Genomic DNA, 461373 nt, shown 5'->3' with positions numbered 1-461373 from the left:
CCGACACTTCACTCCGAGGAAGGCCATGGAACACTTCACCGCGTGGCAGCTGGTCGTCTCACTCGTGCTCGTCGCCGTCGTCGTTTATCCGTACGTCCGCATCGTCCGGCGCACCGGGCATTCGGGCTGGTGGATCCTGACGATGTTCGTCCCGATCCTGAACTTCGTCATGTTGTGGGTGTTCGCGTTCGTGCGCTGGCCCACGGTCGACGATCGGCAGCCCTGACCGTCGCCCGCTCGGCTGCCGGGCTTGTCCACAGATTGTGTTGGCAAGCATGTGGATAGCCTGCGCATACCGCGGCCAAGCGCTTGATCCGAAAGACTTTGTCCGCGCCGCCTCAAATGCGGCACGCGGCCGGCAAAGTGCCGCTCGCACGTCGTCGCGCCACGTGACGGGCCTCCTTCCGCGCAGGCGAACCGGCTTGTCCACAGATTGTGTTGGCAAGCGTGTGGATAGCCTGCGCATACCGCGGGCAAGCGCTTGATCCGAAAGGCTTTGTCCGCGCCGCCTCAAATGCGGCACGGTGGCCCGCGCCACGCCGTGCGCGGCCGCGCGTGGGCTTGTCCACAATTTTTGTTGGCAAGCATGTGGATATCCTGAGCATGCGTGACCTAAGTCGTTGATCGCACAACGTTTGATCGCGCGGGTCACGACTGCGGCACGGCCCGCCTGCGCATCGCGTCACGCGCACCGCACCGCCCGCGTCAACCGAATGCCTGAACCACGATGCGCGCAACCGACGCGATCACGTCGTCCTTCGAGCGCGCATCGGCACGCGCCTGCGTGTAGTACACGGCCACCGCGATCGGCACACGCGACGGCGACCACACGACACCCGCGTCGTTGGTCGTCCCGTAGTCACCGGTGCCCGTCTTGTCACCGACCGTCCACCCGGCCGGCACGCCCGCACGGAGCCGCTTGTCGCCCACCTTGTTGCCACGCATCCACGCAACGAGCTGCGCACGCTGCGCGGCCGGCAGCGCATCGCCGACCATCAGCACGCGCATGCTCGCGGCCATCGCGGCCGGCGTCGTCGTGTCGCGCAGGTCGCCCGGCAGCGCGGTATTCAGTTCGGTCTCCCATCGATCGAGCCTGAACGTGTCGTCGCCGATCGAGCGCGCGTAGGCCGTCACCGCCGACGGGCCGCCGAGCAGCTTCATCAGCAGGTTCGCGGCCGAGTTGTCGCTGTACTGGATCGCGGCCTCGCACAGCGCGGCGACCGTCATGCCCTCGCCGACATGCTTCTCCGACACCGGCGAATAGTTGACGAGATCGGCGCGGGTATACGTCACGCGCTGTTGCAGCAACGCCGGCCGCTCGACGCTCTGCGCAAGCACCGCCGCACTCAGCATCGCCTTGAACGTGCTGCAGAACGGGAAGCGTTCGTCCGCGCGATGCTCGATGACCCGGCCGCTCGCCGTGTCGATTGCGCACACGCCGAGGCGGCCGCCCACGCTGCTTTCGAGCTCGGCCAGCATCTGCCCGGCGGCGGCAGGCGCCACGGCCGCAGCCGCGGCCGCGGCTGCGGCGCTTGCCTCGTCCGGCGCGGCGGCCTGCCGCGACGCGCACGCGGTGGCGGTGAGAACGAGCGGCGCCGTCGCGGCGGCCAGCAACAGGGTTCGACGTTTCGATGAGTAGGTCATGTCGGTGGTCTCGTGATGGAATGGAGGCGAATCGATAGTGAAAACGGCCGGCCGCCGAGACAGCACTATCGTGACTTTACGGTTGCCTGACAAGCAACGATAATTGAGCGCTGACAAAAGAAAATCTTATGACCAAGCTCCGCCCTCATCTTCCGCTCAATGCCCTTCGCGCGTTCGAATCGTCGGCGCGCCACCTGAACTTCACGCGCGCCGGCCTCGAGCTGAGCGTGACCCAGGCTGCGGTCAGCCAGCAGGTGCGTTCGCTCGAGGAGCGGCTCGGCTGCACGCTGTTCACGCGGCTGCCGCGCGGCCTCGGGCTCACCGACGAGGGGCGCGCGCTGCTGCCCGTGCTGAGCGACGCGTTCAGCCGCATCGAGACGGTGCTCAAGCAGTTCGACGGCGGGCGCTTCCACGAGGTGCTGTCGCTCGGCGTCGTCGGCACCTTTGCCATAGGCTGGCTAATGCCACGATTGAAGCAGTTCGGCGATACGCACCCGTTCGTCGAGCTGCGGCTGCGGACCAACAACAACGTCGTCGATCTCGCCGCCGAGGGCCTCGACTTCGCGATCCGCTTCGGGGAAGGTAGCTGGCCGGCGACGCGCAACGAGCACCTGCTCGACGCGCCGCTCACCGCGCTGTGCGCGCCGGACATCGCGCGACGCCTCGCGCAACCGGCCGATCTCGCGAACGAAACGCTGCTGCGCTCGTACCGCACCGACGAATGGCTCGGCTGGTTCGACGCCGCGCAGCTCGCGCCATGGGCGGTCAACGGGCCCGTGTTCGATTCGTCGCGGCTGATGGTCGAGGCCGCGATGCAGGGCGCGGGCGTCGCGCTCGCGCCGGCATGCATGTTCGTACGCGAACTGCAGCTCGGCCTGCTCGCACGGCCGTTCGACGTCGACGTGCGCGCCGGCGGCTACTGGCTCACCTCGCTGAAGTCGAAGCCGCTCACGCCGGCAATGACGCTCTTTCGCGACTGGATCGTGGCCGAAGCAGCCGCCGCGGCGCAGGCCGAATGACACGGCCCCGCTTGTCCACAGAAAGTGTTGGCAAGGATGTGGATATCCTGGGTACCCGGGGCCTAAGCCGTTGATCGCGCACGAATTAGCGTGCGGACGCAGACATCGGGCAGCCCGTGTGCACGGGCTTCGCGAGCGGGCCCCTCGGAGGCCCGATCCTCAACTGTCGCGACGCAATCGATTGCGAGTTATCCACAGAATATGTTGGCAAGCCTGTGGATATCCCGCCGATGCGGCGCGTAACACGCTGATACAAAAGGGGATTCGATACAAGGACCTTGCGCGGTCAACCGTGTGGCACCGCACGCGCTTTCGCACGGCATGCGCCGCACCTCCGGCCCGGGGCCGGACGGTTCTCCACAGATTGTGTTGGCAAGCTTGTGGATATCCTGCGCATCGGCCACCTAACTCATTGAGCGCACGGGGGTTTTGTGCTTCGTCTGCAGAATCGGGCAGCGCCGGCGCAGCCCTTTCGGCCAACGCCGGCGCCAGCCGCGCATCAATGCCGGTCAAGCCCGCCGCGCAGTTCGCTCGCCTTGTCGCGCAGCGCCTCGTAACCCGAGCGCGCATGCTCGGGCAGGTCGGGATCGCCGATCAGCGCGCCGAGCGTTTCGATCAGGCTGAACAGAATGCCTTTCGCCGCGCCGACCGCGATGCTCTGCGATTCGATCGACTTGTGCAGGTGGTCGACCGCCGCTTCCAGATTCTCGAGCTTGTGCTCGCCGTCGTCGGGCCGGTTGTCGGTCGTCATCGTCTACCTCCGCCATCGTTCAAGGGTCATGTCACGATTCTATGCCGCGTCGCGCGAACGTGGCGCGACATCGCGCAACGTTCGCGCGGCACCGCGCTACAGCACCGCGACCACCTTCACGCGGCCCGGCTGCTCCGCCGACGCGACGACCTGGCCGTCGACGCGGCGGAACGTGAGCGACACGGTTTCGTCACCGACGCGCAAAGCGTCGATCCGCAGCCAGTCGACGCCTTCCGGCAGCATCGGGCGCTCGACGCGCACCTCGTGACGCGACGCGTCGATGCTCACGCCGAGGCAGGCCTGCAGCATCATGAACGGCGCGCCCGCCGCCCACGCTTGCGGCAGGCAGGCCACCGGATACGCGGTCGGCGGTTCGCCGCGCCGGCGCGGAAACCCGCAGAACAGCTCGGGCAGGCGCATCTCGAAACTCACCGCCGCCTCGAACAGCGCGCGCAGCAGGTTCACCGCGGCCGTCTTGTCGCCGTAGCGCGCGAGGCCGCGGGCGATCAGCGCATTGTCGTGCGGCCACACCGAGCCGTTGTGATACGCCATCGGGTTGAAGCGCGGCTGGCCGGCGGCCAGCGTGCGGATGCCCCAGCCGGTCTGGAACAGCGCCGAGCCGAGCACGCCGGCAACCGCCGCGCCGCGCTCGGCGTCGGGCAGCCCGAACGCGAGCAGGTGGCCCGCGTTCGATGCGAACACGCGGCACAGGTCGCCATGACCGTCGAGCGCGATGCCGTAGAAATCGCCTTCCGGCATCCAGAACAGCGCGTCGACCTGCTCGCGCAGCGCCTTCGCGCGCAACGCATAACGCGTGGCGTCGGCCGCGTGGCCGCGCCGGTACGAGCACATCGACATCGCATCGAGCGCCGCGCACGCATACGCCTGCACTTCGACGAGCGCGATCGGCCCGTCCGGAAAGCGGCCGTCCGCATGGAACACCGAATCGTGGCTGTCCTTCCAGCCCTGGTTCGCGAGGCCACGCTCCGACGTGCGCTGGTAATCGAGCAGTCCGTAAGGATTGCGGTCGCACTTGTCGATCACCCATTGCGCGGCGCGCTCGAGCGCGGGCCACAGTTCGTCGATCAGCGCATCGTCGCCGGTGCGTTCGACATACGCGCCCGCGAGCACGATGAACAGCGGCGTCGTATCGACACCGCCGTAGTACAGCGCGAACGGCACCTCACCCGTCGCGGCCATCTCGCTGCGGCGGAACTCGTGCATGATCTTGCCGGGCTCCGCATCGCGGAACGCGGAAGTCTCGCGCGCCTGGTGCTCGGCCAGGAACCGCAGCACGCCGCGCGCGAGCGACGGCTGCAGCCAGAGCATCTGCAACGACGTGATGACCGCGTCGCGGCCGAACGGCGTCGAGAACCACGGAATGCCCGCATACGGGTACGGCCCCGTGTCGAGCTGCGTCGTGAGCAGCCCGAGATCCGCGAGCGAACGGTCGAGCCACGCATCGAACAGCGGATTGCCGGTGTTCACGCGCGCCATCGATTCGCGCCGCGCGCGCATTTCGCGGTGCACGCCGACGAGCGCGGTGCGCAGCGCAACGCGGCCGCATCCCGGCCCTTCCTCGTGCGCCGGGCCGAGCGTCGCATCGACGGTCAGGTAGATCGACACGCATGCCTGCGCGGCGATCGTCAGCGTGTAGTCGGCACGATCGACCGACAGCGCGTCGGGCGCCGGCGAGAAATGCACGGTCACGTTGCGCTCGACGCTGTCGAGGCCGTCGTAGCGCAGCCGCACCGCGCCCGCGTCGACGCGCGGCGCCACCACGGTGCCGCGCTTCGGGCGCTGCGTGCCGCGCACCTCGAACATGTCCTTGAAATCGGCCGCGAACGACAGCGACAGCGGCACCTCGGCCTCGCTCGAGCCGTAGTTCGTCAGCGTCAGCGCTTCGTAAAGCACGTCGCCCGCGAGCACGCGTATCCGCTCGATGTGGATCACGCCCTCGGGCGTTTCGTGGCCGCCGAGCGGCGGCAGCGGGCGGTTCGTCAGGTGGGCGGTGAACGACGCGTTGTCGGCGCTCGTCGCGCCCGACAGCAGCGACGGCGCGCGGCCGCCGAACGTCAAGCGCCACTTCGACAGCACGCGCATGTCGTCGACGAACAGGCCGTCGTCATGACCGCCGATGTCGCCGAGCGCGTCGCTGACCACGAACGCGTTGCCGGATTTCAGCACGTACTGGTTGTTGCGCGCCAGTGCCTGCGGATCGGCTTCGGGCGCGATGAATGCGGGGCCCGACGCGGGGGTCGGGGCAGTTGGCGCAACCTGCGGCGCCTGGGTCGTCGTGGCTTCGGCGTGATTCGGCATCGATGCTCCTGTGTCGAGCGCGACGCGCGTGGCGCGCCGCGTGGTTCGCACAGGATAGGACAGAACGGGGAACGTGCGCAGCGACGCAAAGAGCGCGACGCCAGGCGACGACGTTGCCGTCGCCGCCTGGCGTCGCTTACAGGCACTTCAAATGCGGATCAGAATTTCCACAGTATGTTGCCGAGGATGGCGTTGTCGCGCACGCCGCTGCCGTACTGGCCGCTGTACGTGAGGCCGAGCGTCAGGCGCTTCGTGATGTTCGCGTCGATGCCGGCCTCGAGTACGGCGCTGTCGCGGGCAATCGGCACGCCCGACACCTGGAACGACGTGCCGCCGTTCGCGAACGTGAACGCCGACGACGGCCGCACGTTGCCGAACGCATGCCGCCAGCCGACCGTCCCGCGCGCGGTGAACGTGCCGCTCCCGATCGAGCCGAGCTGCGACGCCGCGCGCAAGCCGAGCGTCGAGAAGCCGACGTGGGTCGTCTCGCCGCCGGCGCGCAGTGCGGCCGCGCCACCCGTTTCCGTATACCCGTCGGTATGCAGGTTCACATACGCGAGGCCCGCGAACGGTTCGATCGCCACGGGCCCGACCGGCAGCGCGTAGCCGACTTCGCCGAACACCTGCGCCGAATTCGCGTCGTAACCGGCCGAATCGTGATCGGAGAAGCCCGCGAAGCCCGGATTGCGGTCGCTGTTGATCCGGTACCACGTGTACGACGCGCCGCCGCGCACGCCGAGCGCACCGTACTGCGCGCCGCCGTACAGCGACAGGTAGTAGCTGTTCACCGACGCCGACGAACTCTGGGCGTTGTCGAGCGAGCTGTGCGTGACGCCCGCGGCCAGACCCGCACGCCACTTGTCGTTGAGCGCCATGTCGGCACCGGCGATGAAGCCCGTCATGCTGCGGTTGATCGTCGACGCGTTGCCGTCGCCGGTGAGCCGGCTGCGGCCGCCGAACGCCTGCCCCCAGACCACCGGTTGATAAGACGTGCCGCCGTAGCAGCCCTCGCGCGAGCCGATCCGGCGTTCCGGCGGCAGCGTCGGGTCGACCGCGCCGGCCGTGTTGTCGCCGCACAGCGCGGCGCCGCCCGACGACAGCGCGGCGAGCGGGCCCGATCCGGGCGCGAGGCCCTGGCGGACGCGATCGGTCACCGCGTCGCGCACGTAGCGGCTGTCGAGCAGCAGCATGCTCTTCAGGCTCGCCTGCAGTTCGCCGTCGAGCAGCCCGTATGCGCGGCGCGCGGTCGGCACGTCGGTCGTCAGGACTGCGTCGTACAGCGGGTTGCCGGCGCCGAGCCCGCCGAGCGCGGCCGCGACCGCGCGCTGGTTGGGCGTCGTCGCGACGTCGGGCAGCGACGTGCCGTTCTGGATCAGTCGCAGGTACACGTGATTCGGGTCGTAGCTGAGCGTCGGCATCAGGAACGCATAGTTCGCATTCACCTGGCTGAACGCGCCCTGCACGCCCGATGCCGCGGTCACGATCGTGTAGGTCGTGCTCGGCTGGTAGCCACTCTGGTTCGCGAGCACCTGCACGGTGCCGCCGTTCAGCGTCGCCGTGCCGCCCGCCGCAAGGCTGCCGCTTTGCTGCGGCGAAGCCGCGACCTGGAACGTCGAGCCCGGCTGGAACGTGACGTTGCCGCCCACGTTCAGCGCCGCGCCCGGCTGCGACGCGGCCGCCGTCGCGCCGCCCTGCACCACGAGGCCGCCGATCGTGCCGGTGCCCGTGACCGTCGCGCCGTTCTGCACGGTGACGGTCGACTGGCCGAGCGACCCGTTGACGGCGAGCGTGCCCGCGCTGACCGTGGTCGGCCCGCTCAAGGTGCTGGTGCCCGTCAACGTCAGTTGCCCGCTGCCGGCCTGCGTCAGCGAGCCCGCACCGGACAGCACGCTCGCAATCGTCACGTTGCCGGATTGATTGACGATCAGCGCACCGTTGTCGACGACATTGCCGGCGATGCTGCCCGACGTGCCGCCGTTGCCGAGTTGCAGCGTGCCGCCGGCCGCGATCGTGGTGCCGCCCGTGTACGTGTTCGCGCCCGTCAGCGTCTGCACACCGGTGCCGGCGATCGTCACGCCGCCCGCTCCGCCGATCGTCCCGCCGAACGTGCCGTTGCCGCTGCCGTTCAACGTCAGCGCATTGGCGCCAAGATTGATCGTCGCGCCGGTCGCACCGTTCAACGTGCCGATCGTCTGCGCGCCCGTCGCGGCGCTTACGTCGAACGTCGCCCCCGTGCCCGCGAGATTCACCGCGCCCGCCGACGCCAGGCTGCCGCCCGCACCCAGCGCCAGCGTGCTGCCGCCGTTGATCGTCGTGCCGCCGGTGTAGGTGTTCGCGCCCGTCAGCGTCTGCGTGCCGCTACCGGCAACCGTCACGCCGCCCGTGCCGCCGATCGTCCCGCCGAACGTGTTGTTGCCGCTGCCGTTCAGCGTCAGCGCATTCGTGCCGAGGTTCACGTTCGTGCCGCCCGCGCCGGTCAGCGCACCGATCGTCTGTGCGCCCGTCGCGGCGCTTACGTCGAACGTCGCACCCGTGCCCGCGAGATTCACCGCGCCCGCCGACGCCAGGCTGCCGCCCGCCCCCAACGCCAGCGTGCTGCCGCCGTTGATCGTCGTGCCGCCCGTGTAGGTGTTCACGCCCGTCAGCGTCTGCGTGCCGGCGCCCGCGAACGTCACGTTGCCCGTGCCGCCGATCGCCCCGCCGAACGTGTTGTTGCCGCTGCCGTTCAGCGTCAGCGCATTCGCGCCGAGGTTCACGTTCGTGCCGGTACCGCCGGTCAGCACGCCGAGCGTCTGCGCGCCCGACGCGCCGCCGAGGTTGAGCGTCGCGCCCGTGCCGGCGAGATTCACCGCGCTGCCCGACGCGAGGCTGCCGCCCGCACCCAGCGCCAGCGTGCTGCCACCGTTGATCGTCGTGCCACCCGTGTAGGTATTCGCACCCGTCAGCGTTTGCGTGCCGGCACCCGCGAACGTCACGCTGCCCGTGCCGCCGATCGCCCCGCCGAATGTCCCGCCGCTTCCGTTCAACGTCAGTGCGTTGCCGCCGAGGTTCACGTTCGTGCCGGTCGCGCCGCTCAGCGCACCAAACGTCTGTGCGCCCGATGCGCCGCTCACGTCGAACGTCGCACCCGTGCCGGCGAGATTCACCGCGCTGCCCGAAGCCAGGCTGCCGCTCGCGCCGAGCGCCAGCGTGCTGCCGCCGTTGATCGTCGTGCCGCCCGTGTACGTGTTCACGCCGGTCAGCGTCTGCGTGCCGGCGCCCGCGAACGTCACGCTGCCCGTGCCGCCGATCGCGCCGCCGAACGTGTTGTTGCCGCTGCCGTTCAGCGTCAGCGTATTCGCGCCGAGGTTCACGTTCGTGCCGGTACCGCCGCTCAGCACGCCGAGCGTCTGCGCGCCCGATGCGCCGCCGAGGTTGAGCGTCGCGCCCGTGCCGGCGAGGTTCACCGCGCTGCCCGAGGCCAGGCTGCCGTTCGCACCCAGCGCGAGTGTGCTGCCGCCGTTGATCGTCGTGCCGCCCGTGTACGTATTCGCGCCGGTCAGCGTTTGCGTGCCGGTGCCCGCGTACGTCACGCTGCCCGTGCCGCCGATCACGCCGCCGAACGTGCCGCTGGCCGTCCCGCTCAGCGTCAGCCCGTTCGCGCCAAGATCCACGTTCGTATTCGCCGCGCCGTTCAATGCACCGATCGTTTGCGAGCCCGATGCGCCGCTCAGGTTGAACGTCGCGCCTGCGCCGGCAAGGTTCACGGCACCGCCCGACGCCAGGCTGCCGTTCGCGCCGAGCGCGAGTGTGCTGCCGGCGTTGATCGTCGTGCCACCGGTGTAGGTGTTCGCGCCCGTCAGCGTTTGCGTACCCGTGCCTGCATACGTCACGCTGCCCGTGCCGCCGATCACGCCGCCGAACGTGCCGCTGGCCGTCCCGCTCAGCGTCAGCCCGTTCGCGCCAAGATCCACGTTCGTATTCGCCGCGCCGTTCAACGCGCCGATCGTTTGAGAGCCCGATGCGCCGCTCAGGTTGAACGTCGCGCCTGCGCCGGCCAGGTTCACGGCACCGCCCGACGCCAGGCTGCCGTTCGCGCCGAGCGCCAGCGTGCTGCCGCCGTTGATCGTCGTGCCGCCGGTGTAGGTGTTCGCGCCGGTCAGCGTTTGCGTGCCCGTGCCCGCGTACGTCACGCCGCCCGTGCCGCCGATCACGCCGCCGAAGGTGCCACTGGCCGTCCCGCTCAGCGTCAGCCCGTTCGCGCCAAGATCCACGTTCGTATTCGCCGCGCCGTTCAACGCGCCGATCGTTTGCGCACCCGACGCGCCGCTCAGGTTGAACGTCGCGCCTGCGCCGGCCAGGTTCACGGCACCGCCCGAGGCCAGGCTGCCGTTCGCACCCAGCGCGAGTGTGCTGCCGGCGTCGATCGTCGTGCCACCGGTGTAGGTGTTCGCGCCGGTCAGCGTTTGCGTGCCGGTGCCCGCGTACGTCACGCTGCCCGTGCCGCCGATCACGCCGCCGAAGGTGCCGCTGGCCGTCCCGCTCAGCGTCAGCCCGTTCGCGCCAAGATCGACGTTCGTATTCGCCGCGCCGTTCAACGCGCCGATCGTTTGCGCACCCGACGCGCCGCTCAGGTCGAACGTCGCGCCTGTACCGGCAAGATTCACGGCACCGCTCGACGCCAGGCTGCCGTTCGCACCCAGCGCCAGTGTGCTGCCGCCATTGATCGTCGTGCCGCCCGTGTACGTATTCGCACCCGTCAGCGTTTGCGTGCCGGCACCCGCGAACGTCACGCTGCCCGTGCCGCCGATCGTCCCGCCGAACGCGTGGTTGCCGTTGCCGCTCAGCGTCAGCCCGTTCGCGCCGAGGTTCACGTTCGTGCTGGCCACACCGGTCAGCGCGCCGATCGTCTGCGCACCTGACGCGCCGCTCAGGTTGAACGTCGCGCCCGCACCGGCGAGGTCCACCGTACCGGTCGACGCGAGGCTGCCGTTCGCGCCGAGCGCCAGCGTGCTGCCGGCGTCGATCGTCGTGCCGCCCGTGTAGGTGTTCGTGCCGGACAGCGTTTGCGTGCCCGTGCCGGCCACGGTCAGGCCGCCGGTGCCGCCGATCGTGCCGCCGAAATTGCCGCTGGCGGTCCCGCTCAGCGTCAGGCCGTTCGCGCCGAGGTTCACGGCCGAGCCGGCCACGCCGCTCAGTGCACCGATCGTTTGCGCACCCGTCGCGCCGCTCACGTCGAACGTCGCCCCCACGCCGGCCACGTTCACCGCGCCCGTCGCCGCGAGGCTGCCGCCGGCACCGAGCGCCAGCGTGCCGGTGTTGATCGTCGTGCCGCCCGTATAGGTGTTCGCGGCCGTCAACGTCGTCGTCGCCGCACCGTCCTTCACGAGACCGCCCGCGCCGGCGATGCCGCCGTTCAGCGTGAGCGCGTTGCTGCCGCCGAGCGTCAGCGTCGAACCATTGCCAAGATTGACCGCGTTGTTGACCGACAGGCTCGTGGTCGTGTCGAGCGTCGCCGCGCCGCCAACGTTCAGCGCGCCGGAACCGAGCGCCCCGCCGTTGCCGAGCACGAGGCCGCCGCTGTTCAGGTTCGTGCCGCCCGTATAGGCGTTCGCGCCCGTCAGCGTCTGCGTGCCGGTGCCGGCCAGCGTCAGGCTGCCCGTGCCGCCGATCACGCCGCTGAAGGTGCCGCTGGCCGTCCCGCCCAGCGTCAGCCCGTTGCCGCCCATGTTGACGTTCGTCCCGGCCACCCCCGACAGCGCGCCGATCGTCTGCGCGCTCGTCGCAGCGCTCAGGTCGAGCGCCGCGCCCGCGTTGGCCAGGTTCACCGCGCCGGTCGCCGCCAGGCTGCCGCCCGCGCCCACCGCGAGCGTGCCGGCATTGATCGTCGTGCCGCCGGTGTAGGTGTTCGTCCCCGTCAGCGTCGTGGTCGCCGCGCCGTTCTTCACGAGACCGCCCGCGCCGGCGATGCCGCCGTTCAGCGTAAGCGCGTTGCTGCCGCCGAGCGTCAGCGTCGAACCGTTGCCAAGATCGACCGCGTTGTTGACCGACAGGCTCGTGTTCGTGTCGAGCGTCGCCGCGCCAGCGACGCTCAGCGTGCCCGTGCCGAGCGCCGCATTGTTGCCGAGCACGACACTGCTGCCGCCGTTCAGGTTCGTGCCGCCCGAGTAGGTGCTCGCGCCGTTCAGCGTCTGCGTGCCGGTGCCGGCCAGCGTCAGGCTGCCCGTGCCGCCGATCGCGCCGCCGAAGGTGCCGCTGGCCGTCCCGCCCAGCGTCAGCCCGTTGCCGCCCATGTTGACGTTCGTCCCGGCCACGCCCGACAGCGCGCCGATCGACTGGGCGCCGGTCGCGCCGCTCAGGTCGAGCGCCGCGCCCGCGCCGGCCAGGTTCACCGCGCCGGTCGACGCCAGGCTGCCGCCGCCGCTGATCGCCAGCGTGCCCGCGTTGATCGTCGTGCCGCCCGTGTAGGTGTTCGCGGCCGTCAACGTCGTGGTCGCCGCGCCGTCCTTCACGAGGGCGCCCGCGCCGGAAATGCCGCCGCTCAGCGTGAGCGCATGGCTGCCGCCCAGTGTCAGCGTCGAACTGTTGGCGAGGTTGACGGCGTTGTTGACCGACAGGTTCGCGCTCGTATCGAGCGTCGCCGCGCCGCCGACGGTCAACGCGCCCGTGCCGAGTGCCGAGTTGTTGCCGAGCACCAGGCCGCCCGCATTCAGCGTCGTGCCGCCGGCGTAGTTGTTCGCGCCGGACAGCGTCACGGTCGCCGCGCCGTTCTTCACGAGACCGCCGCCGCCCGAGACCGTGCCGCTCAGGCCGACATCGGCGCTGCCGACGAGCGTGAGCGTCGTGCCGGTGGCGACGTTGACATTGTTCGCGAGCGATACGTTGGCGATCGCATCGAGCGACGACGAGCCGTTGACGTTCACCGCGCCGATGCCGAGCGCCGTATTGCTGCCGACCGCGAGGTTGCCGCCGTTCAGGTTCGTGCCGCCCGTGTACACGTTCGTGCCCGTGAGCGTTTGCGTGCCGCTGCCGGAGAGCGTGATGCCGCCCGCGCCGCCGATCGAGCCGGCGTACGTCGCATTGACGGTGCCGTTCAGCGTCAGCGAATTGCCGCCGAGGTTCACGCTGGTACCGGCCGAGCCCGCCAGCGCGCCGATCGCCTGCGTGCCCGATGCGCCGCCCACGTCGAACGTCGCGCCGGCGCCGGTCAGGTTCACGGTGCCGGTCGAGGCCAGACTGCCGCCCGCGCCCACCGCGAGCGTGCCGCTGTTGATCGTCGTGTCGCCGGTGTAGGTGTTCGCGCCCGTCAGCGTCAGCGTCGCCGCGCCGTTCTTCACGATGCCGCCGTTGCCGTTGATGGTGCCGGCCAGCCCGAGATTGTTGCTGCCGCCGACCGTCAGCGTGGTGCCGTTGGCGAGATTGACGTTGTTGGCGAGCGTCGTGTTCGTACTCGAGTCGAGCGAGGCCGGGCCGTTGACGTTCAGCGCACCGCTGCCGAGCGCCCCGTTGTTGCCGACGACGATGCCGCCGCCGTTCAGGTTCGTGCCGCCCGTATAGCTGTTCGCACCGGTCAACGTCAGCGTGCCGCCGTCGTTCTTCGTCAGCGCGCCGCCGCCCGTCACCGCGCCCGACAGCGTGAGCCCGGTCGCGCCCTGCACCGTCAGCCCGCCCGCGCCGAGCGTCACGGTGTTGCCGACGTTGAGCCCGGCGGTACCCGCCTGCAGCGCGCCGCCGTTGGCCGTGACGTTACCGGTGCCGAGCGACGCGTTGTTGCCGATGATCGCGACGCCGCCCGACAGCGTCGTGTCCTGCGCGGTCGACGCGCCGTTGATCGTCCAGTTGCCGGCCTGGACGTCGACGTGATTGAAGTTGACGTAGTTGTTGACCGCGATCGTGCCGTTCGCGCTGGTGCCCTGCTTCAGGTTGAGCGTGTTGTCGCCGCCCGCGCCGCCGTCGACCGTGCCCGTCGCCGCCACGTTGATCGTGTTCGGGCCGATCGTGATGTTGAACCCGCCGCCGGTGCCGCCCGCCGTATTGACCGACGAGCCCGTCACGGCATTGAACGTGTTGGTGCTGTTCGCGCCCATCGACACGCCGCCGTTGATCGTGCCCGAGTTGGTAAACGTATTGCCCTGGCCGGGCGTGCCGTTCGAGCCGAGCGACACGCGACCGTTGATCGTCCCGCTGTTCGTCATGTTGACCGTGGCGCCGCCGTACGCGGCCACCACGGGCGCGTCCGCGCCGACGAGGGTTGCGCCGACCAGCGGGTTCGAGCCGATCGTGCCGGTGTTGTTGATCGTCGACGTACCGCCCGTGCCGTTCTGGACCGACAGCGCCATGCCCGTCACGCCGCTGATCGCCACGCCGGTCGTGCCGTTCATCGTGCCGTTGTTGGTGACGCTGGTGCCGAGGCTCGCCGATGCATTGCCGATCACCGCACCGCTCGACAGCACGCCGAGCCCGGAACCGAGCGCGGACGGGTCGATCGTGCCGTTGTTGGTCAGTATGGTGTTGTTGCCGGTCAGCGACATCGCGGTGCCGCCGACGCCGAGCAGCACGCCGACGCTCGCACCGGGATTGACGGTGGCGTGGATGTTGTTCGCGCTGTTCGCATAGCTCGGCGCAAGCGGATTGGCGACCCCGGAGCAGGTTACCGTCGTGCCTGCCGTGCTGCAGGTCGCCTGGGCGGGCACGATACCGGCGCCGGACAACGCCAGGAAAACGCCCGTCGGCAACAGCAATCTCGGAAACGGTTCGCCGGCTTTTTTCGAACGCGCAAGATTCATGCTTTCCCTCGTTATTGGAATTGGTATTACCGTGAAATCGAACGGCCGCCAGCATAAAATCGCGGACAAAAGCGTCCGCCCCGGCTGTCGCGATGCGACGTCGGTTAATTCATGGACGAATCTTTAATTGGCCCGGGAAGGCAGGCGTGAAACTAGCCGAATGACATGTCGATGGCCCCTGTTTTTCTGCAGCGATTTTCTGGTTGATTTGATCACCGCCCTGCTTTTGTCAGACAAGGCTATATCAAAAAAACAGGCTTTTCCAGTCGATCTTTTCCCCATTTGATCGAGGTCCGGCGGGCGCGCATTTTTTACTTATCGGAACGCGTCTTACAGGTAAATCCGTATTCCTTTTGCCAATTTCCTGGATATTTATTTACAGCAGCGAAAATAACGCATCCGTGAAAACACCGATATCCACGCGATTATCGCGGCCAGATTTTTTTGCAATGCAATATCTACATGCCCGGAAAGGATCGACGCACGATAATCCACCCGCCGCCATTCATCAGACGAAACGTCCGGCACTTCCAGGGTTACGTCGATGTTCGTCACGCGTCGACCGGAAGACCCGCACCGCGTGACGAAAACAGCCGTATCAGATAAAGCATCGGCCGGAACGAGACGGGCCGCGCATCGGGGTTCACCCACAACCGCACCGCATACACCGCGTAGGCCGGCACTTCGCGCCAGCTCGAATAGATGTCGCGCAACTGGAAACGGGCCGGATACGCGGCGGAGATGTTCGCCCGCGCGATGCCGACACGCTCGAACGCGAGGCGCGCCCGCGCGAGGTGATAGAACTGGCTGACGATCAGCACGCGCGACACACGGTGCGCCTGCAGGTAAGCGAGCGTGTGCTGCGCCGTCGCGAGCGTGTTGTCGCCCTGGTCGTCCACCGCGATCCGGTCGGCCGGCACGCCGCGCGCCACCAGATAGTCGCGCATCGCGGTCGCCTCGTTCAGCCCGGGGCCGTCGATCGCGCCGCTGACCAGGAACGCCGGGCACTGCCCCGTGCGGTAGCAGCGCACGCCGACATCGAGCCTGGCGGCGAGTACGGGCTTCGGCGCGCCGGTCGCGTCGAGCGCATTGCCGAAGATCACGGCAACGTCGGCCGGCTCGCTCGGCATCCGCAGCCCGTGCGCGACGAGCGCAGCGGCTGCGACGATCCACAGGCAGGCAACGATGGCCAGCAGGCGGCCCGTTCGGGCGAAGAAGCCCCGTTTGGTGCGGTTTTTCAAGGTTTTCGGTCTCTCAGGTCGTCGGGCTCAGGCTCGCCGGGCATTTCGGCTTGCCCGGCCCCGCGCGGGCGCGTAACGCTAGCACGGTGCGCGTTCGGGTGTCCACGCGGCGGAACGATGCCGGACGATGGCCGGCCTTCCGGCAAGTCGACCGGAGCAGCGTGCCCGGCGAAGCGGGCAGGCAATTGGAAAGAGAAAACCTGCGGAGATTTACGGAGATGGAAAGAATGTGAATGACCGTGCCGCGATGCACGGCCCGGCCCGAATCAGTCGACCGGGCACATCGCGAGCCGCCCCATCGCCTCGCCGGCGCCGCGCACCGCGCAGGTGGCCGGCTCGTCGGCGATCCGGGCGACGAGGCCTGTCTCGTCGTACAGCAGGCGCTCGAGATCCGCGAGCAGCGCGCCGCCGCCCGTCAGCACCACGCCGCGATTCGCGATATCGGTCACGAGCTCGGCCGGCGCGTTCTCCAGCACCGACTTCACCGCGCCGATCACCTGCTTGAGCGGCGCGACCAGCGCGTCCGCCACGTCATGGTTGGACAGCTCGATCGAGCGCGGCAGGCCGTCGCCGACGCTGCGCCCGACCGCGCGCGTCGACCTGCGCGGCACCGCGCTGGTGGCCGAGCCGATCGACTGCTTCACGTGCTCGGCCGTCTGCTCGCCGAGCAGCACGCCATACAGGTTGCGGACATGATTGACGATCGCCGCGTCGAACTGGTTGCCGCCGACGCGGATCGCCTCGCGGTAGACGATGCCGCCGAGCGCGATCACCGCGACTTCCGTCGTCCCGCCGCCGATGTCGACGACCATCGAGCCGACCGGCTCGGTCACCGGCAGGCCCGCGCCGAGCCCGGCCGCCAGCGATTCCTCGATCAGTTCGACCTCCGATACACCTGCCGCGAACGCGGCCTCGCGGAGCGCGCGGCGCTCGACGGCCGTCGCATCGGACGGCACGCACAGCGTGACCTCGACGCGGCGGCCGAAACGCGACCGCGTGCGCGACATGTCGATGAAGCTGCGGATCATCTGCTCGGCCGCGTGCGCGTCGGCGATCACGCCGTGCCGCATCGGCCGCACGGCTTCGAGATGCCCCGGTTCGCGGCCGAGCAGCGCCTTCGCGAGCTCGCCGACGGCCTCGAGCGTCGGCCGTGCGTCGGTCGCACCGGCCTTGCGGAAGCAGACGACCGACGGCTGGTTCAGCACCACGCCGCGTTCGTGCGTATAAATCCGCGTACTTGCCGTTCCAGGGTCGATCGCAACGGGTTGCGCAAACAACTTTCCGAACAGCGGTGTCGACATATCAAACCTTTGTAATCGAACGGACGCGGGGCAGCCGCGCCGCATTTCCGTGGCGCGGCCATGCCGCTCCATCACGGACTTAGCGGCAAATCGTTCCGATACTTTAGGCAATTCCGATGATTTTTTCGCGACGCAATTGTCAAATGTGCCGTTCCGGACACATCCGGCTACGCCACAGCCTCTCGCATTGCGTCTGTAAAACACGGTAATCTCTCGGTCTTGCCTGCTCCCGGCAGGCCTCAGACGCCCGATCACGCCAGGTATTTCCACCATGACAGCGACCGTTTCCTTCCGCTGGGCGCGGGTGCGCCCGCTTTGCACGACGCTCGTCGCCTTCTGGTGCTGCACGGTCGCCGCGCAACCGCTGCCGGCCCCCGAATCCGCCGCCGCCCAGGCCACCGCCGCCAGCGCGCCGGCTGCCACGCCCGCCGCATCCGGGCACACCTGCGACGCCGACGGCGGCCCGGCCGGCCGCCCGTCGATCGGCCTCGTGCTGTCCGGCGGCGGCGCGCGCGGCTACGCACATCTCGGGGTCCTGAAGGTGCTGGAGGACAACCGCATCCCGATCGACTGCATCGCGGGCACCAGCATGGGTGCCGTGGTCGGCGGGCTGTATGCGAGCGGCATGGCTGCCGGCGAGATGCAGAAGCGGCTGTCGGAGGTCAACCTCGCGGACATCGCGTTCGACGTGACGGATCGCGCGGACCTGCCGCAAACCAGCCGGGAGGACGAACGCCTGTACATCAACGGGCTGACGCTCGGCTTCGGCAAGAAAGGCGTGAAGGCGCCGGTCGGCCTCGTGCAGGGCAACCGGCTGCAGGCGCTGCTCGCTAACTGGACGGCCGCCGTGCCCACCAACCAGCCGTTCGACCGCCTGCCGATCCCGTACCGCGCGGTTGCGACCGACCTGCAGACGGGCCAGATGGTCGTGCTCGACCACGGCTCGCTGCCGCTCGCGATCCGCGCGAGCATGGCCATGCCGGGCCTGTTCGCGCCGGCCGAGATCAACGGGCGCGCGCTGGTGGACGGCGGGCTCGTCAGCAACCTGCCCGTCGACACCGCGCGGCAGATGGGCGCGAACGTCGTGATCGCGGTCGACATCGGTTCGCAACTGCGCCCGCTCGACGCGCTCGCGTCGCCCGCCGACGTGATGCAGCAGATGGTCGGCATCCTGATCCGCCAGAACGTGACCGCCCAGCGCAAGCAGCTCGACGCGCAGGACGTGCTGCTCACGCCGGATCTCGGCTCGCTCGCGTTCACCGATTTCCAGAACGCGAAGCAGGCGATCGCCGCCGGCGCGGCCGCCGCGACCGCGGCGCTGCCGAAGCTGCAGCGCTTCGCGCTCACGCCGGAACAATATGCGGCGTACCGCTCCGCGCACGCGCAACCGCTGCCGCCGCCGATCCGGATCACGCGTATCGAGATCAAGACCTCCGGCGGCGTGCCGAAGCGGGTCGTCAGCAACGCGCTGCACGTGAAGCCCGGCGACACGTACGATCCGAACACCGTCAGCCAGGATCTGCTCGGCCTCACGACGGGCGGCAACTTCGAGAGCGTCACGCAGCAGATCGTGAGCCACGGTGACGAGAACGTGCTCGAGATCGACGCCCGCGAGAAATACTGGGGGCCGAATTTCCTGTTGTTCGGGCTCGGCATGTCGAGCAGCTCGACCGACGAGGGCGGCTTCCGCCTGCACGTCGGCTACCGGCGCCCGTGGCTCACCGAATCGGGGCTCGAATTCCGCGCGGACACGACGATCGGCAGCGACCTGCAATCGGCGCGCGTCGAACTCCGCCAGCCGCTGTCGATGGCCTACGGCGTCTATCTGTCGCCCTACGCGGAATACCAGCGCCGCTACGCGAACCTGTACGACGACTCCGGCGACGTGAAGATCACGCAGTACCTGATGCAGACCGCGCGCGCCGGGATCGACCTCGGCCTGCCGATCGCGCGGCTCGGCGATTTCCGGATCGGCATCGGGTACGTGACCGGGCACGGTTCGCCGACCTACAACCTGCCGTCCCCGTTCGGCGACGGCAGCGGCCAGACGCTGCTGTGGCCGAGCTTCACGTCGCAGGCGCTGATCGCGCGTGCGCGGCTCGTCATCGACCAGCTCGACGATCCGCTGTTCCCGCGCAAGGGCTATTTCACCGAGTTCCGCATCGAGCGCTCGCTGGTGTCGCGCAACGGGGGCTCGGCAAGCGAATTCGACGACAGCATCAACAGCGCGCCCTACACCGAGATCTACGGCAAGGCGATGGTGGCGCAGCAGTTCGGCAGCCACAGCGTCAGCGCGACGATCGAAGGCGGCAAGAGCATCGGCGGCACCAACCTGAACAACGCGTTCAACTTCACGCTCGGCGGCTTCCAGCATCTGTCCGCGTATGCGGCCGACCAGCTGAACGGCAACGAGCTCGCGTATGCGCAGGTGACCTACATGAACCAGCTGATGACGTTCAACGCATCGCCGATCAAGGCGCTGTCGGTGGGCGCCAGCGCGGAAGTCGGCAACGTCTGGTCGAGCGGGCAGCAGATCGGCGGCGGCTCGCTCAAGCAGAGCTATACGTTCTTCACGAGTCTGTCGACCGCGTTCGGGCCGGTCTACCTCGGCGTGGCGCTCGGGCCCGGCGGCCGCCGCAACTTCTACCTGCAGCTCGGCCGCACGTACTGAGCGTGCGCGGGTGCCGCTTCGGCGGCATCCGCCACGCCTTCGCGCGACACGCCCGGATCAGAACGCCGCGGCCATCGCGACCGCCCGGGCCTGCGCCCGTTCGATGCTGTCGCTCGCCCGCGCCCCCCACGTGTGTTCGACGGTCAGGCTCCTGACCTCGCTCACGCCGATGAACCTCAACCAGAATTCGATGTAGTCGGCCTGATGCCGGAACCCGGGATTGTCGGCACCCGCGCCCGTCTCCCGGCTCTGTCCGCGAACATGGATGACCAGTGCCCGCGGAATCTCCAGCAGCGGGGCGTAGGCCTTGCCGTCGAACGTGAACAGCATGTTCCGCTGGCTGACGAGATCGATCAGCTGCTTGAGCTTGTACGGATAGCCGAAATTCCACATCGGCACGCCCACGACGATCCGGTCCGCTTCCTGAAAGCGCTTCACCAGCGCCTGGATGCGCCGCCAGACCGACTGTTCCGCGTCGTCCATCGGCGCGTTGGCGACGCCCTTGTACTTCGCGCCGATCGCGTCGCTGCCGAAGTCCGGCAAGTCTTCTTCCCAGACATTCAGCGTATCGACGTCGATCGATGCGCCCGTTTCCCGGAACGCATCGACAAAGGCATTGGCGACCGCGATCGACGCCGACCTCGCGCCGCGGGGAGAAGACACGATATTCAAAAGCCGCATGACGTATGACCCTGACAGGAATGCATGAACAACGGAGCGGCCATCGTGGCTGCCCCGACTTCACGGCTGCGTCGCGGGCCGCCCGCCTCCACCGACACGGATCGGCCCGCCCACACAGTTGCAATTGCAATCGTAATGCAAAGCGCGCACGCACGGCAAACGAATCGTCATGGGGTGGCGGTGCGGGCGGACATCGGGACGGGAAAGGAACGGCGGGACAAGCCGGCGACGCGCTCGAATCCGGCGCGCGCGGCTGTCGTGGGGTCGTGCGGGGTTGCTGTCGAGGCTCGGGGGCCCGGGACTCGTGTTGCGGATCGTCAGACCGGCCAGCTGATCTCGAAGCGTGCGCCGCCGAGTTCCACCGGGTCGACGACCGCGATCCGGCCGTTGTGCGCGTGGAGCACCTGACGCGTGATCGACAGGCCGAGGCCATAACCGCCGGTGCGGCGGTCGAGGCGCACGAACGCGTCGAAGATCCGCTCGCGCTCGCTCTCCGGCACGCCGGGGCCGTCGTCCTCGACGAAGATTCCGATGTTGCCGTGCACGAGCGAGATCCCGACGACGATCCGCGATTTCGCGTACTTGCTCGCGTTGCGCAGCAGGTTGCGCATCGCGTACGACATCAGCCGCCGGTCCATCTTCACCCGCAGGTCCGACGCGATCGCGATGCGCGACTCGATCGCGCGTTCCGGATACAGCAGCTGCGCGTCGCTGACCTGGTGTTCGAACCACGCGACGGGGGCCGTCATCTCGAGATTCGACTGCAGCGAGCTGTATTCGAGCCGCGCGAACGTCAGGCTCATGTCGATCAGTTCCTCGAGCTCGGTCACGTCCTGCGCGATGCTCTCGAGCGCGCTCTGGTATTCGGCCGCGGAACTTGGCTCGCGCAGCATTTCGAGCGCGAAACGCACGCGTGCGAGCGGCGTGCGCAGCTCGTGCGAGATGCCGTTCGTGAGGTCGCGCTGCGCGGCGATCAGGCGTTCCATCCGCATCGCGAGCGCATTCAGCGTCCGTGCGAGCGGGCCGATGATCACGCTGTGCGATTCGCGCGCGCGCGTGTTGAAGCGCCCGCCCGTGAAGTCGATCGCGCGCTCGCGCACCATCACGAGATCCGACCACACCGGCCGCATCCACCGGTACGCCGCGAGCGCGGGTGCGGCGAACACGAACACGAGCACGATCCAGATGTCGCCGGGCAACGAATCGAACGCATGCCACACGACCTGCGGCGACAATTCGACGCACAGCGCGAGCGCCGGCACGAGCGCGGTCAGCAGCACGAGGCCGAGCAGATGCAGGTAGGTGCGCACGTAAAGGCGCGACCAGCTCGGAATGCGGTCGGCGCGCGTATCGGTCCACGCGCGGCGGAAATGCAGCCAGCGCCATTTGACGTAGCGCAGCGTCGGCAGCGGCGGTGCATCGGGGTGCGAACGGGTTCGTCGGATCATCTCGGCTCCCGGCCGGCAGGGGGAATGCCCGCGCGGAACGTGACGGCGTCGCCCGAAGGCCGCGTCATTCCCACGCGTGCTTGCTGAATTGATAACCCTTGCTGCGAATCGTCTTGATCCGCTGCGGGTTGCTCGCGTCGTCGCGCAGCTTGCGGCGCAGCTTCGAGATGCGCCCGTCGATCGTGCGGTCGAGGCCGTCGAACTCGACGCCGCGCAACTGCAGCATCAGGTCGTCGCGGCTGACGACTTCGCCCGCATGGCACACGAGCGCCCACAGCAGGTCGAATTCGGCCGACGTCAGGTCGGGCGTGCTGCCGTCGGGCAGCACGACGGAGCGGTCGGTGCGGTCGATCGAGAACTTGCCGAACGCGTAGCGCTCGGGCTGCGGCGCGCTGCTCTCGGGCGCGCGCGCGGGCGCACGGCGTAGCTGGGCCTTGATCCGCGCGAGCAGGATGCGCGGCTCGACCGGCTTGTGCACGTAGTCGTCCGCGCCGAATTCCAGGCCGAGCAGCTCGTCGAACGGCTCGTCGCGGGCCGTCACCATGATGATCACGCCGTCGTACTGCTTGCGCGCCTCCCGGCAGATTTCGAAGCCGTCCTTGCCCGGCAGGTTCACGTCGAGAATGACGAGATCGGGACGAATGGACAGGATCGCCGGCACCGCGGCGTCACCATGCAGCACAGTATCGACTTCATAGTCGTTCTTGCGCAGGTAGCCGGCGATCAGCGTGGACAGGCGGGTGTCGTCTTCGACGAGCAGGATGCGAAAAGACATGGGCAGCGGTCGGTTCATCGGGGAAGCCGCGGCGGCGCCGGCCGGTGCCGGACGCCGGCCATTGGCCGAAACGTACCGCATGATACTGCGCCAGCCGATTGCCTGTTTAGCGGTCTTGAAAATAAGGGAGCGATATCGGCCGAGCTTGACGAATCGGCGCCGGGACGGTTCCATACGGGCTCGCCTGAATCCGGGCCATGCCCTGCCCGCCTGACTTGATGAATTACCAAACGATCCTCGAACGCATCCACACCGAACTCGCCCCCTGGATTGGCCAGGGACGGGTCGCCGATTACATTCCCGAGCTCGCGAAAGTGCCCGCCGACAAGTTCGGGATGGCCGTCGTCACACTCGACGGAAACGTTTGCACGGTCGGCGACGCGCACGAGCGCTTCTCGATCCAGAGCATCTCGAAGCTGTTTGCGTGCACGCTCGCGTTCCAGCTGCTGGGCGACGACCTGTGGGAACGGGTCGGCCGCGAGCCGTCCGGCAACGCGTTCAACTCGCTGGTCCAGCTCGAGAGCGAGCGCGGCAAGCCGCGCAACCCGTTCATCAATGCGGGGGCGCTGGTCGTCACCGACGTGCTGTGCCGCCGCTTCGTGAAGGCCGAGACGGCGCTCGTCGAATTCGTGCGGCGGCTGATCGGCGCGAACGACATCGACTACGATTCGCGCGTCGCGCAGTCGGAACTGCAGCACGCGGAGCGCAACCGCGCGATGGCGCACTTCATGGCGAGCTTCGGCAACATGCAGATGCCGCCCGACACGGTGATCGACGCGTATTGCCGACAGTGCGCGATCACGATGAACTGTGTCGAGCTGGCAAGCGCCGCGCTGTTTCTCGCGAATGGCGGTGTCGCGCCGGTGACCGGCGAGCGGATCGTGGATTCGAGTTCCGCCAAGCGGCTGTCGGCGTTGATGCTGACCTGCGGCACTTACGATGCGGCGGGGGATTTTGTGTATCGCGTCGGGTTGCCGGCGAAGAGTGGTGTCGGTGGCGGGATCGTTGCGGTGCTGCCTGGGGAGATGGCGGTTTGTGTGTGGGCGCCGGGGCTCGATGCTAATGGGAATTCGTTGGCGGGGACTTTAGCTTTGGAGTGGTTGACGACCTATTCGGGAAGGTCGATTTTTTGAGGTGTCGAAGTCAAGCGTGCCTCATGTGGCGCGACTGCGGCTGGTGAGTTCCGGCACACTCAATGGCGAATTCGTCGTTCGGCAGCGATCGACCCGGAGCGGCCCGCCCCATTCTCGGTTGCGGACAGTCACGCCGGCATTTGCGGAGAAACGTGTGGATTGAGCTCTATGAGCTCACGGGCTAACCTGGCAGTAATCACAACGCCGCAGCCCGGACAAACGCTGTCGTCGGTCTGTTCACCGCAACATGGACAAAACCATCGCCCCACATAGGACCGGGATGGTTGACCGGACATTCCGCCGGTCCTGAGTGCTTCGAGCTGCGTTCGAACGGAGCGACTAAAAAGTGCGCCCGTCGATGCACATTGAAGCTCTCCTCCCGCAGCCATGACGAGTTCGGCAGCGCAATAGGGGCAATGCATCAGCGGTGAGGTCGAAGTCATGACTGGATTGCCCACAATCTTGGACGAGACATCAAAGGTCCGCAACTGGTCGATTGCTGACGCCTCAAAGCCCCCGGTTTGGGGTGTCTTTGAGGCGGCGGATCTCATCGTTTGGTGATTCTCGTTTTGGTTACTGGCACGATTCGTCCGCTGACCATACGGCCAGTTCATAACCATCGGGGTCAATAAAGTGAAAGCGCCGGCCGCCAGGGAACGAGAAAGCCTGACGGTTGATGGTGGCGCCCGTCGCCTCGATCCTTCGCTGGATTTCAGCCAGATCATCAGCGTAGAGGATGACTAGCGGGCCGCCTGGCCGGACAGGCTCACCCGTCGTAAATCCGCCTGCGATCCGGCCGTCGTGAAACTCGGTGTAGGTCGGGCCGTAATCGGTGAAAGTCCAGCCGAAAACGCTGCCATAGAAAGCCTTGCTTCGTCCAATATCGCCGACATTGAATTCGATGTTATCGATCTGGCGGTCTTTCCCTCGAATGCTCATCAGTACCCGTTCCCTTGGTTGTTTGCCGATAGGCAACTATATGCACCGTAGTCGCCCGTAACAACATGGAATGGTACTGGCGCTGAAATGCCCCTACGAAAATCGCATCGGCAACCACCCCGATTTTCCGGTACAAATCGGGGACGCTGAAATTCCCCGCGAGCTATCGGAGACCCTCGTTCATGACTCGGCAAAACGCACCGGAAATCGCAACAACGGCCCCCCGCACGAACCCCGGCGTCACCCCATCCGCCCCGATTCCCGCCATCGTGCCGTCAAGCACCGCGCTGCTCGTCATGCATTACCAGACCGACATCCTCGGCCTCTTCCCGTCGGTCGCGCCCGGTTTGCTCGTCAATACGCGCCGGCTCTGCGACGCAGCGCGGGCAAGCGGCATCGGCGTCTGGTTCGCGAACCTCCGGTTCAGCCCCGGCTATCCGGAAGTCAGCCCGCGCAACAAGAACGGCCAGGGCATCAAGCAGCTCGGCCGCTTCATCGACGACGGCCCATGCCCGGAGTTGGGTCGGCAGGCCGACGAGCCGCTGATCGTCGCGCACCGCGCCAGCGTGTTCTTCGGTACCGATCTGCAAGCGCGCCTGGTCGAGCAAGGCGTCGATTCGCTGATCATGGTCGGCATCGCGTCGACGGGCGTGATGCTGTCGTCGATCGCCCACGCGAGCGACGCGGACTTCCGCCTCTACACGGTCAAGGATTGCTGCTACGACCCGGACCCGGTGGTTCACGAGCACCTGTTCGCCACCGCCTTCGAATCGCGCACGACGGTGCTGTCGCTCGAGGACGCGTTGCGGCTGCTCGCGTAAGCGCACGCACAAGCGCGAGCGTCACGGGCCAACGTCATCACCCGAGTCGACCTGCAGGTTGACGGCCACCAGGCCCGGCTGCCGTGGTCGAGCGTCCCGCCGAGCCCGTAACGGGCGACGGCGTGCGCGATGCCGCGCGCGCCGCCCCCCCTTCGTCGTTACTTCGCGATATACACACCCGACGTCGGGCACGTGCCCTGCGTATTGCCGTCGGTCACGAGCGACGCGGCGCTCGGGAACTGCGCGGTCGCATTGGTCTTCACCGCGATCCACGCTTCGGTGAAATAGCTGACGCCATTCGTCTTCGTGCACTTCAGCGACACCGCGCTGCGCGTGTTGCTGCCGAACGCGCCTTCGAATGCGGACAGCAACTGGTTGCGCGTGACCGTCTTGCCCGAGTTCGCCTGCAGGAACGCGTTGAACGACGTATTGCCGAGCCGGCTGATCATGCCGGACGCCTGGTTCCAGTAGGCATCGGGCGTCGCCGAGTTCGAGCAGGTGCCGTGCTTGAACCATTCGTGCTTGTCGAGGCACGACGCGACGCCCGGCATGTAGGTCGACAGCGTGTTGCGGGTCGCGCTGCTGATCGGGTAGGCGTCCATGCTGCACCACTGGTGCGCGTTGTCGAGGTCGATGTCGTTCTGCGGCACGCCGCAGTAGAACGGCTGGTTGCCGTCATAACGGTTCGGCCACAGGCCATGCAGCGACAGGCTCGTCGCCGCATACGAGCCGGCGAGGTTCGTGCATTCCGGCGTGTCGTGCGACGCGCAGAAGCCGGGCTCCCACGATGCGGCGAGCAACAGGTAGTCGTAGCTGGTCTGCGCGGCGGCGTGCAGCGACACGGAAGCAACGGCGAGTGCGGCAGCGGCGCGGGCGAGCGTCTTGAGCATGGCGTGTTTCCTCGGAAAAGGCATGCGGTCGCGGGATGCGCCGCACGGTTGTCGAATGTCCGATCGCGATTGTTGCCGTCGCAACGTGGCACGAATGTGAAGGTGGACGAAATAACGCGCAGGGCGCCGCCGAGCCGGTTACAACCGGTACCGGTACCAGCGGTGGCCTTCCGCCGCAAGCGACGCCGGCGTACCGTGTCGCCACCCTCATCCTGCAACGGAGCATCGCCATGGTGACCGCGACACGGCTCGGCAAGCCACATTGCGTCGAGATCGGCAACGGGCGCAGCGTCGTGCGCTCGGACACGCACAAGGACGGCCAGGGCGGCGATGCCAGCATGCGGCCGCACGAACTGCTCGAAAGCGCGCTCGCGGCCTGCGTCTGCATGTCGATCGACCTGGCCGCACGACGCGCGGGCGTGACGCTGCCCGCCTGCACGGCGGACGTCACCGTCGATCGCCTCGACCACGAAACGGGCTTCGACATCGCACTGCGCTTCGCTGCGCCGCTGTCGCACGCGCAGCAGACACTCGTGCGCGACGCGGTGCGGGCTTCTCCGGTCGCCCGGACGCTCGGCAAGCCGATACGGGTCAGGCCGGCCACGATCGCGAGCGGCTGACCGTCACGGCGCGCCGGACACGGCACGATCGACGCCCGCACGTCGACGTCCACGCGACAGGCATCGGTGGCGAACAGGCACTCACGATCCGGTGCCGAGCTGCGTGCATGCGCGGGCGGACGCTTCGGGGCCTTCGAGCGCGAGGATCTGCCACACGCCGATGCTGACGCGCTGGCGCGCCGCCGTCGACGCATCGGCCAGCAACGCCTCGACGCGCGGTGCCGCATCCGGCGCCTGCTGCTTCAACGCTGCGTGATGCCGCGCACGCGATGCCGGTTCGGATTCGTACACGTCGCACAGGCGCACCATGCCGGCGAGACCGGCGACGTCGTCGTCCTTGTCAATCGCGCGCGGCTCGACAGGCGCGAGCCCCTTGCGCTCCGCCGCCGGCAGCTTGTTGCGCGCGCCTTCGTCGATCGATGCGGCGGATGCCGGCGGCAGGCCGCCGATCGCCGCGACGATCCGGCTGCCCGCGGCGATCATGTCGCCCTGGCACGCGATCTTCTCCGCGGCCGCGACGTTCGAGCAGAACGACACCGAGGTGCGGTACACGTCGTCGCTCATGCGTGGCACTTCGTTCACGCTCGCCTGCGCGAAGCCGGCGCTCGTCAGCGCCAGCGCGGCGGGAATCAGGATGCGGAGTGCGCTCGTCTTGTTCATTGTTGTTCGTATCTGTGGGTTCTTGTGGCGGGCAACATCGCCGGGTCGCGCGGTGGCGGCCTCAGTGCCGCCGGGCCCTCGTCCGGCGGCACGCGGTCACTTCAACGACGCGGCCTCCGATCCGCCCGGCGACAGCGCCGCGTTGTCCTGCTCGCGCCACGTGCGGCGCGACGCCATGATCGCCTTCACGGCCGAGCGCGCGACCTTCCACCACGCGAACGGCCGCGGGTCGGCAAGCATGCTGAGCGCGCGCGCATAGTCGAGCGTGAGCCCGGGCGTCCACGCCATCGTCACCGCGCGCTTGCGGATCTGCGCGGCAACCCACAGCTCGGGCGTGAGCAGCAACCGCACGAACGCGCCCCATCCGGCGCGCGCCCCCTTCAGCCGCCACACCGCGCCGTCGAGCGCGGCTTCGAGTGCGTTCGACACGGTGCTCGAGCAGTTGCGGTGCGTGAGGTTGTACGTCACGTTCTGCCGGTACGACGACCAGAACGCGTCCAGCTTCGCCGGATCGTAGTTGCGGATCCGCACGCGCACGGTCGACGGGCACCATGCCTTCGACTCGGTCGCGTAGTCGGGCTGGAACAGGCCCGGCACGTCGTTTTCGCGGGTTGCACGCAGGATGCGCGTGAATTCGTCCGGAGAACGATCGATTTCGACGCCCGGATACAGGCTGATATAGATGCCCTCCGGCGATTCCAGCGCCGCGTGCCCGGTCGAGATCACGCCGTTGACATCCACCGCCGCGATATAGCGGTCGATCACGGGGTAGCGTTGCGCTTCGGCTTTCGACGTACCGGTCGGCGTCCACACGTGCACGGTGAGCGCATGCTCGCCGTCGGCGGGCGGGCCGTCCCATTCGGATTGGGAAAAATGCGGCAGGTCGCGCGCATCGTCGAGGTCCGGCGCGAGTGCCGGCGCCGGCGAGGTCGCGAACGCCGGATTGCGCGTCAGTCGCCGCACGCGTGCGGCGAGGCTCAGCATGTGCATCCCGCCGAATATCAGCAGCAGGCCGAGGCAGTACGGCACGGTGCCCACATAGTGGGTCGGGTACGGCTGGTAGAAGAAGATCGCCAGCAGGATCTCGACGACGCCCCACGCGAAGGCGACGTTCCAGCGGCGATAGCGCACCATCCACGCGGCGGTGCACTGCAGCAGCCCGTCGACGAGGAACAGCGTGCCGAAGATCATCGACAGCAGGAAATGGCCATGGTGATGCCCCGCGAACACGAGCCCGGCGGCCACCACGACCGCGATCCCCTTCACGTAGCGCAGGACGCGCTGCCCGCCGACGCCGCTGCCGGCCACCGCGAGCGTCGCGAGCCCCTCGATCAGGAACAGCCACGCGAAGATCTGGATCGGAAAATGCAGCGCGCCGTCGAGCGCGTCGACGAAGATCACGACACCCGCGACGACCCACACCCAGCCGAGCGCGGTCAGCCCGCGCCAGCGGGTGCGCAAGTATTCGATGCCCAGCAGCAGTAAGACCAGTCGTACCATCGCGCCCTCTCGTGATTTTTTTGGGACACGCGCTGGCCACGCGGGTCCTGTCGTTTCGACCGCGCATCGAGCGACGCACAGGCCGAAAAGCGGTCATTCATGCCGGCGCGTCATGCCTCGACATGACCGTTGGCGGCCGGTACGCCTCCGCACTGGCCGAATAATAAGATATGGCGGAGGCGGTTGAAAGCGCGACGAAAACGTTGGCGGCGGGTCTGGAGAGCGCAGCATGCCGCTGGACAGGGCCCGATTGCGAGCGCTGCCCAGGCAGATTTCCTGTTCGACAACGCGCGGCGGATACGCCAGAATCCGGCTTCCGAGGGCGCAAGCCACCAAACCGCATCAGACGGGACAATAATCCATGAAAACATCGATCACGCGCCGGCGCCTGCTGGCCGCCGGCATGGCCGCGAGCACCCTCGCGCTGTCGGGCTGCTTCACGCCGAAGCTGTACGAGAACGACGCATACAGCGAATACGTCACGAGCTTCATGATCACGCAGGACGGCAAGAAGCTGGTCGTCCTCGGCACGAACTACCACTACATCTTCGATCTGCCGGCGCAATTGCGGCCGGTGCTGCTGTCCGGCTACCGGAAATCGCTGCACACGACGTTTGCCGACTTTCATGCGCGCGGCGGCAGCATCACCGGCCACTACCGGATCGTGTTGCCAAAGGACGCGCCGGACGACGCCCGGCAAGCCGCGAGCGCCGACGGATTCACTGCCGGGACGGCCGGCCTCGCGCTCGAAGGCGACATCGAAGGCAAGCGCTATTCGACGGAGGGTTTCGCCGCGAAGGACAAGGGCGCCACGCAACCGTTCAACGAGCGGTACTCGGTGTACATCCGGGAATCGCCGTCCGTCGCCGGCATGGGCCTGCGGATCCTCGCCACGCCGATCACGGTGGCCGCCGACGGCCTGCTCGTGCTGGGCGGCATCGTGCTCGTGCCGTTCGCAGCCATCGCGATCGAGGCAAACGGCGGCCTCCGGATCATGTAATGGCACAAGCGTCGCCGCTGTCGCGCCTGTGACGGCAGGCAGCGGCACGCGAGCGCACCCGACGACCGCAACCGGAGCATTGCCATGTCCGCCTCACCGCTACACGCACCACCGCTCGGCCCGCAACTCAAGCGCTGGCGTGCGCTGCACCGCGTGAAGCAGAGCCACGCGGCGGAACTGTTCGGCGTGGCGCAATCGACGATCTCGCGCTGGGAAGCCGGCCTGCAACAGATGTCGCCCGACGAACGCGCGACGGCCGAACGGCTGCTCGCCGCGCGCCTCGATTCCGCGGGCGATCACGCGCTTGCGCGGCTCGTCGCGGGCAGCGCGGGCCGCATGCATCTCGTGTGCGACCTCACGCACCGGCTGCTTGCCTGTTCGCCCGCGCGTGCCGCCGAATTCTCGCAACCGCTGTCGACGCTGCTCGGCATGTCGCTGTGGCGCTATGCGACGCCGGAAATCGTCCGCATGGAAGCCGCGCTCGATACGCTCGGCTGGCATGATCGCGCGGGGCCGCCGAGCGTCGAATTCGACACTGGCGCGAATGCGTCGCGCGTCGTGCCGATCCGCGGCAGCCTGTGCCGGTGGACACGGATGACGTTGTCGGACGGGGCGGCCGCGCGGCTCGTGGAAACGCTGTAGTACGACCCCGCGCATATTTCATGCGTGGACGAACCGTGCGTGGCCGCCTTACGCTTGACGGCTCATCGCACGGACACCGACCATGAACCCCGATACGATCCACGCGCGGCTCGCGTTCCTGCGCGAAGCCGAACGCCTGAAGGATGTGCTGCGCAGCGGCCACACGTCGGCCGGGCGCGCGGAAAGCACCGCCGAGCATAGCTGGCGGCTGTGCCTGATGGCGCTCGTATTCGCCGATGCGCTGCCCGGCATCGACACGCTGAAGCTGCTGAAGCTGTGTGTCGTCCACGATCTCGGCGAGGCGCTGCACGGCGACATCCCCGCGATCGAACAGGCCGCGCACCCCGACAAGAGCGCGCACGAACGCGACGACCTGCTGACGCTGACCGCGCCGCTCGATCCGGCACGGCGCGACGAAATCGTCGCACTGTGGGATGAATACGAAGCGGCCGCGTCGCCGGAAGCGCGCGCGGCGAAAGCGTTCGACAAGCTGGAGACGATCCTGCAGCACACCCAGGGCAGCAACCCGCCCGATTTCGACTACGCGTTCAATCTCGACTACGGCCGCCGCTATACCGACGCCGCACCGCTGTTCAGCGCGATCCGCGACATCGTCGACGCCGACACGCAGCGCCGGATCGACGCGAGCGGGCAGCACGCGTAAGCTCGCGGAACCGGGCGCGCGGCACCGCGCACCCTGCCCGCACGAGGCCCTACGCATGACGCAGAACATCTACGACGACCCGGCTTTCTTCGAAGGCTACAGCCGCCTGAACCGCTCGATCCACGGACTCGACGGCGCCCCCGAATGGCCCGCGCTGCGCGCGCTGCTGCCCGACCTGCACGGTCGCCGCGTGCTCGACCTCGGCTGCGGCTACGGCTGGTTCAGCCGCTGGGCCGCCGGCCAGGGCGCGGCAAGCGTGCTCGGCATCGACGTGTCCGAGCGCATGCTCGAACGTGCGGCATCGAGCGCCGCGCATCCGGCGATCACGTACCGCCGCGCCGACCTCGAAACGCTCGCGCTGCCGGATGCCGCGTTCGATCTCGCGTACAGCGCGCTCGCGTTCCATTACATCGCAGACCTTGATACCTTGTTCCGCACGCTCCATCGCGCGCTCGTGCCGGGCGGGCGGCTCGTGTTCTCGATCGAGCATCCGGTCTATACGGCGCCGCGCCGGCCCGGTTTCGTCGTCGATGCGCAGGGCAACCGCTCGTGGCCGCTCGACGGCTATCAGCGCGAAGGCGAACGCGTGACCGACTGGCTCGCGCCGGGCGTCGTCAAGCAGCACCGCACGCTCGGCACGCTCGTGAACCTGCTGATCGGCAGCGGCTTCACGCTCACGCACCTGGACGAATGGGGGCCGACGCAGGAACAGGTCGATGCCCTGCCCGCGCTCGACGAGGAACGCGACCGGCCGATGATGGCCCTCGTCGCCGCACGGCGATAACGCACGCCGCAACACGCGCACGAGCTTTCGCCCGCCGCGCTGACAGATTGCAACAATGTCGCCGCCCGGCCCCCGTTCCTGCACGGCGTCCGCACAATTCAGCACAATTTCCACACGATTTGTCGTGAATTCCTCGCTTACCATGAGCGGCTGATTCGACCCGGCACGGCCGCGCGAGGTGTACGCGGAAGCCCGCGGGCAACCCGCCCGCCAGGCGACGCCGGCCGGATCGTCCCGACCGGCCGCACGCAACGCCGGCACCGCTTCATCCTCGCCGCACGCTCATGACTCAGAAGACCCATCGCCGCCGGCGCATCGTGCTGGCCACCGTTGCCATCGTCGCGATCGCCACCGGTGTCACGCTGAAGGCGTGCGCACCCGACAAGCATCCGCAATACCTGTCCGCGCCCGTCTCGCGCGGCGACCTCGAAAACGCGGTGCTGGCCACCGGTGCGCTGCAGGCATTCAGGCAGGTCGACGTCGGCGCGCAAGTCTCGGGGCAGTTGAAGTCGCTGAAGGTCAAGCTCGGCGACAAGGTCACGAAGGGCCAGTGGCTCGCCGAGATCGACCCCGTGCTCTCGGAAAACGCGCTACGGCAGGCACGCGCCAGCGAAGAAAGCCTGCGCGCGCAGCAGCAATCGACCGCCGCGCAACTCACGCAGGCGGAACTCGCGTTCCGGCGCCAGCAGGCCATGCTGCCCGACGACGCGACGTCGCGCGAGTCGTTCGAAGCCGCGCGCGCGACGCTCGACGTGCAGCGCGCGACGCTCGCGTCGCTCGCCGCGCAGATCCGCTCGGCCCGCATCCAGATCGAGACCGCACAGGCCAACCTCGGCTACACGCGCATCGTCGCGCCGATCGACGGCCAGGTCGTCGCGATCGTCACGCAGGAAGGCCAGACGGTGATCGCGCAACAGCAGGCGCCGGTGATCCTGAAGCTCGCGGATCTCGACACGATGACCGTGAAGGCGCAGGTGTCGGAAGCCGATGTGATCCGCGTGAACGCCGGCCAGACCGCGTATTTCACGATCCTGGGCGAACCGGACAGGCGCCACTACGGCAAGCTGCGCGCGATCGAGCCGGCGCCGCAGAACTACGCCGAGACGCAAAGCGCACTCGGCGGCGGCGCAGGCGGCGGCGCGAAACCGAATTCGGCAGTGTTCTACAACGCGTTGTTCGAGGTGCCGAATCCCGAGCACCGGCTGCGCATCTCGATGACCGCGCAGGTCAACATCGTGCTCGGCAACGCACGCAACGCGCTCAGCATTCCGGCCGCCGCGCTCGGCGAGAAACGCAAGGACGGCACCTACGCGGTGCGCGTGCTGCGCGCCGACGGCAGCACGGAAACGCGCAACGTCCGCATCGGCATCAACAACAACGTGCGCGTCGAAGTGCTGGCCGGCCTGAAGGACGGCGAACGCGTCGTGATCGGCGAGGCGTCCGCGGACGACCACGCACCGCTGGCGGACGTGGTGTGACGATGAGCCAGCCCCTGCTGAAACTCTCCGCCGTCACACGACGCTTTCCGGCCGGCGACAAGGACGTCGTCGTGCTGAACAACGTCAACCTGTCGATCCACGCGGGCGAGATCGTCGCGATCGTCGGCGCGTCGGGCTCCGGGAAGTCGACGCTGATGAACATCCTCGGCTGCCTCGACCACCCGAGCGAAGGCACCTACACGGTCGGCGGTCGCGACACGCACATGCTCGACAGCGACGAGCTCGCCCAACTGCGCCGCGAGCACTTCGGCTTCGTGTTCCAGCGCTATCACCTCCTGCCGCACGTCGATGCCGCCGCGAACCTCGAAATGCCCGCGATCTATGCCGGCACGCCGCGCGCGGAGCGGCACGCGCGCGCACGCGAGCTGCTCGCGCGCCTCGGGCTCGCGGATCGCGCGCACCATCGCCCCGGGCAACTGTCCGGCGGCCAGCAGCAGCGCGTGAGCATCGCGCGCGCGCTGATGAACGGCGGCCAGGTGATCCTCGCCGACGAACCGACCGGCGCGCTCGACACGAAAAGCGGTCAGGACGTGATCCGCATCCTGCACGAGCTGAACGCGCTCGGCCACACGATCGTCATCGTCACGCACGACAAGGCCGTCGCGCGCCATGCGCGGCGCATCATCGAGATCAGCGACGGCGCGATCGTCGCCGACCGGCCGAACCGCCACCATGCGGAAGCCCTCGCGGAAGCAGCCGCGGGCGCGGATGCAGCGGAAGCGAGCGTAGCGGAAACCGGCACACCGTCCGCCCGCGATCGTCACGACACGCCGTCGCCGCCCGCGGCAGTCGCCCCCGATCCGCAGGCCGATGCCGCCCCGCGCGCACGCCGCTTCGCGGCCGGCTCCGGGCGCTTCGCCGAGGCCTGCCGGATGGCGTGGATCGCACTCGTGTCGCACCGGCTGCGCACGCTGCTGACGATGCTCGGCATCATCATCGGCATCACGTCGGTCGTGTCGATCGTCGCGATCGGCGAAGGCGCGAAGCGCTACATGCTCGACGAGATCGGCAGCATCGGCACGAACACGATCAACATCTACCCGGGCACCGACTGGGGCGACAGCCGCGCCGACGCGATCCAGACGCTCGTGCCCGCCGATGTCGCCGCGCTCGCCGAGCAGCCGTACGTCGACAGCGCGACGCCCGAAACGTCGCGCACGCTGCTGCTGCGCTACCGCAACGTCGACGTGAACGCGCTCGTGAGCGGCGTCGGCGACCGCTTCTTCCAGGCGCGCGGGATGCGCTTCGCGCTCGGTGTCGCATTCGACGAGGACGCGGTGCGCCGCCAGGTGCAGGTGGCCGTGATCGACCAGAACACGCGCCGCAAGCTGTTCGGCGCGACGCGCAACCCGATCGGCGAAGTGATCCTGGTCGACAACGTGCCGTGCGTGGTGATCGGCGTGACGGCGGACAAGAAGAGTGCATTCGGCAGCGTGAAGAGCCTGAACGTGTGGGTGCCGTACACGACCGCGAGCGGGCGTCTCTTCGGGCAGCGTTATCTCGACAGTATCACCGTGCGCGTGCGCGACGGGCAGCCGAGCGCCGCCGCCGAAAAAAGCCTCGAAACGCTGATGAAGCAGCGCCACGGCCGCAAGGACTTCTTCACGTACAACATGGACAGCGTCGTGAAGACCGTCGAGAAAACCGGCCAGTCGCTGACGCTGCTGCTGTCGCTGATCGCCGTGATCTCGCTCGTCGTCGGCGGAATCGGCGTGATGAACATCATGCTGGTGTCGGTGACCGAGCGCACGCGCGAAATCGGCATCCGGATGGCGGTCGGCGCGCGCCAGTCCGACATCCTGCAGCAGTTTCTCGTCGAGGCCGTGCTGGTCTGCCTGCTCGGCGGCACGATCGGCATCGCGCTGTCGTTCGGGCTCGGCGCGCTGTTCTCGATGTTCGTCGCGCAGTGGAAGATGGTGTTCTCGGCCGGCGCGATCGTGACCGCGTTCGTCTGCTCGACGCTCACCGGTGTGATATTCGGCTTCATGCCCGCGCGCAACGCATCGCGGCTCGATCCGATCGACGCGCTCGCGCGCGACTGACGCAAGGCCCGCCATGACGCATTCCTCACCGCTTCAGCGCCTCGGCGCATTCGCATGCGCGGCCGCGCTGCTCGCCGGCTGCGCGGGCGCGCGCCATGATCCGCTGCCCGCCGTCGCGATGCCCGCGAACTGGTCGGCGCCGGTTTCCGCCGACGCACCGGCCGCGACGCGCGACTGGTGGCGCAGCTTCGGCGATCCGCAACTCGACGCGCTGATCGACGACGCGCTGCGCGCCAACAACGACCTCGCGATCGCAGCGATCCGCGTGTACCGCGCGCAACTGCAGGCCGGGCTCGCGAATACGAACCTGACGCCCAACGTGACGCTCGGCGCGAACGGTGCCGTGTCGCGCACGCTCGATACGCACCAGATGCGCCGGTCGAGCAACGCGAACGTTTCGCTCAGCTATGAAATCGACCTGTGGGGCCGGCTGGCCGCGCTACGCGACGCCGCGCGCTGGGAAGCCGACGCAACGGCCGCCGATCTCGAAGCCGCGCGGCTGTCGCTGATCGGCACGACCGCGTCGCTGTACTGGCGGATCGGCTTTCTGAACCGGCAGATCGCGCTCGGCGACGCAAACATCGCGTACGCGGTCCGCACGCTCGCGGTCGTCCGGTCGCGGCACACGGCCGGCGCCGTGTCGGGGCTCGACCTTGCGCAGGCCGAACAAAGCCTCGCCACGCAACGCGCCGCGCAGACACGCCTGATCCAGCAGCGTACCGAGAACCGTCACGCCCTCGCGATCCTGTTCGACCGGCCACCGCAGCAACGTGCGGCCGAACCGCCCGCGCTGCCGGACGCGCCGCCGCCGGAAGTGGCGGCCGGCCTGCCGGCCAGCCTGCTCGGCCGGCGCCCCGACTTGCGCGCGGCGGAATTCAGGCTGCGCGAATCGCTCGCGCAGGTCGACGCGACACGTACCAGTTTCTACCCGACCTTCACGCTGACCGGCGCGGCCGGCACGTCGAGCACGAGCCTCGAGCGCGTGCTCGCGAATCCGGTCGGCACGCTCGGGCTCGGCCTGGCCCTGCCGTTCATCCAGTGGAACACGATGCAGCTGCAGATCAAGGTGTCGAAGACGCAGTACGAGGAGGCCGTCGTCGGGTTCCGGCAGAAGCTCTACACGGCACTCGCGGAAGTCGAGAACGCGCTGTCGGCGCGCGTCCAGCTCGAACGCGAGGCCGAACAGCGCGCGCTGTCGCTGGCGCAGGCGCAGCGCGCCGAGCGGCTCGCCGCCGCGCAGTTCGCGGCCGGCGCGACCGCCGTGCAACCGTGGCTCGACCAGCAGCAGCGGCTGCGCGATGCGCAAAGCGCCGAAGAACAGACGCGGCTGGACCGGCTCAACAACCAGATGACCCTGTACCGCGCGCTCGGCGGCGGGATGTCCTGACCGGCCCGCGCACCGGGCCGGCCGCCCCTGCCCCGCCGGCCATGCGCGGCGTCATTCGCACACGGCCGCCCCGCGCCGCGCCGGCGCGAACGCCACCGCGCTCGCCGTCGCGAGCACGGCCACGCCGGCCGCGCCGTACACCATCACCCAGCCGAACCCGTGCACGAGCGCCGCATGCAACACCGCGCCGGTCGGGTCGGCCTGTGCAAGCGCCGGTGCGATCGCGTGCAGCCCGTCGGTTCGCCCGGAAGCAATCTCCTGCGCGAGCCGGCGCAGCGCCCCGTCGCCGATCGTGCCCGCGACACCGCCCTTCAGGCTCGCGACGATCCCCGCGACCAGCACGAAGCCCATGGCCGCGATATTCAGTGCGAGCGAGATCATCCGCGCGCTCATGTCGATGCCCGACGCCATCCCGGCCCGCGCGCTCGGCACCGCACCCGTCGTCGTATTGGTCACCGGCGTGTTCGTGAGCCCGAGCCCGATGCCGGCGATCACGCAGCCGGGCAGCATCGTCACCCAGCTCGCGTGGTCGGCCGCGCTGCCGATCCGCATCAGCGCAAAACCGGCGGCAATCGTGAACAAGCCGCCCGGGATCACGACGCCTGGTCCGTAGCGCAGCGCGAGCCGTTCGCCGAACGGCGGCGCGACCAGCGTCGGCAGCGTGTACGCGAGCAACGCGAGGCCGGCCGTCACGCTGTCGTAGCCGAGCGCGACCTGGAACCAGATCGGCAGGTAGATCATGAACGGCCAGAAGCTGAAGTTCATCCCCATCGAGCCGAAGATCGCGCCGGTGAACGCGCGAATCCGGAACACCGAGAAGTCGAACATCGGCCGCGCGCTCGCGCGTTCCGCGAGGAAGAAGCCGGCCACCGCCAGCACGGTCGCGCCGAGCACGCCGAGGCCGGCGGCGCTCGTCAGCCCGAGTTCCGCGCTTTGGGTGATGTAGAAGGCCAGGCCGAGCACCGCGAGCGACAGCGTGACGATGCCCGCCACGTCGAGGCTGCCCGCGTGCGGATCGCGCGACTCCTGCACCGCGCCGCCGATCAGCGCGAGCGCGACGGCCGCGAGCGGCGCATGGACGAGGAACACCCACGGCCAGCTCGCCAGCGCGACGATCGCGCCGCCGACGATCGGCCCGAAACCGAGCCCGATGCCGAACACGATCCCCCAGATCCCGAATGCGCGGCCGCGCTCGCGGCCCTCGCGGAACTGGTGCGACAGCACCGCAATCTGGCAGATCAGCATCGCGCCGCCGCTGGCGCCCTGCAGCAGCCGGCCCGCGACGAGCACCGGCACGTTCGGCGCGAGCCCGCACAGCAGCGACGTCGCGCCGAACAGCACGGTGCCGATCACGTACACGCGCTTGCGGCCGAAGCGGTCGGCGAGCGTGCCGGCCGCCATCAGCACGGTCGTGCACGCGATCGTGTACGCGTTCATGATCCACTGCATGCCGTTGAAATCGCCATGCAGCACGTGTTCGAGCGTCGGCAGGATCACCGGCACGCTCGAGATTTCGAGGCCGAACATCAGCGACGTGAGACAGACGGCCGCGAGCGCGACCGCATTCCTGCGGGAGTCGGATAGCGTCATGCGTATTGCGCGGCGGCCCGGCAACGGGCCGCGCGCCTCCAGATGAGAAGGATGGGCCGCGCGCGGCCGGCAACGCACGCTGAACCGGAATCGGTACTATAGTGAGAATTCCGATCCCCATTGACGCAGGCATTTCTCCAGACTGGGGAACCACAGGACTCAATCACCCCTCCCTCCGATGACCGACAGACTCGACGGCGTGACGACCTTCGTCCAGGTAGTGGAATCGGGCAGCTTCGCGCTCGCGGCGGAGCGGCTCGACATGACGCGTTCGGCCGTCGGCAAGGCGGTCGCGCGGCTCGAGAAGCGGCTCGGTGCGCGGCTGCTGCAGCGCACGACGCGCAGCCAGAGCCTGACCGACGACGGCCAGGCGTACTACGACCGCTGCGTGCGCGCGCTGGCGGAACTGGAAGCGGCGGAGGCCGACCTCGACTGCGGCCGCAACGAGCCGCGCGGGAAGCTCCGCCTGAGCGTGCCGCTCGCGTTCGGGCACCACTGCGTGACGCCCGTCGTGCTCGATCTCGCACGCACCTACCCGGATCTGCGGATCGACGTGTCGATCACCGACCGTTTCGTCGATCTCGTCGAGGAAGGCATCGACCTCGCGGTGCGGATCGGCACGCTCGCGGACAGCACGAGCCTCGCGGTGCGGCGACTCGGCACGCAATACGGCAGCCTCGGCGCGGCGCCGTCATATCTCGCCCGCCACGGGATGCCGAAGACGCTCGACGACCTGAAGCATCACCGGACGATCGCGTATTCACGCTCGGGCGTGGTTCAACCGTGGGACTTGCGCGCGCCGGACGGCTCGACGGTACGTTTCGACATGCCGCACCAGCTCAGTTTCGACGACGTGCAGGCGATCGCGGCGGCCGGCGCATCGGGGTTCGGGATCGCCTGGCTGCCGAGCTGGCTGCTCGATCACTACGTGAAGCGCGGCGAGATGACGGTCGTGCTCGACCGCTGCTTCGTCTGCGAAGGCGACATCCACGCGATCTGGCCGAAGACGCGCTACCTGCCGCGCAAGACGCGCTGCGTGATCGACGCGTTCGCGCAGGCGATTCCGCCGATGATCGAGCGGTGAAATGACACGCGCGCCGCGCGGCAGCCTGTGCCCGCACGGCGCGCCGGCTACGCGCTTACGCCGCGCCGAGATCGGCGAGCGGATGCGCGAACAGCTTCCACGGCGACGTGAGGAAATGCCGCACGCGTTCGGCGCGCAGCTCGACGAGCGACGCCGGCGCCCAGCGCGGCTTGCGATCCTTGTCGACGAGATGCGCGCGTACGCCTTCGCAGAAGTCGCCTTCCTCGATCGCGCGCGCGACGATGCCGAGCTCCATCCGGAACGATTCGGCGAGCGTCATCTGGCGGCCGCGCAGCAGCGCCTCGCGCGTCACGTACAGCATCGTCGGCGAATGGCCCGTGAGCGCATCGAGCGTCGCCTGCAGCCATTGACGGTGCTCGCGCGACAGTTCCTCGCGCGCGAGATCCTGCGTCAGCGTCGCGACGATCCGCTCGACGGTCGAGCGCTTGTCGAAGTGACGCACGATCCACGGCATCTGCCCGTCGAGCGCCGCATGCGGCACGACGTTGCAGGGCGGCTCGAACACCTTGCGCAGCAGCGGCAGCGCATCGCCTTCCCACTTGACGCTTTCGATGCGCGTCTCGAACGTGTCGAGCCACGCGGACGGCACGCACAGATCCGCGAGCTTCGCAGTCAGCGCGTCGGCACCGGACAGCATCGCGCCGGTCAGCCCGACGTACAGCTCGAGTTCCGCCGGCATGCGCGACAGGAAATGCGTCGCGCCGACATCGGGCACGAGGCCGATGCGCGTTTCCGGCATCGCGATCTTGCTGCGCTCGGTCGCGACGCGCAACGCGGCGCCCTGCGCAAGCCCCATCCCGCCGCCCATCGTCACGCCGTCCATCAGCGCGACCACCGGCTTCGGGAACGTATGGATCGCGTAGTCGAGCCGATACTCGTCGACGAAGAACGGCAGCCAGGTTTCGCGCTGCGCGACCATCCTGTATAGCGCGCGCACGTCGCCGCCCGCGCAGAAGCCCTTCTCGCCCGCCCCGCGCAGCACGACCGCGACGATCTGGTCGTCGTGGCGGCAGCGTTCGAGCAGCGCGGCCAGCTCGCCGATCATCGCGTACGACAGCGCGTTGAGCGCGGCCGGCCGGTTCAGCGTGATCAGCGCCACGCGATTCACCACGCGGAACAGTACCTCGGGGGCATGCTCCGCGAACGCGTCATGATTCGTGACCGGCGTGCTCATCGTTGCCCCTCCCCGTCGATGTGCCACTGCGGCGCGCGCTTGCCGAGGAACGCGGCCACGCCTTCGCGCGGATCGCTGGTATCGAACAGGTCGACGAAGCGTTCGCGCTCGACCGCAAGCGCCGCGCCGCGCGGCACGCCGCGGCGCGCGAGGCCGATCAGCTCCTTGCTGTACGCGACCGCGTGCGGGCTCTGCCGCGCGACGTTGCGCGCCAGCGCCAGCGCCGCATCGCGCGACGCGCCCGACTCCACGACGTCCTCGACGAGGCCGATGCGCAGCGCGGTGGCCGCGTCGACACGCGCGCCGGTCAGGATGATCTTCTTCGCCCAGCCTTCACCGACGAGCCAGGGCAGCGTCTGCGTGCCGAGCCCGCACGGCAGCAGGCCGACCGACGGCTCGGGCAGCGCCATCTGCGCATGGGTCTCGGCAATCCGCAGGTCGCACGCGAGCGCACATTCGAGCCCGCCGCCCATCGCGTAGCCGTTGATCGCCGCGATCGTCACGACACGCGCGTCGTGCAGCGCCTCGAACGCCGCGCCGAAACGCGACGCCATCGCGCGCGCGACCGCGCGGTCGCCTTCGGCGAAGGTGTTGAGGTCGGCACCCGCGCTGAAGAATTTCGGGCCGTCGCCCGTGATCACCAGCGCGCGCACGCGCGGGTTCGCATTCAGTTCGGCGACGGTGTCCTGCAGTTGCCGCAGGCCGTCGGCGGTAAAGGCGTTCGCGGGCGGACGCTTGAGCGTCGCGCACGCGATCGCGCCGTCGTCGACGTAGTCCAGTTCGATCATGACGCGTCCTTCTTGCTGGCCGGTTGGTACAGGCGGATCACCGCCGAGAAATCGAGCTGGCCGTCGCCACGGCTGCTCATCGTCTGGTACAGCTGCTGCGCGAGCGCGCCGAGATAGACGGGCTGGCGCGCCTGCTTCGCGGCGTCGTTCGCGAGGCCGAGATCCTTCAGCATCAGGTCGGTGCCGAAGCCGCCCGAGTAACCGCGCGACGACGGCGCGGTCTCGATCACGCCCGGATACGGGTTGTAGGTGTCCGAGCTCCAGCAGCGGCCTGTCGACGTGTTGACGATGCCGGCCAGCACCTTCGGATCGATGCCGAGCGCGACGCCGAGCGACATCGCCTCCGACACCGCCGCCATCGAGATGCCGAGCACGAGGTTGTTGCAGACCTTCGCGACCTGCCCCATGCCCGTCGCACCGCAGTGAACGATGTTCTTGCCCATGCCCGCGAGGACGGGCTTCACGCGCTCGAAATCCGCGTCGCTGCCGCCGACCATGAAGGTCAGCGTGCCGGCCGCCGCGCCGCCGGTGCCGCCCGACACGGGCGCATCGACGAACGCGCCGCCGTGCTCGCGCACGAGCGCGCCGAACGCCTGTGCGCTCGCCGGGTCGATCGTGCTCGAATCGATCACGGTCGCGCCCGCGCCGAGGCCGGCGAGCACGCCGTTCTCGCCGGACAGCACCGAGCGCACGTGCGGCGCGGCCGGCAGCATCGTGATGACGAACGTCGCGCCCGATGCGGCATCGCGCGGCGACGCGGCCACCTGTGCGCCGGCATCCTGCAGTGCGCGCAAGGCGTCGGCGCTCAGGTCGAACGCGTGCACTTCGTGGCCGGCTTTCAGCAGGTTCAGCGCCATCGGCGCGCCCATGTGGCCGAGGCCGATAAATCCGATTTTCATGTTGTCCTCCACGGCTCAGTGCAGCCGGATCGTCGTATTCACCGGGCCGGCCGTCGTGTCGTCGTCGAACCAGCGCGCGGTGACCGTCTTGGTCTGCGTGTAGAACTGCACGACCTGCTTGCCGTACGGGCCGAGATCGCCGAGCTTCGAGCCGCGTGAACCGGTGAAGCTGAAGAACGGCACAGGCACCGGGATCGGGATGTTGATGCCGACCTGGCCGATGTCGATCTCGCTCTGGAACTTGCGCGCGGCCGCGCCGCTTTGCGTGAACAGGCCCACGCCGTTGCCGAACGGGTTCGCGTTGACGAGCGCGATCGCGTCGTCGAGCGAGTCGGCTTCGAGCACGACGAGCACCGGGCCGAAGATTTCGTGCGTGTAGATCGACATGTCGGTCTTCACGCCCGAGAAGATCGTCGGGCCGATGAAGTTGCCGCTTTCGTAGCCGGCCACCTTCACGTCGCGACCGTCGAGTTCGAGCTTCGCGCCTTCGCTCACGCCCGCTTCGATCAGCGACAGGATGCGCGCCTTCGCGGCCTTCGACACGACCGGGCCGACGTCGGTGCCGGCTTCCGCGCCCGCATTCACCTTCAACAGCTTCGCCTTCGCGACGAGATCGGGCAGCCAGTCGCGCGCTTCGCCAACCAGCACCGCGACCGACGTCGCCATGCAGCGCTGCCCCGCCGCGCCGAAGCCGGCGCCGACGAGCGCATTGATCGTCTGCTCGCGGTTCGCATCGGGCAGCACGACCGCATGGTTCTTCGCGCCCATCATCGACTGAACGCGCTTGCCGTGCGCGCTGCCGAGGTTGTACACGTGCGTGCCGACGGTCGTCGAGCCGACGAACGAGATCGCCTTCACGAGCGGATGCGTGCAGATCGCGTCGACGACTTCCTTGCCGCCGTGCACGACGTTCAGTACCCCTTTCGGTACGCCGGCCTCGATGGCGAGCTCGACGAGCTCCATCGTCGACATCGGGTCCTGCTCGGACGGCTTGAGCACGAACGTGTTGCCGCAGACGATCGCCATCGGGAACATCCACAGCGGAATCATCGCGGGGAAGTTGAACGGCGTGATGCCCGCGCACACGCCGAGCGGCTGGCGCAGCGTATAGGTATCGACGCCGCCCGCGACGTTCTCCGCGAATTCGCCGAGCTGCAGCGAACCGATCGAGCACGCGTGCTCGACCACTTCGAGGCCGCGGAAGATGTCGCCTTCGGCATCGGGAATCGTCTTGCCCTGCTCGGCCGTCAGCGTCTTCGCGATGCGCTGCTGGTTCGTGCGCACCAGATCCTGGAACTTCAGCATGATGCGCATGCGCGCGGCGATCGGCGTGTTCTTCCACGTCGCATACGCGGCGTGCGCGGCCTGCACGGCCGCGTCGACTTCCGCGACGGTCGCGAACGGCACGCGCGCGAGCACCTGCTGCGTTGCCGGGTTGACGATGTCGCGCCACTCTTTCGTGGCGGACTCGACGAAAGCGCCGTCGATCAGCAGCTTGACCGTCGGCACGTCTTGCCCCGTCCGGGGCGTCGGATTCGCGTTCATCGATCCCTTCTCCTTGCAGAGGGCCGCGAAGCGCGATATCGCCGCGCGGCCGGTTCAATTCGGCTGCGGGCGGCGGCCGCGACAGGCGGCGCGCGGCCCGCGGTCACGTCATTTCAGTTCGGCAGCAAAATCTTCTTCCCAGTATTCGCCGGGCATGCGCGCGCTCGCGTCGTCGCCGCGCTCGATCTCGCGGCGGCGCAGCTCGACGCGGCGGATCTTCCCCGAGATCGTCTTCGGCAGATCGGCGAACTGCAGGCGGCGGATGCGCTTGTACGGCGCGAGCTTCTCGCGCGAGAAACGGAAGATCTCCAGCGCGAGCGCGGGGCTTTCCTCGTAGCCCTGCCGCAGCGTGATGAAGGTCTTCGGCACCGACAGCCGCACGGGGTCGGGGCTCGGCACGACGGCCGCCTCGGCGATCGCCGGATGCTCGATCAGCACGCTTTCCAGCTCGAACGGGCTCAGCCGGTAGTCGGACGACTTGAACACGTCGTCCGCGCGGCCGATGTAGACGTAATAACCGTCGTCGCCGCGCATCGCGATGTCCGACGTGCGGTAGTGGCCGTCGCGCATCGCGTAGGCGGTTGCATCGGGGTTGTTCGCATAGCCTTTCATCAGGCCCACCGGGCGCGCGACGTCGGCGCCGATCGGCAGCGCGACCTCGCCTTCGGTCACGGGCGCGCCGTCCGGGTCGAGCAGCGTAATGCGGTAGCCGGGCAGCGGCCGGCCCATCGAGCCCGCGACCACCGGCTGGCCCGGCGAGTTGCCGATCAGGCAGGTCGTCTCGGTCTGGCCGTAGCCGTCGCGAATCGCGATGCCCCACGCCTTCTTCACGCGCTCGATGATCTCGGGATTCAGTGGCTCGCCCGCGCCGACGATCTCGCGCAGCTTCACGTCGAACGACGCGAGCGGCTGCTGCACGAGCATGCGCCACACGGTCGGCGGCGCGCACAGCGTCGTCACCTGGTATTTGACGAGCGCATCGAGCACCACCTTCGGCTCGAAGCGCGCGTAGTTGAATGCGAACACGCAGGCCTGCGCGTTCCACGGCGCGAAGAAGCAGCTCCACGCGTGCTTCGCCCAGCCCGGCGAGCTGATGTTCCAGTGGATGTCGCCCGGTTGCAGGCCGACCCAGTACATCGTCGACAGGTGCCCGACCGGATAGGTGCGGTGCGTATGCTCGACGAGTTTCGGCTTCGACGTCGTGCCCGACGTGAAGTAGAGCAGCATCGGATCGTTCGCGTGCGTGACGGCGTCCGGCTCGAATTCAGCGCTCGCCGCGTAGCCGTCGTTCATCGCGAGCCAGCCCGCGCGCGGTGCGCCGGCGACGATCTTCTGCGCGAGGCCGAGATCGGGCTGGTCGAATTTCGCGGTTTCGTTCTCGTCGACGATCGCGTATTTCGCGCCGCCGATCTGCACGCGGTCGCGCACGTCGTCGGGCGACAGTTGCGTGGTAGCAGGCAGGACGATCGCGCCCAGCTTCATCGCGGCGAGCATCGCGTCCCACAGCTCGACACGGTTCGGCAGCATCAGCAGGATGCGATCGCCGCGCACGACGCCGATCGAGCGCAGCCAGTTCGCGATCCGCGACGAACGCTCGGACATCTGCGCGAACGAATACGGATCGCCCGTGCCGGTGGCCGCGTCGACGATCCACAGCGCGGGCTGGTCGTTGCCGCGCGCCATCGGGTCGAAGTAGTCGAGCGCCCAGTTGAACGCGTCGAGCACCGGCCATTCGAAATCGCGGTACGCGGTTTCGTAGTCGGTGCGATGGCGCAGCAGAAAGTCGCGTGCGTTCAGGAATGCCTGTACCGTCATCGTTTTGTCTCCTGTCGACGAGAGTTAGCGCTTTAGCGCTTACTCTCGTCCCATGCCTCGCGGTAAACCGGCAACATGACTGCAGCGCATGCCCGGTCTCCTCTGTCGCGGTGCACGGTCACGTCGTTGCGTGCCGCGTTCACCGCACTGCCCTCGTGCCCTGCGCGATGCTTCCTTTCGACCCGGATTTCGCGGCTCAAAGCTGCCGCGCGATCACCATCCGCTGCACTTCGCTGGTGCCTTCGTAAATCTGCGTGATGCGCGCGTCACGATAGTGGCGCTCGACTTCGTAATCGACCAGGTAGCCGTAGCCGCCGTGGATCTGGATCGCGTCCGAACACACGCGCTCGGCCATCTCCGACGCGAACAGCTTCGCCTGCGACGCTTCCGACAGGCACGGCAAGCCGGCCGTGCGCAGCTTCGCCGCGTGATGCACGAGCAGGCGCGCGGCGTTGATCTGCACGGCCATGTCGGCGAGCTTCTGCTGGATCGCCTGATGCTCGGCGATCGGCTTGCCGAACTGCACGCGCTCGCCCGCATAACGACGCGCCTTGTCGAACGCGGCACGCGCGATGCCGAGTGCCTGCGCGGCGATGCCGATGCGGCCGCCCTCGAGATTCGACAAAGCGATCTTCAACCCTTCGCCGCGATTGCCGAGCAGGTTTTCTTCCGGAATCGCGCAGTTCTCGAACGTGATCGGGCACGTATCCGATGCACGGATGCCCATTTTCTTCTCGGGCTTGCCGACGATGAAGCCCGGCGTGTCGGTCGGCACCAGGAACGCGGAAATGCCGCGCTTGCCGGCTTCCGGGTCCGTCATGGCAAAAACGATCGCCACCCCGGCGCGCTGGCCGTTGGTCACGAACTGCTTCGCGCCGTTCAGCACCCATTTGCCGTCGCGCAGTTCCGCACGCGTGCGCAGGTTGTTCGCCTCGGAGCCGGCCTGCGGCTCGGTCAGGCAGAATGCGCCGATCACGCGGCCCGCCGCCATGTCGGCCAGCCAGCGATCCTTCTGCGCGGGCGTGCCGAAACCGAGGATCGGCCCGCAGCCGACCGAGTTGTGCACGCTCATCATCGTCGCGCACGCGGCGTCGCCGGCGGCGACTTCCTCCATCGCCAGCGCGTAGGCCACGTAGTCCGTATACGAGCCGCCCAGCTCCTGCGGCACGATCATCCCGAGCAGGCCGAGTTCGCCGAGCTGCGCGACGATGGCGTCGGGCAGGTGCGCATCGTGGTCCCACTGCGCCGCGTTCGGCGCCAGCATCTCGGTGGCAAAGGCGCGTGCGGCGTCGCGGATCATCCGCTGGTCTTCGGTGTAAAGCTCGTCCATGGTGCTGCTGTCTCCCGCGGCCGCCGGGCGCGACCGTCCTTGCGTTTCGATGCAACAAGTGTAGGCAAGCACGCGCGACTGTTCGATGCTCGCGCCGCTCATTTACACTGAGCGTTTTTGCCACACCGGCGGCACGGATGAAGCAGGAAGACAAGGGAACCGTCGCGATCAGCCTCGTCGCTTACAGCGTCGCGCTCGCGACCCGGCGCGGCGTCGCGGCCGAACCGCTGCTCGCGCAGGCCGGCATCGCCCCGGCGCTGCTCGGGCAGCCGCGCGCACGCGTGTCCGCGCAACAATATGGCGCACTGTGGAACGCGATCGCGCGCACGCTCGACGACGAGTTTTTCGGGCAGGACCGCCACCCGATGCGCAGCGGCAGTTTCATCGCGATGAGCCAGGCGGCGCTGACCGCGCGCGACGGCCTGCACGCGATGGCGCGCGCGGTGAATTTCATGCACTGCGTGCTCGACGACCTGCACGCCGAACTCGACGCGAACCCGCAGCGCGTGCGGCTGCGCTTCGTGCACCGCAACAACGGTGCGACGCCGGCGATGTTCACGTACGCGACCTATTTCATCATCGTCTACGGGCTGACCTGCTGGCTGATCGGGCGGCGCATCCCGCTGCTGCATGCGAGCTTCCGCTGCGACACGCCGCCCGCCGACCATGAATATCCGTCGATGTTCTGCGACGACATGCGTTTCAACGAACCCGATTCGTATGTCGATTTCGATCCCGAATTCGCGACGCTGCCGGTCGTGCAGAACGCGAAGTCGCTGAAGACGTTCCTGCGCAACGCGCCGGCGAGCTTCATCGTCAAGTACCGCAACCCGAACGCGCTCGCGCAGCGCGTGCGCGCGGTGCTGCGCGGGATGCCGCCCGCCGCGTGGCCGGGCGCGGGCGGGATGGCCGCGCGGCTGCACGTGGCCGAGGCCACGCTGCGCCGCAAGCTGCACCAGGAAGGCCACGCGTACCAGTCGATCAAGGACACGCTGCGGCGCGACCTCGCGTTCGAGGCGCTGGCCGACCCCGCGCGCACGATCGCCGACGTCGCGGCTGCAACCGGTTTCGCGGAACCGAGCGCGTTCTACCGCGCATTCCGCAAATGGAGCGGACGCAGCCCGGCCGACTATCGCGACGAAGTGCTCGCGCGCGGCGGCGGCGCGAGCTGAGGCCGGCCGGCACGGCGCTCGCTTCGCGCTTTCCGCCGAAACCGCCTAATCTTTAAGCATCGGGCCCACGCCCTTTCCGCAAGCCGGATGGCGCACGGCCACGCGCCGCCCGGACGCCCCGATGCACGTTCACCGTCACGGGCCGTCGCCGGTGCCTGTCACGCCCGGCGGCCACCCTCGTCACCCGCTGTCCGCGCGGGTCGCGCGCGCCGCGCTGTTCGCGGCGCTGCTCGTCGTGTGTGCCGCGGTCGCCGCGCCGCCGTCCGCCGACACACCCGCCGCACCCGCCGCCGCCCGCCCGGTCATCGTGATCCCGATCAACGGCGCGATCGGGCCCGCCAGCGCCGATTTCATCGTGCGCTCGCTCGACCGTGCGGCACGCCAGCACGCGCCGCTCGCGATCCTGCAGCTCGACACGCCAGGCGGCCTCGACACGTCGATGCGGCAGATCATCAAGGCCATCCTCGGCTCGCCCGTGCCGGTCGCCGCGTTCGTCGCGCCGGGCGGCGCGCGGGCCGCCAGCGCGGGCACCTACATCGTCTATGCCAGCCACTTCGCGGCGATGGCGCCCGGCACCAATCTCGGCGCGGCGTCGCCGGTGCAGTTCGGCATCGGCGGCGCCGCGCCGCCGGGTGCGAACCCCGCTGCACCGCGCCCGCCGGCCGGAACCCCGGGCGCGTCAGGGGCATCCGGTGCGTCCGAGGCCGCCACGCAGGCCGCATTGCCGACCGACACGCAATCGACCGAGATCCGCAAGGCGATGCAGGACGCGTCCGCCTACATCCGCGGCCTCGCGCAGCTGCGCGGGCGCAATGCCGAATGGGGCGAGCGCGCGGTGCGCGAAGCCGTCAGCCTGTCGGCCAGCGAGGCGCGCGCGCAGCACGTCGTCGACCTGATCGCGCAAGATCCGGCCGACCTCGCGCGCCAGCTCGACGGCCATACCGCAACGACTACCGCCGGCACGGTGAAGCTCGCGACCACGCACGCGCCGCTCGTCATCGTCGAACCCGACTGGCGCAGCCGCTTCCTCGCGATCATCGCCGATCCGAACGTCGCGCTGATCCTGCTGACGATCGGCATCTACGGCCTCTTCTTCGAGTTCGCGAACCCCGGCTTCGTGCTGCCGGGCGTCGCCGGCACGATCTGCCTGCTGGTCGGGCTGTTCGCGATGCAGCTGCTGCCGATCAGCTATGCGGGCCTCGGCCTCGTGCTGCTCGGCCTCGGCTGCCTGGTCGCCGAGGCGTTCCTGCCGACCTTCGGCGTGCTCGGTTTCGGCGGGATCGTGTCGTTCACGATCGGCGCGCTGATGCTGATCGACACCGACGTGCCCGGCTACGGGATTCCGTGGCCCGTGATCGCGAGCCTGGCGCTCGGCGGCGGGCTGCTCGTCGCGGGCGTGTCGAGCGTCGCGCTGCGCGCGCGGCGGCGCCCGGTCGTGACGGGTGCCGAGGCGATGGTCGGCAGCATCGGCGAGGTGCTCGACGACGGCCTGCGCGCCGACCAGCCGCACGGCGCGGCCGGCACCGCTCCATCGGCCGCGGGCTGGGCGCGCGTGCATGGCGAGCGCTGGCGCGTCGCGAGCAGCGTGCCGCTCGCAGCCGGCTGCCGCGTACGCGTCACCGGCCGCCAGGGGCTGATGCTCACCGTCGCGCCGCTGTACGACGTGCCGGCGCAGGAACAACAACATCAAGGTGAACCAACATGATCGGCTACACATTCGGCTTCAGCAGCGTCCTGATCGTCTTCGCCGTGGTGCTCGTTGCGTCGTCGATCCGCATCTTCCGCGAGTACGAGCGCGGCGTCGTGTTCATGCTCGGCCGGTTCTGGAAAGTGAAGGGGCCGGGGCTCGTGCTGATCATCCCGATCGTTCAGCAAGTCGTGCGGATCGACCTGCGCACCGTCGTGTTCGACGTGCCGCCGCAGGACGTGATCACGCGCGACAACGTGTCGGTGAAGGTGAATGCGGTCGTGTATTTCCGCGTCGTCGATCCGGAGAAGGCCGTGATCCAGGTCGCGCGCTTCTTCGACGCGACGAGCCAGCTCTCGCAGACGACGCTGCGTTCGGTGCTCGGCAAGCACGAGCTCGATGCGCTGCTGGCCGAGCGCGAACAGCTGAACGCCGACATCCAGAAGACGCTCGATGCGCAGACCGATGCATGGGGGATCAAGGTATCGACCGTCGAGATCAAGCACGTCGACCTGAACGAGACGATGATCCGCGCGATCGCCCGGCAAGCCGAGGCCGAGCGCGAACGGCGCGCGAAGGTGATTCATGCGGAAGGCGAACTGCAGGCATCGGAGAAGCTGCTGCAGGCCGCGCAGCGGCTCGCACTGCAGCCGCAGGCGATGCAGTTGCGCTACCTGCAGACGCTGACGACGATCGCAGCGGACAAGAATTCGACGATCGTATTTCCGCTGCCGATCGATCTGCTGGGGGCGTTGCTGGATCGGCTGGGTACGCCGCGCGAGCGCTGAGACGCGCGAGTTCCGGCCCGCGCGACGCGCCGCCGTCGATCCCGCCGGACACCGGGCCGCCACGGCCCGGCACCCGGCAGCAGGCACCCGTCAGGCGAGCAGCTTGCGCTCGCTCTTGCCGTACTTGATCGACTTCTCGTCGGGAATCATCAGGCCCGTGTGCTCGTCGCGGCCCTGCAGCAGGAAGCGCGCATCCGGCTGGCCGATCTGCCCGGCCGCGAGCTTGCTGTCCGCGCCGATCTCGCCCTTCTTCATCCGGTTGACGATCACGCCGGCCGCGGTGTCCTTGAAGTCGCGCAGCATCCACGCGTCGCCGTCGCTGTCGCCGAACACCAGCAGCGGGCCGTAGCCCTTCTTCGATACGAGCACGTTGCGGATGCCCACCGTCTTGCCGGGCCCCCAGTTGAAATGCCAGCCGGCCGGATAGGTGCTCGTGTACTTGCCGTCCTGCATGTCGAGGCGCAGGCCGATCACGTTCTCCGGCGGCACGCCGTAGCCGTAGTTCGGATTGCCGGCGAACACGCGCACCACATCGTCGAGCGACGCGGTGCTCACGTACACGTCGATGCCGTTCGCGCGCAGCGTGTGCATCACCGCGCGGATTTCCTCATGGATGCGAATGCCGTGAAAATGCGTATCGGCCACGACGCCGGCCTTGCCCGGCAGCGTCTTCGGGCTTTCGTAGCGAACCTTGCGCAGCGCGTCGCCGATCCCGTAGTTGTCCGACGCTTCCGCCATCGCCTGCAGCTCGGCGGTCGTCATGTTCTTGTAGAAATAGATGATCCACTTGTAGCCGACTTCGAGCGGGTGCGTGTCGCAGATCGCGTCGTACATGAAGTACAGCTTCGCGCGGAAATCCTTGAACTGGTCGGTCTCGTGAATCTCGTCGAGGCTCTTGCTGCCGCCGAAACCCTTGTAGTTCGCGTAGAGCCAGCGGTAGTCGGATTCGACGTCGGCGGCGAGATCCTCCATCGTCACCGGCTTGCCGTCGACGGTCGTGTAGTCCTTCATGAACGCGCCCTTCGGCACGTCCTTCCACATCACGCCGACGAATTCGTCCGGTGTCAGCTTGTATTGCAGATGGTTGATCTGGTACATCAGCAACGCCTCTTCGCAGTCGTTCATGATGCACGTGTTGTCCCAGTCGAACACCGCGTACGGGCGGCGCTTTTCGTCGTAGCGCGCGCTCGCGACGCCATGCTGGTCGAGCACCGCCTGCAGGCGCGCGGCGTTGAACGGCGACCAGCGGCCCGGGTCCAGCGCGTCCGGCGCGGTGGCGCTCTTTGCGTCGGCGGTGCCGGCCTTGAGCATCAGCGACGTCGCAGCGGTCGCCGCGGCAAGGGTGTTCATGAACTGGCGGCGTTGCATGGTCTCTCCGTGGAAATGTCGAATCGGTTCCGTTCACTGCCCCGTGCGGCGCACTGGCGGGTCATCGCCACCGCGAAGCCGGGACGGCTTCGAATCGGGGGCGAATGATGTGTCGAAATTATTTCGGCAATTTGACAGCGTCACGCCGCGACACGACGGCGAGTTGATCCGGCGCGACATGCCGGGCATCACGAAACGATCGAACACGGCCGTTCGGGCCAGCGACGAACCCGCTCGCGACATCGTCCGGAAACCTAGAGGCTCCCCTCCATTTCCCCCTGCCATTAGGACAAATCCTCACGTCCCGGCACGCGGAACCGTCTATGATCGTTACATTGCACAATGACACATTAAATGCTGACTGAATAACCCGTGACGGCGACGCCGGCGGACGGATTCCGGATCAGCGCCCCCTTGGAGACGCATCATGGCCGACCACTCGCTGCCGGAAGTCCACCTCGACGAGCTGCCGCAATTCCGCGCGGTCCAGCAGCTTGCCTACCGCTGTGTCGAGACCGTCGGCGCGATGCTCTACCCCGGCATCACCGAAAAGGAAGCCGCGCGCCTCCTGACCGAATGGCTGCAGGACAACGGCGTGCAGGACTGGCTGCACAAGCCGTTCGCGTGGTTCGGCGACCGCACCGCCTTTCAGGGCTTCTCGGGCCTCAAGCACATGGGCGGCTTCAATCTCGCGTTCTTCCCGAGCAACCGGCAGCTCGAAACCGACATGCCGGTGATCCTCGACGTCGCGCCGGTGCTCGACGGCATCGTGGCCGACGTCGGCTACGCGCATTGCCTCGGCCAGAACCCGATCCTCGAGCAGCTGCAGGACGACCTGATGGACCATCGCGACCTGATCGTGCGGCTCGTGAAGGCGCGCCGGCCGATGGCCGAGGTCGCGCAGGAAGTCGACGCGCTGTGCCGCCGCCAGGGCGTCGAGCCGCGCCACAAGGCCTATCCGTTCAAGGTGCTCGCGCATCGCGTCGCGAAGATCCACAAGCTGTCGAAGCCGCGCTTCGTCGCGCGCTTCGGGCTGAACGCGACGCGCAACCTGCTGCTCGACCAGGGGCGCGCGGCGAAACAGCAAGGCTGGTCGCCGCTGTGGTCGATCGACCGCCGCTCCGAGCATGCGCCCGTGCCGGGCCTGTGGGCCGTCGAGCCGCATCTCGGCTTCGCCGGCGTCGGTGCGAAATTCGAAGAGTTGCTCGTGATCACCGAAGACGACGCGTACTGGCTCGACGACGACCTGCCGCACGTGCGCCGCTGGCAGCGCCGCCTGGCCGAGCGTGCGCAAGCCGTCGCGACCGTGCCGGCCGCCGCCTGACGCGAACCCGACTTTCTCCCCACTCCCTGAACGACGGACTCACGATGCAGCCTCTTTCCGACGAAGCGCCGCTGGCCCTGTTCGAATCGGTTCATGGCGAAACGGCGGTCGCCTCCGGCGACCTGACGCTCGCGGTCAGGACCTGGGGCGACCCGGCCCGCTCGCCGGTCGTGCTCGTGCACGGTTATCCCGACGACAGCAGCGTCTGGCAGCACGTCGCGCCGCTGCTTGCGCGCAAGCACTACGTGATCGCATACGACGTGCGCGGCGCGGGACTGTCCGGCGTGCCGCAGCGCACGGCCGACTACCACCTCGCGAAGCTGACCGACGATTTCGTCGCGGTGATCGACGCGCTCTGCCCCGGTCGCGCCGTACATCTGGTCGCGCACGACTGGGGCTCGATCCAGGGCTGGGAATTCGTCACCGATCCGCGCCTTTCCGGCCGCATCGCGTCATACACGTCGTGCTCGGGGCCGTGCCTCGACCATGTCGGCTTCTGGCTGCGCGAACGCGTGCTGCACCCGACGCCCGCGTCGCTCGCCAAGCTCGGCGGCCAGCTCGTGCGCTCGTGGTACGTGTACCTGTTCCACCTGCCGTTCATCCCGGAGCTCGGCTGGCGGCTGTGGCTTGGCCGCGCGTGGCCGCGCCTGCTGCGCCGGCTCGAGAAAACGCCCGTCGCGCCGCGTCCGACGCAAGCCGACGACGGCGCGCGCGGCGTGCGCCTCTATCGCGCGAATTTCATCCGCTGCCTGTTCGCGCCGCGCGAACGCCATGCGCATGCACCGGTGCAGACGATCGTGCCGCTCGGCGACAAGTACGTGAGCCCCGCGCTGTCCGAGAACCTGTCGCGCTGGGTGCCGCAGTACTACCGCCGTGAGGTCGCGGCCGGCCACTGGCTGCCGCTCGCCGATCCGGCGCGCTTCGCGGATCTGGCCGGGCAACTGATCGACGCGGTCGAATCGGGCAACGAGCCGCCCGCACTCGCGAACGCGCGCCGCCGCGCAACGAGCGGCCGCTTCAGCGGCAAGGTCGCGGTGGTCACCGGCGCGGGCAGCGGCATCGGCCGCTGCGCGGCGCTCGCGTTCGCGCGCGAAGGCGCGACGATCGTCGCGTGCGACATCGATCTCGCGAGCGCCGAACGCACCGCGCTGCTGATCGGGCTGACCGGCGCGCAGGCCCACGCGAAACGCGTCGACGTCGGGTCCGCCGACGAAATGGAAGCGCTGGCTACGTGGGTCGGCGACGAACTCGGCGGCGCCGACGTGGTGATCAACAACGCCGGCATCGGCATGGCCGGCGGCATCCTCGACACGAGCACGCGGCACTGGGAGCGCATCCTGCACGTGAACCTGTGGGGCGTGATCCACGGCTCGCGGCTGTTCGCGCAGCAGATGGCCGCGCGCGGCACCGGCGGGCACATCGTCAACACCGCGTCGGCCGCCGCGTTCGGGCCGTCGCGCGACCTGCCCGCGTATGCGACGACGAAGGCCGCCGTGCTGATGCTCAGCGAATGCATGCGCGCGGAGCTCGCGGAAAAGGGCATCGGCGTGACGGCCGTGTGCCCCGGCTTCGCGGAGACCGGAATCATGGCGTCGACGCAATACGCGGGCGCCAATGCACAGGACGAAGCGCGGCTGCGCAAGCGCGCGACGAAGCTGTACCAGATGCGCGGCCTGAAACCCGAAACCGTCGCGCAGGCGATGGTCGACGGCGTGCTGCGCAACCGTCCCGTCGTCGCCGTCGGCGGCGAGGCGCATGCCATGCGTTTCGTCGGCCGCTTCATGCCGTGGCTCGGCCGGATGATCGCCCGCGTCAGCATGGCATCGCATTGACGGCGCACGACGCCGCACAGGGAGACAAAGATGACCGATACCGCCGACTATCACAAGATCAAGGCCCGGCACGTGAAGTTCGACTTCAGCGACACGCCGGTCACCTGGGTGCCGAACGACCCGGGCAGCACGCACATCATCAACACGCTGAACCTGCTGTTCCCGGAAGGCGAGCTGTGGTTCTGCCGCGTGTACAACAAGGCCTTGCCGCTGATCACCGACGCGCGCCTGCGCGACGAGGCCGAAGGCTTCCTGCGGCAGGAGGCCGTGCATTCGCGTTCGCACGGCGGCGTGCTGAAGCACTACTACGACCGGCACGGGATCGACACGAAGCCGTTCACGCAAAAGCTCAACCGGCTGTTCACGCGCGTGCTCGGCGAACAGCCGCTCGGGCTGAAGATCGGCCACTCGCGTTTCTGGCTGCGGCAGCAGCTCGCGGTGATCGCGTCGCTCGAGCATTTCTTCGGCTATCTCGGCAACTGGGTGCTCAACGCGCACGGGCTCGACGAGGGGAAAGCCGACCCGACGATGGTCGACCTGCTGCGCTGGCACGGCGCGGAAGAGGTCGAGCACCGCACGGTCGCATTCGACATCTACCGGCACATGGGCGGCACCTATCCGGAGCGCTGCGTGCACATGGCGTTCGTGATCCTGCTGCTGCTCTACTACATCACGACGGGCGCGAAGTTCATGTACCGGCGCGACCCGGACGCCGGCCGCTACCCGGGTTTCGTGCTCGCGTGGTGGCAAGGCTCGCGGCGCGGGCACCTGCCGTCGTTCTGGAAGGTGATCGGCGCGGCGCTGCGCTATTTCAAGCCCGGCTATACGCCGCATCACGAAGGCTCGACCGAACAGGCGCTCGCCTACCTCGCCCGTTCGCCGGCCGCACAGGCGGCTGCGCACGGCGGCAACTGGGGCACGACGAAGGGCGCCTGACCGGGTTTCTTGCCGGCTCCACGGGCGGCGCCCGCCGAAATGCGTACAATCGCGGCTTCAATTTCCCGGAGGTGCCGCGATGGCCATGAAGAAAACCGATCTCGAAAAGAACAAGGCGCTCAAGCTGACGCACGCGATGAAGCAGTCGAGCTCCGCGCGTTTCGGCAAGGGTGCCGAAGAAGCCGTCAAGCTCGACCGCCGCGCGCAGCGCAAGCTCGACCAGGAACAGGGCCTCGTGCCGTTCGCATGCAAGCTCAACGCCGAACTCGTCGAACAGCTGAAGGCGCGCGCGGCCACGCACCCGGAAGGGATGACGGGCCTGCTGTCCGAGCTGCTCGTGAACGGCCTCGCACAACGCGACGCGTAACCGTCACGCATCTCGAAATTTCCGTTGACATTGATGCGCTGCCACGACACACTCGTTCGCATGCTTATGCTCAAGCCCGCCGCCATCGCGCATGAAAACCGAGTGAACGCCCATCCGTGGCGATCACTGGAGGCGCTTGTGCGTTAGCATCGAGATTCAGTTGCGCATGTCACAAGGCCTCGCCGGAAACGGATGGGGCCTTTTTGTTTTGGTGCGCGTCATCCCGCCCGGCTCAACGGATTGAGATGACGATGGACCAAGCAAGCCGGCTGGTTGTCTGCCCCGATCGGTGCCGCACCGATGCGATCGCGTTGCCGCGGGTCGTGATCCAGTTCACGGTCGCGCCGCGCAAGACGCTGGCGTGGCGCGCGCAAAACGATGCCGAGATTCGCGTGCACGACGCGACGCTGTGGGTCACGCGGCTGGGCAGCGTCGACGATTACTGGATACGAACCGGCGACGTGCTGCGCGTGCGGCGCGGCGATCGCATCTGGATGAGCACCGACGACACCCGTCCGGCCGAGGCATCGATCACGACCGCGTACGCGACGGGACACAGTGCATGGCTCGCGCGTGCGCTTGTACGAATGCGCAGCCTGTTGCGCGAACGATGTCGAAGTCGCTCATGACGAACGCGTCGCGACGCATGCGATCCGGGTACGCGGCCACTCGCGCGCAGCCGCCGACGCATCCCCTGCACTATCTCGAAAATTGTCGTTGACAACGCCGTTCCACGAAGACAAACTCGTTCGCATGCCTACGTACACGCTCGTCTCCGCCTCGATTCATCGATCGATGAACATTCGAAAGAATGGTTCACGGGAGGCGCTTGTGCGTTAGCAATCGGGCAGTACCGCATGTCACACAAGGCCTCGCCGGAAACGGATGAGGCCTTTTTGTTCTGGTGCGCGTCATCCATCCGGCTCAATCACTGGAGAAGACGATGGACCAGGCAAGCCCGCTGTTTGACCGTCCCGATCGGCGCCACGCCGGCACGATCGCGTTACCGACTGTCGTGATCCGTTTCGCGGTCGCGCCGCGCACGACGATGACCTGGCGCGCGCCGCGGGACGCGGAGCTCCGCACGCATGGCGCGGCGCTGTGGGTCACGCGCCCGCCGAGCGTCGACGATTGCTGGGTGCAGCCCGGCGACGTGCTGCGCATCGCACGCGGCGAACGCATCTGGCTCGGCACCGTTGCCGACCGGCCGGCAGAAGCGACGCTCACGACCGCGTACGTGCGTCGCGGCGAGCGCTTCAGGCGCACGCTCGCGCAAGTGCAACGTTTGCTCTTCGGGATAGCGGGAAGGAGTGGATGAGCGACGTGCCGTCAGGCACGCGAGACGCGGAACGGCCGCGACCGAAAACAGACGCACCCGCGGCATGAGGCGCCGCGGGTGCGCATCGAATGACGCGGCACGCCGGTGCGTGCCGCGAGCGATCGCGCGCCGCGATGCAGCTGGTGCATCAGGTGCTGGCGGCGAGACGCGGGCCCGTGCTGCGGGGAGTGGAATCGAGGTCGGGGCGTTGCGCTGCCTGCGAGGTCACCCACGGATCGATGCCCTGCTTCTGCACCTCCTCGAGGAATGACACACGTGTGCGCCAGTAATCCGCTTGTAATTTCGCGTCGATGACGCGCTGTTCGGCAGCGAACAGTTCCATGCGCGCCGTCACGAGCATCGACGCAGCGGTTTTTTCCGGCGTGGGGGCGTGTCGCATCGCCCAACGGCTGATCCAGTTCAACATGCTGACCTCCGTGATTACGGACGAACCCGCATCGGGCAATCGCAATCGGCCGTGCCTGCCCGAACGCGCAACGGCCTTGACCGCACTTCACCGCCCGGCCTGCACGGACTGCGACTCCCCCGCGTCGGCAATTACCGGCCGGCGTGTGCATGCGCGGTGTATCTATCCTAGAAAGACTTGCCGGTTTATGCGATGGGGTCTTGCAATCTTTTACACAGAAACCACAGTCGCCCCCGCATCACGACATGACAGTTGCGGGCGGGACGGCTTCGGCGCACGATAGCCCGATATCGGCAACCGCCTGGACTGAAGAATGGCGGCTGCACGCCGCTGCCGGGTCTCTGCACCGGCCGCGCACGTGCTGCCTGCCCCACGTTCGTGCAGCATGCGGGCGCTCCGTTTCAGCCGGATGTCATCCCGCACCCGCCTCGCGCGCCGCTTTGTGCGTCCGCCTGCACGTCCGGCTTGCACTCGCTTCTCTCGTTGTTGCGCACGCATCGGCCGGCTCCGTTCGCTGGTGTTGCTTCCTTGCCTTGCTTCCTTGCCTTGCTCCCGTTTCCGCCATTTCTTCCGGTTCGTTCCACCCGAACCGGTAAAATGCGCGCCTTCGCCGCGCGGCCGGGCTGCCAGACCGTTCGCGCGCGGGCAGCCGACCGATCTTGCGATCGTGCCCTCCAACTATATCGTCCGAGCTATCCGCGCTATTACAATCCGCCGATAGCCGGGCAATAGTGGCTGGTTACATTAGGCCGGCCGCTGCCTGTACAACAATTCGGCACAACAAGCAACACGACAACCCGACCGGAGAAACGCCTTCATGGAATCCATCAAGCGGTATTTCGGCTTCGCTGAAGCCGGCACCGACTTCCGCACCGAAATACTCGCGGGCGTCACCACGTTCCTGACGATGGCCTACATCATCTTCGTCAACCCCGCGATCCTCGGCGACGCCGGCATGCCGAAGGAATCCGTGTTCGTCGCGACCTGCCTCGTCGCGGCGCTGGCATCGATCATCATGGGGCTGTACGCGAACTACCCGATCGCATGCGCGCCCGGCATGGGCCTGAACGCGTATTTCGCGTACACGGTCGTCAAGGGGATGGGCTTCACGTGGCAGGCCGCGCTGGGCGCGGTGTTCATCTCCGGCTGCCTGTTCCTGCTCGTCACGCTGTTCCGCGTGCGCGAGGCGATCGTCAACGGCATTCCGAAATCGCTGCGGATCTCGATCACCGCGGGTATCGGCCTGTTCCTCGGCATCATCTCGCTGAAGACGTCGGGCGTGATCGTCGGCAACCCGGCCACGCTCGTCACGCTCGGCGACCTGCACAAGCCCACGACGATCCTCGCGATCATCGGCTTCTTCACGATCGTCACGCTCGACCACCTGCGCGTGCGCGGCGCGATCCTGATCGGCATCATCGGCGTGACGATCCTGTCGTTCTTCTTCGGCGGCAACCAGTTCCACGGCGTGTTCTCCGCGCCGCCGTCGATCGATGCGACGCTGTTCAAGCTCGACATCGGCGCCGCGCTGTCGACCGGCATCATCAACGTGATCCTCGTGTTCTTCCTCGTCGAGCTGTTCGATGCGACCGGCACGCTGATGGGCGTCGCGAACCGCGCGGGCCTGCTCGTCGAAGGCAAGATGAACCGCCTGAACAAGGCGCTGCTCGCCGACAGCACGGCGATCGTCGCGGGCTCGGTGCTCGGCACGTCGTCGACCACCGCGTATATCGAAAGCGCATCGGGCGTGCAGGCCGGCGGCCGCACGGGCGTGACGGCCATCACCGTCGCGGTGCTGTTCCTCGCGTGCCTGTTCATCGCGCCGCTCGCCGGCGTCGTGCCGGCATATGCGACGGCACCGGCACTGCTGTACGTGTCGTGCCTGATGCTGCGCGAGATGGTCGAGGTGCCGTGGGACGATGCAACGGAAGCCGTGCCGGCCGCGCTCACCGCGCTGCTGATGCCGTTCACGTACTCGATCGCGAACGGCGTCGCGTTCGGTTTCATCGCTTACGGCGGCCTCAAGCTGCTGACGGGCCAGGCCCGCTCGGTCAAGCCGATCGTGTGGATCATCGCGGCCGTGTTCCTGTTCCGCTTCTTCTATCTCGGCAGCGAGTGACGGTCGCGCTTCGGCGCGATGCACGACGAACGAACGCCACCTTCGGGTGGCGTTTTCGTTGGGCGGGTCGCGCGGGCCCGCCCGCGCGCATCACGGCGTCGCGACGCCCTTGAGTTCCTCGTCGTACAGCCGCTGCGCCAGCGGCGGATCCAGCGCCTTGACGCGGCGGTACAACTGCATCGCGTCATCGATCCGCCCGGTGCGGCGATAGGCGACCGCCAGGTTGGCGATCACGTGAGCGTCGTCGGGATACGCGCGGTTCATGCCCTCGAAGATCCCGACCGCCGCATCGGGCCGGTTGCCGCGGATCGCCGCGATGCCCGTTGCCTCGAGCGCCAGCCGGTTCGCCGGATCGAGTTTCAACGCCTGATTCGAATGATTTTCTCTGCGATCCTGACGAATCGATACGCCGGGTCGTGCCGGCACACTAGCAGCCGGCCGGGCGCGGCAGCAATCCGGTGCGGCCCGCCGAACGGCATCGCATGAAAGGCAACGTCTTCGCGTGCGCGGCGTTCAGCGACGCGCGCAGCAGGACGGGCGTCGTGTCGTCAGCGCCAGTTGGCCTCGTAGAAGCGGACGTAGCCGCTGCGCAGCGTCACGCATTGCGCGCGCGTCTCCGACAGCAGGCGCCGTGCAGCCGCCTCGATACGGTCGCGGTGCTGGTCGAATGCACCGACCATGTCCTCGAAGCGCGGCGAAGCCGCACCGAAGTGGTCTTCCAGCGCCTCGGCGGTGATCTGACATTGAACGCGCTCGCCATTCACCAACGCCGTGAACGCAAGCATCAGGTCGCGCCCCGAATACTCGGGCTTCTCGTTCGTGAAATGGATTTGCATGGGACCCGCCTCGACCGGTAGAAAACGAATGACCGCGTCCGTCGTCCGCCACCGGCCGGACGAAATGTACGCGGGCTCGCCGGCGGGGCACGGCCCGCGGGTAATGGCGCGGGTAATGCATGCCGGTTGCTTTCCACTTTAGACGGTTTCGCGCGGGAGACAAAATTTACGGCGTGCGTCGTTCCGACGCGCATTTCATCTGATCAGCGCGGCATCCGGCACCGTTTCGGAAACCGGCGTCAGTGAGGGTCGTTGGGCCAAACGTTGAGCGCGATTGCGGCCGTCGTGGCGCCGACCGCAATCGCGGCCGCCCCGTATCGCACCGCATCGGTCAGATCGAACAGCAGCCCGTGGATCGCCACGGCAATGCCGCCCAGCATGATGAATGTGGCGATGGCCGCCAGCACGACTCTCAGTTCCGTCCGAACCATGATGCGTCTCCCGAACGGATGCATGTCACGTCGCATGCATGTTGCAATGCGGAACACGGCGCGTGCGTGCTCCGTTTCCATCATTGCAGGCGGGCATTTAAAAGCAAGTGGATTTTATACGCGGTCGCACATCGCACGCGGCGCTTGTATGATGATGTGTGCCCGGATGGCCGGCGTTCGCGCGTCGATGGTGCGCCGCACGCGCAGGCGGGAACCGGTAGAGGAATCCGGCGAGCACGTGTGTGCCGGATCGGCCGGATTCGAGGAGCGTGGGGCTCGGGTGGCGCTGGAGTGGGAACCCGGGTCGACCGTGAAGCAGGGGCTCGAGTGCTAACTTGGGTCGACTGCGAAACATGGGGTCCGAGTAAGCGCTGAAAAGCCAACTCGGGCTGACCGCGAAGCATGGGACCAGAGTAAGCGCTAAAAAGCCAACTCGGGCCGACCGCGAAGCATGGGACCAGAGTAAACGCTAAAGCGCCAACTCTGGCCGACCGCGAAGCATGGGACCAGAGTAAACGCTAAAGCGCCAACTCGGGTCGACCGCGAAGCATGGGACCAGAGTAAGCGCTAAAGCGCTAACTCTGGTCGACAGGAGACAAGTCATGCCGCAACCTTTCGTGCTGCCCGCCACCGCGGGTCGCACCGACCTGCTCGCGCAGGCGCATGCGCGTTCGACCGCGGTCGGCCTGCGCGCGCACGAACGTCCCGATTTCTCGCCGCTGTCGCGCATCGCGCTGCGCGAACTGCTCGACACGAATCACGCGCTGTTCTCGCACGCCCGCCCGGTCATGGAGAACCTCCACGCGCAAATCGCCGACACGCAAAGCCTCGTGCTGCTGACCGACGCGGACGGCGTCATCCTGCACAGCATCGGCGACGCGGACTTCATCGAAAAAGCCAACCGCGTCGCGCTGTGCACGGGCGTTTCGTGGGCGGAAGGCGCACGCGGCACCAACGCGATCGGCACCGCGCTCGCATCGGGCCAGGCCGTCGCCGTGCACGGCGACGAACACTTCCTGCGCGCCAACCACATCCTCACCTGCTCGTGCGCGCCGATCTTCGACCCGTTCGGCCGCACGCTCGGCACGCTCGACGTCAGCGGCGATCCGCGCGGCTCGAGCCCGCACACGCTCGCGCTCGTGCGGATGTCCGCGCAACTGATCGAGAACCACCTGTTCGCGAACCAGTGCGCGGAAGCCCTGCGGCTGCGCTTTCATGCGCACGAGGAATGCGTCGATTCGCTGTTCGCCGGGCTCGTCGCCTTCGGCCCCGACGGCGGGCTGATCGCCGCGAACCGCAGCGCACAATTCCAGCTCGGCGCGTCGTTCGACGCACTGCAACATCAGGCCAGCGACGCGCTGTTCGGCATGCGCTTCAGCCAGCTCGCGCAGCAGGCAGCACGCGCACCCGGTGCGATGTTCCGCCTCACGCTGTCGACCGGCGTACGCGTGCTGGCGCGCTGCGAATTCGCGGAAGCGCACAAGACCGCCGTTGCCGTCACGCCGCCCGCACCCGCCGCACGCGTGCGCACAGCGGACCCCGATGCGATCACGTTCGCGACGCTCGACACGGGCGACGCACGCATGGCCGCCGTGCTCGAACGCGTCGCGAAGATCCGCGGGCGCGACCTGCCGCTGTTGATCCTCGGCCAGACCGGCACCGGCAAGGAATGGCTCGCCCGCGCACTGCACCAGGCATCGCCTCGCGCGGACGGCCCGTTCGTCGCGGTCAACTGCGCGGCGCTGCCCGATTCGCTGATCGAGGCCGAGCTGTTCGGCTATGAGGACGGCGCGTTCACCGGCGCGCGCAAGCGCGGCAGCCCCGGCAAGATCGTGCAGGCCGATGGCGGCACGCTGTTTCTCGACGAAATCGGCGACATGCCGCTCGCGCAGCAGGTCCGGCTGATGCGCGTGCTGCAGGAACGCGCGGTGATGCCGCTCGGCGGCGCGCGCGCGGTGCCGGTCGACGTGCGCGTGGTCTGCGCGACCCATCGCGACCTGCGCGCGATGATCGCGGAAGGCACGTTCCGCGAAGACCTGTTCTACCGGATCAACGGGCTCGCGGTCACGCTGCCGGCGCTCGCCGCACGCACGGACCTGCCCGCGCTCGTCGAGCGGATTCTCGCGCGGCTTGCACGCAGCGAACCGATGCCGCGCCGCATCGCGGCCGACGTGCTCGACGCGTTCGCGCGCCACCGCTGGCCCGGCAACCTGCGCCAGATGACCAACGTGCTGCGCACGGCCGGCATGCTAGCCGAGGACGAAGACGAAATCACGCTCACCCATTTGCCCGACGATTTCTGGCTCGACTGCGACGACGCGCCGGCGGCGCCGTCATCCGCGGCACCGGCTGCGTCGGCAGGCCCGCATGAAGGCACGACGCTGCAACACCATCAGGCCGCAGTGATCGATGCCGTGCTGGCACGGCATGGCGGCAACGTGTCGGCGGCCGCGCGCGAGCTCGGCCTCGCCCGCAATACCGTGTACCGGCATCTGCGCCGGCATTGACGCCGGCCGTCAGCCCGTTCGGGTATGCTTGGCGCGTTGCCGCCGAATCGCCGCCCGCCTTCGCCATGACCCATCCGGAACACCCTCCCCTCGTGCGCATCGAGCCGCTCGGCGCGACCTTCGATGCGCCCGATTCGCTCACGCTGCTCGAAGCCGCCGCGTTCGCGCGCGTGTCGCTGCCGCGTTCGTGCCGCAACGGCACATGCCGAAGCTGCCTTTGCCGGATCGTCAGCGGCAGCGTACGCTACACGATCGAATGGCCGGGGCTGAGCCGCGAGGAAAAGGCCGACGGCTATACGCTGCCGTGCGTGGCCGTCGCGACGTCGGACCTCGTGCTCGACGTGCCCGACGCGGTCATGCTCGACTAGACGCGGCCCGCGGTCGCGCGTGCCGTCCGGCAAAGGTTGATCCTGTGTGGAGAACGTCATGACCCAGCAAACCGATCGCATCGAAAAACAGGCCCTGCTCAACGCATCGCCCGACCGCGTGTGGGAAGCCGTCAGCAATTCAGGCGAATTCGGCCGGTGGTTCGGCGTCTCGTTCGACGGGCCGTTCGCGGCCGGGCAGCCGCTGTTCGGCCGCATCACGCCGACCCGCGTCGACGACGACGTCGCCAAGGCGCAAGAGCCCTATGCGGGCACTGTGTTCGAAATCGTCGTCGATCGCGTCGAGCCGAAGCAACTGTTCTCCTTTCGCTGGCATCCGTTCGCGATCGACCCGAATGTCGATTACACATCCGAGCCGATGACGCTCGTCACGTTCGCGCTCGCGGCGCAGGCCGGCGGCACGCTGCTCACGGTCACCGAAACGGGCTTCGATCAGTTGATCGAAACGCGCCGCGCGAAGGCGCGCGAGATGAACGATCAGGGCTGGGCCGCGCAGATGACCCTGATCGCGAAATACCTGGCCAGGCACGCGTAGCGCGCCGCAACGCCGCAACGCCGCACCGCCGTGCCGACATGCGACTCGACGTGCGTGGCATAATCCGCTCCATCGTCGCCCCTACGCCGCCGCGCATCGCATGCTGAGTCGTCGTCTCCGGAAGATCGGCAGTCTGATCGGGATGCTCGCCATCCTGATGACGGCGCTCGCGCCGACGATCTCGCAGGCCCTGACGACGCAGCAGCGCGTCGATACGCTGCTGGCCGGCTACTGCACGGCCGCGCCGGCCACCGGCGAGCGCTCCGCCGATGCGTCGCGAAAGAGCCTGCAGGCCCACCTCCAGGCATGCGGCTATTGCAACCTGCTCGCCCATACGCCCGCCCTGCCCGCGCCCGAACTGACGTTCGCGGCCAACGTGCACATCATTCAGCATCGCGAAGCGACCCGCTTCGAAAGCCTGCGCCGCGCGCTGCCGCTCACGGCCGCGCAACCGCGCGCCCCTCCGTTCACGTCCTGATTCGTCGTCAACGCCCGTGATGCCGTAGCGCATCGCGCGGCTCGCGCACGCCGCCGGCGTGCGCGACGTGTCACGTTTCGAAGGACGATCATGACTCACCGTGTTGCGCGCGGCGTCGTACCGTGCGTGCGGCCGCTTGCTGCCGGTGCGTACCGTCGCGCCGGCATTCGCCTGCGGGCAAACGCCCGGCCGCGCAGTTTCGCGCCGGCGTCGGCCGCCATCGGTGCTGCTGCGATGGTGCGCGTGCATCCGTCCGTCGAATCCGTGTTGCTTCATCCGATTCGCCACTCGCACACTCGACCATGAAAACCGCCACTTTCACTCGCGGCACGCTCGCCGCACTCGGCTTCGTCGCCATCCAGGTCGCCCACGCACACGCACTCCCGAAGACGCAGGAACCGGCCGCCGGCGCCACGCTCTCAACCGCGCCGCATGCGGTCTCGATCGGTTTCAGCGAGGCGCTCGAGCCCGCTTTCAGCTCGATCGCCGTGACCGACAGCCACGGGCAGTCGGTCGCCGACGGGAAATCGTCCGTCGACGCCGGCAACCGGAAACGCATGCACGTCGCGCTGGCCAGCCTGACCGCCGGCACGTACACGGTCGCGTGGATCGCGGTGGCCAGCGATGGCCATCGCACGCAAGGCCACTACGCGTTCACGCTGAAATGACGTTCGCGATGCGCATCGGCGTTTAGTGCCGAGCGCGTCGCCGCCGATACCCGCCGCATCCACCCATCAGGAGAACCAACCATGAAACGCTCGATTCCGACCGGCCTGCTGTTCGCACTGCTCGCGTTGCAGGCACCCGCCACGTTCGCCGCGCCGGCCGTACAGGCAGAAAACTGCTGGATCCGTGCGATGCCGGCGACCGTGCCGTCGTCCGGCTACTTCACGCTGAAGAACGACGGCGACGCGCCCGTCACGCTGACGGGCCTCGACACGCCCGCATACGGAATGGCGATGCTGCATGAAACGCAAACGAACGGCAGCACCGCGAAGATGGTTCACGTCGACGCCGTCGAAGTGCCCGCGCACGGCACGGTGACCTTCAAGCCGAAGAGCTATCACGTGATGCTGGAGCAGCCGCGCCAGGCCGTCGCGCCCGGCGCGAAGGTGCCGTTCCGGCTGCGTTTCGCGGACGGCTCGACGGTATCCGTGACCTGCGACGCCAAGGCGCCAACCTACGCCGGTCAGTAACGCCACCCGCCCCCGATCGAAGGAGACGCACATGAAACACCGCCTGCCGCTGGCCGACCTGATCGTCCGCTACCGGACGCCGCTGAACGTCGCCGTGCTGATCGTCTGCGGGATATGGGCCGGATGGATCGCGTGGATGACGCGGCCCGCCGCGATCGATACGCCGCCGTCGATCCCCGCGTACTGCATGCGCGACGCACGCTGACGCGCCGCGACGGCACGGTTCCGGGCAAGCCCGGGCCATATATTGGCGTGGCATCATCGCGTCATCCCGCCCGCCGGAACCGCCTCTCGGAGCGCCGCATGTCCTTTCAGACCTGGATGCTGTTTGCCGCAGCCTATCTCGCCACGACGCTGTCGCCGGGCCCCAACGTGCTGCTCGTCATCCGCAACACGGTGCGCTACGGCACTCACGGCACGGCCGCGACGATCGCGGGCAATCTCGTCGCGCAGGGCGTGGTCGTGGTGCTCGTCGCACTCGGCGTCGGCGCAGTGCTCGCCGCGATGCCGCCGCTGTTCGTCGCGATGAAGGTGACTGGCGCCGCGTACCTGATGGTCCTGGGCGTCAGGCAACTGCGCGGCGATCGCAAGGCCGGCGCGTCGACCGGCGCGGCGGAGCTCGCCGCGCCCGACCGCGGGAAGCTGTTCCGCGAAGCGCTGTTCGTGTCGGGCAGCAACCCGAAGACGATGATCTTCCTGTCGGCGTTCATGCCGCAGTTCATCGTGCACGACCGCCCGCTCGCGCTGCAGTTCGTCGTGATGTACGCGACGATCGCGTGCACCGTCGTGATCGTTCACAGCATCTATTCGGCCGGCGTGCGCCGGTTCCATCGCGGCTTCGGCATGAGCCGCGCGGTGCGTGCGCTCAAGCGCGCCAGCGGGCTGCTGTTCGTCGGGCTCGGGATCAAGCTGCTGACTGCGCGGCAGGCGTAAGCGCTCGTATTGCCGAGACCGAACTTGCTGCGCCGTCCCGTCAGCGTGTTTGCGCAGCCAGCGCGGCGGTGATCTCCACGAACGACGGCCGCGCGTCGACATCCTCGTTCAAACAGGCGGCCGCCAGTGCGTCGAGCGAGCGCCGGCCGGCCCACGCCTGCTGCCCGCATCGATCGAGCAACTCGCCGAGCAGGTAACCGAACGCGCGCACCTCGAGCCGTTCGAACCGCGCACCACGCATGCGGTCGCTCACGTCGTAGAGCGACGCCGCGCCGAAATCGCCGAGCAACGCGCCACCGGCGCCGTCGTGCAGGATGTTGTGCGCATACAGGTCGCCGTGCATGATGCCGCGTTCGTGCAGATGGCCCGCGACCGACGCGATGCCGTGCGCGATCCGCAGCGCCGCGGCAGGCTCGAATCCCGTGCTGTCGGCATACACGTCGCGCGTGCAGGTCGCGAAGCTCGGCGGCCCCGCGAGATTCGTCAGCGCGGGATCGACGAGTTCCATCACGAGGCCGTGCGTGCCGTCCGGGTGCCCGCGCACCTTGCCGATCACCGGGATCATGTTCGGGTGGCGGCCGGCATGCAAGCATGCGGCCATTTCGCAATCGGGCAGGCCGTCGCTCGTCACCGCGCCCTTGAACAGCTTGACGGCGACCGCGCGCGGCGCACGGTTATCCGCCGTCCATTGCGCGCGGTAAATCACGCCCGATGCGCCTTCACCGAGCTTCTGCCCGCATGCGAGCGATGCCCAATCGACGTCCGCGACATCCGGCTCCGCCGACGCCACGGCTTCCGGTGCCGCGCCGAACGGATTGCCGGCGGCAGCAAGCCACGCCAGCCGCGGCATCCGCAGCAGCCAGTCCGGCAGTTCGTCCAGGTGATTCGCCGACAGGCGCACCAGTTCGAGCGCGCGGCAGGCGGCCAGCCCGGCCGGCAGCGTGCGCAGCCGGTTGCCGGCGAGCATCAGCTTTTGCAAGCGCGAGCAATCGCCGATATCGGCGGGCAACTCGTCGATTGCGTTGTCGGTGAGGATCAGCCAGCGCAATGCGCGCGGCAGCGATCCACGCGGCACGGTTTGAATCCGGTTCGCCTTGAAGCCGATCATGTCGAGTTGTTCGCACGCGCCGAGCACGCCGGGGAACGCGGTGAAGCGGTTGCCGGACGCGAACAGGATGCGCAGGCGATGCAGGCGCGGCAGGTCGTCCGGCAGCGCGGTGAGCGCATTGCCGGTCAGGTCGAGCACTTCGAGCGTGTCGGCAAGATCGAAAATCTCGCGCGGAAAGGCCGTCAACCCGCATGCGAGCTTGAGTTGCCGTGTGCCGGCCAGTTGCCCGGCCTGCAGTTGTTCGAGGGTATGTGTCACGCGGAGAAAACGGGTTGCGGTTGCGGCGGCCATCGGGTCGATCGCCCGAATTCTACCGGGATCGCTTTCGCGCATCCGCCCATCGTGTCACACCCTCTTCACAAACGCGAAATGTGACGCTACAATTGCGCCCCTTGCAGTGCAATGCAGTGCCGACGTGGTGAAATTGGTAGACACGCTATCTTGAGGGGGTAGTGGCGAAAGCTGTGCGAGTTCGAGTCTCGCCGTCGGCACCAGAAGCGGTTTTACCGCGCTTCGAGTTCAGCAGTCCCCGCCTTGCGTCAAGGTTCCGACGATCCAGCCGCCTCGCAACGAGGTTTTCGTCGTGGTTCCTTCCTCATCACCCGCCTGACGCGGCATGTGCCAATTGCCGGCCGACAAGACCTGTCGGAGCATGGCCCACATCGATAACCGCACGTTCCCCTTTCCAGCTTGAAGTCCATTCGATCGGACGCTGTCAGGCTCTGCGCGCCACCCTTCCCTGACGGCCCAGCCACACTCCGGACAGCACTCTCCGCGATCAGGGGGAAGCAAATGACCGATGTCCGGTCGACTTCAATGCGGCATTCCCTTGTGCCCGGATCACGGGCACAAGCCACGTTGGTCGATACGACCACGACGTTCAGTGCGCACACGGCCGTTTTTGGCCGTTCGATCATGCGCGTGACTTTTGACTGCGCCGCAGGGACAGCAAACTTACCGGATGCTCGAAATCAGCGCGCACCCGCACGTAGCGTGGTGCCCCTGTCGGGCGACCCATATGCCGCGATCGGTTATTTTGGCATCGCCTTCCAGAATCACGTTCGGATTCACGTCAGGATGCCGGGGACACTTCACGAGGTCGCCCTTGCGCGCCACACGCCGTCCGCCGTAGCGCATGGTCTCCGAAGCGGTAATGACCTCGCCCCCGTGGTCAGTGGTGTCGCCGAGTCGAATCAGATCAATCATGGAGTTTCCCTCATTCGGCAACCTGTCGACTGCCGCAACGGGATCAACGAGATATTCACGCGTCAGGGCAAGTTGAAGACCTGACTGCAAGGCAGCTTTGCTCCGCTATCAATCGTCAGATTGAAGTACGGTTTGCGATCGAGATGCTTTTCGTCCGCATCGGGATCGGGGATATTTCGAAATCGCTCGAAAACGAGCGTCTTGCCGTTCCGCAACCGTATCGACATGAACTTCATCGATTGATCGAATGCCGGCGTTCCCCATGACGAATCAATCGGCTTCCCCTCGCCAGCGGAGAGGTAGACCGACAGGGTATTGCCCCACTCCTGGCGGGGCACCACCTTCATCTGATCGGCATCCGCCTGAGGCACGCCAACATTGACGGAAAGCTTCTTCCCTCCCTTTGCCGTGCAAACGAACTCCTGATTGCCGCCGAACCGCTGCTGAAACGCGACGAACGGATCGGCGTTGCGTTGATCGGCCAGAACTGTCGCCCCCCAGCAAGAAAGCACTGCGCCAGAAATCAAAAACCAGGCATTCCATTTCATTTGATCCAGACTCCCGTTACCTTTCTACCCTTTCCGATCAACGTGGGTTTCTCGCCCTTGCGCATCACCCTGCTATTCGGACTGATGTAATCACTCGCGAAAAGCGGTCCGGGCAGTACGACCTCGGCGTGACCATGAGTCGATCCATCGGTCGTACCGTAGACGATCACGGCACCCTCGGGGGCATCATAGGGGCTGGCGATGCGATAGGACGGGTCGGAAAGAATGTTTTTGAATCCAGCCTTTTCAAGATCGATTCCGGCATCCTTGGCTTCGACCTGTGGCGGGTACGAATCGACCATGCCGGAAGCCATGAGCGCGATTTTCACATACTTCCAGCACTCCATCGTCGACACACCGGGCGCTTTGGCGACACTGTAGATCGGCTGCCCCAACTTCGCCTTCTTGACCGCGGCAGGCCCGCTGAAATTCGCCTTTCGCTTACCGTACTTGGCGTCCCTGCGCAAAATCTCGAACATCTTCTGCTTGGGGTCGCCGTCCGGCGGCGCATCATCGGACGCGTGCGCCACGGCAACAGGATGACCATTGTCGTTGCGGGTCACTTTCGCTTGATGCGTGGCCGGAGAAGACGCATCCGCCTGCTCGGCCGACGAAGCAGGCGTTGAAGATGCCGCCGTTGGAGAGGACGTTGCTCCCGGCGGCACGGGTGCCGACGATGTCGCCGCTGGAGAGTGCGCCGCCGCTGGCGACACCGGCGTCGAAGATGCCGCCGCTGAAGAGCGCGCGGCTCCCGACGCCGCACCATTCGACGGCAGCTTGATTTGCTGCCCCGGCTTGATCAAATTGCCGTCCAGCCCTGGATTGACTCGCCGGAGCTCGGCAACGCTCGTCCCGTGCTGGTGCGCAATTTTCCATAGCGAATCGCCGCTCTTGACCGTATACGCGCCCAGCTTGCTATTCCGTCGGTGATCCCCCGGCGCCCCGGGATGCGAATTTGTCCGGGCTTCGACTTTGCTATGCGGACTCGTCAGCGTCAACGTGGCAAACGAGCCGGAAAGCGAACCCGTCCATGCCCGCTCGAGATTCGTCTCCACCTCCCTCACCCAGACCTCCAGCGTCTGTGTGAACGGAATGTTCTTGACGGGCTGACTGATTTTTCCGGACGCGTCGCTATGGCCTTCCTGCAGTACTTTCCCTCCAGACTTCACCTGGTAGTGCACGCCGGAAACGGGCTGTTTTTTCTTGTTGACGAACTGAACGCCCAGTGCACCCGAGCAGCAGCCGAGATCGTAGTCGCCGAACTTGTCGATGTAGTCTGAAACCGTAGTGCCGTTCGCATCCGAAGGATCGTCGGCTCCATTCGATTCAAGGAATTTCATCACGCCGGGATGCTTGGCTGTTCCGAAACCCTTGAGGTGAGCCGCGCCGACAATACCGGAGTGCGTGATCGTTATGCCGGCAATGACCTTGCCCTCATATTGATCCGCACCTTGCTGACGAGCTCTCGAACAAAGCAACCGGACCCATGACACAGCCGCCACGTCCTGTTCATCGGGAGAGTTCCTGAAATCCTCCAGACTGTGGATTCCATCCTTTCCGGTCCAGGTTCCTTTCCATTGATACTGGAACTTCGTATGGTGGTTCGGCAATTTGATGATGGGAGACGTACCGTCCGACACGTAATAACCCAGATCGCTCAACGCGGACTCGCCAAACTGATATTTACCGACGTATCCGTACTTGTTGATGACCTGATAGTTCCCGCCACCCTCGCTCTGAAAGAGTGCGCCCAGGAATTCCTTGATTCCGCCCTTGCTCATGGTTCACTTCTTCTTGCAAAAAATTCGAGCGTCGTCCGCATCGATCCTGATCGGATATTGCGTCTCGATCAACGTCTTTTCAGCTGCGCTCGGACTTCCCAGCCATTGCGGCGCGCAGCGATACAGCAAGCGTCCGGCGGTGCGATGAGACTGTTCGTCATAAAGCATCGCGACGTTCGTAACGTTGCACTGATTGGCCTGGCAAATATGGTAGAGCCACTCGCGTGAATCGCCCACCCGCCAGAGCGATCCTTGTGTCGCAGGGCCACTCAGCAGGCGTTTTCGAAGCATCTGCACATCCAGGCCGGACGCATTCAGAAAGTGGTCGAACGCGCTCGACAGCGTCCGGCCGGCCGGGGTTTCGGCCTGACTTCCATCCGGATCCACGAGATTGAAGATCTCGGTTTTATATTCCGAGCTTGCCGGCGTGACATTTTCCGCCACGGAAACCTGGCTCTGTGCCTTGCAACCGAATGCCGCCGAACAAAACAAAACCATCCAGAAAAATCTGAACCGGGCCTGATAAGAACGGACTTCGAAGAATCCCTTCAATCGCACTTTTTCAGTGTGTTCCTGCGTCATTCCTGCACTCCATCTCCGCTAGAAAACAGGTCATCGTGGACCGTGTCCAAATGATGAGTCCAATCGCCGTTCCTCACGCTGACCTGTACCGTCTCTTCCGACTCCGTGAAGATTCTGCCGGTCATGCCATCCTGATCAAGCGTTCCGTAATAGTGAGAATCCTCGCCGACCTTGATCATGTACGGTGCATTGCCGAGTATTTCTCCATCTGCGAGCGCCCCCGACAGATCGAATCGCAAGCTGTACGGGCCCGCGCTCTGGGGTATGGGCATCGGCGGCAAAGGCATGCGCGCCGAATCCGGGCCAGGCACATCCCAGCTCGCGGCCCGCTCCAGAATCGTGCCCGGCGAACCATTGACGATCCCGTTGCCATTGATCTGGATGTACGATCCGCCTGCGCCGATCCAGACCTCCTTTGCCGCCGAGATCACCACCTTTCCATCGGTGCTGGTGATCGTAAGATCCTTCAACGCGGCAAGCGCCATCTGGTCACCCTGCGCCTGAATCTCGACCTTGCCTTTCGCCGCGAACAATTTCATCCCTGCGTTCTGCACGAACAGACTGATCTTCTCCGCGACGCTCGCGACGAGCGACTTTCCGCTGGCGATGAACATGCCTTGCCCGCTGACCAGATTGGTCTGCTGATCGCTCGCGACATGGACCGATTGCTGCGTGGACAACGCAACGCCGGACGGGCTGGCGAGCAGCATGACGGGGGTCCTGAAAACATTGGCGTTGCCGGCGCCACCGCCCGCCGTTCTGCCGCCCGACTGCACGCCCTGCGCGTTGCCTTGCGTTGCATCGGTAAACGCCTTCAGCGATTCGTGCGCTTCGGCGAGACCTTCTGCCTGATGCGCCAGGCTTACCCGCGACATTGCTTCGATCGTGCTTTCGGCGCCGACGAGCTGCTGCTGGGCTTCGCGCACGTCGAGTTGCTGACTGTTCGCCTGTTTCGCATGTGTCGTGACGTACAACCCCCGTGCGGCTCGCACGGCACCATACGCATCCGTTTTCAGGTCGAATCCCGAGCCCAGATACGAGCCGCGCGCGTTGCCGTTCTGATCGATCAGGTATCCCAGATGCAGCAAACTGTTGCCATTGCTGCTGAACAGTCTTGCGCGATTCTGTCCCGTCGCATCGTCCAGAACCATTTCGTTATAACCGGCCCCTGAATACTCCTTCGACCGGTAACCCGAAAGGATGCCGTTACTGTGCCACTGCGGTTGAACATTCCCGTTGTATACACGGTGCAGGACGATGGGTCTGTCACAGTCTCCACCGACGTAACCGACCAGCACTTCCTCGCCGACACGTGGAACGTGAACGCTCCCGTAACCGCCCCCCGTGTCCGACTGGGCGACTCTCACCCAGCACGACGCGCTCGCATTTCCCGAGTTTTGCCGGTCCCAGACGAACATGACCTTGACTCGATTCAGCGCGTCCGTATAGACCTCTTCGCCCTGCGGCCCGACGACGATTGCCGTTTCCAGTTCCATCGCCGGCTTCTTGTGCTCGAACGGGCTCCGATACGGGACCGTCACACGCTGCGCCTCGACCTCCACCCGATAAAAGCCGACTGAACCGTCAGCGTGTGCAACGACTCCGCCCGCCTGCGCGAGCTTGGCCTGGGCGAGTTCGCCCTGCAGGCTGTACGGAAAGCTCGATTCATGACTCGACAGCGGCAGGTTGTTCTCGATATACCGATGCACCTTGATTGCGGCGAATTCACGCTGAGCTGCCGAATCGCGGTCATGCTCCGGATGCCCGGTCAACACGAAACGGCAGCCGGCATCGATTCCCCGCACGCCGCCCACGCCAAAAAATCGCTTTGCCCGGGATTCCCATTCCTCCAGGTGCATCTTCGAGAGATGCTCACCGCGATTGCGATCCAAATACGTATAAGCGCCCGTGTATTCGTAAACTTCGGCCTGCTCCGGCAAACTCCCCTGGCCGGACATCGTCGGCAACGTCGTGCCTTTGGGATTGGCGAAGGACGAAGGCGCTTTGTAGTCGAACGTGCGTGTGGTGTGCACGGCACTTTGCAATGTCCGCGAACCCGCCCACTGCGTAAAAGCATCCGTTTCTCCACCCGTACCCGATCTGGAGAAACCGACTGAATTGGGAGACATCTCATCGAGCGAGTAGACGTCGTCGGTCACGACGAGTCGATGCGACTTCCCGTCTTTATCCTGCCGCCAGAAACCGAACAGCCCCTCCTCCTCCAGCAACCGATGGACAAAATTCCAGTCAGTCTCGCTCTGGCGGCAATACGAACGCGGAGGCAGCGGCTTCAATAAAGCAAATTCGAATTGCCCTTGGGCTTGCGGATGCGCATTGAATACGTCCGTGATGATGGTGTCGACGCTCTTGTCCTGCCAGTACCGCATATCGCTGCGGAACTTGAGGAAATGCATCCACGAAGCGAAGGTCAATTGATAGCTCGAAAGGCTGCCGTCGGCACCCAGTCTGCGAGCCGTATGAATGTAACCGTTGAGCGGTCGATAGGACTTGTTCGCTTGCTGAATCCAGAGTGTCATCGGCTGGGCAATCAGCGTTTTCAGCTCGATGTCGCCTGCCGTGGATACCATATCGAGCGTGACGCTGTAGTCACGGCCAAGTTCGGAACAAGTCACGGCTCGTCGTGGCACCAGCGCATTCTCCGGCAACGCCGGAATGCTTGTCTTGAGCAGGCGGTCCTGCTGGATCAGGCCGCCACGAATCGCCTGAGCCACTTCGTTCATGTTCATTCGTTATCCGTCTTCTTGTTCTTTGCAAGCCCGCAGCGGCCTGCACTCTCACGGGAACGGCTTCCCGTCATGCCGCCGCAATTCTAGCGGCAGCAACGAGTCGTGAGAATGTACCCGGCTCGCGAAAACAACAAAAAGATCACGTAAAAGTTGATACACGAAGTATTAAAGAACCGAGTTTCGCATTTTGATGACAGAATCATTCAAATTGCCAAACGATCGTCTTTCTATTTCTTTTCAATTTATATGGCAGAAAAACAGATTCGTAATACTCGACGCTTGATCAGGTTGTCGTCGCTGGCACCGATGTCAGCATGGCCACCGCTGCAGTCCGCATGAACCAGCGAAGTGCTCCCTGATGACATCGATCGGCTTCCCACCACCCGGTCGGCGCCTGGCAGGTCGTGATCGTGGCGAACGACAAGGAAATTCCAGCCATTGGGCAGCAGGGATCTCCCGTGCACCCCATCATCGACCTGCGTGCCGGTGAAATTGAAATCAACGTCAATTTCCTGGCAAGCAGGCAACCCTCTTCTGCGTGGCGTAGCGAATGAATAGTGAATTCCTCACCGACAAGCTCCACAACCGGTCACGACGATCATCGATTGAAAATTCCAGAATCCATCCTTCATTTTCATCTCGCGATCAACACCGACAGAATGCAGACGGCAGCGCACGACAATTAACAAAAGTACTTCTTCGTCGATATTGAAGTCATTCAAATGCAAAGGCCAACATCCCGTCGAATACAACATCATCGCTCTTCAAGCATGTTCGAAAAACGCGACGGCACATGGCTTCGCGGTTTTTGTTTCCGCGGCCCTCACGCCGCCCCATCCTCCCCCGCCAGCATCAGAAAATTCCGGACCACCGCCGACGATTCATCGCATCGTGACGCAATGGCGAGCCGCGCCCGCAACGCATCCCCCGCCAACGGCCGATAGACGACTCCGGCAACCTGCACCTGCGTAATCGCCTTCGGCACGACCGACACGCCGAGCCCGGCCGCAACCAGCGTCACCGCGGACGCCATTTGCGGCGCAGGCTGCGCCATGCGCGGCTCGAACCCGGCTGCATTGCATGCGGCGACGATATGGTCGAACAGCGCGCCGCCGGCCTCCCTCGGCACCTGCACGAACGACTCGTCAGCCAGCTCCACCAGATCGATCCGCCGCCGCTGCGCCAGCCGGTGCGCAACGGGCAGCGCGACGAACATCGGTTCGTCGTCCCAGTCGAGCATCCGCAACGTCGCGGCGGCCCGGCGTGCCGGCCGCACGATCGCGACGTCGAGGTGCCCGGCCTCCAGCGCCTCCAGCAGCATCCGCGACGCGGCCTCCTGCAACGTCAGCTCGGCATCCGGAAACGCTTCCCGAAAGCGCCGGATCAGGTCCGACACTTTCGAATTGAACGCCGCCGTCCCGGTGAAACCCACGCGCAGATGCCCGGTTTCCCCGCGCGCGGCCCGCCTTGCCGCGCGCACCGCACGCTCGGCGGCGTCGAGCACGCGGCGCGCTTCCTGCGCGAAGACCTCGCCCGCCAGCGTCAGCTCGGCGCCGCGCGCGGTCCGCCTGAACAGTTCCACATCGAGCTCGCTTTCGAGCGCCTTGATCTGCTGGCTCAACGGCGGCTGCCCGATGCCGAGCGCCTCGGCAGCCTTGGTGAAATTCGACGCGGCCGCCACGGCCAGAAAATAACGGAGATGCCGGAGTTCCATTAGTACGTGCTCTCACGGTGTGCCGGGTGGGTTCACCAACCAGTGGTTAAACATATCGCTGCGGTTACTTTCATATATTGGACATATACATGACCGTGCGCAAGAATTCAGGCGTTCCTTCGCACATCGAGCGCAGTCATGTCCTCCCCTTCGCTTTCCCGTGCCCTGCCCGGCACGCAACAGGCCACGCCCGATGCGCTGCCCGCCGGCGTTTCCCCGCGCTCGGCCGCCTACAAGCGCATCGCTTTGGCGCTCTTCCTTGCCGGTTTTTCCACGTTCTCGCTGCTGTACTGCGTCCAGCCGCTGCTTCCCGCGTTCGCACGCGAGTTCGGCCTCGGCGCGGCCTCGAGTTCGCTCTCGCTGTCGCTGTCGACCGGGATGCTGGCGATCTCCATTCTGTGCGCCGGCGCGCTGTCCGAACGCGTCGGGCGGCGCGGGCTGATGTTCGCGTCGATGACGCTCGCCGCGCTGTTCAACGTGCTCGCCGCGCTGTCACCCGACTGGAACCTGCTGCTGGTCTGGCGCGCGCTGGAAGGTTTCGCGCTGGGCGGCGTCCCGGCTGTCGCGATGGCGTATCTCGCCGAGGAAATCGCGTCGGAGGGGCTCGGTTTCTCGATGGGGCTCTATGTCGGCGGAACCGCGTTCGGCGGCATGGTCGGACGGATCGGCATGAGCATGCTGGAAGAGCACTTCTCGTGGCGCACGGCGATGCTGACGATCGGTGTCGTCGACCTGATCGCGGCGGCCGCGTTCGTGATGCTGCTGCCGCCGTCGCGGCGCTTCGTGAAGCGCACCGACCTGACGCTGCGCCATCACGTCCGGCTGTGGGGCGAGCAACTGCGTCACGCGCGGCTCCCGTTCGTGTTCGCGATCGGCTTCCTGGTGATGGGCGCGTTCGTGACGATCTACAACTATGCGGGCTTCCGGCTCACCGCGGCCCCGTTCGACCTGAGTGCGACCGCGTGCGGGCTGATCTTCGGCGCCTACCTGTTCGGGATGGTGTCGTCATCGAGCGCCGGCGCGCTCGCCGACCGTCTCGGACGCGCACCTGTGCTCGTCAGCGGCATGCTCGTGTTCGCGGCGGGCCTCGCGCTGACGCTGTCGCATTCGCTCGCCGCGATCGTCGTCGGCATCGTGCTCGTGACGATCGGCTTCTTCATTGCCCACTCGGTCGCGAGCGGCTGGGTGGGCTACCTCGCGGGGGCCGCGAAGGGGCACGCCGCGTCGCTGTACCTGCTTGCGTACTATCTCGGGTCGAGCGTGCTCGGGTCGATCGGCGGCACGTTCTGGCAACACGGCGCGTGGACGGGCGTCGCCGCTTACGTCGCGGTGCTGCTCGTGCTCGGGCTGCTGGCTGCGCGCCGGCTGGCACGGGCGTAGTGGGTACGTAATGGGCACATCACGGGTGCGGCGCGGGTCGCGCGCGATCCGGTCCCCCGTGGCCTGCTTCAAGTACGCCACGCATCGAGATAGTCGTGCATCGATCAGGATGCCGGCCCATTCTGCCGCTTCACCGCGTTGTTGCTCACACGCGAGCAATGCCCAAACAACGTCCGCAACACCCCGATCGGCCGGCGCTACCGCTTCCGGCATCGCGCCGAACGGCTTGCCGGCGACTGCGGCAAGCCCGGCAGGTCGTCTGGCTGCACGGTGCACGCACTGCCGGTCGGGTCGAGTACTTCGAGCGAATCGGAAAGATCGAACATGAGCCGGAGCGCGCCCCGGACGTTCCAGGCCCCTGCTCCTCTCCGAGGGGAACAGGGTTCTTCGTCACATCTCGGGAGACAGACGCAAGCGGTTCGCCAGGTCTGCTACGGCGAACCGGAATCGATACGAGTCGGGCTTCCCGGTCCTTCCGATTTTCCAGCTTCCGTCCTGCGCCACGGCCGCCTTGCATACGACAGTCTCCGGGTCGGGAATGGTCCATGCCGACAGGTCAGCCCTCCAAAGCTGCGGCGTCAATGTCCACGTTGAGCCGATCGGCGTCACATGACCGACTGCCGTGCCAAGTAACGGCACGAACCCCTTCAGAGTCATGTCACCACCCGGCTCTCCCGACGCCAGCAAGAAGCCGGTGACTTCTGTGGTGGACGTCTCCTCGCGGTAGGATACCGGGATCACGAACGATGTTTCGGTATCGCCAGTTACGCCCGGAATCACCGACACGATGCAACCATTGAGCGCGTACCATGGCTCCGACAATTTGGTCGAGAGCTTGCGGAAATCGCCGCCCAAATTCGCATCCCCGGCCGTGGCAGGTGACGCCGGTCCGATAGGACGAACTGCCACGATTTGCCCGACGCTGTCTTCAAGCGCAGCCATCGGCACTTCTTCCTGCCAGAGCTTCGGGGAATACGCGAAAGCCTGAACATCATCGCCGGTCGCGACTGGCGGCGAGATCTGGACGAGTACATCGAGCGCCGCCCGCAATGCCGCGCCGTATTCGCCGACAAAACGCCGGTAGGACGTACTGAAATCCAGGCTGTCGTATGTCTTCATGACGGCGGTGTCGTACGCAGCGCCTGCCGGCATGAAAATCGTCAATCCTTTCGCCAGCGACCGGTTGCTTCCCGCCCGCTTGACGACGACGGCCTGATTCAGCGCTTTTTCGACCTCACTGCTCGCGACCGTCGGCCTCGGCAGCGCCGCAAGCTCGAGCGCCCTTGAAAACTGCACCAGATCGACCATATCGGTGACTCTCGTCCAGTCGGTATCGAACGAACGCGCGTTGACGCGTGCACGTGCGATGTCCTCCACGCTGTTTCCGTTGGCATAGAGATCGCGGCCCAGTGCGTCAGCCACGCCGATGACACTGTCCAGCGCCCCCAGGTCGACGAGCGAAACCGTGAAATCCGGATTGTCTCCCGCGCGCAAGCCGGCATAGCTGTTGACGATCAGCGTTCCCAGGTCTCGGGCATTCATACCAGGCTGTGCGACGAGACCGCCCAATACGCTGGCGTAATCCCACCCGCCGAATTCAAGATCCTCGGATGCGACCAGATAGTCCGCATACGGGCGAAACGCGGCGGCAACCTCGACACTGGCCATCAGGCATGCGTCGAACCCGACCAGATCGAAGCGCTTTCCCGTGGCCGCGGTCGCGCGCTGAAACGCCTGGGTCATGTCCCGCAACGACAAACGCGGGAGGTCCCCCGCATCGCGCTCGGCCTTCGTCGTCGTCCGATAACCAAAGCCGCCATTCGGGCCGCCCCCGTGATCGCCCAGAATGACCGCGACCCGCTTCGCCGGATACTGCCGGATACCCCATTCGAGAAAATCGCTCAGCGTGGCCGATGCCGCCATGTCCTGCCCTCCGAGGTCGGCCAGCCTGGTTCGCCGCCCCTGCGAGAGCTGCCAACGTTGAGTCCGAGTCCAGTCGACGTCCTTCTGCACCTGGTCTCCGCCGCCGGTCGTAACCAGGATATTCACGTTCGTACCGGCCGTGGCCTTGGTCATCGTGTCAAGATCGGATTGAAGGTCCGATGTCAAATCCGAACCGACAAGATAAACGAGCACCGTACGCTCGGCCGTCGCCGTTATCGAATCGTCTCCCGATCCGCAAGCGCTCATCAATCCGGCCAGCGCGAAACCCGCGAGCAGCCGTCCGATCCGCCTCCACGTCATGCACCAGCGCTTTCCCATTGTTTTCTCCTGAAATGTACTCATCCGTTGTCCTTCGCATCACGCCTCGCCCCCTCACACCTGACCGACGAGCGAAGCAACGATTCCGATCAGTTCCGCGACGAGCAACATCAACGCGCCGATCACCAGTATCGCGAGCCAACAACCGCGGCGTCCGCTGCGCGTCGTCATCTGCGCTCCGGCAAATTCGACCCGGCACTCGGCCACTCACCGTTCACCGCGCGATAAACGACGAGTGCCTCGCGCGTATCGCCGGGGCGCGCGCCATGCCAGAACGGCGCCCATGACGCCCCTGGATCCGGCACCGCACCGCGCATGCCTTGTACGACGAGCCAGCGGCACGCGCGCGCACGCGGCTCGTCCATCGGTACGTAGCGGAGTCCGGCGAAGTAATCGAGCATCGGCGCCTCGGATTCGCCGAGCCCCGGGCTCGCGATGCAATCGCCCGCGCGCCACTCGCGTGCAAGCTGGATCTTCAGGTCGTCGAACACCGACCGATAACTTTTCGCTACGTCGAGCCAGGGCAGCAACAGCGTGTAGACAAGGCCCCAGGCGAGCACCACGCCGCTGGCCCAAGACAACGCACCACGCCACGGGCCCGCTCCGCGCAGCAACAGCAACGCGGCGAGCCAGCCGACGCTCAGCGCGAACGCCGCGCAGATCGCCGCGGGTTGCAGAGGAATCGTCCAGTCAAGCGGCAGCCAGCCCCCCAACCACCCGAAGATGTCGCGCGGCAGCGTGTCGTGCGTCATCGCAAGCCAGACGCACCACACCAGCACCGCACATGCACCGAACAGGCCGCGACTCGCGTAATCCCACGCGACATGCACGCGAGCCGGCATACGCTCGACGCTGCGCGCGGCGATGAGCGACAGCGGCCCGATAAACGGCAGGACGTAGAGTTGCCGCGACGTCGCGGCAAAGTGGAGCACGATCAGCCCGATCGCGGCGAATGCGACCGGCAGCGCGATCGACGGATTGCGCCAGCCGCGCAACACACCACCGGCGATCGCCACGACCGCGAGCGGACCAACCGGAAACCCGACCGTCAGCAATGCACGCCAGATGAAAAGCAGCTTGTCGTTCTCGGCGCCGAGCATCGGCACCGAGAAGCCGAAGAAGCGGCCGACGTTGTTGTCTCAGAACCAGACGGCGAACAGCGTTTCCGAACGCAGATAGAGCGCCGTCGGCCAGATCAACGCGAACGGTGCGCAGACGAGCGCAGCCATCGCGAGCGCACGCGTGCAGGCACGCGTGCGACACGCCGGATAAAGCACGAGCGCGACACCGAGGGTCGCGCCGAACACGAGCGGCACGAACAGGCCCTTCGACATGAACGCGATCCCGATGCCGACGCCCAGCCGCGCGGCCGCCCAGTAATCGGCATGGCCGCCTTGCAAGAGCCCCGCGACAAGTTCGAGCAGACCGCAGAAACCGATCGCCGCGCCGGCCATCAGCGCAACGTCCGTCATCATGTCGTGCGAGTGTTTGAGCACCACGAGCGTCCCGGCGCACAGCGCGACGGGACCGAGCACGCCCAGCTCGAACCAGCGTGTCGAGCCGGTTGCCACGCGCGCCGCACGCGCGGTGAAGCCGAACGCCAGCGCCGCGAAAAATGCGCTCGCAAGCCGCGCCGCGTCATGCAACGGCAAGATCGCGCCGAGCAGGCGCGCGAACGCGACCGCGACCCAGTCGTACAGCGGCGGCTTCTCGAGAAACGGCGTACCGGTGTTGGCCGGCACAATCCAGTCGCCGGAATCGAGCATGTGCCGAATGATCCCGAACGTGTAGGCCTCGTCCTGTTTCCACGGGTCGTGGCCAATGATGCCCGGCGCCAGATACGCGATTCCCAGCGCGACGAACAGCAGCACGCGCACTATCGGCCGCGCGACCCAATCCGCGTCGAATCCGGACGGTGTGCCGCGCCCTGCATGCAGCAGGCCCGCACGGCAAAGCCGTCCGGCGTTTGCGGCGGATCTGTCGCGCATCACCGGAAGAACCTCCCGAGAAAGCGCGCGACGCCACGCCCACCCGGCACGGCAATACGCGGCAGCAGAAACGGATCGGTACGCGCATCAGCACGTCCGCGCACGGTCGTCGTTGCGTTCTGGAAGCCGGCTTCGATGACAAGTCGCCGCACGTTCGCGTCGAGCGCACCATACGGATAACAAAACGACACGATCGGGCATCCGGCCGCATCCTCGAGTTGCGCCTTCGAATGCGCGATCTGCCGCCATGCAGCCGGTGAAGGCACGTCGGACAGCACAACATGATCGACGGTATGCGCGCCGACCTCGTGCCCGTGCGCGTGCCATTCGCGCAGCGCGCCGAGATCCATCAACGCGCCCTCGGCCGTCGCGAGCCTGCGATCCCAATCATTGCTGCCGCCCAGCCTGCCCGACACGAAGTAGCAGGTCGCGGTAAAGCCGAGCGCATCGAGCACGGGCAGCGCATGCTCGGCCACGTTGCGAAAACCGTCGTCGAACGTGATGGCAAACAGCCTCTCGCGCCGCGCCTGCGGCAGCCGCCGCTGCAAGTCGGTGACCGACATGCCGCGATAGCCCAGCGCCTTCAGCACACGCATCTGGCGCCGAAACGCGCGCGGATCGACGCTCAGGCCGCGCAATACGTCCGAATGCGGCGGCAACGGGCGAATCTGGTGATACATCAGAATCGGGACGCTCGCGGCGCGTTCTGCCAACGGCCGCTCCTGCGGCGTGACCGGTGGCTGCGTCGGAACACCGGTCATGCAGACACCGCCGTCCCGCGGATCGACGCGCGGTAAACCGAACTCGTTTCGTCGGTGAACCGCGCGAAACTGAACTCGCGTTCGCTCCTTGCGCGCGCGGCGCGCCCCATCTCGGGAACACGTTCGGGATGTTCGGCAATCTCGCGCAGGACGGCGGCGATCGCTTCGGGCGATCGCGGCGGAACGATCCAGCCGTCGATCCGGTCGTCGACGTTCTCCGGCAAGCCGCCGACATCGGTCACGATCACGGCACGGCCCATCGACATCGCTTCGCGGCACGCAAACGACAGGCTTTCGTGATATGACAGCACGAACGATGCGTCGCAGGTCGCGAGGATGTCATGCGTCCGATCCGTCGGACCGACGAACGCGACGTTCGCGGCCACGCCGCAATGCGCGACGAATTCGCGCTGCTCCTTCGACGGCCAGTCGCCTGCAAGCAGCACGCGAAACTTCGCGCGCAATGCATCCGGCAATTGCGCAAGCGCGCTGACCAAATCGCTCCACCCCTTGTGCGGCCCGGTGCCGGCGACGCTGCCGAGCACGATGGCGTCCGCACCGGCTTCGCCGAAATACCCGATTCGCCGACGCCGGATCTCGGCCTGCCCGCCCGTATGCGGCGGCAACTGCACGCCATGCTTGATTACCGTGATGTCGCCGTACGGTGACTGCCGCTCGAGCATCAGCCGGACGTAGTCACTGACGGCGATCGTCGTGTCCGTCGCGAACCGCGCCCGCAAAAAATTACCGATGCTGCCGGCCGCATAGGTGTTGTGTTTCGTAAAAACGACCGATGGTCGCGTGCGACAGCCCACGAGTGCGAGCATGACCTGCCGGTGATCGGCCGAGCCGTTGACGTGGATGATGTCGAACGCGGATTGCTGGATCAGGCGCCGCAGCCGCACCAACTCGGGGAGAAATGTGCGCCAACACGGCTTGAACTGCATGTCGACGATGCGCACGCCCGGTAGCGTATCGACCATGCGTGACAGGCGACTGCCGGCCGGCGATGCGACCGCGACGCGATACCGACGGCCCAGACCGGCCGCAAGGTGATAGATATAGGTGTCATGCCCACCACCATTTCCGCCATGAAAGTTGGTATAGAGAATTTTCATCGCTTGTATTCTTCAGACGGTGTCACGCACGTGCGCCCGCATTTATCGACAGGCATGCCCCTCTGTCACGCGGATGCAAGAACCGGTTTCACCCAGTTGCGCCGCGTAACGCCGCACGATTCGCAATCGAATAATTCAGGATTTCCCGAGGGAAACGTGTCCGATATAAACCGCATCGGTCACACGATTGTATTGACTCTGTAAGATTATTTATTCCGGAATATCGACGGAATTTCTCTAAAAAATAAGCATCCGGGTGTAAGGTGTTCGGGCCTTCATTTTTTTCATTTCTGCCCGGTCACCTTGTTTCACCACACGCAGGTTCCGTATGCATAGTCGGCATAACCGGTCGTATACCCCGTATACAGCGCGGCAGCTTATCGAGCGACCGGCTTTTCCCTACGATGTCGGCCGGAAACCGCATTGCTCCCGACACTGATTGACCCCCATTAATATTCAATCAAGAAAAAACATTCGAACTGGCCATCATGATGAGTGAATCGCCAATCCAAACGCATCGCTTTCACAGTAATGACCCGGATGAGGTTTCCGATTTTCTCGTGGCGACCTATACGGAGAACCGCTTTCGTGCATGTCACGCCAGCAATCGGGACGTCACTGTCAGTGGCCAGCAATGGAACGGGCTCGCGGTTTACGATGGCAATTTCGAAATACCGTTTCATTTTGAGTCGGGCGGCCCCCGCCCCAACTATCTCTTCTCGTCGTGCATCAACGGCGGATCGACTTACTCGAGCGGGAATTCGGTCGCGCAATGCGCCATCGGCGATGTGATGCCTGTTTCGTCCGCGAGCGACGCAACGTGCCTGTCACGACCCGAGGGGCTGCACCACATTGCCGTGATCCTCGATGTCACCGAGGTCAACGAGTTTGTCGGACACTGGCTCGGCCACCCGCTCGACGAACTCATCCAGTTCGACCTGTCGCCGCTGGCCAAAGATCTCGCCACGCAATGGAACGCGTCCGCGGATTGCCTGCGTCGAATGATGCTGATGTCGCCATCCCCTGATATCGCGATACGCTCGCTGTACGAGCACATGCTCAAACTCGTCGTGACCGGCCACAAGAACAACTACAGCGACGTCGTCCTGAGCGATCGCCACGCGCCCGAACACCTCGCGCGTACCGCGGTTGCGACGATCGAAGCCGACCCGACACGCTGGGCAACGCTCAGCACGGTTGCCTATGCGCTGGGATGTGCAACGAACACGCTGGAAAACGGCATCCGGCGCCTGACCGGCAAACATTCGAGGGACATCATCCTCGACGCACGTCTTCGCGCCGTTCACCGCGCGCTGGCCGTCGATATCGGCACCGGTTTTGTCGGCGTGCTGCGTGCATACGGCTTTGCGCCGTCGTTGCGCTTCGTTCGCCTGTACCACCAGCGATTCGGAGAGCCGCCGAGCGCAACGTACCGTCGAAATCCGAGCGCTCAGGACGTCAGTCGAAACATCCGCGAGCGTCCGGACATCCTCTATGAAACGTCCATCAATCGCTGGATCGATGCCTCGCTCGGCAAATCGATCAGCCTTGCCGACATCGCCCGATACACCGGCCTGAGCGAGCACGCGACAATCGCGGCGTTCAAGGAGCGATTCTCACGTACACCGATGCAGTACGTGATCGAACGCCGCCTGGAACGCGCACGCTGGCTGCTGTGCCATACGTCGACGAGCATCCTGTCGATCGCGCTCGATTGCGGGTTCGGCAGCCAGAGCTATCTGACGACGCAGATCAAGCGGTACTACGGCGTCACGCCGCGTCAACTTCGACTATCGGGTCACGTACCGGCAGGCGACGACGACAGCCGATAAATCGCATCGCACCGCCGTCACGGCACCACGCCATTCGAACATCGCGAGTCGCGCGCATTTCGGCGGAATCTTTATGTTTTTTCCCAGGCGTGGCCGGAGCGCAATCCGTATGCCGCATCATTGCGCGGTGCCCGCGTCCTGCGCACGCCATGCACGTCGCTGTTGCGACAGCCGGCTTGCGGCAACCCCTGCGGCCTTCCACCACGCGAACGGACGCGGATCGGCCAGCATGCTCAGTGCACGCGCATAGTCGAGCGCGAGGCCCGGCGTCCACGCCATCGTCACCGCACGCTTGCGAATCTGCGCGGCAACCCACAGTTCGGGCGTGACGAGCACTCGCAGAAAACTGCCCCACCCCGTACTGCCGCCGTGCAGTCGGCCCACCGCACCGTCGATCGCCGCCTCGAGCGCATAGGCAACGGTGCTCGAGCAGTTGCGGTGAGTGAGGTTGTACGTCGTATCGATCCGGTAACGCTCCCAGAACGCGCGCAACTTCGCCGGATCGTAATTGCGGATCCGCACGCGTATCGTGGAAGGACACCACGCGCGCGACTCCGTTGCATAGTCCGGTTGAAACGTGCCGGGCACGTCGTTTTCGCGCGTTGCGCGCAGGATACGGCCGAACTCCGATGGCGAACGGTCGATTTCGGCGGCGGGATACAGGCTGATGTAGATTCCCTCGGGCGACTCGAGCGCCGCATGCCCGGTCGAAATGTTGCCGTTGACGTCGACCGCGGCGATGTAGCGGTCGACCACCGGATGATGCTGTGCCGGCGCCTTCGACGAACCCGTCGGCGTCCACACATGCACGGTCAGCGCACGCTCGTGATCGGCCGGCGGGCCGTCCCATTCGGTTCGATCGAACGGGCTCGTGCGTGCCTCCGATGCGACGTCGGGAAACAATGCAGACCAGCGTGACACACTGAATGCCGGGTTGCGTTCGAGACGCCGCACGCGGGCCGCCAGCGCCAGCATGTTCGTGCCGCCGAAGATCAGGAACAGGCCAAGGCAGTACGGCAACGTGCCCACGTAGTGGGTCGGGTACGGTTGAAAGAAAAACACGGCGATCAGGATCTCGACTGCCCCCCAACCGAGTGCGATCCTCCAGCGACGATACCGGACGATCCACGCGGATACGCACTGCAGTGCCCCGTCGACCAGGAACAACGCGCCGAAAATCATCGACAGGATCAGGTTGCCGTGATGGTGCCCGGCAAAGATCAGCATCGACGCGGCCACGACCGCGACTCCCTTCACGTAGCGCAATGCGCGTTGCCCGCCGACGCCGGTCCATGCGACGGCCAGCGTCGCCCCCCCTTCGAGCAGGCACAACCACGCAAAGAGCGTGACCGGAAAGTGCATTGCGCCGTCGAGCGCATCGACGAACACGACGAGCCCCGCGATGACCCATACGATGCCGATCCAGACAATTCCTTTCGCGCGCTTGCGCAGATAGTCCACGCCCAGCAACAGCATGACCAGTCTCACCATGTTCCGCTCCCTCGTCGTCGCCGGCCACGGTGCGCGCGAGTCGTCGCAGGCCAGTGGCCAGGCATGGGTTCATTTGTTCCGTGCGAGCGGTAGCGATGCGCGGATCGCCGCCGAGAAATCGCCATCGATCATCGCGCCGGGAGCGCGCTGAATCAGGCTTGCCGACTTCAGCGCATCGAACGGTATGGAATCGTCGAGCAGGCCGAGCTCATGTCCGTATCGGTCCGCATAACCACTCAGCAACACCTTCCAGCTGTATCCGACGTCAGGGGCAACCGATCTGACGTGGTGCAAAATATTCGTCGTGCAATTGTTGAGCAACGTGTTGTAGAACTCCGGATGGCGTTCGAGCGCATGTACGCGCCGCAGGTAATCCTCAAACAATGCACGTGCGGTCTCGGACGCGACGCGCGCACGGAACAAGTACACGCGTTCCCGGCGCACATCGGTGCGAACGCCGATCAAATCCCGCTCGTCGGCAACGACGTATACGAGGTCGTACAGCGGCAAGAAACCCTTGTACGGCGAGTAGCGCTGCCCGTGCCGCCGGCGCGTCTCGATCGAGATCGCGATATAACGGCCGCCGCTCAGGCCGAAACTCAGGAACGCGTGGGCAATCGCTTCGTTGGTCCAGCGCGACACGACAAGGTCGACCGTCATCACCGATTCGAGCGCGAACGTTGCGTCGTAGTACGCCGGCATGCAGTCGTCGCGTGTGCGATATCTGAAGTTCCGCACATCGCGCACGGTGACCTGCGCCCCACCCCATTCGATCCGGGCGGCACGCGCGTACTCCGGCGCCCACACGGCCGGCGCGCGCGCAACGCGCAGCAGCGACGACAGCGGACTCATTCCCGTTCCGTCACGGCAACCGGCCGCGGTAACCCGCCGCCGCTCCCGGAAAACGCCACGTGAGTGCGCAGGCCCACTGAAAACGGCACGAATGGGCAGAAAGTCGTCGTCGAACCAGTCATGTCAATACGATCGATATACGGTCGCCCCCATCCTTCCCGATAGCCGAAACCGCGCCTCGCCTTGAACGACTCATCCGCACATCACGATGTGGCGTTCGATTCAGCCCTCAATGATCGATACCCAGGCGGCCCATTTTATGCCGTCACCCGACGAAGGAATTTCGTTAAATATTCTCGATTTTTTGAAAAATTCCGATCGATCGCGGCTGAACAATCAGGCCGTGCGCCACGAGCATGACGAAGTTTCGCCGGGGAGACTCCCGGCGTCTCCTCCAGTACGACAAGCCGTTCCCCCGTCACTCCGACGACAATTCCACTGCCCCGACAGAATCGGATCATTCATGCACAAGGCCATTCGTGGATGTCAAACGGCGCGACGCTCGGCGGAACATTGCATCGAGACCGACGAGGCCTCCAGATTTCGAGCCTCCCGCGATATCGTTGATGAGTTGGCTCACGACATCGCGTGGCTCTTCCTCAACGGCAGGTTAGACCTTGCCGTCAGCTTCGCATTTCTGAAACGACTGGTTCGACTGGCAAACCTTGATCTATCGCTTTTTGCGTGGGACATATTTGATGCCTTTGCATGCGGCGCATATCGCACCGATGCGTATCCGTCCGACCTTGATCCTGCCGTTCATCACACGCTACCGCGACTGCGAGCAATCTTGAGTATGCGTCGCGGCACCTTTTCCGCGATTTATATCGATTCCAGTTCAAAACGCAATGCGGTGCAAAGGGTGGAGAAAGCCAGGCGAATACCCGGACCAGACGATCATCCCCAGCGAACGAATCACGTTCTCACGGATTCCGATGGAATCGGCGGCCCACACGTTGGCCTCTCGACGCGCCCCGTGCAGCCTGCCGGCTCTCGGTGACGGAACACTCCCGGCCTGCGCCGGAAACACATTCCGGCACCCGCCGCCTACACTCCGCTACTGCACATACTGCTCGTTACCCGTCAGCCCGATCTTCGTCGCGCCTACGCGTTGCGCCGACGCCAGTACCGCGGCGTCACGCCAGCACATCATCCCCCTTCACCGCATACGCCGACTCGCGCCGCTTCAGCCGCATCGCGATCAGCGCCGCGAGCACCGCCAGCGCGGCGCCCGTGAGAAACCCGCCCGTATAACCGACCTTCGCGGTGAGCGACAGAATCGTCGACGACGCGATCAGCTCGCCGAGGTCGCGCGTGCTCTGCACGGCCGTCACGTCGGTGCCGGCCTGGTCGCTGCCGCCCGCGAAGCGCATGCCGGCCGTCATGATCGACACCGACGTGATCCCGGTCGCCAGCGAACCGAGTACCGTGCACAGCCATGCCCACGACGGCGACACCGGCAGCCACCCGCCCGCCTGCGCGAACCACAGCAGCGCGGCCGCGCCCGCACAGCTCACGCCGGCCGTAAACGCACGCCACAACCCGAGCCGCCTCACGAGCCACGCACCGCCGCCGCAACCGAGCACGACCGTCACGATGCCGCCGGCCATGCCGAGCTTGCCGATCGCGTCGAGCGTCCAGCCCGCGTCGTTGAGGAACAGCTTCGACAGGCCGAAGCCCGATACGGCCGTCATCGCCGACAGCAGCGCAAGCGACAGCAGCGACCACGAGCGCGGCCGCTTCGCGAAACGGACGAGGCTCGCATCATGCTCGGGCTTCGCGCGCGCACGATCCGCATCGCGCGGCAACACCCACAGCACGCAAACCAGGCTCGCGAGCGGCACGGCCGCCAGCGCGAGAAACGCGGCCCGCTGGCCGAACAGGCCGATCAGCGTCAACGTGCCGGCGCCACCGCCGAAGAAGCCGATCATCACGCCCGCGATCTGGATCGCGTTGATCTTCGCGAGCGTGTCGCCGCTGAAGTGCTCGGCGGCCATCCCGTCGTTCGCGATGTCCTGGGTCGCGCTCGCAAGCGACGCGACGGCCAGCAGGCCGACCGCCCATCCGGCCGTCGCGACGGTCATCCCGATCTGCGCGAGGCTGCCGAGGCAGAGCACCACGAGCGTCTGCATCGGCAGCATCCAGCTGCGCCGCCGGCCGATGCGCGGCGACCAGCGGTTGTCGACGACGGGCGCCCACAGGAACTTCACGACCCACGGCAAACCGACGAGCGGCAGGAACGCCAGTGCATGAAGCGGTGCGCCGTCGTGGCGCAGCAGGGTCGGCATCGCATCCATCGCGATGCCGATCGGGATTCCCTGCGACAGGTAAAGCAGCGTGATCGTGATGACCAGGCGGCGATGTTCGAGCAGATCGCGCATCGAAGTCTCCAGTTGCGTGAAATTAAAAAGGTTCGGCACCGGCCGGCACGCGCGCCGTCCGCAACGCATCGCGGCGCGGACGGCGCGCGGCACGCAGCAGCAATGCGCCGAACGCGACGAGGGCCGCGTCGATCGGCCAGTACACGGGTTCGCCCGCGCCGAGCAGCGCGATCGCGCAATGCGTCGCCCCTGCCAGCCCGTAAGCGGCGCCGGCCGCACGCATCAGCGTGCGCAGCCAGGCCGCGCGATCGGCAACGCAGGCCGCGAGCGCGAACGCGCCGCCCCACACGGCCCAGAACAGCATCGCGAGCACATGATCGACGTGCACGCCGACGGGCAGCGCACGCCCCGCGAGCAGCAGGACGCCGCCCGCCAGCACCAGCCCGCCGCAGGTGCCGACGGCGACCGCGGCCAGCACGTTCGCCGAGCGGTCGTGCTGCGCCCGCCGCCGCTCGATCCACAGATGCAGCCCCGTCGCGCAGAGCGCGCACGCCGCAAGTCCCATCAGGAAATGCAGCACGCGCAGCACGCCGCCCATCGCACCGACCCAGCCGTATTGCGCGAAATGCAGCGGCTGCACCGCGATGAACGCGCGCAACCAGAAGCCTCGGCCGCGCGACGTGGCGTCCGCGAGCCATTGCCCGTCCACCGCGCGATACAGGTGACGCTCGAACAGCGCCGTGCTCGGCAGGCCGGCGGTCGTCCCGGAAATCTCGACACGCGCGTTCACGTCGCCCCACCGATGCAACACGACGGCTTCGCGCCGGAAATCCGGCGTGCGCGCCGCATCGCGCCGCAGCAGCGCCTCGAGATCGGGCGCGCGTTGCCACGCGCCGCCGGCGGCAGTCGGCGGCGGCCCGCCGAGCAGTTCGGCGAACGCGCGCTGCGGTTGCCCCGGATACGCGACGCCCGCAAGCGACACCGTGCCGAGCGCGCCCAGCCCCGACAACGCGCCGGTGAACGCGAACAGCACGAGCCACGGCGAGCCCCACAGGCCGATCCACGCGTGCAGGTCGAACAGCGCGGCGCGCAGCCCGCTGCCGCGCCGGATGCGCGCGGCAGCAGGCCAGCGCCGGTGATGCACGACCAGGCCCGCGACGATGAGCACGAGCAGCACGATCCCCCACAGGCTGACGAAGATCCGCCCGGGAAAGCCCGCGAACAGCGTCTTGTGCAGCGTGACGAGCAACGCCGCGCGTCCGCCGTCGGCCAGCCGCTCGCCCGTCGCCGGGTCGAGCGCCAGCGTGCAGGCCTGGCGTGCGTCGCAGAAACGGATCGCCGGATCGTCCGGTTGCGGCAGCACGATGCGCGCATCGCGCAACGGCACGCCGAGCGCCGCCGCGCGCGCGACGAGTGCATCGAGCGGCAGCGCCGGCCGCGCGACGGCGACCGGCGGCGGCCGCCACCAGCCCTGCATCGAATCGGTCGCGAGACTCCACGTGCCGCTGAACAGCACGACGAACAGCACCACGCCGAACAGCGCACCGGCGCCGCGATGCAGCGCGCGCCAGCGCGAACGCGATGAAGCGTCCATGTCAGCGCCCTCCCCAGAACATCGCGCACGGCACGAGCACCGCGAGCCACAGGCAGGCGCGCCACGCGGCCTGCCGCCGCCCGGGCGCGACGAGCACCCACAGCAGCGCGGCGACACCCGCGGCCAGCGACAGCAGCACCGCCGCGTAGAGCCGGTTCAGGCCGTCGGCCGGGTAATGACGGGCCAGCGTGACCGCCAGCGCGACCGCGCCCGGCAGCACGCCTGCGATCGCGAGCGCCGTCCGCGTCCCCCAGCCGCCCGCCATCAGAACTGCCCGCGCACGGTCAGCATCACGTTGCGCGGTTCCCCGTAGCGGTTGTTCCAGCCCGGCTGGCTCAGGCTCAGGTAGTACTTGCGGTCGAACAGGTTGTTCACGTTGACGGCCGCGCTCCAGTGCTTGTCGTAGCGATAGCCGAGCCGCACGCTGGCGAGCGCGTAGCCGCCCTGGCTCATCGTGACGCCGTTCGCCTGCGCCGAGTAATTGCTCTGCACCTGCACGCCGCCGCCGACGCTCCAGCGCCGTTCCTGCCACGGCAGGTCGTAGTTGGTCCACAGCCGGAACAGGTGGCGCGGGTTCAGCAGCGGCGCGAACGTGCCCGCGTTCGCGAGGTTGTCCGCATAGCGCATCGTGTCGTACGTATAGCTCGCCCACACGCTCCACCACGGCGTGATGCGGCCGTTCGCCTCGAACTCGAAGCCCTGGCTGCGCACGCTGCCGCCGTTCACGTAGTAGCAGTTCGGCCCCGCGCACGGATGCGCGAGATCGACCTGCGGATTGTTGTCGAGATCGATGCGGAACGCCGCGAGCGACACGTTCAGCTTGCCGCCCGCCAGTTCGCCCTTCACGCCCGTCTCGTAGGTGCGCCCCTTCACCGGCGTCAGGATGCCGCCGCCCCACATCGACTTGGTTTGCGGCTGAAACACTTCCGCATAGCTCGCGTACCACGACCAGTCGCGCGCGAAATCCCAGATCAGCCCGCCGTACGGCGTGAACTGGTGGCCGGTGTTGTAGTGCGCACCGAGACTGTCCTGGTTCCACCAGCTCATCCGGCCGCCGAGCACGAGCGTGACGGGTTCCGCGAGCTTGATGCGGCCGAGCCCGTACACGCCCTTCTGCGACACGTCGTTCTGCTGCGACTGCTGGTACGGGCCGACGCCCGGCTCGGGCACGCTGCTCGGGTTCCAGCGGTAGACGTTCACCGGCATGCCGGCCACGTTGCCGAGCAGCTGCGCCGACATCTGCCCGCTGCTGCTGTTCGCGTAGGTCACGCCGAACAGCAGGTCGTGCGTCAGCCCGAACGCATGCACCGGGCCCTGCACGTTCGCATCGATGCTGCGGCTGTAGCTGCTGAACCGGTACGCGCCGCCCGTCAGCGCGCCGCCCGCACCGGTCGACGGATCGATCGCACCGTACGAGCCCGCGTATTTCAGGTCGGAGCGCACGCTCTGGTATTCGCCGCTGACCTTCGCCTTCCAGCCGGCGCCGAGCTTCTGCTCGACCGACGCGAACGCGCGCGTCGTGTCCCAGTCGAAGTGGCCCCACGCGGTGTCGAGGAACGTCGAGCGCGACAGGCCGAGGCTCGACCCGTCGCGCGCCATCGGCACGCCGGACATGTCGGGCACCGAGCGCGTCGTCTGGTACTGCGCGCCGAACGTGAGCAGCGTGTCGCGCGTCACGTCGACTTCCGTGATGCCGTAGATCGAGCGCGTGTCCTGTTTCGCGTGGTCGTAGAAGAAATGACGATCCTCGTATGCGGCGACGAGCCGGCTGCGCACGGTGCCGGCCGCATTGAGCGGGCCGCCGATGTCGGCTTCCGCGCGGTAGCGGTCCCAGCTGCCGACGCTCACGCTCGCGTTCGCGGAGAACTGGTACTGCGGCCGCTTGCGCACGAGGTTGACCGTCGCGGCCGGGTTGCCCGAGCCGTGCAGCAGGCCGTTCGCGCCGCGCAGGATCTCCACGCGTTCGTACACGGAGATGTCCTGCGGCGCGCTCGCCATGTCGCCGATCACCACCGGCACGCCGTCGAATTCGAACGAATCGACCTTGAAGCCGCGCACGAAATACGCGGTAGTGAGCAGCACGTACGGCTGCACGGTCACGCCCGCCGATTGCTGCATCACCTCGTCGAGCGAATACAGGTTCTGCTGGTCGATCCGTTCGCGCGTCGTCACGCTGACCGACTGCGGAATCTCCCGCAACGCCAGCGGCATCTTGCCGACCGTCGCCACGGCCGGATCGTCGGCCACGCCGCGCGACGCGGTCACGGAAATCGCCTTCAGCTCGCCCGCGGCAGGCTTCACGGCGGTCGTTTCCTCCTTCCGGACTTCCGCGCCGGCCGCTGGCGCCGCATCGGCGAACGCCGCCGCCGGATGCGCGGCGATCAGCAGGCCGAGATACAGCGACGGGCGCCAGCGCCCTCGCCCCAAACGGGCGACGCGCGCGCCCTTCGTCATCGATCTCCCAGGTTCCAGCACCTCGTACCGCATTCACGCCCCCGTATTTGATAATCATTCTCATTATCAAATAGAACCGGCAGGCCATTTTTCGATCGAGGGGCTTTTCCTATCGATTCCGGGCACGCCGGCCCGCATTGTTCACGTCAGTGTTCGGATTCGGCCGGCCGGGCTTCCTCGTCCGCCTCGGCCGGTGCGAGCCCGTCGGGCAGCTGTCCGGCGCGGGCGAAAGTCGCGTACCACGCGTCGGCCTGGACGAGCTGCGCGTGCGTGCCGGTCGCCCGCACGCGGCCCGCATCGAGCACGACGATCGTGTCGGCGGCCGCCGCGAGCGCCGGCTGGTGCGTGACGACGATGCGCGTGCGCTGCCCGCGCAGCGCGACGAGGCTGTCGCGCACGCGCCGCGCACTCGATTCGTCGAGGCTCGCGGTCGGCTCGTCGAACATCAGCACCGGCGCACGCGACAGCAGCGCGCGCGCCAGGCACGCCCGCTGGCGCTGCCCGCCCGACAGCAACTGGCCGCCGGGCCCCACGTCGGATTCGAGCCCGTCCGGCAAGCGCTCGGCGTCATGCAGCAGGCCGACCGCGTCGAGCGCGTCGCGCAGTTCGGCATCGGTCGCATCCGGGCGGCCCATCCGCACGTTCCACGCGAGGCTGCCGCGAAACAGCCCGTTGTCCTGGAACACGAGGTTGCGCGTCGCCGCGAGCGTCGCCTCGCTCAGGTGCCGCACATCGGCGCGGCCGAGCAGCACGCGCCCGGCGCCCGGATCGTCGAGCCGCGCGAGCAGGCCGAGCAGCGTGCTCTTGCCGGCGCCCGTGGGGCCGACGATCGCGACGAAACCGCCCGCCGGGCAATGCAGGTCGACGCCGTCCAGCAGCGTCGCGCCGGCGGGCGAACGGTAGCCGACGCGCACCGCGTCGACACTCGCGTCGTGTACCGGCGTGCCACGGTCGGGGCTGTCGAAACGCGGCGCATGCAGCACCGCGAGCACGGTGTCGAGCGCGCGCCAGGCGCCGCGCAACGCCTGGTCGAGCTGCGTGAGCTGCGCGAGCGGTTCGATGAAACGCACGAGCAGCACGAGCACCGCCACGGCCGTCCCGGCATCGAGCCGGCCCGCCGAGACGGCCCATGCGCCGCCGGCCAGCATCGCGACGAACACGCCCTGCACCGCGCCCGCGAAGCCGAGTTCGATCGGCAGCGAGCGGCGCATCAGCGCGCGCGTGCGGCGATGCTGCGCGTCGAACGCGTGCTGCAGCGCCGCGCGCGCGTCGCCTTCCCGGCCCGCGAAGCGCAGCAGCCCCTGATGCGCGGCGAAGGTCTGAAGCTGCACGGCCATGTCGCGATCGCCGGACGCGCGCGCCTGCTCGAACGCAAGGGTGCGCGTGCCGCCGCGCTCGAGCAGCGCGAACAGCAACACGGCGGCTGCCGCGAGGCACAGCGCGATGCGCCAGTCGATCCACGCGAGCCCGGCGACGACCGCAAGCGGCGTCACGACCGCGCCGATCAGCGGCCCGAGCAGGTGCGCCGGAATCCCCATCGCCTGCATGACCGGCCCGCGCAGCAACCCGGCCGGATGACTGTCGCGCACGGTCTGCCACGACGCGATGCGCGGCAGGTGCCGCACGAGGCGTTCGACGAGACCGGCCGCGAGCGCGCCGCCCGCGCGATAGCCGCCGCGCTGCGCGACGTACAGCACGAATGCATGGCACAACGTCAGCGCACCGAGCGCGATCGTCCAGTGCAACACGGCTGCCTGCGCGCCGGCGAACCATGCGCGGATCAACGGCACGAGCAGCAATCCGCAGGCGCCGTCGAGCAACGCGGCCGCCACCGCCCAGCCGACGCCGCGCCACAGCGCGCGGCGTGTGCCGGATGGCAGGCACTGCAAACGTTTGAGCGATTTCATCATCATGCGGCCTCCCCGTCCGCGGCACCGCGTTCGCGCCACAGCCGCGCATACAGCCCGCACGCGGCCAGCAGCGCCGCATGCGTGCCGCACTCGACGATGCGGCCGCGATCCATCACGAGAATCTGGTCCGCCTGCCGGATCGCGTCGAGATCGTGGCTGACGATCACGCGCGTGCGCGCGTCGCCGCGCAGCGCATTGCGCAATGCGCGCCCGGTTTGCGGATCGAGTGCCGACGCCGGTTCGTCGAGCAGCAACAGCGGCGCCGTCGACAGCAGCGCACGCGCAATCGCCAGCCGCTGCAGCTCGCCGCCGGACAGCCGCACGTCGCGCCCGCACACGCAGCCGTAACCGCCCGGCAACGCTTCGATGCGTTCGTCGAGACAGGCCGCGCGCGCGGCCGCGCGAATCGCGTCGTGATCGGCATCGGGCCGGTACAGCGCGATGTTCGCGGCGATCGACACGTCGAGCGCGGCGGCCTGCTGGAACACCATCGCCACCTGCTCGCGCCGCGTGTCCGGCGCGAGCAGCCGCAGGTCGGCGCCGCCGAGCCGCACCGTGCCGCGGTCGGGATCCATGAAGCGCGCGAGCAGCATCAGCAGCGTGCTCTTGCCCGCACCCGACGGCCCGACGATCGCGGTGGTCGTGCCCGCCGCGACCGTCGCGTCGATGTCGCGCAGGATCGGCGTGCCGTCGATGTCGACGCTCACGCCGCGCAGCTCGATCGACGCATCGCGCGGCACCTGCGCCGCGCCGTCGGCCGGCTCGGGCAGGCCCGGCTGCGCGAGCAACGCATCGAGACGAGCAGCGGCCGCGCGCGCTTCGCGCAACGCGTCGGCACCGTGGCCGAGCGCCCGCACCGGCGCGGCGACCGCCCAGATCAGCAACGCGAACGCACACAGTTCGCCGACCGGCAGGCGGCCGGCCGTGAGCCACGTCGCGCCGAACACGACCCACGCGAGCAGGAACGGCGTGCCGAGCAGCACCTGCGTGCAGGCACCGGGCCCGCCGACGCGGCCGACCCACGCCGAAAACGCCTGGTCGAAGCGCCCGGTCGACGCGAGCGCGGCCGCCTCGATGCCGGCACCCGGATACTGCCGCACGAGCGCCGGGTTCTGCGCGAGCTGCGCGTAATCGCCCATCAGCTGTTCGAGTGCCGCGTTGCGCGCCGCGACGGCCGGTACGAACCGCGCCGAGCGCATCCAGCGGAACAGCGCGGCGCCCGCGACGAGCGGGGCCAGCGCAAAGGCGAGCAGCCCGGGATTCAGGTAAAGCAGGCACGCCAGCGCCGCGCACGGCACGACGACGAGTTGCGTGACGTCGGCCGGCGCGTGCGCGACGAGCTGGTGCAGTGCGCGCACGTCCTGGTCGACGTGACGCGCGACGCGGTCGCTGCCCGCGCGCGCGAACCAGCCGAGCGGCAAGCGTTGCAGATGATCGGCGAGCCGCCTGCGCAAGCGGTCGGCGAGATCGGCATCGACACGGTGCGTCAGGTGCAGCGCGACCGTCTGGCCGCCCAGCCAGCACACGCCGGCCACCACAGCCGCGACGAGCCAGCCGCGCGCCGTCGCGTCGAGCTGTGCCGTCGCGCGCCATGCGTCGGCGATACGGCCGAGCGCGAGCCACGGCACGAGCGACGCGACACCCGCCAGCGCCTGCAGCACGACCGCCGCCGCAAGCGGCACCGCGAACGGCCGCAACATCGAAAGCAACGGCCCCTTCATGCGGCACGCTCCAGCAGCATGCCGAGCGTGGCCGCGCACGCGTCGCCCGGCGGCTGCTCCGGAAAACCGAGCTGCATCGTCAGATGCTGCCAGACGCGCGTCACGTCGATGCTGCGCTGGTTGCACGCGTGCAGCCCTTCGCCCGATACGAGCCGGTCGACCGCGCGCACGGCCGCCTGCGGCCAGCTGCGGGCATGAATCGCGCCCCACGTATCGCGCGCATCGTCGCAGATCTGGATGCTCGGCATGTCGTCGCCCGCCGCGTCGCCGAAGATCGGGAACAGCCCGTCGTCGTCCGTCGCCGGTTCGCGCAGCGCGGGCGCCCACCACAGCGGGCCATGCGGCGACGCGAGCGTCCACGTGCCGGCGCCCGTCGTCAGCGTGATGCTGAACAGCATGCTCATCCGGCCGTCGTCGGCCGCCGCCATCTCGTTGTGCACGCGCAGCGAGACCGGCGTTTCGGCGAGCACCATCGCGCATTCGCGCATCGACGACAGTGCCGGCCCGACCGGCTCGACCGACCACGGGCCCACGCTCTGCAGCGCGGCGGCGAGCACGTCGAGCGCCGCGTAACTGGCCTGCACCGAGCACACGACATCCGCATGCACGGGCGCGCTCGTTTCACGCAGCCGTCGCGCGACGGCGATGAAGCGGGAGACGACCGGCAGGTTCGGATAGAAACTGTTGAGCAGGCAGCGCCGGCCGTGACGCGACGCGGTGCGCAGCACGCGGTCCCATTCGTCGGGCAGCAGCGGATGCTCGATCACGACGTCGATCCCGCGCTCGAGCAGCCGGCACGCGAGCGCGGCCCCGTCGGCGCCGCGCGCCGCGCCGCCGACCGCGACACATGCAGCGCGCACGTCGTCGGGCAACGCTTCCGGACGGTCGAACACGGGCGCGCCGACGCGCGCGGCCAGCGCGGCGGTACGCGCGCTGCCTTGCCCCAGGATGCCTGCGACGCGATACGTGCCGGACGCGGCGAGGCCCGCCGCATAGAACTGGCCGAAGCGGGAGCCGGCCACGACGACCGGCAGCGGATGAGCCTTCATTGCGCCTCCTTCAGGCGGGTGTCGACGAACGCGGTGTTCAGGCAGTCGAAATGACCGCCGGGGATGTCGACGGACGTGATGCCGCCGAGCGCCTGCGCCGTCCAGTATTCGGTGAGCGCCGCGCGCTGCTGCGGAATCAGCGGGTTGCAGCGCTCCGGCACGAACAGCCGCAGCGCGCCCGCGTACGGCGCGTCGCCCGCCCAGTGGCTCGCCTGCACCGAATGCATGAAGAGCCGGTACAGCCGTTCGCGCTCGTCGAGCAGCGGGTGCGCGACCTCGTCCTGCATCGACAGTCCGGCGGCCGCGCGCAGCACGCGGCGGCGCAACGTGTCGAGCGGCTCGCAGCGGTCGCCGAAAATCTCCAGCTGGGCCTGCAGGCTGCCGGGCGCGAGACGCGCGGGGTCGGCCTTCAATGCGTCGGCGAGTGCGTCGGCCAGCACATACGTCTCCGGAAAACCGAGCGCGTCGAGCGGCAGCCCGAGCGTCGCCGCGAAGTTGAACAGCACGAGCCGCTCGTCTTCGATCAGGTACGGAATCCGGTAGCTCGACACGATGTCGAGCGTGCGCACCTCGACGCCGAGCTGCACCAGCGACTTCGCCATTTCGAGCGCGACCAGCCCGCCCGAGCAGTAGCCGAGCACGTCGACCTCGCGCACGCCGGTGCGCCACAGCGCATCCGCATAACGCCGGCCGAGCGTCGCGTTCAGGTGGCGCGCCGGCAGGTCGAGATAGTCCTGCGCGTCGCGCACCGCGAAGCCGAGCACCGGGCCGAGCCGCGCGAGCGCCGGCACGATCGGACGATACGCATGCACGGTGCCGAGCCCTTCGTGCACGATCACGCGCGGCACGCCGTCGCCGGGCGCGAGCGGGATCGGCCGCACGCCGGCACGCACGCGCGGCGCAGGCGCATGGACGACCGCCGAAACGTGCGCGCTGCGCGGAGCGGCCGGCGCACCCGGCGATGCGCTGCCCGACGGCTGCGCATCCGCGTCGCGCAGGCATTGCGCGAACGCGGCGGGCGTCGGTTGCGCGAGCACCCAGCGCAGCAACCGGTCGAACGGATGCGCGTGCGCGAGCGGTTCCTCGCCGCGCAGCCGCGACACGAGTTGCGCGATCAGCAGCGAATCGCCGCCCGCGGCGAAGAAGTCCTGATCGGGCGTGACGTTGCGCGTATCGAGCACGGCTTCCCACAAGCCGATCAGCCGCGCCAGCAGCGGATCGGCGGCAGCCTGTGCGTGAGCCGGCCGGGCGGCCGCCGGCTCCGCTTCGCGGATGTCGGCGATGCCGGCCAGCGTGCGGCGATCGATCTTGCCGTTCGCGGTCACGGGCAGGCGGTCGAGCACGCGCAATTGCGACGGCACCATGTAGCCCGGCACACGCTCCGCGACACATGCCAGCAGCGCGTCCGGCGCGATGCGCGCCGCGCCGCGCTTCACGTGCGCGAGCAGGATGTCGTAGCCGAGTGCGTCGAGCGGCGTGCCGGGTGCCACGCAGCCGAGCGCGCGATCGCCGCCCGCCTCTTGCAGCCATTCGAGCCACTGCGCGCGCGGCACGAACAGACGCGCCGATTCGACGCGCGCGTCGAGCGGCGTTTCCATCATCAACCCCTGGCTGATGCTGATCTCCGGATGCTCGGTCGTCAGTTCCTGGATCACCCACCACGCATCGGCCGCCGACAGCGCACGCAATCCGGCGACCAGCGCGACCGTGTCGCGTGCATTGTTCAGCGCGCCGGAGCTGATCGTGATGTCGATCGAATGCGGCGCAATACCCTGCGCGTCGAGCGCCGCGTTCATGTCGAACCGCTCGAACCGCATCCACGGATACGCGGCGAAGCGCTCGCGTGCCGCCGCGAGGAAATAGCTCGACACGTCGCTGAACAGGTAGTCGATTCGCGCGCCCGCTTCGACCAGCGGCGCGAGCGCGTCGACGATCGCCCGCGTCGCCGCGGCCGTACCCGCGCCGATCTCGAGGATGCGCCACGGGCGCTGCGGCTCGCGCGCGACGATCGCACGCACGGCCTGTGCCATTCCGTCATGCAGGGCCCGCGCATGTTCGCCGTCGCTGTACATCGCGTCGGCGATATGCGATGCGCCTTCCGGGAACATCAGGCCGGCGGGCGACACGGTGCCGTCCACCTGCACGTCGATACATCCCGCGCTGTCGCGGAAGTAGTCGACGAGGACGACCGGCCACAGATCGGGCGACGCATCCTGCGCAAACGCGTCCCAGCAGGCATGCGCATCGGCATGGCCGGCATCGGGCCGCCTGCGCCAGCCGCCTTCGGCATCCGCGTACAGCACGCCGTGCCGGTCAAGCATCGCGAGCCAGTGACGCAGCAGATGCTGTCGCGCCGCCGGCACGCGCAACCGTTCGCACAACGTCGCGAAGTCCGTCGCCGCCTCCTCGGTCAGCGCCCCTGCCGGCACGATCCACGCTGCCAGCGATGCAACGCAGGCCGCTTCGAGCCGGGCAACCGACCGCGCCACGTCCGCGTGCGCGGGCCAGCGCGCGGCATCGAACGCCGTGCGCACGTGCGCCGCGATCTCGTGCAGCGCGTCGTCCTGCTGCGGCGGCTCCGCGCCGTGCAGCGAGACGAAGCTCGCGAGCCGGCGCTCCGTGCCGTCGCCGAGCACGATCGTCGCGGCCGCGCCGACGAGCGGATGCGCGGTCAGCGCCGCGTCGATCTCGGCCAGCTCGATCCGGTAGCCGCGGATCTTCACCTGATCGTCCTGCCGCCCGAGGAATTCGAGCGAACCGTCGGCGCGCACGCGGCCGAGATCGCCGGTGCGGTAGAGTCGCCGCCCGTCGCCATGACGGATGAAGCGTTCGGCCGTTCGCACGGGATCGTTCGCGTAACCCGTCGCCAGCCCGACGCCGCCGATATGGATCTCGCCGCGCACGCCCGGCGGGCACGGCCGGCCGAGCGCGTCGAGCACCTCCATCGTCTGCCCGGTCAGCGCGCGGCCGTAAGGAATGCTGGCCAGCTGCGTGTCCGCCGGACGGATCGGATGCTCGATCGACCAGATCGATGCCTCGGTCGCGCCGCCGAGGCTGAACAGCGCGCTGTCGGGCCAGCGCCGCCACCAGCGGGTGGGCAGCGTCACCGGAATCCAGTCGCCCGACCACAGCACGCGGCGCGGGCCCGGCACATCGAGCGCTGGTTCGCTTTCGAGGTAGTCGATCAGCATCTGCCCTTGCGCGGGAACCGAATTCCACAGCGTCACGCGATGGCGCGCCATCAGCGCGGCCCAATGTGACGGATCGTTGCCGCGCGCCGGATCGGGCAGCACGATGCACGCGCCGCGCGCGGTCGCGCCGAAGAAGTCGTAGACGGACAGGTCGAAGCTCAACTCGGCCAGGCCGAGCACCACGTCGCCGTCGCCGACTTCATGACGCGCGCTGATGTCGGCCAGCGTGTTGCAGACGGCCGCGTGGCTCAGCATCACGCCCTTGGGTTCGCCGGTGGAGCCCGACGTATAGATCACGTACGCGAGTGCGTCGCCGGCGATGTCGCGCGCGGCGCGCGGCGGCCATTGCGGATCGACCGGCACTGCATCGACATCGATGCGCATGCATCCGTCGTGTTCGAACTCGAGCGCCTGCACGCTGACGACCGCACGCGCCCGCGCATTGCGCAGGATCGCCTGTTGCCGCAGCGCCGGCTGGCGGCTGTCGACCGGCACGTACGCGGCGCCCGCCTGGACGATCGCGAGCACGGCCACGAGCTGGTGCGCGCACTTCGGCATCAGCACCGCGACGGTATCGCCCGCGGCGACGCCGGCCTGCTCGAGCGCCGACCGCAGCGCCGCCGCGTGCTGCGCGACGTCGCGATACGTGCGCGCCCCCTGCGCATCGATCACCACCGGCGCATCGGGCGTACGCAACGCCTGCGCGGCAAAGCCGGCCGCGATGTGCGTATCCGCATCCGGATGGATCCCGGCGGCGGGCGCAGCGGACGGCAGCACGATGTCGCCCGCGCGCGACCACCACGCCGCGTCGGCGGCGAGCCGGCCCAGCAGGGCGACGTACGCGTCGAACATCGCCGCGGGCATCCCGTCCGGAAACAGGTCGTCGCGCACGTCCCAGCCGATTTCCAGCCCACCGAACTGATCGGTCACCTGGCAGTCGAGCCACACCTGCGGCGTCTGGCTGATCATGTAGCGCGGCGGCTCGGCGCGGGCCGCGTGCTCGCCGAGCAGCCGGCCGACACTGCCGATGCCGCTCGTGAACACCACCGGCATCAGCGCCGCATCCTTGCCGCGCCGTCGCGCGAGTTCGCGCATCACGTCGACACCGGTAAACGCACGATGGTCGAGGTCGTCGAACATCCGCGCGCCGATCGTGCGGGCACGCTCGACGAAATCGCGCCCGTGCGTCGCGTCGACCGCAAGCAGGCTCAGCGCGGTGAAATCGCCGAGCACCGCGTCGATGCGCGGATGCACGGGCGGCCGGTTCAGCACCGTCAGGTTCAGGCAGAACGCGGGCGACTGGCTCCAGCGACCGACGACTTCGGCGAACGCGGCCAGCGCGACACTCGCCGCGCTCAAGCCGAAGCGGCTCGCGTGGCCGCTCAGCGCGGCCCATTGCGCGCGATCGAGCCGCGCATGCCGGTGCGTGAAGCGCGGCCGCGCGCCGGACGGCATCGCGGGCACCACCGGCAAATCGGGGCGCGGCGGCAGATCGTCGATGCGCGCAAGCCACCATGCCTTGTCGCGCGCATGTTCCGCGCGCGTGCCGGTATGGGCTTCATTGACGACGTAGTCGCGGAACGTCGCGTCGAGCGGCTCGGGCTGCCACTGCGGGTCGTCGTAGCGGCGCCGCCATTCGGCGAGCAGCAATTGCAGGCTCGCGTAGTCGATCAGCGTGAAATCGACCGACAGATGCAGCACCGCACCGTCCGGCCCGAGGCTCACTTCCGGTTGCAGCACCGGCCAGCGGTCGAGCGCGTGCACCGCATGGTCGAGACGCTCGCGCACGCGCTTCACGTGGGCGTCGAACGCGTTCGCATCGGCATCGCGCAGGTCGTGCACCGTGAGCGGCTGCCACGGCACGTCGGGCAGCACGCGTTGCCATGCGTTGTCCTCGACGATCGCGCGCAGCATCGGATGCCGCGCGACGCACGCGTTCCACGCCGCCTCGAAGCGCACGCAGTCGAGATTCGCGGGCTCGCCGTATTCGACGTACAGATGGCACGCATTGCCGCCGAACTCGAACGATTCGTGGCGGCCGAGCACGTACGCGGCCTGCACCGGCGTCAGTGCGAACCGCTCGTGCCGGCGCACCGGATCGCAGCGCCATGCGCCGTCCTGCAGGAAGCGGACGAACGCGTCGCGTTCGGCCTTGATGCGCGCGGCCAGGTCCGCATCGAGCGCACCGGCCGGCGCGCGATAGCGCAACTGGCCGCCGTCGTCGCACCACAGTTCGATCTGGCGTTCGCGGCAAAGATCGAGCACGTCATCGAAGCTCACAGCACGCCCTCCTCGATCGTCGCAACCGGCGTGTCGCCGGCGGCCTGCGAGGCTTGCAGGGCCGGCGCGGCCAGTGCGGCCTCGTCGAGCTGCGCGGCGAGACCCGCGAGCGTCGGCTGCCGGTAGAACGCCGCCATCCCGACCCGCACGCCGAGCCGCTCGCGCAGTTGCGCGAGCAGGCGCGTCGCGAGCAGGCTGTCGCCGCCGAGCGCGAAGAACGTCGCGTCGCGCGCGTTCGCCGGGCGGCCGAGCGCGTGCTCCCAGCACGCGAGCAGCGTCGCCTGCCGTTCGTCGGCCGGCACGAATGCATCGTGGGCGGCCGGTGCGTCGCCGAGCGCGCGCGCGAGCGCCTCGCCCACCGCCCGCCGGTCGATCTTGCCGTTCGCGTTGAGCGGCCAGCGCGCGATGCACCACAGCGCATCGGGGCGCATCGCGTCGGGCAATCGGTCGCGCAGCCAGTCGGCCAGCGCCGCTTGCGCGGCCGGTTCGCCGGTACGGCGCGCGTCGATGCACGCGAATGCGGTCGAACGCCAGCTTCGGGAGTCGAGCGCAAAACCGCACGCATGCGCGGCGGCGGCGATCGCATCGGGCGTGAACGGCCGAGGCAACGACGCATCACCCGCCACGCTCGCGACGAGTTCACGCAGCGGCGAGTCGCGCAGCACGTCGGCGAACAGCAAACGGCCGTCCTGCGCCAGCAACGCTGCCGCGATCCGGAACGTATCGCGCGGATCGTCGCGCAGATGCGCGGCCGCGAAACTGATCACGCAATCGAATTCGCCGAGATGCCGCGCGGGCAACAAGCCGTCCTGCATCGTCTGAAGCGCGGGCCTCGTAAGGGTGAAGCGTGCCTGTGCGGTGTGCAGCAGCCCCGGCGACACGTCGAACAGCGTCACATCGAAACGTGGATCGTCGAGCACGCCGAGGCCCGCTTCGAACCATTGCCCGGCGCGGGCGTCGACCACCGCGACCCGCAGCACACCCGTGCGCGCAGCGGCCTGTGCCTCCAGCGCGCCGGCAAACTCGCGCAGCGCGCGGGCGCCGTCCGGCAAACGCGTCGCGAACGCAAGCGGTGCCACGCACGGGTCCAGCGGGACGCGCTGCGCGGCGGTATCGGGATCGGCTGCGAGCGCGCGCAGCGACGCCGTCAGATCGTCGAGATCGGTTGCATACCAGTCGAGCCGATCGAGCGCGCCGTCGATGGAGATCGACGCATCGCCTTTCGCGTGCCGGTGCACACGCAACGACGGCGGCAGGCCCGCGCCGCCATCGAGCAGCCGATCGGCGACGGCGCGCGCAACGGCCGCTTCCGCCTGAACCGTATCGGCCAGGTCGGCCTCCGCGAGCGACGACGGCGCGGCATCGGCAACGCAAGCGGCAACGCAATCGGCCGGCACGAACGCGGCGACGATGCGCGCAACTTCGCCATTCACGACACTCGCGCACGCACCGTCGATCTGCGGATGCGCGGCCAGCGCGGCCTCGATCTCGCCCAGCTCGATCCGGTGCCCGCGCACCTTCACCTGGCGATCCTCGCGCCCCAGGAATTCGAGCGTGCCGTCGGGCCAGTAGCGGCCACGGTCGCCCGTGCGATACCAGCGGCCCGACGCGTGCTGCACGAAGCGCTGCGCGGTCAGCTCGGGATCGTTCCGGTAGCCGCGCGCGAGACTGTCGCCGCCGATCAACAGTTCGCCCGGCACGTAATCCGGCACATCCCGGCCGTCGGCATCGACGACGCGATAGGCCTGCCCCGGCAACGGCCGGCCATACGGAATCGAACGCCAGTGCGGCGGCACGTCGCGCACCGTCTGCACGTTCGACCAGATGCCGGCCTCGGTCGCGCCGCCGAGCGCATGGAACGCACACGCGTCGCCGCACCGTTCGCGCAGGCGCGCCGGCAGGTCGAGCGCGATCCAGTCGCCGGACAGCAGCGCCGCGCGCACGCTGCGGCATGCGTCGGCCACGGCGGGCACCGCCAGCGCCATTTCGAGCAGCGCGGGCGCCGAATTCCACAGCGTCACGCGATGCTGCGCGATCAGGTCGATCCAGCGCGCCGCGTCGCGCGCGTCGTCCTGGGTCGGCAGCACGAGCTCGGCGCCGGCACCGAGCACGCCGAACAGGTCGTACACCGACAGGTCGAAGTCGAGCGCCGATACCGCGAGCAGCCGGTCTCGCGCACGCACGCCGAGCAGTGCATCGATCGCGTCGATCGTGTTGAGCGCCGCCGCGTGCGTCATCTCGACACCCTTCGGCACGCCCGTCGAACCGGACGTGTAGATCACGTACGCGGTGGCCTGCGGCGCCACCGCGAGCGGCGCGGCCAGCGGCGCATGTTTCATCAGCGATGCAACATCGAAGCGCGGCAGCGGCGCATCCGCGTGCGCCGTATCGCCGATCGCGGCCTTCACGCCGGCCGCGCGTTCGATCAGCGTCTTGCGCGCGGCCGGCTGCGCAATGTCGAGCGGCACGTAGCACGCGCCGGCGGCCAGTACGCCGAACACCGCGGCCACCTGTTCCGGCCCGCGCGGCAGACTGATCTCGACGGCATCGCCGTGACCGATGCCGGCAGCACGCAGGCCACCCGCGATCGCCAGCGCGTGCGCGGCCAGTTCGCCGCGCGTCACCACGCGCTCGGCGCACCGCAATGCGACGGCCGCCGGCTCGCGCGCGGCCGATGCAAAGAAGTCGGCATGCAGCGTGCGCGGCCGCGCGGGAGCGGGCACCGCGTTGAGCGCATCGCGCACGCGTCGCTGCGCGGACGGCAGCTCGACCGCGATCGGCAGCCGCCAGTCGCGATCGCACAGCGCCTGCACGAGCGCGACATACGCGCCGAACATCGCATCGACCATCCCGTCGGGAAACAGGCCGTCGACGCTGTCCCATGCGAGCAACGCGCCGTCCGGCACGCGATAGAGCTGGTGATCGAGCCACACCTGCGGCGTCTGCGAAATCATGTCGTGCAGATCGCCGAACACGCGCGCGAATGCGTCGGGCACGAACGGCGCGTCGCCGAGATTGCACGAGAACACGACCGGCGCCGCGCGCGGCGCACCCTGCCTGCGTGCATCGCGCAGCACGTCGAGCGCCGGATACGCAGCCTGCGCGATCGCGCCGTGCAGCCGCTGCTGGAACGCGCGTACCGTGTCGGCCGCGCTCGCGTCGGCGCGCACGTCGCATTCGACGAGCAGCAGCGTCGTGAAATCGGCGATCACGCGGCCGAGATCGGGCGCATCGCCGTGCCGGTCGAACAGCGGCACGTTGAGCAGGAACGCCTGCCGGCCGCTCCAGCGCGCGAGCACCGCGGCGAACGCCGCACCGAACACCGACGACAGCGTGACGCCATGCTGCGCGGCCCGCGCCTGCAGGCGCGTCAGCTCGGCCGTGCTCAGCGTATGCGTGACGCGGCTGAAACGCGGCGCACGGATCGTTTCCGGCGCACGGGCGAGCGGCAGCGCCGGCCCTTCCGGCAGTGTCGCGAGCCGCGCCTGCCATGCGTCGCGCGCCGCGGCCCGCGCATCGCGCGTATCGGCCGCGCGACGCGCGAGCCAGGTCGGGAACCACGTCGACGGCGCGTCGGGCAACGCCGACGGCTCGGCATACGCGGCACCGATCTCCTGCATCAGCAGCCGCACGCTGTCCACGTCGGCCGCGAGCAGGTCGACGCTCAGCCACACGCGATCCTCGCCGCCGGGCATCTGCGCGAGGCCCATCATGAAGACCTGCGCGTGCTCGACGTCGAGACATTCGTGCGACCGGAACGCGCGCAGCGACACCCATTCGGTTTCCGCTTCGGCGGGCGTCCGGTCGCGCCAGTCCGCATGCGCGAACACCGGCGCCTCGGGTGCCGCGACGATCTGCTGGCGGCCACCGGCAAAGCGCGCACGCAGCATCGGATGGCGTTCGCGCACGAGTCGGCACGCCGCGTCGAGACGAACGGGATCGATCGCGCGGCTGCGAAACTCGAGGAATGCGTGGCAGCTCACGTTGCCGAGCACTTCACCGTCGCCGCGGCCGAGCCAGTACGCCTGCTGCACCGCGGACAAGTCGAACGGCGCATGCACGTCGACATCGACCGCCTCGGCAGCCTCGACGTCGGGCGCCGCGGATGCGCCGCGCGGCGCATTCGCGAGCAGCTCGGCCCACGCGCCGAGCGTCGGCGTACGCGCGAGCGCATCGAACGTCAGCGCGTAGCCGAGCCGGTTCACGCGCGTCTGCAGATACATCAGCCGGATCGAATCGAGGCCGCAGCTCAGCAGGTCCTCGTCATCGTCGAGCGACGCGATTTCGTCGACGGGCTCGTCGAGCAGCGCCGCGATCATCGCGACGAGCTGCGAGCGAAAGGCAATGGGAGAAAAACAGGAAGGATCGGAATGATCGATGGTTGAATCGACAGCGGTCTGGCTCATGGGCACGCCTTGTATGGGTCGTTCGATGGCGGATCCGCGCGGCGGCGGCCACCCGTGAATGAGAATCTATCTCATTCGCGCCCATGAGCCCGGTCGATTGCTTTAGGCGGCCGGTCAGTTGTTTTAGATTGCCGCGCTCTCCAGTTCGGCATCGTCGATCGCGTTCGACGATGCGCGAATGTCGCTCGGCGAAATGCCGTAGCGCTTGCGGAACGCGATCGAGAAATGCGCGGGGCTGTAGCCGACGCGGTACGCCACGGTCGACACGTTCGCGTCCTCCGCGCACAGCATCGCGTGCGCGGTCCGCAGCCGGTATTCCTGCAGGTACGCATACACGCTCGTGCCGAACACCTTGCGGAAGCCGGCCGTCAGCTTGCGCGAATTCATCCCCACCCGGCCCGCGAGCGCATCGAGCGTCGGCGGCTGCTGGAGTTCGCGCGTGAGGATGTCGCTCGCCGCGTACACGCGCTCGACGTCCGACGACGTGACGCGCACGTCGGCCGGCGCGAACTGCCGCTGCGTCGCCAGCAGCTGCGCGCTCAGCGCGGTCAGCTCGAACGCCTTGGCCTTCAGGTAGTACTCGCGCACCGCGCCCTCGAACGGGCACGTCGCGATCTGTACCGCGAGCGCCTGCAGCGCCTTCGATGCCGGGCAACTGACGATGCGCGGATCGCCGCCCGTCGGCGCGAGCATCTTCTCCGGCAACAGGCTCAGGTTGCGGTCGAGCGCATCGAGGCCGAGCTGCACGATCGTGTAGCGCAGCGGCACGTCGCGGTCGTAGATCTGGTGCGTCGTGAATTCGCCGTCGTTGGCGATCACGCACAGGCCCGGCCCCTTGATGCACTGCTCGGGCTGGCCCGGCACGCGGCAGCGCAACTGCCCGCTCTGCACGAGGACGAGCTTCAGCCCTTTTTCGAGCGGCTCCTCGTACCAGTCGCGGCTGTCCGAGCACAGCGTGCCGCTCATGAGTTTCATGCCCGCGTCGATGTGCACCACGCCCGGATGATTGCCGGGCACGAGCACCGGCGGGTGACGTCGTGACGAAGCGAAGGAGGTCGAGCTCATCGGAGGTCCGTTGGTTAGGCGGCACGCGCGGCCCGGCGCGCGCCGGCGGCAACCGGCCGATTCTCCGGCCGGGCCGGGCGGGCGCCGCGCGACAGGCGCCCGATCGAATGAAATTGCCGCGATATCGAAAGAAACGACGTTATCGCGGCACTTGTTACAAATGATAATACCTCTCATTTACATTTTTTGACAACTTGCCGGAACCCAAGGTCAGCGCATGCACTCTTCCCTTCCCTCCGTGGCGCCGGCCATCCCGGCCGACGCGCCCGACTGGCCCGACGACTTCGCGCACCGCTATCGCGACGCCGGCTACTGGCAGGACACGACGTTCTTCGAGGCGCTCGACGCGCAAGCGCAGCGCGCCCCCGACGCGCTCGCGGTCGTTGACGGCACCTGCCGGCTCGGCTATCGCGACCTGCTGGCGCGCATCCGCCAGCTTGCGGGCGGCCTCGCGCGTCTGGGCCTGGTGCGCGGCGACGCGGTCGTCGTCCATCTGCCGAACGGCGCACGCTTCATCGAAACCTGCTTCGCGCTGTTCCAGCTCGGGGTGCGGCCGGTGCTCGCGCTGCCTGCCCACCGGCACTACGAGATCGGCGCGTTCTGCCGCTTCGCCGGCGCGCGCGCGTATCTGTGCGCGGCACAACTCGGCGAGTTCGACTGCCGGCCGCTCGCGGCCGCGTTGCAGGCCGACTGCCCGACGCTCGAGCACGTCGTGATGGACGGCAACGATCACGCGTTCACACCATTCGACGCGCTGTACGACGCGCCGCCGCTGCGCGAATGCGCGGCACGCGGCGACGACATCGCGTGCTTCCAGCTGTCGGGCGGCACGACCGGCACGCCGAAGCTGATCCCGCGCCGCCATCGCGAATACCTGTACAACGTGCGTGCGTGCAGCGTCGCGAGCGGATTCGACGCCGGCACCGTCTATCTCGCCGCGCTGCCGATGGCGCACAACTTCACGCTGTGCTGCCCCGGCACGATCGGTGCGCTGCTCGCGGGCGGCCGCGTGGTCGCAACCGGGCGGCCCGAGCCCGAACAGAGCTTCGCGCTGATCGCGCAGGAACGCGTCACGCATACCGCGCTCGTGCCGCCGCTCGCGCTGCTGTGGCTCGACGAACAGCCGCAACGCCGGGCCGACCTGTCGAGCCTGCGCGTGCTGCAGGTCGGCGGCGCGCGGTTGATGGACCACGCGGCCGCGCGCGTGACGCCCGTGCTCGGCTGCCGGCTGCAACAGGTGTTCGGGATGGCCGAAGGGCTCATCTGCTGCACGCGGCTCGACGATTCGCCCGAACGGATCGCGCATACGCAGGGCCGACCCGTGTCGGACGGCGACGAAGTGCGCATCGTCGACGACGCCGGCGAACCGGTCGCACCCGGCGAGATCGGCGAGTTGCAGGTGCGCGGCCCGTACACGATACGCGGCTACTACCGGCTCGCCGAGCACAACGCAACCGCGTTCACGGCCGACGGCTTCTATCGCAGCGGCGACCGCGTGCGGCGCACCGCCGACGGCGACCTCGTCGTCGAAGGCCGCGACAAGGACCAGATCAATCGCGGCGGCGAGAAGGTCTCCGCCGAGGAAGTGGAGAACCTGCTGCTCGCGCACCCGCAGGTGCATGACGCGGCGGTGGTCGCGATGCCCGACCCGCTGCTCGGCGAGCGCACGTGCGCGTTCGTCGTCGCACGCGCACCCGCGCCGTCCAGGCTGGTGCTGAAACGCTACCTGCGCGACTGCGGGCTCGCCGCCTTCAAGATTCCCGATCGCATCGAGTTCATGCCGCGCTTCCCGGAAACCGGCATCGGCAAGACCAGCAAGAAATCGCTGCGCGACCTGCTGCGCCGCCAGTTGCAGGCGGCGGCCGCATGAGCGCGCGACCGACCGGTTCGAACTGGATCCGCGAGCTGCGCCTGTCGCCGTGCCCGCGCGCGCAGCTCGTGTGTTTCCCGCATGCAGGCGGCACCGCGAATTTCTTTCGCAACTGGAGCCGCGCGCTGCCATGGGACGTCGACCTGCTCGCGCTGCAGTATCCGGGCCGCGAGGAACGCTTCGGCGAACCGTGCCTGACGACGATCGACGCCCTCGCCGGCCCCGCCGCCGACGCGCTGCAACGCTATGCGCACGCGCCGCTCGTGCTGTTCGGGCACAGCCTCGGCGCGGCGCTCGCGTACGAGGTGGCGGTGCGGCTCGAGGCGCGCGGCGCGGCACCGCTTTACCTGGCCGTATCCGCGTTGCCGCCGCCGCATCGTCAGCGCCTGTCCGATCTGCACCTGCAATCCGACGACGCGCTCGTGGCCGATGTCGCCCGGCTGTCCGGCGAGCACGCCGCGCTGCTCGCCGATCCGGAGATGCGCGCGATCTACCTGCCGATGATCCGCCACGACTACCGTGCGATCGAGACGTATCGCCGCGACCGGCCGCCGCGGCTCGACACGCCGCTCGGCGTGATGCTGCCGCTTGCCGATTCCGAGCTCGACGACGACGAAGCGCGCGCGTGGCAGGACGTCGCGTCGCGCCCGATCCGCATCGAGACGTTCAGCGGCGACCACTTCTACCTGCGGCACCAGTACCCGGCGCTGATCGCGCATCTGGTCGAACGGATCGACCAATCCCTTCGTTACGGAAAGGAGTACACATGAAAACACCGGACGCCTGCACGGGGCTGCCCGACATTCGCGAAGCCATCGATCGCCTGGACGCCGACATCATCGACGCGCTCGGCCGGCGCATGCAATACGTGAAGGCCGCATCGCGCTTCAAGCCCGACGAAGCGAGCATCGCCGCGCCGGAACGGGTGGCCGCGATGCTGCCCGACCGGCGCCGCTGGGCCGAACAGGCGGGCCTCGACGGCGACTACGTCGAGACGCTGTTCGCCGGCCTGATCGCGTGGTACATCGCGCAACAGACGCAGCACTGGCGCCGGCAACGGGGGCTCGCATGAACGCCGGCCTCCCGCTGCTGCACGACACGTTCGCCCGTGCGGCCCGCCGCGCCGCCGACACCGGCACGCCGACGCTCGCGTCGGTGTCGGTGCCGGTGCGGCCGCTCGACTTCTTCGACCTGATCGCCGCGTGGGACGACGGGGCCACGCCGTGGTTCTTCCACGAAGCCGGCGATGCATCCGTCACGCTGTTCGGCTGGGACAGTGCGCTCGAACTGACCGCCACCGGCGACACGCGCTTCGCGCAGATCGATGCGCGCTGGCGCACGCTCGTTCGCGATGCCGTGACGGCCGGCCCGCAGCCGCCGCGCGCCGTCGGCGGCTTCCGGTTCGATCCGCGCGGCGCGCGCAGCGCGCACTGGGCGCCGTTTCCCGACGCCAGCATGACGGTGGCGACGCTGCTGATCGTGCGCGAAGGCGACGCGCACTGGGCCGTCTGTCAGCACGTCGTCGCCGCGCACGACGATCCGGCCGCGCTCGCGCATGCGTGTCTCGCGCGCATCGAGTCGCTCGGCACGCTCGCGGCCGCCCGCGACGACGCTGCACCGCATCTGCTGCACACGCAGGCGCTGCAGGCGAGCGAATGGCAGCACGAAGTCCGGCGCGCGGTGGACGCGATCCACGGCGGCGCGTTCGGCAAGGTCGTGCTCGCGCGCGACGTGCTCGAACAGTACGCGCGGCCCGTTGCCATCGCGCCGCTGCTGCGCCGGCTGCGCACGCGCGACGCGCACGCGCACCTGTTCGCGGTCCGCCGTGAAGGCGCCTGCTTCGTCGGCGCCACGCCGGAACGGCTCGCGCGTGTCGCGGCCGGCGACGTGCGCACGCATGCGCTGGCCGGGACGATCCGGCGCGGCGCCACGCCCGACGACGATCGCGCACTCGGCGCGGCCCTGATGGCTTCCGCCAAGGAGCGGCTCGAACACGCGCTCGTCGTCGACGCGATCCGCGCCGCGCTCACGCCGCTGTCGCGCGTGCTCGACGTGCCCCCGGAACCGTCGCTGCACCGGCTGCCGAGGCTGCAGCACCTGAGCACGCCGATCCGCGCGACGCTGAAGGCGGACGCGACGCTCTTGCAGGTCATCGCGGCGCTGCACCCGACGCCGGCGGTGGCCGGCCATCCGCGCGACGCGGCGCTCGACCACATCCGCGCGCATGAAGGATTCGATCGCGGCTGGTATGCGGCGCCCGTCGGCTGGATCGACGCGCACGGCAACGGCGACTTCATCGTCGCGCTGCGCTCCGCGCTGGTCGACGGCGGGGCCTGCCGGCTGTTCGCGGGCTGCGGCATCGTCGCCGATTCCGAGCCGGTCAACGAATATCAGGAAACCGAACTCAAGTTGTCGGGCATGCAGGCGGCGATCCGCGTGCGTGATGTGGAGGCGGGGGTGGCGGGGGTGGAGGCGGCACCGGAAGCGCATGACCCGGCACGGGTGTCGGCTTCGTCGACGGTCGAGTGACGCCGCGGCGCGGCGGCCGCGCGCATCACAACAGCGGCAGCGTGAGCCGGATATGCTCGGCGAACGCCGCCGTCAGGTGCGACGGCCGCTTGCGATCGAACCTCAGCGTAATGCCCACGGCAGGCAACGGCGGCAGGCGCGGATCGCCGGTGACGATCGCCAGGTCGGCCGGTACCGCCGTCTGCGTAATCACCGCGAACGCCTGCCCCGAACGCACCAGCGCAATCAGCCCCGCGAGACTGCTGCTCGCGTAGGCGACGCGGTAGTGACGGCCGGCGCGCTCCAGCGCCTCGCAGGCCGCGATGTGGTCGAGCGTGTCGCGATCGGACAAAGCAAGCGGCAGCGGATCGAAATGCCCGGGTTCCAGCCCCGGATAGCCGATCCAGACCAGTTGCTCGCGGCGAATGATGTCGTCGTTCGCGCCGTCGTCCGGCAATGAAATCATCGCCAGGTCGACCGCGCGTTTCTCCAGCTGTTCGACGAGCCGCGGCGTCGGCCCGCACACGACCTCGACGATCGCCTGCGGATGCTGGCTCGAAAACTGCCGCAGCAGCGACGGCAGCCACACCTCCGCGTAATCGTCCGGGCACCCGAAGCGGATCGTCCCCGACAACCCCGTGCCGCACAGGTCGGCCATCGCCTCGTCGTGCAGCCGCAGGATGCGCTGCGCATGCACGAGCAGCCGCTCGCCCGGATGGGTCAGCACCACGCCGCGCCCGGTGCGCTGGAACAGCGGCTGGTCGACGGCCTCCTCGAGCCGCTTCATCTGCTGGCTGAGCGCGGACTGGGTGCGGCCGACACGCGCGGCCGCGCGGCTGAGCGCACGCACCTCCGCGATCACGACGAACGAGCGCAGCAGGTCGATTTCAAGCGAAAGCCCCAAGGTATTAGCTCCTTTTCTACCTTGCATAAGAACTATTCGTTTCCATCAAACCAGACACACGCCTAGACTGCAAGCGATCCCTGCCCTTTTGCCCGGAGACGCCCGATGTCCCTGAACGACGACCCGACCTTCTGGCGCAACGCCAGGCAGCACCTGGTCCGCTACGGCGGCACGTTCGAGCCGATGATCATCGAGCGCGCGAAAGGCAGCTTCGTCTACGACGCCGACGGCCGCGCGATCCTCGATTTCACGTCGGGGCAGATGAGCGCGGTGCTCGGCCACAGCCATCCGGAGATCGTCTCCGTGATCGGCGAATACGCGGGCAAGCTCGACCATCTGTTCAGCGGGATGCTGTCGCGGCCGGTCGTCGATCTCGCGACGCGCCTCGCCGACATCACGCCCGACGGGCTCGATCGCGCGCTGCTGCTCAGCACCGGCGCGGAATCGAACGAAGCGGCGATCCGGATGGCGAAGCTCGTCACCGGCAAGTACGAGATCGTCGGCTTCGCGCAGTCGTGGCACGGGATGACGGGCGCCGCCGCATCGGCCACGTACAGCGCCGGCCGCAAGGGCGTCGGCCCGGCCGCCGTCGGCTCGTTCGCGATTCCCGCACCGTTCACCTACCGGCCGCGCTTCGAGCGCAACGGCACGTACGACTATCTCGCCGAACTCGACTACGCGTTCGACCTGATCGACCGCCAGTCGAGCGGCAACCTCGCCGCGTTCATCGCGGAGCCGATCCTCAGTTCGGGCGGGATCATCGAGCTGCCGGAAGGCTATATGGCGGCGCTCAAGCGCAAGTGCGAGGAACGCGGGATGCTGCTGATCCTCGACGAAGCGCAGACGGGCGTCGGGCGCACCGGCACGATGTTCGCGTGCCAGCGCGACGGCGTGACGCCCGACATCCTGACGCTGTCGAAGACGCTCGGCGCCGGGCTGCCGCTCGCGGCCATGGTGACGTCCGCGGCGATCGAGGAACGCGCGCACGAACTCGGCTACCTGTTCTACACGACGCACGTGTCGGACCCGCTGCCGGCGGCCGTCGGCCTGCGCGTGCTGGACGTCGTTCAGCGCGACGGGCTCGTCGCTCGGGCGAACGTGATGGGCGAGCGGCTGCGGCGCGGCCTGCTCGACCTGATGGAGCGTTTCGACTGCATCGGCGACGTGCGCGGACGCGGGCTGCTGCTCGGTGTCGAGATCGTCAAGGATCGCCGGACGAAGGAACCGGCGGACGGGCTCGGCGCGAAGATCACGCGCGAATGCATGAACCTCGGGCTCAGCATGAACATCGTGCAGTTGCCCGGCATGGGCGGCGTGTTCCGGATCGCGCCGCCGCTGACTGTCAGCGAGGAAGAGATCGATCTCGGCCTGGCGCTGCTGGGGCAGGCGATCGAACGGGCGTTGTGACGGCGCGCGGTAACGCCCTTCCCCGCATCACGCAATCCGTCGCGCCGGCTCGACCGACCGGCGCGACGAATTTCCGATCGATCAACGCGCCTCGGCCGCCCACGCTTCGGCATCCGCGCCGGCCGGAATGCGCATCGGGCTCGACGGATCGGTCGCCGCGCGCCACACGGCTTCGGCGACGTCCTGCGCATGGGTGATCGGCCCCGATGCATCGAGCATCCGCGCGACGGCCTTCCCGACAAACTCCGCATACGCGTCGTGTTCGAAGCCATGCATGTGCGCGCGCGCGTTGTCGCCGAAACGCGTGTCCGGCGCCCGGCCCGGCAGCACCAGATGCGCGCGCACGCCGAACGGTTCGAGTTCGACCGCCATCGATTCGGTGTACGCATTGACTGCCGCCTTGCTCGCGCGATACGCGCCGACCAGCGGCAACGCCTTCAGCGTGACGCTCGACGTGACGTTCACGACCACGCCGGCCCCGCGCTCGCGAAACTGCGGCAGCACGGCCTGCGTGACTGCGATCGTGCCGAGCGTGTTGGTCTCGAACAGCGCACGCACCGTATCGAACGGCATGAGCTCGGCCGGCGCGGCCGCGCCGAAACCCGCGTTGTTGACGAGCACGTCGATCGGGCCCGCCGCGTCGATCGCGGCACGGATGCTGTCCGCGTTCGTCACGTCGAGCGCCAGCACGCGCAGGTGCGCCGAAGGCGGCAGCACGGCCGCGTCCGGCGTGCGCATCGTCGCGACGACCTGCCAGTCGCGTGCGAGGAAATGGCGGGCGATCTCGAGGCCGAAGCCGGAGGAACAGCCGGTGATCAGTACGGTCTTCATGCGAACTCCTGAGGTGTGTTGGGCATGTGTCCGTACGATAGATGGCCGGATCCGTATTCGCTACAATCGGAAATCCGATTTTCTTTTGCGAGCGTCCGACAATGATCGACCCACTGACCGAAGTCGTGACGCTGCTGCAACCGGGCGCGCGGTACTCCAAGTCCGTTCACGGTGCGAGCCCGTGGTCGATCAGCCGCACGGTCGCCGGCGAGCCGTTCTATTGCGCGATCCTCGATGGCGGGTGCCGGATCGCGATCGACGGGCACGCGCCGATCGAACTGCTGCCCGGCGATTTCGTGCTGATTCCGGCCGCCTACGGCGTCGCGATGTCGAGCCTCGAACCGCCGCCGCCGGGCGTCGAAACCGCGCCGCCGGTCGCGCTCGACAACGGCGAATACCGGATCGGCGATCCGGGCAACCCGGTCGACACGCGGATGATGGCCGGCAACTGCAGCTTCGGTTCACCCGACGCGGCACTGCTGGTGTCGCTGCTGCCGCAATTCGTGCACGTGCGCGGCGAACCGCGGTTGACCACGCTCGTGCAACTGGTGCGCGACGAATCGCGCGCACAGCGGCCCGCGCGCGAAATCGTGCTGGCGCGGCTGCTGGAGGTGCTGCTGATCGAGGCGCTGCGGTTCACGACCGACACGAACGCGTCGCCCGGCCTCATGCGCGGGCTGGCCGACAACCGGCTCGCGGCCGCGCTCCGCGGGATGCACGCACGCCCCGCGCATCCGTGGACGGTCGTCGAACTCGCGAAGGAAGCGGCACTGTCGCGCTCGACTTTCTTCGAACGCTTCAACCGCGCGGTCGGCGTCGCGCCGATGGAATACCTGCTCACGTGGCGCATGGCGCTCGCGAAGAACCTGCTCCGGCGCAATGAAGGCCGCATCGCCGAGATCGCGGGGCGCGTCGGCTACAGTTCGGCGAGCACGTTCACGGTCGCGTTCACGCGCCACGTCGGGCGGCCGCCGGCGCAATACGCGCGGGACGAACAGGCGGTGACGAACGACGCGTGAGCGGGCGGCATCGGCGTACACTGCAGGACACGTCACGACGCGGCACGAAACGAGCGATGGAGATGGACACGGCGACGAACGGCAGCGACACGCGCGACCACTGGCTCGTCGCTCGGCGCGATGCGGACACCGGCATCGAAAGCCTGCATGCGCATTTCAGCGGCCATGCATACGATGCGCACGATCACGACGACATGCTGGTCGGCTTCACCGAACAGGGCGTGCAGCAATTCCAGTGCCACCGGTCGGTGCATACGAGCGTGCCGGGCCGCGCGATCCTGATCGAGCCGGGCGCGCTGCACGATGGCCACGCGCCCGAAGCGGGCGGCTTCACGTATGGAATGCTGTACCTCCCGCAGGCATGGGTCGAGCGAGCGGCACGCCGGCTGGATCTGCCGGGCCTCGGCGGCGTCGAAGCCGCGTTCGGCCACACGCTGGTCGACGATCGCGGCCTCGTCGACACGATCCGGCAGGCGTTCGTCGCGCTCCACGGCAACGAGGGCAAGCTCGCACGCGACCAGGCGCTCGACCGCCTGCTGACGCGGCTCGGCGGCGAATTGCGCGCCCCGCTCGCGAGCGGCGGCAATGCCGTCGCGCCCGCGATTGCCCGCGCACGCGATCTGCTGCATGCGCGCATGAGCGACGATATCGGCCTCGACGCACTCGTCGATCTCACCGGAATCGACCGGTTCCGGCTGACGCGGCTGTTCCAGCGCGCGTACGGCACGTCGCCGCACGCATACCTGGTGCGCTTGCGGCTACGCGCCGCGCGCCGCCTGCTGGCCACCGGCCGCACACCCGCGCAGGTCGCGGCCGACGTCGGCTTCGCCGACCAGAGCCACCTCGGCCGCTGGTTCCGCCGCGCATACCGGATCACGCCGGCTGCGTACCGGCAAATGTGCACAAACGTTCCAGACTGATCCCACGCGGCATCCGATCATGTGCGCTTCAACGAGGAGCAATCATGTTCGATACCAAGGTGGCGCTGATCGTGCGCGACGATCTCGCGGCGTGGCAGAAACTCAATGTCGTCGCGTTTCTCGCGACGGGCGTCGCGGCTGAAGCGCCCGAAGCGCTCGGCGAGCCTTACGAGGATGCGGCGGGACGCCGCTACGGCCGCATGCTGGGCCAGCCGATGCTGGTGTTCGCGGCCGATTTGAACGGCCTGCAGGCCGCGCACCGGCAGGCGCTGTCGCGCGAACTCACGATCGTGCCCTATGTCCACGCGATGTTTTCGACCGGGCACGACGCGGCCAACCGCGAAGTCTTTCGTGCCGGCGATGCGGAGCATCCCGACCTCGTCGGGCTGGCGTTGCGCGGGCCGAAAAAGGCGGTCGACAAGGCCGTGAAGGGGTTGGCGTTGCACACGTGAACCCCAGCCGCCCCCGCATCCCGTATCAACGATGCGCGAGCACGTTGACGAGCTTGCCGAACGGATCGCGCACGTAAAACCGCCGCACGCCCCAAGGCTCGTCAGCCGGGCCGTATTCGACGGGAATCCCGGCGGCATGCACGCGTGCGAGCGCTTCGTCGACGTTGTCGACCTCGATCGACAGATCGGGCGTCGGCGTACCCGCCCCGCCCTGCGATGCGAAGCTGATCTGCACGTCCATCTGCTCGGCATTGCCATAGGTCGCGATCCAGCCGTGGTCCATCAGCAAGTCGAGGCCGAAGATCCGCTGGTAGAAGCGCTTTGCGTCGTCGATTGATCGTGAGTCAATATTGGCGACGATCCGTTTGACCTTCATCGGATTCCTTCACAGGTCGTGACAGTACCGCGACGCTACACCGGAATCGCGTGCAGAACCAGCGCATCAGCGCCCGGCCGCTTCCATCCCGGCACGCCGGGCCCGGGTGGCCCGCTCGCCTGGCTTGCCGGCCAGCCACACACCGATCGCGACGACGACGATGCCGAGATAAGTCGACACCGCGATGCTGTCGCCGAACATCCACGCGGCCCAGGTCAGCGTCACCGGCGGTTCGAGATAAACGAGGGTCGCCACGCGCGTCGCGGGCATGCGCTTGAGCAGCGCCCACAGCGACAGGTAGGCCACGAAGGTCGAGAAAACCGTCAGCCACACGACGGACACCCACACATCCGGCTGGGTCGGCACGTGCAGATCGCCCGTGACAATCCCGCTCGCCGCGAACAGCACCAGGCTCACGCAGCCTTGCACGAACAGCGGCAGGCACAACCCGTCCCCGTTGCTGCGCGCGACCGTCAGCGCGCGGCGCCGCTGGTAGATCGTCGCGATCGACAGCCCCGACGCGGACACCAGCGGCAGCAGGTACATGACGAGCCCGACCGATCCGGCCGGCAGCGCATATTGCCCGCCGATCACGATGCCCACGCCGACGAACCCGACGACGAGGCCGGCCCACTGGCGCGCCCCGTTGTGCTCGCTGCCCTCCAGCGCCGTCATCGCGGCCGTGATGAGCGGCTGCAACGCGGCGACGATCGCGGCGATGCCGGGCGGCAGGCCGTGCTGGATCGCGACGTATACGCAGGCCAGATAGAGAAACTGCGACAGGAAGCCGATCACCGCGTGGTAGCGGAGCTTCTCCCACGTCAGGCGCCCGAGCTGCCGGTTGAGAACGATCGCCAGGCACAGCGTGACGAGCAGGAACCGCCAGAACAGCAGGTTGAACGCGCCGGCCGTCTCCGCGCCGAGCTTGGCGCCGATGAAGCCGGAACTCCACGACAACACGAAAACGAGCTGAAGCAGGAATAGCTGCATGGGGCGACGGCTCTCGGAAGGTTGCCGGGGACAGGCGCGGGTTCTTGATCGACGTGAATCATTCCCCGGATACGCGCAACGCCCGACCGGCTGCCTGCCGTTGTCTGCCGGTTGGCCTGTCGGTTGACCCGAGAATAGGCAGGCCCAATAATTCCGTCAATCGACATTACCTGAATCACTGATTCGGAATTTCAAAATCATGCCCCGTACCCTGGACGTCGACCTGCTGCGTACCTTCCACGCCGTCGCGAAGCTGGGCCGCTTCAAGGATGCGGCCGCCCAGGTGAATCGCAGCCCGTCGTCGGTCACCGCGCAGATCCAGAAGCTCGAGGAAATGGTCGCGCAGCGCCTGTTCACGCGAAACAACCAGGCGGTCGAACTCACGCAGTTCGGCCACAAGCTGCTGAGCGACACCACGGAGTTTCTGCTGAGCCACGACCGGCTCGTCGAATCGCTGTCGCCGCAGATGCTGACCGGCAAGTTGCGGCTCGGCATTCCCGATTCGTACGCCGCGCACTTCATGGCGGAATTCCTGCCCCGCTTCGCGGCCGATCGGCCGTTGCTCGAACTGACGGTCGAAGCGCGTTCCAGCGACGAGCTGCTCTCGCTGTTCTCCCGCGGCCAGCTTGACATCACGATCGCCGTCGTACCGAAAGCGCCGCCGCACGGCGAGCTGCTCGGCAAGACACATCCGGTGTGGGTGGCCGCGCGGACCTTCAAGTTCAATCCCGACGCGCCGCTGCCGATCGCCGTGCAATTGCAGGGCTGCCCGTACCGCGACACCGCGCTGAGCGCGCTGAAGAAGGCGAAGATCGCGCACCGGTTGCTGCTCGAGAGCGCCAGTTCGCCGGCGGTCGAAGCCTGTATCGCCAACGGCCTTGCGGTCGGCCTCATCGAACACGAGCGCGTGTCCGGCAACCTGACGAGCCACGTCGCCGGGATCGTGCTGCCCGACCTGCCGCCGCACCTGATCACCGTCCTGACCGACGACCGCAATCGCGCCGCGCTGCATCTGCGCGACGTACTGAAAAGCACGTTCAGGATCGGACCGTGAAGACAAGGCCGGAACCGGCCTTGCATGAGAAAGCGAAGACAAAAACGCCGCCGGCCCGTTGCAGGCCGGCGGCTTTCCGGCATCAACCGCCGAGATACGCCTGCTTGATCCGGTCGTTCGCGAGCAGGTTCGCACCCGTATCCGCGAGCACCACGCGCCCCGTTTCGAGCACGTAGCCGCGATCGGCCACGCCGAGCGCCTTGTTCGCGTTCTGCTCGACGAGGAACACCGTGACGCCTTCGTCGCGGATCGTCCTGATGATGTCGAAGATCTGCGCGATCACGAGCGGCGCGAGGCCGAGCGTCGGCTCGTCGAGCAGCAGCAGGCGCGGCTTGCTCATCAGCGCACGACCGATCGCCAGCATCTGCTGCTCGCCGCCCGACATCGTGCCGGCCCGCTGCGTCGCGCGCTCCTTCAGGCGCGGAAACAGCTTGAACACGTGCTCGATGCCGTCGTCGATCTCGTGACGGCTCGCGAAGAAGCCGCCCATCTTCAGGTTCTCGAGCACCGTCAGGCTCGGGAACACGCGCCGCCCTTCCGGCGAGATCGCCATCCCCTGCCGCATGATCTGGTGCGTTGACATCGCGGTGATGTCGTTGCCCTCGAACAGCACGCGGCCCGACGATGCGCGCGGCGTGCCGCACACGGTCATCATCAGCGTCGTCTTGCCGGCGCCGTTGCTGCCGATCAGCGTGACGATCTCGCCCTTGTTCACCTCGATCGACACGCCCGCGAGCGCCTCGACCGCGCCGTAGTGCGTATGGACCTGTTCCAGCTTCAGCATCACTCTTCCCCCAGATACGCCTTGATCACGCGCGGGTCGTTGCGGACCGCTTCCGGCGTGCCGATCACGATCGGCCGGCCGTGCTCCATCACGAGGATGCGGTCGGACACACCCATCACGAGGCTCATGTCGTGTTCGATCAGCAGCACCGACACGCCGAACTCGCGGCGCAGCTTGTCGATCAGGTGCTGCAGTTCGACCTTCTCCTGCGGGTTGAGGCCGGCCGCCGGCTCGTCGAGCATCAGCAGGCGCGGCTCGGTGATCATGCAGCGCGCAATCTCCAGGCGCCGCTGGTGCCCGTACGACAGCGTGCCGGCCGGCCGGTTGGCAACCGACGTCAGCCCCATCCGGTCGAGCCACACCGCCGCGCGCTCGAGCGCTTCCTTCTCGGCACGGCGATACGCGGGCGTCGAGAACAGGCCCGGCAGCAACCCCGCCTTCACCTTGCGGTGCTGCGCGACGAGCAGGTTCTCGACGACGGTCAGCGACTTGAACAGGCGGATGTTCTGGAACGTCCGCACGAGGCCCTTCAACGCGATCTTGTGGCTCGGCAGCCCCGCGATTGCATGGCCGTCGAGCACGACATCGCCGCCGGTCGGCTTGTAGAAGCCGCCGACGCAGTTGAACACCGTGGTCTTGCCCGCGCCGTTCGGCCCGATGATCGCGAACACTTCATCGCGGCGCACGTCGAAATCGATCCCGTCCACCGCGAGCAACCCGCCGAAGCGCATCTGCAGCCCGGCGACCTTCAACAGTTCTGCATGTGCGCTCATTGCGGCAGCTCCACGTGGGGACGGCTCGCGGGCAGCAGGCCCTGCGGACGCCACATCATCATCAACACCATCACCAGACCGAAGATCAGCATCCGGTACTCGGCGAAGCCGCGCGCGACTTCCGGCAGCACGGTCAGCAGGATCGCCGCGAGAATCACGCCGAGCTGCGAACCCATCCCGCCGAGCACGACGATCGCGAGGATCAGCGCCGATTCGATGAAGGTGAACGATTCAGGATTCACGAGGCCCTGGCGCGCCGCGAAGAACGCGCCGCCGATGCCCGCGAACGCCGCGCCGAGCGTGAACGCCGACAGCTTGATGCGCGTCGGGTTCAGGCCCAGCGAACGGCACGCGATCTCGTCGTCGCGCAGCGCTTCCCACGCACGGCCCATCGGCATGCGGATCAGGCGGCTCGTGACGAACAGCGTGAAGCCGACCAGCACGAGCGCGAGCAGGTACAGGAAGATCACCACGTGGTCGCCGCTGTATTCCAGCCCGATCAGTTCGTGGAACGTCTTCGCGCCTTCGACGCTCGCGCTGCGCGCCATCTCGTAGCCGAACACGGTCGGCTTCGGGATGCCCGAGATGCCGTCCGGGCCGCCCGTGAGGCTCGTCAGGTTGTTCGCGAGCAGGCGGATGATTTCGCCGAAGCCGAGCGTGACGATCGCGAGATAGTCGCCGCGCAGCCGCAGCACCGGGAAGCCGAGCAGGAAGCCGAACGTCGCGGCCGCGATCGCGGCGAGCGGCAGGCACTCCCAGAACGACAGCCCGAAGTACTGGTTCAGCATCGCGTACGTGTAGCCGCCGACCGCGTAGAACCCGACGTAGCCGAGATCCAGCAGCCCCGCGAAACCGACCACGATGTTCAGCCCGAGGCCCAGGATCACGTAGATCAGCGCGAGCGTCGCGACGTCCACCGCGCCGCGCGAGCCGAAGAACGGCCACACGAGCCCGACCGCGAGCAGCACCCATACGACCGCGCGCTGCTGCCGCGCGCCCATCGCGGGCATCGCCGGCAGCTTCACCGCCGATTTCGCGCGCACGAGCCACGGCTTGAACAACTGGAACAGGAACACGGCCGCGACCGCGATCCACACCGGCCGCCAGTGCGGCGTGAGCACCACCTGATAGCCGTCGAGCTTCAGTTGCAGCCCGAGCACCGGAATCGTGAGGATCGCCGTCAGGAACGCGGCGGCCACGGCATTTTTCAGCGCCTGGCCGATCGAAGCGTCGGCGGCCGGGCGGCGAACGGAAATGACTGTACTCATCTGCGTCTCCCTCAAACCTTTTCGATGTCCGACTTGCCGAGCAGGCCGGTCGGGCGGAAGAGCAGGATCAGCACGAGCAGGCCGAACGCAACGACGTCCTTGTACTCGGCCGGCATGTAGCCTGCGGCGAAGGTTTCAGCGAGGCCCAGCAGCACGCCGCCGAGCATCGCGCCCGGGATGCTGCCGATCCCGCCGAGCACCGCGGCCGTGAACGCCTTGATACCCGCGACGAAGCCGATATACGGGTTCAGCTTGCCGATCGTCAGCCCGATCAGCACGCCGCCGACGGCCGCCAGCATCGCGCCGAGCACGAACGTGAACGAGATCACGCGGTTCGTGTCGATGCCGAGCAGGTTCGCCATCTTCATGTCCTCGGCGCACGCGCGGCAGGCACGGCCCATCCGCGAATGCGAGATGAACAGCGTGAGCGCGATCATCAGCACGACCGTCACGCAGACGATCAGCAGGCGCGCATACGGAACCGTCACGTCGAAGTCGCCGCCGAGATGAATGTCGAACGCGCCGGAGATCAGCACCGGCACCGACACGTCGCGCGCGCCCTGGCCGATCTGCACGTAGTTCTGCAGGAAGATCGACATGCCGATCGCGGAGATCAGCGGCACGAGGCGCGGGCCGCCGCGCAGCGGCCGATACGCGACGCGCTCGACCGCGAAACCGTACAGCCCGGTGACGATCACCGACACGATCAGTGCGGCGCCGAGCACGAGCGGCAGCGGATAACCGGCGGAGATGCCGATGGCCGTGAGGGTGACGAGGCCCACGTACGCGCCGATCATGTAGATCTCGCCGTGGGCGAAGTTGATCATGCCGATGATGCCGTAGACCATCGAATAGCCGATGGCGATCAACGCATAGATCGCACCCAGCGTCAGGCCGTTGACCAGTTGCTGGGCGAATTGCGGAAAGAAGTCAGTCATGTGCGGGAAGCTCCCGTTGGCGCTGTGTCGCGTACCGCGCCGGATCACGGCATTCGGCCGCGCGCAACGCACGGTGTCGTCTCGGGCCGCCTGCCGGCCGCGCACTGGGGACACGCGCGGCGCGAATGCACACCCGCCCCGTCCGGGTTTCGGACAGGGCGGATGCGTGGGCGGGTACTCCGTATTACTTGGCGGCGGTCTTCGTCGCGTCCTTGTGCCACGTGTACACGACGAACTTGAACGCCTTCAGGTCGCCCTGCGCGTCATACGCGACCTTGCCGATCGGCGTGTCGAACGTCGTCTTGTGCATGTACGCGGCGACCTTGGTCGGGTCGGTCGTCTTCGCGCCGGCGATCGCGTCGGCGATGATCTTCACCGCGGCGTACGACGGCATCTGGAACGGGCCGTTCGGATCGCGCTTCTTGTCCGCGAACGCCTTCACGAGCGCTGCGTTGGCCGGATCGGCCGAGAAGTCGGCCGGCAGCGTGACGAGCATGCCTTCCGAGGCCGGGCCGGCGATTGCCGTCACGTCCTTGTTGCCCACGCCTTCAGGCCCCATGAACGTGGCCTTCACGCCCTGCTCGCGCGCCTGGCGCAGCAGCAGGCCCATTTCCGGGTGGTAGCCGCCGAAGTAGACGAAATCGACGCCTTGCGACTTCAGCTTCGTGATGATCGCCGAGTAGTCCGAATCGCCGGCGTTGATGCCTTCGAACAGCACGACCGGGATCTTCGCGGCTTCGAGGTCCTTCTTCACCGACGACGCGATGCCCTGGCCGTACGACTGCTTGTCGTGCAGCACCGCGACCTTCTTCGGCTTCACGTTGTTGATGATGAAGTGCGCGGCGGCCGGGCCTTGCTGGTCGTCACGGCCGATCGTGCGGAAGATGAAGTGACGCTTCTTGCCTTCCGTCAGCTGCGGTGCGGTGGCCGACGGCGTGACCATCACGATGCCTTCGTTCTCGTAGATGTCGGAGGCCGGGATCGTCGACCCCGAGCACACGTGGCCGATCACGTATTTGATCTTCTGACTGACGATCTTGTTGGCGACAGCGACGGCCTGCTTCGGTTCGCATGCGTCGTCCATCATCACGACTTCGAACTTGTTGCCGCCCGCACCGCCTGCTGCGTTGACCTGCTCGATCGCGGTCAGCGCGCCGGCCTTCACCATGTCGCCGTATTGGGCGACCGAGCCGCTCATCGGACCAGCGATGGCGATCTTCACGGTTTCCGCTTGCGCGGTGGCCGCGCCGGCGGCGAACAGCACGGCGGCGACGGAAATGGACGTAAGACGGGACAGCGTCATCTGGGAGCTCCTCGATGTTGTTTAGTCATACGGGCAAAGGCGGCATGACTTGCGCAATCGAACAGCACCCGGGGCGAGGACATGGGACACGCCCGAGACACATAGAAGACGGAACTCCAGCGGAATGTTGCGTAGCGGGGCCCGGCTCTTGCAGTCCCCGAAGGGGACGTCTGGTTCGGAAAGACATCGTGATGCGTCTTGCATTGCGCAAGCGTTTCGCCTGCCCCGCTTGCCAAACCGCTTGATCGGAGGGGTGGTCCGACAGCCGTTGGCAAGGCAGTCGAAATTATATGGGCGTTTTTAAATCGTCTGTCAAAAATGCCGGTCTACCGAGGGAAAACACGTAGAGAGGTTGTGACAGTCGGTAGCAATGACGGCGCAACCTTGGGGGCGCCGCGTGGAGGCTGGGAGTGCAATCCGGTTGCTATTGGCGGGGGTTTTTCGGCGCCGTGCCTTGTCGGGATTGGGATTGGGTGATAGGCGATTTTTCGTGGGGTGTGGTGGGGCCGTAAAGGGGCGCATCGTCGTTCTTCAATCGACTGATGATTGATTTTGCGAGCACCATTACAGTGCGTTGGGTGGAAGCGCTCAAGCCTTCTGTTTGCCGACGGTTTTCGTCGATTGGAAAGGTAATTGTCATTAATGTGAAATAATACGAATTCGCCTCTGCAATCCAGCCAGCCTTCCTGCGAGACGCGTCCACCGCGCCTCGCAGTCGCTTCAGGGCCACTTCAACGCCCGCCCGTCGCCCAGCCGCCAGCCAGTGATCTGCCGTTTTTTTTCATTGCACATCACCTGATTGGGATCGCTCATGAATCATCCGTTTCGCTTATCTTCCGCCGCCGTGATCGCGTGCGCGCTTTCTGTTTCCACCGCCAATGCGTCCGGCCGCGATACGCTGACCGATCGGTCGGCCGGTGCCAATGTCTTTCGTTCCGAACGGCGCGCTGCCATTCGCGATGATGGACATACGGCACGCATGAACCGCCGCCGCTCGCAGTACGCCGCGCCCGTGGAACGTAGTCCGTTCGATACGCCGGATACGCGGCCGTTGCGTGTAACGGGCAATGCGCTTGTGGCAGCGCCGCCTTCGTCGGAGCACGAACCCGATTTGGTATTGCCCGCGAATCGGGTCGCGCTCGGGGCGGGTGGCAGCGATAGTTTTGGCCGCGCGGTGCCTGGATACGAGCAGCGTGAGCAGAACTGGAATGAATACCTGCGGGCGAATGGCTCACGGCCGGCGGGGAGTGGCGGATCGTATGCGGCGCAGCGGCCGTACGACGCGCCGCGCGGGCCGCATGGTGCGCCGAATCCGTTCGATCCGTCCGTGCCGCAGCCGGAGACGCGGACGTTCTATGACAATGGAGCGGGGACGCATTGCACAGCTACCGGCGGGGCGGGGACGTCGCGGTCGTCTTGCAATATTGCCTGGTGATGGGCTCGGGCGGCCGGCTGAGGCTGCCCGAGCTGCCATTGATCTTGCTGATTCGGCGGCCGCGCGCGTCGAGTTCAAAAACAAACTCTTTGGAGGGCTCGTGTCCGCTCAGCTTGCCGACAACCCCTCCGTTGCAATCACATCGGGTTACAACAGAGTCCCATCATTTTTTTAATGATTTCGAATCAAGCAAGTATTTTTTCCATTCCTCCAGATAAGCCCTGAAATTGTTGATTCCGTCTATCCACATGAATTGATCTGTGTACTCATTGAATATCTCCCGACAGGAAATCACCGAGAATCTCGCCCCTATTGGGCACCTCCGCATGGAGAAAGCCACGCTCATCAACATATACCTTCATTTTCACTTGATTAGCATATAGGATAAGCAGAATTAATATCGCCACCCCTATTTACCCCTCTCAATACGCACACCACTTGAGGAAATACCTTCCCATTTTCCGCTGGATGAAACCAAACCGTTATAAAATGCACCCCTGATTTTCGACATTACTTGTTGGCGATTCCACGACTTCGGGAAGAACGACGACTCCGGCCCTTTAGCAACCCGTGCACCACTGCTCGGATCAAATATCTCAACCCAGCCCCTATAAATTCCTTGAGCATTCGCTGGTGACGTCATTCCTGTCACCCTAGCATTTCCAACATGACCAATACTGCCTTCGTGGTGGAATTCCCCGATTTTTTATTTCTCCGTGAAAGACATGTTCTGCATTAATTTTCGGGCTAGTCCGACATAATCCCCAAGGATCGATCCATGAATTTGGATTAGGCGCGTACTGATACAGGTTCAGCCCGCCAACCAACCCGATCGGATCAGGGGAAATAAACCGCCCAGTATCCGGATCGTAATACCGAAACAGGTTGTAATGCAGCCCTGTCTCCCGATCCAGATACTCCCTCCTGAAAACGCAGGTTCTGTGGTCTTGGCACATGGGCAGACGTCGGCGTTGCTTCCTGCACCGCGCCCCACGCCGGTATGGAGCGCTGCGGAGCCCGCGCGATCCACTCCTCCTGCACCGCGTTGCCTCAAACCTTGTAGCGCGCCTGCCAAACCAGTTCGCCACCAGCGTCAGTCAGCTCCTCCGGCAACCCCGAAACATCGTTGCGGAAGTAGTAAACCGCATCGCGCACATCCGCATCATTAGCCGCGGCCCTCCCTTGATCGATCCGGGCAAGCGGCACATAACTATTGGACTCGTACAAGTACGTCAGCGCTTCCTCGCCCTGACGATCGTGATACGTCTCCTGCACCGACCGCATGCCGCCTCACAGGAATTCCGTACTCGCATAACTGCCGTTGAGCTTCCGGACCCGCCGACCGAACGCGTCGTACTCGAAATGCGTCGTCGAGATTCCGAGCCGGTCCTTCGTCACGACGGTCTTCAACTGGTTCCAATCGTCGTATTCAAGCATGAGCTCTTTAGCCGGCCCATGCCCACTGAGCTTGCGAACCAGCCACCGGATCTATGCACGACGCACGGGCACTGTGCCCTGCGTCCGTAGCACCTCGCGATGCAGATCATCCCGTTCGATGTCCGCAACTGCCGCGCCATCAAAACGACACCGATAATGCATTTCATTTCGACCAAATCACTACACATAAAGCACGAACCGACTCGGTATTACAGCTTGCTTGACCGATCAAGCCCCTTTCACCTACAGGATTAGATCGAATTCAGTTTATCCAGATAAAAATCCGAGATGGCACCAAATCTTTCACCTTTACCCTTCAGATCTTCAAAAAATTCGATTGCGAATCGCTTCATTTCGGAGACAAATTCAAATCGATCCACAACCACCTTTATGATTTCATGCACGGTTACAGAAAATACCACACTACCGCCGCGTATATCGAATTTTATCTCGATAGGTTGATCTGGAAAATAAGTCTTAAACTCTTTCCCTCGCGAAACGCACACCAAACCTTCAGTCAGATATGCCCACAGTTGGTCAACACAATCCCACATTGACTTATCAAGAAGAACGACTCCACCCACCGAGAGCTCAATGGCCCCCTCAATGTAATTAGGATCTTGAATTTCCCCATCAAACGCATGGAAATCAACAAATTTATTCTTGATCTTAAGATAAGTTTTCGAGGATATCATACGACTTACTCTGACCAACCATACCATTATTCAACCCAAGCATATAGCCGAAACCATCACAGCCATCCGCCGAGGAACCTCAATCTCTCAAAATCCTTTACTTTCGAGCGCGGTTATTTTCCAGTTTTAAAAAAATAACAAAATCTTCTCCCAGATGCCGTTACGTTCGAATCAGTCAACGAAACGCACAAGTCTTCGAATATACCCGCGTATCGCTTACAGCGGATCAATCTTCGTGCTGACTTTCATATCCTTCTTTGAACCAATAAGATATCCAGCCAGTCCCAAATTTTTTATTTCTTCTAGATTTGCAGCACGCCACTCCCAGCCCTCATCCCAGGCAAACCATTTAGCCCGACCGACTCTTTCCGCAACACATGCATCAGCAATATCCACAGTACAAATGTCGAATTCCGATGAATAACCTATAACGCGGTCATCGCCAATCTTAAGAAGATGAAGTTCATCACCGCGACCAAACCCGGCATCATAAGCCACAACAACATAATATTTAATTTCCACAAACCCTCACTTCGGAAACGACGTAATGACTTGATTTGCACCGGGGTTTGTCACCATCCTCACGGCATTCAGTATTGGATTTCCTGCAGCATTTCCCGGAATACTCCCTTGCAGACCTGCCTCAGGATACGGAACATCATAAATCCAGTTTCCATTTGGCCCAACCGTTGGAGCCATTCCATCTTTAACAGCTATATCCCATGCTTTGTTTTTCGTAACAATTGGATCATCTACAAAAACACCATGCGGCACCGTTCTACCCGGAACATGATCTATCGCAGTTTCCCCCGTTCTAGGATTGACTCTGGACCAATCCAAAGAATCCTTCGCCTTTTCCGGTATTGATCCACACGACAGTCCCCAAGGATCGATCCAGCTTATTGGGCTTGGCGCATATTGATAGAGGTTCGTTCCCCCCATCAACCCGATCGGATCCGGATTGATGAATCGCCCGACGTCTGGATCGTAGAACCGGAAAGTGTTGTAGTGCAACCCGGTCTCGCGGTCCAGATACTGCCCCCTAGAAACGCAGGTTCTGTGGTCGCGGTACGTGTGTTGGCGTCGGCGCGACCACCGACACTTCGCCCCAGGCGGCTGTCGGCCGCTGCGGCGCCTGCGCAACCCACTCCTCCTGCACCGCGTTGCCCCAAACCTTGTAGCGTGCCTGCCAAACCAGCTCGCCACCAGCGTCAGTCAACTCCTCCGGCAACCCCGAAACATCGTTGTGGAAATAGTAGACCGCATCCCTCGCATCGGCATCGTTAGCCACCGGCTTGCCCTGATCGATCCGCGCAAGCGGCACATAGCTATTAGCCTCATACAAATACGTCAGCGCTTCCTCACCCTGGCGGTCGTGATACGTCTCCTGCACCAATCGCATGCCATCCCACAGGAAATCCGTACTCGCATAACTGCCATTGAGCTTCCGAATCCGCCTACCAAACGCGTCGTATTCGAAATGCGTCGTCGCGATCCCCAGCCGGTTCTTCGTCACGACGGTCTTCAACTGGTTCCAATCGTCGTATTCAAGAACCAGTTCCTTGGCAGGCCCGTGACCACTCACCTTGCGAACCAGCCGCCCATAAACGTCATACTCGAAGCGCTTGTCCTCGAACATCTTGAGCCGGTTGTGCTCGACGTACCCGCCCGGATGATCGTTCGACAATTGAATATCTTAGATCGAACGCCCAGAATACACCCTGTCGGTTAGCATTTTTCCGACCCACACACAATGGCACGAATCTCAATACAGCCTAAAATCGAAAATCACCCTCATCAAAAATTCATACAACTTAAAATAACCATAAATTAAATATCAAAAAACCATTCAATGAATTCATTGAACCCACCCCACCGGGGATTGAGATTCCCACTCAAAAATTGCTTTAGACTATCGCCCAAACCAAGATCAAAAACCTCGCCAGTCTCTGTATTATAAAAATACCCCCTCTCTCCAGAAAACGAGTCCAATGGAATATATGGCTCCGGTATTTTAAGAGCCTCACGAGTCATCCTCAACCTGCCAGCGCAATCAGAATTATTTAAAAACCAACAGATTTGATATATCTCACCATTTTTCGACACAAATGTCGGACCATCCTCGACGTGCAGGTAAAATTGAGAAAAGTCCGATGCTATATCGATGCCAATTCTCGAAAGAGCATCTCGATATGTCGGTTCAACGTTATCAAACCACCAATTCTTACTTTTGAAAAATGAAATAGCCTTATTTGTTAACATATCAAACTCCACATCGTCCAACAGATTTTCTTCGCTCCACCTCGGCGGCAGCACGTTGTTGCCAATATGCCTCCCGGTCCAGATTAAATGTATCTCTATTTACAGGATTGACTGGATGCGCATTCGGCAAATATGGATGCAGCGCATTAGTCCCATAGTATCGCTGATGAGTAACGCTGATCGCGCTTCTGGATCACATCGCCCGCTGCATCGTATTGCCACTGCTTCGCGAGCAGATCGTCAGCCGCATGGCCACGCTGCGCAGCGTGCCGCGCGCGACGGCCTACCGCGTCATATCCGAAATGACTGGTCAGCTTGCCCTGCGTTCGCAGCGAGATGTTCCTGGGAAATGCGAGATCACTCGATGCCACCAGCACAAGCGGTGGGCGGCGCACCAAACAGATCTCGCGACAGCGGAATAGGTTATATTTATAAACTTAAGATTCAGGATAAACTGGTAATTTTACTCTGTCTCGGATCTCAAAAATCTCCACCTCCGCCCCCTCTCCGACTACCTCAAGTACGCGATCCGGGAAAGGGCCTTCTGGCCAGTGAACAGTAATATTTTTGATACCTCCAGTGGCAGCCCGAGAATAAATCGTCTCCGTATATTCCAGATCATCTTTTTCAATCTGAAATGCCACAGAATTTTTATCGTCAACGATGGCAAATTTGACAATGCGCGTTATTTCAGAATCCGGATCCTCGCGAAACGTATCATCATATACGTATCGCATCACGAAACCGTCGAAATATTCATAAAATTCATCGGAACGAATCCAATCTCGATTATCAGCAGGTCCAATCAGCTTGCCATATTTAACTACGTGTATGACTCGCCCTTCATCATCATACGAATAGCAATATCGCCGAGGGCCGGGTTCCGACTCACCTTTCAACATCCGGCCGGGCTTGATTCCCAGCATTTCCATGCGATATGGCTCGAGGGACCATGGCACACCAACACCCGTCCCCCACTTCTGTGATTTAGTCTTCTCTTTAGCTTTTTGGAGAAATCTTGGGTACGCGCCGTCACACTCGGCAAGCAATTTAACGAGACTATCCTTTTGCATTACTCACCTATCGCTTCGTGGGGAAAGTTTTTCCGCCTTTTAGGTCACTTCTGAGATCATCCAGTCCGGCGATGAACTCAGGTTTGGTTTTCGCATTGATCAGGTTGTCGAAAACATACTGCTTATACGCATCACTGTGAACACCCTCTCCTGAGTGAGCAGTAGACAAGTCTCCAGTAAGACGTGAGTTGGCATCTTTGGGTAGCCACGCACCATTCTTTGCTCCGTTCAGCGGAATACCTAAATCCTCCATCTGCTGTCTTAGAGCAATCATCCTCGGATCTTTCGAGTTAGACATAACAATGTGGTGGGCTCGATAGTCAACACTGGGTCTATTGCGAAGGTTTTCCGCCAGTTCCTTCGCATCGCTAGAGCAAGACCAGCCCCATGGATCGATCCAGGAAACCGGATTCGGTGCGTACTGGTACAAGTTGTTTCCACCGGCGAGACCAATGGGGTCTGGATTGACGAATCTCCCAATGTCAGGATCGTAATACCGGAAAGTGTTGTAATGCAGGCCCGTCTCTCGATCCAAGTACTGCCCTTGAAAACGCAGGTTTTGCGGCCGTGGAGCGTGAGTCGGTGCCAATACCGCAGCCTGCACCTCCCTCCATGCAGGATCCGGCCGGTGCGACACCCTCGCAACCCACTCCTCCTGCACCGCGTTGCCCCATACCTTGTAGCGTGCCTGCCAGACCAGATCTCCACCTGCGTCGGTTAACTCCTCCGGCAACCCCGAAACATCGTTGTGGAAATAGTAAACCGCATCCCGTACATCGGCATCGTTAGCCGCCGGCTTGCCCTGATCGATCCGTGCGAGCGGTACATAACTATTAGCCTCATACAAGTACGTCAGCGCTTCCTCACCCTGGCGGTCGTGATACGTCTCCTGCACCAACCGCATGCCATCCCACAGGAAATCCGTACTCGCGTAACTGCCATTGAGCTTCCGAATCCGCCGACCGAACGCGTCGTATTCAAAATGCGTCGTCGCGATCCCCAGCCGGTCCTTCGTTACGACGGTCTTGAGCTGGTTCCAATCGTCGTATTCAAGCGCCAGCTCTTTAGCAGGCCCATGCCCACTCACCTTGCGAACCAGCCGACCATAAACGTCATATTCGAAGCGCTTGTCCTCGAACATCTTGAGCCGGTTGTGCTCGACGTACCCACCCGGATGATCGCTCGACACCAGGTTAGCCGCCGCATCCCAGCGAAACACTTCCGACGGCAATCCCGGCCCCGCCGCCTGTTCAATGCGACCAGTCGGGTCATACCGATAGTTCGTCGTGCCATAACGCTGATCGCGCTTCTGGATCACGTCGCCCGCGGCATCGTATTGCCACTGCTTGGCGAGCAGATCATCAGCCGCATGGCCCCGCTGCGCAGCGTGCCGCGCGCGACGGCCTACCGCGTCGTATCCGAAATGACTGGTCAGCTTGCCCTGCGTTCGCAGCACCTCGCGATGCAGATCATCGCGTTCCATGTCGGCGACCGCAGCACCGTCAACGCGAATCTGGTGCACATGTCCCGACCCGTAATGCAGCCAGTCGATCGTGCGCTCACCGGAGATCGTGGTGCTGACGCGATTGCCGAGTTCATCATAGGTATGCGCGAGCCAGCCAGTCGGTGTGTATTCCTCGACGACCTCACCGCGAGCGCCGTATTTCAAGCTGACCCGATTCTTCAGCGACGGGCCGCGAGCAGCCAGCGTGTACAACTCGGCGGATGTGATTCGGCTCGCCTTGTCGTACAGATATTCACACCGCTCATGCGCGGCTTGCTTCGCCGTCAGTCGACCGATCGCGTCGCGCTCATATCGCGTCTCGATCTGTCCATCCCGGACACTCGTGCCTTGGCCGCACACGTCATATTCGTACGTACGCTTGTGACCATCCAGTCCGATCTGCGCAGAAACCAGATCGCGACGGTCATACTGGAACCGATACGTCTCGCGATTCTCGTTGGTCAAACTCGCCAACCGGAACGCATCGTCGTACCCGAATCGCACGACACGATCAGCCGCATCCGTGCGTGCTATCAGCAATCCGCGCGGATTAAGTTCATAGCGCGTGCTGCGCTGGTTCGCATCGACAACTTCAACGAGCCGCCCGGCCGCATCGTATCGAAACATCTGGCGCGCACCGTCGGCCGTCCCGATCCCCGTGACCCTCCCCATCGCATCCGTTTCATAGACGGTGGACTGGCCCATCGCGTCGGTCACGCGCGCAAGCGTACCCCGCGCATCGTATGCAAACCGCGTGACCTTGCCGGAGCAATCCGTGTACGAGGTCAACTGCGCGCGGCCGTTCCATTCGAGGAACTTGTAACCACCCCGCGCATCGCGGATCGTGTGTACCAACCCGCGTTCATCCCGGTGATACTCGGTCGCGAAGCCCGCCGGATCGCGCATCATCGTCAGGTTGCCGCGATCGTCGTAGCGGTAGATCCAGCGCGAGTTGGCCGGATCGGTTTCCGCGACGGGCAGGTCGTAGTGCCCATTCCACTCGGTGCGCTCAACCTGACCGAGTGCATCGATGCGCTGCGTCTGCCGCCCGCGCTCGTCATATTCGAAGCGGGTCGTGTTCCCTGCCGGATCAGTCGTACTGACCAACTGCCGCTTCGCGTTCCACTCCAACCGCCACACATGGCCTTCGGCATCCGTATGACTCGTCGGCTGCTGATCCTCGTTCCACGTCCACTGCGTCACGCGGCCGATCTGATCGGTGATCGTCACCGTACGCTGCGCGAGATCCGCGTTGAACGTATACGCTTCGCCGTCGTTGGTCCAGTGGCGCACGACACGTGCATCGCGCCCAACACCCTCCCACGCATAGAAACACTGCAAGCCGCCGCCCAACGTGTGCTGAACCATCAGTCCACGCTCGTACGCGAAACGTCGCGCGATATAGCCGCTGCGGTCGGTAACGGCAACCAGCTCGCCAGCATCGTTGTACGCGTAACGCACCAGCGTGTCGGGTTGCTCACCGTCCACGCCACGCGTCAGCTCGATCGCGGCGATGCGTCGAGGGTGCGACTTGTCGTAGGCGAACGCCACGACGCGACCAGCGCTGTCATGCAGTCGTGCCGGCCGCACGACCTCATCGGCCGCTTCCTGCTCCACCTCGATCCAGTTACCGTTGCGATCCTCGAGACGCCACAGCTTGAGCGTTTCGTTACCCGCATCGCTCCGGGCACGACCGAAATCGCGATACACACCATCGACCGTCTCGACCACATAGTGGCCACCCTCGGTGCAGATCAGGTAAATGCCTTCAGGCACGCTGAAGTGACTCTCACCCGGCGACACGGCCGGGAACACGATATCGCGCCCCTGCTCGTCCCAGTAAGTGATCGACTGAACCTCGCCGTGTTCACGCGCGAGCCGCAGTTCGACGCTGATCGGCACGCTCCATCCCGCCCCGAACAGGCTGTCGGCACGATCATCGAGGCTGCTATAGAAACGCTGCCACACGATCGGCAACGGCCCGGGCAGTACGAAGTCTGTATCGTCCGTGCCGTCGAGAACCTTGCTGCCGGTAATGACGTTGACCGGATGCCCTGCCGACGGCCTCGCCAGGCTACCCAGCCAGGTACCGAACGCACCCGCCGCAAAATTCACCGCAAGACACGGCACCTTGCTCTTCAGGAACTGCCCCCAGCTCATCTTCCCGCGCCCGCAAACCGCGAGCGCAATACCCAGCGCCGCCCCCAGCCATCCGAGCCGGGTTGCCGACTTCACGTCCCTCACCCGCTGCGTGCCGCCGCCGATGAAAACGTTGTCCGAACCTTCGGCAATCGTTCCGTCGCAAGTGGTCTTGTCGCCGACCCGCGCGGCCGGTTGATCGTTGATGTAAACACTCCCCGACCCATCGGCAATCATCTGCGGCCCAGGATGATCGGTACACGCAACGGTATCGAGATCGCCCGGCTTCGCCGCCCGCGCCGCCTTCTTGTTGTTGACGTAAACGTTCCCCGATCCGCTCGCGATCTTGCCCTTGATCTCGGGCGGCACCATCGAATTGGCCAGCGCCTTCGCGCCGTCGTCGATGGCCTCGTTCATCCCGCTCGCTTCCATCAGCGCGCCCGAGCCAACGGCCACGCCGACGCCGATCGCGATGACGAGCGGCGTCGCCAGCCCGGCCGTGCCGATCTCGAGCGCGGCGAGGCCGGCGAATATCAGCCCCTCCATCGCCTCCGCCACCAATGCCCCGACGATGGCGCCGCCGACCACCGACCCGACCGTACCGACCAGTTCACCCAGAAACGACGTGTGCTGGATCGGATCTTCGAAGCGAGCGGCCGCGAAGTTTTCCGCGCTCACGACGCGTCACCCGGCCCGAGCAGGGTCGGTCGCGCCGCGCGCGGCTGGAAACTGGCCAGCATGCGGTCGGCGATCGCCTGCTGCTCATCGGTCAGCGGTGCCGCGCTGGTCAACGTCATCACCAGCACGCGGCCGGCGTCGTCCGACGGAAACATGGTCTGCACCTGATGCCAGAGCCGGCCGTCCCGCTCGTGCGTGGAATCGATCTGGACGCCCGCACGACCCGCCACCGTCACGGGCCGGCGTGCTTTCTCGGTCAGCATCCTGGCATCGCGCGACGCCACTTCCCATTCGCGCGCGACGAACGCGTCGAGATTCTCCCCGTCACGCAAGCGCCCGCGAGCGATCACGAGATTGAGGCCGCCGGGGCCGGCGTTCATCATCAGGATGTTGACCGTACGATCAAGCGCCGCGTCCGGCAGTTCGAAGGTGCCTTCATGAATTGCGTAGTGCATGGCTGGTTTCGTTCGTTTTATTTGTTGAGATCAATGCGCTTGCCGTTGACCATCACGCCGTCGTCGGTCATCAGGATCACGGAGCCCTTGTGTTCGAGGCGAATGCCTTCCGGCGCAAGCGAGATCGAGCTGTCCATCACCTTCAGCAGGATGCCTCGCTCGGCCATGTAAACCTGCGTGCCGCCGCCCCCGTCCTTGGCCGGCGTCGTCACCTCGACGGTGGTCGCGGTCGTGCTGCGCTTCTCGGCGATCGTCTCGGTCAGGTTGCCCTGCGGAATCTGCTTCTCTTCGCTGCCGGTGGCCACCAGCACGGTACGCATCGGCCCCAGCACCTTGTGCGTCTCGTTGTTCTCGACGACGGTGTTCATGTCCTTCTGCGCGTGCATGAAGAATTCCTGCATGCCGTTCGTGTCGGTCATGCGGATCTCGTTCGACCCCTGCCCCTTGTGCGTCTGGCTCTTGATCCCCATCGTCTGGCCCGCCGCACCGTGATACGGGTTGCCTTGCTCGCCGTTGAACACGCGACCGACGATCACCGGGTTGTCCGGATCGCCCTGGTTGAACGCGACGAGCACTTCCTGCTTGATCCGCGGGATCGCTGCCGCACCCCAGCCGTCGCCGGCCCACGGTTGCGACACGCGCACCCACATCGAATCGGATCCGTCCTTCTTGCCGCGCCGGTCCCACGGAAAATGCACCTTCACCGCGCTGCCGTTCGTGTAGATTTCCTCGCCCTTCGGCCCGACGACGATCGCCGACTGCGTGCCGTGAATCACCGGCTTCGGCGTGCTGCGCGGCGCGCGATACGGCACCTTCTTCGGCAGCAGCGCGAAGCTGTTGCGGTACGGCAGCTTCGCGCTGTGCTGCGTGTAGTCGTTCACCGCCTCGTGACGCACGTGCAGGATCACGTATTCCTGGTTGTTCTCGAGCACCGGGTGATTCGCCACGGTGACGGCGCCCGCCGTGGTCATGCGCCACGCGTAGCCGCCGCCGGTATAGCGGTGGGCCTGTGCCTCCTCGGCCTCCATCGCAAAACGGGCGTAGCGGTTGCCGTCGTCGCCGTGGTCATACAGCGACTGGTGCTCGAACCGCTCGGTCGCGTCGAGCCGCGCATGCTTGAGGTTCTGCGGCCCGGCCTCCACCAGCATCAGCGGCGACGACGGGTTCTGGTGGTTGAAGTCGCGGAACGTGACCTTGCCGACGCCGAAGCGCCGGCCTTCGTGCAACTGATCGATCCCGCTGTCCTCACTCGCCTCGGTCGCCGCGAACGGCACCGTGGCGAGCCCGTCGATCGGGCGGAACAGCAGGTTCGAATCGCCGATCACCAGGAAGTGCTTGTCCTTCTCGTAGCGGTGCGTCCAGACGAGCCCCTCCTGCTCCATCAGCCGCGCGCAGAAATTGTAGTAGCTCTCCTGGTACATCACGACATACTCGAGCGGCTTCTGGCTCGTCCGGATATCGAACACGAAGTCGGAAAACCCGTGCTCCTGGAAGATCTCGGTGAGGATGTCCTGCGTGGTCTTGTTCTGGAAGATCCGGCAGTCGGTCGAGCGCGTCAGGAACCAGAACCACGGCACCGCCGTCAGGTGATACTGCGTGACGTTCCCGGGGTTGCCCGCGCGGTCGAACGACGCCACGTAGCCGTCGAAGTAGCGGTCGTTGTCGCCGGTACCCGATGCGACGACGCGCTCGAGCGTCGACAGGCGCGCCTGCTGGTCGAACCGGATCTTGACCTGCTGGCCGATCAGGTCTTCCGGGCGCAGGTCGTGGCGGTGGGACAGCAGGTCGAGGTGGATCTCGGGCAACCGGTTCACGTGCTCGTCGACGACGGCGGCGCTGACCAGCAGCACATCCGGGCCGAGCGGCGTATCGAGCGTCACGTAGCGGTTGAGCTGGGTCAGGCGCGCGGGGTTGGCGGCGCCGTTGATCGCCTCGGCGATCGCGCCGGGCGTCTTGTCCATCAGCGAGAAGCCGGTCTGCGCGAGCTGCATCGCGCGCTGGACGGTGTCGACGTGCCCGGCCAGCCCCGCGAGCGGCCCGAGGCTGCCGGCGACACTCGACGCAACCGGGCCGGCCAGGCCGCCGAGCGCGCTCAACGAGCCCAGCCCGCCGCCGCCCAAACCATTGGGAATACCCCCGTTCGGAGCGAAACTCATTCTTGTTCCTTGCGTATGATCTCAGGTTCCGTAGGCCGGCTGGCCGGCCCGAAGCCCCGATAATGTAGGACAAATTCCGACAGCGCGGAAGCCACTCGCAAACGTTTACGCTCGCGCCCCGAAAATCGGGAAACCAGGCTGGCAGCGGGATTCCGGGGCAGGATCGCCCTCGGCGCACCCATGGCGAGGAAGTATTCAAGGAGCCGGCGGGGGCGATTTCGTCCGGGCAGGTGAAAACCCGGCTCGAATGCGTCGAGCAGCGCCATCCGGTCGTCGAAGACTGCTTCACCCGGTAATGCGCCACGTCAGCATGTCAGGGGCATGACGATCGGCTGTTCGCGGGGAGCGAACGCCCGGCATTCCGCGGCACCCGCCGCGCTGCCCCGCCGAAACGAAACCTCAGCGCGGCGAAACCACGATCGCCGCCCGCCGGTTCTGCGCGCGGCCCGCCGGTGTCCGGTTGTCGCCCACCGGGTCGAGCTTCCCTTTCCCGACGACCGCGATGCGCTTCGGGTCCAGCCCGAGATCGACGAGTTCGATCGCCACCACCTCGGCACGCCGACGCGACAACTCGACGTCGTAGTCGTCCACGCCCTCTTCGTCCGTATAACCGTAGACCCGCACCCCGTTGATCCCGGCCGAATGGAGCGTGCGCCCGATCCGCTCGACGATCCGCCGCACATCGGGCTTGAGGTTGTAGCGATCGAAATCGAACAGGATCGGCCCGGTCGAGCCGAATTCGAAACCCTGCTGGGTTTCCTGGAAACCGGCCGACTTGAGCGCCGTGACCTGCGTCTGCGTCAATCCGCGATGAAGCGGCGGCGTCTTGCAGCCGCCCAGCGCCATGCACAGCAGCAGCGCGCCCCAGACGCACGTACGCCCGATGCCCACAGGAAACGAGTGGTTCATTTCGCATCCCCTTCGAGTGCGCCCGCGCCGGACGCGCTTGTTGTCATCCGCGGCTGCGGCCTCGCCCGCAGCGCGAAGCAATCGATCAAACCGGTCCCGCGACACCTTCGGCCAGCTGCCACGAGCCTGGCCGGGCGCGCTTGGCCCGGTACATCGCTGCATCCGCCGCGCGCAGCAAACCGCTCGCGTCCGATGCGTGGTCGGGATACAGCGCTACGCCGGCACTCATCATGGTGGCCACCATGCGGCCGTCGGACAGCTCGATCGACGGCGCCATGCCGGACAATATCTCGTCGGCGATCCGGCACACGCTGCCCGCTTCGGGCACGCCCGCCAGCATCACCGCAAATTCGTCGCCGCCGAGGCGGGCGACCAGATCGGTCTCGCGCACCTGCGTGCGCAGCCGCGACGCGACGCCGATCAGCACCGCGTCGCCGGCATCGTGACCGAGACAATCGTTGATCTCCTTGAAGCGGTCGCAGTCGAGATACAGGATCGCGACTCGCTGGCCCGTCGCATTCGCGTCGCCGAGCGCGCGCGCCAGGCGCGACTCGAACTGCACGCGATTGGGCAGCCCGGTGAGCGCATCGTGCGTCGCCTTGTGTTCGAGCGACGCGTTTTCGTCGCGCAGCGTGTTCTGCCAGTCTTCGAATTCGTCGAGCAGCGCATTGAAGTCGTCGCCGAGCTCGTTCAGTTCCGCGATCGCCGCCGGCTCGACGCGCCGCGCGAATGCCCGTTCGCGCCGCACCGCGTGCGCGACGCCGGCGAGCGCACGCAGCGGTGCGACGATGTTGCGCAGCAGGCGTTTCGAGCTCACATACGCGCCGAACACGCTGACGGCCAGGCAACCGAGAATGCCGCCGATGCCACCGAGCAGGAAGCCGAAGAACTGGTGCCCGCGGCCGCGCACGACGACCTGCCCGACGACGATGCCGTCATGCACGACCGGCACCGCCACGGGCCCGGGCAGCGCGACGTCGGCCACGATGCGCTCGAGCCGCGCGATCCCGTTGCCGGCCGGCAACTGCCACGTCGCGAACGGCTGGCCGTTGCTGTCGGTGACGACGACCTGCGCGACGTCTTCCTCGCTCGCGATCATCCCGATCGCCTCGTTCGCCGCGACGCGATCGCCGAACACGAGCGCCGCCTCGACCGTATAACCGAGCGAGCGGGCCAGCAGGTTCAGGTTGTTGCCGGCATACGCACGCAACGCGATCACGGCGACGACGATCAACGACACGGCCGCCATCGCGACGGCGACGAACGCGAGGCGCAGGTGCGCGCGGCGCAGCACGCTTTGCAGCGTGGGGCGCGGCATGCGCGAAGGGGGCAGGTGGAGCAAGGGCCGCATCATGGCGCCCCCGGCCGTCGTGCGAGATTCAGCACGTTCGGATGCACGCGCACGCCGCTGCGCGCCACCGCATCGAGATTGATGTCGAACGACACGCGATCGCCGTCGACATTGAGACAGAACATGCCGCCCGCGGTGCAGGACGGATCGTGCTCCGCGATCGTCAGGACCGGATGGCCGGCCAGCGCGCTTCTGACGCGCGTTCTCTCGTCGTTGTTCAAGGTGCCGAGATACACGACGTCGCACGCGATGCCGAGCGACGGATCGTCGAAGCGGACGTGCTGCACGTCGAGCAGCGTCGAGCCGGCCTGCAGCGTATCGGTCAGGCCGCGCGCGTAGTCGGGGCGGCCGGTGACGCACAGGTGCAGACGAACGGGCATGGTCGGCCAGCGCGTGAAGCTGACGATGCCGAGCACGACCTGACGCACGGCGGAGTCGTGTGACAAAACGGCGTGATCGGGTGTCGCCGCGGAATCGGCAGGGCTTGCGGCGGCGGCGATGTGCATGGTGTCGGACGGACCGTCCGCGTCGGCGGGAACGCCCGCGAGCACGGCCGGCGCCGCCCCCAGAACGCAAACGATTGCGAGAAGTGCGTGGCGCAGTGAAGCGGTACGGCCGGGCCGGCCCGTCTTCCGCGCGGCGATCGCCGCCGCGCACGTTGGCGTCGTTGCCGTCGCAAAACCGGCAGCCGCCGCGCACACTTTCGCATCCATGATGGCAACATCCGCTGGCGTCGCTCCGGCGCTGCCTCCCGCCTCCCTCCGTGCGCGAGCAGGCACCGTATCACGCGCACGATTGCTTCATCTTAGGTAAAAATCCGCGTGATCCACCAGTGGGAAACACCCGCTGGGAAGCGGGGGCAAGCGCGCTGAATCCGGCTTGCTCGCGACGCTGCGCGTGACTGCGAACATCGTCTTCGATTCAGTGTCGGCACCGAAGCATTGATCGGCGGATTGGCGCACCGGTTGCATCGTGGATTGCCTCGGTACGAACGGACCGGCCGCGACGGGATGTCTTGCGATGCGCCGTTCGCAATGGCGTAGCGAGCACGCGACGCACGCGGCCGGGCATTCGCTCGAACGCGGGCCGTCGCATCCGGTGACGGCCCGCTGCCGAGAAAGCCACTGACGTAGAATGGCCGGCACCGTCGATTCTTCCGACGAAACTGCACGTCATCTCACCTCGCTGATTCCAATGAACCTCATCGCCAGGATTTTCGGCGCGCGGCCACCGTCCACGGCGCCCTCGCACACGGTCTACTTGCAGCAAGGCCAGGCGATGCCGCTCGCCGACGCGCTGCAGAAGATCGCCGCGAGCCGCGACGTTGCGCTGCTCACGCAGGCGATCGGTCATTACTCGGGCTATGTTCGCGAAGCGGCGATCGCCCGCGCGGTCGAGCTTGGCGACAGCGCACTGCTCGAACCGATTGCCGCACGCATCAACGACTGGGTGCCCGAAGTGCGGCGCGCCGCGACGAACGCACTCGTCACACTGCTCGCGACCGTGCCGCCCAGGTACTTCGCCGCACTGCTTCCGTCGTTGCGCCAGCTCACATCGGCCACGCGCGAAGATCACGGTCCATGGCTGCACGCATTCGAACAGCGGCTGGTGCAGACAGGCGGCGTCGATACGATCGTCGACGCGATGCACGCCCCGGACTTCCAGCTCCGGCGCATCGCTTGCCTCGTGGCATTCGATCACCGGATCCTGCCGGCTGCCGAACTGGTCACGCACGGCCTGACCTCCGGCGACATCGTGCTCGCCCGACGGGCGGTGGCGATGCTCGACGACGTGCCGGCAAGCGATCGCATGCGCTGCATCGATCTCGCGGCCGACTCCCCGTTCGGCCCGGTTCGCCGCGCCGCACTCGCTTACATGATCGACCAAGGCATCGACGACGGCGCCGAGGCGTTCCTGTGGCGGTCAACGCTCGATTCGCAAAGCAGCTTGCGCGCCGCGGCGGCCCGGTTGCTCACCGAACTCGGCCGGAATGTCGCGGACCGCTGCGTTGCGCTGCTCGATACGGGCACGTTGTCCGGTACCCGGGTTCGCGCGGCGCTGTCGTTGCTCGCCGAACTGCGCGCGCCCGCCGCGATAGCGACGATGGAGCGGTTCTCGACGGATGCGCGCAGCCCGGTTCGTGCGCACGCACTCGTGCTGCTGGCTCGGCTGTCGCCATCGATCCGGGACGAGGTGGCCGCGCGCGCACTGCTGGACCCCGCCCGCAGGATTCGCAAAACCGCGGTGCGCCTGTGCGAGCAAGGTGCATTCGTCTCGCTCGCGCAAATCGAACAGGTGCTCGAGCGATACGGCGATCGCCATGCCGCACGTGCGATCTGCTCACGGGATCAGTGGGACAGTCTCGTGTGCATCGTGCTGATTGCCGCGCGCAATGAGCAACCGGACGATCCGGACGACGCGCTGGCGCGCGACCTGCAAACGTGGCTGCGCAATCCTGTCTCGATGTGGACGCGCCCCGGCGCGGCGCAGCGCGCGATGCTCGACACGCCGCAAGCAACACGCCTGCTGGCGACGGTTGCACGCGATCATCGCGAGGAGCTGCGCACCCGGCTCCTGGAACACGGAATCGAGATCTGACGCGCGAGCGGCCGACAACTCGCAGCCCGCAACACGCCCCGCGCCGTCGCGAGTATGCTTGCAGTTCGAACGAATTCCCGTTCGGGCGAAACAACCGCCACGATCTCGCGCTCGCCCGGCTAACCGTCACTCACCACCACCCATGGACTTCGACGTCATCGTTCTCGGCGCCGGCATCGTCGGCGTCTCCGTCGCACTGCACCTGCAGGATCGCGGACGCAAGGTCGCCCTCGTCGATCGCGGCGCGCCCGGCGAAGGCACGAGCTTCGGCAACGCGGGGCTGATCGAGCGCTCGTCGGTCGAGCCGTATCCGTTCCCGCGCAGCCCGTTCACGCTGATGCGCTACGCGCTGAACCGCTCGACCGATCTCTACTGGCACAGCGCGTCGCTGCCCGCGTTCGCGCCTTGGCTCGCGCGTTTCTGGTGGGAATCGGCGCCGCTGCGCCACGCGGCAGCTTCACGCGACATGCTGCCGCTGATCGAACGCTGCATCGTCGAGCACGACGCGCTGATCGCACGGGCCGGTGCCGGCGAACTGATCCGCGCGAACGGCTGGCTGGAAGCGTTCCGCACGCCCGCCGCATTCGAGCGCGGCGTCGCCGATGCCGGCCTTACTGCGCGCCGCCACGGGCTCGGCATCACGCCGCTCGATGCCGCCGCGCTGCTCGCGCACGAACCGAGCCTCGCCCCCGGTTTCTGCGGCGCGTTGCACTGGCTCGATCCGAAAAGCGTCGTCGATCCGGCCGCGCTCGTCAAAGCGTATGCGCATCTGTTCGTGCAAGGCGGCGGCACGCTGCTGACCGGCGACGCCGCGAGCCTCGACGCACGCTCGCCCGGCTGGCAAGTGAACACGCAGGACGGCACGGCCGCCGCGCCGGCTGTCGTCGTCGCGCTCGGCCCGTGGTCCGACACGGTGTTCGGCAAGTTCGGCTACAAGATCCCGCTGCGCGAGAAGCGCGGCTATCACATGCATTACGCGCCGTCCGCGCGCGGCGTGCCGTCGGCGCCGATCGTCGATCGCGAATACGGTTACGTGATTGCACCGATGAAGCGCGGGCTGCGGCTGACGACCGGCGTCGAGATCGCGCGCCGCCGCGTGCCGCCGACCGGCGTGCAGCTCGAACGGGCGGAACGCGTCGCGCGCCCCGTGTTCGGTTTCGGCGAGCGGCTCGACCCGCAACCGTGGCTCGGCTTCCGGCCGTGCACGCCCGACATGCGCCCGGTGATCGGCCCCGCGCCCGCGCATCGCGGGCTGTGGTTCGCGTTCGGGCACAACCATCACGGGCTGACGCTCGGCCCCGTCACGGGCCGCCTGCTGGCCGAGATGATGACGGGCGAAGCGCCGTTCACCGATCCGGCGCCGTATCGCGCGGATCGCTTCTGACCGCGCAGCGCATCGACGCGCGCTCAGTCGAGCGCGCGCCCGAAGATGCGGATCACTTCGTCGAGGTGCTCGGCCATCGCGCGGCGCGCGGCGTCCGGGTCGCGCGCGCGGATCGCGTCGAGGATCGCGCGGTGCTCCAGTTCCGATCGGTGCGGCATGTCGTTCGGCATGTACAGCGACTGCAGCCGCTGGAACATCAGGTCGTACTTGTGCGCGAGCAGCTGCTTGATCATCAGCGCGTACGCGGCGTTGTCGCTCGCTTCCGCGATGCGGATATGAAACAGCCGGTCGCCCGGATGCGTGAGCGAACCGCTGCGGTTGTCTTCCTGGTTGCGCAGGAACGCCTCGTGGATGCCTTCGATCTGCTCGTCGGAGCCGTGCTTCGCGGCAAGTGACGCGGCTTCCGGCTCGATCAGCCGGCGCGCCTGCAACAGCGCGAACGGCGGGATTTCGGTATCGAGATCGAGTGCGATGCCGAGTTCGGGATCGATCTCGATCACCGTGAACGGCGCGGCCTTCGCTGCCAGGTCGGGCGCGGGTTCGGGTGCGGCGGCCGTTTCGGGGTGGCGCACCTTCACGCCGTCGCCGACGCGCACGCTGACGAGCCCGCTCACTTCGAGCGCGATCAGCGCTTCACGCACCGACGTGCGCGACACGCCGAACTGTTCGGCCAGTTCGCGCTCGGGCGGCAGGTAGCTGCCCGGCGGAAAATCGCCGGACTCGATCATCGCACTGAGCTTGTCGGCGATCTGCTGGTACAGGCGGCGGTTCTGGATCGGCTGGATGGACATACGTTGATGCTGGTGATCGGTTGCATTGCGGACGGCCCGGCGAAGCGCACGGGCCGTTCGCGCCTATTTTATATGCCGCGCTTCGCGTCGCCCGGCACCGCGTAACAACGCGCCGCCGTCCCGCCCCACAGGGCGCTGCGCTCGGCCGCCGACAGCCGCGATTCGGCCCAGCGCTCGACGATCGATGCGACTTCGTCATACGACGCGGCCAGCAGGCACACCGGCCAGTCCGAACCGAACATCAGCCGCTGCGGGCCGAACGCGTCGAGCGCCGCGTCGAGGCACTGCTCGATATGCCGGACGTCCTTCCCGCGCAGGCCGCGCTTCCAGTCCGCCTCCGTCACGAGCCCCGACAGCTTGCACGCGACGTGCGGCAGCGCGCCCAGCTCGCGCAACGCGGCGCGCCAGCGCGCGAGCGCCGATTCGTCGCGCTCGAATTCGGCCAGCGCAGGCTTGCCGGCGTGATCGAGCACGAGCCAGTGCGCGTCGTGCCGTGCGCAGAACGCCTGCACGTCCGGCAACTGGCGCTCGAACACGAGCACGTCGTACACGTAACCGTTCGCCTGCAGCCACGCGATGCCGCGGTTGAAGCCGGGATCGGCGACGAACGCGCCGGCGTCGGCTTCGTCCTGCAGCTGGTGCCGGAAGCCGCGCAGCTTCGGGCTGCGCCATTCGGCGACGCGCTCGGCAAGCTGCGGCGCGGAAAGATCCTCCCAGCCGACCACCGCCGCGATGTGCGTATCGTCGCGGGCGAGATCGAGCAGGAACGCGGTCTCGTCGCGCCCGGCGCGCGCCTGCACCGCGATCGATGCGCCGAGCGCCTGCGCATGCATCAGCGGCCGCAACGCGTCGGGCAGGTAGTCGCGCGCGAGCACCTCCATGCCGGGGCCGATCCACGGATAGTCGGCCGCGCGATAACGCCAGAAGTGCTGATGGGAATCGATACGCACTGCGCCCATGGTGTCCTCGTGTTCTGCTCCGGCCGCCCGCCCGCGCCGCCGCACACGCTACGCGCCGCGCGCGGCGGCGCCGTGGCACGGCGTTCAGTCGTACAGCACCGCCGCGATCTTCGGATCGTCGATATTGGTCTTGTCGTACCAGTAGAAACCGGTATCGATGACCTTCGGCAGCTTCTCGCCCTTGATCGCCTTCACGGCCGCCTCGACCGTCTTGTAGCCGATCCCGATCGGGTTCTGCGTGATCGCGCCGGCCATCAGCCCGCTGCGGATCGCGTCCTTCTGCTGCTTGCCCGAATCGTAGCCGACGATCACGACCTTGCGCTTCATTTCACGCACGCCGTTGACCACGCCGATCGCCGAGCCTTCGTTGGTGCCGAACAGCCCCTTGAGCTTCGGGTACCCCTGCAGGATCGACTTCGTCACCTCGGTCGACTTCAGCTGGTCGCCTTCGCCGTACTGCACGGTCACGACCTGCACCTTCGGGTGCGCCGCTTTCATCCGCTCGAGAAAACCGTCGCGGCGGTCGATGCCGGTGCGGCTCGTCTGGTCGTGCGCGACCACGGCCACTTCACCCTCGTCGCCGATCAGCGCGGCGAGCTTGTCGGCGGCCAGCGCGGCGGCGGCCTTGTTGTTGGTCGCGGCCGTCGTCACCGGGATGTCGCTGTCGACGCCCGAGTCGAACGCGATCACCGGGATCTTCTCGGCCTGCGCCTTCTTCAGGAGCGGCAGCGCGGCCTTGCTGTCGAGCGCCGCGAAGCCGAGCGCGGCCGGCTTCTTCGCGATCGCGGCCGACAGCATGTCGATCTGCTTGTCGACCATCGCCTCGGTTTCCGGCCCTTCGAACGTCACCTTCACCTTGTAGTCCTTCGCGGCCTGCGTCGCGCCCGATTTCACGGCCTGCCAGAACTGATGCTGGAAGCCCTTCGAGATCAGCGGGATGTAGGCTTCCTGCGCGTGCGCACCGGCCGTGACGCCGACGGCGAACGTCAGCCCGACGATCGCGTTCAACACCTTGCTCCTGATCACTTCGCGTCTCCTTTTTTCGTATCGACTGGAACGACTGGAACGCCGGCCGGAACCGGCGGTGAAGCACATGCCTGCGTGGATGCCTGCGTGCATGCGTGCATCAGCGGCGCCGCCGGCGCAGGATGTCGACGTAGACGGCCAGGATGATGATCACGCCCGTCACGACCGTCTGCCATTCCTGCGCGACCGACATGATGCGCAGGCCGTTGGTCAGCACGCTCATGATGAACGCGCCGATGATGGTGCCGACGATGCTGCCCGCGCCGCCCGACAGCGACGTGCCGCCGATCACGACGGCCGCGATCGCATCGAGCTCGTAGCCCTGCCCGAGCGCGGGCTGCGCGGAGTTCAGCCGCGACGCGATCAGCAGCCCGGCGATCCCGCACACCGCGCCGCTGAACGTGTAGACGGCGATCTTCCACGCATCGACGTTCACGCCGGACAGCCGCAGCGCCTCCTCGTTGCTGCCGAGCGCGAACGTGTAACGGCCGAAGATCGTGCGGTTCAGCACGATCGATGCGCCGATCGCGACGAGGAACAGGATCAGCACCGCATTCGGGATCGGCAGCGCCGGAATCAGGTTGCCGATCAGCGAATCCTGCGCGATCGACGTGAAGCCCGGCGTGTCGTTGAAGTAGATCGGCCGCGTGCCCGAAATCACCAGCGACAGCCCCTTGAGCAGCATCATCATGCCGAGCGTCGCGATGAACGGCGGCACCTTCATCTTCGCGATCACGAAGCCCGATACACAACCCGACAGCGCGCCGAAAAACAGCGCGGCCAGGATCCCGAGCGGCAGCGGCATGCCCCACTTCGTCAGCACGACGCCGGCCATCACCGCGCAGAACGTCATCAGCGTGCCGACCGACAGGTCGATGCCCGACGTGATGATCACGTAGGTGCACGCGACCGCCAGCACGCCGTTCACGGCGGTGGCCTGCAGGATCGTGACGAGGTTGTCGACTTCGAGGAAGTTCGGCGACGCGAAGCTGAAGAACACGATCAGCAGCACGAGGCTCGCGAACGCGAGCAGCTTCTGGCGCGCGGCGGGGTTGAAGAAGCGCGACTTCAGGCTCGATGCGCCGGCAGGCGTATCGGCGGACGCGAGGGGCGGAACGGGATGCGTATCGTTGGACATGATCGGATAGGCGTATGGATCGGCGTCTGAATCAGGACAACACGGTCGACTCGCGCTGCGTCGCGAGCTGCATGATCTTTTCCTGCGTGGCGTCGGCCGCGCGCAGTTCGCCGGTCACGCGCCCCTCGCACATCACGAGAATCCGGTGGCTCATGCGCAGCACCTCGGGCAGTTCCGACGAGATCATCACGATCGCCTTGCCGTCGGCGGCCAGCGCGTCGAGCAGCTTGTAGATCTCGCTCTTCGCGCCGACGTCGATGCCGCGCGTCGGCTCGTCGAAGAACAGGATGTCGCAGTCGCGCAGCAGCCACTTCGCGATCACGATCTTCTGCTGGTTGCCGCCCGACAAAAGGCGCGCGGGCTGCGCGACCGACGGCGTGCGGATCGCGAGCTGCCGCACATACGCGTGTGCGGTGTCGCGCATCGCGCGCGCGTCGAGAAACACGCCACGGCGCACGAAACGGCGCATGCTCGACATGGCGATGTTGTTCTGCACGTCCATCCCGACCGCGAGCCCGAAGTGCTTGCGATCCTCGGACAGATAGCCGATGCCGTGCTTCACCGCATCGGCCGGCGTGCGGATCGTCACGGTCTTGCCGTGCACGCGGATCTCGCCGGCGTCGATCGGGTCGGCGCCGAACACCGCGCGCGCGACCTCGGTACGGCCCGCGCCCATCAGCCCCGCGAAGCCGAGGATCTCGCCGCGCCGCAGCGTGAAGCCGACGTCGCGGATCGCGCGGCCGCGCGACAGCCCGCGCACTTCGAGCGCGACGTCGTTCGCGGACGTATCGGGCGGCGTGCGGAATTCCGTCGCGAGCTGGCGGCCGACCATCATCGCGATGATCGCGTCCATCGACGTATCCGCCATCGGCACGGTCGCGACGTACTTGCCGTCGCGCATCACGGTCACGCGATCGGCGATCTGGCGCAGCTCGTCCATCTTGTGCGAGATATAGACGATGCCGACACCGTTCGCGCGCAGGTCGCGGATGATGCGAAACAGCTCGGCGATCTCCGCGTTGTTGAGCGCGGCGGTCGGCTCGTCCATGATCAGCACGCGCGAGTCGAACGACAGCGCCTTCGCGATCTCGACCATCTGCTGCTTCGCGACCGTCAGCCGGCCGACCGGCGTGCGCGGGTCGAGATCGAGCCGCATCCGCTGGAAGATCGCGGCGGCATCGCGATTCAGCGTGTCTTCGTCGACGAACACGCCGAAGCGGCCGCGCGGCTCGCGGCCGATGAAGATGTTCTGCGCGACGCTCAGGTGGTTCATCAGGTTCAGTTCCTGATGGATGATGCCGATTCCGAGCGCCTGCGCGGCGCGCGGATCGGCGATCTCCACCGCACGGCCGTCCATCCGGATCTCGCCGTCGTCGCGCTGGTACACGCCCGCGAGGATCTTCATCAACGTCGACTTGCCGGCGCCGTTCTCGCCCATCAGCGCATGCACTTCGCCGGCCCGCAGGTCGAAACGGCAATCGTCGAGCGCCTGCACGCCCGGGAAGCGCTTGCTGATGCCGGTCAATGCGATCAGCGGCGGCGCGGCAGTCAGGTTCGGGTCGGGTTGCATGGAGCGCTGCCCTCAGCTGATCGCACGGTCGAGATGCGTATAACCGCCGTCGACGAACAGCCACTGGCCAGTCGTGTGCGATGCGCGTGCCGACAGCAGGAATACGGCCGTGTCGGCGATCTCGTCGGCCGTCGTGAAGCGTTTGCCGAGCGGCACCTTGCCCGCGATGCCCGCCAGCTTCGCGTCGGGGTCGTCGAAACCGGCGAGCCAGTTGCGGTAAAGCGGCGTCATCACCTCGGCCGGAATCACCGCGTTCACACGCACGCCGTCGTCGCGCAACGCGACGGCCCATTCGCGTGTCAGCGCGAGTTGCGCGCCCTTCGACGCGCAATAGCCGCTCGTGTTGCCCTGGCCGGTCACGGCCGTCTTCGACGAGAGGTTGACGATCGCGCCGCGCGTCGCCTTCAGGTGCGGCACGCAGTAGTGCGCCATCACGTAGTAGTGGATCAGGTTGCGCTCGAGCGACGCGACGAACGCATCGCGACCGGCATCGAGCCCGACGCCGTCGTTGACGCCCGCGTTGTTGACGAGGCCGTCGAGACGACCGAAGCGCGCGACGGTCTGCGCAACCGCGTCGCGGCACTGTGCGTCGTCCTGCAACTCGACCGACATGCACGCGGCCCGCGGCTGCTTCTGCACGAGTGCGCGCCAGAACGCATCGTCCGGCGCGTGGCGCGCGAACACCACCGGAATCGCGCCTTCTTCGGCAAGCCGCATCGAGATCGCGGCACCGATGCCCGACGCGCCGCCGGTCACGATCACGACCTTGTGTTGCAGATTCAGATCCACTTCGCGTCTCCGTCGTTCATGTTGTCGGCACGCTCAACGCGTGTCAGCCCCGGAACCGGTATTGCTCCAGCGATTCGGGTTTCATCTCGATCGAAAAACCGGGTGCCGTCGGCGGCATGTAGGCCGCGCCGCGCACGATGCACGGTTCGACGAAATGCTCGTGCAGGTGATCGACGTACTCCGTCACGCGCCCTTCCTTCGTGCCGGAAATGCACACGTAGTCGATCATCGACAGATGCTGCACGTATTCGCACAACCCGACGCCGCCTGCATGCGGGCAGACGGGCAGCCCGTACTTCGCGGCCATCAGCATCACCGCGAGAATCTCGTTCACGCCGCCGAGGCGGCACGCATCGATCTGCACGACGTCGATCGCGCCGCGCGCGATGAACTGCTTGAACAGGACGCGGTTCTGGCACATCTCGCCGGTCGCGACCTGCACGGGCACGATCGCTTCGCGGATCGTGCGATGCCCTTCGACATCGTCGGGGCTCGTCGGCTCCTCGATGAACCACGGCCGCGCGAACGCCAGCTCGCGCACCCAGTCGATCGCCTCGTCCACTTCCCACACCTGGTTCGCGTCGATCATCAGCTTGCGGTCCGGGCCGATCGCTTCGCGCGCGATCGTCACGCGGCGGATATCGTCCTCCAGGTTCGCGCCGACTTTCAGCTTCACGTGGTCGAACCCGGCTTCGACGGCTTCGCGGCACAGCCGCCGCAGCTTGTCGTCGCTGTAGCCGAGCCAGCCGGCCGACGTCGTGTAGCACGGGTAGCCGTCGCGCTCGAGAATCGCGATCCGTTCGGCCTTGCCCGGCGCCTGCCTGCGCAGCAGGTCGAGCGCTTCGTCCGGCGTCAGGCAGTCCGTCAGGTAGCGGAAGTCGATCGCGCGCACCAGTTCCTCGGGGCTCAGGTCGGCAACGAGCCGCCATAGCGGCTTGCGTTCGGCTTTCGCCCACAGATCCCACACCGCGTTGACGACGGCCCCCGTCGCCAGATGAATCGCCCCCTTGTCGGGGCCGATCCAGCGCAACTGGCTGTCCGACGTGACGTGCCGCCAGAAGCGGCCCATGTCCGCGCGAATCCAGTCGAGGTCGAGGCCGACGACGAGGTGACGCATCGCGTCGATCGCCGCGCAGCAGATCTCGTTGCCGCGCCCGATGGTGAACGTGAGGCCGTGACCTTCGAGCCCGTCGCGGTCGGTTTCGAGCACGACGTACGCGGCCGAATAATCGGGGTCCGGGTTCATCGCATCGGAGCCGTCGAGCTGGCGCGAGGTCGGGAAGCGCACGTCGAGGACGCGCATCGATCGAATGATAGGCATGACGAATCGTCCGCGAAAGGGAATCAGGCCTGCACGGTGCGCTGGCGTTGCTCGCCGAGCCCGTCGATACCGAGCGTGATCACCTGCCCGGCGCGCAGATAGACGGGCGGCTTCTGCCCGAGGCCGACACCCGGCGGCGTGCCGGTCGAGATCACGTCGCCCGGCTGCAGGCTCATGAAGCGGCTCAGGTAGCTGATCAGGTGCGGCACGCGGAACACCATCGTCGCGGTCGTGCCGTTCTGGTAGCGATGGCCGTCGACGTCGAGCCACAGCCGCAGCGCATGCGGATCGGGCACTTCGTCGGCCGTCACGAGCCACGGGCCGAGCGGCCCGAACGTGTCGTTGCCCTTGCCCTTGTCCCACGTGCCGCCGCGTTCGAGCTGGAATTCACGCTCCGACACGTCGTTCACGACGCAGTAGCCCGCCACGTGCGACAGCGCGTCGGCTTCCGCGATATAACGACCGCCCTGGCCGATCACCACGCCGAGTTCGACCTCCCAGTCGGTCTTCTCCGAGCCGCGCGGAATCTCGACGTCGTCGTTCGGCCCCGAGATCGCGCTCGTCCACTTGCCGAACACGACGGGCTCCTTCGGCACTTCCATCCCCGATTCGGCCGCGTGGTCGGAATAGTTGAGCCCGATGCAGATGAACTTGCCGACGCGGCCGACGCACGCGCCGAGCCGCGGCGTGCCTTCGACCAGTGGCAGCGACGACGGCGGAATGTCGCGCAACCGCGCGAGCGAGGCCGGCGCCAGCGCATCGCCGGCGAGATCGTCGATCACGCCCGACAGGTCGCGGATGTGGCCTTGCGCATCGAGCAGGCCCGGTTTTTCATGGTGCTTGTCGCCAAATCTCAGCAGTTTCATATCGTCTTGAACGGAAATGGAAAGTAGCGGGGAAGGCGCGGTCAGTTCGACCAGCCGCCGTCGATCAAATGGATCGCGCCGGTCGTGAACGACGCTTCGTCGGACGCAAGGTATAGCGCGAGCGCGGCCACTTCGTCCGCGGTGCCGATGCGGCCGATCGGCTGGCGCGCGACGAACGCCCGGCGCACCTCGTCGGCCGACACGTCGCGCATGCGCGCCTGGTCCGCGATCCGCTGCTCCAGCGACGGCGATTCGATCGTGCCCGGACAGATCGCGTTGCAGCGGATGCCGCGCTCGACGAAATCGGCGGCCACCGCCTTGGTCAGGCCGATCACGGCCGCCTTGGTCGTGCCGTAGACGAAGCGGTTCGGCACGCCCTTCACGCTCGACGCAGCCGACGCCATGTTGATGATCGACGCGCCGCCCGCTTCGAGCATCGCGGGCAGCAGCGCGCGGATCAGGCGGTACATCGACGTGACGTTCAGGTTCAGCGAGAACGCCCATGCGTCGTCGTCGCAGTCGAGGATCGAGCCGTGGTGGACATAGCCCGCGCAGTTGAACAGCACGTCGAACGCGCGCTCGTTCGCGGCAAGCGCCGCGACGTCCTGCGCATCGGTGACGTCGAGCCGCCGCGTGGCCAGCCGGCTGCCCGCGCGTTCGGCGTCGGCCTCGAGCCGCACGAGCGCGGCTTCGTTGATGTCGGTCGCCAGCACGTCGGCGCCCTCGCTCGCGAACCGCAGCGCGGTCGCGCGGCCGATACCCTGCCCGGCCGCCGTCACCAGCGCGCGTTTGCCCTGCAATCTCATGAGCGACTCTCCCGAAAAAAACCGGCCACCCGTCGGCCGATTGGCACAAAGGACTAAAGGTCCAACCAATCATAGGAGTCGACTTCGCGTTTGTCACGAAATCGGGATTCAGTATTTACCCGGGCGTGGAAATCGGGCGGTCGAGCAAGAATTCGGCATTCGATGGCCCGCAGGAGCCTGTCCCGAGATCCGCGCGCACCCAATACCGGCGGGCCGTCCAGCCGTTTATCCACACGCGCCCGGCGCGGCGCCACGCCAAACTGGCGAAAAAGTCATGTTCGCGTCAGGGTCTCAACGGGATGCACGCGCCATCATGACGTACCGGACTGCGCTACCGGTCCATCGCCACCCCGCCCGCGTTCGATCCCTGCGGGCACCTCCGTCCCCCGGCGATGGGCTCCGTGACTGGGCGAGCAGACACGGCGCGCAGGCCGATTTCCCGCCCCGGACTTCATGTCCGGGGCGTTTTTGTCTGTGGTTTTCCCAAGAAAATAAGCGTGGATTGTTTCTAAATCGGCAAAAGGTAATTTGAGCCAGACAGGATGTTTTTTCCGGTCACAGACGCTTACATTTAGCGCACCACTCATGGAAACCGCTACGGATTCGCCATCGGGTAGTGACATCCACTGCCACGGACGAACCGCACGAGCTTTAGGAAACGGCAAAATGAAGGCCTCCAAATCCCTGCCTGTGCTCGATCCCGCCGACGTCCACGTCGAAATCCTCGAACGTTCCGATACGCTGCTCGTCGTCCGCTGGGTCGAGCCCGGCCGCTGTCACTACGGTGAACAGCGCTGGCGCCGCCGCTTCGCGCAACGCACCGGCACGTGCGCGCTGTCGCGCCAGGTCATCCAGCGCGGCGACGAAGTCTTCCGCCCGGCCGAACGCCCGGCGCCCGCGAACGCGGCGGCGATGATCTCCGCCGCCGAAGTGCTCGCGCTGGCCGGCGGCAGGTAAATCCTGCCGGCCGCGCATCGCGGCACGCGGTGCCGCACGACGATGCGCAAGCCCTAGAAGCGCCGGTCTAATTCCCCTGCTTGCCTGCCACGACCACGCGCACTATCGTTACACCACTCGATGTAACGATTACGTGCCGCGGCCACCCGGTCGCGCCGATGGAGGCAGACATGCATGCATGGAGCGCGCGCCACGTCCCGGCGCAGGGCGGCAAGGTCGCGGTCGTAACCGGTGCCAACAGCGGGCTCGGCTGGCAACTCGCGGAAACGCTGGCCGCGAAAGGCGCGACCGTCGTGATGGGTTGCCGCGACGCGGCCCGCGCCGCGCAGGCCGCCGATGCGATCCGCCGGCTCCATCCCGATGCCCGCGTCGAAGCCGACGCGCTCGACCTCGCTGATCTCGCCTCGATCGCACGCTTCGCGGCCGATGTGGCCGAACGCCATGGCCGCGTCGATATCCTCTGCAACAACGCCGGCGTGATGTTCCTGCCGCTGCGCCATACGCGCGACGGCTTCGAGATGCAGTTCGGCACCAACCACCTCGGCCATTTCGCGCTGACCGGCCATCTGCTGCCCGCGCTGCGCGCCGCGCGCCGGCCGCGGGTCGTGACGATGTCGAGCGGCCTCAATCGCGGCGGCCGGATCCGCGTCGACGACCTGCGCGCCGAGCGCCGCTACAACCGTTATCTCGCCTATTGCGACAGCAAGCTCGCGAACCTCGTGTTCGCGATCGAACTTCAGCGCCGTTTCGAGCGCGCGGCGTTCGCCGGGATCAGCGTCGCCGCGCACCCGGGCTACGCGGCAACCAACCTGCAGTTCGCGGGCCCGGTGATGGACAGCTCGCCCGCGCGCGCCGCGCTGATGCGGGCCGCGAACCGTTATCTCGCGCAGCCGGCCGACCAGGGGGCGCTGCCCGCGATTCATGCGGCGACCGCGCCCGATCTCGCGGGCGGCGCGTATATCGGGCCGTCCGGCTGGTTCGAGTCGCGCGGGCTGCCGGCGCCCGCGAGCGTGCCACGCGCGGCCCGCGACGCAGGATCAGCGGCGTTGCTGTGGGAGGCATCGGAAGCCGCGACGGGCGTGCGCTTCCTCAGCTCGGGCGCGCCGGCCGGACGTTCGCCGGGCCGGCCGTTCGACACGGCGGCCGAGGCGCGCTGAAAGGCATGTCGGCCTCCGCAACATTCTTCATACTTGTTGCACCAACCGATAAGAAAGCCCGTTGAAAGCCTGAGTCGGCGCGCCACTGTTACTGCCCAGGAAACAATCTATCGTCAAAATCAGCGTTTACCCTGAACCTTCCGATGACTAAGATTCGATCAATCGCTTAAGACATGGTGTCAAGAGCGAACCCAATAAAACACCGGAGGTCATCATGAAATCGCTCGTTTCCGCAGTCGTTGCCGCTGCCGCCCTGTCCGCTTCGTTCGGCGCATTCGCCCAAAGCACCGTGACCCGCGCGCAAGTGAAGAACGAACTGGTTCAGCTCGAAAAAGCCGGCTACAAGCCGGGCCTGTCGAGCCCGTACTACCCGAACGACATCCAGAGCGCCGAAGCGCGTGTTCATGGTGCCGACACCAGCGGCTACGGCGCGCAACCGGCTCCGGCCGTCCACTCGGGCGCCCCGGCCGCAACGTCGTCGAACGCTCGCGACTCGATCTTCTTCGGCCAGTAAGCCGATGCGCCCCCGACGGGCGCCGCGCGCAGCGCGATGAAGAAACATCAGGACGAGCCCCCTTGCGGGGCTCGTCCTTTTTTATGAAACGCATACCTCCGCCGCCCGGCAGCGGGTGGCTTCGCCCGGGCGCCTCGCGTCCGGGCGCTTTTTCATCCTGCGCGGCAGGTGTGCAGGCAGGATGAAGCCGCGCTTGCCCGTCAGTGCGGTGCAGCCGCGGCGGGCGCCGAACGCGACAGCACGCGCCACCGCGACAGCAATTCGTCGCGATCGACGTAGCAACCCTGCAGATGCCGGCGGCCGGTCGACGGATCGAACTCGGTGCGCGCATGCAGTACGCGCCGGTTGTCGAACGCCCACATGTCGCCCGCCCGCAACCGGCGCTGCACGCGAAAGCGCGGCTCGCGCGCAAGCGCGAGGAACCGCCGGTACGCGCGATAGACGGCCGCGACCGAGCCGGCCGGCGCATCGAGCGGCCCGCGCAGGAAGTTCGCGACGCGCACCTCGGTCACGTTGCCGCGTGCATCGAGCCCGATCACCGGCGCCGAGCAGCGATAGTCGCTGTTCGCACTCTTGTTCCAGAACTCGAACGGCGTCGACGCGAGTTGCTCGAAATCGGCCGGATGCTCGCGCCGCAGCGCATCCGCCAGCGCGAAGCCGTCGAGGAACACGCTGTCGCCGCCGGTCGCATCGTTCGCCAGGCAATGCAGGAACTGCACGCCCGGCTGCAGCTCGCGGGTCGGCAGATCGGTATGCGGCGGCAGGTTCAGCGACGTATACGCATTGCTGTCCGGGCGCGGCTTCGATTCGACGTCGAACAGCACACCGAAATTGCTCTCGCGGATCAGGCCGATGCGGCGCGCGATCTCGTCGACGCGGCCACGCTCGGCCGGCACGCCTTCGACGAGCGTCAGCCCGGTGCGCTGCAACGCGGCGAGCCACGCGCGCAATGCGCCGTCGTCCTCCATCACGTCGCGCCACGCGAACACGCCGATGGCCGTCGCATCGTCGCCGGCCCACACGTGCCGCCCGTGCGCGGCCTGGCGCTCGGCGCGCGACGCGTCGTCGTACGCATGCGCGCGCAACCATCCCGGCGACCACGCGCTGCGATGTCCGTCGTTCCACTCGACATGCAGCGCGCCGTCGGCTTCGATGTGCACCGCGCGCGCGGCGAGATCCTCGCGCGCGTCGGCGATCTCGAACACCTGTTCACGCGTGACGGCATGCACGCATGCGGAGCACGCGCAGTTGTCGCGCAGCCAGTCGAAGTGAAACGGCGATCGTCGCGTGTCGCTCCACTCGACGTCCACCGCTGAGTCGCCAATCACGACCGCCGCAATGGTCGCGTCGACCGAAAACGTCCGCCAGTCCTCGATACGGTGTTGCGCTGCCTGCATCGTTGCCTCCCGGAAACGCCCGCTACGCGTGTGGTGCGAGCAGAAACCCGCCGACCGTCCGGTGCATCCGCGCCGCCTGCGGGCTCGTTCCGAGCGCGCGCCAGCAGCCGTGCACCAGCCCCTCTCCCATCCAGTAGTGCGCGGCACCGCCGGCCGCGCGAATCCGTTCGACGTACACGCGCGCATCGTCGCGCAGCGGATCGTGTTCGGCGCCGATCGCGAGGACGGGCGGCAGGCCGTCGAAACGCGCAGCCGCGAGCGGCACCGACGCGCGCAACAGCGGATTGCCGTCTCCCAGCGCATCGGACAGGCCGCCGTTCCAGTACAGCGCGCGATAGCGATGGACGTCGTCGAGCGTCAGCATCGGCGCGTGCGCTTCCGTTTCGCGCGCGGGCGATTGCGGTTCGAACCCGAGCATCGGATAGACGAGCGCGATGCCGTCGACACCGCCTTCGCCCGCATCGCGCAACGCGGTGGCCACGGCCGCCGCGAGCATGCCGCCCGCGCTGTCGCCCGCGAGCGTCAGCGGAGGCGCGCACGGCCCGAACGGCCAGCGCGCGTCGCGTGCGGCGCGCGTGACGGCCAGGCAATCTTCGAGCGCGGCCGGCGCGCGATGCTCGGGCGCCAGCCGGTAGTCGACCGCGATCACGTCGAGCCCCGTATCGGCCGCCAGTTGCGCGGTGATCAGCGCATGACTGTCGAGCGAGCCGACGACGAAGCCGCCGCCATGAAAGAACAGCACCGTGCCGCGCGGCGCACCCTGCGCGGACGTGTAGCGCCGCAGCGCGATCGCGCGGCCGTCGGGCGCCTGCCAGACGGCGTCCTGCTGCACGATGCCGGCCGGCAGCGCGGCCGGCGTCCACTCGGCCGCGAAGCGGTCGTAGAGGCGGCGCTGCTCGACGGGCGAGCGTACGGCCGCGTCGGCCGGATACCACGCGTCGACGGCAGCGACGAACGCCGCGATTTCCGGTTCGAGCATCGTGTGCGCTCCGCGCTTGAAGGTTCGCGCCCGCTATCGGCGCGGCGGCAACGCGATCACGCGGCCCGCATACGCGGGCGCCGCGCAATCGCGCTGCAATGCATGCAGCCCGGCCACGCGTGCGGCCACGTCGTCGTCGAACGGCGCCGATTTCGCGCCGTCGCGCGTATCGACGTGCAGCAGCATCTGCTCGCTCGCCGATACCGCATCGTCATGCCCGTCCGCGAACAGTTCGAGATACAGGTGCAGCCGCTTCGCGTCATGCGCCAGCACACGCGCATCGACACGCACCTGCGTGCCCTCCTTGATCTCGTGCAGGTAGTTCACGTGCGCTTCGAGCGTGTAGACCGAGCGGCCCCGCTCGCGACGCGCGGCGTCGTCGAGGCCGATGCGATCCAGCAGCGCATCGGTCGCGAAGCTGAAGATCAGCAGGTAGAACGCATCGCGCAGGTGGCCGTTGTAGTCGACCCATTCGGGCCGCACCACGTCGCGGTATATCGTCAGCGGGGTATCGCCGGTCATCGCCTTCAGTCCTTTAGTCCCTTAGTCCCTTAGTCCTCGAATCGCATCCCGTGCCGCGCCTTCACCGCGGCGATCGACTTCAGCACCTCGGTGATGCACTCGTCGCGATAGCGCTCGAGTTCCTTGATGCTGCGCGTGCCCTGCTGTTCGGTCGTGCCTTCGACGACGCTGTCGATCAGCGCATCGGTGAGCGTGGGCGCGACCAGCTTCGTCCACGGCAGTTCGAGCGCGGGGCCGAACTGCTGCATGAAGTGTCGCATGCCCGCGTCGCCGCCGGCGAGCGTGTAGGTCAGGAAGGTGCCCATGAACGACCAGCGGATGCCCGCGCCGAAGCGGATCGCGTCGTCGATCTCGCCGGTCGTCGCGACGCCTTCGTTGACGAGATGCAGCGCCTCGCGCCACAACGCTTCGAGCAGCCGGTCCGCGATGAAGCCCGGCACTTCCTTTCGCACGTGCAACGGCCGCATGCCGAGCTTGCGATAGATCTCCATCGCGCCTTCGACCGCTTCCGGCGACGTGCGCGCGCCGCCGAGCACCTCGACGAGCGGCAGCAGGTAGACGGGATTGAACGGGTGGCCGACCACGCAGCGCTCCGGATGCGTCGCCCGCGCGTAGAAATCCGTCGGAAGCAGCCCGGACGTCGACGACGCGATGATCGCGTCGGGTTTCGCCGCGCGGCTGATCTGCTCGTGCAGTTCGAGCTTCAGCGCCTCGCGCTCGGGCGCGCTTTCCTGGATGAAATCGGCATCGGCGACGCACGCTTCGATCGTCGCCACGAAACGCAGCCGCGCGGGATCGGCGCCGGGCGCGAGGCCGACGCGCTCGAGCGCGGGCCACGCGTTCGCGACGTTCGCGCGCAGCCGTTCTTCCGCGCCCGGCGCGGGGTCCCAGACGACCACGTCGAGACCGTGCGCGAGCGCGCGGGAAATCCATCCGCTGCCGATCACGCCGGTGCCGATGGCGGCGAACGTCTTGATGTCGGTCTTCACAGCCATGTCAACGCATCCTTCAAATCAGGGGAAATCGGTGGGCGGCCGCGCTGGGCGTGCCGCCGCGTCATGTCGGTCGGTCAGCGCAACGGCTCACGCGAACTCGGCGACCGCTCGGCGTTCGAGCAGACGCTCGCCCCGTGCGGGCAAGCCGAGCTTGCGGCGGCCTTCGGCCGGCGTCAGCACCCGGGCGCCGAGCCGTTCGACGATCTCTCGCGCGCGCTCGACGAGCGTGCCGTTGGTCGCGTGCACGCCGCGATCGAGCCAGATGTTGTCTTCGAGGCCGACGCGCACGTGGCCGCCGAGCAGCATCGCCTGCGCGACCATCGGCATCTGCATGCGGCCGATCCCGAAGCCCGCCCAGTGCGCACCCGGCGGCAGGTTGTCGACCATCGCCTTCATCGTGCCCGTATCGGCCGGCGCGCCCCATGGAATGCCGAGGCACAGCTGGAACAGCGGCGGATCGTCGAGCAGCCCTTCCTTCAGCAGTTGCTTCGCGAACCACAGATGGCCCGTGTCGAAGATCTCCAGCTCCGGCTTCACGCCGAGTTCCTGGATGCGCTTCGCGCCGGCGCGCAATTGCGCGGGCGTCGACACGTAGATGTAGTCGCCGTCGCCGAAATTCAGCGTGCCGCAGTCGAGCGTGCAGATTTCGGGCAGCAGCTCCTCGACATGCGCGAGGCGCGTGAGGCCGCCGACCAGGTCGGTGCCCTTGCCGAAACGCATCGGGTCCTCGCCCGGGCCGATCTCGAGATCGCCGCCCATGCCGGCCGTCAGGTTGATGATCACGTCGACGTCGGCCGAGCGGATGCGGTCGACCACTTCGCGGTACAGGTTCGGGTCGCGGCTGCCGCGCCCCGTCTGCGGATCGCGCACGTGGCAGTGCGCAACGGTCGCGCCGGCCTTCGCGGCCTCGATCGCGGCGGCCGCGATCTCCTTCGGCGTGACCGGAATCGCCGGATGCTTGCCGACCGTATCGCCCGCGCCGGTGACGGCGCAGGTGATGATGACTTCATGGTTCATGCTGGTTGCCTCGCTTGACTCGGGTTGTGTCGCATTGCGGGTGTTTCGTCAGGGCGCGCCGCGAGCGGCGCGCGGGCCGTCACAGGCCGAGATACGCCTTCACGGCCGGCAGCCCGTCCTTGCCGTCGAACGTCTTGACGCCCGCGAGCCACGGATCGAGCACCTGCGGGTTCTTCTTCAGGTACGCCTTCGCGGCCTCGGCCGGCTTCGTCTTGTTCATCACCGACTGCATCAGCTGGTTCTCGAGCTGCGTCGAGAAGCGCAGGTTCGTGACGAGCTTGCCCGCGTTCGGACAGCGCGCGATGAAGTCGGGCGCCGTCAGCGTGTACACGCGCGCTTCGCCGTAATTCGGGCCGAACGCCGCGTCGCCGCCGGACAGGTAGTTCATGCTCAGCTGGATGTTCATCGGATGCGGTTCCCAGCCGAGGAACACGACCCACTTCTTCTCGCGGATCGCGCGCTCGACCGTCACCAGCATCCCGGCCTCGCTCGATTCGACGAGCTTGAAGCCGCCGAGCCCGTACTGGTTCGTGTCGATCATCTTCTGGATCGTCGCGTTCGCGCTGCTGCCCGGCTCGATCCCGTAGATCTTGCCGTCGAGTTCCGCACGGTGCTTCGCGATGTCCTCGAAGGTCTTCAGGCCGGCCTGGTATTCGTAGCTCGGCACCGCGAGCGTTGCCTTCGCGCCGGACAGGTTCGGCGGTTCGACGACGTTGATCGACTTGCTGTCGAGGAACGGCTGGAGCTGCTTCTGCTGCACGGGCCACCAGTAGCCGAGCGACACGTCGAGCTGCTTGCTCTTCAGGCCGGCGAACGAGATCGGCACCGACGCGATCGTCGTGGTCGGCTTGTAGCCGAGCGCCTCGAACACGGTCGACGCGAGCGCCGTGGTCGACGTGATGTCGGTCCAGCCGATATCCGCGAAACGCACGGTGCGGCAGGTCGCGGCATCCGTTTCGGCCCATGCCTCATGCGTGAACGCGCCGGTCGCCAGCACGGCCGCGGCAAGCGCGGCAATCTTCGTCGACTTCATGGTTCGGTTCCTCCCTGTTGGACTCGTGGCAGCCGGTGCGCGGGGTGTGCGCCGACCTGCATCGTGGGAGTAAAAGTAACGAGCCATATTGGTCGCGAGAAGACCGGCGGCGACCTGTTCTTGACAGATTGCGACTATGAGTGGAAACCACTAGGTTTCTTGAAAGGCTTGTTGGACGGGGTTCTTGCGCGTATTGCGAGGGAATTCAGCTTGTCCACATGCGGCGCGCCGCTTGGGGCTCCGCCAGGACGAAACGGAGCGCCGGTGCGGCTTCTGGCGCGGCACGCGCACGCCGCACCGACGAACGGGTGTCATGGACGCATGTGAAGCTGGCCCGGCCTCCAGCAGCCGAAAGCGCGTTTCGTATTGCGGAATCCACACCGATTTCCCGCGCCGCCGCGTTTTCGCCGCTTGAAAACTTGTTTTGCATCGCAAAAACAGCAGCGTAACCCATTGAAAAACAACAAAAAATAATGTCTTATGTCTTATATAAGACATCACCAAAAGCTCAACGAGCGGCGTTACTATTTATCCCATGCAGTTCGCTGCGACAGACGTAGCGGGCACGCTCAACCAGTTACTCAAACGCGCTTTGCTCCCAGGAGATTGACATGGCCCAGTATCAAGACGACATCAAGGCAGTTGCCGGTTTGAAGGAAAACCACGGCAGCGCGTGGAATGCGATCAGCCCCGAGTACGCCGCCCGCATGCGTGCCCAGAACAAGTTCAAGACGGGCCTGGACATCGCCAAGTACACCGCGAAGATCATGCGTGCCGACATGGCCGCCTACGACGCCGACCCGTCCAAGTACACGCAGTCGCTGGGTTGCTGGCACGGCTTCATCGGCCAGCAGAAGATGATCTCCATCAAGAAGCACTTCAACAGCACCGAACGCCGCTACCTGTACCTGTCCGGCTGGATGGTCGCCGCGCTGCGCTCCGAGTTCGGCCCGCTGCCGGACCAGTCGATGCACGAAAAGACCTCGGTCAGCGCGCTGATTCGCGAGCTCTACACGTTCCTGCGCCAGGCCGACGCCCGTGAACTGGGCGGCCTGTTCCGCGAACTCGATGCCGCCAAGGACGCTGCAGCGAAGGCCGCGATCCAGGACAAGATCGACAACCACGTCACGCACGTCGTGCCGATCATCGCCGACATCGACGCCGGTTTCGGCAACGCGGAAGCCACGTACCTGCTGGCCAAGCAGTTCATCGAAGCGGGCGCATGCTGTATCCAGATCGAAAACCAGGTGTCCGACGAGAAGCAGTGCGGCCACCAGGACGGCAAGGTCACCGTGCCGCACGAGGACTTCCTGGCCAAGATCCGCGCGATCCGCTACGCGTTCCTGGAACTGGGCGTGGACGACGGCATCATCGTGGCCCGTACCGACTCGCTGGGCGCCGGCCTGACCAAGCAGATCGCCGTGACCAACACGCCGGGCGACCTGGGCGACCAGTACAACGCGTTCCTTGACTGCGAAGAACTGTCGGCCGACCAGCTGGGCAACGGTGACGTGGTCATCAAGCGCGACGGCAAGCTGCTGCGTCCGAAGCGCCTGCCGAGCAACCTGTTCCAGTTCCGCGCCGGCACGGGCGAAGCGCGCTGCGTGCTCGACTGCATCACGTCGCTGCAGAACGGCGCCGACCTGCTGTGGATCGAAACCGAAAAACCGCATATCGCGCAGATCGGCGGCATGGTCAGCGAGATCCGCAAGGTCATCCCGAACGCGAAGCTGGTGTACAACAACAGCCCGTCGTTCAACTGGACGCTGAACTTCCGTCAGCAGGCGTACGACGCGATGAAGGCGGCAGGCAAGGACGTGTCGGCATACGACCGTGCGCAGCTGATGAGCGTGGAGTACGACGAGACGGAACTGGCCACGCTGGCCGACGAGAAGATCCGCACGTTCCAGGCGGACGCATCGCGCGAAGCAGGTATCTTCCACCACCTGATCACGCTGCCGACGTACCACACCGCCGCGCTGTCGACCGACAACCTGGCCAAGGAATACTTCGGCGACCAGGGCATGCTGGGCTACGTGGCCGGCGTGCAGCGCAAGGAAATCCGTCAGGGCATCGCCTGCGTGAAGCACCAGAACATGTCCGGCTCGGACATCGGCGACGACCACAAGGAATACTTCAGCGGCGAAGCAGCACTGAAGGCGGCAGGCAAGGACAACACGATGAACCAGTTCTGATCGTCGCCATACCGGAAGCACGACGCCAGCCCGTTTCGACGGGTTGGCGTTTTTTTATCCGGCGGGATGACTCACGGGGTGCCCGTCAGGCATCGTCCCGTGCGCTTCCCGCTGCGATCACGCGCACGAACGCGTCCGCCAGCGCCGTCGGCTCGATCGGCAGCACCAGCGCGCACGTCGATTTTGCGTCGTCATCCGAGATCGGCACGAAGACGACTCCGTCGATACCGAGGCTCGCCATCCGTTCCGGCACGATCGCCACGCCCTGCCCGGCCGCGACGAGATTCAGCATCGACGTCTTCGGCGACACGATCCGGGCGGTCGCGGGCACGAATCCCCGTTTCAGGCAAAGGTCGATCACGACGCGCGCCAGTCCGCCCCGCTCCCGATACACGGCCGATACGAACGGCTCGTGCCGCAGCCGCGAGATCGCGATGCGCCGGCGGCCCGCCAGCGGGTGATCGGCCGGCACCGCCACGCACAAACGCTCGGCCGCGAGCTCGACGAAACGGACGCGCGGATCGCGGCGCAGCACCGGCACACGAACGATCCCGATATCGGCGTTACCGTTCGCGATCTCCAGTACCTGATCCTCGGACGACGCGCGGTCGAGATCGATCCGCGCACCCGGGCACGCGCTCATGAAACGCTCGAGCACCGGCATCAGGCTGCCAACGGGAACGGTGCTCGAATGCAGGAACCGCAATACGCCCGCCTCACCGCGCGACAACCGTGCGCCCTCCTCGGCCGCGGCAGCCAGGGTCGCCGGAATCGACGCGACGCGATCGCGATAGATCGCGCCGGCCGCCGTGAGCCGCACGCCCCTCGGCTCCCGGTCGAACAGCGGGAACCCCAGTTCGTCTTCCAGTTGACCGATCTGCCGGCTCAGCGCCGACTGCGCGACATGGAGCGCGCTCGCGGCCGGCGTGAAGCCGCCGAGATCGGCCACGGTCAGGAAGTACTGAATTTGCCTCAGGGATGGCATGCCGAAACGAGATGGATAAGCGCCCGATTTGATATTTGCGTTATACCGTCGCGCTTCCCAGAATGGAAGCCTGCCGTGCCGGAACCGCCGTCACGGACCACATCGCCGGAGCCGCCCTCTTCGTGACTACTCTCCTGTCGTATCTGCTGGCCGTCGCCGCCGGCATCAGCGTGGCGTTGCAACAGGTGCTCAACGCCAACCTCCGCGCGCAGCTCGGTTCGCCGTGGTGGGCCGGGTCGGTCAGCTACCTCGTCGGCCTGGCCGCGATGCTCGCCGTCGCGCTCCTGTCCCCGCATCCTCGCCTGAGCGGCACCGTCGCCGATGCGGGGTCGTGGTTCAGCTGGACCGGCGGATTCTTCGGCGCGGTGTTCGTCGGCATCGCGATCCTGATGGTGCCGCGACTGGGCGCCGCGACGACGCTCGCGCTGATCGTCGTCGGGCAGATGACCGGCGCGCTCGTGTTCGACCATTTCGGTGTGCTCGGCATCCAGCAGCATTCGGCCAGCCCGATCCGCCTGGCCGGTGCGGCGTGCCTCATTCTCGGCGTGGTGCTGGTTCGTGCGTGATGCGTTCGTGGCGTTCGTGGCGTTCGCGCGTCCGCTCGGATGTCGTGCTTCGACCCGGCCGGCTGGCCTTGCGCACCGCCTGGCGCCGCATCGAGCGGATGCCTCAGGTCGAGGGCGCCTGCGCCGAACGGGATCGGCGCGTGACTGCAGCCCGCCGCCGGCGCCCGGCCGCGATGCCCAGATCCGGATGGGCCCGCCTGCGGCATGCGCGCGCGGCCGACGTGGCGGCAACGCACGCACCTGCCGCTACGCTCATGCGTAGTTCATCATCACCGACTTGCTTTCCGTGTACTGGTCGATCACCGCGCGACCGAGTTCGCGGCCGAAACCCGACTGCTTCATCCCGCCGAACGGCATCGCGTTGTCGAGCAGCGAGTGGCAGTTGACCCACACCGTGCCCGCGGCGATGCGCGGGATCAGCTTGTGAATCGCGGAAAGGTCGTTCGACCAGATGCTCGCGCCGAGGCCGTACGGCGTGTCGTTGGCGAGCTGCACGGCCGTGTCGACGTCGTCGAACGGCATCGCGACGAGCACCGGCCCGAAGATCTCCTCGCGCACGACGCGCATCGCCTGCGTCGTATCGACCAGCACGGTCGGCTCGACGAAGAAGCCCGGGCCCTCGATCGCGCGGCCGCCCGCCGCGGCGCGCGCGCCCTCGCCGAATCCCGAATCGATATAACCGCACACGCGCTCGCGCTGCTTCGCCGAGACGAGCGGGCCGATCTGCGTCGACGGATCCATCCCCGGGCCGATCTTCAGGCTCGAGGCGATCTTCGCGACACGCCCGATCACGTCGTCGAACACCTTCGCGTGGATGTACGCGCGCGACCCGGCCGTGCACACCTGCCCCTGGTTGAAGAAGATCGCGTTCGCCACACCCAGTGCGGCCTTGTCCGGATCGACGTCGGGCAGCACGATCACCGGCGACTTGCCGCCGAGTTCCAGCGACATCCGCGTCATGTTGTCGAGCGCCGCGTGGCCGATCGTCTTGCCCGTCTGCGTCGAGCCCGTGAACGCGATCTTGTCGATGCGCGGATCGCGCGACAGCGCGGCGCCGGCCGTATGACCGTAGCCGGTGACGATATTGACGACGCCGTCCGGGAAACCGGCCGCCTGGATCAGCTCGCCCAGGCGCAACGCACTCAGCGGTGTATCTTCCGCGGGTTTCAACACCACGGTGCAGCCCGTGGCCAGCGCGGGCGCGAGCTTCCACGCTGCCATCAGCAGCGGGAAATTCCACGGAATGATCGCGCCGACCACACCGACCGGCTCCTTGCGCGTGTAGGTGAAGATCTCGCTGTCGGGCAGGTACGGCATGCCCGCGTCGATCACGCTGCCTTCGATCTTCGTCGCCCAGCCGGCCATGTAGCGGAAGCACTGCGCGGCCATCGCGACGTCGAGCCCTTGCGCCACCATCACGGGCTTGCCGTTGTCGAGCGACTCGATCTCGGCCAGCTCGCGCGCATTCGCTTCGATCAGGTCGGCGAGCGTCAGCAGCAGACGCTCGCGGTCGGTGGTCTTCGCGGTGCGCCACGGCCCCGCATCGAATGCGCGCCGCGCGGCCGCGACGGCCTGTTGCACGTCGTGCTCGTCCGCTTCGGGCACACGCGCGAGCACGGTGCCGTCGGCCGGATTCACGACGTCGAGCCGGCTGCCCGACGCGGCGTCGCTCCACTCGGCGCCGATCAGCATCTTCTTCGGCTTCGCGAGAAACGCGCGCGTGGCGTCGAGCAGCGGAAAGTCCTGGTTTGTCTCCATCTTCGTTCTTCCTCGATTTCCTGAATGGGTCGGTCAGTAGCGATCCACGACGCCGTCGACCCCGCGTGCCTGCAACGCGCGAACGAGGCCGGCGCGCACGGTCGCGACGTCGGAATAGGCAGGACGGCGGTGCGCGGCGACTTCGGCGGCCGTATAGGGCTTGAAGTCGCGCGGCAGCGCGTCGCGGTTCATGGTCGTGAGTACCCAGTTGAGCACGTCGGCCAGGTCCTGGTCCGACAGTGCCGAGTTCGATGCGCCGGGCACGCGCATCACGTACTCGCGCCCGGCCGGCAGATGCGTGAAATAGCCGAGCGAGTTCGCGAGCGGCGGCACCTTGCCGGCGATACCGCCGCCCGTGGCCGTGTGGCAGCCCATGCAGTTGAGCACCCAGTGCTGCCGCGCGAGCGCCGCGTCGGCCGCGCCTTCCGCATGCGCGGGTGCCGCGGTCAGGCCGACGACCGCCCCGGCAAGCATCAGCAGCGACGACAGGGGGCGCGACAGGTTGCCGAACCACGATGCCGCCGCGCGCCGCGCGCGCGGCGCGACGTCGCAAACGCGGGATGCACGGGCAACCTTCACAGGCCGAGCCCCTTGACGACGACGTCGCGTTGCGCATGAACGGCCGTGCCGTCCATCGCCTTCGCACGCGCCGCGCGGATGTCGGCCGCCGTGAACGGCTTCGCATCGCCGTGCTGCGCGTTGAGATCGAACACGACGTAATTGAGCACGTGCGCGATGTCGTCGTCGCTCGCGCTCGCAAACGACGGCATCTTGAAGTTGTAACGCTTGTCGCGCACCTTGATCTCGCCGAACATCCCGTGCAGCAGTGTCGCGACCAGTTGCGCACGCCCCGCCTCGGCCGTCGCATACTTGCCCGGATACTCGGTCAGCGGCGGCGCGAGGCCGTCCTGCCCTTTCCCGCCCGCCTGGTGGCACACCGCGCACTGCGCGTCGAACAGGCTCTTGCCGGCCGGGTAATGCACGGCGTCCTGCGCGCGGGCGGCGCCCGGCAACGCGAAGGCTGCCACGGCTGTCATGCACGCGACTGCGATCTTTCCTGCTTGCTTCACTTTCATTGCTTCGCCGCTCCCAACAGAACCGAAACCGAACAGTGGTAATTCGAATTGCTGTTCGCCATGCACCAGTTGATGTCGTTGTTCAACGACAGCTTGTACAGCGGCTTCTCGCGCTCGTTGCGGTTGCAGAAGCACTTGCCGCACGACGTCTTGCCGCAGCAATCGTTGTACGACACGATGTAGTCCGAACCGTCGTGCGGATTGCGGCAGGTGCCGATCCACGTGATCGGCGAAGGCGTCGTGCCCGGCGGGCAACTGCTCGACGTGCCGCCGCAACAACTGCACAGCCAGCCGTCGATCGCGCAGTATTTCCAGTAGTCGCAGCTCATCGGATCGTCGCTCGCCCCCGAGGCGGCGGCACCGGATGCGCCCGACGCCGCATCGGCCGCATACGCGGTGCGATCGACCGGCAGCAGCGGCAGCATCGCCGATCCCACCAGCACCTTGCCGAGCTTCGCCATCGCGCTGCGCCGCGAACTATGCTGCGCGACGCCGCGCGCCGACCGCTCGAACCATGAATCAAACAGGCCCATGTCGTTGTTCTCCCTTGACGTTGAAAGAGGGTCGGCCGGTCATGCGTGCTGCGCGTGCGCGTCGTGGCTGTGATCGCCGTGCACGAACTGCTGCAGCGATGCGACGCCGCGCTCCTTCGCTTCGAACAGGCTCTCGAGATGCTCGCGCGTATTGACGAGGCCCTTCGCACGCACCGTGCCGGTTTCGTCGAGCAGCACCGCATACGGCAGCTTGCCGATCTGGTACGCGAGGCCGAGCTCCTGCGACAGCACGTACGGGAAACGCCCGAGGTCGTGCTTGCGCGCGAAGCGCGTGTGTTCGTCGATATCGCCGTCGCTCGCGAGCACGATGTTCACCGGCGTCGATTCGCTCGCCTGCAGCGACGGCAGCAGCGGCAGCAGCTTCTTGCAGACGGGGCACGTCGGCGACAGGAAGAACAGCAGCGTCGCCTTACCCGACGCATCGATGCCGCCGACCTTCACCTGCGAGCCGCGAATGTCGGTCAGTTCGAACGCCGGCGCGATCGCGCCGACCGCCGGCCCCTTGTCGATCATCAATGCGCCGGCCGGCATGATGCGTTCGTACAGGATGCCGATCTGGCGCACGAGCGCGAGACAGATCGCGCCGAGCGCGAGGACGGCCACCCACAGCAGGGCGGTGGAAACGGTGAGAGCGGTTTGCATCATGAATTCCTCAGATGGGAAAGGCGCGGTACGTTGGCGAGCAGCACGTCAACGGTGAGCAGCGCGCAGACGATCAGCAGCACGGAGAAGAACAGCGTCAGGTAGTCGAACCACACGACCGCGCGCGCGCCCGGCTCGACAAGCGCGGTCGCGGCCAGCGCGGCGAGCAGCAGCGCGCGACCGACGTGCAGCCAGCCGATGCCGCGCGGCGCATCTGCTCGCGCGGCCGCGAAGCCGGAACAGCCGCAGTCGATGTCGGTGTGGCCGCGCAGGAGATTGATCGCGATCGCCGCCGCGAAGGCGACGAGCAGCGCGATCAGGCCGATCGCGCCGGCCATGCGCGTATCGGGAAACAGCAGTGCCGCCGCGCCGACGGCTTCCGCGAGCGGAATCGCGAACGCGACGGGCGCGGTCAGCGCGTCGGGCAGCAGCCGGTAGCCTGCGAGTGCGTGGCTGAACGCGGCGGGCCGGCGCATCTTCGCGAAAGCGCCGAGCAGCACGACGACGGCAGCGCCGGCCTGCGCGCTGGTGGCAAGTACGGGATCGAGCGTCATCGCGGCCTCACGGGTTGACGAGCAGCGACGACGTATTGCCGATCTGCTTCTCGACGTGCTGCAGCTTGCCCGTGCGCGCATCCATCACGACGAGGTCGGAGGTCGCCGTCAGCCCGTAGAACAGCGGCTTGTCGTCCTCGCTGACCTGGATCGACACGAGGGGATCGATCTTCTGCTGCGCAAGATCCCAGCGCGCGACACGCTGCTTCGACTTCAGGTCGACCACCCACACCTGCGTGCCGGGGTCCTTGTGCGAGCCGTCGCCGCCCTTGTGCATCAGCACGTAGTAGCGGTTCTGCTTCGCCTGCACGGCCGTCTGCTGCATGCCGCCCGGGCGCCAGCCTTCGGCGCGCTCGGCGTCCGTCAGCAGCGGCCACGGCTTGCCGAACACGGGCTTGTCGCCGCTGAAATCCGCGCTGCGCACGTTGCCGCCGTAGGTCGTAAACAGATAGTCGCCCTTGTAGCGCGACGCGTTCACGAACGCCGGATCCTTGTCGACGTCGATGAACGCATCCGACATCGTGCGCTTCGTTTCCTTGCCGTTCGCGTCGAGCGTGACGGTCAGCGCCTTGCCGCTTTCACACAGCGCCGTGAAGCGGTCGTTGCCCGACGGATACGCGAGCACGCAGGCCGCCGTGTCGATCTCCGACAGCACCTTCTTCGAGACCGCGTCGATCACCGTCACCGATGCGGCCGGCGTGATGTTCGCGACGTACAGCCGCTTGCCGTCCGCGCTGAACGCGGTGTTGTACGGCGACGGCACGTGCTGCGCATGCTTCGCCGGAATCACGATCTCGCCCGCATGATCGAGCGTCGTGTTGTCGGTGATCTCGACGACGTCGGTGCGCGTGCCGTGCGAGCCGCGCGAGAAGTACGTCGTCGCGACGAAGCTCGTCTTGCGGTCCGGCGAGATCGCGAGGCCCGGGCCGAAGCCGCCGTCGATCTGCCCGAGCAGCTTCTTCGCATCGGCGTCGTACACGTAGATGCGTCCGTCGGTCATCGACGGCATCGAGATGTCGACGATATAGACCTCGTGCGGATGCCAGGGCGGCATCTTCTGCACGACCAGTTCTTCCGGCTTTTCCGTCGCATTCGCGCCGCCGGCCCATGCCGCCGCGAACGCCAGCGTCGCCGCGAGCACCGCGGTTCGTCGCCTTGTCCTCATGTCGCCTCCAGTTGGGGAATCACGTAACGTGGGGCGACTGTAGTTCGACAATAAATCCGGTCAGCACCCGGACCGGCACCGCGTGCGTGCCGATTCGGGATATTGGAAAACCGCCTGAAAGGCACGCCGGCCGAAGGCTTCCGACCCTCCGACAAATGCGCCCGGAATAGCGCTGCCCCTTATTGCGCCGACCGCGCGGCCGGTTTAATCTTGCGCGGTCCTGATCGACGCACCCGGAGGCGCTGTGTTCGTGTTTCACGAGAGGTTCGACAACGCGGACCGGCATGCCGAGGCGCTGCGCGGCTGGAACCAGCGCTACGACCAGATCGGCTCCGGCGCGTATCGCAGCGCGGTCAAGCATGCGGTGCTGGACAGCGTGCAGCTGTTCCAGGAAGCCGCCAACGTTCGCATCATCCAGCGCGGAAGATTGCCGCACGACCAGACGGTGTTCGGCATGCCGCTCACCGGCTCGGGTGCGTTCGCATTCGGCGGGACGCGCATCGAACGCGGCACGATGGTGCTGGCGCGCGGCGGCACTCCGTTCGAGCTGCACTCGCCCGACGACATGTCGCTGATCGGTGTCGTCGCCAACGGCGAACTGATGCAGCAGATCGAGGATGCGGCCGATGTCCGCCTCGACGAAGCCACGTTGCGGCGCGGCGTCGTCGACATGCCCACCGCGGTGCTGATGCGCGCGAGCGTGCAGATCGCGACGCACCTCGAGCGTGTATTGTCGGCACCCGATACCTTCCGCGACGCACGCGCGCAGCGCGAACTGCGCGGCGCTATCGGCAACGTGCTCGTCGATCTCCTCACGTACCGGATTCCCGAGCCGTCGAACCGTCTCACGCATGCGTGCCGCGCCGACATCGTGCGCCGCGTGCACGACTACGTGATCGACCATCCCGAAGCACCGGTCGACGTGCTGAGCCTGTGCACCCAATTGCGCGTGAGCCGGCGCACGATGCAGAACAGTTTCCAGTCGGTCGTGCAGACCAGCCCGTTGCATTACGTGCGATCGCTGCGCCTGTCGCAAGTACGGCGGATGCTGCTCGACACGCGGCAGGCCGACCTGCCGATCAGCGACGCGGCCGCACGCTGGGGCTTCATCCACCTCGGGCATTTCGCGAACGCCTACAAGGCGCAGTTCGGCGAGTTGCCGTCGACCACCGCACGCCGTTCCGCGCGCGGCGCAAAAACGCGCTGAGGCCGCGCAAAACCCGCGATAATCTCCGGCTGACCGTTCGCCGCCCCGCGCGACACGCGACGACCACCGGATTCCATTGCCTGCCCCGATGCCCGAGGATTTCCACTTCCTGCTGCTGCCCGGCTTTTCCGCGCTCGGCTTCATGTCCGCGGTCGAACCGCTGCGCGTCGCGAACCGCTTTCGCACGGAGCTCTATCGCTGGCACGTGATCAGCGCCGACGGCGCGCCCGTCGCCGCGAGCAACGGCATTCCGGTCGCCGCCGAAGCCGCGTGCGCGGAGGTCGAAACGGTCGATACGGTGTTCGTCGTCGCCGGCTTCGATCCGCTCGTGTGCTACACGCGCGCGATCGGCGACTGGCTGCGCCGCCAGCACCGTCATGGTGCAACGCTCGGCGGCATCGACACGGGCAGCTTCGTGCTCGCGGAAGCCGGGCTGTTCGACGCGTCGCAGCCGCTCACGCTGCACTGGGAAGCGCTGGCCGCGTTCCGTGAACGCTACCCCGGCCTGAACGCGACGCAGGAGCTGTTCGAGATCGACGACCGGCGCATCACGTGCGCGGGCGGCACCGCGTCGATCGACATGATGCTCGACCTGATCGGGCGGCGGCACGGTGCCGATCTCGCGGCGGCGATCTCCGAGCAGTTCGTGGTCAGCCGGATCCGGCAGCGCTCGGACAGCCAGCGGCTCGAGATCGCCGCGCGCTACGGCGTGCACAACCGCAAGCTGATCCAGGTGATCGGCACGATGCAGCGGCACATGGAAAACCCGCTCGGCTCCGATGCGCTCGCGCAGGAGGTGTCGATCACGCGGCGCCAGCTCGAACGGCTGTTCAGCGCGACGCTGAACGACACGCCGACGCATTTCTACCTGAACCTGCGGCTCGATCGCGCGCGTGAACTGCTGCAGCAGACCGACATGAGCATCACGTCGGTGTGCGTCGCGTGCGGGTTCGAATCGCCGTCGCATTTCTCGCGCACGTATCGCGCGCGATTCGGCCTGAGCCCGCGCAGCGACCGTCGCGCGACGCGCTGATCGTCACGGGTTTCAAGCACAATCCAGCACGGAATTGCGCGTTTCGGCAACGTTTCCCGCCGCTCGCTGAACAATGCCGGCGATTGATCGACGGACTGAAGAGGTCATCGAAAATAAACTGGAATGTCGTTGAAAATATTCTGTAACATACCAAAAAAAGTTAGATAGGCAGCCTAACGACATGCATGCCGCATCTCGGCAGGCTGCCACCGATATCGATTCGATCCGAGGGGTATGACATGACGATGCTCGATTCACCGTCGCCGCACCTGCCTGCCGTTCGATTCTTCGTTCGCCGCTTCGCGCGCGCCTTCTCCCGCGTTTCACCCGCTACTCCCGCCGGTTTCTTTTCGACCTGACATTTAGGTTTCCTTAGTCAGTCGACGCTCCCAACACCGCTTCGCCGCACCGCCTCCATCGAGCCGGCGCGCGGGCCGTGTCGTGCCTGCGCGCCACGAACGCGCGGGCGTGTCCAACCGTTGAGATGAGGATCACGTATGCAGACATCACGCAAAGCACTGCCGCTCGCCCTGGGTCTCGCGCTCGGTTTCGGCATCGTCGGCGGCACCGCGGCCGATACGAAAGTCTCGAATCCGCAGGCAACGAGCCTGCGCGAAAGCCTGACACGCGGCGTCGCGCCGCCGGCCGCCAGGTCGGATACGGCCGCCGGGCAGTTCCGCGCGGACGGCGTCGCCGTCACGCTGTACAACCCCGCCTATCGCGCGAAGAAGGCCGCCGCGACGCCCGCCGCCACCGCCCGCGACTTCGTCGCGTCGCAGGCCGCGCAACTCGGGCTCGACGCGACCGCGCTCGCGAGCCTCGTCGTCACGTCGGAGCGCAGCGACGCCGAGTTCACCGTCGTGCGCCTGCAGCAGCAGGCAGCCGGATTGCCCGTGTACGGCAGCGAAATCGCGGTGACGGTCGCGAAGGACGGCCGCATCCTGTACGTCGCGAGCAACACGATCAACGGCGTGGTCGCGAAGTCGGGCAAGGCGCAGGCCGTCGACCAGCAGCAGGCGCTCGACCGCGCACGCGCGTATCTCGGCGTGAGCGGCTTCACGAACCAGGATGCGCAGCTCGTCGCCTTCGTCGACAAGGCCGGCACGCATACCGCGTGGAAAGTGCGCGGCCGCCCGAACGACGGCCCGAAAGGCGACTGGGAACTGCTGATCGACTCGGGCAGCGGCGAAGTGCTGCGCGCCGAGGACAAGGCGTTCTACGCGACCGACGGCACGGGCTTCGTGTTCCGGCCCGACCCGCTGTCGCCGACCAAAAGCAGCTACGGCAGCACGGGCTACAAGGACAGCAACGACGTCGATTCGTCGCAACTCACCGCCGCGCGTGTGCGCGTGACGCTGAAGGATCTCGCGCAGTCGGGTGCGCGTTATTCATTGTCGGGCCCGTATGCGGCATGCGTCGATTTCGACGCGCCGCGCGACAACGCGTGCCCCGTGCAGTCGACCCCCGCATTCGAATTCACGCGCGGCAACCTGTATTTCGAGGCGGTGAACGTGTACTACCACATCGACACGTTCCTGCGTTACGTGAACCAGACGCTCGGCATCAAGGCGCTGCCGTACCAGTACACGGGCGGCGTGCAGTACGACCCGCACGGCGAATCGGGCGACGACAACTCGTCGTATTCGTCGAGCAGCGGCCGGCTGACCTTCGGGCAAGGCGGCGTCGACGACGCGGAGGACGCGGACGTCGTGATCCACGAACTCGGCCACGGTATCCACGACTGGGTGACGAACGGCGGCCTGTCGCAGCAGGAAGGGCTGTCGGAAGGCACCGGCGACTATCTCGCCGCCGCGTACAGCCGCGACTTCAACCAGTGGAGCCCGTCGGATGCGCAGTACCACTGGGTCTACAACTGGGACGGCCACAACGAGTTCTGGGGCGGCCGCGTGACCAACTGGAACGTCGGACGCACCTATGCGCAGGCACGCGGCGCGGAGATCCATACGGCCGGCCAGTACTGGGCCTCGTGCAACCTCGTCGCGCGCGACGCGATCGGTGCGCAGGCGATGGACAAGGCGTTCCTGAAGGGGCTGTCGATGACCAACGGCTCGACCAACCAGAAGGCCGCCGCGCAGGCGGTGCTGACGGCCGCGTCCGCGCTCGGCTACAGCAGCGCGCAGCTGACCGCGATCGGCAATGCGTACAACCAGAGTTGCACGTACGGCGTGACCGTACCGAAGAAGTCGTAATCCCGCAGCAGGCGGGGGCGCATCGCACGACCTGTGACGCGCTCCCTTCATCGACATCGCCATCCTCACGAGATCGAACATGCCTACTCTGAAACTCACCCGCCTGAGCGCCGCGCTGGGCGCCATGCTGCTGACCGCCGCCGCGCACGCGACGCCGGTATGGATCACGCTCGGCGACGCGGCGTTCCGCCAGTTGCAACGCATCGACGCAAGCGCCACCGCGCAATACAGCACGACCCTCGACGCCGGCAAGGCGGCCGACGGCGCGTCGCGCCGCGAGACCGTACACGTCGTCGAAATCGACGATTCACGGCTCGGCGAACTGGCCCATGCCGTCCACCATACGCGCGGCCACGGGCCCGGCTATGTCGTGCACGACTCGTTCGACGACGCGCGCCAGGCACTGCAGCCGTTGCCGACGCCGCTCGCGAAGCAGGCCGCGGCTTCCACGTACAAGGTTTCGAACGCGCCGCAGATCGGCACGTGGATCCTGCAGCTGCAGGCCAGCAACATCGTCGGCACGATCACGTCGCTGTCCGGCTTCACGAACCGCTACTACACGACGTCGCACGGCGTCGCCGCGTCGGACTGGCTCGCGCTGCAGTGGAAGCAGCTGGCCGGCTCGCGCGCCGACATCACCGTCGAGCAGTTCGCGCACACGGGCTTTCCGCAGAAATCCGTGATCCTGACGATCCGCGGCAGCGATCCGGCCGCGGGCACCGTCGTGCTGGGCGGCCACCTCGATTCGACGGTCGGGCGCACGACGGAAAACACGCGCTCGCCCGGCGCGGACGACGATGCGTCGGGCATCGCCAGCCTCACCGAAGCGCTGCGCGTGCTGCTGGCGAACAACTACCGGCCGAAGCGGACGATCAAGTTCGTCGGGTACGCGGCCGAGGAAGCCGGCCTGCTCGGCTCGAAGGCGATCGCGAAGCAGTTTCGTGCGCAAAACGCGAACGTGGTCGGCGTGCTGCAGCTCGACATGACGAACTACAAGGGCGACCCGAAGGATATCTACCTGATCACCGACTACACGAACGCGTCGCAGAACACCTACCTGACGAATCTGGCGAAGACCTACCTGCCGGAACTCGCGATCGGCACGTCGCAGTGCGGGTATGCGTGCTCGGATCATGCGTCGTGGAATGCGCAAGGGTATCCGGCGTCGTTCCCGTTCGAGGCCGATCAGAACGACAGTCCGTATATCCATACCGTGAACGACACGCTGGAGAATTCGGATCGGCAGGCGAACCATGCATTGAAGTTCGGCAAGCTCGCGCTGGCCTACGCGGTCGATCTCGGCGGCAACGGCAGTGCGACCGTGACGCCCTGACGGCGTGCGGCCGGGCTGTTCGTCCGGAAATGACGGAAGCGTGTGCTCGCGGTTTGCATATGCTTCCGTCGCGAAGCGTTCTCCGCGGTCGCGGCGTTGCCCCGTCGTCGAACCGGGTACGCCGCCTCGTCCGGATAGAATCCCCGTTCGACCACTTCGCTACACGCTTCCCGCCATGACCGATTTCTCCCGCTCCATCGACGATCTGTCGCCCGCCCGGGTCACGACCGCGTTCGACCTGCCCGGCCACACGACCGTTCGCTCGCTCGGCGTCGCCCAGGGCATCGTCGTGCGCTCGCGCTCGATCGTCGGTTCGTTCGGCGCATCGCTGCAGACGATCTTCGGCGGCAACATCACTCTCTACACGTCGCTGTGCGAAAAAGCCCGCCAGCAGGCCTTCGACAAGATGCTCGCCGACGCCCGCAAGCTCGGCGCGAACGCGATCATCGCGATGCGCTACGACTCGACCGAGATCGGCTCGGGCGTCACGGAAGTCCTCTGCTACGGCACGGCCGTGCGCGTGACGCAGGACGCGTGACGCCCGTCACGCGTCGCGCTCGAGCGACTTCATGGTCGTGAGCTGCGGGAACAGCCGCATCCACGTGAGTGCAACGGCGATCGTCGCCGCGCCGCCGACGACGATCGCGGCCGGCGCGCCCCACCATGCAGCCGTCACGCCCGATTCGAATTCGCCGAGTTGATTCGACGTGCCGATGAACAGCGAGTTGACGGCACTGACACGGCCGAGCATGTCGTCGGGCGTGCGCAGCTGCACGAGCGACAGGCGCACGACGACGCTCACCACGTCCGATGCGCCGAGCGCCGCCAGCGCGACGAGCGACAACACGAAATTCCTCGACAGCCCGAACACGATCGTCGCGATGCCGAACGCGATCACGCCGCCGAACATCGCGCGGCCGGGCCGGCCCCTGAGCGGAAAGCGCGTGAGCCACAGCGTGCCCGCGAGCGCGCCGACCGCCGGCGCCGCACGCAACGCGCCGAGCCCCCATGGCCCGACCTGCAGGATGTCGCGCGCGTAGATCGGCAGCAGCGCGGTCGCGCCGCCGAACAGCACCGCGAACAGGTCGAGCGACAGCGCGCCGAGGATCGCCGGTTCGCGCCGGATGAATGCGATGCCTGAAAACACCGAACGGAGCGTCACCGGTTCGCGCGCGGGCGGCGCGCTGCGCAGCGGAATCGTGCCGCTCAACACCGCCGCGAACGCGAACGCGACGACGCTCGTGCCGAACGCGACGGGCGCGCCGACGCCATACAGCAGGCCGCCGAACGCGGGCCCGAGAATCTGCGCGGCCTGGTTCGCCGAGGTCGACAACGCGGTCGCGCGCGGCAGGTCGCTGCGCGGCACGACGGCCGGCAGCAGCGACGACACCGACGGCGACTCGAACGCGCGGGCCGTGCCGACGATCGCCGCGAGCGCATACACGGCCGGCGCGGCCAGCCACCCTTGCGCGGCACCGAGCAGGAACACGCCGGCGGCCAGCGCCTCGACGGCCTGGCAGATCGTCGCGATGCGCCGGCGGTCGTAGCGGTCGGCCACCTGCCCGACGACGAGCGTCAGCGCGAACATCGGCACGAACTGCGCGAGGCCGACGAGGCCGAGTGCGAACGCGCTGTGCGTGAGCGCGTAGACGTACCACCCGATTGCAACCGACAGGATCTGGAAAGCCAGGGAAGACATCACGCGCGTGCCCCAGAAGCGCTGGAACGGTGCGTGACGGAACAGGTTGACGGGCAACGGGGATAAAGGACTGGGATCGGGCACGGAGTCGGTCATCGAGGTCTCGGCGGTCGGCGCAGCACGCCGGCACCGTTCGGGAAAGCGACTGCGCACGCCGATGCATGCGCGCGACAACGGTACGGACGCGGCGAAATCGCGATGATATGCCAAGCGCGCAAAACGGGCCGGGGACGTGGCCCGCAACATCGCGCGGACTCGGGGAGCGACGCATCCGGCGGCCGCGTCGATCGCGGCCGCCGGATGGCGGCTCGGGCACGGGATCTTCCGATGCAGGCGGCCGCGGGCTTCAGCGGGGCGGAACGCCCTCGTCGGTCGCGCCGCCGGCGATGCCGAACAGGCGTTGACCTTCCGGAGTGTCCTCGACTCGCCAACCCTGCGCGCTCAACGCTTCCCGTATCCGGTCGGCCTGCACCCAGTCCTTGTCCGCTCTCGCGCGCTCGCGTTCCGCAAGCAACCCGCGAACGTGTTCCGGAATGTCGGGCGCAACCGGCCTCCATGCGCGCAGACCGAGGCCCAGCACGGCGTCGAAGCTGTCCACGGTCGCTTTCAGCGTCGCGGGTGGCAGGTTGCTCCTGACCAGATCCCAGAGCACCGCGAGCGCCCTGGGCAGATTCAGGTCCTCGTTCACTTCCGCGTCGAATCGCGCGGCGAAATCCGCATCGACACGCCCTCCGTCCGGCCATCCGGCATACAGGTGCCGAAGCCGGGTCAGCGCGGTGTGCGCGGCATCGAGCGACGCCCACGTGAAATGCAGCTTGCTCCGGTAATGGGCCGTCAGGCACAGGTAACGGTACGCGAGCGGGTCGATATTCCGGCTCTGCAAGGTCTGCAGACGAACGAAATCGCCGCTCGACTTCGACATCTTCGTATCGGCGTCGAGCGTCAGGAAGTGCCCGTGCATCCAGTAATTCGCGAGGTTCGTGCCGTGGGCCGCCCGCGTCTGCGCGATCTCGTTGCTGTGATGCACGGCAATGTGATCCTCGCCGCCGCAATGGATATCGAACAACGTCCCGAGATACTTCGCCGACATCGCCGAGCATTCGATATGCCAGCCCGGAAAGCCGCGCCCCCACGGGCTGTCCCATTCCATCTGCCGCTCGACGCCGGCCGGGCTGAACTTCCACAACGCAAAATCCGTGATGCTCCGCTTGTCGCCCAGCGCGACCCGCTTGCCCGCCTGCAACCCCGCGCGGTCGAGCCGCGCGAGATAACCGTAGTCATCCTGCCGACTGGTGTCGAAGTAGAGGCCGTCGTCCGTGCGATAGACGTAGCCGTCCCGGTCGAGCGTATCGATGAACGCGACCTGTTCGGTGATGTGATCCGTGGCGCGGCACCAGACCGTCGGCTCGAGCAGGTGGAGCGCGCGCCAGTCCCGCACGAAAGCGTCGGTGTAGCGCCGGGCGATGGCCCACGCCGATTCGCCGGTCCGGCGGCTGCCCTTTTCCATCTTGTCTTCGCCTTCGTCCGCATCCGAAGTCAGGTGGCCGACGTCGGTGATGTTGACGACGTGCCGCACCTCGTATCCGTTGCGCACCAGTATGCGGCGCAGCAGATCCTCGAACACGTAGGTTCTCAGGTTGCCGATGTGGGCGTCGTCGTAGACCGTGGGGCCGCAGCAGTACATGCCGACCTGCCCGGCCCGGATTGGCGTGAACGGGCGTACGGTACGCGACCAGGTGTCATACAGCGCAAGCGGCATCGAGTTTCTCCGTCCGAAGGTGTCGGCCCAAAAACAAAAAGGCCGCCTGTCTTGCATCACAGGCGGCCGGAAGGCGATTGCTTGAATGTTCAGCGAGTTCGCTGGACGCAACTTCCCCCTGGCATGTTCTGACAACATGCGCGGAGCAGCGAAGAGAGGAAATGGGCGCGATCAAGCATGGGGACGATGCTAGCGTCTATAGACGGCACCGGTCAATACCGTCGGGCAGCCCCCCGGCAGCGGGCCGTGACCGGACGGCTCTCGTGCCAGCTCCCCCCGTCAGGCAAAAAAAAGCGCGAACCTCGGTTCGCGCCAAAGAGAGACCTCGCTGAAGACGTCACAACCTCACACCACCCCGCTCAGAACGAATGGCGCATCCCGATCCGCACGTCGGCCTGCGTCTGCGTCGTCGACGGCGTGAAGCTGTAGCCGACCACCGCATCGACGCCTTGCGACGCGCGCAGGTAATCGCCGGAGATATACACGTCGGTACGCTTCGACAGCAGGTAATGCAGGCCCGCCGTGCCCTGGTTCCAGTGATGGCCTTCGAAGCGCGTGTGCTGGTAGCCCGCGATCAGGCTCAGCGCCGGCGTGAACTGGTACAGGCCGCCGCCTTCATACACCTGCATGTGCGACGACTGGCCGAAACCCTTGATCGTCGTGTACGAGAAGTTGGCGTCGAGCGTCAGCTTGCCGATCGTGTAGCTCGAGCCGATGCCGAACGTGCCCTGGCTGTCGACGTTCATCGGCGTGTTCGCGAACAGGTCGGTGCGTGCGCCGGTCGCCGGATCGACGGTGACGGTTTGCTGGCCGAGGAACGTGTGCGTGCCGATCATCGCGTACGGGTCGAACGCATAGATGCCGTTCGGGTTGTTCAGGCGCGTGTACGCGGCGCCGATCGAGAAGTCGCCCTTCGTGAAGCTCGCACCCGCGCTCCATGCGCTGTTGCGGTGGAAGTTGCCGGCGACGTTGCCGAACGAGTACATCGCGCCGAACTTGAAGCCGCTGAGGTCGTTCGACAGGAACTTCACCGAATTCGGCAGGCGGTCGCCGTTGAAGCGGTCGAAGTCGCCCTGGTGGATCGCATAACCGCTGCCCCACGCGGAGATGTTGTAGATCGACACGAGTTCGTTCGTGATGTCGAGCTGGTTGCCGAACGACAGCGTGCCCCAGTCGTTCTGCAGGCCGACATACGCCTGCCGGCCGAATTCGGCGCCGCCGAAGCCGAGCTGGCCGGTGCCGAGGCGGAAGCCGCTCTCGAGGGTGAACACGGCCTTCAGGCCGCCGCCGAGGTCTTCCGTGCCCTTCAGGCCGAAACGGTTTCCGTACGCGACGCCGTCGTCGAACTTGACCACGTGCGAGCCGCCCGTGTTGTTCACGTACGTGATGCCCGCGTCGAGAATCCCGTACAGCGTCACACTGCTCTGCGCATGCCCGATGGCAGGCACGCAGGCCGCGCATGCAAGCGCGGCGGCTACGGCAACTTTGGTGTGCTTCATTGTCGACCACCCTCCCTGAACCGTTCGATGGAAAGAATCTCGTCCCGGCGCGTGCTGCGATGCGCCGGTGGATTCGAATTCGGTACGCCCGCTGGCTTCGGCATTTCGTTTTCCGCAATAACGCAGCCATTGGCGAAAAATACAAACCCATATTTCGCGTCACCCGTCTGAAGGCGACAACAAATGGTCACGATGCGACCCGGTCGGGAAAACACGTAGACGGGCGGCGCGGTCGAAACCGGCCGCCCGGAAGGAGGGAATCAGTGCCCGTCGAGGGCCGCGCGCACCGCCGGCAGGCCCGGAGCGCCGGCCGCCGTCGTCACGCCGTCCAGCCAGCCGGCAACCAGCGCCGGGTCGGATTTCAGCGCACGCTGCGCCGCGAGCGCGGGCGACGTCTTGTGGTCGAGCATGTCGGCGATCATCCGGTTCTCGACGTCGACGGAGAACGTCATCTGCCGGAACAGCCGCGCCAGGTTCGCGCACTGGCCGGCGAACCCGGCGCGCGTGACCGTATTGACCGTCGCGCCGCCGTAGTTCGGGCCGAAATACGCATCGCCGCCCGACAGGTAGGTCAGGTGGAACTTCGTGTTCATCAGATGCGGCTCCCAGGCCAGGAACACGATCCACCGCTTGTCGCGCACCGCGCGCTCGACCTGCGTGAGCATGCCCGTCTCGCTCGATTCGACGAGCGACCAGTTCGCGGCCCCGAGCGCGTGGTCGGCGAGCAGCCGCTTGATGTTCTGGTTCGCGGGCGCGCCGGGCTCGATCCCGTAGATCTTGCCGCCGAAGCGGTCCGCATGGCGCGCGAGATCGGCGAACGTATGCACGCCGGCGGCGGCCACGTAGTCGGGCACCGCGAGCGTGAACTTCGCGCCGCTCAGGTTCGCGTGCAGCACGTCGATCGACTTCTCGTCGACGAACGGCTTCACGAGCGGCGCCTGCGCGGGCATCCAGTTGCCGAGGAACACGTCGACCTGCCCTTTCTTGAGCCCCTGGTACGTGATCGGCACCGACAGGTTCGCCACGTCCTGCCGATAGCCGAGCGCCTTCAGCACGACGCCCGCCATCGCGTTCGTCGCATCGATGTCGGTCCAGCCGGGCGCCGCCATCTTCACGTCGCCGCACGTCTGCGGGTCGGCCGCGTGCGCAGGCTGCGTCGCCGCCACGCACGCGGCGGCGGCGAGCGCCGCGCCGATCCTTCGGATTGCTGCATTGCGTTGCCGTTTCATGGTTCGCTTCCTCCGTCGTTCTTCAATGATCGCGATGTGGTCCGTTCAACGCCCGATGCGCGGAAAGCGCGCCATCGCCTCGAGCGTGTCGAGTTCGATGTGATTGCGCATGTAGCGCTGGCTCGCGTCGGTGAACGGCTGCCAGTCCCACGCGTGGATGCGGCCCTGCGTCGTCGCCGCGTAATGGAAACGCCGGCGCCGCTGGCTCGCGCGCACCTGCCGGTCCAGTTCGGGCAGGTTCCAGCGCTGCGCGGCTTGCGCACGGAACGCGGCCAGCACGTCCGCGGCTTCCGGCGTGCCGGCGAGGTTCGTCAGCTCGCGCGGGTCGTCGCCAAGGTGATAGAGCTGGTCGGGATCGGCCGGGCAATGCACGTACTTCCAGTCGCCGCTGCGGATCATCACGACCGGCGCGACCGCACCTTCCGCGAGGTATTCGCCGAGCGCAACTTCGTGCGCCGGCGTGCCGTTCAGGTGCGGCACGAGGCTTGCTCCGTCGACGGGGTCCGGCCAGCCGCCGGCGGGGGCGGCGCCGGCCAGATCGACGAGCGTCGGCAGCAGGTCGACGTGCGACACCGGCCCGCGCACGCGCGCGGCGCCGAAGCGGCCCGGCGCATGTACGATCAGCGGCACGCGGCAGCCGCCCTCGAAGAACGTCATCTTGTACCAGAGCCCGCGTTCGCCCAGCATGTCGCCGTGGTCGGACGTGACGATCACGATCGTGTCGTCGGCGAATCCGCACTGTTCGAGCGCGGCCAGCACGCTGCCGAACTGCGTGTCGACGTACGAGGTTGCGCCGTAGTACGCGCGACGTGCGGCGCGGATCTGTTCGTCGGTGGGCGGTGTGCGGTCGTTCTCGCAGACGAAGCGCAGCCGCTGCGAATGCGGGTCGCTTTCCGCCGCGTCGAGGCGCACGGCCGGCAGGTCGATCTCGTCGTCGCGATAGAGATCCCAGTATTCGCGCGTGATCGCATACGGGTCGTGCGGATGGGTCAGCGACACGACCATGCAGAACGGCCGCGCATCGTGCCCGGCCGCCCGTTCGCGCGCGACGTCGTACAGCTTCTGCTTCGCGGCGAACGTGACCTCGTCGTCGAAATCGAGCTGGTTGGTGCGCACGCACGGGCCCGCGTCGAGTACCGAACTCATGTTGTGATACCAGCTCGGCCGCTCCGCCGGGCTGTCCCAGTCGGGCACCCAGCCGAAATCGGCCGGATAGATGTCGGTCGTGAGCCGCTCCTCGAAGCCGTGCAACTGGTCGGGCCCGCAGAAATGCATCTTGCCGGACAGCATCGTCCGGTAGCCGCCCGCGCGCAGATAGTGCGCGAACGTCAGCGTTTGCGCCGGCAATTCGGCGGCGTTATCGTAGGCGCCGATCCCCGACGGCAGCTTGCCGGTCAGCAGCGAAAAGCGCGACGGCGCGCACAGCGGGCTCGCGCAATAGGCGGCGTCGAACACCACGCCTTGCGCGGCGAGACGGTCCAGCGTCGGCGTGCGCGCGACGCGATTGCCGTAGGCCGGCAGCGCGAACGGCGTAAGCTGGTCGGCCATCAGGATCAGGATGTTGGGTGTCGGGTTCGTCATCGGCAGTCGTGGGGAAAACGGTGTTCGAATGGAACGGCGCGCCGCTCGCGCAGCGAGACGTCCGGCATGACGGAAGCGGCCCGACGAAAGTGCCGCGCGGGCACGCCGCGCTGGCTAGAATCGCGGAATGCGTTGCGTGCCCCACCGTGGAGCGGAATGTGCAGCGGGCCGTGAAGCAGCCTGTGAAGCAGCCCGTGAAGCACGTGTGCCGCACCGTCCGATGCACTATCGCCTGCCCGAATTCGCGCGGGAAGGCGTCCGGCCCTTATGGGGCCATTAGAGGGACTTATGTCGAAATCCGAACCGTTACCGTCGATGCAGGCGCTGCGCGCGTTCGAATCGGCTGCCCGGCTCGCGAGCTTCACGGCCGCCGCGCGCGAGCTCGGCTCCACCCAGCCGGCCGTGAGCCAGCAGGTGTTCCAGCTCGAGGCCGAACTGGGCGTGCCGCTGTTCGAGCGCAGCCCGCGCGGCGTCACGCTGACGGCCGACGGCGAGTGCCTGTACGAAGCGGTGCGGCTGAGCCTCGACACGCTGCGCGGCGCCACCGCGACACTGCGGGCGCGCCGCGAGCACGGCGCGCTCACGATCGTCACCGACTTCGGCTTCGCCACCTACTGGTTGATGCCGCGCCTGGCCGGGCTGAAGCGAGTGATGCCGGATGTCGACGTGCGGGTCGTCACGTCGCAGGATTACGACGCGCAGCGCGACCACGGCGACATCGCGATCCTGTTCGGCGACGGCCACTGGCCGTCGTGCACGGCCGCGCGGCTCTTTCCGGAATCGGTCACGCCCGTGTGCTCGCCCGCGTTCCGCGACGCGCACCCGCACGTCGCCCGGGCCGACCACCTGCTCGCGTTGCCGCTGCTGCACGTGCAGCCGACGCGCCCCGAGCGCTGGCTGTCGTGGTCCGGCTGGTTCGACGCACACGGCCTCGACACGGCAGCCGCCGCGCGCGGCGTGACCTTCAACAGCTATGCGCTCGTGATCCATGCGGCGCTGCTCGGCGACGGCGTTGCGCTCGGCTGGGCGCCGCTCGTCGACGAACTCGTCGCGTCCGGGCAGCTCGTGAAGCTCCTCGACGCGCCGGTCGTCACGTCGCGCGGCTACTTCCTCGTACGGCCGCCGCAGCGCCCCGAGCCGGACGCGACCCACGTGTTCCGGCGCTGGCTGCTCGACGCGTGCGCGCCGGCCTGAACGGCCTTCCGGCCGGCCTCCAGCTACGGGCCTGACGCGCGCCCGACGCCCGCTGGACCGGCCGCGCCCGCCCCGCCCGACGCCTCCCCCGGCGCCCGCCTGAAGCCCAGCCGCCGCCCGGCCGCGCTGGCGTGCCGATACCAGCCACACGGCGGGTTGGTTCTATCCGCGCCCGAATCGTCCTGATTTACTTGAGCCTCCCGCTACCCGCGTAGCGTGGCGCCCCGTCGCGCCGCCGCGCGGGTTGCGTTCCATGACATCCGAGGAATCTCATGACCGCCGACTCACGCCCCGATCAATTCGTCCTGACGCTGTCGTGCCCGAGCGCGGCCGGCCAGGTCGCCGCCGTCGTCGGCTTTCTCGAGCGCCATCGCTGCTACGTCGATGCGCTGAACGTGTTCGACGACGATCTCAGCAATCACTTCTTCGTGCGCTGCGTGTTTCATCCGACCGATGAAACGCTGCAGATCGACGCGCTGCGCCAGGAATTCGGGCCGATCGCGACCGCGCTCGGCGGCGGCGGCGAAGGCGACACGCAATGGGCGATTCACGACGTGAATGCGCGGCCGAAGGTGCTGATCATGGTGTCGAAGCTCGAGCACTGCCTCGCGGACCTGCTGTTCCGCTGGCGGATGGGCGAGCTGAAGATGGATATCGTCGGCATCGTGTCGAACCATCCCGACTTCGAGCCGCTCGCCGCGCAACACGGCCTGCCGTTCCGCCATTTCCCGATCACGGCCGATACGAAGGCGCAGCAGGAAGCGCAATGGCTCGACTTCTTCGAGTCGAGCGGCGCCGAACTCGTGATCCTCGCGCGCTACATGCAGGTGCTGTCGCAGGAAACGAGCGCGAAGCTCGCGAACCGCGCGATCAACATCCATCATTCGTTCCTGCCCGGTTTCAAGGGCGCGAAGCCGTATCACCAGGCGCATGCGCGCGGCGTGAAGCTGATCGGCGCGACCGCGCACTTCGTCACCGACGATCTCGACGAAGGCCCGATCATCGAGCAGGTCGTCGAGCGCGTCGATCATGCGCTGCGTCCGGAGCAGTTGCTCGCGGTGGGGCGCGACGTCGAATGCATCACGCTCGCGCGTGCGGTGAAGGCGTTCATCGAGCGCAGGGTGTTCCTGAACGGCGACCGGACGGTGGTGTTTTCGTAAGCGGGCGGACTTCGCCGCCCGTCATGCGGAAGCCGAAGGCACGCGCGAAGACGCCGCGCAGTGACCGGAACTTGTCGTATCGGGCGGTGGCGTTCCGTCAGCGGTGCACGCAAAGCAGGCCGCGCTTCGCCGCCCCCTCAGCCGTTATCCACGCTGAAATCCGCGCAGACGCTGCGCGACAGCACCGTATCGAGATTGACGAGATCATTGCCGTCCATCTTCGCGCGCAGCGCCGTGTCGTCCATCCCGTAACCGCGCCATCGCGCGGTCAACCGCTCGACGAGCGTCGCGCGCGGCACTTCAAGCATCACGGTGACGTCGAACGATGATCGCAGCGCATCCCACGGCGCGTCGCCGAGCAGCAGGTAGTTGCCTTCGACCAGAATCAGACGGGCCGACGCCGGCACGACGTCCGCGCCAGCTCGCGCGATCTCCAGCGACCGGTCGAACACGGGTACCGCGACGTCGCGGCCGTCGTCCTCGCGCAAACGCGCGAGCAACGCCGCGAAGCCGTCGACGTCGAACGTATGCGGCGCGCCCTTGCGCGCACGATGGCCGCGCGCGCCCAGCACCCGGTCGTCGTAATGAAAGCCGTCCATCGCGACGATGGACGCGAACCCGGGCGCCGCGTCATCGATGCGCGCGCACAACCGCTCCACGAACGTGCTCTTGCCGGCGCCCGGCGCACCGGCGATCGCTACCACGCGCCGCGCCGCCTGCTGCGTGCGCAGGAGGTGCGCGGCCAGCGCCTCGCGGTCGATGCGTTGCGCGCCAGTCACCGCCTCGCTCACGGCAGCCGGCTCCGTTCAGCCTGCTTCAGCGCCTCGCGCGCGGACTTGAGCTGCACGCGCGTAAAGGCCAGCGCGTGCGCCGCGAGGTCGTGACTGTCTTCCCACAGGTTGCGCCAGATCGCGAGGATGCCTTCGAGCGGCTGGCCGACGACGCGCGACGAAAAACTCTCGAACGTGATCGGCCCCGTATAACCGCTGAACACCAGCGCACGAAACACCGCGGTGAAGTCGACGTTGCCCGATCCCAGATAGCCGCGATGCGAATCGCCGATGTGCACGTAACCGAGCTGCTCGCCGGTGTCGCGAATCGCCGACGTCACGTCCGACTCCTCGATATGCATGTGATACGTGTCAAGATGCACCTTCACGTTCGGTCGGCCGATGCGCCGGCACAGCTCGACACCCTGCGACGCGGTGTTGAGCACGTTCGACTCGTAGCGGTTCACGACTTCAAGCCCAAGCGTGATCCCGCTTTGCGCGGCCGTGTCCGCGACCTGCGCGAGGATGTCGGCGGACATCGCGACGCCTGTGGCCGTCGTCGGCGTGAAATTCTTCTGGAAGGCCGAATACAGGATCCCACATACATGGGTTGCGCCGCAGTCGCGTGCGACACGCAGCGCGGCCTCGAGTTTCTGCTTGCCTCGCGCGGCCTTCTGCGCGTCGCCGCTTGAAATGTCGGATTGCGCATCGAGGCCGAGCGAGAACGTGATGCCAAGGCCATGCCGTTCGAGTTCGCGCCGCGTAAACGCGGCATCGATCGAATCCGGATCGAGCGCGGGCACCTCGATGAAATCGAAGCCCGTCTCGGCCGTATGCGCGATCGCGCGTGCGCATGCGTCGCGGCTCCAGCCGGCCTCCCAGACCAGCGCATGTACGCCAAGCTTGTTCATTTCGTCTCCTTCCGTTGAGGGGGTTCGAGGCCGCCGAGCGCCGGCGTCGCGATTCGATTGCGATTGCGCGGCCGCGATGCATGTCGGGCCCATGCCCAGCGCACCAGCATCACCGCGAGCAGGAACGCACCCCACAGCGCGGTCGCGAGGTGCTGGCTCGCGCCCAGCAGGTTGAGTCCGGATGCGATCACCTGCAGGATCACGAGCGCGATCACGACCGGCACGACGCGACCGAAGCCGCCGAACGGATCGACGCGCCCGAGAAAGCAGGCGAGCACCGAGATCAGCAGGAACGCCTCGCCGTGGCCGACACGAACCGAGTTGAAGCGCGACAGCATCACGACGCCGGCCACGCCGCACATCAGCCCCGACAGCATGTAGATGCGCGTGATCGCCCGCGTGGTCGAGATGCCCGAGTAGCGCGTCGCTTCCGCATTCGAGCCGATCATCCGCGTGACGAAGCCGAGCCGCGAATACGTCATCACGACGTGCCACAGCAGCGCGCAGCCCGCGAAGATCCACAACGGCGCCGGTACGCCGAGCCACAGCCCGTTGCCCATCGCGCGGACCACCGGTGGAAACCCGGAAATGTCGCCGCCGCGCGTCAGGAATTCGCCGAGACCGCGCAGGAAGATCATCGCCGACAGCGACACGAGGATCGGGCTCGCGCCCGTATGCGCGATCACCGCGCCGATCAGCCAGCCGGCCGCGGCGCCCGTCGCGAGCGCCGCGGCGATGCCGAGCGCGACCGCCGCGATGCCGGCCTCCGGGCCGCCGTGCGACTGGATCACCCACGCCATCGCGAGCCCCGCGAGGTTCGCCGTGAACGTGACGGCGAGATTGAAGCCGCCGGACACCAGCGGCATCAGCATCGCCAACGTGAACAGGCCGAGCTCGGGTAGCTGGAACGCGATCGACGCGAACGTGCCACCCGTCAGGAAGCGATCGGACGCGACGCTCATCGCCGCGACGACGCACGCGAGAAAACCCAGCAGGCCGGCCACGTCGGCCGGAACGGAAAACGGCGGAAAGCGCCGGGATTCGGCGTGTTTCATGATCATGTCCTCGCGCGCGGCGACAGGAAGCGCGAGCCGACGAGCCGCGCGACGCCGTCGCTCGACACGGTGATCGCGACCAGAATGACCGCGCCGACGATCATCTTGAATGCGTACGGCGACACGCCGAGCAGGTTGAGCCCGTTCGCGGTGATCGACACGAGCAGAATGCCGAGGATCGCGCCGAGCACCGTGCCACGCCCGCCGCCGAGCCGCGCGCCGCCGAGCACGACGGCCGCGAGCACGTCCAGTTCGCGGCCGTACAGCGCGTTCGGCACGACCTCCTGCACGTAGTGCGCCTGCATCAGGCCCGCGATGCCCGCCATCATCCCGAGCCAGCCGTATGCGACGTAATGCATCGTCGCGAGATCGATGCCGACGCGCCGCGCGGCTTCCGGGTTGTCGCCGGTCGCATAGAGCTGGCGGCCGAGCGTCGTGCGCCGCAGCAGGAACCACGTTACAACCACGGCCGCAACCATCACTGCGACCGGCAGCGCGAGCGATGCGACGCCGCCCGTCGTATCGACCTGCACGAGCGTGACGCGATTCGTCCACCAGTCGGGCAAGTCGTAGATCGACACGCCGCCCGTCACGAACATCAACCCGCCGAAGAAGATGTTGAAGGTCGCGATCGTCGCGACGATCGACACGACGCGAAACCGGTAGATGATCGTCGCGTTCACCGCACCGAGCAGGATGCCGAAGCCGGCCGAGACCGCGAAGCCGAGCGCCCAGTTGCCGCCGCCGAGCCGCATCAGCGTGAGCGCCGCCAGGTACTGCACCACCGACGCGCCGACCGCGAACGAAATGTCGATGCCGCCCGCGATCAGCACGATCAGCAACCCCACCGCGAAGATGATGTTGACCGCGCTCTGGTTGAGCAGGTCGAACAGGTTGGACAGCGTCAGGAAGGTCGGCGTCGCGATGCCGAGACCGATCGCCATCGCGACGATCACCGCGAGCAGCCACGTTTCGGTCGAGCCGATGCCGAGTGTGCGGAGGTTACGCATGGACGTCTCGCTCGATATGATCGATCGGCGTGCCACCCGGCACGTACTCGGCGACGATGCGGCCGTCGCGCATGTGCAGGACGCGGTCCGCGTTGAAGTACACCTCGGGAATCTCGTCGGAAATCAGTACGATCGCCATGCCTTGCGCCGCGAGCCGGTGAATGATCGCGAAGATGCCGGCGCGCGCGCCGACGTCGACGCCGACCGTCGGCGAATCGAGGATCAGCAGCTTCGGCTTCGTCGCGAGCCATTTCGCGAGCACGATGCGCTGCTGATTGCCGCCCGACAGCGTCGACACCGCGTCGTCCGGGGCGCCGATCTTCACCGCGAGCCGCGCGACCCAGTCGCGGATCAGCGCATCGCGCCGCCGCGGAGAAATCAGCCCGGCCGCACCCAGCAGGTCGTCGAGTACCGCGATCGCAGTGTTGTCGCCGATCGATTGCGGCTGTACGAGGCCCAATTGCAGGCGGTCTTCCGACACATACGCGATGCCCGCGCGAATCGCGTCGCGATTGGAGCGCAGCGACAGCGGCCGGCCGTCGAGCGCGATCGTGCCGGCGTCCGGTCGCGTCATCCCGAACAGCGACAGCGCAAGCTCGGTGCGCCCCGCGCCGAGACGCCCCGTCAGGCCGAGGATCTCGCCGCACCGCACCTGGAACGACACGTCTGCATACTCGCCACGCCGCGACAGCCCGTCGACGCGCAGCATCGCGGCCGCGGCCGACAGGTCCGTCGTGCGCACCGCGTAATCGAAGGTGCGCCCCGTCATCAGCTCGGTGAGCCGCGTCTGCGTCATCCCGGTCGTCGGAAACGTGCCGACATAACGACCGTCGCGCAGCACCGTCACGCGCGCGCACACGTCGAGCACTTCCGCGAGCCGATGGCTGACGAACACCACCGCGATGCCGTCGGCCGACAGGCGGCGCACGATCGCGAGCAGCGCCTGCGTCTCGGCATGGCTGAGCGACGCGGTCGGCTCGTCCATGAACACGAGACGTGCCCGGGCGACGAGCGCGCGCGCGATCGCGACAACCTGCCGCTGCGCGATCGTGAGTGTACGCACCGGCCTGCCGAGATCGAGGTCGACGCCGAGCCGCGCGAGAATCTGCCGCGCCACGACGTTCATCCGCCCGTAGTCGACCAGCCGCGGACGCGCGCCGAGGTTCTGCTCGAACGCGATGTTCTCGGCGACCGTCATCTCGGGAAACAGCGCGAGGTCCTGCCAGATCACCTGGATGCCGAGCGCCCGCGCCCGCGCCGGATCGAGATCGCCGGCCGGTTCGCCGTCGAAGCGCATCACCGCGCCCGACTCCGGGCGATGGACGCCGCTCACGATCTTGATCAAGGTGCTCTTGCCACAGCCGTTCTCGCCGGCCAGGCACAGCACTTCGCCCGGCATCACATCGAACCGCACCTGTTGCAGCGCCTGCACGCCGCCGAACGTCTTCGACACATTGTCGAGTTCGAGCAACGGCGCATCGGCCGCGGCCCCGAACGCGGCGGGCGGCGGGTTCGCGCGGCCGGCCGCCGCGGATTCACGGGAATGGGCAGACATCATCGCTACGCTCCGGTGCGGCCTGCTATTAAACGACGGGACGAACGACTTCATCGCACGGCGCGTCGCGCCTGCGTGCAGGCCGCTCACAGTCCCTGCTTCGCGAGATCGTCGACGGTTTTCGCGTTCAGCTCGACGAGCTGGTTCACGATCAGGTTGTGACCTTCCGGATGCACGACGCCGAGCCCCGGAATCGTCATGCCGTCCTTGATCGGCTGCCCCTTCGCGAGCATCGTGCCGAGCGTGACGAACACCTCGCCTGCCTGCTCGGGGTTCCACATGTAGCCGCCGCTCAGCACGCCGTCGTGCACGAGCCGACGGCCCTGCCCCGGGGAGAACGGCCCGAGCACCACGACCTTGCCCTTCGCCTGCTTCTCGGCGACCGCACGCGCGGCACCGATCGGCCCCTGGCTGCCGAACGCCAGGATCGCCTTCAGGTTCGGGTGCGCGCGCATCAGATCGAGCGCGGTCTTGCGCGAAGCGTCCACGTCTTCGGCCACGCCGTAGCGATCGCCGACGAGCTTCATGTCCGGATAGTTGGCCTTCAGATACGCGATCGCGGCGTCGGCCCACGCGTTGTGCAGCGGCACCGTCAGCGAGCCGACGAACACCGCGTATTCGCCCTTGCCGCCCACTGCCGCCGCGAGGTTCTTCGCGTACGCTTCGCCGAAACCCTTCGCAGAGGCCAGCTCGAAATTCCAGTCGGTATTTTTCTGCTTCGGCGATTCGTGCGTGATCACCTTGATACCTGCGGCACGCGCGCGCTGCAGCACCGGCTCGAGCACCTCGGCATCGTTCGGCACCACGCCGATCACGTCGACCTTCTGCGCGATCAGATCCTCGATCGCACGCACCTGCAGCGCCGGGTCCGCGCTGGTGGGCCCGACCATGAACGCCTTCACGCCCAGTTGCTCGGCGCGCTTCCTGATACCCGCGTCCATCGCGTTGAACCACGGAATGCCGCCGATCTTCACGACGACCCCGATCACGGGCTTGTCCGGCGACGCCGACGCGATGCCCGTCGCGAGCGCGAACGCAACCACGCCCGCACATACCTTGCGCAAGAAATTCACCGACATGTCTCCTCCATCCGAAGGCGACCGTCGCCGGGCTTCAGGTCCCGGCAGGGCGGTCAGTTGCTAAATCCATTCAGCAAACCGTTTGGTGTATGCTGAATCCATTTAGCTTCGACGGAAAGCAGGTGAAAACCCTGATAGGGCAACGCGCCCCGAAACGCATACCGTCGGCATCATCGGCATAAGAACCCACACGAGGGGAGCAACAACGCAGATGGCCCGCACGACTACCGGACGCAAGTCCACGATCTACGACATCGCGAAAGCAACCGGCTCGTCCACGTCCACGGTCAGCATGGTGCTGAACGGCAACTGGGCCCGCTACCGGATCAGCGAGGAAACGGCCACGCGCATTCTCGACAGCGCCAAGGCGCTCGGCTACAACGTGAACCTGAGCGCGCGCGGCCTGCGCCTGTCGCGCTCGGGGCTGGCGGGCATGGTCATTCCGCACTACCGCAACCGCTTCTTCGCGGGGCTCGCCGAAACCTTCGAGGACGAGGCGCGCCGGCGCGGCCTGTGCCCGATCGTCGTCGGCACGCAGCGCGACCCGGACGTCGAACTGAATGTCGCGCAGACGCTGCTCGCGCAGCGTGTCGAACTGCTGTTCATTGCCGGCGTGCGGGACCCGGCACCGCTCAATATGCTGTGCGACGCGGCCGGCATCCCGTCGATCAACGTCGACCTGCCGGGCGCCGGTGCGCCGTCGGTCGTGTCGGACAACCGCGCGGGCGCGCGGGCGCTGACCGACGTGCTGATCGACAAGATGCTCGCGCGCGGCAATGCGCCCGACGAACTGATCCTGCTCGGTGGCATCGCCGGCGAATATGCGACCGCGATGCGGATCGCGGGCTTTCGCGACGCGTTCGCCGCGCGTGGCTTGCCGCCGCCGCCGGACGACGCGATCGAGTGCTGCGGCTACGCGCCCGCGGCCGCGCGCGAAGCGCTTGCGCGGCGTTACGACACGCTCGGCCGGCTGCCGGCCGGCATGCTAACGAACTCGATCACGTCATTCGAAGGGCTCGTGCGTTTCGCGTCGGAGCTGCCCTGGGACATCTGGCAGCGCACGGCCGTCGGCTGCTTCGACTGGGACCCGTTCGCCGCACGCCTGCCGTTCGACGTCACGATGCTGCGGCAGGACGTGCAGCGGTTGATCGCGGAAGCGTTCGCGCTGCTCGATGCGGGCGACGCCGGAGACGTCGCGCCGCATCCGGTCGTGATGGTGCCGACACGCTTCATGCGAACCCTCGACGACGACATGCGCGCCAGCGACGCAGAGCCGGCCGGCTGAGCACGCGGACACGAAATGAAGAAAGCCCGGCCGGTCCTGCGACCGGTCGGGCTTTCCGCATGCTGCGCATCAAGTGCTCGCCTGGACCGCGTGCGGCGTCGGCTCCCGGCGAGTGACGTGTCAGATGCTCACTTCACCCACGCAAAGTAATACGACAACCAGATCGTCAACCCCGCCCCGACCAGCGCCGCATACGGCATCAGGTTCAGCCACATCGCGCGCTTCGGCACCTCGAGTTCCATGTCGCGCTGCATCTGCGTGGGGAACCGGCCACGATCCTGCCAGTAATGGCGGAACAGGAATACCGGCACGATCAGCAGCATCGCGATCAGCCCGTTGCGCAGCGTGCCTTCGCCCTGCAGGTTCGCGCCCGCACCGACATAGACGAGGTTCGCGTAGCCGCAGATCGAGCCGGCGACGAGCAGCCACGTCGGGCAGCGGAACGGTCGATCCCAGTTGCCGCGATCCATCCGGTGGATCCAGCCCGACTGAAGATTCAGGAATACGAACAGCATGTAGCAGACATTCGAGATCGACAGCACCGTCATGTAGTCCGACATCATCAGCAACACGAGGTTGAAGCCGAGATCGGTCCACATCGCGCGCGTGGGCGAGCCGTGCTCGTTCACGTGCGACAGGTACTTCGGCAGCCAGCCGTCGACCGATGCCTGGTACAGCGTGCGCGACGAGCCCATCATCGACGTCATCACGATCAGCAGGATCGACAGCATCAGCATCACGACGACCGCATTCGCGACCCACGCGCCGCCGCCGACGATCTTCGCCATCGCGGCCGCGACGCCGGTGCCGTCGCCGATCGACGGATCGAGCATCGCCTGCGTGCCGAGCGCCCCCTGGAACGCCATCGGCACGAGCGTCATCACGACGAGGCACAGCGCGCCCGACCAGAAGATCGCCTTGGCGGTATCGCGACGCGGGTCGCGGAATTCGCGCGTGTAGCAGACGGCCGTCTCGAAGCCGTACGACGCCCAGCCGGCCATGAACATCGCGCCGAGCGCCATCGTGACGCCCTGCCCGTTCCACGAGCCGAACGTCGCGGTCGTGAGATTGCCGTGTGCGTCGTGACCGAGCGGCAGCAGCGGAAGCAGGTTCGACATCGGCACGTCGCCCGTGACGAACGGCACGATGCCGACGATCAACAGCGGCGTGAGCGACGCGATGCCGAGAATGCGCTGCGTGCGCGCCGCCTTCGATGCGCCGCTGTGTTGAAGCTTGAACGTGATGAGAAGCAGGATCGTCGCGATGATGAACGTCGCATTGATCCGCAGGGACAGACCCGGCTTGATGAACCCGAGATCCGCAACCTTGAGCTGCCAGTGCAGCACCGCCGCGTTGGCGGGAAAGAGACTCGTGAGCGCATAGCTCGCCGCGAGGCCGCAGCCGAGCGCGAGCATCGGCGACCATGCGAGCCAGTTGCACCACACGGAAACCGGGGCAATCAGCTTGCTGTAACGGACCCAGCCGATCGCGCCATATACGGACGCGCCGCCCGATTTATGGGGAAATAGCCCCGATATTTCCGCATAAGTCGCGCTCTGAATCAGCCCCATCGTGATCGCGGCGATCCAGATCGCCCACGCGGGCTGGCCGATCGTCGCGCATACGCCGCCGATCGTGAACAGCACGCCTGCCGGCACGCCGCTCGTTACCCAAAAAGCGTCTTTCCAAGTCAGGCCACGATGCAGCGTGTGGCCCGTCGAATCATGTGAGATGGTTGCCTCAACATCACTGGTGCTGTTCGCACGCAGTCCTGCCTGACTCATCCAATTCCTCCTGTGATGACTCCGCACAAGGGCCGTAGTGTAACAACTTACCGGCTTTTTTGCAGAACCAAAAAAATAATTCCGGGATATGATCGCATCGCAGTGCAATTATTTCGCTGTCCTGCTGATCAATCCCGGACTGTCTCTTCGTCTATTTATTGCGGCGAATCGTCGCGGCTTACTGCACGCCTTCCGTCCACGAATTCACGCGATCCGCATGCGCTGCAATCCATGCATCGGCAGCCGCTTCCGGCTTCGAGCCGTTCTGGATCGCGAGCATCACGCTGTCGATCTCGCCCGGCTTCCACTGGAATTTTTTCAGGAACGCGACGACCGGCTTGGCCTTCGTTTCGAGCTGAGGGTTCACGACACTGTCGACGTGCTCCGCGCCGCCGAACACCTTCTTCGGATCCTCGAGGAAGCGCAGCTTCCACTTCGCGAACATCCAGTGCGGCGCCCAGCCGGTCACGATCACCGGCTTGTTCGCGCCGACCGAGCGCGACAGCTCGGCCGTCATCGCGCTGCCCGAGCTCGGCATCAGCGTGTAGTTCAGGCCGTAGTTCTTGATCGCTTCGTCGGTCTTGCGCATCACGCCCGCGCCCGCATCGATGCCGACGATCCGGCCGCCGAAGCTGCCTTTTTCGGCATTCAGGTCGTCGATGCTCTTCGCCTTCACGTAGTCGGGGACGATCAGGCCGATCTTCGCGTCGGGAAAGTTCGCGCCGAGGTCGACGACCTTGGTCTTGTACTCGCCCCAGTAGGAACCGTGCGTGACGGGCAGCCACGCGGACAGCGTCGCGTCGAGATCGCCGCGCGCGACGCCCTGCCACATGATGCCGGCAGCGACCGGCACGAGCTTCACCTCATAGCCGAGTTTCTTCTCGATCACGCGCGCCGCGACGTTCGACGTCGCAACGCTGTCGTCCCAGCCTTCGACGTAGCCGATCTTCAGCGTGGGCTTCGTATCGGCGAGCGCCGATGCGCTCAGTGCCACCATCGCCGACAGTGCGCCGGTCCACATCAGTTTTCCGAACAGCTTCATGGTCGATCTCCTTGAAATGCGCACCGTGCGCGTTGTCTCTCTAGGTTCTTCAACCACAAATCCGCGGTATCGTTGTTTTCCGACGGATGCTTGTCCGGACGCGACGCGCCCGGACAGCCGATGGCGAGTTTCGACTACTTGTCGATCACGAGATCCGACAGCGGCTTGCTGCAGCACAGCAGCACCATCCCCTGGTCGATCTCGCGCTGGCGGATGCCGCCGTTGTGCTTCATTTCAACTTGCCCCGACACGAGCTTCACCTTGCAGGTGCCGCACATGCCTTGCGTGCACGAGGCCGGCAGCCGCACGCCGGACTGGCGCGCCGCGTCCAGCACGTGCTGCTCCGAGCCGCATGAAATCTCGCGATTGCTCTTTGCGAAGCTGACCGTGTACTGCTTCGTATCGGTGTCGGCGCCTTCGGCCGGCGGGGCGAGATCGGCGAGCAGCTCGTCGCTTGCGGTCTGCGCGAGCGTTTCGAACGAGAAGCTCTCCTCGTGATACTGCTTGCGATCGAAGCCGGCTTCGTCGAGCAGGTCGCGCACGGCCTTCATGTACGGCGCGGGGCCGCACGTGAAGATCTCGCGCTCCATGAAATCCGGTGCGATCAGCTTCAGCAGCGGCAGTGTCAGGAAGCCCGTGACGCCCGGCCAGTTGGTGCGCGCGCCGACGCGCTCGACGACGAACGACGTGCGGAAATTCGTGTGGTTCGACGCGATCAGGTCGAGCTCGCGCGCGAAGATGATGTCGTCCGGCGTGCGTGCGCTGTGCACGAACAGGATGTCGCGATCCTCGGCGAGATCGTGGTGCGCGCGGCTCATCGACATCAGCGGCGTGACGCCCGAGCCCGCCGACAGGAACAGGTACTTGCGCGCCGGATGTCGTGCGCACGTGAATTCGCCGGCCGGGCCGAGTACGCGCACCGGCGCACCCGGCTGCAGGTTGTCGTGCAGCCAGTTCGACACCTTGCCGCCCGGCACGCGCTTCACCGTGATCGACACCGTGTGCGGCCGCGCGGGCGACGACGAGATCGTGTAGCAGCGGTTGATCGTTTCGCCGTCGATGTCGAGCTCGAGCGTGAGGAACTGCCCGGGCTCGAACGAGAACGAGCGGCCCTGCGGCGAACGGAAGAAGAAACTCTTCACGTCGTGCGTTTCCTGCCGCACGTGGCAGCACACCAGCGTTTCCTCGACGTCGCTCGTCCAGCGCTCGGGAAGGGCGCTCCAGAACGCCGGGCGTGTGACCCGGCTGTCCGTCGGCTCGAAGTTGGCCGCATCTCGCATCATCTGTAACTCCGCTTCAGTGCTGGATACTACGCGCCGGTTTTTTCGGCGAGCCGGCCGATGTACCAGGCCGAGAATTTTTCGACGAGACCTTCCGTGAACGGCGAATACGGGCCCGGCTCGTACGCGCTGCTGGTTGCGCCGCGCTGCGAGAACTCGACGAGCGCGCGATCCTGGTCGTTCGTGGCGTTCCACACGGCCGTGAGGTTCTTCACGTCGTAGTCGATGCCTTCCTTCGCGTCCTTGTGCACGAGCCACTTCGTGCGCACGAGCGTCTTGCCGGCCGACAGCGGGATCACCGAGAACGTCACGATGTGATCGCTCATGAAGTGGTGCCACGAGTTCGGCTGCGTCCAGAACGACAGCCCGCCGAGGTCGGCCTTGTCGAAGCCGCCGAGCAGCTTCTTCGACGCGACCTTCGCATCGAGCGTCTGCGATTCGCCGTGGCGATCGAGCGGCAGGCGCTGCGTGCGGAAACCCGTCACGTCGAGCAGCTTCTCGATCTCGGCGGACGGCAGGCCCATCTCGGCCCACTCCTTGCCGCGCCGCACGCAGGTTTCCGCAAACGCATCCATGCCTTCCGCGTTGGCGTCGGAACGCTGGTAGCCGAAACCGTATTCGTACAGCGAGATGGTGAGCTCCGGATGGTTCGCGACGCAGTGATAGCACTCGCGGTTGTTCTCCATCGTGAGCTTCCAGTTGCCTTCCTCGATGATGTCGATCTGCGCGGCGATCTTCGTGTTCGGCAGGTCGTGCGGCAGCAGGTACGGCTCCATCTCGGCGCGCAGCTGCGCGAAATCGACCGGCGGCTCTTCGGCGAGGCAGATGAAGATCAGGCCGGCGAGGTTCTCGACGTGGACCGACTTCAGGCTGTGCTTGCAGCGGTCGAACTTCTCGCCCATGTGCTCGGCGAACATCAGCTGGCCCGTCAGGTTGTAGGTCCAGCTGTGGTACGGGCACACGATGTTGCCGACCGAGCCCTTGTCTTCGTTGCACAGGCGCGCGCCGCGGTGACGGCACACGTTGTGGAACGCGCGGATCGCCATGTCGTCGTCACGCACGATCAGGATCGAATCGCTGCCCAGTTCCACGGTCACGTAGTCGCCCGGCTCGGGAATGTCCGGCTCGACCGCCACCTGGATCCAGTGCTGGCGGAAAATCGCCTCCATGTCGAGCGCGAAGATGTCCTCGCTCGTGTAGAACGGCGCTTCGAGGCTATAACCTTCCTTGCGCCGCTCGATCAATGCACGAATGTCTGCCGATACTTTCATCGTTTGCTCCGGATTCCTTGCATCCCTGGGTTCTTGCCGACAGGCATCAAAATCAGTAGTCGATGAGCTGATGCTCGCGCAAATACGCGAGGATCACTTGTGCTTTTTCGACCGAACTCCCTTCATTTACGACGTTGCCGCCACGGCTTTCGGTCGTCGTCGCGGACAGCATCCGGGCATGCCCGGAGCGCTTCTCGGCGGCGACCAGCTTTACGGGTTTACGCTCGACCGGGCCGACCGTCCACGCGGCCGCGTCGGCGTCCGCGCCGGGCGCCGCGAGCGCGGGCCGGATCGCGCCGGCGCGCAGCCGCGCATACGCATAACGCGGCTCGGCATTCGCGAGCGGGTGGACGGCGACAACGGCCGGCAGTGCCGCGTCCACGCGGCGTCGCAGCCCTTTCGGCAAAAATTGCCGGACCGCCGCACGACCGCCTTCGACCGTCACGTCGACGGCCGAGCCGACCAGCGGATAGCCGAGCGCCGCGGCGATGCGATACGGCAGCATGCCGGTGTCGTACGCGCCCTCGGCGCGTGTGCCGGTCAGCACGAGGTCGTAGCCGTCGATACGCGCGGCGAGCGCGTGGACGGCATCGTCGCCGTCGCGGCAGGCCAGCACCTCGACCTCCCGTGCGCCGAGCGCGAGATATTCGGCAAGCGCCGCATTCGCGGGATCGCCCGCATGGATCACGTCGAGCTTCGCGCGATGCTGCTCGGCGAGCTGGCGGCCGGTTTCGAGCGCGGCCGCGTCGTTGCGGCTGTAGCGCGCGACGCCGCTGACCGGATGACGGCCGACGGACACGAGCACCGCGATGCGTTGCAAGGGACGGGGGGCGTTCATGCGGCGACTCCTTCCGGTTCACGGGTGCCGACCGCGGCCGGCGATTCTCCACGCGCGGCGCGCGCGGCCTGCACCTGCTCGATCAGCGCGGCGATCGTCGCCTGCGCATCGCCCACCACCGTCAGGTTCGCGCGTTTCGCGATCGGTGCGCTGCCGTCGAGGTTCACCGCGATCACGTGGCGGCAGTCCTTGATCCCCTGCAGGTGCTGCACCGCGCCCGAGATGCCGAACGCGATGTACACGCTCGCCTCGACCGTCTTGCCGGTCGCGCCGACCTGCTTGTCGCGCGTGAAGTGACCGTTGTCGACCGCGACGCGGCTCGCGCCAATCGCCGCGCCGAACACGCCGGCCAGCCGCTCGAACGCGCCGATGTCGGATACGCCGTTGCCGGCCGACACGATGAAATCGGCTTCCTCGAGCGCGACCTGGGCCGCGTCGATTTCATCGAGGCCGAGATCGCGATACGGCTGCGCGGCGTCATGGGCCGGGTGGATGAAGTCGGCGGCGAGACGCTCGCCCGCGCCGACGAACGGCAGCTTCGCGTCGACCGCGTTCTGCGCGAGCAGGATCACGTCGGGCAGCGCACGGGTGGCGAAGGCGCGCCCGGCCTGCGCATACGCGCCGACATGCTTCGCGTCGATCTCGACGACGTGGGTCGCGACGCTCGCGCCGGCGGCCGCCGCGTAGCGCCGGCCGAGATCGCCGTCGCCCGTCGCGTTGTCGGGCACGAACACGTGTTTCGGCGCGAGTGCGGCCACACAGGCCTGCATTGCTTGCAGTTCGCTTTCGGGATCGAACGTGCGGCGATCGAAGCCGGTCAACTCGAGCAGCTTGTCGACGCCCAGTTCGGCCACGTCGTCCTTCAGTTCGCCGAACGCGAGCAGCGCGACTTCGGTCTGCGCATCGGCGAGCAATGCGGCGGCGGCGATCGCCTGCCGCGAATGATCGTCGAGCGCGCCGCGCTCACCGTGCGCCACCACCAGCATCACGTGCTTCGGGTCCTGTACCGCACGGCGCGGCTTCGCGGCCGCTGCGCCGTGACCGTGCGCCGACCAGTGCGCGGCGCTCGCATCGGCGCTGCCTTCCTCGCCGAGCGTGATGCGCTTCAGGCCCGCGGCCGTGATGATGAACGGCCGGCGCGGATCGATTCGTTTGATCGTGTTCATCGATTCACTCCAGCGAGGCGGCGACGAGTTCGGCCACGTCGAGCACGTCGGGGCGCGGGCCCACGACGCCTTCGAGCATCGCCGTGCAGTTCGGGCATGCAACCGCGACCACGTCTGCGCCGATCGTGCGCGCGTCGGCGATGCGGATGTCGGGAATGCGCTGCTTGCCGGGGATGTCGGTCAGCGGCGCACCGCCGCCACCGCCGCAGCAGCGGCCGCGCATGCCGTTGCGCTCCATCTCGACGACCTGGATGCCGATCGTCTTCAGCAGCTTGCGCGGCGCTTCCGTCTCGCCGTTGTAGCGGCCGAGGTAGCACGGGTCGTGATACGTGGTGCGCTTCTCGCTCAATGCTTCGACGGCCTTCGGCGCGATCTTGCCGCTGTCGGCCAGTTCGGCGAGATACGTCGTGTGATGCTTGACCGTCACGCGCAGCCCGAGCGCACGGTATTCGTTGCGCAGGCTGTGCATCACGTGCGGGTCGGCCGTCACGATCTGCTTGTACGACAGCGTGCCGAGCGTGCCGATCAGGCGCTTCGCCATCTGCTGGAACGTCGCTTCGTCGCCGAGGCGGCGTGCGACGTCGCCCGTGTCGGTTTCGGTCGAGCCGAGCACCGCGTAGTCGACGCCCGCCTTGTTCAGCACCTTGACGAACGCGCGCAGCGTGCGCTGGTAGCGCATGTCGAACGCGCCCTCACCCGCGACGAACAGCACGTCGACCGGCTTGCCGGGCTGCGCGACGGGCGCGCTCAGGTCGACCGACCAGTCGTAGCGCGCGGCCGTGTCGTAGCCTCCCATCGTGCCCGTCTCGCGCAGGTTCGCGAGCACTTCCTGGCCCTTGCCGGGCACCGTGCCGTGCACCAGCGTGCGGTTGCGGCGCATGTCGACGATCGCGTCGACGTGTTCGATCAGCATCGGGCATTCCTGTACGCATGCGCGGCAGGTCGTGCACGACCACAGCGTCTGCTCTTCGATCAGGCCCGACACGATCGGGCCGTTCGGCTCGCCGCGATGCTGGCCGACCGCGAGGCCCGGCGAAGGACTGCCCGCGTATGCCGCATCGGTGCCGCCCGCCATCCCGACGACGAGATCCTGGATCAGCTTCTTCGGGTTCAGCGGCTGGCCCGACGCGAACGCGGGGCACGCGGCTTCGCACTTGCCGCACTGCACGCACGCGTCGAAGCTCAGCAGCTGGTTCCAGCGGAATTCGACCGGCTTCTCGACGCCGTACTCCTGATGCTCGATGTCCGGCAGCTTCAGCGCGGTCGGCGGCGTGGCCGTGCCGTTGCCCGTGAACGATTCACGGGTGGCCGCGAAGCGCTCCTGGCGCGGGTGGAAGGCAAGGTGCAGCAGGCCGGCGATCGCATGCTTCATCGGGCCGCCCTTCGCGGCGCCGACCGTCATCGTGAATGCGCCGACGCCGATCAGCAGCGCGCAGAGCACCGCGAACGCGCCCGACATCGCGCCGGTCGGCACCAGCATGAACAGCACGAGGCCGAGCGCGAACGAGCCGAGCAGCCAGGGCAGCGTATTCCACGGGCCTTTCGACAACCGTGCGGGCACGTCCTTCGCCGCGCGCCGGCGCCACACGAACACCGCACCGACCAGCATCGCGAGCGCCGCGAGGAAGATCAGCTTGTCGAGCCACGGCGAGTAGATCGCGAGGCCATAGTTGATGAACACCAGCGCGAGCGCGCCGATCGCGCCGCCGGCCGTCGCGACGTGGGTCTTCGCGATGTACGGATCGCGGGCGACCACGTGGTGCAGGTCGACGAAATAACGCTTCGGGATCGCGAACAGGTTCGCGACACCGAATGCGCCGGGCGCCGTGGCGCGGCCGAGCCGCCAGTAGGACGAACGCTTCGCGACCGCGAACGCGAGCCCCGCCACCGACAGCCACAACAGGGCGGTAATGAGGAAGGACGGGTTCATCTTTTAGAAATCCTTCACGAGACGCAGCGAGTCGTAGATCGCACCGTGGACGTTGTGCATCGAGATGCAGTCGCCGACACGGAACAGCAGGAAACGACCGTTGCCGAGTTCTTCCGACAGGCACGGCTGCGGCTCGGCCGCGAACAGCGTGTGCGGATCGATCTGGCCGCGGTTCACCGATTCCGGCTTGAGCTTCCAGTACAGCTCGTCGTTCGGCGACGAACCGTTCTCGATCACCACCTGGTCGACGGCGCGCTCTTCGAGTTCTTCCGTGTACTCGTTGCGCAGCACGGCGATCAGCTTGCCGTCCTCTTCATAGACGCGATCGAGCATCGTGTTCGGCGTCGGGATCACGCCGAACGCATACAGGCGGCGATAGAAGATCGGGAACGTCGTACCGCCGCAATCGTCGGCGACCTTCACGTCCGGCGTGACGACCTCGACCTTCGAGCCGCGGCTCGCCATGAAGTCGGCCACGCCCGCGCCGGCATGCGTGCTCACGCCGTCGAACAGCAGCACGTTCTGCTTCGGCTCGACCTTGCCGGTCAGGATGTCCCACGAGCTGACGGCGAGGCCCTCGGCCACGCCCCAGCCCGGCACCTGCCATGTGAAGCTCGACCCGCCCGTCGCGAGCACGACGATGTCCGGCTTCTCGGCCATGATCATCTTCTCGTCGGCGGCCACGCCGAGGCGGCGATCGACGCCGAGGCGCTTCGTTTCCATGTCGAACCAGCGGATGATCCCCGACATCTGTTCGCGCTGCGGCGCCTTCGCGGCGATCATCACCTGGCCGCCCACTTCGGCGTTCTTCTCGAACAGCACCACGTCGTGGCCGCGCAGCTTCGCGACACGCGCCGCCTCGAGGCCCGCCGGGCCCGCGCCGACCACCACGACCTTGCGCTTCGGGCCGCGCGACTTCTCGATGATGTGCGGCATCGTCGCTTCGCGCGACGTTGCGGCGTTTTGAATACACAGCACGTCGAGGCCGTTGTACTGGCGGTCGATGCAGTAGTTCGCGCCGACGCACTGCTTGATTTCGTCTTCACGACCGTCGCGGATCTTGATCACCATGTGCGGATCGGCGATCTGCGCGCGCGTCATGCCGACCAGGTCGATCATGCCGGTCGCAAGCAGGCGCTCGGCCTGACCCGCGTCGCGGATGCTCTGCGCGTGCATCACCGGAATCTTCACGACCGACTTGATGCCGGCCGCGAGGTGCACGAACGGCTCCGGCGGCAGTGCCATCGGCGGCATGCAGTTGGCGATCGTGTTGTGCGTATCGCCGCCCGAGCCGACCACGCTCAGGTAGTCGATCAGGCCCGTCTCCGACATCGCCTGCGCGATTTCCTTCAGCGCTTCGTGATCGAGGCCGTCCTCGTGGAATTCGTCGCCGCACATGCGCAGGCCGACGCAGAAATCCTTGCCGACCGCCTCGCGCACGGCCGTCAGCACCTCGATGCCGAAGCGCAGGCGGTTTTCCAGGCTGCCGCCCCATTCGTCGGTGCGGTGGTTCGAACGCTTGCTCCAGAACTGGTCGATCAGGTGCTGGTGGGCGGCCGAGATTTCGATGCCGTCCATGCCGGCCGCCTTCACGCGCTTCGCGGCCACCGCGAAATCGCCGATGATGCGGCGGATTTCCTCGATCTCGATGATCTTCGCATTGCCGCGGTGCACAGGTTCGCGCACGCCCGACGGCGACATCAGGTGCGGCCAGTGCTCGCCGTGGAACGACGAGCGGCGGCCCATGTGCGTCGCCTGGATCATGATCTTCGCGCCGTGCTTGTGCATCGTGTCGGCAAGACGCGTGAGCGGATCGATGATCTTGTCGGTCGACAGGTTCACCGATTTCCACCAGCCCTGCGGGCTGTCGATCGACACCGGGCTCGACCCGCCGCAGATCGCGAGGCCGACGCCACCCTTCGCCTTCTCTTCGTAGTAGCGGATATAGCGGTCGCCCGGCAGGCCGCCCGGCTCGGCATACACCTCCGCATGCGCGGTGCTGACGATCCGGTTGCGCAGCGTCAGCTGGTTCAGCTGCATGGGTTTGAACAGGTGGGGATAACGCATCGCTGGCGACCTCTGGCGTTCGAATGTCTCGTGTTGCGGGTGTTGTTCTGTAGCGGTGAATCAGTGCGCGATCGGCGACACTTCGAAGACGCAGTGGTCGTGATGCTCGGCCGCGCACTGCACTTCCTTCGATTGCGCACGCGGTGCGCCCTTGCCTTCCGGCGTCGTGTCGTTGACCCAGTCCATCGCGCCGGCGAACCAGCCCGCGAACATGTAGCAGAGCTTGCCTTCCTTGCCCGGCTGCTGGAGCACGAACGACGAGTGGCGCAGCTCGATCTTCGCGCGCGCGCCGGCCGGATCGGCCTCGATGATCGAGAACAGGCCCCAGCCGCGCTGCGACAGGCGCTTCAGGTAGTGCTCGAACACGGCCATGCCGGTCAGGCCGTGCAGCTTCGCTTCCTTGTCGCACCAGTGGTAAGCGGATTTGTAGCCGGCCTTGTAGAGGATCTCGGCATACGCTTCGACGCCGAGCGCTTCCTCGACCGCGACGTGGTTGTTCGTGAAGAAGTGACGCGGCACGTACAGCATCGGCAGCGCGTCGGTGGTCCAGACGCCGGTATCGGGATCGACGTTGATCGGCAGTTGCGGTTGCATCGTGGTGACTCCGTGAGGAAATGGGTCGCGCGGCTCAATGCGCGGGCGCGACATCGTCCGCGTGCCCGCGCGGCTTGCGCGGGCACGTCCCGATTTTTGTTGTTGAATCGCTGCGGGTGAGGCGGTCCGGCGTTCGCGGCGCTTACGCGCCCCACACGTCCTTGAACACGCGCACCCAGTTCTCGCCCATGATCTTGCGGATGCGCGACTCCTTCCAGCCGTGGCGTTCCATCGCGGCAGTCAGGTTCGGGAATTCGCCGATCGTGCGGATGCCGTCGGGGTTGATCACCTTGCCGAAGTTCGTCAGCTGGCGATAACGGCCCTTGTCATGCGTCAGCATGTCGAAGAATTCCTTCGCGTAGTCCTGCGTGAAATCCGTGCCGATGCCGACCGCGTCCTCGCCGATCAGGTTCACGACGTAGTCGATCGCCTCGATGTAGTCGTCGATGTTCGCCTCGATCCCGCGCTTCAGGAACGGCGCGAACATCGTCACGCCGACGAAGCCGCCCGCGTCGGCGATCTCCTTCAGCTGTTCGTCGCTCTTGTTGCGCGGATGCTCCTTCAGGCCCGACGGCAGGCAGTGCGAATAGCACACCGGCTTCTTCGAGAACGCGATCGCTTCCGACGACGTGTTGCCGCCCACATGCGACAGGTCGACCATGATGCCGACGCGGTTCATCTCGGTGATCACTTCGCGGCCGAAGTCCGACAGGCCGCCGTCACGCTCGTAGCAGCCGGTGCCGACCAGGTTCTGCGTGTTGTAGCAGAGCTGCACGACGCGCACGCCCATGTCGGCGAACGCCTCGATGTAGCCGATGTTGTCCTCGAACGCATGCGCGTTCTGGAAGCCGAGGATCACGCCGGTCTTGTCTTCCTTCTTCGCGCGGAAGATGTCTTCCGTCGTGCGCACCAGCGTCAGCAGTTCGCTGTTGTCGCGGATCTTCTTCTTCATCACGCCGATGTTGTCGACGGTCTTCGTGAAGTTCTCCCAGACCGACACCGTGCAGTTCGCGGCCGTGATGCCGCCGCGGCGCATGTCTTCGAACACCGGCTTCTCGAACTTCGAGATGTTCAGACCGTCGATGATGATGCTGTCTTGATGCAGCGTGCCCATGAGTGGCTCCAGTATTGTCGGGTCGGTCGGATCAGTAGATCGGGAAGCGTTCGCACAACGCGAAGATCTCGCGGCGCACGCGCTGTTCGGTGGCGTGGTCGCCTTCCGGGTTCGCGCGCAGCGCGTCGAACACTTCCAGGATCAGGCGGCCCACCTCGCGGAACTCCGCGACGCCGAAGCCGCGCGTCGTGCCGGCCGGCGTGCCGAGGCGGATGCCCGACGTGACTGTCGGCTTCTCGGTGTCGAACGGAATGCCGTTCTTGTTGCAGGTGATGCCCGCGCGCTCCAGCGCCTGTTCGACCGGCGCACCCTTCAGGCCCTTCGGGCGCAGGTCGACCAGCAGCAGGTGGTTGTCGGTGCCGCCGGTGACGAGATCGACGCCGCCCGCCTTCAGCACTTCGCCGAGCGCCTGGGCGTTCGCGAGCACGTTGTCGATGTAGGTCTTGAAGTCCGCATGCAGCACTTCGCCGAACGCCACCGCCTTGCCGGCGATCACGTGCATCAGCGGGCCGCCCTGCAGGCCGGGGAACACGGCCGAGTTGATCTTCTTCGCGATGTCCTCGTCGTTGGTCAGCACGAAGCCGCCGCGCGGGCCGCGCAGCGTCTTGTGGGTGGTCGACGTGACGACGTGCGCATGCTCGACCGGGTTCGCGTGGCGGCCCGCGGCGATCACGCCGGCGATGTGCGCCATGTCGACCATCAGCTTCGCGCCGACGCTGTCGGCGATCGCGCGGAAGCGCGCGAAGTCGAGCGCGCGCGGGTATGCCGAGAAGCCGGCGATGATCAGGTTCGGCTTGTGTTCGTGCGCGAGCGCTTCGACCTGGTCGTAGTCGATCAGCATCGTGTCGCGGTTCACGCCGTACTGGACCGCGTTGAACCACTTGCCCGACAGCGCCGGCTTCGCGCCGTGCGTCAGGTGGCCGCCGGCATCCAGCGACATGCCGAGGACCGTGTCACCCGGCTTGGCCAGCGCGAGCATGACCGACCCGTTCGCCTGCGCGCCCGAGTGCGGCTGCACGTTCGCATAACCGGCATTGAAGATCTTCTTGACGCGCTCGATCGCCAGCGCCTCGACTTCGTCCGCGAACTCGCAGCCACCGTAGTAGCGCTTGCCGGGATAACCTTCCGCGTACTTGTTGGTCAGCACCGAGCCCTGCGCCTCGAGCACGGCACGCGACACGATGTTTTCCGACGCGATCAGCTCGACCTGCGACTGCTGACGCTCGAGTTCCTTCAGGATGGCGCTGCGCACCGGCGCGTCGCGCTCGGCAAGGGACTGCGAGAAGAAAGGCTGGGTGTTCGACATAGTGCGTCCGTGACGAAGAATAAGGGGCTGAAACCGAAGCTCAAGGCCCGCCCTGCCTGGGTTTCCCGCTTGTCCCGTACAAGGCTGCCGACGGCTCTATTCTTGTCGTTCGGATTTTCGGCGGATTGATGAATTTAGACGCGTTCTTTGCCTTTTCCGCCATCCGCGTCCGTTTTATACAAGTGACCGGTCGTGCTTTTTCGGATGACCAAGCAAATCGCCGTCGACGGTTCACCTATGAACAGGCACGCCGGCGGTGCGATTGCCGCCCGGTCGGGGTGCACTGCATCACGAATACGGTGCAGTGCAGCATGCGGCTTTCAGCCATACAACGTATGGAGCTAGGGTTTAGCCGTATGGCACGCTTGTTGCGCTGGCTCACACAATACCGCAGCCCGATCCGTGCCCCGGGCCTATAGCTATTAGAGATTTCAGGAAGCTCCCCATGTCCCCCGACCGCACAGCGTCGCTGTCCCACTTCGCGTTCATGCCGTTACCGAATTTCACGATGATCGCGTTCACCAATGCGATCGAGGTGCTTCGGATGGCGAACTACCTGAGCGGCCAGCCGCTCTACCGCTGGTCGGTCATCAGCCCGGAAGGCGGCCCGGTCACCGCGAGCAACGGCCTGACGGTCGATACGGGCCCGGCCGAATGCGTGGGGCAGCCCGACATCGTGTTCGTGTGCGGCGGCGTCGACGTGCAACGCGCGACCACGCCCGCCCATCTGTCGACGCTGCGCCGCTTCGCACGCGCGGGCATCCCGCTCGGCAGCCTGTGCACGGGCACCTATGCGCTCGCGAAGTCGGGGCTGCTCGCCGGCTACGCATGCGCGATCCACTGGGAGAACATGTCGGCGCTGAAGGAGGAGTTTCCGGATACGCGCTTCCTGAAGGAACTGTTCGTGATCGACCGCGACCGCATCACGTGCACGGGCGGCGTCGCGCCGCTCGACATGATGCTGAACCTGATCGCCGCGCGCGTGGGCACCGCGCGCGTCACGCAGATCGCCGAGCAGTTCATCGTCGAACACGTGCGCGACACGAGCGCGCAGCAACGCATGCCGCTCGTCGCGCGCCTCGGCTCGGCGAACAAGTCGCTGTTCGAAGTGATCTCGCTGATGGAGAACAACATCGAGGAGCCGCTGTCGCGCGAGGAGCTCGCGCGGCTCGCGAACATGTCGCAGCGGCAACTGCAGCGCCTGTTCCGCGAACACCTCGGCATGACGCCGACGCACTACTACCTGACGCTGCGGCTGCGCCGCGCGCGCGAACTGCTGCTGCAGACCGACATGTCGATCATGCACATCACGATGGCGTGCGGATTCCAGTCGGCGTGCCATTTCAGCAAGAGCTATCGCGACGCGTTCGGCGTCGCGCCGACAAGGGAGCGTCGCAAGCAGGTCGCGCCGCTCGCGCAAGGCGCGGCGAGCGCCGGCCCCGCCTTCCCGGCGCATGTGCTGCATGCGTGAGCGTCGCTGTGATCGACGCATGAAAAAAACGGCCTCGAAGGCCGTTTTTTCTTTTGCGCTTACGATCCCCACACCTGCATTTCGTAGAGCGAGTATCCCCACTGCGTCGCGCGCTTCGTGCCGAGCATCCGCACGTAACGACCGCTGCCGTTGAGATTCGGCAGCGTGACGTGGGTATATGAACCGCCGTTGCTCGTCGAATAGATCGTCGTCCAGTTGGCGTTGTCGTTCGACGTCTGGATCTGATAAGCGAGCGCGCCCGCATCCCAGTACAGATCGACGTGATCGATGCGCTTCACCGCGCCGAGATCCACGGAGATCCATTGCGAACCGACACCGGCGCCTTCCGGCGAATCCCAGCGCGTGCCCGTGGTGTTGCCGTCGAACGCCTTGTCCGGCGTGAGCGACGCGTTGTAGCTCGCCGACGCAGCGGCCGGATGCCCCTGCGACAGCAGCACCGGCTGCGCGGCGGCCGGGCCGCCGTAATAGCTCGCCCCGAGCTTGGCCTTCGTCGTGTCGGCATTCACGCCGAACTGCGACAGGCTCCAGCGCTGGCCGGTCGTCACGTCACCGACGTAGAGCTGATAACCGCCCGCCGTCGTCGACGAGAAGAACACGTAGTTCGTGCCGTTCACCGGTGCCGGATCCGAGTTGTTGCTCACGCAGTCGTTGATCGGCAACGCGTTCGGCGTCGACGCCGGGTCCGCGGTCTTCGTATAGATCTGGTCGGCCTGGCCGCTGTCTTTCCAGCGCGCGTAGAACACCATGCCGTCCGCACGCACGATCGGGTAGTACGTCTGCAGCCCGGCCGGATTGTCGAACGTCGCGGTCGCGCCGGTCGCGAGCGTGCGCTTCATCAGCCCCATGTTCGCGCCGGTGCCCGTCGCGTAGTACACGGCGCTCGAATCGGGCGCGAGATACGGCATCGAATACTCGGCGCCGGCCGGCGCGTTCGTCAGGCTCACGACCGACGTGAACGCCGGGCCCGCGCTCGTGTACGACAGCGTCGCCTGCTTGACGTCGCCGTTCTGCTTGAACACGAGCGTCTTGCCGTCGGCGCTGAACTTCGGATCCTCGTTGCGCGTGGCGCCCGTGCTGTTCGTGAGGTTGACGGGCGGCGTGCCGGCGCCGAGCTGCAGCATGAACACGTTCCATGCGCCGTTGCTGATGCCCATGAACGCGAGCCACTTGCCGTCGGGGCTGAACACGCCGTTCATCGGATCGGTGATACCCCACGTGCTCTTGCTCAGTTGCGTCAGCGTATGGGCCGAGAAGTCGTAGAGGAACAGCTGGCTCGTGCCGTCGCCGTACTTCACGTAGCTGTGGTAGACGAGCTTGCCGGTCAGTGCGGCGGGGAACGTCGCGTTCGGCTGGGCGGCGGGATTGCTGATGCAGGCGGCCGTTGCGATGCCGCTCGACAGGTTGAGGGCGATGCCGGCCACGAGGCCGGCGACGAGAGTCTTCAATTTCACGCTGAATGATTCCGGGCAAGGTTGTGACGCCGCAGAAAAGGTCCCGCGCAGGATGTGCGCGGGCCTGGAATCCGCCGTCGGGCAGCGTCGATTCCGGTCGGTCGGACATCGGGAACGCAGATTGCTCGAGAGCATGCCGGCTTGTCAGACGAAAGAAAAGAATCAGAGCCCGGCAAAAACATGCGGATCAGCAATTGGGGGCGCGCTTGCACGCGACGGGTGCCGTGCTACTCTTTTTCGGCAAGGCCCCGATCGGGCGGAGGGCTGGCATGAAGCGATACGCTGTGCTCGCACGAACGATCGCCGACGCAATCCACCGCGGCGACCTGCCGCCCGGTGCGCGCATCCCCACCGTGCGCATGGCCTGCCGCGTGTATGGCGTGAGCCCGTCCACCGTGTTTCGCGCGTACTACGCGCTCGAAGGCGAGGGTCTGATCGTCGCGCGGGCCCGATCCGGTTATTTCGTTGCGAACCTCGAAGACAAGCGCGTGCGGTTCGCCCACGATCCGCCGCGCAAGCCGGCCGCCGAACCAACCGGCGACGACGATGTGCTGTTCCGCCTGCTCGACTCGCTCAAACGCGACGAGATTGTTCCGCTCGGCTCGGCCTTCGCCAGTTATTCCCTGTTCCCGATGAGCAGCCTGTGGCGCGCGATGGCGTCGGCGGCCCGCAACATGGATCGCACGGCGCTGCTGTCCGGCTTGCCGCCCGGCTACGACACGCTGCGCCGCCAGATCGCGCTGCGCTACCTGAACGCAGGCGCGGCGTTGCCGATGGACGAGATCGTCATCACGACCGGCGCGCTCGACGCGCTGACGCTCAGCCTGCAGGCACTGACCCGCCCGGGCGATATCGTCGCGATCGAGCGACCGGCATTCCACGCGGCCCTCGAGGCCGTGCAGCGCCTGCACCTGAAGGCCGTCGAGATTCCGGTCGACCCGCGCACCGGCCTCGATCTCGATGCGCTCGAAACGGCGCTCGATACGCATCCGGTGCGGGCATGCTGGTTCATGACGTCGTTCCACAACCCGACCGGCGCGACGCTGACCGACGAGCGCAAACGCGAGCTGATCGACCTGCTCACGGCGCGCGGCGTGCCGCTGATCGAGGATGACGTCTACGGCGAGCTGCATTTCGGAACGGCACCCACGCGCCCCGCCAAACTGTATGACGACAGCGGGCTCGTCCTGCATTGCGGTTCGTTCTCGAAATGCCTCGCACCCGGGTTCCGGATCGGCTGGGTCGCGGCCGGACGCTACGTGCGGCAGATCCGTCAGGCTAAAGGCGCGAGCGCGCCGGCGGCCGACGTGCCCGCGCAGATGGCGATTTCGAACTACCTGCGCGACGGTGCGTACGACCGCTTCCTGCGCAAGCTGCGCCGCAATCTCGCCGCGCACCAGGCGCAGATGCTGGCGGCCGTGCAGACGTATTTTCCGGACGGCACCGAAGTGTTCGCGCCGCACGGCGGGTATTTCCTGTGGATCGAACTGCCGCCGCGCGTCGATGCGATGCACCTGTTCGACGATGCGATGGAAAACGGCGTCAGCATCGCGCCGGGGCCGATCTTTTCCGCAACCGGCGGATTCCGCCGCTATCTTCGGCTCAATTACGGCCGGCCGTGGACACCGGCCGTCGAGCACGCGATGGAGACCATCGGGACGCTCGCGGCCCGGCAGCGGCAGGACGGATAGCACGAAACGTGCACGTCGCGATGCTCCTTTTTGCGCATTGCGTTTCACACGCAGGCGACCAAGAATGAAGCGGAAGGTAACCGCGGAAGAACGTGCTCCGCTCACCCGACGTCACGGAGAATCCCATGAGCACCGCATGTGCACGACCGTCGACGATGCACGCGCCGCCGGATTCCGGCACGGGCCGATCGGTTGCCTTGCAGGAAAGCGTCATGTCGACCGGCGAACGTTCGCCTCGTTGACGGCGCCTGCCCGCTTCCGGCGATGCGAGTCCTGCCCAATCGGACGTTCCGCGCACGCGACGACTGGCGCGCGATCCTGAACGCGCGAGCCGACGCGCGGCGCACTGCCGGCTGCCGCTGCAGGGAATGCGGCTTCGTGGCCTTCCGCGCGCTCGAGCATTGCCCCGTGTGCGGCCAGTGGAACTGGCCGTTCGATCCGGTTCGCCGCACGCCGGACGACGCGCATACCATGCACGCGGTGCAGCGCTTCGATACGTGGTCGTCGCGCGTCGCGCGGACGCTTCGCAACGCGGCGTTCCGGCGGCCGCGCGCATCGAGCGCGCCGATCCTGAGCATCCTGACGCTCGTGCTGCTGGTCGGCGGCTACGTGATGGTCGACCGGACGTGCAATGCCGATCCGGTCTGTCGCGGCTCGAACATATCGGGCGCGACGGCGAGCGATGCGGGTGCGTACGTGTCGAACGATCCCGTGCTGCCGGTCCTGCCGGCGCCCGCCTATCCGTTTCATTCGACTGATGGAACCCAGGTGGCGGCCGCGCGACAGCGCAGCCCGGATGGCGGCGAAGCCGCCCAGACCACAGTCGCGCGGGCCGCGCCGGCCATCCGTGCACCCGATCGGCCGCATGCCGCCACCACGGTTCGGGTCGCCGACCCGAAAGCCGGTCGCAATGCCGCGCATCGCGCCCGCACATTCCACCGAGTGAGCGCACACACCCCACACACCGCGCGTGCGCGACGCACCACCACCGCCAGCAATACACAACTCGCCCAGCTCTATCGCGGCCACTGAGCGCGCACGCGCCGTCCGTGCGCACGCTTGCGTCGATTCATTTTTCTAAACCGCCCCTCGCAAAACCTCGTTTGCGCCGCGACGCACGCGTGACATTCAATGGATCATTCGCCCGCGCCGGCGCGTATCGCGTTCCGGCTACTCACCCGATCCACCGAACGGAGTCGTCGATGAATGCACTACAGCTCGTGACCCTTGCTGCCATCTGGGGCGCGTCCTTCCTGTTCATGCGCATGGGTGCACCGGAATTCGGCGTGGTCCCGCTGATCGCGCTGCGCGTCGCGATCGCGGCCGTGCTGTTGTCGCCGGTGCTGCGCAACGCGCAGGCGCGACAGGAATTCCGCTCGCACGTCGTGCCGCTGTTCGTCGTCGGCATCGCGAACTCGGCGCTGCCGTTCTGCCTGCTGACCTACGCGGCGCTGTTCGTGACGGCCGGCACCGATTCGATCCTGAATGCGACGACACCGTTGTGGACCGCGATCGTCGCATTCGCATGGCTGCGTACACCGCTGACGAAACCCCAGGCGATCGGCCTCGCGCTGGGCTTTGCCGGTGTCGTCGTGCTCGCCGGCTCCGCGGTCGGCGCCGGCACGCCCGGCGCACCGCGCGCGATCGCCGCCGCGATGCTCGCGACGCTGTCGTACGGGTTCGCCGCGCATTACTCGAAGCGCAAGCTGGCGAATGTCAGGCCGTTCGTGTCGGCGTTCGGCAGCCAGGTGTTCGCGGCGGTCGCGCTCGTGCCGCTCGCGCTGCCGATGTGGCCGCACGGCCCCGTTCACGCGTCCGCGTGGATCGCGGTGGTGCTGCTCGGCGCGATCTGCACGGCCGTCGCCTACCTGCTGTATTTCGGGCTGATCCGCAATGCGGGCGCGCAATATGCGGCGTCGGTCACGTTCCTGATCCCGATCTTCGGTGTCGTATGGGGCGCGATCTTCCTGCACGAGACGATCACCGCGCAGACGGTCGCCGGGTGCGCGATCATCCTGCTCGGCACCGCGCTCGCGACCGGCAAGCTCAAGGGACTCGCGGCCGCCGCCGTGCGCGGGTCACGCCAGTAGATCGCGCGGGCCGTCGTCGCCACCGCCGATCTCGCTCGCGAGCCAGTCGCGGAACGCGGCGATCTTCCATTCGTGCCGGCGCGCTTCGCTGCACACGACGTAATAGGACAGTTCGGTCGGCCAGGGCCGCGCGAGCACGCGCACCAGCCGGCCGGCCGCGACTTCGTCCCGCGCGTAGATGTCGCGCACCAGCGCCATGCCCTGCCCGGCGACCGCCGCCTTGATCAGCAGCGCATCCTCGCTGAAGCTCGCGCCGCGCGGCGCACGGGCATCCTCGATTCCCTGCGCGCGCAGCCACAGCGCCCAGTCGGCGCGGTCCGCGTCCTGCAGCAGCGGATACGACAGGCAGTCGGCCGGCGTGGCGATCGGGCGGGCGGGATCGAGCAGTTGCGGGCTGCAGACGGGCCACAGCTCGGGTGTCCAGATGCGGAACGATGCATGCCCGGGATAATGGCCCAACCCGTGCCGGATCGCGACGTCGACATAGTCGCGACGCAGGTCGACCAGTTGCGCGCGCGTTTCGACGGTGATTTCGATTTCGGGGTATGCGGCATTGAACGCGCCGAGGCGCTGCACGAGCCACGTGTTCGCGAAGGAGGCGGTGGTCGTCACGGCGAGGCGGACGATGCGCCGATTGGCACCGTGCACGTTCGCCCACGCGGCCTCGATCTCGTTGAAGCCGCCGGCGAGCTGATCGAACAGCGCGCGACCCGTGCCGGTCAGCTCGAGCTCGCGGCCGGTGCGCTCGAACAGGCGCACGGCAAGGCGATCCTCGAGATTGCGGACGTGCTGGCTGACGGCGCCCGGCGAAATGCAGAGCTGGTCGGCCGCCTGCTTCATGCTGGCGCAGCGCGCCACTTCGACGAACGTGTGCAACGCGGCGAGGGGAAGTGACTTGGCCATTCGTGGATTTGGCGCCGGGCGGCCGCGATGGAGTCGGGAACGGGCGACGATTATCGCAGCAATTCCGTGCGGCCGGGATCGGCGGTGCGCAAGCGTTCCGGCCCGCGCGATACCTGCGCGCAACCTGCCCTTCCCCGTGCTTCCTCGGCAAAAACGGGCGACCCGTTTCCGGTGCCGCCCGTTTCGCGTGACGCGCTGCGCGCGTCGAACGCTAGCGCATCACGCCGCCAGCAACCCGTGCGGGTCGATGACGAATTTGCGCGGCGCGCCGCCGTCGAACTTCTTGTAGCCTTCCGGCGCCTGGTCGAGCGAAATCACTTCGACGTTGACGATCTTCGCGATCGGCAGACGGTCGAACAGGATCGCCTGCATCAGGTTGCGGTTGTACTTCAGCACCGGCGTCTGGCCCGTGAAGAACGAGTGCGACTTCGCCCAGCCGAGGCCGAAGCGGATGCTCAGGCTGCCGTGCTGCGCGGCCTTGTCCTTCGCGCCCGGATCGTCCGTCACGTACAGGCCCGGGATGCCGATCGCACCGGCCGGCCGCGTGATTTCCATCAGCGAGTTCAGCACCGTGGCCGGCGCCTCTTCCGCGTGGCCCGACGAGCCGTGGCCGTGCGCCTCGAAGCCGACGCAGTCGACCGCGCAGTCGATCTCGGGGACACCGAGAATCTGCTCGATCTGCTCGCCGAGCGACGCGTCCTTCGACAGGTCGACCGTCTCGAAACCCATCGCCTTCGCGTGCGCGAGGCGTTCCGCGTTCATGTCGCCGACGATCGTCACGGCCGCGCCGAGCAGGCGTGCCGATGCGGCCGCCGCCATCCCGACCGGGCCCGCGCCCGCGATATAGACCGTCGAGCCCGGCTTCACGCCCGCGCTCACCGCGCCGTGATAGCCGGTCGGCAGAATGTCGGACAGGCAGGTCAGGTCGCGGATCTTCGCCATCGCCTGGTCGCGGTCGGGGAATTTCAGCAGGTTGAAATCGGCATACGGCACGAGCACGTACTCGGCCTGGCCGCCGATCCAGCCGCCCATGTCGACGTAGCCATAGGCGCCGCCGGCACGCGACGGGTTCACGTTCAGGCACACGCCCGTATGCGTGTCCTTGCACATCGCGCAGCGGCCGCAAGCGACGTTGAACGGCACCGATACGAGATCGCCGAGCTTGAGCGTTTCGACGTCGCGGCCGATCTCGACCACCTCGCCCGTGATTTCGTGACCGAGCACGAGGCCGACCGGCGCGGTCGTGCGGCCGCGCACCATGTGCTGGTCGGAACCGCAGATGTTCGTGCTGACCACTTTCAGGATCACACCGTGGCCGATCGCGCGGCCGCTCGGATCGACCATCTTCGGATAATCGATTTTCTGGACTTCGACCTGGCCCGGTCCAAGATAGACGACACCTCGATTGCTGCTCATCGTATTGTCTCCATGTCTCGTTGGTGGCGCCGCGGCGCGCCGGCGCCATCCGGCGCACGCGCAACGTGCTGTTCGAGAGTAGTCCCGGAGGCAGGGGCGCCGATGTCTCAAACGCGACACGCGTTTGAACGGCGCCGACATCGATGGCGGAAATGCGAAAGTCGGGCGGGAAACGATGGAAAGGTTTCGCGGGCGGCGTGACGCGCGGGGGCGGGCCGGTCGTCGCGATCGGCCGCCCCTCTCCCGGGCAGGCGCTACCCGCCCTGATTCTCGCGAATGATCGCGGCAGCCGCCGCTTCCGCGTCGCTCGCCACCCCGTCGTGCACGCGCGTGCTGACGGCCGGCGTCGGCGGCTCGCTGTCGAGCGCGTGGCCGTTGCGGTCGTGCGTGTCGACCGTTGCGCGCATCGACAGCCCGACGCGCAGCGGATGCGCGGCGAGATCGCGCGGCTCGAGCGCAATGACGACCGGCACGCGCTGCACGACCTTGATCCAGTTGCCGGCCGCGTTCTGCGACGGCAGCATCGAGAACGCGCTGCCCGTCCCCGCCGAGAAGCCCTGCACACGGCCGCGATAGGTCACGCGCGAGCCGTAGAGATCCGACACGACCTCGACCGGCTGCCCGATGCGCATGTGGCGGATCTGCCCTTCCTTGAAATTCGCCTCGATCCACAGCTGGTCGAGCTGCACGATCGACATCAGCGGCACGCCGGGCCCGACCTGCTGGCCGACCTGCACCGAACGCTGCCCGATCGTGCCGTCGACGGGCGCGACGATCGTCGTGCGCTTCAGGTTGCGGTACGCGAGCTTGAACTGCGCGGCCGCCTGCACGACGGCCGGGTTTTCGTCGACGGGCAGCCTGGTGCCGAGCGCGCGCGCCGCGTCGAGTTGCGCCTGCGCGGCCGCGAGATTCGCCTGCGCACCGGCGACCGCGGCCCGTGCACGCGCGAGCTCCTCGGGTGCGACGATCTCGACCGATGCGCCGGAGCGCGCGGCAAACGCGCGCTGCGCGAGCGACAGGTCGGCGCGCCGTGCGTTCACGGCCTCGACGTACATCGTGTTCGAGATCTTCGCGTTCGCGACCTGCCGTACGGCCTGTGCGAGCTGCGCCTTCGCCTGCGCGAACGCGACGGACGCCTCGGTGTCATCGAGCTTCACGAGCGTCTGGCCGGCGCGCACGGCCTGCGTATCAGCGACCACGACGTCGGTCACCGATCCCGGGATCTGCGCGGCGACCTGGACGATGCTGCCGGCGACGTACGCATCGTCGGTGTCTTCGTAATAACGATCGCTCAGCAACCAGTATGCGATCCATGCAAGCGCGGCCACCAGCACGACCGCGAAGAACACGATGAAGCGCTTGCGACGCGTCGCGCGGCGCGCGTCGAGTGCAGGATCGTTCAGTGCGGCCGGCGGCGCGGCGGTATGTAGGTTGTCGTGGTGCATCAGTCGCTTTGCGTGACGATCAGACGATCGTGCTGGAACAGGGGGATCGGCGGCATGACCGGCAGGCTCGGCGCCGGAGTCGCGGCCGCCGTGCGCGCGGGAACGGGGGTGCCGCGAGGCGTCGCGCCGACGGCCGGCGTGCGTGCCGCGTCGTCGCGTCGTGCGGCCCCGGTATCCGATGCAGCGACGACCTGCGGGACGGACACGCTCCGCGCACGCGCATCGGCGGACGGCCCCGCCACCGATGTGCTCGCGTTCGCGGCGGATGCGGTCGTGGCGGTCGCAGCCGCCATCGCGGGCGCGGCGGGTGCGACGGTCGACGCACCTCGCTTCGCCGCCCCGCTACGCGCCCGATGCGCGGCCGGCGCCTGCGCGACCGTCGCGCCCGCATCGAACCCGCCGCCCAACGCACCGACCAGCCCGACACGCAGCGTGCGCTGCCGGCCGAGCAGCGCGATCAACTGCGCGCGCTCGTCGATCAGCGTGAGATCCGCGACATCCACGTCCTTCTGCATCAGCACGCCGCGCCGGTGGCGGTCGGCCGCGATCTGCACGATCTTTTGCGCGGCCGCGACCGCATCCTGCTGCTGCGCGACGAGCGTCTGCGATGTCTGCAGCGACGTGACGAGTTGCGCGACCTGCCCGAGCGCGTCGTCGACAGTCTTGTTGTACAGCCCGATCGCCACGTCGGCCTGCGCGACGTCCGCACCGAGCTTCGCCTTCAGCCGGCCGCGATCGAAGACCGGCAGCGAGATCGCCGGGCCGACGGAACCGGCGAGCGCGTCGCGCGAGAACAGCGACGCGGGCGTCAGCGCGAACACGCCGCCGAGCGCGACGAGGTTCACGTCCGGATAGAACTGCGCACGCGTCGAATCGGCATTCGCGAACGCGGCTTCGACGCGCAACCGCGCGGCGACGATGTCGGGCCGGCGGCCGAGGAGACCGGCCGGCAGCCGCGCGGGCAGCGCGCCGCCGGCAAATGCGCCGACGCGCGGCCGCTGCAGCGCGAGCCCGCGCTCCGGGCCGCGGCCCGACAGCACGCCGAGCTGCAGTTGCGCGAGCTTGATCTGCTCGTCGTTCTGCGCGATCTGCGCGAGCAGCTTGCTGCGCTTGATCGCGGCATCGCTCGCGTCGTACGCGTTGTCGAGCCCGCGCGCGGTGCGCTCGCGCAGCACGGTCGTCACGCGCTGGCTCACCTTCAGCTTCTGCTGCAGCAGTTCCTGCATCGCATAGGCCTGGTCGAGCTGGCAGTATACGGTGACGATCGCGACCGCCAGCGTGAGCCGCACCTGCTCGGCCTCGACCCGCGCCGCTTCACGCAGCGACATCAGGCTCTTCGTCGCGGCGCGGTTCTTGCCCCACAGGTCGAGCTGGTAGTTGAGCCCGACGAACACCGACGACGGCGATACGTTCGGATCGCCGAAGATCTCGACCGGCACGCGATAGCCGCCGACCGATACGTTGGCGACGTCGTCGCCCGGCTTCGGCATCCGCGCGCGGCTGACCGTTGCGCCGGCCGTGCCCGTCAGCCCCGTCAACGAATCGAACTGCTGAAGCTGCGCCTGCGCGATCCGCAGCCGCGCCTGCGCAACCTGCAGGTCGGGGTTGTTCTGCGATGCCTCGGCGACCAGCGCGTCGAGCTGCGGATCCTGCAACTGCTTCACCCAGTCGGGCGCGGGCCACGCGCCGTTCACGCCGGGGCCGGCCGTCTGCGCGAGCGCATCGTCGGCCGGCGCGTGCAACGACAGCGACGGCAGGAAGCCCGTCGGCACGCATCCGCCCAGTGCCAGCGACACCGCCGCGGCACCGATCACCGCGCCGCCCTTCACGCGATGCGCCCAACCCGCTGCTTGTTTCACACGCCGCATCTCGCTCCTCATCCCTGCTGAATGCGCCGCTCGACGCGCCGCGCCCGCTCGGCCAGCCGCGGCCGCGTGCGCTCGAGCGGGCCGAGCCGGCCGAACAGGCCGTCCGCGATGCCGAACAGGATGCCGGCGAGCTTCGCCCGCTTGTCGCGTTCGACGAGCGCGATCTGCACGACCTGCCACACGGTCAGCAGGTTCGGCACGATCGCCACCGGAAAGCGCAGCCCGTACTGCATCCCGAGCTGCACCGCATTGCGTGCGCTGTAGTAGCGCCGTTGCCACGAGTGATTCATCGACGTCATTTCGAACGGGCCGATCGCGTGACGCTGCTTCGCGCCGATCCGGTGCGGCAGCACCAGCGACGGCACGACATAAAGCGGCACGTTGCGCGCCAGTGCGCGAAAGCTGTACTCGGTGTCGACGTGATCGATGAACAGCGTCTCGTCGAAGCGGCCGAGCACGTCGAACGCATCGCGCGACACGACGCAGCCCGACGAGATCAGGAACGCGCAACGCTGCAGCGGCGCGCCCGGCTCGATACGTAAGCGGCGCAGCCCGATCCCGTTGGTCGAGAGTTCGGGCAGGAAACTGCGCGCGTTCTCGTCGAAAATGCGCGGGCCGGCCAGGAACGCGCGCCCCGCGAGCCCGGCGCAGACGTCGCGCATCGCGGGGAAATACGCGGCGGGCACGGACGAATCCTGGTCGAACAGCGCGACGGCATCGACGCGGTCGCGAAACAGCGCCGCGAGGCCCGCGTTGTACGCGCCGGCAATGCCGCCGCGATTGCCGTGATGCAGCAGCGCGATGCCCTCGCGCGCGCACAGCTCGCGGGCCCGCGCATCGGGCTGCGGCGTGTTGTCGACGACGAGCAGCGCATCGCACGCGTGCCGCCAGGTGCCGAGCGCGTCGAGCTGCGCGTCGCTCGGGTGATACAGGATCACGAGTGCGCCGAGTGTCGTCATGTTCCTCTCCTCAATGCCCGAACGACGCGGCCGCGCCACGCTTCGGCCGCGTCAGCCACATCATCGCCGCGAGTGCGAGACACGTCATGCTCGCCATCCAGAACATGTCGTTGGTCGCCATCATGTAGGCCTGCTGCATCACGACCTGGTGCAGCGTCGTCAGCTCGCGCACGCCGTCCACGCCCATCGCGTTCAGCGTGTGCACGAAGCGCTGCGTGTTCGCCGATGCGTGCGTGACGGATTGCGACACGACGTCGTAGTGATAGGTCGCGCGGTTGTCCCACAGCGTCACGCTCATCGCGGTGCCGAACGCGGCCGACAGCGTGCGCAGGAAGTTCGACAGGCTCGACGCGGCGGCGAGCCTGTCGTCCGGAATACGCGACAGCGTCGCGGCCGTCAGCGGAATGAAGAAGCACGGCAGCCCGATCCCCTGGATCAGCCCCGGCGCGGCGATCTGCGCGAACGTCATCTTCAGCGTGAAATGCGCATCCCACACGAGCACGGCCGCGAACACGAGGAAGCCGAAGGTCGCGAGCACGCGCGCGTCGAAGCGGTGCGCATGCAGCCCGACGAGGATCGAGAACACCAGCGCGAGCACGCCGAGCGACGCTGTCGCGAGCCCCGCGTGAAACGCGTTGTAGCCCATCACGGCCTGCATCCACAGCGGAAACACGACGCCGACCACCGAGAAGCTCATCATCCCGAGCGAGATGATCAGCACGCAGAACGAGAACGTGCGATCGCGGAACAGGCTCAGGTCGACGACGGGATGCGCCTCGCCCGCCTCCCAGATCAGCAGCGACACGATCGCGAGCCCCGCGACCACCGCCAGCGTGACGATCAGCGGCGAACCGAACCAGCCGCGATCATGGCCGAGATCGAGCATCGCCTGCAGCGAGCCGACGCCGATCACGAGCAGCACGATGCCCGGCACGTCGATCGGGCCGGCCGTGCCGCGTTGCGCGTCGGGGCGCAGCATCGCGGTGCAGACCGCGAACGAGAACAGCCCGATCGGCAGGTTGATCAGGAAGATCCACGGCCACGAGAAGTTGTCGACGATCCAGCCGCCGACCACCGGCCCGAAGATCGGCGCGAGCAGCACCGTCATCGCCCACAGCGCGAGCGCGATCGTGCGCTTGTCCGGCGGAAACGTGCGCAGCAGGATCGTCTGCGACAGCGGCACCATCGGCCCCGAGCACAGCCCCTGCAGCGCACGGCAGATCACGAGCACGTGCAGGTCGCGCGCGAGCCCGCACAGCAGCGACGTCAGCGTGAACAGCAGCACCGCGCCGACGAACAGCCGCAGTTCGCCGACGCGGCGCGCGAGCCAGCCCGTCAGCGGCACCGCGATCGCGGCCGCGACCGAATACGAACTGATCACCCACGTGCCCTGGCTGTTCGATACGCCGAGACTGCCGGAGATCGCCGGCACCGCGACGTTCGTCACGGTCGAGTCGAGCACCTCGATGAAGGTCGCAAGCGACAGCGCGAACGTCAGCAGCGCGAGCCGGATGCCGCGCACCGGTTGCGCGGCCGGTTCCGACGCCGGGGCCGGCGCATCGAACGTGGACGCCGCGACGGGCCCGTCGTGAAGCGGCGACGCGGTGCTCATGCGCCGGCCACCGCGGCTTCGGGCCGTGCGGCTGGCCGCCCGCGCGGCGGCGCGAACCGCTCGATGAAATCGGCGGCGGCGGCGCAGCCGTCCCGCTCGGCCGCCAGCCGTGCGCGTGTACGCGCCGCGTGCGCCGCAAACGCGGGCTCGCCGAGCACGCGCGCGAGCGCCGCGCCTAGGCGCGCACCGTCGATCGGGCCGTCGGCCCGCACGCCGCAGCCGCTCGCGGCAACCCGTTGCGCGTTGTCGAACTGGTCGTGCGCGAACGGCGTGACGACCTGCGCGATCCCGGCTTCGAACGCGAGCGCCGCCGTGCCGATCCCGCCGTGATGCACGAGCGCGCGGCAGCGCGGCAGCAGCGTGCGCATCGGCACGAAGCGGCGCACGAGCAAACGGTCGCCGTCCGGCGCCGCATCGTGCGGCGTCAGCAGGATCCCGCGCGCGCCGGTCGCGCGCAGCGCGTCCGCCACCGCGCGCGCGTAGGCCGCGTGATCGACGCGTGTCGAACCGGCCGTGAACACGACCGGGGGCTCGCCGGCCGCGAGAAACGCATCGAGTGCCACATCGTCGTCGGGAGTCGCAATATCGTTGAACAACGGAAAACCGCTTTGCAGATGATTCGACGGCCAGTCCGGCTGCGGCGGCGCGAACCAGCCGGGAAACAGGCACAGCACGCCGTCGGTGGAATGCAGCCAGCGGCCCAGCACGCGCCGCGCGGGCGCGAGCCCGAGATCGCGGCGCACCGCGTTGAGCGCGGGGCCGCATGTGCGATCGAGCACCTGGCGCTCGATCAGCGTCATCAGCGCCGATTTCACGGGCAGCGGCCAACGCGCGGGAATCGTCAGGCGCGGGTGGGTCGGCGGCGCATGCGCGGACAGCAGCGTCGACGGCGACACCTGCACCGACACGTACGGCGTGCCGTGCAGCTCCTGCATGAAGCGCGCGGAGAACGCCCACAGCGTGCCGACGAGCACCGTGTCGCCGTCGGCCAGCGCACGCAGCGCGTCGTAGTGCGGGCGCAGCGTCGGTGCGATCACCTGCCACAGCGTGCGAAACGACGTGCGCGAATCCCACAGCGCGGGGTTCGCCATCGCGGCCTCGTATTCGGCCACAGTGCCGATCGGCACGAATTCGAACCCGCAATGGCGCACGGCCGCCTCGAACGGCGCGTGCGTGCAGAACACGACGTCGTGACCGCGCGCCGCGAGCGTGCGCGCGACGCCGAGCAGCGGATGCACGTCGCCCGCCGAGCCGATCGCGGTCACGATCATCTTCGCCATCGCGCGCCTCGCGGGGATCAGTAGAAGCCGGGAATCAGCGCCGCGACCTCGCGGCGATACTGCGTGTATGCCGGCCCGAAATACCCGGTCAGCCAGCTTTCCTCGACGCGCACCTTGTACGCGAGCGACGCGAACACGAGCAGCACGCCGATCGCGCCGCGCCATTCGCCGCCGATCAGCGCGGCGCCGACGAGCGCGATCAGGCAGCCCGTATAGATCGGGTGACGCACGAGCGCGTACGGCCCGGTGCGCACGAGTTCATGGTCTTCCTTCAGCGTGACCGACACGCTCCAGTTCGTGCCGAGATGCAGCCGCGCCCACACCGAGAACAGCAGGCCCGCGACCAGCACCGCGAGCCCGCACTGCGCCTGCAGGCCGAAACGCTGCCAGTCGGGCACGAGTGCCTGCCACGACGGATCGGGCAGGATGATCAGCGCGCCGCCGACGATCAGCGGAATCGACTGCAGCGTGCGCGAGCGCGACGCTTCCTTGCGCACGGTCGCCTTCACGCCTTGCGAAGTGGCGATCCAGTAGGCGAGCCACGCGGCCCACGGAACGACGACGGCGATGGTCTGAACGATATTCACGGCTGGCCTGCCTCGTTGGGATGGGAATTCGGATGCGCGCTGCGTACCGGACGCACGGCGCGCGGCGTCACGACGACAGCGCGTGCATCGGCGCGGGCACGCACGCCTGCGCGGCGGCGAGCGCGATGCCGGCGGCGAGCGACGACTCGCCGCAGAAAAAGTCGAGCAGCGCCGCACGCGTGTATTCGCGCTGCGCGCGGCCTTCGATGTCGAGGAAGTGGCCGGCGTCCGGCACCGTCGCGAACCGCGCGCGCGGCACATGCGCGCCGAGCTGGCGCACGTCGGCGGGCGTCGTGTATTCGTCACGCTCGCCGTTCAGGAACAGGAGCTCGCAGCCGATGTTCGAGAACTCGCTGAGGTAGCGCTCGGGCTGCAGCGACAGGATCTGGTCGACGTGGAACGCGACCTGGTCCTGCTCGTCGCGCGGCAGGCGCGTGAGATAGCGGTAGTTGTACAGCTTCATGATGCGCGGCAGGTAGCGGCCGACGGTGTCGTTCAGCAACTGCGCGGCCTTCAGGTTCTCGCCGGCCGCGATGTGGTCGCGGGCGCGCGTCACGTAGTCGACCATCGCGTCGTTCAGGAACGGCGAGAACGAGCAGATCGCCGCGCGCCGCACGCTCGGGCAGCCGCGTGCGAGCGCGAACAGCGACGCCACGCCGCCCCACGACACCGACACGAGGTAGGCCGGCGCGAAACGCTCGACCAGGTACTGCAGGATCGCGGCTTCGTCGTCTTTCGTCAGGATGAAGCAGCCCGGGTTGTGCTGGCGCGACTGCCCCGCGTACGGCAGATCGAAGCAGATCGTGTTCATCCGCTCGCCGAGATACTGGACGGTCTGCCCGAACGACGCGGTCGTCGCGAGCGCGCCGTTGACGAGCATCGCCGTGTCGAACGCCGGGTCGAACACGTTCCGTTCGACGTAGACCTTCAGACCATTCGGTAGCGGGACCACGTGTTTTTCGGTCAGCATCGTCGTTCTCCGGTGGATGCGGCGTCTCGACGTCGCGGCATGCTGCAGGTGCGCAATGGCTGCGCCGGTTTTCGCGCGCAATCCGAATCGCGCGATTGGCCAATGCACCGCGGCAATACCGGCGGCATCGATTCATTCCTCGTAGTGCGGCGCCATACTAATACGGACAATATTACTGACTCAAGTCATTCCAACGATACCCTCTACTCTGTCAGGAAATACCGCCGCTTCAAATTATTCCGCCATTTTTTATGGTAAGCGGAATCCTTTCGAGGGTGATCGCAATCGTTTGCGGAGCGCCGGCCGAACCCCGCCCTACCATGAGATATTCATTTAAATTCAATAACTTGAACCGTTTAATTCGCCTATTTAAAACGAATTTTCATGAATGAAACGTGACGTCGTTTCTTCGACCGGCTTCCATATTTCACCGAATATCACACAGCTCAATATTCTTTCATTCCGTAATCGCTTCGACACCCGCAACGATTAACCGGATTGATCGCCGACTTCAGAAAGCGTTTTAAACAAACTTCTGTTTTCTTAACCATCTTTCGATTATTTTTCCGCACCTGCACAACGCACGGCCGACTGCCCTTTCGTCTGCCCGGCACACGCCATCACCGTCAGACCCCGATTTTTTGTTGATTGAACGATCAATAAAAAACCGCTAAGCTCTCGACTTCCATGGACGGCCCGTCCGGGCGAAGGGAGTCGCGATGCCGAAAGTCGGAATGCGGGAGATTCGCCGCGCACAGTTGATCGACGCCACGCTGCGTTCGATCGACGAAGCGGGCCTGCCCGGCACGACGCTCGCGTCCGTCGCGCAGCGCGCGAACATCTCGACGGGTATCGTCAGCCACTACTTCGGTGACAAGGACGGCCTGCTCGAAGCGACGATGCGGCACGTGCTGCGCGACCTGTGGTCGGCCACCACGCGCCGCCGCGTGGCGGCACGCAAGGACCCGCGCTCGCGGCTGCGCGCGATCGCCGCCGCGAACTTCGACGACACACAGGTGAGCGCGCCCGTCATGAAGACGTGGCTCGCGTTCTGGTCGCAGAGCATGCACGACCCGATGCTCAAGCGCCTGCAGCACGTCAACACGCGGCGCCTCCATTCGAACCTGTGCGCGGAATTCGCGAAGGCGTTGCCCCGCACGCAGGCGCGCGAGGCCGCCGGCGGCCTCGCCGCGCTGATCGACGGCCTGTGGCTGCGCGGCGCACTCGCCGGCGGCCCGATCGACACCCGGGCTGCATTGAAGCTCGCCCACGATTACATCGACCTGCTGCTCGCGTCCGACTGACGCGCGACGCAGTCGCCCTCAAGGAGATCCTCATGTCCGTATTCGGTTTGCAGCGCCTCTACATCGGTGGCGGTTACGTCGACGCCACGAGCGGCAAGACTTTCGACACCTTCGATCCCGCCACCGGCGAACTGCTCGCGCAGGTGCAGCAGGCCAGCGCGGCCGACGTCGATCGCGCGGTTGCATCCGCGCAGGAAGGCCAGCGTGAATGGGCCGCGATGACCGCGATGCAGCGCTCGCGCATCCTGCGCCGCGCGGTCGACCTGCTGCGCGAGCGCAACGACGAACTCGCGGCGCTGGAAACGCGCGACACGGGCAAGCCGATCGCCGAGACGCTCGCGGTCGACATCGTCACCGGCGCGGACGTGATCGAGTACTACGCGGGCCTCGCCACCGCGATCGAAGGGCTGCAGGTGCCGCTGCGCGCCGAATCGTTCGTCTACACGCGGCGCGAGCCGCTCGGCGTGTGCGCGGGCATCGGCGCATGGAACTACCCGATCCAGATCGCGTGCTGGAAGACGGCGCCCGCGCTCGCGGCCGGCAACGCGATGGTGTTCAAGCCGAGCGAAGTCACGCCGCTCACCGCGCTGAAGCTCGCGGAAATCTACACGGAAGCCGGCGTGCCGGCCGGCGTGTTCAACGTCGTGCAGGGCGACGGCTCGGTCGGCGCGCTGCTGACGGGCCATCCGGACATCGCGAAGGTGTCGTTCACCGGCGGCGTCGAGACGGGCAAGAAGGTGATGTCGCTGGCCGGCGCATCGTCGCTGAAGGAAGTGACGATGGAGCTCGGCGGCAAGTCGCCGCTGATCGTGTTCGACGATGCGGATCTCGACCGCGCGGCCGACATCGCGGTCACTGCCAACTTCTTCAGCTCGGGCCAGGTCTGCACGAACGGCACGCGCGTGTTCGTGCACCGTTCGGTCAAGGACGCGTTCACGCAGAAGGTGCTCGAACGCGTGAAGCGCATCCGCGTGGGCAAGCCGACCGACGCCGACACCAATTTCGGCCCGCTCGTCTCGGCTGCGCAGCTCGACAAGGTGCTCGGCTTCATCGAAAGCGGCAAGGCCGAAGGCGCGAAGCTGCTCGCCGGCGGCACGCGCCTGACAGACGGCCACTTCGGCGGCGGCCAGTACGTCGCGCCGACCGTGTTCGGCGATTGCCGCGACGACATGAAGATCGTCCGCGAGGAAATCTTCGGGCCGGTGATGAGCATCCTCGATTTCGAATCGGAAGACGAAGTGATCGCCCGCGCGAACGATACGCACTACGGGCTCGCAGCCGGCGTGGTGACGGAGAACCTGTCGCGCGCCCACCGCACGATCCATCGCCTCGAAGCCGGCATCTGCTGGATCAACACGTGGGGCGAATCGCCGGCCGAGATGCCGGTTGGCGGATACAAGCAATCCGGTGTCGGACGCGAGAACGGCATCACGACGCTCGAGCACTACACTCGAATCAAGTCGGTGCAGGTCGAGCTCGGCCGCTACAACCCGGTGTTTTAAGGATCACGAAAGGAGATTGACCGTCATGACGACACGCGAATACGACTACATCATCTGCGGCGCGGGTTCCGCGGGCAACGTGCTCGCAACGCGCCTGACGGAAGATCCGGACGTGACGGTGCTGCTGCTCGAAGCGGGCGGCCCCGACTACCGCTTCGACTTCCGCACGCAGATGCCGGCGGCACTCGCCTATCCGCTGCAGGGCCGCCGCTACAACTGGGCGTACGAAACCGACCCCGAGCCGCACATGGACAACCGCCGGATGGAATGCGGGCGCGGCAAGGGGCTCGGCGGCTCGTCGCTGATCAACGGGATGTGCTACATCCGCGGCAACGCGCTCGACTACGACAACTGGTCGACGCACAAGGGCCTCGAGAACTGGACGTATCTCGACTGCCTGCCGTACTTCAAGAAAGCCGAGACGCGCGACGTCGGCCCGAACGACTATCACGGCGGCAGCGGCCCCGTGTCGGTCACGACCAGCAAGCCGGGCGTGAACCCGCTGTTCGAGGCGATGGTCGACGCGGGTGTGCAGGCCGGCTATCCGCGCACCGACGACCTGAACGGCTATCAGCAGGAAGGCTTCGGCCCGATGGACCGCACCGTCACGCCGAAGGGCCGCCGGGCGAGCACCGCGCGCGGCTACCTCGACCAGGCGCGTGCACGGCCGAACCTCGAGATCGTCACGCATGCGCTCGCCGATCGCATCCTGTTCGACGGCAAGCGCGCATCGGGCGTCACGTACCTGCGCGGCAACGAACGCGCAACCGCGCACGCGCGCCGCGAAGTGCTCGTGTGCAGCGGCGCGATCGCGTCCCCGCAACTGCTGCAGCGCTCGGGCGTCGGCCCCGGCGCGTGGCTGAAGGAACTCGACATTCCCGTCGTGCTCGACCTGCCCGGCGTCGGCCAGAACCTGCAGGATCACCTGGAGATGTACATCCAGTACGAGTGCAAGGAACCCGTCTCCCTGTACCCGGCGCTGAAGTGGTGGAACCAGCCGAAGATCGGCCTCGAATGGATGCTGAACGGTACGGGCCTCGGCGCGAGCAACCACTTCGAGGCGGGCGGCTTCATCCGCACGCGCGACGACGACCTGTGGCCGAACATCCAGTACCACTTCCTGCCGGTGGCAATCAACTACAACGGCTCGAACGCGATCGAGATGCACGGCTTCCAGGCGCACGTGGGCTCGATGCGCTCGCCGAGCCGCGGCCGCGTGAAGCTGCGCTCGCGCGATCCGAACCAGCATCCGAGCATCCTGTTCAACTACATGGCCGAAGCGCTCGACTGGCGCGAGTTCCGCGATGCGATCCGCGCGACGCGTGAAATCATGCGGCAACCCGCGCTCGACCGCTATCGCGGCCGCGAGCTGAACCCGGGCGCCGATTGCAAGACCGACAAGGAACTCGACGCGTTCGTGCGGGCCCGCGCGGAAACCGCGTTCCATCCGTCGTGCTCGTGCAAGATGGGTTACGACGATATGGCGGTGGTCGATGAAGAAGGCCGCGTGCACGGGCTGGAAGGGCTGCGTGTGGTCGATGCGTCGATCATGCCGATCATCACGACCGGTAACCTCAATGCGCCGACGATCATGATCGCGGAGAAAATCGCGGACAAGATTCGTGGCAAGCAACCGCTCGCTCGCGTGGACGTGCCCTACTTCGTCGCGAACGGGGCGATGGCGCGGAATGTCGCGAAGGCCGTGCGGCAGCCGGAGACGGTTTGACGACGGCGGCCGTGTTGCCCGGCCGCCCAAAAAGAAACGCCGCCGACGGTCCCCGTCGGCGGCGTTTTTCCTTTCCGGCTCAGCCGCTATTGACCTCCTGCCGTAACCGCTCGACATCCACGCGCTTCAGATAGTTCGTGATGTTCTGCCAGATCGGATGGAACCCGTAGCCGCCATGCTGCAGCTCGTCGAGCGCCTGCTCGCGCGTCCAGCCCTGGTACACCATCCGGTACAACGCCGACACGAGGCCGGTACGATCGGCGCCGTGCTGGCAGTGGATCAGCACCGGGCCGTCCTGGTCTGCCGTACGCAGCGCCTTCAGCGCCGCGACCATGTCTTCGTCGCGGATGTCCCAGGTGTTGATCCGGATGCGCTGCATCTTGATCTGCGTGCCGGCCAGGATGCTGTCGTCCGCGTGAAACGAACGGAAGCTGATGACCTTGCGAATGCCGAGCTTCTGCAGTTCCGGCACATCCGCGCGCGACAGCTGCGCACTGCGGTACAGCGTCGGCGTGATCCGATGCAGGTTGTTCACATGCGCATCGGTCACACCCTGCGCCCATTTGATCGGCCTCGGCCGGGCGGACACCTCGGAGGCCGGGTCCGCATGGGCCGGCTGCACGAGCCCGGCGAGCGTGACGGAAAGCACGGCAATGAAGGCGAGTTTCATGTCGGGTCGGGGATCAGTAGAACGCGCGCTTGCGCTCGCGGGAAAGAATGAACAGCACGATCGCGGCGGCGCTCATCGTCCAGTAGTCGGTCGGTGCCACGCCGAACCAATGGATATGCCACGGCACGTTGGCCGGATTGAAACGGGCGAGACCGTAGGCCGGATTCAGCACGAACCACAGGAAATCTTCGGTCAGCCAGAACACCATGATGCACGCGACGATCCGCGCTTCGATGCGCCACGACCACCGTCCGTTGAACACGGCCGGCCAGTGAAAGAACAGCGCGACGAACGGGAACACCCACGCGTGGTAGCCGGTCATCGGCCGCCCGCCCCAGAAGATGTCGAGCAGCCAGTGATGCTCGATGCGCCACGTCGGCAGGTTGGCCGCCCAGCCCGCGCTGCCTTCGATCTGGATCTCCACGTTCGCGAAGAAATACGCGAGCAACACGACCCATGCAACGACAAACAGCGTATGGCGCGTCGGCACGAAGCGCGCGCCGCTCATGCGGCAGGCTCCAGGCCCAGCACGCGATCGAGCACGAAGCGGCCGGCGAGCGGCCGGCCGAGCGGCGCGAGGCGGCGGCGCATGTCGGCGAGACGCTCCGGCGCCTGCAGCAGCGCGCGGATCCGGTAGACGAGCGCGTCGTCGTCGATCGCCTTCAGCGCGACACCCTGTTCGAGCAGGAAATCCGCATTGCGCTCTTCCTGGCCCGGAATCGGCGAGTTGACGATCATCGGCAACTGCATCGCGAGACATTCGGACGTCGTCAGGCCGCCCGGCTTCGTGATGACGAGGTCGGCGCAGGCCATCAGGCGCTCGACCTGCTGCGTGAAGCCCTGCGGAAACAACCGGCCCGGATGTTGCGCGGCCAGTTCCTGCAACGATGCCAGCATCGCCTCGTTCTTGCCGGCCAGCGCGATCAGCTGGAAGTCGGCATCCATCCCGAGCAGGCGCGCCGCCAGCACGTCGAGCCCGCCGAGGCCCGCGCCGCCGGACATCATCAGGAAGGTCGGGCGCGCGGGATCGAGACCGTACTCGGCCGCGCAGGCCGCGCGATCGAGAGGCTGACCGAACGCCGGCATGATCGGGATGCCGCTGACGTGCACCGTTTCAGGCGCCATGCCGCGGGCATGCATGCGCCACGCGATCTCGTCGTTGGCCGCGAAATAACCGCGCATGTTCGGCACGACCCACATGCTGTGCAGGTCGAAATCGGTGACCTGCACCCACACCGGCGTGTCGATGCGCTCCTTGCGGATCTCGCGCGACAGCAGTTCGGCCGGCAGGAAGTGCGTGCAGATGATCGCGTCGGGGCGCTGGCGTTCGATCTCCGCGAGCAGCGCCCGGCAATTGAGCCGCTCGATCGCACGCCGGATCTTCTGCGACGGGGCGGCGGGATCGACTTCGTCCGTCTTCTGGTACAGGTAGCCCCACAGCGCCGGCTGGCTGCTGACGAGCTTGATGTAGAGATCGGTGTACAGCTTGCGGAAGCCGGTGGACACGAAATCCATCACGTCCAGGTGGGTGGCTTCGATGCCGGCGGGATGGTGGTCGGCGAATGCGCGGATCGCTTCGGCCGCTCGGGTATGGCCGGCGCCGGCGCTGACGCTCAGGAGGAGGATTTTCTTGTTTTGCTTTGACATCTGACTGACCGTTTCGATGAAGGTGGTCGGAACGCGGGTTCGCGGCGGCGCTCTCACACTGCGGCTGTTTGCGTCCGGCTTACAGCAAGCTTGGCAGATCTTCGGCGACGCGGGCGGGCAGTGACGTCGAAGCGGTCGCCGGCATCGTTTGCGGAATCATACTGCGTTCGGGCGATGGCACCGGAATCGGGGCGCGCAGGCGGGATGGATGGTGCGGTGTGCGGTGTGCGGTGTGCGGTGTGCGGTGTGCGGTGTACGGTGTACGGTGTACGGTGTACGGTGTACGGTGTACGGTGTACGGTGTACGGTGTACGGTGTACGGTGTACGGTGTACGGTGTACGGTGTACGGTGTACGGTGTACGGTGTACGGTGTACGGCCAGTGTGGACTGCTGACGGCATGTCGGCTCGGCGCGCTGCCTCCCGATGCCCGTTCGCGTGAGCGAACGGGGTCCGGCATGGCGCGCGAATCAGGATGCGCGTCCACAAATCGTTTGGCATCCTTGCGGATTACTTCGGAAGAGGCTTCGGAAAAGCTGGCGCGTCAGCCGGCCTTGCCCCCTTGCTCGTGGAATCAGGGCGCTACACCGGCCTGCTTCCGCATCCGCTTCCCGCGGACGATCGGATTCCATCGCGATGTCAGGCTCATTGCGCCACGCAGGCGGTCGAATGCGATGTCCTCCTTCGGCCCGAAGCGATTGACCGCCGGCCACGCGAGCACGTGATCGAGGCATGCCTGCCACTCGTCGCCATGAAAACGGCGACCGATTTCCCGCACGGCGTCAGGCGCTGCGATCGCGATACCCGCCAGCAGGTAATAAGCCCAAAAGCTGCCCGCGCCGACGAGTCGATCCAGCCTGCACACGGACAACGCCGCGAGCACCCCGTCCACCGACGCCAGATCGGCGCGATGCGTGCGGATCGCCCGCGCAACGAGGTTGTGCTGACCGCCATACGCGGCGATGGAGGCCCCGTCGCCGGCGGCGAGCACGGCCGAGAACGTCACGAGCGCAGCCATCTCGTCGATACGCGATGCATCGTCACGTGGCCCGCATACACGCAGCACGATCGCGTCGATGACGGCGCCCGGCAGGGTCGACGTTTCTCCGCTCGCCGCCGCGATGACGGCGAGCCTTTCTCTCGGATTCTTCGCAGGCAGCGTGTCGCCCTGCGCGCCCGTCTCATGTGCGGTGCATGTGCCGGCATCCCCCCCGCTGCATTCGAGACCGCCGGAAATCCGCCCGAGTGCGGCCCAGCCGACATCGGGATCGTCGAATGCGCACGCATCGATCACGCCGTGCGCGGTGTCGAACACGGCACGCGAGCCGGGGCAGCAGCGTTCGGCTTCGGCGAGTTGCCGTATCGAAGGCACATGCGAGCATGCGCCGCGCGGGTCGGTCAGGTCGCATTCGCAGGCGCCGCCGTCCGATGCGATCCACGGCGCGAGCCCCTGAAGCACGGCCGTTGCGTCACGCGACAGATTCGCGCCTGTCCGCATCCGTATCGCCTGCGACGCGGCGACGGTCGTGTCGCCACTGTCAGCCGCCATCGCTACACAAGCGGCAGCGTCGAGATATTCGATCAGGTACTGCAGCCACGCGGCCGTGCGCAGCCGGTCAGGCGTCGCGCCGCGGGCATCGCCATACTTTGCTGGATCGGTAAGCATGGGTCTTCCGGGATAGTTCTGGCCAATTTGGAATAGTGGTAATTCAGTCGAATCGGATGGCGCGGTACGCCGTACCGATCCTGCAACGCCACACGCATCGGATGCGCGATACGTGCGGCCAGCCTGTCGTCACGCTGATACGGAAGACGGCTCGAGCGCATCGACGAAGCGGCAACCCGCGTACATCCCGCACGGCCTTCGTGACCAGCGAGTTCCCCGCTTCGACTCTCGACGCTTACTGCACGTGGAACTTCGGCGACGTCGCGAGCCAGCCGTTCACCGTGCAATCCGGCGTCAGCACGGCGTTGTTGAGCGTCACGCGCGAGTCCGGATCACTCCACGCCGCCGTGACCTTGCTCGGTCCACAAGTACCGAGTACCCGCATGTCCAGCTTCACGTTGTTGATCGACACTTGCGTCGTGCTGTCCACGTTTCCCGTCCATGGCGCCGCACTGCTCGCGCTACCGGTGAACAACACGCACAATGTGCCGCCGGTGAACTGGGTCGACGTGATGTTGACGATGCCGGCCGGCGTGACGGTGCCGTTGACCGTCGTCGTACAGTTGATCGGACTGAACGCGCCCTTCTGGAGCGATGTGAGCCCCGACGCGGAAAACGGTTCGCCGTTCGGATTCATCGGCTGGCCGTCCACGCGTGAAACGGTCACTGCAAAAGCAGGCGCGGCCGAACCCGCGGTGAATGCCACTGCAGCAACAAGCGATGCAATTTGACGAATGTTCATCTGTACGGCCTCTCTCTTGATATATGGCGGCCTTACACGAGAAACGCGGCCGCTCTGTCGAATGAATCCGGCCGTCGCGCCGATGCGCACGACGGCATGGACCCATCGAGGCTGCAAATACCCGCCGCACCTGCCGCACGGCCCTCGCGCGCGGCGGGTACCCGCTTCGATCCGCGACGCTTACTGCACGTGGAACTTCGGCGACGTCAGCACCGTGCCGCCCACCGTGCAATCCGGCGTCAGCGTGGCGTTATTGAACGTCAGCGAAGAGTTCGTATCGCTCCACGTCGTGACAACCTTGCTCGGCCCGCAGGTGCCGAGCAGCGTGACGTTCACCTTCACGTTGTTGATCGACAATTGCGTCGTGCTGTCGGCCTGCCCCGTCCACGGCGACGTGCTGCTCGCGCTGCCGTTGATCAGCGAGCATGTCGCGCCGCCCGAGAACGTCGTCGACGTGATGTTGACGATGCCGGTCGACGTGATCGTGCCGTTGAACGTCGCGGTACAGCCTGCGCTGATCGCGCCCTTGCTGAGGTTCGTGAGCCCGGTCGCCGAGAACGGCTCGCCATTCGGGTTCATCGGCTGACCATCGGCCCGCGAAACGGTGACTGCGAAAGCAGGCGCGGCGGAAACCGCGGTGAAAGCCACTGCAGCAACAAGCGATACGATTTTGCGAATGCTCATTTGAACTGCCCCCTCTCTTCACAAATGGCGGCACGCCGCCAGGAACTCGACCGCCCGGCCGGATCGTTCCGGCCCGACGGTCGCAGGAAGCCGCCGGTGCGCGTCATGCGCGCCGGACGGCTCAGAACTTGTAGGAAATCCCGACGAACGTGATCAGCGGATCCGCCTTCAACCGTGTGCGCGTGGTGGCGAGCGTCGAACCGTCCGCCGCCTTGATCACGAGCGACGAGTAGGTCTTCAGCGGCATGTACGTCAGCGTCGCCGTCAGCCCCCAGTGCTTGTCGATCGCGTAGCTCGCGCCCACGTTGTAGACCGGCGTGAACGACGACGACGCCTTGCCCTCGACCGACGTCGGCCCCGGCTTGCCGGCGCCCGCCGCGAGCACGCTGCCGAGGTTTTCGTTGATGTCTTTCGCGAAGTTGCCGTTCAGTTCGATGTTGCTGAACCAGCTGTAGGCCACACCGATCCCGACGAACGGGCGGAACTTCGCCGTCGGCGAATTGAAGTAGTACTGCAGAATGATCGTCGGGCTCCACTGCCTTGCGTTCTTCACGGCCGGCTGGTTGGCCGGGTTGTCCATGTTGACGCTGCCCAGCGCGCCGGACGGGCCCGGCGGCTTGATCGTGCCGTGCCCGGTCAGCGTGAACTCCGGCGGCACGCCGAGCACCGACGTCACCGCGATGTGGTCGGTGAAGAAGTGCGTGAGCGTCAGGCCGACCGTATCGGCGTTGTTGACAGTCAGGCTCGTGCCGGGCGACGTGAACGACCCGGGCAGGCGCAGCGGCCCGTTGATCGGCATGCCGGCGAGATTCGTCGTGAGCCCGTTGGTCGAATCCTGCGGCATGATGTGCAACCAGCCCAGCGTCGCGACGTTGTCGCCCGCCTGCTGGGCCGATGCGAGCGTCGATATGCCTGCGACGACACCCGCGACAATCAGCTTCTTCATGAAGTCTCCTTCTCGTTCTGTCCGGGCGCCGCGCCCCTTCGCGCGGCGCCGCCGTGTCTCCATCCGGGCTTGCGTCACTGCACGAAGGCGCCGACCGTGAAGTACGGATTGCTCGTATCGTTCATGTCGAGGAACCCGAACACGCCGCCGGTGAACACGAACTTGCCGGTCGCCGGCCCCGATGCCGCATCCGCATGCACGGTCGTGACGACACCCGGCACCTTCTGCGTGAAATCGAGGTTCAGTGCACGCGTGAGCGCGGCCTGCGACGCGTTGAACGGATCGAGCAGCGTGGCCTGCGCGCCGACGAGCGCGGTCGCGCGGTAGTTGAACGCGCTGTCGACACCCGTGTACTCGCCGTTCTGCGAGCCTTGCGTGATCGCCGTCTGCGGGCTCAGGAACGAGATGCCCGATTCGTCGTCCGCGCTCGGCGAGCCCTGCGTCAGGTCCGCATTCGCCGCGCCGGTGCGGATGAAGATCGGCACGAGCTGGTTGCGCAGCTTGCCGACGATCAGGATTCCCTTGCCGGCCTTCGCGGGATCGACCGCCGCGAGCGTCGGCGGAATCTGCGGCAGGTAGTTGAGCGACTGGAACGCCGGCGCATCCGGACGCAGCGTGAACGGCTGGTTCACGGTCGCGCTCGACGCGAGCGGCTGCCCGCCGTTCTTCTTGCCGAAGTTGTCGGTCTCGACGTAGCTGCCGTCCGCGTTGATCGTCACCTGCTGGTCGAGCGCCACCGGCTGGAAGCTTTGCGACGGCACCTGGTGGTAGCCGAGCTGGTTGTACTTGCCGGCGATCTTCGTCAGGTCGGTTTCCAGCGACGAGAAGCTGATGAACGGGTAGTACGGGAACGTCGTCTTCGGGATCTTGCCGACGCCGATCACGCCGTCGAACTGGATCGTCGCGCCGGGGATCGCGCCGCCCAGCACACCTTCGCCGAGGAACAGCCGCGCGGGGCGGCTCGGGTCGAGGCTCGCGTTCTGCATCCGGAACGTGCACTGGTTCAGCTTCACCGTCGGCAGCCCCGTTTCGTCGGCCAGCGTGCCGTCGACCACGTTCGCCGGTGCCGTGTCGCGCGTCGGCTGCACGGTGCCCGTGGTGGTCGGCACCGGCGACGCGAGATAGGTCATCCGGTACGTCATCTTCGTCGTGTCGAGCTGCACCTTCACGAGCTCGCCCGACCCCGACCCACCGATGAACACGGTGTTGTAGTCGATCGTCTGCGGGCACAGCCGGACCACCGGCGCGGGCGGCGGGTCGCCGTCTCCGCCGCACGCAGCCAGCACTGGCGCGAGCGATGCCGCGGCCATCCATTGCTTCAAGTTCATAGGAATCCTCTTGAAATTCGATTCGCCGGCGGCGACGCATGCGCCGCCGGTGTTACGTGTTCAATACAGGGTTACTGGACGAACGCGCCGACCGTGAAGAACGGGTTGACCTGGCTGTTGTTGACGACCATCGCGTAGACATTGCCGGCTGTCACGAGCCAGCCCGTGTCGCCCTTCTTGAAGATCGCCACGTTGCCGCTCGCGCCCTTCGCGTTGAAGTCCTGCGTGGCCGTGACCTTGATCTTGCCGGGCGTCGCCTGCGTGTAGTCGAGCCCGAACTGCGAGGTCACCCCCGACGTCTGCGGATCGATGAACGCCGCGGTACTGCCCTGGAACAGCGTGGACGTATAGTTCGCGGCCATCGTCGAGACGGCCGTGCCGTCATCGCAACTGCCTGCTACCGAATAGAAGGTGTTATTGGTGAAGACGCCGGGCAGGTCTGGGTGCGGCATGTTCGGGTTGAAGCTCGGCCCCGGCGACGTCACCTTGTTCGCCTGACCGCTGGATGTCACAACGCCGCATGCGGATGCGCTGGTCGCACCGATATATCCCCCCTTCAGGGAGTTCGCGGCAATCGCTTTCGTCGACGCCAGCATCGAGATGCCGACTTCGGCATCGGCGACCGATGCGAACAGATTGACCGTATCGACGTGCGTATAGCCGACACGAATCACGATCGGCACAAGTACGCCGTTCAGCCTGCCGACGATCATGATGCCTTTCGCCTGACTCGGTGCAATGATCAGCGTCGAGCCCTGCCCCGCGATCGGATACCCCTGCCCCACCGGATTGCTCACGAATACATTGTCTGCCGATCCGTCCGCGTTCTTGCGCTGCGCCCACGGCGTCCCGGTCGTCTGACACGAGTAGTCGCTGCCCTGCGTGATAGAACACGAACCGTCCGCATTGAACGTCTGATTCCAGTTGACGACGTCGGGCTCCCAGCCGACCGGCCCGGTCGGGCTCTGACCATCACCGCCGATCGGCGACAGATGGATGCCGACCTCGTTGTAGTTGCCCGCCACTTTCGTGAAGTCGGTTTCGGTGTCGGTGAAGCCGATGAACGGATAGAAATCGAAGGTGCGCGACGGTACGACGCCGAGCGTGATGCCCGGGAGCAGCGGGATACCGGCGAACGCAATCGTCGCCCCCGGAATCCCGCCGCCCACCACGCCATTGCCGACGAACAGCATCGGCGGATCCGCACGGTTGATCGTCACCGAATACGCGCCGTCGCTCGTCGCGCCGCTGTCGAGCACGAACGCACAGCGGTTCTGCTCGGCGGTCGGGAGCGTGGTCGGATGATGGAACGCGCCGCTGATCGTCAGGCCTGCGCGCGTATTGTTGACCTGCCCCGCCGACGTCGGCACCGACGATTCGATGAACTGCATCTGGTAGGTCATCTTCGTCGTGTCGAACTTCACCTTCACGTACTCGCCGCTGCCTGCGCCACCCGTGTACGTCGTCGTGTAGTCGAGCGCGTCCGGGCACAGCTTCGTGACGACGGGCGGCGTCGTGACGGAACCGCTCGGCCCGCACGCGCTCCCCGAGCACTGCGGCACGTTGATCGGCCCCGGATCGTCACCGCCGCCGCAACCGGCGACGAACGGCAAAGCGATGACCGCGCACGACAGGATCGCTTTCCGCCATTCAGGAATGCAAATCATCAACCCCTCCTTTTCGGGTACGACAAGTCTCGTCCGGACAGGCTGCATGGCCCGCCGGTTGGTATCGCGCCGCCGCACGAACGCGCGGCGCATGACGGTGTGCGCCAGGTTGCCGCGATGCCGGTCAGGCAAATGCGGCACGCGCCGCGGCGGCAGGCAAGCGCTCTCCCGCGGCGCCGTCATGCGGCACGGCGCCGTGAGAACAATCGAAACGGGATGTGGTTCGCCGCTACACGGCGATATGACAACGCAGGTACGCGACCTGCATCGCGCCTGCGTTCAGCGAAAAAACGGGAAACGGCAGTCCGACTGGCCCCGCGGATAGGCGTCTCATCAATTGGTCTCCATCCGTACGCTTGATTCGTTATCGTGATGCGTCGTTTGACGAGACTATGATCGGACGATTCCTACAAGTAAATGGATGCAGAGTTCCAAACGGCCGAAACCGCGCAATCGCAGTGCGTGCCGGGGATTTGACAGATTTTCAAACGGCCTTCAATTTATTTGCTCAGACAAATACATGGCCCGTGTAACACGCGTTTGAATAACCGCGGCCGATCCGCGCTCTGCCTTGCCTGCCGGCCCTCGACGATCCACCTGCATGCTGCAGCGCAACCTCACACGTCGACGATCGCGAGCGTGCCGTGGCTGCCCGGCAGCACCGCGTGAGGCGTGCCGGCAAGCGCCAGGTACATTTGCCCGGCCTCGACGACGACCGTCTCGCCCCCGACCTCGAGCATCATCCGGCCGTCGAGCACCAGCAGCCCCTCGTTGTAGTCGTGCACTTCCGCTTCGTAAGCCTGCGCATCCATGCGCAGCACCTTGATCCTGGCCGGCCCGACCTCGCCGACGATCGTGGATTTCCACGCGACGGCCTGAGCGGCCGCCACGGATTTGAAATCGATCAAAGACATGCGCTCCGCTCCGTAAACGATGAAAGAAACGCATTATCGCGAGCGCGGCGCACGCCGTCCCGGTACGCCGCGTCGGCCTTCGGGCGGCACAGTCGGCCGGCCGGCCGCGCCGCCTCCGGGCGGACACGCGATCGCATCCCCGTTTGCATAAAACGGCACACATTGTTCAAACACCGCAAATAAAACACCGCGTTATTGGGCGATGTACCGTCAATTCGCGCCAATCCAGCACCGGCGATGCTCGCCCTTTCCACGAGAATGCATTTCCATCTGTCGATTGCTAATATGGCGATCCCGCGATCCCGCACCACAACGCCGTTCGACATGACGCCCGTTCGCCATGCCGTCCCCGGTCCCGGCCGCTTCGCAGCGGCGGCGGCGCCGGGCACGCGCGGCGCACACCGTTGCGCCGGCCGGCCGTGCCATCCGTGAGCATGCAACCGATCCTTTCCGTCTCCGACCTCTCCAAGACTTACGCGTCCGGCTTCCAGGCGCTGAAGCACGTGACCCTCGACATCCGCCCCGGCGAGATCTTCGCGTTGCTCGGGCCGAACGGCGCCGGCAAGACGACGCTGATCGGCTCGATCTGCGGCATCGTCACGCCGACCTCAGGCCGCGTGACGGTCGGCGGCCACGACATCCGCGATCACTACCGCGCGGCCCGCGAAATGATCGGCCTCGTGCCGCAGGAGCTGACGACCGACGCGTTCGAAACCGTCTGGGCAACCGTGTCGTTCAGCCGCGGCCTGTTCGGCAAGGCGCCCGATCCCGCGCATATCGAGAAGACGCTCAGGGCGCTGTCGCTGTGGGACAAGCGCGACAACAAGCTGATGACGCTGTCGGGCGGCATGAAGCGCCGCGTGATGATCGCGAAGGCGCTGTCGCACGAGCCGCGCATCCTGTTCCTCGACGAGCCGACGGCCGGCGTCGACGTCGAGCTGCGCCGCGACATGTGGAAGCTCGTCGATTCGCTGCGCGAAAGCGGCGTGACGATCCTGCTGACCACGCACTACATCGAGGAAGCCGAGGAAATGGCCGACCGGATCGGCATCATCCTCGGCGGCGAACTCGTGCTCGTCGAGGAGAAGCGCGAGCTGATGCGCAAGCTCGGCAAGAAGCAGCTCACCGTGCAGCTCGAGCACCCGCTCGCGGACGTGCCGCCCGCGCTTGCGCCGTTCGGCCTCGAACGCGCGGACGACGGCGCAGCGCTCGTCTACACGTACGACTCGCAGCGCGACGATGCGAGCATCGCGACGCTGATCAACGCGCTCGGCTCGGCCGGCATCGGCTTTCGCGACCTGCATACGACGCAGAGCTCGCTCGAGGACATTTTCGTCAGCCTGATCGACAACCGTCGCAACGGCGTGCAGCAAGGAGCCTGACGCATGAACCTGCATGGAATCCGCGCGATCTACCGCGCCGAAATGGCCCGCACGCGCCGCACGCTGATGCAGAGCATCATCGCGCCGGTGATCTCGACGTCGCTGTATTTCGTCGTGTTCGGCTCCGCGATCGGCTCGCGCATCAGCGACGTGAACGGCATCGGCTACGGCTCGTTCATCGTGCCGGGGCTCGTGATGCTGTCGCTGCTGTCGCAGAGCATCTCGAACGCATCGTTCGGCATCTACTTCCCGCGCTTCACGGGCACGATCTACGAGATCCTCTCCGCGCCCGTGTCGTACTGGGAGATCGTGATCGCGTACGTGGGCGCGGCCGCGTCGAAGTCGATCCTGCTCGGCGTGATCATCCTCGCCACGGCCGGCCTGTTCGTGCCGCTGCACATCCTGCATCCGTTCTGGATGGTGCTGTTCCTCGTGCTGACGGCGGTCACGTTCAGCCTGTTCGGCTTCGTGATCGGCATCTGGGCCGACAGCTTCGAGAAGCTGCAGCTCGTGCCGCTCCTGATCATCACGCCGCTCACGTTCCTCGGCGGCAGCTTCTACTCGGTCGACATGCTGCCGCCCGCGTGGCGCGTCATCACGCTGTTCAACCCGATCGTCTACCTGGTCAGCGGCTTCCGCTGGTCGTTCTACGGGCTCGCCGACGTGCACGTGTGGATCAGCCTCGCCGCGACCGGGCTGTTCCTCGTGATCCTGCTGGCGATCGTCGCGTGGATGTTCCGCACCGGCTACAAGCTGAAGAACTGATACGGCATGTGCCGCCGCCGATGACGCATTTGGGCAAGCAGGCGGCGCTTTTCCTCTGATGCGGCATTTTGTGGTCGCGTCTACTGAAGACGAAGCATCGGGGCCGCGAAGCACGCGCTTCGCGGCCCCTTTTCATTTCAGAGGACGCCATGCCCGCCGCCACCGCTCCCGCCTCCGCCGCCGCCCGGCTCGAACGCCTGCCGTTCTCCGGCTATCACAAGCGGATCTTCTTCATCATCGCGATCGCGTTCTTCTTCGACTCGGTCGACCTCGGCACGATGACGTTCGTGCTCGGCTCGATCCGCAAGGAGTTCGGCCTGTCGACCGCGGCCGCCGGCCTCGTCGCGAGCGCGAGCTTCTTCGGGATGGTGCTCGGCGCGGCCGTCGCCGGCCTGCTCGCCGACCGCTTCGGCCGCCGGCCGGTATTCCAGTGGAGCATGGTGCTGTGGGGCGCGGCCTCCTACCTGTGCTCGACCGCGCAGAGCGTCGACGCGCTGATCGTCTACCGCGTGCTGCTCGGGATCGGGATGGGAATGGAATTCCCGGTCGCGCAAACATTGCTGTCCGAATTCGTGCCGACCGAGAAGCGCGGCCGCCTGATCGCGCTGATGGACGGCTTCTGGCCGCTCGGCTTCATCACGGCCGGCATCGTCGCGTATTTCGTGCTGCCGCAGTTCGGCTGGCGCACGGTGTTCGCGCTGCTCGCGATTCCCGCCGTGTTCGTGCTCGTCGTGCGCCGGATCGTGCCCGAATCGCCGCGCTGGCTCGAGCATGCGGGCCGGCACGCGGAAGCCGACACGGTGATGCACACGATCGAGGCGAAGGTGATGCGCTCGGCCGGCGTCACGACGCTGCCGCCGCCGTCGCGGCTTGCGGAACCGGTCGTGGCACGCGGCCACGGCGCGCTGCGCGAGATCTGGAGCGGCGTGTATCGTCGCCGCACGGTGATGGTGTGGCTGCTGTGGTTCTTCGCGCTGCTCGGCTTCTACGGCCTCACGTCGTGGCTCGGCGCGCTGCTGCAGCAAGCCGGCTTCGAGGTCACGAAATCGGTGTTCTACACGGTGCTGATCTCGCTCGGCGGCGTGCCGGGCTTCCTGTGCGCCGCGTGGCTCGTCGAACGCTGGGGGCGCAAGCCGACCTGCATCGCGTCGCTGATCGGCGGCGGTGCGATGGCATACGCATACGGCCAGAGCGCGCTGTACGGCGGCAGCACGACGCTGCTGATCGTCACCGGCCTCGCGATGCAGTTCTTCCTGTTCGGGATGTGGGCCGCGCTGTACACGTACACGCCCGAACTGTACGGCACCGGTGCGCGCGCGACGGGGTCGGGCTTCGCATCGGCGATCGGGCGCGTCGGCTCGCTGATCGGGCCTTACGTGGTCGGCGTCGTGCTGCCGGTGTTCGGCCAGGGCGGCGTGTTCACGCTCGGCGCGCTGTCGTTCGTCGCGGCGGCCATTGCGGTGTGGACGCTCGGCATCGAGACGAAGGGGCTCGCGCTGGAACAGCTCGCGGCAGGCGACGAAGCGGGCGGCGGCGGCCGGTATGCGGCAGCGGCCGACAAGATGTCCTGAGCGCCGCATCGACGACCCGGGCATGCTTTCCGGCCGGCATGGCGTTCAGCGCCGTGCCGGCTGCTGCGTGAACTGACAGGATTCGCGCCTGGAGCAGCGCTGCTAGACTGCGTCGAGGCACCGTGTCGCGCGCCCCTGGTGCATCGCGGCGCGCGCGATCGGGGTGCCCCGCCCCCCACTGCCCGCGCAAGGACCGCCTCGATGGACACCGCCCGTATCGAAGAAATCCGCAGCGGCCTGTTTCGCGCAACGACCTACATCGACAAGCTGAAGCTCGGCTTCAGCCAGTTCTTCATCCGGTCGCCCGACGGCGACGTCGTCTGCATCGAAACGGGCACGCGTTCCAACTTTCCGCAACTGAGCGCGAGCCTCGCGACCGTCGGCATCGCGCCGTCGATGGTGAGCAGCGTGGTCGTCCCGCATTTCGAAGTCGACGAGATGGGCGCACTGCCCGACTTCCTCGCGGCCAATCCGGCGCTCGTCGCATACGCGCATCCGATCTGCGCGCACGGGCTGGCCGATATCTTCGGCGTGCGTGCGACGCCGCTGAAGGACGGCGAGCCGACGACGATCTCCGGCGTCGACGTCGTGCCGATCTTCACGAAGCATGTCCATCAATGGGATGCGCTCGTCGTGTATCTGCCGGCGTACAAGGCGCTGCTGTCGTCGGACATCCTGATGCGCTTCGGCGACGAAGCCGCCGACGACCCGCTGCCGGCCATCCTCGATTCGATCCGGCGCTCGGACTACCTGCCGTCGCTCGCACACTTGGCGAGCGCGCTGCGCCGGATCCAGACGCTCGATCTCGACGTCATCCTGCCGATGCACGGCCCGGCCATCACACACGACATCCCGCGCGTGCTCGCCGGCGCAATCGCGCATTGCGAGGCCGCCGCCGCGTAAGCCGCGGTGGCGGCAACCCGGACGACGGTCCGGCAGGTTGTTCCGGTCAGGCGCCGGCGACGACGAACTCTTCGGCCGCCTTGCGCTGAACCGCGGCCATCACCGCCAGTTCGCGCTTGCTGCGCGCATCGCCGGACACGACACCCGTCGCGTTCTTCGCCTTCGCGCCCAGCGGGAAAAAGACAAACGACGCGCCGGCCGGGGCCGCCGGTTCCGCGCGCAGGCGTTTGTTCAGGATTTTCAGGTACTTCTTCTTCGACACTTCCTTAGCAGCCATGGCACCCTCCGCGTGAACGTGGTGAGGACCAGCATAACAGTTTTGGCAAAGGGCTCCGCCGCATCGCCCGCCGGTGCGTGCGTCCCCGAATATTCGTCGGGCCAGATGTCGATTCGCGTCGCCGTCGCGCGTCGTGTTGTCGTAACCGATCGTTTTGCCGTCGGCACGGCCGGCGGCGCCCCCTGATTCCTTTCAAGGAGATACGACCATGCGCGTCCTGGTAATCGTCAAGGCCACCGCCGATTCCGAATCCGGCCGGATGCCCGACCCCGAAATGATCGCCGCGATGGGCCGGTTCAACGAAGAACTGGCGAAAGCCGGCATCCTGCTCGCCGCCGACGGGCTGCACCCGAGCATGCGCGGCAAGCGTGTGCACTTTGCCGGCAGGAACCGCACCGTCATCGACGGCCCGTTCGCGGAAACGAAGGAACTCGTCGCCGGCTTCTGGCTGTGGCAGGTGAAATCGATCGAAGAAGCGGTCGAATGGGTGAAGCGCTGCCCGAACCCGATGCCCGGCGACTCCGACATCGAGATCCGCCCGCTGTTCGAGGCCGAGGATTTCAGCCCGGCATTCACGGCCGAGTTGCAGGAACTGAAAGCGCAGCAGAGTGCGCAAGCCGAGGCGGGGAAGCACGCGTAAGACGGGCGGCGTCAGGCGGTCTTGCGTGACCGCCGGGCGCCGGCAACGCTTGATGCAGCGCATCGCGCTCATCCCGCCGTTGACGCTACCTGCCTAGTAACGTATCGTTTTGAGACGTTACTAGGCAGGTTCTTTCCATCATGCATTCCCGTTTCGACCGCTTCCGCACCACCGCGCTCGGCGCCCAGCTCGAAGCTCTGATCGCTCAACCCGAGCGCTACGTCGAATTCGCGGCGCTGTCGCGCGTGGGCGTCGCCGCGATCGGCGCGATCCAGCACGAGATCGCGCTGAAATTCCCCGAAATCGAAACCGACACGACGGCCCGCCAGTTCTGCGGCGCGATGGTCGCGGACGTCATGCGTCGCCACGGCCACGACGTCGTGCAGGCGCGCGGGCGGCTCGGCGGCACGCTGTTCAGTTACGGCGCGGTGTTCAGCGCGCATCCACAGTTGCTGCCGTTCGCCGGTGTCGTCGCCGCGCTGGCGCAACTGCCCGATCGGCTCGCCGCGTATGCGGCGCACGTGCCGGCCGCACTGCGGACGCGCCGCCCCGACGGCACGGGCTTCTCGCTCGTCGAGCATGCGTGCCACCTGCGGGATCTCGACGCAGTGTTCGCCGAACGCATCGACGCCGTACGCACGCTCGACCTGCCGGTGATCGCCTCCGTCGACGGCACCGCACTCGCCGCGCAACGCGACTATCTCGCGCAGCCGCTCGACGCGGCGGTCGCGGCATTCCGCACGGGTCGCGCGGCGCTGTGCACCGTCGCCGCCGCGCTCGATCCCGCGCAGCTCGCACGCTGCGGGCTGCGCGACGGCATCCGCCGCATGTCGCTCGACGAACTCGTGCGCGAGCTGCTCGACCACGACCGCACGCACGTGCTCGAACTCGACGAACTGCTCGCCGAACTCGCATTGCCGCCCCTTCCTTGCCCGCCCGCCCCATGACCCAGCCCACGCCCGTCGTCTTCATTCACGGTTTCATCGGCACGCTCGACGTGCGCGGATGGAACGGCCCGCATCTCGCGCCCGACCTGCTCGGCTACGGCGCATATCGCGCGGTGCCATTCGACGCGATTTCGCTCACCGCTCAGGTCGAGCATGTGCGCCAGACCGTCGATGCTCACTTCGGCGCGCAACCGGTCGATGTCGTCGGCCACTCGGTCGGCGGCGCGATCGCGATGCTGTTCGCGCATGCGCACCCGGAATGCGTACGGCGGATCGTCAACGTCGAAGGCAACTTCACGCTCGACGATGCGTTCTGGTCGGCGTCGGTCAGCCGCATGACGCCCGGCGAGGCCGACGCGATGCTCGACGGGCTGCGCGCCGATCCGCTCGGCTGGCTGCGCGGCGCGATCGACGCGCCGTCGCCGGGCCAGCTCGACGACGCCCGCCGCTGGCTCGCGCATCAACCTGCATCGACGCTGCGCGCGATGGGCCGCTCCGTCGTCGCGACGACGGGCGAACCCGGCTACCTGCAGGCGCTCGCGCAAGTGTTCGAGCGTCATCCCGTCCGGCTCGTCGCCGGCGAACGCTCGCGCGCGAGCTGGCACGTGCCCGACTGGGCGCTCGCGCGCTGCGCCGGCTTCGACACGATCGCAGGCTGCGGGCACTTGATTCCGGCCGAGCGGCCGGATGCGTTTCGCGATGCAATCGGGCGCATCCTGGGCGCAGCAGGCATCTCCGGTCGTCAGGCGGGGAAAATGCCGAAACCGTATGATTCGCCGAAATTTGGTTGAAAGGCGCGGTTGCTAGAGTCACCGGAACAGGGTTTTCCCGGCGTCCGGCGCCGGACTGGGTCGAGACATGCAACGATCGATGCACCTGGCACGTACCTTCTGGCTGCTTCTGCTGCTGGCCGTCACGAGCCCTGCCTTCGCGTTTCATGCGCGGGTCGTTGCGATCCCGAGCGCCGCGATGAGCGAGACGCTGAAGGCGACGGTCGTGCTGCCCGACGATTACGCGCGCGACAACCGCGGCAACGAACGCTATCCGGTCGTCTACCTGCTGCACGGCTCGGGCGGCGACCATACCGACTGGACGTCGAACACGCACATCGCCGCGCTCGCCGACCGCTATCACGTGATCCTCGTGATGCCCGACGGCGGGCACGAAAGCTGGTACATCGACAGCCCGTTCGATTCGGGCAGCCGTTACGAAACCTTCATCGGCGATGAAGTCGTGTCCTACGTCGACCTGCATTTCCGTACGATCGCGACGCAGCACGCACGCGCGATCACCGGGCTCAGCATGGGCGGCTTCGGCGCACTGCGCATCGCACTCGACCGGCCCGACACGTTCGGCGCGGTCGGCAGCATCAGCGGCGCGGTCGATCCGCGCTGCTGCGCGGACGAGCCGGGCATCGACCACGTGTTCGGCGATCCCGAACGCCATTCGTCATTCTGGAACCGCAACGTGATCGTCGAAAGCGCGCGCGCGTTCGTGCGCGCCCATCTCGACCTGGCGATCGATTGCGGCCGCGACGATTCCTTCGTCGGCTCGAACCGCACGCTGCATGAGCGCCTTCTCGCGCTCGGCGTGCCGCACGACTACACGGAGCGGCCCGGCGGTCATACGTGGGATTACTGGGCGAATGCGATCCGCTACCAGATGCGGTTCTTCGCGACCTCGTTCCAGCATCGCGGTTACGCGTACCATCCCGCACCGGCTGTGCCGGAGATGACACGCGCGGGCTGACGCGTATGCCGCGCGGCCGCGCGGCACGACATCGGTGGCGTTCGCGCTCGTGCGGGTCATGAAGAACCGCATCGTCGGCTCGACGATCGCGCGGCCGCGCACCGAAGCGCATCGGGACAGGGACAGCGACATCGATACGCTGACGCTCGGACTCGGCCCGGACGACGAACGGTTCGCCGGTTCGCTCGTGCCGCTCGGGCACACATCGACGCACGGGTATACCGATCCCGGCTATCCGGTCGAAGGCCGCAAGGTCTGAAATCTGAACGGGACGAATGAGATGCCGGGCTGCCCTGCCCGGCATGAAGAGGCATGCGCGTCACTCGACGCGCGGACACGTGGAAGCGGCGGAATCAGCTGTCGTGCGCAGTGGTATCGGCGCCGACCACGCGATCGAAGAACTCCTGCGCACGCGCCAGCTCGGCGAGCGCGCGATCGAGGCGCGACATCGCGCGCGCGTATTCGGCCGACGAACCGTCGTCGTCGCTTTCGCCGCGCACGGCGCGAAAGGCCTGATCGACGTTGCGCGTTGCTTCGACGAAGCGTTGCGCGGCCCGGGCTTCCCGCGAACAGATGTGGGTCGACATCGACACTTCTCCCTCAGGGTTGCAGTGTGAAGCACGCCGACGCCCCGTGTGCGTGGTGCGCATGTCGGCAGCGTGAACCACGACCCGTCGATCGTCGACGCATCGGCCGCCGCGCAGCGCGCTTCGAGCCGATTGTCCCTCTGCACTCGCCGCTCCGCTATGGCGAGATTGCAACAAATTCTTGCGCGACGTGCCGCGCGCGATTCGTCACGCGCGCCCGATGCGCGGATGTGCAAGGCCCGCGAACGCGGCCGCTTCGCCCGGCGACAGGTCGAACAGGTCGCCCGTGAGATCGCGCGGATGCTCGGCCGCCGGCCGGTTGCGCAAACGCGCCACGTGCGTGGGCGCCACATACGCGGCCGCCGTTTCGATCGGCGGCACGTCGAACAGATCGCGCGTGACGCCGCGCACGGCGTCCGTCGGCGAACGGCCGCGCAAGCGCGCGACGAGTTCGACGAAGCGATCGAAATCACCGGCGCGCGTCGCCTTGTTCACTTCCGCGAGATCGCGCGCCTTCAGCACGCACGGCTGGGCGAGCCGCACGAAATACGGTGCCTCGAGTTCGACCGACAGCGCGAGCGGATAGCTCTTGCCCGTCTGCTCCTTCGCTCGCCCGACGCAATCGACCACGGCCGCGCCCTGCGCGGCGCCGAGCGCCTTGCCGGTGCTCACGCTGCGCAGGTGATCGGGAAACACGCGCAATTGCGTGCCGACCGTCAGCGCGGTGGAGGACGCGCAGACGAGCGCGTAATGCTGTTCGCGGCGCCGGCCGGACGGCAAGGTCGAGCGGCTCGCGATGAAGGTATGCGGCGGCAACGGCCGCACCTGCCCGCTCGCGTCGATCCAGGCATTCCACAACAGCGCGTCCTTGCGTTCGCCCGGGCGCGGGCGCGACGCGACCGGCGAGAACAGCGCGAGCAGCGAGCCCGTGCGATGCGCGGCGATCTGCGCGCTGTTGCCGAGCGGCTGGTTGATGCCCCACAGAAAACGCCCGCCCCCGAGCCGGCGCTCCCATTCCTTGCGAAGCACGACGGTCGGCAGTTCCTCGCCGGACTCGGTACCGATCTTGGTCCAGCAGAACGTGGGTGGGAGGTGTTTCAGTGTCATCAACTTTCTCGGGATACAGCCTCGCTGGTGACAGCAAGCCCATTCAACAGCCGTAACTGTATAGGTATAATGCATCGCATGGAAGCCCCGGACCAAGATTTTCCCGTACAAGACCTGTTGCGCCGCCTGCTGGCAGATACACGCTCGTCCAGCGAAATAGCGCGACTCTCCGGGGTCAGCCAGCCGACCGTATCGCGCCTGAGGCTGTCGAACGGGCATCGGCTGCGCCGCAGCGCGCCATTCAATAAGCTATGCAATTTCTACGGCGTCGATACCGAGCCATCGCGCCGCCAATACAACGACCTGTTGCGCGACGCGATCGTCGATGCGTGGGACGGATCGGACGAGCACGGCCGCGCGCTGCTGGTCGTGATCCAGGGGTTGAAGGGATTGCAGGCCAAGGCGGACGACGGATGATCGCCGGGCCGTGATGCACGGCACATGGCGCGCGACCTGCGCGCCGCCGCTGCGGGAATCGGGAAAGCCGGCAAGAAGGAAAAGAAGATGCCGTGCAACACCCGGCGTGCGATCCGCCCGGCTTCAATCGAAGGGAATCGAGCGCTGTGCCGCACGCGTGCTCTCCCGCCACACGCCAGCAAGGAAGCCTCGAGAGCCGGTTTCAGAACACCGCCGCGAAATGACAGCGGCCGCACCGGTTCTCGGCAACGCCTGCGCTGCGCCTGCATTGCGTCAGATATCTCACTCGTCGAGGATGACGAATGACTTACATAATCGTTTTCCATTTATAAAAAACACCCTGAGAAGCGATTATCTAAACTTTTTAAACCTAATCAAAAAAAGTTTGACTCGCCGTTTTCTTTCTTGCTATCTTTCCCCGCAAGCAATATCGCCGGGAAATCGAATCCGCATCAGGAAATCAATGGCCCGACAATCAATTTCCGTTTTTATTACGTTTAAAACGAGAAGTAGCTGATTCGTAAGCCGCGGCACCCGCTCGCAACACACAGCTCCCGCTTCACCAGTCATCCCGTTCCGCTTCTGGCGGAAGAGGACGATGTCGACATCTCTCCCGGTTGACCGGGACATTCGATTTCGCCCGCAGCACCTCACACGAAACACGCACACCACGTCGTCGCTCGACCATGCATTGCCCGCTTATACGGATTTCATTCATTGGATTCCTAATTAAGTGATAACGCAGCGAAACATCCGCAACAGCAGATTGAAGGGAAACAGATGGCCGGCACGCGCGCCGTTGCTGCGACGCGAGCCGGCACGACAGCAGGCCGTGCGCGGGATCGACGTTCGCGATACGCGAATCCGGCACCCGGGCCGGCCTCCGATCTTGATGGTGGGAGGGGGAGGAAAACTTATGTCGCCGTGAATCACGCCGGTCGGTCCGGTCTTGCGTCAGGTTGCATGCGCCGCCCTGCCGCTACCCGCGATCCGGGTCGCGCGCTGCACCGGTTCTTCGTCGAAATCTCGGAGCTCACAATGCAGAGAACTCAGCACGTCAATCGCACACTCTCGCAACGCTTTGCCCTCGCCGCACTGCCGCTCGCGGTAGCCGCCACGCTGGCGCCGCTGCCCGCCCAGGCCGCAACCAGCTGGGTGCCGACCCGCACCGCCGCTTTCCTGCTGTCGAATGCGCCCGCCGCGGCTGCTTCGGCCGCCTCGCAGGCCCAGCCTGCGTACTCGCTCAACAGCATCGGCACGCCGGCGCTCACCGACACGCACGTCACCCCGCTCGAACTGAGCCAGCCGCTGCATGTCACCGTGGTGCTGAAGAACCGCAACACCGACCAGCTCGACGCGTTCCTGCGCGACGTCAACCAGCCGGGCAGCGCGAACTACCGCAAGTACCTGACGCCCGCGCAGTTCAAGGCGCGCTTCGCGCCGACCGACGACCAGGTCGCGGCCGTCGTGGCCCACCTGAAGGCAAACGGCTTCAGCAACGTCACGGTGTCGGAGAACAACACGCTGGTCTCCGCCGACGGCAACGCGACCAACGCACAAAACGGCTTCCACGCGAGCGTCAAGCGCTTCAACTATCGCGGCAAGCCGGTCTTCGCGAACGATTCGGCCGCGTTGATCCCGGCGTCGCTCGGCCCGGTCGTCGATGCGGTGCTCGGCCTGCAGAACGCCGCGGTGCCGCACCGCCTGCTCCACCGCTTCGCGCCGGCCGCCGCCATCGAGCCGAACAAGATCGCGAAGAACGCGGCCGCCGCGTCGCAACAGGTCGGCCACCAGCCGACCGATTTCGCGAAGATCTACGATGCGAGCGGCCTGCCCGCCGCGACCAACACCACGGTGGGCATCATCACCTGGGGCGACATGACCCAGACCATCGCCGACCTGAACACCTTCACGCGGAATGCCGGCCTGCCGACCGTCAACACGGCCGTGGTCGCGGGCGGATCGGGCACGCTGGCCGACGACGGCGATCCGGGCGAATGGGATCTCGACAGCCAGGACATCATCGGCACGTCCGGCGGCGTCAAGCAGCTGATCTTCTACTCGGCAGTGAACGGCGACAGCAACGACAGCGGCCTCACCGACGCGACGCTGACCGCGGCGTACAACAAGGCCGTGACCGACAACAAGGCGACCGTCATCAACGTGTCGCTCGGCCTCGACGAAACCGCCGCGAACTCGGACGGCTCGCTCGCCGCCGACGACGCGGTGTTCAAGCAGGCCGTCGCGCAGGGCCAGGTCTTCTCGGTCTCGGCCGGCGACGCGGGCGTCTATCAATGGTCGACGTCGCCGCAAGGCGCGCCCGGCTACATCGGCACGTACAACGGCACGTCGGTCAGGACGACGATCAACCTGTCCAAGTACAGCGTGTCGTCGCCCGCGAGTTCGCCGTATGTCGTCGCGGTCGGCGGCACGACGCTCTCGACCACCGGCACCACGACGTGGGCAGGCGAAACCGTGTGGAACGAAGGCGTCGCGTACGCGGATCTCGACAGCAACGGCAACCCGGTCGACAACGCCGTGCGGATCTGGGCCACAGGCGGCGGCGTGAGCGCGTTCGAAACCGCGCCGAGCTGGCAGACGGCCGCGCTCGGCAGCACGGTGACGAAACGCGTGGTGCCCGACGTGGCGTTCGACGCCGCTCAATCGACGGGCGCGTACATCGTCATCAACGGGCAGGCCAACCAGCTCGTCGGCGGCACGAGCCTCGCTTCGCCGATCTTCGTCGGCGGCTGGGCGCGGGTCGAATCGGCGAACAACAACAGCCTCGGCCTGCCGACGTCGGCGTTCTACCAGAACTTCCCGACCAATACGTCGCTGCTCCACGACGTGACCTCGGGCAACAACGGTTATAGCAGCCACGGCTATACCGCGAAGGCCGGCTGGGACGACGATACGGGCTTCGGCAGCCTGGACTTCGCGAAGGTCAGCGCGAGTTCGGCGAAGTAAGCCCCCGGCGCGATGCGGTGCGGCGAAGGTGCCGCACCGCATCGCCCATACAACGCGACATCGCGCGAGCTATCGGCCGCGAGCGGGCGCGGTAACGAAGCCGACTTTCGTGAGACCGGCCGCTTGTGCGGCCGCAAGCAGTTTCGCGACGCTGTCGTAGCGGGCCGCGCGATCGGCGGACAGGCGCACTTCCGGCTGAGGCGCGGTGCGGGCCGCCGCCGCGAGACGCGCCGCCAGCCCGGTATCGGACACCGGCTGCGCGTTCCAGCTCACGCCGCCGCCCGCATCGATCGAGACATCCACATGCGGCACGCTCGTATCCTCGCGCGGGCTCTCCGCCTGCGGCAATGCAACGTGCGCGGCGTGATGCAGCACCGGCAGCGTCACCATGAACACCACCAGCAGCACGAGCATCACGTCGATCAGCGGTGTCATGTTGATCTCGGCTGCAAGTGCATTCCCTTCGGGCGCGTCGTCCGGGCCGGCGTTCATGCTCGTGCTCCGTCGGCGGCAGGGTGCAGGTCGGCCGGCATCCTGGTCGCCGGTTCAGGGCGCCCGGCGGGCTCGGGCACGCTGCCGGTCAGCAGCAACAGATGCAGCCCGTGCGCGAAGCGGTTGAGCCGTGCAACGATATCGCGCGACAGCCGCACCAGCGTGTTGTAGCCGAGCACGGCGGGGATGGCGACGCACAGTCCGAATGCCGTCATCACGAGCGCCTCGCCGACCGGCCCCGCTACCCGGTCGAGGCTCGCCTCGCCGGTTGCGCCGAGCGACAGCAGCGCGTGATAGATCCCCCAGACGGTGCCCAGCAGTCCGACGAACGGTGCGGTGCTGCCGATCGACGCGAGCACGCCGAGCCCGCGCTGCATCCGCGCCGCAGATTCGTCCACCGACGTCTTCAGGCTGCGCGACAGCCAGTCGCTCGCGTCGATCCGGTCGTGCAGCCGGTGCCTGCTCGCTTCGTGATGCGCGATCGCCGCCTGGCCCGCGCGAACGAGATCGACGAACGGCCTGTCCTGCCCTCCGAGCCCGTGCATCGCGCCGGCCGCGCCGCCGTCGTCCCGAAAGCGCGCTTCCGCGCGCGCCGCGCGGCGCCGGATGCCGACGAGCTCGATCGCCTTGATCACGATCACCGTCCACGATGCGATCGACATCGCGACGAGCAACAGCGCGACCGCGCGCGTCATCGGGTCGCCCTGCGTCCATACGTGACCGATTCCGTAGATTGTCATGATGAAGTGTCCTGTCAGTCGTCGAGATTGAACGCGATCGGCGCGCGTGCCCGCGTCGGCACCGGCGCGCCGTCGAACACATGCGGCGCGCAGCGGCTCGCCAGTACGGCTTCACGCGCCGCCGCGTCGAGACGCGGATAACCGCTGCCGGTCACGACACGCGCGGCGACGATCTGCCCCGCCGCATCGGTCTCCAGTTCGACGAGCACGGTGCCATGCTCGCCCAGGCGCAGCGACTGCGGCGGGTAGTCGGGTTTGACCAGCGCGCAGTCGGGATGCGCGACGAAGCGCAGCGGCGCCGACACGGAAGACGATCGGGATTCGGGTTGAGTCTGCGTCTGCGTCGGCATTCGTGCGGCCGCATCGTCGTGCGGCGTATCGCGTTGCGCCGCGGCCGGCAAGGACGGACCTGACTGTGCCGGAGCCGGCACAGACGCGTCATGCGCCGGCGGGCGGGGACGGCCGGACGCGACCTGCCGGTTCATCCGCGACACACTGCCCGCAGATGATCGGGGCGCGGACGTAGCCTCCTGCACCGCGTGCGACGCGGCAACCGGCTTCGCCTTCGCCGCCGCCGTCGACGCCTCCGGCACCGCCGCGATCAGCGTCGCCACGATCACCTGCCGTTGCAGTGGTTCGCGTCGTACGATCTGCTCATGTGCGAGCAGAACGAACAGGGCGGCATGCAGAACGCATACGGCAGCGAAGACCGACGCGACGCGAGTTCCGCGACGGCGTACCCGATCGCCAGCGGCACCACGCACGCCGGTCGCCTGCCGCGTTCCGAAGGCAGCGGTGCTCATCGCGCCCGCCTTCGCGCGCTCACCCATCCTCGTACACGCGCGCCACATCGCCGACATGAAGAGGAATGCATATCTATCGATCCGGCTTCCATCGCGTTGCCTTGCCCTGTTCACCCCGCCGCCGTCGCCGTGCCTTGTCAGCAGTCGCAGGCCGCTCCACACTGCGCGAGCGAATTCTCCTTGCTGCGGAACACCAGCGGCTGTTCGTCGCGCGGCGCGGGTCGCCGCGCGAATTGCACGGCCTGCTCGACCCGGCCGTGATGCGCGGACTTCTCGCACACCGGATCGGGCTGCGCCGGGTCGCCGGCCAACTGGTACGCCTGGCACCGGCAGCCGCCGTGATCGACATGCCGCTCGTCGCACGTGCGGCACGGCTCGCGCATCCAGTCCTCGCCGCGATACGCGTTGAATGCGTCGCTGTCGTACCAGATTTCCTTCAGCGACCGGTCGCGCACGTTCGGCAGCGCGAGCCCCGGCAGCGACCGCGCGGCATGACACGGCAGCGCGGTGCCGTCCGGCGCGACGCCAAGAAACACCGAACCCCAGCCGTTCATGCACGCTTTCGGGCGCCGCTCGAAATAGTCGGGCACGACGAACAGGATCTTGCAGCGTTCGCCGACCAGCTTGCGATAGCGGTTGACCGTTTCCTCCGCCTCGCGCACCTGCTCGACGGTCGGCATCAGCTGGTCGCGGTTCACCATCGCCCAGCCGTAGTACTGCGTGTTCGCGAGCTCGAGGTAATCGGCGCCAAGGTCGAGCGCCATCTCGATGATCTGTCCGACGTGCGGCAGGTTGTAGCGATGCAGCACGCAGTTGAGCACCATCGGGTAGCCGTGCGCCTTGATCAGCCGCGCGACGCCGCGCTTCAGCTCGAACGTGCGCGTGCTCGTCAGGAAATCGTTCAGCTCGCGCGTCGAATCCTGCAGCGACAACTGGATATGGTCGAGCCCGGCCGCCTTGAGCCGCTCGATGCGCGTGACGTTCAGCCCGACGCCCGACGTGATCAGGTTCGTATAGAAGCCGAGCCCGCGCGCATGCGCGACGAGCGTCTCGAGGTCGTCGCGCTGCAGCGGCTCGCCGCCCGAGAAACCGATCTGCGCGGCGCCGAGCGCGCGCGCATCGCTGATGACCGTGCGCCACGCATCGGTGTCGAGCTCCGCGCCGTGCGTCGCGAAATCGACCGGGTTGTAGCAGAACGCGCAGTGCAGCGGGCAACGGTACGTCAGTTCCGCGAGCAGCCACAGCGGCGCGGACGGACGGGAAGTGTCGGGGGCCATGTCAGTCGAGCCAGCCGCGCAGTCGCGCATGATCGAGGAATCGGTACACGTCGGTCGCGAGGTCCGACTGGCTGAACAGGCGCTCGAGTTCGCCGATGATGTCGTCCAGCTCGCGCGTGCCGTCGCAACGCGCGAGGATCTCGCCGGCACTCGGGTTCAGTTTGACCATTCCTTCCGGATAGAGGAGCACGTATGCATCCTGGGCCGCCTCCCATTGCAGGCGGTACATGCCCCTGAGGCAGGGGCGCAGCGGCACGCCGCTGGCAGCTTCGATCGCGTTCATAGCGGGTAGGCCTTTTCGACGGCGTCGAGCATCGACCACAGGATGTCGAGCTTGAATTGCAGGATGCCGAGCGCACGCTGCTGCGCATCCGGCGTCGTGAAGTGCTGCAGCGTCACCGCAAGCCCGTGCTCGACGTCGCGCTGCGCAAGCGGCACGCGGCTGCGGAAGTAATGCAACCCGTCCGGCTCGATCCACGGGTAATGCGACGGCCAGCCCGCGAGCCGGTCGAGATGGATCTGCGGCGCGAACATCTCGGTCAGCGACGAGCACACGGCTTCCTGCCATGGCGCGCGCCGCGCGAAATTCACATACGCGTCCACCGCGAAACGCACGCCGGGCAGCACGTGCTCGAGCGACCACAGTTCGTCATGCGAGAGACCGCACGCCTCGCCGAGCCGCGCCCAAGCCTCGATGCCGCCCTCGTTGTCGCCCTGCCCGTCGTGGTCGATCAGCCGCTGGATCCAGCGGCGCCGCGTGTCGCGGTCGGGGCAGTTCGACAGGATCGCCGCATCCTTGAGCGGGATGTTGATCTGGTAGTAGAAGCGGTTCGCGACCCAGCCGCGGATCTGCGTGGGCGAACAGGCACCGCTGTTGAGCCGGCGGTTGAACGGGTGATGAATGTGATAGCGCGATTCGAGCGCGCGCAGGCGCGCCTCGAATTCGGTCGCGCTCCAGGGCGTCGGATGCAATGCCGTAGCGGGAATCGGTGCGTTCATGGTCAGACCTGGAATTGCATGCCGTCGTGCGCGACGTCGATGCCATGCGCGCGCAGGTGCGCGTGCTCGACGGAATGCGGATCGAGAATCGGATTCGTGTTGTTGATGTGCGTGAGCACCTTGCGCGTGTGCGCGGGCAGCGTGTCGAGCCAGTCGATCATGCCGGGCCGCCCGTGCTCCGCGCATTGCGCGAGATGCCCCATGTCGGCCGCGTGCTTGCCCGACAGGCCGAGGTCGATCATCTCGGTGCCGCTCCAGAACGTGCCGTCCACCAGCACGAGATCGGCGCCGTCCATCGCGGCGCGCACGTCGTCGGTGACGGCCGCGAGCCCCGGCGCATAGAACGCGCGCCGGCCGCTCGCGACATCTTCGATCGACAGCGCGATGTTGTCGCCGGGCGCGGCCGACGCACGCCGCGGCGAATAAGGCGGCGCCTTGCTGTCGACGGGAATCGCGGTGAAGCGGACCCCGCTCGCCGCCGGCACCGTGAACGGCTCGCCGAGCACGATCGTATGCGCGGCGACGCCGCAGTAATGGCCGAGCAGCGGCACGAGCGGCAAGCCGGTAGACAGGTCTTCGAGCACCGGCGCGCTCGCGTAGAGCGGCAGCGGCGTCGAGCGCTCGCGCAGCATCAGCAGGCCCGTCACGTGATCGATCTGCGCGTCGCACAGCACGACGGCGGCGATGCCGCTGTCTCGAATCGCGCGTGCCGGCTGCAACTCCGGATCCGCGCGCAACTGGGAAAGGATGTCGGGCGACGCGTTGACGAGGATCCAGTCGATGCCGTCGTCGCTGACCGCGATCGACGACTGTGTGCGAGGCAGCACGTGGCCGCTTCCGCTGCGTGCGCGGCGACAGTTCGCGCAATTGCAGTTCCATTGCGGCAGGCCGCCGCCGGCTCCCGAGCCGAGTATCTTGATCTTCATGGGCGTCAGCTCCCGACGCCGCCCGCGCCGATCACGGCAAGACGGGCGGCACGCTCGGCGATCAGCGGTTGGCGATGTACATCGTGATTTCGAAGCCGAAACGCAGGTCGGTGTAAGACGGGGTGGTCCACTGCATGATGTGTCTCCTGATTGAGTTGATGAGTTGCGTCGGTGAGTCGGTGAGTCGTACAACCGCGGCAATCGAGCGGTCGGTTCCTATTCAGCAAGGAGCGTGCCGAGGCCGCACTTCGACGGCCCGACAGCGATGCGCGGCGCTCGCCCGGGCATCGGGACGCAATCCTTACGATTTGCCTACGCGATTGGCGCGAATGCGGTTCGACGCCACGGCCGCACGATGCGCATGGACGGTGACAGGTGTTGAATCGTTGAACACCGGTGTTGCAACTTGACACACCGGCTGTGACAGGCCGCGCGGCCACGAACCCGTGGCGCGCGTCAGCTTTCGTCGGACGGCTGGCGCTGCGGGTCGGCGGCCGGCATCTTCCGGTAGATCGTGTTGCGCGACACGCCGAGCGCGCGCGCCGCCGCGGACACGTTGCCGCCGTGGCGCGCGAGCGCAGCCGCAATCGCGGACGCGGCGACATCCTGCAACCGCGCGTCGCCTGCCGGGAGCGCGTCCGCGGGCCATGCCGCGGCGGACGGATCGTGCGCGGCCGGCTCGGCCCGGGTATCGTCGCGGCGCAGGTCGTCGAAGAAATCGTCCGGCAGGTGCTCGCGCCGGATCTCGCCGTCGTCGTCGACCATCGCCGCCGCCGTGCGCAGCAGGTTGCCGAGCTGGCGGAAGTTGCCGGGCCACGCGCAGCGCACGAACAGCGCCATCACGTCCGGCGCGACGGACAGCGGCGGCCGGCCCGGGCCCGCGTAGGCCTCCCGTTGCAGCATCTTCTGCACGACCACCGCGAGATCCGTGCGGTCGCGCAGCGGCGGCAGGCGCACCACGAGGCCGTTCAGCCGGTAGTACAGATCCTCGCGAAAGCGGTTCTGCGCAATCATGTCGCGCAAGTCGCGGTGCGTCGCGCAGATGATCGCGATGTCCACGGCGATCGTCTTCGTCGATCCGAGCGGGTTGACGAGGCGCTCCTGCAGCACGCGAAGCAGCCGCACCTGCAGCGGATACGGCATGTCGCCGATCTCGTCGAGAAACAGCGTGCCGCCGTTCGCCTGCAGCAGCTTGCCGATCGAGCCCTTGCGGCGCGCGCCGGTGAATGCGCCCTCTTCGTAGCCGAACAGCTCGGACTCGATCAGCGTCTCCGGAATCGACGCGCAGTTGACCGCGACGAACGGCGCATCGCGCCGCGGCGAGTCGTTGTGGATCGCCTGCGCGAGCAGCTCCTTGCCGGTACCGGTCTCGCCGGTGATCAGGATCGGGATGTCCTTGCCGATCACCTTGCGCACCTTCGCGATCACGCATCCAACCTGCGGATCGCCGGTGTCGAGGTAGTTGAGCCGCGACAGGCCGGCCGACGTGCCGGCCGCCGGCGCGGGCACCGCGTTCGCGCGCGCGGCCGGCGCACCCGCGTCGTGAACGTCCGTCGGACGGCTGCCTTCGGCGAGCGTCGCGCGCCGGAAATGCACGCGCGCGCAGACCACCGCGCCGGTGCCGAGGTTCAGCATCAGGTGCCGGTCGGTGCTCGCGCGCATGCGGTCGATCAACTGTGCGCTCGTGACGTCGAACAGCGACGACAGCGTATGCGCGCGCAGCGCGGCGAGCGGCATGCCGAGCTGGAACTGCGCACTGCGATTGGCCGACAGGAAACGGCCGTCGGCGGTGAAGGCGACGATCCCCTCCATCAGCGTGCCGAGGAACTCGGGGCGGCCATGGAACGACACCTGCAACGTCTCCTGAAAGGTCGTCGTAAATAGGTGATTCTCGATCATCTGCACCGACATCTTCGCGAGCGCCATCGTGTGCTGGTGGTAGCTGCGGTGGTCGCCGGTCACGTCGAGCACACCGATCGCGTCGCCGTACGGATCGAGGATCGGCACGCTCGAACAGGTGAGGAAGCGGTTCGCAGCGAGGAAGTGCTGGTCGCCGTGAACGACCATCGGGCACAGCTCGGCGAGCGCCGTACCGATCGCGTTGGTGCCCTGCCGGTCCTCCGCCCAGTTCGCGCCCGGGCGCAGCGCGACCTTCTCCGCGCGGCGCAGGAAATCGTCGTCGCCGATCGAATGCAGGATCAACCCCTGCGCATCGGTCAGCACGATCATGCTCTGCGTGTTGACGATCTGCTCGTGCAGCGTCTCCATCACCGGCATCGCATGCGCGCACAGCACACGGCTCTGCTCGCGCTTGAGCACCAGCGCCGCGCTCGACAGCACGTCGTAGTCGGGGCGTGCCGAGACCTGCAGGCCGAACGTCTCGGACCGCTCATGGGCTTTCTGGATCGACGGCGCGGGCCAGCCGGCGGAATGCGCGGCCCGCGATCCGGCCGCCTGCTCTACGTCATCGCGCATTGTCTCCTCCGGGGATCTTCCGGTCAGTTGCCGGACTCTTTGCCGTCATTGCAAGCAAGCATCGGGCCACGCGAGGCGCACGGCCCCAATCGAAAGCAGATTGCAAGACACGATCCGGCTCCGCCGGGCAGGTCGGGTCACCGGGCGGGCCGGACTTCGTGATACCGCGTCTGCCCGATGCGTGACTACCCGTGCGAATCCCGATCTTTGCGGCTGGCGCGTTTCTGGCTTTGTCGTGGATCAAATACAGTGGTCGCCCGGACACCCGTGCGGCCGCGTGACGATTGCCCCGATTCCCCGAACCGATTCGACACGATGCCTGCCCAGATTCGCCCCCTATCCCGATCCCGACCCGCGTCGCCGGCGTCACCGTCCACGCTCGCCGCGCCCGTTCGCGGACGCTTGCACCGCGACGCGCAATCGATCGCGTTCTCCGTCGCCGGCGCGGCGCACGGCCATCCGGTCGTCGTGCTGCACGGCGGGCCGGGCAGCGGCAGCCAGGCCGGCATCCTGCGGCTGTTCGACCTGACGCGGATGCGCGTCGTGCTCGTCGACCAGCGCGGCGCGGGCGCGTCGGCACCACGCGGCGGCACACGCCACAACGACACCGCGCGGTTGATCGACGATCTCGAAGCGGTGCGCGCGCAGCTCGGCATCGCGCGCTGGGGCGTCGTCGGCGGCTCGTGGGGCGCGGCGCTCGCACTTGCATACGCGGGCACACATCCCGCACCAGTCACCGGCGTCGTGCTGCGCGGGCTGTTCCTGACGTCGCGACGCGAAGTCCGCCGGTTGTTCACGACGTCGCGAACGCGCGCGCCCCGCGAATGGCGACGCCTGTACGCGGCGGCCAGTTGCAGCCAGCCGGATCGCCTGCTGGCGTGCTGCGCGCGGCGGCTGCAACCCGGTGCGGGCGCGGCCCGGCAGCGAGCGGTGGCGCTCGCGTGGCACGCGTACGAGAACGCCATCCTCGCATCGCCGAACCCGCGCCGCTCACCCGCGGATGCGATCCGCTCGCACAAGACCGTCGCCCGGCTGATCGACAAGTACCGGATCCAGGCGCATTACCTGCGACACGACTGCTGGCTCGGCGAGCGCCGCGTGCTCGCGCTCGCGCGCCGGGCGGCGCAGGCCGGCGTGCCGCTGTTCGCCGCGCACGGAATGCACGATCCCGTCTGCCCGGCCGCCAACGTCGCCCGCCTCGCGCGTGCCGTGCCCGCGGCCGCGATCGAACACGTGAGCGCCGGGCACCTCGCAAGCGACCCGGCATTGGCACGCAGCATCGCGCGCGCCGTGGCCGCGATGTTCGCGGCGGCACCGGTGGCCCGACCGGGCCCGTCGCGCACATCTTGAGCGCCGCTCGGGCTGCGACGCGGCAATGCACGCAGCCGGGCAAAGCTCAATCCCACGCGTAGCGCACGCCGACCCACGCACCGCGCGGCGCGCCAGGTCCGACGAACTGTTCGTTGACCGGATTCGCACCGTCGAACGTGTGATTCGGCCCGTTGAAGAAGTTCTGGCCCAGCACGCCGAAGCTCGCATAGCGCTTGTCGAACAGGTTCGTCACGCTCGCGAAGACTTCGAAGCGCTTCGTGATCCGGTAGCGCATGTCGAGATCGACGAGCACGTAGCCGGAAATCCTGCCGTTCACGTCCTGGTTGTTCTCGTCGCCGCGCGCATACACGCCGCTGCGCCACGTGACGTTCGCGCCGATATCCCACCTGGGCGTCGCCGCGTAGTCGAGCCGGAGCTTCACCGTGTGCGCGGGAATGCCCGGGATATGGTCCCCCGGCTTGACGGCCACGTTGCCGTTCGCGTCGGCCGCCGAATTCGCCGGGCTATGCTCGGTCCACGACGACCGGTAGGTCGCATCGACATAGCTGTACGAAAGCCCGACACCGAGCGGGCCGAACCGCGTGCGGCCCGCGAGTTCGATGCCTTGCCGCCGCGTATCGCCGACGTTGCGGAAATAACCCTGCGCGCTTGCCGGGCTGCTGATGAACTGGATATCGTCGGTCAGCGTCGTGCGGTAGGCGGCGGCACTCCAGGTCGTCGCGGCGCCGATGCGGCCGCGCATGCCGGCTTCGAACGTCTTCGAGATCACCGGCTTGAGCGCCGGGTCCGCGATGAAGTCGTTCGGCAGCGAGCACGGCGCGGCCGGGTCCGCGCATGCGAGTTCGATCGCGGTCGGCGAGCGCATCCCTTCGTTGTACGTCGCATAGGCGGTGAAGCCCGCGACCGGGTTCCAATTGAGCCCGAGCGCCGGGTTGAACCGGGAGAACGTATGGTTGCCGTCGAGCAGCGGCTGCACGCCGCTCTCGTCGCCGATCTGCGCCTTCGACCAGTCGTAGCGGCCCGACACCGTCAGCGTCCAGTGCGGCGTCAGCGACAGTGCATCGCTCAGGTACACGCCGAGGTTCGCGTTGCGCGTCTTCGCGCGGGTCTGCGGCTCGAAGTCACCGACGCCGATCGCCGCGCGCGTGTCGGTGAAATACGCGTCCTGCGACGACGCGACGTAGCTCGAGTTCGCGACATCCGCCGCCACGCCCGCGATCAGCTGGTTCGCCATCCCGCCGAGCTTGCCGAGCAGCGTGAGTTGCAGGCTGCCGCCGTAGCTGTCGGTCACGACCGTCGACTGCGCGTTGGTGCCCTGCACCGTGTCGACCGTGCCGTCGTCGCCGACCGATCCGTAATCGGTATTGTTGTTGCTGCTGATGTTGGTGTTGCGCAGGTGCCGATAATACGCATTGCCGCTCAGCTCGACGTGCTCGCCGAAGAAGCGATCGCCCGACAGCGTCAGGTAGCCGGCACTGTTGCGGTTCAGGTCAGGATAGGTGTACGCCTGCTTCCGGTTGTCGAGGAACGAGCGCGGGATCGTCTGGGTGCCGTACAGCGCGTTGTCGGCGCCGCCGGCGGAAATCGACAGCGTCGTGTCCGAATCCGTGTAGCGCAGCTTGCCGAACGCCTGCCGCACGCGGCTCGCATTGTGGTCGGCCCAGCCGCCGTCGTTCGCGACGTTCGCCGTCGCGTAGTAGTCGAGGTTCGAGCCGATCGTGCCGCCCTGCTCGATGGCGGCCGTCTTGCGGCCCCACGAGCCGCCCGACACCTCCACTTCGCCGCCCGGGTTCGACTTGCCGTTCTTCGTCGTGATCGCCAGTGCGCCGCCGAGCGTATTGCGTCCGTACACCGGGTTGGAGCCCGGTATCAATTGCATCCGGTCGATTGCCTGCGTCGGCAGGATGTCCCAGTTCACGACGTCGCCGAACGGCTCGTTCACGCGCACGCCGTCGACGAACACCGACAGCCCCTGCGGCGTACCGAGCAGCGGCGACGCGGTGAAGCCGCGATAGTTGACGTCCGTCTGGTACGGATTGCCCTGCGCCTCCGAGATCGTCACGCTCTGCAGGTTCGCGGCGAAGAAGTCGGCAAGCGTCGCGCGGTGCTGCGCATCGAGTTCCGCCGCGCGTACCGTCTGCACGTTTGCCGGCACCTTCTGCAGCGGCGTACCGATCCCGAGCAGCGGCGTCGTGCCGACGACCACCACCGTCGGCAATGTGACGGCCGGCGTTTGCGGCGCTTCCTGCGCGACGGCGACGGCGGCCGGCGGCACGGCGCCGCCTGTCGCGGCCGTGCCGTCCGCAGGCTGCTGCGCACGCGCGCCGCCCGTCGACAGGCCGAACAGCGCGATGGCGCCGAGGGCCGGCCCGAGAAGCGCGCCACGCATCGCGCCACCGTGCCGCGCGCGACGCGCGCGTCGCATCGCGCTGCCCTTTCCGGCTGCCTTTGGCCTCCTGATCATTTCATTCGTCTCCATGCTTGTATTTCGCCGCGGTGTGCCCCGCACCGCGCGGCGTGCTGTTGTCGCGAAGCAGCGTGCGAGAACCATGCCAGCCGCGTCGGCACGACGCCCGCGCGCGTCGCCGCGCACCGCGTGCGTGACACCGGCGCGGGCGGCGTTCCACCTGTCACGGATGCCGCGCCACCTGTCATGTTTGGCAACACTGCGCGCACGGGGGTGTACCTGAATGCAACACCTTCGTTGACACGTGCGCGCGACGCGTCCGACGCCGCACGACGCACGACGCGCCCGTGTGCCGCTTCATACCGGCTTCGCGCCGCGGTGGCATGCGACTTGCGTGAACGGCTGCGCACTCGGCCCGGAATCCCCACCGTGCCGGCGCGACGAACCGTTCGCGGCGGTGCGACCACAATGACTCAGGAGACAACCATGAAGAAACTCTCGGCTTCAGCGAGCCGGCTGGCGACGATCGGCATCGCGGCGGCAGCGGCCGTCGCGCTGAACCCCGGCCTCGTCGAAGCGGCCGCGGACTACCCGGCCGTGACCTACCAGCGGCTGACCGATGCGCACACCGATCCGGGCTGGCTGACCTACTACCGCACCTACGACGGCCAGTCGCATTCGCCGCTCAAGCAGATCGACGCGTCGAACGCGAAGGAACTCAAGCAGGTGTGGGCCTACAAGTTCCCCGCCGAACTGAAGCAGGGCTTCGAAGCCACGCCGATCATCAACGGCAACTACCTGTTCGTGACCACGCCGAAGGACAACGTCTACGCATTCGACGCGAAGAGCGGCAAGCAGCTGTGGAAATACGAACCGAAGCTTGGCGCGGCATCGTTCAAGACCGCATGCTGCGACGTCGTCAACCGTGGCGTCGCGCTGTACGGCAAGAACGTCTACGTCGCGATGCTGAGCGGCGAGGTCGTGGCGCTCGACGCGCAGACGGGCAATCTCGTCTGGAAGAAGCAGATGTTCGAGCCGGGCCTCGGTTATGCGTTCTCGCTCGCGCCGCTCGCGCTGGACGGCTCGATCATCGTCGGCACCTCCGGCGGCGAATACGGGATTCGCGGGTACATCGCCGCGCTGAACCCCGAAGACGGCTCGCTGGTCTGGAAGCGCTACACGATCCCGAGCCCCGGCGAAAAAGGCGCGGACACCTGGCCCGACGGGATGCAGGCGCACGGCGGCGGCGCCGCCTGGCTGACGGGCACCTACGACGCGGCAAGCCGCACGCTGTACTGGGGCGTCGGCAACCCCGGCCCGTGGCTCGCGGCGCTGCGTCCCGGCGACAACCTGTATTCCGACTCGCTGCTCGCGCTCGATCCGAAGAACGGCAACCTGAAGTGGCACTACCAGTACACGAGCAACGACACGTGGGACTACGACGGCGTCAACACGCCGATCCTCGCGGACATCAAGTACAAAGGCAAGGACTACGACGCGATCATTCACGCCGACCGCAACGGCTTCTTCCATGCGATCGATCGCACGACCGGCAAGCTGATCTACGCGGAGCCGTTCGTCACGGCAACGTCGGTCACCGGCTACACGGCCGACGGCAAGCCCATCGCGGACCCGTCGAAGTTCCCGAAGGCCGGCACGACGATCGACACGTGCCCGAGCTTCCTCGGCGGCAAGAACTGGTGGTCGGTGTCGTACGACCCCGCGCGCCACATCGCGGTCGTACCTTCCCTTCACGCGTGCATGAGCCTGTCCGGCAAGTCGGTCAGCTACATGGAAGGCCTGCCGTACCTCGGGGAAGGCTTCGAGATCAAGCCTGAACCGGGCAGCCAGGGTTATGGCGAACTGCAGGCCATCGACGTGAACACCGGCAAGAAACTGTGGGGCCACTGGTCGAAGAAGCCGTGGAACGGCGGCGTCGCGACCACCGCGAGCGGTCTTGCATTCAGCGGCTCGCTCGACGGCCACCTGTATGCCTTCGACACGGCGACCGGCAAGGTGCTGTGGGAGAGCCCGCAGCTCGCGAGCGGCATCATCGCGCAGCCGTCGGTGTTCGAGGTCGACGGCAAGGAATATGTCGCGGTGCTCGCCGGATACGGCGGCGCGAACCCGATCTGGGGCGGCCCGATGGCCGACGTCGCGAAAGACGTTCCGCGCGGCGGCACGCTCTACGTATTCGCGCTCGACTGAACGCGCGTCGCGCCCGGCATGCGCCCGATCCGGGCGCGACGCCCCCACTGTTTCAACCGGAATGCACGACCATGAAAACTCGACTCGCTCCCCTGACCCTCGCCAGTCTGCTCGCCGCGGGCGTGGCGCTGACCCCGATGTCCGCCGCGGCCGGCGGCGTGCGCGTCTGCACGCTGCCGGGCAGCCCGACCGCCGCCCTCGACATGTCGGTCGCACGTGAAGTGCTGCGAACCGCCGGCATCGCCGCCTCGTTCAACCGGCGCGGCGTGGACGACGACGGCGGCGACGACGGCATCTCCGCCGCCGAACTGAAGCAATCGCTCGAACGCGACTGCGACATGATCGCCGGCTTCCCGCGCTCGGCGATCGCCGATGCATCGAATGCCCGGATGAGTTTCTCGCAGGGGTATCTGCGCTCCAGCTACGTCAGCGTGACGCTGCGCGACGCGCATGCATCGTCCACCGGCAAGGAAACGATCGCGGCCACGTACTCCAGCCCGTCGCAACTGATCGCGGCACAGGCGACGAACGCCCGCTTCGATCTCGAGAACACGTCCGAGCAGACCATCGACGCGCTCGCGACCGGCCGCGCACAGCGCGCGATCGTCTGGTATCCGAGCGTCGTGGCGTACCGGCATGCGCATCCCGGCCAGCCGTTCCGGATCGCGGCCACGGCGTCGCCGTACTCGGACTGGCAGCTCGCGTTCGCGTTCGGCCCCGATCGGGACGCGCTGCGGCAGCGCATCGACGCGGCGTTGTCGCGGCTGAATGCCAACGGCCGGATCGCCGCGCTCACACGCGGCTGGAACCTGCCGGAAAACATCGCTCAAGCGGCCAATACGCCGTCGCGCGGCCGCTTCCTCGACGGCGCGGTCGCGTCGGCCGGGCACTCGCGCACCGGCGTGCTGCTCGCCGGCGGAACACCCGCGACGGGCGGCTTCATCAAGGTCTCGGCGAGTGACGAAAACGGCGTGCCGTCGTTCGACAATGCGCAGGCACAGCACGGCAAGAAGCTCTATATCGATGCCTGCGCGAAATGCCACGGCGACCAGCTCGAAGGCAATACCGCCCCTGCGCTGAGCGGGGAATCCTTCGCGCCCGAGGGCAAGTCGCACATCACGGTCGGCGGCATCTTCCAGTACATGTCGAACAACATGCCGGCCGATCGCCCCGGCAAGATGACGGCACAGGAATACGAGGACCTGATGGCGTTCCTGCTCTATTCGAACGGTTATGACGCGTCGAAGAGCAAGCTGACCGCCGATGTCGCCACCTCGTCGAAGGCGCCGCTCGTCGCCGGCCCGCGCAAATAACGCTTTTCTCCCTTCGCTTCGATCGACCGCCGCGCCGGGAAGCCATCCCGGCGCGCGGGGCCGGTTTTTTATTCAGGAAAACGACATGATCTCCCGCACTCGCAGAACCTTCATCGTTCAGACCGCCGGCCTGTGTGCCGCACTCGCAGCCGGAACCAGCGCATTCGCGGCAGCGCCGCTCGTCGACGAAAACGACGCGGCCGCGAAGACGCTCGGCTACCGCGCGAAGGCGACGACCGTCGATGCAGGCAAGTTCCCGAAGTACCAGGCCGGCCAGACGTGCTCGAACTGCCGCTTCTACAAGGCCGTCGCCGGCGAATCCTCCGGCACGTGCCCGATGTTCGGGGGCAAGGCGGTTGCCGCCGAAGGCTGGTGCAACGTCTATGCAAAGCTTGCTTGATCCCGGGCGCGGGCGCGAACACGACGGCGTGCCGCGCGGCGGCACGAACGCGGAGCGCACGGACCGTTTGAATGCGCTGGTCGCGCTGGGCATCGGGCGCGGCTACGTGACGCGCGGTGAAATCGTCGACGCGCTGCCCGACGATGCCGCGGACGGCGCGGATTTCGACGCCGCCGCGTCGATGCTCGGCGAATGGGGAATCGAGGTACGCGAGCACGTCGACTCGCGAAGCGCATGGACGCTCGATCGTCATTTCGCGCGAGCGACGGACACGACGTCGCCGCTCGCCGACGCGTCGGCCCCGCTCGCGACCGCCGATCTGCTCGCGGCCCGCACGAGCGATCCCGTCCGCATCTATCTGCGCGAAATGAGCGCGACACCCCTGCTCGACCGCGAAGAAGAGATCGCGCTCGCGCTTCATCTGGAAAACGGGCGCGCGGCGTGCATCGACGCATTGAGCCGCGACCCGGCTGCGCTCGACGCCGTCGCGTCGATCGCCGGCGACATCCGCGCCGGCAAGGTGGCGGCATCGGTCTACGTGACGGGGTTCGTCGGCGACGCCGAATCGCTTGACGAAGCGCCCGCGACTTTACCCGGGGAGTCGCCCGGCAACGCAACGGCGCCTGATTCGACCATCGAATCACCGGAGGGGGAGGACGACACGGACCGCGCGCCGGACAGCCCGGCATGGCGCGACAGCGTCGTTGCATCGCTCGACCGCGCCGGCGCGCTGGCCGCCGGGATGCAGCACGCATTGCGCACCGGCGGTTTCGCGTCGGCCGGTTACCGGGCGCTGCTTCGCGAGGCCGCCGCGTCGACCGGCAGGATCCGCTTCACCGCGCGTGCGATCGAACGCATCGGCCGCGCGATTCGCGACCGTGCAACGCAAGCACGCAAGTTCGAACAGTGCATCGTCGACATCCTGGCCGAATCGGGCATACGCATCGATTCGCCGCGCCGCGACCTCTTCATGCCGTGCGACGACGTGCGCGCATGGATGACCGACTGCATCGCCGCGCATGCCGGCTGTACCGCCGCCCTCACCCGCCGCGCGCCGGCGCTGATCGAAGCACGCGCCGCGCTCGCCGGCCTCGCCGGCGAGTCGAGCCTGCCGCTCGACATCGCGATCGCGATCGACGCGCGACTGTCGCGTATCGAGCGCGCGATGCAGCCCGCGAGAACGAAGCTGTTCCAGAGCAATCTGCGGCTCGTCGTGTCGATCGCCAAGCGCTATCCCGATCGCGGCCTGCAGTTTCTCGACCTGATCCAGGAGGGCAATCTCGGCCTGATGAAGGCCGTCGATCGCTACGATCACCGGCGCGGCTTCAAATTCGCGACGTACGCGACCTGGTGGGTCCGGCAGGCCATCACGCATGCGATCGCCGATCAGGGCCGCACGATCCGCGTGCCCGCGCATACGGTCGACGCGATCAACAAGCTGGCCCGCCTCGCGCGAACGCATGCGCAACGAACCGGCGAGGTTGCCGGCGCCCCGACGCTCTCGACGCAGATGCGGATCCCGGTCGACAAGGTGCGGGATCTGATGGATATCGTGCGCGAGCCCATCTCCGCGGACCTGCCCGTTTCGCCCGATCACGACCTCACGTTGTGCGACGTCGCGATCGACCACGCCGCGCCGACCCCGGAAGAATCCGCGAGCGCCCGCCAGCTTCGCGCGGCGGTTGCGGCGCTGATCGACCGCCTGCCGGCACGTGAAGCGTGGATTCTCCGCTTGAGGTACGGCATCGACGTCGAAAGCGAGTATTCGCTGCGCGAGATCGGCCGGCAACTGAACCTGTCCGCCGAACGCGTTCGCCAGATCGAAGTGTCGGCGCTCGAACGGATCAGACAGTTCGGGCACGCACCGGCGCTTCGGTCGCTGATCGCCTGACGCCGCCAGGTCACCCCGCCGCGCTCCGGATCGAGCGGCCGACCACCTTCCCCGGCACGCGCCACCTGTTGAGGACTGCAACACGATGTGCTGCATTTATGAACGGCCGGCTTCGGCTTGACGGTATCCACCCCGTCGCCCGTTCGACCGGATCGCCCGAAACGCGCGCGGTGCGCCGCGACTTCCGCCGAATGCGCGCATCGATCGCTGATGCTGGCATGCATGTTGCGTTTTCCCGAACAGCAGCCCTGCATCCCAAGAACGCATGGAGACACGCTTGTCCACGATTGAATCGGTTCTTCACGAAACCCGCCAGTTTGCGCCGCCCGCGGCGCTCGAGCAGGCGGCGACCATTTCCGGCATGCCGGCCTATCGGGCGCTCGTCGCCGAGGCCGAGCGCGATTACGAAGGCTTCTGGGCGCGCCTCGCGCGCGAAGGCCTCGCGTGGCACAAGCCGTTCACCAACGTGCTCGACGAGTCCAACGCGCCGTTCTACAAGTGGTTCGACGACGGCGAGCTCAACGCCTCGTACAACTGCCTCGACCGTCACGTCGAAGCCGGCAACGGCGAGCGCGTCGCGGTGATCTTCGAAGCCGACGACGGCACCGTCACGCGCGTCACCTATGCGGATCTCCTCGCCCGCGTGTCGCGTTTCGCGAATGCGCTGAAGAAGCGCGGGATCGGCAAGGGCGACCGCGTCGTCATCTATATCCCGATGTCGATCGAAGGCATCGTCGCGATGCAGGCCTGCGCGCGCATCGGCGCGACGCACTCGGTCGTGTTCGGCGGCTTCTCCGCGAAGTCGCTGAACGAGCGGCTCGTCGACGTCGGCGCGACGGCGCTGATCACGGCCGACGAGCAGGCGCGCGGCGGCAAGACGCTGCCGCTCAAGAGCATCGCCGACGAGGCGCTCGCGCTGGGCGGCTGCGAAGCGGTGAAGAGCGTGATCGTCTATCGCCGCACCGGCGGCAAGATCGACTGGCATGCCGACCGCGACCTGTGGATGCACGAACTGACGGCCGCCGAATCCGACACCTGCGAGCCGGAATGGGTGAGCGCCGAGCATCCGCTGTTCATCCTGTATACGTCGGGCTCGACCGGCAAGCCGAAGGGCGTGCAGCACAGCACCGGCGGCTACCTGCTGTGGGCCGCGCAGACGATGAAGTGGACCTTCGACTGGAAGCCCACCGACGTGTTCTGGTGCACGGCCGACATCGGCTGGGTCACCGGCCACACGTACATCACGTACGGCCCGCTCGCCTGCGGCGGCACGCAGGTCGTGTTCGAGGGCGTGCCGACCTACCCGGACGCCGGCCGCTTCTGGAAGATGATCGGCGACCACAAGGTCAGCGTGTTCTACACCGCGCCGACCGCGATCCGTTCGCTGATCAAGGCCGCCGAGACCGACGACAAGGTGCATCCGAAGAGCTACGACCTGTCGAGCCTGCGCATCATCGGCACGGTCGGCGAGCCGATCAATCCGGAAGCGTGGATGTGGTATCACAAGCACGTCGGCCAGGAGCGCTGCCCGATCGTCGATACGTGGTGGCAGACCGAGACGGGCGGCCACATGATCACGCCGCTGCCGGGCGCGACGCCGACCGTGCCCGGTTCGTGCACGCTGCCGCTGCCGGGCATCATGGCCGCGGTGGTCGACGAAACCGGCCAGGACGTGCCGAACGGGCAAGGCGGCATTCTCGTCGTCAAGCGCCCGTGGCCCGCGATGATCCGCACGATCTGGGGTGACCCGGAACGCTTCAAAAAGAGCTACTACCCCGAGGAACTCGGCGGCACGCTGTACCTCGCCGGCGACGGCACCGTGCGCGACAAGGACACCGGTTACTTCACGATCATGGGCCGGATCGACGACGTGCTGAACGTGTCGGGCCACCGGCTCGGCACGATGGAGATCGAATCGGCGCTGGTCTCGCACGAGCTGGTGGCCGAGGCGGCCGTGGTGGGCCGTCCTGACGACACGACGGGCGAGGCGGTGGTCGCGTTCGTGGTGCTCAAGCGTGCGCGTCCGGAAGGCGAAGAGGCCGCGGCGCTCGCGAAGACGCTGCGCGACTGGGTCGGCAAGCAGATCGGGCCGATCGCGAAGCCGAAGGACATCCGCTTCGGCGACAACCTGCCGAAAACGCGCTCGGGCAAGATCATGCGGCGCCTGCTGCGTTCGCTCGCCAAGGGCGAAGCGATCACGCAGGACACGTCCACGCTCGAGAACCCGGCCATCCTCGAGCAATTGAACCGTTCGCTGTAACACCGCCCGCCCGGGCGGAGCGTTTCGCTTCGTCGCGGTGCCGGGATGCGGTCGCATTCCGGCCCTCGCGAAGCACTGCCGTGCGTTCCCCGACGGCACGGCCTGCAGGCGGCACGCGTCGAATCCGCCGCCGCAATATTAATTAGCTATACGTATTACAACATTCAACAAAACGGAGACAGACGATGAAGATCACGACACGGACGATTTGCGCGGCGCTGCTCGGCGCGGCGGCGAGCACGAGCGTTTTCGCGCAGAGCAGCGTCACGCTGTACGGCGACCTCGACGCCGCGTTGCTTTACACGAGCCGGTCGCTCGACTCGGCGACCGGCGGCAATGCGGGCCGCCAGTTCGCGCTGACCGATACCGGCATGACGCCGACCAACTTCGGCTTGACGGGTACCGAGGATCTCGGCGGCGGGCTGCACGCGAAATTCAAGCTCGAGAGCGGCTTCAACATCACCGACGGGGCGTTCGGTCATTCGAACGGCAACTTCTTCGGCCGCCAGGCGTGGGTCGGGATCGACGGCGGGTTCGGCGAAACGAAGATCGGCCTGCAGTTCTCGCCGTTCGTGCTCGCGGTGCTCGGATCGGACCCGCGCAACGTTTCGCACTTCGGCGCCGCGCTGATCCCGTACGTCGACAACGTGCTCGTCACCGGCCTCTTCAACCCGAACGCGATTTCGTACACGAGCCCGACGATCGCCGGGCTCACGGGCAGCGCGATGTTCGGCTTCGGCGGAAAAGCCGGGGACTTCCAGGCGGGACGCCAGTATTCCGGCAGCCTCACGTATGCGAATGGCGGCTTCATGCTCAACGCGGCGCTCTACGACGGCAACGGCGGCACGTCGCCGACGCCGGTATCGAGCACGGTCGCGTTCGTCGGCCGCACGATCGGCACCGCCTACACGTTCGGGCCCGTGACCGGCAAGGCGTCGTTCACGAGCTACAAGGTTGCCGGTTCGTTCAGCAACAACGTGTACAGCGCCGGCCTCGACTATCGCGTCACGCCGGCCCTCGACCTGAACACCGGCGCGTGGTACACGATCGATCGCAACGATTCGCACAATCATTCGCTGCTCGCCGCGATCGGCGCCGACTACAGCCTGTCGAAGCGAACGGGCCTGTACGCGCAGGTCGGTGTCGTCAACAACCATGGCGCGATGAATACGGGCCTCGGCATCACGGGCGGCGCGCTGTTCGGGTTGCCGGGCACGACGGTCGGCGTCAACGCCGGCATCCACCACGTGTTCTGACGCGGCGCGACGCGTCCGGCCGGACGGGCAGCCCGCGTGCGCCCGTCCGGCCCGGTGCCGGAACACGGCCGCCGCAAACGCCGCAAAAGGCAGCAAAAGCCATGAACGGCGGGCAACGCGCGGCACCGGCCGGACGATCCGCGATCCCGATCCCGATCCCGATCCCGGTCTCGATGTTTACCCGACCTCAAGTCCGTGCCCTCGCTGCCGTCAAGACAGGAGCGCACGCCCAGCATCCGCCGATGACCAGGCACGCGTCCCTTCAAGGAGACCCCGCAACGTGAACTTCTTCGGAATCGGCCGCGGCCACCGTTCGTCGCGCGCGCTCGTCGGCGACATCGCCGAGCAGGCCGGCAAGCTCGGCATCGAGATCTGCGACGTGTCGGGTCACGTCGAGGAAGTCGCGGCCCGCGTCGCCAGACAGGCGGAGGTCTGCCACACGCTGCGCGAATCGGCCGCCGTCACGTTGCGCGGCAACCACCGGATTGCCGAAGCGGCGCAGCAGGTGCGCGCCGTGAGCGCGAATGCGTCGGACGCGGTTCGCCAGTCGCAACAGACGATCGAGGCGTCGCTCGCCGACATCCACGGCCTCGTCGAAGGCGTCACGTCGATCGGCAACCAGATGGGTGCGCTGCGCGACGCGCTCGATCATGTACGGGCCGTGTCCGAGGAGATCTCCGTGATCGCGCGACAGACTCACCTGCTCGCGCTGAACGCCGCGATCGAGGCCGCACGCGCCGGCGATTCGGGCCGCAGCTTCGCCGTCGTCGCGGCCGAGGTCAAGAACCTGTCCGCGAAGACCGGACAGGCGACGGCCCAGATCGAGACGACCCTCGCGCGCCTCGCCGAGCAGACCGAACACCTGATCGCGGAAGGCACCGACAACGCTGCCCGCGCGCATCGCGTGCGCGAGGGCACGCGTACGATCGGCGAGGTCGTGCACGCGACCGGGCACGCGATCACCGAGCTCGCCGGCGAGGCCGAGCAGATCGCGTCGCTGACGGACGAAATCGAGACGCAATGCCACCGGCTCGACGAACAGGTCGGCGAGATGGCATCCGGCGTCGAGGATTCGAGCGACAACTTCTCGCAGGCCAAGGACCGGCTCGGCAACCTGCTCTCCGTCTCCGAGACGCTCATCGAACTCACGGCCGCGACCGGCATCGAATCGCCCGACACGCGCCTGATCGACACCGCGCGGCACACGGCCGCCGCGATCAGCAAGCTCTTCGAGGAAGCGGTCGGGCGCGGCGAGATCGCACTCGACGCGCTCTTCGACGCGCACTACGTGCCGATTCCCGGCACCGATCCGCAGCAGTTCATGACGCGCTTCACCGACTTCACCGACCGCGTGCTGCCGGCCATCCAGGAGCCGGTGCTCGGGATCGACGCACGCATCGTCTATTGCGCGAGCTTCGACCGGCAGTGCTACCTGCCGACCCACAACCGGAAATTCTCGCTGCCCCAGCGCGCGGACGCCGCGTGGAACGCCGCGAACTGCCGGAATCGCCGGATCTACACGGACCGCACGGCGCGCACCTCCGTGTCGCATACCAAGCCGTTCCTGCTGCAGACCTATCGGCGCGACATGGGCAACGGCAACTTCGCGCTGATGAAGGACGTTTCCGCTCCCATCGTCGTCGGCGGGCGGCAATGGGGCGTGCTGCGGATCGGCTACAGCGTCTGAATCCGGGCCTGCACCGGCAGGCCGTCGTCCATTACTGTTCGAGCCCCACCGCCAGCGGCCGCTGATCGCCGCGGCCGTGATCGTCGACCACGCGCACCGTATAGCTGCCGGCCGTCCGCGGCTGCCAGAACAGCGCATCGCCGGGCACGCTGCGCCCGACGAACGCATCGTTGACGAACCAGTACAGCGCATGCGCGCTCGCATCGGCCGTCGCGTTGAACGCGATGCGCGTCTCCTCCGTGCTCTTCACGCGCATCGCATACGTACTGCCGCGCAGCGGCGACGTGATGCGCGGCGGATCGCCGTCGACCTGCCCCGCGTCGCGGCACTCCGCGTTCTGCGGCGGCCGCCGGCGCGCAATGCCGGCCTGCACGAACACCTGCTGCAGATCCGACGGCCAGAACTCGAAGATCTCCGTATGCGTGCGCTTGCCGTCGTAAGGCGGGCACGCGGCCTTCCCCGTCGCGTCGTCGATCACGACCGGCCGGTGCACGGTGCTCACGCGGATCGGCGACGTGCCCGGAATGAACCACGTCCAGCCCTGCTGCGGGCACCACTCGTTCGGCAGGTCGCCGCTCGCGAGGCAGATCCGCACGCGCTTCAGGCGCGGCGGCACCGCGCGCGGCGGCTCGACGAGCGTGCGCTCGGCATTCAATGCGTCGACGACCTGGAAGAACAGCGGTGCGGCCGCGTCGACGCCGACGAACGCCGTATTGGTCGAGTTGTCGAAATTGCCGACCCACACGACCAGCACGTACGGGCCGAACACGCCGGCCGTCCACGCATCGCGGAACGACCATGACGTGCCGGTCTTCCAGTAGACGGGCACGCTCGACGGCTGCGCGCCGCTCGTTTCGTCGGGGCGCAGATGCTGGCGCAGCATGTCCATCGTCATGTAGCTCGCCTCCGCGCTCAACATGCGCCGGCCGGGCCGCGCCGGTTCGTCCGCGCGCAGCCGCAGCGGCCGGAATTCGCCGCGATTCGCGAGCATCGCGTAGAGGCCCGCGAGATCCTGCATCGTCACTTCGCCGCCGCCGAGCACGAGCGCGAGCCCGTAGTGCTGCGCGCTCGCGAGCCGGCGCACGCCGGCTTCCTGCAGGAACCGGTACAGGTCGGGCGACTTGAGCTGCGACGCGACCCACACGGCCGGCACGTTGCGGCTGCGGTTCAGCGCGTCGGTCGCGGTGATCGGCCCGAGAAAATGCCCGTCGAAATTCTCCGGCGCATACGGGCCGAACGCGGTCGGCACGTCGCGCAGCACCGTTTGCGGATGCAGCACGCCCTGGTCGAAACCGAGCGCGTAGATGAACGGCTTGAGGGTCGAGCCCGGCGAGCGCCGCGCGAGCGTGCCGTTCACCTGCCCGTCGATCGTGCGGTCGAAGAAGTTCGCGGAACCGACCAGCGCCTTCACGCCCATGTCGCGCGTATCGACGAGGATGGCCGCCGCATTGCGCACGCCGCGCGTGTCGTTGCGCGCGACATAACGCGCGATCTGCCGTTCGAGCGTGCGCTGCAGGTCGAGATCGAGCGTCGTCACGAGCCGCGCACCGCCGTCGCCGTCGTCCGACGCACCGCCCGAGGCCGTGCGCCACGCGCTGCGTGCGGCGAGCGCCTGGTCGACCGCGTGCGGCGCATCGAAAGGCAGGGCCGACAAGGGCCGCATCGCCAGCGGCAACGCGAACAGCGGCTTGAGCGACGCATCGCCCGGATGCTTCGTCAGCCAGCGCGCATACAGCCGGTTGCGCGACGCGGCCAGCGCACGGTTGATCTCGTCCTGCCCGCCGCGCACGCGCCGCGCCGGGTCCTGCGGAATCACCGCGAGCGCGAGCGCCTCGGGCAGCGTCAGCGCATCGGGCATCCGGTTGAAATACACGACGCTCGCGGTGCCCGCGCCTTCGACGTTGCGGCCGTACGGCGCATCGTTCAGATAGGCTTCCAGGATCTGCCGTTTCGAATAGAAGAGTTCGAGCTGCACCGCGCGCGCAACCTGCTCGAGCTTGCCCGCCGGCGTGCGCGTGTTCAGCCGCCACAGCGAGCGCGCGAGCTGCATCGTCAGCGTCGAGCCGCCCTGCGGATTGCCGCCGCGCACATACGTGATCCACGCACCGCGCGCGAGGCCGTACGGGTTGAAGCCGGGATGCCAGCGGAACCAGCGGTCCTCGTGCAGCATCACGGCCTCGACGAGCTGCGGCGACATCCGGTCGAGCGGCACCCACAGGCGGTAGCGGTCGTCCTTCGCCAGCGTGAGCCGCAACAAGCGGCCCTGTGCGTCGACCACCGCGACCGACGACGGCTTCCAGTCGCGCAGCGGCGGATGCGGCCACAGCCGGCACGCGGCCAGCGCACCGAATACGAGCAGCGCGCCGGCGATCCAGTTCTGCCAGCGATGCAGCCAGCGGCCGGCGCCGCGCAGCGCGCGCCGCAGCACCGGGGCGTCAGCCACGTGCGGGCGCTCCGCGCACCCGGCACGGCCGTTGCAGCCGCGCCGTCATCGCACGCGCTCCACGGTCAGCGCCGTGCCGCCGGGTGCCTGTGCCTGCACGCGGCGGTCGTACATCGACTCGCCGTAAGCCGGCGGCGCGACGAAGCGGCCCGCGTTGCTCGCCTTGATCCGGTAGACGAACTCGCGCACGTCGGTCGTCGCGGTGCCGTAGATCACCACGCGGTCCTCGCGCACGTCCGCGAACTGCGGCTGCCACGTGGAGCCCTTGACGCCGATCGGCGAACGCCACGGCGCATCGGCCACCGGCGCCGACGCGCCGCCGTCGCTGTCGCCGTCCTGCGTGTCGGCGACGGGCGGCGGCGCGATCACCGGATCGAAGCCGCCGGGCAGCAGGTCGACGATCGCGATGTTGCCGACGTTCGCCGGGCCCGTCGCGCGGATCTTCAGGTGCACGTCGATCTCCTGGCCGAGCGTGATTTTCCCGAGCGGCTTGCCGTCCGTATCGGTGTAGTCGCGCACGATCTCCAGGCCATTCCTGATCGCCTTCGTCGACGTGCCGCGGTCGTAGCCCGACTGGCTCGCGATCCACCACGCGGGCAGCGTGCTGCCGTTCACGAAGTCGACGCGCGACGCACCGGCCGCCCACGTGCCCGAGCGCACGAGGTTCGCCTGGATCGACGACACGTCCTTCGGCGCGGCGCCCGCGCGCACCTCGTCGATCGCGAGCTGGTCGAGCTGGCCCGCGCTCGACGCCGCATACGCATCGAGCGCGAGGATCGTCATCGCCGACGACAGCGTGTTGTAGCGGTTGTCGACGAGCGGCGCGGCGAGGTTGTCCATCGCGCGCGGCGACAGCTTGCGCACGCGCTCCGGGAAGTGCTTCGCGATCAGGTACAGCACGCTCGCGTCGCGCGTCAGCGGATCGAGGTAGTAGCCGGTCACGTAACCGCCGTCGGACGCGCGCTTGCGCTCGAGCAGCGCCTGCGGGCCCGCGATCAGCGCCGCGGCCTCCTTGTCCTGCTTCAGCAGCTGGTACGACGCGGCAAGCCATGCGGCCGCGAGGTCGTTCTTCCAGTCGTTCGGATACGCGTCCTGCAGCCGCTTCTGCACGGCCGCGAGGCTGTTGGTCGTCACGTTGCCCTGGCGCGTCAGCAAGTACACCGCATAAGCGCGCTGGCGCAGCAGGTCGAGCGAGCCGAGCGAATCGTTCGCCGCGAGCCTCTGCAGATACTGGTTGCCCGCGTCGAGCATGTCCTTCGGCACGGCGATGCCGCGCTCGCGCGCGTCGAGCAGCACGTGCATCGCGTACGCGGACACGAACGGATCCGCGTCGGGCGTCGCGCTCCACAGGCCGAACCCGCCCTGCGCGTTCTGCCGGCCGCGCAGCACGCCGAGGAACTGCGCGATCGCCGCCGCGTTCGTCGTGTCGGCGCCGGCGTCGGTCGCATGCATCGCGCTCGTCAGCGCGCGCACCGACAGCCACTTCGCCGCGAACACGCGCGGCACGGCCGCGCTCACCATCTGCTCGCTGCAGTAGTGCTCGAAGTTGACGAGATACGACGCCACCCCTTCGGACAGCACGAGCGGCGCGGTCGAGATGCTCGCGTCGCGCGATGCATACGCGTCGTACATCGACCGCAGGTTCGGCACGCTCGCCTTCTTGCCCGGGTCGAGCCGCGCGATGTCGAGCTGCGTGCGGAACGCGGCGGCCGGCCGCACCGACACGTCGACGCGCTGCTGCGCGCCCTTCGCGCCGTAGCGCGCACCGAACGACAGCGCGCCCGAGCCGAGCGTATCGGTCGCCTTCACGCGGAACATCGCGACGCCTTCGTGCTGCGGCGCGAGCGCGACGTTCTGCGTGGCCGGCCCGATCACCTGCAACTGCGGCCCCGTCTTCAGCGTGACCGCGACCGGCACCGGCTGGTTGCCGGCGCCCGTCAGGTTGTTCGAGACACCGACGCTGACGTCGGCCTCGTCACCCGGCGCGAGCGTCGTCGGCACGTTCGGCGACAGCACGAAGTCGCCGCGCACCGTCGTCGCGCCCTCGAACGTGCCGACCAGGTCCGGCGACACCGACACGGCCATCACGCGCAGCTTGCCGTTGAAGTAGTCGGGCACGGAATAGCTCAGGCGCGTGTCGCCGTTCACGTCGACGATCCCCGACCAGTAGACGACCGGCTTGTCACGCTTGCGCTTGAACGGGTTCAACTGACGGCCGATCGCATCGTCGGCGTCGCCGCCCGGTGCGGCCATCGCCATCAGCTTCTCGAAGTCCGGCAGGATCAGGTCGAGGATCTGCGACGTGCCGACTTCGAGCATCCGCTTGCGGAAGAAGAATTTCAGCGGATCGCCGAGCTTGTAGCGCGCGACCTGCAGGATGCCCTCGTCGACGGCGAACACGACGACCTTCGCGGGCTTCGCCGAATGCACGGTGAAATTCACCGTGTCGCCGGGTTTCACGAGCGCCGGCGCATCGACCGACAGCGCGTTGCGGCGCGCGTCGAGGTTCACCGAGAACGGCACGACGCCGTAGCTCAGCGGGCTCATGAAGATTTCATCGGACGACGGATCGCGGATGTACTGCACGTTGATGTAACCGTTGCCCTCGAAACCGGCCGGCACCGTGATGTGCTGGATCGAGCTCGTCGTGTCCGCATGGAACCATGCGTGCGCATACACCTTGTCGCGCTCGATCGTGATCAGGCCGCTGCCCGCGTAAGGCGCGCGGATCGCGATCTCGACCTGCTCGCCCGGCTTGTAGTCGTGCTTCGCGAGGCTCACCTGCAGCTCCGCGTTGCGGTCGAGCGAACGCGTGACGTTCGCGTCGCCCGTGACCGAATACTCGATCCGGTTCACCGCGGCGCCGTCCGCGTCGCGGATCACGAGCGCATAGCTGCCCGGCTTGTCGGTGCGCAGCGTGAAGTCGAGCCCGGCCGCCGGAATCGTCAGCGGCTTCTCGTCGACGGGCACCTCCTTCAGCCGCGAATCGTATTTGTATGCGCCGGAATCCTGCTTGGTCAGCACCGATACGTAGCGCTCCTCGACGAGCTGCGCGCGCAGGCCCTTCACGTCGATCGCCTTCGCGTTCGGATCGATCGCGACGAGCCGCACCGTGCGCGGGCTGCCGCGCTTCACGTAGCCGAGATCGTCGACGGACTTGTAGCCGACGAGCCAGTCGTTGTTCGACACGAGCGTTTGCGCGTTCGCGGCGACGTTGCGCCCGCCTTCCGCTTCATAGGCCTTCGCCTGGAAGTAGAGCTGGTAGGTCGAGTCCGCGTACTTGTCGAGATCGAGGTCGAATTCGGCATGGCCGTGCTCGTCGGTCGTGCCGTCCTGCAGCGTCGTCGTGTAGCCCTCCTTCGCGCGGCGCGCGTCGAAGAAGTGATAACCCTGCCAGCTGCGGAACGACGGCCACACCGGGCGCAGCGTCAGCGTCGCCGCGACGCGACGCTTCTCCGCCGGCGTGCCGAACAGGTTCTGCGCGTCGACGACACCCTTCAGCCCCTTCGGCTTCACCCACCCTTCGACGACCTGCTGCGACAGCTTCGCGTCGACCTTCATGCGGTCCGGCAGGAACTCCTTCACCTGCACCGTCGTGCTGCCGATCGGCTCCGCGCCGGGCTGGCCGTCCTTGACGATGTACAGGTTGACCGTCCACGTGCCGGTCGGCGCCGTTTCGGCCGTCGTATAGCCGAGCTCGGTGAAGCCCGTCGCATCGACCGTCACCGGCTTGCGCTCGACCGTGATCCCGCGCGGGTCGACGATCTCCGCCTGCAGCGGCACGCCGGCCGGGCTGCGCGCCCAGCTCGCGGCACGCACGATCAGGCCGATGTGGAACGGATCGCCGGGCCGGTACAGGCCGCGATCCGAGAACAGGTAGGCGGACAGTTGCCCCTGGCCCGTCGCATTGCGCTCGCCGTCGACGTCGAAACGCGAGAAGTCGAGCTGGCGATCGCGGCCGGCCACCGGCAGGAACGACAGGTCGGTGTCCTTCTTCACGACGTACAGCTGCGGCCGCTTCTCGCGGTCGAGCCCCTTGAACGCCGGGAAATGCACGATGCCGTCGGCACCCGTCATTTGCGTGAACAGCGCCTGGCCGTTCACCGCGAGCACCGATACCGTTGCGCCCGCAACCGGCTTGCCCGTGCGGATCGACTGGACGAACACGTCCTGGCTGCCGTCGAGCGCCTTCTTGACCAGCATCCCGAGATCGGTCACGACGATCAGGCGCGTATCGCCGAGCGCGCTGTCGCTGTCGTTGTCGTTTCCGCTGCTGTCGCCCGAGTCGGCGTTGTCGGACTGATCCTGGCTGCCGTCGCCGGACGATGCATCGCCGTCCTTCGCGTCGTCGGCCTTTTTCTTCTCGGCGGCCGGATCGTACTTCGTCAGGTGCAGCAGGAACACGCCGCGCTTGCCGCCCTTCAGGTACTGGCCGAGATCGATGCCTTCGTAGTGGGCCTTGCCGGGTTCGCCGGCCGGGAATGCGCGCGTCTGCACGAAGCGCTCGACGATGTGATCCTCGCTGAACGAATACGACAGCTCGGGCCGCGCGTACGTGCCGTTGTTGAAGCTCACGAGATGCTGGAGCTGGTCGGGCAGCACGCGGCCGATCTCGACCTTCATCCCCGGCAGGTTGCGCGACACGACCGACAACCGCTTGCTGCCGCTCATCGACAGCAGCGAACCGTCGGCCATGAAGCGCAGCAGCTTCGGATAGTCCGGCACCGTGAACGCGGTCGTCAAGGGCTCGCCGAGCAGGTAGCCGCCGGCCGACTTCAGGTTGCCCTCGAACCGCACGACGACGCGCTCGCCCGGCGTCGCGTGGTACTTGAAGCTCTGCAGCGTCGCGAAATCGTTCTCGGTGGGCACCGCCTCGAGCGGCAGCGGCTTCGACTGCTTCAGCACCGCATCGCTGATGTCGGCCACGTTCCATTCGTACGGCGGATCGTCGTCCGCCTGGTCGACGCCCGGCTTGCGCTTCGGCAGCACCCACGCCTTCGCGCGCGCCGCGAGGTCGGCGCTGCGCACGCCGTCGGACGCTTCCGCGACGAGCACCTGCTCGGGCTCGTAGCGCTCGTTGTCGACGAGCGTCGGCGCGATGTTGTCGATCGACAGGCTGTAGAGCCCCGGCACGCCGACTGCCGCGTGCAGCACGTCGGGCGTGCCGTTGCCGCCGCGCGCGCTCTTCACGCCCTTGTCGATGTCGAGCCGTGCGACCAGCGGATCGCGCGGAATCTCGAGCGGCTGCGAATACACCCACGCGCTCGTCTTCATCTTGTCGTAGTTGACCGTGTAGCGCAGCGGCGTCGCATTCTTGCCGTCGCGGCCGACCAGCACGAGGCCGATGCGCTTCTCGAATTCGGCCGGATCGACCGGATAGTTGAAGCGCAGTTGCAGCAGCGCCTGTTTCTCCGCCGGATTGTCGGGATTCTGGTAGAACTCGTTGTTGCCGAACGTGGCGGCAAACGCGGGCACATCGAACGCGAAGCGGTCGTCGTGCATCGTCACCTGCGGCGCGAACACCCGGTGCACCGCGAAACGCACCTCGACGTGCGCGCCGACCGGCCAGTCGGCCGCCGGCGTGAAGCGCAGCGTCTTGTCGTCGACCCACGCCCACGCGCCCTTGAGCGCGGGCGTCATCTCGATGCCCTCTCCGGCCGGCTTGCCGACCTGCTCGATCGGCGCGGCCGATTGCGAGAACACGACGTCGAGCGGATGCACGGTGATCTTCGGCTTGTCGCTGTCGTCCACCTCATAGGTGGTGATCGGCGGCGCCTTCACGGTGAACGTGACCGTCTCGGGCTCCGGCGGCTTCGGCCGATGCTTGAACCAGTAACCGCCGTAGCCGAGCGCGGCCGCGAGCAGCACGATGCCGCCGGCGTGCCACGGGCGGCGGCGCACGGCCGCGGCGGTGATGCCCATCCACGCGGGCGCCGTCCACGACACGTCGCCGACCAGCGGCCGCAGCGCGCAGCCGAGCAGCCACCAGACGAAGCCCGCCACGCGAATCGGCAGGAGCAGCAGGAAGCGCAGCAAATCCATGTTGTTATTTCCTTGTTCAAGGACGTGCGGCCGGCTTCGGCGGCGTTCCCCGAGATTTATTGGTCTGTGACGGCGCGGCCCTGGTTGCGCCGGAATGCTTGGAATGTTGTGTTCGACCGGATGCTGGCCGCCATTATCGATCAGACCCGAAACGATGGAAATATCGGTGTGCCGGCGCGCAACGCCGGCCGTCGACCGTCCGGTCGGGCGGGATTTCGGCTCGCCGCCCCAACCGCTGCGCGCACCCGCGCCGCGTTCGCTAGAATGCGCGGCTCGGCACGAATCGAATCGAAATGAAAGGAATCCGCTTGAAACTCCCGTTCGAATGGCAGATCGGGCTGCGCTACGCGCGCGGCGGCCGGCGCTCGGCCGGCGACGGCTTCGTGTCGTTCATTGCCGGCGCGGCGATGGCCGGCATCGCGCTCGGCGTCGCCGCGCTGATCGTCGTGCTGTCGGTGATGAACGGTTTCCGGACCGAAGTGCGCGACCGGATGCTGTCGGTGCTCGCGCACGTGGAAATCTTCTCGCCCACCGGCGCGATGCCCGACTGGCGGCTCACCGCGCACGAATCGCTGCGGAATCCGGCGGTGCGCGCCGTCGCGCCTTACGTCGACGCGCAGGCGCTGCTGACGAACGCGGGCAGCGTGACGGGCGTCGCGCTGCGCGGCATCGACCCCGTGCTCGAGCCGCGCGTGTCCGAGATCGCGCGCAAGCCGAAGACGGGGCGGCTCGACGCGCTCGTGCCGGGCGGGATGGGCATCGTGCTCGGCTCGGCGCTGGCCGACGCGCTGCACGTGAAGATCGGCGACCGCATCACGTTCTTCGCGCCCGGCAACACCGCGCGCATCGGCGACGCGCTGCCGCAGTTCCGGCAGTTCAACGTGGTCGGCACGTTCGAGTCGGGCCACTACCAGTACGACAGCGCGCTCGCATACATCCATATCCGCGACGCGCAGACGCTGTTCAACGTACGCGCGCCGACCGGCATCCGGCTGCGCCTCGACGACCTGCAGCGCGCGCCCGACGTCGCGCTGGAACTGTCGCGCTCGCTGTCGGGCGATCTCTACATCCGCGACTGGACGCGGCAGAACCGCACGTGGTTCGAGGCCGAGCGGCTGCAAAAGCGCATGCTGTCGCTGATCCTGATGCTGATCGTCGCGGTCGCCGCGTTCAACCTCGTGTCGTCGCTCGTGATGACCGTCACGCAGAAGCAGGGCGACATCGCGATCCTGCGCACGCTCGGCGCGCCGCCGGGGTCGATCATGAAGATCTTCGCGATCCAGGGGACGACGATCGGCCTCACCGGCACGCTGGCGGGCGTCGCGCTCGGCTGCGCGATCGCGGTGAGCATTCCGTGGGTGCTGCCGGCGGTCGAGCGGTTGCTCGGCATCCACTTCCTGACGCCGTCCGTGTACTTCCTCAGTTCGCTGCCGTCGAAGCTCGCGGCGATCGACGTGATCGAGATCGCCGCGGCCGCGTTCCTGATGTCGTGCGTCGCAACGCTCTATCCGAGCTGGCGCGCCGCGCGGGTACGGCCGGCCGAAGCGCTGCGCGACGAATAGGCGCGCGGCGCTTCGGCACGGCGCGCCGGCACCGTCATGCCGTCTCGTGAAAACCGACGCTGTGGGTGCCGTTCAGGATGTCCTCGAACGCGTTCCCGAAGCCGACGTCGATCAGGCCCGCGCGCCTGCCGTACGTCTTCTGCCCCGACACGTCGCTGACGAAGATCGCCGCGCCCGACGACAACTGACGATCGGTATCCAGCAGCGCGAGCGTGCCGCGCGCGCTGCCGGCCGACTCGTCGAAGTTCAGCCGCGTGCCGTCCTGCGTGGTGAAATGCCCGCCGACCTCCTCGAATTTCCGGTTGCGCGCGACGGACGCATTCATCTCCTTCATGAAGAGGAAGTCCGCGTCGGCGCGCTGGCTGGCCACCTTGCGATCGTCGTCGGAGAACGTGTCGCCCACCGCGGCGGCGCCCTGCTCGGCGAAGTCGACGGCCTGCTGGTGAAACTCGCGCGTCGCGAACACGAGGCCCGCGTTCGCGTTCAGCGTCGACTCCACCCACGCGCGATCGCTCTCCGTCATCGTCTTCGACACGACCTTGATCCGGCCGTTGTCGGTCATGAAGTCGAACTTCGCGTCGGCCAGGTCCGGGCGCTTCGCGATGATCTCCTGCAGGCTCGTCGCGAGCTCGCTGGTGACGTCGCGCAGCTTCGTCGACAGGTCGCCCAGGATCGTCAACTGCTTCGTGCGCGCCGCCTGCATCGCTTCCGGGTCCAGCGCCCGGATCTCGAGCGGCGTGTCCTGCGGTTTCCCGGCCGTCGTGTCCGCCTGTCGACGCCCGTCGAGCGCGGCTTCCTGCACCATCTGCGCGAGCGTAAGGCCGCTCGCTGCCGTGACTGAAATCGTCATGCCCTCTCTCTCCTTTCAATCCGTTTTTTACCGTTTACGGACAAATTTCGCGGAAATTTAGACCGATCGCACATCGATCGCGAAGCACGTGCCAATACTTTGTTTGACTGAAACTAAAAAAGTTTGACACCAGGATTTCACTGAGATAAGTTTGCGCAAGCTTCCGGAAAGCAATCCGGCTCGCCTCGCCGACTCGCGTCGCGCTTTCCTGCCGTTGCAGCACCGCCGTTCGCACCATCCCCGCCTCATCGCATCGTGCCGTTCCGTTTCATCCGAAACCTGAAGGAAGATCGGGCATGCCCGCATTTGATTCGCACTCCTCCATTCACTTCGCGCCGCCGGCCCCGGGCCGACCGCGCGCCATGAACCGGCGGCCGTGCTGACGCTTTCCGGTCGGGGCAATGCAGTCGCCCCGACACCCGCCGGGTTGCGCGACGCGTGACGCGCGTCCACACCGGCCGTGACACCCGGGCATCGCGCCCGGCGCTTTCGAAGGTGCAGTTCCGTTTCATCCGATGCAGCACCCGGCCGGGCCGCGGGGGGCATATCGCGGGCCGGCCGGTTCCGGACAATCACAACAAGAGGTCGACAATGGACATTCATCGAACCGGATTGCGTCGCGCGTGGCTTCCCGCGCTCGTTGCGGCCACGACGCTCGCCGCGTGCGGCGGCGACGACGGCGGCAGCGTGGCGGGCGTCTCGGCGCTCGCGCAGGGCCAACAGGAGGGGGCCGCCGCATCGGCGGCCGACAAGCAGTCGCTCGCATCACGCATCTCGCCGTCCGGCGTCCCGTACGCCAGTCCGGCCAGCGGCGGCCGCTACCGCCCCGTGATCGCGAACGGCCAGGTGCAGCCGTCGCTGTCGGGCGGCACGATCGAGGAGAACGCGTGGGTCGACACGTCGGTCGATTCCGACGGCGACGGCACGCGCGACCGCATCCACGTGCGCATCGTGCGCCCGACCGAAACCGCAAACGGCGCGCGCACGCCCGTCATCGTGCTCGCGAGCCCTTACTACGCGGGCCTCGCCGACAGCCCCGACCACAACGTCGACGTCGAACTCGACGGCACGCCGCACCCCGCCGCCAATGCGCAGGCGGCCGCGGCCGCCTCGACGTCCGCGCGCATCATGGCCGCCGCGCCGCAGGTGCGGATGCTGCAGCAGGTGGAGGCCGCCGCCGCCGGGCGCTCGTGGATCGAGGGCTACTTCATTCCGCGCGGCTTCACGATCGTCTACGCGGATTCGCTCGGCACCGCCGGCTCGGACGGTTGCCCGACGATCCTCACGCGCGACGAATCGGTCGCGATGGCATCGGTGATCCGCTGGCTCGGCCGTGACGCGACCGCGAAGGACGCGAACGGCAAGACGGTCGTCGCGAACTGGTCGACGGGCCACGTCGGCATGTACGGCGTGTCGTACGACGGCACGCTGCCGAAGATGGTCGCGAGCCTGCGCACGCGCGGGCTCGATGCGATCGTGCCGGTCGCCGGGTTGACGAACATGTACGGCTACTACCGCTCGGGCGGGCTCGTGCGTGCGCCGGAAGGCTATCAGGGCGAAGACGTCGACGTGTACATCAAGGCGCTGCTGACGAACGCGCATCCTGAGCGTTGCACGCACCTGATCGACGAAGCGTTGCAGCAGGAAGACCGCAAGACCGGCGACTATTCGCCGTTCTGGGCCGCGCGCGACATCCCGACCGGCTTCGCGGTCGCGCCGGCGCTCGTCGCGCAAGGGTTGACCGACGACAACGTGCGCGTCGACCAGTCGACGTCGTGGTATCTCGCGATGCGGCGCCAGGGCGTGCCGACGCAGCTGTGGCTGCACCGCCTGAAGCACACCGACCCGACCCGCGTGCCGGCGATGGCCGATGCATGGACCGCGGAGGTGAACCGCTGGTTTACGCGTTATCTGATCGGTTATGACAACGGCGTCGAACACGATCCGCGCGCGGTGATCGAGCAGGCGGACGGCACGCTGCTGAAGGAAGCGGACTGGGCCGCACGTCACGCCACGCCGGTCACGTACTTTGCCGGCGGCGACGGCGCAGGCACCGGCTCGCTGCTGCGGCTGCCGACCGGCGGCCCGCTCGCGCGCTTCACGGACGACGCGCGCATCACCGCGCTCACGCTGGCGAACGCACCGACCGGCGAGAATCGCAGCCGTTTCGAAACCGCGCCGCTCACGGCCGCGACACGCCTGTCCGGTGCCGCGACCGCACGCGTCAGGCTGACCTTCACGGCGGTGGCCAACGTGACGGCCCTGCTGGTCGATCGCGCGCCGGACGGTACGGCCACGATCGTCACGCGCGCGTGGACCGACCCGCGCAACCGGTGGTCCGAATGGCGCTCGGAGCCCGTGCTGCCCGGGATGCCGTACGACCTGAAGCTGACGTTCATGCCGCGTGACTACAAGCTGGAAGCCGGCCACCGGCTGGGGCTCGTCGTCCTGTCCAGCGACAACGAGGCAACGCTGCGGCCGACGCCGGGCACGGGCCTCACGCTCGATCCGGCCGGGACGTCGGTGACGGTGCCGCTGGCGTCGTCGTCGGCAGGCGTGTAACCGCACGCCGGCGTCCGGCGCAACGGCGCCGCCTCCCCCGTCTGCGCGCTCGTCGGCGCAGGCGGGGGATCGCTGCAGGAACGGCACACCTGCGCTACGCTGCGAAAGTCGAACGCCAACGGTGCCGCCTCATGATCCCCCTCAGCGCGAAAGCCATCGTCCGCGACGGACGCTCGGTCCTGTTCCTGCGCAATCCACGCGACGAATGGGAGTTGCCGGGCGGCTGGCCCGAAGCCGGCGAATCGCTCGAGGAAACCGTCGCGCGCGAAGTGCGGGAGGAATGCGGAATCGTCGCCTCGGCGATCCGCTACGTGGCGAGCCGCTCGTGCGAGGTCGTGCCGGGCAAGCGCGTGCTCATCGTGTGCTTCGAGTGCCGGGTCGATCGGCACGAAATCGTCCTGAGCGACGAGCACGACCAGTTCGGCTGGATCGACCTCGATGGCGGCAAGCCGGCGAACCTGCCGGATTTCTATTGGGAATTCTGCAGGCAGGCGGGCTGACCCGCGCCCGCCCTGCGGCCATCACACCGGCGTCAACACCGGCTGCCCCGCGAAATGCCGCTTCGCGTTGTCGAGAAACTGCTGCACCGAGCGATCGAGCGCCTCCGGCGACCAGCCGCCCATGTGCGGCGTCAGCACGACGCTGTCGAGATCCGTCAGCGCGCGCGGCGGCTCCGGTTCCCCTTCGTACACGTCGAGCCCCGCGCCCGCGATGCGCCCTTCGCGCAACGCGTCTGCCAAAGCAGCGGTATCGACAACGCTGCCGCGCGAAACGTTGACGAGAAAACCGCCCGGCCCGAGCGCATCGAGCACGGTGCGGTCGATCAGGTGCCGCGTGTCCGCGCCGCCCGGCGTCGCGACGATCAGGAAATCGGCCCACTGCGCAAGCGCGTCGACGCGGTCGAAATAGCGATAAGGAACGTTCTTCTCCGACCGGTTGTGATAACCGATCTCGATGTCGAAGCCGGCTGCGCGACGCGCGCACTTCTCGCCGATCTTGCCGAGCCCGACGATGCCGAGCTTCCTGCCCGACACGTTCGGCGGCATCGGCAGCCCGTCGCGCCACACGCCTGCACGGGTTTTCGCATCGAGCGGCACCACGTTGCGCACCGCCGCGAGCAGCAGCGCGAACGCGTGGTCGGCCACGCAATCGTCATTGGTACCGGCGCCCGTCACGACCGTGACGCCGCGCGCCTTCGCATGCGCGACGTCGATATGCTCGTAGCCCGCGCCGAGCGCGCTGACGAAGGTGAGTTGCGGAAGCCGGTCGATCTCGGCGCCGGTGAGCCCCGTGCTGCCGTTGGTCAGCACCGCGCGTATCGTGCCGCCGTGTTCGGCGATCGCGCGTTCGCGTTCTTCGGCAGTCGGGGCATGGCGCACGTCGAACGACGCGGCGATCTCGCGGTGCGCGTCGCCGCGCAATGCGATGAGGACCAGCAGCTCGGGTTTCATGTCGGCAATTGTCGGCAGGCGGAGACGAAATCGAGTGTAACAAGCCCGCGCGATTGATGCGGGTTATCCCCACGCGGGCTGTGGACACGCCGCCGCACGCGGTTTGCCAAAGCCCGCCCAGTCAAGTAACGTGCGGCCTACGCCCCCGTCCTGGAGATTGGCTCATGAAGCTCGCCCTGCCCGCCCGGATTCTGGGCCTCGCGTTCGCCGCCGCCCTCGTCGCACCCGGCGCGCACGCCGACGCACCCGTCGTGGTGTCGTCGAAGATCGACACCGAAGGCAACCTGCTCGGCAACCTGATTTCGCAAGTGCTGAAGGCGCACGGCATCCCCGTCACCGAAAAGATCGCGCTCGGCACCACGCCGATCGTGCGCAAGGCGCTCACGAGCGGCGAGATCGACATCTACCCCGAATACACGGGCAACGCCGCCTTCTTCTTCAACAAGGCCGACGATCCTCTGTGGAAGAACGCGAGCCAGGGTTACGACGCCGCGAAGAAGCTCGACTACGCGGCGAACCATCTCGTGTGGCTCGCCCCGGCGCCCGCGAACAACACGTGGGGCGTCGCGTTGCTCGCCCCCGTCGCGCAGTCGCAGCACCTGAAGACGTTCTCCGATTTCGGCAAGTGGGTCGCGGGCGGTGGCAAGGTGAAGCTCGCCGCGTCGGCCGAATTCGTGAACAGCGCGTCGGCGCTGCCGTCGTTCGAGAAAGCGTACGGCTTCAAGCTGAAGCCCGAGCAACTCGTCGTGCTGTCGGGCGGCGATACGGCCGCGACGATCAAGGCCGCCGCGAACCAGACCGACGGCGTGAACGCGGCGATGGTGTACGGCACCGACGGCGGCATCGCGTCGAGCGGCCTCGCGGTGCTCGACGACGACAAGCACGTGCAGCCCGTCTACGCGCCGGCGCCCGTGATCCGCGAAGCCGTGCTGAAAGCGCACCCGCAGATCGCCGATTACCTGAAACCGGTGTTCGCGAGCCTCGACCTGAAGACGCTGCAGTCGCTGAACGCGCGCATCCAGATCAACGGCGAGCCGGCGGCCGGCGTCGCGAAAAGCTACCTGAAAGCGAAGGGCTTCGTGAAATGACCGAACGCGCGGCGGCGTCCGCGCGGCGCGTGAACCCCGACAAGGTCGGCATCCTGATCGGAATCCTCACGATCGTCGCGGTGCTCGGCCTGCCGTTCGTCGTGCTGCGGCCGAACCGGATCGCGGCCGGCACGGGGCTGTCGGTGTTCGCCGCGCTGCCGGTGATGCAGGGCGCGGCGCTGGCCGCGCTGTGGATCGTCGGCGCGCTGTGGGCGATGAAGGCGAACCGCCCCGCATGGCGGCTCGCGGCCGGCTGCGCATGGCTCGCGACGCTCGCGTACGCGCTCGGCGCGGCCGCGACGCACGTCGTCGCCGCCGACGACATGCTCGCGCGCGTGTCGCCCGACGCGGGCGTCTGGCTGCTGCTGTTCGCGTGGGCCGTGCTCGTCGCGGACGCGCTCGCACGGCTCGCATTCGGCCCGTGGCGGCGCCTCGCCGCGCTCGTCGTCGCGATCGCGGCGATCTCGGTGCCGCTCGCAAGCGGCTGGTGGGACGGCCTCTCCGTGATGCGCGAATATGCGGTGCGCAGCGACGATTTCTGGCGCGAAGCGATCCGTCACGTGTCGCTCGCGGGCGGCTCGGTGGCCGCCGCGCTCGTCGCGGGCGTGCCGCTCGGCATCGCCTGCGCGCGCATCGCGGCGGTGCGGACCGTCGCGATGCCCGTGCTCAATGTCGTGCAGACGATCCCCAGCATCGCGATGTACGGGCTGATGATGGCCCCGCTCGGGCTGCTGGCCGCACACGTGCCGCTCGCGGCCGCGCTCGGCATCCGCGGCATCGGCGTCGCGCCGGCCGTGCTCGCGCTGTTCCTGTATTCGCTGCTGCCGATCGCGTCGAGTGTCGTGGTCGGGCTCGGACAAGTGCCGCCGCACGTGACCGAAGCGGCGCGCGCGATGGGCATGACGCGCGCGCAGCGGCTGCTGCATGTCGACCTCGTGCTCGCGCTGCCGGTGATCCTGAGCGGCGTGCGCATCGTGCTCGTGCAGAACATCGGGCTGACCGCGGTCGCCGCGCTGATCGGCGGCGGCGGGTTCGGCACCTTCATCTTCCAGGGGATCGGGCAATCGGCCGCCGATCTCGTGCTGCTCGGCGCGATCCCGACGATCGCGCTCGCGCTGGTGGCCGCCGTCATATTCGAAGCCGCGACCACGCTCGCGAAGGAGCGTACAGGATGATCGAGATCGAACGTGCAGGCAAACGCTTCGGCGATGTCGTCGCCGTCGACGACGTCTCGCTGACGATGCAGCGCGGCACGATCACCGCGCTCGTCGGTGCGTCGGGCAGCGGCAAGTCGACGCTGCTGCGCATGATCAACCGGCTGATCGCCCCCACCAGCGGCACGATCCGCATCGACGGCGTCGATACGGCGACCGTCGCGCCCGAACAGCTTCGGCGCGGCATCGGCTACGCGATCCAGGGGCACGGACTGTTTCCGCACTGGAGCGTCGCGCGCAACATCGCGACCGTGCCGCGCCTGCTCGGCTGGCCGGCCGCGCGCATCGACGCGCGCGTGAACGAGCTGCTCGACCTGTTCCATCTCGCGCCGGCCGAGTTCGCGGACAAGCTGCCGCACGAACTGTCGGGCGGCCAGCAGCAGCGTGTCGGCGTCGCGCGCGCGCTCGCGGCCGAGCCCGCGATGCTGCTGATGGACGAGCCGTTCGGCGCGCTCGATCCGATCATCCGCGGCAAGGCGCAGGACGACCTGTTCGCGTTGCAGCGCCGCCTCGGCATCACGGTCGTGATCGTCACGCACGATATCGAGGAAGCGCTGAAGCTCGGCGACACGATCGCGGTGATGGACGGCGGCCGGCTGCTGCAGGTCGCGCCGCCTGCCGAGATTCTCGGCAAGCCGGCGGCCGGTGTCGTCGAGCAGCTCGTCGCGGGCGTCGACCGGCCGCTGCGCCTGCTCGCGCTGACGCCGATCGACGCAGTGGCCGAACCCGGCCATGCGGACGGCGAGCCGATCGACGCGACGCGCACGCTGCGCGATGCGGTGTCGGAACTGCTGTGGCGCGGTGTCGATGCATTGCCCGTCGCCGACGGCGATGCACGCAACGCACACGGTGCGCGCCGCATCACGCTCGACGCGATCCGCGCGCACGCGAGGCAGCCCGCATGACGACGCCGGATGCCACGCAACGCACACGGCCCTTGCGTTCGCCCCTGCCCCGCCACGTTGCCGCGTTCACGGCGCGCGCCGCCGCGCTCGCGCTGCTGCTCGTGCTGCTGGTGCGGCCGATGTGGCTGCAGGGCCTTTTCGCACCGTTCGCGGACAACGGCGCGCCCGTCATCTACGATCGCGCGAGCCTGCTCGACCTGACGCTCGCGCATCTCGGCACGGTCGCGCTGTCGAGCCTGATCGGCACGATCGTCGCGGTAGCGGCCGGGATCTTCGTCACGCGGCCGGCCGGCGCGGATTTCCTGCCGGTCGCGCGCAGCGTCGTCGACATCGGCCAGACCTTCCCGCCGGTCGCGGTGCTCGCGCTCGCGGTGCCGGCCGTCGGCTTCGGGCTGAAACCCGTGCTGATCGCGCTCGTGCTGTATGGCCTGCTGCCGGTTTTCGAAAGCACGATCGCGGGGCTCGAGGACGTGCCGCGCGATGTCGTCGACGCCGCGCGCGGGATGGGGATGAGCGGCTGGCAGCAACTGGTATCGGTCGAGCTGCCGCTCGCGTTCCCGGTGATCGTCAACGGCATCCGGCTCGCGGTCGTGATCAATCTCGGCACCGCGACGATCGGCTCGACGGTCGCCGCACGCGGCCTCGGCGACGTGATCATCGCGGGCCTGCAGACGTCGAATACCGCGTTCGTGCTGCAGGGCGGCGTGATCGTCGGGCTGCTTGCGGTGCTCGTCAGCGATGCGATCGGGTCGATTGCGCGAGTGGCGAGCGCGCGGCGCGCCTAGAAGACATTGCGACATTTTCCAACGGAGAAGCCATGGCTGTCCTGGACACCGGCCCGTTTTTTCATGGCACGAAAGCGGATTTGCGGATCGGCGACTTGCTGACGGCGGGCTTCAGATCGAATTACCGGGATGACGTCGTGATGAATCACGTTTATTTCACGGCCCTGCCCAAGGGCGCCGGCCTTGCTGCGGAAATGGCCAAAGGCGACGGCAAGCCGCGGGTCTATATCGTCGAGCCCACCGGGGCCTTCGAAAACGACCCGAACGTCACGGACAAGAAATTCCCGGGCAATCCGACGCGCTCGTATCGAAGCACATCGCCCTTGAAGATCGTTGGCGAACTCGATCACTGGGAACCGTACGATCCGGCGTTCATTCAGCAACTGAGAATCCGCATCGAAACCGGCATCGGCGAGATCATCAACTAGCGGTCATCCGGACTCCGATGCGTGTCCACGCAACGATCGCCGCGTCGATCGTTGCGAACGTCACAAGCCTACACATCGCTTTCATTCGAGCCGGCACTCGACCGTCTTGCCCGATTGGCCGATATACTATGCGCCTCCCATTTCCCCGCACTCGACCATGCGACGACGGTTTTTCTGGCTGATCGTGCTCTCGCTCGGCATTGCGCAACAGGTATCGGCCCAGCAAACGCCCGCAGTGCCAGCCTCTGCGCCCGACGTGCTGGCATCGGCGCCGGCTGTCGCCTCCGCGCCGCTCGCGAACGCCGACGATCAGCCGAACGAAGCAAACCGCCGCATCACGTCCTACCTGACGAAGAAATTCGGTGTCGCGAAGGAACGGGCCGCCAAGCTCGCCGATATCGTGAGCGTCACTGCGACGAAATATTCGCTGCCTCCCGCACTCGTTTACGCCATCATCTCGATCGAATCGCGCTTCCAGGAAAAGGCGCGCGGCCAGCACGGCGCGACCGGACTGATGCAGGTCGTGCCGTCCGCACACCGCGGCATGCTGCGTAACGTGAAGGACCTGACCGAACCGAATGCGAATGTCGAGGCCGGCTCCCGGATTCTCTCCAGCTACGTGAAAGCGGCCGGCGGCAACGTGCAGGCCGGGCTGAAGAGCTACAGCGGCGGATCCAGCGCGTATGCGGCGAAGGTCATGCAGCGGGTCGATTCGTTCCGGTTCATGCTCGAACCCGACGACGATGCGAAAGCCGCGAACGAGACGAAGGCGCGGATGGTGCCGGTGAGCGAATCGACGTCGACATCGACGTCGGCGCGCAACGCGCAATAAGCCAGTACGTCGCACACGTCCCGCCCCATGACTCCCTCTCCGCGCATGCGCGACACGATCCGGTACGCCACCCGCCTTCTCGCCGTCGCCGCGCTCGCGAGCGGCGCAACGTCCGCGTTCGCCGCGGTCGATTGCGAACGGCAGGGGCCGACGATGGATGCGGTACGCCGATGCATCGTCGACAACAACAACCAGGAAGTGGAACGCGCGTACCGGTCGCTCGAACGCAAGACCCGGCAACGCAACCCCGATGCGGCGAAACAGCTCGCGAAGTCGCAGGCAAGCTGGCGCGGCTTCGCGAGCGACACCTGCGACTACGTCAGAGCCGCCAATCCGCAGCAGATGATTCCGGACGACGCGTGGCTGAACTGCTGGGTCGACTTCAGCCAGGCGCGCGTGCGCATCCTGAAGAAATGGGAAGCACAGGGCGACGCGCCGCAGCCGGCGCAGCAGTGAACGGCGGACGATCGTCCGCGCAGCCGCCCGTCACGCCTGCGCGAAATGCGCGCGCAGATACTCGATGAAGACCTGCGTCTTCGCCGGCAGCAAGCGCGTTTCCGTCATCGCGTAGACCGGAACGGGCGCTCCCTCCCAGTCGGGCAGCACGCGGCGTAACCGGCCCGCGGCCACGTCGTCGGCCACGACTTCCGCCGGCATCTGGATGATGCCCGCCTCGTGCACGGCGAGTTGCCGAACCATGCCGACACTGTTCACGATGAAACGCCCGCCCACCGGCACCTCGATCTCCCGCGCGGCGTCGTGCAGCGTCCACGCATCGACGCGCTGCACGCTCAGGCACTGATGCCGCCGCAGGTCGTCCGGTTCGCTCGGCTCGCCCGCGCGCTCGAGATAGCGCGGCGACGCATACAGGTGATTGCGGAACGTCGCGAGCCGCCGCGCGACGAGTTGCGAATCGGCCGATTCGCCGATGCGGATCGCGACGTCGAACGGTTCGCTCACCAGGTCGACACGCCGCGACGTCAGTTCGAAATCGAACGTGAGCTTCGGGTAGCGGTTCGCGAATTCGACGATCAGCGGCGCCAGGTAGACCACCGCGAAATCGACCGGAAACGACGCGCGCAGCACGCCCGACGGTTCGGCCAGCAACTCGCCGAGCTGCTCGTGCGCGAGCCGCGCTTCGTCGACGATGCGTTTGCAGCGCTCGAAATACAGCTGCCCGGCTTCCGTGAGCTCGATCCGGCGCGTCGTGCGATGCAGCAGCCGCAAGCCGATCGCCTTTTCCAGCGCGCCGATGCGCCGCGACAGCGTCGAATTCGGCATCCCCAGCGCGTCGGCCGCGCTGCGAAAGCCCTTCGCCTTCACGACCTCCACGAACAGCGCCATGTCGTTCAGCAGTTCCACGCCCACCGCTCCATCAATGGATCAATGTTATCCAAACTACCATGTTTATCTCGAAAAGGAAGCAATGGATGATGTGTCCATGGCGGCGAGGCGCGCGCACGGTGCGCGGCCCGCGCCCGAGACGGCACCGCCCCGGTGCCGTTACCCGACCCTCGAGGAGCACGCATCATGGACGCATTGTTCACCCCGGCCCGTGTCGGCCGCTACACGCTGCAGAACCGCCTGGTCATGGCACCGATGACGCGCAGCCGCGCCGCGTTCGACGGCACGCCCGGCGCACTGGCCGCCGAGTACTACGCGCAGCGCGCGGATCTCGGCCTGATCGTCAGCGAAGGCACGCAGCCGTCGGACGACGGCCAGGGCTACCTGACGACGCCCGGCATCTACACCGATGCACACGTCGCCGGCTGGAAGGCGGTCAGCGAGCGCGTGCATGCGCGCGGCGCCCGCCTGTTCATCCAGCTGATGCACGTGGGGCGCATGTCGCATCCCGACAATACGCCGCATCATCGCCAGGGCGTCGCGCCTTCCGCGATCGCGCCGGGCGTGCCGATGTTCACGATGAAAGGGATGCAGGAGATTCCCGCGCCGCGCGCGCTGACGACGGACGAAGTGCGCGGCACCGTGAACGACTTCCGCTTCGCCGCGCGCCGCGCGATCGAGGCCGGCGCCGACGGCGTCGAGATCCACGGCGCAAACGGGTATCTGGTCCAGCAGTTCTTCGCGCCGAACGCGAACACGCGCAGCGACGCCTACGGCGGTTCGATCGAAAATCGTGCGCGCTTCGCGATCGAGGTTGCCGAGGCGATCGCCGACGAGATCGGCGCGGACCGCACCGCGATTCGCCTGTCGCCGGGCACCACGTTGTGGGGCATCGACGAAGGCACGGAAGGGCCGGACCTGTATCGCTACCTGGCGACGCAGCTCGACCGGCTCGGCCTCGCGTACCTGCACGTGATGCACCAGGGCAACGAGCCGCTGCTCGCGGATCTGCGCGCACGCTGGAACGGCACGCTGATCGTGAATCGGCCGGGCCGCACGCGCGACGCGATCGGCACGGATGTCGCGACGGGTCTTGCCGATCTCGAAGCGTACGGCCAGATGGTGCTCGCGAATCCGGATTTCGTCACGCGGCTGAAGACGGGCGCACCGATGAACGACGCGCAGCGCGACACGTTCTTCGGCGGCGATGCGCGCGGGTATGTGGATTATCCGGCGTTGGACGGGGCGGCTGCGGCTTGACGCGATTACACGGGGCGATAGCTGCGACACGCCTGAACTGTTTCGCAGCTATCGCCGGTGAACCGCGCGATATCCGTCAAAGGCCGAACGTCTCATTGCTCGCCACCTGTCACGTTGAACGGAGCGATCCTGATGAGACTGTCGCAGGCATGGCTCGTAGAGGGCGGCATCACGATGCATTGACCGGGAAGGCCACCGCAAGCTGCTGGAGCGGGTCCGCAGTGGGTTGCCCAAAAGCGCTCGCGTGACGCGTGACAAGTGACGGGGGGAACGTCTCATTGTTCCGATACCTCAGGAACAAAGACGAGCGGCAACCACCAGCGGGCCATTGTTCCGATATTCCAGGAACAATGAGCAATCGCGTGGGCGGATTGCCTCTCCGCCCCGCCCCTTCAAAGCTGCCCCGCCGCCCCCGTCCACCGCAAGTAATCCCCGCGCGTCCAGTCGAGCGACACGCCGACGCGCTTCGTACCCGGCCGGATCTTCGGCTTGTACACCGACAGCGTCAGCGACTCCAGCGCCGGCCATTCGCGGAACGACAGCACCGCGATGTCGGCGACGAGCGTCTCCAGCAGCCGCGTATGCGGCTTGTGCGACAGGAACGCGGCAAGTCGCGCGCAATAACCGTCGTAATCGATCCACTCGCCCTGCTCGCTCGGCTCGCAGCGATAGCCGAGCCGCGCATCGATCACGATCGGCTGCGGCGCTTCATGCTCGTGCGCATGAATGCCGATCCGCGCGGGCACCTTCAGTTCGTCGACGAACACGCTCCAGCCGTGCCCGCGCAGGCGCGGCGCGTCGATCGCCACGAACGGTTCGTCGAACGGCTTCATGATGCGAGCGGCGCGGCAGCGTCGAGCATGATCCGCACGAAATAGTCGGCGAAGCTGCGGCGCAGGACGATCTCGAACGCATCGTCGCCGGTCGGGACCAGCACGATCGACGTCTTGAAGTAGTGCGACTGCGCGCACTGGCCCGGCTTGAACACGCGCGGGTGGAGATCGAGCGGGCAGCCGCGTGCGAGCACGTCGCGCACGCGTTCGCCGCTGATCTCGACCACCGTGTAGCCGCTGCCGACGTCGACGGCCGCCGCATACGAACCCTGCACGGCCTCCGCGAGTCGCGCCTCCAGCACGCCTGCCTGCACGGGCCCGTGCGAGCGCACGAGCCACTCGTCGGGGCCGAGCCACAGCACGTCGTACTCGGCGCCGCGGGCAACGGTGTTCGGCGCCGCCGGCGGCCGGCAGCCGACCACGCGCTCGAACGCGGCGACGAACGCCGGATCGCTCAACTCGCCGCGTACGTTCACGAGATCGAGGAACGGCCGCTCGCGCAGCGTGAATTTCTTCGATGCGCGCGCCTGGTGCGGCTTCAGCACGTCGGCCGCGCCGACGAACGGCGATTCAAGCGTCACGCCGCCCGCGCCCGCCACCTGCGTCTGGTTTCTGGTTTCATTCCACATGCTGGCGCACCCCTTCGGTATCGTAGAAAACCGGGCTCGAGATCTTCGCGGTGATGCGCTTGCCGTTGGCCAGCGGAATCACGACGCTCTCGCCCATCTTGTTCAGGCCGCCCTTCACCACCGCGAGCGCGATCGAGCGCTTCAGGATCGGGCTGTAGTAGCTCGACGTCACGTGGCCGATCATCGGCGTCGGATCGACCGCCGACACCTGCGTGTCCTTCGCGACGATCTGCGCGCCTTCCGGCAGCACGAACTGTTCGTCCTCGGTCAGCAGGCCGACGAACTGCTTGCGGCCCTCCTTCGCGGTGTCCGAGCGCGCGAGCGAACGCTTGCCGAGGAAGTCCTTCGACTTCGCGACCAGCCCGCCCATCCCGAGGTCGTACGGCGTGACCGAGCCGTCGGTGTCCTGGCCGACGATGATGTAGCCCTTCTCCGCACGCAGCACGTGCATCGTTTCGGTGCCGTACGGCGTGATGTCGAACTCGGCACCGGCGGCCATCAGCGCTTCCCACACCGCGCGGCCCGCATTCGCCGGCACGTTCACTTCATAGGCCAGCTCGCCCGAGAAGCTGATCCGCATCACGCGCGCCTTCGCGCCGGCAACGGTGCCGTTCCGGTAGCTCATGAACGGGAACGCCTCGTTGCCGAAGTCGATGTCCTGGCACACCTTCTGCACGACCTTGCGGCTCTTCGGGCCGACCACCGCGAACGTCGCCCAGTGATCGGTGACCGACGACAGCCGCACCTTCATGTCGGGCCATTCGGTCTGCAGCCAGCGTTCGAGCCACGTGAGCACGCGCGCCGCGCCGCCCGTCGTGGTCGTCATCATGAAATGCTGGTCGGCGAGGCGCACCGTCACGCCGTCGTCGAACACCATCCCGTTTTCGTCGAGCATCAGCCCGTAGCGGCACTTGCCGACCTCGAGCTTGTTCCACGGGTTCGTGTACATCCAGTTCAGCAGCTTCACGGCATCCGGGCCCTGGATGTCGATCTTGCCGAGCGTCGATGCGTCGAGGATGCCGACGCTGTTGCGCACCGCCAGGCATTCGCGCTTCACGGCCGCATGGAGATCCTCGCCGTTCTTCGGGAAGTACCACGGCCGCTTCCAGTTGCCGACGTCCTCGAACAGCGCGCCGTGCTCGACGTGCCACTCGTGCACGCAGGTCTTGCGGATCGGGTCGAGGAAATCGCCGAGCTCGCGGCCCGCGAACGTACCGAACGAAACGGGCGTGTAGTTCGGGCGGAACGTGGTCGTGCCCGTTTCCGGAATCGACTTGCCGAGCGCCCCCGCGAGAATCGCCATCCCGTTGATGTTGCCGAGCTTGCCCTGGTCGGTGCCGAAGCCCATCGCCGTATAACGCTTCACGTGCTCGACCGACTCGAAGCCTTCGCGCGCGGCAAGCAGGATGTCGGCGGCCGACACGTCGTTCTGGAAATCGACGAACTGCTTCGGCCCGCGCGCCGCGGCCTCGCGGCTGCCGACGAGCCACAGCGGCTGCAGTGCGCCTTCGACGGTTTCCGCGACCTGCGGCGCGACCGGGCGCTGCTCGGCCGTGAAGCCCGCGGCCTTCGCCGCTTCCACGCCCGCATCGACCGCGAGCCGCAGCGCGCGCGCCAGGCCGAATTCCCCAGCCGCCGCGCCGATGCTCGCTTCCGCCTGCACGGGCTTGCCCGGCAGGAAACACGCCTTCTCGTCGCTCCAGCACGCCTTGCCGCCCGACTGCGCGAACAGGTGCAGCACGGGGCTGAAGCCGCCCGACATCGCGACGAGGTCGCACGGCAGCGTCTGCAGCTTGCCGCCCACCTGGCCGTTCGTGCTGGACGCGACGTCGACCGACGATACGCGCCACTTGCCCGATGCGGCCGTCACGACGGCGCCGCTCAACACCGTCACGCCCTGCCGCTTCGCCGCGGCCGGCAGCGCACCGTTCGACGATGCGCGCGAATCGACGACCGTCACTTTCGCGCCGCACGCCTTCAGGTCGAGCGCGGTCTGGTACGCACGATCGTTGTTCGTGAACACGACCGCGTTGCGGCCCGGCAGCACGCCGAAGCGATGCACGTAGGTGGACACCGCGCCGGCGAGCATCACGCCCGGCAGGTCGTTGTTGCCGAACACGATCGGACGCTCGTGCGCGCCGGTCGCGAGAATCACGCGCTTCGCGCGAACTTTCCACAGCAGCTCGCGCGTGCCCTTGCGCATCGACACGGGCAGGTGATCGGTCAGCCGCTGCGTGACCGTCACGAGGTTGTGGTCCTGGTAGCCGAACGCGGTGCTGCGCGACAGGATCGTCACGTCGGGCAGCTTGCGCAGCTCGGCCTCGATCTTCTCGACCCACTGCAGCGCGGGCTTCGCGTCGATTTCCGCGCGGCACGACAGCAGGCTGCCGCCGAGCTCGCGCTGGTCGTCGACGAGGATCACGCGCGCGCCGGCCGTGGCCGCCGCATGCGCCGCCGCGAGCCCCGACGGGCCGCCGCCCACGACGAGCACGTCGCAGTGCGCATAGCACTTGTCGTAGCGATCGGCGTCGAGCGCTTCCGGCGCCTTGCCGAGGCCGGCGGCTTCGCGGATCTTCTCTTCGTACTTCGGCCACATGTTGCGCGGCCACATGAAGGTCTTGTAGTAGAAGCCGGCCGGCAGGAAGCGCGACAGCTTCTGGTTGATCGCGTACTTGTCGTTCTCGAGCGTCGGCTCGGCGTTCACGCTCGACGCGACGAGCCCCTGGTACAGCTCGATCTCGGTCGCGCGCGCATTCGGCACCGTGTACGGGCCCGATTCGAGCTGCACGACCGCATTCGGTTCCGCGACGTCGGCCGTCACGATCCCGCGCGGGCGGTGGTACTTGAAGCTGCGCGCGACGAAGTGCACGCCGTTCGCGAGCAGCGCGGACGCGAGCGTGTCGCCCTGGAAGCCCTGATACGTGCGGCCGTTGAACGTGAACGTCAACGGAATCGCGCGATTGATGCGGCCACCGGTGCCGAGGCGGTCTTTCTGGCTCATTTGCTCGTGCCCTCTTCGTGTGCGTTGCCGGCAGCGTCGCCACCGAACTTTTCGTAGCCCTTGATATCGTAGGTCACCGTGTCGCGCGTGGCCTTGAACCAGCGTCGGCAGCCCTGCGCGTGCAGCCATTGCTCCTTGTGCAGCCCGCGCTTGTTCTCGCGCATGAACACGTATTCGCCCCATTCACGGTCGGTCATGTTCTCGTTGTTGACGGGGCGCACGATGTCGGCTTCACCGCCGCACGAGAACTCGGATTCGGCGCGCGGCCCGCACCACGGACATTCGATCAGCAACATGTTTTCTTCTCCTCGTTCAGTGCGCGACGGCGGCTGCGCCGTGCTCGTCGATCAGGTGGCCCGTGTAGAAGCGGTCGAGCGCGAACGGCGCGTTCAGCGGATGCGGTTCGTCGCGCGCGATCGTGTGCGCGAACACCCAGCCCGAGCCGGGCGTCGCCTTGAAGCCGCCGGTGCCCCAGCCGCAGTTGAAGTAGAGGCCCTTCACGTCGGTCTTGGTGATGATCGGGCACGCGTCCGGCGACACGTCGACGATGCCGCCCCACTGGCGGTTCATCCGCACGCGCGAGAACACCGGGAACATCTCGACGATCGCCTGCAGCGTGCTTTCGATGATGTGGAAGCTGCCGCGCTGGCCGAAGCCCGTGTACTGGTCGATACCCGCGCCGATCACAAGGTCGCCCTTGTCGGACTGGCTGATGTACGCGTGCACCGCGTTCGACATGATCACCGAGTTCACGACCGGCTTGATCGGCTCGGACACCAGCGCCTGCAGCGGGTGGCTTTCGATCGGCAGGCGCACGCCGGCCATGTCGGCGAGCGTCGTCGTGTTGCCGGCCGCGACCACCGCCACCTTCTTCGCCTTGATGAAGCCCTTCACCGTATCGACGCCGACCACCGCGCCGCCTTCGCGGCGAATGCCCGTCACCTGGCAGTTCTGGATGATGTCGACACCCGCGCGGTCCGCGCCGCGCGCAAAGCCCCAGGCCACCGCGTCGTGACGCGCCACACCGGCGCGGCGCTGGATCGACGCGCCGAGCACCGGATAGCGGCTGTTCAGGTTGATGGTCGGCTCGATTTCCTTGATCTGCGCGGGCGTCAGGAATTCGGCGTCGACACCGTTCAGGCGGTTCGCATTCACGCGGCGCTCGGTGTCACGCACGTCCTGCAGCGTGTGGGCCAGGTTCATCACGCCGCGCTGGCTGAACATCACGTTGTAGTTCAGGTCCTGCGACAGCCCTTCCCACAGCTTCATCGCCTTCTCGTACAGCGCGGCCGATTCGTCCCACAGATAGTTCGAGCGCACGATCGTCGTATTGCGCGCGGTGTTGCCGCCGCCGATCCAGCCCTTCTCGAGGATCGCGACGTTCGTGATGCCGTGTTCCTTCGCGAGGTAGTAGGCGGTCGCGAGGCCGTGGCCGCCGCCGCCGACGATCACGACGTCGTATTCCTTCTTCGGTTCCGGGCTCTTCCACTGCTTTTCCCAGTTCTCGTGATACGAGAGACCGTTGCGGAACAGGCTGAATATCGAGTAGCGGCTCATGTTGTGGTCCTTCGTTAGCATTCGATGACGTTCACGGCCAGACCGCCGCGCGACGTTTCCTTGTATTTCGTCTTCATGTCGGCGCCCGTCTCGCGCATCGTCTTGATGACCGAGTCGAGCGACACGTAGTGCTGGCCGTTGCCCTTGAGCGCCATGCGCGACGCGTTCAGCGCCTTGATCGCGCCCATCGCGTTGCGCTCGATGCACGGGATCTGCACGAGCCCGCCGACGGGGTCGCAGGTCATCCCGAGGTTGTGCTCCATGCCGATCTCGGCCGCGTTCTCGACCTGGTCGGGCGTGCCGCCCATCACCGCGGCGAGCGCGGCGGCCGCCATCGAGCACGCGACGCCCACTTCGCCCTGGCAGCCGACTTCCGCGCCGGAGATCGACGCGGTTTCCTTGTAGATGATCCCGATCGCCGCGGCCGTCATCAGGAATTCGACGATGCCGGCTTCGTTCGAGCCCGGCACGAACTTCACGTAGTAGTGCAGCACCGCGGGGATCACGCCGGCCGCGCCGTTGGTCGGCGCGGTGACGACACGGCCGCCCGCCGCGTTCTCCTCGTTGACGGCCATTGCATACAGGTTGACCCAGTCGAGCATCGACAGCGGGTCGCGCAGCGACTCTTCCGAACGCGCGCGCAGGCGGGCATTCAGCTCGGCCGCGCGGCGCTTCACGCGCATCGGGCCCGGCAGGTCGCCCTCGACCTTGCAGCCGCGTTCGACGCAGGCGGCCATCGTGCGCCAGATCGCGAGTAGCCCGGCGCGCACTTCGTCGGCGGGGCGCAGCGCGCATTCGTTGCGCATCATCAGCTCGGCGATCGACAGCCCGTGCTCGCGGCACTGGCGCATCAGGTCGTCGCCGGTGCGGAACGGGTACGGCACCTCGACCGCCGCGCGCACGCCGTTCACGCGATCGCCGTCGCGGTTCACGACGAAGCCGCCGCCGACCGAGTAATACTCTTTCTCGACGAGCAGCTGGCCGTGTTCGTCGAAGGCCTGGAAGCGCATCCCGTTCGGGTGCACGATGCTCGTGCCGCTCATCAGCTTGCGATAGAAGCCGATGTGTTCCTTTTCGTCGAAGCGCACCGTCTGCTTGCCGAGCAGCGACAGCGATTTCTCCGCGCGGATCGCGGCCAGCCGCGGCTCGATCAGGTCGGGATCGATCGTGTCGGGCAGGTGGCCCTCGAGGCCGAGCAGCACGGCCTTGTCGGTGCCGTGGCCCTTGCCGGTCGCGCCGAGCGAGCCGTATAGTTCGACCCGCACGCGGCGCACGAAACCGAGCAGGTTCGCGTCCTCCACGTGCGACGCGAAGCGGCACGCGGCGATCATCGGGCCGACCGTGTGCGAACTGGACGGGCCGATGCCGATCTTGAACAGGTCGAACGCGCTGACGTTCATCTGGCTTCCTCTGGATGGGGACATACATCAAGTGACGTTGGGCACCAGTACATCAAAGCGTAAAATCGGCCGATAGAACAAAAACGGCATCGGCGTGGGATACCGCCGCCAAGCGCCGCGCCGGCGGGCCGGAAAGTGCGTTTTGGCGATGGTTCGCGACGGAAAACCACAAGTCGCGCCGGAGCCGATCGGCGACGCTGGCTGCATCCGCGTCGCCCGGCCGTGCCCGACTGCCGTACCCGCGTTACCCGTATCGACAGACTGAGTGAGACCGCCTGCCCGGCGTGAAGAGATTGGCCGCGATGACACCCGACGTACCCGCTTCCCCCCTCGCAGAACCCGCACCGCGACGCATCCGCTTCGGCATCGTGCTGCTGCCGAACTTCACGCTGACGGCCTTCTCGGGCTTCGTCGACATGCTCCGGCTGTCGGCGGACGACGGCGACTACAGCAAGCCCGTGCGCTGCGCGTGGAGCGTGATCGGCGAAACCCTCGCGCCGGTGCGCGCGAGCTGCGGGATCCAGATCACGCCATGGGAAACCTTCGACGCGGCCGAGCCGTTCGACTACGTGGTGGTGGTCGGCGGGCTGCTGCATTCGGGGCCGCAAGCGGGCCCCGAGACGCTCGACTTCATCCGCCGCGCGGCGGCCGGCGGCGCAACGGTCGTCGGGATCTGCACCGGCGTGTTCACGCTGATGCGCGCAGGCGTGCTCGACGGCTACCGCACCTGCGTGAGCTGGTTCCATTACTGGGATTTCATCGAGCGCTTTCCGGCCGCCGATCCCGACCTGCTGATCGCCGACCGGCTGTTCGTGATCGACCGGCGCCGCATCACCTGCTCGGGCGGCCGCGCGTCGATCGACGTCGCCGCCGCGATCCTGCTGCGCCATTTCGATCACGCGACCGTGCAGAAGGCGCTGCGCATCCTGCTGGTCGGCGAGATGCAGAAAGGGAACGCGCCGCAGCCGCATCCGCCGGGCCTCGAGCCGGCGACGCACCCGAAGGTCAAGCGCGCGATTCTCCTGATGGAACAGCATGTCGGGCGGGCGCTGTCGCTCGACGAGCTCGCGAACAAGCTCGACCTGTCGACGCGGCAGCTCGAACGGCTGTTCAAGGCGGAAACGGGCAAGAGCCCGCAGGCGTTCGCGAAACAGGTGCGGCTGCGCACGGCCGCGTGGCTGCTGACCAGTTCAGACCGCACGGTGGCCGATATCGCGTCGAGCTGCGGGTTCGCGGATGCGTCGCACCTCGGGCGCGAGTTCCGCAAGCAGTTCGGCGTGCCGCCGGCGACTTATCGGGAGCGCGGCGGCGAAGTGGCGGAAGCCGGCGCGACGGCAGATGCGACGGACGACTCCGTCGAGGACATCGCCGACTGACGGCCAACGCACCTGCACTGCTCTTTCCCGCCCGGCTGACCCACCGCGAAGCGATCGTCGATCGCGTCGATTTCCCTTCAAATGGAACCGGTTTCAGTTGATTTGGCCGACGTTGCCCTCCGTTGATCGAGGGTTATCCCGGATGCTTCATCGCGCTCAAATTTGTATGATGACCACATAACCTTACAAGCCAGAGCACCATGTTCGAGAAAATTCCCGCCCGTGCGATGAGCGACCATGTCGCGCAGCAACTGCTCAAGCAGATCGAAGTCGGCAGCTTCTCGGCCACCGGCAAGCTGCCGACGGAGGCCGTGCTCGCGCAGGAATTCGGCGTGAGCCGCACCGTGATCCGCGAGGCGATCTCGCGGCTGAAGAACGAAGGCGTGGTCGAGCCGCGCCAGGGCAGCGGCGTGTACGTGAACCAGCACGGCGCGATCCGGCCGCTGCGGATCGACTATGCGGAAGCGGTCGAGGCCACCTCGCTGCCGCACCTGCTCGCGGTGCGCCGCGCGATCGAGGCCGAGGTCGCGGCCGAAGCGGCCCTGCACCACACCGACGAAGACATGGCCGACATCGACGAGGCGCTGCGCAAGATCGACGATGCCGTGGCCGAAGGGCGCGACGGCGTCGCGGAAGACGTCGCGTTCCACCGCACGATCGCGGCCGTCACCGGCAACCCGTATTTCCTGAAGACGCTGCAGTTCCTGAACCAGTACCTCGAAGCCGGCGTGAAGGTCACGCGGCGCAACGAAGCGACGCGTGAAGACTTCTCGCGCCAGGTGCGCGAGGAACACGCGGCGATCGCCGACGCGATCCGCGCGCGCGACCCGATGGCCGCGCGCAACGCGGCACGCACGCACATGTACAACGCCGCCCGCCGTCTCGCGGAAGCCGGCATCTGCTGAAGCCGGCGGCGGCCGTTACAGGCGCCGCCGCTGTCACGAACCTCTTCCGAATCGATCAAGGTTGACCATGTCACGAAATGTTGGAGTCATCGGCCTCGGGGCGATGGGCCTCGGCGTCGCCCGCTCGCTGCTGCGCGCCGGCCTGCGCGTGCACGCATGCGACGTGCGCGAGACCGTGCTGCAGGCATTCGCGGCCGAAGGCGGCGTCGCCTGCGCGACGCCGGCCGAACTCGGCGCGCAGTGCGACGTCGTCGTTACGCTCGTCGTGAATGCCGCACAGACCGAAACGGTGCTGTTCGGCGAGCACGGCGCGGTCGCGGCGATGAAGCCGGGCGGCGTCGTGATCGCCAGCGCGACCGTCGCACCGGAATTCGCGGTGGCACTCGGCGCACGCATCGAGGCCGCCGGCCTGCAGATGCTCGATGCGCCCGTGTCGGGCGGCGCCGCGCGCGCGGCCTCCGGCGAGATGACGATGATGACGTCGGGCCCGGCCGCCGCGTACGCGGGCTGCGAGGACGTGCTCGCCGCGATCGCCGGCAAGGTCTATCGCCTCGGCGATGCGCACGGCATCGGCTCGAAGGTGAAGATCATCAACCAGTTGCTGGCCGGCGTGCATATCGCAGCAGCAGCCGAGGCGATGGCGCTGGGCTTGCGCGAAGGCGTCGATGCCGATGCGCTGTACGACGTGATCACGCACAGCGCCGGCAATTCGTGGATGTTCGAGAACCGCGTGCCGCACATCCTGAACGGCGACTACACGCCGCTGTCGGCCGTCGACATCTTCGTGAAGGATCTCGGCCTCGTGCTCGATACCGCGCGCCGCAGCAAGTTCCCGCTGCCGCTGTCGGCCACCGCGCACCAGATGTTCATGAGCGCGTCGAGCGCCGGCCACGGCGGCGAGGACGATTCCGCCGTGATCAAGACCTTCCCCGGCATCACGCTGCCGCCTGCCCGCTGATTCGAACGACGTACCCGCCATGACCGCTCCCGTTTCCCGTCCCCTGCTCGGCTGCATCGCCGACGATTTCACCGGCGCGACCGATCTCGCGAACATGCTCGTGAAGAGCGGCATGCGCACCGTGCAGACGATCGGCGTGCCCGCCGACGGCGCCACGCTTGATGCGGATGCGATCGTCGTCGCGCTGAAGTCGCGCACGATCCCCGCGGCCGACGCCGTCGCGCAATCGCTCGCCGCCTACGCATGGCTGCGCGAGCAAGGCTGCCGGCAATTCTTCTTCAAGTACTGCTCGACGTTCGATTCGACCGACGCGGGCAACATCGGGCCCGTCGCCGATGCGCTGCTCGATGCGGCCGGCGGCGGCTTCACGATCGCATGCCCGGCGTTCCCCGAGAACGGCCGCACGATCTATCGCGGCCACCTGTTCGTCGGCGACGTGCTGCTGAACGAATCGGGCATGGAAAACCATCCGCTCACGCCGATGAAGGACGCGAACCTCGTGCGCGTGCTGCAGCGGCAAACGAAGTCGCCCGTCGGCCTGATCCGCTACGACACGATCGCGCTGGGCGCGGCCGCCGTGCGCACGCGGATCGACCAGTTGCGTGCGGAAGGCGCACGATTCGCGATCGCCGACGCGCTGTCGGACCGCGACCTCTACGTGCTCGGCGAAGCCTGCGCGGGCCTGCCGCTCGTCACCGGCGGCTCGGGCATCGCGCTCGGCCTGCCCGCGAATTTCCGCCGCGCGGAGCAACTGCCCGAGCGCGACAACGCGGCGTCGCTGCCGCGTATCGACGGCCTGTCGGCGGTGCTCGCCGGCAGCGCATCGAAGGCCACCAACGCGCAGGTCGCCGCATGGCGCGCCACGCGGCCGAGCTTCCGCATCGATCCGCTCGCGGCATCGCGCGGCGAACCCGTCGTCGACCAGGCACTCGCGTTCGCGCGCACGCACCTGCCGCAGCCCGTGCTGATCTACGCGACCGCGACGCCTGACGAAGTGAAGGCCGTACAACAAGCGCTCGGCGTCGACGCGGCCGGCCATCTCGTCGAAGCCACGCTCGCGGCGATCGCGCGCGGGCTGCGCGATCTCGGCGTGCGCAAGTTCGTCGTCGCCGGCGGCGAGACGTCCGGCGCGGTCGTGCAGGCGCTCGACGTGAAGTCGCTGCAGATTGGCGCGCAGATCGATCCGGGCGTGCCGGCGACGGCCACCATCGACGCAGCGCCGCTCGGCCTCGCGCTGAAGTCCGGCAACTTCGGCACCACGGACTTTTTCGACAAGGCGCTGCGCGCGCTGGACGGAGCCGCACGATGAGCGACGAAGCGAAACTGCGCGAGGAGATCTGCGTCGTCGGCGCCAGCCTGTACGCGCGCGGCCACGCGGTCGGCAGCGCCGGCAACATCAGCGCGCGGCTGCCCGACGGCTGGCTGATCACGCCGACCGACGCGTGCCTCGGCCGGCTCGACCCGAACGACATCGCGAAGGTCGGCCTCGACGGCCAGCCCGTATCGGGCGGCAAGCCGTCGAAGACCCTCGCACTGCATCGCGGCATCTACGCGCGCAATGCCGAAGCGAGCGGCGTCGTCCACACCCATTCGACGCACCTCGTCGCGCTGACGCTCGCGGGCGTATGGCGCGACACCGACGTGCTGCCGCCGATCACGCCGTACTACGTGATGAAGGTCGGCCACATTCCGCTGATCCGCTACCGCCGCCCCGGCGATCCGGGCGTCGCCGCGGAAGTCGCGGCGCTCGCCGACCAGGTGCGCGGCGTGCTGCTCGACCGCCTCGGCCCGGTGATGTGGGGGCCATCGGTGTCGCACGCGTCGTATGCGCTCGAAGAGCTCGAGGAAACGGCGCGGCTGTGGCTGATGACGAACCCGAAACCCGAACCGCTCGACGAAGCCGCGCTCGACGAATTGCGCGCCAGCTTCGGCGCGCGCTGGTAGCGACGTACCCCGCAACGATTCCCATGCCCGCCGTGTGCGCGGGCCCTTCCGTCAGCACACACAATGATCCGGCGGCGTACACGCCGCCGGCACACAACATCCTGGAGACGACGATGACTGCTCTCGACGCGGCCGCTGGCCGCTCGCCCGCCGCGCCCGCCCATGCCGCGGAACTCGACCGCACCTACAAGAAAGTGTTCTGGCGCATCGTGCCGTTCCTGATGCTCTGCTACGTGGTCGCGTATCTCGACCGCGTGAACGTCGGCTTCGCGAAGCTGCAGATGTCGCAGGATCTCGCGTTCAGCGAAACCGTGTTCGGGCTCGGCGCCGGCATCTTCTTCCTTGGCTACTTTCTGTTCGAACTGCCAAGCAACATGCTGATGCACCGCATCGGCGCACGCATCTGGATCGCGCGGATCATGATCACGTGGGGCCTGCTGTCCGGGCTGTTCGCATTCGTGCAGACGCCCACGCAGTTCTACGTGCTGCGCTTCCTGCTCGGCCTCGCGGAAGCCGGCTTCTATCCCGGCGTGATCCTGTATCTCACGTACTGGTTCCCGTCGCATCGCCGCGCGAAGATCATCGCGGTGTTCATGTCGGCGATTCCCGTGTCGGGCATCTTCGGCAACCCGCTGTCGGGCTGGATCATGGAACGCTTCCACGGCGGCTCGGGTTTCCACGGCTGGCAATGGATGTTCATGATCGAAGCCGTACCGGCCGTGCTCGTCGGCATCGCGACGATCCTGTATCTCGACAACAGCATCCGCGGCGCGAAGTGGCTCGACGAACGCGAGAAACAACTGCTGGAGGACGAGATCGCCGCGCAGCCGCAGGAACAGCAGCAGCACGGCCACTCGCTGAAGGCCGTGTTCGCCGACCCGCGCATGTGGTGGATGTCGCTGATCTACTTCGCGTTCGTCACGGGCCAGTACGGCCTCACGTTCTGGATGCCGACGCTCGTGAAGTCGACCGGCATCACCGATACGCTGCAGATCGGCCTGCTGTCCGCGATCCCGTTCCTCGTCGCGATCGTCGTGATGAACCTGTTCGGCCACAGCGCGGACAAGCGCCGCGAACGCCGCTGGCACCTGATCGTGCCCGCGCTGATGGGCGCGGTCGGGTTTGCGGTCGCCGCGTCGTACTCGCACAATACGGCGGTGTCGATCGTGTTCCTGTCGCTCGCGGCGGGCGGCGTGCTGACCTGCGCACCGCTGTTCTGGTCGCTGCCGACCGCGTTCCTCGCGGGCTCCGCGGCCGCCGCCGGGATCGCGATCATCAACTCGGTCGGCAACCTCGCCGGGTTCGCGAGCCCGTACGTGATCGGCTACCTGAAGGACGTCACGCACAGCACGGCGTCCGGCATGTACGTGCTGGCCGCGATGCTCGTGATCGGCGCGATCGCCGTGTGGCTCACGCCCGCGAAACTCGTGAACCGCTGAACCGCCGAGTTGCCATTCGACGCGGGGCGACGTATGCCCCGCCCCATTCATTCACAGGACCCGCTGCCATGCCACGCTTCGCCGCCAACCTCTCGATGATGTACACCGAGCACGCGTTCCTCGAACGCTTCGCCGCTGCCGCCTACGACGGCTTCAAGGCCGTCGAGTACCTGTTCCCGTACGACTTCGCCGCCGAGGACATCCGCGCGCGCCTCGACGCGCACAACCTCGAACAGGCGCTGTTCAACGCGCCGCCCGGCGACTGGGCCGCGGGCGAACGCGGCACCGCATCGCTGCCGGGCCGCGAGGACGAGTTCCGGCGCGGCATCGACCAGGCGCTCGACTATGCACGCGTGCTCGGCAACCGGAAGCTGCACGTGATGGCCGGGATGGTGCCGCCGGGCGCCGACCGTGCACGCCATCGCGACACCTACCTGTCGAACCTGCGCCATGCCGCGCAGGCCGCTGCCGCGCACGGCATCATGATCCTGATCGAGCCGATCAACCAGCGCGACATGCCCGGCTATTTCCTGAGCCGTCAGGACGACGCGCAGGCGATCCGCGCGGAAGTCGGCGCGCCGAACCTGAAGGTGCAGTTCGACTGCTACCACTGCCAGATCGTCGAAGGCGATCTCGCGACCAAGCTCCGGCGCGATTTCGCGGGCATCGGCCATATCCAGATCGCGGGCGTGCCCGACCGCCACGAGCCGGATCTCGGCGAACTCAACTACCCGTATCTGTTCGAGCTGATCGACACGCTCGGCTACGACGGCTGGATCGGTTGCGAGTACCGCCCGAAGGCCGGCACGTCGGAAGGGCTCGGCTGGCTCAGGGCCTGCTCCCGCTAATTCACGCATTCCTCGGAAGGTAACGAACATGAAAGTACTGATCACCGGCGGCGCCGGCTTTCTCGGCCAGCGTCTGGCGCGCAAGCTGCTCGAGCGCGGCGAACTGAGCGGCCCCGACGGCCGCAGCGAGAAGATCGACGAGCTGGTGCTGCTCGACGTCGTCGAAGGCAGCGATTTCGGCGATGCGCGCGTGACGTCGATCGTCGGCGACATCGCCGATCGCGCGGTGCTCGAACGCGCGATCGACACGCAAACCGGCGCGATCTTCCACCTCGCGGCAATCGTCAGCGGGCAGGCCGAGGCCGATTTCGATCTCGGCATGCGGATCAACCTCGACGCGTCGCGCGCGCTGCTCGAAGTGTGCCGCGCGCGTGGCCACCGGCCGCGCGTCGTGTTCACGAGCTCGGTCGCGGTGTATGGCGGCACGCTCCCCGACGTCGTGCAGGACGACACCGCGCTGAACCCGCAATCGTCGTACGGCGCCGAGAAGGCGATCGCCGAGCTGCTGCTGTGCGACTACGCGCGGCGCGGCTTCGTCGACGGCCGCGTGCTGCGGCTGCCGACGATCAGCGTGCGGCCGGGCCGCCCGAATGCGGCCGCGTCGTCGTTCGCGAGCGGCATCATCCGCGAGCCGCTGAACGGCGAGGAAAGCGTGTGCCCGGTGCCGGGTTCGACGCGGCTGTGGCTGCTGTCGCCGCGCGGCGCGATCGAAGCGCTCGTCGCGGGCTGCGAAATCGACAGCGCGAAGCTCGGCAACAAACGCGTGATCAATTTGCCCGGCCTGTCGGTATCGGTCGACGAAATGATCGCGGCGCTGCGCGAAGTCGCGGGCGACGAAGTCGTGAAGCTGATCCGCCATGTGCCCGACGAGCGCGTCGAGAAAATCGTCGGCAGTTGGCCGGGCCGCTGGGATACGTCGCGCGCGGAAGCCCTCGGATTGACGGGCGATACGTCGTTCGCGGACGTGATCCGCAGCCATCTCGCCGACGAACGGCGCTGATTCCCGCGCCGCCGGCCGCGCGGGCACGGCCTGCGTGGCCGCGTCAATGCGGCCGGGCGGATTCCTCGATGGGCAACGACGCGCGTTTCGTTCCGCCCGGCCGGTTCGCCGAACCGGCCGCCCACTGCCACGCGAGCAGGCCCGGCAGATAGAACAGCAGGTCGCGCACGCGGCGGGCGCCGGCCAGCGCGAGACACGTCGGCGGATCGAACCCGAGGAGCCCGCCGATCAGCACGAAGCCGCCCTCCTGCACGCCGAGGCCGCCCGGCATCAGGAACGCGATACTGCTCACGAGCTGGATCAGCGCCTCGATCGCGAGCGCCTGCGCGAAGGTCGGCTCCGCGCCGAGAAAGACCAGCGCAAGCCAGATTTCCAGCGCGTAGCCCACGAACTGCAGGGGCTGCCAGATCGCGAGGTAGCGCACGACGATGCCGGTCTTTCTCCAGATCATCCGGATCGACTGATCGGTACGCGCCGATTCGCCGACGAGCGCCACCACCTTCCCGCTCGTGACGCGGTTCAGCACGCGCATCGCGCGCTCGAACGGCCGCGCGTGCTGCACCAGCGCGAACAGCAGCAGCACCGGCACCAGCGCGGCCATGCCGATCGCGAGGTTGCCGGCCACCCGGGCGGCATCGGACGAGACGTGCCCAAGCACGTAGCCGATCGCGACCAGCGCGAACACCAGCTGGCTGATCAGCGTCAGCTGCATGTCGGCGACGAGGCTGGCCACGATCGTCGCCGGCCGCACGCCCGCCTGCCGCAGCAGGCCGAACGACACGATCTCGCCGCCGATGCGCGCGACCGGCAGCAGCCCGTTGATCGATTCGCGAATCCACACGAGTTTCAGCATCGTCACGAACGACGGCCGGCGCGGGCCGCGGATCAGCATCCGCCAGTCCCACGCATTCGCGAGCATCGGCAGAAGGTGGGCCAGCGCCGCGAGCAGCAGCCCGGCGCCGGCAATCTGCAGGCGATGGAGGATGTCCAGCGGATGCTCGCGCCAGATCAGCCACACGGCGAGCGCCAGCCCGCCCAGCGCCGCTGCCTGCCCCGCGCGCCGAAGCCGCGCGTCGCTGCGCGTGGCGTTCCGGGCGGCGTCGCCGCCGGGGTTCGTCTGCGTCGTCATGATTCGCTCGCCGCCGACAACCGCCCTTCCCGGTTCACGCGAAAGCGCGTGCCGCGCCACACGACATGCGACGAGAAGAAGCTCGACACGAACACGAAGAACTGCAGGAGATCGACGAACGGCAGCCAGATTGCGCCGCGCAGCCCCGCACCGGTTGCACGGCTGGTTTTCAGCATCAGCAGCACCCGCGCGGCGAGCGCCGCGACCGCCAGCGCGCACGCGGCGGCCGTGCCGCCCGAGAACAGCAGCGCCAGCAGCGCGAGCGGCACCGGGTGCATCAGCACCGAGCCCGCATGACCGAGGCGGTCCGCTGCGCGAATCGTGCAGCTCCAGCGCAACTCGTGGGCGTACAGCCTTGAGAACGTCTCCTCGACGCACGCATGCCCGACGACGAACGGCGGAATGACGACCTGCGCGCCCGCCTGCCGCACCGCTTCGCCCAGCGCGTGATCCTCGGCCAGGTGATGCGCGAATCGCGCGAGGCCGCCGATACGTTCGAGCGTCGCGCGCGTGATCGCAATCGTCTGGCCAAAGCAGGGCCGCGCACGCCCGATGCAGAGCCCGGTGATCACGCCCGGCAGGAAATGGTAGTTCGTCATCGCGACGGCGATCCTGGGCCAGAAACCCGGCGATGCGACACCGCGGTACACGCTCGTCACGATGCCGACGTCCGGCTGCTGCAGCGCGCCGACGACCGCGCGCAGATAATCGCGCTCGACCAGCACGTCGCTGTCGGCGAGGCACAGCACCGCATACTCCGCGTGTTCGAGCATGTTCACGAGATTGCCGATCTTGCGGTTCGGCCCGTACAGCCGCGCATCGGCGACGACCTTGATGTTCGCGTCAGGGTAGCGTGCACGCAGCGTCTCGACGGCCGCGAGTGCCGCGTCGCCTGCATCGTGCACGCCGAACAGGTGCTGGACGGGGCCCGGATAATTCTGCACGAAGAAGCTTTCGAGATGCTGTACGAGCTGCCACTCGTCGCCGTGCAGCGGCTTCGCGACGGTGACGCCCGGATACTCGCGCGGCTGCGCCGCCGGCCTCGAAAAGAACCGCCCGACCAGCACGCTGGCCGCGACCGTATACGCAATACCCAGCAATACGCCCAGCCCGCAGACGATCGACATCGCGCCGGCCAGCGCGTGCAGCACATGCAGCAACACCATGCGATTCCCCAGTGGTGGCCCGGCGGGACCGTGGTGCGTCGGGGCGGGCACGCGCGAAGGCGGGCTCACCCGTGTGCGTAGCGGAACCGATTTCCGTTGAGCCGGATATGAAGGATGACCAGCCGACGGTACGCGCAATCGGATGACACGGCTACCGTGTGGCGATCGATTCCGGTCACGTGTACGAATCCGCAATCCAGCGCCGCCCTGAACGCCGCGCGGGCAAGCTTGCGGACCGAAAGGATGGCGGTGACGATCGCGACGACGGTCCACATGCGAAACGTCATCGTCGTGAAAAATGCCTCGGGTACGCGCAGCGCGAGCCATGAAACCAGCACGAAGCACTGGACGAACATGCCGGCCAGCGCGGCGATCAGCAGGTAGGCGCGCCATCGCTCGATCGTTGAGGGGGCCATGAGGAATGAATCTCCCGTACGGGCGACTCGCGTCGATCGGACGTCGATCGGCAAGGTCGCGGATTGACGGGCAAGCCGGACAGGCGTGACCCGGTTCGGGATCAGGGGCAGCGGAAAATCCCCCTGGAAACGGTGTGGCCGATGGTAGCGGGATTGCCGCCGCCGAACCTTAAGCGTTCTTCAGAATCGGGAGAAGTTTGATCCAGCACAATTACATTCCGTTGCGCGGCAGGCGCGTCGCGCTCGTACAATCGCAGGCATCCTGCCCCCGAATCGACCATGCGACTCCTCCTTGTTGAAGACGACGACCTGATCGGCAGCGGTCTCGAGATCAGCCTGACCCAGGCGGGCTATCACGTCGACTGGTTGCGCGACGGTCACGCAGCGGCAGCCGCCCTCGCGACCACGCGCTTCGCGCTCGTCGTGCTCGATCTCGGCCTGCCCGGGAAATCGGGCACCGAGCTGCTGCGCGCGTTGCGCGATGCGGGCGATACCGTCCCCGTGCTGGTCCTGACCGCGCGCGGCACCGTGGCCGACCGCGTCCGCGGCCTCGACGACTATCTCGCGAAACCGTTCGAACTGACCGAAGTGCTCGCCCGCTGCCGTGCGCTCGTGCGCCGCTCGCAGGGCCGCGCCGGCGACGAGATCGTGTGGCGCGACATCACGATCGACCTGACCGCCCACACGGTGACACGCGATGCGTCGCGCATCGCGCTCACGTCGCGCGAGTGGGCCATCCTGGTTCAGCTGGTCAGCCACCCGGGCGCGCCGCAGTCGCGCTCGCGCCTCGAGGACACCCTGTACGGCTGGCAGGAAGGTATCGAAAGCAATGCGATCGAGGTGCATGTGTCGAACCTGCGCAAGAAGCTCGGCGCGGAACTGATCCGCACCGTTCGAGGCGTCGGCTACGTCGTCGATCTCGCATGACGTCCCGCTCGATACGGCGCCGCGTTTCGTTGATGGCGCTCGGCTGCGTGACGGTCGTGTGGCTCGCCGCCGTGTTCGGCAGCTTCCGGTACGCAACGCGCGAGATCGGCGAATGGGAAGACGCCCGCCTCGTCGAATATGCATCGCTGCTGGTCAATCTCTCGCCTGCCGACCTCGGCCGCCTCGCCCGTGTGCCGCCGGACGCGCGTGTCGAACTGGATCGCCGCGGCTCGAAACCCGGCCCCGACACCGACGGCGATCGCCTTCCGCGCGACGTGCTGTTCGAGGTGCGCGACGCACGGGGCCAGGTCGTCGCGTCGAGCCTCCCGGCCGGCGCCGCCGGCCTGCCCGACGCGCACGACCCGCGCGGTATTCCCGAAACGATCGTCATCCGCGACGCGTCATGGCGGACGCACACGCTGCGCGACGACGCGTCGGGGCGCTGGATCCGCGTGATGGAAATCGCGAACACGCGCAGCGACCTGGCAACCGGCACCGCGCGCGGCATCGTCCTGCCGTTGATCGTCGCGCTCCCGGTGCTGGCGCTGCTCCTCTGGTATCTGATCGGACGCGGTCTCGCGCCGTTGAAGACGCTGTCGACGCTGATCGGCGCGCGCGACGCGCGATCGCTCGAACCGCTCGGCATCGCGGCCGTGCCGGACGAAGTGCGTCCGCTGGTCGACGCGATCGACCGCCTGCTGGCCCGGCTGCGGCAATCGATCGTGCGCGAGCGCGCGTTCACGTCCGACGCCGCGCACGAGCTCAAGACACCGCTTGCCGCGATCAAGGTCCAGGCCCAGGTGGCCATCGCGACCGACGATCCGGCACTCCAGCGGCTGGCGATGCAGCGGGTCGTTCAAGGCGTCGACCGCAGTGCGCGTCTCGCCGAGCAGTTGCTGCTGCTCGCGCGGCTCGACGAATACGAACGCATTCCGACACGCGCGATCGCCGTTCGCGAACTCGTCGAAGCTGCCCTCGACCGCCATCTCGCGAAGGCGTCGGACAAAGCCATCGACCTCGTGGCCGGCCCCGTCTCCGGACGCGCGATCGACGCCGATCCGATCCTGATCGGCATCCTGCTCGACAACCTCGTCGACAACGCCGTGAAGTACGGCCGCCCGGGCGGCCGCATCGAGCTCGGCGTGCGCGACGACGGCGCACTGCAATGCATCGTCGTTCGCGACGACGGGCCCGGCGTCGCCCCCGGCGAGTACGAGCGGCTCGGCGACCGCTTCTATCGCGGCAGCGGCGCGCAGTCGCCCGGCAGCGGGCTCGGGTTGTCGATCGTCACGCGTATCGCGCAATACCTGGGCGGCACCGTGCAGTTCGGGCCCGGCATCGGCGGCCAGGGCCTCGGTGTCACGGTTGCACTGCCGTCGGCGGACGCGGGCGAAGCGCGGCCGGCAGGCTCACCCGACGACCGATCACCGCATGAGATGCCGCCTGCTTAACGTTTCGTTAAGCATGCGATCGTAGAATCCACCCGTCCAATACCGTCCCCGTCGTACGCAGGAGCCTTCATGTCCACACCCGCCCGTTATGACACCGTTGCGCGTTTTCTTCACTGGCTGATCGTCGCGCTGATCGTCGCCCAATATGCGATCGGCTGGACGATGCCCGACGTGCATCGCGATACGCAACCCGTCGGCCTGATCGCCGCGCACCTGATCGTGGGCACCGCACTGCTCGCCGCGATGGCCTGCCGCGTGCTGTGGCGCGCGACGCATCGCCCGCCGGCGAACGACCTGTCTCCCGCAATGCGTGCGCTGTCGGGCGTCACGCATTTCGCGCTCTACGCGCTGCTGATCGCCGTGCCGCTGCTCGGCTGGATCAACGCATCGTCGCGCGCGTGGGGCGTGACGCTGCTCGGGATCGTGCCGCTGCCCGCGCTGTCGGCGGCCGGTTCCGGATTCGGCCACGCGATGGGCGATGTGCACGGCATCCTCGCCTGGGCGCTGTTCGCCGGCATTTGCCTGCACGTGGCAGCGGCGCTGGCGCACCGCTTCGTGCTGCGCGATCAGATCCTGCAGCGCATGATGCCCTGGTGATCGCGCGATCGGCAGCACGGCATGCCATCGCGCGCATGAACCGGCCTGCCGCCAGCGCCGCACCCGTCGTCGCCCCGGCTCATCGCGCGACCGGCCGGCCTGACCATCGCGCGCCGCCGGCCAGATGATCGCGGCGCCGAGCGAAGCGGCGCGCGATGACGGGCACGGCGGCCGGTGTCCATCCACCGCGTCGGGCGGCACGAACGGCTGCCGGACGGCCGTGCCGCGAACACGACGGCCTGAAGTCGCACAAGACCATATCGACACCTAGTTGCTGTTCTGCGCCGGCATACCGGCCGCCGGTGCATGCGCGCCGGCAGCCGCCATCCGGGCCCGGTCCTGTTCGGCAAGCTTCGCTTGCGCCGCCTGGAGGTCCGCCGGATACTCGCCGTCGTCCCCTTTCGCCGGGTCGTACCCGGCTGCTTCCAGGCGCATCAATTCGTCGCGAACCTGCGCGCGCGTCAGCGGCGCGGCCGATTGCGCGAAGGCCGACTGACCGACGATCGCCGCGATCATCGTCAGTACTGCGATATATGCTTTCATCATGAGCTCCTTCAATGTTCCGTATCGATCAACCTGGGTGAATGCCGGCCCTGCGAACGCGGGCGGCTGCGTCAGCTGCCGAAATAGATCGTGCAGAAACTCGCCGGGCCGACGCATGCGGCGGAACGCTGGCGCGGCGCCATCGTCGCCGGCTTGCCTGCATCGGACGAGGCAGCCGGCTCGCTGCCGACTGCCGTGCCGGCCTGGCGCTGCGGCATCCGTTCGACCTGCTGCCGGAACAGCGGGCTCACGTCCGGATACGACGTATCGGTCACGAAGCGCAGCCCCTGGTTCTCGGCATCGATCAGTTGCTGCCTGACCTGCGCGCGCGTCAGTGCCTGCGCCGATGCGGGCGCCGCGACACCCGCGAAAGAAATCGCCGCCACGGCGGCGGCCACCAGCCAATGCTTGTTCATGTTCCACTCCTCGAGAAGTCAACGAGACGACGTGCTACACCCGTATGACGACGGAGCGTGTGCATTTATTCCCGCATGTCGCGGCTCGATTCACGCGGCTTCTCCGGCTCCGGGGGCGCGTGGAACGAACATTCATGAACCTGTCATTCTTTCGTCAGCCGGCGTAACCTGACGTAACGCAGCGCCCGACCCGCTTCGGGCAGACTGACGTCACCCTTTCCGGATCGCGCCTCGATCGACCATGTCCGTCGCTTACGACTATGCAGCCGGCCTGCTGCGCACGCTGTACGACCGCCATATCGACGGCGGCGCGGTGCTCGATACGGCCGCGTTTCCCGATGCCGAGCGTTTCGTCCGTGCGTGGCCCGCCATCCAGGCGGAGGCATTCGCCGTGGCGCGCGACATGGCGCGCATCCCGCGCTTCCACGAGATCATGCGCGAGCAGTACGACATCTCGGCCAACGATGCACGCGACTGGCGGATGTTCATCATGCAGGCGTACGGCCAGCCGTTCCCGCGCAACCTGTCGCGCTGCCCGACCGTCGCGTCGATCGTCGCGACGTCGCCGGACGTGCTGTCCGCATCGCTGTCGTTCCTCGCACCCGGCAAGCACATTCCACCGCATCGCGGGCCGTTTCGCGGCATCCTGCGTGGCTATCTCGTGCTGTCGATGCCGAAGCGCGCGGATGGTGCGCCGGCCGCCGTGCTGAAGGTGGACGGCCACGAATACCGGCTCGACGAAGGCCGTTTCCTGCTGTGGGACGATACGTTCATGCACGAGGTGTGGAACGACAGCGACGCCGTGCGGATCGTGCTGCTGCTCGATATCCGCCGACGCGGGATGCCGCGCCTGCTCACGTGGCTGTCGAATGCGGTGATCGGCATCGTGCGGATCGGGATCAGGATACGCGGGCGATCGATTCCGGTTTAGCGCGCGACGCAGCGCGCATGCCGGCGCAGCGCCATCCTGACTTTCGGCTTCCGGCGGATCGCCTACACTACAAACCGTCCCTTCCGCGCGGCTCCTGCCAGCCACCGCCATGGCGCACCTCTTCTTCGCCGCCTCGATCCAGCGGCATATCGAAACGCCCGAGCGCGATATCGACGCGCACACGGTCGGCGAAGCATTCGACACCGTTTTCGGCGAGCAGCCACGGCTGCGCGGCTACATCCTCGACGACCAGGGCGCGCTGCGAAAGCATCTGTCCGTGTTCATCGACGGCCAGCCGATACGCGACCGGCAACGCCTGTCCGATGCGCTCGGCAACGCCAGCCGCGTGTATGTCGTCCAGGCGCTGACGGGCGGATAAAGGGACGGATATATCGGGCCGGACCCGGTGCGAGAACGCCCGGACGGCCCCTCAGGAGACATCGCATATGAACGATCGACTGCTCGTCGGCACCCGCAAGGGCCTGTTCATCCTGCAGCCCGACGGCCACGGCGGCTGGACGCCCGGCGAACCGCATTTCATCGGCGAGCCCGTCAGCATGGTGCTCGCCGACCCGCGCGACGGCACGCTGTATGCGGCGCTCAACCTCGGCCATTTCGGCGTGAAACTGCATCGCCAGCGAGCCGGCGCCACCGGCTGGGAAGAATGCGCGGTCCCCGTCTACCCGCCGCAACCGGCCGACGCGGCGCCCGCCGGCGCCCGTGCGCATGCCGGCACCGGCGATGCGGACGACGAGCCGCCCGGCACGCCGCAGCCGACGTGGACGCTTCAGAAAATCTGGTCGCTCGAAGCCGGCGGCGCCGACGAGCCGGGCGTGCTGTGGGCCGGCACGATCCCCGGCGGGCTGTTTCGCTCCGACGACCACGGCGATTCGTGGGTGCTCAACCGCGCGCTGTGGGATCGCCCCGAACGCGCCGAATGGGGCGGCGGTGGGTACGACGCGCCGGGCATCCATTCGGTGATGGTCGATCCGCGCGACAGCCGGCACGTGACGATCGGCATCTCGTGCGGCGGCGTCTGGCAGACCGCCGACGGCGGCGCGACGTGGCGTGTGACGGCCGACGGCATGGAAGCCGACTACATGCCGCCCGAGCGGCGCGGCGAACCCAACGCGCAGGACCCGCACCGCGTCGTGCAGTGCGCGGCCAACCCGGACGTGCTGTGGACGCAGCATCACTGCGCGATCTTCCGCTCGACCGACGGCGCCGAACACTGGCGGCGGATCGAGGCGCAGCCTTCGAGCTTCGGCTTCGCGGTTGTCGTGCATCCGCACGAACCGGACACCGCGTGGTTCGTGCCGGCCGTGAAGGATGCGTGCCGGATTCCGGTGGACGGCCGGTTCGTCGTCACGCGCACGCGCGACGGCGGGCGCAGCTTCGAGAGTTTGTCGAACGGGTTGCCGTCCGCGCCCGTATACGACCTCGTGTATCGGCACGGGCTCGCGGTGGACGATTCCGGCACGCGCCTCGCGATGGCATCGACGACCGGCGGGTTGTGGACGTCCGGCGACGGCGGTGACAACTGGCAGATGGTGTCGGCACATTTGCCACCGGTCTATTGCGTCAGTTTCGGGTGACGGCGCGGCGGTGGACAACCGGAACCCGATACGTTCGGGTTCCCGCTCACTCGGCGCTTCTCACCTCGATGTGCTCGTCCGCTCGTCGGTCGCCCGGCGTCATCCGCGCCACCGACGCACGCGTCTGCGCGATTTCCGCTTCGAGCCAGTCGAGAAACCGCCTGACTTGCGGCTCACGTTCCCGCGTCGGCCGGCACAGCGTGCATCGCGCTCGACATGCCAGTCAATCCGTACAGAAGCGGACAAGTCAACGCCCATCGACGGATGATCAATCCGCCCTGCAAGCACGCGATGGCGGTCATGCTCCCTTCTCCGTCTAGCGCATCGCCTGATGAAAATGCACGGCTACTAGCGCATGTGTTGCGGGACCGTGCCTCGGAAAATTTTACAAAAGATTTCGAATTTGTCTCATAGACACGAGGCGCCGCACTAGCGATTCTACCGATCTGAAAAATCCTCGGCGTGCCAACGGCACGCTATCGGCATTCACAGTACGGCGCCACCTCATATGTCGTAGTTCATGGCACGGGGCGTAACAGGACACGCCTCGGAGCATGTTTGTCGCCCGGAGAATCGTCACGATGTCACAAGCATGCCAATTGAGCTTTACCTTCTCGATTCCAGACACAATGGATTTCGAAGTCGTCGCGTTCCGACTGGAAGAGCAGTTATCCGAAACTTTCCGGCTGGAGCTGGATCTGGCGAGCGCCAATCCGTCGGTGGACTTCGGCAAGGTCCTCGATCACAGCGGCTTGCTTACCATCTGGCAAGGTGATCAACCGGTGCGCTACGTTCACGGCGCCGTTTCGTCGTTCGTTCAGGGAGAGACGGGATTTCGCCGCACCCGCTATTCAGCGGTGGTCGAGCCGCGTATTGCGCGCCTGAAGCTGTCTTCCGACTGGCGCATCTTCCAGATGCTCAACGTGCCGGAGATTGCGCAGGCCGTGCTCAAGGCGCACCGCCAGACGCTGGACTACGAGCAGCGTGTCACCAACGAGCATCTGTCGCGCGAGTACTGCGTGCAGGCTGGCGACACCGACTACAACTTCATCGAGCGCATCCTGCGCGAGGAAGGCTTCTTCTACGCCTTCCAGCACCGCGTCGACGGCCACCGGCTGATCCACTGTGATCGCCTGTTTATCTTTGGCCGCCAGCAGGGCGAGCCGGTGCTGTACAACCCGACGCCCGGCGGCGACCAGCCGCAGCCGTGCCTGCGCACGTTCGCCTATACCGAGAACGTGCGCACTGCGCGCCAGGTGCAGCGCGACTACACGTTCAAGAGTCCACGCTACCCGCACGAGTATCCGCGCGAGGGCACCGACCTCGATCACCAGGGCCGCGGCTACGCGCGCTACGACTACCCGGGCCGCTACAAGCACGAAGCCAGCGGCAAGGCCTTCACGCAGGACCGCCTGCGTGGCCACCGTCGCGATGCGCGTATCGCGCGGGTTAGCGGCGACGATGCGCGCCTGCAGCCGGGTATCGCCTTCGACCTGGCCGGCCACCCACGCGAAGACATGAACCGTGGCTGGCGTCCGGTGAGCATCGTGCATCACGGTAAGCAGACCACCAGTCAGGCGGAAGAGAGTGCCGATGCGCAACAGGGCACGCATTACCGTTATGAAGCCATGCTGGTGCCCGACGACGCGGAATGGCGTGCCGAGCCGCTGCCGCGCCCGCGCATCGACGGCCTGCAGCCCGCGACAGTAGTGGGCCCGGAAGGGGAAGAGATCTATACCGACGAGTACGGCCGGGTGAAAGTGCAGTTTCCGTGGGATCGCGAGGGCAAAAACAACGAGCACAGCTCCTGCTGGATTCAGGTTGTGCAGAATTGGGCAGGCGCGCTGTGGGGGCATATGGCGATCCCGCGCATCGGGCAGGAGGTGATCGTCGGCTACCTCGACGGGGATGCTGACCAGCCGCTCGTCCTGTCACGGGCCTACAACCGCCTGCAACTGCCGCCGTACGAGTTACCCAGGCACAAGACTCGGATGACAATCAAAAGTCAGACGCACAAGGGCGATGGCTTCAACGAACTGCGCTTCGAGGATGAAGCCGGTCAGGAGGAAATCTACGTCCACGCTCAGCGCGATCAAAACATTCACGTCAACCATGACGAAACCACGTTCGTCGGGCATGACCGCAGCGAGCAGGTCGAACACGACGAAACCGTAGCTATCGGGAACGACCAGCGACTTGCGATAGGTCGGGACCGCCGTGAACGAGTGGGACAGGACGAAGAACTCACCATCGAACGGCATCGTGTGATTCATACCGGCATGAATCACACGGAGACCGTAGGCAACAATCGCCACGACTCCATTGTGGTCAACCACCGCGTCGATGTCGGTGGCCATGCGGAGCACCTCGTTCACGGCAGCCACCGCCTGGAAGCCGGGCAGCGCATCGAACGGAGAACCCTTCACTACCAGTTGCAGGCGGCAGAGCGTGTGGTTCTGCAAGGCCCGGGAGGCAGCATCGTCATCGACAGTTCGGGTATCACGCTCGATGCCGTTGCCATTCGCTTCAAGGGGCCGATACAGCAGCAGACCGGCGGCAAAGGCAACCTGCTCGACCTGTTGTCACGGACTGTCAACACCCCCGAAACCAAGTTCAGCGAGCAGTTTCTCGTCAAGCACGCGCGTACTGGAGAGGTGTTGGCCAATGTCCTGTATTGCGTGGAAACGGCAGAAGGTCAGCGCTTCGTCGGGCGTACCGATTCGCAAGGGCTTACGGCGCGCATCTATACCGGCCGGCCTGACGCCGCGGCGTTGCGATGGGGAAGAGAAGCGGCGATGCACTTGCGCAAACTGAACATCAGCTACTGAGGTCCGTCATGGAACAACAAAAACAAAGTCGGACCGGCCCGAATAACCCGACGACCGAAGTGGAGGCGATTGCCGATCTTGATTATGTAACGGTGGTTGGTTGTTCTAACCCGGCTTTCTATGTGCGCGCCAGGAAGGGCAACAGGATGATGTTCATCAATCAAGGGATACGGCAGTTGCGCCAATACCCGGAGGGGACGCCGGACTATGCGATTCAGCGTGTTTTTCTGATTTTCGCGAAGGATTATCCGCGCAAGCTTCTGGACGAGCTTAAGAAGATCGTCGAGGTTGACTACGGTGCCAGCTATCGTGAGATGACCGATATCGCCGATCTTGTTTCATTTATTGCGGCGCGTCGCAGTAAGAAACGGCTGATCAAGCAACTGGATATCTTCTCGCACGGCCTCGTGCACAGCATCGAATTCGGATACGACGTCGGCGAGTCATGGCAAATCTGCTACGGGCTGAATCAGGCGCGCATGCTGGCGCCATTGGCGTTCGATGATGATGCAACCATATTCTCGTACGCGTGCCGTACGGGGCTTGGACACGACATCGGTTCAAAACTCGATCCCGGGGAGGATCCCAAGTATCAAGAGAGCCTCGCGCAAGTCATGGCTGATGCGGGCGATGTCGAAGTGAGGGCTTTCCCTCGAAGGTCCAACTATGACGAAACTTATGGGACCCGGGAGGAACTCGTTGCGGCACAGAAGACGCTGCCGAAGATTGACGAATATGAACAGGCTGTCGATGCCTACGATCATCAGATGGCCGCTTATCGGAAACGAACATTGGCATTGGGAAGGGGGCCCATGAACGAAATTCCAGGAGAGCCTCCACCCACACCACCCGCTAGACCTTACACCGACCGGGAATTTCAGTTGGCAAAGCATATGGAGGCGCGGCGTCAACATGAAAAAGACGTGGCCATCGGTCTGCCTCTGGACCCGTTGGGCGCAGTGAATCCCGTCAGGTCAGGCAGTACGCCAGAGGGACTACCCATGGGACTTCATACTTTCAGACCAAAAGCGCGCGTATGAACAAAATAATAGCGTCGCTAATCGTAATGATGGCACTGGCAACTCTTTTTGCAAGCTGGACGATGCGCAGCGGGAAATCTATGAACGAAAAAATCATGATGCGAGTATTGGAAGATGATCCTCCATTTGATGCCACTCAGTGGTTCGCCAGTGGCATGTATCAGCGAATCTCTCTAAAAGATGAAGACAAGGTCTACTACCCGAGAGGGGCGCAGTATAACGACACCACAATGCTTCGAATATCCCCACCTCCATTTACCGACGAGCAAGTTGAAATCCTTCAAATGAGGATAGTCCGCGCCCTCAAAGGTAAAATATTTCCGGCAGACTTTCCTCCTAAGGTTCCGCCCTCGGTCGACGAACTCGGCTTGGATTCCGGTTTCGATCCCAGACCACAGATCGTCTATCTCAGCAGTGGATTCATGGACTTTGGGGACGACAAGCCCAAGGTACCCGTCGACTACTACACCTTCTACACCCTGCTGGAAGGAAAGCGCTTCTACGTCTTTATTCATCGTAACGGAGCGACAGGTGAAATCCTTCGCACTTCCCGTTCACGTAGCAGCCATATCCCCGAAGACGAGGAAGAACGTCGGTTCCAGCCGTTGCAATCCAAAGCCGATCTCCAGTCCAGGCTGGACGAGCCCGGCTGGAAACAGCGCTCCGGCGAACTCTGTCCTTGGCCCGGTACGTGGGAATGCCTGGAGTTTCCGATAGGCAAGCAGACGTTTGCTCATAACATGCCATTTCCAAAGATCAACGGGCAGGATGTAACGTGGCGCTTTGTTCCACCAACACGTCGGACCTGACGCCCGCCGGGAACTCGAATTGGCAGGGCATACGCAGGCGCAACGTCAATATGAGAAAAACGCGGACATCAGTTTTTCCCTGGATTCGCTGGGTGCCGTGAATCCGTTCAGTCGCGTTACGCCAGACGGGTTACCCATGGGGCTTCGTACTTTCAGACCAAAAGCGTGCATGAATAAACGAAGGGCAGTGTTAATTGTGGCGACGACGCTGGCGGCTTTTTCCTTGATCTGGGCGACAACCAAAGGGAGTGCAATGAACGAAAAAATCATGATGCGAACATCTGAGGACGATCCGCCATTTGACGCCACCCATTGGTTTTCCAACGGCATGTATCAACGCATTCCTCTCAAGAAAGAGGACAAGATCTACTATCCGGCGGAGACACACTATAACGAAATATTAATGCGCCGGATATCCCCACCCCCATTCACCGATGAGCAGGTTGAGAGTCTCCAAATCAACATCGTCATGGCCCTCAAAGGTGAAATTTTCCCCGCTGACTTTCCTCCGAAAGTCCCTCCCTCGGTTGAGGACATCGGTTTGGGTTCCGGTTTCGATCCCAGGCCGCAAATCGTATATATCAGTAGTAGATTCAACGACTATGTGGGCGCCGAGTCTAAAGTTCCGATCGATAACTACATCTTCTACACCTTGCTGGAGGGTAAGCGCTTTTTCGTTTACATCAGGCGAAATGGTGAGACTGGAGAGATTTTTCGTACATCCCGCGTACGCAGCAGCCATATCCCCGACGACGAAGAAGAGCGTCGGTTCCAGTTGTTGCAATCCAAAGCTGATCTCCAGTCCAGGCTGGACGAGCCCGGCTGGAAACAGCGTTCCGGCGCACTCTGCCCGTGGCCCGGCGCATGGGAATGCCTGGAGTTTCCTGTAGGCAAGCAGACGTTTGCCCATAACATGCCGTTTCCAAAGATCAATGCGCAGGATGTAACGTGGCGCTTCGTTCCACCCACGCATTGGGCCCGGCTTTCATAGTCTGGCCATCCGCGCCACCGCCACCCGCGTCTGCGCGATCTCCGCTTCGAGCCAGTCGAGAAACGACCTGACCTGCGGCTCGCGCTCCCGCCCGGGCCGGCACAGCGCGACGAAACGCGCGCCGTCGAGCCGCACCGACGGCTCGATCGGTGTCAGTGCCCCGTGCGCGACATGCTCGGCAGCCAGCACCGAGCTGAGCAGCGCGATGCCCTGCCCGTGCAACACGGCCTGCAACGCGTAATGCTCGTCGTCGTAATGGCGAAACACCGCGCGTTCGAGCCACGCATCGCGGCCTGCCGCACGACACCACGACGCCCAGTCGACCGACACCGGCAGCGGCGTATCCCACACGGTCTCGATCAGGTCGAGCGGCTCGTCCGTGCGGTGCGCGTCGAACCCGGCAGCCGCATACGCGCCGAAATACTCGTCGATCAGCGCAATCTCGTGCAGCGCCGGAAACGTGCGCGACGTTGCGCGAATCGCGAGATCGATCCGCGCGTCGCGTTCGAGATCGGCGAGCGTGTTGCCGGTTTCGACCTTGATGTGCAGTTGCGGATCGATGCGACGAAACCGCCCGAGACGCGGAATCAGCCACATCGCGGCGAATGCGGGCGTGGTGGTCAGCACGAGCGTACGCTCGCCGGTCGCTTCCGGCCGCACCGCATCGAGCCCGCGGCTCAGCGCCAGCAATGCATCGTGACTCGCGCGAAACAGTTGCTCGCCCTCCTCCGTGAGCCGCACGCCGCTCGCGCCGCGCTCGAACAGCAGCACGCCGAGCCGGCTTTCGAGCGACTTGATCTGGTGCGACACGGCGGCCGGCGTCACGGACAGCTCGTCCGCGGCAGCCTTGAATGCGCCAAGCCGCGCCGACGCTTCGAATACACGCAATGCGGTCAGGGGAAGTTTCGAGAACACGGGGCCTCGCGGGCCGGATCGGGCCGGGTTGAATTCGATTGAATCGGGGTGAGATTAGGTGAATTGAAGCGGGCGTGCAACGCGAATAGCCTTGCGGGACGTCACGGCAGGGTGCCGCGGCGAATGACGTCGAACCGGAGAAACAACGTGCAAGGCCTATCGCGCAGGATCACGCAGGCGGTGCTCTACGAAGCGATCGCGATTTCCTGCATCTCGCCCGTGATCGCGGCGCTCTTCAAGCAGGGCCTCGTCTATTCGGGCGCGCTGTCGGCGACGATGTCGGCGATCGCGATGCTGTGGAACATGATCTTCAACGCGCTGTTCGAGCGCTGGGAAGCGTCGCGCCGGCAGCCGGCACGCACGCTCGGGCGGCGGATCCTGCACGCCACCGGATTCGAAGGCGGGCTCATCTTCATCCTGGTGCCCGTCGTGTCGTGGTGGCTCGACATCTCGTGGTTCGACGCGTTCGTCGTCGACATCGGGCTGTTCGCGTTCTTCTTCTGTTACGCGTTCGCCTTCCAGTGGGCGTTCGATCGCGTGTTCGACGTGCCCGCGGCGACGAAGGGGGAATGAAACGAGCGCCCGGTAATCAAGTAGTCGAAATCGACATCAATCGGTGCGTTTATTCCCATTTCAAAACACACCCCCGTTTCATTTTTTCGACATTCAAACACCACCGCCACCAGCATTCACAAAATCAAAACGACCCTAGGGTTTACGTTACATTGTCCCTCTGCAAATTCGAATGCTAATGTTGTCTGACGATTAACAGAAAGCAATCATTCACACCCACCCCATATAATCGGCGCAACCCCATGCGCTCACTCAATCGCTAAATCCGCCCTCGAATTTTCGGGGGCGATTTGCGATGTTCGCAGTTCAATTCCTAAACAAGGAAATCATCATGAACGAAAATCAGGAAAAGCAGGATCTCCCGCTGATCGAATGGATGCAGGAAGATCAGCATGAAGACTGGGTCGAGATGATGAAGGACAGCGCAGTCATTCCATTCGCAACGGCTCTGTGGGCCTAAGCAGGCAGCCCGAACGATGGCGGATCGCAATGACCCGCCATTTTTTTGATCCAGAAACTGGATACCCCGGAGATAATCATGGAAAAAAGTGTCGAGAATTTCTTTTCGTGTGTCCGCGGTCATCCAGCCATGGCGCAGAAACATTCAGCCGGCGCCAACATCCTGGTCGGTTCGGATCAAAGCCAGAGAAATACCGCGCAATCGATTATCCGGCACTGCCCGAAAAAACTCGAATATTCGTTCACCTACGTCGAGCTTGACACGGAAAATCACGAACAGGTCATAAAGGAAATCGACCGGTGTGACATGTTCATCTTCATGTACGACTCGTCCATACGTTCCGACATCAACCCGCATGGGCCGTCGTTCATCCCGCCCCTCAAGCCGAAAATGGCCGAGCACTGGAAGAAGTCGGTATTGCTGCGGGAATACGGCGAATTCTTCAAGGAGGCCTTTTCCGAGAGCATCGACGACATTGCCGCCCGCAACGAACGCATCATTGCGGCGGCACAACGCGCTCGACGCGTGCAATTTCACGACGGCTTCGGTGGTTCGCTGCACGGAACGCTGGATCAGACATGGAAAAGCCTCGATGGCCGCAACCACTACGACCTGATGCCCGGCGAAGTGGCGACCCGCGTACTCGACCTGACCGGAAGCGCCTTGTTCGGCGGCACCTTCCTGAGCACGGTGCCCTTTGCCATCAAGTACGGTGTCATCGATCCGATATTGAAGATCGGGATCGAGCTGAGCCAGGTGGTCAGCGTCGAATCGGCCAATCGACAGCTCGAGGACGATTTCAGGTTGTATCTCGACAAATGCGCGGGAAACAGGATCGTCGAGGAGTTCGGGATCGGGACGAACCTGAACGTCAGGCTGCATGGACGCAATGCAAGTTTCGAAGAACGCCATCCCGGGTTGCACCTTGGCCTCGGCGGCGGTGAACGCGGCAGCCATCATCTGGATCTGGTGTTTTCGTCCGGAAAGATCCTGTTCGACGACACCGTCATCTTCGACGGCGCATTCCGTGTGTAGCCCCTGCGACGACACGGCCGGCATCGACGCCCTGGCGAGGTGCCGGCATCGTGACGCCCACCTCCGGCACCCTGCTCGCGCCGGTTCCCGTTGCGCCCGCCCCGCACGGTGAGCGCGCCGGCCGGAACCGCACTCATGGTCGACCTCGAACAGCAACTGCGTGCCGCGCAGACGCAATATGCAGGCGATTCGCATGATCCCGCGATCCTGCATCGGATCTGCGAACTGTTGACTGCCCTCCGGCGAGAGGAGGAAATGCTCCCCTGGGCCGACCTGGCGCTGGCGCTCGACCCGCACGACGCCGTCTCCATGACACGGCGTGCCGATGCGCTTTACCTGCTGGGCCGCTACGTCGAAGCTGCCGAAGCCTGGAAACGCGATCCGTCGCGGCACAGCCGGCCCGAACTCCACCGCTTGCGACTGGGCATGAGCCTGATGATGGCCGGCGATCTCGCGCAGGCCATCGCGTTGCTCGACGAAGCCTTCCGGATGGCGGCATCCGGCCCTGCCGAGATGAGGGCATCGATCGGATTCGCGATGGGAGAAGCGATGCTCAAGGCGGGCGATCCGCGCGGCTTCGCCTATTGGCGAATGCGTGACGACGTTCCGCGCCTGTCCGCCAATTACCGCCCGGTCGACCTGCCGACATGGGACGGCGAATCGACTGTGCGCGGCAGGCGTGTCCTGATCACGCATGAACACGGCTTCGGCGACAACTTTCTCCTCTCGGCCTGCGTGGCCGACTGGCTGGACGAAGGCGCGCACGTCATGCTCACCTGCCATCCGCAGAGCCACGCGCTCATGCAGGCGTCACTGCCGCGGTGCGAGATCGTCGCCGCCCCCAATCCGGTGCAGTTTCATGCGCCGTTGCCCCATGAACTGCAAGCACGCGTCGATAGTTTCGCGCCAGACCTGCATGCCACGCTGCTTCATTTGCCGATGCTGAAAGCCCGGCGGACACACCTGCCGGAACGATGGTTCGCGCCGTACATAAAGACGCCGCCGCACAAGCAGCGGATCGCTGCCGAATGGGCCGCGCAAGTGCGCGAGCAACATCCGGGCAGGAAGCTGATCGGACTGTTCTGGGATTGCGTCCAACGACATTGGCCCGAAAAAGGCGCCATCGTCAGGTGCTGGGCCAGCCGCCGCAGCCTGCCGCTCGATGCGATCGACGCGATCGTGGCACACCCCGCCATTGCGGAAAGCATGCATTTCGTGAATCTGCATCACCCCGCTGCCGCGGCGCTGGCGGGCACGCCGGCCGGCAATGTTGGTCACTACCAGCCCGGGATTCGGGATTTCGGCGACACGGCTGCATGCATGGCCCAACTGGATGCCGTGGTCGCAGTCGATTCGGGTGTCGCCAACCTGGCGGCCATGATGGGGATGCGGACTTGCGTACCGACCCACGTCTGTGGCGACTGGCGCTGGGGCGTCGAGGGTACCGCGAGCCCCTGGATCGCGCATGCGACCGCCGTGCGGCAAACCTGCGAAGGCGACTGGAGCGACGTGATTCGACGCATCAACGCGTGGCTCATGCAAATCGTGGCCTGATGCCTGCTCACGCCGGACAGGCATGCCGACGCCCCCGGCTCCCGGAATCTTTCCGGGACGGGGGGCGCGAATCCGTCAAGCCGCTTGCGCGGCCGGGCGAACGCCCGGCCGCGTCGCTCAATGCACGCCGAGATACGCCTTCACCGCCGGCAGGCCCGGCTTGCCGTCGAGCGTCGTCACGCCCGCGAGCCACTTGTCGAGCGCCTGCGGGTTCGCCTTCAGCCACTCGGCGGCCGCCTTGTTCGGCTCTACCTTGTTCATGATCGGCACCATCACGTGGTTCTCGATCGTCGTCGTGAACTGCAGGTTCGACACGAACTTCGCGACGTTCGGGCAGCGCTGCGCGTAGTCGGGCGGCGTCGCCGTCAGCACCTTCGCTTCGCCGTAGTTCGGGCCGAACACGTCGTCGCCGCCGCTCAGGTAGTCGATCTTCATCTGCACGTTCATCGGATGCGGCTCCCAGCCGAGGAACACGATCCACTGCTTGTCGCGGATCGCGCGATTCACCTCGACCAGCATCCCGGCCTCGCTCGACTCGACCATCTTGAACTTGCCGAGGCCGAACTGGTTGCCGTCGATCATCTTCTTGATCAGCAGGTTGCCGTCGTTGCCCGGCTCGATCCCGTAGATCTTGCCGTTCAGCTTGTCCGCGTATTTCTGGATGTCCGCGAACGACTTCAGGCCGCCCTGATAGACGTAGTCGGGCACCGCGAGCGTGTATTTCGCGCCGGTCAGGTTGGGCGTGGAGAGCACCTTGATCGTGCCGGCCTTCGTGAACGGCTGGATGATCGGGTCCATCGTCGGCGACCAGTAGCCGAGGAACACGTCGATCTGCTTGCTCTTGATCCCCGCGAACGTGATCGGCACCGACGCGATCGTCTTCGTCGGGTTGTAGCCGAGCCCCTGCAGCATCGTCGTGGCGAGGCCCGTGGTCGCCGCGATGTCGGACCAGCCGACATCCGCGAAGCGCACGTTCTTGCACACGGGCGGATCGGCCGCATAAACGGCCGACATCGGCGCGGTTATCCCGATCCCGCACACCGCTGCGATCAATAGGCGCTTCATCTTGCTTCTCCTCAAAGTGATGTCGTTTGCTTGAATGCGGGATCGTTTATTGAAGCCGCGCGCCGCGATCCCGGCGACGTCGCGGACTGGATGATTCTCGACAGTCAGCGCCCCGGCAGCCTGCGCTCGTAGCTCGGCGCATGGCCGAACTGCGCGCGGTAGGCCTTGCTGAAATGGCACGGCGAATGAAACCCGCAGACCGTCGTCACGCGCGCGATCGACGCGTCGGTCGTGCGCAGCAGGTCGCGCGCGCGCTTCAGGCGCAGCGTCAGGTAATAGTGGGTCGGCGACACGTTCAAATACACCTTGAACATCCGCTGCAGGTGCCGCTGCGACAGCCGCACGAGCCGAGCGAGTTCCTCGAGCGACAGCGGCTCCTCGATGTTCGCCTCCATCAGCCGCACGACCTCGATCAGCTCCGCGCGCGAGAAGCCGACGCGCGCATCGACCGGAATCGGCTGCGTATCGGTCGAGCTGCGGATGCGCTCCAGGATGAACTGCTCGGATACCTGCGCGGCCAGCTGCTGGCCGAACCGCATGCCGACGAGGTTCAGCATCAGGTCGAGCGGCGCGGTGCCGCCGGTGCAGGTCAGCCGGTCGCGGTCGACGACGAACAGTTCGTCGGCGAACCCGACCTGCGGGAACTCGGCATGCAGCGACGACAGGTTCTCCCAGTGCACGGTGCAGCGATAGCCGTCGAGCAGCCCGCTCGACATCAGCGCATACGCGCCCGTGCAGATGCCGCCGAGCGGCAGCCCGCGTTCGGCAAGCGCCGCGAGCGTATCGCGCGCCTCTTCGTCGACCACGTCGCGGATGCGGATGCCGCCGCACACGATCATCACGTCGGGCAGCTTCGTGTAGTCGAGCGCCTGCGTCGGCCGTACCGCGATGCCGTTGCTGGCATGCACCGGGCTGCCGTCGAGCGAGTAAATCGACCACTGGTAGTGATCGGCCCGCCCGACGTAATTCGCCATCCGAAGCACTTCGACGGCGCTCGAGAACGCGATCATCGAGAAGTTCGGCAGCGTCAGGAAGCCGAAATGGGCGAGGGACGAAACCGGTGAAACGCAGGCGGCGGGCGCGACAGCGACGGCAGACGTCACATCGGTCTCCTGGCGAGGAGGTTGCAGGGGGCCACCCCCGCGGCCGAAGCCGCGGAAGTCGTTTTCTATCGTCAAGGTAAGCGGCCGGGGCTTCCGGCCGCCGGAGGTCAGGCCTGTGCGGGTGAGGCCTTCACGCGAAACAGCTGCTTGAGGCCCGAGAACAGCGGCGCCTTCACGGTGCCCGGCGCGCGGCCGAAGCTTTCGGTGATGCGGTCGAGAATGATCGCGAGCAGCACGACCGAGAGGCCGCTTTCGAAACCGAGGCCGATGTCGAGGCGCTGGATACTGGCGAGCACGTCGTTGCCGAGGCCGCCCGCGCCGACCATCGACGCGATGATCACCATCGACAGCGCCATCATGATCGTCTGGTTCACGCCCTGCATGATCGACGGCAGCGCATTCGGGAACTGCACCTTGTACAGCAGCTGCCACGGCGTGCAGCCGAAGGCCTGGCCGGCTTCGACGATCTCGCGGTTCACGTGCCGGATACCGAGGCTCGTCAGGCGCACCGCCGGCGGCATCGCGAAGATCACCGTCGACAGGATCCCCGGCACGCGGCCGAGACCGAACAGCATCGCGGCCGGAATCAGGTAGACGAACGCGGGCATCGTCTGCATCAGGTCGAGGATCGGGCGCACGATCGCGGCGACCCACTTGCTCTTCGCGGCCCAGATGCCGAGCGGGATGCCGAGCACGAGGCTGATGATCGTCGACGACAGCGTGAGGCCGAGCGTGATGACGGTCTGGTCCCAGAAGCCGGTCGCGAAGATCAGCAGCAGCGACGCGGTGGTGAACAGCGCGAAGCGCCAGCCCACCCGCCACAGCCCGACGCCGATGAAGATCGCCATCATCAGCCACATCGGGATCGCCTGCAGGCCATGCTCGACGAAGGCCGCGAGCCCCTCGATCGCTTGACCGATCGCGTCGAACGTCTTGGCGTCATGGTCGAGCAGGTAGTGAACGGACTGGTCGACCCAGGTACCGAGCGGAATCATTTCAGACATGGGAGCCTCGCGAACGCGTGATGGCCTTCAGGATGAGCGCGCGATCGACCGAACCGCAGTAGCAGCCGTCGTCGTCGACGACGGGCAGTGCATTCGGGCTCGCGACCACGCGCGCGACGACATGTTCGAGCGACGCATCGCGCCGGATGCTTTCGATCGGGCTCACGGACGGCGTGTCCTGACCGATCGCATCGCGCGTGACGAAGCCGCGGATCTTGCGTTGCGCGTCGAGCACGAACGCATAGTCGGCACTGCCGTTCAGCGTGGCCGCGACGTTCGCGGCATCGCACTTCGACACGATCGGCACGGCGCCCGTCTGCATCAGGTCGCCGGCCGTGAGGTAGCGGCTGGTGTCGATGCCGTCGAAGAACGCGCGCACGTAGTCGTCGGCCGGGTTCGCGATGATGTCCTGCGGCGTGCCGACCTGCACGAGCCGGCCGCCTTCCATGATCGCGATGCGGTTGCCGATGCGCAGCGCCTCTTCCAGATCGTGCGACACGAACATGATCGTGCGGCGCTGTTCCTTCTGCAGTTGCAGCAGCACATCCTGCATTTCGCGGCGCTTGAGCGGATCGAGCGCGGAGAACGCCTCGTCCATGATCATCAGCGACGGGTTCACGGCCAGCGCACGGGCGAGGCCCACGCGCTGCTGCATGCCGCCCGACAGCTCGGACGGCAGCTTGTGCGAGAACGGCGCAAGGCCGACCTGCTCGAGCACTTCCATCGCGCGGCGTTCGCGTTCCTTCTTGCCGACGCCCGCGACTTCCAGGCCGAACGCGGCGTTCGACACCACGGAGCGATGCGGCATCAGCGCGAACGACTGGAACACCATGCTCATGTCCTTGCGGCGCAGCGCGGTCAGCGCCGAGCGGCGCGCCGACGCGACGTCGAGCCCGTCGATCATCACCTTGCCGGCGCTCGGATCGACCAGCCGGTTCACGAGGCGGATCAGCGTGGATTTGCCGGAGCCGGACAGGCCCATCAGCACGAAAATTTCGCCTTCCTGCACATCGAAGGAGACGTTGTGCACGCCGACGACCTGGCCGGTGCGCTTCAGCACGTCATCCTTCGTCGCGCCGGCGGCGAGCATGTCGAGCGCCTGCTGCGGGTTACTACCAAACACCTTGCACAGACCTTCGACCACGACCTTGGGGGCATCCATCGAAACCTTCTCCTCGTGTAGCGGGGACTCACGTGTGTCATAGCGTGCCTACATAGTTGCCAGAAAAAACCCCGACCTGCCGACGAATTACGACAAACGCTTGCGCAAATACGACACGGCCTCCAGCCCCGCCGGGCGGGCCACGGCGCGCGGCGGCACGCGATTGCGGCGGCGCAATACGCGCACGGCCAGCAACGGCGGGCATCACGCGCCGGACTTGTGCGCAGCAGCGTGGCGCATATCGCGTCGTTTTATGCGCGAATTCGCATCGGGCGCGCGTCGCTTTACGACAATTCCACGTCCGATCCCGCGGCCAACTAGCCTGACAAATGCACGCGCGACATTCACCGATAAAAAGCATGACCGTGCAAAAAGCCGTACGACGACACCGGAAGGTGCACGCCGCGATACCGCGCCGACCCGGAAAATCCCCGACAGCCGCTGTGATACATTCCCCGCCAACAGGCTGATTGCGACGCAGGCCGCCATGCGGCGGCCGCCTTCAGCCGTGCATGCCGGTTCGCCTGCCGGCCATGCCGACACCGCCTCGACCGGCATACGTCCGATCGCAGGCCGATAACGATACGAGAGAGGGAGCAAGGCGAGATGAACTGGGCTTTTACCGCAATCGGCTTCGTCGTGGGCGGGATTGCCGCATTGATCGGGGATTTCTCCGCCATCAACGGCGCCGTGCTCGGCGCCGCGATCGGGTTCTGTCTCGATCACACGCTGCAACAGCGCAAGCGCAAGGGCAAAGGCGCGGCACCCGACACGTTCGCGATGCAGGCGCCGCCCGCCCAGCCGACGGTTCCGCTCGCCGATCGCGTCGCGCGGCTCGAAGCCACCGTCGAGACGCTGACACGTGAAGTCGCGTCGCTGCGCGGCCAGCTGGCCGGCGCGAAGGCCGGCTCGACCTCGACCGCGGCGACGGCGCACACGCCCGCCGGCACCGCATCGGTGTCCGCGGCGCCGCCCGCGATCTCGTCCGCCCCCGTCCCGCCTTCGGCCACGCTGCCGCCGCGCGCGCCTGCCCAGCCGGCCGCCGCGCGCGCGGACGCACCGGCGTCGATATCCGCACCGGCTCCTGCTCCTGCTCCTGCTCCTGCTCCGGCCCCGGCGCCGGTTCGCGCCGCCGCGCCGGTACCGGTACCGGCCGCGCTCCACGCGAGTGAAACGCCTGCCGCTCCGGCCCCCGCACCATCGGTTCCCCCCACTCCGCCCAAACCGCGCGAGCCCGACATCGTCGAGCGTGCATTCCGCGCTGCGCGCGACTGGTTGCTCGGCGGCAACACGGTCGTGCGCGTCGGGATCGTCGTGCTGTTCTTCGGGGTCGCGTTCCTGCTCAAGTACGCAGCCGACAACAACATGCTGCCGATCGAATTCCGCCTCGCGGGCACCGCGCTCGCCGCGGCCGCGCTGCTCGCGATCGGCTGGCGCGTGCGTGCGCGCCGCGCGGCGTACGGGCTCGTGCTGCAGGGCGGCGGCGTCGGCATCCTGTACCTGACGATCTTCGCCGCGACCAAGCTTTACGCGCTGCTGCCCGTCGGCGCCGCGTTTCCGCTGATGGTCGCGGTATGCGCGCTGAGCGCGTTCCTCGCGGTGCGGCAGAACGCGCTGCCGCTCGCGTTCATGGGCACCGCGGGCGGCTTTCTCGCACCGGTGCTGCTGTCGACCGGGCACGGCAACCACGTCGCGCTGTTCAGCTACTACGCGCTGCTGAACGCGGGCATCTTCGCGATCGCGTGGTTCAAGGCCTGGCGTCCGCTGAACCTGCTCGGCTTCGCGTTCACGTTCACGATCGGCTCCGCGTGGGGCGTGACGGCCTATCGCCCCGCGCTGTTCGCGAGCACCGAGCCGTTCCTGATCCTGTTCTTCCTGATGTACGTCGGCATCGCATTGCTGTATGCGGTGAAGCGCGAGCTCGCGCTGCGGCACTACGTCGACGGCACGCTCGTGTTCGGCACGCCGATCGTCGCGACCGCACTGCAGGCGTCGCTCGTGAAGGACATGCCGTTCGGGCTCGCGTGGAGCGCCGTCGCGCTGTCGGCGTTCTACGTCGTCGTCACCGCATGGCTCGCGCGGCGCCGCGACCGCCTCGCGCTGCTGTTCGAATCCACGCTCGCGCTCGCGGTGATCTTCGCGACGCTGGCCGTGCCGCTCGCGTTCTCCGGCCCGACGACCAGCGCCGCGTGGGCGATCGAAGGCGCGGCCGTCGTCTGGCTCGGCGTGCGCGAGAAGCGCATGCTGCGGTTCGGCTTCGGGCTGCTGATGCAGCTCGCCGCGGCCGGCGCGTTCTTCACGAGCCTGCTCGGGCCGGCCGACGCCACCGCGCTGCCCGTGCTCAACAGCCCCTACATCGCGATGCTGCTGATCGCGCTCGCCGGCCTGTTCACCGGCTGGTGGCTGCACGGACGCGCGGAAGCGCGCGCGTGGCATGCGTGGATGCCCGAGATCGGCGCCGCGGCAGCCGCGTGGGGACTGCTGTGGTGGATAAGCGGCGGGCTGCACGAGATCCTCGTCTACGCGAGCCGTCACGTCGACCTGCATGCCGACCGCTTCGTCGTCGATTCGACCGCGCTGTTCGCGGCCGGCACCGCGTGGCTCGCGCACGTCGCGCGCCGCCGGCTGGCGTGGCCGCTCGCCGAATGGCCCGCGCTCGCGCTGACGCCCGTGCTGGCACTGCTCGCGCTGCGGGCGTTCGATGCGCATGAAGCGCCGCTGTCGGGGATGGGCGCGTTCGCGTGGCCTGTCGCCGTCGGCGCCGGCCTTGCACTGCTGTGGCGCCAGTCGCGCGGCACGGCGAGCGCCGATCCCGCGAAAGGCGCGACGCCCGGCACCGCACCCGGCCTCGCGCAAGCCGTCGCCGCAGGCATCATCGCGCCGCTGCACACGCTGACGTTCTGGACCCTGTGCGGGCTGCTGTCGCTCGAAGGCTTCTGGCGTCTGCGCGCGTTCGTGCCCGAGGGCGCATGGAGCTGGAGCGCGTGGGCCTACGGCTTCGGTGTGCTGCTCCTGCTGGTGTCGGGCCCCGGCTCGCGTCTGCGCTGGCCCGTCGCGGCGTTCCCGCGTGCTTACCAGGTGTGGGGCGCGGCACCGCTCGCCGCGCTGCTGTGGCTGTGGAGCATCGCGAGCGCGATCAGCGACGGCAACGCGGCGCCGCTCTTCTGGCTCCCGCTGCTCAACCCGCTCGACATCGCGCAGTGCCTGGTGTTCGTCGCGTTCACCGTATGGCTGCGCCGCCTGCGCGCGCTCGGCATCGCCTGGCATCCGCACATCGTCGACTACGCCGCGATCGCCACCGTGTTCCTGTGGTTCAACGCGCTGATGCTGCGCACGCTGCATCACCGCTTCCACATGGCCTACGACATCGACACGGTGCTGTCGTCGTTCGGCATCCAGCAGGTGTTCATGGTCGGCTGGAGCCTGTTCGCGTTCGCCGGGATGTGGCTGACGCGCCGCGACGGCATCGCCCGCGTTTGCGCGCTCGCGTCGCTGCCGCTCATCGTCGTGATGTGGGTGTGGACCTTCTACGCGAACTTCACGCAGGACGGCGGAAGCTGGGCGCGCGTGCCGCTCTTCAATCCGCTCGACCTCGTGCTCGTGGTCGTCTATGCGCTCGCCGCGTCGTGGTTCGTGCGCGCACGCAAGCTCGGCTGGTCGTTCGGCAACCATCGCGTCGAGCTGCTGAGCGCGGCGGGGGCGACCGCGTTCCTGTGGCTGAACGCGATCCTGCTGCGCACGCTGCATCACTGGGCCGGCGTGCCGTACGAACTCGGCGCGATGGCGGAATCGACGCTCGTGCAGGCGTCGGTGTCCGTGTACTGGACGCTCTGTGCGCTCGCGATCACGATCTGGGCCACGCGCCGCGGGCTGCGTCCGCTGTGGTTCGTCGGCGCCGCATTGCTCGCGCTCACGGTCGTCAAGCTGTTCCTGTTCGACCTGTCGCACGTGACCGGCATCGAGCGCATCGTGTCGTTCATCGGCATCGGCGTGCTGCTGCTGTTGATCGGCTATTTCTCGCCGCTGCCGCCGAAGGCCGCCGCGCAACAGGACGGCCTGCAATGAAACGACTCGCCGCGCTGCTCGGGCTGAGCCTGCTCGCGTCGTTCGCGGCGGCCGACGGCCCGCCCGCGCAGCGCTTCTCGCTCGACCTCGACGGCACCGCCGCGTATTACCAGCTCACCGTGCCGCAGCCGGTTTATGCGGCGAGCCGGCGCGACGATCTCGGCGACGTGCGCATCTTCAACGGCGCGGGCGAGCCGGTGCCGTATTCGCTCGACGCGCCCGCGGCCGCCGCGCCCCCCGTACCGCCGGCGCGCACGCCGGTGCACTGGTTCCCGCTGCCGCCCGCCCGCGCCGACAACGGCAGCGCGCCGCTCGGCGTGACGGTCGGCCCGGACGGCGCGCTGCGCGCGGGCGTCGCCGCACCGGCACGCGCAAAGCACGGCGCGGATCTCGTCGACCTGTCGCATGCGGACGGCGACATCGACGCGCTGCTCGTACACGTGGGCGACGACAGCTACCAGGGGCGTGTCGCCGTCGAAGCCAGCGACGACCTGCGCAGCTGGCGCTCGCTCGGCAGCACGCAGTTGCTGAAAGTCGGCCACGGCGACGACATGCTCGTGCAGGAGCGCATCGCACTCGAAGGCGCGGCGCCGCGCTACCTGCGGCTCGACTGGCTCGACGGCGCGCCCGCGATCGCGTCGATCGACGTCGAGACGCACCCGCGCGATGCGCGCGGAACCGACACCGCGTCCGTGCCGCGCCAATGGCGCGACGCCGTGCGCGTGCGGGCCGGCGGCACGCCCGGCGAGTACCTGTTCGACACCGACGGCGCGTATCCGGTCGACCGCGTGCGCATCGACCTGCCGCAACCGAATACCGTCGCGCGCGCGACGCTGCAGAGCCGCGCCGACGCGCAGGCGCCGTGGCGCGACGTCGCGGGCGCCGTGCTGTTCCGGCTTCAGGGCAACGCCGGCGAGCAGCGCAATCCGCCGCTGGAGTTCGCGGCGAATACGGATCGCACGTGGCGAATCGTCGTCGACATGCGCAACGGCGGATTCGGCAGCGGCCAGCCGGCCGTCGCGATCGGCTGGCATCCGGCCGCGCTGACTTTCGTGGCGCGCGGCGCACCGCCGTTTACGCTCGGCGTCGGCGACGCGTCGCTCGTGTCGTCGGCCGTCGGCCGTGACGCGCTGCTGGTTGGCATGGCCCCCGAAGTGCGGCCCGCGCGCGTCGGCGCGGCGTTGCCGGTATCGGCGGTCACGCCGGCGCCGGCCGCCGACACGGACGCACCGCGCCGCTACGTGCTGTGGGGCGCGCTGGTCGTCGCGGTCGGCGTGCTCGGCACGATCGCGTGGCGCCTCGCGAAAGGCGGCGGCGAGTCGAGCGGCCGCGACGAGTGAGGCGGCGCGGTCGAGTCGGGCTTCGATCGCCACGCGGTCAGTGTGGCCGGCGCACGCGGGTTGAGGCAGGTGCGGCCCATCGCCCATCGCAATCTCGTCGCGCAAGTGAAAAACCTGTCCGATCCGGCCACCAACGTGCGGATCGGTGCGGCCATCTCATGAAGGATCGCGTCAGGGCATAAAAAGCGCGTAAACGTCCGTTTCGCCGCGGCGCGGCGGGGGTGTCTCGAGGGCCGTACACGAGCGGGAGCGCCACACTCCGCTCGTTCGGCGTTTACGCGGCAAAACAGGAGCAGGAACCGGAGCACGGCGTTCAGCCGAAGGTGTAGCGCCCGTGCTGACGCGGACGCCACGGCGACGAGCGGCAACTCGCGGCACCGGCCGCGCGTCGCGCCGCCCAGCCAGCGCCACGCCGCACGTACCGATCGCGCCGGACCAGCGCGGCCACGCGAGACGGCAATGCATGAGCAACACGCCGCACGGCCGCCATGCGCGCGGCCATTCGCGACGCCGGCGATGCCGACGACACCCGGCGCACGACATGCGCGACGGGCCGCTTGCAGAGGATCGCGCTGTCGTAGCGCTTGCCGTCGAAGCGCATCACGTCGACGACGTCGAAACCCTGCGAGCCGTAGAACGCGAGCAGGTGCGAAGCGGGATGCGGCGTATCGAGCGCGAGCAGCGTATAGCCGCGCAACGCGGCCCACCGCTCGGCGAACGACAGCAGCAACGCGCCGATCCCGCGGCTCTGGCAATCCGGGTCCACCGCCACCTGCCGCACGCTCGCGACGCCTTCGCGCCGGTACAGCGGGCAGGCCGACGACGGATCGGTCGCATACAGCGTGGCCGTGCCGATCACGCGTCCGCCGCACACGGCGACGTAGCACTCGCCCGCTTCCGCGCGACGGCGCGTGACGGCCTCGTCCTGGTCGACACACGTACAGTTGAGCCCCATCGCGCCGAGCCGCGCGAACGCGCGATGCAGCATCGGCGTGAGTTGGGCATAGCTGTCGAAGGCCGGATCGAAACGCCGCACGATCACCCGGTCGGCGCACGCGGAAAGCGGCGCGGCAGGCGTGTGTTCGGCGATCGCGTTCCAGGGTATCGACATTGCCATGCTCCGTGGTTGGGATGCCCGAAGTCTATGAGCGCGCCGATGGCCCCCGCAAGAAAAAATGTCGTAAAAGTTTGGGGACGTGCGTGCGGGAGAAACGGTTGCGACGGTGCACGCCGCGGCGTCGCGTGCGCCATTGCGAACGCATGACGGCACACCGATCGTTGCGCACGCAAGCAATGCATCGAGCGCGACGGCGTCGATCGCCGGCGCGCGCCGTTGACACATGCTGCAGCGCCATCCACACTCGCCGAATTCTCTCCGCTCCAGGCGCGCCCATGATCACCTGCTTCCTTCGCTACGTCATCGATCCGTACAAGCTCGACCAGTTCGAAACCTACGGCAAGATGTGGATTCCGCTCGTCGAGCAGTTCGGCGGCACGCATCACGGCTACTTCCTGCCGTCCGAAGGGGCAAACAACATTGCGCTCGCGATGTTCTCGTTCCCGAGCCTCGCCGAATACGAACGCTACCGCGAGCGCTCGATGGACGATCCGGCCTGCCAGGCCGCGTTCCGCTACGCCGAGGAAACGCGCTGCATCGTCAGCTACGAGCGCAGCTTCTTCCGGCCGGTGTTCGACTGACGGGCCACGGCCCGGCGCATCGCGCCCCTTTTCCTGACCGGGACAAAAAAAAGCCCCGCCTGCATCCGCGCGGCGGGGCCAACCCATGTCAGTAGAGACATCATGGAGGAGACGGGCCCATCTTATCGACCGCGGCCGGCCAGCCCAACCAAGCATTTCTGCTATCGATCCGTGCGACCGCGCGCACGATTGCCCGTGCCTCCCGGCATATCGATAGAACGAAAAGTCGTTTTCAGAGTGGCGGCGGGGTCGTTACCATCTGGTTTTTAAGCCTGTGCTTAGCCGGGCAAGCCATCCCCAAGGAGCGCCCCTTGACTGCATTCGATCAACACCGCCGCCCGTTCGTCGTCGGCATTGGCGGTACCACCCGGGCAGCGTCGTCGACCGAACGCGCGCTGTCGTTCGCGTTGCGCGGCGCGCAGGCAGCCGGCGCACGCACGCGCCTGTTCGACGGCCCGTTCCTGCATACGCTGCCGCACTACGCCCCCGAACACAAAACGCTGACCGACGCGCAGCGCGAACTGATCGACGCCGTGCGCCAGGCCGACGCGATCATCATCGCGACGCCCGGCTATCACGGCGGCGTCTCCGGCCTCGTGAAGAACGCGCTCGATACGCTCGAGGAACTGCGTGCGGACGATCGGCCCTATCTCGACGGACGCGCGGTCGGCCTGATCGTCACCGCGTACGGCTGGCAGGCGGCGGGCACCGTGCTGACGTCGCTGCGTTCGATCGTGCATGCGCTGCGCGGCTGGCCGACGCCGTTCGGCGCGACCGTGAACACGCTCGAAACGCGCTTCGACAGCGCCGACAGCTGCTCGGACCCGAAGGTCGTCGCCCAGCTCGAGACGGTCGGCACGCAAGCGGCCGAGTTCGCGCTCGCGTTCGCGTCGCATCGCGCGGCCTCGCATGCGGCGTCGGTCGATGCGCTCGCGCCTGTGCTGAAGATCGCCAACCAGTAATTCCCCCGCCTTTCACCGCCCGCGCCCGGACGACCCCGTTCGCCGGCGCGGGCGGTGCACATTCGGACGAACGGCCGCGCGCCGTGCACGCCGACGCTGCCCCCGGCTGCCCTTTCCCCGTACCCCGCGCCGATAACGATTCGGCCCGCCGCGTGATTTGCATTGGCCGAAAGATTGGTTCACGCGGCCGGCGGGTTTTCGTACGCTGAACATCCGAACTCTCTCCGCGCACGCCATGAACCGTACGATCCGCTACAAGGGCTACGAAGTCGCCCCCGCTGCCGCCCGGTTGCCGAACGGGCTGTTCGCCGCCAACCTGACGATCGCGAAGGCAAGCAGCGGCCCGTCGCCGCGCTCCGTCTCGTTCGACGCGATCGATTTCTTCTTCGAGGAAGAACACGCGCTTGCCTACGCGTCCCGCTGGGGCCGCCTCTGGGTCGACACGCACGCGTGACGCACGCCTGGCCGGCGTGCGCATGGCCGCTCGAAAATACGCAATTACGGAAGCTATGCAAGAATCTTTCGATCCGTAATCGCACAACAATAGCCATGAGTGACACGCTGCAGGAACAGCACGCAGCCGCAGATCACGCAATGCGCAACTGGACCTTCGAGAGGCAAGGTCCGGTCCGGATCGGTTCCGATGCGCACATGCAGATGTTCTGCCGCATGCTGCTCGACACACACAACCCGTACAAGCCGGCGGTCATCGACTGGCCGGCGCTCAAGCCCGCCGAGCTCAAGCGGCTCACGTCGCTGCCGATCTGGGACATCGCGGTGCAAACCGAAGGTCGTGCATCGATCCGCGTCGCGACCTATGCGGCGACGGTCGGCGATCCGCTGCTGCGCCGCGCGCTCGAGATGGACGGCGGCGAGGAAGCGCGCCACAAGGTCGTGCTGTCGAAGCTCGTCGAGGCATACGGCATCCGGCTCGCCCCCGAGCCACCCTACCCGGCGCCGAAGGATCCCGAGTGGTCGTGGATGGTCACGGGCTTCAGCGAATGCATCGACAGCTTCTTCGCGTTCGGCCTGTTCCGTTCCGCGCAGCGCTCCGGTTATTTCCCGCCCGAACTCGTCGACACCTTCGAGCCCGTGATCCAGGAAGAAGGCCGCCACATCCTGTTCTTCGTGAACTGGTACGCGTGGTACTGGCGCAGCCTGCCGTGGTGGCGCCGGCCCTGGTTCTTCGCGCGGGTCGCGGCCGTGTGGGTGCATTTGATCCGCGAGCGCATCGGCATCGCGCGCGGGATCGATGCCGACGGCGTCGCGCGCGACGCGAACTTCCCGGCGACGAACACCGCCGACATCGGCGAAGCACTCAAGCCGCGCGAGCTGATCGAACTGTGTCTCGCCGAGAACGATCGGCGGATGGCCGGTTACGACAAGCGCCTGCTGCGCCCGTTGTTCGTGCCGCGTATGGCACGGCTCGCGCTGCGGTTTCTCAAGAAGTAAGGCAACCGCTCCGGGCAAGGGCCCGGTTGCCCGGTCGAGCATCCTGGCAACCGGGCCTCGGCCATCATCACGTCCGGGCCGGCTGAATGCCGGCCGGTGGCAATCGCATCGTCCGCATCCGGGCGCGCAGCAGCGCAATACGCTGTGATCAACGTATCCGTTCTGCTCCGTGCCCCGCGTCCCGTTCACACCTCGATGCGCGTTCGTCACACTTTGCATGGCGAGCCGCATCGCTCGAGCTCCCCGGCCCGCCGCCCGCTCGACGCCGCCACATCGCCACATCGCATGCGGTGTGAAACCTCACCGGCCTGCATCCACCTGCCAGATGTGGCGCCCTCGACACATTCGCTCACGCCGTTTTTTCTTCGGCGCTTCGAGGCGCGCGGACAAATTGTCACACCCAGGATTTGACAATTCAGGGGCGTCGGCCAACGGCTTTAACAACCTGCCGCCAGCACGCGCAAACCGGTAGCGGGTAATGCCTCCCGGACGGGCTCGCCTCGTCGTCAAACCCCACACGAATGTCAACATCAACGAAATAGTCAATAGGACAAATTCGAAATACGAATGACGACGGCCCTGACCATCGCCCTGTAGCACTTTTTTACAAATTCGACGCGCCATCCCGCCCGGAACGCCCGTCGCACGGGCCATCGCAGCGAACGAAATGCGCATATCAGCACAGCCCGGCATTCTTAATTTTGAATTAAATTGATTTAAAGATAATCCAGTAAATCAATAATAAATCGAAAACAAAATCTCGAATTAACAAATTAACGAGGTGGATATCCCATTATCGCAAAACACGCCGCTAAACATTACAAATTAGAAAGGAACGCCTCGCTCGCAAACGTTTGCTATTTCACTTTCCTTACTTTTGGTCCCAAAGCATCTGTAACCTGCCGCACAAAACAAACATAACTCATTGATTTTTATGGATAAAATGCCGCGCATGCCAAGGGAGCTCGATCCTACATTTTTCATTCTTACATCTTACAAATTCATTCCTCATTGACGCATCAAAACACGGCTTATTAACCATCCTTTAACTTTTCAAACCCGATATTTATCACTTTTTAGCAATCTGAAAAATCCTCCTCCAATAAACTCCGCCCATCAATTTTGAGATTCGCGCGAGCGCACGGAGCATTCCTCTAACAAAAGAGACCGGTGTGTGGCGTGCACATTTGGAGGTAGCAGGACATGAACCGCACATACCGCTCGATCTGGAACGAAGCCCTCGGCGCCTGGGTCGCTGCATCCGAACACGATTCGGCACGGGGCAAGCCGAACAAGTCGGCTGTCTTGGTCGCAGCCGTCGCGGCCCTGGCGATCAGCCTGCCCGGGCTCGCCGAGGCCAATACGATCAACACACAGCAGACCTGCCTTACGGGAAGCAGCGGCGCGGTCGGCCGCGTGAACCCGGGTGGCACGCAAAACCAGGCCGGCGACGGCTCCGGTACGTACTCGGTCGTGGCCGGGTGTAACTCCAACGGCAACGGTTTCACGGGTGTCACGGTTTATGGCGCGTTTGCACAAGCAAACGGCAACGGCGCCGTCGCCATGGGTATCCAGTCATCTGCCGCCTTGTGGGGTGTGGCAACCGGCCTTGAAACGACCGCCAGCGGCATCGGCGCGACCGCCCTCGGCTTCGGCTCGACGGCAGCCGCGCTGAACTCCGTCGCAATCGGCGGCGCGGGCGGCAACGGTACGACGCCGCTGTCGCAGGCAAACTCGACCATCGCATCGGGTGCGGGCTCGATCGCAATCGGCAGCAACGCAACGAAGGGCGCGCAGTCGGCCGCTTCGGACAGCATCGCGGTCGGCGGCCAGTCATCCGTCGCATCGGCCGCCACGTCGGGGATCGCACTCGGCCGCGGCGCGACCGTCAACGGCGCGTACGGCATCGCTCAGGGCGACGGCATCGTCTCCGGCGCAACCGGCCAGAACGTCGCGATCGGTTCGTCGGGTACGACGGCCAACAGTGGTAGCGCGAACGGCGGCGCGGTGGCAATCGGCCGCGCGCAAACGGCCAGCGGCGACGGCGCGGTCGCGCTCGGCACCAGCAACTCGGCGAACGGCACGGGCGCGGTCGCGCTCGGCAACGGCAACTCGGCGAACGGCACCGGTGCGGTTGCGCTGGGCAGTGGCAACAGCGTGACGGGGACGGGTTCGGTCGGTATCGGCAGCGGCGCCAAGGCGACCTATGCGGGTTCGAGCGCAATCGGTGCCTCGTCGTATGCGGGCGGGACTTCGGCGCCTGCCTCCGCTTTCGGGAACGGGAGTTCCGCGACGGCGAACTATGCAACCGCGATCGGCGTCAACGCCAGCGCTGCCGGCGGCGGCAGCGTTGCGCTGGGCGTGGCCACTGCGAGTGCGCTCCAGAGCGTTGCAATCGGCCAGCAATCCAATGCTTCTCAAGCCGGCAACATTTCGATCGGCTCGTTTGCGACGGCCAGCGGCAACGGCAATGCGGTCGCGATGGGCTATCAATCGACCGCTTCCGCCGGCAACGCGATGGCGCTCGGCTACCTGTCGACGGCCAACGTTGCAAACTCCGTCGCCCTTGGCAACAACTCGGCGACGATTGGTGCGGCGGACACGGCAACGGGCGGCACCGGTTCGGTCAGCTCCGCCACGATCGGTGGCCAGACGTTCGGTAACTTTGCGGGCGCAAGCGCCGCCAACGGCGTCGTCAGCGTGGGTACGGCGGGCAACGAGCGTCGCATCCAGAACGTCGCGGCAGGTCTCGTCACGTCGACCAGCACCGATGCGATCAACGGTAGCCAGCTCTACTCGGTCGCGAGCACGACGACGTCGAGCATCACGAGCCTGTCGACGTCGGCTTCGACCGGCTTGTCGTCGGCGAATAGCTCGATCACGTCGCTGTCGACCTCCACGTCGACGGGTCTGTCGTCGGCCAACAGCTCGATCGGCTCGCTCTCGACCGGTCTCTCGTCGACGAACAGCTCGGTCACCTCGCTGTCGTCCTCCACGTCGACGGGTCTGTCGTCGGCCAACAGCTCGATCGGCTCGCTTTCGACCGGCCTCTCGTCGACCAATAGCTCGGTCACTTCGCTGTCGTCCTCCACGTCGACGGGTCTGTCGTCGGCCAACAGCTCGATCGGTTCGCTGTCGACTGGCCTCTCGTCGACCAATAGCTCGGTCACCTCGCTGTCGTCCTCCACGTCGACGGGTCTCTCGTCGGCCAACAGCTCGATCGGTTCGCTCTCGACCGGCCTCTCGTCGACCAATAGCTCGGTCACCTCGCTGTCGTCCTCCACGTCGACCGGCCTGTCGTCGGCTAATAGCTCGATCACGTCCCTGTCGACTTCGACCTCGACTGGCTTGTCGTCGGCCACCAGTTCGATCGGTTCGCTCTCGACCGGCCTCTCGTCGACCAATAGCTCGGTCACCTCGCTGTCGTCCTCCACGTCGACTGGCCTCTCGTCGGCTAATAGCTCGATCACGTCCCTGTCGACGTCGACCTCGACCGGTCTGTCGTCGGCCACCAGCTCGATCGGCTCGCTCTCGACCGGCCTCTCGTCGACCAATAGCTCGGTCACCTCGCTGTCGTCCTCCACGTCGACTGGCCTCTCGTCGGCCAACAGTTCGATCACGTCGCTGTCGACGTCGACCTCGACTGGCTTGTCGTCGGCCACCAGTTCGATCGGCTCGCTCTCGACCGGTCTCTCGTCGACCAACAGCTCGATCACTTCGCTGTCGACGTCGACCTCGACCGGCCTGTCGTCGGCCAACAGCTCGATCGGTTCGCTGTCCACCGGCTTGAGCACGGTCTCGACGAAGACAGACAACCTCGGCAGCAGCACGGCCTCGGCACTTGGCGGTGGCTCGACGTATGACCCGACAACCGGCAAGGTCTCGGCCCCGTCGTACACCACATACAACGCGAACGGCACGACGTCGACCGCCAACAGCGTCGGCTCGGCAATCGACAGCATCAACAGCCAGGGCATCAAGTACTTCCACGCGAACTCGACCGGCGCCGACAGCACCGCGACGGGCACCGACGCCGTCGCCATCGGCAGCGGCGCCATCGCCAGCACGAACAATTCCGTCGCGCTGGGCGCCGGCTCGAAGGCCGACACCGCGCCCGTCGACACGAGCAGCGCAACCGTCGGCGGCGTCACGTTCGGCGGATTCGCAGGCACCAAGCCGGTTGGCACCGTTAGCGTCGGCAGCGCCAACAACGAGCGGCAAATCACCAATGTCGCCGCCGGCCAGGTAACGTCGACCAGTACCGACGCGATCAACGGTAGCCAGCTTTATTCCGTCGCCCAACAGGTCGGTACCGCGACCAGTGCCATTTCGTCGCTGTCGACTTCGACGTCGACCGGTCTGTCGTCGGCCAATAGCTCGATCACCTCGCTGTCGACTTCGACGTCGACCGGTCTGTCGTCGGCCAACAGCTCGATCACCTCGCTGTCGACTTCCACGTCGACGGGTCTGTCGTCGGCTAACAGCTCGATCACGTCGCTGTCGACCTCGACCTCGACGGGCTTGTCGTCGGCCAACAGCTCGATCACGTCGTTGTCGACTTCGACCTCAACCGGTCTGTCGTCGGCCAACAGCTCGATCACCTCGTTGTCGACCTCGACCTCGACCGGCTTGTCGTCGGCCAACAGCTCGATCACCTCGTTGTCGACCTCGACCTCGACCGGCTTGTCGTCGGCCAACAGCTCGATCACGTCGTTGTCGACCTCGACCTCGACGGGTCTGTCGTCGGCTAACAGCTCGATCACGTCGCTCTCGACTTCGACCTCGACGGGTCTGTCGTCGGCCAACAGTTCGATCACGTCCCTGTCGACTTCGACCTCGACCGGTTTGTCGTCGGCTAACAGCTCGATCACTTCGCTGTCGACTTCGACCTCGACGGGTCTGTCCTCGGCTAACAGCTCGATCACCTCGCTGTCGACGTCGACCTCGACCGGCCTCTCGTCGGCCAACAGCTCGATCACGTCGTTGTCCACGTCGACCTCGACGGGTCTCTCGTCGGCCAACAGCTCGATCACGTCGCTGTCGACTTCGACCTCGACCGGTTTGTCGTCGGCCAATAGCTCGATCGATTCGTTGTCGACCTCGACCTCGACGGGTTTGTCGTCGGCTAACAGCTCGATCACGTCGCTCTCGACTTCGACCTCGACGGGTCTGTCGTCGGCCAACAGTTCGATCACGTCCCTGTCGACTTCGACCTCGACCGGTTTGTCGTCGGCTAACAGCTCGATCACTTCGCTGTCGACTTCGACCTCGACGGGTCTGTCCTCGGCTAACAGCTCGATCACCTCGCTGTCGACGTCGACCTCGACCGGCCTCTCGTCGGCCAACAGCTCGATCACGTCGTTGTCGACGTCGACCTCGACCGGCCTCTCGTCGGCCAACAGCTCGATCACGTCGTTGTCCACGTCGACCTCGACGGGTCTCTCGTCGGCCAACAGCTCGATCACGTCGCTCTCGACTTCGACCTCGACGGGTCTGTCCTCGGCTAACAGCTCGATCACCTCGCTGTCGACGTCGACCTCGACCGGCCTCTCGTCGGCCAACAGCTCGATCACGTCGTTGTCCACGTCGACCTCGACGGGTCTCTCGTCGGCCAACAGCTCGATCACGTCGCTCTCGACCTCGACCTCGACCGGTCTGTCGTCGGCTAACAGCTCGATCACTTCGCTCTCGACCTCGACCTCGACCGGTCTGTCGTCGGCTAACAGCTCGATCGATTCGCTGTCGACGTCGACCTCGACGGGTCTGTCGTCGGCTAACAGCTCGATCACTTCGCTCTCGACCTCGACCTCGACCGGCCTCTCGTCGGCGAATAGCTCGATCACGTCGCTGTCGACCTCGACCTCGACGGGTCTGTCGTCGGCTAACAGCTCGATCACTTCGCTCTCGACCTCGACCTCGACCGGTCTGTCGTCCGCGAATAGCTCGATCGATTCGCTGTCGACCTCGACCTCGACCGGTCTGTCGTCGGCTAACAGCTCGATCACTTCGTTGTCGACCTCGACCTCGACCGGTCTGTCGTCCGCGAATAGCTCGATCGATTCGCTGTCGACCTCGACCTCGACGGGCCTCTCGTCGGCTAACAGCTCGATCACTTCGCTGTCGACCTCGACGTCGACCGGTTTGTCGTCGGCTAATAGCTCGATCACCTCGTTGTCGACTTCGACCTCGACCGGCCTGTCGTCGGCCAACAGCTCGATCACTTCGCTCTCGACCTCGACCTCGACCGGCCTCTCGTCGGCCAACAGCTCGATCGATTCGTTGTCGACCTCGACCTCGACGGGTCTGTCGTCGGCTAACAGCTCGATCACTTCGCTGTCGACGTCGACCTCGACCGGCTTGTCGTCGGCCACCAGTTCGATCGGCTCGCTGTCGACCTCCACGTCGACCGGCCTCTCGTCGGCCAACAGCTCGATCACTTCGCTGTCGACTTCGACCTCGACGGGCTTGTCGTCGGCCACCAGCTCGATCGGCTCGCTGTCGACCGGCCTCTCGTCGACCAATAGCTCGGTCACCTCGTTGTCGACCTCGACCTCAACCGGTCTGTCGTCGGCCAACAGCTCGATCACGTCGCTGTCGACTTCGACCTCGACCGGCCTCTCGTCGGCGAATAGCTCGATCACGTCGCTGTCGACCTCGACCTCGACCGGTCTGTCGTCGGCTAATAGCTCGATCACGTCATTGTCCACGTCGACCTCGACCGGCATCAGTTCGCTGTCCACCGGCCTGAGCAGCACGAACAGCTCGGTGTCGTCGCTGTCGACCTCGACTTCGACGGGCCTGTCCTCGGCGAACAGCTCGATCAGCTCGCTGTCGACCTCCACGTCGACCGGCCTCTCCTCGGCCACCAGCTCGATCACGTCGCTGTCCACGTCGACCTCGACCGGCATCAGCTCGTTGTCCACCGGCCTGAGCAGCACGGACAGCACGATCCTGTCGCTGTCCACGTCGACGTCGACCGGCATCGGCTCGCTGTCCACCGGCCTGAGCAGCACGAACAGCTCGGTGTCGTCGCTGTCGACTTCGACCTCGACCGCGATCAACGCCGCGAAGACGCACTACTACAGCGTCAACGACAACGGCACGCAGCAGGCCAACTACGACAACACGGGCGCCACCGGCACCAACGCACTCGCCGCCGGCGTGAACGCCAGCGCGGCAGGCGCGAGCAGCGTGGCAGTCGGCGACGGTTCGAACGCGCAGTCGGCAGGCGCGGTCGCGATCGGCCAGAACGCATCGGCCACGGGCGGCAAGGCCGTGTCGATCGGCTCCGGCAACACGGCAACCGGCGACGGCGCAGTCGCGATCGGCGACCCGAGCATCGCGACGGGTACCGGCGCGGTCGCACTGGGCGCGAACGACACGGCGACCGGCAACGGCGCAGTGGCGCTCGGCAACGCGAACACCGCAACCGGTGCCAGCGCACTCGCCCTCGGCAGCTCGAACCAGGCCACCGCGGACAACACGATCGCGCTGGGCAACCAGTCCACGGCCAGCGCAGTCGGTGCACAGGCCTACGGCTCGAGCGCCACGGCCAGCGCCGCCAACGCGCTCGCCCTGGGTTCGAACGCCACCGCGAACGTCGCCAACTCGATCGCACTCGGCGCGAACTCGGTCACGGCCGCGGCCGTCGGCACCTCCAGCGCCACGATCGGCGGCGTCACGTACTTCTTCGCGGGCAACTCGCCGGTCGGCGTGGTGAGCGTCGGCGCACCGGGTGCGGAACGCCAGATCACGAACGTCGCCGCCGGCCGGATCTCGGCCACGAGCACGGACGCGATCAACGGCAGCCAGCTCAACGCGACGAACAACGCGGTCAACGCGCTGTCGACGTCCACCGCGTCGAACGTCGCATCGCTGTCGACCGGCATCAACTCGCTGTCGACGGGCCTGAGCACGACGAACAGCAACGTGGCCTCGCTGTCCACGTCGACCTCGACCGCGATCAACTCGCTGTCGACTGGCTTGAGCACAACGAACAGCAACGTCAACTCGCTGTCGACGTCGACCTCGACGGGCATCGGTTCGCTGTCCACCGGCCTGAGCACGACGAACAGCAACGTGGCCTCGCTGTCGACCGGCGTGACCAACATCAACAATCAGTTGAACCAGCTGTCGACGTCGATCAACAACAACACGACGCGCGCCGCCAACAACAACGGCATCGCGGCCGACATGAACGGCAAGGGCACCGACGTCCCGACCGTCACCGCGGGTTCGAACTCGGTGGCGATCGGTGCGAATTCGAACGACGGCGGTCGCTCGAACGTGGTGTCGGTCGGCAACGACCAGCAGCAGCGCCAGATCACGAACGTCGCGCCGGGTACGCAAGGCACCGACGCGGTGAACGTGAACCAGCTGACGCAGGTGCAGACGACGTTGTCGACGGCACTGTCGGGCCAGCAGGCGCAGATCAACTCGCTGGGTTCGCAACTGCAGCAGACCGACCAGATGGCGAAGCAGGGTATCGCGGCCGTCGGCGCGATGGCGTCGATCCCGCAGCTCGATCGCGACGCCAACTTCGGGATGGGTGTGGGCACGTCGACCTTCCTCGGCCAGAAGGCGATGGCGGTCAACATGCAGGCGCGCATCACCGAGAACCTGAAGGCGTCGATCAACGGCGGTTTCAGCGGCGGTCAGAAGGTGATCGGCGCCGGCATGCTGTACCAGTGGAAGTAACGCGTCGCGCCGCCAGGCCGCCCGGCTCGCCAGCCGGACGGCTTGCGGCGGCCCCGACGGCCGGACGAGCCCGCGCGCAACCCGTGGCGGGCTTCAGTCAACCCAAGTTTTGAGGATGTAACCGTGAACAAACTCGCTCTTGCGCTCGCGCTTTCCGCTACGGCCCTCGCCGCGTGCTCGACCGCATCCGGCCCGACCTTCAGCGCCTCCGAACTCCAGCCGCGCGACGGCGTGCGCACCTTCCAGGTGGACTGCCACGGCCTGCTGTCGGGCCCGGAAACCTGCATGAAGGCCGCCCGCAAGATCTGCGGCGAAGAGCCCGTGCGCGCCGTCGATTCGGCCCGCGCGCTGCGCGACAAGTCCGATCCCGCGACGCTCGTCTTCCAGTGCGGCGCGGCGCCGGCCCAAGCGGCGCAGGCCGCCGCGCCGGCGGCAGCCGTCGTCGAACAGGTCAACCTGTCGGGCGACGCGCTGTTCGCCACCGACCACGCGACGCTCGCCCCGACCGCGCGCGAATCGCTCGACCGGTTGCTGAGCGAGCGCGCCGACCACACGTACTCGCAGGTGAGCGTCACCGGCTTTACGGATTCGGTGGGCAGCGACGACTACAATCTCGCGCTGTCGAAGCGCCGCGCCGAATCCGTCGCGGCCTATCTGAAGGCACACGGCCTGAAGACCGATTCGCTGACGGTCTCGGGTCGCGGCAAGGCCGACCCGGTCGCGTCGAACGCGACGCCCGAAGGCCGCGCCAGCAATCGCCGCGTCGAAATCCGCCTGCAGCACTGAGCGGGCCGCCGCCGCGCGCGGCGCCCCGATCCGGCCGGCCGTCAGCGCCGCGCCGGACCCGCCCCCCGCCGGACGCCCCGGGCGCCGCTTCGCCGGCGCCCTGCTCGCATTGACCGGCGGCTATGTCAAAGTTCGTCACGTCCCGCCAAAACCGGCGATTTCCGTGCCACAATCGCCGCAGACAGTCGCCGGGGCAACCTGTCCGAATCACGCGCCGTGCCAGGCGTACCCGATGACACGCCGGAAACCGGCTGCCGCCCTCGCGAACCAGGTCGCCCGATTCGCCCGCCGCGGCGCACCGGCGCAAATGCAACCATGACAATCCACGGCGCGCCGCTTCCAGGCCAGACGCTCGACGCGATGCCCGGACGCACGACGCCGCAGAGGAAACCAACCGGTGACGGACATCAATGAAGCCGCCTCGGGCGGCACCCGCAAGCAACGGCCGGCGGTCGGCATCTCGCTGTTTGCGCGCGACGGCCAGGCGATCTGGGAAAACGGCATCCACCAGAACATCGCGTTCCTCGCGATGATGCTCAAGCGCTCGGATCGCGTCGGCCCCGTCTACTTCCTGAACGGCGGCGACGCCAACGCGCTGCCGGCCGGCCTCGAACTCGACGGCCTCGACATCCCGCTCGTGAAACCCTCCGACGTCACGCACGAACTCGACGTCGTGATCGAAATGGGCGCGCAGCTGCCGGTGGAGTGGCTCCGACACATGAAGGCGCTCGGCAAGAAAATCGCCGCGTTCTTCTGCGGGCACGTGTACGCCGGCCTGTGCGAAACCCCGATCTTCGGGAAGCCGTCGGGACACGTCTTCAACGGCGCGCCGTTCGACGAAGTCTGGCTGCTGCCGCAATACGACAAGACCGCGGCGCCGATGCTGCGGACCATCCTGCGCGCGCCCGTCCACCTGATGCCGCACATCTGGTCGCCGTACTTCCTCGATCGGCGCATCGCCGCGCTCGCCGCGGAAGGCGCGACGTTCGGCTATCGGCCCGGCCGCCGCCCGTGGTACCTCGCGATGCTCGAGCCGAACATCTCGGTCGCCAAGTCCTGCCACTATCCTATGCTCGCGTGCGACGCGTTCTACCGTGCGCGTCCGGACGCGGTTCAGCACATGTTCGTCGTGAACTCGTTGCACATGAAGGAGCATCCGACCTTCGTGCACTTCGCGAACAGCCTCGATCTCGTGCGCCAGCACAAGGCGACCTTCGAGCCGCGCCTCGACCTGCCGGGCTTCATGGCGCGCCACGCGGATGCGGTCGTGTCGCACCACTGGGAAAACGGGCAGAACTATCTGTATTACGACGTGCTGTACGGCGGTTATCCGCTGATCCACAACTCGACGCTGATCGGCGACGCCGGTTATTACTACCCGGACTTCGATTCCGCCGCGGGCGGCCGTGCGCTGCTCGACGCGTGGCTGCATCACGACGAACGTCTCGACGACTACCGCGCGAAGGCCGGCCGGCTGCTGCAGTCGGTCTCGATCGACAACCCCGCGAACCTCGACGCGTTCGTCTCGCGTCTGGTCGCCTGAACCGGAGAATACGCATGTCGGACTCCAATGCCCGTCAAGCGCCCGGCGAGGGCAAGCGTCTCGTCGTCGGCGTGTCGCTGTTCGTGCGCGGCGCCGGCCAGTCGCTGTGGGAAAACGGCATCTTCCAGAACTGCCTGCTGCTGATCCTGCTGCTGCGCCAGTCGCCGCTCGTCGCGGAAGCCGTGATGGTGAACGGCGGCGAACAGGTCGCCGATCCGCAGATGATGCTCGGCGAATGGGACGTGCCGCTCCTGTCGATGGACGAAGCACTGCAGCGCTGCGACGTACTGATCGAAATGAGCGCGCAGTTCGGCGCGGATTACCTGCGCGCGTTCCGCGAGCGCGGCGGCAAGGTCGTCACGATGCGGGTCGGCAACGACTACGTAATCGACATCGAACGCGCGATGTTCAACAAGCCGTCGGGTTTCCTGTTCTCGGGCGCACCGTACGACGCCGTGTGGACGATTCCCGAATTCGAGCGCTCGTGCCTGCACTATTACCAGACGGGCCTGCGCGCGCCCGTCACGATCGTTCCGCACATCTGGCACCCGATGCTGTTCGACAAGGCGCGCGCGACGCTCGGTGCCGGGCTGTCGTTCGGCTATGAGCCCGGCAAGCCGCGCTGGCGCGTGACGATGTTCGAGCCGAACATCTGCATGGTGAAGACGAGCGTCATCCCGATGCTGGTGACCGAGGAGGCGTATCGCGCGAAGCCCGATTTCCTCGAGTTCGTGCGCGTATGCAACACGCTGCACCTGAAGGAACATGCGACGTTCGTCCATTTCGCGAAGAGCCTCGACATCGTGAACCACGGAGTCACGACGTTCGAGAGCCGCTACGCGGTGTACGAGTTCATGGCCGCATTCGGCGACGCGGTGGTGTCGCACACGTGGGAAAACGCGCAGAACTACCTGTACTACGAGCTGCTGTACGGCGACTACCCGCTGATCCACAACTCGCCGTTCCTCGGCAAGGCCGGGTATTTCTATCCGGACTTCGACTGCCAGGCCGGCGGCCGCGCGTTGCTGAAGGCGTTCGCCGAGCACGACGCGAACCTGGAAGCGTACCGCGAGCAGTCGAAGCACGTGCTCAGCTCCGTGAGCATCTACAACCCCGAGAACGTCGCCGCCTATACGGACGCGATCGCCACCCTTTATCGCGACGCGTGACGCACCGCCCTTTTCCGGACTCGGACATGACCGCACGCACGCCCCTCACCCGCGCCAAATGGCTGATCGGCTGCGCCGTCGCATCGATCGCGATCGGCGCGCATGCGCAAGCCGACGGCGAATCGGCCGACGCGCTGCTCCGCGACTCGGACGCCGTGTTCAAGCAGCTCGACGCCGGCCAGTACAACGCCGTGTGGACCGATGCCGCCGCGTTCGTGAAGGCGCGCATCAAGCAGGACCAGTTCGCGTCGGACATGCAGCGCGCGCGCCAGTCGGTCGGCGCGGTGCGTCATCGCGGCTGGGCGCAGATCACGCGCATCCGCTACACCAACGCGTCGACGACACCCGACGGGCTCTACGCGAACGTCGATTACACGACGACGCTGACGAGCGGCGCGACCATGTTCGAGAAGCTGAGCTTTCGCCGCGAGGATGACGGCCACTGGCGCCTGACCGGCTATGTGCCGCGCTCGTCGCAAAACTACACGCCGTAACCCGAGCAACGCCCGCACCACGGAGCCGTCATGAAACTCAATGTCGCGATAACGATGAACGTGCAGCGCGACTCGACGCAGTCGATCTGGTACAACGGCGCGAACCAGCACTGCGTGTACCTGTACATGCTGCTGAAGCAGTCGCCGCTGATCGGCGAGGTCTGGCTCGCGCACGACGAAGGCGTGACCGAGTATCCGCAGGCGCTGATGATGGACGCGTTCGGCGACGCGCTGCGGCCGCTGTCCGCCGTCGTCCACCAGACCGACCTGCTGATCGAGATGAACGCGTTCGTCGACTCGACGCACACCGACGCCGTGCGCCGGCGCGGCGGCAAGTGCGTGTCGTACCGCTTCGGCAACGACTACGTGATCGCCGTCGAGACGATCAACTTCGAGAAGAATCCGTGGCGGCCGAACCCGCACCGCGTGCAGTTCGACGAGATCTGGACCAACCCGCAGCACATGCATACGTGCGCCGCGTATTTCCAGGCCGTGTACCGCTCGCCGGTGATCGAGCTGCCGCACATCTGGTCGCCGTATTTCATCGAGCGCAGCCTCGACGCCGATCCCGAACTGAAGGCGCGCTTCGGTTATCGGAACCACGGCCCCGCGAAACGCATCGCGTTTTTCGAGCCGAACCTGAATGTCGTGAAAAGCTCGATCGTGCCGATGCTCGCCGCCAACGCGTGCTACGTCGAGCATCCGGAACTCGTCGAGCACGTGTACATGACCAACACGTTCGACAAGAAGGAAAACGTCGCCTTCAAGCATCTCGCGCTCGGGCTCGAGATGGTGCGCGACGGCAAGGCGACCGCCGACGTGCGCGCGCCGTTCGTCGCGTGGGCCGCGCATCACACCGACATCGTCGTGTCCCACCACTGGGAAAACGGCCTCAACTACCTGCTGTACGACGCGCTGTACGGCAACTACCCGCTCGTGCACAACTCGCCGTTCCTGCGCGACGTCGGTTATTACTATCCGGACTTCGAGATCTTCGATGCGGCGCGTGCGATCGCGACCGCCGCGCAGACGCACGACGCGCGGCTCGACGAATACGCCGCCGCGGCACGCCGCTGCCTGCACCAGGTCGACACGCTCGCCGCGCACAACGTCCACGCGTATTCCGCGCAGATCCAGCAACTGTTCGCCGGCCGCGCACTCGGCTGACCTCATTCGCCCCTGCTACCGCCCATGAATCAGACCGTCCGCAATTTCGTCGTGATCGATTCGATTCACGGTCCGTTCGTCATCAACCGGCACTGCGCGTACCAGGCCGAAGCATTGATCAAGACCGGGCGGCCGCACATCCAGGATGAGCTCGACACGATCCTGAAGGTGATCGACCAGTTGCCGGACGATGCGATCGCCGTGGACGGCGGCGCGAATGCGGGGCTCGTGTGCGTGCCGATCGCCCACCGGTTGCATGCACGCGGCGGCCGCGTGTACGCGTTCGAGCCGCAGCGCACGCTGTTCCATGCACTCGGCGGCACCGTCGCGCTCAACCAGCTCGACAACGTCCATCTGCTGAACATGGGGCTCGCCGGCGCCAACGGCACGATGAAGGTGCCCGACGTCGACTACGGGCAGGATGCCGACTTCGGCCAGGTATCGCTCGTCGGCGCGCACGCGGAAGGCGGCACGCCGACGCCGGTCGTCAGGCTCGACGCGCTCGGCCTGCCGCGGCTGGATTTCCTGAAGCTCGACATCGAAGGCATGGAGATCGACGCGCTGCGCGGCGCGCGCCGTCTGATCGAGACGCACCTGCCCTGGTGCTGGGTCGAATACTGGAAAGTCGGCGAGGCGCCGATCATCGCCACCTTTGCCGGCCTCGACTACACGTTCTACCGGATGGACCCGCTGAACCTGCTTTGCGTGCCGAACGCGCGCTGGGACAGGCAGCGGCTGGTCATCTCGATCGAACCGATTGCCGTCGCGTCGCCGGCCGACGCCGATGCGCCCCCCGACGCAGCCGCCGACACCGACGCGCCTGAAACGCACTGGAACCGCGCACTCGACCATGAGTCGCGCTGCGAGTGGGGGCACGCGATCGACCGCTGGCAACGCGCGCGCGGCCGCGGGCTCGACGACGATGCGATCGCACTGCAACTCGCGTCGTGCTACGGCTTTGCCGGGGCACCCGACGCCGGGCTCGCGGCGCTCGAACGCTTCGGCGATCCGGATGCGCTGCCCGACGCGACGCGCGGCCGCATCGAGCTGATGCGTTCGATGCTGCTGCTGCGCGCCGGCCGGCGCGACGAAGCGGCCCGCGCCACCATCGCGAGCGAAAACGTCCTGACGGCAGCACAGTTCGGGCTGCCGACGGAGCGGCTCTACCAGGGCCAGCCGCTGCAGGGCAAGCGGCTGCTGGTGCTCAGCTACGGCGGTGTCGGCGATCAGCTCCAGTACGCACGCTACCTGCATGCGCTCGACACGCTCGGCTGCACGAGCGTGACCGTCGTCGTTCCGGACGCGCTGACGGGCCTGATGCGTCACACGTTCCCGCACATCGAATTCATCGGCGCGCACGGCGCGTGGATCGACACGTCGCAGATCGCACACGACTACTGGTGTTCGTTCCTGGTGCTCGCCGCGCAGTTCGGCTACGCGCCGGCGCCCAAAGGATCGGCGGGCGCGTACCTGTCCTGCCCGCCCGGGCATGCGGCCGCGTGGCGCGAGCGCGTGTCGCGCGACGGCCATGTCGCCGGCACGCGTCGCATCGGGCTCAACTGGCGCGGGCGCGACGAAAGCGACGCGCGCTTCCATCGCGCGGCCAGCCTGCGCGACCTCGCGCCGCTGACGCGGCTGCACGGTCACGCCGCGTACTGCATCAACCGCGACCTGTCCGCGCAGTCCGAGCAATCGGACCTGCCGGTGACCTTCCCGCATCACGCGATCGGCGATTTCAGCGACCTGGCGGCGCTGATGCTCGCGCTCGACGCGGTGGTGACCACCTGCACCGCGCACGTCCATCTCGCCGGCGCGCTCGGCGTGCCGGCCGTGCTGCTGCTCAGCCCGAAAGCCGACGCGCGCTGGGAAACCGGCTCACGCACCGCCCTCTATCCGGGCGTCCGGATCGTGCGCGCCGCGCACGTCGGCCGATGGGACGACGCGGTCGACCGCGCGATGGCGTTCGTGCTCGGCGGATTCGGGAAGGATTGACCGGTTTGGCGCACGCTCGGGCCGCTACACGAAAAGATGAGATCGACGCGGGCCGCGCGCATCGCGCCGCGCCCGCGCCCGCGACCGGCGTGAACAGGCGCTAGACCAGCACCCGGTCGCCGCTCTGCGCGGCGAACACACGGCCATGCCGCCGGCCCGTCCGCGCGAGCACCGCGAAGCAGTGCGCGACCCGCCGGCTGATGCCGCCGGATTGCTTGACGAGGCTGTCGGACACGCCGCGCGCGATCGCCGAATCCTCGCCGCACGCGCCCGCGATGACACCCGCGTAATAGTGCCGCGCGGCCAGTTCGCGGCCGCCGGCGTCGAGCGGCGTCATCCGCTGGATGCGGCGCGCAATGGTTGTCAGTCCGTCGAGATACGGCGCGACGTCGATCGGCACTTCGGTCGATTCGGCGCCCAGCTGCCACAGCATGTCGGCCAGCTCGGCGATCGCGACGAGTTCGCGCGCACCGGCTGCCTGCGTGCCCGTTCCGCTTCCGGCCTTCGTCCCCGCCATGCCCATGCCCCTTTGCGATTCGTCCCGGCCACGCGCCGGCCACGCCCGACACCGGCGTGCGTCATGCACGCCACCCCGCCTGTTTCCGCGCCGTCACGCGGCGGCCGGCGACCGCCATGAAAAACGGATGCCCTGCGCCCAGGCGACGCCGGCATCCACGATGATCTGCCGGTCGATCTCGCTCTCCACGCCTTCGACGACGACGTGCCGCGCACCTTCATGCGCGAACGCGATCAGCCTGCGGAACTGGTAGCGGCCGATCGCGTTGCGCTTGATCATCGACAGGATCGACCGGTCAAGCTTCACGATGTCGGGATTGCCGACCACCAGGTTGTTCAATGCGCTGAAGCCGACCCCGAAATCGTCGATCGCGATGCGGCATCCGGTCTGCCGGAAGCGGTTCACGAACGAACGACCCGCGACGGGATTCAGCGGCCCCGTCTCCGTGATCTCGACCACCAGCCGCGCCGCGACCGACGGCTCGCGCTCGAGCCGCCTGAAGATGGCCAGCCACGCGTCGTCGACGACCGCGCTCGCCGCCGCCACATTGCAGCCGTAGACGGCAGCCGGATCGGCGCGCAGCGCGTCGATCGTCCGGCCGACCACGAGCCGGTCGAACCACCGCATCAGCCCGAGCGCCTCGAGGCGCGGCAGGAACGCGACCGGCGGCAGCGCATCGCGCTCCCCCCACCGCAATCGCGCCAGGCATTCCTGGTACAGCACACCGCCCGACAGGTCGGCCCGGCACACGGGCTCTTGCGCGAACGCGAGCCGGCTCTCCACGAAACTGCGTACCGACGCGAGGTCGGGATGATCGTCGGGGGCGCCGAACACGAGATCGATTTCGTCACGATTCGCTTCCCGATTCGCCTCCTGGCGAGCTTCGACCGCATTCATCCGGCGCTCCGGCAAATGGCGAGCCGCCGATCGCGGCTCGACCTCAACAAACATGCGGAGCAAACCGATCATGACGTGCTCCGCCGCCTACCCGGCCCATCCTGTTATGTCGATCTTTTCCGGGGAGCGTACTTTTCGCTTCGGCGCGCCGTCAAATTCGATATTTTCAACGATATTCAGTTACTGGAATACACCACGCATGCGCGATACCGATTGTGCGACAGGTCACACTAACGCAAATTACCTAAACCCGATCCGGATATTGTTTATTAAAACCACCTAAACATCCTTGCCCGAATCAATTCCCGCGTAATTTGCATGCCTCGCAAATTCGAAAGCCTTCAATTAATCAGATAAATACCGGCCCGCGAGGCAGCGCCCTCGCCCGCTGCCGGACTCGCCGTGAAGGCTGGCGGCCCGGCTTGCGCATCGCCGCAAATCGGCTGCCGCACGTCATTCGATCATCGCAGCGCTCAATTTTCCCGTTTCAAACGAATTATTAAATTTCTAAACAGAATCGAACAACCGTTAATCGATAATATCAATTTAAATCATATGATGATTATCGATCAAACCATTTTTAACAATCTTAAATACTTGTTAACCTATAAAATGATTTCCGACGGACTTCCCTCGGAGCCGTCAAATTCGTGCCTTCGAAAACCGTCGAACCGATCGGGTTCGGCGGTTTCTTTTTTAACGGCATTATTTCGTCAGACATTAGGGCGGGACAATCCCGATGGCGGGCCGCGGCGCAACGTGTGCGCCGCGAGAAAAATCGGGCCTTATGCAGCCGATGCGCCGACCAGGTTCGCGAGCAGGGTGTCGTATTCGGCAATGAGCGCGGGATTCGCCGACGTATAGCGGCTCAGGATGTCGCGCTGGCGCCGCGTGTACGCTTCCCAGTCGTCATCGTGCGTATGCAGCGCGCGCAGCAGCGCATCGGCGCCCTGCTGCACGTCGTTGTCCGGATAGTAGTAGCCGAGATCGGGCGCGAGGCTCGCGTTGTGCACGAGCGGATAGCCCTGCCAGCACACGTCGAAATAGAAATAGTTGAGCGGGTTCGACCATTGGTGCGACACGACGATATCGGTCAGGTCGGCCAGGAACAGCGGCGTATCGAAGCGCCCGACGAAACTCGCCTTGCCCGCGCGCACGATGTCCAGGTAGTTCATCAGCATCACGAACTCGGGGCTGTCGTGCGCGAGGCGATCGGCGTTCGTCACGTGCGTGAAGCAGATCGCATCCGGATCGCGGCGATACGCTTCGTCGATGATCAGCATCGGATACACGCAGAACTTCACGACGTCGTGGTTCGGCTCCATCACCGTCAGCCGCTTGCCCGGCTCGCTGCGCGGCCGGTATTCGCCGCGCTCCGGCAGCGACTGCGCGCGCGCGCTCAGGAACATCGGGTCCCACACGAACGGCACGACGCGCCCGGGGCAGCGGCGCAGCGACTGCAGGAACGGCAGCGACGACGGCGCAATCTGCGGAATCGCCCACACCTCGTCGTAGCCGCGGTTGATGAACAGCGAATCCCACAGCCGGCGGCCGAACAGCATCGACTCCATCGCGTTGATGTACTCGACGCCGCAGCAGTAACTGACGAGCTTCGCGCCGCGCGCCTTCAGGTAGGCCGTCTGCTCGCCGTCGATCTGCCCGCCCAACTCGATCACCACGTCGAGCGCATCCTTCATCTCGGCGAATGCGCGCGTGTCGTACACGCTGCGATCCCACGGCAATGCATCGGTGAGCGGTACGTCGGTGGTGTTGACCAGCGTCACGCGGTAGCCGTGCGGCGACGCCATCAGCAGCTTCGCGAGAAACAGCGCGTTCTGCTTGATGCCGTTGATCCACAGGCTTTCGTCAGGGGCACGCAGTCCGATCGTGATACCGATGCGCAGGCCGTTCAGGACAGGGGATGTCATCGTCGGCGGGATGGGAAGTTGGATGGAGATGGAATGGATGCAGTGTAGCGCGCGAAGCGCCGCCCGCGTCAAGCGGCGCACGCCGCCGGCAACCCGGCATTCTAGCGGAGTGCCCGCCGCATACTGTCAGGGATGGTCAGCGCCGGGCAGGCACGCGCAAGTCCGCGAGACGGTTGTGCGATACTCGTGCGACCCGCCGCGCCACCCGGGTTGCCGCACGGTGTCGGCATCCAGGGTGGACAGAAAACGACCTCGCAGCAACGCTGTGACATCGCTACGATCAATTTTTCAAACCAGCCTTGACGGGAGGTCAAAGTGGAACAGATCGGGTATTCGTGGCCAACCTTCGATCAACTCACGCAGCATCTGGTCAAGTCGATCAACCCGGGCAGGATTCTGGATGTCGGGGCCGGGGGCGGGAAATACGGGCGCCTGCTCAGGAAGATCGTGCCCGATTGCCGTTTCACGGCGCTGGAATGTGATGAAGAGACCTATCCGTTCCTGATCGAGAACGGCTACGACGACATCATTTCCGGCGTCAGCGACACGCTGTACGAACGATCCGGCGACTCGTACGACACGATCATCCTGGGCGATGTCATCGAGCACATGCGCCACTCCCACGGTCGCGATCTGCTGGAGTTTCTCAACTATCGATCGCGATACATCATCATCTCGACCCCCGAGTGCATGCCGATGAGCAGCGCATCGTACTTCGAGAGCCACAACTCCGTGTGGCGGCCCGATTCATTCATGTGGCATGACTTCTGGGCCCATCAGCAATGCGGGATCATGCACTTCTACTTGCTCAGGGGGCACCTCGACTGGAACGCACCGCGCCTCGATTCTCTCGTGAACTCCGCAAATGCTTCGAGCCTGTTCAATACGCGCGCCAGCAACGAACACGAGGCCGCCGACGAAAAAATGCGCCAGCCGGTCAACCTGACGCTCCATGATTCCCGGTACCTGGAAAAACTCGATGGCGATCAATACGCAGTTTTTCGCCCCATCTGATTTCGCGCACCTGACTGAAAAAGGCGCCGCGCGGCGCCTTTTTCGTTTCTGACATGCGCTCGTCGCGTGCCGGCGCGGAGCCGGCACGCATGGATTGCCGTCAGATCGCCGCAGTCGTCGGCGCCACGGCGGCCGGGTCGGTGATGCTGGCCTTGCCGGTTTCGACGTGCCCCGCGATGCGGCGCGTCCAGCCGGCGTTCCCGGCCACCGCGAACTGCAGGTCGTACCAGTGGCTGCTGCACGACAGATCCCAGTGCGCTTCGACGCGCTGCCCCGCCGGAACCGTCAACGTGCGCGGTGCGCCGCCGTACGCGACATCGGTCGCCGTGACCGTGAGCGTGCCGGTGCCCGCGTTGGCGATCGTCACGTACACGTCACCGTTGGCCGTGTCGTAACACGGCGTGATTTCAGGCTTCGCGCCGGCATCCGCGGCGGCCGATCCGGCGAAGCGCCGGAAATAGCCGTTCGGCCCCCACACGCTCACCAGGTAGTTGCCGCTCGCATCGAGCGCCCACGTGTCGGTCAGCTGCTTGCCCGCTTCGACCGTGTAGCGGCGCGGCATCGCGGTGGGGTCACCTGTATAGACCCAGAAATGCGCGCCCTGCGTGCCGGTGTTCGCGAACGTCAGCGCGTAGCCTTGCGCCTGGAGCTGGCCGGTCACGTGCAATTCGTACGGCAGAGCACGCGCCGGCCGCGTGCCGGGCTCCTGTGCCGTCACGACCTGCTGCGCGGTGCTGGCCGGTGCGGTCTGCGACGACGCGCGCGAACACTGCAGGTCCGCCTGCGCGACATACGCCTGCGTGCTCGGCAGGGTCGGCAGCGTCGCATCCGATTTCGAGAAATCGAGCGCCGACGTCAGGTCGCCGCAGATCGCGCGACGCCACGGCGAGATGTTCGTTTCCATCACGCCGAAGCGCTTCTCGATGAATTGCAGCACCGACGTGTGATCGAATACCTGCGAGCACACGAAGCCGCCCTTCGACCACGGCGAGACCACGAACATCGGCACGCGCGGGCCGAGGCCGTACGGCAGGTTGTCGGCCGTGTACGTACCCGTCTGCGTCGAGGTCACGACGTTGTGCCGCTCGAGCGACACGTCCACGGTGCTCATGCCGGAGCCCGGCAGCGTCGGTGCCGACGGCGGCACGACGTGATCGAAGAAGCCGTCGTTCTCGTCGTACATGACGAGCAGGACGGTCTTGCTCCATACGTCCGGATTCGACGTCAGCGCATCGAGAATGGTCGACAGGTAATACGCGCCGTAGAGCGGCGTGAACTTCGGATGCTCCGAATACGCGGCGGGCGGCAGCAGCCACGATACCTGCGGCAGCGCGTTCGCCTGCACGTCGGCCTTCAGCTGCGTGATCGGGCGCGTGCTCATCCCGCGCGTCTGCAGCGACGAACCGGCCGGCGCATTCACGAAGTTGTTGAAGCACGCGAGCATGTTCGTGCCGTAGTTGCCGGTGAAGTTGTCGAACCCGGTGCCCTGCTGGTAGATCTGCCACGAGATGCCCGCTTTCTCGAGGCGCTCCGGATAAGTCGTCCAGCTGAAGGGCGGCAACTTGATCTTGTCGAACTGGTTGTCGATGTAGTCGGTGTTGTCGAGCAGCGGGCCGCCGCCCGTGCCGAGCGGGTCGACCATGCCCGTCATCAGGTACATGCGGTTCGGGTGCGTGTTGCCCGGGATCGAGCAGAAGTAGTTGTCGCACACCGTGAACGCATCCGCGAGCGCGTAGTGGAACGGGATGTCGTCGCGAACGTGGTAGCCCATCGTCATGTTGGACTTCTGCACCGCCCACTGGTCGGCTCGGCCGTTGTCGATCGCGCCGTGCGTCGTCGCCCACGTATGCGGCAGGCCGCCGATGCACTGCGCGTTGACGCCCGGATCGGTCGTGTCGTAGCGGAACGGCGCGATCACGCTCGTCTTGTCTTCCTGCCGCGGCTGGAACCACACCGGCTTGCCGTTCGGCAGCGTGACCGGGAAGCGGTCGTTGTAGCCGCGCACGCCGCTCAGGTGACCGAGGTAGTGGTCGAACGAGCGGTTTTCCTGCATGAACACGACGATGTGCTGCACATCCTGGATCGTGCCCGTCACGGTATTCGGCTCGATCGCCAGCGCCTTGCGGATCGATTCGGGAAGCAGTGCGGTGGCGGCGGTCGCGCCGGCGAGGCCGGCGGAGAACTTCAGAAAATCGCGTCGCGAATGGGTGGCCATGCTGGTTGCTCTTGATTGGATTTCTGGTGGAAACAGCCGGGATCAGGAAGCGGGCGAGGAAGCAGGCGCGGTGAAACCGGGCGGGCAGTGCATCTGCGCGGTGGCGACCACGCCGCCGCCGCAGGCGGCCTTCTGCTGCGCCACAGGTGCGGCGGGTGCGGTCAGGTCGTCGTTGCAGGCACCGAGGAGTGCGGTCAGCGCGATCAGGCCAACGACCGCGAAAGGCCGTAGGGCCGACTTTCGCATAACGTCTCTCCGTGGATGTGACGACCTGACACAGGCGCGGGTGCGCACCGGTCGTGTCGACGGCGAGATGCTAATTATCACGTGTTACACGATGGTGTCGTGCAAGGAGGCGCGCCGCGTGCACGCAAGGGGCGCACATGCCGCGACGGAGGGGATAACGAGAGGTTGACGTAATGCAATCGAAAGATTCGCATTGCTTCGTTTTTGCCGAAGCGGTCGAAGCGAATCTGTCGTGGTGTCGGTCGTGGAGCGCATCACGACGCCTGTCTTACGGGCCGGCAGCCGCGGCAGCCGGCCCGCATACGCGAAGCTGGCGCCGCTCAGCCTTCCGCCATCATCAGCAACTGCGCGCCATCCGAAACCTGGTCGCCGACACCGTACAGCACTTCCGCGACGACACCCGCGCTCGGCGCGCCGATCGTGTGCTCCATCTTCATCGCTTCCATCACGATCAGCGGCGTGCCCGCTTCGACCTTCTGGCCCGGCTCGACCAGCACCGCGATCACCTTGCCGGGCATCGGCGCGGTCAGGCGGCCCCCGCCCTGCTCCGCGTCACCCGCATGCGCGAGCAGGTTGCGCCATTCGAACGTCTCGGCCGCGCCTTGCGAGAACACGTGGAAGGTGTCGCCGTCCGCATACACGCGGCCGCTGCTGCGCACGCCGCCGAGCGTCACGTCGAAATCGAGCGGCGTGGCGCCACGTGTCCACGTGAACGGTTGCGCGGCCGCGCCGCCGGTCGCGAGGCGCGCGACAGCGCCGTCGTCCTCGTACGTGACCGTCACGTCCGCTTCGCGCTCGGCCGCATGCCAGTCGAGCGTGCGGCGATAGCCGCCGTTCAGCCGCCAGTCCGGCAGCGCGCCCCACGGCGACGAACCCTGCGCGGCCGCGCCGCGTTCGCGCACGAACAGCGCCGCGCATGCGAGCGCGAGCATCGCGCGCGGCGGCTCTTGCGGCGCGAACAGCGCATCGTGATTGCGCTCGATCAGGCCCGTGTCGAGATCGGCCGTCGCGAACGGCTCGCACGCGACGATCCGCTGCAGGAACGCGGCATTCGTGTGCAGGCCGACCACTTCGCATGCACGCAGCGCGCGCAGCATCAGCCCCAGCGCTTCCGCACGGTCCGCGCCGTGGACGATCAGCTTCGCGATCATCGGATCGTAGAACGGCGTGATCGCATCGCCTTCGCGCACGCCGCTGTCGACGCGCACCGATGCGCCGATCGCGAACTCGACGCCTGCCGGCAGCCGCAGGTGCTTCAGCGTGCCCGTGGACGGCAGGAAGCCGCGCGCCGGGTTCTCCGCATAAAGGCGCGCCTCGAGCGCGTGACCCTGCACGCGCAGTTCGTCCTGCTGAAGCGGCAGCGGCTCGCCGGATGCGACACGCAGTTGCCATTCGACGAGATCGAGCCCGGTGACCATCTCGGTGACCGGATGCTCGACCTGCAGGCGCGTGTTCATTTCCATGAAGTAGAACGCGTCGCCCGTCATGATGAATTCGACGGTGCCCGCGCCGACATAACCGACCGCGCGCGCGGCCGCGACGGCCGCTTCGCCCATCGCACGGCGCACGTCGTCGGGCAGGCCCGGCGCCGGCGCTTCCTCGAGCACCTTCTGGTGACGGCGCTGCACCGAGCAGTCGCGGTCGAACAGGTACACGGTATTGCCGTGCGTGTCGCCGAACACCTGCACCTCGACGTGACGCGGGCGCGTCAGGTATTTCTCGATCAGCACGCGGTCGTTGCCGAAGCTGCTCGCGGCTTCGCGCTGGCACGACGCGAGCGCCGCGGGGAAATCGTCGGAGCGCTCGACCACGCGCATCCCCTTGCCGCCGCCGCCCGCGCTCGCCTTCAGCAGCACCGGGTAGCCGATCGCGTCGGCTTCGCGATGCAGGTTGGCCGCGTCCTGGTCGTCGCCGTGATAGCCGGGCACGAGCGGCACGGCGGCCGCGTGCATCAGCGCCTTCGCGGCCGCCTTCGAGCCCATTGCCGCGATCGCGTCGACCGGCGGCCCGATGAAGACGATGCCGGCCGCTTCGCACGCATGCGCGAAATCTTCGTTCTCCGACAGGAATCCGTAGCCGGGGTGGATCGCCTGCGCGCCGGTTGCACGCGCGGCTTCGATGATGCGCTCGATGCGCAGGTAGCTGTCCGCGGCGGCCGAGCCGCCGATGTGCACGGCTTCGTCGCACGCGGCCACGTGTTTCGCGTTCGCGTCCGCGTCGGAATAGACGGCGACGCTCGCGATCCCGAGACGTTTGCACGTCGCGGCGACGCGGCACGCGATTTCGCCGCGGTTGGCGATCAGAATCTTGTCGAACATGGCTTCGGTGTCGTCCGGAAAGTTAGGGGCACGCCGTCATTCACGCCACGAAGGCGTGCGTTTCTCGAGAAAGGACGCAATCCCTTCGCGCGCTTCCGCGCCGGCCCGGGTTCGCGCGATCCAGTCGGCGGTCTGCTCGATCAGCGTCGCGTCGAGCGCGCGGCCGGCCACGTCGGCGACGAGCCGCTTGCACGCGCGCACCGCGTCGGGGCCGTTCGCGACGAGCGTCGCGGCCAGCTTCGCGACGGTTTCGTCGAGCGCATCGGCCGGCACCGCTTCGTGAATGAAGCCGAGCGACGCCGCGCGCGCGCTGTCGAACACCTCGGCCGTCGTGAAGTAACGGCGCGCCGCGCGCTCGCCCATCGCGCGCACCACGTACGGCGCGATCGTCGCGGGGATCAGCCCGAGCCGCGCTTCCGACAGGCAGAACTTCACGCCGTCGGCGGCAATCGCGATGTCGGCCGCGGCCACCAGACCCACTCCGCCCGCGTAGGCATCGCCGTGCACCCGGGCGATCACCGGCTTGCCGCAGCGATGGATCGCCTCGAGCATGCGCGCGAGCTTGCGCGCATCGGCGCGGTTCTCGTCGTCCGAGTAACCGGCCATCTTCTTCATCCAGTTCAGGTCCGCGCCCGCGCAGAACGCGGCGCCTTCCGCAGCGAGCACGATCGCGCGCACGCCTTCATGCGCGTCGAGCCATTCGAACGCGGTGGTCAGCTCGGCGATCGTCGTCTCGTTGAACGCGTTGCGCACGTCGGGGCGCGCGAGCGTGACGGTCGCCACGCGGCCGGCTTCGCTTACCTTGATCGTTTCGTATCGCATCGGTCAGCCCTCCCGGCCGTTACATGCGGAACACGCCGAAGCGCGTGTCTTCGATCGGCGCGTTCATCGATGCGGCAAGGCCGAGCCCGAGCACGTCGCGCGTCTGCGCCGGGTCGATCACGCCGTCGTCCCACAGCCGCGCGCTCGCGTAATACGGATGGCCCTGGCGCTCGTACTGGTCGCGAATCGGCTGCTTGAACGCGTCCTCTTCCTCGGCGGACCACGAACCGCCCTTCGCCTCGATGCCGTCGCGGCGCACCGTCGCGAGCACCGAAGCGGCCTGCTCGCCGCCCATCACCGAGATCCGCGCGTTCGGCCACATCCACAGGAAGCGCGGGCCGAACGCGCGGCCGCACATCCCGTAGTTGCCGGCGCCGAACGAGCCGCCGATGATCACCGTGAACTTCGGCACCTTCGCGTTCGACACGGCGGTCACCATCTTCGCGCCGTGCCGCGCGATGCCTTCGTTCTCGTACTTGCGGCCGACCATGAAGCCCGTGATGTTCTGCAGGAACACGAGCGGAATCTTGCGCTGGCAGCACAGCTCGATGAAATGCGCGCCCTTCACCGCCGATTCGGAGAACAGGATGCCGTTGTTCGCGACGATCCCGACCGGGTGGCCCCAGATGTGCGCGAAACCGGTAACGAGCGTCGTGCCGTAGCGCGCCTTGAATTCGTCGAACTCCGAATCGTCGACGATGCGCGCGATCACCTCGCGCACGTCGAACGGCTTGCGCGTATCGACCGGGATCACGCCGTACAGGCTTTTCGCGTCGTAGCGCGGCGGCTTCGGCTCGCGCAGCGCGACCGGCGACGCGATCTTCGGCGCGAGATGATCGACGATGTTGCGCGCGATCGACAGCGCATGCGCGTCGTTCTGCGCGAGATGGTCGGCCACGCCCGACAGGCGCGTATGCACGTCGCCGCCGCCGAGATCCTCGGCGCTCACTTCCTCGCCGGTCGCGGCCTTCACGAGCGGCGGGCCGCCCAGGAAAATCGTGCCCTGCTCCTTCACGATGATCGACTCGTCGCTCATCGCCGGCACGTACGCGCCGCCCGCCGTGCACGAGCCCATCACGACGGCGATCTGCGCGATTCCCGCGGCCGACATCGTCGCCTGGTTGAAGAAGATGCGGCCGAAGTGGTCGCGATCGGGAAACACGTCGTCCTGGTTCGGCAGGTTCGCACCGCCGGAATCGACGAGGTACACGCACGGCAGCCGGTTTTCCGCGGCGATCTCCTGCGCGCGCACGTGCTTCTTCACGGTGACCGGGTAATAGGTGCCACCCTTGACCGTCGCGTCGTTGCACACGATCACGCACTCGCGGCCGGCGATCCGGCCGATCCCGGTGATGACGCCCGCGCCCGGTGCGTCGTCGTTGTACATGCCGTTCGCCGCGAGCTGCGAGAACTCGAGGAACGGCGCACCCGGATCGAGCAGTTGCGCGATGCGGTCGCGCGGCAGCAGCTTGCCGCGCGCCAGGTGCTTGTCGCGCGCGGCCTGGCCGCCGCCCTGCGCGAGCTGTTCGATCTTCGCGCGCAGATCGGCGACGACCGCCTCGAGCGCGGCGGCATTCGCGCGGAAGTCTTCCGAGCGCGGGTTCAGTTTCGATTCGATGATCGGCATCGACGGGGCTCCGTTCGCGTGACGTGGGGCGTTACATCGTTTCCGCGAACAGCTCGCGGCCGATCAGCATCCGGCGGATCTCGCTCGTGCCGGCGCCGATCTCGTACAGCTTCGCGTCGCGCCACAGGCGGCCGACCGGGTATTCGTTGATGTAGCCGTTGCCGCCGAGGATCTGGATCGCCTCGCCGGCCATCCACGTCGCCTTCTCGGCCGTATAGAGGATCACGCCCGCGCAGTCCTTGCGCACCTGGCGGATGTGGTCGCTGGCGGCCGAATCGAGGTGGCGGCCGACCGCGTACAGATACGCGCGGCACGCCTGGAACGTGGTGTACATGTCGGCGACCTTGCCCTGAATCAGCTGGAATTCGCCGATCGCCTGGCCGAACTGCTTGCGGTCGTGGATGTACGGCACCACCGCGTCGAGACACGCGGCCATGATGCCCGTCGGGCCGCCCGACAGCACGGCGCGCTCGTAGTCGAGGCCGCTCATCAGCACCTTCACGCCGCCGTTGAGCTGGCCGAGGATGTTTTCCTCCGGCACTTCGACGTCCTGGAACACCAGCTCGCCCGTGTGCGAGCCGCGCATGCCGAGCTTGTCGAGCTTCTGCGCGACCGAGAAGCCCTTCATCCCCTTCTCGACGATGAACGCGGTAATGCCGCGCGGGCCGGCTTCGAGGTCGGTCTTCGCGTAGACGACCAGCGTGTCGCAGTCGGGGCCGTTGGTGATCCACATCTTCGTGCCGTTCAGCACGTAGCGATCGCCGCGCTTGTCGGCGCGCAGCTTCATGCTGACGACGTCGGAGCCGGCATTCGGCTCGCTCATCGCGAGCGCACCGATGTGTTCGCCCGACACGAGCTTCGGCAGGTATTTCTGCTTTTGAGCCTCGGTGCCGTTGCGGTGGATCTGGTTCACGCACAGGTTCGAGTGCGCGCCGTACGACAGGCCGATCGACGCCGAGGCGCGCGAGATCTCCTCCATCGCGACCATGTGCGCGGTATAGCCCATGTTCGCGCCGCCGTATTCCTCGGCCACCGTCATGCCCAGCACGCCGAGATCGCCGAACTTCTTCCACAGATCCATCGGAAACTGGTCGGTGCGGTCGACCTCCGCCGCGCGCGGCGTGATTTCCTTCGCCGCGAACGTCGCGACGGCGTCGCGCAGCATCTCGATGTCTTCACCGAGCATGAATTGCACACCGGGCAGGTTGATCATGTCTCCTCCGTCTCCAGAAAGTGTGTGGCATCCACTGATTTCTGAGTTTCGCTCAAATCGAATGAATGCACCGATTCATTGACCAATACAGCGTAAATTTTGCACAGTTTCGCGCCTCGCCGGGTTCGGCGTCAATAGTTTTTTGAGTGACACTCAGATATCATGCCGAGATGACAGCCGCTACCGCCGACACCATGACCGCCACCGTCAAAGCCGATCGCGCCGACACGTCGCGCGCGCCCGCCGGGCGCAAATCCCAGCAACGCGTGCAGGACATCCTGCGCGCCGGCCGGGAAGTGTTCGCCGAAAAGGGTTACGAGCATGCGACGGCCGCCGAGATCGCGCAGCGCGTGGGCGTATCGGAGGCGACGGTGTTCAGTTACTTCCGCGGCAAGCGCGAGCTGTGCGCGCGCGTCATCGCGGATTGGTACGACGAAAACATCGCCGCGTTCGAGCAGGGGATGCCGCAGGACGCGTCGGTGCGGCAGCAGTTCGCGTTCATCGTGCGCACCCACCTGCGGCTGATGCTGGTGAACGGCACGGGCCTGTGTGCGCTGGTGCTTTCGGAAGGCCGCGCGAAGCAGCATGCGCTGAGCGACGAACTCACCGCGCTGCAGCGCCGCTACACCGCGCCGCTGATGGACGTGCTCGCGCGCGGCCAGGCAGCCGGGCAGGTACGTACCGACCTGCCGCTGAGCCTGCTGCGCTCGATGGTGTTCGGGCCGATCGAGCACGTGCTGTGGGATGCGATCCTCGGGCACCGCAAGCTCGACACGGAAACGACGGCCACGCAGCTCGTCGACATGCTGTGGGCCGCCGTGCAGCCGCCGGCGCCGGAACAGGCGGCGCTCGTGCGGTTCAGGAATGAAGTGGCGGAAGCCGTGCGGCGGCTGGAAGGGGAAGCGTCACGCCCGTGACGCGAGGGCGCGGCCCGGCGCACGTCGCATCGTGCGCCGCGCGTAACCGACCGCTACGAATCTTCGACGACGCGCAGCGGCGCGCGGCTCTGCTCGTTGTTCAAATGAACGAACTTGCGCAACAGGCGTACGAGTTCCTGCGAATCTTCCTCGCCCATCCCGTCGAACAGGCCGGCACGCAGCTCCTGCACTGACGGAATCAGGCGTGTGAGCAGTTCGACGCCCGTCGGTGTCAGCAGCAGGCGCCGCTGACGCCGCGGCAGCACTTCGCGAACGATCAATCCTTTCGCTTCGAGCCGGACCGCGAGGTCGGCCGTCGTCGACGTGTCGAGCGCCACCCGCTGCGCCAGCGTCACCTGATCGAGCCCCGGACACTCGTAGAGCATCCGCAGGACGGCGTACTGCACCGGTGTCACGTCCCGGCCCAGCTTCTCGTAGAACATCGCGACGGCAATCTGGTGCGCGCGCCGGATCAGGTGCCCCGGCTCGTCGTACAGGTCGAGCGGGAAAGCCGGCGCGTCGGCGGGATTCGTTTTTTCCATGAATGAGTCGATGACATAGGCGGCGCGCGCCGGTTGCGCACGCCGACGGCATGGCGCTGCCTCGCGCCATTTCCCGGGAAAACCAGTATACCGCTCGCCTTGCTCCGGCCAATCTCAATGCGTACACTGAATCTCATTCAGTACACGGAATGAAGAATTGCCGCATGTCAGCGGCACCGCCCCGAAGGAGACGACGAACGTGTTTCTCAAGAACGCTTGGTATGTGGCGTGCACGCCCGATGAAATCGACGGCAAGCCGCTGGGCCGCAAGATCTGCAACGAGTCGATGGTGTTTTACCGCGCGGCGGACGGCCGGGTCGCCGCGCTCGAGGACTTCTGCCCGCACCGCGGCGCGCCGCTGTCGTTGGGATTCGTGCGCGACGGCGTGCTCGTGTGCGGTTATCACGGGCTGGAAATGGGCTGCGACGGCAAGGCGTCCGGCATGCCGGGCCAGCGCGTCGGCGGCTTCCCGCCGATTCGCAGCTTCCCGGTGATCGAGCGGTACGGATTCGTCTGGGTCTGGCCGGGCAATGCGACGGAAGCCGATCCCGCCAAACTGCCCGCGCTGGCCTGGGCCGAAGACCCGGCCTGGGCGCACGGTGGCGGCCTCTATCACATCCGTTGCGATTACCGGCTGATGATCGACAACCTGATGGACCTCACGCACGAGACGTACGTGCATGCGTCGAGCATCGGCCAGAAGGAAATCGACGAAGCGCCGCCGAAGACGATCAGCCGCGGCGACGAAGTCGTCACGAGCCGCTTCATGGAGAACGTGATGCCGCCGCCGTTCTGGCGCATGGCGCTGCGCGGCAACGGGCTCGCCGACGACGTGCCGGTCGACCGCTGGCAGATCTGCCGCTTCACGCCGCCGAGCCACGTGATGATCGAAGTGGGCGTCGCCCATGCGGGCCACGGCGGCTACGACGCGCCGGCCGAGTTGAAGGCGTCGTCGATCGTGGTCGACTTCATCACGCCCGAGACGGACACCTCGATCTGGTATTTCTGGGGCATGGCGCGCAACTTCCGGCCCGACGATCACGCGCTGACCGCCGAAATCCGCGAAGGCCAGGGCAAGATCTTCGCCGAGGATCTCGAGATGCTCGAACGCCAGCAGCTCAACCTCGAGCAGTGGCCGGACCGCAAGCTGCTCAAACTCAACATCGACGCCGGCGGCGTGCTGTCGCGCAAGGTGATCGAACGGCTGCTCGCCGAAGAAAACGCGGCGAGCCCGCAACGGCCCGTGATTCCGGTCGCGCAGATCAAGGAGGCGTCATGAGCGCCGCGACCTTGACGGTCCGGGTGGCCCGCAAGTGGCAGGAAGCGCGCGACATCTGCGGTTTCGAATTCGTCAGCGACGACGGTTCGCCGTTGCCGGGCTTTGAAGCCGGCGCCCACATCGACGTGCATTTGCCGGGCGGGCTCGTGCGCCAGTACTCGCTGTGCAATCACCCGGAACATGCCGATCGTTATCAGATCGCCGTGCTGCGCGATGCCGACGGCCGCGGCGGGTCGCGCGCGATCCACGACGAAGTCCGGCAAGGCGATACCCTGCGGATCGGCATGCCGCGCAACCAGTTTCCGCTCGCCCCCGACGCTCCGCACCACCTGCTGCTCGCGGGCGGGATCGGCGTCACGCCGATCCTCAGCATGGCGGAACGGCTGTTCTCGTCCGGCACGCCGTTCGACATGCATTACTGCGCGCGCTCGACCGATCGCATGGCCTTCGTCGAGCGGATCAACGCGGCCGGATTTCACGATCGCGCCCGCCTCCACGTCGATGACGGCGTCCCCGAGCAACGCTTCGACCTCGCCGCCGTGCTCGCCGCCGCGCCCGCAGGCACGCACCTGTACGTATGCGGCCCGCGCGGCTTCATGGACGCAGTGCTGAACGCCGCGCGCGAGCGCAACTGGGCCGAAGCGCGGCTGCACTACGAGTTCTTCGGCGGCGCGGTTGCGTCGTCCGGCGCGGACCGTGCGTTCCAGGTTCGGATCGCGAGCAGCGGCATGGTGATCGACGTGCCGGCCGAATGCACGGTCATCGCGGCGCTGGCGGCGAACGGCGTCGACGTGCTGACGTCGTGCGAGCAAGGCGTATGCGGCACCTGTGCGACGCGTGTGCTCGAAGGCGAGCCCGATCATCGCGACTCGTATCTGACGGAAGCGGAACAGGCAGCCGGCGACCAGTTCATGCCGTGCTGCTCGCGATCGCGAAGCGACCTGCTGGTCCTCGATCTGTAGGTCTGCAAATCGGTAGACGGACCGCCCGACTCGCGGCGGCCAACCACAATACTGGAGACGATCAATGGAGCAACATGCCCGGGCACCGATCAATACTACTCAGTTCCCGGTCGACCGATGGTGGGTCGCCGCGCTGTCATCCGAACTGACGGACAAACCCGTCGCCCGCACGCTCCTCGGCCGCCCGGTCGTCCTGTTCCGGTTGCCGTCCGGGGAAGTCGGCGCGCTGGAGGATCGCTGCTGCCACAAGTCGCTGCCGTTGTCGTGCGGCTCGCTCGAATCGCGCGGCCTGCGCTGCGGCTATCACGGCCTGTTGTTCGACCGCGACGGCACGTGCGTGGAGATTCCCGGCCAGGACCGGATTCCGGCGAAGGCGTGCGTGTCGTCGTATCCGGTACGGGAACAGGACGCCATCGTGTGGATCTGGATCGGCGCCGACGCGCACGCTCAACCGACAAGCGCGCCGCCACGCTATGCGTTCCATGCCGATCCGCAATACCGGTTCGGCGGCGGCCACTACCACTACGACGCACCGTATCAACTGATTCACGACAACCTGATGGACCTGAGCCACCTCGGTTATGTCCATCTGAAAACGATTGGCGGCAACGCGGCGCTGCACATGGGTGCGGAAACCCGCGTCAGCAGCGACGGCGATACCGTGACGCTGGTTCGCCGGATGCCGGATTCCGACCCGCCGCCAACCTATACCGCTGCGTGGCCGTTCGCGGGCCGCGTCGATCGCTGGCAGGAAATCGAATTCCACGTGTCGCACATCCGGATCTGGACCGGCGCGATGGACGCCGGCACCGGCGACCTGCACGATCCGGCACGCGGCGGCTTTCACATGCGTGGCTTCCACGGCATCACGCCCGAGACGGAAACGACGACGCACTACTTCTGGACCGTCGCGACCAATCCGCAACACGACGTCGAGCGCGTCGCGCAAACGGTCATCGAGCAATCCGCGGCGACGTTCGACGAGGACAAGACCGTGATCGAAGCGCAGTACCGGAACCAGCTGCGGTTTCCTGGCGGCCGCCAGATCGACATTCACGTCGACGCGGGCCCCAATCGCGCGCGGCGCGTGATCGAGCGGCTGCTGCTCGAACCCGCTTAAGCATCGCGCCGCCCCGCCGACAACACCCGCCGGTCGCGACGGGCGCTCCGCGGGATGCCCCGTCGGCCCGTTCAATCGCTTTCGTCCCATTCGCCATCACCGGCTTCGATTTCATCCCATTTAATTAGTCATACTATTTACAAGGATCTTTGACGTGAGCGCAAACATCCGCAATACGATCGATGAATCCCCGATGAGCACGTTCCAGACGATGGCGGTCACCGCCTGCGTCGTGCTGAACATGCTCGACGGCTTCGACGTGCTGGCCATCGCGTTCGCCGCGCCGCACCTGGCGGCCGAGTGGAAACTGAGCGGCAAGGAAATCGGCCTGCTGCTGAGCGCCGGGCTGGCGGGCATGGGCATCGGCTCGGTGCTGATCGCGCCGCTCGCCGACCGCGTCGGCCGCCGCCGCATCATTCTGCTCTGCCTCGCGGTGATCTCGACCGGGATGCTCGCCTGCGCGGCCACGCACAGCACGCTTCAACTTGCCGTCACGCGTGCGTACACGGGGCTCGGCATCGGCGGCATGCTGGCGAGCCTGACCGTCATCAGCGGCGAATACGCATCGAACAAATGGCGCAGCGCCGCGATCGGCATGCAGTCGACCGGCTACGCGATCGGCGCGACCGGCGGCGGCGTCATCGCCGGCTACCTGCTGTCGACGTGGGGATGGCGCAGCGTGTTCGCGTTCGGCGGCATCCTGACCTTGCTGTCGATCCCGATGGTGCTCGCATTGCTGCCGGAATCGCTCGACTTCCTGCTGGCTCGGCGTCCGGACAACGCGCTGCAGAAAATCAACCGCATCCTCGCGAGAATGAAGCGCGCGCCGATCGACATGCTCCCGGCGGCGACTGCCTCCATCGACTCGGCGAACGCCGCGTCGAGCTGGACGGCCGTGCTGCGCGCGCCGCTGACGCGCCGCACGATCGCGCTGTGGATCGCATTCTTTCTCGTGATGGGCAGCTTCTACTTCGTCGTGAGCTGGACACCGAAGCTGCTGGTTCAGGCCGGGTTGTCGGCATCGCAGGGGGTCACCGGGGGCGTGCTGCTCAATCTCGGCGGCATTGCCGGCGCATCGCTCTTCAGCCTGCTGTCGACACGGTTCGGCCTCCGTAACCTGCTCGGCGCGACGCTGCTGCTCGGCGGCGTATTGATGGCCGTGTTCGGCGCGAACACCGGCTCGCTCGGGATCGGGATGACGGTCGGGGTATTCCTCGGCGCCGTGATCAATGCATGCGTGGCCGGCATGTACGCGCTGTCGCCGACACCGTATCCCGCCGAAATCCGCACGACCGGCATCGGCCTCGCGGTCGGCATCGGCCGCCTCGGCGCGATCCTGTCGCCGATGACGGTCGGTGCGCTGCTGGACGACGGCTGGTCCGTGTCCCATCTGTATCTCGCGTTCCTCGTGCCGATGGCCGGCGCGGCGATCGCCGTCGCCGTGGCGGGTACGCGCGCCGTGGCACCGCGCAGGCAACGCGACCCGGCGATGTCGTAACGCACGACGCCCGCAGCCTTGCCGATACCCGTCGGCACCCCGGATCGGATCGGGTCATAAAAATATCGATAAGCATATCTACATACTGTTTGGAGACAGCCATGAAAACGAAACTGGGTGCCGCACTCGCGACGGCGATGGCACTGACGCTGGCGCTGGCCAGACCGGCCTGCGCACAAAGCAGCATCACGCTGTACGGGATCATCGATACCGGCGTGTCCTACTACAACAACGCCGCACATGGCGGATCGTTCACGGGTATGCCGACACTGACCGGCGAAGTGCCGTCACGCTGGGGGTTGAGGGGCACGGAGGATCTCGGCGGCGGCTACCAGGCTTTCTTCGTGCTCGAGAACGGCTTCCAGCCCGGCACGGGCGCACTGAACTACGGGGGGCGCCTGTTCGGGCGACAGGCGAACGTAGGCGTGAACAGTCCGTTCGGCGCGCTGACCCTCGGCCGCCAGATGAACATGTCGATGATCGTGCTGACCAATGCGGACGTGATCGGCCCGTCGATTCACTCGATGGCGGATTTCGATTCCTATCTGCCGAACGCGCGCAGCGACAATGCGATCGGCTACAAGGGCACGTTCCACGGGGTGACGCTCGGCGCCACCTACAGCTTCGGCCGCGACGCGGCCGGACCGGCCGGGCCGTCGGCGACGGGCTGCGCCGGACAGGTGCCCGGCGACATCGTCGCTTGCCGCCAATACACGGCGATGCTCGCCTATGACGCGAGCAATTTCGGGCTCGCCGCGTCGCACGACGTGATGCGCGGCGGCGGCGGTGCGCTCGCGCCGCTGAACAATCCGGCGTACACCGACACGCGCGACATCGTCGCCGGCTACGTGAAGATCGGCCCCGCGAAACTGGGCGCCGGGTGGATCCGCCGCAACCTCGCGGCGGCCGAGCACCTGCAGGCCGATATCGTGTTCGCCGGCGGCACGTACTACGCGACGCCCTACCTCGCGCTCGACCTTCAGGGCGTCCGCTACCTTCAACGCCGGGAAAACAGCGAAGGCGGCACGAACGCGACGCTGCTCGTCGGTCGCGCGAACTATTTCCTGTCGAAGCGGACGACCGTCTATACGTCGGTGGGCTACATGTTCAACAGCACGCTGGCCGCGAACGCGGTCGCCGCGGGCGGGACGGTCGGCACCGGGATGAACCAGCTCGGCGTGATGGCCGGCATCCAGCAGAAGTTCTGAACGCCGGATGCGCGTGCGCCGGTCAGTTGGCGAGACGGCAGTGGGCCAGCTTCAGGCCCGGCAACACGGGCGCATCGATATAGCCTTCGTTCACGCAGCTGAAGCGAAACGCCGTCGACGTGACGAACGGCTTGATTTCGCCGCCGGGGAATTTCGGCTTCAGCGCATCCTGGTCGGCCACGTCGAAATGCGTATCGAACTGCTCGCCGTCGGCCGTCAGCGCGCCGAAGTAAGTGCCGCCCGGATCGCTGCCCATCCGGATCACGGCACCGACGAACGCGAGGCGCTTGCCGTCGTACTTCGACTTCGCCGCGGCCACGTCCTGCGTGTAGGCCTCGATCACGGCGCCGTAGTGCGCGTCGATCGCCGGGTCGGCATCGGAAGCCGCGCAAGCAGCCTGGTGAATGCCTGCCAGCAGCGCGCAGGCCGCAAGCGCGGCCGCCGCGAACGGCGCGGAAATCTTCTTCATGGGTGGTCTCCCGTCTAGCGTGGTGGTTGAAGTGATTGAAGCCCGGCGCAACGCCGGATGAATTCGCTTCCGTTGCTTTAATCGTTCGAATGGCGGATGACGGCTGCGATCACTTCATCGCCCGCGTGGTCGTGCGCGGTGCGTGGCGTCGCGCTGAACGCGACGTGACAGGAAGATGACATGGTGCGGCCCCCGGCTCTCTCGTTGAATTTCACTGCGTCTGATTTTGGCCGCTACGGTAGCAGACGGCCGCCAGCCCGGCAACCGACGCCCGAGCCCGACAATCATGCCATTACAATTGCAAACGATTCTCATTACATATATCATGCACGCCTTGGCCGTAACGAAACGCCGCGGCCCGCGACACGATCCTTAGCATTCCCTCCTGTATCGATTCATGCCATCCCGTCGAACGCCCCGCCGCGTCCGGACCCCGCGTCCGTGGCGCTCGAGCCTGCCTGCCCTGATTACCCTTTGCGTCGCAAGCGGCGCGCATGCGGCCAACACCGAAGCCGGTGCAACTGCATCGGCACCCGCAACGCCGGCCGGGAAAGAACTCCCCGCCATCAACGTCAACGCATCGTCGACCGTCGACCCGACCATCGGCTACCAGCCGCGCACCAGCAGCATCGCGGGCGGCAGCGACCGTCCGCTGAAGGAGATTCCGCAATCGGTCGCGGTGGTCAGCAGCAGCGTGATGCAGGACCAGCAGGCGCGTTCGCTCGACGACGTGCTCGGCAACATCAGCGGCGTGACGCAAACCAACACGCTCGGCGGCACGCGCGACGCGTTCATCAAGCGCGGCTTCGGGTCGAACAACGACGGCTCCGTGCTGGTCGACGGCGTGCGCACGCCGGTGCTGCACAGCTATCTCGCGACGATCGACCGCGTCGAGGTGCTGAAAGGCCCCGCTTCGCTGCTGTACGGGATGCAGGATCCCGGCGGCGTGATCAACCTCGTCACGCGCAAGCCGGAAGACACGTTCGGCGGCTCGATCTCCGCATCGCGCACGAGCCACGGCGGCAGCAACGCGCAGTTCGATCTCACGGGGCCGCTCGGCAAGCCGGGCCAGGTCGCGGGCGGCACGCTCGCGTTCCGGCTGACCGGCGAATACGACACGAGCCGCTACTGGCGCAGCTTCGGCCGCGAGCGCAACGCGCTGATCGCACCCGCGCTGTCGTGGCACGACGCGAACACGTCGATCGACGTCAGCTATCAGTACGTCGACTACACGATGCCGTTCGATCGCGGCACCGTGCTCGTGAACGGCCAGCTCGACGATGCGTTGCGCTATCGCCGCTACGAAGAAGCATGGTCGCAAAGCAGCGGCATCCAGGAAACGCTGCGGACGCGCATCGAGCATCGCTTCTCCGATGCATGGCGCGTGCGCGCGACCTACGGCTGGGGCCGCGACCGCTACGACCAAACCATCACCCGCGCCACCGCGTTCAACAGCAAGACCGGTGCGATGACGCGCTCGTCCGATGCGAACCTCGGCCGCAACGACTCCGACCAGATCGCGACGCTCGGCCTGCTCGGCAACGTGACGCTCGCCGGGATGAACCACGCGATCTACATCGGCGGCGAATACGAACGGCAGCGCAGCTTCCGCGGCGACACGATCCGCGGCAAGGCGACGACGGGCTTCAATCTCTACGATCCCGTGTACGGCCTGCTCGCGGCGGGCGGCACGCCCAACGCGAAGCAAAGCGATTCGCGCTCGGTCGTGCATGCGTATTCGACGATCGTGCAGGACTCGGTGAAGATCACCGACCGCCTCACCGCGGTGGGCGGGCTGCGCTGGGAAAACTGGCAGCAGGAATCGGGGATGGGCCGGCCGTTCGTGTTCGCCGACCGCTCGCGCGGCAGCGTCTGGCTGCCGCAGTTCGGGCTCGCCTACGCGCTCACGCCGGCGCTGACCGCCTACGCGAACGTGAGCCGCTCGTTCAAGCCGAACGTCGCATCGAACGTCGCCGCGCCGCTCGCGCCGGAATACGGCCGCGTGCTCGAGGCCGGGCTGAAGTTCAGCCTGAAGCCCGCGATCACCGGCACGCTCGCGGTCTACCAGATCGACAAGCGCAACGTCGCGGTCACGGTCGGCGACATCACGTCGACGATCGGCACCGCACGCTCGCGCGGGATCGAGCTCGACGTCGCCGGGCAGATCACGCGCCACCTGAGCGTGATCGGCAGCTATGCGTATACGAACGCGACCGATCGCGACAGCAACACCCCGCTCACGAACGTCGCGCGCCACACGGGCAGCCTGTTCGCCGTGTACGACACGGCCATCGCGAATCTGCCCGGCCGCTGGCGCTTCGGCGGCGGCGCGCGTCTCGTCGGCGCACGCTCCGGCGACACGGCGAACAGCTTCACGCTGCCCGGCTATGTGACCGTCGATGCCTTCGCAGCCTACGAAACGACGATCGGCAAGTTCCCGACGCGCTTCCAGCTCAACGTGAAGAACCTGCTCGACAAGACCTACTACCCGTCGAGCAACAGCAACCTGATCGTCGCGGTCGGCGAGCCGCGGCTCGTCACGCTGACGACGACGGTGTCGTTCTGATGGTCTGACGTTCTGATGGTCTGACGTTCCGATCGCCCGATGCGTGCATGGGCCGGCCCAAACGCGGCGGCCCATGCACCACGCCCGCATTCGCAGCCGCTCGCGACGCGTAGCGGCTCGCCCCTTGCTCCAAGTGAAGCATCCCTGTCGCTTCGCAAGCGGTCACCGCGACTCCGCGCGCGTTGTGCCGGGCAACCACCAACGACGCGGCGACGGAACATCGTCCGATCCGCCGGCGAAGCAGGAACGACAGCGAATCACCCCGTTGCTCGCCGCCCACACCGGCGCCGGATTCCGCTTGACTGCCGTCCCGCGCGGCACCCGACGCCACCATTCACACGCCTCCCCGGCACTCGCTTCACCGCCCGCAAAAATGCATCCGTGCGATGCAATTCCGCCCGCTCCCTTACCGCATCGCGCGCCGTATGATCGCCCCGGCTTTTTTCCACGGCGGCCCGATGCGCGTCTACCTCTCCATTCGCTCACGCGCTCCGCTCCAACCACCTGCGAACATGTCCAACCTCTCACTCATCCTCGTCGTCTCCATGCTGAGCGCCTTCGGCCTGATCGCGTCCGACGTCTATCTGCCCGCGATGCCGTCGATGGCCCACGCGTTTTCGATCGGCGCATGGCAGATGCCGCAGACGGTATCGGCTTACCTGATCGCGCTCGCCTGTGCGCAACTGGTCTACGGCCCCCTCTCCGATCGATGGGGGCGCAAACCCGTGCTGACGGCCGGCATCGTCCTGTACATCCTTGGCTCGATCGGCTGCGCGAGCGCCGGCGGCTTCGCGAGCTTTCTCGGATGGCGCGTGCTCGAAGCGCTCGGCGCGGCGTCCGGCCTCGTCATCGGTCGCGCGATCATCGCCGACACCTGCGACAAGAACGCATCCGCGAAGATCTACAGCATCGTGTATCCGCTCGTGTCGCTGTCTCCGGCAATCGCCCCCGCAATCGGCGGATATCTGGCTGCGTGGTTCGGGTGGCGAAGCGATTTCATTTTCGTCGCCGCATTCGGCGTCGTCGCGCTCGCGCTCGTTCAGTTGCGCCTGAAGGAAACCCGGCCGCCGGTCGCACCGGGGCAACATCGCGCCGCACCGCTGGCCGGCTTCACCGGCGTGCTCGCGGACCGGGCCTTCGTCCGCTACACGCTCGTCGTCTGCGCGATCTATTGCGCGTGGTTCGTCTACCTGACGCAGTCGCCGTTCATCTTCTCCGGCCTCGGTCTTTCGGAACGGCAAAGCGGCTGGCTCTATCTGCCGCTGACCGCCGGCATCGTTTCCGCCAACCTGATTGCGCGCCGCATGCTCGACCGGATGTCCTACGACTCGATCGTCGTGGCCGGCGTGGGCTGCTTCGTTGCCGGCGGCGTGGCGTTCGCCCTGTGCGAATCGTGGCACGTCAAAGGCGTCGTCGCGATCGTGATGCCGATGGTGCTCGTCAGCCTGTCGAATGGATCGTCGCTGTCGCTCGCGGTCTCGGGCGCCATCGCGAGCGAACACGGGCGCGCGGCAACGGCGTCGGGGCTGGTCGGCTTCTTCCAGATCGGCAGTGCGTCGCTCGCCGCCGCCGTGTCCGGCGGCCTGCTCGGCACCGGAAGCCACGTGCTGGCGACGGCCATCCCGTTCTTCGCGATCGTCGCGGCCATCGCGATCGTGCCGCGCTGGTGTGCCGCGCGGCGCACGCTCTCGATGCGCGACACGCTCCCCCGTTGAGCCCATGGCCCTGCACGGACGAGGCCCCGGCCGCTATCGATAACGGTCGAACGTAGCCGCGATCTCCGCGGTGACCGCCCGAACGCGCGCCGTCCGGTTCAGGTCGGTATGCGATACGAGCCAGACCTGATACGGCACGGCTCGCGTCCGGTCGGGCCAGATTCGCACGAGCGAATCGTCGTCTTGCGCCATATACGCGGGGAGTTCACCGATGCCGATACCCGAGCGGATCGACGCCGCCAGCATCAGGCTCGAACTCACCTGCGCCACGATGCGCCCGCGTTCCATCGACTCGCCGCACAGCGCGTGCCCCTGGTTCGACGTCGTGCCGGGCTGGTAGACGACCAGGTCGTGCCCTTCGAACGCGGCTCCGATCGCGGGCTCGCCATGCGCATCCAGATACTCGCGGCTCGCGAACAGCCCGACCTCCCATTCGGCGAGCTTCCGGCGCACGAGGTCGGGATTTTCCGGCATCACGGTGCGAATCGCGAGATCCGCATCGCGTCGCGTCAGGTTGAGCACCTGCACCGACGTCGTCAGGATCACGTGTATCGCCGGACATTTCCGGCGCAGTTCCCGTATCGCGGGAACGACGAAATCCATCGCGAGGGAATCGGTCGTCGTGACCCGGACCTCGCCTTCGAGGCGATCGTCCGAGCCCTGGACGCGACGCTCGAATTCGCACGCCGCCTGCTCCATCGCTTCCGCGGCCTGCAGCGAATGCTCGCCGACCTGCGTCACGACATAACCTGACGATGTCTTGAGAAACAGCTTCGCACCGAGCGCCTTCTCGAGTGCGGTCAACCGTCGCCCCACGGTGGCCTGATCGACGTCGAGAACGGCCGCGGCCTCGCGCAGCGTCCCGGTGCGATGAACGGCCAGAAAAACGCGGGCATCGTCCCAATTCATGAGTAACGTTCTCTCTCTCGGTAAGGCATGTGTGCATTCGCAGGAGGCGATTATACAAGTCGATCCTGTGCAGCCCGTTTCAGATAATCAGCCATCCATATCAAAAGGACGATCGATTCGCCGATCAAAACCGGAACCGTCCGCAGGAAGCCCCTCAACGACGGGCTCGCCGACCGAAGCCAAGTGGAATGACCGAACCGATGGTCGTTTCACCGATCGCCCCAACCCCGGCCGCCCAATCATCAGCCTCCCGAATATCTCCCATCCGATACCGCGATTTTCCGTACCGGACGCGCGCCGCTAGACTGGCTACGCATTCGCGACGCCGCAGCGCCGTACCGCAACGCGGCACGCCCCCACAAAAACGATTCCGGGAGATACCCCATGTCCGACCGGCACGCGCGCCGAGGCGCGCTCAAGACACTCGGCCTCGCGGCCGGCACCGCGCTGCTCGCCGCCGCGCGCCCCGCTCGCGCCGCCGCGCCCGAAACCGGCGCGCTGCTGCCCGGCGGCGCCACGCACCTCGCCGACCTCACGCGCCGCCTCGCGGCCGCGCCGCGGCGGCGCGACTTCAAGACGGTGCCGATGATCCTCGAACGCCCCGACCAGTGGGATCACGCGGCGCTCGCCGAACTGACCGGCTACCGCGGCGGCCCGAAGCAGGTGTGGGACAACACCGAGCTCGGCGGCCCGTGGCTGAACCTGATGCGCAATTCGCTGAACGCGCAGATCTGGTCGTACCGCCATCCGGATTTCCTCGTCGTATCGGCCACGCACGGCAGCGCGCATCTCGCGCTGTTCGACCAGGCCGCGTGGGACAAATACGGCCTCGCGAAATTCGCCGGCGCCGCCTTTCCGGCCAACACGCTGCTCGACGCGAAAGCCGCGCAATTGAAGGGCGCACAAAACCACGAGTCGCCCGACGGCGCGTTCTCGTCGCACGACAACAGCATCGCCGCGCTGCAGCAGCGCGGCGTCGTGTTCCTGTCGTGCCACAACGCGATCTGGGAACTGGCGGAGCGGCTCGTCGGCGCGAACGCGAATCCCGACAAGCTGCCGCTCGATGCGCTCGCGGCCGACCTGACCAACCACGTGATTCCGTCGGCAATCGTCACGCCGGGCGCGGTCGGCACGCTGCCCGAACTGCAGCAGGCCGGCTTCACGTACGCAAAATGAGCACCGCGATGACATCGATCCCCATGCAACCGCCATCACCGTTGCTCCGCCGTCGGCGCACGCTGCGCGCCGTGCTGGCCGCCTGGCTCTGCTGCGCATCGGCGCTGTCGCTCGCCGCGCCGGCCGGCCCCGCCGCGAACGTCTTCCCGCCCTGGCAGGACGGCCGCAACAACGACGCGACGCATCGCGGCCTCGAATTCACGGTGCCGCAGGTCGACGTGCTCGCCGATTTCCACGGCGACCTCACCGCGCCGAAGCTCGTGCTGTTCGTCGGCGGCAACTATTTCTTCGCGATGGCGCCGCTCGTCGCGAAGTTCGAGGAAGACCATCCCGAGTACCGCGGCCGCATCTACTGGGAGACGATCCCGCCCGGCCTGCTCGTGAAGCAGATCCAGGCGGGCGGCACGATCACCGTCGGCAACATGACGTGGACGGTCAAGCCGGACGCGTATTTCGCGGGGCTCGGCAAGATCGACGGCTTGATCGCGGACGGCACGCTCGTCGGCCCGGCCGTGCCCTACGTGACGAACCAGTTGACGATCATGGTGCGCGCCGGCAATCCGAAGCGCATCGCGTCGCTGAACGACCTCGCGCGGCCCGACGTGCAGCTTGCGATGCCCAATCCTGCATTCGAAGGCGTCGCGCGGCAGATCCGCGCGTCGCTCGTGAAGGCCGGCGGCAACGCGCTCGCGCGTACCGTCTACGACGACAAGGTGCGCGCCGGCACGACCGAGCTCACGCACATCCACCATCGGGAAACCGCGCTGTTCCTGATGCAGGGGCGCGCGGACGCGGGTGTGCTGTGGCAATCCGAGGCGGCGTTCCAGGAACAGGTCGGGCATCCGCTGATGCACATCGACATTCCGGCCGAGCAGAATACGACTGCGATCTATGCGGGCGCGATGGTGAAGGATGCGCCGCATCCGGAAGCCGCGCGCGCATGGCTCGCGTTCATCCGGTCGCCGGCAGCGTTCGGAATCTTCCAGCGCTACGGCTTCGGCCGATACGATGCGGCGACACCGCCGCAGCACCTCGCGCCGGCGCAGCAGGAGAAGCAGCCCGACGCGGGCTGACCGCGCGGCCGCGCCGGCTGCCCGGCGGCGCGCTCGCGGCCTACAACAAGGAGGGGACACGTGAACGATACGGTGCACACACCGCGACGCCGGTTCGCGCCGCTGCTGCTCGCCGCGGCGACGCTGCTGGCCAGCCACGCGCGCGCGGACGACGCGACGCTCGGCAAGACGCTCGCGACACAGGGTTCGACGACGGGCGTCGCCGCCTGCATCGGCTGCCACGGCGGCCAGGGCGAAGGCAACGCGGCGGCCGGCTTCCCGCGCCTCGCGGGCACGAGCGCCGCGTATCTGTCCGCGCAGCTTGCCGCGTTCGCGGACGGCAGCCGCCAGAATCCCGTCATGCAGCCGCTCTCGAAACTGCTGACGCCGCACGAGCGCGATGCGGTATCCGCGTACTTCGCGAGCCTGCCCGCGCCGGCCGGCATCGTCGCCGCCGACGACACGTCGATCGATCCGGCGAACACCGGCGCGTGGCTCGCGACGCGCGGACGCTGGTCGCAAGGCCTGCCCGCATGCGCCCAGTGTCACGGCCCCGGCGGCCTCGGCGTGGGCAGCGCGTTTCCGCCGCTCGCGGGCCAGCCCGCCGCCTATATCGCCGGCCAGTTGAACGGCTGGAAACACGGCACGCGCCCGCCCGGGCCGATGGCGCTGATGCCGGCGATCGCCGGCAAGCTGTCCGACGCCGACATCGACGCAGTGGCCGCCTACTACGCACGCGGCGGCGCCGCGCAGGGAGACAAGCGATGATCGACCGCACGACGCTGATCCGCCGCACCCGCGCGGCACTGCTCGGCGCGGCCTGGTTGCCCGCGCTCGCGTTCGCGGCCGCACCGCAGGATGCACCACCGGCCAACGCTTCCGCATCCGCGCCTTCCGCCGTTGCGGCGGCAGCCAGGCCGTTCGCGCCGCCCGCCGAATCCGCGATCCCCGCCGACGAGTTCGGCAAGACCGTGAAGCTCGGCGAGCAGATCTTCCTGCACACGCCCGAGTTCGCGGGCAAGTACGTCGGCAACAAGCTGACCTGCGCGAGCTGCCACCTCGACGCGGGCCGGCGGCCCGATTCGAGCCCGATGTGGGCCGCGTACCTGCTGTATCCGGCGTACCGCAGCAAGAACGGCCACGTGAACACGTTCGCCGAGCGCCTGCAGGGATGCTTCCGCTACAGCATGAACGGCAAGGCGCCGCCGGCCGGCGACCCGATTCTCGTCGCGCTCGAAACCTATTCGTACTGGCTCGCGAAGGGCGCGCCGGTCGGCACGAAGCTGCCGGGGCAGGGTTTCCTGAAACTGCCGCCGCCCGCGCAGAAAGCCGACTATGCGCGCGGCGCCGCCGTCTACACGCAGCACTGCGCGCTGTGCCACGGTGCGGACGGCCAGGGGCAGTCGAGCGGCGGCAAGGCGGTCTTCCCGGCGCTGTGGGGCGCGCGTTCGTTCAACTGGGGCGCGGGGATGGGCGACATCCGCAATGCGGCCGGCTTCATCAAGGCCAACATGCCGCTCGGGCTCGGCGGCACGCTGACCGATCAGGAAGCGTGGGACGTCGCGACCTTCATGGACAGCCACGAACGTCCGCAGGACCCGCGCTTCACGGGCTCGGTGCACGACACGCGCGCGAAATTCCACGATTCGCCCGATTCGATGTACGGGCTCAGCGTGAACGGCCGCGTGCTCGGCGCGCCGTGACGCGGGCGCCGAGCCGGCCGAGCCGGCCGAGCAGACCGCGCGGCCTGCTCGGCCCGCGCGTTCACGGACGCCAGCGATACACGATCATGCTGGTGCCGTTGTAGTTGTCCTTCGTGATCACGTATTCGCCGGTCGAGCGCAGGTACGCGCGGATCCCGTACATCGAGTCGACGTCGTTGCCGACATCCATCGCCGACGTGTTCGAGTTGGTCAGCGTCGTGACGAGGGCGCCCGTGTTGAGATCGAACACGTCGACGTTCGGCACGGTGTGCACGTAGCCGACGAACAGGTAGTGGCCGGCCGCCGCGATCGATTTCGGGTTCGCGCTCGTCAGGTTGATCACCGGGTTCGGCGCGCTCGTGTTGCCGTTCTTCCAGCCGTGATAGACCTCGATATGCCCGTTCATCGCGGTCCAGTCCCAGTTGCCGGCGAGGCCCTGCGCGAGGATCATCGTGTCGCTGTCCGCCTGGTAGATGATGCGCGTGACCGGCGCCACGGTGCCCGGCACGGCCGTCGTCGTCGGCTTGCCCCACGACGGCTTGCCGGTCGCGTCGAAGCCCGTCATCGGGTAGCGGGTAATCACGTTGGAGCCGTTCAACCCGGCCCACACGTCGCCGTTGCCGTCGATGTCGAAACCGGCCGTGACCTGCAGCGTCGTGTTAAACGGCTTGCCCGGCAGCGAGCCGGCCGGATTCGCGATGTAGCCGGTCGTCGGCGTGAAGTAGTAGAAGTTGAAGTTGCCGGGGTTCTGGCCCGACGCGACGAGGATCCGGTTGCCGCCGACCGTCACGAGCTGGCCGAAGTGCTGGCCGCGCTGGTAGTCGTTCATGTCGAGGCGCGGGTCCTTCGGGTAGCTGAACGGATCGACCGTGTTCGCGACGAACGTGCCGCCCGCCGAGCCCGTGTACACGTTGTTGCCGCTATAGAAGAACGCGCCGTCGGTCGCCGGGTCGGGCGCGGCGATCGCCTCGAAGTTCAGCGCCTGCAGCTTCCATTGCAGCGCGCCCGTCGGGCCGTATGAATGCAGGTCGGTGCTGCCGTTGCGCCCGAGATCCCAGCCCCCGCCCCACGCATTGTTGAGCACGTACAGGTTGCCGCCGGCATCCTTGCCGATGCCGACCACGCGCGTGAAGCGCTTGTCGCCGACCTGCCCCTTGATGCCCGATGTCGTGTCGAGATAACCGCCCTGCACGCCGAACGTGCCGACCTGCTGCGGCGACCCGGCGAGGCTGTAGAGCTTGATGTTCATGTCCGGGCCCTGGTCGCCCACCAGCAACTGCCCCGTCGACGCGTCGAAATACAGCGCCGACGGCCGTGCGCCGGCCGCCATCTGGATCGTGTTCATCAGCGTGCCGGTCGCGCTGTACTGCACGACCACGCCCGCGCTCATGCGCGCCACCCACAGGTTGCCCGCCGCATCGAGCGCCAGCGCACCGGGCCCGGTCACGCCGATGTCGCGCTGCCAGACACCGTCGGTCGTATAGACGCGCACGCGGTTGCCGTAGAAATCGCTCGCATACAGCAGGTTGCCGGCGGTCGCGAGGCCGGTGATCACGTCCGGATTCGGCAGGCCCGTCCACGTGCTGACCGGGATGCGCAGGTCGCGCTGGTTCGTGCCGCGGTTGTAGCGGCCCACCGAGCCGCTGCCGAAGTTGCGGTTGTAGCCGAGCGCGACGAAGATCGACGTCGCGTTGCCGGTGATCGCGCCACCCTGGAATTCGTCGTGGATGCCGATCGTGCCCATCGGCTGGCCGTTCTGGTAGAGCGCGACACCGCCCGCGTTCTCGTCCCAGCGCGACGCCGTGTAGATCACGCCCTCGGGGGCGACCCACATCGAGCGCGCGGCGTTGCCCACGTGCTGGGCCAGCGTGCCGTACGTGTTCGCGAGCCAGTCGGTCGAGTACGACACCTGCGCGTGACTCGCCGGCGCCAGCATCGCCATGCACATTCCCAGCAATGCCGCCCGAATTTGTTTCATTGACATGAATAATGCTCCCGAACGTTCAATTGTCGACACTGTAAATCGCGGCGCATGAAATATTGGTGATTCCGGCTAAAGCGCATTCGCCTTCATCCCGAATTATTCACGCCATTCTTTTTGCCGTCCGGCGCTTTTCCGTCAACGATGGTCAAACCCGCCCATCACGCCGCAACGGCTTGCGGGCCGCACGGTTTCGGCGCTTTTCCCCGGCATTTTCTTCCGGATTGTTCAATGCAAATACGTCATTTTTTCTGAATTACCCGCATTGCCTTTTTCATTCCCCCGGAAATGGGTTCGATGATTACAAATCGAAATTGAAATGAAAGGGAAAAAATATTGTCCGGCTCGATCGCGTCGGTGCGATTCAGCGCGGCGGCATGCGGCGGGAGGAAGGAAGGAGAAAGCGGATACGGCGGAAAGAACCGCGCGCCGGCCATGCCGGCACGCAGCCGCGATCGTTCAGTTCGCGTCGTCGAGGGTCGGGCCGTCCCAGCCGTCGAGGAATTTCGGCAGCGCGTCCACGACGTCGATCACGCGGTGCCGGTAGAACAGGTGCATCGTCGGCTGCAGGTCGCCGGGCAGTTGCCCGCCGTGCGCACGCGCGGCCAGGCTGTTCGGTACGACGCGCATGCCGAACCGGTTGGTGCCGCACACGATCTCGCCGCAGGACGCGCAATACGTGCGCGACATCGACTTCGCCGGATGCGGGAACGTCGCATGGTCGCCCTCGACGGCCACCTGCTCCGGCGGCCACGCGGTCGCGGACAGCACCGGTGTGCCGTAGAAATCGCGGCAGGTCTCGCAATGGCAGTTCGCGCGCGCCGCCGGCTCGCCGCGCAACGTCACGGTGACGGTTCCGCACAGGCAACTCGCGGAATGCGTTCGGATCATGTCGTCTCCTCGAAAAACGGGGGCGACAGTATAGGGGCATGCCTGCAACGTCGCCCGCATCGGCTGCGGGCAACGTTGCGGGCGCAACGATCGCGGCGCGTCAGAACTTCTGGCGCAGGCCGAGGCTGACGATGGCCTGCGACCGCGAATCGGACGAGTGGCCGTTCGCCTTGTCGGACACCGACGCGGTCGCGGCCACCGGCCGGCCGAGCGCGTCGAGCGTCATGCCCGATGCGTGCTGGTACGCGCCGAGCAGGTACACGCTGGTGCGCTTCGACAGGTCGTAGGTGGCGCCAAGCGTGACGTTGTGATACTGCGCGCGGTCGTCCACGCCGTCGACATCGCTGCCGCGCGTGTAGCTGTAGCCCGCGAACAGTTGCGTCTGCGGGCGCACGTTCCAGCGCGTGAACACGCCCGCGACGTTGAACGTCGCGTGGCCCGTGAACCGCGACTGGTCGCCGCTGCGGTACTGCACGTTGCTGTAGTTCACCCCGACGACGGCCGGGCCGAAATCGTAGGTCGCGCCGGTCGCGATGATCTGCTGCGACTGCGCGCTCGCATAGCCTTCGTTGATCGACGAGTTGAACAGCCCGTCGTCGGTGCTCTGCCACTTGCCGGCCGTCGGGTCGGTCGCGCCCGTCTTGCTGTTGTCCGATCGCTCGTAGCCGACGCCGACGCGCAGCGGGCCCGCCGCGTACGCCGCGCCGACGCTCCACGTGTTGCGCTGCTTCATGCTGCCCGGCTGGCTGCCGAAACCGTACAGCGCGCCGAACGTGAAGCCCGAGTAGTTGGCGGTCGTGTACTTGATCGAGCTGTTGACGCGCGCCGTCTGGTCGAGGTCGTCGATATCGCCCGGGTGCGCGCCGAAGCCGCCGATGAACGACGACGGGCCGACCGGGCTCACGAAGTCGTCGAGCGACGTGTACTGGCGGCCGAGCGTGACCGTGCCGTAGCGGTCGCTGCCGAGGCCGACGAACGCCTGGCGGCCGAACTGGCGGCCGCCCTGGCCCGACGTGCCGTTCGTGATGTCGAAGCCGTTCTCGAGGACGAACAGCGCGCGCATCCCGCCGCCCAGATCCTCGGAACCCTTGATGCCCCAGCGGCTGCCGGACAGGTTGCCGGTCGTGAGCCCGACGTTCGAATGGCCGGTGTACGCGCCCGCGGAGCCGACCCGTTCGTTGCTGCGATAGGTCACGCCCGCGTCGACGATGCCGTACAGCGTGACGGAGCTTTGCGCGGCGGCGACGCCCGCGAGCGAGAGCAGCAGCGGGGCTGCGATCAGTTGCTTGTTCATGATTGTCGTGTCTCCGGGCGGTGAACCCGTTGTTCTGGCTGTCAGTTGCGAGTAGCGCGCGGGCGGCGAGATCCGCCGGCGGTGCGAGGCCGGCATCGTCCGCGCGCGACGACGCGGCGGGCATGCCCGCTGCGGCCGCCATGGTAGATGGAACCGGTTTCAATCTGAAGCGGAATAATGAAAAATGTTTATTGCCAAAATCGAGATAGTCGACCGGGCGGCCGTGTGCGCGGCGCGCCGTCCCTGTACAGCCCGGGCGGGCGCAGCCGATAATCGAGCGCGCCCCTTCCCTCGGGAGTTCCGTCATGCATGAAACGACCCTGCTGGTCTTCGCCGCCGTCGCCTTCGTCGGCATCGCGACACCCGGCCCGACCGTGCTGCTCGCGCTGACCAACGGCTCGCGCTACGGCGTGCGACGCGCGGCCTACGGCTTCGCGGGCGCGATGCTGTCCGATTTCGTGCTGATCGTCGCGGTCGCGCTCGGCCTCGGCGCGCTGCTGATGGCGTCGGCGTTCTGGTTCTCGGTCGTGAAGTGGCTCGGCGCCGCTTACCTCGCGTACGTCGGCATCCGGCTGCTGATGTCGAAGGGTTCGCTCGACGTCGCCGCCGCGCACGGTGAAGCGGTATCCGGGCACAACGCGTCGATCTTCGCGAAGAGTTTCCTCACGGCGGTGACGAACCCGAAGGGCTACCTGTTCTTCTCCGCGTTCCTGCCGCAGTTCCTCGATCCGTCCGCGCCGCTCGCGCCGCAATACGTCGCGCTCGCGGTCACCTTCGCGCTGCTCGACGGCGCGGTGATGTTCGGCTACGCGCTGCTCGGCGCACGCGCGGTGCGGCTGCTGAAGCGCGCGGGCGCGCTGTGGCTCGAACGCACGTGCGGCGCGATGCTGCTCGCGCTCGCCGGGTCGCTGGCGCTGTACCGGCGTCATGCGGCGTAGGAGCGGACGCCGATGAAAATCGCCGCACCGCCCCGCTCCGGCTTTCCAGGCCTGTCGCTCCGCCAGCTCGAACGCGCCGACCTCGACGCGTGGTACGCGTACCTGTCGATCCCCGACGTCTTCCGCCACACGAGCTGGAACCTGCGCTCGCCCGACGATCTGCTGCCGCTGTTCGACGCCATCGAATCGACCGACCCCGATTCGATCCGGCGTCTCGCCGTGATCGACGACGCATCGGGCGCGCTCGCCGGGACGATCGGCCTGCATACCGTCTCCACCGCGAACCGCTCGGCCGAGATCGCATACGATCTCGCACCGTCGCACTGGGGGCGCGGGGTCGCGAGCGCGCTGTGCGCGGCCGTCACCGCGTGGGCCTTCGCGGACGGCGGCTTCATGCGCATGCAGGGCGTGGTGCTGACCGGCAACGCGGGCTCCGCGCGCGTGCTGCAGAAGTGCGGCTACCGCTACGAAGGGCTGTTGCGCGCGTACAGGATGGTGCGCGGCACACCGGGCGATTTCGCGATGTACGCGCGCCTCGCAACCGACTGACGCGCCACCCGCGGCTTCACGCCCAACCGCTCGCGGCCTGCGGCACCGCACGCGCACGTACACGCGCACGCGCACGCGCACGCGCACGCCATTGGACGGCCTGCGCCGAATTGGCGACAATCGCCGTTCCCTTCCCCGACGATCCGCCATGAAAATCGCCGCGCTGTCCGACATCCACGGCAACCTCGCCGCGCTCGACGCGGTGCTCGACGACGTCCGCCGCCGCGGCGCCGACGTGATCGTCAATCTCGGCGACATCCTGTCGGGGGCGCTCCATCCGCCCGAAACGGCCGACCGCCTGATCGCGCTCGACCTGCCGACCATCAGGGGCAATCACGAACGGCAACTGCTCGGCGGCGATCGCGAGTCGATGCGGCTGTCGGATCGCTGGGCGCACGACACGCTGCGCGCCGACCATCTCGAATGGATCGCCGCGCTGCCCGAGCGCGCGACGCTCGACGGCGACGTGTTGATGGTGCACGGCACGCCCGGCAGCGACCTCGCCTATTTCCTCGAAACCGTCACGCCCGACGGCTGCCGCGCGGCGACGCCCGCGGAAATCGCGAAACGCGCGGGCGACGAACCGGCGTCGCTGATCCTGTGCGGCCACACGCACGTCCCGCGTACGGCCAGACTCGACGACGGCCGGCTGGTCGTCAACCCGGGCAGCGTCGGGCTGCAGGCGTACGCGGACGACCTGCCGCACCCGCACCGCATCGAGACGGGTTCGCCGCATGCGCGCTACGCGATGGTGTCGCGCACGGCGGCCGGCTGGAACGTCGAATTTCATGCGGTCGAATACGACTGGCACACGGCGGCCGCCACCGCGGCATCGCGCGGGCGCGACGACTGGACCGTCGCGCTGCGCACCGGCCGGTGCTGACACGCGCCGCCCGCCGCACGCTGTTACTTCATTCACAGGAAAACCGCGCCACCATGCCCGTTCCGTCGCAACTGCTCTTCCTGCCCGGTGCATCGGGCAGCACCGCCTTCTGGCAACCGCTCGCCGGCAGCCTGACGCATCCGGCCGAGCGCCGGATCGTCGGCTATCCGGGTTTCGGCGACACGCCGCGCGATCCGGCCGTCGACGATTTCGACAGCCTCGTGCGTCATGTCCTGGAAACGATCGACCGGCCGACCGCCGTGATCGCGCAATCGATGGGTGGCGTGATCGCGATGCGCGCGGCGCTCGACAAGCCCGGCCTGGTCACGCACCTCGTACTGACGGTCACGTCCGGCGGGCTCGACATGGCAGGGCTCGGCGCGCAGGACTGGCGGGCCGGGTTCGCGCAAGCCAACCCGCAGCTTCCCGACTGGTTCCTGACGTTCCGTGCCGACCTGTCGCGGGAAATCGGCCGCATCGCGCAGCCGACGCTGCTGCTGTGGGGCGACGACGATCCGCTCAGCCCCGTCGCGGCCGGCCGGCGCCTGCTCGAACGGCTGCCCGACGCGCAGCTGCACGTCGTGCCGGGCGGGCGGCACGATCTCGCGGCCGTGCATGCGGCGACGCTCGCGCCGCTCGTCGACGCGCATCTGCGGCGCGTGTAACGTCGCGCGCGTCGGCTTCGGCTTCGGCTTCGGCTTCGGCTTCGGCTTCGGCTTCGGCTTCGGCTTCGGCTTCGGCTTCGGCTTCGGCTTCGGCTTCGGCTTCGGCTTCGGCTTCGGCTTCGGCTTCGGCTTCGGCTTCGGCGTCAGTTTCCGCTACGGCTTCGGCACGAACCTGAAACCACACGGCCACGCGCCGCCCCCCCTCACCCCGCATTGCGCAGCGTGAGCCGCGCCTCCAGCCCGCCGCCGTCCGCGCGGTTGTTCAGCGTGAGCGTGCCGCCCATCGCAAGCGCGAGTTGCCGCGCGATCGCGAGGCCGAGCCCCGTGCCGCCCGTCTCCCGGTTGCGCGACGTCTCCACGCGCCGGAACGGCTCGAACACCGCGTCGAGCTGATCGTGCGGAATGCCGGGCCCGCGGTCGAGCACGGCGATCACCGCGCCGCCGTCCGGCGCGGCGTGCACGTCGATCTCGGCCGCGCCCGCGAACTTCAGCGCGTTGTCGACGAGGTTGCCGACGATGCGGCGCAGCGCCTTCGGCCGCGTGACGAGCGCGAGCGGCGCGCGGCTGTGCAGCGCGACGTCCTGCCCCGCATCCGTGTAATCGCACACGATGCTGTCGAGCAGCGCATCGAGATCGATGCGGCGCGCGGCCTCCTCGGTGCCGTGCAGCGTCCGCGCATACGCCACGCCCTCCTTCACCAGATGCTCCATCTCGAGCAGGTCCTGGCGCAGCTTCGCGCCCTGCGTGTCGTCGTCCATCACGTCGACGCGCAAGCGCATTCGCGTGATCGGCGTCTGCAGGTCGTGCGAGATCGACGCGAGGATCTGCATGCGCTCGGCCATGTACTGCGCGATGCGGTCCTGCATCGCGTTGAACGCCCGGGCGGCGCGCGCGACTTCCGACGGCCCGCCCTCGTTCAGCCGCTCGCCCTTCAGGTCGGGGCCGAGCGCATCGGCGGCCTGCGCGAGCTGCTTGAGCGGCCGCGTCGCGAGCCGCACCGCGAGCCAGCAGCACGCGGCCAGCACCGCGAGCTGCAGCAAGAGCACGACCGGCAGCCAGCCCGACAGCGGCACCGTCGACATCGGATGGATGTCGATCGTGAGCGGCGACCCGTCGGTCAGGCGCAGATGCACCTGCAGATGTTCGCGGTCGCCGGGGATCGCGTTCGCGGTCAGCGGGTAGTCGCCGCCGATGCCGTCGGAAATCGACCGCTCGACGCGCGCCGACAGCCGCGCTTCCGGCGGCGTGCCGGTCTCGCCGGGCCCGAGGATGAACGCATAGCTGCGCCGCGCAAGGCGCGGCAGCCAGGCGGCCCGCTCGGCCGGTGGCAGGTGGTCGAGCAGCGCGACGGAGCTTGCGACCTCGCGCTCGATGTAGCCCATCATCAGGTTGGTGGTCGCCTGGTCGCGCTCGGTCACCGTGAGCCAGAACGATAGCGTCTGCGCGAGCGCGAGGCCCACGCACAGGATCAACGCGAGCCGCGCGAACAGCGAGCGCGGCCAGTGCCACGACGTCAACGTGCGCGCGCTCATGGCGCACCGTCGACGGCGGTCACGGCCGACGAGAACACGTAGCCCTCGTTGCGCAGCGTCTTGATGTAGCGCGGCTCGCGCGCGCCGTCGCGCAGGCGCTGGCGCAGCCGGCTCACGAGCAGGTCGATCGACCGGTCGAACGGGTCGGACTGCCGCCCCTGCGTGAGATTGAGCAACTGGTCGCGCGTCAGCACGCGCTGCGGGTTGTCGAGGAACACGCGCAGCAGCCGGTATTCGGCGCCGCTCAGCGCGACCAGCGTGCCGTCGGTATCGAGCAGGTGGCGTCCGGTCGTGTCGAGACGCCATTCGCCGAACGCGAGCATCGCGGCCGTTTCCGTCACCTGCATGCCGGGCGGCAGCATGCGTGCGCGCCGCAGCACCGAGCGGATCCGCGCGAGCAGTTCGCGCACCGCGAACGGCTTGGCGAGGTAGTCGTCGGCGCCCATCTCGAGGCCGATGATGCGGTCGGTTTCCTCGCCGCGCGCGGTCAGCATCAGCACGGGCACCGTGCGGAACTTGCCCGCGCGCAGGTCGCGGCACAGCGTGAGGCCGTCCTCGCCCGGCATCATCAGGTCGAGCACGATCAGGTCGGGTGCGCCGTCGTCCAGCACGTTGCGCATCTCGCGGCCGTTCGCGGCCAGCGATACGCGCATGCCGTTCTTCTCCAGATAATCCGCGATCAGTTCGCGGATCGCGCGATCGTCGTCGACGATCAGCACGTGGTCGATCTTGTCCATGGGTCGTTTCGGTATCGAGGTATCGATGAGTCGAGGCAGGCGATGTCCGCTTTTATACCGCACGGCGGGCGCGCGTTTGTATCCCAATGTATCGCGCCGCCGTGAGGACACACAACATTGCACACGCGCGGCTTGCCGGACACATCGCAGATACGTCGGCGCCGCCTAATGGGGCCTGTCGAAACCCGTCCGGCCGCCGCCTCCGAGCGGCGGCCTCCCGCTCAGGAGAACGCCATGCTGCCCCGACTCAAGACCGCCGCCCTCGTCATCGCCCTCGCCGCCACGGCCGGGCTCGCCGCGTTCGCCGGCACCCGCGACGATGCGAGCATGCCGGCCTCGCAGGCCGGGACGGCGGCACCCGATTTCACGGGCATCGACCGCTGGCACAACAGCGCGCCGCTGACGCTCGGCCAGTTGCGCGGCAAGGTCGTGCTCGTCGATTTCTGGACGTACTCGTGCATCAACTGCATTCATACGATTCCGTACGTGAAGGAATGGGATCGCAAGTATCGCGACCAGGGGCTCGTGGTGGTCGGCGTGCATACGCCCGAGTATCCGTTCGAGCGCGACGCGGGCAACGTCGCCGATGCGATCAGGCGCTTCGGCATCCGGTACCCGGTCGCGCAGGACAACCGCTACGACACGTGGCGCGCGTACGGCAACCAGTACTGGCCCGCGCTGTACCTGATCGACGCGAGCGGAAAGGTCGTCTATACGCGCTATGGCGAAGGCGCGTACGACAAGACCGAGGCCGCGATTCGCGATGCGCTCGCGCAGGCGGGAGAAGGCACGAAGGGCGCGACGCGCACGCAATGACGGAGCCGGTGCGCGGGCGTGGCACGCGCCCGCGCGCGCCGCCGGGGTCACGGCGTGCACGCCGCTTGCGCGTCGCGCGCATCACGCGCGTTTCGCGTCGGCCGCCGCGAGCATCGCCTCCCCGATCGCGAGGCTGCCCTCCGCGACCAGCGCTTCGCCCGCGCCGCGGATATCGGCTTCGTCCTTGTTCTGCCCGAGCTTGCGCTTGCCGACGAGCCGCGTGATCTCGATCTGCAGCCCGACGATCGACGCCAGCATCCTGTCGATGTAGTCCTTCGGCGCGTCGCCCATCTTCCACGGCACCGGCTGCGGCGCCTCGTGCGTGCGCGTCAGCCGCGCGACCACGCCGCGCACGAACTTCTCGTCGTCGCGCACCGTGATGCGGCCGTGCGCGTGCACGACCACGTAGTTCCAGGTCGGCACCTGCCGGTGCGCCACGTGCTTGCTCGGATACCAGGTCGGCGAGATGTAGGCGTCGCCCGCGCGGAAGATCGCGAGCACCTCGTCGCCGTTCGCGACGTCCTGCCAGACCGGATTCGCGCGCGAGACGTGCGCGTGCAGCTCGCCGAGACCGCCGTCGCCGGGCAGCAGCTCGAACGGAATGTGGTTCGCGTCGAGTCCGTTCCTGCCGTGCGTGATCAGGCTGCCGAACGGATGCTGCACGATCAGTTCGCGCATCGCGTCGGGGTCGGGCTCGTTGAATTCGGCGGGGACGTACATGTCGGCTCCACGGTCATGCGGGGTTGGAAACGGCGCGGGCGCGAGCCCGTCACCCGCCGATTGTGACTTCAAACTGGTTTATGCTGTAGAGCCGGTTTGGAACAATTTCAGCAGACCAGAATCATGGCAAGAACGACCCGGATCGTCGAAATCCCGTCGCTCGGCGCGCTCGACCGCGCGGCCGGCGACCTGAGCCGCCAGCTCGCGCAGGCGCTGCGCGAAGCCGTGCGTCGCGGCGACGTCCGGCCGGGCGACGCGCTCCCGTCCACGCGGCTGCTCGCCACGTCGCTGCAGGTTGCCCGCGGCACCGTCGTCGATGCGTATGCGCAGCTCATCGCCGAAGGCTTTCTCGAATCGCGCGGCGGCGCGGGCACGCGGGTCGCGAACGCGCTCGCGGAACCGCCGCCCGGCCCCGAACCCGCGCCGCCCGCGCCACGACGGCGCGCGGCCCACGCCGGGCTGCCCGAGCCGGCCGCCGCCTTCGCGCGGATCGCCCGCGAATTCCGTCCGCTGCCGGCGATGCCGTTCGCGATCTCGGTGCCGATCGGCCTCACCGCGCCCGACGACATCTGGCGCCGGCTCGGCAACCGCCTGCGCGCGCGCGGCGCCGGCGCGCCGTCCGGCTATGCCGATCCGCAAGGCGCGCTGCCGCTGCGCGAAGCGATCGCCGACTACGTGCGCCGTTCGCGCTCGGTACGCTGCGAGGCCGGCCAGGTCGTGATCACGAGCGGCACGCAGCAGGGGCTGCACCTCGCGAGCCAGCTGCTGCTCGGCGCGGGCGACCGGGCCTGGGTCGAGAACCCGGCCTATCGCGGCATCACCGCGCTGCTCGAGAGCACCGGGCGACACGACGCGATGGTGCGCGTGCCGGTCGACGCCGACGGCCTCGACGTCGACGCCGGCATCCGCCTCGCGCCCGATGCGCGCGCGGCGTTCGTCACGCCGTCGCACCAGTATCCGCTCGGCATGCCGCTCAGCATGGCGCGGCGCAATGCGCTGCTCGCGTGGGCGCGTGCACGCCACGCGTGGGTGGTCGAGGACGACTACGACAGCGAGCTGCGCTACGAAGGCTATCCGTTCCCGTCGCTGCAGGGTCTCGACCCCGATCGCGTGATCTACCTCGGCACGTTCAGCAAGATCCTGTTTCCGTCGCTGCGGCTCGGCTACGTGATCGCCCCCGACGATCTCGTGCCCGCGTTCTGCGGCGCGCGCGCACTGATGGATCGCCATGTGCCGACCGCCGACCAGCACGTGCTGGCCGCGTTCATCGCGGAAGGCCATCTCGACCGTCACATCCGCCGCGTGCGCGGCGTGTATGCGGAGCAGCGCGCGCTGCTGATCGACACGCTCGGCGCGCGGCTGCCGCGCGAACGCGCGTGGGTGCAGCCGGGCGATCAGGGGATGCACGTCGTGCTGTGGCTCGCGGACGGCATCGACGATCTCGACGTGGTCGAACGCGCCGCGCAAGCCGGCGTCGCGGTGCGCGCGGTGTCGCCGATGTTCGCGCCGGGCACGGCCCGCCCGGGGCTCGTGCTGGGCTTCGGCGGGTTCGGCCGCGCGCAGATGGAAGCGGCCGCGCAGCGGCTCGCGGACGTCGTATCGTCAGCGGAATCGCGGCGGCAGGTGCCGCAAAAGGTTGTCGACGGGCAACAAACGTAATCGTCTGTAAATCCTGCAAGCAAACGGCCGTTTTAGCGGGCGTCGCCCGTGGGTCGTTTGCTAGGATCGCGCCTCCTCCATCCGCGCTCCTGCCGCCTTGAACCGCTTCGTGCCGCTTCTTCGAGACGCGTGGCTCCGTTGCCGCGCCCGCGTCGCACCGCTGGCCGCCGCCAGCCGCGCGCGCATCCGTGCGCTGTGCGCCGGCGCATGGCATCGCCTGCGCCATCCGACGCGCCGCGGCGTCGCGCTGACGCTCGCCGCGATCCCGCTGGTCGGCCTGCTGGTGCTGCTCGCGTTCGTGCCGTTCACGCCGAGCATCGGCGACATCCGCAAGGCCCGCATCGACCGCCCCGCGCGCGTGCTGTCGGCCGACGGCCAGGTCATCGCCGAATTCCGGCCCGTCAACCGCGAATGGGTGCCGCTCAAGCAGATCTCGCCGCACATGGTCGACGCGCTGATCGCGACCGAGGACCACCGCTTCTACGCGCATCACGGCATCGACTGGCGCCGCACGCTCGCGGCCGGGCTGCATACGTTCTCGGGCAGCCGCCAGGGCGGCTCGACGATCACGCAGCAACTCGCGCGCAACCTGTACCCGGACGAAGTCGGCCGCGCACCGACGCTCACGCGCAAGGTGAAGGAGCTGATCACCGCGTTCAAGATCGAGACGGTGTACAGCAAGGACGAGATTCTCGAGACCTACCTGAACACCGTGCCGTTCCTGTACAACGCGTACGGCGTCGAGATGGCCGCGCGTACCTACTTCGGCAAATCGGCCGACCAGCTCGACATCGTCGAAAGCGCGACGCTCGTCGGGATGCTGAAGGGCAACAGCTACTACAACCCGGTGCTGAATCCGGAACGCGCGGTCCAGCGCCGCAACATCGTGCTCGCGCGGATGGCCGCGATGGGCATGCTGTCGCCGCGGCAGCTCGCGCAATTGCAGCGCCGGCCGCTGCGCGTCGACTTCGAGCCGCAGACCGCTCAGCCGGGCCCGGCTCCGCACTTCGCGGTGCAGCTGCGCAAGTGGCTGATCGCCTGGGCCGACCGCAACAACTACGACCTCTACTCGGACGGCCTCGTCGTGCGCACGACGCTCGATGCGCAACTGCAGGACATGGCGACGCAAGCGCTGACGCAGCAAACCGATCGCCTGCAGGCAGTCGCCGACAGCGCATGGCGCGGCCCGTCCGGCTGCGGGCTGCGCAACGACCTGTTCCGCGGCTTCATCCGGCAGACGCCCGACTATCGCGACGCGCGCGCCGCTGGGCTCGCCGATGTTGCCGCGCTGAAGCAGCTCGGCGCGAATCGCGCGTTCATGCATGCGTTGTGCGAACGCAAGACGCAGGTGCAGGCCGGCTTCGTCGCGATCGACCCGCGCAACGGCGCGATTCGCGCATGGGTCGGCAGCCCCGACTTCGGCAGCGAGCCGTTCGATCACGTGGTGCAGGCACGGCGCCAGCCGGGTTCGACGTTCAAGCCGTTCGTCTATGGCGCCGCGTTCGCGGACGGCATGCGGCCGGGCGACACGTTCGTCGATCGCTCCGTCGCGATCCCGATCGGCACGCACGCGGTGTGGCGTCCGACCGATGCCGAGCCGCCGACCGACGCGCCGATGACGCTGCGCGACGCGCTCGCGCTGTCGCGCAACCGCATCACCGCGCAGGTGATGCAGCGCGAAGGCGCGGCCAGGGTCGCGCAGCTCGCGCGCGCGATGGGCGTGCGCGAAAGCCCGCTCGACGCGGTGCCGTCGCTCGCGCTCGGCACGAGCCCCGTCACGCTGAAGGAAATGGTGTCCGCCTACGGGACGATCGCGAATCGCGGCGTATACGTCGCGCCGCAGATGATCACGCGCATCGAGGATCGCGACGGCAAGGTGCTCGCCGCATTCAACAGCGCACCGCCCGAACGCGCGTTGCCGGTGGTCGCCGCGCAGACGCTGGTCGACGTGATGCGCGGCGTCGTCGATTACGGGACCGGCGAGGACATCCGTTCGCGCTACGGGATCCGCATCGACGTTGCGGGCAAGACCGGCACGACGCAGGACAACACGGACGGCTGGTTCATCCTGATGCATCCGCAACTGGTGGCCGGTGCGTGGGTCGGCTTCGACGACGGCAACGTGACGCTGCGCAGCGACTACTGGGGCGCGGGCGCGCACAGCGCGTTGCCGATCGTCGGGGCGTTCTACGATGCGGCACTGCGTACGCGCGCGATCGATCCGCGTGCGCAGTTCTCGCCCGACTTCCGGCCGCGCAGCGCACCGGCGCCGGCGCCGAAACGGCGTCCGCACCCCGGCCTGTTCGACTGGCTGAGGTTCTTCCGCTGATCGTCGTGCCGGCACGCGACGCCGGCATGGACGACAGCGGCCCCGGCTACCGCCGCGTCGTCGTCGCGTGCCCGTCCGCGTACAGCCATACGGGTACGCCGTCGTCGCGCAACGCGGCGACCGGTTCGCCCACGCTCCAGTTCTGCGCGACCTCGGCACGACGGACGTACCACGGCATCAACGTCGTGTGCCCGGCAGCGGCGTCGGGATCGTCGTCGAACAGCGCATCGTCGCCGAGCCGCGTGTAACGCGCCGGATGCAGCACGGTGCCGTCCGCGCGAAACACCGTCGCCCGCACGTCGTCACCGCTCTCGTCCTGCACGCAGGCCAGCCAGCCGTGATCGGCGCCCCAGAACAGGCCGGCCATGTCGTCGTAGCGCCCCTGCACGACCGTCGCGCCCGTCTCGAGATCGCAGATCGCAAACTTCGCCGGCTCGCCCGGCAGCACGCCGATCGCGTAACGCGTGAACAGTTCGCCCGGCACGGCTTCGTCATCGGGCAACCACGGCAGCGCCCCCATGTTGACGAAATCGAACGGCGTCAGCACGTGGCCCTGCCCGTCGACGATCGCGCAACGCCCGTCGTCGCGCCGCACGACATGGCGGATCGCGCCAAGCTCGGACAGCATGTCCGTCCGTTCGTCGTCGGTCAGCGTGGCGATTTCCGCGTAAAGCGGCTCGACGACGACCCGGCCTTTCGCATCGACCAGGCCGACATGGCCGTTGCGCCACGCGAGGAAGGCACCGCATTCGGACGACCATTCGAGTGCGGCCCACTCGGGCGGCGCGCGCCATTGCCCGTCGCGCCCGATCAACCCCCACTGCTCGCCTTCGGATACCGCCGCGACGGCGCCGTTCACGAATTCGTGTGCATCGTCGAAGCGCGGCGGAATCACCCACGCACCGTGCGTGTCGACGAAGCCCCAGCGGCCGTCCAGGCTCGCGGACGCAACCCCGCCGGTGAATTCGCCGAAATCGTCGAGCGACGGTTCGAGCACCCACGTGCCGTCCGTGCCCACGAGCCCGAACCGCTCGCCGACGCGCACGCACGCGACGTCGCCGCTGAAATCCCACACGGCGTCGAACGCCGGTTCGCGCACGATCCGCATCTCGTCGCCACCACCGTCGCCATCGCCATCGGCGAACAGCAGGCCGACCTTCCCGTCGCGCGCGGCCCACAGCAACCGGCGATCGCGCGCGCCGCTCGTCCACAGGTTCGTCCACGCGGGCGGCACGATCACGCGCCACGCGTCGTCGACTTCCCGCCGCACGCCCCACAGGCCGTTGCGCGCGCGAAAGCTGAACGTGCCGTAGCCGAGCCAGTTGCCGTGCACTTCGCCGGCGTCGAACATCTCGGCAAACGCCACGCCGCGCGGCGGCTCCTGTCGCTGGAAATAGTGATGCGACACGCCGCCGAACCCGAAGCCCCACGCCCAGTCGCGCCAGTCGGCGGGCGTATCGATCTCGAGCACGTCGCGCACGCCGCGCACGTCTCGGAAATCCATGCAGTTCGCGACCCGCCACCACAGGCGCGTGCAGTTGTCGCGCTCCTCGCGGATGTATTCGTCCGGATCGCCGCCGTCGAGCCATGACAGTTCGTCGAGATTCGCGGACAGCCGCGGTGCGCCATGCGCATCGCCGAACGCATCGATCGACTCGCCGAGGTGACGCACGAGCGCATCGAACTGGCGCGCGAGCGCCGGATCGTCGCCGGGCAGCGGATACGCGACGACGAACGACGCGAGCCGGCTGAGTCGCGCATGCGCCGCGCGCGCATCGCTGGCGAGGTTCGGCGTGCCTGCGTCGCCGAACACGCGCTGATCCGTTATCGCGTCGCCCGCGCCGCCGTCGGCCAGCAGCACGCGCCACAGCAGCGGAAAGTGATTGTTGGATTCCGCGAACTCGATCGTTCGCGCGTCGTCGCCGTCACCGGCCTGGAGATAGAGCCATGCTCGATTGCCCATCGGAAGGGTCGCCCTCGTCGTCGTGTCGTCGTGTATCGCGGTACGTCGGCTCGCACGCCGTCAGCGTGCCGCGGCCGGCGGCGAATCGCCGCGGCGCGCGACCCGATACAGCTCGGTGCCGTCGACCTGGAAGCCCTGCACCGTGCGCAGCAGGACGCCCGTGGTCGAATGCTTCGTGGTGAAGCTGTTGCCCGTGATCGACGTGACCTGATACGGCGAGCCGATCGGCATCTTGATCAGCTCGCCGCCCGGCACCTCGAGCACACAGGCGCCCGGCGGCGCCTTGTCAGGGCCGTCGGTTTCCAGCTCGGCCTCTTGCGTCGGTGCCGTTTCGACACTCCATTGGCCGGCGTCGCGCCCGCGCAGCACGATCTTGCCGCCCACTTTCTCGACGCGCAGCGTCGCCGGTTTGCCGGCGGCCGGCGCGTAATCGCCGAGCAGCCCGTCGCAGGCACTGCCGGCTCGCGCGGACATCGAGACGAACAACATCAGACAGAAAACAGGAATACGCACGGCGGGCCTCTCAGGATTCGAATTGTTGTCGGAATGCCGGCGCGGGCGCGCACGGCGGCAGCGGCACGACCGGGTGCCGCCGGACGCCAATATAGCGAACGCAACCGACGTGCGCCAGCCCGCAAGGCTGCATTTCCACCTGAACGAAGTACCGGCCGGCCGATGCGGCAGGCAATGCGCTCAACCGGCTGCGAGCGTCGCGGCCAGCGTGTCGAACTCCGGCGCCCACGTCGCGCGCCACGCGGCCTTCGTCGCATCGTCGACCCACGCGCCGTCGATCCCGTTCAACATGAATTGCTTGAGATCGGCGACCGTAAAGCCGAAATGGCTGAACATCAGCTCCCACGCCTCCGACGGGTTGACCTTGTGCAGCGTCGGATCGTCGGTGTTCGGATGGATCTTCAGCCCGAGGCCCGGCATCTTGCGCATCGGATGCCGTTCCGCCCATTGCTCCGGCGGCAGCGTGCGCAGGTAGTACGAATTCGTCGGCACGACGGTGAAGACGATCCCGCGTTCCGCGTAGCGCGCGCACAGCTCGGGGTTGTCGACGATCGTATAGCCGTGATCGACGCGATCGACCTGCAGCAGATCCACGGCGGTCTCGACGTTGCGCCACGGCATCCCGAACTCGCCCGCATGCGCGGTCGTGCGGAAACCGGCCGCGCGCGCATTGCGGTAAGCCTTCCAGAACAGCTCCGGCGGCCGGTCGTTCTCGCGATAGTCGATCCCGAGCCCCGCCACTTCGTCCGCGCGATGCGCCTTCATCCATTCGACGATCGCCACGGCCTCGTCCGGATCCTGCTCGCGGTCGATGCTCGGGATCAGGCGCGCGCCGATTCCGAAGTCGCGCGCGGCGTCGCGGATCGCCGTCACGATCGCGGCCTGCGCGTCCGCATACGCGATCCCCGACACCCGTACCGTGCCCGTCGGATTCCAGAAATATTCCGCATGCCGCACGTTGTGCGCGGCCGCATCCTCCAGATACTCGTAAGCGATGCGCCGCAGGTCGTCGGGCCGCGTGAGCAGATACTTGTCGAGCGCGCGCAGCACGTGCAGCACGCCGACCGGCTTCTCGCCGCGCGCATAGAACGCGTCGATCTCGGCGCGCTCGATCGGCGCGCCGCTGCGTTCCGCGAGCGCGACGAACGTGTCGTGCCGCACCGCGCCGAGCAGGTGGCAATGCAGCTCGACCTTCGGCAGCGCGTGGAAGAAGGCCCGATGGGCCGGCGTGATCTCGATGCCCGTGCGCGCGGCCGGGACGTTACCTGGTGTTGCCTTCATTGCAGTCTCGTTTTGGGTAGTGCCGATACGTCGCGAAAGCCGTCTCTCAGTGCGGCTTCACGACGGTCCAGAAGTAATAGCCGAGCGGCAGCGCGAGCACGACGAGCCCCCACGACACGTCGCGCCGGCGGCCGGCCAGCAGCTTGACGAGCACGTAGCACAGCAGCCCGCCCGCGATGCCGGTGCCGAAGCTGTTCGACATCAGCGTGAGCAGCACCATCGACATCACGGGCAGCGCATCGGTGAAGTCGTCGAAATGCGTATGGCGGATCGTTGCGAACATCGACAGCCCGATCAGGATCAGCGCCGGCGCGGTCGCCTCTTTCGGGATCGCGAGCGCGACCGGCACGAACAGCAGCATCGCGGCGAACAGCACGGCCGCGGCCAGCGACGACAGCCCGCTGCGGCCGCCGGCCTCGACGCCTGCCGCCGATTCGATCAGCGCGGTCAGCGCGGGAATGCCGAACACGGGCCCGATCGTCGCCGCGAGCGAATCGACGAGGAACGGCCGGTTGATGTTCGGCAGGTTGCCCTGTTCGTCGAGCAGGTTCGCTTTCGCGCCGACCGCGAGCGCGGTGCCGAGCGTCGAGAAGAATTCCGCCGCGAAGAATGCGAACAGGTACGGCGCGGCCGCGAGGCTCAACGCGCTGCCGATGTCGAGCTTGAACGCGATCGGCGCGATGCTGTGCGGCAGCGACACGAACGACGCGGGCAGATGCGTGACGCCGAGCGGCACGCCCGCCGCTGCCGCGACGAGGATCGCGATCAGGATCGCGCCGGGCACCTTGCGTGCCTGCAGCACGATCGCGACCGCCAGGCCGATCAGCGCGACGAGCGCACCCGGCCGCGAGAAATCGCCGAGCGCGAACGCGTTGGTCTTCGCGTTCGCGACGACCATCCCCGCATTGCGCAGCCCGAGCATCGTTACGAACAGCCCGATCGACGCGCCGAGCCCGAGCTTGATCTGCACCGGTATCAGCTTCATCACGACGCCGCGCGCGCCGAGAATCGTCAGCAGGAAGAACAGGATGCCGGACACGCATGCAATGCCGAGGCCCGTCTGCCAGCCCACATGCTCCGTCGTCGCGAGCGTCACGCCGATGATCACCGAGCCGCCGATGCCGGGGCCGACCAGGAACGGCAGGTTCGCGTAGAGCCCCATCAGCGTCGTGAACAGCACGAACACGACGATCGTCGCGGTCGTCGCCGCGCCGCGCTCCATGCCGCCCGTCGCGAGCAGCGACGGGATCACGACGAGCAGGTACGCGGCCGCGAGAAACGACGTGACGCCCGCGATCGTCTCGGTGCGCACGCTCGTGCCGCGCGCGGCGAGCGCGAAGCGGCGTTCGAGCCAGTTGGCCGGCGCACGCGCCGGCATCGTGTCAGTCGCTGACATGGTGGTTCTCCTGTGATTCCGAATATTGTCCTGTGTCGATGCACGCAGCGCGGTCTTATACTGCCGCGTACCGTATCCCGACCGTTATTGCCCGATGTCGTCCGACCGCTCGTCGCTGCTGCCCGCGCTCACGCTGCGGCAGGTCCAGCACTTCGTCGTGCTCGCCCACGCACGCAGCTTCACGCAGGCCGCGCAGGCGCTGTCGCTCACGCAACCCGCGCTCACCGCGTCGATCCGCCAGATCGAGTTCCTGCTCGGCGGGCGCCTGTTCGCGCGTTCCGCGCACCGGCTCACGCTCACCACCGCTGGCGAAGCCGTGCTGCCGCTCGCCGAACGCCTGCTCAACCAGGCGCGCGGCACCTTCGACGACATGACGCGGCTCATCGGCGAACGCATCCAGACCGTGCGCATCGCGTTCATCCCGTCGGTCGCCGGCCGCCTGCTGCCCGCGCTCAACGCACTGCGCGACGCCCACCCGACGCTGCGCTTCACGCTCACCGACCTGCCCAACAGCGCACTCGTCGAGGCCGTGCGCGACAGCGTCGCGGATCTCGGCATCGGCGTACGCGAACCCGACAGCGACGACGGCACGCTGCACTACCGGCAGCTGTTCGAGGACGAGATCGTGATCGTCGTGCGGCACGACGATCCGCTCGCCCGCGCGAAGAGCGTCACGTGGGCGAAGCTCGTCGATCGCGAGCTCGCGGTGTTCGTGCGGGGCAGCGTCAGCGAATCGCTGCATCGCACCGGCGGCGCCGAGAAGCTGCGCCTGAACGTCACGTACCGGATGGAATACACCGAGCCGCTCTACGCGCTCGCGCGCAACGGCCTCGCGACCGCCGTGCTGCCGAGCCTCTATACGATGCATCTGCACGATCCCGAACTCGTTGCGTTGCGCGTCGACAAGCCGCGCGTCACGCGGGCGATCTCGCTGATCTCGCTCGCCGGCGACGATCGCGGCCCGCATGTCCGTACGTGCCGCGAGTGGATTGCGAAGCACATCTGATGGCGTCGACCGAGTGCGGTTCGCCGTTCGCCGCACGAGCGCCCGCGCTCAGGGCAGCTTCGCGATACGCTCGACGAGCGTCGCATAGAAGCGGTCCGCGTCGACCTCGTTGATCCACGTCGCGTTCGCCGCGCGGCCGCTGCGCCCGTTCCAGTCGACGACGGTCTCGCCGAGCGTCCACTGCCCGGTCGTCTCGACCATCACGTTCACCTTGCGCCCGCCGAACAGCGTCGGATCGACGAGGTAGCCGACCGCGGTCGGGTCGTACATCGGCGCGTCTTCAGCGCCGCGCCGCTTCTTGTTGTACGCGAGTTCGGCATCCATGATGTCCGCGACGATCGCGCCGCAGCGGTTGCCGAGCGCACGGAACGGCGCGACGCGCGCCGGCGTGATCGGCGCCTTCACCGCGACATCGCGCGGCAGCACGACGATCGGCACGCCGCTGCCGAACACGACTTCGGCCGCCTGCGGATCGACATAGATGTTGAACTCGGCGGCCGGCGTGATGTTGCCGCGCTCGAAGAACGCGCCGCCCATCAGCACGATCTCGCGCAGCGCACCGCGAATCTGCGGCGCCTCGACCAGCGCGGTCGCGATGTTCGTCAGCGGACCGAGCGCGCACAGCGTCACGCTGTTCGGCGCCGCGCGGCTCAGCGTATCGACGAGATACGACACCGCGTGGCCGGCGGCAAGCGGCGCGCGCGGCACGGGCAGCTCGACGCCTTCGAGCCCCGTCTTGCCGTGCACGTTCGCGGCCGTCACGAGCTCGCGCACGAGCGGCCGCGGGCAGCCCGCGTAGACCGGCAGCGTCTTCGTGCGGCCGGCCCAGTCGCGGATGATCCGCGCATTGCGTTCGGTCAGGTCGAGCGGCACGTTGCCCGCGACGGCGGTCAGCGCGCGCACGTCGAGGCGGTCCTGCGCGCCCAGCGCGAACAGGATCGCGATGGCGTCGTCCTGCCCCGGGTCGGTATCGATGATCACCGTGCGGCGCGCGGCATCGCCGCCGGCGGCGAACGCGCCCGTTTCGGGCAGCAGCGCGGTGCCGGCCAGCGCGGCGGACAGTTTCAGGAAGGTGCGGCGGGATGCGATCGGATGGGTCATGGTCGGGCGCTCAGAAAACGTGCCGGACGCCGAGCGTCGCCATCATCTGGCGCGTGCCGGTCGAGCGCGCATACGCGAAGATCTGCGCATGGTCCGCGTCGCCGGCCGCCTGCTGCGCGATCACCGTCAGCGCGACGTCGGTGCGTTTCGACAGGTAGTAATCGGCCTGCAGGTTCACCTGGTGCCATTTCGGCCGCTTGTCGATCACGTCGTACTTGCCGTTCGTGAACGCATACGCGGCGCCGAGAAAGAGCTGCGGCGTCATCGTGTAGACGATGTTCACGCCGAGGTTCTGCAGGTGCAGGTGCGAATTGTCGAGGTAATCGTAGCGCACGTCGGTAAACATCGCGGCGAACTGCGCGCGGCCGATCGTGTAGAAACCGCCGGTGCCCGCGATCCGCTGCCGGCTGGCGTAAGCCGCGGGCGTCATCGCGCTCTTGCTGAAGATCAGCAGCGGCGACGCGTAGTCGTTCGCGATCGCGCCGTCCTGGTTCGTCGCGCTGTAAGGGTGGTTGTACTGCGCGTAGACCGCGCTCCAGCGCAGCGGGCCCTGCTCGTAGCCGAGCCCGAAGCTGTAGGCGCTGTTGTTCGCGAAGCCCGTCGCATTGCTGAAGCCGTACAGCGCGGTGAATTTCAGGCCGTGGTACACCGGGCTCACGTACTTCACCGAATTCTGCACGCGGATGTCGTTGTAGCCGTTGTCGTTGTCGCCGATGTTTACGCCGTTGCTCGCGATGATCACCGGCCCGATGTAGTCGTGGATCGCATCGTACTGGCGGCCGAACGTCAGCGAGCCGTAGGTGCGGTCGGCAAGGCCGACGTAGGCCATCCGCCCGAACTCGCGGCCGTTCTGCGCGGCCGTGCCCGTCATCACGTTGAAGCCGTTCTCCAGCTGGAAGATCGCGGACAGCCCCTGCCCGAGATCCTCCTTGCCCTTCAGCCCCCAGCGCGGGTTCTGGTTCGTGCCGGACAGCGCCTGCCAGGCGTTCTTGCCGCCCTGGTTGGTCGCGAACCCGACACCGGCCGAGATGAGACCGTACAGCGTGATGCTGCTTTGCGCACAGGCATGCGTCGCGAAGGCGCCGAGCATCGCGAGCGGGGCGAGCTTGTAGAGAGTTTTCATGCGGGTCGTGTGATCGGTGGTGGTCCAGGCGCGGCAGGGTTCCGCGAAACTGGCCTCGACTATACGAACCCGGATTGGATAATAAAAGTTTGCTTTTCTTATGTATCAATAAAACGGATTTATTCTCATCCCGGCATCGCCAGCAGCCGTCAGCCTCGCGGACCGGCGGTCAATCCGCCGTGTCGCCGCCCTTCGGCACCTTCGACCACGCGTTGCGCCCCGGCATCGGCGACCAGGCCGGGCGGGTCTTGCGCGCGCTGTCGACCACGACCAGATAACGGCCCGCAATCGGCGTGATGTCGCGGTCGCGACGCAACACCCACAGCGACTTGCCGGCCTCGACACGCGCCTGGTAATCGTCGTCGAGCAGGCCGTGACGATCGAAGAACGTGTTCAGCGACGCGGGAATCCGCACGCAGCCCTTCGAGTGCCGGATGCCGAGCAGCGCTTCGAGCCGGTCGGGATCGGTCGCATGCATCTGGAAGCGCATCGGCGACACGCCGCCCTTGCCCCAGCCGCGCTCGCCGTCCACCCAGCCGAAGTCGTAGATGCGCATGTCGCGACGGCCGTAGCCGCGAATGCCGTTCTCGTTCGTCGTGCCTTCCGCGCGGAAATCCATGTTGTCGGGCGAGTGATGGAACACGCCGAGCGGCGTCAGGAAATGGTCGTACTTGCCCGGCAACCCGGTGCCGACCGGCGATGCGCCGATCATCAGCCACGCGTTGGCCGACGTTGCACGGAAGTAGATGAAGAGCGCCTGCACGTTCGGCGCGCGGTCGACCATCGCGATGTATTCGCCGGCGAGGTCGCCGAGATCCGCATCGGCGAGCGCCTCCTGGAGCCGCTGGCCATAGGCGCGCTGCTCGCTTGCGGGCACGTTCAGGCGCCGCGTGACTTCCTGCGTGAAGCGCTTGCGCATGTCGACCGCGCGCGCCGTCGCATTTTTCGCCTCTTCGGCCGATAGCGGCGGATGACGGCGTGGCGGTGTCGGCGCGGGTGCTTCGGCCTCGCTCGCGGCGGCGGCGGAAGCGGCGGAAGCGGCGGAAGCGGGCGCGGCGGCGGAAGCGGCTGAGGCAGCTGAGGCAGCTGAGGCAGCTGAAGCGGCTGAGGCAGCGGAAGTGCCGGAAGCAGTCGATGCACCCGATGCCGATACGCTGGCAGGCTCCGCATGACGCTCGTGCGACGCTGCAGACGCGGGCTGTACGGCCGACGCCCCCGACGACGCATGCGCAGGCGAGCCACGATGCGCATGAGACGCCGCCGACGCGGGCGGCGCAACTGATGAGGATGACGGAGCAACGGACGACGAAGCGTCGGACGCGGCAAACGCAGGCTGCCCGGCAAGCACGGGAACGATCAGGGCAACAGCGAGCGACACATACGCGGCGACTGTGCGGGTACGGCAACGCGACTTCGACATGCGCCGCGTCAGGCTGAAAAGCATCATACGTTCGAAGCCATCGGCCGATCCGGCCGCCGCATGCTGCTGTTGCGGCGGCGCATCTTCCGCGCGAGCCATCGACACGTCCGGCGCATCGTGTGCGCCCGGCGCCGACGCCTCTTCGCGGCGGAGCCGTTCGCCGATGCAACGCGTACGGTCCGATGGCGGCTAATGAGTCGTCAGGCCCTTCATTCTACGCGTCCGAACAGGAATCTTCAGCGACGCAAGTCGCGGTTTCACGGCGAATTTGCGCTTCGTCACGCTTTGTTTCAACTCGTTGCCGCCTGCATCTTTCGATGCATGGCAACCTTGCTGATTGGACATTCGAGTCCGACAAGGGGCGCTGCTTTTTCGCCGCGGTGCGAGGGCTTCGCCGAATCGATTCGGAAACCGGATCATTCCCGACGAGCCGTACGCACCGGCCGCGCAGTGCGATGCCATCGCATGGCACGCATGCAGCACGAACCGTGCGACACGCGTGCACGATCGCCGGTCACTTCGAGATGGCTTCGAGCGCGATGCCCTTCGTGCGCGGCCCCATGAACCCGATCGCGGCCATCACGATCACCATCGCGCCCGCGATGAACGCGAACACGCCGAAGGTGCCGAAGCCCTTCAGCACGGCCGCGATCACGAACGACGAGAAGATCGCCGAGAAGCGGCTCCACGAATAGACGAAGCCGACGGCCCGTGCGCGGATCGACGTCGGGAACAGTTCGGCCTGATACGCGTGGAAGCTGTACGACATGATGTTGCTGGCGAGCGTGAGGCCGATGCCGAGCACGATCAGGAATGCGCCGACCGTCGTCTGGCTGAACAGCAGCCCGCAGACGACGATCGCCGCCGCCATCGCGACGATCACCGACTTGCGCTCGAAGCGGTCGGCGATCACGAGGCCGATCAGCGGGCCGACCGGTGCGGCGAGCGCGATCACGCTCGAATACATCAGGCTCGACGTGATCGTGATGCCCTGCTTGATCAGCAGCGTCGGCACCCAGTTCGCGAAGCCGTAGAAGCCGACCGTCTGGAACACGTTGAAGATCGTCATCATGATCGTGCGGTTGCGATACGGCTGCACCCACATGTCGCGGAAGCTGCCGCGCGGCGGCACGGGCTCGGCGGGCGCCGGCGGCGGCAGCGGCCGTCCGTATTCGGCTTCGACCTTCGCCTCGAGCGCGCGCATGATGCGGTCGGCTTCGTCGACCCGGCCCTGCTGCGCGAGCCAGCGCGGGCTTTCCGGCAGTTCGCGGCGAATCCACCACACGAACAGCGCGCCGTGCGCGCCGATCAGCACGACCCAGCGCCAGCCATCGAGGCCGAACGGTGCGTGCGGCACGAGCAGGTAGGCGAGGAACGCGACCACCGGCACCGCGACGAACCCGACCGCCTGCTCGCACGCGAATGCGCGCCCGCGGATCTGCTTCGGTACGAGCTCGGAGATGTACGTGCCGATCGTCACCATTTCGACGCCGAGGCCGAGACCGACGACGAAGCGCCAGAAGTTCAGCCCAGCCGCAGTGTCCTGGAACGCCATCACGACGTTCGCGGCCGTGTACCACAGCAGCGACCACGTGAAGATCGCGCGGCGGCCGAAGCGGTCGGCGAGGAAGCCGCATGCGATCGTGCCGATGAAGAGGCCCGAGAACAGCGCGGCGATGAAGCTCGCGACGCCCGTGGTGCCGAACAGGCCATGCGTCGTCGCGGAGAGGATGCCGCTTTTCACGAGGCCGGGCGCGACGTAGCCGCTGTAGAGCAGGTCGTAGAGCTCGAAGAAGAAGCCGAGGCTCAGCAGGACGACGAGCTTCCAGACGGTACGCGTGGGCGGCAGGCGGTCGAGGCGGGCCGAGATGGAGCCGGGGTCGACGGGTGGGGATTGGGCAGGTGCCTGCGAAAGGCTGTCCGTTGAGGCCATCGTGGGCGCGTCTCCTGTTCGTGTCGTGTAGTTGTCCGGCGACCTTCGAGCCGCCGTCGGGCGAATCGCTGCATTGTACCGGCACGTCCGTCCGACGCGAGCGCACCCCGGCCCCGATATCCGGAGCGCGACGACGGGCCGGCTGCACGCCGTACGTCGAACCGATTCGGGTGCCCCATTTTTGGGCGGACCAACGTGTAACTTTCGTAACCGTCTGTCGGGTACGGAAAACGCGCAGGAACGGCGACCCGGCGACGCATCGCGGCGGCGCCGGCCCCACCGTCCGGGCCTGATGCGCCGTTTCGCTCGACCGCACGCCGCCGGAATCTCCACAAACGGGGCACGCAATCAGTACAACCACGCGTTCCACACCCCGGTAACATGCTACCGGGCCAACCACCGGCTTCCGGGCACCTTTCGGCGCCCGGCCTTGTCGGCAAATCGTAAGCATTCCATGTCCATACAACGACTATCCACGTACGCTCGCCGGATCGCGCTGATCGCGTTGCTGCAGTTCGCTGCGATCGCCACCGCGTCGGCGTTTCCGGAGGCCGCTTCCGCCCCGGGCGCAAGCGGCGTCGGCGCGCCCGTGCCCGCCATCTCGCTGAACGACGCCGTCGCGCAGCTCAAGCAGATGCAGGTCGAGCTCGACCGCATCAAGCAGCAGACTTCGACCGCGTCGAGCAGCAAGGAGCTGGACGCGCTCGACGACTCGGCGCAGGAGCTGAGTGCCGACGTCGTGAAACTGCAAAGCGATCTCACGCCGCAACGCGCGCAGATTCAGGCACAGCTCGACGTGCTCGGGCCGCCGCCCGCCGAGGGCGCCGCGCCGGAAACGGCAGCCGTCGCGAAGCAACGGGCCACGCTCGACGCGCGCAAGACGCAGCTCGATGCGGCGCTGAAGCAGGCCGCCGACCAGAAGACCAACCTCACGAACCTCGCCGAACAGTTCGCGAAGCTGCATCGCAGCCTGCTGAAGAACCAGCTCGCGTTCCGTTCGGGCGGCATTTTCAGCGCGCAGTTCTGGCTGCCGCTGTTCCATCTTTCGCCGGACGATACCCAGCGGCTCGGAGACTTCGACGAAGAAATCCACGACATGCTGCGCTCGTCGTGGGTGCCCGGACAAAAGGCGATCACCGCGCTGCTGCTGATTGCCGCGATCGCGGCCTGGCTCGGCGGCCGCCGGCTCCTCGAGCGCGGGCTCGCCTGGTTCTGCGTGAACCGCCTGCCGGCCACCCGCTTGCGCCGCAGCGCGCTGGCGCTGTCCATCGCGCTGTCGACCCTGCTGGCCACCGCCGTTGCCGTTCAGATCCTTTACCTCGCCGTCGCGCGCCGTTACGACCTCACGCCGGGGCTGACCGATCTGTGGGACCAGTTCGCGAAGCTCGCCGCGACCTGCGCACTGATCGCCGGGCTCGGCCGCGCACTGCTCTGCACGAAGCATCCGTCGTGGCGCCTCCCCGCGCTCGCCGATCCCGTCGCGCTCGCGATGAAGCCGTTCCCCGGCATCCTGGCCGCGCTGCTGCTCGTGTCCGGCACGCTCGAATCGATCAACCGGATCGTCGACACCAGCCTGTCGGTCACGCTGTTCGGTCGCGGCATCGTGTCGCTCGTCGTCACGCTGACGGTCGGCGCGTCGCTGTTGCGCGCCAACCGCGCGCGCGCCGCGCTCGCGGCGGCAGGCGAGGCACCCGAGCAGCGCTCGACGCTCGCGGGGCTGATCCATGCCTGCGTCACGCTGGCGATCGTCGCATCGCTGATCGCACTCCTGATCGGTTACGTCACGGTCGCGCGCTTCATCACGTACGAACTCGTGTGGTTCGAGATCGTGCTGTGCACGACCTACATCCTGATCCAGTTGACGCGCGACGCGAGCGAAAGCCTGTTCTCGTCGAGCCTGTCGACGGGGCAGCAGATCAAGCACCTGTTCGCGCTCGAGGACCGCCACCTCGACCAGGCGCGCACGGTGCTGTCCGGCTTCGGTACGAGCCTGCTGATGCTGATCGCGGCCATCGCGCTGGTGACGGGCGGCTTCGGCACGACCCCGGGCGACCTGCTCGACAGCGCGGTCGCGATGATCGGCAGCCAGCGGCTGCAGAGCCTGAACATCATGCCCGACCGGATCCTGAACGCCGTAATCGGGTTCGCGATCGGCTTCTACCTGTTGCGCTCGCTGCGACGCTGGCTCGACAGCGAGTTCATGCCCGCGCTCGGCATGGATACCGGGATGCGCGTATCGCTGATCACGCTGTTCACCAACGTCGGCTACGTACTGCTGGTGCTGATGACGCTCGGGCTGCTCGGCGTGCGGTGGAACAACCTCGCGTGGATCGTCAGCGCGTTGTCGGTGGGTATCGGCTTCGGCCTGCAGGAGATCGTGAAGAACTTCGTGTCGGGGCTGATCCTGCTGACCGAGCGCCCGGTGAAGGTCGGCGACATGGTCAGCATCGCGGGCGTCGAAGGCGACATCCGCCGCATCAACGTCCGCGCGACCGAGATCCAGCTCAGCGACCGCTCGACCGTGATCGTGCCGAACTCGCAGCTGATCTCGCAGAACGTGCGCAACGTGACGATGGGCAACAGCACGCAGGGCGTCGCGACGCTGGTGCTGACGTTCCCGCTGAACACCGATCCCGAGCAGGTGCGCGACCTGCTGCTCGACGCGTACCGCGAGCACCAGGCGATCCTCGAGAAGCCGGCGCCGTCGGTCACGTTCAGCCAGCTCACGCCGGACGGGATCACGCTGAGCGTGACGGGCTACGTGTCGAGCCCGCGGATCGCGAGCTCGACGAAGAGCGATCTGCTGTTCGAGATCCTCAAGCAGTTGCGCGCGGCGGGCATCACCCTGTCGAGCCCGCAGATGCTGGTCGTGCAGAACATGCCGGCGGCGGAGCAGTGATGCAGGCTATGCGTCGTGTGGATTCGCGCTGACCTGCCGGACAGGCTGTCCGCGGACGATGCGCAAGTTCGCGACATCGTCCGCGGATACCACCCATGCATCGCCGGCCTGGGTCACGAATGCGATGCCGCTGTCCGTGTGCCGGGCGGCGACGAACGGGTCCGACGTCGTCGACATCACGACCCAGTCGACATCGTTTCCCGTGCGCTTGTAGAAGAATCCGTATGACCCGTGCGACGCGCCCTCGCCGCCCGCATAGGTCGCGCCGTCGATCTCGACCGAGAATCGTTCGAATGCGTCGGTGACATCGGATTCTTCGACGCCGATCGTATCGTCCAGTGCTAGTCGCGCACCGGCAATCGTGTAGCCGATCACGCGCGTGCGGCTCAACGCGATGCAATCCGCGTAGAAGAGCGATTCGCTCCGTATCAGATCCGCGAGCGTGTCCATTCGTATCCCCGTCGTGATCGTGTCAATCGATCGTGACCGTCTCTTTCCAGCCGTAGACGATCTCGTCGCTCGCGGCGTCGTCTTCGTAACAGGCAATCGTGATCAGGTTGTCGCTCGGATCGCGCAGATGCGCCGCGTAGCCGGCAATCATCCGTGCCACCATGTCGAACCGTCCACCGCATGCCTTGACGTGGCGACAGTACGCGCCGAAATCCTTTTCGATCTCGATATCCAGGATTGCCTCCTGACTGCGTACGCCTTTTCCTTCCCGATAGACAAACCGACCGACACATCCACCGTCGCCACCCAACAGGACGTCACCCTCTTCCGTGATCGCGAACCCGAGCGCGCGGCTGTAGAAGTCTTCCATTTCCCGCATGCCTTTCCGCTTGACCGGAATGACGACCCTGACCTTGCCCTTGGTGTTTTCCATTTCGCTCCACTAGCTCTCGGCTTCGTGCGCACGGCATTCACGTCCGGCCGTTACCACACTGCACGACTCATTACCCAGTCACGCGCGGCGGTAGCGGCAGCGGAATCCCGCTCTGCTCCAGAACGGCGATCGTCTTGCGAAGAAACACCAGCGGAAGATCGGTGCCCGCGCCGTACAGATCGACGATTCCGACCTCGACGACAGCTTCGACCAGCGCCGCGAATGTCTGCAACTCGCCATCCGGCAGCGCCGACTCGATGGCTACCGGAACGGGTTCGCCCCTGCCGTTCAGTTCGAGCAATGCGCCTTGCCGCTCCCACTCCGGCAGGCTTCGGGCATCTGCCACGGCGTCGAGATGAGCCAGCAGCGCATCTATGGCCGCGTGCGACACCCCTTTCGCGTCGCAATAGCGACGCAAACAGGAAGACGCATAAACCTGCATGCCGACGGGCGACACCCCCGCGAGGCGCGCAAGACATTCATTTCCGTTCACGATCTCGGCACCGTCAACCCGGGCCGGCACGCACGCGCGCCGCTCCCGGCATGTCATCGAAAAAGCACCGGCGCCGAACGACGCCAACGCGCACGATACCGCATTGCGCCGCGCCAAACACAACGGGCCGGTACCGCAACGCGGCAACCGGCCCGTTTCATCGTCAAGCGGGGCAACATGCACCGCGCGACATCACACGTCGAACTTCACCCCCTGCGCCAGCGGCAGCTGCCGGCTGTAGTTGATCGTATTCGTCGCGCGGCGCATATACGCCTTCCACGCATCCGAACCCGACTCGCGGCCGCCGCCCGTTTCCTTCTCGCCGCCGAACGCGCCGCCGATTTCCGCGCCGCTCGTGCCGATGTTCACGTTGACGATCCCGCAATCGCTGCCCGCTGCCGACATGAACTGCTCGGCCTCGCGCATGTCGTTCGTGAAGATCGCCGACGACAGGCCTTGCGGCACCGCGTTGTGCAGTTCGATCGCGTCGTCGAAGTTGTCGTAGACCATCACGTACAGGATCGGTGCGAACGTCTCGCGCTCGACCACGGCCGATTGCTTCGGCATCCGCACGATGGCCGGACGCACGTAGTACGCATCCGCGTGACCGACGTCGACGCGCTCACCGCCCTTCACCTCGCCGCCCTGTTCGCGTGCGTCGCCCAGCGCCTTCTGCATCGCATCGAACGATGCGCGATCGACCAGCGGGCCGACCAGCGTGCCTTCTTCAAGCGGGTTGCCGACCTTCACCGACGTGTAGGCCTTCTCGATGCGCGGCAGCAGTTGCTCGACCAGACTGCGATGCACGATCAGGCGGCGCAGCGTCGTGCAGCGCTGGCCGGCCGTGCCGACCGCCGCGAACGTGACCGCGCGCACCACGAGATCCAGGTCCGCGCTCGGCGCGACGATCATCCCGTTGTTGCCGCCGAGTTCGAGGATGCCGCGCGCGAGACGCTGGCTCAGCACCTTCGCGACTTCCTGGCCCATCCGCACGCTGCCCGTCGCGCTGACGACCGGCACCTTCTTCGACGCCGTCAGCACCTCGCCGACATCGCGCATGCCGAGCACCAGCTGGCTCAGGCCCTTCGGCGCGACGCCCGGATGCGTCTTCTCGAACTCGCGGAGCGCCTTCTCGAGCAGCACGTGGCACGCGATCGCGGTGAGCGGCGTCTTCTCGGACGGCTTCCACACGACCGAATCGCCGCACACGAACGCGAGCGCCGCGTTCCAGGCCCACACCGCGACCGGGAAGTTGAACGCCGAGATCACGCCGCACACGCCGATCGGGTGCCACGTTTCCATCATCCGGTGGCCCGGGCGCTCGGATGCGATCGTCAGGCCGTAGAGCTGGCGCGACAGGCCGACCGCGAAATCGCAGATGTCGATCATTTCCTGCACTTCGCCGAGGCCTTCCGACGTGATCTTGCCGGCTTCGAGCGTGACGAGGCGGCCCAGTTCGGCCTTGTGCTCACGGAGCACGTTGCCGAACACGCGCACGAATTCGCCGCGCACCGGCGCCGGCACCGTGCGCCACTTGAGGAATGCGTCGTGCGCGGCGTCGATCTTGCGCTCGGCGTCGGCGGGCGTGTCGACGGCCAGCGTCGCGAGCGTCGCGCCGTCGAGCGGCGAACGCGCGGTCAGCGCATTGCCTTTCCACTGGGCGAGATCGATATCGAGCGCGGCAAGAATGTCGTTGAATTGCATCACTTCCTCTTCAGGGACAGATTGATCGGTGCGGCGGCAGCGCCGCCCGCGTGATTCGATTGGAGCGCGTTCGCGCGCCCTGTGCAAGCGGATGCGCCGCGCGGCAGGCCCGGTGCGCCGCACGGCGCATCGCGCCGCGCCGCCGCCGGAAGCCCGGCCGGACGGCGCGCTCCCGCCTCGCAAGGCACGATCCATGAAACACATTGTCGGTGGCCACAAGTCGGGCCGCTATTGATATTAACTCACGACTTCATTCCGAAAACGCAACACCTCGGCACGCCGATCCGATGCGCTTGCGCGCCGATATGAGACGTTTCCAAAGCCCGCAGACGGGCACGAGGACGCGTCGCAACACGACGCAAGTTGATGACAATCCTGCATCACCCTGTGCGGAAATATCGTTTGCCGGCCGTGCATCGGGCACACACAATCGTTGCGACGTCGAGGTGCACCGCACCCGGCGCGCCGCCGGCCGCCACAACGGCAGCCGGACGCCTGACGAAGGCGACACGCATCGCGCCCCGGCTCACCGGCGCGCTTTCGCACCGCATCACCGCTGCCCGGCCCGCAGCCGGCAACGCGTCGCGCTTCGTCACCGAAAAATAATCCCGGAGACAGCGCCCAGCGCCCGCCATGCATTCAGATGCCCGCCCCGATTCACCCCGTCCGTCCGGCTCGCCGCCCGCGAAGCCGTCCCTCCACCGTGCGCTGCAGGCACGCCATCTGCGGATGATCGCGATCGGCGGCTCGATCGGCACGGGCCTGTTCGTCGCGTCCGGCGCGTCGATCTCGCAGGCCGGCCCCGGCGGCGCGATGCTCGCGTACATGGTGATCGGCCTGATGGTCTATTTCCTGATGACGAGCCTCGGCGAAATGGCCGCGTTCATGCCGGTGTCGGGCTCGTTCGCGACCTACGGCGCGAAGTTCGTCGACGAAGGCTTCGGCTTCGCGCTCGGCTGGAACTACTGGTACAGCTGGGCCGTGACGCTGGCGGTGGAACTCGTCGCCGCGCAGCTCGTGATGCATTACTGGTTCCCGCACGTGCCGGGCGTCTGGTGGAGCGCGCTGTTCCTCACGTTGATCTTCGCGCTCAACGCGCTGTCGGTGCGCGGCTTCGGCGAAGCCGAATACTGGTTCGCGCTGATCAAGGTGCTGACGGTGCTCGCGTTCGTCGGCGTCGGCCTGCTGATGATCTTCGGGATCATGCAGGGCGGCCCGAGCGCGGGCTGGGGCAACTTCACGATCGGCGACGCGCCGTTCGCCGGCGGCTGGGCGACGATGCTCGGCGTCGCGATGATCGCGGGCTTCTCGTTCCAGGGCACCGAAATGATCGGCGTCGCGGCCGGCGAATCGGAAAACCCGCGCACGACGATCCCGCGCGCGGTGAAGCAGATCTTCTGGCGCATCCTGCTGTTCTACGTGTTCGCGATCTTCGTGATCGGCGTGCTGATTCCCTATACCGACCCGAACCTGCTGAAGAGCGACGTGACCGACATCGGCGTGAGCCCGTTCACGCTCGTGTTCCGCCACGCGGGCCTCGCATTCGCGGCCGGCGTGATGAACGCGGTGATCCTGACGGCCGTGCTGTCGGCCGGCAACTCGGGCATGTACGCGTCCACGCGGATGCTCTACAACCTCGCGGTCGAAGGCCGCGCGCCGAAGATCTTCGCGAAGCTGTCGCGCGGCGGCGTGCCGCGCAACGCGCTGTACGCGACGACGGCCGTCGGCGCGCTGTGTTTCCTCACGTCGCTGTATGGCGACAAGACGGTCTACCTGTGGCTGCTGAACACGTCGGGCATGGCCGGCTTCATCACGTGGCTCGGCATCGCGGTCAGCCACTACCGGTTCCGCAAGGGGTTCCTGAAGCAGGGCTACCGGCTCGACCAGCTGCCGTACCGGTCGAAGTGGTTCCCGTTCGGCCCGCTGTTCGCATTCGCGTTGTGCGCGGTCGTCGCGCTCGGCCAGGATTATCAGGCGTTCCTCTCCGACAAGATCGACTGGGTGGGCGTCGCTGCGACCTACATCGGCCTGCCGTTCTTCCTCGCGATCTGGCTCGGCTACGCACTCGTGCGCAAATGCCGCCTCGTGCGCTACGAAGACATGGAAATCGCGCCGTGGATCGAACGCAACGCGACACCCGAAACCGCGCCGCAGGCCGAAACCGGCTACGCAGGCTACATCGCCCGTCCGGCCAACCCGACGCCGGGCACCTGACCGCGCGAGTCGGCCCGCATCGGCCCGCACCCGCCCACTTCGCACCGGCCGCCGCCCAGTCGCGACGGCCGGTGCCCCGCGCCCCCATTCGACGCGGCGCGCGCGTTCAGGCAAGATCGACGCGCGCCGCCTGTTTTTCCGCCGTTACGAGTCAACGAAATCGCATGCAGAACTTCTACGAAGCCACCGTTACCCGCCAGCCCTACCCGCAACTGACCGGCACGCTCGACACGCAGGTCTGCATCGTCGGCGGCGGCCTCGCCGGCCTGTGCACGGCGCTCGGCCTCGTCGAGCGCGGCGTGCATGACGTCGTCGTGCTCGACAGCGAACGGGTCGGCTTCGGCGCATCGGGCCGCAATGGCGGCTTCGTCTTCGGCGGCTACAGCCTCGACAACGCCGACCTGCTGCGCACGCTCGGCCGCGACGAGGGGCGCCGGCTGTACCGGCTCACCGTCGAGGCAGTCGACCTGATCCGCGCGCGGATATCGCGCTACGGCATCGACTGCGACATCGTCGACCAGGGCGTGATGCTCGCGAACTGGTTCGACGATCCTTCGAGGCTCGACAGCGTGCGCACGCTGATGAAGGACGAACTCGGCGTCGACTGGGAACCCGTTTCGACGGACGCGCTGCGCAAGCGGCTGAAGACGCAGCGCTATTACGGGGGCCTGTTCGAGCCGAACGCGTTCCACTTCCATCCGCTCAAGTACGTGCTCGGCGTCGCGGCGGCCGCATCGCGCGGCGGCGCGCGCGTGTACGAACGCTCGGCCGCGCTCGGCATCGCGCGCGAAGGCGCCGGGTACGTCGTACGCACCGCACAGGGCACGGTGCGCGCGAAGGACGTCGTGTTCGCCGGCGGCGGCTATGCACGCGGCGTGTCGCCGCGCATCGAGCGCGCGGTGCTGCCGATCGCGACCTACGTGATCGCGACCGAGCCGCTCGGCACGCGCCTGCCCGACGCGATCGACGCACCGTACGCGATCTACGACACGCGTTTCGCATTCGACTATTACCGCCCGCTGAAGGACACGCGCATCCTGTGGGGCGGCCGGATCTCCGTGCTCGACCGCGGCCCCGATGCGATCGCCCGCCTGCTGCGGCGCGACCTGCTGCGCGTGTATCCGCAACTGGAAGACGTGAAGGTCGACTACGCGTGGGGCGGGCTGATGAGCTACGCGCGGCACAAGATGCCGCAGATCGGCCGCGACGCGGACGGCGTGTGGCACGCGATCGCGTTCGGCGGCCACGGGATGGCGCCGACCACAGTCGCCGGCGAAGCGCTCGCGGCCGCACTGGCCGAAGGCCGGCCGGTGCCGGAAGGCTTCAACGCGTTCGGGCTCACGCGCACGTTCGGGCTGGCGGGCCTCGCGGCCGCGCAGCTCACGTACACGGCGTACCAGGCCCGCGACGCGCTCGCGTCCTGCCGCCGCTGAGCGGCCGCGGCGGCCGGAACCGCCCTGCCGATTAGAGCGGAAGGTCGGCCGGGCGGGGATTTCCCGCATGCTAGAATGCCTTTTCCACGCCGCCGAAGCCACAATAAAGTCACATGAAAGCAGGAAGCAAGGCCGCCACGTCCGATACCCGCACGCTTCCGTCCGATGCGCGGCGCAAATACGATCCCGAGCAAACCAAGCGCAACATCCTCGATGTCGCCACGCAGGAATTCTCCGCGATGGGGCTCGCCGGCGCGCGCGTCGACGCAATCGCCGAGCGTACCAACACGACGAAGCGGATGCTCTACTACTACTTCGAAAGCAAGGAAGGCCTGTACGAGGCCGTGCTGGAGAAGGTGTACGGCGACATCCGCGCACTCGAGCAGGAGCTGCACGTCGGCGACATGGAGCCGCGCGAAGGCATGCGCCGCCTCGTCGAATTCACGTTCGACTATCACGACAAGCATCGCGACTTCGTCCGCCTCGTGTCGATCGAGAACATCCACGGCGCGAAGTATCTCGAACAGCTCAAGTCGTTCAAGAACCGCAACGTCAGCATCATCAAGACGCTCGAGGAACTGGTCGAGCGCGGCGCGGCGAGCGGCGCGTTCCGCAAGGACATCGACGCATTCGACCTGCACCTGCTGATCAGCTCGTTCTGCTTCCACCGCGTGTCGAACCGCTACACGTTCGGCGCCGCGTTCGGACGCGACCCGTCGGCGCCGCGCCTGCGCGCCCGGCATCGCGACACGATCGCCGACGCCGTGCTGCGCTACGTCGCCGCATAAGCGACGGCGGCGGCCGGTTTCCCGGCCGGCCTCATACCGGGCGCGCGACATCCGCGCCCGTCGCCTTCTCTCAGGTCAGTCCGTCGGCGCGGCCGACGCCAGTGCGATCCGCGCCTTCTCTTCCGGGCTTCCCGCCACGTAGTACTTCTTCGCCCAGCTCGAATCGGGCGCAAGCGCGAGCCGCGCATGCGCGCCCGTGCCCGTGCCGTGCGGCTGCTTCGCATCGATCGCCAGCGCCCGTGCACGATAGTGCTCGTAAAGCCGCAGGAATTCCGCGAGATAGATCGCCGCGATCCGCTTGTCGCGGATCTCGAGCAGGTTCTCGTCGTTGTACTGCTCGGAATTGCGGCTCATGTTCGCCGAGCCCGTATAGACGACCGGATTCGCGCCTTCCGCATCGATCACGATGAACTTGTGATGGATCACGACCGGCGGAAAGGCCGGCGCCGGCTCGCCCGGGAAGAGGCGCAGCTCGGGCTCGAAACCCTGCGGCACGGTGGCCGGCGAGAAATACGCGGCATCGATCACGTCGCGGTTGTCGCGGCTGCGGTGATACAGCTCGAGGTTCGCGAGCGTCGCCGCATCGAGCGTCTGGCCGGCCTGCCGCGCGGCATCGGCCTTCGTCGCGCTGCCGGCGTTGATCCTGTTCACCAGCCCGAACATCATCAGCCCGCGGTCGCCGGCCGCGAAGCACGCGTCGCGCAGCGCCGCGTCGGTCGGCATGAACAGGCAGAACGACACCGAATGCTTCGCGGCCGCGATCGCGGCGACGATCGTGTCGATCTCGGTGCGCTGCCCCGCCGGTTCCGGCGAAAACGCGAGCCGCACCTGTGCGCTGCCGATCGTCATCGGTTCCGACCAGCCCGGCGACAGCCGCGCGGTCGCCGCGATCGGCGGATTCCCGGCCAGCGCATGCGCACGCGCGTTGTAGAGCGCGGCAAGCTCGGGCGAATCGAACGCGTGCAGCACGTTCGCCTGCTCCGTGAGCCCCTCGGTCGTGAAGTTCGCGGAGCCGGTCAGCACGCGCACGGGCGCCGGGTTCGACGCCGCATCGGTCACGATGAACTTGTCGTGCATGATGTGCGTCCGGTCGCGCGGCGCGAGCGTCGCGAGCCCCTGCAGCGCGTCGACGGCCGGCTGGTTCGGCGACGGTAGCGGCGGCTTGCCCTTGCGCGCCGTCGTGTGCGCGTCGTAGACGATCGCGAGCGACGCTTCGCCGTGGGTGCGCCCGAACGCTTCGAACGCGGGCAGCGCCCACAGCGTGTCGGTCAGGTGATAGACGGCCGACGCCGCGCGCGATGCCGGATCGAGCATCTCCGCGAACACCTGCTCCATGTCGTTCGCGAGCCAGGTGCGCAGCTTCAGCGCCTGCGCGTCGCTCGGCGCCGCATTCGGCGCGAGGCCCAGCGCCGCCACCTGCTTCGCGAACGCCTGCGAACTGACCACCGCGCGGTTGAACCACGTGCCGATGCCGTCCTCGACATGGGCGGGCAGCACGACGTCGCGCACGCCGCCTTGCGCGTCGAGTACCTGCAGATTCGCCGGCGTGCCGACGACCGGATAGACGTCGTAGCGAAACGATGCACCGCGATCCTGCGGATCGATGCGTGCGTCCCACCACATGAATTTCTGGATCGGCGCCTGGTCGGTCGGCGCGTCGCCCTGCGTGTGCGCGGCCGGGCCGTCGAACGTCAGGCGGTTCGGCAGCCAGCTGTCCGGCGCGCGCGTCTTGCCGTCGGCCGACCAGAAGCCCGGCGTGCGCCGGATCGCGAAACCGAGGAAATCGGCGCGCGACGCCGCATCGGGCCAGTCGAAGGCCAGCAGGACCAGAGTGGGGGAAAGATAGCTGCGCACGCTGACGGTCATTCGTTGCTCCCTGGCCTGGCGGCCGGTCGAGGTGAATGAGTCAGTCTTGACGGCGGTTCTTCCCGCGGAATGACGGTTCGATGAACCTTGTATGTCCGGCGCGCGTCAGTCGCACACGAGCAACTCGATCCCGCGCGCGGTCAGCGCGCGGCGCACGGCCTTGTCGGGCGCGCGCTCGGTGACGAGATAGCGGGCGGCGGCCGTGCCGTTGATCCGCACCGGCGTCACGCGGCCGAATTTCGAATGATCGGCGACGATCATCGCCGTGCCGGCCGCCGCGATCATCCGGCTGCGCACCTCGGCCGCGAGCCGCGAGTAGTCGGTGAATTCGCCGTCGGGCGTGATGCCGCCGGCGCCGATGAACGCGAAATCGACGTGGTACTGCGCGAGCTGCTGGATCGTGTCGAGCCCGAAGGTGGCGTCCTCGTCGTCGGACAGCTCGCCGCCGAGCAGCGTCACGCGATTGCCGTTGCGTCGCGCGAGCACGAACGCGGTGCGCCAGTCGTTCGTGTAGATCGACAGCCGGTGCCGGTCGGCGAGCGCGAGCGCAACCGCATGCGGCGTGCTGCCCGAATCGATCAGCACCGAGCCATCGTCGGGCACGAACTCAGCCGCGCGCCGCCCGATCGTGCGCTTCGCTTCGGCATTCGCGGCTTCGCGCTCCGACAGGCTCGGCTCACGGCGATCCGCGGCCAGCGCGCCGCCGTGCGTCATCACGAGCAGGCCGCGTGCGGCCAGTGCGTTCAGGTCGCGCCGCACGGTCTCGCGCGACACGTCGAGCGAGCGGACGAGTTCCGCGACCGACAATGCGCCCGACCGTCCGAGCTCCGACAGGATGAATTGATGACGTTGTTCCGCCAGCATCGCGTGTGCGCCCGAGGCGACTGGTAATGGGTAAGCCGCCCATTGTATTACGGCCGTTTGACCGGCATTTGACGGCGGCGGGACGCCGGGCGGGCCGCGTTTCCCGAAAGCGAAATTCTGTATTGCCCGACGCGCGCGAATCGGCGCGGCGCCGGTTGCTACACTTTGCGCTTCGCAGAACGACAGACCAAGCAAAGGGGCTCACGCCATGTATCGCAAAGGCAGTGTGATCGAAATCCAGTTTCCGCCCGAACGACTCAACGACGCGGCCGGCGATCCGTACTGGATCGACCTGACGCTCGACGAGGCCCGCCGGCTCTACGAACAGCTCGCCGCGCGCTTCGCGACCGACGCCCGCGCCAATCAGCCGCTCGACACGTTCTCGATCGACTGATCTCCGCTGCTTCACGCCCGCCCGCTGCGCATGCCGGGCGGCGCCCATCCTGTTCCCGCGGCACCGCCCGGCCCGCACCGATGGCCGCACGTGGTGCACATTCAGCACGCAGCATGAGTGCAGGATTCGACAAGACGCCGGCATCGCTTCCCCCGATACTGGCCGACTTCACGATTCTGTCCGGCCGCATCGCGGCCCGCCATGCATGCTGACCTCGCTCGTCGCCGCCGCTTTCGTCGCACTCTGGTCCACCGGCTTCATCGTTGCGCGGGCCATCAAGCCCTACGCCGATCCCAACCTGTTCCTGCTCGCGCGTTTCGCGGGCACGGCCGCGCTGTTCGGCGCGGTGGCGCTCGTCGCGCGCGCGCCGTGGCCGGCCCGGCGCGAATGGCCGCGCCACCTGATCGCGGGCGCGCTGCTGCAGGGCGTCTATCTCGGCGCGAGCTACTGGGCCGTTGCGCAAGGGCTGAACGCAGGTGTCATGGCACTGCTCGGCGCGCTTCAGCCGCTCGCCACCGCCGTGCTCGCCGTGCCGCTGTTCAACGAGCGCCTGCCCGCACGCGGCTGGCTCGGGATGGCGCTCGGGCTCGCCGGCGTCGCGCTCGTGCTGGCGCCGAAGGTGACGGGCGGTGTCGCGCCGGCGCCGGGCGCCGCGCCTGCGTGGCTCGTCGTCGCCGTCTCGGTGCTCGCGGTCGGGTCGATCACCGCCGGCTCGCTGTACCAGAAGGGCAAGCTCGCGCACAGCGACCTGCGCACGGCGGTTGCCGTGCAGAATTTCGGCGCGGCGATCGTCGCGGCCGTCTTCGTCGCGCTGCTTCACGAAACCCGCTGGCTCGGCGCGCCGGCGCTGTGGGTGTCGCTGGTGTGGGGCGTCGTGTTCCTGTCCGGCGGCGCGGTCACGATGCTGATGTGGATGCTGCGCCGCGGCAACGCCGCGCGCGCGACGTCGCTGCTGTTCCTCGCGCCGCCGCTGGCCGCGCTGCAGGGCTACTGGCTGTTCGGCGAAACGCTCGCGGCGATCCAGCTCGCCGGCTTCGCGCTCGCGCTGGTGGGCGTCGTGCTCGCGCGGCGCTGACGCGCGCCGCCGGGCCGGTGCCCGCGTCGGCGCCGGACGCAGGGATGCCCGTCACGCGGCACCCTGCACCCGCCCGGCGCACCGTGCACCACGGCGATGCAGCCCGTCTCGCCGATGCAACGCAAAACCGCCGGAACGCACGCCCGGCGCGGCACCGCGCCGCGATTGCGCTTATGATGGGCGCCTTGCATTTCGTTCCGGAACTTCCTTCATGACATCCGCCGATTACGCCAGCCGCCAGCGCGCGATCATTGCCGAACTGAACGTTGCCCCGCACTTCGACGCCGAGGCCGAGATCGACCGCCGCATCGATTTCCTCGCGCAATATCTTCGTTCGACCGGCCTGCGGACCTACGTGCTCGGCATCAGCGGCGGCGTCGATTCGTCGACGGCCGGCCGGCTCGCGCAACTGGCGGTCGAGCGCCTGCGCGCCGACGACTACGATGCGCGCTTCATCGCGATGCGCTTGCCGAACGGCGTGCAGAACGACGAAGCCGATGCCCAGCGCGCGCTCGCGTTCGTGCGCGCGGACGAGGTGCTGACGGTCGACGTGAAGCCGGCCGCCGACGCGATGCTCCGCTCGCTGGTCGCCTCCGGCCACGCATTCGACACGCCGGCGCAGCAGGATTTCGTGCACGGCAACATCAAGGCGCGCGAGCGCATGATCGCGCAGTATGCGGTGGCCGGCGCACGGCGCGGCATCGTGATCGGTACCGACCATGCGGCCGAATCGCTGATGGGTTTCTTCACGAAGTTCGGCGACGGCGGCGCGGACATCCTGCCGCTCGCGGGCCTGAGCAAGCGGCGCGTCCGCGCGGTCGCGCGTGCGCTCGGCGGCGAGGAGCTGATCGTGATGAAGGTGCCGACGGCCGACCTCGAGGAGCTGCGCCCGCTGCGGCCCGACGAGCACGCGTACGGCGTGACCTACGACGAGATCGACGATTTCCTCGAAGGCAAGCCGGTCGAAGACCGCGTGTACGAAACGGTGCTGCGCTTCTTCGACGCTTCGCGCCACAAGCGCGCGCTGCCGTACACGCCGTTCGACTGGCCGGCCGCGTAAATCGCGACCGCGGCAGAACGACTGCCGCGTCGCCATCCTGCGCTGCGGGGCCCGGCGACCGGCCGGCAGCGTCGGAGCCCAACCGCCGCGCGCGGCCGTGACGGCTACGCGCGGCCACCCGGCGGCGGGCAACCCTATGCGTGCCCGCCCGTCTTCGACGCCTGCAGCGCGCGAATCCGCATCCGCGCCCCCGTATCGCTCACCGTCGCGTCGTACATCGCCGCGAGATCGCGCTTGAGCGCGGTACGCGAGCCGCCGTCGAGATACACCATGTGCCCCGACGGATAAAAACGCGCGGACAGGTTCTGCCGCACCTTCTGGTCCTCGAGCGGCATCTGCTGCAGGTCGATCACGGTCTGGTAGAACGGCGTGACGAAATCGTAGAAACCGTTCGCCGACAGCACCTTCAGGTCGACGTTCAGCGCCATCACCGCGGCGAGATCGCCGGCCGTATAGAGGATCACGTTCCCCTGCGCATCGATACCCTGCTGCGCGCCGGTCGGATCGATGTGGCTGAAATCCCAGTTCTGGAACGCCTGGTCGTTCAGGTCGGTGAACGCGGAATTCGACGTGAACTTCAGCTGCTCGTTCAGGTAGCTGTTCCACATCGCCGTATAGACGCCCGTCACGGCCGTCATCGTCGGATCGTTGCCGCCCGAGTTCGGGTCGATCTTGCCGGCGATGCCCGACGAGATCCCGGTCACGCGGCCGTCGTACGAGCCGAGCGCGAGCCCCTGCGCATGCAGCAGCGTCGTCAGGAACAGCGAATTGCCGCGCGCGTCGTAGCCGGCGATGTCGAGGCTCCACGATTGCAGCGTCGCCGTATCGATGCCCGTGTATTGCGACAGCTTCTGCACGGCGGCCGGGTTCGCATGCGGGACCGTGCGCAACGCGTTCAGGTAGTCGGTGCGCGCGAACTGCGCGACTTCCTCGACGAACGCGCCGAGATCGGTCGGCGCCGGCGTGACGCCGAGCTTCTTGTGATACCACGCATCGGCCGCCGCGGTCGGCAGCGCGCCGACCGGGTTGCCGGCCTGCCGGTAGTCGAGGATCGACGATTGCAGCGTGACGCCGTTCAGGTCGACACCGTCCTCGTGCAGCTTGTATGCGAGCACGCAGCTGCGTGCGGTGCCGTACGATTCGCCGAACAGGTATTTCGGCGAATTCCAGCGGTTGTTCTTCGTCAGGTAGCGCTTGATGAACTGCTTCAGCGAATCCGCATCCTGGTCGACGCCCCAGAAGTTGCGGTTCTTGTTCGGCGCGACGGCCGCCGAATACCCGGTGCCGACCGGGTTGATGAACACCAGGTCGCTGTGGTCGATCATGCTGTCCGGGTTGTCTTCCATCTGGTACGGCGCGGGCGGCGTGAACCCCGGCATCGACGTCTTGATGCGCTTCGGCGCGAACGAGCCCAGCAGCACGAACACCGACGACGAGCCGGGCCCGCCGTTGTAGAAGAACGTCACGGGCCGCGTTTCTTCCTTCGCGCCGTCGGCCGTGAACGCGACGTAGAAGAGCTTCGCGGCCGGCAGCGAACTGCTCGGGTCGACCGTCACGAGATGGCCGGCCGTCGCCGTGTAGGCGATGCGCTTCCCGTCGATCAGGATCGTGTGATGCGTGATCGCGGCCGCCTCGGTGGTGTCGGTCACCGAATCGTCGGGGCCGTTGCCGTACGCGACCGGATCGAAGAACGGCTGGTCACGGCCGTGGCTCAACGCGACCGGGTTGACGGTCGGCGGCACGCCATGCGAATTGTGGTCGCCGTGATGCAGCGGATACACGCCGCCGGAAGATGCGGAATCGATGCCCATCGTGCTGCTCCTGGAGGTGAGAAAAAGGCGCGGGCAGGCAGCCCGCGCCATGCGGAAAGACGTGTACCGCGGCCGTCAGCTCGACGGCTTGCGCGTCAGGATCGCGGCGAGCTGCGCGCCGTTCGGGCTGCCGAGGCCCGTGCAGGCATCCCAGCCCTGCGCGGCCGCGTAGGTCCCGTTCGAGCCGTGCGTGATGTCGCGCAGCGCACCGGGATTCCTGTAGAGCACCGGATTGACCCAGCCGGCGGACGCACCGCCCGCCGCACTAGCCGCCGCGTTGATCCGCGCGATCAGCGCGGCCCACAGCGGCGCAACCGCACTCGTGCCGCCCATCACCGTGGCCGTGCCCGCGATCGACACTTCGTAGCCGGTCTGCGGCGATGCATCGCCGGCGACGTCCGGCACGCCGCGCTTCGCGAGCGGCACGCGGCTGCCGTCGGCCAGCGTCGCGGCAAGCCCCTGCTGCCACACCGGCAGGTCGAACAGCGTGCTGACGCCGCCCCCGCCCGCGCCGCCGCCGGCCGCCTCGTCGTTCCACGTGACCTCGCTGCGAATGCCCTGCCCGGGCAGCGCGTCGAGCTGCGTGCCGCCGCAGCCGAGCACATACGGGCTCGATGCGGGGAAGTCGACATGATCGGCGCCGTCCTGCAACCCGTCGCCCGAGCCGCTGTCGCCGGAGGCCGCGCACACCGTGATGCCCTGCGCGGCCGCCGCCTGCAGCACGCGGTTGAACGCCTGCGCGGACTGCGCCTGCCAGATCGCCTCCGGGCCGCCCCAGCTGATCGAGATCACCGACGGCTTGTGGGTCCTGTCGCTGACGGCCGCGTTGACGGCCTGGATGAAGCCCGCGTCGCTGTTCGGGGCGAAATAGACGGCGATCTTCGCGGCGGGCGCGATCGCGCCGGCGATCTCGATGTCGAGCGCGACTTCACCGTCCGGGCCGCTCGGATCGCCGGTCGGCGTGTTGCGGCCGGTGCCGACGTTGACGTCGACGAGCGTCGGCGGCTTCGTGATGCCGAGCCCGCGGAAATACTGCTGGATGTCCGCCGCGCGATAGCCGCCGCCGAGCTCGATGATCGCGATGCACTGCCCGGCGCCGTCGCCGGCCGGGAAGCCGTACAGCGATGCGAGCTGGACCGGGGTGAACGTGACGCCCGCCGCGCCGCCGCGCGCGGGCGTGAAAGGCGGCCGCAGCCGGAAGTGCGGCCGCGCCTGCGGACGGCTGTCGAGGCCGAGCACGGCCGTGACGGCGTCGCCGAGATCGTCGGGCAGCGCGATCGGGCCGGAGCGGCCGCGATACTGGCCGATCGACCGATGCTCGAAGCGCTCGAGCTTGACGCCGAACGCGGCTTCGAACTGCTGGATCGTGCCGGACACCACGACGACGCTTTCGACCGGATCGACGCGATCGACCGTCAGCTGATGGCGACGCGCGAAGTCCTCGGCCTTGCGAATGTCGTCGGGATTGGCGGAAAAACGTTGCGCGAAGGTTTCGCGCGACACCGGTTTCGCTTGCGCGTCGCCGGTGGCGAGCTGGTGAAGCAGCGTATCGAGTTGTCCTTCTTCCTGCCGCCGCAACATGATCGTGACGTGGATGCGTTCTGCCGGATCGCACGGCCCGAGGCACTTGGACTCGGCGACGATTCGGGGTTCACGGTCGGCGTGAAGATGCCTTGCCATGTTCAGACCCTCCTTGGTACCGCGTTGCACGGAACAGCCAGGAAATCGGACAGGGCCGGCGGGAGACGGTTCCGTTCGGTCGTTCGGGTTCGCGACAGCGCGAAGTAACAGGGAGTTTAGATCAGTCAGACGATTTGCGCGCACGCCCTTCTGCGGGGGGCGCACGCGCGGGCCGGCGTTGCGCGCGGCCCTCGTCGGATGCGGCGACGCGCCGCGCGACCTGCGCCGGCGCGACGCCGCGGCGGCACTCAGTCCATCGACAGGCGCAGCGCAAAGCCGATCAGCGCCGCCGAAAACGTCCAGCGCTGCACCGTCTGCGCGAGCGGATGCGCACGCATCCACGCGGCGATCCGCGACGCGCCGAACACGCACGCGAGGTCGAAGCACACGCCGGCCGCCACCAGCAGCGCGCCCAGTTCGAACATCTGCAACACCACCGGCCCGGCCTCGGGACGCACGAACTGCGGCAGCAGCACCGAGCAGAACAACAGTGCCTTCGGGTTCAGCAGGTTGGTGAGCAGGCCCTTCACGAACGACTGCCGCAACTCGCCCGCCGTGGCCGCCGCGTCGCCGTCGCCGAGCGCGAACACGGGCGAACGGAACACCTGGATCGCGACATACGCGAGATACAGCGCGCCGCCGTAGCGGATCACTTCGTACAGCCACGGCGCGCTGCGGATCAGCGCCGCGACACCGCAGGCGGACAACGTCACGTGCGCGGTGCGCGCGAGCGACAGGCCCGCGGCAGCGGCCATTCCCGGCCGCACGCCGCGGCCGATGCTGGTCTGCAGCACGAGCGCCATGTCCGGCCCCGGCACCGCGTAGATGGCCGCCAGCGCGGCGAGATAAATCAACAGCAAATGCGTGGAAATCATGGTCTGCCCCTCTCCTCTTACGGCGATATGTTGCCGCTGGAGCGCGAGGGATTATTGGCCATCTTTGGCTCAGGATTGGCGATCCGTAGGGGAATCCGCCACAATCGTCGAATCCGCATCAAGAATCCGCCATCATGACCGAACTCGACAAGACCGACCGCGCCATCCTTGCCGCGGTGCAGCGCGACGGCCGCCTGCCGATCGCCCGCCTCGCCGACACAGTGGGCCTCTCCGAGACCCCTTGCGCGCGCCGCCTGAAGCGCCTCGAAAACGACGGCTACATCGAGCGATACCGCGCGCAGCTGTCGCGCCAGGCGCTCGGCTATGGCGTCGTTGCGTTCGTGCTCGTGCGGTTCGCGACGCACGACCGCAAGACCGCCGACCGCTTCGAACGGGAAGTGCTCGGCATCGAGCGGATCCTGGCGTGCCACAACGTGGCGGGCACCGCCGATTATCTGCTGCAGGTCGTGGCGCGCGATCTCGACGATTACGGCACGTTCCTGCGCGAATCGCTGCGGATGCTGCCGGGCGTGACGTCGATCGAATCGGCGCTGTCGCTGCGCGAGGTCAAGCACGACGCGGGGCTGCCGGTGCCGTGATGCCGGCGCGTGCACGGTTCACGCAAGCCGGGCCCGACACCCGTTTCATCACTTCGACGCCCGTCGATGTGGGCCGCGTCGGGCCGCGCCGCCGCAACACTCGTTCACATTGTCGATGCCGGCCGCCTACGCGATGTCGGTCGGCTGGTGCGCGCGTTCCAGATCCTCGAGAAACGCTTCCACGAGCGGATTGCCGCGCCCGTTGCGGGCGACGACCATGTGGAACGTGACGTCGTAGCGCAGTTGCTCCGGATTGAGCGGCGCGAGCAGCCCCTGCGCGACGTAGGGCGCCGCGAAATGCTGCGGCAGGTAGCCGAGGTGGTGGCCGGACAGGATCAGCAGCGCGACGGCCTCCATGTTGTCGGCCGTCGCGGTCACACGGTCGGGCGTCGTCGACATCTGTGCTTCGGGCAGCGGATACGAGCGCCACGCCCATTCGAAGCCCGCGACATCGGCCGGCGTCAGCGCGCCGGCGCCGTCGAACAGCGGATGGCCGCGCCCGCAGTACGCGACCTGGCGCTCGATGAACAGCGGCGTGTAGTGCAGCGACGGCACCCGGTGCCAGAAGTAGCCGACCGCGATCTGGATCTCGTCGCTCAGTAGCTTCTCCTCGAGATCGCCCGGCGCGCGCACGGAGATCGAGAAGCGCACGGCCTCGTCGCGCGTGCGGAACGCGGCGATCGCCTCGGCGATCCGCGCGTTCTGGCTCACCGGCGTATGGCCGATCAGGCCGATGTGCAGCGTACCGACCAGCTGGCGGTCCATGTGCCGCGCGGCCATCCCGAATTCGTCGAGCGCCGCGAGCAGCTTGCGGCTCATCGCGTGGAACCGCTCGCCCTTCGGCGTGAGCCGGAAACCGCTGCGGCCGCGCTCGCAGAGCCGGTAGCCGAGCCGCGTCTCCAGCGACGAAAGCTGCGCGCTGATCGTCGACTGCCCGACGTTCAGCACGGCCTGCGCGGCCGACACGCCGCCCGCGTCCGTGACCGCGAGAAACACGCGGATCAACCGCAGATCGAGGGTCGACAGATTCCCCAGCACGTTCATCCCCTTCCATACATCGATGAAAATCGATGTTTACGTCGATATCTTCGCATTCTTCTTTCCCGGCGGAGCGCGTAAAACTGTGCGCCAGGCCGCGTCGCATGATACGGCAACCCCACATCGGAAGAGACAGCCCATGAACGACCACACCCATTTCCAGCCGCTCGGCGGCAATGAAATGCCGCGCTGCGGCGGCATCGCGACGATGATGCGCCTGCCGCACGTGGCGAGCGCCGAAGGCCTCGACGCCTGCTTCGTCGGCGTGCCGTTCGACCTCGGCACCTCCAACCGCACCGGCGCACGCTTCGGCCCGCGCCAGATCCGCACCGAATCCGTGCTGCTGCGCCCGTACAACATGGCCACGCGCGCCGCGCCGTTCGATTCGCTGCAGATCGCCGACATCGGCGACGTCGCGATCAATCCGTACAACCTGCACGATTCCATCGCGCGCATCGAAGCCGCGTACGACGCGATCCTCGAGCATGACTGCAAGCCGATCACGCTGGGCGGCGACCACACGATCGCGCTGCCGATCCTGCGCGCGATCCACCGCAAGCACGGCAAGGTTGCATTGATCCACGTCGATGCACACGCCGACGTGAACGACACGATGATGGGCGAAAAGATCGCGCACGGCACGCCGTTCCGCCGCGCGGTCGAGGAAGGCCTGCTGCACGGCGACAAGGTCACGCAGATCGGCCTGCGCGGCACCGGCTACGCCGCCGAGGATTTCGACTGGTGCCGCGAGCAGGGCTTCCGCGTCGTCCAGGCCGAGGAATGCTGGAACAAGTCGCTCGCGCCGCTGATGGAAGAAGTGCGCGCGCGCGTCGGCGATACGCCCGTCTACATCAGCTTCGACATCGACGGCATCGACCCGGCCTACGCGCCGGGCACCGGCACGCCGGAAATCGCGGGCCTCACGGTGCCGCAGGCGCTCGAGATCATCCGCGGCGCGAAGGGGCTGAACATCGTCGGTTGCGATCTCGTCGAAGTCGCGCCGCCGTACGACCCGTTCGGCACCACGGCGCTGCTCGGCGCGAACCTCGCTTACGAGCTGCTGTGCGTGCTGCCGGGCGTCGCGTATCGCGACTGATTCCCGCCCCCCCCTATTCCAAAATCAAAGGATTCCAGAGGAGCACATATCAAGATGGGGACTTCCGTCAAGCAACCCAAGCGGGCGGCGCTCGCGTCGTTCGTCGGCACCACGATCGAGTGGTACGACTTCTATAGCTACGCGACCGCCGCCGCCATCGTGTTCGGGCCGCTGTTCTTTCCCGGCGAAAACCGCTTCATCAGCCTCCTCGCATCGTTCGGCTCGTTCGCGGTGGGCTTCTTCGCACGGCCGCTCGGCGGCGTGATGTTCGGCTATCTCGGCGACCGCTTCGGCCGCAAGCGCTCGCTGCTCGCGACGCTGATGCTGATGGCGGTGTCGACGGTCGCGATCGGCCTGCTGCCGACCCACGCGCAAGCCGGTGTGATTGCACCGGTCCTGCTCGTGCTGATGCGGGTGCTGCAAGGCATCGCGGTCGGCGGCGAATGGGGCGGCGCGGTGCTGCTCGCCGGCGAGCATGCGCCGGAAGGCAAACGCACGTTCTTCGCGTCGTTCGCGCAGCTCGGCAGCGCGAGCGGCCTGATCCTGTCGATGCTCGCGTTCGGCGCGATCAGCACGCTGTCGAAGGAAGACATGATGAGCTGGGGCTGGCGCGTGCCGTTCCTCGCGAGTTCCGTGCTACTGATCGTCGGCTTCGTGATCCGCGCGAGCGTGTCCGAATCGCCCGAGTTCGAGGAAGTCAGGAAGAGCGGCAACATCGCGCAAAAACCGCTGCGCGAAGCGCTCAAGTACTGGCCGCTGCTGCTGCTCGCGATCGGCGCGAACGTGTACGGCATCGCCGGCGTGTATTTCAGCAACATCTTCATGATCAGCTACGCGACGCAGTTCCTGTCGCTCGACCGGTCGATGGTGCTGCATTGCATGACGATCGTCGCGGTGCTGCAGTTCGTCGTGCAGCTCGCGGCCGCGTTCCTCGCGCAGCGCTTCGGCACCACGCGCGTGCTGCTGATCACCGGCGCATGGGCCGCGATCGTCCCGTTCGTGATGCTGCCGCTCGTGCACATGGGCACGCCGCTGTCGATCACGGTCGGCGTCGGCCTCGCGACGCTCGCGGAGTCGGGCTACTACTCGGTGGTCGCGGGCTTCGTCAGCGGCATCTTCGTCGCACGCATCCGCTACACGGCGATCTCGATCGCGTACCAGGTGTGCGGCGCGCTCGCCGGCGGCCTCACGCCGCTCGTCGCGACCATCATCGCGCAGAACACCGCGCCGCAATGGTGGCCGCTCGCGCTCCAGTACACGAGCGCCGCGCTCCTGTCGTCGCTGTGCGTGTGGTTGATCTCGCGCCGCGTCAGCATCGACGATGCCGGCGCGCCCGGCAAGACGAACGAGCCGCTGCCGCGCGGCGCACGCACGGCATAACGCAAGTGCTCGCATGACGCAAAACGGCCCGCTTCCGCGGGCCGTTTTTTTTGCCGTCCGATCTTCGACCGCAACGGCGGCGTGCAGCGCTCGCTGCGTTATTGCGCCTGGCTGCGCAGCGTCTTCGCGGCAGCGACCATGTTCGTCAGCGCCGGAATCACTTCCGCCCACTGGCGCGTCTTCAGCCCGCAGTCCGGATTGACCCACAGACGCTCCGCCGGAATCCGTTCCGCCGCCTTCCTCATCAGGCCGACGATATGTTCCTGCGTCGGGATGTTTGGCGAGTGAATGTCGTACACGCCCGGCCCGATCTCGTTCGGATACTTGAAGTCGTCGAACGCGTCGAGCAGCTCCATGTCCGAGCGCGAGGTCTCGATCGTGATCACGTCCGCATCCATGTCGGCGATCGACGCGATGATGTCGTTGAACTCCGAATAGCACATGTGCGTATGGATCTGCGTGTCGTCCTGCACGCCGTTCGCGGTGATGCGGAACGACTCGACCGCCCACTTCAGGTACGCGCCCCATTGCGCGCGGCGCAGCGGCAGCCCTTCGCGCAGGGCGGCCTCGTCGATCTGGATCACGCGCACGCCGGCCTTCTCGAGATCGAGCACTTCCTCGCGGATCGCCAGCGCGAGCTGGTAGCACGACACCGAGCGCGGCTGGTCGTCGCGCACGAACGACCAGTTCAGGATCGTCACGGGGCCGGTCAGCATGCCCTTCATCGGCTTGTTCGTCAGCGACTGCGCATACGTGATCCATTCGACCGTCATCGCCTTCGGGCGACTGATGTCGCCGAACAGGATCGGCGGCTTCACGCAACGCGAACCGTACGACTGCACCCAGCCGAACTGGCTGAACGCGTAGCCGTCGAGCTGCTCGCCGAAGTATTCGACCATGTCGTTGCGCTCGGCTTCGCCGTGCACCAGCACGTCGAGTTCCAGTGCTTCCTGCTCGCGCACGCTGCGTTCGATTTCAGCCTGCATCGCGGCCCGGTAGCCCGCATCGTCCAGCGCACCGGCCTTGAACTGGCTGCGCGCGTGACGGATTTCGCCGGTCTGCGGGAACGAGCCGATCGTCGTCGTCGGGAACGCCGGCAGCTTCAGGCGTGCCGACTGCTCCGACGCACGCTGCGTGTAGGGGCTCATGCGGTTGCCCAGCTTCGCGTCGATGCGGGCGATCGCGGCCTTCACCGCCGGGTTGTGCACGCGCGGCGAGTGGCGGCGCGAATGGATCGCGGCAGCGTTCGCGGCCAGTGCATCGGCCACCTTGTCGCGGCCTTCGTTCAGCGCGGTCGCGAGCACCTTCAGCTCGTCGAGCTTCTGCAGCGCGAACGCGAGCCACGAGCGGATTTCCGCATCGAGCTTCTCCTCGCTCGCGAGATCGACCGGCACGTGCAGCAGCGAGCACGACGGGGCGAGCCACAGGCGATCGCCCAGTTGCTTCGCGAGCGGTTCGAGCCAGTCGAGCGTCGCGTTCAGGTCCGTCTTCCAGATGTTGCGGCCGTTGATCGCGCCAACCGACAGCACGCGCCCGGCCGGCAGTTCACGCACCAGCGCGTCGACTTCGTCGCGTGCGTTGATCGCATCGACATGCAGCCCGTCGACCGGCAGCGAACTCGCGAGCGCCAGGTTGTCCTGAAGCTGGCCGAAGTAGGTGGCGAGCAGCAGCTTGATGCGGCGCGTTTCCAGCGCCGCATAGGCGGTGCGCAATGCCTGACGCCACTCGGCGTCGAGTTCGGTGACGAGAATCGGTTCGTCGATCTGCACCCATTCGACGCCCTGCGCGGTCAGCGTGTCGAGCAGCGCGCCGTACACGGGCAGCAGCTTCGGCAGCAGCGCGAGGCGGTCGGAATCGTCCTTCGCCTTGCCGAGCCACAGGTACGTGACGGGGCCGAGGATGACCGGCTTCGCGGCCACGCCCTGCGCCTGCGCTTCCGCCAGTTGCTGGAGCAGGCGCGACGGGTCGAGCGAGAAGTTCGTGTCCGCGTGGAATTCCGGCACGATGTAGTGGTAGTTCGTATCGAACCACTTCGTCATTTCACCGGCGGAGACACCACCGCAGCACGCCGCATGCTCGTCCGCCGACTGCGCCGAACGGCCGCGCGCGACGCGGAAATAGTTGTCCAGCACATCGCCGTGGAAACCCTGCACGCGCTTCGGCAGGTTGCCGAGCGTGAAGCTCATGTCGAGCACCTGATCGTAGAACGCGAAGTCGCCGATCGGGGCCAGGGCCAGGTCGCGCTGGTCGTTCCAGTGACGCTTGCGCAGCTCGGCGCCGAGCGCCTTCAGCTCGTCGCGCGACGATTCGCCCTTCCAGTAGCGTTCGAGACCGAACTTGAGTTCGCGCTTCGCACCGATGCGCGGGAAACCGAGGTTGTGTGTCGTGACCATGAGCTGCCGTCCAGAAGAAGTGAAGATCCGGCAGCCATCATAGGGATTTCATCCCATGAAATAAAATGGCATTATTTCATTCATCCATTAAATTTTTTCATGTATCCGTTGCACGAGCGATATCCATGCTGGAACGATTCCATCTCGTCGTGATCCGTGAAGTCGAGCGCCAGGGCTCACTGACCGCAGCCGCCCACGCGCTGCACCTCACGCAATCGGCACTCAGCCACACCGTCCGGAAAATCGAGCAGCAGCTCGGCACGCCGATCTGGGATCGGGAGGGCCGCGGCCTGCGGCTCACCCAGGGCGGGCAGTATCTGCTGAAGCTGGCCAACCGGCTGCTGCCGCAGTTCGAGCTCGCCGAGGAGCGGATGAAGCAGTACGCGAAGGGCGAGCGCGGCACGCTGCGCATCGGGATGGAGTGCCACCCGTGCTACCAGTGGCTGCTGAAGGTCGTGTCGCCGTACCTGTCGCGCTGGCCCGACGTCGACGTGGACGTGAAGCAGCGCTTCCAGTTCGGCGGCATCGGCGCCCTGTTCGGCTATGACATCGACGTGCTCGTGACGCCCGATCCGCTGAACAAGCCGGGCCTGCGCTTCGACCCCGTGTTCGACTACGAGCAGGTGCTGGTGGTCGCCGATTCGCACCGGTTCGCGAACGCCGATTACGTGACGCCCGAACAGCTGACCGACGAGATCCTGATCACCTACCCGGTCGAAACCGACCGGCTCGACATCTACAACCAGTTCCTGACGCCGGCCGGCATCGTGCCGAGGCGGCACAAGTCGATCGAGACGACCGACATCATGCTGCAGATGGTGGCGAGCGAGCGCGGCGTGGCCGCGCTGCCGAGATGGCTTGCCGACGAATACGCCGACCGGATGCCGGTCGTGCCGGTCAAGCTCGGCAAGAAGGGGATCGCGAAGCAGATCTTCCTCGGCATCCGCGAAGCGGACGCATCGATCGACTATCTGGCCGCGTTCGTCGCGCTGGCGCGCGAATCGACGGGGAGCGCGCCACGCATGCTGCGCTAGGCGTGCCCCGTTGCCGTGCGCGTCAGGCGGCGCGCATGGCGATGCGCTCGCCGCGCTCGACCCATGCGCCGAACAGCAGGCCGATCGTCGTCCACATGATCACCTGCATGCCGATGGCCGCCACGCGGAACTTCCACAGCAAGGCCGCCGGGAAATCGGCCGGCAACTCGCTGACAGACGGCAACCCGATCTGCACGGCCGCGATGATCGCGACGAACACGAGCCCGGCAACGATCGACGCGTTCCACTGACCGAGCTTCGCCAGCAGATGGCGGCGCACGCTGACCGAGAACACCATCGTCGCGACGGAAATCGCGATCATCAGGAAGAACAGGCCCGTGCGATAGCCGATCGTGTCGGGGTCGCCGACCGACGGCGGATTGGCCGGGTACTTGAGGTTCGGCACGATCACGAGCGCGATGAACGCCGCCAGCGCGAGCCACGCAGCCAGCGGACGGGCCGGGAGGCGGCTGCCTCGCCCGTAGGCATACGCGAAGACCAGCGAGAACAGCCCGCCGAATGCCGCGCCATAGGTCACGACGCCCGTCAGCAAGCCGAGGCCGGCCTGCGTGTGGCGGCTGACCAGCTCCGGTTCCGGTGCGTCGCCCTTGGCGGCGTCGGTTTTTTCTTCAAAGGAGATTGCCTGATCGACTTGCGGTTCGCCGACGACCTTCGCGAAACCGAACGTGAGGAGGCCTGCGGCGATGCCTGCGAGCATCCCGCGCATGAGCAGCTTTCCGACCATCGTGAACTCCGCGTCAGTGGCAGGGGAAGCCGAGCAGGTGGCGGCCGTCGTGGACGAATTCGTGGACGTACATGCCCGGCACGAGCGACGTCGCACCTTGTTCCGCGCCGACGAAATAAAGCGCGAGCAACAGGATCAGGCCGACGAACACGGCCCACGGCAACAGTTCACGGACGGGAATGGGCGCCGGCACGACCGCCGGCTTCAGCACTGCTTCGCTCATGGATGCACCTCAGGGGAATCGCGCCCCGACAAATGTTGGATGGGTACGAAGGCAGGTCTGGCTTCCGGGATCATCGATCACCGGTTACAGTGGCGCGACCGCGCCGGGCTTGCACCGGCTTCCGCGCTTCGTATCGGGCGAATTGTACGCGCGAACGTTCGCGTATTGAAGCGGTGTCAGGCGGACACGTGCGCCCGTCCCGGATCATCCGAAAACCGACATGAACATGCCTACCTCGCTGCGCCTGATCGCACACGCGTCGACCCGGGCGATGCGCACCGGCGCGTTTCCCGACGACGATCCGCTCGATGCGCGCGGGCTCGCCGAAGCCGCTGCGCTATGCGGCCGGTGGGCAGGTACCGCCGGCGCGCTCCTGCTGTGCAGCCCCGCATGCTGCGCGCGGCAGACCGCCGATGCGCTCGGACTTCATGTCGACATCGACGACGCACTGCGCGACATCGATTACGGCAACTGGCGAGGCCAGCGCCTGCACGACCTCGCACGCGACTTGCCGGACGAACTGGATGCGTGGATCGCAGACCCGTCGGCGTCGCCGCACGGCGGTGAATCGTTCGAAGCCGCCATGCACCGCGTCGGCACGTGGTTGAACGGGCTGCGGCAAGATCGCGACATCGTCGCAATCACGCATGCGCCGATCATCCGCGCGGCCATCGCCCATGTGCAGCGGATGGATTCGAAGGCAGCGGCCCGCATCGACGTCGCGCCGCTGTCCTGCACGACGCTTGTTGCGTCACCGAACGGATGGACGTTGAGCGCGGACGGCAACGCGTAGAGCGCCATTGCGCTCACTATGTGGACGACGATGCGGGCTGGCACGTCACGTTGCGCATACACGCCTTCAATCGCCTTACACGTCGGCAAGACACGCCGTTCGTGGTCCCGACTGTCATCAAACTGACTGCTGGCCGCAGATAGGATCGGACGCGGTTCCCTCACGAGATGGCGTCATGAATCAACCTGCTTCGTCCGCACCGAACAACCCGGGCTCCGTCGAACGCACCAGACAGGTCGGCTATGCCGTCTTCCTGCTGGTGCTGGCGCTCGGCGCACTCTATATCGCCACGCACCTGATCGACGATCTGTCGCCGATCCGCGAAGGCAAGCTGTTCCCGTACCTGCTGCTCGGCGCCGCGCTGCTGATCGCGCTCGGCTTCGAATTCGTCAACGGCTTCCACGACACCGCGAACGCGGTCGCCACCGTGATCTATACGCACTCGCTGACGCCGAACGTCGCGGTGATCTGGTCCGGCATGTGGAACTTCCTCGGCGTGATGGTCTCGAGCGGTGCCGTTGCGTTCGGCATCCTGCAGTTGCTGCCGGTCGAGCTGATCCTGCAGGTCGGCAGCGGCGCGGGCTTCGCGATGGTGTTCGCGCTGCTGATCGCCGCCATCATGTGGAACCTCGCGACCTGGTATTTCGGGTTGCCGTCGTCGAGTTCGCATACGCTGATCGGTTCGATCATCGGTGTGGGGCTGATGAACCAGCTGATGCACGGGCCGTCCGGCACGAGCGGCGTCGACTGGGGCCAGGCGCTCGGTGTCGGCAAGTCGCTGCTGTTCTCGCCGATCGTCGGCTTTCTGTGCGCAGCGCTGCTGCTGCTCGTGCTGAAGACGCTCGTGCGGGTTCCGGAGTTGTACAAGGAGCCGCCGAAAGACCAGCCGCCGCCGTTCTGGATTCGCTGCCTGCTGATCCTGACCTGCACGGGCGTGTCGTTTGCGCACGGTTCGAACGACGGGCAGAAAGGGATGGGGCTCATCATGCTGATCCTGATCGGCACGGTGCCGACCGCCTATGCGCTGAACAAGGCCGTCACGCCGGCCGAGACGCAGACCTTCGTGGCGGTCGCGAACCAGGCCGCCGCGACGTTCGGGAAGTACACGAACGGCGTCGCGCCGTCCGCAAACCCGCGTGCCGACGTCGAGCGCTACGTGCAGCATCGCGAACTGACGCCCGCGGTGCTGCCGGCCGTCCAGCAGTTGTCGACGTCGCTCGCGACCGCGGTCGGCACGTCGGGCTCGATGGCAGCCGTGCCGCAGCGCGACGTCGACAACGTGCGCAACACGATGTATCTGGTATCCGAAGCAATCCGCCTGATCGAGAAGTCGGGTCAGCCCGCGTTCGCGGCCGACGACAAGCTGGCGATCGACAACTATCACAAGCAGCTCGACCACGCGACCAAATTCATTCCGACGTGGGTGAAGGTTGCCGTCGCGATCGCGCTGGGCCTCGGCACGATGGTCGGCTGGAAGCGGATCGTCGTGACCGTCGGCGAGAAAATCGGCAAGCAGCATCTGACGTACGGACAAGGCGCATCGGCCGAACTCGTCGCGATGCTGACGATCGGCGCCGCCGACGTGTACGGATTGCCCGTGTCGACGACACACGTGCTGTCGTCGGGGGTCGCGGGGACGATGGCGGCGAACGGCTCCGGGCTGCAATGGAGCACGGTGCGCAGCCTCGTGCTCGCGTGGGTGCTGACGCTGCCGGCGTCGATCGTGCTTGCCGGCGGGCTCTACTGGTTGTTCCGGTCGATGGCTTGATTCACGTTGCGACGGGTGGCCGGTGTGAGCCGGCCGCCTGTCGTGGAAGATTCGCCGCTCGCTTCTTCGCTTCTTCGCCTCTCCGCTTCTCCGCCTCTCCGCACTGATACGTCGCCGCCTTCGATGTGTCCGTGCGCGTCCTGTGCCTTTCCCTCTTGCTTCCGAATTGAAGCGCAAGATCTGGAGCGCGTCTGCACACGAACGTCGCTAGACTGGGTTCATCAACTTTCTTCGTGGCTCCAACCGTGCACGCAATGCTTCCGGGCATTCCGCACGGCTCGGCGCCACATCGCTGACAAACCAAGGGACGCCCGTGAACATCGCCGATCTGCAACCTGCCGTCGAATCGCCGGACATCGCACAACGCGTCGACGCCATCGACTGGCCGATTGTCGGCGCCGAGCTCGATCGCTATGGATGCGCGCGTGTGCCGGGCCTGATTTCGACGAACGAATGCGATGCGCTCGCGTCGCTCTATCCACGGGATGCGCTTTATCGTTCACGCGTCGTGATGGCGCGGCACGGATTCGGCCGCGGCGAATACAAGTATTTCGCGTACCCGCTGCCCGCGGTCATTGCCGAGCTTCGCACGACGATCTACCCGCATCTCGCACCCATCGCGAATCGCTGGAACCAGGCACTCGGAATCAACGTCCGCTATCCGAACGACCACACGACATTCCTCGATCGCTGCCGGGCGGCGGGGCAGACGCGACCGACGCCGCTGATCCTGCAATACGGTCCCGACGACTACAACTGTCTCCATCAGGATCTTTATGGCGAGCACGTGTTTCCGCTGCAGGTCGCGATCCTGCTGTCGGCGCCGGGCCGCGATTTCACGGGCGGGGAATTCGTGTTGACGGAACAGCGGCCACGCATGCAATCACGGGCGGAAGTGGTGCCGCTGATGCAAGGCGACGCGGTGATCTTCGCCGTGCATGGCAGACCCGTGCAGGGGACGCGCGGCGTCTATCGCGTCAACCTGCGCCACGGCGTGAGCCGGATTCGCAGTGGCCACCGCCACACGGTCGGCATCATCTTTCATGACGCGCAGTGACGGCAGCGAGGACGAGCGTGGTGTCGTCCCGACGTTCGTCACGCGGATGATTTCTGGTTCACGCGGGGAGCACCCCGCTACGCTACTGCCCCCACGCCCGCAGCAGGGACAAAGGGCCGACTGCGCTGACAGTCAGGCCATCGCAACCACCACAACGGATCGACGTTTCGGGTGAGCGACGAAAAACAGTCGCGCTCACCTGTCGCGGTGCAAATTGGATGCGCCGCTCGACCTACCCTCGCGCCACACTCGCCCGCAGCCGGTCGCCTGCATCGGATGCCAGCCGCGCATAACCCGGCAACGTCAGCAGCGCGAGCACGCCGGCCGCGACGAACGCCCAGCGGAAATCGTCGAGCACGTAATGCATGCCGGCGGCATCGCCGCGCACCAACGCCGCGAGCCGCAGCGACAATGCACCGAACGCGATCCCCATCCCGATCGTCATCTGCTGTGCGGCACTCCACAGCGTGCTGGCTGCACTCGTCTGATGCGCCGGGATATCCGCATAGGCGAGTGTCGCGAGCGTCGTGAACTGCATCGACCGCGTGAGTCCATAGACGAATACGACGAGCAGCGTGATTGCCAGCGGCGTCGACGCGGTCAGCCAGCCGCACGCAATCGTGAAGATGCCGACAATTGTCACGTCGACGAGCGCAACGCGCCGGAAACCATATCGGTCGAGAATCCACGACGTTCCCGCCTTCATCCCCAGATTACCGAGCGCACTCGCGAGCAGCAACAGGCCGGACTGGAACGGCGACAACCCGAAGCCGATCTGGAACAACAGCGGCAGCAGGTATGGCACGGCGTTGATCGCCATCCGCGTGATCGAGCCGGAGATCACCGTCACCGAGAAGGTCGGCACCTTCAGCGTGGTGAAGTCGAGCAGCGGATGCGCGCAGCGTCGCGCATGCCACCACGCGGCCACGCCGAACAGCACGCTCGCCCCCACCAGGACGCCCGCGCGCATGAAGTCGACATCCTGCTGGCCGGCCGCTTCGGTACCGATCAACAGACAAGTCAATGCACCACCGGCCAGCACGAATCCAGCCCAGTCGAGCGGCCGTTGCTCGTCGGCCCGCGTGTTCCGGACGATCAGCCAGGTACAGACGAGCGCGGCAATACCGAACGGGACGTTCAGCAGGAAGATCCAGCGCCATGACGCATAGGTCGTGATGAAGCCGCCGATCGGCGGCCCGACGACCGGCGCGACGATGCCCGGCCACGTGATCGTCGCGATCGCTCGCATCAGCTTCGCCTTCTCGGTGCTGCGCACGACGATCATCCGTCCGACCGGCACCATCATCGCCCCGCCGACGCCCTGCAGCAGCCGTGCAGCCGTGAACGTCACGACACCTTCGGACAGCCCGCACAGCACCGACGCACCGGTAAAGACGACGATCGCACTCGCGAATACCGTACGCGATCCATAGCGGTCCGCGATCCAGCCGCTGATCGGGATGAACACCGCCAGCGCGAGCATATAGGCGGTCATCCCGAGGCTCAGCGCGTTCGGACCGACACCGAACGAACGCGCCATTTGCGGCAGCGCGGTCGCGATCACGGTCGTGTCGAGGTACTCCATGAAGAACGTTGCGGCGACGAGATACGGCAAGAAGTCGGTCGTCCGACTACCTTGGGCAGGGCTGTCAGTCATGAACTGTGCGAGAGACGGAATACGGAGGATACCGACCGCCAGCGGACGCCTGAAAGCACTGGGAATCGGGACGAATGGCGATATTACCCCGAAGGGCCTGCTCCCCGCTCTGCAGCGCATGCCGTGCGAACGGACTTTATGCGCATAGATTTTTATGACGATTTCGTGGTGCGTTCGTAGAAGGATGCACGCCGATCAGGCCGACAGGGTTCGTCGAAAGACCGGCAGATGAAGCAGGGAATTTTCGCCAGAAGGCGACATTTATCGACCATCTTCGACGAACGTCGCGCATCGTCGATCATCAAAACATCGCCACTGGATGTATCGACATCGACCGGACGCTGACTGAAGGTGGATCGGCGTGGTCCGCAGAGAACGTACCGAGGATATCAACGATGCTTGGTGGCGGATTGCTCGGGGATGGCAGATCCTGATCCACGACCGTCGGCCGCCTCGGCTCCGTTCGCAGTATTGCTTGGCCTGTGCCGTGCATTTCCGCCGCTCAAATGCAAAAACCCCCGCCTTTCGGGCGGGGGTTTCTGGCTTAGGGAGCCTGACGATTACCTACTTTCACACGGGAATCCGCACTATCATCGGCGTAGAGTCGTTTCACGGTCCTGTTCGGGATGGG

384 protein-coding genes, 1 tRNA gene, 7 pseudogenes and 1 riboswitch are annotated in these 461373 nt (G+C 67.1%); of the genes and pseudogenes, 175 read left to right on the top strand and 217 right to left on the bottom strand.

Features of this window, described 5'->3' with window-relative positions:
- Positions 1-25: 25 nt before the first annotated feature.
- Positions 26-226: a membrane protein gene (locus tag E9536_RS18950; protein WP_027789587.1), complete on the top strand. Its 201-nt coding sequence runs from the start codon at positions 26-28 to the stop codon at positions 224-226.
- Between the two features lie 479 nt (positions 227-705).
- Here E9536_RS18950 and blaPEN-bcc read toward each other — a convergent pair whose 3' ends face one another.
- A complete protein-coding gene (gene blaPEN-bcc, locus E9536_RS18945) occupies positions 706-1644 on the bottom strand; it encodes a PEN family class A beta-lactamase, Bcc-type (protein ID WP_134256481.1) in 939 nt (312 codons plus the stop codon).
- Between the two features lie 128 nt (positions 1645-1772).
- Between blaPEN-bcc and penR the strand changes: the two genes are divergently transcribed.
- Positions 1773-2663: a beta-lactamase transcriptional regulator PenR gene (gene penR / locus E9536_RS18940; protein ID WP_021158802.1), complete on the top strand. Its 891-nt coding sequence runs from the start codon at positions 1773-1775 to the stop codon at positions 2661-2663.
- Between the two features lie 499 nt (positions 2664-3162).
- Here penR and E9536_RS18935 read toward each other — a convergent pair whose 3' ends face one another.
- From E9536_RS18935 to E9536_RS18915, 6 genes are all read right to left on the bottom strand, one after another.
- Positions 3163-3414: a hypothetical protein gene (locus tag E9536_RS18935; RefSeq protein ID WP_006482135.1), complete on the bottom strand. Its 252-nt coding sequence runs from the start codon at positions 3412-3414 to the stop codon at positions 3163-3165.
- A 96-nt stretch (positions 3415-3510) separates the two neighbouring features.
- Positions 3511-5733: an amylo-alpha-1,6-glucosidase gene (locus tag E9536_RS18930; RefSeq protein WP_027789590.1), complete on the bottom strand. Its 2223-nt coding sequence runs from the start codon at positions 5731-5733 to the stop codon at positions 3511-3513.
- A gap of 158 nt (positions 5734-5891) precedes the next feature.
- Positions 5892-14498 carry an autotransporter-associated beta strand repeat-containing protein gene (locus E9536_RS18925; protein ID WP_136470388.1) on the bottom strand — a complete coding sequence of 2869 codons (8607 nt, stop codon included), beginning with the start codon at positions 14496-14498 and terminating at the stop codon, positions 5892-5894.
- A 372-nt stretch (positions 14499-14870) separates the two neighbouring features.
- Positions 14871-15053: a hypothetical protein gene (locus E9536_RS41465; protein ID WP_168799539.1), complete on the bottom strand. Its 183-nt coding sequence runs from the start codon at positions 15051-15053 to the stop codon at positions 14871-14873.
- On the bottom strand, positions 15050-15739 hold the full coding sequence (locus E9536_RS18920; RefSeq protein WP_059698253.1) for a YdcF family protein: 690 nt from the start codon (positions 15737-15739) through the stop codon (positions 15050-15052). The genes E9536_RS41465 and E9536_RS18920 overlap by 4 nt, the downstream gene beginning before the upstream one ends.
- Positions 15740-16005: 266 nt before the next feature.
- On the bottom strand, positions 16006-17040 hold the full coding sequence (locus tag E9536_RS18915) for a rod shape-determining protein (RefSeq protein ID WP_027789592.1): 1035 nt from the start codon (positions 17038-17040) through the stop codon (positions 16006-16008).
- Positions 17041-17311: 271 nt separating this feature from the next.
- Between E9536_RS18915 and E9536_RS18910 the strand changes: the two genes are divergently transcribed.
- Positions 17312-19711: a patatin-like phospholipase family protein gene (locus E9536_RS18910; protein ID WP_060357656.1), complete on the top strand. Its 2400-nt coding sequence runs from the start codon at positions 17312-17314 to the stop codon at positions 19709-19711.
- Positions 19712-19768: 57 nt separating this feature from the next.
- Here the strand turns inward: E9536_RS18910 and E9536_RS18905 are convergent, their stop codons facing one another.
- The 3 genes from E9536_RS18905 to E9536_RS18895 all read right to left on the bottom strand — a co-directional run bounded on the left by E9536_RS18905 (position 19769) and on the right by E9536_RS18895 (position 22615).
- Complete coding sequence (locus tag E9536_RS18905) at positions 19769-20392, bottom strand: NAD(P)H-dependent oxidoreductase (protein WP_060066705.1); 624 nt, start codon at positions 20390-20392, stop codon at positions 19769-19771.
- A gap of 317 nt (positions 20393-20709) precedes the next feature.
- Positions 20710-21840: an ATP-binding protein gene (locus E9536_RS18900; protein ID WP_060357657.1), complete on the bottom strand. Its 1131-nt coding sequence runs from the start codon at positions 21838-21840 to the stop codon at positions 20710-20712.
- 64 nt (positions 21841-21904) lie between these two features.
- Positions 21905-22615 carry a response regulator gene (locus tag E9536_RS18895; protein ID WP_027789596.1) on the bottom strand — a complete coding sequence of 237 codons (711 nt, stop codon included), beginning with the start codon at positions 22613-22615 and terminating at the stop codon, positions 21905-21907.
- A 218-nt stretch (positions 22616-22833) separates the two neighbouring features.
- On the opposite strand from E9536_RS18895, the gene E9536_RS18890 reads away from it, so the two are divergent.
- Positions 22834-23748: a glutaminase gene (locus tag E9536_RS18890; protein ID WP_027789597.1), complete on the top strand. Its 915-nt coding sequence runs from the start codon at positions 22834-22836 to the stop codon at positions 23746-23748.
- 573 nt (positions 23749-24321) lie between these two features.
- On the opposite strand, the gene E9536_RS18885 is transcribed toward E9536_RS18890, so the two are convergent.
- Entirely contained in the window at positions 24322-24687 is a 366-nt protein-coding gene (locus tag E9536_RS18885; RefSeq protein ID WP_060086232.1) for a VOC family protein, read from the bottom strand.
- A gap of 182 nt (positions 24688-24869) precedes the next feature.
- Here E9536_RS18885 and E9536_RS18880 point away from each other — a divergent pair, with 182 nt between their 5' ends.
- Positions 24870-25508: an isochorismatase family cysteine hydrolase gene (locus tag E9536_RS18880; protein WP_136470387.1), complete on the top strand. Its 639-nt coding sequence runs from the start codon at positions 24870-24872 to the stop codon at positions 25506-25508.
- Between the two features lie 158 nt (positions 25509-25666).
- Here E9536_RS18880 and E9536_RS18875 read toward each other — a convergent pair whose 3' ends face one another.
- Positions 25667-26398: a ribonuclease T2 gene (locus tag E9536_RS18875; protein ID WP_060086230.1), complete on the bottom strand. Its 732-nt coding sequence runs from the start codon at positions 26396-26398 to the stop codon at positions 25667-25669.
- Between the two features lie 230 nt (positions 26399-26628).
- Here E9536_RS18875 and E9536_RS18870 point away from each other — a divergent pair, with 230 nt between their 5' ends.
- Positions 26629-27018: an OsmC family protein gene (locus tag E9536_RS18870; protein ID WP_136470386.1), complete on the top strand. Its 390-nt coding sequence runs from the start codon at positions 26629-26631 to the stop codon at positions 27016-27018.
- 81 nt (positions 27019-27099) lie between these two features.
- Here E9536_RS18870 and E9536_RS18865 read toward each other — a convergent pair whose 3' ends face one another.
- Positions 27100-27678: a hypothetical protein gene (locus tag E9536_RS18865; protein WP_136470385.1), complete on the bottom strand. Its 579-nt coding sequence runs from the start codon at positions 27676-27678 to the stop codon at positions 27100-27102.
- A gap of 96 nt (positions 27679-27774) precedes the next feature.
- On the bottom strand, positions 27775-29178 hold the full coding sequence (locus E9536_RS18860; RefSeq protein ID WP_060198020.1) for a hypothetical protein: 1404 nt from the start codon (positions 29176-29178) through the stop codon (positions 27775-27777).
- A gap of 361 nt (positions 29179-29539) precedes the next feature.
- On the opposite strand from E9536_RS18860, the gene E9536_RS18855 reads away from it, so the two are divergent.
- From E9536_RS18855 to E9536_RS18825, 7 genes are all read left to right on the top strand, one after another.
- Entirely contained in the window at positions 29540-30178 is a 639-nt protein-coding gene (locus tag E9536_RS18855; protein WP_060086226.1) for a hypothetical protein, read from the top strand.
- Between the two features lie 84 nt (positions 30179-30262).
- Positions 30263-30820, top strand: coding sequence for a helix-turn-helix transcriptional regulator (locus E9536_RS18850; protein WP_136470384.1), 558 nt, complete (start codon positions 30263-30265; stop codon positions 30818-30820).
- 82 nt (positions 30821-30902) lie between these two features.
- Positions 30903-31484 (top strand): HD domain-containing protein, encoded by a 582-nt coding sequence (locus tag E9536_RS18845; protein ID WP_136470383.1) that lies wholly within the window; start codon positions 30903-30905, stop codon positions 31482-31484.
- 55 nt (positions 31485-31539) lie between these two features.
- A complete protein-coding gene (locus E9536_RS18840) occupies positions 31540-32268 on the top strand; it encodes a class I SAM-dependent methyltransferase (protein ID WP_136470382.1) in 729 nt (242 codons plus the stop codon).
- Positions 32269-32552: 284 nt separating this feature from the next.
- Complete coding sequence (gene macA, locus E9536_RS18835) at positions 32553-33746, top strand: macrolide transporter subunit MacA (protein WP_027789607.1); 1194 nt, start codon at positions 32553-32555, stop codon at positions 33744-33746.
- Positions 33747-33748: 2 nt separating this feature from the next.
- On the top strand, positions 33749-35809 hold the full coding sequence (locus E9536_RS18830; protein WP_136470381.1) for a MacB family efflux pump subunit: 2061 nt from the start codon (positions 33749-33751) through the stop codon (positions 35807-35809).
- A gap of 13 nt (positions 35810-35822) precedes the next feature.
- Positions 35823-37196 (top strand): efflux transporter outer membrane subunit, encoded by a 1374-nt coding sequence (locus tag E9536_RS18825; protein WP_136470380.1) that lies wholly within the window; start codon positions 35823-35825, stop codon positions 37194-37196.
- Between the two features lie 51 nt (positions 37197-37247).
- Here E9536_RS18825 and E9536_RS18820 read toward each other — a convergent pair whose 3' ends face one another.
- Positions 37248-38786 carry an MFS transporter gene (locus tag E9536_RS18820; protein ID WP_136470379.1) on the bottom strand — a complete coding sequence of 513 codons (1539 nt, stop codon included), beginning with the start codon at positions 38784-38786 and terminating at the stop codon, positions 37248-37250.
- A gap of 178 nt (positions 38787-38964) precedes the next feature.
- Here E9536_RS18820 and E9536_RS18815 point away from each other — a divergent pair, with 178 nt between their 5' ends.
- A complete protein-coding gene (locus tag E9536_RS18815) occupies positions 38965-39870 on the top strand; it encodes a LysR family transcriptional regulator (RefSeq protein ID WP_136470378.1) in 906 nt (301 codons plus the stop codon).
- A gap of 55 nt (positions 39871-39925) precedes the next feature.
- Here E9536_RS18815 and E9536_RS18810 read toward each other — a convergent pair whose 3' ends face one another.
- The 6 genes from E9536_RS18810 to E9536_RS18785 all read right to left on the bottom strand — a co-directional run bounded on the left by E9536_RS18810 (position 39926) and on the right by E9536_RS18785 (position 47442).
- On the bottom strand, positions 39926-41065 hold the full coding sequence (locus E9536_RS18810; RefSeq protein WP_042976715.1) for an enoyl-CoA hydratase/isomerase family protein: 1140 nt from the start codon (positions 41063-41065) through the stop codon (positions 39926-39928).
- Complete coding sequence (locus E9536_RS18805) at positions 41062-41853, bottom strand: enoyl-CoA hydratase (RefSeq protein WP_059492046.1); 792 nt, start codon at positions 41851-41853, stop codon at positions 41062-41064. Before E9536_RS18805 ends, E9536_RS18810 begins: the two co-directional genes overlap by 4 nt.
- Entirely contained in the window at positions 41850-42752 is a 903-nt protein-coding gene (mmsB, locus tag E9536_RS18800) for a 3-hydroxyisobutyrate dehydrogenase (RefSeq protein WP_027789614.1), read from the bottom strand. Before mmsB ends, E9536_RS18805 begins: the two co-directional genes overlap by 4 nt.
- Positions 42753-42767: 15 nt before the next feature.
- Positions 42768-44297, bottom strand: coding sequence for a CoA-acylating methylmalonate-semialdehyde dehydrogenase (locus E9536_RS18795; protein WP_060198036.1), 1530 nt, complete (start codon positions 44295-44297; stop codon positions 42768-42770).
- A gap of 108 nt (positions 44298-44405) precedes the next feature.
- Entirely contained in the window at positions 44406-46112 is a 1707-nt protein-coding gene (locus E9536_RS18790) for an AMP-binding protein (protein ID WP_060312673.1), read from the bottom strand.
- Between the two features lie 196 nt (positions 46113-46308).
- Positions 46309-47442, bottom strand: coding sequence for an acyl-CoA dehydrogenase family protein (locus E9536_RS18785; protein WP_027789617.1), 1134 nt, complete (start codon positions 47440-47442; stop codon positions 46309-46311).
- Positions 47443-47579: 137 nt separating this feature from the next.
- Between E9536_RS18785 and E9536_RS18780 the strand changes: the two genes are divergently transcribed.
- From E9536_RS18780 to E9536_RS18770, 3 genes are all read left to right on the top strand, one after another.
- Complete coding sequence (locus E9536_RS18780) at positions 47580-48614, top strand: AraC family transcriptional regulator (RefSeq protein ID WP_059525454.1); 1035 nt, start codon at positions 47580-47582, stop codon at positions 48612-48614.
- Between the two features lie 121 nt (positions 48615-48735).
- Positions 48736-50319 (top strand): nodulation protein NfeD, encoded by a 1584-nt coding sequence (locus E9536_RS18775; RefSeq protein ID WP_060286004.1) that lies wholly within the window; start codon positions 48736-48738, stop codon positions 50317-50319.
- Positions 50316-51089 (top strand): slipin family protein, encoded by a 774-nt coding sequence (locus tag E9536_RS18770; RefSeq protein ID WP_060173642.1) that lies wholly within the window; start codon positions 50316-50318, stop codon positions 51087-51089. Before E9536_RS18775 ends, E9536_RS18770 begins: the two co-directional genes overlap by 4 nt.
- Positions 51090-51179: 90 nt before the next feature.
- On the opposite strand, the gene E9536_RS18765 is transcribed toward E9536_RS18770, so the two are convergent.
- Positions 51180-52457 (bottom strand): HAD family hydrolase, encoded by a 1278-nt coding sequence (locus E9536_RS18765; RefSeq protein ID WP_059698299.1) that lies wholly within the window; start codon positions 52455-52457, stop codon positions 51180-51182.
- Positions 52458-52884: 427 nt separating this feature from the next.
- On the opposite strand from E9536_RS18765, the gene E9536_RS18760 reads away from it, so the two are divergent.
- The 6 genes from E9536_RS18760 to E9536_RS18735 all read left to right on the top strand — a co-directional run bounded on the left by E9536_RS18760 (position 52885) and on the right by E9536_RS18735 (position 58234).
- A complete protein-coding gene (locus tag E9536_RS18760) occupies positions 52885-53781 on the top strand; it encodes a M24 family metallopeptidase (RefSeq protein WP_060286005.1) in 897 nt (298 codons plus the stop codon).
- Positions 53782-53825: 44 nt separating this feature from the next.
- On the top strand, positions 53826-55613 hold the full coding sequence (locus tag E9536_RS18755; RefSeq protein ID WP_060357672.1) for an SDR family oxidoreductase: 1788 nt from the start codon (positions 53826-53828) through the stop codon (positions 55611-55613).
- Between the two features lie 30 nt (positions 55614-55643).
- Positions 55644-56549: a metal-dependent hydrolase gene (locus tag E9536_RS18750; RefSeq protein WP_136470377.1), complete on the top strand. Its 906-nt coding sequence runs from the start codon at positions 55644-55646 to the stop codon at positions 56547-56549.
- A 79-nt stretch (positions 56550-56628) separates the two neighbouring features.
- Positions 56629-56916 (top strand): hypothetical protein, encoded by a 288-nt coding sequence (locus tag E9536_RS18745; protein ID WP_027789625.1) that lies wholly within the window; start codon positions 56629-56631, stop codon positions 56914-56916.
- 251 nt (positions 56917-57167) lie between these two features.
- Complete coding sequence (locus E9536_RS18740; RefSeq protein WP_059698527.1) at positions 57168-57545, top strand: DUF2917 domain-containing protein; 378 nt, start codon at positions 57168-57170, stop codon at positions 57543-57545.
- Positions 57546-57859: 314 nt separating this feature from the next.
- Positions 57860-58234, top strand: a complete 375-nt coding sequence (locus tag E9536_RS18735; protein WP_027789627.1) for a DUF2917 domain-containing protein — start codon at positions 57860-57862, stop codon at positions 58232-58234.
- A gap of 148 nt (positions 58235-58382) precedes the next feature.
- On the opposite strand, the gene E9536_RS18730 is transcribed toward E9536_RS18735, so the two are convergent.
- Positions 58383-58661: a hypothetical protein gene (locus tag E9536_RS18730; protein ID WP_006480752.1), complete on the bottom strand. Its 279-nt coding sequence runs from the start codon at positions 58659-58661 to the stop codon at positions 58383-58385.
- An 817-nt stretch (positions 58662-59478) separates the two neighbouring features.
- Here E9536_RS18730 and E9536_RS18725 point away from each other — a divergent pair.
- Positions 59479-60780 (top strand): NCS2 family permease, encoded by a 1302-nt coding sequence (locus E9536_RS18725; protein WP_021163282.1) that lies wholly within the window; start codon positions 59479-59481, stop codon positions 60778-60780.
- A gap of 90 nt (positions 60781-60870) precedes the next feature.
- On the opposite strand, the gene E9536_RS18720 is transcribed toward E9536_RS18725, so the two are convergent.
- The 3 genes from E9536_RS18720 to E9536_RS18710 form a co-directional block, all read right to left on the bottom strand.
- Positions 60871-61143 (bottom strand): tetratricopeptide repeat protein, encoded by a 273-nt coding sequence (locus E9536_RS18720; RefSeq protein ID WP_247873465.1) that lies wholly within the window; start codon positions 61141-61143, stop codon positions 60871-60873.
- Positions 61144-61328: 185 nt separating this feature from the next.
- Entirely contained in the window at positions 61329-61616 is a 288-nt protein-coding gene (locus tag E9536_RS18715) for a DUF1488 domain-containing protein (protein ID WP_011354308.1), read from the bottom strand.
- 239 nt (positions 61617-61855) lie between these two features.
- Complete coding sequence (locus E9536_RS18710; protein WP_021163278.1) at positions 61856-62131, bottom strand: DUF2964 family protein; 276 nt, start codon at positions 62129-62131, stop codon at positions 61856-61858.
- Positions 62132-62649: 518 nt separating this feature from the next.
- On the opposite strand from E9536_RS18710, the gene E9536_RS18700 reads away from it, so the two are divergent.
- The 8 genes from E9536_RS18700 (at position 62650) to E9536_RS18670 (ending at position 68082) form a co-directional block, all read left to right on the top strand.
- On the top strand, positions 62650-64554 hold the full coding sequence (locus tag E9536_RS18700) for a sigma-54-dependent Fis family transcriptional regulator (RefSeq protein ID WP_136470376.1): 1905 nt from the start codon (positions 62650-62652) through the stop codon (positions 64552-64554).
- A gap of 65 nt (positions 64555-64619) precedes the next feature.
- Positions 64620-64922, top strand: coding sequence for a 2Fe-2S iron-sulfur cluster-binding protein (locus E9536_RS18695; protein WP_027789629.1), 303 nt, complete (start codon positions 64620-64622; stop codon positions 64920-64922).
- Between the two features lie 58 nt (positions 64923-64980).
- On the top strand, positions 64981-65475 hold the full coding sequence (locus tag E9536_RS18690) for an SRPBCC family protein (protein ID WP_136470375.1): 495 nt from the start codon (positions 64981-64983) through the stop codon (positions 65473-65475).
- Positions 65476-65575: 100 nt separating this feature from the next.
- Complete coding sequence (locus tag E9536_RS18685; RefSeq protein ID WP_136470374.1) at positions 65576-65953, top strand: DUF2946 domain-containing protein; 378 nt, start codon at positions 65576-65578, stop codon at positions 65951-65953.
- Between the two features lie 302 nt (positions 65954-66255).
- Positions 66256-66621, top strand: coding sequence for a copper resistance protein CopC (locus tag E9536_RS18680; RefSeq protein WP_136470373.1), 366 nt, complete (start codon positions 66256-66258; stop codon positions 66619-66621).
- Positions 66622-66702: 81 nt separating this feature from the next.
- Entirely contained in the window at positions 66703-67149 is a 447-nt protein-coding gene (locus E9536_RS18675) for a copper chaperone PCu(A)C (RefSeq protein WP_136470372.1), read from the top strand.
- 31 nt (positions 67150-67180) lie between these two features.
- Complete coding sequence (locus E9536_RS41460; protein ID WP_021163271.1) at positions 67181-67354, top strand: hypothetical protein; 174 nt, start codon at positions 67181-67183, stop codon at positions 67352-67354.
- 98 nt (positions 67355-67452) lie between these two features.
- On the top strand, positions 67453-68082 hold the full coding sequence (locus E9536_RS18670; RefSeq protein WP_136470371.1) for a LysE family translocator: 630 nt from the start codon (positions 67453-67455) through the stop codon (positions 68080-68082).
- A gap of 40 nt (positions 68083-68122) precedes the next feature.
- Here the strand turns inward: E9536_RS18670 and E9536_RS18665 are convergent, their stop codons facing one another.
- Positions 68123-69448, bottom strand: a complete 1326-nt coding sequence (locus E9536_RS18665; RefSeq protein WP_136470370.1) for a leucine-rich repeat-containing protein kinase family protein — start codon at positions 69446-69448, stop codon at positions 68123-68125.
- Between the two features lie 151 nt (positions 69449-69599).
- Between E9536_RS18665 and E9536_RS18660 the strand changes: the two genes are divergently transcribed.
- Positions 69600-69684: transfer RNA gene (locus tag E9536_RS18660), tRNA-Leu, on the top strand.
- A 460-nt stretch (positions 69685-70144) separates the two neighbouring features.
- Here the strand turns inward: E9536_RS18660 and E9536_RS18655 are convergent.
- From E9536_RS18655 to E9536_RS18635, 5 genes are all read right to left on the bottom strand, one after another.
- Complete coding sequence (locus E9536_RS18655; RefSeq protein WP_060312694.1) at positions 70145-70396, bottom strand: PAAR domain-containing protein; 252 nt, start codon at positions 70394-70396, stop codon at positions 70145-70147.
- A 62-nt stretch (positions 70397-70458) separates the two neighbouring features.
- The gene (locus tag E9536_RS18650; RefSeq protein ID WP_124671677.1) at positions 70459-70944 is read right to left on the bottom strand and encodes a hypothetical protein; all 486 of its coding nucleotides are present in this window, start codon (positions 70942-70944) and stop codon (positions 70459-70461) included.
- Complete coding sequence (locus tag E9536_RS18645) at positions 70941-72725, bottom strand: LysM domain-containing protein (RefSeq protein WP_136470369.1); 1785 nt, start codon at positions 72723-72725, stop codon at positions 70941-70943. The genes E9536_RS18650 and E9536_RS18645 overlap by 4 nt, the downstream gene beginning before the upstream one ends.
- 3 nt (positions 72726-72728) lie before the next feature.
- Positions 72729-73307: a hypothetical protein gene (locus tag E9536_RS18640; RefSeq protein ID WP_060312699.1), complete on the bottom strand. Its 579-nt coding sequence runs from the start codon at positions 73305-73307 to the stop codon at positions 72729-72731.
- A complete protein-coding gene (locus E9536_RS18635; protein WP_136470368.1) occupies positions 73304-76054 on the bottom strand; it encodes a type VI secretion system Vgr family protein in 2751 nt (916 codons plus the stop codon). The genes E9536_RS18640 and E9536_RS18635 overlap by 4 nt, the downstream gene beginning before the upstream one ends.
- Positions 76055-76464: 410 nt before the next feature.
- On the opposite strand from E9536_RS18635, the gene E9536_RS41455 reads away from it, so the two are divergent.
- A complete protein-coding gene (locus tag E9536_RS41455; protein ID WP_155687493.1) occupies positions 76465-76608 on the top strand; it encodes a hypothetical protein in 144 nt (47 codons plus the stop codon).
- A gap of 269 nt (positions 76609-76877) precedes the next feature.
- On the opposite strand, the gene E9536_RS18630 is transcribed toward E9536_RS41455, so the two are convergent.
- Positions 76878-77768 carry a LysR substrate-binding domain-containing protein gene (locus E9536_RS18630; RefSeq protein WP_027789638.1) on the bottom strand — a complete coding sequence of 297 codons (891 nt, stop codon included), beginning with the start codon at positions 77766-77768 and terminating at the stop codon, positions 76878-76880.
- Positions 77769-77906: 138 nt separating this feature from the next.
- Between E9536_RS18630 and E9536_RS18625 the strand changes: the two genes are divergently transcribed.
- Positions 77907-79148, top strand: coding sequence for an MFS transporter (locus E9536_RS18625; protein ID WP_136470367.1), 1242 nt, complete (start codon positions 77907-77909; stop codon positions 79146-79148).
- Positions 79149-79538: 390 nt separating this feature from the next.
- Here E9536_RS18625 and E9536_RS18620 read toward each other — a convergent pair whose 3' ends face one another.
- The 4 genes and pseudogenes from E9536_RS18620 to E9536_RS18605 form a co-directional block, all read right to left on the bottom strand.
- Positions 79539-81434 carry a clostripain-related cysteine peptidase gene (locus E9536_RS18620; RefSeq protein WP_081072854.1) on the bottom strand — a complete coding sequence of 632 codons (1896 nt, stop codon included), beginning with the start codon at positions 81432-81434 and terminating at the stop codon, positions 79539-79541.
- A gap of 143 nt (positions 81435-81577) precedes the next feature.
- Positions 81578-83398, bottom strand: a pseudogene (locus E9536_RS18615) (glycosyl transferase).
- A complete protein-coding gene (locus tag E9536_RS18610) occupies positions 83398-84078 on the bottom strand; it encodes a polysaccharide deacetylase family protein (RefSeq protein WP_247873468.1) in 681 nt (226 codons plus the stop codon). The pseudogene E9536_RS18615 and the gene E9536_RS18610 overlap by 1 nt, the downstream one beginning before the upstream one ends.
- 77 nt (positions 84079-84155) lie before the next feature.
- On the bottom strand, positions 84156-85277 hold the full coding sequence (locus E9536_RS18605) for a glycosyltransferase family 4 protein (protein WP_136470365.1): 1122 nt from the start codon (positions 85275-85277) through the stop codon (positions 84156-84158).
- Between the two features lie 488 nt (positions 85278-85765).
- Here E9536_RS18605 and E9536_RS18600 point away from each other — a divergent pair, with 488 nt between their 5' ends.
- Complete coding sequence (locus E9536_RS18600; RefSeq protein WP_136470364.1) at positions 85766-87109, top strand: helix-turn-helix domain-containing protein; 1344 nt, start codon at positions 85766-85768, stop codon at positions 87107-87109.
- 117 nt (positions 87110-87226) lie between these two features.
- Here E9536_RS18600 and E9536_RS18595 read toward each other — a convergent pair whose 3' ends face one another.
- Positions 87227-88600: a membrane protein gene (locus E9536_RS18595; protein WP_027789645.1), complete on the bottom strand. Its 1374-nt coding sequence runs from the start codon at positions 88598-88600 to the stop codon at positions 87227-87229.
- A gap of 69 nt (positions 88601-88669) precedes the next feature.
- On the bottom strand, positions 88670-89452 hold the full coding sequence (locus E9536_RS18590; RefSeq protein ID WP_034195970.1) for a DUF4105 domain-containing protein: 783 nt from the start codon (positions 89450-89452) through the stop codon (positions 88670-88672).
- Positions 89453-89684: 232 nt separating this feature from the next.
- Here E9536_RS18590 and E9536_RS18585 point away from each other — a divergent pair, with 232 nt between their 5' ends.
- A complete protein-coding gene (locus tag E9536_RS18585; RefSeq protein WP_136470363.1) occupies positions 89685-90452 on the top strand; it encodes a hypothetical protein in 768 nt (255 codons plus the stop codon).
- 57 nt (positions 90453-90509) lie between these two features.
- On the opposite strand, the pseudogene E9536_RS42125 reads toward E9536_RS18585, so the two are convergent.
- The 11 genes and pseudogenes from E9536_RS42125 to E9536_RS18530 all read right to left on the bottom strand — a co-directional run.
- Positions 90510-90596 (bottom strand): annotated as a pseudogene (locus tag E9536_RS42125) (biopolymer transporter ExbD); the annotation flags it as partial.
- A complete protein-coding gene (locus E9536_RS18575; RefSeq protein ID WP_060173727.1) occupies positions 90589-91833 on the bottom strand; it encodes an MFS transporter in 1245 nt (414 codons plus the stop codon). The pseudogene E9536_RS42125 and the gene E9536_RS18575, both read right to left, overlap by 8 nt.
- A 22-nt stretch (positions 91834-91855) precedes the next feature.
- Positions 91856-93367 carry a PepSY-associated TM helix domain-containing protein gene (locus E9536_RS18570; protein WP_136470362.1) on the bottom strand — a complete coding sequence of 504 codons (1512 nt, stop codon included), beginning with the start codon at positions 93365-93367 and terminating at the stop codon, positions 91856-91858.
- Position 93368: 1 nt separating this feature from the next.
- Positions 93369-93632: a hypothetical protein gene (locus tag E9536_RS18565; protein ID WP_136470361.1), complete on the bottom strand. Its 264-nt coding sequence runs from the start codon at positions 93630-93632 to the stop codon at positions 93369-93371.
- Positions 93632-95755 (bottom strand): TonB-dependent siderophore receptor, encoded by a 2124-nt coding sequence (locus E9536_RS18560; RefSeq protein ID WP_175755674.1) that lies wholly within the window; start codon positions 95753-95755, stop codon positions 93632-93634. Before E9536_RS18560 ends, E9536_RS18565 begins: the two co-directional genes overlap by 1 nt.
- Positions 95756-95967: 212 nt before the next feature.
- Positions 95968-97731, bottom strand: coding sequence for an ABC transporter ATP-binding protein (locus E9536_RS18555; protein ID WP_136470402.1), 1764 nt, complete (start codon positions 97729-97731; stop codon positions 95968-95970).
- Positions 97731-99452 (bottom strand): ABC transporter ATP-binding protein, encoded by a 1722-nt coding sequence (locus E9536_RS18550; protein WP_136470360.1) that lies wholly within the window; start codon positions 99450-99452, stop codon positions 97731-97733. Before E9536_RS18550 ends, E9536_RS18555 begins: the two co-directional genes overlap by 1 nt.
- Entirely contained in the window at positions 99449-100501 is a 1053-nt protein-coding gene (locus E9536_RS18545; protein ID WP_136470359.1) for a Gfo/Idh/MocA family oxidoreductase, read from the bottom strand. The genes E9536_RS18550 and E9536_RS18545 overlap by 4 nt, the downstream gene beginning before the upstream one ends.
- The gene (locus tag E9536_RS18540; protein ID WP_136470358.1) at positions 100498-105972 is read right to left on the bottom strand and encodes a non-ribosomal peptide synthetase; all 5475 of its coding nucleotides are present in this window, start codon (positions 105970-105972) and stop codon (positions 100498-100500) included. The genes E9536_RS18545 and E9536_RS18540 overlap by 4 nt, the downstream gene beginning before the upstream one ends.
- A complete protein-coding gene (locus tag E9536_RS18535) occupies positions 105969-110378 on the bottom strand; it encodes a non-ribosomal peptide synthetase (RefSeq protein ID WP_136470357.1) in 4410 nt (1469 codons plus the stop codon). Before E9536_RS18535 ends, E9536_RS18540 begins: the two co-directional genes overlap by 4 nt.
- Positions 110379-110501: 123 nt before the next feature.
- The gene (locus E9536_RS18530; RefSeq protein WP_021163802.1) at positions 110502-111443 is read right to left on the bottom strand and encodes an AraC family transcriptional regulator; all 942 of its coding nucleotides are present in this window, start codon (positions 111441-111443) and stop codon (positions 110502-110504) included.
- A gap of 217 nt (positions 111444-111660) precedes the next feature.
- Between E9536_RS18530 and E9536_RS18525 the strand changes: the two genes are divergently transcribed.
- From E9536_RS18525 to E9536_RS18510, 4 genes are read left to right on the top strand one after another with little or no spacing between them, the layout of a single operon-like run.
- Positions 111661-113313: an AMP-binding protein gene (locus E9536_RS18525; protein WP_136470356.1), complete on the top strand. Its 1653-nt coding sequence runs from the start codon at positions 111661-111663 to the stop codon at positions 113311-113313.
- Entirely contained in the window at positions 113310-114083 is a 774-nt protein-coding gene (locus E9536_RS18520) for an alpha/beta fold hydrolase (RefSeq protein ID WP_059709437.1), read from the top strand. Before E9536_RS18525 ends, E9536_RS18520 begins: the two co-directional genes overlap by 4 nt.
- Positions 114080-114385, top strand: coding sequence for an isochorismate lyase (locus tag E9536_RS18515; protein WP_021163799.1), 306 nt, complete (start codon positions 114080-114082; stop codon positions 114383-114385). Before E9536_RS18520 ends, E9536_RS18515 begins: the two co-directional genes overlap by 4 nt.
- Complete coding sequence (locus tag E9536_RS18510) at positions 114382-115842, top strand: isochorismate synthase (protein WP_136470355.1); 1461 nt, start codon at positions 114382-114384, stop codon at positions 115840-115842. Before E9536_RS18515 ends, E9536_RS18510 begins: the two co-directional genes overlap by 4 nt.
- 25 nt (positions 115843-115867) lie before the next feature.
- Here the strand turns inward: E9536_RS18510 and E9536_RS18505 are convergent, their stop codons facing one another.
- On the bottom strand, positions 115868-116752 hold the full coding sequence (locus tag E9536_RS18505; RefSeq protein ID WP_136470354.1) for a LysR family transcriptional regulator: 885 nt from the start codon (positions 116750-116752) through the stop codon (positions 115868-115870).
- A 78-nt stretch (positions 116753-116830) separates the two neighbouring features.
- On the opposite strand from E9536_RS18505, the gene E9536_RS18500 reads away from it, so the two are divergent.
- Entirely contained in the window at positions 116831-118132 is a 1302-nt protein-coding gene (locus E9536_RS18500) for an aspartate aminotransferase family protein (protein ID WP_059698356.1), read from the top strand.
- 81 nt (positions 118133-118213) lie between these two features.
- On the opposite strand, the gene E9536_RS18495 is transcribed toward E9536_RS18500, so the two are convergent.
- Complete coding sequence (locus E9536_RS18495; RefSeq protein WP_059698358.1) at positions 118214-118963, bottom strand: SDR family oxidoreductase; 750 nt, start codon at positions 118961-118963, stop codon at positions 118214-118216.
- A 41-nt stretch (positions 118964-119004) separates the two neighbouring features.
- Between E9536_RS18495 and E9536_RS18490 the strand changes: the two genes are divergently transcribed.
- The 3 genes from E9536_RS18490 to E9536_RS18480 all read left to right on the top strand — a co-directional run bounded on the left by E9536_RS18490 (position 119005) and on the right by E9536_RS18480 (position 121354).
- Positions 119005-119982: an AraC family transcriptional regulator gene (locus E9536_RS18490; protein ID WP_136470353.1), complete on the top strand. Its 978-nt coding sequence runs from the start codon at positions 119005-119007 to the stop codon at positions 119980-119982.
- A gap of 62 nt (positions 119983-120044) precedes the next feature.
- On the top strand, positions 120045-120902 hold the full coding sequence (locus tag E9536_RS18485) for an AraC family transcriptional regulator (protein WP_136470401.1): 858 nt from the start codon (positions 120045-120047) through the stop codon (positions 120900-120902).
- Between the two features lie 44 nt (positions 120903-120946).
- Positions 120947-121354: a DUF2000 domain-containing protein gene (locus E9536_RS18480; RefSeq protein WP_021161420.1), complete on the top strand. Its 408-nt coding sequence runs from the start codon at positions 120947-120949 to the stop codon at positions 121352-121354.
- A 25-nt stretch (positions 121355-121379) separates the two neighbouring features.
- Here the strand turns inward: E9536_RS18480 and E9536_RS18475 are convergent, their stop codons facing one another.
- Entirely contained in the window at positions 121380-121730 is a 351-nt protein-coding gene (locus E9536_RS18475) for a VOC family protein (protein ID WP_136470352.1), read from the bottom strand.
- A gap of 66 nt (positions 121731-121796) precedes the next feature.
- A complete protein-coding gene (locus E9536_RS18470) occupies positions 121797-122720 on the bottom strand; it encodes a DMT family transporter (protein ID WP_136470351.1) in 924 nt (307 codons plus the stop codon).
- Between the two features lie 199 nt (positions 122721-122919).
- Between E9536_RS18470 and E9536_RS18465 the strand changes: the two genes are divergently transcribed.
- Positions 122920-123774 carry a LysR substrate-binding domain-containing protein gene (locus tag E9536_RS18465; RefSeq protein ID WP_060086186.1) on the top strand — a complete coding sequence of 285 codons (855 nt, stop codon included), beginning with the start codon at positions 122920-122922 and terminating at the stop codon, positions 123772-123774.
- Between the two features lie 82 nt (positions 123775-123856).
- Here the strand turns inward: E9536_RS18465 and E9536_RS18460 are convergent, their stop codons facing one another.
- The 5 genes from E9536_RS18460 to E9536_RS18440 all read right to left on the bottom strand — a co-directional run bounded on the left by E9536_RS18460 (position 123857) and on the right by E9536_RS18440 (position 128840).
- On the bottom strand, positions 123857-124558 hold the full coding sequence (locus tag E9536_RS18460) for an ABC transporter ATP-binding protein (protein ID WP_011694813.1): 702 nt from the start codon (positions 124556-124558) through the stop codon (positions 123857-123859).
- The gene (gene livG / locus E9536_RS18455) at positions 124558-125331 is read right to left on the bottom strand and encodes a high-affinity branched-chain amino acid ABC transporter ATP-binding protein LivG (RefSeq protein WP_027789672.1); all 774 of its coding nucleotides are present in this window, start codon (positions 125329-125331) and stop codon (positions 124558-124560) included. The genes E9536_RS18460 and livG overlap by 1 nt, the downstream gene beginning before the upstream one ends.
- Positions 125328-126599, bottom strand: a complete 1272-nt coding sequence (locus E9536_RS18450) for a high-affinity branched-chain amino acid ABC transporter permease LivM (RefSeq protein WP_027789673.1) — start codon at positions 126597-126599, stop codon at positions 125328-125330. Before E9536_RS18450 ends, livG begins: the two co-directional genes overlap by 4 nt.
- Before the next feature lie 11 nt (positions 126600-126610).
- Complete coding sequence (gene livH / locus E9536_RS18445; protein ID WP_119336947.1) at positions 126611-127537, bottom strand: high-affinity branched-chain amino acid ABC transporter permease LivH; 927 nt, start codon at positions 127535-127537, stop codon at positions 126611-126613.
- Positions 127538-127721: 184 nt separating this feature from the next.
- Positions 127722-128840, bottom strand: coding sequence for a branched-chain amino acid ABC transporter substrate-binding protein (locus tag E9536_RS18440; RefSeq protein ID WP_027789675.1), 1119 nt, complete (start codon positions 128838-128840; stop codon positions 127722-127724).
- 811 nt (positions 128841-129651) lie between these two features.
- Between E9536_RS18440 and E9536_RS18435 the strand changes: the two genes are divergently transcribed.
- Positions 129652-130275, top strand: a complete 624-nt coding sequence (locus E9536_RS18435) for a hypothetical protein (RefSeq protein ID WP_136470350.1) — start codon at positions 129652-129654, stop codon at positions 130273-130275.
- A gap of 653 nt (positions 130276-130928) precedes the next feature.
- On the opposite strand, the gene E9536_RS42120 is transcribed toward E9536_RS18435, so the two are convergent.
- The 16 genes from E9536_RS42120 to E9536_RS18365 all read right to left on the bottom strand — a co-directional run bounded on the left by E9536_RS42120 (position 130929) and on the right by E9536_RS18365 (position 145647).
- Positions 130929-131231 carry an RHS repeat-associated core domain-containing protein gene (locus E9536_RS42120; RefSeq protein ID WP_230961138.1) on the bottom strand — a complete coding sequence of 101 codons (303 nt, stop codon included), beginning with the start codon at positions 131229-131231 and terminating at the stop codon, positions 130929-130931.
- Between the two features lie 94 nt (positions 131232-131325).
- Positions 131326-131559 carry an RHS domain-containing protein gene (locus tag E9536_RS42115; RefSeq protein WP_247873464.1) on the bottom strand — a complete coding sequence of 78 codons (234 nt, stop codon included), beginning with the start codon at positions 131557-131559 and terminating at the stop codon, positions 131326-131328.
- Between the two features lie 6 nt (positions 131560-131565).
- Positions 131566-131712, bottom strand: a complete 147-nt coding sequence (locus E9536_RS42110) for an RHS repeat domain-containing protein (RefSeq protein WP_136470349.1) — start codon at positions 131710-131712, stop codon at positions 131566-131568.
- A gap of 251 nt (positions 131713-131963) precedes the next feature.
- Positions 131964-132407 carry a hypothetical protein gene (locus E9536_RS18420; protein WP_136470348.1) on the bottom strand — a complete coding sequence of 148 codons (444 nt, stop codon included), beginning with the start codon at positions 132405-132407 and terminating at the stop codon, positions 131964-131966.
- Positions 132408-132623: 216 nt separating this feature from the next.
- On the bottom strand, positions 132624-132929 hold the full coding sequence (locus E9536_RS18415; RefSeq protein ID WP_136470347.1) for a hypothetical protein: 306 nt from the start codon (positions 132927-132929) through the stop codon (positions 132624-132626).
- A 6-nt stretch (positions 132930-132935) separates the two neighbouring features.
- Positions 132936-133421 carry an RHS repeat-associated core domain-containing protein gene (locus E9536_RS42105; protein ID WP_247873463.1) on the bottom strand — a complete coding sequence of 162 codons (486 nt, stop codon included), beginning with the start codon at positions 133419-133421 and terminating at the stop codon, positions 132936-132938.
- 28 nt (positions 133422-133449) lie between these two features.
- Positions 133450-134094 (bottom strand): RHS domain-containing protein, encoded by a 645-nt coding sequence (locus tag E9536_RS18410; RefSeq protein WP_247873462.1) that lies wholly within the window; start codon positions 134092-134094, stop codon positions 133450-133452.
- Between the two features lie 143 nt (positions 134095-134237).
- Positions 134238-134690, bottom strand: a complete 453-nt coding sequence (locus E9536_RS18405; RefSeq protein WP_211097468.1) for a hypothetical protein — start codon at positions 134688-134690, stop codon at positions 134238-134240.
- A 416-nt stretch (positions 134691-135106) separates the two neighbouring features.
- Positions 135107-135742, bottom strand: a complete 636-nt coding sequence (locus E9536_RS18400; protein WP_124671650.1) for a hypothetical protein — start codon at positions 135740-135742, stop codon at positions 135107-135109.
- Between the two features lie 7 nt (positions 135743-135749).
- Positions 135750-140063, bottom strand: a complete 4314-nt coding sequence (locus E9536_RS18395) for an RHS repeat-associated core domain-containing protein (RefSeq protein WP_136470346.1) — start codon at positions 140061-140063, stop codon at positions 135750-135752.
- Positions 140060-140518: a DUF1795 domain-containing protein gene (locus tag E9536_RS18390; protein WP_059497124.1), complete on the bottom strand. Its 459-nt coding sequence runs from the start codon at positions 140516-140518 to the stop codon at positions 140060-140062. The genes E9536_RS18395 and E9536_RS18390 overlap by 4 nt, the downstream gene beginning before the upstream one ends.
- 17 nt (positions 140519-140535) lie before the next feature.
- Positions 140536-142674, bottom strand: coding sequence for a type VI secretion system tip protein TssI/VgrG (gene tssI, locus E9536_RS18385; RefSeq protein WP_136470345.1), 2139 nt, complete (start codon positions 142672-142674; stop codon positions 140536-140538).
- Positions 142671-142940: a hypothetical protein gene (locus E9536_RS18380; protein ID WP_124535164.1), complete on the bottom strand. Its 270-nt coding sequence runs from the start codon at positions 142938-142940 to the stop codon at positions 142671-142673. Before E9536_RS18380 ends, tssI (E9536_RS18385) begins: the two co-directional genes overlap by 4 nt.
- Before the next feature lie 133 nt (positions 142941-143073).
- Positions 143074-143583: an OmpA family protein gene (locus tag E9536_RS18375; RefSeq protein ID WP_048024871.1), complete on the bottom strand. Its 510-nt coding sequence runs from the start codon at positions 143581-143583 to the stop codon at positions 143074-143076.
- 85 nt (positions 143584-143668) lie between these two features.
- Positions 143669-144901, bottom strand: coding sequence for a diguanylate cyclase (locus tag E9536_RS18370; protein ID WP_226186953.1), 1233 nt, complete (start codon positions 144899-144901; stop codon positions 143669-143671).
- A 32-nt stretch (positions 144902-144933) separates the two neighbouring features.
- Positions 144934-145647 (bottom strand): YfiR family protein, encoded by a 714-nt coding sequence (locus tag E9536_RS18365; protein ID WP_059698373.1) that lies wholly within the window; start codon positions 145645-145647, stop codon positions 144934-144936.
- A gap of 481 nt (positions 145648-146128) precedes the next feature.
- Here E9536_RS18365 and E9536_RS18360 point away from each other — a divergent pair, with 481 nt between their 5' ends.
- Together E9536_RS18360 and E9536_RS18355 are read left to right on the top strand one after the other, a co-directional pair.
- Positions 146129-147532 carry a hypothetical protein gene (locus E9536_RS18360; protein WP_136470344.1) on the top strand — a complete coding sequence of 468 codons (1404 nt, stop codon included), beginning with the start codon at positions 146129-146131 and terminating at the stop codon, positions 147530-147532.
- A 142-nt stretch (positions 147533-147674) separates the two neighbouring features.
- Positions 147675-148916 carry an FAD-binding oxidoreductase gene (locus E9536_RS18355; RefSeq protein WP_119336940.1) on the top strand — a complete coding sequence of 414 codons (1242 nt, stop codon included), beginning with the start codon at positions 147675-147677 and terminating at the stop codon, positions 148914-148916.
- Between the two features lie 23 nt (positions 148917-148939).
- Here E9536_RS18355 and E9536_RS18350 read toward each other — a convergent pair whose 3' ends face one another.
- The 9 genes from E9536_RS18350 to E9536_RS18310 form a co-directional block, all read right to left on the bottom strand.
- Positions 148940-149707 carry a FadR/GntR family transcriptional regulator gene (locus E9536_RS18350; RefSeq protein ID WP_027789687.1) on the bottom strand — a complete coding sequence of 256 codons (768 nt, stop codon included), beginning with the start codon at positions 149705-149707 and terminating at the stop codon, positions 148940-148942.
- A 68-nt stretch (positions 149708-149775) separates the two neighbouring features.
- Positions 149776-150666, bottom strand: a complete 891-nt coding sequence (locus E9536_RS18345; RefSeq protein ID WP_136470343.1) for an amidohydrolase family protein — start codon at positions 150664-150666, stop codon at positions 149776-149778.
- A gap of 84 nt (positions 150667-150750) precedes the next feature.
- Positions 150751-151692 carry an ABC transporter substrate-binding protein gene (locus E9536_RS18340; protein WP_021161439.1) on the bottom strand — a complete coding sequence of 314 codons (942 nt, stop codon included), beginning with the start codon at positions 151690-151692 and terminating at the stop codon, positions 150751-150753.
- A gap of 100 nt (positions 151693-151792) precedes the next feature.
- Positions 151793-152830, bottom strand: a complete 1038-nt coding sequence (locus E9536_RS18335) for an ABC transporter permease (protein ID WP_027789689.1) — start codon at positions 152828-152830, stop codon at positions 151793-151795.
- A gap of 31 nt (positions 152831-152861) precedes the next feature.
- Positions 152862-154400, bottom strand: coding sequence for a sugar ABC transporter ATP-binding protein (locus E9536_RS18330; protein ID WP_136470342.1), 1539 nt, complete (start codon positions 154398-154400; stop codon positions 152862-152864).
- Between the two features lie 12 nt (positions 154401-154412).
- Positions 154413-155189 (bottom strand): SDR family oxidoreductase, encoded by a 777-nt coding sequence (locus tag E9536_RS18325; RefSeq protein WP_136470341.1) that lies wholly within the window; start codon positions 155187-155189, stop codon positions 154413-154415.
- 43 nt (positions 155190-155232) lie between these two features.
- On the bottom strand, positions 155233-156510 hold the full coding sequence (locus E9536_RS18320) for an L-fuconate dehydratase (protein ID WP_136470340.1): 1278 nt from the start codon (positions 156508-156510) through the stop codon (positions 155233-155235).
- Between the two features lie 23 nt (positions 156511-156533).
- Positions 156534-157376, bottom strand: coding sequence for an ureidoglycolate lyase (locus E9536_RS18315; RefSeq protein WP_059489478.1), 843 nt, complete (start codon positions 157374-157376; stop codon positions 156534-156536).
- Between the two features lie 41 nt (positions 157377-157417).
- Positions 157418-158182, bottom strand: coding sequence for an SDR family oxidoreductase (locus tag E9536_RS18310; protein WP_059649711.1), 765 nt, complete (start codon positions 158180-158182; stop codon positions 157418-157420).
- 666 nt (positions 158183-158848) lie between these two features.
- Here E9536_RS18310 and E9536_RS18305 point away from each other — a divergent pair.
- The 3 genes from E9536_RS18305 (at position 158849) to E9536_RS18295 (ending at position 160810) form a co-directional block, all read left to right on the top strand.
- Entirely contained in the window at positions 158849-159139 is a 291-nt protein-coding gene (locus E9536_RS18305) for a DUF3331 domain-containing protein (protein WP_021161446.1), read from the top strand.
- Positions 159140-159309: 170 nt separating this feature from the next.
- A complete protein-coding gene (locus E9536_RS18300; RefSeq protein ID WP_136470339.1) occupies positions 159310-160296 on the top strand; it encodes an oxidoreductase in 987 nt (328 codons plus the stop codon).
- A 214-nt stretch (positions 160297-160510) separates the two neighbouring features.
- The gene (locus E9536_RS18295) at positions 160511-160810 is read left to right on the top strand and encodes a DUF4148 domain-containing protein (RefSeq protein ID WP_027789696.1); all 300 of its coding nucleotides are present in this window, start codon (positions 160511-160513) and stop codon (positions 160808-160810) included.
- A gap of 200 nt (positions 160811-161010) precedes the next feature.
- Here E9536_RS18295 and E9536_RS18290 read toward each other — a convergent pair whose 3' ends face one another.
- The 6 genes from E9536_RS18290 to E9536_RS18265 all read right to left on the bottom strand — a co-directional run bounded on the left by E9536_RS18290 (position 161011) and on the right by E9536_RS18265 (position 166753).
- On the bottom strand, positions 161011-162207 hold the full coding sequence (locus tag E9536_RS18290; protein WP_136470338.1) for a TauD/TfdA family dioxygenase: 1197 nt from the start codon (positions 162205-162207) through the stop codon (positions 161011-161013).
- A 22-nt stretch (positions 162208-162229) separates the two neighbouring features.
- Positions 162230-163186 (bottom strand): alpha/beta hydrolase, encoded by a 957-nt coding sequence (locus E9536_RS18285; RefSeq protein WP_060357460.1) that lies wholly within the window; start codon positions 163184-163186, stop codon positions 162230-162232.
- A gap of 33 nt (positions 163187-163219) precedes the next feature.
- A complete protein-coding gene (locus E9536_RS18280) occupies positions 163220-163708 on the bottom strand; it encodes a thioesterase family protein (protein ID WP_021161452.1) in 489 nt (162 codons plus the stop codon).
- Between the two features lie 29 nt (positions 163709-163737).
- Complete coding sequence (locus E9536_RS18275; RefSeq protein WP_124671638.1) at positions 163738-164703, bottom strand: L-carnitine dehydrogenase; 966 nt, start codon at positions 164701-164703, stop codon at positions 163738-163740.
- Between the two features lie 87 nt (positions 164704-164790).
- Positions 164791-165720, bottom strand: coding sequence for a 3-keto-5-aminohexanoate cleavage protein (locus E9536_RS18270; protein WP_119337895.1), 930 nt, complete (start codon positions 165718-165720; stop codon positions 164791-164793).
- A gap of 79 nt (positions 165721-165799) precedes the next feature.
- Positions 165800-166753, bottom strand: a complete 954-nt coding sequence (locus E9536_RS18265; RefSeq protein WP_060173682.1) for a choline ABC transporter substrate-binding protein — start codon at positions 166751-166753, stop codon at positions 165800-165802.
- A 611-nt stretch (positions 166754-167364) separates the two neighbouring features.
- Here E9536_RS18265 and E9536_RS18260 point away from each other — a divergent pair.
- The gene (locus E9536_RS18260) at positions 167365-168948 is read left to right on the top strand and encodes an isocitrate lyase (RefSeq protein WP_021161457.1); all 1584 of its coding nucleotides are present in this window, start codon (positions 167365-167367) and stop codon (positions 168946-168948) included.
- Positions 168949-169033: 85 nt separating this feature from the next.
- Here E9536_RS18260 and E9536_RS18255 read toward each other — a convergent pair whose 3' ends face one another.
- Complete coding sequence (locus E9536_RS18255; RefSeq protein WP_136470337.1) at positions 169034-169933, bottom strand: LysR substrate-binding domain-containing protein; 900 nt, start codon at positions 169931-169933, stop codon at positions 169034-169036.
- A 122-nt stretch (positions 169934-170055) separates the two neighbouring features.
- Between E9536_RS18255 and E9536_RS18250 the strand changes: the two genes are divergently transcribed.
- Positions 170056-170499 (top strand): DMT family transporter, encoded by a 444-nt coding sequence (locus E9536_RS18250; protein WP_059698543.1) that lies wholly within the window; start codon positions 170056-170058, stop codon positions 170497-170499.
- Positions 170500-170751: 252 nt separating this feature from the next.
- Here E9536_RS18250 and E9536_RS18245 read toward each other — a convergent pair whose 3' ends face one another.
- From E9536_RS18245 to E9536_RS18215, 7 genes are all read right to left on the bottom strand, one after another.
- Positions 170752-172257 carry an aldehyde dehydrogenase family protein gene (locus E9536_RS18245; RefSeq protein ID WP_136470336.1) on the bottom strand — a complete coding sequence of 502 codons (1506 nt, stop codon included), beginning with the start codon at positions 172255-172257 and terminating at the stop codon, positions 170752-170754.
- A 33-nt stretch (positions 172258-172290) separates the two neighbouring features.
- A complete protein-coding gene (locus E9536_RS18240) occupies positions 172291-172731 on the bottom strand; it encodes a cytochrome c (protein ID WP_217443839.1) in 441 nt (146 codons plus the stop codon).
- A 101-nt stretch (positions 172732-172832) separates the two neighbouring features.
- Complete coding sequence (locus tag E9536_RS18235) at positions 172833-173333, bottom strand: cytochrome c (protein ID WP_060206617.1); 501 nt, start codon at positions 173331-173333, stop codon at positions 172833-172835.
- On the bottom strand, positions 173330-173866 hold the full coding sequence (locus E9536_RS18230; protein ID WP_136470334.1) for a methylamine dehydrogenase light chain: 537 nt from the start codon (positions 173864-173866) through the stop codon (positions 173330-173332). Before E9536_RS18230 ends, E9536_RS18235 begins: the two co-directional genes overlap by 4 nt.
- Before the next feature lie 39 nt (positions 173867-173905).
- Entirely contained in the window at positions 173906-174532 is a 627-nt protein-coding gene (mauD, locus tag E9536_RS18225; RefSeq protein WP_021161465.1) for a methylamine dehydrogenase accessory protein MauD, read from the bottom strand.
- Positions 174529-175083 carry a MauE/DoxX family redox-associated membrane protein gene (locus tag E9536_RS18220; RefSeq protein ID WP_136470333.1) on the bottom strand — a complete coding sequence of 185 codons (555 nt, stop codon included), beginning with the start codon at positions 175081-175083 and terminating at the stop codon, positions 174529-174531. Before E9536_RS18220 ends, mauD begins: the two co-directional genes overlap by 4 nt.
- A 7-nt stretch (positions 175084-175090) precedes the next feature.
- Positions 175091-176248 carry an amine dehydrogenase large subunit gene (locus tag E9536_RS18215; RefSeq protein ID WP_136470332.1) on the bottom strand — a complete coding sequence of 386 codons (1158 nt, stop codon included), beginning with the start codon at positions 176246-176248 and terminating at the stop codon, positions 175091-175093.
- A gap of 244 nt (positions 176249-176492) precedes the next feature.
- On the opposite strand from E9536_RS18215, the gene E9536_RS18210 reads away from it, so the two are divergent.
- The 5 genes from E9536_RS18210 (at position 176493) to E9536_RS18190 (ending at position 182569) form a co-directional block, all read left to right on the top strand.
- Positions 176493-177455 carry a helix-turn-helix domain-containing protein gene (locus E9536_RS18210; RefSeq protein WP_060173689.1) on the top strand — a complete coding sequence of 321 codons (963 nt, stop codon included), beginning with the start codon at positions 176493-176495 and terminating at the stop codon, positions 177453-177455.
- Between the two features lie 88 nt (positions 177456-177543).
- The gene (locus E9536_RS18205; RefSeq protein WP_021161470.1) at positions 177544-178488 is read left to right on the top strand and encodes a GlxA family transcriptional regulator; all 945 of its coding nucleotides are present in this window, start codon (positions 177544-177546) and stop codon (positions 178486-178488) included.
- Positions 178489-178985: 497 nt separating this feature from the next.
- The gene (locus E9536_RS18200; RefSeq protein ID WP_027789713.1) at positions 178986-180698 is read left to right on the top strand and encodes a M36 family metallopeptidase; all 1713 of its coding nucleotides are present in this window, start codon (positions 178986-178988) and stop codon (positions 180696-180698) included.
- Between the two features lie 79 nt (positions 180699-180777).
- Entirely contained in the window at positions 180778-182031 is a 1254-nt protein-coding gene (locus E9536_RS18195) for a M20/M25/M40 family metallo-hydrolase (protein ID WP_136470331.1), read from the top strand.
- A gap of 175 nt (positions 182032-182206) precedes the next feature.
- Entirely contained in the window at positions 182207-182569 is a 363-nt protein-coding gene (locus tag E9536_RS18190; RefSeq protein ID WP_124919565.1) for a YbjQ family protein, read from the top strand.
- A 6-nt stretch (positions 182570-182575) separates the two neighbouring features.
- On the opposite strand, the gene E9536_RS18185 is transcribed toward E9536_RS18190, so the two are convergent.
- The 5 genes from E9536_RS18185 to betC form a co-directional block, all read right to left on the bottom strand.
- Entirely contained in the window at positions 182576-183826 is a 1251-nt protein-coding gene (locus tag E9536_RS18185; protein WP_136470330.1) for an MFS transporter, read from the bottom strand.
- 250 nt (positions 183827-184076) lie between these two features.
- Positions 184077-185489, bottom strand: a complete 1413-nt coding sequence (cysS, locus tag E9536_RS18180; RefSeq protein ID WP_136470399.1) for a cysteine--tRNA ligase — start codon at positions 185487-185489, stop codon at positions 184077-184079.
- 359 nt (positions 185490-185848) lie between these two features.
- A complete protein-coding gene (locus E9536_RS18175; RefSeq protein WP_027789718.1) occupies positions 185849-186988 on the bottom strand; it encodes a porin in 1140 nt (379 codons plus the stop codon).
- Positions 186989-187248: 260 nt separating this feature from the next.
- A complete protein-coding gene (choX, locus tag E9536_RS18165; protein ID WP_136470328.1) occupies positions 187249-188217 on the bottom strand; it encodes a choline ABC transporter substrate-binding protein in 969 nt (322 codons plus the stop codon).
- Between the two features lie 45 nt (positions 188218-188262).
- Positions 188263-189798: a choline-sulfatase gene (gene betC / locus E9536_RS18160; protein WP_027789720.1), complete on the bottom strand. Its 1536-nt coding sequence runs from the start codon at positions 189796-189798 to the stop codon at positions 188263-188265.
- A gap of 288 nt (positions 189799-190086) precedes the next feature.
- On the opposite strand from betC, the gene E9536_RS18150 reads away from it, so the two are divergent.
- A complete protein-coding gene (locus E9536_RS18150) occupies positions 190087-190992 on the top strand; it encodes a LysR family transcriptional regulator (protein WP_059698424.1) in 906 nt (301 codons plus the stop codon).
- Between the two features lie 272 nt (positions 190993-191264).
- Positions 191265-192152, top strand: coding sequence for a formyltetrahydrofolate deformylase (gene purU, locus E9536_RS18145; RefSeq protein WP_059698426.1), 888 nt, complete (start codon positions 191265-191267; stop codon positions 192150-192152).
- Between the two features lie 137 nt (positions 192153-192289).
- Here purU and E9536_RS18140 read toward each other — a convergent pair whose 3' ends face one another.
- The 6 genes from E9536_RS18140 to E9536_RS18115 all read right to left on the bottom strand — a co-directional run bounded on the left by E9536_RS18140 (position 192290) and on the right by E9536_RS18115 (position 198532).
- Positions 192290-192943, bottom strand: a complete 654-nt coding sequence (locus tag E9536_RS18140) for a nucleoside triphosphate hydrolase (RefSeq protein WP_060173695.1) — start codon at positions 192941-192943, stop codon at positions 192290-192292.
- On the bottom strand, positions 192940-193833 hold the full coding sequence (locus E9536_RS18135) for a sugar phosphate isomerase/epimerase family protein (RefSeq protein ID WP_060173732.1): 894 nt from the start codon (positions 193831-193833) through the stop codon (positions 192940-192942). Before E9536_RS18135 ends, E9536_RS18140 begins: the two co-directional genes overlap by 4 nt.
- Positions 193830-194888, bottom strand: a complete 1059-nt coding sequence (locus tag E9536_RS18130) for an ABC transporter permease (RefSeq protein WP_104766921.1) — start codon at positions 194886-194888, stop codon at positions 193830-193832. The genes E9536_RS18135 and E9536_RS18130 overlap by 4 nt, the downstream gene beginning before the upstream one ends.
- Positions 194889-194890: 2 nt before the next feature.
- Entirely contained in the window at positions 194891-195898 is a 1008-nt protein-coding gene (locus E9536_RS18125; RefSeq protein ID WP_060173696.1) for an ABC transporter permease, read from the bottom strand.
- Positions 195891-197456, bottom strand: a complete 1566-nt coding sequence (locus E9536_RS18120; protein WP_136470327.1) for a sugar ABC transporter ATP-binding protein — start codon at positions 197454-197456, stop codon at positions 195891-195893. Before E9536_RS18120 ends, E9536_RS18125 begins: the two co-directional genes overlap by 8 nt.
- An 83-nt stretch (positions 197457-197539) precedes the next feature.
- Entirely contained in the window at positions 197540-198532 is a 993-nt protein-coding gene (locus tag E9536_RS18115) for a substrate-binding domain-containing protein (RefSeq protein WP_081081290.1), read from the bottom strand.
- Between the two features lie 211 nt (positions 198533-198743).
- Here E9536_RS18115 and E9536_RS18110 point away from each other — a divergent pair, with 211 nt between their 5' ends.
- Complete coding sequence (locus tag E9536_RS18110; protein WP_060173698.1) at positions 198744-199817, top strand: LacI family DNA-binding transcriptional regulator; 1074 nt, start codon at positions 198744-198746, stop codon at positions 199815-199817.
- Positions 199818-199945: 128 nt separating this feature from the next.
- On the opposite strand, the gene E9536_RS18105 is transcribed toward E9536_RS18110, so the two are convergent.
- From E9536_RS18105 to E9536_RS18055, 11 genes are all read right to left on the bottom strand, one after another.
- Positions 199946-201601, bottom strand: coding sequence for an APC family permease (locus E9536_RS18105; RefSeq protein WP_027789724.1), 1656 nt, complete (start codon positions 201599-201601; stop codon positions 199946-199948).
- Positions 201602-201779: 178 nt separating this feature from the next.
- Positions 201780-202643 carry a glycine betaine ABC transporter substrate-binding protein gene (locus E9536_RS18100; RefSeq protein ID WP_027789725.1) on the bottom strand — a complete coding sequence of 288 codons (864 nt, stop codon included), beginning with the start codon at positions 202641-202643 and terminating at the stop codon, positions 201780-201782.
- Between the two features lie 134 nt (positions 202644-202777).
- A complete protein-coding gene (locus E9536_RS18095; RefSeq protein ID WP_060349665.1) occupies positions 202778-203926 on the bottom strand; it encodes a hybrid-cluster NAD(P)-dependent oxidoreductase in 1149 nt (382 codons plus the stop codon).
- Between the two features lie 26 nt (positions 203927-203952).
- Positions 203953-205194, bottom strand: a complete 1242-nt coding sequence (locus tag E9536_RS18090; RefSeq protein ID WP_059649812.1) for an aromatic ring-hydroxylating dioxygenase subunit alpha — start codon at positions 205192-205194, stop codon at positions 203953-203955.
- Positions 205195-205246: 52 nt separating this feature from the next.
- Positions 205247-206032, bottom strand: a complete 786-nt coding sequence (locus E9536_RS18085) for an electron transfer flavoprotein subunit beta/FixA family protein (protein WP_060349666.1) — start codon at positions 206030-206032, stop codon at positions 205247-205249.
- Complete coding sequence (locus tag E9536_RS18080; RefSeq protein WP_136470326.1) at positions 206029-207198, bottom strand: electron transfer flavoprotein subunit alpha/FixB family protein; 1170 nt, start codon at positions 207196-207198, stop codon at positions 206029-206031. The genes E9536_RS18085 and E9536_RS18080 overlap by 4 nt, the downstream gene beginning before the upstream one ends.
- 4 nt (positions 207199-207202) lie before the next feature.
- On the bottom strand, positions 207203-209128 hold the full coding sequence (locus E9536_RS18075; RefSeq protein WP_027789729.1) for a (Fe-S)-binding protein: 1926 nt from the start codon (positions 209126-209128) through the stop codon (positions 207203-207205).
- Positions 209129-209131: 3 nt separating this feature from the next.
- Positions 209132-211195, bottom strand: a complete 2064-nt coding sequence (locus tag E9536_RS18070) for an NADH:flavin oxidoreductase (RefSeq protein WP_136470325.1) — start codon at positions 211193-211195, stop codon at positions 209132-209134.
- 60 nt (positions 211196-211255) lie between these two features.
- Entirely contained in the window at positions 211256-211789 is a 534-nt protein-coding gene (locus tag E9536_RS18065; protein ID WP_060086153.1) for a DUF5943 domain-containing protein, read from the bottom strand.
- Positions 211790-211931: 142 nt separating this feature from the next.
- The gene (locus E9536_RS18060) at positions 211932-212903 is read right to left on the bottom strand and encodes a dipeptidase (RefSeq protein ID WP_027789731.1); all 972 of its coding nucleotides are present in this window, start codon (positions 212901-212903) and stop codon (positions 211932-211934) included.
- 31 nt (positions 212904-212934) lie between these two features.
- On the bottom strand, positions 212935-214209 hold the full coding sequence (locus E9536_RS18055; RefSeq protein WP_027789732.1) for a serine hydroxymethyltransferase: 1275 nt from the start codon (positions 214207-214209) through the stop codon (positions 212935-212937).
- A 445-nt stretch (positions 214210-214654) separates the two neighbouring features.
- Here E9536_RS18055 and E9536_RS18050 point away from each other — a divergent pair, with 445 nt between their 5' ends.
- On the top strand, positions 214655-215680 hold the full coding sequence (locus E9536_RS18050; RefSeq protein WP_027789733.1) for a GlxA family transcriptional regulator: 1026 nt from the start codon (positions 214655-214657) through the stop codon (positions 215678-215680).
- 59 nt (positions 215681-215739) lie between these two features.
- On the opposite strand, the gene E9536_RS18045 is transcribed toward E9536_RS18050, so the two are convergent.
- Positions 215740-217152 carry a discoidin domain-containing protein gene (locus E9536_RS18045; RefSeq protein ID WP_060206640.1) on the bottom strand — a complete coding sequence of 471 codons (1413 nt, stop codon included), beginning with the start codon at positions 217150-217152 and terminating at the stop codon, positions 215740-215742.
- Between the two features lie 269 nt (positions 217153-217421).
- On the opposite strand from E9536_RS18045, the gene E9536_RS18040 reads away from it, so the two are divergent.
- From E9536_RS18040 to E9536_RS18030, 3 genes are all read left to right on the top strand, one after another.
- Positions 217422-218843, top strand: coding sequence for a PLP-dependent aminotransferase family protein (locus E9536_RS18040; protein WP_060173703.1), 1422 nt, complete (start codon positions 217422-217424; stop codon positions 218841-218843).
- 264 nt (positions 218844-219107) lie between these two features.
- Entirely contained in the window at positions 219108-219875 is a 768-nt protein-coding gene (locus tag E9536_RS18035; RefSeq protein ID WP_136470324.1) for a hypothetical protein, read from the top strand.
- Positions 219876-220045: 170 nt separating this feature from the next.
- Positions 220046-220933, top strand: a complete 888-nt coding sequence (locus E9536_RS18030; RefSeq protein WP_136470323.1) for a DMT family transporter — start codon at positions 220046-220048, stop codon at positions 220931-220933.
- Here the strand turns inward: E9536_RS18030 and E9536_RS18025 are convergent.
- The 9 genes from E9536_RS18025 to E9536_RS17980 all read right to left on the bottom strand — a co-directional run bounded on the left by E9536_RS18025 (position 220922) and on the right by E9536_RS17980 (position 231973).
- The gene (locus tag E9536_RS18025) at positions 220922-221836 is read right to left on the bottom strand and encodes a LysR substrate-binding domain-containing protein (protein ID WP_059698444.1); all 915 of its coding nucleotides are present in this window, start codon (positions 221834-221836) and stop codon (positions 220922-220924) included. The two genes, E9536_RS18030 and E9536_RS18025, sit on opposite strands and share 12 nt — an antisense overlap.
- Positions 221837-222055: 219 nt before the next feature.
- A complete protein-coding gene (gene fdhA, locus E9536_RS18020) occupies positions 222056-223252 on the bottom strand; it encodes a formaldehyde dehydrogenase, glutathione-independent (RefSeq protein WP_027789739.1) in 1197 nt (398 codons plus the stop codon).
- 254 nt (positions 223253-223506) lie between these two features.
- Entirely contained in the window at positions 223507-224697 is a 1191-nt protein-coding gene (locus tag E9536_RS18010) for an efflux RND transporter periplasmic adaptor subunit (protein ID WP_136470322.1), read from the bottom strand.
- Positions 224697-226565 carry an efflux transporter outer membrane subunit gene (locus E9536_RS18005; RefSeq protein WP_136470321.1) on the bottom strand — a complete coding sequence of 623 codons (1869 nt, stop codon included), beginning with the start codon at positions 226563-226565 and terminating at the stop codon, positions 224697-224699. Before E9536_RS18005 ends, E9536_RS18010 begins: the two co-directional genes overlap by 1 nt.
- An 8-nt stretch (positions 226566-226573) precedes the next feature.
- On the bottom strand, positions 226574-227524 hold the full coding sequence (locus tag E9536_RS18000) for a glycosyltransferase family 2 protein (protein ID WP_060173708.1): 951 nt from the start codon (positions 227522-227524) through the stop codon (positions 226574-226576).
- Between the two features lie 10 nt (positions 227525-227534).
- Complete coding sequence (locus tag E9536_RS17995) at positions 227535-229136, bottom strand: DHA2 family efflux MFS transporter permease subunit (RefSeq protein ID WP_136470320.1); 1602 nt, start codon at positions 229134-229136, stop codon at positions 227535-227537.
- On the bottom strand, positions 229133-230416 hold the full coding sequence (locus E9536_RS17990; protein WP_136470319.1) for a nucleotide disphospho-sugar-binding domain-containing protein: 1284 nt from the start codon (positions 230414-230416) through the stop codon (positions 229133-229135). The genes E9536_RS17995 and E9536_RS17990 overlap by 4 nt, the downstream gene beginning before the upstream one ends.
- 17 nt (positions 230417-230433) lie before the next feature.
- Positions 230434-231003: an isoprenylcysteine carboxylmethyltransferase family protein gene (locus E9536_RS17985; RefSeq protein WP_136470318.1), complete on the bottom strand. Its 570-nt coding sequence runs from the start codon at positions 231001-231003 to the stop codon at positions 230434-230436.
- 67 nt (positions 231004-231070) lie between these two features.
- Positions 231071-231973: an alpha/beta hydrolase gene (locus E9536_RS17980; protein WP_027789746.1), complete on the bottom strand. Its 903-nt coding sequence runs from the start codon at positions 231971-231973 to the stop codon at positions 231071-231073.
- A 39-nt stretch (positions 231974-232012) separates the two neighbouring features.
- Here E9536_RS17980 and E9536_RS41450 point away from each other — a divergent pair, with 39 nt between their 5' ends.
- From E9536_RS41450 to betA, 4 genes are all read left to right on the top strand, one after another.
- A complete protein-coding gene (locus E9536_RS41450; RefSeq protein WP_162923050.1) occupies positions 232013-232231 on the top strand; it encodes a hypothetical protein in 219 nt (72 codons plus the stop codon).
- 461 nt (positions 232232-232692) lie between these two features.
- The gene (betI, locus tag E9536_RS17975; protein WP_060197307.1) at positions 232693-233277 is read left to right on the top strand and encodes a transcriptional regulator BetI; all 585 of its coding nucleotides are present in this window, start codon (positions 232693-232695) and stop codon (positions 233275-233277) included.
- Positions 233278-233309: 32 nt separating this feature from the next.
- Positions 233310-234779: a betaine-aldehyde dehydrogenase gene (gene betB, locus E9536_RS17970; RefSeq protein WP_027789748.1), complete on the top strand. Its 1470-nt coding sequence runs from the start codon at positions 233310-233312 to the stop codon at positions 234777-234779.
- A 25-nt stretch (positions 234780-234804) separates the two neighbouring features.
- The gene (betA, locus tag E9536_RS17965) at positions 234805-236505 is read left to right on the top strand and encodes a choline dehydrogenase (protein ID WP_027789749.1); all 1701 of its coding nucleotides are present in this window, start codon (positions 234805-234807) and stop codon (positions 236503-236505) included.
- A 79-nt stretch (positions 236506-236584) separates the two neighbouring features.
- Here betA and E9536_RS17960 read toward each other — a convergent pair whose 3' ends face one another.
- From E9536_RS17960 to E9536_RS17915, 10 genes are all read right to left on the bottom strand, one after another.
- Positions 236585-237175 carry a dual specificity protein phosphatase family protein gene (locus tag E9536_RS17960; RefSeq protein WP_060173711.1) on the bottom strand — a complete coding sequence of 197 codons (591 nt, stop codon included), beginning with the start codon at positions 237173-237175 and terminating at the stop codon, positions 236585-236587.
- A gap of 13 nt (positions 237176-237188) precedes the next feature.
- Positions 237189-237683: a hypothetical protein gene (locus E9536_RS17955; RefSeq protein ID WP_059525169.1), complete on the bottom strand. Its 495-nt coding sequence runs from the start codon at positions 237681-237683 to the stop codon at positions 237189-237191.
- Positions 237680-238822 (bottom strand): glycosyltransferase, encoded by a 1143-nt coding sequence (locus E9536_RS17950; RefSeq protein WP_136470317.1) that lies wholly within the window; start codon positions 238820-238822, stop codon positions 237680-237682. The genes E9536_RS17955 and E9536_RS17950 overlap by 4 nt, the downstream gene beginning before the upstream one ends.
- A 573-nt stretch (positions 238823-239395) precedes the next feature.
- Positions 239396-240487 carry a hypothetical protein gene (locus tag E9536_RS17945; protein ID WP_136470316.1) on the bottom strand — a complete coding sequence of 364 codons (1092 nt, stop codon included), beginning with the start codon at positions 240485-240487 and terminating at the stop codon, positions 239396-239398.
- 235 nt (positions 240488-240722) lie between these two features.
- Complete coding sequence (locus E9536_RS41445) at positions 240723-241229, bottom strand: activator protein (protein ID WP_168799538.1); 507 nt, start codon at positions 241227-241229, stop codon at positions 240723-240725.
- Positions 241230-241409: 180 nt separating this feature from the next.
- Entirely contained in the window at positions 241410-241913 is a 504-nt protein-coding gene (locus E9536_RS17935; RefSeq protein ID WP_021160324.1) for a hypothetical protein, read from the bottom strand.
- Between the two features lie 121 nt (positions 241914-242034).
- The gene (locus E9536_RS17930; RefSeq protein ID WP_027789759.1) at positions 242035-242859 is read right to left on the bottom strand and encodes an OmpW family outer membrane protein; all 825 of its coding nucleotides are present in this window, start codon (positions 242857-242859) and stop codon (positions 242035-242037) included.
- 74 nt (positions 242860-242933) lie between these two features.
- Positions 242934-244187 (bottom strand): DUF2957 domain-containing protein, encoded by a 1254-nt coding sequence (locus E9536_RS17925; protein WP_048026403.1) that lies wholly within the window; start codon positions 244185-244187, stop codon positions 242934-242936.
- A gap of 71 nt (positions 244188-244258) precedes the next feature.
- A complete protein-coding gene (locus E9536_RS17920) occupies positions 244259-245854 on the bottom strand; it encodes a DUF2957 domain-containing protein (protein ID WP_059589851.1) in 1596 nt (531 codons plus the stop codon).
- 617 nt (positions 245855-246471) lie between these two features.
- A complete protein-coding gene (locus tag E9536_RS17915; RefSeq protein ID WP_021160319.1) occupies positions 246472-246768 on the bottom strand; it encodes a cupin domain-containing protein in 297 nt (98 codons plus the stop codon).
- Positions 246769-247202: 434 nt separating this feature from the next.
- Here E9536_RS17915 and E9536_RS17905 point away from each other — a divergent pair, with 434 nt between their 5' ends.
- From E9536_RS17905 to E9536_RS17890, 4 genes are all read left to right on the top strand, one after another.
- Entirely contained in the window at positions 247203-248150 is a 948-nt protein-coding gene (locus E9536_RS17905) for an ABC transporter ATP-binding protein (protein WP_027789763.1), read from the top strand.
- 3 nt (positions 248151-248153) lie between these two features.
- Positions 248154-248915 carry an ABC transporter permease gene (locus E9536_RS17900; RefSeq protein WP_021160316.1) on the top strand — a complete coding sequence of 254 codons (762 nt, stop codon included), beginning with the start codon at positions 248154-248156 and terminating at the stop codon, positions 248913-248915.
- Positions 248916-249064: 149 nt separating this feature from the next.
- A complete protein-coding gene (locus tag E9536_RS17895) occupies positions 249065-250486 on the top strand; it encodes an MFS transporter (protein WP_059698476.1) in 1422 nt (473 codons plus the stop codon).
- A 201-nt stretch (positions 250487-250687) separates the two neighbouring features.
- Entirely contained in the window at positions 250688-251389 is a 702-nt protein-coding gene (locus tag E9536_RS17890; RefSeq protein WP_136470315.1) for an MBL fold metallo-hydrolase, read from the top strand.
- Between the two features lie 46 nt (positions 251390-251435).
- Here E9536_RS17890 and E9536_RS17885 read toward each other — a convergent pair whose 3' ends face one another.
- Positions 251436-251666 carry a hypothetical protein gene (locus E9536_RS17885; RefSeq protein WP_027790668.1) on the bottom strand — a complete coding sequence of 77 codons (231 nt, stop codon included), beginning with the start codon at positions 251664-251666 and terminating at the stop codon, positions 251436-251438.
- Positions 251667-251874: 208 nt separating this feature from the next.
- Between E9536_RS17885 and E9536_RS17880 the strand changes: the two genes are divergently transcribed.
- From E9536_RS17880 to E9536_RS17860, 5 genes and pseudogenes are all read left to right on the top strand, one after another.
- Positions 251875-252306 (top strand): YciI family protein, encoded by a 432-nt coding sequence (locus E9536_RS17880; protein ID WP_136470314.1) that lies wholly within the window; start codon positions 251875-251877, stop codon positions 252304-252306.
- 140 nt (positions 252307-252446) lie between these two features.
- On the top strand, positions 252447-253253 hold the full coding sequence (locus tag E9536_RS17875) for a DinB family protein (protein ID WP_059698482.1): 807 nt from the start codon (positions 252447-252449) through the stop codon (positions 253251-253253).
- Positions 253250-254044, top strand: coding sequence for an alpha/beta hydrolase (locus E9536_RS17870; protein ID WP_136470313.1), 795 nt, complete (start codon positions 253250-253252; stop codon positions 254042-254044). Before E9536_RS17875 ends, E9536_RS17870 begins: the two co-directional genes overlap by 4 nt.
- A gap of 79 nt (positions 254045-254123) precedes the next feature.
- A complete protein-coding gene (locus E9536_RS17865; RefSeq protein ID WP_060067025.1) occupies positions 254124-255002 on the top strand; it encodes an alpha/beta hydrolase family protein in 879 nt (292 codons plus the stop codon).
- A 19-nt stretch (positions 255003-255021) separates the two neighbouring features.
- Positions 255022-255261: pseudogene (locus E9536_RS17860) on the top strand (aldo/keto reductase); the annotation flags it as partial.
- Positions 255262-255355: 94 nt separating this feature from the next.
- Here the strand turns inward: E9536_RS17860 and E9536_RS17855 are convergent.
- Complete coding sequence (locus E9536_RS17855) at positions 255356-255589, bottom strand: hypothetical protein (protein WP_021160304.1); 234 nt, start codon at positions 255587-255589, stop codon at positions 255356-255358.
- Positions 255590-255796: 207 nt separating this feature from the next.
- Positions 255797-256696 carry a hypothetical protein gene (locus E9536_RS17850; RefSeq protein WP_027790664.1) on the bottom strand — a complete coding sequence of 300 codons (900 nt, stop codon included), beginning with the start codon at positions 256694-256696 and terminating at the stop codon, positions 255797-255799.
- A gap of 78 nt (positions 256697-256774) precedes the next feature.
- On the opposite strand from E9536_RS17850, the gene E9536_RS17845 reads away from it, so the two are divergent.
- The 3 genes from E9536_RS17845 to E9536_RS17835 all read left to right on the top strand — a co-directional run bounded on the left by E9536_RS17845 (position 256775) and on the right by E9536_RS17835 (position 260080).
- Entirely contained in the window at positions 256775-257113 is a 339-nt protein-coding gene (locus tag E9536_RS17845; RefSeq protein WP_021160302.1) for a helix-turn-helix transcriptional regulator, read from the top strand.
- Positions 257114-257137: 24 nt separating this feature from the next.
- On the top strand, positions 257138-257419 hold the full coding sequence (locus E9536_RS17840) for a hypothetical protein (RefSeq protein WP_136470312.1): 282 nt from the start codon (positions 257138-257140) through the stop codon (positions 257417-257419).
- Between the two features lie 732 nt (positions 257420-258151).
- On the top strand, positions 258152-260080 hold the full coding sequence (locus E9536_RS17835; RefSeq protein ID WP_136470311.1) for a S53 family peptidase: 1929 nt from the start codon (positions 258152-258154) through the stop codon (positions 260078-260080).
- Between the two features lie 69 nt (positions 260081-260149).
- Here the strand turns inward: E9536_RS17835 and E9536_RS17830 are convergent, their stop codons facing one another.
- The 9 genes from E9536_RS17830 to E9536_RS17785 all read right to left on the bottom strand — a co-directional run bounded on the left by E9536_RS17830 (position 260150) and on the right by E9536_RS17785 (position 267792).
- Positions 260150-260572, bottom strand: a complete 423-nt coding sequence (locus E9536_RS17830; protein ID WP_136470310.1) for a biopolymer transporter ExbD — start codon at positions 260570-260572, stop codon at positions 260150-260152.
- Positions 260569-261312 (bottom strand): MotA/TolQ/ExbB proton channel family protein, encoded by a 744-nt coding sequence (locus E9536_RS17825; protein WP_136470309.1) that lies wholly within the window; start codon positions 261310-261312, stop codon positions 260569-260571. The genes E9536_RS17830 and E9536_RS17825 overlap by 4 nt, the downstream gene beginning before the upstream one ends.
- A gap of 14 nt (positions 261313-261326) precedes the next feature.
- Positions 261327-262277, bottom strand: a complete 951-nt coding sequence (locus E9536_RS17820) for a TonB family protein (RefSeq protein WP_136470308.1) — start codon at positions 262275-262277, stop codon at positions 261327-261329.
- Complete coding sequence (gene pqqE / locus E9536_RS17815; protein WP_059698500.1) at positions 262253-263392, bottom strand: pyrroloquinoline quinone biosynthesis protein PqqE; 1140 nt, start codon at positions 263390-263392, stop codon at positions 262253-262255. Before pqqE ends, E9536_RS17820 begins: the two co-directional genes overlap by 25 nt.
- A 1-nt stretch (position 263393) precedes the next feature.
- A complete protein-coding gene (gene pqqD / locus E9536_RS17810) occupies positions 263394-263675 on the bottom strand; it encodes a pyrroloquinoline quinone biosynthesis peptide chaperone PqqD (protein WP_021160296.1) in 282 nt (93 codons plus the stop codon).
- On the bottom strand, positions 263672-264391 hold the full coding sequence (gene pqqC / locus E9536_RS17805) for a pyrroloquinoline-quinone synthase PqqC (protein WP_136470307.1): 720 nt from the start codon (positions 264389-264391) through the stop codon (positions 263672-263674). The genes pqqD and pqqC overlap by 4 nt, the downstream gene beginning before the upstream one ends.
- 2 nt (positions 264392-264393) lie before the next feature.
- Entirely contained in the window at positions 264394-265317 is a 924-nt protein-coding gene (gene pqqB, locus E9536_RS17800; protein ID WP_136470306.1) for a pyrroloquinoline quinone biosynthesis protein PqqB, read from the bottom strand.
- 61 nt (positions 265318-265378) lie between these two features.
- Positions 265379-265453, bottom strand: coding sequence for a pyrroloquinoline quinone precursor peptide PqqA (gene pqqA / locus E9536_RS17795; protein ID WP_006485436.1), 75 nt, complete (start codon positions 265451-265453; stop codon positions 265379-265381).
- A 320-nt stretch (positions 265454-265773) separates the two neighbouring features.
- Entirely contained in the window at positions 265774-267792 is a 2019-nt protein-coding gene (locus tag E9536_RS17785; RefSeq protein WP_027790657.1) for a sigma-54-dependent Fis family transcriptional regulator, read from the bottom strand.
- Positions 267793-268107: 315 nt separating this feature from the next.
- On the opposite strand from E9536_RS17785, the gene E9536_RS17780 reads away from it, so the two are divergent.
- Positions 268108-269142: an alpha/beta fold hydrolase gene (locus E9536_RS17780; protein WP_136470305.1), complete on the top strand. Its 1035-nt coding sequence runs from the start codon at positions 268108-268110 to the stop codon at positions 269140-269142.
- 46 nt (positions 269143-269188) lie between these two features.
- Here E9536_RS17780 and E9536_RS17775 read toward each other — a convergent pair whose 3' ends face one another.
- Complete coding sequence (locus E9536_RS17775; protein ID WP_136470304.1) at positions 269189-271588, bottom strand: TonB-dependent receptor; 2400 nt, start codon at positions 271586-271588, stop codon at positions 269189-269191.
- Between the two features lie 429 nt (positions 271589-272017).
- On the opposite strand from E9536_RS17775, the gene E9536_RS17770 reads away from it, so the two are divergent.
- The 7 genes from E9536_RS17770 to E9536_RS17740 all read left to right on the top strand — a co-directional run bounded on the left by E9536_RS17770 (position 272018) and on the right by E9536_RS17740 (position 282546).
- Positions 272018-273739: a methanol/ethanol family PQQ-dependent dehydrogenase gene (locus E9536_RS17770; protein WP_027790654.1), complete on the top strand. Its 1722-nt coding sequence runs from the start codon at positions 272018-272020 to the stop codon at positions 273737-273739.
- Positions 273740-273810: 71 nt separating this feature from the next.
- Positions 273811-275052: a transporter substrate-binding domain-containing protein gene (locus tag E9536_RS17765; protein ID WP_136470303.1), complete on the top strand. Its 1242-nt coding sequence runs from the start codon at positions 273811-273813 to the stop codon at positions 275050-275052.
- A gap of 85 nt (positions 275053-275137) precedes the next feature.
- A complete protein-coding gene (locus tag E9536_RS17760) occupies positions 275138-275452 on the top strand; it encodes a high-potential iron-sulfur protein (RefSeq protein WP_059698511.1) in 315 nt (104 codons plus the stop codon).
- Positions 275436-277343: a sigma-70 family RNA polymerase sigma factor gene (locus E9536_RS17755; RefSeq protein WP_136470302.1), complete on the top strand. Its 1908-nt coding sequence runs from the start codon at positions 275436-275438 to the stop codon at positions 277341-277343. Before E9536_RS17760 ends, E9536_RS17755 begins: the two co-directional genes overlap by 17 nt.
- A gap of 277 nt (positions 277344-277620) precedes the next feature.
- Positions 277621-279603, top strand: a complete 1983-nt coding sequence (gene acs / locus E9536_RS17750) for an acetate--CoA ligase (protein ID WP_136470301.1) — start codon at positions 277621-277623, stop codon at positions 279601-279603.
- Positions 279604-279788: 185 nt separating this feature from the next.
- The gene (locus tag E9536_RS17745) at positions 279789-280859 is read left to right on the top strand and encodes a porin (RefSeq protein WP_059697108.1); all 1071 of its coding nucleotides are present in this window, start codon (positions 279789-279791) and stop codon (positions 280857-280859) included.
- Positions 280860-281139: 280 nt separating this feature from the next.
- Positions 281140-282546, top strand: coding sequence for a methyl-accepting chemotaxis protein (locus E9536_RS17740; protein WP_027790648.1), 1407 nt, complete (start codon positions 281140-281142; stop codon positions 282544-282546).
- A 31-nt stretch (positions 282547-282577) separates the two neighbouring features.
- Here E9536_RS17740 and pbpC read toward each other — a convergent pair whose 3' ends face one another.
- Together pbpC and E9536_RS17730 are read right to left on the bottom strand one after the other, a co-directional pair.
- Positions 282578-284989 carry a penicillin-binding protein 1C gene (gene pbpC / locus E9536_RS17735; protein ID WP_136470300.1) on the bottom strand — a complete coding sequence of 804 codons (2412 nt, stop codon included), beginning with the start codon at positions 284987-284989 and terminating at the stop codon, positions 282578-282580.
- 45 nt (positions 284990-285034) lie between these two features.
- Complete coding sequence (locus tag E9536_RS17730) at positions 285035-291031, bottom strand: MG2 domain-containing protein (protein ID WP_136470299.1); 5997 nt, start codon at positions 291029-291031, stop codon at positions 285035-285037.
- A 12-nt stretch (positions 291032-291043) separates the two neighbouring features.
- Here E9536_RS17730 and E9536_RS17725 point away from each other — a divergent pair, with 12 nt between their 5' ends.
- Positions 291044-291328: a hypothetical protein gene (locus E9536_RS17725; RefSeq protein ID WP_124536427.1), complete on the top strand. Its 285-nt coding sequence runs from the start codon at positions 291044-291046 to the stop codon at positions 291326-291328.
- A gap of 11 nt (positions 291329-291339) precedes the next feature.
- Positions 291340-292593 (top strand): lipoprotein-releasing ABC transporter permease subunit, encoded by a 1254-nt coding sequence (locus E9536_RS17720; protein WP_168799537.1) that lies wholly within the window; start codon positions 291340-291342, stop codon positions 292591-292593.
- 34 nt (positions 292594-292627) lie between these two features.
- Here the strand turns inward: E9536_RS17720 and E9536_RS17715 are convergent, their stop codons facing one another.
- Positions 292628-293443, bottom strand: a complete 816-nt coding sequence (locus E9536_RS17715) for a hypothetical protein (RefSeq protein ID WP_136470297.1) — start codon at positions 293441-293443, stop codon at positions 292628-292630.
- Positions 293444-294034: 591 nt separating this feature from the next.
- Here E9536_RS17715 and E9536_RS17710 point away from each other — a divergent pair.
- Complete coding sequence (locus tag E9536_RS17710) at positions 294035-296005, top strand: Xaa-Pro dipeptidyl-peptidase (RefSeq protein ID WP_136470296.1); 1971 nt, start codon at positions 294035-294037, stop codon at positions 296003-296005.
- A 131-nt stretch (positions 296006-296136) separates the two neighbouring features.
- Positions 296137-296505, top strand: a complete 369-nt coding sequence (locus E9536_RS17705) for an NUDIX hydrolase (protein ID WP_059697114.1) — start codon at positions 296137-296139, stop codon at positions 296503-296505.
- A gap of 21 nt (positions 296506-296526) precedes the next feature.
- Here the strand turns inward: E9536_RS17705 and E9536_RS17700 are convergent, their stop codons facing one another.
- Positions 296527-297456 carry a 2-hydroxyacid dehydrogenase gene (locus E9536_RS17700; protein WP_136470295.1) on the bottom strand — a complete coding sequence of 310 codons (930 nt, stop codon included), beginning with the start codon at positions 297454-297456 and terminating at the stop codon, positions 296527-296529.
- Positions 297457-297620: 164 nt separating this feature from the next.
- Between E9536_RS17700 and E9536_RS17695 the strand changes: the two genes are divergently transcribed.
- From E9536_RS17695 to E9536_RS17665, 7 genes are all read left to right on the top strand, one after another.
- A complete protein-coding gene (locus E9536_RS17695; protein ID WP_027790640.1) occupies positions 297621-298544 on the top strand; it encodes an ABC transporter substrate-binding protein in 924 nt (307 codons plus the stop codon).
- On the top strand, positions 298541-299719 hold the full coding sequence (locus E9536_RS17690) for an ABC transporter permease (RefSeq protein ID WP_136470294.1): 1179 nt from the start codon (positions 298541-298543) through the stop codon (positions 299717-299719). Before E9536_RS17695 ends, E9536_RS17690 begins: the two co-directional genes overlap by 4 nt.
- Complete coding sequence (locus E9536_RS17685) at positions 299716-300663, top strand: ABC transporter ATP-binding protein (protein ID WP_136470293.1); 948 nt, start codon at positions 299716-299718, stop codon at positions 300661-300663. The genes E9536_RS17690 and E9536_RS17685 overlap by 4 nt, the downstream gene beginning before the upstream one ends.
- On the top strand, positions 300660-301448 hold the full coding sequence (locus E9536_RS17680) for an ABC transporter permease (RefSeq protein ID WP_027790637.1): 789 nt from the start codon (positions 300660-300662) through the stop codon (positions 301446-301448). Before E9536_RS17685 ends, E9536_RS17680 begins: the two co-directional genes overlap by 4 nt.
- A gap of 32 nt (positions 301449-301480) precedes the next feature.
- Entirely contained in the window at positions 301481-301876 is a 396-nt protein-coding gene (gene arr / locus E9536_RS17675; RefSeq protein WP_021156322.1) for an NAD(+)--rifampin ADP-ribosyltransferase, read from the top strand.
- A gap of 157 nt (positions 301877-302033) precedes the next feature.
- Positions 302034-302708 (top strand): transglycosylase SLT domain-containing protein, encoded by a 675-nt coding sequence (locus E9536_RS17670; RefSeq protein WP_136470292.1) that lies wholly within the window; start codon positions 302034-302036, stop codon positions 302706-302708.
- A gap of 27 nt (positions 302709-302735) precedes the next feature.
- A complete protein-coding gene (locus tag E9536_RS17665; protein ID WP_247873460.1) occupies positions 302736-303164 on the top strand; it encodes a lysozyme inhibitor LprI family protein in 429 nt (142 codons plus the stop codon).
- Positions 303165-303194: 30 nt separating this feature from the next.
- On the opposite strand, the gene E9536_RS17660 is transcribed toward E9536_RS17665, so the two are convergent.
- On the bottom strand, positions 303195-304070 hold the full coding sequence (locus E9536_RS17660; RefSeq protein WP_136470291.1) for a LysR family transcriptional regulator: 876 nt from the start codon (positions 304068-304070) through the stop codon (positions 303195-303197).
- Positions 304071-304238: 168 nt separating this feature from the next.
- Between E9536_RS17660 and E9536_RS17655 the strand changes: the two genes are divergently transcribed.
- A complete protein-coding gene (locus E9536_RS17655) occupies positions 304239-305312 on the top strand; it encodes an alkene reductase (protein ID WP_119337429.1) in 1074 nt (357 codons plus the stop codon).
- Positions 305313-305704: 392 nt separating this feature from the next.
- Here E9536_RS17655 and E9536_RS17650 read toward each other — a convergent pair whose 3' ends face one another.
- From E9536_RS17650 to E9536_RS17625, 6 genes are read right to left on the bottom strand one after another with little or no spacing between them, the layout of a single operon-like run.
- A complete protein-coding gene (locus tag E9536_RS17650; protein ID WP_027790632.1) occupies positions 305705-306145 on the bottom strand; it encodes a dihydroneopterin aldolase in 441 nt (146 codons plus the stop codon).
- Positions 306142-306774, bottom strand: a complete 633-nt coding sequence (locus E9536_RS17645; RefSeq protein ID WP_059622413.1) for a sarcosine oxidase subunit gamma — start codon at positions 306772-306774, stop codon at positions 306142-306144. Before E9536_RS17645 ends, E9536_RS17650 begins: the two co-directional genes overlap by 4 nt.
- Positions 306764-309775, bottom strand: a complete 3012-nt coding sequence (locus E9536_RS17640) for a sarcosine oxidase subunit alpha family protein (protein ID WP_027790630.1) — start codon at positions 309773-309775, stop codon at positions 306764-306766. The genes E9536_RS17645 and E9536_RS17640 overlap by 11 nt, the downstream gene beginning before the upstream one ends.
- Positions 309772-310071: a sarcosine oxidase subunit delta gene (locus E9536_RS17635; protein ID WP_027790629.1), complete on the bottom strand. Its 300-nt coding sequence runs from the start codon at positions 310069-310071 to the stop codon at positions 309772-309774. Before E9536_RS17635 ends, E9536_RS17640 begins: the two co-directional genes overlap by 4 nt.
- Before the next feature lie 16 nt (positions 310072-310087).
- Positions 310088-311332, bottom strand: coding sequence for a sarcosine oxidase subunit beta family protein (locus E9536_RS17630; RefSeq protein WP_006480591.1), 1245 nt, complete (start codon positions 311330-311332; stop codon positions 310088-310090).
- Between the two features lie 14 nt (positions 311333-311346).
- Positions 311347-312732: an L-serine ammonia-lyase gene (locus E9536_RS17625; protein WP_027790628.1), complete on the bottom strand. Its 1386-nt coding sequence runs from the start codon at positions 312730-312732 to the stop codon at positions 311347-311349.
- A 302-nt stretch (positions 312733-313034) separates the two neighbouring features.
- Between E9536_RS17625 and E9536_RS17620 the strand changes: the two genes are divergently transcribed.
- The 8 genes from E9536_RS17620 (at position 313035) to denD (ending at position 321202) form a co-directional block, all read left to right on the top strand.
- Positions 313035-314108, top strand: a complete 1074-nt coding sequence (locus tag E9536_RS17620) for a GlxA family transcriptional regulator (RefSeq protein WP_027790627.1) — start codon at positions 313035-313037, stop codon at positions 314106-314108.
- 200 nt (positions 314109-314308) lie between these two features.
- Positions 314309-315013 (top strand): FadR/GntR family transcriptional regulator, encoded by a 705-nt coding sequence (locus tag E9536_RS17615; protein ID WP_027790626.1) that lies wholly within the window; start codon positions 314309-314311, stop codon positions 315011-315013.
- A 61-nt stretch (positions 315014-315074) separates the two neighbouring features.
- A complete protein-coding gene (gene ltnD, locus E9536_RS17610) occupies positions 315075-315971 on the top strand; it encodes an L-threonate dehydrogenase (protein ID WP_341774384.1) in 897 nt (298 codons plus the stop codon).
- Positions 315972-315990: 19 nt separating this feature from the next.
- Positions 315991-317280, top strand: a complete 1290-nt coding sequence (otnK, locus tag E9536_RS17605; protein ID WP_059682301.1) for a 3-oxo-tetronate kinase — start codon at positions 315991-315993, stop codon at positions 317278-317280.
- Positions 317277-317915: an aldolase gene (locus E9536_RS17600; protein ID WP_060357758.1), complete on the top strand. Its 639-nt coding sequence runs from the start codon at positions 317277-317279 to the stop codon at positions 317913-317915. Before otnK ends, E9536_RS17600 begins: the two co-directional genes overlap by 4 nt.
- A gap of 113 nt (positions 317916-318028) precedes the next feature.
- Entirely contained in the window at positions 318029-319354 is a 1326-nt protein-coding gene (locus tag E9536_RS17595; protein WP_042972687.1) for an MFS transporter, read from the top strand.
- Positions 319355-319422: 68 nt separating this feature from the next.
- Positions 319423-320202 carry a 2-oxo-tetronate isomerase gene (gene otnI / locus E9536_RS17590; RefSeq protein ID WP_136470290.1) on the top strand — a complete coding sequence of 260 codons (780 nt, stop codon included), beginning with the start codon at positions 319423-319425 and terminating at the stop codon, positions 320200-320202.
- 28 nt (positions 320203-320230) lie between these two features.
- Positions 320231-321202, top strand: a complete 972-nt coding sequence (gene denD, locus E9536_RS17585; protein WP_060082558.1) for a D-erythronate dehydrogenase — start codon at positions 320231-320233, stop codon at positions 321200-321202.
- Positions 321203-321245: 43 nt separating this feature from the next.
- Here denD and E9536_RS17580 read toward each other — a convergent pair whose 3' ends face one another.
- The 3 genes from E9536_RS17580 to E9536_RS17570 form a co-directional block, all read right to left on the bottom strand.
- Entirely contained in the window at positions 321246-322331 is a 1086-nt protein-coding gene (locus tag E9536_RS17580) for a lysylphosphatidylglycerol synthase domain-containing protein (protein ID WP_136470289.1), read from the bottom strand.
- Entirely contained in the window at positions 322328-323497 is a 1170-nt protein-coding gene (gene hpnI, locus E9536_RS17575; RefSeq protein WP_027790619.1) for a bacteriohopanetetrol glucosamine biosynthesis glycosyltransferase HpnI, read from the bottom strand. The genes E9536_RS17580 and hpnI overlap by 4 nt, the downstream gene beginning before the upstream one ends.
- Before the next feature lie 65 nt (positions 323498-323562).
- Complete coding sequence (locus tag E9536_RS17570; RefSeq protein ID WP_124546912.1) at positions 323563-323967, bottom strand: hypothetical protein; 405 nt, start codon at positions 323965-323967, stop codon at positions 323563-323565.
- A gap of 225 nt (positions 323968-324192) precedes the next feature.
- Here E9536_RS17570 and E9536_RS17565 point away from each other — a divergent pair, with 225 nt between their 5' ends.
- The 3 genes from E9536_RS17565 (at position 324193) to E9536_RS17555 (ending at position 326888) form a co-directional block, all read left to right on the top strand.
- Positions 324193-324840: a response regulator gene (locus E9536_RS17565; protein ID WP_136470288.1), complete on the top strand. Its 648-nt coding sequence runs from the start codon at positions 324193-324195 to the stop codon at positions 324838-324840.
- Positions 324837-326291, top strand: a complete 1455-nt coding sequence (locus E9536_RS17560; RefSeq protein ID WP_136470287.1) for an ATP-binding protein — start codon at positions 324837-324839, stop codon at positions 326289-326291. The genes E9536_RS17565 and E9536_RS17560 overlap by 4 nt, the downstream gene beginning before the upstream one ends.
- 69 nt (positions 326292-326360) lie before the next feature.
- Complete coding sequence (locus tag E9536_RS17555) at positions 326361-326888, top strand: cytochrome b (RefSeq protein ID WP_059697126.1); 528 nt, start codon at positions 326361-326363, stop codon at positions 326886-326888.
- Positions 326889-327155: 267 nt separating this feature from the next.
- On the opposite strand, the gene E9536_RS17550 is transcribed toward E9536_RS17555, so the two are convergent.
- Entirely contained in the window at positions 327156-327431 is a 276-nt protein-coding gene (locus E9536_RS17550; RefSeq protein ID WP_136470397.1) for a DUF4148 domain-containing protein, read from the bottom strand.
- Between the two features lie 71 nt (positions 327432-327502).
- Positions 327503-327847 carry a DUF4148 domain-containing protein gene (locus E9536_RS17545; protein ID WP_060174280.1) on the bottom strand — a complete coding sequence of 115 codons (345 nt, stop codon included), beginning with the start codon at positions 327845-327847 and terminating at the stop codon, positions 327503-327505.
- A gap of 241 nt (positions 327848-328088) precedes the next feature.
- Here E9536_RS17545 and E9536_RS17540 point away from each other — a divergent pair, with 241 nt between their 5' ends.
- The 3 genes from E9536_RS17540 (at position 328089) to E9536_RS17530 (ending at position 330373) form a co-directional block, all read left to right on the top strand.
- Positions 328089-328778, top strand: a complete 690-nt coding sequence (locus E9536_RS17540) for an aspartyl/asparaginyl beta-hydroxylase domain-containing protein (RefSeq protein WP_060082562.1) — start codon at positions 328089-328091, stop codon at positions 328776-328778.
- A 109-nt stretch (positions 328779-328887) separates the two neighbouring features.
- On the top strand, positions 328888-329157 hold the full coding sequence (locus E9536_RS17535) for a MoaD/ThiS family protein (protein WP_136470286.1): 270 nt from the start codon (positions 328888-328890) through the stop codon (positions 329155-329157).
- A 67-nt stretch (positions 329158-329224) separates the two neighbouring features.
- Positions 329225-330373 carry an exo-alpha-sialidase gene (locus tag E9536_RS17530; RefSeq protein WP_136470285.1) on the top strand — a complete coding sequence of 383 codons (1149 nt, stop codon included), beginning with the start codon at positions 329225-329227 and terminating at the stop codon, positions 330371-330373.
- A 46-nt stretch (positions 330374-330419) separates the two neighbouring features.
- Here the strand turns inward: E9536_RS17530 and E9536_RS42100 are convergent.
- Positions 330420-330628 (bottom strand): annotated as a pseudogene (locus tag E9536_RS42100) (hypothetical protein); the annotation flags it as partial.
- A 299-nt stretch (positions 330629-330927) separates the two neighbouring features.
- Between E9536_RS42100 and tssI (E9536_RS17525) the strand changes: the two are divergent.
- Genes tssI (E9536_RS17525) through E9536_RS17510 form a run of 4 tightly spaced genes read left to right on the top strand, consistent with a single transcriptional unit; the run spans position 330928 to position 336041 of the window.
- Positions 330928-333201: a type VI secretion system tip protein TssI/VgrG gene (gene tssI, locus E9536_RS17525; RefSeq protein WP_348772158.1), complete on the top strand. Its 2274-nt coding sequence runs from the start codon at positions 330928-330930 to the stop codon at positions 333199-333201.
- Positions 333202-333209: 8 nt separating this feature from the next.
- Positions 333210-334241 (top strand): hypothetical protein, encoded by a 1032-nt coding sequence (locus E9536_RS17520; protein WP_136470283.1) that lies wholly within the window; start codon positions 333210-333212, stop codon positions 334239-334241.
- A 26-nt stretch (positions 334242-334267) separates the two neighbouring features.
- Positions 334268-335050, top strand: coding sequence for a hypothetical protein (locus E9536_RS17515; protein ID WP_136470282.1), 783 nt, complete (start codon positions 334268-334270; stop codon positions 335048-335050).
- Positions 335025-336041 (top strand): hypothetical protein, encoded by a 1017-nt coding sequence (locus E9536_RS17510; protein ID WP_136470281.1) that lies wholly within the window; start codon positions 335025-335027, stop codon positions 336039-336041. Before E9536_RS17515 ends, E9536_RS17510 begins: the two co-directional genes overlap by 26 nt.
- On the opposite strand, the gene E9536_RS17505 is transcribed toward E9536_RS17510, so the two are convergent.
- Entirely contained in the window at positions 336036-336956 is a 921-nt protein-coding gene (locus E9536_RS17505) for a LysR substrate-binding domain-containing protein (RefSeq protein ID WP_124819180.1), read from the bottom strand. The two genes, E9536_RS17510 and E9536_RS17505, sit on opposite strands and share 6 nt — an antisense overlap.
- Before the next feature lie 147 nt (positions 336957-337103).
- On the opposite strand from E9536_RS17505, the gene E9536_RS17500 reads away from it, so the two are divergent.
- The 4 genes from E9536_RS17500 to E9536_RS17490 all read left to right on the top strand — a co-directional run bounded on the left by E9536_RS17500 (position 337104) and on the right by E9536_RS17490 (position 340578).
- Positions 337104-337529, top strand: coding sequence for a PACE efflux transporter (locus tag E9536_RS17500; protein ID WP_027790606.1), 426 nt, complete (start codon positions 337104-337106; stop codon positions 337527-337529).
- Positions 337530-337860: 331 nt separating this feature from the next.
- Positions 337861-337989, top strand: coding sequence for a hypothetical protein (locus E9536_RS42550; protein ID WP_021163990.1), 129 nt, complete (start codon positions 337861-337863; stop codon positions 337987-337989).
- Between the two features lie 78 nt (positions 337990-338067).
- Entirely contained in the window at positions 338068-339024 is a 957-nt protein-coding gene (locus tag E9536_RS17495; protein ID WP_136470280.1) for a leucyl aminopeptidase, read from the top strand.
- 135 nt (positions 339025-339159) lie between these two features.
- Positions 339160-340578 carry a tetratricopeptide repeat protein gene (locus E9536_RS17490; protein WP_136470279.1) on the top strand — a complete coding sequence of 473 codons (1419 nt, stop codon included), beginning with the start codon at positions 339160-339162 and terminating at the stop codon, positions 340576-340578.
- Positions 340579-340695: 117 nt separating this feature from the next.
- On the opposite strand, the gene E9536_RS17485 is transcribed toward E9536_RS17490, so the two are convergent.
- From E9536_RS17485 to E9536_RS17470, 4 genes and pseudogenes are all read right to left on the bottom strand, one after another.
- Entirely contained in the window at positions 340696-341643 is a 948-nt protein-coding gene (locus E9536_RS17485) for a choline ABC transporter substrate-binding protein (protein ID WP_021163993.1), read from the bottom strand.
- Positions 341644-341747: 104 nt separating this feature from the next.
- Positions 341748-342746: a GlxA family transcriptional regulator gene (locus E9536_RS17480; RefSeq protein ID WP_027790601.1), complete on the bottom strand. Its 999-nt coding sequence runs from the start codon at positions 342744-342746 to the stop codon at positions 341748-341750.
- Between the two features lie 107 nt (positions 342747-342853).
- On the bottom strand, positions 342854-343750 hold the full coding sequence (gene choW, locus E9536_RS17475) for a choline ABC transporter permease subunit (protein ID WP_021163994.1): 897 nt from the start codon (positions 343748-343750) through the stop codon (positions 342854-342856).
- Positions 343743-345034: pseudogene (locus tag E9536_RS17470) on the bottom strand (glycine betaine/L-proline ABC transporter ATP-binding protein); the annotation flags it as partial. The gene choW and the pseudogene E9536_RS17470, both read right to left, overlap by 8 nt.
- A 484-nt stretch (positions 345035-345518) precedes the next feature.
- Here E9536_RS17470 and E9536_RS17460 point away from each other — a divergent pair.
- The 3 genes and pseudogenes from E9536_RS17460 to E9536_RS17450 all read left to right on the top strand — a co-directional run.
- Complete coding sequence (locus tag E9536_RS17460) at positions 345519-348977, top strand: DUF2339 domain-containing protein (RefSeq protein ID WP_136470278.1); 3459 nt, start codon at positions 345519-345521, stop codon at positions 348975-348977.
- On the top strand, positions 348974-350317 hold the full coding sequence (locus E9536_RS17455) for a DUF3999 domain-containing protein (protein ID WP_136470277.1): 1344 nt from the start codon (positions 348974-348976) through the stop codon (positions 350315-350317). The genes E9536_RS17460 and E9536_RS17455 overlap by 4 nt, the downstream gene beginning before the upstream one ends.
- A gap of 21 nt (positions 350318-350338) precedes the next feature.
- Positions 350339-350479, top strand: a pseudogene (locus tag E9536_RS17450) (transglycosylase SLT domain-containing protein); the annotation flags it as partial.
- A 151-nt stretch (positions 350480-350630) separates the two neighbouring features.
- Here E9536_RS17450 and E9536_RS17445 read toward each other — a convergent pair.
- A complete protein-coding gene (locus E9536_RS17445) occupies positions 350631-351428 on the bottom strand; it encodes a GNAT family N-acetyltransferase (RefSeq protein WP_136470275.1) in 798 nt (265 codons plus the stop codon).
- A gap of 281 nt (positions 351429-351709) precedes the next feature.
- Here E9536_RS17445 and E9536_RS17440 point away from each other — a divergent pair, with 281 nt between their 5' ends.
- From E9536_RS17440 to E9536_RS17390, 11 genes are all read left to right on the top strand, one after another.
- Positions 351710-352015, top strand: coding sequence for an NIPSNAP family protein (locus E9536_RS17440; RefSeq protein ID WP_059697138.1), 306 nt, complete (start codon positions 351710-351712; stop codon positions 352013-352015).
- A gap of 311 nt (positions 352016-352326) precedes the next feature.
- Entirely contained in the window at positions 352327-352977 is a 651-nt protein-coding gene (locus tag E9536_RS17435) for an NAD(P)H-dependent oxidoreductase (RefSeq protein WP_027790596.1), read from the top strand.
- Positions 352978-353212: 235 nt separating this feature from the next.
- Positions 353213-353431 carry a hypothetical protein gene (locus tag E9536_RS17430; protein ID WP_021157097.1) on the top strand — a complete coding sequence of 73 codons (219 nt, stop codon included), beginning with the start codon at positions 353213-353215 and terminating at the stop codon, positions 353429-353431.
- A gap of 95 nt (positions 353432-353526) precedes the next feature.
- Positions 353527-354429 (top strand): hypothetical protein, encoded by a 903-nt coding sequence (locus E9536_RS17425; RefSeq protein WP_059697139.1) that lies wholly within the window; start codon positions 353527-353529, stop codon positions 354427-354429.
- Between the two features lie 1203 nt (positions 354430-355632).
- Positions 355633-363126, top strand: a complete 7494-nt coding sequence (locus tag E9536_RS17420) for an ESPR-type extended signal peptide-containing protein (RefSeq protein WP_136470396.1) — start codon at positions 355633-355635, stop codon at positions 363124-363126.
- Between the two features lie 123 nt (positions 363127-363249).
- The gene (locus tag E9536_RS17415) at positions 363250-363912 is read left to right on the top strand and encodes an OmpA family protein (RefSeq protein ID WP_060083256.1); all 663 of its coding nucleotides are present in this window, start codon (positions 363250-363252) and stop codon (positions 363910-363912) included.
- A 397-nt stretch (positions 363913-364309) separates the two neighbouring features.
- Complete coding sequence (locus E9536_RS17410) at positions 364310-365455, top strand: DUF2827 domain-containing protein (RefSeq protein ID WP_048025465.1); 1146 nt, start codon at positions 364310-364312, stop codon at positions 365453-365455.
- Between the two features lie 14 nt (positions 365456-365469).
- A complete protein-coding gene (locus E9536_RS17405) occupies positions 365470-366624 on the top strand; it encodes a DUF2827 domain-containing protein (RefSeq protein ID WP_027790588.1) in 1155 nt (384 codons plus the stop codon).
- Between the two features lie 26 nt (positions 366625-366650).
- A complete protein-coding gene (locus tag E9536_RS17400; protein WP_136470274.1) occupies positions 366651-367118 on the top strand; it encodes a DUF4019 domain-containing protein in 468 nt (155 codons plus the stop codon).
- A 30-nt stretch (positions 367119-367148) separates the two neighbouring features.
- A complete protein-coding gene (locus E9536_RS17395; RefSeq protein ID WP_136470273.1) occupies positions 367149-368285 on the top strand; it encodes a DUF2827 family protein in 1137 nt (378 codons plus the stop codon).
- Between the two features lie 24 nt (positions 368286-368309).
- Positions 368310-370277 carry an FkbM family methyltransferase gene (locus tag E9536_RS17390; RefSeq protein ID WP_136470272.1) on the top strand — a complete coding sequence of 656 codons (1968 nt, stop codon included), beginning with the start codon at positions 368310-368312 and terminating at the stop codon, positions 370275-370277.
- Positions 370278-370377: 100 nt separating this feature from the next.
- On the opposite strand, the gene E9536_RS17385 is transcribed toward E9536_RS17390, so the two are convergent.
- The 3 genes from E9536_RS17385 to E9536_RS17375 form a co-directional block, all read right to left on the bottom strand.
- Positions 370378-370794 carry a hypothetical protein gene (locus E9536_RS17385; RefSeq protein WP_060286178.1) on the bottom strand — a complete coding sequence of 139 codons (417 nt, stop codon included), beginning with the start codon at positions 370792-370794 and terminating at the stop codon, positions 370378-370380.
- Between the two features lie 93 nt (positions 370795-370887).
- Entirely contained in the window at positions 370888-371691 is an 804-nt protein-coding gene (locus tag E9536_RS17380; protein WP_027790583.1) for an EAL domain-containing protein, read from the bottom strand.
- A 785-nt stretch (positions 371692-372476) separates the two neighbouring features.
- Entirely contained in the window at positions 372477-373619 is a 1143-nt protein-coding gene (locus tag E9536_RS17375) for a DUF2827 domain-containing protein (protein ID WP_091924508.1), read from the bottom strand.
- A 315-nt stretch (positions 373620-373934) separates the two neighbouring features.
- On the opposite strand from E9536_RS17375, the gene E9536_RS17370 reads away from it, so the two are divergent.
- Positions 373935-374633: a class I SAM-dependent methyltransferase gene (locus tag E9536_RS17370; protein ID WP_136470270.1), complete on the top strand. Its 699-nt coding sequence runs from the start codon at positions 373935-373937 to the stop codon at positions 374631-374633.
- Between the two features lie 100 nt (positions 374634-374733).
- On the opposite strand, the gene E9536_RS17365 is transcribed toward E9536_RS17370, so the two are convergent.
- From E9536_RS17365 to E9536_RS17340, 6 genes are all read right to left on the bottom strand, one after another.
- Positions 374734-376848: a phospholipase C, phosphocholine-specific gene (locus E9536_RS17365; protein ID WP_060193989.1), complete on the bottom strand. Its 2115-nt coding sequence runs from the start codon at positions 376846-376848 to the stop codon at positions 374734-374736.
- Between the two features lie 42 nt (positions 376849-376890).
- A complete protein-coding gene (locus E9536_RS17360; RefSeq protein WP_021163021.1) occupies positions 376891-377094 on the bottom strand; it encodes a hypothetical protein in 204 nt (67 codons plus the stop codon).
- Positions 377095-377414: 320 nt separating this feature from the next.
- On the bottom strand, positions 377415-379412 hold the full coding sequence (locus E9536_RS17355) for an acetyl/propionyl/methylcrotonyl-CoA carboxylase subunit alpha (protein ID WP_136470269.1): 1998 nt from the start codon (positions 379410-379412) through the stop codon (positions 377415-377417).
- A 36-nt stretch (positions 379413-379448) separates the two neighbouring features.
- Positions 379449-380234 carry an enoyl-CoA hydratase/isomerase family protein gene (locus E9536_RS17350; protein ID WP_059697092.1) on the bottom strand — a complete coding sequence of 262 codons (786 nt, stop codon included), beginning with the start codon at positions 380232-380234 and terminating at the stop codon, positions 379449-379451.
- A 19-nt stretch (positions 380235-380253) separates the two neighbouring features.
- Complete coding sequence (locus E9536_RS17345) at positions 380254-381861, bottom strand: carboxyl transferase domain-containing protein (protein ID WP_027790577.1); 1608 nt, start codon at positions 381859-381861, stop codon at positions 380254-380256.
- A 31-nt stretch (positions 381862-381892) separates the two neighbouring features.
- Positions 381893-383074, bottom strand: coding sequence for an isovaleryl-CoA dehydrogenase (locus E9536_RS17340; RefSeq protein WP_136470268.1), 1182 nt, complete (start codon positions 383072-383074; stop codon positions 381893-381895).
- Between the two features lie 170 nt (positions 383075-383244).
- On the opposite strand from E9536_RS17340, the gene E9536_RS17335 reads away from it, so the two are divergent.
- Positions 383245-383991 (top strand): TetR/AcrR family transcriptional regulator, encoded by a 747-nt coding sequence (locus E9536_RS17335; protein ID WP_048025455.1) that lies wholly within the window; start codon positions 383245-383247, stop codon positions 383989-383991.
- 53 nt (positions 383992-384044) lie between these two features.
- Here the strand turns inward: E9536_RS17335 and E9536_RS17330 are convergent, their stop codons facing one another.
- Complete coding sequence (locus tag E9536_RS17330; RefSeq protein WP_136470267.1) at positions 384045-384533, bottom strand: MarR family winged helix-turn-helix transcriptional regulator; 489 nt, start codon at positions 384531-384533, stop codon at positions 384045-384047.
- A 199-nt stretch (positions 384534-384732) separates the two neighbouring features.
- Here E9536_RS17330 and E9536_RS17325 point away from each other — a divergent pair, with 199 nt between their 5' ends.
- The 5 genes from E9536_RS17325 to E9536_RS17305 all read left to right on the top strand — a co-directional run bounded on the left by E9536_RS17325 (position 384733) and on the right by E9536_RS17305 (position 390600).
- Positions 384733-385812 (top strand): aromatic ring-hydroxylating dioxygenase subunit alpha, encoded by a 1080-nt coding sequence (locus tag E9536_RS17325; RefSeq protein WP_136470266.1) that lies wholly within the window; start codon positions 384733-384735, stop codon positions 385810-385812.
- A complete protein-coding gene (locus tag E9536_RS17320) occupies positions 385809-386774 on the top strand; it encodes a PDR/VanB family oxidoreductase (RefSeq protein WP_136470265.1) in 966 nt (321 codons plus the stop codon). The genes E9536_RS17325 and E9536_RS17320 overlap by 4 nt, the downstream gene beginning before the upstream one ends.
- Positions 386775-386838: 64 nt before the next feature.
- Positions 386839-387894, top strand: coding sequence for a Rieske 2Fe-2S domain-containing protein (locus tag E9536_RS17315; RefSeq protein WP_060170545.1), 1056 nt, complete (start codon positions 386839-386841; stop codon positions 387892-387894).
- Between the two features lie 154 nt (positions 387895-388048).
- The gene (locus tag E9536_RS17310; RefSeq protein ID WP_136470264.1) at positions 388049-389392 is read left to right on the top strand and encodes an MFS transporter; all 1344 of its coding nucleotides are present in this window, start codon (positions 388049-388051) and stop codon (positions 389390-389392) included.
- Between the two features lie 101 nt (positions 389393-389493).
- On the top strand, positions 389494-390600 hold the full coding sequence (locus E9536_RS17305) for a porin (protein ID WP_059697086.1): 1107 nt from the start codon (positions 389494-389496) through the stop codon (positions 390598-390600).
- Positions 390601-390622: 22 nt separating this feature from the next.
- Here E9536_RS17305 and E9536_RS17300 read toward each other — a convergent pair whose 3' ends face one another.
- The gene (locus E9536_RS17300) at positions 390623-391069 is read right to left on the bottom strand and encodes a hypothetical protein (protein ID WP_060193994.1); all 447 of its coding nucleotides are present in this window, start codon (positions 391067-391069) and stop codon (positions 390623-390625) included.
- A gap of 397 nt (positions 391070-391466) precedes the next feature.
- Here E9536_RS17300 and E9536_RS17295 point away from each other — a divergent pair, with 397 nt between their 5' ends.
- Complete coding sequence (locus E9536_RS17295) at positions 391467-393635, top strand: TonB-dependent siderophore receptor (protein WP_136470263.1); 2169 nt, start codon at positions 391467-391469, stop codon at positions 393633-393635.
- Between the two features lie 512 nt (positions 393636-394147).
- A complete protein-coding gene (locus tag E9536_RS17290) occupies positions 394148-395350 on the top strand; it encodes a multidrug effflux MFS transporter (RefSeq protein WP_136470262.1) in 1203 nt (400 codons plus the stop codon).
- Between the two features lie 33 nt (positions 395351-395383).
- Here the strand turns inward: E9536_RS17290 and E9536_RS17285 are convergent, their stop codons facing one another.
- Positions 395384-396259: a LysR family transcriptional regulator gene (locus E9536_RS17285; RefSeq protein ID WP_059697083.1), complete on the bottom strand. Its 876-nt coding sequence runs from the start codon at positions 396257-396259 to the stop codon at positions 395384-395386.
- Between the two features lie 384 nt (positions 396260-396643).
- On the opposite strand from E9536_RS17285, the gene E9536_RS17280 reads away from it, so the two are divergent.
- Genes E9536_RS17280 through E9536_RS17265 form a run of 4 tightly spaced genes read left to right on the top strand, consistent with a single transcriptional unit; the run spans position 396644 to position 400190 of the window.
- A complete protein-coding gene (locus E9536_RS17280) occupies positions 396644-397435 on the top strand; it encodes a transcriptional initiation protein Tat (protein WP_136470261.1) in 792 nt (263 codons plus the stop codon).
- An 8-nt stretch (positions 397436-397443) separates the two neighbouring features.
- Positions 397444-398508 carry a substrate-binding domain-containing protein gene (locus E9536_RS17275; RefSeq protein ID WP_136470260.1) on the top strand — a complete coding sequence of 355 codons (1065 nt, stop codon included), beginning with the start codon at positions 397444-397446 and terminating at the stop codon, positions 398506-398508.
- A gap of 60 nt (positions 398509-398568) precedes the next feature.
- Positions 398569-399255: a c-type cytochrome gene (locus E9536_RS17270; protein WP_136470259.1), complete on the top strand. Its 687-nt coding sequence runs from the start codon at positions 398569-398571 to the stop codon at positions 399253-399255.
- Positions 399252-400190 (top strand): c-type cytochrome, encoded by a 939-nt coding sequence (locus E9536_RS17265; RefSeq protein WP_059697080.1) that lies wholly within the window; start codon positions 399252-399254, stop codon positions 400188-400190. The genes E9536_RS17270 and E9536_RS17265 overlap by 4 nt, the downstream gene beginning before the upstream one ends.
- A gap of 61 nt (positions 400191-400251) precedes the next feature.
- Here the strand turns inward: E9536_RS17265 and E9536_RS17260 are convergent, their stop codons facing one another.
- The 4 genes from E9536_RS17260 to E9536_RS17245 all read right to left on the bottom strand — a co-directional run bounded on the left by E9536_RS17260 (position 400252) and on the right by E9536_RS17245 (position 404356).
- The gene (locus E9536_RS17260) at positions 400252-402174 is read right to left on the bottom strand and encodes an SMP-30/gluconolactonase/LRE family protein (RefSeq protein WP_136470258.1); all 1923 of its coding nucleotides are present in this window, start codon (positions 402172-402174) and stop codon (positions 400252-400254) included.
- Positions 402175-402413: 239 nt separating this feature from the next.
- Complete coding sequence (locus tag E9536_RS17255; RefSeq protein ID WP_136470257.1) at positions 402414-402608, bottom strand: hypothetical protein; 195 nt, start codon at positions 402606-402608, stop codon at positions 402414-402416.
- A 22-nt stretch (positions 402609-402630) separates the two neighbouring features.
- Complete coding sequence (locus E9536_RS17250) at positions 402631-403062, bottom strand: GFA family protein (protein WP_136470256.1); 432 nt, start codon at positions 403060-403062, stop codon at positions 402631-402633.
- Between the two features lie 100 nt (positions 403063-403162).
- The gene (locus E9536_RS17245) at positions 403163-404356 is read right to left on the bottom strand and encodes a porin (protein ID WP_060205891.1); all 1194 of its coding nucleotides are present in this window, start codon (positions 404354-404356) and stop codon (positions 403163-403165) included.
- Between the two features lie 305 nt (positions 404357-404661).
- Between E9536_RS17245 and E9536_RS17235 the strand changes: the two genes are divergently transcribed.
- The 5 genes from E9536_RS17235 (at position 404662) to E9536_RS17215 (ending at position 407617) form a co-directional block, all read left to right on the top strand.
- Positions 404662-405294 carry a LysE family translocator gene (locus E9536_RS17235; RefSeq protein ID WP_060359866.1) on the top strand — a complete coding sequence of 211 codons (633 nt, stop codon included), beginning with the start codon at positions 404662-404664 and terminating at the stop codon, positions 405292-405294.
- A gap of 12 nt (positions 405295-405306) precedes the next feature.
- Complete coding sequence (locus E9536_RS17230; RefSeq protein ID WP_136470255.1) at positions 405307-405843, top strand: GNAT family protein; 537 nt, start codon at positions 405307-405309, stop codon at positions 405841-405843.
- Positions 405844-405991: 148 nt separating this feature from the next.
- On the top strand, positions 405992-406726 hold the full coding sequence (locus tag E9536_RS17225; RefSeq protein ID WP_136470254.1) for a metallophosphoesterase family protein: 735 nt from the start codon (positions 405992-405994) through the stop codon (positions 406724-406726).
- Positions 406727-406779: 53 nt separating this feature from the next.
- Positions 406780-407391: an alpha/beta fold hydrolase gene (locus tag E9536_RS17220; RefSeq protein WP_059697075.1), complete on the top strand. Its 612-nt coding sequence runs from the start codon at positions 406780-406782 to the stop codon at positions 407389-407391.
- A complete protein-coding gene (locus tag E9536_RS17215) occupies positions 407342-407617 on the top strand; it encodes a hypothetical protein (RefSeq protein WP_211097471.1) in 276 nt (91 codons plus the stop codon). Before E9536_RS17220 ends, E9536_RS17215 begins: the two co-directional genes overlap by 50 nt.
- Here the strand turns inward: E9536_RS17215 and E9536_RS17210 are convergent.
- Positions 407595-408923: an ATP-binding protein gene (locus E9536_RS17210; RefSeq protein ID WP_136470253.1), complete on the bottom strand. Its 1329-nt coding sequence runs from the start codon at positions 408921-408923 to the stop codon at positions 407595-407597. The genes E9536_RS17215 and E9536_RS17210 overlap by 23 nt on opposite strands.
- Positions 408920-409660: a response regulator gene (locus E9536_RS17205; RefSeq protein ID WP_124919932.1), complete on the bottom strand. Its 741-nt coding sequence runs from the start codon at positions 409658-409660 to the stop codon at positions 408920-408922. Before E9536_RS17205 ends, E9536_RS17210 begins: the two co-directional genes overlap by 4 nt.
- 234 nt (positions 409661-409894) lie before the next feature.
- On the opposite strand from E9536_RS17205, the gene E9536_RS17195 reads away from it, so the two are divergent.
- Positions 409895-410476, top strand: a complete 582-nt coding sequence (locus E9536_RS17195) for a thioredoxin family protein (RefSeq protein ID WP_027790553.1) — start codon at positions 409895-409897, stop codon at positions 410474-410476.
- Between the two features lie 81 nt (positions 410477-410557).
- Here E9536_RS17195 and E9536_RS17190 read toward each other — a convergent pair whose 3' ends face one another.
- Complete coding sequence (locus E9536_RS17190) at positions 410558-411196, bottom strand: FMN-binding negative transcriptional regulator (RefSeq protein WP_136470252.1); 639 nt, start codon at positions 411194-411196, stop codon at positions 410558-410560.
- A gap of 123 nt (positions 411197-411319) precedes the next feature.
- Between E9536_RS17190 and E9536_RS17185 the strand changes: the two genes are divergently transcribed.
- Together E9536_RS17185 and E9536_RS17180 are read left to right on the top strand one after the other, a co-directional pair.
- A complete protein-coding gene (locus E9536_RS17185) occupies positions 411320-412855 on the top strand; it encodes a PLP-dependent aminotransferase family protein (RefSeq protein ID WP_136470251.1) in 1536 nt (511 codons plus the stop codon).
- Between the two features lie 97 nt (positions 412856-412952).
- Positions 412953-415184 carry a transglycosylase domain-containing protein gene (locus E9536_RS17180; RefSeq protein WP_136470250.1) on the top strand — a complete coding sequence of 744 codons (2232 nt, stop codon included), beginning with the start codon at positions 412953-412955 and terminating at the stop codon, positions 415182-415184.
- A 46-nt stretch (positions 415185-415230) separates the two neighbouring features.
- Here the strand turns inward: E9536_RS17180 and E9536_RS17175 are convergent, their stop codons facing one another.
- The 4 genes from E9536_RS17175 to E9536_RS17160 all read right to left on the bottom strand — a co-directional run bounded on the left by E9536_RS17175 (position 415231) and on the right by E9536_RS17160 (position 420337).
- Positions 415231-417147: a WG repeat-containing protein gene (locus E9536_RS17175; RefSeq protein WP_136470249.1), complete on the bottom strand. Its 1917-nt coding sequence runs from the start codon at positions 417145-417147 to the stop codon at positions 415231-415233.
- Between the two features lie 60 nt (positions 417148-417207).
- Entirely contained in the window at positions 417208-417660 is a 453-nt protein-coding gene (locus tag E9536_RS17170) for a hypothetical protein (RefSeq protein ID WP_226129438.1), read from the bottom strand.
- A gap of 180 nt (positions 417661-417840) precedes the next feature.
- A complete protein-coding gene (add, locus tag E9536_RS17165) occupies positions 417841-418941 on the bottom strand; it encodes an adenosine deaminase (protein WP_136470248.1) in 1101 nt (366 codons plus the stop codon).
- Positions 418942-418987: 46 nt separating this feature from the next.
- Complete coding sequence (locus tag E9536_RS17160) at positions 418988-420337, bottom strand: NCS2 family permease (RefSeq protein ID WP_021161168.1); 1350 nt, start codon at positions 420335-420337, stop codon at positions 418988-418990.
- 94 nt (positions 420338-420431) lie between these two features.
- On the opposite strand from E9536_RS17160, the gene E9536_RS17155 reads away from it, so the two are divergent.
- Complete coding sequence (locus E9536_RS17155) at positions 420432-421343, top strand: LysR family transcriptional regulator (RefSeq protein ID WP_136470247.1); 912 nt, start codon at positions 420432-420434, stop codon at positions 421341-421343.
- A 48-nt stretch (positions 421344-421391) separates the two neighbouring features.
- On the opposite strand, the gene E9536_RS17150 is transcribed toward E9536_RS17155, so the two are convergent.
- From E9536_RS17150 to E9536_RS17135, 4 genes and pseudogenes are all read right to left on the bottom strand, one after another.
- Entirely contained in the window at positions 421392-422444 is a 1053-nt protein-coding gene (locus tag E9536_RS17150; RefSeq protein ID WP_060316527.1) for a nucleoside hydrolase, read from the bottom strand.
- Between the two features lie 10 nt (positions 422445-422454).
- The gene (locus tag E9536_RS17145; protein ID WP_059697066.1) at positions 422455-423567 is read right to left on the bottom strand and encodes a porin; all 1113 of its coding nucleotides are present in this window, start codon (positions 423565-423567) and stop codon (positions 422455-422457) included.
- Between the two features lie 169 nt (positions 423568-423736).
- Positions 423737-425103: pseudogene (locus E9536_RS42655) on the bottom strand (hypothetical protein).
- 398 nt (positions 425104-425501) lie between these two features.
- Positions 425502-426920, bottom strand: a complete 1419-nt coding sequence (locus E9536_RS17135; RefSeq protein WP_027790543.1) for an MFS transporter — start codon at positions 426918-426920, stop codon at positions 425502-425504.
- Positions 426921-427374: 454 nt separating this feature from the next.
- Here E9536_RS17135 and E9536_RS17130 point away from each other — a divergent pair, with 454 nt between their 5' ends.
- The gene (locus tag E9536_RS17130; RefSeq protein ID WP_060170495.1) at positions 427375-429819 is read left to right on the top strand and encodes a DUF3772 domain-containing protein; all 2445 of its coding nucleotides are present in this window, start codon (positions 427375-427377) and stop codon (positions 429817-429819) included.
- 6 nt (positions 429820-429825) lie between these two features.
- On the opposite strand, the gene E9536_RS17125 is transcribed toward E9536_RS17130, so the two are convergent.
- The 4 genes from E9536_RS17125 to E9536_RS17110 form a co-directional block, all read right to left on the bottom strand.
- The gene (locus E9536_RS17125; RefSeq protein ID WP_060170493.1) at positions 429826-430269 is read right to left on the bottom strand and encodes a hypothetical protein; all 444 of its coding nucleotides are present in this window, start codon (positions 430267-430269) and stop codon (positions 429826-429828) included.
- A gap of 22 nt (positions 430270-430291) precedes the next feature.
- Positions 430292-430702, bottom strand: a complete 411-nt coding sequence (locus tag E9536_RS17120) for a VOC family protein (protein WP_136470245.1) — start codon at positions 430700-430702, stop codon at positions 430292-430294.
- Positions 430703-430772: 70 nt separating this feature from the next.
- Complete coding sequence (locus E9536_RS17115) at positions 430773-431195, bottom strand: phosphoenolpyruvate carboxylase (RefSeq protein ID WP_168799536.1); 423 nt, start codon at positions 431193-431195, stop codon at positions 430773-430775.
- A gap of 192 nt (positions 431196-431387) precedes the next feature.
- Complete coding sequence (locus tag E9536_RS17110; protein ID WP_027790541.1) at positions 431388-432899, bottom strand: aldehyde dehydrogenase family protein; 1512 nt, start codon at positions 432897-432899, stop codon at positions 431388-431390.
- A 366-nt stretch (positions 432900-433265) separates the two neighbouring features.
- Here E9536_RS17110 and E9536_RS17105 point away from each other — a divergent pair, with 366 nt between their 5' ends.
- The 4 genes from E9536_RS17105 to E9536_RS17090 all read left to right on the top strand — a co-directional run bounded on the left by E9536_RS17105 (position 433266) and on the right by E9536_RS17090 (position 437334).
- Entirely contained in the window at positions 433266-433505 is a 240-nt protein-coding gene (locus E9536_RS17105; RefSeq protein WP_124546933.1) for a hypothetical protein, read from the top strand.
- 27 nt (positions 433506-433532) lie between these two features.
- A complete protein-coding gene (locus E9536_RS17100; RefSeq protein WP_060170484.1) occupies positions 433533-435113 on the top strand; it encodes an amino acid permease in 1581 nt (526 codons plus the stop codon).
- A 164-nt stretch (positions 435114-435277) separates the two neighbouring features.
- Positions 435278-436546: an FAD-binding oxidoreductase gene (locus E9536_RS17095; protein WP_136470243.1), complete on the top strand. Its 1269-nt coding sequence runs from the start codon at positions 435278-435280 to the stop codon at positions 436544-436546.
- Between the two features lie 113 nt (positions 436547-436659).
- The gene (locus E9536_RS17090; RefSeq protein WP_027790537.1) at positions 436660-437334 is read left to right on the top strand and encodes a TetR family transcriptional regulator; all 675 of its coding nucleotides are present in this window, start codon (positions 436660-436662) and stop codon (positions 437332-437334) included.
- A gap of 75 nt (positions 437335-437409) precedes the next feature.
- On the opposite strand, the gene E9536_RS17085 is transcribed toward E9536_RS17090, so the two are convergent.
- Together E9536_RS17085 and E9536_RS17080 are read right to left on the bottom strand one after the other, a co-directional pair.
- Entirely contained in the window at positions 437410-439200 is a 1791-nt protein-coding gene (locus E9536_RS17085) for a phospholipase D-like domain-containing protein (RefSeq protein WP_136470242.1), read from the bottom strand.
- A 105-nt stretch (positions 439201-439305) separates the two neighbouring features.
- Positions 439306-440064, bottom strand: a complete 759-nt coding sequence (locus tag E9536_RS17080; RefSeq protein ID WP_136470241.1) for a DeoR/GlpR family DNA-binding transcription regulator — start codon at positions 440062-440064, stop codon at positions 439306-439308.
- A 208-nt stretch (positions 440065-440272) separates the two neighbouring features.
- On the opposite strand from E9536_RS17080, the gene E9536_RS17075 reads away from it, so the two are divergent.
- The 3 genes from E9536_RS17075 (at position 440273) to nadE (ending at position 442593) form a co-directional block, all read left to right on the top strand.
- Positions 440273-440458: a hypothetical protein gene (locus tag E9536_RS17075; RefSeq protein ID WP_006480515.1), complete on the top strand. Its 186-nt coding sequence runs from the start codon at positions 440273-440275 to the stop codon at positions 440456-440458.
- Between the two features lie 205 nt (positions 440459-440663).
- Positions 440664-441533 carry a DMT family transporter gene (locus E9536_RS17070; protein WP_136470240.1) on the top strand — a complete coding sequence of 290 codons (870 nt, stop codon included), beginning with the start codon at positions 440664-440666 and terminating at the stop codon, positions 441531-441533.
- A gap of 211 nt (positions 441534-441744) precedes the next feature.
- Entirely contained in the window at positions 441745-442593 is an 849-nt protein-coding gene (nadE, locus tag E9536_RS17065; RefSeq protein ID WP_027790533.1) for an ammonia-dependent NAD(+) synthetase, read from the top strand.
- 134 nt (positions 442594-442727) lie between these two features.
- On the opposite strand, the gene E9536_RS17060 is transcribed toward nadE, so the two are convergent.
- From E9536_RS17060 to E9536_RS17050, 3 genes are all read right to left on the bottom strand, one after another.
- The gene (locus E9536_RS17060; RefSeq protein WP_059697056.1) at positions 442728-444404 is read right to left on the bottom strand and encodes a peptidase S1; all 1677 of its coding nucleotides are present in this window, start codon (positions 444402-444404) and stop codon (positions 442728-442730) included.
- A gap of 75 nt (positions 444405-444479) precedes the next feature.
- Positions 444480-446084, bottom strand: coding sequence for a S53 family peptidase (locus tag E9536_RS17055; RefSeq protein ID WP_124673852.1), 1605 nt, complete (start codon positions 446082-446084; stop codon positions 444480-444482).
- A gap of 248 nt (positions 446085-446332) precedes the next feature.
- A complete protein-coding gene (locus E9536_RS17050; RefSeq protein WP_027790530.1) occupies positions 446333-446959 on the bottom strand; it encodes a LysE family translocator in 627 nt (208 codons plus the stop codon).
- A 134-nt stretch (positions 446960-447093) separates the two neighbouring features.
- Between E9536_RS17050 and E9536_RS17045 the strand changes: the two genes are divergently transcribed.
- Positions 447094-447558, top strand: a complete 465-nt coding sequence (locus E9536_RS17045) for an Lrp/AsnC family transcriptional regulator (RefSeq protein ID WP_027790529.1) — start codon at positions 447094-447096, stop codon at positions 447556-447558.
- A 126-nt stretch (positions 447559-447684) separates the two neighbouring features.
- Here E9536_RS17045 and E9536_RS17040 read toward each other — a convergent pair whose 3' ends face one another.
- Positions 447685-448596, bottom strand: a complete 912-nt coding sequence (locus E9536_RS17040) for a LysR family transcriptional regulator (protein ID WP_027790528.1) — start codon at positions 448594-448596, stop codon at positions 447685-447687.
- 139 nt (positions 448597-448735) lie between these two features.
- Between E9536_RS17040 and speB the strand changes: the two genes are divergently transcribed.
- Both speB and E9536_RS17030 read left to right on the top strand, forming a co-directional pair.
- Complete coding sequence (gene speB / locus E9536_RS17035) at positions 448736-449692, top strand: agmatinase (RefSeq protein ID WP_011353980.1); 957 nt, start codon at positions 448736-448738, stop codon at positions 449690-449692.
- Between the two features lie 54 nt (positions 449693-449746).
- Positions 449747-451072, top strand: a complete 1326-nt coding sequence (locus E9536_RS17030) for an MFS transporter (RefSeq protein ID WP_027790527.1) — start codon at positions 449747-449749, stop codon at positions 451070-451072.
- 98 nt (positions 451073-451170) lie between these two features.
- On the opposite strand, the gene metE is transcribed toward E9536_RS17030, so the two are convergent.
- On the bottom strand, positions 451171-453465 hold the full coding sequence (metE, locus tag E9536_RS17025) for a 5-methyltetrahydropteroyltriglutamate--homocysteine S-methyltransferase (RefSeq protein ID WP_136470239.1): 2295 nt from the start codon (positions 453463-453465) through the stop codon (positions 451171-451173).
- Positions 453466-453590: 125 nt separating this feature from the next.
- Here metE and E9536_RS17020 point away from each other — a divergent pair, with 125 nt between their 5' ends.
- Complete coding sequence (locus tag E9536_RS17020; protein ID WP_027790525.1) at positions 453591-454499, top strand: LysR family transcriptional regulator; 909 nt, start codon at positions 453591-453593, stop codon at positions 454497-454499.
- 22 nt (positions 454500-454521) lie between these two features.
- On the opposite strand, the gene E9536_RS17015 is transcribed toward E9536_RS17020, so the two are convergent.
- Both E9536_RS17015 and E9536_RS17010 read right to left on the bottom strand, forming a co-directional pair.
- Positions 454522-455244 (bottom strand): CbtA family protein, encoded by a 723-nt coding sequence (locus E9536_RS17015; RefSeq protein WP_060170472.1) that lies wholly within the window; start codon positions 455242-455244, stop codon positions 454522-454524.
- 13 nt (positions 455245-455257) lie between these two features.
- Complete coding sequence (locus tag E9536_RS17010) at positions 455258-455467, bottom strand: CbtB-domain containing protein (RefSeq protein ID WP_006488502.1); 210 nt, start codon at positions 455465-455467, stop codon at positions 455258-455260.
- A gap of 32 nt (positions 455468-455499) precedes the next feature.
- Positions 455500-455642, bottom strand: a riboswitch (cobalamin riboswitch).
- A gap of 45 nt (positions 455643-455687) precedes the next feature.
- Between E9536_RS17010 and E9536_RS17005 the strand changes: the two genes are divergently transcribed.
- From E9536_RS17005 to E9536_RS16995, 3 genes are all read left to right on the top strand, one after another.
- Positions 455688-456260, top strand: coding sequence for a histidine phosphatase family protein (locus E9536_RS17005; RefSeq protein WP_136470238.1), 573 nt, complete (start codon positions 455688-455690; stop codon positions 456258-456260).
- A 175-nt stretch (positions 456261-456435) separates the two neighbouring features.
- Positions 456436-458028, top strand: coding sequence for an inorganic phosphate transporter (locus E9536_RS17000; protein ID WP_060206547.1), 1593 nt, complete (start codon positions 456436-456438; stop codon positions 458026-458028).
- 313 nt (positions 458029-458341) lie between these two features.
- The gene (locus E9536_RS16995) at positions 458342-459085 is read left to right on the top strand and encodes a 2OG-Fe(II) oxygenase (RefSeq protein WP_136470237.1); all 744 of its coding nucleotides are present in this window, start codon (positions 458342-458344) and stop codon (positions 459083-459085) included.
- A 232-nt stretch (positions 459086-459317) separates the two neighbouring features.
- Here E9536_RS16995 and E9536_RS16990 read toward each other — a convergent pair whose 3' ends face one another.
- Positions 459318-460742 carry an MFS transporter gene (locus E9536_RS16990; RefSeq protein ID WP_136470236.1) on the bottom strand — a complete coding sequence of 475 codons (1425 nt, stop codon included), beginning with the start codon at positions 460740-460742 and terminating at the stop codon, positions 459318-459320.
- Positions 460743-461373 lie beyond the last annotated feature (631 nt).

Origin of the sequence: Burkholderia sp. LS-044, from assembly GCF_004803625.1 — a bacterium.
Taxonomy (GTDB): Bacteria; Pseudomonadota; Gammaproteobacteria; order Burkholderiales; family Burkholderiaceae; genus Burkholderia; species Burkholderia cepacia.
This window is presented reverse-complemented; position numbering and strand designations above follow the sequence as displayed.

Bases quoted from the DNA above. Each gene is read 5' to 3' on its own strand.
- E9536_RS18950 (WP_027789587.1), top strand. From the start codon at position 26: ATGGAACACTTCACCGCGTGGCAGCTGGTCGTCTCACTCGTGCTCGTC.
- blaPEN-bcc (WP_134256481.1), bottom strand. From the start codon at position 1,644: ATGACCTACTCATCGAAACGTCGAACCCTGTTGCTGGCCGCCGCGACG.
- penR (WP_021158802.1), top strand. From the start codon at position 1,773: ATGACCAAGCTCCGCCCTCATCTTCCGCTCAATGCCCTTCGCGCGTTC.
- E9536_RS18935 (WP_006482135.1), bottom strand. From the start codon at position 3,414: ATGACGACCGACAACCGGCCCGACGACGGCGAGCACAAGCTCGAGAAT.
- E9536_RS18930 (WP_027789590.1), bottom strand. From the start codon at position 5,733: ATGCCGAATCACGCCGAAGCCACGACGACCCAGGCGCCGCAGGTTGCG.
- E9536_RS18925 (WP_136470388.1), bottom strand. From the start codon at position 14,498: ATGAATCTTGCGCGTTCGAAAAAAGCCGGCGAACCGTTTCCGAGATTG.
- E9536_RS18915 (WP_027789592.1), bottom strand. From the start codon at position 17,040: ATGTCGACACCGCTGTTCGGAAAGTTGTTTGCGCAACCCGTTGCGATC.
- E9536_RS18910 (WP_060357656.1), top strand. From the start codon at position 17,312: ATGACAGCGACCGTTTCCTTCCGCTGGGCGCGGGTGCGCCCGCTTTGC.
- E9536_RS18905 (WP_060066705.1), bottom strand. From the start codon at position 20,392: ATGCGGCTTTTGAATATCGTGTCTTCTCCCCGCGGCGCGAGGTCGGCG.
- E9536_RS18900 (WP_060357657.1), bottom strand. From the start codon at position 21,840: ATGATCCGACGAACCCGTTCGCACCCCGATGCACCGCCGCTGCCGACG.
- E9536_RS18895 (WP_027789596.1), bottom strand. From the start codon at position 22,615: ATGTCTTTTCGCATCCTGCTCGTCGAAGACGACACCCGCCTGTCCACG.
- E9536_RS18890 (WP_027789597.1), top strand. From the start codon at position 22,834: ATGAATTACCAAACGATCCTCGAACGCATCCACACCGAACTCGCCCCC.
- E9536_RS18885 (WP_060086232.1), bottom strand. From the start codon at position 24,687: ATGAGCATTCGAGGGAAAGACCGCCAGATCGATAACATCGAATTCAAT.
- E9536_RS18880 (WP_136470387.1), top strand. From the start codon at position 24,870: ATGACTCGGCAAAACGCACCGGAAATCGCAACAACGGCCCCCCGCACG.
- E9536_RS18875 (WP_060086230.1), bottom strand. From the start codon at position 26,398: ATGCTCAAGACGCTCGCCCGCGCCGCTGCCGCACTCGCCGTTGCTTCC.
- E9536_RS18870 (WP_136470386.1), top strand. From the start codon at position 26,629: ATGGTGACCGCGACACGGCTCGGCAAGCCACATTGCGTCGAGATCGGC.
- E9536_RS18865 (WP_136470385.1), bottom strand. From the start codon at position 27,678: ATGAACAAGACGAGCGCACTCCGCATCCTGATTCCCGCCGCGCTGGCG.
- E9536_RS18860 (WP_060198020.1), bottom strand. From the start codon at position 29,178: ATGGTACGACTGGTCTTACTGCTGCTGGGCATCGAATACTTGCGCACC.
- E9536_RS18855 (WP_060086226.1), top strand. From the start codon at position 29,540: ATGAAAACATCGATCACGCGCCGGCGCCTGCTGGCCGCCGGCATGGCC.
- E9536_RS18850 (WP_136470384.1), top strand. From the start codon at position 30,263: ATGTCCGCCTCACCGCTACACGCACCACCGCTCGGCCCGCAACTCAAG.
- E9536_RS18845 (WP_136470383.1), top strand. From the start codon at position 30,903: ATGAACCCCGATACGATCCACGCGCGGCTCGCGTTCCTGCGCGAAGCC.
- E9536_RS18840 (WP_136470382.1), top strand. From the start codon at position 31,540: ATGACGCAGAACATCTACGACGACCCGGCTTTCTTCGAAGGCTACAGC.
- macA (WP_027789607.1), top strand. From the start codon at position 32,553: ATGACTCAGAAGACCCATCGCCGCCGGCGCATCGTGCTGGCCACCGTT.
- E9536_RS18830 (WP_136470381.1), top strand. From the start codon at position 33,749: ATGAGCCAGCCCCTGCTGAAACTCTCCGCCGTCACACGACGCTTTCCG.
- E9536_RS18825 (WP_136470380.1), top strand. From the start codon at position 35,823: ATGACGCATTCCTCACCGCTTCAGCGCCTCGGCGCATTCGCATGCGCG.
- E9536_RS18820 (WP_136470379.1), bottom strand. From the start codon at position 38,786: ATGACGCTATCCGACTCCCGCAGGAATGCGGTCGCGCTCGCGGCCGTC.
- E9536_RS18815 (WP_136470378.1), top strand. From the start codon at position 38,965: ATGACCGACAGACTCGACGGCGTGACGACCTTCGTCCAGGTAGTGGAA.
- E9536_RS18810 (WP_042976715.1), bottom strand. From the start codon at position 41,065: ATGAGCACGCCGGTCACGAATCATGACGCGTTCGCGGAGCATGCCCCC.
- E9536_RS18805 (WP_059492046.1), bottom strand. From the start codon at position 41,853: ATGATCGAACTGGACTACGTCGACGACGGCGCGATCGCGTGCGCGACG.
- mmsB (WP_027789614.1), bottom strand. From the start codon at position 42,752: ATGAAAATCGGATTTATCGGCCTCGGCCACATGGGCGCGCCGATGGCG.
- E9536_RS18795 (WP_060198036.1), bottom strand. From the start codon at position 44,297: ATGAACGCGAATCCGACGCCCCGGACGGGGCAAGACGTGCCGACGGTC.
- E9536_RS18790 (WP_060312673.1), bottom strand. From the start codon at position 46,112: ATGACGGTACAGGCATTCCTGAACGCACGCGACTTTCTGCTGCGCCAT.
- E9536_RS18785 (WP_027789617.1), bottom strand. From the start codon at position 47,442: ATGGACGAGCTTTACACCGAAGACCAGCGGATGATCCGCGACGCCGCA.
- E9536_RS18780 (WP_059525454.1), top strand. From the start codon at position 47,580: ATGAAGCAGGAAGACAAGGGAACCGTCGCGATCAGCCTCGTCGCTTAC.
- E9536_RS18775 (WP_060286004.1), top strand. From the start codon at position 48,736: ATGCACGTTCACCGTCACGGGCCGTCGCCGGTGCCTGTCACGCCCGGC.
- E9536_RS18770 (WP_060173642.1), top strand. From the start codon at position 50,316: ATGATCGGCTACACATTCGGCTTCAGCAGCGTCCTGATCGTCTTCGCC.
- E9536_RS18765 (WP_059698299.1), bottom strand. From the start codon at position 52,457: ATGCAACGCCGCCAGTTCATGAACACCCTTGCCGCGGCGACCGCTGCG.
- E9536_RS18760 (WP_060286005.1), top strand. From the start codon at position 52,885: ATGGCCGACCACTCGCTGCCGGAAGTCCACCTCGACGAGCTGCCGCAA.
- E9536_RS18755 (WP_060357672.1), top strand. From the start codon at position 53,826: ATGCAGCCTCTTTCCGACGAAGCGCCGCTGGCCCTGTTCGAATCGGTT.
- E9536_RS18750 (WP_136470377.1), top strand. From the start codon at position 55,644: ATGACCGATACCGCCGACTATCACAAGATCAAGGCCCGGCACGTGAAG.
- E9536_RS18745 (WP_027789625.1), top strand. From the start codon at position 56,629: ATGGCCATGAAGAAAACCGATCTCGAAAAGAACAAGGCGCTCAAGCTG.
- E9536_RS18740 (WP_059698527.1), top strand. From the start codon at position 57,168: ATGGACCAAGCAAGCCGGCTGGTTGTCTGCCCCGATCGGTGCCGCACC.
- E9536_RS18735 (WP_027789627.1), top strand. From the start codon at position 57,860: ATGGACCAGGCAAGCCCGCTGTTTGACCGTCCCGATCGGCGCCACGCC.
- E9536_RS18730 (WP_006480752.1), bottom strand. From the start codon at position 58,661: ATGTTGAACTGGATCAGCCGTTGGGCGATGCGACACGCCCCCACGCCG.
- E9536_RS18725 (WP_021163282.1), top strand. From the start codon at position 59,479: ATGGAATCCATCAAGCGGTATTTCGGCTTCGCTGAAGCCGGCACCGAC.
- E9536_RS18715 (WP_011354308.1), bottom strand. From the start codon at position 61,616: ATGCAAATCCATTTCACGAACGAGAAGCCCGAGTATTCGGGGCGCGAC.
- E9536_RS18710 (WP_021163278.1), bottom strand. From the start codon at position 62,131: ATGATGGAAACGGAGCACGCACGCGCCGTGTTCCGCATTGCAACATGC.
- E9536_RS18700 (WP_136470376.1), top strand. From the start codon at position 62,650: ATGCCGCAACCTTTCGTGCTGCCCGCCACCGCGGGTCGCACCGACCTG.
- E9536_RS18695 (WP_027789629.1), top strand. From the start codon at position 64,620: ATGACCCATCCGGAACACCCTCCCCTCGTGCGCATCGAGCCGCTCGGC.
- E9536_RS18690 (WP_136470375.1), top strand. From the start codon at position 64,981: ATGACCCAGCAAACCGATCGCATCGAAAAACAGGCCCTGCTCAACGCA.
- E9536_RS18685 (WP_136470374.1), top strand. From the start codon at position 65,576: ATGCTGAGTCGTCGTCTCCGGAAGATCGGCAGTCTGATCGGGATGCTC.
- E9536_RS18680 (WP_136470373.1), top strand. From the start codon at position 66,256: ATGAAAACCGCCACTTTCACTCGCGGCACGCTCGCCGCACTCGGCTTC.
- E9536_RS18675 (WP_136470372.1), top strand. From the start codon at position 66,703: ATGAAACGCTCGATTCCGACCGGCCTGCTGTTCGCACTGCTCGCGTTG.
- E9536_RS41460 (WP_021163271.1), top strand. From the start codon at position 67,181: ATGAAACACCGCCTGCCGCTGGCCGACCTGATCGTCCGCTACCGGACG.
- E9536_RS18670 (WP_136470371.1), top strand. From the start codon at position 67,453: ATGTCCTTTCAGACCTGGATGCTGTTTGCCGCAGCCTATCTCGCCACG.
- E9536_RS18655 (WP_060312694.1), bottom strand. From the start codon at position 70,396: ATGATTGATCTGATTCGACTCGGCGACACCACTGACCACGGGGGCGAG.
- E9536_RS18650 (WP_124671677.1), bottom strand. From the start codon at position 70,944: ATGAAATGGAATGCCTGGTTTTTGATTTCTGGCGCAGTGCTTTCTTGC.
- E9536_RS18645 (WP_136470369.1), bottom strand. From the start codon at position 72,725: ATGAGCAAGGGCGGAATCAAGGAATTCCTGGGCGCACTCTTTCAGAGC.
- E9536_RS18640 (WP_060312699.1), bottom strand. From the start codon at position 73,307: ATGACGCAGGAACACACTGAAAAAGTGCGATTGAAGGGATTCTTCGAA.
- E9536_RS18635 (WP_136470368.1), bottom strand. From the start codon at position 76,054: ATGAACATGAACGAAGTGGCTCAGGCGATTCGTGGCGGCCTGATCCAG.
- E9536_RS18630 (WP_027789638.1), bottom strand. From the start codon at position 77,768: ATGGAACTCCGGCATCTCCGTTATTTTCTGGCCGTGGCGGCCGCGTCG.
- E9536_RS18625 (WP_136470367.1), top strand. From the start codon at position 77,907: ATGTCCTCCCCTTCGCTTTCCCGTGCCCTGCCCGGCACGCAACAGGCC.
- E9536_RS18620 (WP_081072854.1), bottom strand. From the start codon at position 81,434: ATGAGTACATTTCAGGAGAAAACAATGGGAAAGCGCTGGTGCATGACG.
- E9536_RS18610 (WP_247873468.1), bottom strand. From the start codon at position 84,078: ATGTATCACCAGATTCGCCCGTTGCCGCCGCATTCGGACGTATTGCGC.
- E9536_RS18605 (WP_136470365.1), bottom strand. From the start codon at position 85,277: ATGAAAATTCTCTATACCAACTTTCATGGCGGAAATGGTGGTGGGCAT.
- E9536_RS18600 (WP_136470364.1), top strand. From the start codon at position 85,766: ATGATGAGTGAATCGCCAATCCAAACGCATCGCTTTCACAGTAATGAC.
- E9536_RS18595 (WP_027789645.1), bottom strand. From the start codon at position 88,600: ATGGTGAGACTGGTCATGCTGTTGCTGGGCGTGGACTATCTGCGCAAG.
- E9536_RS18590 (WP_034195970.1), bottom strand. From the start codon at position 89,452: ATGAGTCCGCTGTCGTCGCTGCTGCGCGTTGCGCGCGCGCCGGCCGTG.
- E9536_RS18585 (WP_136470363.1), top strand. From the start codon at position 89,685: ATGATCGATACCCAGGCGGCCCATTTTATGCCGTCACCCGACGAAGGA.
- E9536_RS18575 (WP_060173727.1), bottom strand. From the start codon at position 91,833: ATGCGCGATCTGCTCGAACATCGCCGCCTGGTCATCACGATCACGCTG.
- E9536_RS18570 (WP_136470362.1), bottom strand. From the start codon at position 93,367: ATGGACGCTTCATCGCGTTCGCGCTGGCGCGCGCTGCATCGCGGCGCC.
- E9536_RS18565 (WP_136470361.1), bottom strand. From the start codon at position 93,632: ATGGCGGGCGGCTGGGGGACGCGGACGGCGCTCGCGATCGCAGGCGTG.
- E9536_RS18555 (WP_136470402.1), bottom strand. From the start codon at position 97,731: ATGATGAAATCGCTCAAACGTTTGCAGTGCCTGCCATCCGGCACACGC.
- E9536_RS18550 (WP_136470360.1), bottom strand. From the start codon at position 99,452: ATGAAGGGGCCGTTGCTTTCGATGTTGCGGCCGTTCGCGGTGCCGCTT.
- E9536_RS18545 (WP_136470359.1), bottom strand. From the start codon at position 100,501: ATGAAGGCTCATCCGCTGCCGGTCGTCGTGGCCGGCTCCCGCTTCGGC.
- E9536_RS18535 (WP_136470357.1), bottom strand. From the start codon at position 110,378: ATGAGCCAGACCGCTGTCGATTCAACCATCGATCATTCCGATCCTTCC.
- E9536_RS18530 (WP_021163802.1), bottom strand. From the start codon at position 111,443: ATGAGCTCGACCTCCTTCGCTTCGTCACGACGTCACCCGCCGGTGCTC.
- E9536_RS18525 (WP_136470356.1), top strand. From the start codon at position 111,661: ATGCACTCTTCCCTTCCCTCCGTGGCGCCGGCCATCCCGGCCGACGCG.
- E9536_RS18520 (WP_059709437.1), top strand. From the start codon at position 113,310: ATGAGCGCGCGACCGACCGGTTCGAACTGGATCCGCGAGCTGCGCCTG.
- E9536_RS18515 (WP_021163799.1), top strand. From the start codon at position 114,080: ATGAAAACACCGGACGCCTGCACGGGGCTGCCCGACATTCGCGAAGCC.
- E9536_RS18510 (WP_136470355.1), top strand. From the start codon at position 114,382: ATGAACGCCGGCCTCCCGCTGCTGCACGACACGTTCGCCCGTGCGGCC.
- E9536_RS18505 (WP_136470354.1), bottom strand. From the start codon at position 116,752: ATGCAAGGTAGAAAAGGAGCTAATACCTTGGGGCTTTCGCTTGAAATC.
- E9536_RS18500 (WP_059698356.1), top strand. From the start codon at position 116,831: ATGTCCCTGAACGACGACCCGACCTTCTGGCGCAACGCCAGGCAGCAC.
- E9536_RS18495 (WP_059698358.1), bottom strand. From the start codon at position 118,963: ATGAAGACCGTACTGATCACCGGCTGTTCCTCCGGCTTCGGCCTCGAG.
- E9536_RS18490 (WP_136470353.1), top strand. From the start codon at position 119,005: ATGGCCGGATCCGTATTCGCTACAATCGGAAATCCGATTTTCTTTTGC.
- E9536_RS18485 (WP_136470401.1), top strand. From the start codon at position 120,045: ATGGACACGGCGACGAACGGCAGCGACACGCGCGACCACTGGCTCGTC.
- E9536_RS18480 (WP_021161420.1), top strand. From the start codon at position 120,947: ATGTTCGATACCAAGGTGGCGCTGATCGTGCGCGACGATCTCGCGGCG.
- E9536_RS18475 (WP_136470352.1), bottom strand. From the start codon at position 121,730: ATGAAGGTCAAACGGATCGTCGCCAATATTGACTCACGATCAATCGAC.
- E9536_RS18470 (WP_136470351.1), bottom strand. From the start codon at position 122,720: ATGCAGCTATTCCTGCTTCAGCTCGTTTTCGTGTTGTCGTGGAGTTCC.
- E9536_RS18465 (WP_060086186.1), top strand. From the start codon at position 122,920: ATGCCCCGTACCCTGGACGTCGACCTGCTGCGTACCTTCCACGCCGTC.
- E9536_RS18460 (WP_011694813.1), bottom strand. From the start codon at position 124,558: ATGCTGAAGCTGGAACAGGTCCATACGCACTACGGCGCGGTCGAGGCG.
- livG (WP_027789672.1), bottom strand. From the start codon at position 125,331: ATGAGCGCACATGCAGAACTGTTGAAGGTCGCCGGGCTGCAGATGCGC.
- E9536_RS18450 (WP_027789673.1), bottom strand. From the start codon at position 126,599: ATGAGTACAGTCATTTCCGTTCGCCGCCCGGCCGCCGACGCTTCGATC.
- livH (WP_119336947.1), bottom strand. From the start codon at position 127,537: ATGACTGACTTCTTTCCGCAATTCGCCCAGCAACTGGTCAACGGCCTG.
- E9536_RS18440 (WP_027789675.1), bottom strand. From the start codon at position 128,840: ATGACGCTGTCCCGTCTTACGTCCATTTCCGTCGCCGCCGTGCTGTTC.
- E9536_RS18435 (WP_136470350.1), top strand. From the start codon at position 129,652: ATGAATCATCCGTTTCGCTTATCTTCCGCCGCCGTGATCGCGTGCGCG.
- E9536_RS42120 (WP_230961138.1), bottom strand. From the start codon at position 131,231: ATGTGCCAAGACCACAGAACCTGCGTTTTCAGGAGGGAGTATCTGGAT.
- E9536_RS42115 (WP_247873464.1), bottom strand. From the start codon at position 131,559: ATGCGGTCGGTGCAGGAGACGTATCACGATCGTCAGGGCGAGGAAGCG.
- E9536_RS42110 (WP_136470349.1), bottom strand. From the start codon at position 131,712: ATGCTTGAATACGACGATTGGAACCAGTTGAAGACCGTCGTGACGAAG.
- E9536_RS18420 (WP_136470348.1), bottom strand. From the start codon at position 132,407: ATGATATCCTCGAAAACTTATCTTAAGATCAAGAATAAATTTGTTGAT.
- E9536_RS18400 (WP_124671650.1), bottom strand. From the start codon at position 135,742: ATGCAAAAGGATAGTCTCGTTAAATTGCTTGCCGAGTGTGACGGCGCG.
- E9536_RS18390 (WP_059497124.1), bottom strand. From the start codon at position 140,518: ATGCACTACGCAATTCATGAAGGCACCTTCGAACTGCCGGACGCGGCG.
- tssI (WP_136470345.1), bottom strand. From the start codon at position 142,674: ATGAGTTTCGCTCCGAACGGGGGTATTCCCAATGGTTTGGGCGGCGGC.
- E9536_RS18380 (WP_124535164.1), bottom strand. From the start codon at position 142,940: ATGGCGCTGCTCGACGCATTCGAGCCGGGTTTTCACCTGCCCGGACGA.
- E9536_RS18375 (WP_048024871.1), bottom strand. From the start codon at position 143,583: ATGAACCACTCGTTTCCTGTGGGCATCGGGCGTACGTGCGTCTGGGGC.
- E9536_RS18370 (WP_226186953.1), bottom strand. From the start codon at position 144,901: ATGCCGCGCCCCACGCTGCAAAGCGTGCTGCGCCGCGCGCACCTGCGC.
- E9536_RS18365 (WP_059698373.1), bottom strand. From the start codon at position 145,647: ATGGATGCGAAAGTGTGCGCGGCGGCTGCCGGTTTTGCGACGGCAACG.
- E9536_RS18360 (WP_136470344.1), top strand. From the start codon at position 146,129: ATGAACCTCATCGCCAGGATTTTCGGCGCGCGGCCACCGTCCACGGCG.
- E9536_RS18355 (WP_119336940.1), top strand. From the start codon at position 147,675: ATGGACTTCGACGTCATCGTTCTCGGCGCCGGCATCGTCGGCGTCTCC.
- E9536_RS18350 (WP_027789687.1), bottom strand. From the start codon at position 149,707: ATGTCCATCCAGCCGATCCAGAACCGCCGCCTGTACCAGCAGATCGCC.
- E9536_RS18345 (WP_136470343.1), bottom strand. From the start codon at position 150,666: ATGGGCGCAGTGCGTATCGATTCCCATCAGCACTTCTGGCGTTATCGC.
- E9536_RS18335 (WP_027789689.1), bottom strand. From the start codon at position 152,830: ATGTCCAACGATACGCATCCCGTTCCGCCCCTCGCGTCCGCCGATACG.
- E9536_RS18330 (WP_136470342.1), bottom strand. From the start codon at position 154,400: ATGCAACCCGACCCGAACCTGACTGCCGCGCCGCCGCTGATCGCATTG.
- E9536_RS18320 (WP_136470340.1), bottom strand. From the start codon at position 156,510: ATGCCTATCATTCGATCGATGCGCGTCCTCGACGTGCGCTTCCCGACC.
- E9536_RS18315 (WP_059489478.1), bottom strand. From the start codon at position 157,376: ATGAAACTGCTGAGATTTGGCGACAAGCACCATGAAAAACCGGGCCTG.
- E9536_RS18310 (WP_059649711.1), bottom strand. From the start codon at position 158,182: ATGAGATTGCAGGGCAAACGCGCGCTGGTGACGGCGGCCGGGCAGGGT.
- E9536_RS18305 (WP_021161446.1), top strand. From the start codon at position 158,849: ATGAAGGCCTCCAAATCCCTGCCTGTGCTCGATCCCGCCGACGTCCAC.
- E9536_RS18300 (WP_136470339.1), top strand. From the start codon at position 159,310: ATGCATGCATGGAGCGCGCGCCACGTCCCGGCGCAGGGCGGCAAGGTC.
- E9536_RS18295 (WP_027789696.1), top strand. From the start codon at position 160,511: ATGAAATCGCTCGTTTCCGCAGTCGTTGCCGCTGCCGCCCTGTCCGCT.
- E9536_RS18290 (WP_136470338.1), bottom strand. From the start codon at position 162,207: ATGCAGGCAGCGCAACACCGTATCGAGGACTGGCGGACGTTTTCGGTC.
- E9536_RS18285 (WP_060357460.1), bottom strand. From the start codon at position 163,186: ATGCTCGAACCGGAAATCGCGGCGTTCGTCGCTGCCGTCGACGCGTGG.
- E9536_RS18280 (WP_021161452.1), bottom strand. From the start codon at position 163,708: ATGACCGGCGATACCCCGCTGACGATATACCGCGACGTGGTGCGGCCC.
- E9536_RS18275 (WP_124671638.1), bottom strand. From the start codon at position 164,703: ATGGCTGTGAAGACCGACATCAAGACGTTCGCCGCCATCGGCACCGGC.
- E9536_RS18270 (WP_119337895.1), bottom strand. From the start codon at position 165,720: ATGAACCATGAAGTCATCATCACCTGCGCCGTCACCGGCGCGGGCGAT.
- E9536_RS18265 (WP_060173682.1), bottom strand. From the start codon at position 166,753: ATGAAGTCGACGAAGATTGCCGCGCTTGCCGCGGCCGTGCTGGCGACC.
- E9536_RS18260 (WP_021161457.1), top strand. From the start codon at position 167,365: ATGGCCCAGTATCAAGACGACATCAAGGCAGTTGCCGGTTTGAAGGAA.
- E9536_RS18255 (WP_136470337.1), bottom strand. From the start codon at position 169,933: ATGCCATCCCTGAGGCAAATTCAGTACTTCCTGACCGTGGCCGATCTC.
- E9536_RS18245 (WP_136470336.1), bottom strand. From the start codon at position 172,257: ATGGAGACAAACCAGGACTTTCCGCTGCTCGACGCCACGCGCGCGTTT.
- E9536_RS18240 (WP_217443839.1), bottom strand. From the start codon at position 172,731: ATGCTTGCCGGGGCGGTCGTCGGCCTGACCGCGGCACCCGCGCATGCG.
- E9536_RS18235 (WP_060206617.1), bottom strand. From the start codon at position 173,333: ATGAAAGTGAAGCAAGCAGGAAAGATCGCAGTCGCGTGCATGACAGCC.
- E9536_RS18230 (WP_136470334.1), bottom strand. From the start codon at position 173,866: ATGGGCCTGTTTGATTCATGGTTCGAGCGGTCGGCGCGCGGCGTCGCG.
- mauD (WP_021161465.1), bottom strand. From the start codon at position 174,532: ATGATGCAAACCGCTCTCACCGTTTCCACCGCCCTGCTGTGGGTGGCC.
- E9536_RS18220 (WP_136470333.1), bottom strand. From the start codon at position 175,083: ATGACGCTCGATCCCGTACTTGCCACCAGCGCGCAGGCCGGCGCTGCC.
- E9536_RS18215 (WP_136470332.1), bottom strand. From the start codon at position 176,248: ATGAGGACAAGGCGACGAACCGCGGTGCTCGCGGCGACGCTGGCGTTC.
- E9536_RS18205 (WP_021161470.1), top strand. From the start codon at position 177,544: ATGCCCGAGGATTTCCACTTCCTGCTGCTGCCCGGCTTTTCCGCGCTC.
- E9536_RS18200 (WP_027789713.1), top strand. From the start codon at position 178,986: ATGCAGACATCACGCAAAGCACTGCCGCTCGCCCTGGGTCTCGCGCTC.
- E9536_RS18195 (WP_136470331.1), top strand. From the start codon at position 180,778: ATGCCTACTCTGAAACTCACCCGCCTGAGCGCCGCGCTGGGCGCCATG.
- E9536_RS18190 (WP_124919565.1), top strand. From the start codon at position 182,207: ATGACCGATTTCTCCCGCTCCATCGACGATCTGTCGCCCGCCCGGGTC.
- E9536_RS18185 (WP_136470330.1), bottom strand. From the start codon at position 183,826: ATGACCGACTCCGTGCCCGATCCCAGTCCTTTATCCCCGTTGCCCGTC.
- cysS (WP_136470399.1), bottom strand. From the start codon at position 185,489: ATGCCGCTTGCGCTGTATGACACCTGGTCGCGTACCGTACGCCCGTTC.
- E9536_RS18175 (WP_027789718.1), bottom strand. From the start codon at position 186,988: ATGAAGCACACCAAAGTTGCCGTAGCCGCCGCGCTTGCATGCGCGGCC.
- choX (WP_136470328.1), bottom strand. From the start codon at position 188,217: ATGAAACGGCAACGCAATGCAGCAATCCGAAGGATCGGCGCGGCGCTC.
- betC (WP_027789720.1), bottom strand. From the start codon at position 189,798: ATGACGAACCCGACACCCAACATCCTGATCCTGATGGCCGACCAGCTT.
- E9536_RS18150 (WP_059698424.1), top strand. From the start codon at position 190,087: ATGTCGAAATCCGAACCGTTACCGTCGATGCAGGCGCTGCGCGCGTTC.
- purU (WP_059698426.1), top strand. From the start codon at position 191,265: ATGACCGCCGACTCACGCCCCGATCAATTCGTCCTGACGCTGTCGTGC.
- E9536_RS18135 (WP_060173732.1), bottom strand. From the start codon at position 193,833: ATGAACAAGCTTGGCGTACATGCGCTGGTCTGGGAGGCCGGCTGGAGC.
- E9536_RS18130 (WP_104766921.1), bottom strand. From the start codon at position 194,888: ATGAAACACGCCGAATCCCGGCGCTTTCCGCCGTTTTCCGTTCCGGCC.
- E9536_RS18125 (WP_060173696.1), bottom strand. From the start codon at position 195,898: ATGCGTAACCTCCGCACACTCGGCATCGGCTCGACCGAAACGTGGCTG.
- E9536_RS18120 (WP_136470327.1), bottom strand. From the start codon at position 197,456: ATGATGTCTGCCCATTCCCGTGAATCCGCGGCGGCCGGCCGCGCGAAC.
- E9536_RS18115 (WP_081081290.1), bottom strand. From the start codon at position 198,532: ATGTCGGTGAATTTCTTGCGCAAGGTATGTGCGGGCGTGGTTGCGTTC.
- E9536_RS18110 (WP_060173698.1), top strand. From the start codon at position 198,744: ATGGCCCGCACGACTACCGGACGCAAGTCCACGATCTACGACATCGCG.
- E9536_RS18105 (WP_027789724.1), bottom strand. From the start codon at position 201,601: ATGAGTCAGGCAGGACTGCGTGCGAACAGCACCAGTGATGTTGAGGCA.
- E9536_RS18100 (WP_027789725.1), bottom strand. From the start codon at position 202,643: ATGAAGCTGTTCGGAAAACTGATGTGGACCGGCGCACTGTCGGCGATG.
- E9536_RS18095 (WP_060349665.1), bottom strand. From the start codon at position 203,926: ATGATGCGAGATGCGGCCAACTTCGAGCCGACGGACAGCCGGGTCACA.
- E9536_RS18090 (WP_059649812.1), bottom strand. From the start codon at position 205,194: ATGAAAGTATCGGCAGACATTCGTGCATTGATCGAGCGGCGCAAGGAA.
- E9536_RS18085 (WP_060349666.1), bottom strand. From the start codon at position 206,032: ATGAACGCCCCCCGTCCCTTGCAACGCATCGCGGTGCTCGTGTCCGTC.
- E9536_RS18080 (WP_136470326.1), bottom strand. From the start codon at position 207,198: ATGAACACGATCAAACGAATCGATCCGCGCCGGCCGTTCATCATCACG.
- E9536_RS18075 (WP_027789729.1), bottom strand. From the start codon at position 209,128: ATGAACCCGTCCTTCCTCATTACCGCCCTGTTGTGGCTGTCGGTGGCG.
- E9536_RS18070 (WP_136470325.1), bottom strand. From the start codon at position 211,195: ATGCGTTATCCCCACCTGTTCAAACCCATGCAGCTGAACCAGCTGACG.
- E9536_RS18065 (WP_060086153.1), bottom strand. From the start codon at position 211,789: ATGCAACCGCAACTGCCGATCAACGTCGATCCCGATACCGGCGTCTGG.
- E9536_RS18060 (WP_027789731.1), bottom strand. From the start codon at position 212,903: ATGGGCACGCTGCATCAAGACAGCATCATCATCGACGGTCTGAACATC.
- E9536_RS18055 (WP_027789732.1), bottom strand. From the start codon at position 214,209: ATGTCGAACACCCAGCCTTTCTTCTCGCAGTCCCTTGCCGAGCGCGAC.
- E9536_RS18050 (WP_027789733.1), top strand. From the start codon at position 214,655: ATGTCCCCCGACCGCACAGCGTCGCTGTCCCACTTCGCGTTCATGCCG.
- E9536_RS18040 (WP_060173703.1), top strand. From the start codon at position 217,422: ATGAAGCGATACGCTGTGCTCGCACGAACGATCGCCGACGCAATCCAC.
- E9536_RS18035 (WP_136470324.1), top strand. From the start codon at position 219,108: ATGCGAGTCCTGCCCAATCGGACGTTCCGCGCACGCGACGACTGGCGC.
- E9536_RS18030 (WP_136470323.1), top strand. From the start codon at position 220,046: ATGAATGCACTACAGCTCGTGACCCTTGCTGCCATCTGGGGCGCGTCC.
- E9536_RS18025 (WP_059698444.1), bottom strand. From the start codon at position 221,836: ATGGCCAAGTCACTTCCCCTCGCCGCGTTGCACACGTTCGTCGAAGTG.
- fdhA (WP_027789739.1), bottom strand. From the start codon at position 223,252: ATGAGCAGCAATCGAGGTGTCGTCTATCTTGGACCGGGCCAGGTCGAA.
- E9536_RS18010 (WP_136470322.1), bottom strand. From the start codon at position 224,697: ATGCACCACGACAACCTACATACCGCCGCGCCGCCGGCCGCACTGAAC.
- E9536_RS18005 (WP_136470321.1), bottom strand. From the start codon at position 226,565: ATGCGGCGTGTGAAACAAGCAGCGGGTTGGGCGCATCGCGTGAAGGGC.
- E9536_RS18000 (WP_060173708.1), bottom strand. From the start codon at position 227,524: ATGACGACACTCGGCGCACTCGTGATCCTGTATCACCCGAGCGACGCG.
- E9536_RS17995 (WP_136470320.1), bottom strand. From the start codon at position 229,136: ATGAGCACCGCGTCGCCGCTTCACGACGGGCCCGTCGCGGCGTCCACG.
- E9536_RS17990 (WP_136470319.1), bottom strand. From the start codon at position 230,416: ATGGCGAAGATGATCGTGACCGCGATCGGCTCGGCGGGCGACGTGCAT.
- E9536_RS17980 (WP_027789746.1), bottom strand. From the start codon at position 231,973: ATGCTGACCGAAAAACACGTGGTCCCGCTACCGAATGGTCTGAAGGTC.
- E9536_RS41450 (WP_162923050.1), top strand. From the start codon at position 232,013: ATGCTGCAGGTGCGCAATGGCTGCGCCGGTTTTCGCGCGCAATCCGAA.
- betI (WP_060197307.1), top strand. From the start codon at position 232,693: ATGCCGAAAGTCGGAATGCGGGAGATTCGCCGCGCACAGTTGATCGAC.
- betB (WP_027789748.1), top strand. From the start codon at position 233,310: ATGTCCGTATTCGGTTTGCAGCGCCTCTACATCGGTGGCGGTTACGTC.
- betA (WP_027789749.1), top strand. From the start codon at position 234,805: ATGACGACACGCGAATACGACTACATCATCTGCGGCGCGGGTTCCGCG.
- E9536_RS17960 (WP_060173711.1), bottom strand. From the start codon at position 237,175: ATGAAACTCGCCTTCATTGCCGTGCTTTCCGTCACGCTCGCCGGGCTC.
- E9536_RS17955 (WP_059525169.1), bottom strand. From the start codon at position 237,683: ATGAGCGGCGCGCGCTTCGTGCCGACGCGCCATACGCTGTTTGTCGTT.
- E9536_RS17950 (WP_136470317.1), bottom strand. From the start codon at position 238,822: ATGTCAAAGCAAAACAAGAAAATCCTCCTCCTGAGCGTCAGCGCCGGC.
- E9536_RS17945 (WP_136470316.1), bottom strand. From the start codon at position 240,487: ATGCTTACCGATCCAGCAAAGTATGGCGATGCCCGCGGCGCGACGCCT.
- E9536_RS41445 (WP_168799538.1), bottom strand. From the start codon at position 241,229: ATGAACATTCGTCAAATTGCATCGCTTGTTGCTGCAGTGGCATTCACC.
- E9536_RS17935 (WP_021160324.1), bottom strand. From the start codon at position 241,913: ATGAGCATTCGCAAAATCGTATCGCTTGTTGCTGCAGTGGCTTTCACC.
- E9536_RS17930 (WP_027789759.1), bottom strand. From the start codon at position 242,859: ATGAAGAAGCTGATTGTCGCGGGTGTCGTCGCAGGCATATCGACGCTC.
- E9536_RS17925 (WP_048026403.1), bottom strand. From the start codon at position 244,187: ATGAACTTGAAGCAATGGATGGCCGCGGCATCGCTCGCGCCAGTGCTG.
- E9536_RS17920 (WP_059589851.1), bottom strand. From the start codon at position 245,854: ATGATTTGCATTCCTGAATGGCGGAAAGCGATCCTGTCGTGCGCGGTC.
- E9536_RS17915 (WP_021160319.1), bottom strand. From the start codon at position 246,768: ATGTCTTTGATCGATTTCAAATCCGTGGCGGCCGCTCAGGCCGTCGCG.
- E9536_RS17905 (WP_027789763.1), top strand. From the start codon at position 247,203: ATGCAACCGATCCTTTCCGTCTCCGACCTCTCCAAGACTTACGCGTCC.
- E9536_RS17900 (WP_021160316.1), top strand. From the start codon at position 248,154: ATGAACCTGCATGGAATCCGCGCGATCTACCGCGCCGAAATGGCCCGC.
- E9536_RS17895 (WP_059698476.1), top strand. From the start codon at position 249,065: ATGCCCGCCGCCACCGCTCCCGCCTCCGCCGCCGCCCGGCTCGAACGC.
- E9536_RS17890 (WP_136470315.1), top strand. From the start codon at position 250,688: ATGGACACCGCCCGTATCGAAGAAATCCGCAGCGGCCTGTTTCGCGCA.
- E9536_RS17885 (WP_027790668.1), bottom strand. From the start codon at position 251,666: ATGGCTGCTAAGGAAGTGTCGAAGAAGAAGTACCTGAAAATCCTGAAC.
- E9536_RS17880 (WP_136470314.1), top strand. From the start codon at position 251,875: ATGCGCGTCCTGGTAATCGTCAAGGCCACCGCCGATTCCGAATCCGGC.
- E9536_RS17875 (WP_059698482.1), top strand. From the start codon at position 252,447: ATGCATTCCCGTTTCGACCGCTTCCGCACCACCGCGCTCGGCGCCCAG.
- E9536_RS17870 (WP_136470313.1), top strand. From the start codon at position 253,250: ATGACCCAGCCCACGCCCGTCGTCTTCATTCACGGTTTCATCGGCACG.
- E9536_RS17865 (WP_060067025.1), top strand. From the start codon at position 254,124: ATGCACCTGGCACGTACCTTCTGGCTGCTTCTGCTGCTGGCCGTCACG.
- E9536_RS17855 (WP_021160304.1), bottom strand. From the start codon at position 255,589: ATGTCGACCCACATCTGTTCGCGGGAAGCCCGGGCCGCGCAACGCTTC.
- E9536_RS17850 (WP_027790664.1), bottom strand. From the start codon at position 256,696: ATGACACTGAAACACCTCCCACCCACGTTCTGCTGGACCAAGATCGGT.
- E9536_RS17845 (WP_021160302.1), top strand. From the start codon at position 256,775: ATGGAAGCCCCGGACCAAGATTTTCCCGTACAAGACCTGTTGCGCCGC.
- E9536_RS17840 (WP_136470312.1), top strand. From the start codon at position 257,138: ATGGCGCGCGACCTGCGCGCCGCCGCTGCGGGAATCGGGAAAGCCGGC.
- E9536_RS17835 (WP_136470311.1), top strand. From the start codon at position 258,152: ATGCAGAGAACTCAGCACGTCAATCGCACACTCTCGCAACGCTTTGCC.
- E9536_RS17830 (WP_136470310.1), bottom strand. From the start codon at position 260,572: ATGAACGCCGGCCCGGACGACGCGCCCGAAGGGAATGCACTTGCAGCC.
- E9536_RS17825 (WP_136470309.1), bottom strand. From the start codon at position 261,312: ATGACAATCTACGGAATCGGTCACGTATGGACGCAGGGCGACCCGATG.
- pqqE (WP_059698500.1), bottom strand. From the start codon at position 263,392: ATGGCCCCCGACACTTCCCGTCCGTCCGCGCCGCTGTGGCTGCTCGCG.
- pqqD (WP_021160296.1), bottom strand. From the start codon at position 263,675: ATGAACGCGATCGAAGCTGCCAGCGGCGTGCCGCTGCGCCCCTGCCTC.
- pqqC (WP_136470307.1), bottom strand. From the start codon at position 264,391: ATGAACGCACCGATTCCCGCTACGGCATTGCATCCGACGCCCTGGAGC.
- pqqB (WP_136470306.1), bottom strand. From the start codon at position 265,317: ATGAAGATCAAGATACTCGGCTCGGGAGCCGGCGGCGGCCTGCCGCAA.
- E9536_RS17785 (WP_027790657.1), bottom strand. From the start codon at position 267,792: ATGCGCGATGACGTAGAGCAGGCGGCCGGATCGCGGGCCGCGCATTCC.
- E9536_RS17780 (WP_136470305.1), top strand. From the start codon at position 268,108: ATGCCTGCCCAGATTCGCCCCCTATCCCGATCCCGACCCGCGTCGCCG.
- E9536_RS17775 (WP_136470304.1), bottom strand. From the start codon at position 271,588: ATGATCAGGAGGCCAAAGGCAGCCGGAAAGGGCAGCGCGATGCGACGC.
- E9536_RS17770 (WP_027790654.1), top strand. From the start codon at position 272,018: ATGAAGAAACTCTCGGCTTCAGCGAGCCGGCTGGCGACGATCGGCATC.
- E9536_RS17765 (WP_136470303.1), top strand. From the start codon at position 273,811: ATGAAAACTCGACTCGCTCCCCTGACCCTCGCCAGTCTGCTCGCCGCG.
- E9536_RS17760 (WP_059698511.1), top strand. From the start codon at position 275,138: ATGATCTCCCGCACTCGCAGAACCTTCATCGTTCAGACCGCCGGCCTG.
- E9536_RS17755 (WP_136470302.1), top strand. From the start codon at position 275,436: ATGCAAAGCTTGCTTGATCCCGGGCGCGGGCGCGAACACGACGGCGTG.
- E9536_RS17745 (WP_059697108.1), top strand. From the start codon at position 279,789: ATGAAGATCACGACACGGACGATTTGCGCGGCGCTGCTCGGCGCGGCG.
- E9536_RS17730 (WP_136470299.1), bottom strand. From the start codon at position 291,031: ATGGATTTGCTGCGCTTCCTGCTGCTCCTGCCGATTCGCGTGGCGGGC.
- E9536_RS17715 (WP_136470297.1), bottom strand. From the start codon at position 293,443: ATGACGATTTCAGTCACGGCAGCGAGCGGCCTTACGCTCGCGCAGATG.
- E9536_RS17710 (WP_136470296.1), top strand. From the start codon at position 294,035: ATGGACATTCATCGAACCGGATTGCGTCGCGCGTGGCTTCCCGCGCTC.
- E9536_RS17705 (WP_059697114.1), top strand. From the start codon at position 296,137: ATGATCCCCCTCAGCGCGAAAGCCATCGTCCGCGACGGACGCTCGGTC.
- E9536_RS17700 (WP_136470295.1), bottom strand. From the start codon at position 297,456: ATGAAACCCGAGCTGCTGGTCCTCATCGCATTGCGCGGCGACGCGCAC.
- E9536_RS17695 (WP_027790640.1), top strand. From the start codon at position 297,621: ATGAAGCTCGCCCTGCCCGCCCGGATTCTGGGCCTCGCGTTCGCCGCC.
- E9536_RS17690 (WP_136470294.1), top strand. From the start codon at position 298,541: ATGACCGAACGCGCGGCGGCGTCCGCGCGGCGCGTGAACCCCGACAAG.
- E9536_RS17685 (WP_136470293.1), top strand. From the start codon at position 299,716: ATGATCGAGATCGAACGTGCAGGCAAACGCTTCGGCGATGTCGTCGCC.
- E9536_RS17680 (WP_027790637.1), top strand. From the start codon at position 300,660: ATGACGACGCCGGATGCCACGCAACGCACACGGCCCTTGCGTTCGCCC.
- arr (WP_021156322.1), top strand. From the start codon at position 301,481: ATGGCTGTCCTGGACACCGGCCCGTTTTTTCATGGCACGAAAGCGGAT.
- E9536_RS17670 (WP_136470292.1), top strand. From the start codon at position 302,034: ATGCGACGACGGTTTTTCTGGCTGATCGTGCTCTCGCTCGGCATTGCG.
- E9536_RS17665 (WP_247873460.1), top strand. From the start codon at position 302,736: ATGACTCCCTCTCCGCGCATGCGCGACACGATCCGGTACGCCACCCGC.
- E9536_RS17655 (WP_119337429.1), top strand. From the start codon at position 304,239: ATGGACGCATTGTTCACCCCGGCCCGTGTCGGCCGCTACACGCTGCAG.
- E9536_RS17650 (WP_027790632.1), bottom strand. From the start codon at position 306,145: ATGAAGCCGTTCGACGAACCGTTCGTGGCGATCGACGCGCCGCGCCTG.
- E9536_RS17645 (WP_059622413.1), bottom strand. From the start codon at position 306,774: ATGTGGAATGAAACCAGAAACCAGACGCAGGTGGCGGGCGCGGGCGGC.
- E9536_RS17640 (WP_027790630.1), bottom strand. From the start codon at position 309,775: ATGAGCCAGAAAGACCGCCTCGGCACCGGTGGCCGCATCAATCGCGCG.
- E9536_RS17635 (WP_027790629.1), bottom strand. From the start codon at position 310,071: ATGTTGCTGATCGAATGTCCGTGGTGCGGGCCGCGCGCCGAATCCGAG.
- E9536_RS17630 (WP_006480591.1), bottom strand. From the start codon at position 311,332: ATGAGCCGCTACTCGATATTCAGCCTGTTCCGCAACGGTCTCTCGTAT.
- E9536_RS17625 (WP_027790628.1), bottom strand. From the start codon at position 312,732: ATGAACGTCAGCGCGTTCGACCTGTTCAAGATCGGCATCGGCCCGTCC.
- E9536_RS17620 (WP_027790627.1), top strand. From the start codon at position 313,035: ATGACACCCGACGTACCCGCTTCCCCCCTCGCAGAACCCGCACCGCGA.
- E9536_RS17615 (WP_027790626.1), top strand. From the start codon at position 314,309: ATGTTCGAGAAAATTCCCGCCCGTGCGATGAGCGACCATGTCGCGCAG.
- otnK (WP_059682301.1), top strand. From the start codon at position 315,991: ATGACCGCTCCCGTTTCCCGTCCCCTGCTCGGCTGCATCGCCGACGAT.
- E9536_RS17600 (WP_060357758.1), top strand. From the start codon at position 317,277: ATGAGCGACGAAGCGAAACTGCGCGAGGAGATCTGCGTCGTCGGCGCC.
- E9536_RS17595 (WP_042972687.1), top strand. From the start codon at position 318,029: ATGACTGCTCTCGACGCGGCCGCTGGCCGCTCGCCCGCCGCGCCCGCC.
- otnI (WP_136470290.1), top strand. From the start codon at position 319,423: ATGCCACGCTTCGCCGCCAACCTCTCGATGATGTACACCGAGCACGCG.
- denD (WP_060082558.1), top strand. From the start codon at position 320,231: ATGAAAGTACTGATCACCGGCGGCGCCGGCTTTCTCGGCCAGCGTCTG.
- E9536_RS17580 (WP_136470289.1), bottom strand. From the start codon at position 322,331: ATGACGACGCAGACGAACCCCGGCGGCGACGCCGCCCGGAACGCCACG.
- hpnI (WP_027790619.1), bottom strand. From the start codon at position 323,497: ATGGTGTTGCTGCATGTGCTGCACGCGCTGGCCGGCGCGATGTCGATC.
- E9536_RS17565 (WP_136470288.1), top strand. From the start codon at position 324,193: ATGCGACTCCTCCTTGTTGAAGACGACGACCTGATCGGCAGCGGTCTC.
- E9536_RS17560 (WP_136470287.1), top strand. From the start codon at position 324,837: ATGACGTCCCGCTCGATACGGCGCCGCGTTTCGTTGATGGCGCTCGGC.
- E9536_RS17555 (WP_059697126.1), top strand. From the start codon at position 326,361: ATGTCCACACCCGCCCGTTATGACACCGTTGCGCGTTTTCTTCACTGG.
- E9536_RS17550 (WP_136470397.1), bottom strand. From the start codon at position 327,431: ATGAAAGCATATATCGCAGTACTGACGATGATCGCGGCGATCGTCGGT.
- E9536_RS17545 (WP_060174280.1), bottom strand. From the start codon at position 327,847: ATGAACAAGCATTGGCTGGTGGCCGCCGCCGTGGCGGCGATTTCTTTC.
- E9536_RS17540 (WP_060082562.1), top strand. From the start codon at position 328,089: ATGTCCGTCGCTTACGACTATGCAGCCGGCCTGCTGCGCACGCTGTAC.
- E9536_RS17535 (WP_136470286.1), top strand. From the start codon at position 328,888: ATGGCGCACCTCTTCTTCGCCGCCTCGATCCAGCGGCATATCGAAACG.
- E9536_RS17530 (WP_136470285.1), top strand. From the start codon at position 329,225: ATGAACGATCGACTGCTCGTCGGCACCCGCAAGGGCCTGTTCATCCTG.
- tssI (WP_348772158.1), top strand. From the start codon at position 330,928: ATGTTTGTCGCCCGGAGAATCGTCACGATGTCACAAGCATGCCAATTG.
- E9536_RS17520 (WP_136470283.1), top strand. From the start codon at position 333,210: ATGGAACAACAAAAACAAAGTCGGACCGGCCCGAATAACCCGACGACC.
- E9536_RS17515 (WP_136470282.1), top strand. From the start codon at position 334,268: ATGATGGCACTGGCAACTCTTTTTGCAAGCTGGACGATGCGCAGCGGG.
- E9536_RS42550 (WP_021163990.1), top strand. From the start codon at position 337,861: ATGAACGAAAATCAGGAAAAGCAGGATCTCCCGCTGATCGAATGGATG.
- E9536_RS17495 (WP_136470280.1), top strand. From the start codon at position 338,068: ATGGAAAAAAGTGTCGAGAATTTCTTTTCGTGTGTCCGCGGTCATCCA.
- E9536_RS17490 (WP_136470279.1), top strand. From the start codon at position 339,160: ATGGTCGACCTCGAACAGCAACTGCGTGCCGCGCAGACGCAATATGCA.
- E9536_RS17485 (WP_021163993.1), bottom strand. From the start codon at position 341,643: ATGAAGCGCCTATTGATCGCAGCGGTGTGCGGGATCGGGATAACCGCG.
- choW (WP_021163994.1), bottom strand. From the start codon at position 343,750: ATGTCTGAAATGATTCCGCTCGGTACCTGGGTCGACCAGTCCGTTCAC.
- E9536_RS17460 (WP_136470278.1), top strand. From the start codon at position 345,519: ATGAACTGGGCTTTTACCGCAATCGGCTTCGTCGTGGGCGGGATTGCC.
- E9536_RS17455 (WP_136470277.1), top strand. From the start codon at position 348,974: ATGAAACGACTCGCCGCGCTGCTCGGGCTGAGCCTGCTCGCGTCGTTC.
- E9536_RS17445 (WP_136470275.1), bottom strand. From the start codon at position 351,428: ATGTCGATACCCTGGAACGCGATCGCCGAACACACGCCTGCCGCGCCG.
- E9536_RS17440 (WP_059697138.1), top strand. From the start codon at position 351,710: ATGATCACCTGCTTCCTTCGCTACGTCATCGATCCGTACAAGCTCGAC.
- E9536_RS17430 (WP_021157097.1), top strand. From the start codon at position 353,213: ATGAACCGTACGATCCGCTACAAGGGCTACGAAGTCGCCCCCGCTGCC.
- E9536_RS17425 (WP_059697139.1), top strand. From the start codon at position 353,527: ATGAGTGACACGCTGCAGGAACAGCACGCAGCCGCAGATCACGCAATG.
- E9536_RS17420 (WP_136470396.1), top strand. From the start codon at position 355,633: ATGAACCGCACATACCGCTCGATCTGGAACGAAGCCCTCGGCGCCTGG.
- E9536_RS17405 (WP_027790588.1), top strand. From the start codon at position 365,470: ATGTCGGACTCCAATGCCCGTCAAGCGCCCGGCGAGGGCAAGCGTCTC.
- E9536_RS17400 (WP_136470274.1), top strand. From the start codon at position 366,651: ATGACCGCACGCACGCCCCTCACCCGCGCCAAATGGCTGATCGGCTGC.
- E9536_RS17395 (WP_136470273.1), top strand. From the start codon at position 367,149: ATGAAACTCAATGTCGCGATAACGATGAACGTGCAGCGCGACTCGACG.
- E9536_RS17390 (WP_136470272.1), top strand. From the start codon at position 368,310: ATGAATCAGACCGTCCGCAATTTCGTCGTGATCGATTCGATTCACGGT.
- E9536_RS17385 (WP_060286178.1), bottom strand. From the start codon at position 370,794: ATGGCGGGGACGAAGGCCGGAAGCGGAACGGGCACGCAGGCAGCCGGT.
- E9536_RS17380 (WP_027790583.1), bottom strand. From the start codon at position 371,691: ATGAATGCGGTCGAAGCTCGCCAGGAGGCGAATCGGGAAGCGAATCGT.
- E9536_RS17375 (WP_091924508.1), bottom strand. From the start codon at position 373,619: ATGACATCCCCTGTCCTGAACGGCCTGCGCATCGGTATCACGATCGGA.
- E9536_RS17365 (WP_060193989.1), bottom strand. From the start codon at position 376,848: ATGGCCACCCATTCGCGACGCGATTTTCTGAAGTTCTCCGCCGGCCTC.
- E9536_RS17360 (WP_021163021.1), bottom strand. From the start codon at position 377,094: ATGCGAAAGTCGGCCCTACGGCCTTTCGCGGTCGTTGGCCTGATCGCG.
- E9536_RS17355 (WP_136470269.1), bottom strand. From the start codon at position 379,412: ATGTTCGACAAGATTCTGATCGCCAACCGCGGCGAAATCGCGTGCCGC.
- E9536_RS17350 (WP_059697092.1), bottom strand. From the start codon at position 380,234: ATGCGATACGAAACGATCAAGGTAAGCGAAGCCGGCCGCGTGGCGACC.
- E9536_RS17345 (WP_027790577.1), bottom strand. From the start codon at position 381,861: ATGCCGATCATCGAATCGAAACTGAACCCGCGCTCGGAAGACTTCCGC.
- E9536_RS17340 (WP_136470268.1), bottom strand. From the start codon at position 383,074: ATGATCAACCTGCCCGGTGTGCAATTCATGCTCGGTGAAGACATCGAG.
- E9536_RS17335 (WP_048025455.1), top strand. From the start codon at position 383,245: ATGACAGCCGCTACCGCCGACACCATGACCGCCACCGTCAAAGCCGAT.
- E9536_RS17330 (WP_136470267.1), bottom strand. From the start codon at position 384,533: ATGGAAAAAACGAATCCCGCCGACGCGCCGGCTTTCCCGCTCGACCTG.
- E9536_RS17320 (WP_136470265.1), top strand. From the start codon at position 385,809: ATGAGCGCCGCGACCTTGACGGTCCGGGTGGCCCGCAAGTGGCAGGAA.
- E9536_RS17315 (WP_060170545.1), top strand. From the start codon at position 386,839: ATGGAGCAACATGCCCGGGCACCGATCAATACTACTCAGTTCCCGGTC.
- E9536_RS17305 (WP_059697086.1), top strand. From the start codon at position 389,494: ATGAAAACGAAACTGGGTGCCGCACTCGCGACGGCGATGGCACTGACG.
- E9536_RS17300 (WP_060193994.1), bottom strand. From the start codon at position 391,069: ATGAAGAAGATTTCCGCGCCGTTCGCGGCGGCCGCGCTTGCGGCCTGC.
- E9536_RS17295 (WP_136470263.1), top strand. From the start codon at position 391,467: ATGCCATCCCGTCGAACGCCCCGCCGCGTCCGGACCCCGCGTCCGTGG.
- E9536_RS17290 (WP_136470262.1), top strand. From the start codon at position 394,148: ATGTCCAACCTCTCACTCATCCTCGTCGTCTCCATGCTGAGCGCCTTC.
- E9536_RS17285 (WP_059697083.1), bottom strand. From the start codon at position 396,259: ATGAATTGGGACGATGCCCGCGTTTTTCTGGCCGTTCATCGCACCGGG.
- E9536_RS17280 (WP_136470261.1), top strand. From the start codon at position 396,644: ATGTCCGACCGGCACGCGCGCCGAGGCGCGCTCAAGACACTCGGCCTC.
- E9536_RS17275 (WP_136470260.1), top strand. From the start codon at position 397,444: ATGACATCGATCCCCATGCAACCGCCATCACCGTTGCTCCGCCGTCGG.
- E9536_RS17265 (WP_059697080.1), top strand. From the start codon at position 399,252: ATGATCGACCGCACGACGCTGATCCGCCGCACCCGCGCGGCACTGCTC.
- E9536_RS17260 (WP_136470258.1), bottom strand. From the start codon at position 402,174: ATGTCAATGAAACAAATTCGGGCGGCATTGCTGGGAATGTGCATGGCG.
- E9536_RS17255 (WP_136470257.1), bottom strand. From the start codon at position 402,608: ATGGCCGGCGCGCGGTTCTTTCCGCCGTATCCGCTTTCTCCTTCCTTC.
- E9536_RS17250 (WP_136470256.1), bottom strand. From the start codon at position 403,062: ATGATCCGAACGCATTCCGCGAGTTGCCTGTGCGGAACCGTCACCGTG.
- E9536_RS17245 (WP_060205891.1), bottom strand. From the start codon at position 404,356: ATGAACAAGCAACTGATCGCAGCCCCGCTGCTGCTCTCGCTCGCGGGC.
- E9536_RS17235 (WP_060359866.1), top strand. From the start codon at position 404,662: ATGCATGAAACGACCCTGCTGGTCTTCGCCGCCGTCGCCTTCGTCGGC.
- E9536_RS17230 (WP_136470255.1), top strand. From the start codon at position 405,307: ATGAAAATCGCCGCACCGCCCCGCTCCGGCTTTCCAGGCCTGTCGCTC.
- E9536_RS17225 (WP_136470254.1), top strand. From the start codon at position 405,992: ATGAAAATCGCCGCGCTGTCCGACATCCACGGCAACCTCGCCGCGCTC.
- E9536_RS17220 (WP_059697075.1), top strand. From the start codon at position 406,780: ATGCCCGTTCCGTCGCAACTGCTCTTCCTGCCCGGTGCATCGGGCAGC.
- E9536_RS17215 (WP_211097471.1), top strand. From the start codon at position 407,342: ATGCGGCGACGCTCGCGCCGCTCGTCGACGCGCATCTGCGGCGCGTGT.
- E9536_RS17210 (WP_136470253.1), bottom strand. From the start codon at position 408,923: ATGAGCGCGCGCACGTTGACGTCGTGGCACTGGCCGCGCTCGCTGTTC.
- E9536_RS17205 (WP_124919932.1), bottom strand. From the start codon at position 409,660: ATGGACAAGATCGACCACGTGCTGATCGTCGACGACGATCGCGCGATC.
- E9536_RS17195 (WP_027790553.1), top strand. From the start codon at position 409,895: ATGCTGCCCCGACTCAAGACCGCCGCCCTCGTCATCGCCCTCGCCGCC.
- E9536_RS17190 (WP_136470252.1), bottom strand. From the start codon at position 411,196: ATGTACGTCCCCGCCGAATTCAACGAGCCCGACCCCGACGCGATGCGC.
- E9536_RS17185 (WP_136470251.1), top strand. From the start codon at position 411,320: ATGGCAAGAACGACCCGGATCGTCGAAATCCCGTCGCTCGGCGCGCTC.
- E9536_RS17175 (WP_136470249.1), bottom strand. From the start codon at position 417,147: ATGGGCAATCGAGCATGGCTCTATCTCCAGGCCGGTGACGGCGACGAC.
- add (WP_136470248.1), bottom strand. From the start codon at position 418,941: ATGAAGGCAACACCAGGTAACGTCCCGGCCGCGCGCACGGGCATCGAG.
- E9536_RS17160 (WP_021161168.1), bottom strand. From the start codon at position 420,337: ATGTCAGCGACTGACACGATGCCGGCGCGTGCGCCGGCCAACTGGCTC.
- E9536_RS17155 (WP_136470247.1), top strand. From the start codon at position 420,432: ATGTCGTCCGACCGCTCGTCGCTGCTGCCCGCGCTCACGCTGCGGCAG.
- E9536_RS17150 (WP_060316527.1), bottom strand. From the start codon at position 422,444: ATGACCCATCCGATCGCATCCCGCCGCACCTTCCTGAAACTGTCCGCC.
- E9536_RS17145 (WP_059697066.1), bottom strand. From the start codon at position 423,567: ATGAAAACTCTCTACAAGCTCGCCCCGCTCGCGATGCTCGGCGCCTTC.
- E9536_RS17135 (WP_027790543.1), bottom strand. From the start codon at position 426,920: ATGGCCTCAACGGACAGCCTTTCGCAGGCACCTGCCCAATCCCCACCC.
- E9536_RS17130 (WP_060170495.1), top strand. From the start codon at position 427,375: ATGTCCATACAACGACTATCCACGTACGCTCGCCGGATCGCGCTGATC.
- E9536_RS17125 (WP_060170493.1), bottom strand. From the start codon at position 430,269: ATGGACACGCTCGCGGATCTGATACGGAGCGAATCGCTCTTCTACGCG.
- E9536_RS17120 (WP_136470245.1), bottom strand. From the start codon at position 430,702: ATGGAAAACACCAAGGGCAAGGTCAGGGTCGTCATTCCGGTCAAGCGG.
- E9536_RS17110 (WP_027790541.1), bottom strand. From the start codon at position 432,899: ATGCAATTCAACGACATTCTTGCCGCGCTCGATATCGATCTCGCCCAG.
- E9536_RS17105 (WP_124546933.1), top strand. From the start codon at position 433,266: ATGACAATCCTGCATCACCCTGTGCGGAAATATCGTTTGCCGGCCGTG.
- E9536_RS17100 (WP_060170484.1), top strand. From the start codon at position 433,533: ATGCATTCAGATGCCCGCCCCGATTCACCCCGTCCGTCCGGCTCGCCG.
- E9536_RS17095 (WP_136470243.1), top strand. From the start codon at position 435,278: ATGCAGAACTTCTACGAAGCCACCGTTACCCGCCAGCCCTACCCGCAA.
- E9536_RS17090 (WP_027790537.1), top strand. From the start codon at position 436,660: ATGAAAGCAGGAAGCAAGGCCGCCACGTCCGATACCCGCACGCTTCCG.
- E9536_RS17085 (WP_136470242.1), bottom strand. From the start codon at position 439,200: ATGACCGTCAGCGTGCGCAGCTATCTTTCCCCCACTCTGGTCCTGCTG.
- E9536_RS17080 (WP_136470241.1), bottom strand. From the start codon at position 440,064: ATGCTGGCGGAACAACGTCATCAATTCATCCTGTCGGAGCTCGGACGG.
- E9536_RS17075 (WP_006480515.1), top strand. From the start codon at position 440,273: ATGTATCGCAAAGGCAGTGTGATCGAAATCCAGTTTCCGCCCGAACGA.
- E9536_RS17070 (WP_136470240.1), top strand. From the start codon at position 440,664: ATGCTGACCTCGCTCGTCGCCGCCGCTTTCGTCGCACTCTGGTCCACC.
- nadE (WP_027790533.1), top strand. From the start codon at position 441,745: ATGACATCCGCCGATTACGCCAGCCGCCAGCGCGCGATCATTGCCGAA.
- E9536_RS17060 (WP_059697056.1), bottom strand. From the start codon at position 444,404: ATGGGCATCGATTCCGCATCTTCCGGCGGCGTGTATCCGCTGCATCAC.
- E9536_RS17055 (WP_124673852.1), bottom strand. From the start codon at position 446,084: ATGGCAAGGCATCTTCACGCCGACCGTGAACCCCGAATCGTCGCCGAG.
- E9536_RS17050 (WP_027790530.1), bottom strand. From the start codon at position 446,959: ATGATTTCCACGCATTTGCTGTTGATTTATCTCGCCGCGCTGGCGGCC.
- E9536_RS17045 (WP_027790529.1), top strand. From the start codon at position 447,094: ATGACCGAACTCGACAAGACCGACCGCGCCATCCTTGCCGCGGTGCAG.
- speB (WP_011353980.1), top strand. From the start codon at position 448,736: ATGAACGACCACACCCATTTCCAGCCGCTCGGCGGCAATGAAATGCCG.
- E9536_RS17030 (WP_027790527.1), top strand. From the start codon at position 449,747: ATGGGGACTTCCGTCAAGCAACCCAAGCGGGCGGCGCTCGCGTCGTTC.
- metE (WP_136470239.1), bottom strand. From the start codon at position 453,465: ATGGTCACGACACACAACCTCGGTTTCCCGCGCATCGGTGCGAAGCGC.
- E9536_RS17020 (WP_027790525.1), top strand. From the start codon at position 453,591: ATGCTGGAACGATTCCATCTCGTCGTGATCCGTGAAGTCGAGCGCCAG.
- E9536_RS17015 (WP_060170472.1), bottom strand. From the start codon at position 455,244: ATGGTCGGAAAGCTGCTCATGCGCGGGATGCTCGCAGGCATCGCCGCA.
- E9536_RS17010 (WP_006488502.1), bottom strand. From the start codon at position 455,467: ATGAGCGAAGCAGTGCTGAAGCCGGCGGTCGTGCCGGCGCCCATTCCC.
- E9536_RS17005 (WP_136470238.1), top strand. From the start codon at position 455,688: ATGAACATGCCTACCTCGCTGCGCCTGATCGCACACGCGTCGACCCGG.
- E9536_RS17000 (WP_060206547.1), top strand. From the start codon at position 456,436: ATGAATCAACCTGCTTCGTCCGCACCGAACAACCCGGGCTCCGTCGAA.
- E9536_RS16990 (WP_136470236.1), bottom strand. From the start codon at position 460,742: ATGACTGACAGCCCTGCCCAAGGTAGTCGGACGACCGACTTCTTGCCG.